The organism is Micromonospora siamensis (assembly GCF_900090305.1).
Lineage (GTDB): Bacteria > Actinomycetota > Actinomycetes > Mycobacteriales > Micromonosporaceae > Micromonospora > Micromonospora siamensis.
Genome location: NZ_LT607751.1, coordinates 1,186,532 through 1,640,075 on the forward strand (window position 1 = coordinate 1,186,532; position 453,544 = coordinate 1,640,075).

Genomic DNA, 453,544 nt, shown 5'->3' on the forward strand with positions numbered 1-453,544 from the left:
CCAGCGGGCCGGCGTGGCCGGCTCGGGCGTCTGGCAGCCGGCGGCGAGGGCGAGGGCGAGCAGGGCGGCGGTCAGGCGGTGGCGTCGCGGCACGGGGGTGCCCCTTCGGGGGAGGAGACGGCTGCGATCGTACGGCCCCGGCGGGTGTTTGCGGTCCGGACCCGAGGGAAGGCAGAAAGTACACCGAGCTGGAGGAGACGCGACATGAGTAATTTCATGGACAAGGCGCAGGACTTCGCCGACAAGCACGACAAGCAGGTCGACCAGGGTCTCGAGAAGGCCGGCGACCAGGTCGACCAGCGCACCGGCGGCAAGTACGACCAGCAGATCGACAAGGGCGTGGACATGGCCCAGCAGCGCACCGGCGAGGGCGACACCTCCCCGCGCTGAGCAGCACCGGACTCCCGGGTCACCGCGCGGCGGTGGCCCGGGAGTTTCACGTCCGGGTCACCAGCCGGGGTAGCGGACCCCGTTGACGTTGACCCGCAGCGAGTAGAGCGAGCTGGAGGCGCAGATGTAGAGGTGGTTGCGCTTCGGGCCACCGAAGGTGAAGTTGGCGACCACCTCCGGCAGGAGCAGCTTGCCTAGCAGCGTCCCGTCGGGGTCGAAGCAGTGCAGGCCGTCGTGCGCGGCCACCCAGACCCGCCCGGCCTGGTCCAGGCGTACGCCGTCGAAGGAGCCGGCGTCGCAGGTGGCGAAGACGTCGCCGCCGCGCAGGGCGCCGTCCCCGGTCACCGTGAAGCGGCGCAGGTGCCGGGCGCGGGTGTCCACCACGTACAGCTGGGACTCGTCGGGGCTGAAGGCGAGCCCGTTGGGTTGGCCGAAATCGTCGGCGACCCGCCGCACCTCGCCGTCGGAGGTGACCCGGTAGACGTGGTTGCCGCCGATCTCGCTGTCGCCGAGGTGACCCTCGTAGTCGCTGTCGATGCCGTAGCTGGGGTCGGTGAACCAGATCGACCCGTCGGAGTGCTCGACCACGTCGTTCGGGCTGTTGAACCGCTTGCCCTGCCAGCGGTCGGCCAGCACCGTGTCGCTGCCGTCCGGCTCGGTGCGGGTCACCCGCCGGTTGCCCTGCTCGCAGCTGACCAGCCGGCCGCGCCGGTCCACCGTGTGGCCGTTGGCGTGGCCGGCGGGCTGCCGGAAGACGCCGACCGCGCCGGTGGTCTCGTCCCAGCGCAGCAGCCGGTCGTTGGGGATGTCGCTGAAGATCAGGTGACGGGCGGCCGGGAACCACGCCGGCCCCTCCAGCCACCGGCCGCCGGTCCAGAGGCACTCGACCCACTCGTCGCCGTTCACCCGACGGAACCGTTCGTCCGCCACCTCGAACCGGGTTCTGAACCGATCCACCATGACCGCCTCCGCAAGTGACTGTGATTCGGCGTCAAGCTAGCATGGCCGGACAGCAGTCGGCTTTGGCTGATCAGACCGAACGGAAGGGGTGCCGGGTGGACGACCTGGACCGGGGGCTGCTGGCCGCCCTCCAGCGCGACGCGACCCAGTCGTACGCGGCCCTCGCGGCGGCGGTGGGGCTCTCCACCGGCGCCGCCCACGAACGCGTCCGCAAGCTACGCGAACAGGGCGTGATCCGACGGACCACGGTGGACGTGGACCCGGCCGCCGTCGGCCGCGGGGTGCTCGCCTTCGTGCTGGTGGAGGCGAACGCCTGGATGGGCGACCGGCCCACCCGGGACGCCCTCGCCGCGCTGCCCGAGGTCGAGGAGGCGCACGTGATCGCCGGCCCGGCCTCGCTGCTGGTCAAGATCCGGGTCGGCAGCCCGGAACAGCTTCAAGCCGCTCTGCGCCGGCTCTTCCAGGTCGAGGGCGTCACCGGTACGCAGACCGTCGTGGTGCTGGAGTCCTTCTTCGAGCGGTCGCCGGATCCCTACCCGGCGACCGACTGAACTCGTCCTGCACGTGGTGTGAGGGCCCCGCTACCCGTCAATACTCGGCCGAACCTTTCGCCTTTGTGTCACAGGTGCCGCCGGCAGGCGGAAGCAGAGCAGCGCGATGTCGTCACCCGCCGGGCGGCCGCGCCGGGCCGCGGTGATGAGCTGACCGGTCCAGCCGTCCCCGCCGGCCCCGTCGGCGGCGACCGCGGCGGCGAGCCGGTCGATCCCCGCGTCGATCACCTCGCCCGGCGCCTCGACCAGGCCGTCGGTGTAGAGCACCAGCAGATCCCCGGGCGCGGTGGCCAGTTGCTGCTCCGTGCGGGGGCGACCGGTCACCCCCAGTGGCCGGCCGGTCACCGCCAGCCGGTCCACCGTCCCATCGGTGCGGCGCAGCAACGGCGGCGGATGCCCGGCCAGGGCGTACCGGAGGGTGCCGGCGGACGGGTCGACGACCACGCAGGCGGCCGTGCAGAAGACCACGTCGGGCAGGGCGGCGACGTAACTGTCCAACTCGGTCAGCAGCGCCGCCGGCCCGGCGACCCGGGCGGCCAGGGCACGTGCCGCCGTCCGCAGCTGCCCCATCGCCAGGGCCGCCTTCACCCCGTGCCCCACCACGTCACCGACCAGCAGGGCGTGCCGACCGTCGCCGAGGGCGATCACGTCGTACCAGTCGCCGCCGGCGTTGAGCACCGACGGGGCCGGGAGGTAGCGGCCCACCGTGCCGGCCGGCAGGTCCTCGGTGAGCAGCCAGCGTTGCAGGTCCACCACCGCGTCGTGCTCGGCCTGGTGCAGCCGGTCCCGTTCCGCGGTGAGCCGGTCGATCCGCCGGGCGGCCAGGCCGCCGCTGACCAGGGCGAGGCTGACCAGCAGCACGATCCCCCCGAGCCACCCGGCCAGTCGGTGCCTGGCCGGGTGGAACGCCTCCGGCGCGGACCGCTCCAGCAGCACGTACTCCCCGAACCGCCCGATCCGGCTCCAACCGGTGATCCGGTCCGGTCGGCCCGTCAACCCGCGCGACACCCGGCCGGCCCCCGAGGCGAACTCCGGCCCACCGCCGGTCAGCCGCCGGTACGCGTCCGTGGCGCGCACGTCCCGGGTGGCGGTCACGTCAGGGCCGACGATCAGCTGCCCGGCCCGGTCGACCACCAGCAGGTCGGTGCCCGGGCCGTAGAACTCCGGGCCGATCTGCGCGGCCTGGATCGCCGCCCGTTCCCGCACCCACGACACGCTCCACCCGCCGGCCAGCACGCCGTTCACCCGGCCGTCCGGCCCGTGGGTGGGCACCGCGAAGACCATCACCTCGCCGGTGAAGGCGGGGGCGGTGAGCGCCGCGCTGGTCGTCCACTCCGCCCCGTCGACCACCTCCCGCCACCAGGTCCCCCCGGCCGGCACGTCGACCGCCCCCCGGGTGGCGACCCGGGTGACGCCGGCCGGGTCGAGCCAGGCGACCCCGCCGGTCAGCCCGAGGTCGTCGACCTTGAGCAGGGCCAGCCGGCGTTGCACGGCGGCCCGGTCGGCGTCGACGAAGACCTGCCCGGTGGCCACCGCGGCGAGCAGCCGGACCAGGGCGATCCGGCTGCCGTACACGTTGGCGGCGACGGTCTGGCAGCGCAGCCGGACCTGCTCGACGGCGGCGGCCCGGTCCGCCCGCCAGGTGCTGACCGCGAGCAGGCCGCCCGCGCTGCCGAGCACCAGGCAGACCACCGCGACGGCGGCCAGCAGGCGACGCCCCGCGCCGAGGCTGGCGGTCGGCGGGTCGGCCGCCGCTGGTCCGTGCACCGTCCCACCATTCCAGCCACCCGACCCCGGCGGTATGGGCCGTCAGGGGGACGCCGCAGGTCGCGGACCGTTGTCCGGCGGCCCGCCGGTGTCGTACTCTTCCGGTGGCCCGCCCTCACGGTCCCGTGAGGAGCAGTCATGCCCTTGAACCGCCTGCTGACCCTGGGGGTCGGCGCCTGCACGGCGGTCGCGCTCAGCGTGCCGATCGCCGCCGCGCCGGCCTCGGCCGCACCCAACCACCACCACCGGTCCGGCGGCAGCCTGGTGCTGGTCGGTGGCGCCCTCGCCGACGGCAACGCCGAGATCTACGGCGACATCGTCCGGCTGGCCGGTGGCGCCGGCAAGGCCCGGATCGGCATCTTCACCGCCGCCGCCCCGGTGCCGTCCGAGGACCCGGACGCCGGCACCCCGGACTGCAACAACAGCGTCTGCAACGGCGACTACTACGCCGACCTGTTCAAGACGTACGGCGTCGCCGACGCGCAGTGGATCCCGATCGACCTGGACCACCCCAAGGCGGCCGAGGACCCGAAGGTCGTCGCGCAGATCTCCTCGATGACCGGGTTCTTCTTCGGCGGCGGCGACCAGTACCGCTACGTCACGACGATGACCCGCGGCGACGCGCAGCGGGACACCCCCGCCCTGGCGGCGGTCCGGCGCAAGCTCCGTGAGGGCGCCGTGGTCGCCGGCACCAGCGCCGGCGCGCAGATCATGGCCGGCCGCGACATGATCACCGGTGGCTCGGTCGACCCCGGCCTGCGGGACGGCGCGAAGCCGGGCTACTTCGACGACTCGTCCGTGCTGGGCTACCTGCCCAAGGGTGGCTTCGGCTTCTTCACCGCCGGCCTGGTCGACACCCACTTCTCCCGGCGCGGCCGGGAGGCCCGCTCGATCCGGCTCGCCGTCGACACCCACCACCAGCGGGTCTTCGGCCTCGACGAGAACACCGCGCTGGAGGTGACCGGCGTCGGCGGGCGGGCCCAGTCGCTGCGGGTCCTCGGCCAGCGCGGGGTCAGCGTGCTCGACCTGCGCCGGGCCCGGGTCACCGACAACGCCGGGGTGTGGGGCGTCGAGGGCGTCCGGTGGAGCCGGCTCACCGCCGGTGACGCGTACCGGGCCAACGGGTGGCGGCCGGTCCTCGCCGCCGGCAAGACCCGGGTGACCGGGACCGACGGACCGTGCACGGTGCCGCCGTCGGACGACGTGTTCTACGACTACGGGCTGGTCGGGCTCGCCGAGGGGCTGGCCGAGCAGGCCGGCTGCGACGCGGTGCACGGCACCTCGTACGAGAAGGACCCGCAGTGGGCCGCCGAGCTGACCCGCGGGAAGGGCTTCGCCGCGTACCGGGGCAGCGGCGTGCCGCTGTCGTTCACCGGCGTGGTGATCGGCATCAGCCCCGCCTGACCGGACCGACCGGGGCTCCCCGCCACCCCGGCGGGGAGCCCCGGCGCGTTCAGGCGCCGCCGAAGGCCTGCTGGGCCGCCTCCATCGCCTTGAGCCGGGTGCCGGCCACCGGCCCGAGCCGGTCGATCACCGCCGCCACCACCGTCTCGACCAGCGCCAACGACGGCACGAAGCTGTCGTACGCCGACGGCGACTCGACCCGGCTGGGCAGCACCACCTCGGCCAGTCCGGCCACCGGGGAGAGCCACCGGTCGGTGAAGAGCACCACCTTGGCGCCCCGCCCGGTCACCTCCCGCGCCAGCTCCAGCGTCGGCTCCTCGTAGCGGCGGAAGTCGAAGAGCGCGAACAGGTCGCGGCGGCCCACGTCGACCAGCATGTCGGTGCGCTCCACCGGGGTACGCGGCAGCAGCCGGCTCCCGCCGCGTACCTGCATCAGGTGCAGCACCAGATAGTGGGCGAGCAGTCCGGAGAACCGGCCCCCGGCGGCGGTGACCCGCAGCTGCTGGTCGGCGAGGAGGCGTACCGCCGCGTCCAGCTCGCCCTGGGGCAGCTCGGCGAGGGTCCCGGCGACCGCCTCGGGCAGGGTGGCGGCGGCCCGCGGCAGCGCGCCCTCCGGCGGCACCCCGGTCCGCTCGGCGGCCCGGTACGCGGTCAGCGGCGACGCCTCCCGCTCGGCCAGCTCGTCGCGGAGCGCCCGCTGGAACTCGGGATAGCCGCCGAAGCCGAGCCGGGACAGGAAGCGCAGCACGGTCGGGGCGCTGACCTCGGCCCGCTCGGCCAGTGCGGCGACGGTGCCCAGGCCGGCCGCCGGATAGGAGGCGAGCAGGGCCCGGGCCACCCGGCGCTCGGCCGGACTGCACTCACCCAGCCGCTGCCGGATCAGCGCGGCCACGCCCACGGCGTGCGGCTCGTGCGGTTGATCAGTCGACACCGGGTGAGCGTAACCGGGCGCGCACCGGGGGCCGGCCCGCCGTGGACGCGCCCCGCCCCCGGCGCGCGGTATCGCGGCACCGGGGGCGGGCCCAGGGGGCTGGGTCTTCAGGACTTCGTCACGGTGCAGGCGTAGTCGGCGGTGCCGGAGCCGGTGTACGCCTCGACGTCGACGTAGTAGGTGGCGCTGCCCGAGGCGGTCCGGGTGAGGGCGGCCGACTCGTCGGTGCCCGCCCCGTCGTTGACCGAGCGGGTGACCGTGCTGCCCTTCGCGTCGAGCAGGTACAGGTCGGCGTCGTACGCGGTGGGCACCGCGCAGCTCACCGAGAGGGTCTGCCCGCTGTTCACGGTCAGCGCGTAGTAGTCCCGGTCGGTGCTGGCCTTCATGTCCCCGGTGAGGGTGGCCGGGAAGGTCAGGCCGGCGACGTTGTTGGCCGCGCTGCGGGAGTCGTTCGGCTCGACCTCGGTGTAGCTGCTCCCACCGGTCGGCGGCGGGGGCGGCGGGGTGGTCGAGCAGTCGGTGACCGGGGTGCCACTGTAGAGGCTCGCGCTGGGCACGCCGGCGTTGACGCTCTTCAGGTAGTAGCCGCAGGTGGGCCGGTTGGCGAAGTCGTACGTCTGGCCGCTGGTCAGCTTCCAGATCTTGAAGTTGGAGTAGGTCAGCGGTTGCCCGGAGACGGCCACCTCGGGCTGGTGGTCGCCGAGCACCACGTACGCGCTGGGCCCGCTGAGGGTGGCCAGCCCGGCCTTGTCGATGTAGAGCGATGCGCCCTCCTCGACGCCGACGCCCCACGCCTTGCCGCCGGTGGCCAGCCCGTCCTTGAGCGCCCGGGCCACGAAGGCCATGGTCCGGCCCATCCGGTCCCGGGTGACGAAGTGCGAGTCGTTGATGGTGTTGGCGTAGTTGGGCCAGCGGAACATGCCGGTGGTGAAGGTCAGCGACCGGTCGTACGGGTTGGCCAGGGCGGTGGCCGAGGTGGCGCTGGCGGTGCAGGCGTCGTACACGATGTCGCTGTTGATGTGGTGCCCGGCGCTGCCGCCGCCGACCCCGCCGCCCTTGGCCACGACGGACTCGACGGACGCCTCCAGCGCGGTGCCCTTCCAGGCCACGTAGTTGCACTGGTTGCCGCCGGCGAAGTAGACGAACTCCGCGTTGCGGATGTCGGCGTTGACCTGGCTGTCGTTGCCGTCGCGGGCGGCGGTCAGGGTGAGCGTGGTGCAGGAGTTCACCCCGGCCAGGCCGGTGATCACGTCGCACTCCGGGGTGCCGGTGCCGGAGCCGGCGATGATCACCACGTCGATCGAGCCGGTGCCGCCCCGGATCGCGTCGATCGCCCGGGTCATGGTCGCGGTGACGATGCCGCCGGAGCCGTTCATCGTGTACGCCGGGCCGGACCAGGCGGTCCGCGAGACGTCGGCGGTGTTGCCCTGGCGGACCCGGGTGACCTGGGCCTGGGCGGCGGTGACCCCGATCGGGGCGAGGGTGAGCAGGGCGCTCGCGGCGGCCGTGACGGCGAGCCGGCGGCGGTTGCGGGAAGGGGACATGGGCACCTCCGAGGGGCCACGGATCGATGAAACAGAAGTTACATCCATTAAGTTCACTGGTCTAGAAGTAACTTCTGTTACATCGGCGTGACGACCTGGTTCCGCGGCGGGCGGCGGGCCGGTGCGTTACAGAAAACTGTAACCCCATCGAAATCGTAACGTGGGTTACAGTCCGGGGGCTGGATCGTTCTGGCCCCCGGAAGGACACCCCATGCGCATCCGACACTTCGCCCTGCTCGGCGCGGCCACCGCGCTGCTCGCCACCACCGCCGCCTGCGGCGACTCCTCCTCCACCGCCGGCTCCGGCGACGAGATCAAGCCGGTCTCGGTCACCGTCGAGGGGGTCGGCGAGGTCACCACCGACACCGCCCTCGCCGGCAAGGTGCCCGCCGACGTCCGCGGCCGGGGCACCCTCACCGTCGCCACCAACGCGCCCTACCAGCCGTTCATCGACTTCAAGGTCGAGGGCAAGAACGACGCCTTCAAGGGCCTCGACTACGACCTGTTCCAGGCCGCCTCCGCCCGGCTCGGCCTCAAGGCCACCTTCACCCAGCAGCCCTTCGACGGCCTGGTCCCCGGCCTCCAGGCCGCCAAGTACGACGCCATCGCCGGCGGCATCACCGACAAGAAGGAACGCCAGCAGGTCGCCACCTTCGTCGACTACTCCGCCTCCGGCACCGGCTTCCTCGTCAAGACCGGCAACCCGCTCGCCGTCAAGACCGTCGCCGACCTCTGCGGGCGCAAGGTCGCCGTGCAGAAGGCCAGCAACCAGGCGAAGAACCTCGCCACGTACGCCAAGGACAGCTGCGCCGGCAAGGCCATCGACATCAAGGAGTACCCGGAGAACCCGCAGGCGGTGCAGGCGCTGATCGCCGGCAACGTCGACGTGGTCGCCGCCACCAAGGTCAACCTGGTCGACACCGCCGCCTCGCTGACCGGCAGGGCCGAGCTGGTCGAGGACGCCTCCGCCCCCAACGGCTGGCTGGCCAGCCCCAACGGCTTCGGCTTCCTCAAGGCCAACAAGGAGCTCGCCGAGGCGTACCGGGCCGCCGTGCAGTCCCTGATCGACGACGGCACGTACACCAAGATCCTGGCCCAGTGGAAGCAGGAGCCGATCGCGATCAAGCAGGCCACCATCGACCAGGCCATCGACTGACCCGAGCGGACCACCACCCCTGATCAGCGGTCGCCGGGCGCCCTCCGCATCCGTGAGGGCGGGCCCGGAGAGGCGCCCGGCGACCGCCGCACCGTTTCCGTTCGCGACCGCGGGCTCCGCAACGCCGCGGACCCCGCCGCTGGAGGCACCGCAATGACGAGCGACACCGACACCGTACGGGTGGTCCCCGTCCGGCACTACGGGCGCTGGGCGACCGCGCTGCTCGTGGTCGGACTGGCCGCCCTCTTCCTCCGGGCGCTGTTCGACAGCCCCAACCTGGAACCCGGCACCGTCCGGGAGTACCTGTTCAAGGACTACGTCCTCGACGGCGTGGTCACCACGCTCTGGCTCACCCTGCTCGCCATGGTGCTCGGCACCGTCGGCGGCGTGCTGCTCGCCGTGATGCGGCTGTCGGCCAACCCCGTGCTGCGCGGCGTCTCCTGGGCGTTCATCTGGGTCTTCCGGGGCACCCCGCTGCTGGTCCAGATCATCTTCTTCGGCTTCCTCGGCGCGCTCTTCCCCAGGCTCACCCTGACCGTGCCGTTCACCGGGACCGTCCTGTTCGACAAGCCGACCAGCGTCGTGGTCACCGGCACCGTCGCCGCCGTGCTGGCCCTGTCCCTCAACGAGATGGCGTACGCCGCCGAGGTGATCCGCGGCGGCATCCTCGCCGTCGACGGCGGACAGACCGAGGCCGCCGCCGCCCTCGGCATGAGCCCCGCGCTCACCCTGCGCCGGGTGGTGCTGCCCCAGGCCATGCGGGTGATCATCCCGCCGATGGGCAACGAGACCATCACCATGCTCAAGTCCACGGCGCTGGTCTCGATCATCGCCGGCCGGGACCTGATGACCGCCGTGCAGACCGTCTACCAGAACAACTACAAGGTGATCCCGCTGCTGGTCGTCGCCGCGATCTGGTACCTGGCCCTGGTGAGCCTGCTCTCCGCCGGCCAGTGGCTGATCGAGCGGCGGTTCGGCCGCGGCTTCGCCCGGGGAGGCGTCCGATGACCGTCACCGAGCAGACCCCCGTGACCGCCACCCGGCCGATGGTCCGGGCCGAGGGCGTGGTCAAGCGGTACGGCCCGATCGAGGTGCTCAAGGGCATCGACCTCGACGTCGCCCCCGGCGAGGTGAGCTGCCTGCTCGGCCCCTCCGGGTCCGGCAAGTCGACGTTCCTGCGCTGCATCAACCACCTGGAGCGGATCGACGGCGGCCAGCTCTCCGTCGACGGGGAACTGGTCGGCTACCGCCGCCACGGCGGGAAGCTCCACGAACTCAAGGCCCGCGAGGTGGCCCGCCGCCGCCGCGACATCGGCATGGTCTTCCAGCGGTTCAACCTCTTCCCGCACCTCACCGCGCTCGGCAACGTCGTCGAGGCCCCGGTACGGGTGCTCGGCACGCCCCGCGACAAGGCCCGGGACGAGGCGATGCGGCTGCTGGACCGGGTCGGGCTGGCCGACAAGGCCGGCAACTATCCGGGGCAGCTCTCCGGCGGGCAGCAGCAGCGGGTGGCGATCGCCCGGGCGCTGGCCATGCACCCCAAGCTGATGCTCTTCGACGAGCCCACCTCCGCGCTCGACCCGGAGCTGGTCGGTGAGGTGCTGGACGTGATGAAGGGGCTCGCCGCCGAAGGCATGACGATGATCGTGGTGACCCACGAGATGGGCTTCGCCCGCGAGGTCGCCGACTCCGTCGCCTTCCTCGACGGCGGGGTGGTGGTCGAGGCCGGCCCGCCGGCCGAGGTGCTGGGCAACCCGCGGCACGACCGCACCCGCGCGTTCCTGGACAAGGTGCTCTGATGGGCCCGCTGCTGGCGGCGGCCGGGGACCGGCTGGCTGCGTACCACGACCGGCTGGCCCGACTGGTCGCCGTGGACTCCGGCTCCGGCCACGTCGAGGGGCTGCGCGCCGCCGCCGACCTGGTGCAGACCTGGTGCCTGGCCGCCGGCATGGCGGTCGAACGGGAGGCGGTCGCCGACCCCGACGGCCGGCCGCTCGGTGACGTGCTGGTCGCCCGGCACCGGGGTCGCGGCACCCGCCGGATCCTGCTCGCCGGTCACCTGGACACGGTCTTCCCACCCGGCACGGCCGCCGCCCGGCCGTTCCGGGTGCAGGACGGCCGGGCGTACGGGCCGGGGGTCAGCGACGACAAGGGCGGCCTGCTGGCCGGGCTCGCCGCCGTCGAGGTGCTCACCGCGCTGGGCCTCGACGGGTACGCCGAACTGGTGCTGGTCTGCACCCCGGACGAGGAGATCGGGTCGACCGGCAGCCGCCCGCTGCTGCGTACCCTCGGGGCCGAGGCCGACGTGGCGCTCTGCCTGGAATGCGCCCGCGACAACGGTGACCTGGTCTCCGCCCGCAAGGGCGTCGCGGACCTGGAGGTGACCCTGCGGGGCCGGGCCGCGCACGCCGGCATCGAACCGGAGCGGGGCGCCAACGCGCTGCTCGCCGCGGCCCGGCTGACCGTCGCGCTGGACGCCCTCAACGGGCGCTGGCCCGGCGTCACCGTCAACGTCGGCCTGCTGGAGGCCGGTGGCCGGCCCAACGTGGTCGCCGACCGGGCCCGGCTCCTGATCGACCTGCGCGCCTGGCGCACCGGCGAGTACGAGGCGGCGCTGGCCGAGATCCGCCGGCTGGTCGCCGCCCCGATGGTCTCCGGGGTCCGGGGCGAGCTGGCCGTGCACGCGCCCACCCCGCCCTGGGAGCCCGGCGCCCGCGGTCGGCGGTTGACCGAGCTGGCCGGCAAGGTAGGCGCCGGCATCGGCCTGCCGGTGTCGCACACCGCGACCGGTGGCTGTGCCGACGCCAACCTGCTCGCCGAGGCGGGCGCTGCCGTGCTCGACGGGCTCGGCCCGGTCGGCGGGGACGACCACAGCCCCGCCGAGTGGCTGGACCTGGACTCGGTGGTGCCGCGCGTCGCCCTGCTCGCCGGCCTGGTCGACGAGGTGTGCCGGCCGGGTCAGGAGCTGTAACCGCGGCCGGCGATCCAGTTGGCCAGCTCGGTCACGTCCATCCAGTACTCCGGCTCGTTCGGGCTGGCCGGGTCGGCGATCAGCACCGTGTCGCCGTCGTCCTTGTACTCCACCACGGTCAGGTAGTGGCCCGGGTAGCTGTGCTCGACGCCGTCGACGTCGAGTGCGCCGCCCAGGATGTTGGCGACCACCGGCCGGCCCTGGTCGACCGCCGACCGCACGTCGGCCCGCAGCCGCTCGACCTGCTCGCGGGTCGCCACGTCGTCCCGGATCTCGGTGGTCCGGTACTTGCCGCCGGTGTACTCGTTGAGCACCCGGGTGATGTCCAGCGCCGAGTCGGTGCCGTTCTCGGTGGTGCCGAGCTTGCGGGCCAGCTCGTCCTGGCTGACCTCCCTGCCCTCGGCGGACAGGGCGATCCGGGTCGAGGCGGGGCCGCAATAGAAGAAGTTCGGCTGTGCCTGGTACTCGTAGCCGGCGCGGCGCTCGCCCTTGCCGCTTTTGGCGTCCTTGCTGCTCTTGGCGTCCTTGCTGCTCTTGGCGTCCTTGGTCGCGGTGACCGGCTTGGCCGTGGCGGGCGCGGCCTGCGCGGCCACCGCCGGTCCGGCGAGCACGCCGCCGGACACCAGCAGGCCGGCGACGGAGAGCATGCCGTTACGGAAGATCGGGTTCATTCGCGAAGCTCCATTCGGGGGTTTGCCGCCCGGCCGGGTTCGTGGGCGCGGGCACAAGCACCGGGAAGGGCGCTCGACGTGCAGGGTCGTGACGAGCCGGGTCCGGCCGCCATTGGTGAGGCACAACGGCCAGCACCGGAGGATGATTCCGCCGGTGCCCGGTGCCCGGTGCCCGGTGCCCGGTGCCCGGTGCCCGGTGCCCGGTGCCCGGTGCCCGGTGCCCGGTGCCCGGTGCCCGGTGGGTTGCGCTGGCGGCGTCCTGACCCGAGAGGGTCGCTCCGCGCCTACAGACTTGAGAGCGCCGACGACTCACCGGTGCGGGTGTCGGCGGCGGGGAGTGCGGGTGCTTTACCGGCTCGGCCGGCGCCTCCTGGCCGCTTCGAACCGGACACGAACGCCCCGACCGCCCAACCGGTGATCTCCGTGATCCAGCTGCGCTCTCAAGTCGGTAGGCGGCCGGGAGGCATCCATCCCTCGGTCAACGCGCGCAAAGGGCCTCGCCCTAGCCGCGTTGATCAAGAAGTTTTGGACCCGTCGAGGCCCGGTTCCTGACCAAAACTTCTTGATCAACGGGCCGTAGCCGACCAGCCGGGCCGTTGGCCGACCAGCCGGGCCGTTGGCCGGCCAGCTGGGTCGTGGCCGGCCAGCCGGGCGGCGGGGAGGGCTGCGGGCGGTCAGTCGGGCAGCGGGGCGAGGCTGCCGAGCAGCCGGGTGACGGCGATCTCGATGACCACCCGCTGCGGGTTCGGGCGGGGCTGCCGGTAGCGCTCGGCGTACCGGCGTTCGGCCTCGGCCACCGCCTCCGGATCGGTCCGGAGCACCGCCCGCCCCTCCACCGTCAGCCACCACCGGCCGTCGACCTGGCAGACCGCCACCGGCGTGCCGTCCGGGCCGGCCGCCGCTACGTGGCGGGCCTTGGCCGAGGAGCCCGAGGTGATCACCCGGGCCAGCCCGGCCTCCGCGTCGAAGGTCACCCCCACCGGTACGACGTGCGGGGTGCCGTCGGCGCGCAGGGTGGTCAGCGTGGCGAGGTGTCGTGCCCGGAAGAACGCGGTGACCCGTTCGTCCCGTGGGTCCAACCGGTGGTCGCCCGCCATGTTCCGTCCCCTGTCCTCAGGTCAGCGGCCGGATGTCCGGCCCGACCCGATCATGGCACGGGGCGGCGGAGCCGGTCCGGCTGCGGCGGCAGGTCCTGACCGCCGGGCAGCCGCCCCTCGGCGCGGCGCCGGTGGACCAGCCGGGTGAGGAAGATCAGCGCCCCGGCGAGCACGCCCAGGTCGTCCAGGTAGATCGGATCGGGGAGCAGGTCCACCGGGGAGATCGTGTAGATCAGCGCGCCGTAGAAGGCCACCTTGCCGCCCACCCCGAGCGCGCCGAGCATCCGCCGGGTGCGGACCACCCGGACCGCGAGCAGCACCGCGCCGACCAGGGCGGCGGCCAGCACCACCCCGGCGATCACCAGCAGCCACGTGCGGTCCATACCGTCACGCTAGCCGAGCCCGGCCGCCACCGCCGGTCGCCCGCCGAGTCCCCGGGGTGACGGACCAGTCCCGCCGGCTGCCGGGTCCCAGGAAGGTCAGCCCACCCGCGCCTGTGCTCCGGGAGGTCGGACCGACCGTCACCAGGCGGCGACCGCGGCCCGGCCCGAGGCCACCGGGGTCAGGTCCCGGGTGTTCCCCTCCACCGTCCGCCGGACCGCCGGGCCCAGGTCAGCGGTGGCGTCGGCCGCCCGCCGCAGGTCGGCGAGGAGCGACACCGGCTCGGCTTCCGGCGTACGCCCGGCTGCCCGCTGGACCTCCTGGCGGAGGCTGCGCGCGGCGGCGGCGGCCAGTTCGGCGGCCCGCCAGGCGGCCTGCTCGCGCTCGTGCGCCCTGCGGTGTCGGGCGAGCTGGTTGTCCAGCACGGCCCGCCGCAGCATGAACTCCTGCTCGACCGGGTGCAGCCGAGGGTCCCAGCCGTTGCGGTGGGCGAGCGCGTCGGCCAGCTGCTCCGCCGAGAGCTCCCGCCGCTCGTGGGCCTCCCGGGCGACCCGGTGCAGGAAACGCTCCCGCTCGACGTACTCGGCTGGGGTCCTGGTGGTCTGCGGCAGCGGCATGGCGGCGGCGGCGCCGAGCCGGCGGACGCCCGCCTCCGCCGCCTGGGCGGCCTGCCAGGCCGCCTCGACCTCGTCCTGAGCGGCCAGCCACTCGGCGCGGCGGCGCTCCGCGGTGGTGGCGGCCCGGTCGGCGGCCACCGCGATCTCCTCGGCGTACCGGTCGCGTTCCCGCTTCTCGGCCGCGAACTCCAGCGTGCTGGGCATGGCCGCGCGGCGAATCCGGCCACCCACCACCGAACGGAAGCGGGACGGTCGGACGACCAGCCCGGCCACGGCGATCGCCGGGACCACGAGCAGGGCCAGCCAGATGACGGCGGCCTGGGGGACGTCGAGCATGACGGAGGAGAGCACGGTCTGCATCACCAGCACCTCACGGTGGGAACGATGTGGAGGACGGTCGGGTACCCGCTCGGCGGGCGCGGCACACAGGCCACGGCGTGGCGGCGTACCGGTTCCGGTGCGGCGGTCCCGCGCGGCCGAGCCGGCGCGGAAGTTGCCGCTGCTCAGCGGAGCGGCGGGCCCCGCCGGCCGACGGAATCCCGGCCGGGATCGGTCGACGGCACGCCGACCGGCGGAAGGTGTGGCACCCGGGCCCCGGCGGACCGGCCGACGGCCGGGACGACCGGTGGCGCGGAGTGCGCGACGGCTGACCCGAAGGAGCCGGACCGGTCGACGGTGGTGGCCGGGTCGACGGTGGTGGCCGGGCCGGGCCGGGCGGCTGCCGGCGCCGGGGCCGCGGACAGAGCCGCGCCCGCGTCCGCGGACAGAGCCGCGGCGGCGGCCGTCTGGAAGCTCGGGGAGACCGTCGTGGTCATCGGGATGCCGGCACCGATCGGGCCGCCGAGGCCGGCGGCGAGGACCAGGGCGGTGATCGCCAACCGGGTGATGCTGCGCAGAGAGCGGAGCGTCGCCGGCCAGCGGGGGCGGGCGATCGCTACGGGCAGCACGGCTCCAACCTATCGTCCGGTCCGGCCGACCGCAGCTCGACGAGGTCGACGGGACCGTGACCGGCCTCACTCGGAGCACTGTGGACCGGTCGGGATCGTCGCGCCCCGCGGGGACGGGGCGCGGCGCGGGGACGGCAACGGTTCAGCGGGAGAGCGGGCGATGGCCCGCCCGGGGTGCGGGGCGGGCCATCGAGGCAGTTCGGGTCGTCGGTCAGCGTTCGGTGCCGAGCACCGGCGGGGCGGCGGCCTCGCCGTCCTGCCAGACCATCTCGTCCTCGGTCAGCCAGGTGAGCCGCCCGTCGGTCTCGTCCTCGTCGTGCGCGCCCCGCCCACCGAGCACACCCGGTCGCCCGGCCCCGGCGCGGCCGCCGTTGCCGACGCCCATCCCGGACCGGTTGGCCTCGCCACCGAACGCGCCCGAGCGACCCGTACCGCCGCCCGCCGCCCGGCCGGAAGCGAGCCGGCCGTTGCCGGCCGCGGACCGGCCCTCGGCGCCGAGACCCGCGCCGGCCCGGCCGGACGCCAGCCGACCGCTGCCAGCCGCCGAACGACCCTCCGCGCCGATGCCGCCGGCACCCGCCCGGGTGGGCATGGTCGCCGCGGGCCGCGCCGACCCCGCCAGCGCGCCGGTGCCGAGCACCCCGCCGACCGCGGTGGCCGCCGCGCCGCCCCCGAGGAGCAGGCCGTTGCCAGCGCCGGACGGGGCGCTGACCGTGCCGGCCGGCTGGCCGGAGCCGCCGGTGAGCAGGCCGGAACCCGTACCCGGCTGGACACCGGCGAGCGAGGTGCCGCCGGGCTCGGCGCCGGTCACGCCGCCGACACCGCCGATCGGGTCGACGGCCGAGCCCGCCGTGCCGGACGGGACCGCGCCGACGGAGTGGCTGCCCTGGTGGGAGCCGCCACCGGTGCCGCCGGTGGCGGAGAACCCGGAGACCGAGCCGGTCGGGGTGGCGCTGCGGCTGCCGCCGCCACCCGAACCGCTGCCCAGGGAGGAGACCGAGCCGACCCCGCCGACCCCGCCGATCCCGGCCGCGCCCACGGTCGACCCGCCGAGGTTGCCGGGCATCTCCGGGTGCGGCGGCGGGGGCGGGAGCATCCGACCGTACGCGGAGGTGTCGTAGCCGGCGGCCAGCTCGGCCACCACCTGCACCATCCGCTGCCGGGCCCGCTCCTGCTCGGCCTTGTCCTGCTCGTGGCCCATCAGGCCGCCCACCACCGCGCCGGCCACCCCGAAGACCACGCCACCCTTGACCGCGCCCGAGACCGCCTGGTCGTTGTCGTCGGTGGCCTCCGGGCTCTCGGCTTCCCGCTGGGCGGTGGCCAGGTGGCCGGACATCAGCGACAGCGCCCGATGCACGTCGGCCATGCCGTCGGAGAGGGCCCGCGAGTAGTCGACCACCAGCCCCAGCCGGGCCTGGAACTCCAGCGCGGCGGTGCCCGTCCAGCTGTTGCCGAGCTTGTTCAGGTCGGCGCCCAGCTCCCGGGCGAGGCCGTCGACGATGTCCTTGGCGGCGGTCCACTGGGCGGCCAGGGTCTCCACCTGCCCCGGGTCGCCGGCCTTGACGGCGTCGTACAGCTCGCGGTGGCTGGCGTGCTGGTAGCGGCTGGCGTAGTCAGACACGCTGATCCTCCCCGGCCCGGCCCAGCGCCTCGTCCACCCCGCTGAGCGCGTCGATGATCTCGGCGGCGTTGGCCGCGTTGCGCTCCTCGGTCGTCCGGTAGTTGGCGATGATCGTGTCGGTCGCCGCGTCGGCCGCCGCCACGGCGAGCCGGAGCCGGTCGACCTGCGCCACGTAGTTCGCCAGCACGTCGCCGTAGCGGTCCGCGTTGTCGCCCGCGTCGGCGAACCGGCCGAGGGCCGGCGGGCGCCCCGCGCCACCGCTGAGCTTCCTGAGCGTGGTCTCGGCCTCGGCCAGCCGGCCCGCCAACCGTTGCTTGAAGTCCTCAAGGGACAGTACGTCGACTGTCGTACGCCCGGTCATGGCTGCATCCCCGTAGTCATCGTCGATAACCGTTGCCCGCGCTCAGGTTAGTCGACCCGGACCAACCGGTGCGACCCGTCGACCGTCGCATGCCGACGGTCCGGCCGCCCGGTCCGGCGGCTGCTCCGGTCAGCCACCCGAGCCGTCGGGAGTGACCGAGGACGAGGGACTCTCCGGCCCCGGCGAGCGACGCCCCGAGGGCTCGAAGAAGGTCTGGGCGGCCACCCGGTCCAGGGTCGGGCCGGTCGGTACGAGGGCGAGCAGCGACGCCGGCACGGTCAGCGGGGTCACCCCGGCGTAGCCCAGCGCGGCCACCGCGTCCCCACCGCGGGTGCCCAGCGGATGACGTACCCCCTGCGAGCTGATCAGGTAGACGGTCGAGCCGGCGGCCGGCTCGCCGCCCTCCCCGGAGCCCGCCGCGGCCCGGACCAGGACGCCCTTGCCCCCGGGGAGCACCACCCGGTCGGCGGTCCGCACCTGGTCACGGGTGCCCTGCCGGACCGCCCGGTCCTCGTCGCTCGGCGGCGTCAGCTCGGCCGGCGGACGGTCGAACGCCTCCACGGCCGTGCGGGGCGGGCCGCCGTCCGGACCCTGCCGGTAGGTGGCGCAGAGCACCGTCTCGCCCGACCGCGCCGGCTGCATCACCGGCATCCGGGCGGGCATCCCCGGTGCCTCCAGCGGCTTGCGGACCAGCAACTTGCCGGCGAGGTCCGGGGTGATGTCGGTGATCCGACCGCCGTCCCCGAGGAGCAGCAGCGCGGTCACCTCGCCGATCGAGACCAGGCCCTCCCGGGTCAGTAGGTAGTGGCTGCCGGCCGCCCGGAACACCTGGCCGATCCTGGCCGGGGCGTCTCCGACCGCCAGCCCGCTGCGCTCGCCGTCCCCGTCGACCTGCGGCGCCTTCAGCACCGGCCCGGCCGGCACCGCGTTGAGCAGCTGGTCGCCGACGTCCAGCGTGGTCGTGCCGGTGATGCCCAGCGCCGCCACCGACGCCTCACCGCCGGCCAACTGGAGGCGGGAGTTGTTGGTGAGCAGGTAACGCTTCCCGCCGGCGGTCGCCAGCACCGCCCGGTCGGTGAGCGGGGTGCCGCCCGGCAACGGCCGGTCGATCAGCAACTGGGTGGCCGGGTGACGGGGATCGGTCGGGTCGGGCACCGCGCAGATCGACCAGGGGAGACTCACCAGCGACCTCGGGTCCGGCAGGTCGTCCGGGGCGCCGACGATGCCGACCGTACGGCCACGTGGCTGGTCCTCGATGGACGCCCGGGACATCGTCCGCGCCTCGACGTCCGGCTTGTCGAGGATCAGCCGGGCCGAGGCGTAGTTCAACGTCGGGTGCAGCCGCCCCTCGACGAAGACGTACGTCGCGCCGGTCTCCCGCTCGATCACCAGCGTGTCCGGGTCGAGCGGGGCCGCGTTGCCGGTCAGCTGCCCGTACGCCCCGGCGCCGCCGAGCACGACGGCGGCGGCCAGCACGCTGCCCAGGACCGCCAGGCCGAGCCGGCGCATCGGCAGGTTGTTGGTCTCCGGGTCGCCGGAGAGCACCGCCGAGACGATGCGGCGGGTGACGAACCGGTACGCCTGCACCTGATCGCGGCGGGTCCGCATGAGTAACCTCCGGCCGGGGGGTGGATCCGCGGCACCGAAGGTCTCGTCGGCGTCGCGGGCTTCCCTACGATAAGGGGCCGCAGGCGGGTCATCGGGACCCCTGCCCGTCCCCGGCGGCGACAGCACCGGCGGACCACCCGCCCCGTCCAGAGAGGACGCCCAGCGATGATGCAGGTCCAGGTGCCGCCCGGCGGTACGACCACCGCCACCGCCGACCTTCCGGCGCCGGCCGCCGCCCGGCGGGCCCGGGGGCGGATCGGCCCGGTCGTGGTGGGGCAGCTGGTGGCGGTCGAGCTCTGCGCGCTCGCCGCCGGGCTGGCCCTCGGCGGTCCGGGCTGGCTGCTCGGCCTGGTCGGGGTGCTGGCCGCGTCGGGGGTGCTGGCCACCTTCGCCCGTCGGGGTGGCCGCTGGTGGTACGAGGACCTGCTGCTGCGCCGGAGCCTGCGGCGACGCCGGCAGGGTGCCCGGGCCGCGCTGGCCGGCGGCACGGAGGACGTCCGGCTGGCCGCGCTGGCGCCGGAGCTGACCGTGGTCGAGCTGACCGAGCGGGGCACCCGGCTCGGCGTCGGGCAGGACGCCCGGGGCTTCTTCGCCGCGCTGGCCCTGGTGGGCCGGGCGGACGCCGGGGGCGGTTCGGTGGAGGCGTCGGCGGTGGACCGGGCGCTGCGGGTGCTCGCCGAGTTCAGCGGACCGGTCACCGCCACCCAGGTGGTGTCGCACACCCTGGTCTGGTATCCGGTGCCCGGCGGCCCACCGGCGGCGCACCGTACGGTCTGGGTGGCGTTGCGGCTCTCGGTGGCCGACGCCCGGGCGGAGTCGGTCAGCCGGGGTGGCGGGCTGCGCGGCGTGCACCGCACCGTGGCGGCCGGGGTCGGTCGGCTGGGCAAGGCGCTCACCGCGGCGGGCCTGCCGCACCGGGTGCTCGGCCGGGACGAGCTGCGCGCGGCGGTGGTCTCCGCGGCCGGCCTGGACCTGGCGCCGGAGCCCCCGGCGGAGACCTGGACGGGGCTACGCGGCGGCGGCTGGACCCAGCGTTGCCTGGCCCTGCGGACCCGGCCGGGCACACCCCTGGCTGGCCTGGTGGACGCCGTGACGGCGACCTCCGCGCCGTCGCACACGGTCGCCGCGACGGTGCCGCCGGGCGGGCAGCGGATCCAGCCCCTGCTGCGGGTGGCCGCCACCGACAACCACGTGGACGCCCTGGTCAAGGCGGTACGCGAGGTGGCCCGTCGGGCCGGTGCGCCGACCCGGCCGCTGGACGGGCAGCACGCCCCCGGGGTCTACGCCACCGCTCCGGTGGCCGCCCCGTCGCCGGCGACGGTCAGGGCCGCAGGTTGACGATCCAGCCGTACAGGCCGCAGACCCAGACGGCCAGCGGCACCAGCGCGACGATCACCAGGATCTCGACGATGTCCAGCATCCGGCCCCAGAGCGGGGAGATCGGCTTGCCGGCCACGGTCAGCCCGTAGATCAGGCTGACCACCCCGGCGAGCAGCAGCCCGCCCAGCACCACGCCGAGCCGGGTGCCCAGGCCGCCGGCGGTGAACGTGGCCCACCCGGCCAGCACCAGGCCGGCGGTGCCGGCGAGCAGGACCGGGGTGCGCTGGGCGCGGCCGACGAACGGCCGGGCCCGCAGCAGCGACAGCACGGCAAGCACCAGGCAGAGCAGCACGGCCGGCAGCCGCCCGTCCACGGCCAACACCAGCTCACCGCCGAGCACCAGCAGTGACACCGTCCACAGCAGACCGGTCAGGAACTGGTCGGCGCGTTCGCTGAGCCGCAGCACCTGCCGGCCGTCCACCGTCTCCGCGTCGGTCTTCAGGTCGTCCGGGCCGGTCGGGATGGACGGCACCGGCAGCCGGGCCAGCCGGTACGCGGCCATCGGCAGCATCGGCAGGGTGCCGAACGCCACCGTCGCCACGATCGCCGCCGCGGCTGCGGGGCTCGCCCCGAACACCAGGCAGGCCACCGCGCCCAGGGCCACCGCCGCGCCCACCGAGGTGGCCCCGACGAAGAGCGGCAGCCGGTCACCGACCGCCAGCGCGGCCAGCGCGCCGAAGACCGCCACCGCCGTCGCGGCGAGCAGGACGTGCGGGCTGGCCAGCTCGGCCAGGGTGCGGTCGCCGGCCAGCACCAGCAGGCCGCCGACGGCCGCGAAACCGGTGCCGGCAAGGCCGAGCAGGGCGCCGGTCCGGCTGTCCCCGGCGGCCCGGGACAGCACCGCGGCGCCCACCAGCAGGGCGACCGCGACCAGCAGCGCGGCCAGTGCCCCGGGCAGCTGCGGCGGGCCGGCGAAGAGCGTCGCCGTCGCGCCGGCGGCCAGGGTCACACCGGCGAAGAGCACCGAGAAGGAGCGGGTGGTGGCGACCTGCCAGGCGCCGGGCCGCTGGTTGGTGGCGGTGGCCACCGCGTCCACCACGTCGTCGAAGACGATCTCGGGGGCGGCGGCCGCGCGGGGGTTGAAGTAGAGCACCTCGCCGTCGCGGACGCCGAGCTGGGTGGGCGTACGCCCGCCGTCGAGCGGTGGGCCCCCGAGCCGGGCCAGGCTCCACCCGCCGTGCCGGACCCCCTCGTCGGCCAGGTCCTCGCCGGCGTAGCGGAGCAGCGTGGGCAGCAGGTCGGCCAGCGGCACGTCCGACGGCAGGGCGAGGTCCATCCTGGTCCGCGGCGCCACGACGGTGATCCGGCTCAGCCCGCCGGTCGCGGTCTTCGTCGCCACTGTGGCCTCCTCGTGCTCGCCTACGATCCACCCGACCGGCGGCGTCCGACCCCACGGGTCCACGACGCCCCCGGGAGATTACCTACGATGGCGGGCGCACAGGTTGCCCACCCGACGACTCGGGGTCGTTGGCAGACCACGATCAGGGCCGCTTCTGGGGAGGAGACAGCCGTGAGCACGGTGGTGTTCCGTCGGCTTCCACGTCAACCGGGGCCCGCGCTGCCGCGCGGCGAGGTGCTGCTGGAGTCCCCACCGGAGTTGCCCGAGCAGACGCCGCGCAGCATGGGGCAGATCCTGATGATCCTGCCGATGATGTGCGGGGTCGGCGCGATGGCGTTCCTCTACGCCGGCAGGGGCGGCGGGATGATCACGTACGTCGCCGGCGGCCTGTTCGGGGTCTCCATGCTCGGCATGGCGCTGGGCACCCTCGCCGGTGGCAACAACGACAAGGCCGAGCTGAACGCCGAGCGGCGCGACTACATGCGCTACCTGGCGCAGATGCGCAAGCGCACCCGGCGCGCGGCCGAGCAGCAGCGGGCCGCGATGGCCTGGCGGCATCCGGAGCCGGACGCGCTCTGGTCGATCGCGGCGTCCCGCCGGCTGTGGGAGCGGCGGATCACCGAGGACGACTTCGGCGAGGCGCGGATCGCGCTCGGCCCGCAGCGGCTGGCCGTGGAGATCGTGCCACCGGAGACCAAGCCGGTGGAGGACCTGGAGCCGATGAGCGCGATCGCGCTGCGGCGCTTCGTCCGGGCCCACTCGACCGTGCCCGACCTGCCCACCGCGTTGTCGCTGCGGGCGTTCAGCCGGATCGTGCTGCGTGGTGACCGGGAGCCGGTGCTGGACCTGACCCGCGCCGCCCTCGGCCAGCTGGTCACCTTCCACGCCCCCGACGACCTGGTCGTGGTGGTGGTCGCGGCACCGGACCGGCAGGCCGCCTGGGACTGGGTGAAGTGGCTGCCGCACGCGCACCACAGTGGTCGTACCGACGCGGCGGGAGCGCGCCGGCTGGTCTTCGCGAGCCTCGCCGAGGCCGAGGAGTCCCTCGCCGGTGAGCTCTCCGGCCGGCCCCGGTTCGCCCCGGAGGCGAAGCCGCTGACCACCGCCGCGCACCTGGTCGTGGTGGTCGACGGCGGGGAGCTCTCGCCGACCTGCCAGCTGATGGGGCCGGGGCTGCTCGGCGCCACGGTGGTGGACCTCTCCGGCACCGTGCCCCGCGACGCCGGCCGCTGGCTGCTCTGCCTCGACGTCGGCGACGGCAGCTCGCTGGAGCTGGTCCGGGGCACCAGCTCCAGCCGGCTGGGCCGGCCGGACCGGCTCGACGCGTCCGCCGCCGAGGGGCTGGCCCGGCAGATCGCCCCGTACCGGCTCTCCCAGCAGCAGACCACCAGCGAGGAGCCGCTGGCGCGCAGCATGGAGCTGCCCGACCTGCTCGGCGTCTCCGACGCCGCCGCGGTCGACGTCCGGCAGACCTGGCAGCCGCGCGGGCACCGGGACCGGCTGCGCATCCCGCTCGGCGTCGGCCCGGACGGCAACGTCGTGGAGCTGGACTTCAAGGAGTCCGCGCACGAGGGCATGGGACCGCACGGCCTGGTGATCGGCGCGACCGGCTCCGGCAAGAGCGAGCTGCTGCGTACGGTGGTGGCCGCGCTGGCGGTCACCCACTCCTCGGAGGAACTGAACTTCGTCCTGGTCGACTTCAAGGGTGGCGCGACGTTCGCGTCGCTGGACGCCCTGCCGCACACCAGCGCGGTGATCACCAACCTGTCGGACGAGCTGCCGCTGGTGGACCGGATGCGGGATGCCCTGGCCGGCGAGATGAACCGCCGGCAGGAGGTGCTGCGGGCCGCCGGCAACTACGTCTCCCGCTACGAGTACGAGAAGGCCAGGGCCGCTGGTGAGCCGCTGGACCCGATGCCCAGCCTGCTGATCATCTGTGACGAGTTCAGCGAGCTGCTCGCCGCGAAGCCGGACTTCATCGACCTGTTCGTGATGATCGGCCGGCTGGGCCGGTCGCTCGGCGTGCACCTGCTGCTCGCCTCGCAGCGGCTGGAGGAGGGCAAGCTGCGCGGCCTGGACACCCACCTGTCGTACCGGATCGGCCTGCGGACGTTCTCGGCGGTGGAGAGCCGGATCGTGCTCGGGGTGCCCGACGCGTACGAGCTGCCCAGCGCGCCGGGCCACGGCTACCTGAAGACGGACACCAGCACCATGCTGCGGTTCCGGGCGGCGTACGTCTCCGGGCCGTACCGGGCGCCGGGGCAGACCGCCGCGGTGACCCGGGCCGCCGTGCAGCGCCGGATCGTGCCGTACGGGGTGGACTTCGTCCCGGTGCGCTCGGCCGAGCTGCCGGTGGAGACCGCGCCGGAGCCGGAGCAGCCGACCGACGGCAAGGCGGTCGCCATGCTCGACGTGCTGATCGAGCGGCTCACCGGGCAGGGCCGCCCGGCGCACCAGGTCTGGCTGCCGCCGCTGGCCGAGCCGCCCGGCCTGGCCGAGCTGCTGGGCCCGCTGGCCGTGCACCCGAGCTTCGGGCTGTGCACCGCCAACTGGCCGGGTCGGGGCCGGCTCACCGTGCCGGTCGGGGTGGTGGACCGCCCGTACGAGCAGCGCCGCGACCCGATGCTGGTGGAGCTGGCCGGCGCGGGCGGCAACGTGGTGGTGGTCGGCGCCGCGCTCAGCGGCAAGAGCACCATGCTGCGGTCGCTGATCGCCTCGCTGTCGCTCACCCACACCCCGCGCGAGGTGCAGTTCTTCTGCCTGGACTTCGGCGGCGGGGCGTTGCGCAGCCTGGACGGGCTGCCGCACGTGTCCGGGGTGGCCGGCCGGCGGGACACCGAGGCGGTCCGCCGGACCGTGGCCGAGGTGGTGGCGCTCCTGGACGACCGAGAGGCCCGCTTCGCCCAGCACGGGATCGACTCGATGGCCGGCTACCGTCGCCGCCGGGCCGCCGGGGAGTTCGCCGACGACCCGTTCGGGGACGTCTTCCTGGTGGTGGACGGCTGGGGCACGCTGCGCCAGGAGTACGAGGAGCTGGAGCAGACCATCACCACGCTGGCCAACCGGGGCCTGGGGTTCGGCGTGCACGTGGTGATCACGGCGACCCGCTGGGCGGAGATCCGGATCAACATGCGGGATCTGCTCGGCACCAAGCTGGAGCTGCGCCTCGGTGACCCGGCCGAGTCGGAGCTCGACCGGCGGGCCGCGGCGAACGTTCCGGAGAAGTCCCCGGGCCGGGGCCTGACCCGCGACAAGCTGCACTTCCTCACCGCGGTCTCGCGGATCGACGGACGGCGCGACATCGAGGACCTGACCGAGGCGTCGGCGGCGCTGGCGCGGCACGTGGCGGAGAACTGGCCGGGCCGGCCGGCGCCGAAGGTGCGCCTGCTGCCGCGCCGGCTCTCCCTGGCGGAGCTGGCCCGGGTGGTCGACCGGTCCGTGCCGGGGCTGCCCATCGGGGTGAACGAGTCGGCCCTGGCGCCGGTGTACCTGGACCTGGCCGGCGAGCCGCACCTGACCGTCTTCGGCGACGCCGAGTGCGGCAAGACGAACCTGCTGCGGCTGATCGCCCGGCAGATCGTGGACCGGTACACCCCGGCACAGGCCAGGCTGGTCATCGCCGACTACCGGCGCGGCCTGCTCGGTGCGGTGGAGGGCGACCACCTGCTCGACTACGCGCCGTCGAACCAGGTGTTCGCGAAGGGGCTGGCGTCGATCCGCAGCGCACTGCAGAACCGGTTGCCGGGCCCGGAGGTGACCGCCGCGCAGTTGCGTGACCGCAGCTGGTGGAAGGGGCCGGAGCTGTACATCCTGGTGGACGACTACGACCTGGTGGCCTCGGGCGGCAACAATCCGCTCAGCGCCCTGCACGAGCTGCTGCCGCAGGCCCGGGACATCGGCCTGCACCTGATCGTCACCCGCCGGGTGGGCGGGGTGGCCCGGGCGCTCTACGAGCCGGTGCTGCAACGGCTGCGCGAGCTGGACTCGCCGGGGTTGCTGATGTCCGGCAACCGGGAGGAGGGCGCCGTGTTCGGCACCCTGCGGCCGACCCCGCAGCCGCCGGGTCGAGGCGTGCTGGTCCGTCGCCGGGACGGCCAGCAGCTGATCCAGACCGCCTGGGTGGACCCGGGCTGAGGCGTCCGCGCCGGCCGCACCGGGTGACGGCGGCGGCCGGCGTACGCCTTGTTCGGCAACGGCTTGCGGCAGGTCCACTGTGCTCTTCGCGGGTGGACGACCGGCTGTCCGGAGCGGACCGGACAGGGCTGCGCGGCGTGGACACGGTGGGCTACCGTCTGCCTGAGAAATGTCCGTCGGTGGGGTGGCTTGCCTTGCCGCGGGGGAGGGGCGCGGCAGTTTTCCGCCGCCACAACGATGACGGAAGGGTGTGAAGCATGGCGTTCGAGGTCGAAGCATCGACTCTGCATCAAGCCGCGAGTGACGTGCGGTCCACGCGCAGCGAGGTCGACGGCGAGCTGAAGAAGCTGTGGAACGTGGTCGACGACCTGGCCATCGCCTGGAAGGGCCAGGCGTCCACTGGCTTCCAGTCGCTGATGACGCGCTGGAGCGAGGACACGACCAAGCTGCTGACGGCGATGGACAGCATCGCGGACCTGCTCGACAAGTCGGGTACGACGCACCAGGTCAACGACGAAGAGCAGCAGCAGATGCTGGACAAGTTCCACTCTGCTCTCAACCCGTGATCCGCAGCCAGGAGCAGAGGGAGGTAAAGCCATGATCAAGGTTGACTACGCGGTCCTCGAGAGCAGCAACCAGCAGATGCTGGCCATCTCGCGGACCATCGACGAGAAGCTGGACACGCTCCGGTCGATGCTCAGCAAGCTGCAGTGGGACGGCCAGGACCGGGCCGCCTACGAGCAGCACCAGGCGCAGTGGGACGCCGCCGTCCGGGACATCAACAAGATCCTGAACGAGATCGGTGGCGCCGTCGGTGTGGCGCGCGAGAACTACGTCAGCACCGAGATGAGCAACGCCAGGGTCTGGGGCAACTGAGATAATCGCCCGCGCGGCTCCGGTCCGGTCTGACCGGGCCGGAGCCGCGCTGCGTTGTCAGCCAGCCAGGTGGGAGAGCCATGGTCACGGGGAAGCGTCCACGAGGGGTGCTGCGGTCGGTCGCGGCCCTGGTCACGGCGGTGCTGGCCGGTGGGTCCGCGCTGCTGGTGGCGCCCGCCCCCGCGCAGGCCTATCCGGTCCGCGACCAACAGTGGTATCTGGACGCACTGCGGGTCCCCGCCGCCCACGAGCTGACCCGCGGCAAGGGGGTCACCGTGGCCGTGGTGGACAGCGGCGTCCACGCCGCCCACCCCGACCTGAAGGGCCAACTGCTGCCAGGGCGCAGCTTCTATCCCGGTGGCCCGGCGAACGGCTGGTCCGACCCGGACCGGGAGAAGGGCCACGGCACCGCCATGGCCGGCATCATCGCCGGTCGGGGTGGTGGTGGCGGGACCCGGGAGCTGGGCATCGCACCGGACGCGCGGATCCTGCCGGTGGCGCTCGGCCCGAACAGTGCCCAGTGGGACGTGCTGGCGGGCGTCCGCTGGGCGGTGGACCAGGGGGCCGAGGTGGTCAACCTGTCGCTCGGCGGATACGGCGCCAACATCGACGCCACCCGGGCCGTGGAGTACGCGCTGAGCAGGAACGTCGTCGTGGTGGCCGCGACCGGCAACCGGAGCCAGGGTTTCGACGAGGTGGCGACCCCGGCGAACGTGCCGGGGGTGCTCTCGGTGAGCGGCACCGACCGCTCCGGCGGGTTCTGGCCCGGGTCGGCGACCGGTCCGGAGACCGCCCTGGCGGCCCCCGCCGTGGGGATCATCGCCCCCGCCCCGCCGGGCGTGAACGGCAGCGCCTACGGCATGGGCCAGGGCACCAGTGACGCCGCGGCGATCGTCTCCGGTGCCGCCGCCCTGGTGCGGGCCCGCTATCCGAAGCTGGACGCGGCCAACGTGGTCAACCGGCTGATCAGCACCGCCCGGGACCAGGGCGCCCCGGGCCGCGACCCGGAGTACGGCTTCGGCTCCCTCGACCTGATGCGCGCGTTGACCGCGTCGGTGCCCACCGTCGAGGCCAACCCGCTGCTCGGCGCGCCCGGGGACGGGCAGTCGTCCGCCGGGTCACCGAGCCGCGGCGCCCAGGCGCGGGACGACGGGCCGGCCCTGTCGTTCGGGGTGGCCGACGGCTGGGGTGCCGCCGTGCAGGTGGGGCTCTGCCTGCTCGGCGTGCTGGTGGCGGTCGCCGTGGTGGTGGCCCTGGTGGTGGTGAACCGTCGCGCGCGGCGCCGGAAGGCGGCCGGCGCGCCGCCGGGCCCGTATCCGCCCGGTCCGTACCCGCCGACCGGGACGCTGCCGGGCGTCGGCGCGGCACCGGGCCAGGACCGGCCCGCCGGGCCGCCGGGTGGCTGGCATCCGTACCAGCACCGGCCGGTCGGCCAGCCGGCGCCACCGCAGCCGTACCCGCCGGGTGGTCCGGTGCCGCCCGCGCCACCGGCGGACCAGCAGCGTTGACAGGCACGTCGAGCACCAGGTTCGGGGGAGGAATCGGATGAGCGATCAGAACAGCGGCGGTCCGGATCGGGTGGACGTGGAGCTGCCCGTCCCGCTGCCGGTCAACCCGGTGCTGCCGGGGGCGGAGATCCGCGGCATCAGCTTCGACCGGATCACCGCCGACCAGGCGCAGGTCTCGGGCGAGCTGTCCGGTGGTCCGGGCGTCCGGACGGAGTGGGACGCGGCCAGCTTCGACTCGGCGGCCACCTGGTTGCAGTCGCACGGCGAGTACGTGCGGGGCCTCTCCACCAAGATGCACGTGATCGCCGAGCGGCTCGGCGGCGACGGGAAGGGCCAGGGGCCGCTCGGCGGCTATCCGGCGGCGACCGAGCTCCTCGGTCAGCACCGGATGGTCCACGAGAGCACCAGACAGGGCCTGGCCAAGCTCGCCGACGACCTGTACGCGGCCGCCGAGGCGCTGCGTGCGGTCAAGCGCAACTACGAGACCGCTGAAGAGGCCAACGCCATGTCGGCCCAGCGGATGAACGAGCTCCTGCGCGGCGCGGGGGGCCAGGGCGGGGGAGCCGACCGATGAGCGGGAAGAGCTGGGAGGAGATGGCCCGGGAGGTCCTCGTCGAGGGCAACCCGGCCGAGGTCCGTGGGGCCGCACTGGACTGGGAAGAGGTCCTGCGCAACGTCGGGCAGGTGCGGGAGAGCCTCCAGCAGAACGTGGGCGACCTGGGCCGGACGTGGAAGGGCCCCGCGTACGACGCCTTCAAGGGGCACATCGACGGCCTGGCCAAGCGGATCGACGGCATCGTCGAGGCGGTGAGTGACCCGGGCGCGGGCCGGGTCGGGATCGTGCCCACGCTGGAGACGGCCGCCGCGCAGATCGAGAAGGCACAGGCCGACATGCCGATCCCGGCGGCCTGCGTGGGTGACGTGCTGGCCGCCCGCAACGGCGAGCTCACCCTCGGGGTGGGATTCTTCGAGACCAAGGTCCGGGCCGACGTGCTGGGCAGCGCGCCGGTGGAGATGCTGGGCCAGCTGGGTGACTGGGTGACCGGCTGGTTCTCGGATCAGGAGGCGGACGCCCGCCGGGTCTACGAGACGTTGGACGGTGGGGTCCGGGAGACCGCGGCGAGTGGCCCTCGGGGTGGCTTCTCCGGCCTCACCGAACCCCCGCCCCCGCCCCCGCCGGCACCGCCGATCCGGCCCGGTGGCGGCGGCTCCGGGATGGGCAGGATGCCGTCGGGCGGGCTCGGCACGCCGGGCACCGGCGGGATCTCCGGCGGCGGCGTGCCGGGCGGCGTGGGCTCGGTACCGGGCCTCGGGTCGGTCGACGGCTACGGCGGCGGGTCCGGGCCGGCCGGCGTCGGCGCGGGTACGCACCCCGACCTCGGCGTCGGCGGTGGCGGGTACCCGTCGGGTGACCTCGGCGGGTACGACCCGGGCACGGTCGGCGGCCACGTCCCGGGGGGCGGTGTCGGTTCGGGCGGCGGCTACAGCACCGGGCTGGCCGGCGCCGGTCCGCTGCCCACCGGCTCGGCCGGTGGGCTGGGCGGTGGCCTCGGCGGCGGTGGCCTCGGCGGCGGTGGCCTCGGTTCCGCCGGCATGGGCGGCGGGGCCGGGCTGGGCGGTGGCGCCGGTGCCGGCGCGGGTCTGCTCGCCGGAGGAATCGGCAGGCCGGTCAATCCGGGCCTGCCGCCGATGATGGGCGGCGGCGCGGCGGGCGCCGGCCGTGGCGGCGGTGGCCGCGGTGCGGGCGGACGGCTGGGCGCCGGTCGGGTCGGCGCGGGTGGCATGGGCGGCGGGATGGCGCCGGGCATGGGTGGCACGGCCGCCGCCGGTGGCCGGGGCGCGGGGCGTGGCGCCGGTGCCGGGCGGGGTGTGATCGGCGGCGCTGGTGCGGGTACCGGCCGCGGTGCCACCGGCGCGGCCGGTGTCGGGTCGGGCGCGGCCGGCGCTGGCTCCGGGCGTGGCACCGGTGCCACCGGGCGGGGCGCGGCCGGCGCGGGTGCCCGTGGTGCCGGCGGCCGGGGCGGCATGGCCGGCCTGGGTGCCGGTGGTGGCGCCGGCTACGGCGAGGAGGAGCTGCCGCGCAACTCCTGGCTGGAGGAGGACGAGGACGTGTGGGGCGCGGACGGCGGCGGCGCGCCCGGGGTGCTGCGCTGAGCCCCGCCTGATGCCCGCTTCGGGCCACCGGTCACGCCGACCGGTGGCCCGGACTCGTCGCGGCCGGCGGGGTCAGCCGGTCGGGTCGGTCACCGGGGCGGCGGGCCGGCGTCCGGGCCGCCAGCCGCGCCGCCGGCCGTGCGCCAGGATCGGGCGGGAGACGAGCAGGAGCGCCGCGAGGAGCAGGCCGGCCAGTGCCACCCAGAGGGCGACCGTGCGTTGCCAGGCCGACGGGTCCTCCCGGGCGGGCAGCGCCGGCATGGCCCCGGGCGGCGGGTCGGCGCGTACGCCGAGCAGGGTGGTGACCGCCCGGTACGGGTCGACCACGCCGTACCCGATCTCGGTGTTCTTCCCCTCGGGCGGGCTGTCGGCGGTGCCGGTCAGCCGGGCGGTGACCTGGTCGGGGGTGAGGTCGGGTTGAGCGGCGCGGAGCAGCGCGACGACACCCGAGACGTACGCGGCGGCAAAGCTGGTGCCGCCGTCCGGCTCGGGGAGGTAGCCGTCGCCCCGGGGGGCGGGGCCGATCAGGTTCAGCCCGGGCGCGGCGACGTCGACGTACTCGCCGCTGATCGAGGTCCCGACGTGCGCGCCCTGCTCGTCGACCCCGGCGACGGCGATCACCCCGGGATAGCTCGCCGGGTACGCCGGCAGGTCCTGCCGCTGCTGCTCCTTGCTGTTGCCGGCGGCCGCCACCACGACGATCTTCCGGCTCAGCGCGTAGCCGATCGCCTGCTCCAGTTCGGGCGCGGGCTCGGTCACCAGGGACAGGTTGATCACGTCGGCGTCGTGGTCGGCGGCCCAGCGGACCGCCTGGGCGATCTGGCCGGGCAGCGCGGGGTCACGGGTCTCCCCGGTGTCGGGGAGCACCCGCAGCGGCAGGATCGCCGCCTCCGGCGCGATGCCGCTGAACGGTGCGTCGGTGTCGTCCCGACCGGCGATGATCCCGGCCACGACGGTACCGTGGCCGGCCTGGTCGCAGCGGCCCTGCCGTTGCGGGAGGCCGCTGAAGTCGCGTCCCTCGCGGACCCGGCCCCGCAACGCCGGGTGGCCCGCCGACACCCCGGAGTCGATCACCGCCACGGTGACCCCGGCGCCGCGGCTGATCGGCCAGACGGACTCCGGCTTCAGCCGGTCCAACGCCCACGGCCGTTCGGTGGGGGCGGGACCACCGGCCGGCCCACAGGCCGCCGACGCCGGTGCGGCGAGGGCCCGCGGGGCGAGAGCCTGCGGGGCTGGGGCCGGCCCGGCGAGAGCCTGCGGGGTGAGGGCGGGTGCGGCGAGGGCCGGCGCGGCGCGGGCCTGCGGGGTGAGGGCGGGTGCGGCGCCGGCCGGCGTCGGGGCGGCCCAGAGCGGGCCGAGCAGGACCGCCGTGGCTCCACAGAGGACGGCCCGGGTTCGGGCGTCCCGGTTCGACGGAAGCCGGGCCGGTGGGAAGCTCTCGCGCACGAGGTGAGGTTACCGCCGGCGGGCGGGCGCCGGGGTCACGGGCGGGCGGCGCCGGCCACCGTGGAGGGTGGGCCGGTCAGCCGGCCTCGGGCCGCTCGACGGCCGGCACCGGGGTGAAGAGGGCGAGCAGGTCGCCCACCTGGCGGTCGGCCTCGGCGGGGTGGCGGAAGTGGCCGCTCGGGTTGACGGTGTACTCGTTGCGCCGGCCCACCCGGGTGCGCTGGAGGTAGCCCTCGGCCTCCAGGTCGGCGACGATCGCCTGGGCGGCCCGCTCGGTGACCCCGACCTCGTCGGCCACGTCGCGCAGCCGGGCGGTGGGGTTGCGGGCGATGGCCAGCAGCACGTGCCCGTGGTTGGTGAGGAACGTCCAGTTCCGGGCGTTTCCGTTCTCGCCAGCTGTCGTCGCCATCCCGCCATGGTAGGGCCTCCCGGCGGACGGGGGTGGGTCGCTGCCGGTGGGCCGGGCGAGGGCGACACCTGAAATCCGTATCACGAAATCTTGACGGGCTTTGCGCTGCGTGTGACGGTGGATGCTGGCCGCCTCCGTCGCCGGCCGAGCTACCCGCGTACGTGAGGGACGAGGTGAGGCGAATGCCGTGGAGCAGCCCGGAGCGAGCGCTCGACGAACTGCGGGCCGGTAACCGCCGGTTCGTCGCCGGTGCGCCGTACCACCCGAACCAGGACGCCGACCGGCGGGCCGCCGTGGCGGAGGGGCAGGACCCGTTCGCGGTGATCCTCGGCTGCTCCGACTCCCGGCTGGCCGCCGAGATCATCTTCGACCGCGGCCTCGGCGACCTCTTCGTGGTCCGTACCGCCGGGCACACCGCCGGGCCCGAGGTGCTGGGCAGCGTCGAGTACGCGGTATCGGTCCTCCACACGCCGCTGGTCGTGGTCCTCGGCCACGACTCCTGCGGGGCCGTGCAGGCCGCCCGGCAGGCCGTCGCCACCGGCACCCCGCCGCCCGGGCACCTGGGCGCGGTGGTGGACGCCGTGCTGCCCAGCCTGCGGCGGGCCGAGGCCGAGGGCGTCGAGGAGATCGACGAGATCGTCGACATCCACATCGCGCAGACCGTGCAGGCCCTGCTGACGAACTCCGCCACCCTGGCCGAGGCGGTGGCAGCCGGCCGGTGCGCGGTGGTCGGCATGTCGTACCGGCTGAGCGCCGGTGAGGCGCGCACGGTGGCCGAGGTGGGGACCGGCGGGACGGCCGCGGTGCCCGCCCAGGCCGGCCCGGTCGGCCAGCCGACGGGCTGACACCGGCCCGGGAACGACGCGGGCCGCCCCGCGAAGGCGGGACGGCCCGGTGGTACGCGGCACGCGCGCTACAACAGCGAGACGTGCACGTGGTCGGTGTGGTTGGACGGGCCGCTGTACGACTTCCAGCCGGTGGCCGGGAACCAGATCTGCCGGTTCCAGATCACGTAGTAGATGCCGAGCCGGTCCGCGTTGCGCAGCAGGAACGCGGCGAGGTTGTTGCCGTACGTGCGGGTGTCGTCGTTGTGCCACGGACTGAACCCGCTGTTCTGCAACGACCAGTCGCAGGCCCGGCCCTTCGGATGCTCCCACGGCCCACCGGGGCGGTAGCAGCCGACGAAGCGGTCGAAGCCGGCCCGCTTGACCTCCTTGTACATGTGCAGCGTCCGCGGCGTGATGCAGCCCGAGGTGGTCGGGTCGTTCTCGCTGCACGACTCGCGGCGCCACTCCCCGTCGGAGCTGCGGCCGGGGGCGATCCGGGCGACCGGTGAGGTCTCGGAGACCAGGCCACCGGTGAAGCCCTCGCCGCCGACCAGCTCCAGCGACTTCTCCGCCTCGCTGCGGCGCTTGGCGATGATGTTCGTCTGCCGTTGCTGCTCGCGGACCTCGGCGTCGAGGCTGAGCTTGGCCTCCTCGGCCTTGCGCTTGGCCTCGGTCACCTCGGCGAGCTTCTGCTCGTTGACCATGTTGATCTCGTCGAGGACGGCGGCCCGCTTGACGAACGAGTCGGGGGTGTTGCTCTCCAGCAGGACGGCGACCGCGCCGATCCGGCCGGTCCGGTAGGAGGCCGCGGCGATCTGGCCGACCTGCGGGGTGAGCCGGTCCAGCTCGTTCTGTGCCCGACGGACCTCGAGGGCGAGCGCGAGCTGCCGCTTCTTGGACTTGGCCAGCTTGGCCTTGGCCTGGAAGTAGCCCCGGTTGGTCTGCTCCAGCACGTCGTTGAGCAGCGGTGGGTCGTCGTCCTCCTCGTGCCCGGAGGGCTTCGGGTTGGACGGTGCGGCCGTCGCCGGCAGCGGACCGGTGACGATGCTGAGTGCGGTGAGCACGGCCACCACCGGTGTCAGCCAGCGGCGCAGGGGTGCCGTCACAGTGTTCCCTTCCCTCGACCGCCGACCGGGTTAGCTGACGGATTCGGGACGGAAGTTGCCCCGGCCGCTCGCGCGGCTTCACCCCAGAAACCTGGTTCCCCGGCTCGCCGTACGGCGATTGGGCGGTGGCACCGCAGGCGCCGCAGCGCGCCTTCGGCGGTGACCGGCAGCGAGGTTACCCGAGAGCCGGGCATGCGAGCTACGTCCGGAACCCGACCAAAACCGTTATTTCGCAGTAGCCATCGGTAACCAGTGACACGTTTATCAACGGTGGTGGCGTGATCGGTCACGCTGTGCAGTGTCACCATGCGTCGTCCGTACTCCTCTCCGGATCGGGCCACCGGGCGGGGGCCGGGGCGGTGGGGGTGCGCGGCGCGCTCAGCGCCTCCAGCGCGACCGCCCGGTCGGCGGCCGGCCGGCGGGACCCGGCAGCGGCGGCCGGTGCGGGGTCCACCGGGTCGTCGGTGTCCCGGCCGGCGGTGGTCACCAGGGCGGCCAGGCCGGTGGTGAGCGGCACCGCCGCGATCAGCCCCAGCGTCGCCACCGCGCTGCGGACGATCTCCTGGGCCATGAACTCGCTGGTCAGGATCTGGCCGACCGGGCGGGAGTCGGCGACCAGCAGGAGCAGCAACGGCAGCGAGGCGCCCGCGTACGCCAGCACGATGGTGTTGACGGTGGAGGCGATGTGCGCCCGGCCGACCCGGGTGGCCGCCCGGTAGAGCTGGCGGCGGGACAGCCCGGGGTTGGCGTGCGCCAGCTCGGTGACGGTCGCCGCCTGGGTGACGGTCACGTCGTCGAGCACGCCGAGCGAGCCGATCACGATGCCGGCCAGCAGCAGGCCGTGCAGGTCGACGTCCTGCTGGAACATCGACAGCGTGGTGGCGTCCTCGCTGCCGTACCCGGTCAGGTGGGTGGCGGCGGTGGCCAGCGTCCCGAGTACGCCGGTGAGCACCAGGCTGCCCAGGGTGCCCAGCACCGCCACCGAGGTCTGCGCGGTGACCCCGTGGGTGAGGTACAGCACCACGAACATGATCAGGGCGGAGCCGGTGACGGCGACCAGCAGCGGCGAGCGGCCAGCGCTGATCCCGGGCAGCACGAAGCCGAGCAGGACGGCGAAGCTCGCGGCCAGGCCGCCGAGCGCGGCCAGCCCGCGCCACCGGCCGAACGCGACGATGGCGGCGGCGAAGACCACCACCAGCCAGACCAGCGGCGCTCCGCGCTGGTGCTCGGCGATCTGGTAGCTGCTCTCCGACGGGTCCGCCGGATCGGCGAGCTTCACCAGGACGATCTCGTCGCCCGCGGCCACCTCCGGGGCGCCCGGCCCGGCCGGCAGCGGGGTCTCGACCTCACGGCCGGCGTCCGGGCCCTGCTCCACGCGTACGGTGACCGTGCCGCACGGTCCGTCCCGCCCGGTCGGGCCGCCCTCCGGGGTCTCCGGTGCCGGAGGGCACTCCTGCGAGACCACCCGGACCGCCGTGCCGTGGTGGCGGGGCACGTCGGAGCCGGGGTCGCGGTCCGGGGTGCTCCGGGGCCAGAGCGCCACCGCGGCGACCACGGTGAGGACGAAGAGCGGCACCACGGTCGCGACGAGGATCCGCCGCACCCGGGGTGGCGCGGGCGGAGCGGGGTGACCGTGGTCGGCGCCCATGGCGGATTCTCCTGACGTTCTCCGAACGGGATACGGCTGAGCGCGTCGGCCGGTTCACCGCGCCTCGGCGCAGCGGCGGGGAGTCGGGCGCGCAACGGCGCGGCATCGCCCGGAATGGTAGCCAGGCCGGCCGGGCACCGTCCGGGTCAGCTCTCGACGACCCGGACGGTGCCCATCATGCCGCCGTCCTCGTGGTCGAGGGTGTGGCAGTGGTAGACGCTGCGCCCGGGCAGGTCGGTGAAGGCGATCCGCAGCCGTACCCAGCCGCCCGCCGGCACGGTCACCACGTCCTGCCGGACCGCGACCGGCGGTGCGCCGGTGCTGTCGGCCATGACCTGGAACGGGCGGGTGTGCAGGTGGAACGGGTGGTCCTGGCCGGTCCCGTTCAGCACCGTCCACTCCTCGACGCTGCCCAGCGGCACGACCTGGTCGTCGCGGTCCGGGTCGAACCCGCGGCCGTCCACGGTCCAACGCATCCCGCCCGGACCCATCGCGCTGCCGAGGGTGAGCCGCCGTCGTCGGGTCACCGGGCCGGGCAGCGGGGGTGCCGGGTCGGGTCGGACCGGCGCCGCCGGCGGCTCGGTGGGCGGGCCGGTCACCGCCACGGTGGCCAGGGTGACCGGGCCGTCGCCGGCCGCGCCCATGCCCATGCCCATGCCCATCCCCATGCCGCCGTTCGCGCGGAGGCCGGCCGCCGAAAGCAGCGGGTACCGGCCGGCCGTGCCGGTGCGTAGCCACAGGTCGGCGCGGTTGCCCGGGGCCAGCACCAGGGGCTGGTCGGCGGCGGTGGCGGGCAGGTACCAGCCGTCGAACGCCAGCCGGTCGACCGCCGGGCCGGCCAGGTCCAGCCGGAGCACCCGACCCGCGCAGGCGTTCACGATCCGCCAGCGTTCCACCGCGCCGGTCCGGACGTCGATCACCGGCTGGTGCTCGCCGTTGACCAGCACCAGTTCGCCCAGGCGCCCGGTGGACGCGGCCATCGGGTCGGGGGCGCGGACCCGGCCGGACCCGTCGAGGCTGGTGTCGGTGACCACCAGCAGCCGTTCGGCCACCGCCGCGGCCGGTTCGTCCTCGACGACGAGCGCGCCGACCAGGCCGGCGAAGACCTGGTCTGCCACGGAGCCGTGGTGGTGCGGGTGGTACCAGAACGTGCCGGCCGGGTGGTCCGCCGGGATCCGGAACGCGTAGTCGGCGGTGTCGCCGGGCGGTACCGACCGGAACGGGTCGTCGCCGTCGCCGAGCGGGGAGACGTGCAGGCCGTGGGTGTGCAGGCTGGTCGCCATCGGCAGCCGGTTCTCCAGGCGTACCCGGAGCAGGTCGCCGGGGCGGACCCGCAGCGTCGGGCCGGGCGACCGGCCGTTCCAGCCCCAGGCCCGGGTGTCCCGCCCGGCCAGGCGTACCCCGGCGGCGGCCACCAGGCGTACGTCGAGGCGGCCGTCCCGGCTGCGCAGCGCGGTCGGCTCGGGCAGGGGGCGGTCGCCGGAGGCGGGACGGAGCCGGGAGTCGTCGTCGGCGAGCAGCCAGCCGGTCGCGCCGACGGTCAGGCCGGCCGCGCCCAGACCGAGCAGGGTGAGCGCCCGGCGCCTGCCGATCGGGGCGGTCACGACAGTGCGGTCCGGCGTCGGCGGTACTCCTCCTCGTCGATCTCGCCCCGGGCGTACCGCTCGTCGAGGATCCGCCGGGCAGAGGAGGAACCGGCCGGACCACGCTCGCGTTCGGTGAGCCGGAACATCGCCCAGATCAACCCGACCAGCACCGCCAGCCCCAGCAGGGACCAGATCCACATCCAGCCCATCATCGGGCCGTTCCACATCATCTGGCCGCCCTCCCGTCCGTACCCTGGGATCGGTCGGTCCGGCGCCGGGTGGCGCGGGACCCCGTCGCCACCTCGACCGTACGGCGGAGCGGGCCCGTCCGGGCCGGGTCGGGCGACCCGGTCGACGGGGTCGGAGGTCCCGGGTCAGCCGCGCTTCATCAGCCGGCCGACGGCGGCCATCATCTCGGTGGCCATCTCGTCGGCGCGCCCCTCGGCGGCGCCCTCGTGCATGCAGTGCCGGGCGTGCCCGTCGAGCAGGCCCAGGCCGACCTTGTCCAGGGCGGCCTGGATGGCGGAGATCTGGGTGAGCACGTCGATGCAGTAGCGGTCGTCCTCGACCATCTTCTCGATGCCGCGGACCTGGCCCTCGATGCGGCGGAGCCGCGCGAGCAGCTGGTCCTTGCTGGCGGTGTAGCCCCGGGTCGGGGTGGTCGGTGCGGTCATGACGACGAGGATAGCGTACCCCTGAGGGGTATGTTACGGTCCTTCTCGCCGGCCGATACCCCCACCGGGTAACGGTACGGAACACGTGACGGCGATCTCCCGTCCTACTACCCCTGGGGGGTATAGGGTGGGAGCGACGGAAGGGGAGCGACGATGGTCACCACCACGTACCAGGTGCAGGGCATGACCTGCGGGCACTGCGTCAACTCGGTCAGCACCGAGGTCCGCGCGATTCCGGGCGTCGACGACGTCCAGGTGGACCTGGCCTCCGGCCAGGTCACCGTAACCAGCGAGCAGCCGTTGGACCCGGCGGCCGTCCGCGCCGCCGTCGACGAGGCCGGGTACGACCTGGTCGGGGCGTGACGGGAGACACCACGATGAACACGGCGACGAAGTTGAGCGGCTTCGCCCTCGGCCTCGCGGCGATGTTCGGCGCGGCGTACGGGGTCGGTCACCTGACCGGCCCCGTCACCGCCGCCGCCGAGACCCGCCAGGATCCCGCCACCGGCCACGACACCGGTGGCCACGACACCGGTGCCGGTACGGAGTCGACCGACGACCGGCTCCCCGGCGGGCTGCTCGTCTCCGAGCGGGGCTACACCCTGCAACCGGTCACCGCGCCGGCCGGCGACTTCGCCTTCCGGATCACCGGCCCCGACGGCCGCCCGGTCACAAGCTACGACGTGGCCCACGACAAGCGCATGCACCTGATCGTCGCCCGGCGCGACCTCTCCGGCTTCCGGCACGTCCACCCCGAGATGTCGAGCGACGGCACCTGGCGGGTCGCCTCGCCACTGGCCGGCCCCGGCGTCTGGCGGGCCTTCGCCGACTTCACCCCGACCGGCGCGCAGCCGCTGACCCTCGGCGTCGACGTGACCGTCCCCGGCGCGGTCGAGGCGCGGCCCCTGCCCGCCCCGGCCACCAGCACCACCGTCGACGGCTACACCGTCACACTGGCCGGCACGCCGGAGCCCGGGCACACCGCGAAGCTCACGTTCACCGTGCGGCGGGGCGGCCGGCCCGTCACCGACCTCCAGCCCTACCTCGGCGCGTACGGCCACCTGGTCGCGCTGCGCCAGGGCGACCTGGCGTACCTGCACGTGCACCCGGAGGGCACACCCGACGACGGGCGCACTCCCGCCGGACCCGCGGTGACCTTCTCCGCCGAGGTGCCCTCGGCCGGCAGCTACCGCATCTACCTGGACTTCCGGCACGGCGACGCCGTACACACGGCGGAGTTCACCGTCGTCGCCGGCGAGCCGGCCGCCCCGGCCACCGACGCCCCGGCGAGCAGTGCGCCGGCCGCCCCCACCACCACGCCCACCCCGGACGCCGGACCCGGCGAACCCGGACACGGGCACAGCTGAGCAGGAGGTGCCGCGATGGACACCACAGCCAAGTCCCTACCGGTCGCCGCGAACCGGATCGAACTCGCCATCGGCGGGATGACCTGCGCCTCCTGCGCCGCCCGGATCGAGAAGAAGCTCAACCGGATGGAGGGCGTGCAGGCGACCGTCAACTACGCCACCGAGAAGGCCACCGTCTCGTACGCCGACCAGGTCACCGCGGACGACCTGATCGCCACCGTGGAGAAGACCGGCTACACGGCGGTGCTGCCGCCCCCGCCCACCCCTGCCGGGGCCGAACCGGCCGGTGAGCCGGTGGACGAGCTGCGCGGCCTGCGTACCCGGCTCTGGACGTCGGTGGCGCTGAGCGTGCCGGTGGTCCTGCTGGCCATGGTGCCGGCCTGGCAGTTCGACTACTGGCAGTGGCTGTCGCTGACCCTGGCCGCCCCGGTGGTGGTGTACGGCGGGCTGCCGTTCCACCGGGCCGCGTGGATCAACCTGCGGCACGGTGCGGCGACCATGGACACCCTGGTCTCGCTCGGCACCCTGGCCGCCTTCGGCTGGTCGCTCTGGGCCCTCTTCCTCGGCGACGCCGGGATGCCCGGGATGACCCACCCGTTCAGCCTCGACATCGTCCGGGGCGGCGGCGCCGGCAACATCTATCTGGAGGCCGCCGCCGGGGTGACCACGTTCATCCTGGCCGGACGCTACTTCGAGGCCCGCTCCAAGCGCACCGCCGGGGCGGCCCTGCGGGCCCTGCTGGAGCTCGGCGCCAAGGACGTCGCGGTGCTGCGCGGCGGCGTGGAGACCCGGATCCCGGTCGACCAGCTCGCCGTCGGCGACCGCTTCGTGGTCCGCCCCGGCGAGAAGGTCGCCACCGACGGCGTGGTCGACGAGGGCACCTCCGCCGTCGACGCCAGCATGCTCACCGGCGAGTCGGTGCCGGTCGAGGTCGGCCCGGGCGACCCGGTGGTCGGCGCGACCGTCAACGCGGGCGGCCGGCTGGTGGTCACCGCCACCCGGATCGGCGGCGACACCCAGCTCGCCCAGATGGCGCGGCTGGTGGAGGAGGCACAGACCGGCAAGGCCGCCGTGCAGCGGCTGGCCGACCGGATCTCCGGCGTCTTCGTGCCGATCGTCATCGCGCTCGCCGTCGGCACCCTCGGCTGGTGGCTCGGCGCCGGCGCCGGACCGACCGCCGCGTTCACCGCCGCGGTCGCCGTGCTGATCATCGCCTGCCCGTGCGCGCTGGGCCTGGCCACGCCGACCGCGCTGCTGGTCGGCACCGGCCGGGGCGCCCAGCTCGGCATCCTGATCAAGGGGCCCGAGGTGCTGGAGTCGACCCGCCAGGTCGACACCGTCGTGCTGGACAAGACCGGAACCGTCACCACCGGGCGGATGACCCTGGTCGACGCGCTCCCCGCGCCCGGCGAGGACCGGGCCGACCTGCTCCGGCTGGCCGGGGCGCTTGAAGCCGGCTCCGAGCACCCGATCGCCCGGGCGATCGCCGTGGGCGCCGCCGAGGCGGGCGCACTGCCACCGGTCACCGGCTTCGCCAACGTCGAAGGGCTCGGCGTCACCGGCGCCGTCGACGGGCACGAGGTGGTCGTCGGCCGGCTCCGGCTGCTGCGGGAGCGCGGACTCGACGTACCCGAGGCGGTCGAACGGGCGGTGACCGACGCGGAGGCCGCCGGCCGCACGGCCGTGCCGGCCGGGTGGGACGGGCGGGCCCGTGGCGTCCTCGCGGTCGCCGACGTGGTCAAGCCGACCAGCCGGGCGGCCGTCGACGGGCTGCGCGCCCTGGGCCTCACCCCGGTGCTGCTCACCGGCGACAACGCCACCGTCGCGCACGCGGTCGCCGCCCAGGTGGGCATCGACCGGGTGATCGCCGGGGTGCTGCCCGCCGACAAGGTGGCCGAGGTCGAACGGCTCCAGGCGCAGGGGCGGACGGTCGCCATGGTGGGCGACGGGATCAACGACGCCGCCGCGCTGGCCCGGGCCGACCTCGGGCTGGCCATGGGCACCGGCACCGACGTGGCGATCGAGGCGTCCGACCTGACCCTCGTCCGGGGCGACCTCACCGCGGCGGTGGACGCCATCCGGCTCTCCCGGCGCACCCTCGCGGTGATCAAGGGCAACCTCTTCTGGGCGTTCGCCTACAACGTGGCCGCCCTGCCGCTGGCCGCCGCCGGGCTGCTCAATCCGATGGTCGCCGGCGCGGCGATGGCCTTCTCGTCGGTCTTCGTGGTGGCCAACAGCCTCCGGCTGCGCCGGTTCCGGAGCGCAGTCGATCACGCTGGGTGATTCGATCCGGTCCGGTTGGTTTCCCGAATCGGACGTCGGGGTACCTCAGGCGCGTTGGACGAATTGCTGACGAGGAGGCTCGACATGGGTTACGACGACAAGATCGACAACGCCACCGAGAACACCGCCGGCAAGGTCAAGGAGGGCGTGGGGCGCGCCACCGACAACGAGCGCCTCGAGGCCGAGGGCCGCAACGACCAGGCCAGCGCCAACCTCAAGCAGGCCGGCGAAAAGATCAAGGACGCCTTCAAGAGCTGACTGTACGACCTCAGGACGCCGGACCGACCAGTGGTCGGTCCGGCGTCGTGTGCGCGGCCCGACGGCCTGCCCGACGTCCCGCTGCCGCCCGCCCCGGCGACCCGCCGGCCCGGCTGCGGAGCGTGACCGGGTTACCGTCGTCCGGGTGGCGTTTCCCGCCCGGCGGCCGGCTCGTTGCCTCCGACGACGCCCCGCCGAGACCCTGCGCCAGCGCGGCGACGGGTGGGGCGAGCGGGCCCCAGCCCACGCCGACCGTGCCGTCCCGACCGGGGTGGCCGACGACCGAACGGGGAAGCCGATGACCCGCACCACCACCGCCGCCCTCGCCCTGGCGGCGGTCGCCGCCCTCACCGCCGGCTGCCAGGACGGCGACGACACCGCCGGTACGCCGCAGGCCGCCCCCACCAGCACCGCCGCGTCCGCCACGACGCCCGCCGCGACCGCCGAGCCGACCCCCAGCGCCTCCCCGTCCCGGGTGACCGCGGCCAACACCGCCTCCGTCTGCAAGGCCGTCGACGACCTGATCCTCAAGGGCAGCCGGGAGATCGCCGCCGACTCCGCCGCCGCCACCCGGCAGGACCTCACCCCCGAACAGGTCGAGGCACAGCTCAAGGAGAACCTCGCCGACCTGGCCGACGACGTACGGGAGCAGGCCGCCCGGGCCCAGGACCCGCAGATCCGGGCGCTGGTCACCGACGCGGCGAAGAAGATCGACGCCGGGGCCGAGTCGAGCGCCCCGGTGAAGTGGCTCAACTCCACCTTCGTCGCCATCCCGCCGCGCCTCGCCAAGGACTGCCGCGCCTGACCTCAGCGGCGTACCCGGTAGGTGACGTGGGTGACCGTCGGCCCGGCCACCACCGACTCCTGCACCAGCCGTACGTCGCCGAGCCCGGCGAAGAGCGGCTCACCGGCGCCCAGCACGATCGGCACCACGTGCAGTTGGAGCGTGTCCAGCAGCCCGGCCGCCAGGAACTGCCGCACGGTCTCCGCCCCGCCGGCCACCGAGACGTTCCGCTCACCGGCCACCTCCCGGGCCCGGGCCAGCGCCGCCCGCGGCCCGTCGGTGACGAAGTGGAACTCCGTGCCGCCCTTCATCACCAACGGCTCGCGCACCTGCCGGGTCAGCACGTAGACCGGCACCCCCCAGGGCGGCTCGTCACCCCACCAGCCCTGCCACTGCGGGTCCCACCGCCCACCGCCGTCACCGAACATCCGGCGGCCCATCACGTACGCCCCGACGTCCCGGGTCATCTCCTCGACCACCGCGACGTCGACCCCCCGGGGGTCCCCCTCGGGCAGGTCGGAGAGGCCGAAGAACCACTCGTGCAGGCGCAGCCCGTCCCGGCCCAGCGGGTCCTGCCGGCTCTGCTCCGGCCCCGCCACGTACCCGTCCAGCGACATGGAGATCTGACAGCTCACGTTTCCCATTCCGGGTGGACTCCGGTGGGCCGGCGTACTCATCGGTCCCCGCCCGCCCGGGCCGCCCGCAGCTCCAGATAGCGGCGCTCCGCGACGCTGGTGGTGCCCCGCGCCGCGGCCAGGTACGCCGCCCGCGCCGCCGCCCGGTCCCCGGCCAGCTCCAACAGGTGCCCGCGGACCGCGGCCAGCCGGTGGTGCCCGGCGGTCCGCTCGTCGCCGGCCAGCGGCGCCAGCAGGGCCAGCCCGGCCTCCGGGCCGTCCATCATCGCCACCGCCACCGCCCGGTTCAGGTCGACGATCGGGCTCGGCGCCACGGCGGCGAGCACCCGGTACAACGCCACGATCTGCGGCCAGTCGGTCTCCGCCGCCGACGGCGCCTCGGCGTGCACCGCCGCGATCGCCGCCTGCACCTGGTACGGCCCCGGCGCCGACCAGGTCAGCGCGTCGGTCACCAGCGCCACCCCCTCGGCGATCGCCCCCCGGTCCCAGCGGTCGCGGTCCTGCTCGGCCAGCGGCACCAGCTCACCGGCCGGCCCGGTCCGGGCCGGCCGGTGCGCGTCGGTGAGCAGCATCAACGCCAGCAGCCCGGTCACCTCGCCGTCGTCGGGCAGCAGCCGGTGCAGCTCCCGGGTCAGCCGGATCGCCTCGGCGGTCAACTCGGCCCGGTGCAGGTCCGGGCCGGTGGACGCGGTGTACCCCTCGTTGAAGATCAGATAGAGCACCTGGCGGACCGCCCGCAGCCGCTCGTCCCGCTCGGCCGGGGCGGGCAGCGTGAACCGGGCCCCGGTCGCCTCGATCCGCTGCTTCGCCCGGCGGATCCGCTGGCTCATCGTCGGCTCCGGCAACAGGTGGGCGCGGGCGATCTCCGCCGTGCTCAGCCCGCCCACGGCGCGCAGCGTCAACGCCACCTGCGCGGGCCGGTTCAGGGCCGGATGGCAGCAGAGGAAGAGCAGCCGCAGGGTGTCGTCGTCGGCCGGCGCCACCTCGTCCGGCGGCGGGGCGACCGCCGCGTACGCCGGTTCCCGGACCGCCACCGCGACCTCGCGCTCCCGGCGGGCCCGCTCGCTGCGCCACTCGTCGGTCAGCCGCCGCCCCGCCACGGTCAGCAGCCAGCCGCGGGGATGCTCCGGCACCCCCTCGGCCGGCCACCGGGTGGCGGCGGCCAGCAGCGCCTCCTGCACCGCGTCCTCGCAGGCGTGGAACTGGCCGTGCCGGCGGACGAGGATGCCGAGGACCTGCGGCGCGAGGCCGCGCAGCAGCTCCTCGACCGCCCCGGGCGCGCTCACATCTCGGTCCCGCCGTCACCCATCACCGGGCGCACCTCCAGCACGCCCAGACCCCGCCGCACGTCTGGCCAGCCCGCCGCGATCTCGGCGGCCCGCTCCGGGCTGTCGCAGTCGACCGTCAGATAGCCGGCGAACTGCTCCTTGCTCTCCAGGAACGGGCCGTCGGTGACCTCCGCCCGCCCACCGGCCAGCCGCACCGTCCGGGTCTGCGACGGGTCGGCCAGCGCCTCCCCGCCGACCAGCTCACCGGAGGCGGTCAGCTCCTTCATGATCTCGTCGACCTCACCGAAGATCTCGTTGCGTTCCTGCTCGGTGAGCCCCTCGACGAAGCCGGGACGGTTCCAGATCAGCAGCATGTACTTCACGGCGGCACTCCTCACGGACCGGTGCCACGCCGCTCGTGGCACCTCTCGGTACGGGGTCGGAGCCGACCCGACGGATCCGACGACCTCCCGGGAAGAAAATCACGGTCCGACCGCCGGCCGGGTGCGCCGGGCCGGTCAGCGGCCGCGTACCTGCCGGGCGGGCCGGCCGGGGCGCAGCGAGGCCCGGTCGGCGGCGGAGGTGCCGGAGGACCAGCCCTCGGCGTCCCGGACGGTCAACCGGGCCCGGGTGACCCCCGGGAAGAGGGAGTCCATCCGTTCCTTCACGGCGTCCGAGCGGGCCGCCAGCACCGGCAGCAGCCGGTCGTCGCCCTCCTCTGCCACCGCCCGGTCGACCGCGTCGGCGGACTCCCGCAGCCGCTCGCCGATCCGCAGGGCGAAGGCGTTCAGGAACGACTCGTCGTACGCCTTGGTGCGCCGGCTGCCGGTCGGCCGCCGCTCGGCCCGACCGCGCAGCATCGCCGCGGTGGCCTGCACCAGCAGCGAGGTGTAGAGCAGCTCCACCGCGGCCAGGTCGGTGGGGAACCCGAGCACGGTGGCGAAGCCCAGGTCGTCGGACCAGACCGACTCGCACCGGTTCGCCGCCGCCACCTCCTGCACCAGCAGCGCCTTCGCCCCCGGGTACGGCGCCTCGGTGCCGAGCCGGACCCCGCCCGGCCGGTCGGGGCGTTCCGCGGTGGCGTCCAGCAGCGCCGCGTCGATGCTGTGCCGGGCCATCAGCTCCTGCGCCTTGCCGGTCAGCGCCTCCGCCTCGGCGGGGAACGTGGTCGACTCGGCCTTGGCCAGCAGCGCGCGTACCCGGTCCAGCATCGGTGACCCGGAGGAGCGGGAGGCGTCCCGGCCGGCGGCGGCCGGGCCGCCGGGCGGCGGCCGGAGCACCGCGATCGGCGGCAGCGACTCCACCAGCACCAGGACGTCGACGGCGTCCCGCAGCGCGCTGATCCGGTCCACGCCCTGCCGGCCGGCCCACCGTTCCAGCCAGCCGGCGTCGCCGTCCCACCGGCCGTCGAGGGCGGCCACCTGCTCGTCGAACCAGGCCGGCACCGCCCCGGCCAGCTCGGCCCGCTGGGCGACGGCCAGGTCGGCGACCAGCCGGGCCGCGCGCGGGTCCAACCGTCGGGCGGCGATCCGGGCCAGGTCCAGCGGCTGCCAGCCCCGCGACCAGAGCCCGCCGACCCGGCGGACCAGCCGGGCGCGCAGCGCCGCCGCCACCACATCGGGGGCGCCCACCACCAGCCGGTCCAGGGACCGCTCCGCCAGACGTACGTCGGTGCCGCGGGCAGCCGCGACGGCCTCGCTGATCAGGTCGTCGGCGTCGGTCACGGACTGCTCCCCGGTGCTCCTCGGCCGGCCCGGCGGCCGGTCGTCCGGGCGGAACGGTACCGCCGCCGGGCACCCGCGCAGCGGCGTCCGGGGCGCGTACCGCCCGGGAGGTGGCGCAACTCTCCCCACGGTCCGTGACCCGGGGCCGGTCGGGGCGGGGTGAATACTGGGCCGATGGAGTGCACCCGGCCCCGCCTGCTGCTGGTCGAGGACGACCGCGCGCTGACCGGGCTGCTCGCCGACCTGCTCACCGAGGAGGGGTACGACGTCGACGTGGCCGCCGACGGGCACCGCGGCCTGCACCACGCGCTGACCCGGGACTACCAGGTGATGGTGGTGGACCGGGGGCTGCCCGCCCTGGACGGGCTGGAGCTGGTGGCCCGGCTGCGCGGACGCGGGGTGGCCTGCCCGGTGCTGCTGCTCACCGCCCGCGGCTCGGTCGCCGACCGGGTCGACGGGCTGGACGCCGGCGCGGAGGACTACCTGGTCAAGCCGTTCGAGGTGGCCGAGCTGCTGGCCCGGCTGCGGGCGCTGCGCCGCCGGCACCCGGAGACCGCCGGTTGGCTGCCCGTCGGGCGGCGCCGGCTGGACGTGGCGAACCGGCGGGTGGTCGAGGGGACGACCGAGTTCCCGCTCTCGGCCCGCGAGTTCGCCGTGCTGCACGCCCTGGCCGGCCGCCCCAGCAAGGTCTTCACCCGGGCCGAGCTGCTCAGCGCCGCCTTCGACCGGGCCGACGCCCCGGGCACCGTCGACGCCTGCGTCCACCACCTGCGCCGCAAGCTCGGCCGGGACGTGGTGCGTACGGTGCACGGGCTCGGCTACCGGCTCGGCGGGCAGTGAGGGCGGGCGGGACGTGGACGAGGCCCGGCTGATCCGCGCCCGGCGGCGCAGCGTCTGGCAGACCGCCGCCGCGATCGGGGCGGTGCTGCTGCTGGCCGGTGGGCTGATGTTCGCCCTCACCGTGCGGGAGCAGTCCCGGACGCTCGACGCGGAGCTGCGGCAGGTCCTGGTGCAGGCCGAGGACGTGGACGACCCGCCGCCCGGGCAGTACCTCGCCCGCTGGCCGGCCGGTGGGGCCGGCCCCGCCGACGTCACCCCGGCCGCCTCGCCGGAGCTGGTCCGGGTGCTCGACCGGGCGGCCGGCCGGCGGGACGGCCGGTTCGAGGCCGACGCGGGCGACGACCGTCCGGTCCGGGTGCTGGTCGACCGCCGCGCCGACGGCAGCCGCTGGGCCGTGGCGGCCGACCTGCGTCCGCTCGACGACGAGCGCCGCCGGTTGGCCGGCGCGCTGCTGCTGGCGGAGCTGGCCGGGCTGGCCGGCGCGCTGGTGGCGGCCACCCTGCTGGCCCGACGGGCGGTGGCGCCGCTGGCCACCGCGCTCACCCTGCAACGCCGCTTCGTCGCGGACGCCTCGCACGAGCTGCGCACCCCGCTGACCGTGCTGCACACCCGGGCCCAGCTGCTCGCCCGGCGGGCCCGTCAGCGGCCGGTGGCCGGCCTCGCCGACGAGCTGGACCGGTTGGTCGCGGACACCCGGGTGCTGGGTGAGGTGGTGGAGGACCTGCTGGTCTCCGCCGCCGCCGAGCAGCAGCCGCTGCCGGATACCGTGGTGGACCTGGCCGAACTGGCCCGCGCCGTGGTGGCCAGCATGGCGCCGTACGCCGCGCAACGGCAGGTCGGGCTGAGCGTCGAGGCCGACCCCGCGGCCCCCGTACGCGGGGCGGCCACCGCGCTGCGGCGGGCACTGACCGCACTGGTGGACAACGCCATCGGCCACGTGCCGCCCGGCGGCTCGGTACGGGTCTCGGTGACCCGGGACGACGGCCGGGTGCACGCCCGGGTGGCCGACGACGGGGTGGGCCTCGATCCGGCCGACGCGGACCGGCTCTTCGCCCGGTTCGCGCACGGCGAGGGCGGCGCGGGCCGACGGTTCGGACTCGGCCTGGCGCTGGTGCAGCACGTGGCGAGCGCACACCGGGGCACGGTCGAGGTGGCCGGGGCGCCCGGCCAGGGGGCAACGTTCACCCTGCTGCTGCCCGCCGCCTGAGCGGGCCGGCCGGGGGCGGGCCGCGAACGCCCAGCCCGGGGTGGGCAAGGAATTCGCAAGAAACGGCGGCCAGGGTGGGGGCGACAACCACCGACCGAGGAGTGACCGTGCCCGACACCGTCAACGGACTGCCCGTGCACCCGCTCGTGGTGCACGCCGTCGTCGTCCTGCTGCCGCTCGCCGCGCTGGGCGTACTGGCCCTCGCCGTCCGGCCGGCCTGGCGGGGCCGCTTCGGCGTGCTGGTGGTGGCGATCGCCGCGCTGGCCACGGCCGCTGTCCCGCTGGCCACCGAGAGCGGGGAGAGCCTGGAGCACCGGGTCGGCGACCCGGGCCGGCACGCCGAACTCGGCGACACCCTGCTCTGGTTCGCCCTGCCGCTACTGGTCGTCGCGGTCGGCCTGGTGCTGCTGCACCGGCGGGCCACCCGCACCGGCACCGACCGGCCGGCGTCCGGCTCGACGGCGCTGAACGTGGTGGCCGCCGTGCTGGCCGTGGTGGTCGCGGCGGCGAACCTGGTGCAGGTCTACCGGGTGGGCGAGTCGGGCGCCAAGGCGGTCTGGGGGGACACCCCGGTGGCCCAGCAGGCCGGCGGCGACGACTGACCGTCGCTCAGCCCGGGGACCCCAGCCAGCGGACCAGCAGCACCGTCGCGTCGTCGCCGAGCCGATCGTCCTGGTACGCGAGGATCGCGTGCACCAGCCGCCGGGCGGCCTCCGGCAGCGGCAGCTCGTCGGCGAGTGCCTTGACGGTGAAGTCGACCAGCCGGTCCACCCCGAACAGCTCCCCCTCGGCGGATCGGGCCTCGATGATCCCGTCGGTGTAGAAGAGCACGTCGTCGCCCGGTTCCAAGACCTCCTCGATCACCACGGCCGGCCGCAGGTCACCGAGGGTCACCGGCAGCGCGGTCGGGGTGGGCAGCACGGTGGCCACCTTCCCGCGCCGGATCACCAGCCCGCTCGGGTGCCCGGCCGAGATCACCCGCAGCCGCCCGGTGCGCTGGTCCAGCTCGGCCAGCACCCCGGTGATCAGGCCCCGGCGGTCGTGCCGGCGTACCGCCTCGTCGATGTGGTGGTAGGTGGCGGCCAGGTCGAGGCCGCTGCGCCGGGCGTTGCGGTACGCGGCCAGCGCCAGGCTGGCCAGCATCACCGCCCGCATCCCGCCGCTGGAGCCGTGGCCGACGGCGTCGAAGAGCGCCAGGTGCGCGACGTCGCCGTTGACCGCGTAGTCGAAGGCGTCCCCGCCCACGTCGTAGCTGGGTTCCAGGACGCCGCTGATCACCATGCTGCCGGTGGCGAAGGTGAGCGGCGGCAGCTGGGCGCGGAGCATCTCGGCGGCCAGCCGCATCGGCTCGCGGCGGCGGACCCGCTCCACGGTGTCGCTGTAGGCGCCCCGGGTGACCAGCAGCTCGGCCAGGAGGGAGGCGGCGGCGGAGAAGTCCGGCACCCGGTCGTCGGGAACCGGCGCCCCGCTGACCACCTCCACCACGCCGAGGCGTTCCAGCCCGTCCAGCAACGGCACCCAGAGCCGGTGGTCCGCCCCGGCGATCGGCCGCATCAGGCCGTACGCCCGGCCGGCCAGGGTGCCGTCCACGGTGATCGGCTCCCGGTGCGGGGTGCCCGGGTCCGTCATCGGCAGCAGCTCCCGCTGCTCGTGGTCGACCAGCCAGAGCAGCATGTCCTTGGCGCCCAGCTGGGCGGCGGCCTGCCGGGCCAGCCGGGGCAGGTCCTCCGGCCGCGCGTGGTGGGACTCCCTGAGCAGGTCGTGCAGGGCCTCGCGCTCACCCATTCGCGGTCGCGCCTCTCAGCCGCGGGGGAACGACGCCCAGATGTGCTTCGTTCCCTCGGTGGCGTACCAGCCCACGTCGAGGGAGAAGGCCCGGGCGAGTTGCAGACCCCGCCCGCCGGAGCCCAGCGGGCGGGTGTCGGCGAGCTCGGGGATGGTGGTCAGGTCGTGGTCGGCGACGTCGAGGATGAAGCAGTCGTCCGCGCGCAGCAGCCGGACCGTGGTCGGCGGTAGGCCGTGTACCAGGGCGTTGGTGGCCAGTTCGGTGGCGACCAGGACGACCGCCTCCGGGATGTCCTCCAGGGACGCGCCGTCGGCGAGCACCTCCCCGGTCAGCGCCTTGTGCAGGGAGGCGCGCAGCGTGCGCAGCTCCGCACCGCTGGTCAGCTCCCAGCGTTCGATCTCGGTGGCCTGCGGCGTCGGCGGCGAGGTGCGGAGCTGTCCCATGATCTGCCTTTTACCCTCGGTAGTTGCCCGTCACACTGCCCGGAGGGTGTCCGTACGGTCACTCCGGGCGTAGTGGTCCGGCCGGGTATGCCCGGGTCTCCGCCGCCTTCACCGCCGCCCAGACCGGCTGGCCGGGGACCAACCGCAGCTGGGCGGCCGCGGCCGGGGTGACGTCGGCCGCCACCCCGACCGGCCCGTCGAGCTGGATCCGCAGGTTGTCGCCGTGCCGCTGGACGCCCACGACGGTGGCCGGCCAGGTGTTGCGGGGGCTGCCGTCGGGCCGCTGCCGGTGCAGGGCGACCGCCGACGGCGGGAAGGCCACGAAGGCGTCCCCGTCGACCCGGTCGGCGGCGGTCAGGGTCAGCTCCGGGGCGATCCGGACGGCGTGCCCGTCGCCCCGGCCCCGGTGCAGGTTCAGGCCGACCAGGTGGGCGACGTAGTCGGTGCGCGGCCGGGCGGTGACGGTGGCGGCGTCGCCCTCCTGCACCACCCGGCCGTCCTCGACGATCACCAGCCGGTCGGCGAGCACCAGCGCGTCGAGCGGGTCATGGGTGACCAGCAGCGCGGCGTGCCGGTGGGCGGCGAGGTGCCGGTGCAGCTCGGTACGGGTCTCCAGCCGGGTCCGGGCGTCCAGCGCGGCCAGCGGCTCGTCGAGCAGCAGCAGGGCCGGGTCGACGGCGAGCGCCCGGGCCAACGCCACCCGCTGGGCCTGGCCGCCGGAGAGCTGCCGGGGCCGGTGTCGGGCATACCCGGCGAGCCCCACCCGGCCGAGCCACTCCTGCGCCCGGGCCCGGGCGGCCCGCCGGTCCAGTCCCCGCCGGCGCGGCCCGAACGCCACGTTGTCCCGGGCGGTGAGGTGCGGGAAGAGCAGGTGGTCCTGGAAGACCACGCCGATCCGGCGGCGCTCCGGCGGGGTGAAGGCACGGCGGGCGGGCCGGTCCAGGTCGACGCCGTCGAGGGTGACGTGGCCGGCGGTGAGCGGGTGCAGCCCGGCGAGGACCCGCAGCGCGGTGCTCTTGCCCGCGCCGTTGGGCCCGAGCAGCGCCACCACCTCGCCGGCGGCGATCCGCAGCCGGACGTCCAGCCGGAAACCGTGGTGGTCGGCGACCAGGTGGGCGTCGAGCAGCGGCCGACCGCCGGGGGCGTCCGGGGCCGGTCCGGCCCGCCGGTCGGTCGCGCCCTCGGCCTGGTCGGTGGCCCTCACCGGTCGGCCGGGGGCGCCCCCGGGCTGGTCGGTGACGCTCACGGGCCGGTCACCCAGCGGTCGCGGAGCGCGGCCAGGATACCGACCGAGACGGTGAGCAGGATCAGGCTGAGCACCACGGCGGACTCCAGGTCGGTCTCCAGGGCCAGGTAGACGGCGAGCGGCATGGTCTGGGTCCGGCCCGGATAGTTGCCGGCGAAGGTGATGGTCGCGCCGAACTCACCGAGCGCCCGGGCCCAGCAGAGCACCGCGCCGGCCGTCACCCCCGGGGCGACCAGGGGGAGCGTGACGTGGGTGAAGGCGGTCCAGCGGCCGGCGCCCAGGGTGGCGGCGGCCTCCTCGTACCGTCGGTCGGCGCCGCGCAGCGCACCCTCCACCGCGATGATCAGGAACGGCATCGCCACGAACGCCTCGGCTAGCACCACCCCGGCGGTGCTGAACGGCAGGGTGACGCCGAACGTGTCGTCCAGCCAGCCGCCGAGCAGCCCCCGGCGACCGAAGACCAGCAGCAGCGCCACCCCGCCGACCACCGGTGGCAGCACCAGCGGGACGGTGACCAGCGCGCGGACCAGCCGGCGGCCGGGAAACTCGACCCGGGCCAGCAGCCAGGCCAGGGGCACGCCGAGCAGCAGGCAGAACAGGGTGGCCAGGGTGGCGGTCTGCACCGACAGCCGCAGCGCGGTGAGCACCCCGGGCGCGGTGAGCCGCTGCGGCAGCGTCGTCCAGGGGGCCCGGGCCAGCAGCCCGACCAGCGGCAGGAGCAGGAAGAGCAGGCCCAAACCGGCCGGCACCAGCAGGGCCGCCGGCACCCGACCGGCCGCGGCGCGCCGCCGCGCCGCCCCGCTCCGGGCCGCGCCGGTCGTCGCGGGCCCGGCCGGGGCGGCGCCGTCGGTGCCGGTCACGCCGGTGCCGGTCACGCCGGTGGCGGCTGGAAGCCGGCCGCGGTGAGGACGGCCCGGCCGGCGGGCGAACGGACGTACGCGACGAAGGCCGCCGCCCCGGCCGGGTTGCCGGCCCCCTTCAGCGCCACGATCGGGTAGTCGTTGACCGCCCGCGCCGACTCGGGGAACTCCACCCCGGTCAGCCCCGGGGCGGCCCGGACGTCGGTGCGGTAGACCAGGGCGGCGTCCACCTCGCCCAGCCTCACCTTGGCCAGCGCGCCCTTGACGTCCCGCTCCAGGGTGACCGGGGTGAGGCGTACGCCGGCGGTGTCGAGGGCCTTGCGGGCCGCGTCGCCGCAGGGCACCTGCGGGGCGCAGAGGGCGACCTTGGTGCCCGGCCGGGTGAGGTCCGCCAGGCCGCGTACGCCCTTCGGGTCGCCGGCCGGCACGGCGATCACCAGCTGGTTGCGGACGAAGACGGCCGGCTCACCGGCGGCGTCCCCGGCGTCGGTGACCGTACGCATCGGGCCGGGCGCGGCGGAGGCGAACACGTCGGCGGGCGCCCCCTGGGTGATCTGGGTGGCCAGCGCGGAGCTGCCGGCGAAGTTGAAGGTGACCCGGGTGCCCGGGTGGGCGGCCTCGAAGCGCTTGCCGAGCGCGGTGAACGACTCGGTTAGCGAGGCGGCGGCGAAGACCGTGACGGTGCCTCCGCCGGTGTCGCCCGCGCCGGGCGGGTCGTCGGTGCCGCCGCAGCCGGTCAGGGTGAGCGCGGCCAGGGCGACCGCCCCGGCCAGCAGCGGGCGTAGCCGTCTCATCAGCCGCTCCTCGGGTTGCCGGCCACGGGTGCCCGCTCCACCACCACGGTCGTCGACTTGATCACTGCGACGGCCACCGAGCCGACCCGCAGGTCCAGCTCTTCGACCGCTTCCCGGCTCATCAACGACACCACCCGGAACGGCCCGGCCTGGATGTCCACCTGTGCCATCACGGTGTCCTTGACCACCGCGGTGACGATGCCGCGCAGCCGGTTGCGGGCCGAGGAACGCCCGGTGCCCTCCTGGTCGGCGGCGCCGGCCCGGACGAAGGCGGCCAGGTCGGCGCCGCCGATCGTCCGGTGCCCGTGGTCGTCGCGGCTGGCGGGGAGGCGGCCGGCGTCGACCCAGCGCCGCACCGTGTCGGCGCTGACGCCGAGCAGTTCGGCGGCCTCGCCGATCCGGAACTCAGACACGCCACCACCCTAGCCATCGTGGCTGCGGCGCGAAACTCCCCGGAATCCTCGCATTGGCAAGCCGTAGCCATCCTCAGCCCTGGCAACTGCGTGGTGGCTCGGAACCCGGCCGCAGGCGTCGGCGGCGGGCTCCTCCTTACCTGCTGGCGTCGGCGGTGCCGGCCCCCTACGGTGAGTGCCGTGGCGAGGACCGGTCCGGCGACCCGACCGTGGCTGGTCGACGCCGCCGTCACGCTGGCCGTGCTCGTGGTGGCCGAGTTCGCCGTGGTGACCGGCCAGGAGGCCGGCGCCCGGCCGCGCGACTGGTTCGCGTACGCCCTCGGGGCGGCGATGGCCGCGCCGGTGCTGCTGCGCCGCCGGTCCCCGCTGGTCGCCCTCTACCTGGCCGCCGGGGCGCTGCTGGTCTTCTACGCGGTGGGCTACCCGGGCTTCCCGCCGGCACTGGTGCTCGCTGTGCCGCTCTACGACGCCGCCCTCGCCGGCCACCTGTGGCGGGTGCTGCCGGTGCCGTCGTTCTTCCTGCTCACCGGCGGTGAGGTGAGCGTCCGGCGGGGGCTGCCACCGCTGGACACGGTGGCCGTGTTCCTGCCCCAGGTCGCCGTCGTGGCGGTGGCGATGCTGCTCGGCGCCCTGGTCCGCAGCCGCCGGGCGTACGCCGCCGGTGTGCGCGAGCGGTTGGCGCAGGCCGAGCGGGAGCGGGAGCGGGAGGCGGAGCGGCGGGTGACCGAGGAACGACTGCGGATCGCCCGGGACGTGCACGACACGGTCGGGCACGCGATCGCCACCATCACCGTGCAGTCGGCGGCGGCGTTGCAGCTGCTCGACCGGGAGCCGGAGCGGGCCCGCGAGGCGCTGACCGCCATCCGGGGCACCGGCAAGGAGGCCCTGGCCGAGCTGCGCGCCACCCTCGGGGTGCTGCGCGGTGACGACGGCGGGCCGGCCACCGAGCGGGACGCCGGGCTGCACCGGCTGCCCGACCTGCTGGACGCGGTCCGGGCCGCGGGGCTGCGGGTCGAGCTGGACGGCGACCCGGGCGGGGTGGACCTGGCCGGTCCGGTCGACCACGCGGCGTACCGGATCCTTCAGGAGTCGCTGACCAACGTGCTGCGGCACGGCGGCCCGCTGGCCCGGGCGCAGGTGCGGCTGCGGACCGCGCCGGGGACGCTGGCCATCGAGGTCGGCGACGACGGGCCGGGCGCCGGCCCGACCGCCGGGGACGGGGGCGGGCGTGGCCTGGCCGGGATGCGGGAGCGGGTCGAGGCGCTCGGTGGGACCTTCGACGCCGGGCTTCGACCGGCCGGCGGTTTCCGGGTACGCGCCACACTGCCGAGGGGGACGACGACGTGATCCGGGTACTGCTCGCCGACGACCAGTCCCTGGTCCGCGCCGGGCTGCGCGCGCTGCTGGAGGGCGCCGGCGACCTGACCGTGGTGGGCGAGGCCGGCAACGGCGGGGCGGCGGTGGCGCTGGCCCGGGAGTTGCGCCCCGACGTGGTGCTGATGGACATCCGGATGCCGGACGTGGACGGGGTGACCGCCACCCGGCGGATCACCGAGGACCCGCAGCTGTCCGGGGTGCGGGTGGTGATGCTGACGACCTTCGTCGAGGAGGAGGACGTCTTCGCCGCGCTGCGGTCCGGGGCGAGCGGCTTCCTGGTCAAGGACGCTGAGCCGGAGGAGCTGGTGCAGGCGGTGCGGATCGTCGCCCGGGGCGACGCCCTGCTCTCGCCGAGCGTCACCCGGGCGGTGATCCGGCGTTCGGTCGCCGCCGCGACGCCGGCCGTGGCCCGCCGCGAGCCGCCGGAGGTCGCCGCGCTCACCGCCCGGGAACGTGAGGTGGTCGCGTTGGTGGCGGCCGGCCTGAGCAACGAGGAGATCGCCGCCCACCTGGTGGTGAGCCCGCTGACCGCCAAGACCCACGTGTCCCGGGCGATGGCCAAGGTGGGTGCCCGGGACCGCGCGCAACTGGTGGTGGTCGCCTACCAGAGCGGGCTGGCCACGCCCGACGCGTACTCCCCGGGGAGTACGCCGGGGCAGTAGCCGGGGCGGCCGGGTGTCTTCCCCGGGGGGACGTCCCGGGGCGTCGCCGCGACCAGCATCGGTGCCATGGACACCTCATGGCTCGCCCGGCTCGCCGCCTTCTGCCACCGTCGCCGGCTCACCGTCGTCGTCGGGTGGCTGCTGATCGCGGTGGTGTCGGTCCTCCTGGCCGCCCGCTGGTCCGGCCCCACCTCCGACGACTTCACCACCGGCCCCACCTCGTCGGGCACCGCGCAACGGCTGGTGCGGGAGCACCTGCCGGAGTTCACCGCCGACTCGATCACGCTGGCCGTACGCTCCACCGTCCCGGTCGACGACCCGGCGGTCCGGGACCGGGTGACCCGGCTGGTCGACGAGCTGGGCCGCTCCCCGCACGTCGCCCGGGTCAGCTCCCCGTACTCCGGCCAGGGGCAGGTGTCCGCCGACCGGCACACGGCGTACGCGGTGGCCGCGCTGGCCGTGCCCAGCGGCGACCTGCCGGTGCCGGAGACCGCGAAGCTGCTGGACCGGGTGCACGCGGCCACCGGGGACGGGGTGACGTTCGCGCTCTCCGGGCGGGCGGTCGACGCGGTGGAGACGCCGGGCGGCGGCGCGGCCGACGCGGTGGGGCTGGCGGTGGCGATGGTGGTGCTGCTGATCGCCTTCGGTTCGGTGCTCGCCATGGTGGTGCCGATCGTGACCGCGGTGGTCGGCATCGTGGTCGGACTCTCCGCGCTGGAGCTGCTGCGCAACGTGCTCCCCACGCCGGGCTTCGCCGCCGTGCTCGCCACGATGATCGGGCTGGGCGTCGGGATCGACTACGCGCTGTTCATCGTGACCCGCTACCGGGAGGCGCTGGCGGCGGGGCGTACGCCGGCCGAGGCCGTGGTGGACGCGACCGGGACGGCCGGCCGGGCGGTGCTCTTCGCCGGCGGCACCGTGGTGGTGGGGCTCTGCGGCCTGCTCCTGACCAACCTGGGCTTCCTGCGCGGCCTGGCGGTGGGCTCGGCGGCGACGGTGGCGGTCACCATGGCCGCAGCGGTGACCCTGCTGCCGGCGCTGCTGGGGCTGCTCGGGCACCGGATCGACCGGCTGTCGGTGCACCGGCGCCGGGAGTCGGCGCAGCCGTTGTCGGCGCGTTGGGCTTGTGCGGTGGCCCGCCGGCCGGTGGTCGCCACGCTGCTGGCCACGCTGGTGCTGGCCGGGCTGGCCGCGCCGGTGCTCGGGATGCGGCTGGGTACGCCGGACGCCAGTACCCAGCCCCGGGACACCAGCGCCTACCAGGCGCACCGGATCCTCGCCGACGGCTTCGGGGATGGGTTCGACGCGACCCTCTCGGTGGTGGTCCGGCTGCCCGAGGGTGACCCGGAGCTGATCGCCGGGCGGATCGCCGGGCTGCCCGGGGTGGCGTCGGTGAGCCCACCGCGGCGCAGCCGGGACGGTGCGGTGGCGGTCCTCGCCGTCCGCCCGACCACCGGCACCCAGGACCCGGCCACCGTCGAGCTGGTCCACCGGCTGCACCGGGCGACCGAGGGCCAGCCCGCGTACGTGGGCGGGGCGGCGGCGGCCACCATCGACTTCGCCGAGCTGACCCGGGACCGGCTGCCGGTGGTGATCGTGGTGGTGGTGGGCGTGTCGCTGCTGCTGCTGATGGTGGTCTTCCGGTCGGTGGTGCTCGCCCTGAAGGCCGGCCTGCTCAACCTGATCTCGATCGGGGCGTCGTTCGGGGTGCTGGTGGCGGTGGTGCAGTGGGGCTGGCTGGGCGGGCTGCTGAACTTCCCGACCGCGATGCCGGTCACCGCGTGGGTGCCGCTGATCATGTTCCCGATCCTGTTCGGGCTCTCCATGGACTACGAGGTCTTCCTGGTCTCCCGGATCCGCGAGGCGTACGACGCGACCGGGGACAACCGGCGGGCGGTCCGGGAGGGGCTGGCCCGCAGCGCCCGGGTGATCAGCGCGGCGGCGGCCATCATGATCGCGGTGTTCCTGTCGGTGATGCTCGGCGCCGACCTGGGGGTCAAGCAGCTCGGCCTGGGCCTGGCGGTGGCGGTGGCGGTGGACGCGACGGTGGTCCGGCTGGTGCTGCTGCCGGCGTCGATGGAGCTGCTGGGGCGGCTCAACTGGTGGCTCCCGCGCTGGCTGGACCGGGTGCTGCCGCAGGTCCGGCTGGAGGACGGCCCAGGTGCGCGGTCCGTGGCGGCGGGCGACCACCACCTGCACGCCGCGGGTCGCTCCGCCTGAGCGGGCGGTCGTCGGGTCGCCCGGTCCCTCCGTGCCGCTCCCTTCCCGGGCGGGTCGCGGCCCCGACAGCCGCCCGAAGTGAGCGTGATACCTCAGGGGCATTTTGATGACTCTGAGGTATCACGCTCGTCGGCTTGCGTGCTGCCGCGCGGCCGCTCCGGCCGCCCAGGCCTCACGGTGATCGGCCAGGTCGGGCGGCGTCCCAACTGGTGGTCGGTCTTTGACCCTTGGGCTGGGACTGGGCCAATATTGGCCCAGAATGTAGACACCTACTCCACATTGTGAGACGAGGACCGTGGCCGAGAGAACGCTTGTCGAACGCATCTGGGCGGAGCACGTCATCGACGGCACCGATGAGGAGCTCATCTTCATCGACATGCACCTCGTTCACGAGATCACCTCTCCTCAGGCGTTCGAGGGGCTTCGAGACACGGGCCGCCGGGTCCGCCGGCCGGACCTGACGATCGCCACCGCCGACCACGACGTGCCGACCAGCAGCCGGCAGGTCCCGCTGGCCGACGAGATCGGCCGGCGGCAGCTGATGCTCCAGATCCGCAACTGCCGCGAGTTCGGCGTCGAGCTGCACCCGATGAACAGCCTCGGGCAGGGCATCGTGCACGTGATCGGCCCGCAGATGGGCCTCACCCTGCCCGGCATGACGATCGTCTGCGGCGACAGCCACACCGCCACCCACGGCGCGTTCGGCGCGGTGGCCTTCGGCATCGGCACCAGCCAGGTCGAGCACGTGCTCGCCACCCAGACCCTGCGGATGAGCAAGCCGAAGAGCATGCTGGTCCGGCTGGCGGGCACGATCTCTCCGCAGGCCACCGCCAAGGACGTCGCCCTGGCCGTGATCCGGGCGATCGGCACCGACGGCGGCTCCGGCCACCTGATCGAGTTCCAGGGGCCGGTCATCGACCGAATGAGCATGGAGGGCCGGATGACCCTCTGCAACATGGCCATCGAGGCCGGCGCCCGCAGCGGCCTGATCGCCCCCGACGAGACCACCTTCGCCTACCTGGAGGGGCGCGAGCGGGCGCCGCAGGGCGCCGACTGGGAACGGGCGAAGGCGGAGTGGTCGACCTACCGCAGCGCGCCCGACGCGGTCTTCGACACCGTGGTGGAGCTGGACCTGGACGGGCTGGGGCCGCAGGTGACCTGGGGCACCAACCCCGGTCAGACCACCGACATCGACGGCGCGGTGCCCGACCCGGCCGCGCTGGCCGACCCGGTGGCCCGGGACGCCGCCGTCCGGGCGCTGGACTACATGGGCCTGCGTCCCGGGCAGCGGATCGCCGAGATCCCGATCCGGACAGTCTTCATCGGCTCCTGCACCAACGGCCGGCTGGAGGACCTGCGGGCCGCCGCCGAGGTGGTCAAGGGGCACACGGTGGCCGACGGGATCACCGCCCTGGTGGTGCCCGGCTCCGAGAAGATCAAGCGGCAGGCCGAGGCGGAAGGGCTGCACGAGGTGTTCACCGCCGCCGGCTTCCAGTGGCGCAACCCGGGCTGCTCGATGTGCATCGCGATGAACGGCGACGTGGTCGAGCCCGGCACCCACGCCGCCTCCACCTCCAACCGCAACTTCGAGGGGCGGCAGGGCCCCGGCGCCCGTACCCACCTCGTCTCGCCGCGCAGCGCCGCCGCGACCGCCATCTCCGGCCGCCTCGCCGCCAGCCTGGCCGACTGACAAGGACGTCACCATGGACAAGATCGACAGCATCACCGGCACCGCCGTGCCGATCGACGCCTCCGACGTCGACACCGACCAGATCATCCCCGCCGTGTGGATGAAGCGGGTCGAGCGCACCGGTTTCCAGGACGGCCTGTTCGCCAAGTGGCGCCGCGACCCGGGGTTCGTGCTCAACCAGCCGGAACGCCGGGGCGCGACGGTCCTGGTGGCCGGGCCGAACTTCGGCTGCGGCTCGTCCCGCGAGCACGCCCCCTGGGCGCTGCGCGACTACGGCTTCAAGGCGATCATCGCGCCGAGCTTCGCCGACATCTTCCGCAACAACCTGCCGAACATCGGCCTGGTCCCGGTCACCCTCGACGAGGCGTCCTGCCGGAAGGTGATGGCCGCGGTGACCGCCGACGCCGCCGCGCCCGTCACGGTCGACCTGGTCGCCCGTACCGTCACGTGTACGGCCGCCGGGGTGGTCGACGTCCCGTTCGTGATCGAGGAGAACGCCCGCTACCGGTTGATCAACGGCAAGGACCTGATCGACCTGGCGCTCGACTACGACGAGCAGATCCGCCGGCACGAGGAGCGTCGCCCGTTCTGGATGCCCCGCACCAACGGGCAGGTCGAGCCGGCGTTCGAGCTCTCCGGCGTCGAGCAGTAGGCATTCCGTCCCCGGCCTCGACCGCCCCGGCGGGCGGCCGGACGAGCAGAACCAGAAGCGAGGTTGATCCTTCATGACCACCACCGTGACGCGCGTGCAGTGGCCGGGCTCCGCCCCGGACGAGGCCGTGCACGCGCTGGCCGCCGAAGGCGGGCTGGTCGTGGCCGCCACCAAGGTCGGCTACATCCTGATGACCACCGACGGCGCTGGCCTGGAGCGCAAGTTCGACGCCAAGCGGCGGCGGCGCGACAAGCCCGGCGTGGTGCTCTGCGCCGACCTGGCGCAGCTTCAGGAGCTGGCTGTGCTCAACGACGAGATCCTCCGCTTCTACCAGGCCCACTGGGAGCAGGACGTCCTGCTCGGCTGCATTCTGCCCTGGCGGGAGGAGGCCAAGGCGCTGATCCCGGACCCGACGGCGCACGAGCTGGCGATGGACTCGCGGGGCACCAGCTGCTTCGTGATCCGGTTCGGCCGGCCGGCGGAGCAGCTGGTGGAGAGGATGTGGCAGTCGCGGACGCTGACCTTCGCCAGCTCCGCCAACCCGTCCGGGGTGGGCAACAAGGGCCGGGTCGACGGGATCGGCGAGCGGATCGAGCGAGAGGCAGACTTCATCCTCGCCGCCGACGACTACGTCGCCTCGATCCAGCCCGGTAAGGACGAGGGCAGCCGCCACGAGCAGGGCGTGATGGTGTCGATGGTGGACGAGGCCGGTCGGCTCGTGCCGGAGCAGCACGGTCAGCGGTCGGTCACCCCGTGTCCCACCCTGATCCGCCGCGGCCTCGACTGCGACCGGATCATGGAGAACCTGGCGGTGGCGTTCCCGTCCTGGGACTACCGGCACGGCCAGTACTACTGATCCCGCGCGGTCGGGCCGGGCACGGTGGCCCGGCCCGACCGGTGCGGTCAGCGGGAGATCAGGGCGAAGACCCCCCACCCCAGGTACTCCCGGCGGCGGACGTGCCGCAGTGGATCCCCGGTCAGCTCCCGGCGTAGCTCCCCGGCCAGCTCGTCCTCCGGGTTGGCGTCCAGCCAGCGGCGCAGGTTGAGCCAGTGCGCCGCCGCGTACCGGTCCCAGCTGCCCTGGTCGGCGAGGACCATCTCGACGAGGTCCCAGCCGAGGTCGCCGAAGAGCGTGACCAGGCCGGCCAGGTCGTGGAAGTCGTCCCTGGCGGTCGCGTGGCAGTCGCGGACCGTCTCCTCGTCGGGCGGGTCCAGCCGCCAGTACGGCTCGCCGACCAGCGCCATCCCGCCGGGGCGCAGGGCGCGGGCCAGGATCTCCAGCGTGCCGGGGACACCTCCGCCGATCCAGGTGGCGCCGATGCAGGCGGCCACGTCGACCGGCCCCTCGGGTACGAAGGCGGCGGCGTCGCCGTGCACGAACCGGACCCGGTCGGCCACCCCCAGTTCGGCGGCCCGGTCCCGGGCGGCGGCGGTGAAGGCGGTGCTGATGTCCACCCCGGTGCCGGCGACGCCGTGGTCGCGGGCCCAGGTGCAGAGCAGTTCGCCCTTGCCGCTGCACAGGTCGAGCAGCGAGTCGCCGGGCTGGAGTCGGATCGCCTGACCGAGGGTGGCCAGCTTGCCGGCGTCGAACGGGTTGAGGATGCGCAGGTCACCCTCGCGGATGACGTGGTGGCGGGGCAGATCCATGTCGGTGTCTCCTGACGGTCGTGCGCGAGCGGATGGATGTCGGACGCCGGTCGGCAGGGACCGGCACGCTCGGCAGCGGCACGAAAACACCCTCTTCGAGGCTCGTCGGAGTGACGGCCGTCAGGCTAGGCGGGGACTCCGGGGCGGGCAACGGGTTTCCGGGGGTGCCCGGTCCACACCACGGCCGTCCGGAGGGTGTCGGCCGGACGGATATCTGCTGTGGTCTATGTCACGTTACCGTCGTCGCACGCCGGCCCCCGTCCCGGCCGGCGAGACGGAGGACGTCATGACCACCACGCCGAGAAGGGTCGCCGCCACCCTGGTCGCCGCCCTGCTCCTGCTCCTGTCTACCGGCGTGCCCGCCCGGGCCGCCGCCACCCCGTACACGAAGGCCCCGGTCGCCGGCCCGCTGGGCACGTACCGCGTCTCCGGTGTCTACGTCGCCGGGGTCTCCTCCGGTGGCTACCTGGCGACCCAGCTCCAGGTCGCGTACTCGGCGCGGATCCGGGGCGCGGCGATCTTCGCGGCCGGGCCGTACTACTGCGCGCAGAACAACGTCGCCCAGGCGCTGTACGGCTGCGGCGACAACCTCTATCCCACCCACGTGTCCACCCTGGAGGGCTACACCCGCAGCTGGGCGTCGTACGGCTGGATCGACGGCACGGGCAACCTCGCCGGCCAGCCGGTCTACGTCTACCACGGTGGCAGTGACGGCACGGTGAAGAAGTCGGTCACCGACGACCTGGTCCGCTACTACCAGGATTTCGGCGCCAGCGTCCGGTACGACAGCGGCAGCGCCGCCGGGCACGCCTGGGTAACCCCGTACGGCACGGTGGGCTGCACCTCGACCGCCTCGCCGTACCTGAACGACTGCGGGACCGACCCGCAGGGTGCCTTCCTGGGCAAGCTGTTCGGTGCGGTCGCGCCGCCGAACACCGGCCCGCTGGGCGGCACGCTCGTCCGGTTCGGCCAGGACGCGTTCGCGGTCAACGGCTGGGCCAACGGCCTGAGCATGGACTCGAGCGGTTTCGCGTACGTGCCGGCGAGCTGCGCCGCGGGGGACACCTGCCGGCTGCTGGTGGCCCTGCACGGCTGCGCCCAGGGGTACGCCCGGGTCGGCACCGCCTTCGTCGACCGGGCCAACCTCAACCAGTACGCGGACACCAACCGGACGATCGTCCTCTATCCGCAGGCGATCTCGACCGGGGTGAACCCGAACGGTTGCTGGGACTGGTGGGGGTACCTGGGCGCCACGAACTACCCGATCAAGGGTGGGGCGCAGGTGGAGACCGTGATGAACATGGTGCGGCGGCTGGGTGGCTGAGCGGGTCGGCGCAGGCTGGGTTGCGGCGTACCCCCGTGGGTACGCTGGCTCCAGGAGGTGCGTGGTGAAGCTTCGACCCGAGATGACCGGCGAGGCGCTGACCCGGCTCAAGCGGGCCCGGGGCCAGCTCAACGCGGTGATCGAGATGATGGAGAGCGGCGAGGACTGCCGGGCGACGCTGACCCAGCTCGCCGCGGTCTCGAAGGCCATCGACCGCGCCGGCTTCAAGATCATCGCTTCCGGCATGCAGCACTGCGGCGCCGCCCGGGAGGCCGGCGAGGAGCCGGAGATGACCGAGGCGGAGCTGGAGAAGCTCTTCCTCGCCCTCGCCTGACCCGCGACGAGCGGCCGGGCTCAGTCCGGCCGCTCGTGCCGCAGGCCGTCGAGGTGGTCGGCGAGCACGGCGCGGAGCCGGTCCGGTGGCATCAGGTCGGGGTGCAGCAGGGCGTGCAGGGTGAGCCCGTCGAGCAGGGCGTGCAGCCGGGCGGTCTCCAGGGCCGGGTCCCGGCCCGGGGCGACCAACCCGTCGGCGGCGAGCGCGTGCACGGCCAGTTCGCTGGCCCGGCGGACCCCGTCGTCGGCCCGCCGCATCAGCGGCCCGGTCGCCGGGTCGGTCCGGGTACGCGCGGCGAGCAGCAGCCACACCTCGGCCTCCCGGGCCCGCTGCCGGTCCAGCGGCAGCACCTCCTCCAGCATCTGCCGCACCACCTCGCGGGTGGGACCGTCCCAGGTGCGGGCCGCGAACCGTGCGGTGGCCTGGTCGATGACATGCTCCATGGCGAAGGCGAGCAGCTCGGTCTGGGTGTTGAAGTAGTGCCGCAGCGAGCCGGCTGACCAGCCTGCCTCGGCGGCGACGCTGCGGACGGTGGCCGCCGCGACGCCGTCCCGGTAGACCACCCGCCACAGCGCCTCGGCCAGTTCGGCGCGGCGGGCGTCCCGGTCGACGATCTTGGGCACGAGGTTCTCCGTTCGGCGACGGGACGGCGGCTGCTACGGTTATCGCACAGCGTACTAAAAAAGGGGGACGCATGTTGGTGGGACTGATCGTGGCCTGTGAGGCGGCCTTCTGGGTGCTGCTGCTGGCCGGCCTGGTGGCCCGCTACCCGCTGCGCCGGCCCCGGTTGGGCGGCGCGCTGCTGCTCGCCGTACCCCTGGTCGACCTGGTACTGCTCGCCGCCACGATCGCCGACCTGCGCGGCGGCGCCACCGCCACCTTCGCGCACGGCCTGGCCGCCGCGTACCTCGGCTTCTCGGTGGCCTTCGGCCACTCGATGGTGCGCTGGGCCGACGAACGGTTCGCGCACCGGTTCGCCGGCGGCCCACCGCCGCGCCGGGCCCCGCGGTACGGGATGGCCCGCGCCCGGCACGAGTGGCGTGAGTGGGGCAAGGGGATGGCCGGCGCGGCCGTGGCCTGCGCGCTGCTGCTCGCCGCCGTCCTGCTGGTCGGCGACCCGGAGCGGACCCGGGAGCTGGAGTCCTGGATCGGCCGGCTCGGCGTGGTGATGGCCGGATGGCTGGTCTTCTGGCCGGTCGCCTACACCGTCTTCCCGAAGCGGGCGCCGCGCGGCACGGCCATCGGCTGACCTCACCCGGGCCGGGACTCACCCCGAGCCGAGTGACCGCCCTCACCCGGCGTGAAAGGCGCGTCAAGAAACCGCCGACCGGCGTGATGGACGCGTTATGGCCCCTGTCCGTCGCTGCCACCCGGCGTTTTGATTGCCCGGCGCGACCGGGAGGCGGTCGCGGGGACATCTTCCGCTAGGAGAGATCAGCCGTGTCTGACGTGCTGTTCGTGTTGCTGACGATGGGGCTGTTCGCGGCTCTCACCCTGCTGGTGAGGGGTGTGGAGAAGCTGTGAGCGCCGTCAACGCCGTCGGCCTGGTGCTGGCGATCGGCCTGGGCGTGTTCCTGGTCGTCGCCCTGCTCTTCCCGGAGCGCTTCTGATGAGCGCGACGACAACCGGGGTGCTCTTCGTGCTGTCGCTGGTGGTGGCGCTGGTCGCCGCGTACCGGCCGTTCGGCGACCACATCTACCGGGTGGTCTCCGGCAGCCGGTCGTCCCGCGTCGAGCGGGGCGTCTACCGCCTGGTCGGGGTCGACCCCACCGCCGAGCAGACCTGGGGCGTGTACGCCCGCAGCGTGCTGGCCTTCTCCGCAGTGTCGCTGCTCTTCCTCTACGCGCTCCAGCGCCTGCAGAACCACCTCTGGCTCTCCCTGGGCCTCGACCCGGTGGTGCCGCACGGCGCGTGGAACACCGCCGTGTCGTTCGTGACCAACACGAACTGGCAGTGGTACTCCGGCGAGTCGACCATGGGTCACCTGGTGCAGATGGCCGGCCTGGCCGTGCAGAACTTCGTCTCCGCCGCGGTCGGCATCGCGGTCGCGGTGGCGCTGGTCCGGGGCTTCGCCCGCAGCCGCACCGGCGAGCTGGGCAACTTCTGGGTCGACCTGACCCGGATCACGCTGCGGATCCTGCTCCCGGTCGCGCTGCTCGGCGCGATCGCGTTGATGGCCGGCGGGGTGGTGCAGAACCTCTCCGGCGGCACCGACGTGACCACGCTTACCGGCGGTGCCCAGACCATCCCCGGCGGGCCCGTCGCCGGCCAGGAGGTCATCAAGGAACTCGGCACCAACGGCGGCGGCTTCTACAACGTCAACAGCGCCCACCCGTTCGAGAACCCGACCGCCTGGACGAACTGGCTGGAGATCTTCCTGATCCTGCTGATCCCGTTCTGCCTGCCCCGGGTCTTCGGCCGGATGGTCGGGCAGCACCGGCAGGGCTACGCGATCGCCGCGGTGATGGCGATCCTCGCGCTGGCCAGCGTCACCCTCACCAACGTCTTCGAGCTGGCCGGGCACGGCACGGTGCCGCAGGCGGTCGGCGCGGCCCTCGAAGGCAAGGAGGTGCGGTTCGACGTGTCGAACTCGGCCACCTTCGCCGCGGCCACCACGCTCACCTCGACCGGGGCGGTCAACTCGTTCCACGACTCGTACACGGCGCTGGGCGGGATGATGACGCTGGGCAACATGATGCTCGGCGAGGTCGCCCCGGGCGGCGTCGGCGCCGGCCTGTACGGGCTGCTGATCCTCGCGGTGATCACGGTCTTCGTCGCCGGACTGATGGTCGGCCGCACGCCGGAGTACCTGGGCAAGAAGATCGGGTCGCGCGAGATCAAGTTCGCCTCGCTGTACTTCCTGGTCACGCCCGCGCTGGTGCTCACCGGCACCGCCGCCGCGTTCGCCACCGGCAACGCGTCGACGGCGTTGAACGTCGGCCCGCACGGGCTCTCCGAGGTGCTCTACGCGTTCACCTCGGCCAGCAACAACAACGGCTCGGCCTTCGCCGGCATCACCGTGAACACGCCATGGTGGAACACCGCCCTGGGGCTGTGCATGCTGCTCGGCCGGTTCCTGCCGATCATCTTCGTGCTCGCGCTGGCCGGCTCGCTGGCCCGCCAGCAACCCACGCCCGCTTCCGAGGGCACCCTGCCGACCCACAAGCCGCTCTTCGTCGGCATGGTCGTCGGCGTCACGGTGGTCCTCGTCGCGCTGACCTTCCTTCCCGCCCTCGCGCTCGGCCCGCTGGCCGAAGGGCTGTGACCACCATGAGAGACAAGGACATGACGGCACCTCACGACACCGTCGACGCCCCGGCCGCTGCCGGACCGGCAAGCGCCGACGCGCCGGCCGGGAACACTCCGGCCGCCCCGGGCGGCCGGGTGGGCGGCGGGCTGCTCGACCCGCGCCAACTGGTCGCGTCCCTGCCGGACGCGCTGCGCAAGCTCGACCCGCGCACCCTGTGGCGCAACCCGGTGATGCTGATCGTCGAGATCGGCGCGCTCTTCACCACCGTGCTCGCGGTGGCCGACCCGTCGGTCTTCGCCTGGGCGATCACCGTCTGGTTGTGGCTGACCGTGCTCTTCGCCAACCTGGCCGAGGCGGTCGCCGAGGGGCGGGGCAAGGCCCAGGCGGCCACGCTGCGGCAGGCCCGGCAGGACACCGTCGCCACCCGGCTGGTCGGCTGGCGCCCCGGCGCGCGGGCGGACGCGTACCGGGACGAGGCGGTGCCCGCGCCACGGCTGCGGCAGGGCGACGTCGTCCTGGTCGAGGCCGGTCAGGTCGTCCCCGCCGACGGCGACGTGGTCGAGGGGATCGCCAGCGTCGACGAGTCGGCCATCACCGGCGAGTCCGCCCCGGTCATCCGGGAATCCGGCGGTGACCGGAGCGCGGTCACCGGCGGCACCCGGGTCCTGTCCGACCGGATCGTCGTACGGGTGACCCAGAAGCCGGGCGAGAGCTTCATCGACCGGATGATCGCGCTGGTCGAGGGGGCCAACCGGCAGAGGACGCCGAACGAGATCGCGCTGAACATCCTGCTGGCCGCGCTGACGATCATCTTCCTGCTGGCCGTGGTCACTCTCCAGCCGCTGGCGATCTTCGCCAAGGGCTGGCAGGCCGCCGCGCCGGACACCCGCGCCATCACCGACTCCGGCGTCACCGGCATCGTGCTGGTCTCGCTGCTGGTCTGCCTCATCCCCACCACCATCGGCGCGCTGCTCTCCGCCATCGGCATCGCCGGCATGGACCGCCTCGTGCAGCGCAACGTGCTCGCGATGAGCGGCCGGGCGGTCGAGGCGGCCGGGGACGTCAACACACTGCTGCTGGACAAGACCGGCACGATCACCCTCGGCAACCGGCAGGCCGCCGAGTTCCTGCCGGTGGAGGGCGTGGACGCGACGACGGTGGCGGACGCCGCCCAGCTCTCCAGCCTGGCCGACGAGACACCCGAGGGCCGCTCGGTGGTGGTGCTGGCCAAGAACGAGTTCGGGCTGCGCGAGCGCGAGCCCGGGCTGATCCCGCACGCCACGTTCGTGCCGTTCACCGCGCAGACCCGGATGAGCGGCGTCGACCTCGCCGCCGACGACGGGGTCCGGCGGATCCGCAAGGGCGCCGCCGCCGCGGTGATGAAGTGGGTACGCGACAACGGCGGCCACCCCACCGAACAGGTCGGTGAGCTGGTCGACGCGATCAGCGGCACCGGCGGCACCCCGCTGGTGGTGGCCGAGCACACCCCCGGTGAGCCGGCCCGGGCGCTGGGCGTCATCCACCTCAAGGACGTGGTCAAGGCCGGCATGCGGGAGCGCTTCGACGAGATGCGCCGGATGGGCATCCGGACCGTCATGATCACCGGTGACAATCCGCGCACCGCGAAGGCGATCGCCGACGAGGCCGGGGTGGACGACTTCCTCGCCGAGGCCACGCCCGAGGACAAGCTCGCGCTGATCCGCAAGGAGCAGCAGGGCGGCCGGCTGGTCGCGATGACCGGCGACGGCACCAACGACGCGCCCGCCCTCGCCCAGGCGGACGTCGGCGTGGCCATGAACACCGGCACGTCGGCCGCGAAGGAGGCCGGCAACATGGTCGACCTCGACTCCGACCCGACCAAGCTGATCGAGATCGTGGAGATCGGCAAGCAGTTGCTGATCACCCGGGGTGCGCTGACGACGTTCAGCATCGCCAACGACATCGCGAAGTACTTCGCGATCATCCCGGCCATGTTCGCCGGCATCTACCCGTCGCTGGACCGGCTCAACGTCATGCGGCTGGCCAGCCCGGAGTCGGCGATCCTCGCTGCGGTGATCTTCAACGCCGTCGTGATCGTCGCGCTGATCCCGCTGGCCCTGCGCGGCGTGCGCTACCGACCGGCCAGCGCGTCGAAGCTGCTCGGCCGCAACCTGCTGCTCTACGGCCTCGGCGGCATCGTGGTGCCGTTCGTCGGCATCAAGCTCATCGACCTGCTCATCCAGTTCGTCCCGGGGATCTCCTGATGCGCCTTCCCAGTTGGCTCGCCCAGCACCTGGCCGCCCTGCGTGCCGTGCTCGTCCTCACCGTGCTGCTCGGCCTGGCGTACCCGCTCGCCCTGGTCGCCGTGGGCCGGATCCCCGGCCTCGACGGCCGGGCGGACGGCTCGCTGGTCACCGTCGGCGGCCGGACCGTCGGCAGCTCGCTGATCGGCCAGTCCTTCACCGACACGGACGGCAACGCCGTCCCGCGCTACTTCCAGTCCCGCCCGTCCGCCGCCGGCGACGGCTACGACCCGACCGCCAGCGCCGCCAGCAACCTCGGCCCGGAGAGCGTGGTGGACACCCTCACCGGTGACCAGGAGACCTCGTCGCAGAGCCTGCTCACCCAGGTCTGCGCGCGCAGCCGGGCGGTCGGCGAACTCGACGGCGTCGACGGCCGGCGGCCGTACTGCACGCCGGACGGGGTGGGCGCGGTGCTCGCCGTGTTCCGCCGCGACGGGCTGACCGGCCCGGTCACCCGGGTGGTCAGCGTCAACCAGTCCGCCCCGGCGACCCCCTTCGTCACCACCTGGCAGGGCGTGCCGGTGGAGCCGGCCCGACCCGGCCAGGACTACGTCGCGCTGGGCGGGCTGATCACCCCGGTCCGGGGCGACGCCCCGCAACGACCCGCGGTTCCGGCCGACGCGGTCACCACCAGCGGCAGCGGCCTCGACCCGCACATCTCCCTGGCGTACGCGGAGATCCAGGTGGCCCGGGTGGCGCGGGAGCGCGGCGCGGACCCGGCGGCGGTCCGCCGGCTGGTCGCCGCACACACCACCAGCCGGGCGCTCGGCTTCATGGGCGCGCCCGGGGTGAACGTGCTGGAACTCAACCTCGCCCTCGACGAACGGTTCCCGGTTCGCTGACCGGTCAAGGAGGGCCCCCTGCTATACAAAAAGCGTTGACAGGGGGCCCTTCCTTACCCCCGAAGGGAGGGGTGATGGGGCGCGGTGAGCTGCGCATCTACCTCGGGGCCGCGCCCGGAGTGGGCAAGACGTACGCGATGCTCGAGGAGGCCCAGCGCCGGGCCGAACGCGGCACCGACGTGGTGGTCGGGCTGGTCGAGACGCACGGCCGGCCGCACACCGCCGCCATGCTCGGTGACCTGGAGGTGGTGCCGCGCCGGTCGACGACCCATCGCGGGGTCGAGCTCACCGAGCTGGACCTCGACGCGGTGCTGGCCCGCCGGCCCGAGATCGTCGTGGTCGACGAGCTGGCCCACACCAACGTGCCCGGTTCGCGGAACGACAAGCGCTGGCAGGACGTCCAGGAGCTGCTCGACGCCGGGATCAGCGTGCTCTCCACGGTCAACGTCCAGCACCTGGAGTCGCTCAACGACGTCGTCGCCCGGATCACCGGCACCACCCAGCGGGAGACCCTGCCGGACGCCGTGGTCCGCGCCGCCGAGCAGGTCGAACTGGTCGACATGACGCCGGAGGCGCTGCGCCGGCGGATGGCGCACGGCAACATCTACCGCCCGGACCGGATCGACGCCGCGCTGGGCAACTACTTCCGGATCGGCAACCTGACCGCACTGCGCGAGCTGGCGCTGCTCTGGCTGGCCGACAAGGTCGACGAGCAGCTCGACGCGTACCGGGCCCAGCAGGGCATCTCGGACACCTGGGAGGCCCGCGAGCGGGTGGTCGTCGCGCTGACCGGCGGCCCCGAGGGCGAGACGCTGGTCCGCCGGGCCGCCCGGATCGCCGCCCGCGGCAGGGGCGCCGACCTCCTCGCCGTGCACGTCACCCGCAGCGACGGACTGACCGGCGTCGACCCGGCCCACCTGGCCCGGCAGCGGGTGCTGGTGGAGAGCCTGGGCGGCACGTACCACCAGGTGCTCGGCACCGACATCCCCGCGGCGCTGCTCGACTTCGCCCGCGGCGTCAACGCCACCCAGCTGGTCCTCGGGGCCAGCCGGCGCAACCGGTTCGCCCAACTGCTCTCCCGCGGCGTCGGCGTCACCACCACCGCGCTCTCCGGCCCCATCGACGTGCACCTGGTCACCCACCCGCAGGCGGGCCGGGGCCGCCGCGGCCCGGCGGTGCCCGCGGCGCTGTCCCGCCGACGCCGGCTGCTCGGCTTCGCGCTCGCCGGGCTCGGGATGCCGCTGCTCACCGTGGCCCTGCGGACGCTGCCCGACCTCACCCTGACCAACGACATCCTGCTCTTCCTCGCCGGGGTCGTCGGGGTCGCGCTGGTCGGCGGGCTGTGGCCGGCGCTGGCCGCCGCGCTGGGCGGCTCGCTCCTGCTGAACTGGTTCTTCACCCCGCCGTTCCACACCCTGACCATCGCCGAGGCGGACAACCTGCTCGCCCTCGGCGTCTTCGTCGGGGTGGCGGTGGCGGTCAGCTGGGTGGTGGACGTCGCCGCCCGGCGTACCCGGGAGGCCGCCCGGGCCTCCGCCGACGCGCAGACCCTGGCCACCGTGGCCGGTGGGGTGCTGCGCGGCGAGCGACCGCTGCCCGCACTGCTGGACCGGCTCCGGGAGACCTTCGGGCTGCGCGCGGTGAGCGTGCTGGAGTCCGCCGGTGGGCGGCCCGGGCGGGCCGGCGCGGAGGACGCGTGGCGGGTGGTGGCCGCCGTCGGCGACGAGCCACCGGGCAGCCCGGGCGCGGGGGAGACGACGGTGCCGGTGGACGACCGGCTCACCGTGGTGCTCGCCGGTCGCCGGCTGGAGGCCGCCGACCGGCGCGTCGTCGAGGCGTTCGCCGCCCAGGCCGCCGTCGCGCTGCGCCAGGAGCGGCTCGCCGAGGAGGCGGCCACCGCCCGGCCCCTGGCCGAGGCGGACCGGATGCGGACCGCGCTGCTCGCCGCGGTCAGCCACGACCTGCGTACGCCGCTGGCGTCGGCGAAGGCGGCGGTGAGCAGCCTGCGCAGCCCGGACGTCGAGTTCGACGCCGAGGACCGGGCGGAACTGCTCGCCACCGCAGACGAGTCGCTGGACCGGCTGGGCCGGCTGGTCGCCAACCTGCTCGACATGAGCCGGTTGCAGGCCGGCGCGCTCGGCCTGACCGCCACCGCGATCGGTCTGGAGGACGTCGTACCCCGGGCCCTGGACGAGCTGGGGCCCGCCGCGGCGGACGTGACCACCGACATCCCCGCCGACCTGCCGGCGGCCACCGCCGACCCCGGCCTGCTGGAGCGGGTGCTGGTCAACGTCGTGGCGAACGCGTTGCGGCACAGCCCACCGGGCCGGCCGCCCACCATCAGCGCCAGCGCCCACGCCGGGCGGGTCGAGCTGCGGGTCGTCGACACCGGTCCGGGCATCCCCGAGGATCAGTGGGAGCACGTCTTCCTGCCGTTCCAGCGCCTCGGCGACCGGGACAACCAGACCGGGGTGGGCCTCGGCCTGGCCCTGTCCCGCGGACTCGTCGAGGCGATGGGTGGCAGCATCACCCCGGAGACCACGCCGGGCGGTGGCCTGACCATGGTGGTACGCCTGCCGGCGGCGGCCGACGGAGGTGCGGAGTGACCCGGATCCTGGTCGTCGACGACGAGCCGCAGATCCTGCGGGCGCTCCGGATCAACCTGCGCGCCCGCGGCTACGACGTGGAGGTGGCCGCCACCGGCGCCGCCGCGCTGAAGGCCGCCGCCGGTCACCCGCCGGACCTGGTGGTGCTCGACCTCGGCCTGCCGGACCTGGACGGCGGGGAGGTGATCCGGGGGCTGCGGGGGTGGAGCAGCGTGCCGATCATCGTGCTCTCCGGTCGGGCCGGTAGCGAGGACAAGGTCGCCGCGCTGGACGCCGGGGCGGACGACTACGTCACCAAGCCGTTCGGGGTCGACGAGCTGCTGGCCCGGATCCGGGCGGTGACCCGTCGCCTCGCGCCGACCGCCACCGGCCCGGCGCTACGGGTGGGCCGGCACACCGTCGACCTCGCCGACCGGACCGTGACCCGGGACGACGGGGCCGAGGTGCGGCTCACCCCCACCCAGTGGGCGATGCTGGAGAAGTTGCTGCGTAACCCGGGCAAGCTGGTCAGCCAGCGGCAGTTGTTGCAGGACGTGTGGGGGCCGGAGTACCGCGAGGAGACGAACTACCTGCGGCAGTACATGGCGCAGCTGCGGCGCAAGCTGGAGGACGACCCGGCCCGGCCCCGGCACCTGATCACCGAACCGGGCATGGGCTACCGCTACCGTCCGTGAGCCGGTCTGCGGCTGCCTCCCGGGTCTGCCGCTCGACGTGCGGTCGGCAGGCGTCGCCGTCGGCCGGTGATCCGGATTCAGAGCCGACCGTGGTGGGTACCGTGGCGGTGCGTCCGTCCGGTGCCGCTCTCCAAGGGCGGCCCACCCGGTCGACCGAAGCCGCCACCGACGCACCCGCGGGCCGCGGCCGCTCGCACCGACCGGGGAGGAGCGACCATGACCACACCACCGACCGCCGCCGACGCCCTGGCCGAGCTGGGGCGGATCCGGCTCGACGAGGTCACCCTGACCGACGTGCTGTGTCGGCTCGCCGAGCTGGCGCGGCGTACCGTCGCCGGCGCCCAGGAGGTGTCCGTCACCCTGATCCGGGGCGAGTCGGGCCGGACGATGGCGCACACCGGCGAGCCGGCCCTCGCCCTCGACCTGGTGCAGTACGAGGACGGCAGCGGGCCGTGCCTGTCCGCCGCAGCCAGCGGCTCCTCCATCTCGGTGCCCGACACCGGGGCCGACGAGCGGTGGCCGGACTGGAGTCGCCGGGCCCGGGAGCACGGGGTGGGCAGTTCGCTGTCGATCGGGCTGCCGATCCAGGAGGCGGTGGTGGGCGCGCTGAACGTCTACGGCGGACCCCCGCACTCGTTCGACGCCGAGGCGGTCACCGTGGCGGAGAGCTTCGCCGCGTACGCCGCCGTGGCGCTGGCCAACGCCCACCTGTACGACAGCACCAGCACGCTCGCCGAGCAGATGCGCGAGGCGATGCGGAGCCGGGCGGTGATCGAGCAGGCCAAGGGCATCATCATGGGCTCGCGGCGCTGCTCGCCGGACGAGGCGTTCGCCCTGTTGGCCCGGATCTCCCAGGACAGCAACCGGAAGGTCCGCGAGGTCGCCGAGGCGCTGGTCGCCGGCGCGGTCAAGCAGCCCTCCTGACCCGGCCGGCCGGCACCGCGCGGAGCCGTCCCGGTAACGTCCGGCAGGATGGGCGCCGGTAGGGCGGGCGCCGTGGCGAGCCCGGCGAGGGGTGACGATCTGGTGGAGCCGCACGAACACTGGTCCTCCGGCGACCCGCAGGCGGTCCTTGACGCCTTCGAGCAACTGCCCGGATTCGTGTGGGTCTTCGAGGGCCCCGAGCTGCGGGTGGCGGCCGCGAACCCGGCGGTACGGGCCGCGGTCGGCGACCGCATCCACCTGCTCGGCGAACCGTTCCGGCGGGCGGTGCCGGAACTGGCCGGCCAGCAGATCTTCGAACTCCTCGACCAGGCGCTGGCCGGGATCCGGTCGCACGGCTACGAGCAGCGCGTGCTGACCGACCGGTCCGGCGACGGACGGCTGACCGAGGCGTTCTACACCTTCGACATGGCGCCGTGGCGCAACCCGGACGGCTCGGTACGCGGCGTGATCGTGCAGGCCGTCGACGCCAGCGGTGTGGTGGCCACCCGACGGGCGGTCGAGGCGGCCGCCGCCCGCGCCGAGAGCCGCTACCGGCAGGCCGTCGGTCTGATCCTTGAGCTGCAACGCAGTCTCCTGCCGGACGCGCTGCCGGTCCTGCCCCGGGTCCAGGTGGCCGCCCAGTACCTGGTGGCCGGCAGTGAACTCGTCGCCGGCGGGGACTGGTTCGACGCCGTTCCGCTGCCCGACGGGCGGCTGGCGCTGACCGTCGGCGACGTCGTCGGGCACGGGGCAGCCGCAGCGGCGGCGATGGGTCAGCTGCGGACCGTCGTCCGGCAGGCGCTCCAGTCCGGCGATGGCCTGTCGCAGGCCCTCGACGCGCTGAACCGGTTCGCGGCGCACTCGGCCGCGACCCGGGCGGCGACCAGCTGCCTCGCCGTCCTCGACGCGCGCACCGGAGTGCTCGAGGTGGCCAGTCACGGGCACCCGGCGCCGCTGGTGCTGGGCGCGGACGGCGACTCCCGCTTCCTGCCCCTGGTGCCGGCCCGGCCGCTGGGCACCGGCCCGGACCCCGCTCCGGTGCACACCTGCCGGCTGACCGGCGGGGACGTCCTGCTGATGTTCACCGACGGTCTGATCGAGCGGCCACGGCAGAGCCTGGACGAGAGCGCCGGGGCGTTGGCGACCGCCGCCGGAGCGGCCCGGCGCGGTCTGCTGGCCGAGGGCAGCACGCTGCCCGACCGGCTGCCCGATCTGCTCTGCACCCTGGTCACCGAGCGGCTCGCCATGGCCGAGGGCGGCTTCAACGACGACTGCACACTGCTCGCCGCCCATCTGCTGCCCGAGCCGATCGCATCGCTGCGGCTGACCCTGCCCGCCGACCCGGCCGCGCTGCGCCCGATGCGCCGGCAGGTCACCGGCTGGCTGGAGCACGCCGGCGTCGACCCGGACGACACGGTGGACCTGGTGCACGCGGTGGGCGAGGCCGCCACCAACGCGATCGACCACGCCTATCCGGAGGGCGGGCCGGCGGACTTCACGGTGGAGGCCGACCTGGACGACCAGGGCGTCGTCCGGGTCACCTGCGCCGACCGGGGCCGGTGGCGGCCCCCGGTGCACGACCCGGGTGGCCGCGGGCGGGGCCTGACGATGATCCGCGGGCTGGTCGACCGGGCCGAGGTGCGCCACACCGACGCCGGCACGACCGTCCGGATGCGGCACCGGGTCGGGCGGGCCACCAGCGTCACCGCCGCGGCGGCCGGCCAGGTATCCGGCCCGCACAAGCGGGACGTCGGGGCGGACGAGTTCGGTCTCACCTTCGTGCACACCCCGGCGGGCCGGCTGCTGTACGTGCGGGGGCCGGTGGATCTGGCCACCGGCGCCCAGCTGCGGGCCGCGATCCTGCGCGCCGGCCGGGGCGGGACCCTCCCGCTGACCGTCGACCTCACCGCCGTCACCCATCTGACCAGCACCGGCGTGCAGATCCTGCACGAGCTCTCGGGCAACGTCACCGGCCTGCGCGTCGCCGCCGCCCCGGGTGCCCCCGCCCGGGCGGTTCTGCGCCTGACGGCGCTGGACCACCTGCTGACCGACGCCGACGCCGCGACTGCCGACGTCGACGCCGACACGGGTGCCGACGCCAACGCCGGACCAGACGCCGGCTAGCCGCGCTGCTCGGGGTCGCCGGAGCGCTGCGTCGGCGTGCCGCTGGTGGCCCGTTCGACCAGGGCCTCCGCGACCTCACGCAACTTTCGGTTGGAGTCCTGGGAGACCTTCGCCAGGATGGCGAACGCCTCCTCGGCGGTGCACCGTCGCTGGCCCATGATGATGCCCTTGGCCTGCTCGATCACCGCCCGGCTCTGCATCGCCACCTGCATCTGCTGGGCGAGGGTGGCGGTGCTCTCGTAGAGGTGGGCGTTGGCCAGCGCGATCGCGGCGTAACCGGCGAGCTTCTGGGCCAGCGAGGTCACCTCGTCGAAGGCGTGCGGGGTGGCGCCGTAGATGTTCAGCGCGCCGACGAACGCCTCCTGGATCGGCAGGCCGATCGAGAGCGAGCTGGCCGCGCCCGCCCGGTGCGCCCGGGCGGCCCACTCCGGCCAGCGACTCTCGGTGGCCATGTCGGCCACGATCATCGCCGTGCCGGTGGTCGCGGCGTCCAGGCACGGGCCGCGCCCGTGCTCGTACTGCCACAGGTCCAGCATCAGGGCCAGCTCGCCGGTGAAGGCGGCGGTGTGCGCCTCGGCACCCTGGATCAGGGTGACCGACACCTCGTGGGTGCCGGGGATCGCCTGCTTGGCGACGTCGGCGATCCTGGTCAGGACGTCGTTCAGGTCGGCCTCGCCGTGCCTGATCGTCCCGAGCTGGATGAATGCCTCGGTGAGGTCGAGAGGTGCCTGCGACATGGGCGTCTGACGTCCTTGCGAACCGGCGCGGTCGATGTCGGCTGAGCCGGACAGCGCGTACGGGCGATCCGCGGGTAACGGACCGCTGGCCGGCCCGCAGGTACGGGCCAGTGGCCGGCGCCGCTGCTTGACGCTGATTGCCGACATCCCGGTGGGATGTCGGCTACCGGGTCAGCTTACGGTGCTGCCCCGGGCACTGCTGAGTGGGCTTGCCGCCGGTCAGCGGCCTCCGCGTGACCGCCGGTGGCCGCCGTCGCGTCCGGCGAGCCAGGCGTCGCGGCTGCGCGGCCCTCCGGCCGGGTGCCGTCCGGCGGCACCGGTGGGCGGGGTGGGCTCGCGGGCGGCGTTCCGGATGAACCGGTCGTGGGAGCCGGTCACCGACAGGACGAACCGGACGGCTGTCGACATGGCGCGGACGGAGAGGCGTCCGCCCGCTCCGGTCACCAGCCGGTCGGCCTCCTCCAACGCGCGGATTCCGTCGGCGCCGAAGAAGCTGACGCTGGAGAGGTCCAGCAGCACCTCCGTCGGCTGCTCACGGGCGTCGCGGGCGATGAACTCGACGAGGGCCGCGGTGGTGCTCATGTCGATCTCGCCGCCGACGGTGATCAGGGTCGCCGGCCCGTCGCCCGTTAGCAGGGCGTCCCGGGCCAGCGAGAGGGGTGCCCGGGTGACCGTCGCGGGTCCGGTCGATCGCCGGTGGTGCAGGCGTGGGTGCCGCGTCATCGCTTCTCCCTCCGGCGGTGCGGATCGGTGGCCTCGGGTGACGGGGGCCGCCGTCGGGTCGGTGGCCGGGCGGGTCGTCGGTCGGAGTCGGGCCACCGACCGCGGTCCAGGACGGCCCGACCGCGGTCCAGGACGGCCAGGCCGCGAATCAGGGCGGCCCGAGCGTGGTCCAGGGCGGCCCGACCGGAGGAGGACGGACCGGCGGTGCCGGCGGCCGGCCCGTCGGGCAGGGCGGCCGGCGTGGTGAACGCTCCGCGGGCCGGGGACAGGGCGGATCCGCCGGACGCAGGGTGACTGCGGGCGTGGCGGGATCGGGCGGGTGACACGGCACCTCCGACGATGATGGCTGTCGGCGCTCGACGTCGATCGGTGCTCGATCGACGCGGCAGGCGCATGTCTTGACCCGCGGAAGATCCTACCGCCGGAACCGGCGGCCCGCATCTGGATCTTGGCAGGCGGCATCGGCCGACGGCCCCGGTCGGCGGGTCGGCCAGTGCGCGGTCCGTACCCCGGGCGAGGGCCGGCATGCCGGTCTCTCGCAAATCGCGGCGGACCCGGTGTCACCATCCGGCAGCCGGGTAGGGCCCATCGTGGGACCAGTGGCCGGACGACAGGGAGACCGTGATGTCACAGCCGTCGACGAGCCCGGAGAGCGCCTTCGCGGAGCTGGGGCAGATCCGGCTGGACGAGGTCACCCTCGAGCAGATGCTGGACAAGGTGGCGGAGCTGGCGAACCGCACCATCCCCGGCGCCCGGGAGGTGTCGGTGACGCTGGTCCGCGGCGGGGCGGCCCGCACCGCCGTGACCACCGGTGAGATCGCCCGTGAGCTGGACGAGTGGCAGTACCGCGAGGGCTTCGGCCCGTGCCTGGACGCCGCGCCGAGCGGGGACTCGGTCAGCGTGCCGGACACGGCGACCGAGTCGCGCTGGCCGGGCTGGGCCGAGCACGCCAGCAACGCGGGCATCGGCAGCTCGCTCTCGGTCGGCCTGCCGATCCAGGAGGCCGTCACCGGCGCCCTCAACGTCTACGGCGGGCCGCCGGACAGCTTCGGTCCGGAGGCGATCGCGACGGCCGAGACCTTCGCCGCCTTCGCGGCGGTCGCCCTGGCCAACGCCCACCTGTACGACGCCACGGCCACCCTGGCGGAGCAGATGCGGGAGGCGATGCGGAGCCGGGCGGTGATCGAGCAGGCCAAGGGCATCATCATGGGGGAGCGGCACTGTTCGTCGCAGGAGGCGTTCGCGCTGCTCTCCAAGATCTCCCAGGACACCAACCGCAAGGTCCGCGACGTCGCCGCGGCGCTGGTCGACCGGGCCGTCGGAACCGGCCGGCGCTGAGCCGGGGACAGCGCCCCGACCGGGCATTACGCATCGAGGGCGGCCAACGGGTGTAGCCACTTGGATACCCCCGTGCCGACCACCTGGGCACCCTCGCGCCGATCGGGTATGGCCACAGGAGCCGTGCCGCTTCTCCCAGGTAGCGCCATAGAGTTGCCCTCATGGCGCAGGACGTGACTCATCTCGCAGGACGACCGGCTTTTGCCACGGCCGGTCGACGCGGTATGAGCGTCAATGCGAAAACGTCGGAATGTAGCGCGGGTGAGCTGCCGGCGGCACCGACGTGAACCCGATTCCGTGATGTAGCGACAGCGGCATCGTGGGGGAAAAGGCTGCGGAATTCAGTACGGAAGAAGTCTGTGCACCGCCCGGAATGCGATGAGGGCGGCGGCACTCCTGCGGCTCGAGCGTGATGACTCACTGGTCTGTACCTGTGATTTCAGGTAAAAACTCGGCAGCAAAGGGCATCTGATTCGCAATGGGTGAGGAAATCGTCGAAGCGTGTTACCCGATGACGCCCACGCAGCAGGGCGTCATGTTCGGAAGCGATTTCGGGGGAAAGCCCGGACTGTTCCACGTGCAGGTGGAACTGCGCATCGAGCACGAGTTGCGGATCGATGTGTTCCGGGAGAGCTGGCGGCTCGTCGCCGACCGGCACAGCGCGCTCCGGACCGGTTTCCGTGACCTGCGCGGCCAGCGCCCGTCGCAGGTCGTCCGCCCGAACGTCGACGTCCCCCTCGTCCTCGCCGACTGGCGCGGGCTGACCACCGAGGAGCAGCGGGACCGGCTGGCGGCGCACCGCCGGCAGGATCTCGCCGACGGGTTCGACCTCACCGAGGCCCCACTGTGGCGGCTGCACGTCGCCCGGCTGGACGAGAACCTCTATCAGGTCCTCTGGAGCCTGCACTACATCGTCCTGGACGAGCCGAGCCAGGCGATCGTGCTGCGCGAGGTCGAGGCGTACTACGCGCAGCTGACCGGCGGCGCGGCGGCCCGGCTGCCCGAGCCGACGCCGTTCGAGGAGCACGTACGCCGGCTGGACGGCCTCGACCTCGCCGAGGCCGAGCGGTTCTGGTCCACCGAGCTGGCGGAGGTCGCGTCGGCCGCGCCGCTGCCCGTGGAGCGCAAGGCCGGCGCCGTCACCGACCCGGCCGTGGACGACGGTTACGACCAGCGCGTCCTGGTCCTCGACGAGGAGCGGACCGCCCGCCTGAGGCAGGTCGCCGAGGAGCGTGGCCTGTCGCTGGCCACGGTGGCCCGAGGCTGCTGGGCCCTGCTGCTGAGCCGGTACGCCGGCACCGACGACGTGGTCGTCGGCGTCACCGTGCCCGGACGCTCCGGCGACCTGCCCGGGGTCGAGCGGATGGTGGGCCTGCTCATCAACACGCTGCCGTTGCGGGTACGGGTGCCCGGCGCGACGCCGTGGGCCGAGTGGATGCGCGGGCTCCAGGACCGGTACGCCGAGCTGCACCGCCACGAGCACACCCCGCTGCTGTCGATCCAGCAGTGGAGCCGGGTCGGCTCGGGCAATCCGTTGTTCGAGACGGTCCTCTCCGTCGACGAGGCCGAGCCGGCTCCGGGCGGCGCGCTGGCCATGACCCGGGTACGCGAGGAGACCCGGGCGCCCTATCCGTTGCGGGTGGTGGTCGCCCCGGGCAGGCAGTTGACGGTCACCGTCCACTTCGACACCGCCCGGTTCGACGGCGCGACCGTCGAGGCGATGCTGGCGCACCTGGACCGGCTCCACGCCGACCTGGTACGCCTGCCCGACGCCCCGCTGGGGCAGCTGTCGATGCTCACCGACGTCGAGCACACCCGGCTGGTCCACGAGTGGAACGACACCGACCGGCCGTACTCCCGGGAATCCCTCATCCACCAGCTCTTCGAGCAGCAGGTACGGCGGACCCCGGACGCGACGGCGCTGCTCTTCGGCGACCGGAGCTGGACCTACGCGGAGCTGAACCGGCAGGCCAACTGGATCGCCCACCACCTCGTCGAGCTGGGGGTCGGGCCGGGCAGCCACGTGGCGATCCTGATGGAACGCGCCGCGGAGATGGTGCCGGCCCTGCTGGGCATCCTCAAGGCCGGCGGGATCTACGTCCCGTTGCAGGCCAGCGCCCCGGTCAAGCGCTGGCACTGGATCCTGGACTCGCTGGACATCGGCTGCGTGCTCACCCAGCGGGAGCTGGTGCCCGCGCTGCTGAGCGCCGACCCGCTGCCCCGGCTCGCCCACCTGGTCTGCCTGGACGACGCGGACGGCGACGCCGACGCGGACGGCGAGCCGCTGTCCGCGCACCCGTACCAGCTGCACGGGCCGGCCGACCTGGCCGGACGGTCGCCGGACGACCTGCCGCCGCGGGGGACCGCCCAGGACCTGGCGTACATCATCTTCACCTCGGGCTCGACCGGCACCCCGAAGGGCGTGATGGTCGCCCACCACGCGGCGGTCAACCTGATCGAGTGGGTCAACCAGACCTTCGCGGTCGGCCCCGACGACCGGATGCTCTTCATCACCTCGCTCAGCTTCGACCTCTCGGTCTACGACGTGTTCGGCATCCTCGCCGCCGGTGGTTCGATCCGGCTGGCGTCCGGGCCGGACATCCAGGAGCCGACCCGGCTGCTGAAGATGCTGGCCACCGAACCGATCACCTTCTGGGACTCGGCGCCGGCCGCGCTCATGCAGCTCGTGCCGTTCCTGCCCCCGAGCGGCACCGGGGCGGACGCCGTCGTCTCCACCTCGCTGCGGCTGATCTTCATGAGCGGCGACTGGATCCCGGTGAACTCGCCGGACATCATGACGGCGGCGTTCCCGAACGTCCAGGTCGTCGGCCTGGGCGGCGCGACCGAGGCGACCGTCTGGTCGAACTTCTTCCCGATCCACCAGGTCGACCCCGGCTGGACGAGCATCCCGTACGGCAGGCCGATCCAGAACGCCCGCTACTACATCCTCGACCGCAACCTCCAGCCCTGCCCGGTCGACGTGCCCGGCGACCTCTACATCGCCGGCGACTGCCTGAGCCTCGGCTACGCCGGCGATCCCGGGCTCACCGCCGGCAAGTACCTCGCCTCGCCCTTCGACCACGAGCCCGGCCTGCGGATCTACCGCACCGGCGACATGGCCCGGTGGCGGGCCGACGGGAACATGGAGTTCCTCGGCCGCACCGACTCGCAGGTCAAGATCCGGGGCTACCGGATCGAGCTCGGCGAGATCGACACCGTGCTGAGCCGGCACCCGGTGGTGCAGACCGCGACCACGCTGGTCCGCCAGGACCAGCCCGGTGGCGCCTCGCTCATCTCCTACCTGGTGCTCGACCCGCTGAACGCGCAGGCCGCCGTGCAGGGCGAGGAGACCACCCTGCTCGACGACCGGCTCAGCCACTGGCAGCAGGTCTACGACAGCTTCGACCAGCTGGAGGTGACGCCCACCGAGGACGGCGCCGACTACTCCGGCTGGACCAGCAGCTACACCGGGCAGGCCATCCCGCTGGACGAGATGGAGGCCTGGCGGCAGGACACCCTGGCCCTGGTCCGGTCGTACCGGCCGCAGGAGCTGCTGGAGATCGGCTGCGGCACCGGACTGCTGCTCTTCCCGCTCGCCGAGGGCTGCCGCCGCTACCACGGGACCGACTTCTCCGGCGCGGTGCTCGACTCCGTACGCCGGCGGCTGGACACCATGCCGCGGCTGCGCGACTCGGTCACCCTGTCGCAACGCACCGCCGACCAGCTCGCCGACCTGCCCGCCGCGGCGGTCGACACGGTGCTGGTCAACTCGGTCGTCCAGTACTTCCCCGACGTCAACTACCTGCTGCGGGTGCTGGACGGCGCGCTGGACCGGGTCGCCCCCGGTGGCCGGATCATCGTCGGCGACGTCCGCAGCCTGCCGCTGCTTGAGGCGTTCCACGCCGACATCGAGCTGAGCCGGGCGGCGGACGGCACCACCCGCCAACAGATCTGGCAGCGGGTGCGGCAGCGGGTGCAGCAGGAGAAGGAGTTGACCCTCGACCCGGTCCTGTTCCACCGCTGGGCGGCCCGAACCGGCCGGATCCACCGGGTGGAGATCCGGCCCAAGCGGGGCCACCACCGCAACGAGCTGACCCGGTTCCGCTACCAGGTGGTGCTGCACGTCGGCGAGCCGCTCCCCGCCGACGCCCCGGTCCCACCGGTCACCCGCGTCGAGGACTGGTCGGCCGCCGGCCTGACCCTGCCCGCCCTGCGGGAGACCCTGGACCGGGAGCGGCCCGACCGGCTGCGGCTATGCCGGGTGCCCAACGCCCGGGTCGCCGCCGCCACCGAGGGCCTGCGTTGGCTCAGGGGTGACTCCAGCGTGGACACCGTCGAGGGGTGGCGGGCGCAGGAACCGGCCGACGCCGGGGTGGACCCCGAGGACGTCTGGGAGCTGGCGGAGCAGGCCGGCTACACCGCGACCATCAGCTGGGCCGGCCACGGTTCCGACGGCGGCTACACCGTCCTGCTGGAGCGGGCGGGCGTCGAGCCGGCCGGCATCGACGCGGAGGAGCGCGTCGAGGTGCGGTCCGGCGACGACGGCGACTGGCAGCGCTGGGCCAACCACCCGCTCCGGGCCGAGATCGAGGACCTGCTCGTCCCGCAGGTCAAGGCGTACCTGCGGGATCGGCTGCCGGACTACATGGTGCCGGCCGACTTCGTGGTGCTGGACGCGCTGCCGGTCACCTCCAGCGGCAAGCTCGACCGGCGGGCGCTGCCGCTGCCCGGCGCCGCCCCGACCACCGGCGCCGCCGGCTATCTGCCGGCCCGCAGCACCACCGAGGCGCTGCTGGTCTCGATCTACGAGCAGGTGCTCTCGCGCGGCCCGATCGGCATCCGGGACGACTTCTTCACCCTCGGCGGGCACTCCCTGCTGGCGGTCCAGCTCTCCGCGCGGATCCGCCAGGTCTTCTCGGTCGACCTGCCGGTGCACAGCTTCTTCGACCTGCCGACCATCGCCCAGCTCGCCCCCGAACTCCAACGGCTCCAGGACGAGCAGCAGCCGCTGCGGCTTCCGGCGCTGGTGCCCGTACCCCGGGACGCCCCGCTGCCGGCGAGCTTCGACCAGCAGCGGCTCTGGTTCCTCGACCGACTCAACCCGGGCAGCAACTTCTACACCGTCAACTGGCTCATCCCCTGGTCGGCGGCGATCCCGGGCAGCGTCCTCTCGGCCGGCCTGGACGAGATGCTCCGCCGCCACGAGACCCTGCGGACCACCTTCCGCGAGGAGGACGGCCAGGTCTGGCAGGTCGTGGCGGACCAGTGGCGGGTCGAGGTGCCGGTGGTCGACCTCACCACGCTTCCCGCCGAGGAGCGCGAGGCGCGGGCGCAGGAGGAGATCCGGCGCCGCTGGGCCGAGCCGTTCGACCTGGTCACCGGCCCGCTGCTGCGGACCGTGCTGGTCAGCCTCTCCGACACCGAGCAGGTGCTGGTGCTCAGCGCCCACCACACGGTCTTCGACGGCTACTCCATCGGCCTGTTCGGCCAGGAGTTCCTCCGGATCTGCCAGGCGCTGGCCGAGGACGCTCCCGGGCCGCTGCCGGAGCTGGCCGTCCAGTACGCCGACTACGCCGTCTGGCAGCAGAACTGGCTGCGCGAGGACTGGCTGGATCTCCACCTGGCCTACTGGAAGGAGCAGCTGGCCGAGGCCCCCGAGCTGCTGGCCCTGCCCACCGACTTCCCGCGCCCCGAGGTGCAGCGCTACCAGGGTTCCTTCCTGCGCCGGCAGTTGCCCGCCGAGCTGACCGACGGGATCAAGCGGCTCAGCGGCGAGTCCCAGGTGACGAACTACATCACCATGCTCGCCGGGGCGGCCGTCCTGCTCTCCCGCTACAGCGGGCAGGACGTGGTGGTGATCGGCGTGCCGATCGCCAACCGGCACCGGGCCGAACTGGAGCCGATCATCGGCTTCCTGGTCAACACGGTGGCCCTGCGGGTGGACCTGCGCGGCAACCCGCGCTTCTCCGACGTGCTGCTCCAGGTCCGCCGGCAGCTCTTCCAGGCCCAGGCCCACCAGGAGATCCCCTTCGACCGGGTGGTCGAGGCGCTCTGCCCCGAGCGGAACCTCGGCTACAACCCGATCTTCCAGGTGATGGTCGCCGACGAGAGCCTGCCCCTGCTGGAGCACGTGTCGGACCAGGTGCGGGCCGAGCCGTGGATGCACCGCCTGGTCGAGGAGGGGATGAGCCTGCGGGTCTCCCGCTTCGACCTCGTCCTCATGGTCCAGGAGGACCCCGAGGGGCTCCGGCTCGGCTTCGAGTACAGCACCGACCTGTTCCGGGACCGCACGATCGCCCGGATGGCCGACCAGTTCGAGGTGCTGCTGGAGTCGGCGCTGGCCCGGCCGGACGAGCGGGTCCAGGACCTGGTGATGCTCCCCGAGGCGGAGCGTACGCGGATCCTGGGCGACTGGAACGTCGCCTCCCGCTCCGGCGGCGAGCCGGCGTACCTGCACGAGTTGTTCGCGGCCCAGGCGGCGCGGACGCCGGACGCGGTGGCGCTGGTCCACGGGGACGAGCAGCTCAGCTACCGCGAGCTGGACGCCCGGGCCAACCAGTTGGCGCACGCGCTGCGGGCCCGGGGCGTCGGGCCGGACGTGCTGGTCGGGCTCTGCCTGGACCGGTCGGTGGAGGTGCTGGTCGGCCTGCTCGGCATCCTGAAGGCCGGCGGCGGTTACGTGCCGATGGACCCGCGCAACCCCCGGGACCGGCTGGCGTTCCTGGTCGAGGACGCCGGCCTGCGGCTGGTGCTGACCCGGTCGCACCTGAACGAGAAGGCGGCTGCGGCGGGCGCGCCGACGGTCTGCCTGGACACCGGGTGGCCGACCATCGCCGCCGAACCGACCGAGGCGCCCGCGACGCCCGGCCTCACCCTGGACAACCTGGCCTACATCATCTACACCTCCGGCTCGACCGGCCGGCCGAAGGGCGTGATGGTGGCGCACCGCTGCCTGAACCACGTGGTGCCCTGGGTGCGGGAACACGAGTGCCTCAGCCGGCCGCAGCGGGTGTTGCAGGTCGCGTCGTACTCCTTCGACTTCTCGGTCTGGGAGATCCAGCTCCCGCTGCTCACCGGCGGCACGCTGGTCGTCCCGAAGCCGGGCGTGCACATGATCGGCCAGGACCTGCACGACGTGCTGGTCGAGCAGGCCGTCGAGAGCCTGAACTTCACCCCGGGCGCGCTGGCCACCCTGCCGCCCGGCGGCCTGCCGCACCTGCGCACGCTGATGGTCGGTGGCGAGGCGTACCCGGCGGACCTGATCCGCACCTGGGCGCCGGGCCGGACCTTCTTCAACGTGTACGGCCCGACCGAGACCACCATCTACACCACCGGCACCCTGATCGACGAGCACCTCGACGTGCTGCACATGGGCCGCCCGATCACCAACGTCGAGACGTACGTCCTCGACCGGCACCTCCAGCCCGTCCCGGTCGGCGTGCCCGGCGAGCTCTACATCGGCGGCGCCGGCGTCACCCGTGGTTACCTCAACCGGCCGGAGCTGACCGCCGAGTACTTCGTGGCGAACCCGTACGGCGAGCCGGGCAGTCGGCTCTACAAGAGCGGTGACCTGGTCCGTTGGCTGCCGGACGGGAACATCGAGTTCGTCGGCCGGGTCGACCAGCAGGTCAAGATCCGGGGCTTCCGGATCGAGCTGGGCGAGATCGAGGCCGCCCTGATCCAGCATCCCGGGGTGCAGGGCGCCGCCGTGCTGGTGAAGTCGGAGGCGAACGTCAAGCGGCTGGTCGCCTACGTCGGGTCGGCCGACGGCGTCTCCGTCGACGCGCTCCAGGCGTTCCTGGGCGAGCGGCTGCCCGGCTACATGGTGCCGAGCATCTTCGTCCCGCTGGACGCCGTGCCGCTCAACTCCAACGGCAAGGTGGACCGGCGGGCCCTGGCCGCCCTCCCCTGGCAGGAGCACGCCACCACCGTCAAGGGCGAGTACGCGGCCCCGCGCAACCCGGTCGAGGAGCAGCTGGCGGAGGTCTGGCGGTCGGTGCTGGGCACGCCCGACCCGGTGAGCGTGCACGACAACTTCTTCGCCCTCGGCGGCGACTCGATCCTCAGCCTCCAGGTGATCTTCCGGGCCAAGCAGCTCGGCCTGCACCTCACCGTCCGGCAGCTCTTCCAGCACCAGACCATCGCCGAGCTGAGCCCGGTGGTCACCCGGCAGGACGCGACGGTCGTGCACGCCGAACAGGGCGTGGTGACCGGGCCGGTGGAGCTGACGCCGATCCAGCGCTGGTTCTTCGACCAGCGGTTCGCCCAGGCGCACTGGTTCAACCAGAGTCTGCTGCTGGAGGTGCCGGTGGAGCTGTCGCCGGACCGGTGGCAGCAGGTCCTGGCCCGGTGGCTTGCGCACCACGACGGGCTGCGGGCGCGGTACGCCCCCGACGACGACGGCTGGCACGCCGAGCTGACCGACCCGCCGCGCACCCTGCCCTGGCAGCTGCACGACCTGTCGTCGGTGCCCGCCGGGCAGCAGGCCGACCGGCTCGCCGAGCTGGCGGAGCGGGCCCAGTCCGAACTGGACCTCGCCGAGGCGCCGCTGTTCCGGGCGGTGCTCTTCACCGGGCTGGCCGACGGCCCGGACCGGTTGCTGCTCGCCGTGCACCACCTGGTGGTGGACGTGGTCTCCTGGCGGATCCTGCTGGAGGACGTCACCGCGCTGGCGGAGCAGGCCCGGCAGGGCGCGGAGCTGAGCCTTCCGGCCAAGTCCAGCTCGTGGCGGCAGTGGGCGCGGCGGCTGGAGCAGGAGGCGCGGAGCGGGACCACCGTGGCCGAGCTGCCGTACTGGCGAGAGCAGGTGGCGGCCGTCCAACCGCTGCCGCTGGACGGGCCGGTCGACGCCGACACCACCGGCCGGGCCCGGACGCACGAGGCGGTGCTGAGCCGGGAGCGGACCCGGGCGCTGCTGCGGGACGTGCCGGCCGCCTTCGACACCCGGGTCAACGACGTGCTGCTCACGGCGGTCGCCGCGGCGGTCGGCGGCTGGACCGGCGACGGCCACGTCCGGGTCGACCTGGAGGGGCACGGCCGGGAGGACCTCTTCGACGACGTGGACCTGTCCCGCACCGTCGGCTGGTTCACCACCATCTCCCCGGTGCGGCTGCCGGTGCCCGCCGGCACCGACCTGGCCGCCGGGCTCAAGGAGATCAAGGAGCTGCTGCGCCGCCGGCCGCGCCACGGCATCGGGTACGGGCTGCTGCTCGGCACCGAGGCCGGCGCCGAGCTGCGCGACGCCCCCGCCGCCCAGCTCAGCTTCAACCACCTGGGCACCTTCGACGGAGCCAGCAGCTTCGCCACCGCGTACGAGGCGGTCGGCTCGGACATCGGGCCGGAGAACCACCGCCCGTACCCCGTCGAGGTGGTCAGCCGGGTGCAGGACGGCGAGCTGCGGATGCGGTGGACGTACAGCCCGACGGCCCACCGGCCGGAGACCGTCGAGCGGGTCGCCGGGGAGGTGCTGGCCGCCCTGGACCGGCTCGCCGACGAGGCCCGCCGGCCCGACGTCAGCGGCTACAGCCCGTCCGACCTGCCGGCCGCCGGCCTGGACCAGGCCGCCATCGACGCCCTGGTCGGCCAGCTCCGGGAGCTGCCGCAGTGGCGGGACAGCGACCGGCCCCGCCCGTTGGAGGACGTCTACCCGCAGACGCCGTTGCAGCAGGGCCTGTGGTTCCAGAGCCAGTACGCCCAGGGCCAGGGCCTCTACCACGTCCAGTTGATCCACGACATCGACCAGGAACTCGACGTGGACCTGTTCCGGCGGGCCTGGGCGGAGGTGATGCGCCGGCACCCGATCCTGCGGACCAGCTTCTGGGCGATCGAGGACCACGAGCCGCTGCAACTGGTCTGGCGGCAGCTCCCGGTGCCGCTGGAGGTGCGGGACTGGCGTACCGAGCCGGCCGAGGCGGAGCTGGCGGGGTACCTGGCGCAGGACCGGGTCCGCGGCTTCGAGCCGCAGGAGGTGCCGCAGTGGCGGATGCTGCTCGCCCGGACCGGCGAGCACAGTCACCACTTCGTGCTCAGCATGCACCACGCCATCCTCGACGGCTGGAGCTACGCGCTGCTCCTGGCCGAGGTGGTACGCAGTTACGAGGCGCTGCGCGACGGTCGCCCGGAGGCCCTGGCCCCGGCCCGGCCCTACCGGGACTACGTGGCCTGGTTCCGCGAGCAGGACATGGCGCAGGCCGAGCGGTACTGGCGGGAGACGCTGCGCGGGATCGAGGCGGCCACCCCGTCGAGCATCGAACGCCACGACCCGGTCGGCGCGGAGTCGACCGGAACGGTCAGCCACGCCGAGGCGGAGCTGCTCTTCGACGCCGAGGAGAGTGCCCGGCTCCAGGAGCTCGCCCAGCGGCACCGGCTCACCCTGAACACCGTCCTGCAGGGCTGCTGGGCCCTGCTGCTCGGCCGGTACGAGGACACCGACGACGTGGTCTTCGGGGTGGTGGTCTCCGGCCGGCCCGCCGAGATCCCCGACGTGGAGCGGATGACCGGCCTGTTCATCAACACGCTGCCGCTGCGGATCCGGATGCCCGCCGGCTCGTCCTGGGTGGACTGGATGCGTGGCCTCCAGGAGCAGAACCTCCAGATGCGGCAGTACGAGTACAGCCCGCTGGACCGGGTGCGGCGCTGGAGCGGGCTGCCGTCCGGGGCCGAGCTGTTCAACAGCCTCTTCGTCTTCGAGAACTATCCGGTGGAGGAGGCGTCCGACACCGCGCTGCGGCTGACCAGGCCGCGGTCCGAGGAGCGGATCCACTATCCGCTGGGTGTGGTGGCGACGCTGCGCGACGGGCGCCTGCACGTCACCGTCCAGTACGACCCGAGGCGCTTCGAGCGGGACACCGTCGAGCGGCTGCTGGCGCACCTGCGGCACCTCTGCACGCAGGCCGTCGAGTCGCCCGACGCCCCGCTGGCCCGGTTCTCGATCCTCAGCAGGTCGGAGCACCAGCAGGTGCTCCAGCAGTGGAGCGCCGCACCGGACGACGCCCCCGACGCCGACCTCGACCTGGCCGACCTGGATCTGGCCGATCTGGACCTGGCCGACCTGGTGGCGGAGATCCAGCAGCTCTCGTCAGCCGACCTCCTCGCACAGATCAACAATTCTTCGCCTGCTGCAGAGAAGAGTGAAGCAAATGAATGAGCGTCTCCCTCAGCACATCGCCGAGCTCTCCGCCGAGCAGCAGAAACTGCTGCGCCTGCGGCTGGCGCAGCGGAGGCAGCAGACGGAGCGCCCGGCATGTTTCCACGAGCTGTTCGAGGCGCAGGTCCGCCGGTTCCCGGACCGGGTGGCGCTGGTCGCGGGTGAGGTCCAGCTCAGCTACGCAGCCCTCGACGAGCAGGCGAACCGGCTGGCCCACCTGCTGAGGGCCCACGGCGTGGGACCGGAGACCCTGGTCGGGCTCTGCCTGCCCCGGTCGCCGGAGATGGTGGTCGGCCTGCTGGCGGTGATGAAGGCCGGCGGCGCGTACGTCCCGCTGGACTCCGGCTACCCCCGCGAGCGGCTGGCGTACATGGCCGCCGACGCCGGGCTGGCGGTCCTGCTGACCCGGCGGTCCCTGGCCGACCTGCTGCCCGGCGGCGACGCGACGGTGCTGGACGTCGAGACGGTCTGGCCGCGGCTGGCCGAGCAGCCGGCGACCCCGCCGGCCAGCGGGGTGACCGCGGAGAACCTGGCCTACGTGATCTACACGTCCGGCTCCACCGGGCGGCCCAAGGGGGTCCAGGTCCCGCACCGGGGGATCCGCTCCCTGGTGGCGTGGCAGCGCGAGAACTACGGCCTGGACACCCCGCAGCGGGTCCTCCAGAGCACCTCGCTCAGCTTCGACATCTCGGTCTGGGAGCTGTCCACCGCCCTGCTTTCCGGCAGCAGCCTGGTGCTCGCGCCGCCGGAGCTGAAGATGATCGGCACCGACCTCGCCGACTTCCTCACCGAGCAGGCGATCGAGAACATCGGTCTCACCCCGTCCGCGCTGGCCACCCTGCCGGCGGCCGAGCTGCCGGCACTGCGCCCCATCGGCGTCGGCGGCGAGGCCTGCCCGCTGGACCTGGTCCAGCTCTGGGCCGCCGACCGGGGCTTCTTCAACGGGTACGGTCCGACCGAGACCACGGTCGCGGTCAGCCTCGCCCGGTTCGGCCCGGACCTGGAGCGGGTCCACATCGGACGACCCATCCCCGGGGCGCAGCTCTACATCCTCGACTCACGTCTGCAACCGGTCCCGGTGGGCGTCGCCGGTGAGCTGTACGTCGGCGGCAACGGGGTGGCCCGCGGCTACCTGGGCCGGCCGGAGCTGACCGCCGAGGTCTTCGTCGCCGACCCGTTCGGGCGGCAGCCCGGCGGCCGCCTCTACAAGACCGGTGACCGGGTCCGCCACCTCGCCGACGGCACGATCGAGTTCCTGGGCCGGATCGACGCCCAGGTCAAGATCCGTGGTCACCGGGTCGAGCTGGGCGAGATCGAGAGCGCGCTCACCGGCCACCCCCGGGTACGCGCCGCCGCCGTGCTGGTGCACGGCGAGGCCGACGGCAAGCGGCTGGTCGCGTACGTCGTCGCCGACGACCCGCTGCCCGTGGAGGACCTTCAGGCCCACCTGGCCGACCGGCTCCCCGCGCACATGGTGCCGAGCATCTTCGTCGCGCTGGACGGCCTGCCCCTGGACCCGAACGGCAAGCTGGACCGGCGGGCCCTGGCGGCCGTGGACTGGCAGGCGCACGCCGACACCGCCCAGGGCGAGTACGTCGCGCCGCGTACCCGGGTCGAGGAGCAGTTGGCCGAGATCTGGCGGGCGGTGCTGGGCGTGGCCCACCCGGTCGGCGTGCACGACAACTTCTTCGCCCTCGGCGGCGACTCGATCCTCAGCCTCCAGGTCATCTTCCGGGCCAAGCAGCTCGGCCTCCAGCTGACCGTCAAGCAGCTCTTCGAGCACCAGACCGTGGCCGAGCTGGGCGCGGTGGTGGTGCGGCAGGACGCGCCGGTCGTGCACGCCGAGCAGGGCCCGGTGACCGGGCCGGTGGAGCTGACGCCGGTGCAGCGCTGGTTCTTCACCCAGCGGTTCGCCCAGCCACACTGGTTCAACCAGGCGCTCCTGCTGACCGTGCCGACCGACCCGGCCCCGGAGCAGTGGCCGGGCCTCCTGCGGCGCCTGGTGGAGCACCACGACGGGCTGCGGGCGCGGTACGCCCCCGACGGCGACGGCTGGCGGGCGGAGCTGGCGGCGCCCGGGGCGGAGCCGGTGTGGCAGGTGCACGACCTGTCGTCGGTGCCCGCCGGGCAGCGGGCCGACCGGCTCGCCGAGCTGGCGCAGCAGGCCCAGCGCGGCTTCGACCTCGCCGAGGCGCCGCTGTTCCGCGCTGCGCTCTTCACCGGCCTGGACGACGGGCAGCACCGCCTGCTGCTGGTGGCGCACCACCTGGTGGTGGACGTCGTCTCCTGGCGGATCCTGCTGGACGACCTGGCCACCCTGGCGGCTCAGCTCCGCGACGGCCGGGACCTCGTGCTGCCGCCGAAGTCCACCTCCTGGCAGCAGTGGGCGCGACGGCTCGGGCAGGAGGCGGCCGGCCCGGCCAGCGCCGCGGAGCTGCCGTACTGGCTGGAGCAGACCGAGGTGACCCGGCCGCTGCCGCTGGACGGGCCGGCCGACGACAACACCGCGGCCCGCGCCCGGGTGCACGAGGTGAGCCTGAGCCGGGAGGAGACGCAGGCCCTCCTCCAGGAGGTGCCGGCCGCGTTCAACACCCGCGCCAACGACGTCCTGCTCACGGCGGTCGCCGCCGCGCTCGGCGCGTGGACCGGCGACAGTCACGTCCGGGTCGACGTGGAGGGGCACGGCCGGGAGGACCTCTTCGACGACGTGGACCTGTCCCGCACGGTCGGCTGGTTCACCACCATCTCGCCGGTGCGGCTGCCGGTGCCGGCGCCGGACGCGCTCGCCGCCGGGCTCAAGGAGATCAAGGAGCTGCTGCGCCGCCGGCCCCGGCACGGCATCGGGTACGGGCTGCTGCGCGACGGCGGGACCGAGGCCGGCGCGCGGCTCCGGGACGCCCCGGCCGCCCAGCTCAGCTTCAACCACCTGGGCGAGTTCGACGGCACCTTCGCCGGTGACCTCGCCGCCGCGCCGGAGTCGGCGGGCACCGACGTCGGGCCGGACAACCAGCGGCTCTACCTGATCGACGTGGTGAGCCGGGTGCAGGACGGTCGGCTGCGGATGCAGTGGTCGCACCACGGGACCGTCCACCGGCCGGAGACCGTCGACCGGGTCGCCCGGCACACCCTGGACGTCCTGCGGCAGCTCACCGCCGCGGCCCGGGACGCCGACCAGAGCAGCTACAGCCCGTCCGACCTGCCGGCCAGTGGCCTGGACCAGGCCGAGATCGACGGGCTGGTCGGCCAGCTCCGCGAGCTGCCGGTCTGGCGGGACAGCGGAAAGCTCCGGCCGCTGGAGGACGTCTATCCGCAGACGCCGCTCCAGCAGGGCCTGTGGTTCCAGAGCCAGTACGCCCAGGGCCAGGGCCTCTACCACGTGCAGGTGGTGCTCCGGATCGAGCGGGAACTCCAGGCCGACCTCTTCCGGCAGGCCTGGGCGGAGGTGATGCGCCGGCACCCGATCCTGCGGACCAGCTTCTGGGCGGTGCCCGACCACGAGCCGCTGCAACTGGTCTGGCGACAGATCCCGGTGCCGTTGGAGGAGCGGGACTGGCGCGCCGAGCCGGCCGACCAGCAGCAGGAGCACCTGGACGCGTACCTGCGCCGGGAGCGGGTGCAGGGCTTCGAGCCGCACGAGATCCCGCAGTGGCGGATGCTGCTGGCCCGGACCGGCGACGACGACTACCGGTTCGTGCTGAGCGCGCACCACACCATCCTCGACGGCTGGAGCAACAGCCTGCTCCTGGCCGAGGTGGTGCAGAGCTACGAGGCGCTGGTCCACGGGCGGACCGACGCCGTGGCGCCGACCCGCCCCTACCGGGACTACGTCGCCTGGCTGGGCGAGCAGGACATGCAGCAGGCGGAGGCGTACTGGCGGGAGACGCTGCACGGGATCGACCAGGCCGCCCCGCTGAGCGTGGAGCGCAAGCGGGAGGCGCCGGCGCAGGGCGCACCCGAGCCGGACCGGTCCGCGTCGGTCGGTGTCTTCCTCGACGAGGACGAGACCGTGGAGCTCCAGGAGCTGGCGCAGAGCCACCACCTGACCCTCAACACGGTGTTGCAGGGCTGCTGGGCCCTGCTGATGAGCCGCTACAGCCGCAGCGACGACGTGATCTTCGGTTCGGTGGTCTCCGGGCGTCCGCCGGAGTTCGAGGGCGCCGAGCGGATGATCGGCCTGTTCATCAACACCCTGCCGATCCGGGTCCGGGTCGCCGGCGACAAGCGCTGGCTGGACTGGCTGAAGGAGATCCAGGACCAGAACACCCGGCTGCGGCAGTACGAGTACAGCCCGCTGATCCAGGTCCAGCAGTGGAGCGGGATCCCGGCCGACGGGCAGCTCTTCGAGAGCCTCTTCGTCTTCGAGAACTACCCGCTGGAGTCGGACGACGAGAGCGCGCTGCGGTTCACCGTCGTCGACGCGGAGGAGCGGACCAACTTCCCGCTCAACGTCGTGGTCAACCCCGGCGAGCGGCTCGGCATCAGCATCCTCTACGACACCGGGCGCTTCGACCGCCGGACCATCGACGGGATGCTCGCCCACCTGCTCCAGGCGTGCCGGTCGCTGATCAGCTCGCCGCAGGCGCGGGTGGCCGAGCTCAGCCTCCTCGACGAGGTCGAGCGGGGGCGGATCCTGCACCGCTGGAACGTCGCCTCGCTCAGCCACGACGCCCCCGGTTACCTGCACGAGCTCTTCGCGGCGCAGGCGGCGCGGACGCCGGACGCGGTGGCGCTGGTGCACGCCGAGGAGCAGCTCAGCTACGGCGAGCTGGACGCCCGGGCCAACCAGGTGGCGCAGCACCTGCGCTCGGCCGGGGTGGGGCCGGACGTGCTGGTCGGGCTCTGCCTGGACCGGTCGGTGGAGGTGCTGGTCGGCCTGCTCGGCATCCTCAAGGCCGGTGGCGCGTACGTGCCGCTGGACCCGGGCTATCCGGCGGACCGGCTGGCGTTCCTGGTGGAGGACGCCGGGCTGCGGCTGGTGCTCACCCAGGCGCACCTGGCCGGGAAGTTCGCCGACATCGCGCCGACGTTGCGGCTGGACGCCGACTGGTCGTCGGTCTTCGCCGGCGAGCCGACCGAGGCCCCGGCGACGCCCGACCTGACCCCGGAGAACCTGGCCTACATCATCTACACCTCCGGCTCGACCGGCCGCCCGAAGGGCGTGATGGTGGCGCACCGCTGCGTCAACCACGTGGTGCCGTGGCAGCAGGAGCACGACTGCCTGGCCCGGCCGCAGCGGGTGCTGCAGGTGGCGTCGTACTCCTTCGACTTCTCGGTCTGGGAGATCCTCATGCCGCTGCTGACCGGCGGCACCCTGCACATCCCCCGGCCGGGGGTGCACATGATCGGCCAGGACCTGCACGACGTGCTGGTCGAGCGGGCGATCGAGAACCTCAGCTTCACCCCGGGCGCGCTGGCCACGCTGCCGCCGCAGGGCGTGCCGCACCTGCGCACGCTGGTGGTCGGTGGCGAGGCGTACCCGGCGGACCTGATCCGCACGTGGGCGCCGGGCCGCACGTTCTTCAACGTGTACGGCCCGACGGAGACCACCATCTTCGCCACCGGCACGCCGGTCGACGAGCACCTCGACGTGCTGCACATGGGCCGCCCGATCACCAACGTCGAGACGTACGTGCTGGACGAGCACCTCCAGCCGGTGCCGGTGGGGGTGCCGGGGGAGCTGTACATCGGCGGCGTCGGGGTGACCCGGGGTTACCTCAACCGGCCGGAGCTGACCGCCGAGTCCTTCGTGGCGAACCCGTACGGCGAGCCGGGCAGTCGGCTCTACCGCAGCGGTGACCTGGTCCGCTGGCTGCCGGACGGGAACATCGAGTTCGTCGGCCGGGTCGACCACCAGGTCAAGATCCGGGGCTTCCGGATCGAGCTGGGCGAGATCGAGGCGGCCCTGGTGCGGCACCCCCGGGTGCGCACCTGCGCGGTGCTGGTCCTGCCCGACGGTTCCGGCCAGCGACTGGTCGCGTACGTCGAGCCGGAGCCGGAGCCGGAGTCCCGGCCGGAGGTGGAGGCCACCGAGCTGGTGGCGGAGCTGCGCGGCCACCTGGGCGAGACGCTGCCCCGGCACATGGTGCCGTCCGCCTTCGTCTGCCTGGACCAGCTCCCGCTCAACCGCAACGGCAAGCTGAACCGGCGGGCCCTGCCGCTGCCCGAGGAGGCGGCGGCCGCGCCGCTGGCCGAGGGCGCCCTGCCGCGTACCCGGACCGAGGCCCTGTTGGCCACGATCTTCGAGCAGGTGCTGGGCCGCGCGCCGATCGGCATCTTCGACGACTTCTTCACCCTCGGCGGTCACTCGCTGCTCGCCGTCCAGGTGGTGGCCCGCATCCGGCACACCTTCGGTGTCGAGGTGCCGGTCCGGGTGATCTTCGAGAAGCCGACCATCGCCCAGGTGGCGGTGGAGCTGGAGGGCGTCCAGCAGGGCCAGCACACGCACCCGGTGGCGCCGCTGGTGCCGGTGCCCCGGGACCGGGCGCTGCCGGCCACCTTCGACCAGCAGCGGCTCTGGTTCATGGACCGGCTCAACCCGAACAGCGCCTTCTACACCGTCGGCTGGCTGCTGCACTGGCCGGCCGAGCTGGACCGGTCGGCCCTGGACCGGGCCCTGCACGGGCTGATCACCCGGCACGAGACGCTGCGCACCACGTTCCACCACCGGGACAACCGGGTCTGGCAGGTCGTCGCGGACGAGCCGGAGGTGGCGCTGGCCGAGACCGACCTCTCGACGACCGCGCCGGAGCAGCGGCAGGAGGCGGCGAAGCGGCTGGTCTTCGACTGGTGGGGCCAGCCGCTCGACCTTGGCGCCGGCCCGCTGCTGCGTACGCTGCTGATCCGCTTCTCCGCCACCGAGGCGGTGCTGGCGTTCAGCGCCCACCACACCGTGGTCGACGGGTACTCGATCCGGTTGTTCAACCGGGAGCTGCGCCAGCTCTACCAGGCCGACGTGGCCGGCGAGCCGTCGCCGCTGCCCGAGCTGGCCGTCCAGTACGCCGACTACGCCGTCTGGCAGCAGCAGTGGCTGGAGGAGGAGCGGCTGCGCCCGCACCTGGACTACTGGAAGGAGCAGCTGGCCGACGCGCCGGGGCTGATCACGCTGCCGCTGGACAAGCCGCGGCCGGCGGTGCAGACCTTCCGGGGCAGCACCCACACCGGCACGCTCTCGCCCGAGGTGACCCGCCAGGTACGCCAGGTCAGCGTCGACAACCGGACCACCCAGTTCATCACCGTGCTGAGCGCCTTCGCCGCGCTGCTGGCGCACTACAGCGGGCAGCAGCAGGTGGTCATCGGCGTGCCGATCGCCAACCGGAACCGGATCGAGACCGAACCGCTGATCGGCTTCCTGGTCAACACGGTGGCGCTCTGCGTCGACTTCACCGGCAACCCGGAGTTCGGCGAGGTGCTGCGGCAGGTCCGCTGGAAGCTGCTGGAGGCGCAGAGCCACCAGGAGATCCCCTTCGAGCGGATTGTCGAGGAGCTGAAGCCGGAGCGCAGCTCCAGCCACAGCCCGATCTTCCAGGTGATGTTCACCGGCCTGGACAAGATCTTCGAGAAGCTCCCCGAGGAGCAGGAGCCGGGCTGGATCCAGGACGTCACCAACGACGGCATGGGGGTCGCCAAGTTCGACGTGGGGCTCAGCCTCCAGGAGAAGGACGGCGCGCTCCAGTACACCTTCGAGTACAGCACCGACCTGTTCGAGGCGCCGACGATCGCCCGGATGGCCGGGCACTTCGAGACCCTGATCGCCGGGGCGCTCACCGCCCCGGCCACCCCGGTCGCCGAACTGCCGCTGCTCAGCACGGCCGAGCGCGATCGGCGGATCGAGGAGTGGAACGCCACCGGCGACGAGCGGCTGCTGGAGCCGGGCACCCTGCACGAGCTGTTCGAGAAGCAGGCCCGGCAGCACCCGGACCGGATCGTCCTGTCCTACGAGGACCAGCAGGTCAGCTACGCGGAGCTGGACCGGCGGACCAACCAGCTGGCCCGTGCCCTGCGCGCGGCCGGGGTCGGGCCGGAGTCCCGGGTCGGCATCTGCGCCGAGCGGTCCCTGGAACTGGTCGTCGGCCTGGTCGCCATCCTCAAGGCCGGCGGCGCGTACGTGCCGCTGGACCCGGAGCACCCGGCCGACCGGATGGGCTTCATGGTCGCCGACGCGCAGATCCAGGCGATCCTGGTGCAGCCGACGACCCGGGACCGGGTCGAGGCCACCGGCAGCGGGGTGCCGCTGCTCGACCTCGCCGGCCCCGGCGCCACCTGGTCGGGCGAGAGCACCGAGCCGCTGACCAGCGGGGTACGCGCGGACAACCTGGCGTACGTCATCTACACCTCCGGCTCGACCGGCAAGCCCAAGGGCGCGATGCTGTCGCACCGGGGCATCCGCAACCGGCTGCTCTGGATGCAGGACGAATACGGCCTGCGCGACGGCGACCGGGTGCTCCAGAAGACGCCGTTCAGCTTCGACGTCTCGGTGTGGGAGTTCTTCTGGCCACTGATCGTCGGCGCCCAGCTGCACGTCGCCCGCCCCGAGGGGCACCGCGACCCCGGCTACCTGGCCGAGACGATCGAGCGGCAGGGGATCGGCGTGCTGCACTTCGTGCCGTCGATGCTCCAGGCTTTCCTGGAGCAGCCGGGGGTCACCGACCACTGCCACGGGATCCGGCACGTGATGTGCAGCGGCGAGGCCCTTCCGCTGGACCTCCAGGAGCGGTTCCTGCGCCAGCTCCCCGGCGTACGCCTGCACAACCTGTACGGGCCGACCGAGGCCTCGGTGGACGTCAGCTTCTGGGAGTGCCGGCACGTCGAGGGCGCGACCACCGTGCCGATCGGCCGGCCGGTCGCCAACACCCAGCTCTACGTCCTCAACCCGGCGATGGCGCCGGTGCCCGACGGGGTGGTCGGTGAGCTGTTCATCGGCGGCGTCCAGCTGGCCCGCGGCTACCTGGGCCGACCGGAGCTGACCGCGCAGCACTTCGTGGCGAACCCGTTCGGCCCCGGCCGGCTCTACGCCACCGGTGACCTGGCCCGGCAGCGGCCGGACGGCGTGATCGAGTACGCCGGCCGCAAGGACCACCAGATCAAGATCCGTGGCCACCGGATCGAGGTCGGCGAGATCGAGGCGGTGCTCGCCCAGCACCCGGCGGTCCAGTCCTGCCTGCTGACCGTGCACGAGGTCGCCGCCGCCGACAAGCGGCTGGCCGCCTTCTACACCCTCGACGAGGGCAGGTCGGTCACCGTCGACGAGCTGCGGGACCACCTCGGGCGGCAGCTCCCCGAGTACATGATCCCCACGTACTTCGTGCCGCTGCCGGAGTTCCCGCTCAGCCCCAACGGCAAGGTGGACCGCAAGGCGCTGCCGGCGCTGGACGCGATCGTGCGCCAGGCGCAGGAACGGTTCGTCGCCCCCCGCACCGGGACCGAGCGGCAGCTCGCCGAGATCTGGACGCGGCTGCTGAACGTCGAGCGGATCGGCCTGCACGACGACTTCTTCGCCCTCGGCGGCCACTCGCTGCTGGTGGCGTCGCTGGCCACCGAGGTGCAGAACACCTGGGACGTCTCGCTGATGCTCCCGATGGTCTTCCAGAACCGGACGCTGGCGGCCCTCGCGCAGGTCATCGACGACAGCCTGGCCGACGAGGAGGGGGAGGAGGCGGATGCCGACGAACTGTTCCTGCTCTGACCGGGTCCCGGCCCACCGTCCGATCCCCACCACCCGCCCGACCGGCGTGAGGAGAACCCGATGATCGTTCCCACCAGGTCCCACACCGACCAACGGATCGTGCAGCTCGCCGCGGCGGTCGAGGCGGGCGACGACACCGCGCTGGAGACCTTCTGGAAGACCGTCGCCGCCGACGGCTCCCCGCTGATGGAGCCGATGCCGGACGACGAGTCGAAGACCCTGGTCACCTTCCTGTGGCGCGATCCCGGCGACACCCGCAACGTCCTGGTGCTCTTCTACAGCGCGCCGACGCAGAACGGGTTCGACGAGATCCTGATGGAGCGGCTGCCGGGGACGGACCTCTGGTTCAAGACCTACGTCCTCCCGTCCGACCTGCGGACCACCTACCTGCTCTCGGTCAACGACTCGCTGGAGCCGTACGGGACGTACGCCGAGGTGCTGGCCCGGATCCCCGGCTACCGGCCGGACCCGCTGAACCCGCGCGAGGTCACCATCCTGGACGACCTCGTGGTGTCGGTGCTGGAACTGCCGCAGGCGCCGAAGCAGCCGTGGAACATCGCCCGGCGCGGGGTGCCCAAGGGGAAGAACCACATGCACCTGCTGGACAGCGAGATCCTCGGCACCCAGCACCACATCACCGTGCACACGCCGCCCGGCTACGACCCGGACAACGCGGAGGCGTACCCGCTCTTCGTCCTCTTCGACGGGTGGGCGTACTTCAACTTCGCGGCGACGCCCACCGTGCTGGACAACCTCCTCTACGCCAAGCGGATCCCGCCGTTCGTGCTGGTCATGCACAGCAACACCGACCAGGCGATCCGGGCCCGGGAGTTGACCTGCCACGAGCCGTTCGCGGACTTCCTGGCCCGGGAGCTGATCCCGTTCCTGCGGGAGAACTACCGGGTCACCGACGACCCCGCGCAGACGTACGTGGGCGGCTCCTGCTTCGGCGGGCTGGCGGCGGCGTACGTGGCGTACAAGCTGCCGGAGATCTTCGGCAACGTGATCTCGCAGTCCGGCTCGTTCTGGTGGCCGGAGCGGGAGACGCCGGAGACCGAGATGGAGTGGCTGACCCGGCAGTTCGCCGAGAGCCCGAAGCTGCCCATCCGGTTCTCGATGGAGGTCGGCTCACTGGAGGCGGCGATCGTCGAGTTCGACCAGCTCGCCACCAACCGGAACCTGCGCGACGTGCTGCTGGAGAAGGGCTACGAGGTCGACTACTCGGAGTACTCCGGCGGTCACGACATGATCACCTGGCGCGGAACCCTGGTCAACCGCCTGCTCGCCCTCGCCGCCCGGAAAGGCTGACATCACATGGCACACCGCACGATCACCGTACTGCCCGGCGACGGCGTCGGCCCCGAGGTCACCGAGCAGGCCCTCGAGGTGCTGCTCACGGTCGCGGACCTGTACCGGCACGACTTCACCGTGCACCGCCGGCTGGCCGGGCTGGCCGCCATCGCCGAGGAGGGGGTGGCCATCTCCGACGAGACCTTCGACCTCTGCGCCGGCAGCGACGCCATCCTCTTCGGCGCCATCGGCAGCCTCCCGGCCGAGCAGCGGAAGAACGCCACGGTACGCCCCGAGCAGGCGCTGTTCCGGCTGCGCAAGGACTTCCAGTTCTTCGCCAACCTGCGCCCGATCCGGCCGTCGCGCAGCCTCTACCACGCCTCCCCGCTCAAGCCGGAGTACCTCGACGGCACCGACCTGATCTTCGTCCGGGAGCTGTCGGCCGGCCTCTACTACGGGCACCTGGACGCGGCGATCCCCGGCAAGCCCAGCGAGATCCGCCGCACCGAACGCGGCGAGGAGGCGGTCGACACGCTGCTCTACACCGAGCAGGAGATCGAGCGGGTGGTCCGGGCCGCCTTCGACATCGCCGCCGTCCGCCGCGGAAAGATCACCTCGGTCGACAAGGCGAACGTGCTCAGCTCGTCGATCCTCTGGCGGCGGATCGTCGACCGGATCGCCCCGGACTACCCGGGCGTCGAGTACGAGCACATCCTGGTCGACGCCGCCGCGATGTTCCTGCTGCGCGACCCGGCCCGGTTCGACGTCGTGGTGACCGAGAACCTGTTCGGCGACATCCTCACCGACGAGGCGGCGATGCTGACCGGCTCGATCGGCATGATCCCCTCGGCCAGCCTCGGCGTACGCCGTACCGAGGCCGGCGTCTTCGGCCTCTACGAGCCGATCCACGGCTCGGCGCCGGACATCGAGGGGCAGGACAAGGCCAACCCGATCGGGGCCGTCCTCTCCGCCGCGATGCTGCTGCGCCACTCCCTGGGCCTGCCCGACGAGGCCGCCGCGGTGGAGGCCGCCGTCGAGGAGGTGCTGGCCGACGGCTACCGCACGGTCGACATCTCAGAGGACGGGGCGAAGCTCGTCGGCACCCGCGAGCTGGGCAAGCGGATCGCCACCGCCGTACGCCGGCCATGAGGTCGGCCGTTCCCGGTCGTGCGCTCCCGATCCGCGATGGAGGTTCCTTCCCGATGGTGCTGCAGAGTGAGATGACGAGTCCGACCCGGCTGGCGGACCAGCGGCGGCTCGTCCGCGAGGTCCGCCGGGAGCTGGTGGCCCGGTACCGGGCCCGGCTGCAGACCACCAACGAGCCGCCGATCCGGCTGATGGCCTCCATCGTGCAGGCGCTGGAGCACGAGTGCGCGGAGCGTCGGCTGGACCCGGCCGCCGTCCGGCTGGAGATCGTCAACCGGACCATCGGCGACGTCAACGTCCGGCTGGTCACCGAGTGCGAGGGCGAGCCGGGCGGCCCCGGCGACTACCGGCGGCTCGCCGACGAGTTGGGGGTGGCGCTGCCGGGCGAGGAGCTGTCGGGGCACGTGGCGACGGGAGCGGTGTACCGCTGGCTGCGCGAGGAGATGCTGACGGCCGAGCGGGAGGTGATGCGGGCCGGGTTCGACGCCCGCAGCTACGACCTGGCCAGCATCGGCAACCCGGTGCTGCGGGGCTGGCTCGCCGACGACATGCGGCAGTGGGGCCTGCCGGTCACCGCGGCGAACGTCGCGCTCGGGCTGGGCGCCACCGACTGCATGGACAAGGTCCTGCGCGGCCTGGGCGCGCTCGCCCGGCTCGACGGCCGGCCGGTCGGCGCCGTGCTGATGTCCACGCCCGGCTTCAACGTGCTGGAGGGGCAGGCCGTCGCCAACGGGTACCGGGTGCACCGGGTGCCCACCGGCCCCGAGGACCGGTTCAACCTGACCGCCGCGCAGCTGGCCGCGGCGCTCGACGCCGACCCGGAGATCGGCGTGGTCTACCTGATGGTCACCAACAACCCGGCGACCTTCGCCTACCGGCCGGACGAGCTGCTCGACCTGCTGGACGTGCTGCGCCGGCACCGGCGGCAGGGCCGGGTGGTGCGCCTGATGGCCGACCTGGCGTACGTCGGCACCGGTGACCCCGCCGCCGACGACGCCCGGATGCGGGCGCTGGCCTCCGCCACCGACCTGGGCGACCAGCTCATCCTGATCAGCAGCCTGTCCAAGACGCACACCCTGACCGGTGAGCGCTTCGGCTGGGTGACCTTCGGCAGCGCCGCCTTCGCCGCCGGCATGGTGGGCAGCTGGATCAACAGCATCGCCTCGATGCCGGGCGAGTGGCAGCTGCGCTTCATGGCGTACCACCGGCTCTTCCGGGAGAACCCGCACCTGGTCGACAAGATCCGCCGGCTGTACGCGCTGCGCCGCTCGCAGCTACGGGCCCAGCTGCACCGGCTCGACGAGGAGTTCCGGCTCTTCGAGCACATCTATCTCGACGACGACGCCACGATCTACACCTGGAGCCGGCTGCTGGCGGGGGAGGACTGCTTCTCCGTACTCGAGAAGACCGGCATCGCGGGGATCCCCGGGTCGACGTTCGGCTACTCCGACGACTACGTCCGCTTCTCCGTCGGAATCCTGCCGGTCGCCTCCGACTGATCCCGCCCTTCCTCGAAAAGCCAAGCGAATCGCTTCACATCAGGAGGTTCCAATGACCACTGGAACGACGTCCAACGGTGCCGCGGCGACGCGGACGGGCGACAGCGACGTCCCGGTCGACTTCAACTGGAACAGCGAGCCGGACCCGCTCTCGCCGCTGCCGCGGACGCTGCCCGCCGAGCCGACCCCGGAGCAGGCCGCGAACGCGGAGGTGCTCTCCGAGTGCCTGCGCGACGGCCTCCAGGGCGTCAGCCGGTACCCGGACATCGACGCGATGCTGAAGTACGTCGAGCTGCTGGACGCCTTCGGCGTCAGGTCCGCCACCGTCGGCATCCACACCGGCGCCGGCACCCTCGACGCCACGATGAAGGAGCTGCTCGCCGGCATGGCCGAGCACTTCCCGAACATCGTCCCCTCGGTGCTCTCGGTCTGCACGCCCGCGTCGCTGAAGTGGACGGCCGAGTGCCGGGAGATCCACCCGAAGCTGGAGTCGGTGGTCTTCATGGGCAGCTCCCCGGTCCGCCGGATGGTGCAGGGCTGGGACATGGACTTCATCCTGCGCCGGATGGAGGCCACCATCTCCGAGACCGTCGCGCTGGGCATCCCGGTCATCGGCGGCACCGAGCACACCACCCAGACCGCCCCGGCGGACGTCCGCGCGATCACCCGGGTCCAGGTCGAGAACGGCGCCTACCGGGTGGCGGTCGCCGACACCATCGGGATCGCCCGGCCGGTCGGCGCGTACCGGCTGTGCAGCTTCATCCGGCAGCTCCTCGACGAGCTCGGCACCCCGGACATGAAGCTGGACTGGCACGGGCACCGCGACACCGGCAACGCCCTGGGCAACGCGATGATGGCGATCGCCGCCGGCGCCAACCGGATCCACGTCGTGTCCCGCGGCGTCGGTGAGCGGTCGGGCAACGCCTCCCTGGAGGAGGTGGTGCTCAACCTGGCCGCCATGCAGGCCGAGGGCGGCCACCCGGTGTCCTGGAACATGACCGAGCTGCTCGGCCTGATCTCGTTCTACCAGGAGATGGTCGACGTCCCGACCGCCGACCACGGCGTGCTCGGCAAGCGGTACAGCTACACCAGCTCCGGCATCCACACCGACGCCATCCTCAAGGCCAACGCCCTGGCCGACAACGCGCGCAAGGCCGGGGACTTCCCGCTGGAGCAGAAGCTGCGCGAGATGGCCCGGGTCGTCTACTCGGCCGTCGACCCGGCCGCCGTCGGTGGCACGTACTCGGTCGGGGTCAGCCAGTGGAGCGGCACCAGTTCGGTGAAGCTCGCCTGCCTGCAGAGCGGCCGGGACCCGGAGAAGCTCACCGCCGAGCGGGTCGACCAGATCCTCGCGTACGCCAAGAGCGAGGGCCGCGAGCTCGAGGGCGAGGAGCTGGAGGCCTGGTTTGCCCAGTCCTGAGTCGTACCCCGCGCAGGAATGCCCCTGCCGTCCCCCGATTGGAGAGGCGCCATGAGTCCACGCACCATGTTCGACAAGATCTGGGACGCGCACGTGGTCCGCGACGAGCCGGGCGAGGTTCCGGTGATCTACATCGACCGGCACCTCACCCACGAGGCGACGTCCCCGCAGGCCTTCGCCGGCCTGCGGGCCCGGGAGCTGCCGGTGCACCGCACCGACGCCACGATCGCCGTGCTCGACCACAACGTGCCCACCACGCCCGGCCGGCGGATGCTCGACGTGGTCGACGCCGCCAGCGTCACCTGCATCGAGACGATGGAGGACAACGCCCGCGACTTCGGCGTGACGCTGTTCGACATGAACGACGAGTACCAGGGCATCGTCCACGTCATCGGCCCCGAGCTGGGCATCTCGCTGCCCGGCATGACGGTGGTCTGCGGTGACTCGCACACCTCCACGCACGGCGCGCTGGGCATCTTCGCCATCGGCATCGGCACCAGCGAGGTGGAGCACGTGATGGCCACCCAGTGCCTGCTCCAGCAGAAGCCGAAGACGATGAACGTCCGGATCGAGGGGACCCTCGCGTCGGGCGTCACCGCCAAGGACGTCGCGCTGGCGGTGATCCGCAAGTTCGGCACCAACGTCGGCTCGCACCACGTCATCGAGTTCAGCGGCTCCGCCGTCCGGTCCCTGACCGTCGAGGGCCGGATGACGCTGTGCAACATGGCCATCGAGGCCGGGGCCCGCGCCGGCATGGTCGCCCCCGACGAGGTGACCATCGAGTACGTCAGGGGCCGCAGGTACGCCCCGCAGGGCGAGCTGTTCGAGCTGGCCGCGGCGCAGTGGCGGGAACTGGCCAGCGACCCGGGCGCGCACTTCGACGCGGTCCTGGACATCACCGTCGACGACCTCGTCCCGCAGATCACCTGGGGCACCGACCCGGGCATGGTGGCCGACATCAACGGGGTGGTGCCGGACCCGGCCGCCCAGAGCGACGAGGTCACCCGGGACGCCTACCAGCGGGCGCTGGACTACATGGGTCTCACCCCCGGCCAGAAGATCGAGGACATCGAGGTCCAGACCGTCTTCATCGGCTCCTGCACCAACTCCCGGGTGGAGGACCTGCGGGAGGCCGCCAAGGTCGCCGCGGGCCGGCAGGTCGCGTCGAACGTGCGGGCCATCGTCGTGCCGGGCTCGATGTCGGTGAGCCGGCAGGCGGAGGCGGAGGGGCTGGCCGACGTGTTCCGGACGGCCGGCTTCGAGTGGCGCGAGGCGGGTTGCAGCATGTGCATCGCCATGAACGGCGACCGGCTCGCCCCGGGTGAGCGGTGCGCCTCGACGAGCAACCGCAACTTCGAGGGCCGGCAGGGGCGCGGTGGGCGTACCCACCTGGTCAGCCCGGCGATGGCCGCCGGCGCCGCCATCGCGGGTCACTTCGTCGACGTCCGCAACCTCTAGGAAGGTGACCGCTCCCCATGGAGAAGTTCGTTACGCACACCGGCGTCGCCGCACCGCTGCCCCGGTCCAACGTCAACACCGATGACATCGTCCCGGCGCGGTTCCTGAAGACCATCCGGCGGACCGGTTTCGCCGACGCCCTCTTCGCCAACTGGCGCTACCTGGGCGACGGCAAGGGACCGAACCCGGAGTTCGAGCTGAACCAGCCGGCGTACGCCGACGCGACGATCCTGGTCGCCGGCCCGAACTTCGGCTGCGGCTCGTCCCGCGAGCACGCGCCCTGGTCGCTGCGCGAGTTCGGCTTCCGCTGCATCATCGCGCCCAGCTTCGCCGACATCTTCTACAACAACTGCTTCAACAGCAGCATCCTGCCGGTCGTCCTGGCGCCGCCCGTCGTGGACGACATCCTGGCCACCGTCAGCGCCCAGGCGCAGTGCCGGCTGCACGTCGACCTGCCGGCCCAGACGATCACCCTGCCGGACGGCCGGGCGTTCGGCTTCGAGGTGGACGCCTTCAAGAAGGAGGCCCTGCTCCAGGGCCTGGACAGCATCGACTGGACGCTGTCGCACCGCGCCGAGATCGAGGCGTACGAGCAGCGGCGCCGCCAGGAGGCGCCCTGGCTCTTCGCCGACGAGGGCGCGGACCGGCGCGGCGCCGCCGTACCCACCGCCTGACGCCGTACCGACGGTCAGCAACCCAGACGCACGAGACAGGAGCGATTTCGATGGACGACGCGAGCGTGAAGGTCCTCGTCAACGACGAGGAGCAGTACTCCCTGTGGCCGGACTTCCTGGCCGTCCCGGCGGGATGGAAGGAGACCGGGGTCTCCGGCAGCAAGGAGGAGTGCCTGACCTACGTCAAGGAGGTCTGGACCGACATGCGTCCGTTGAGTCTGCGCCGGCAGATGGAGGAGTCCGCCGCTCCGGGGGCCTAGGGCCGCCGGCGTGGAGGGGAAACCCTGAGGCGCCCGGCGGACGAAGGCCCGCCGGGCGCACGAGACAGGAGAGAGAAGACGTTGTTCCTGAAGGCTAGCCGCGCCATCATCGCCGGTCGCTGGCTGTCGGTCGTGTTCTGGATCATCCTTGCCGCGGTCCTCGTGCAGGTCGCTCCCAACCTGCAGGAGGAAGCGAACACCAGCCAGCAGGAATCCCGGTCCCGGTCGAGTCTCGAGGCGTTCAAGGCCAGTGAGCTGATCGCCGAGAAGTTCCCGGACGTGCAGGAGGTGATGAACAACCAGGTCACCGTGACGCTGTTCCGGGACAGCGGCCTGACCACCGCGGACCAGGAGTACGGAAGGGCGCTGGAGCAGTTCCTCACCACCCGGCGGGACGACATCCGGCTGGAGTCGACGGTCTCCCCGTTCTCGGATCCGCAGAACGGGCGGGGGCTGCTCAGCTCGGACGGGAAGGCGGCCCTGGTCGAGCTGAACCTCGACATGACGTACGCCACCGAGGACAACAACGAGTGGCTGAACCAGACCAAGGAGGTCATCCCGCGGATCCGGAACCACCTCTCCGCGGACGCGGCCGAGCGGGACGGCGCCCCGGCCGCCCCGGCGGGCCTGGACGTGCACCTCACCGGCGGCAACGCCATCTGGGGTGACGTGATCACCCTCCAGGAGGAGAGCCTCAACCGGACGCTGGTGATGACCCTGGTCTTCATCCTGGTCGTCCTGCTGGTCATCTACCGGTCACCGGTAGCCGCGATCTTCCCGCTGATCTCCGTGGTGCTCGCCCTGACCATCTCCCAGGGGGTGCTCGGCATCGCCGCCGACGCGGGGCTGCCGGTCTCGCCCAACGCGCTGGTCTTCCTGATCATCGTGCTCTTCGGGCTCGGCACCGACCACTCGCTGCTGATGTTCTCCCGCTTCCGGGACAACCTGCTCGACGGCCGGGACAAGCTGGACGCGCTGCGCAGCGCGGTCACCAACGGTGGTGAGGCGATCTTCTCCAGCGCCTGCGCGGTGATCGTGGCCTTCGGGGCGATGTTCTTCGCCACCGACGCCAACTTCAAGGGCATCGGCCCGCCGCTGGCCATCGCGGTGGCCATCGAGTTCCTGGTGATCATGACCTTGATCCCGGCCGCGATGGCGATCCTGGGGGAGAAGGTGTTCTGGCCGTTCCAGCCCGCGAAGGTGCGCGCGAAGCGGCTGCGGCGGGGCGCCGACGGCCGGGCCGCGAAGGCGGGGATCTGGGAGCGGATCGCCGCCGTGGTCACCAGCCGACCCAACCGGTTCATCGCGCTCACCCTGATCGCGCTGATCCCGTTCATCGGGCTGCTGGCCGGCTTCCGGTTCGACAACAACGAGCTGCGGGCGCTGCTGCCCACCTCGACCGACTCGTACCAGGGCCTCACCGTGCAACGGGAGCACTACGGCGAGGCGGCCGGTGCGGAGAACGCCGTGTCGATCATCATCGAGTCCGCGCAGCCCGGGTGGGACGACGCCAAGCTGGCCACCCTGCGGAAGGTGGGCGGCGACCTGGACGCGCTGCCCGGGGTGAGCACGGTGACCACGCCCGACCGGTCGACCGGCCCGGGCTTCTCCGCCGACGGGACCAGCGTCAGCCTCAGCGCCATGCTGGCCGACGACCCGTACTCGCAGCGGGCGATGGACACGGTCACCGAGATGCGGGACACCCTGCGGCAGTCACTGCGTGGCACGAACCTCGCGGGCTCGACCGCGTACGTCGGTGGCGTCACCGCGGAGGTGCGCGACAACCTGGCCACCCAGAAGCGGGACTTCCTGCTCATCGCCACCGTCGTGCTGATCGGCATCCTGCTCATCCTGGCGGTGCTGCTGCGCAGCCTGGTGGCCCCGCTCTACATGGCGGCGACGATCGTGGTGGCGTACGCGGCGACGATGGGCCTGACCGTGGCGACCTTCCAGTACGGCTTCGGCTACTCGGGGCTCTGGATCGACGCCCCGGTGGCCGCGTTCGTCATCCTGGTGGCGCTCGGCATCGACTACAGCATCTTCCTGATGACCCGGGTCAAGGAGGAGCACCAGAACGGCCGGCAACCGACCCGGGAGGCGGTCCGCAAGGCCCTCGCCAGCACCGGTTCGGTGATCACCTCGTGCGGGATCATCCTGGCCGGCACGTTCACGCCACTGCTCTTCTCCGGCATCAAGTCGTACGTCGAGATGGGCTTCGCCATCGTCGTCGGCCTGCTGCTGGACACCTTCGTGATCCGGACCCTGCTGGTGCCGGCCATCGCGGTGAAGGTCGGCGAGCGCAACTGGTGGCCGCGCCGGCCGCAGCCGGTCGCCGACGAGGTGACCGCCGAATCGGACGAAGTCGTCCCCGTCCCGTAGCTGATCTGGAGGAACTTCCCATGAACGATCTCGTGCAGCGGCTCTCCGCCGAGGACCGGCCCGTCGTGGTCGGCGGCCCGGACCCGTCCCTGGCGGAGCTGCACCGGCGGCTCACCGACATCGGGTACGTCTTCGTCAGGTTCCCGGACACCAAGGGCGGCACCGACCTGGGTATCCGGGTGGACGAGGCGGCCACCGACCTCGGCCGGGCCGACTTCGCCGCCGGCACCGGCACCGTGCACGTCGAGGGGACGCTGACCCTGGACTTCGTGCCGGTCCGCTGCGTCGCGGACATCGACCTGGCCTCGCTGAGCGGGACCGGCCGGCTGGTCGCGCGCGAGGAGGTGCCGGCGGGGTAGTGCCCCACCGGTCCCGCCCCGGTGCCGCCCGTCGATTCGGGCGGCACCGGGGCGGCTCCATGTCCGGGGCACGCGCCCGGCCCGCCCATGCCGGGTCCGCCCACGCCGGGCCGGGCACGCCGGGCCCGCCCATGCCGGGTCCGCCCACGCCGGGCCGGGCACGCCGGGCCCGCCCCGGGGTCGGACGCGGCGCGGTCAGGGGGTGGCGTCGCCGGCCCGGACGGGCAGCGGCTCGACGACGGCCTCCTCGGCCGGGATGCCGGCCTGTCGGACCTGCGGCTGCCGGGCGCCCCGCGGCCATTCTCGGTAGCTCCGGAACGCCATCGGCAGCCCTTGCGCGACCGAGAGGTCACGGCTGTCCATCACCTGGATGTGCACGTGCGGCTGGGTGGAGTTGCCGGAGTTGCCGCACTCGGCGATCGGCTGGCCGGTGGTCACCCGATCGCCGACCGCCACCCGCATCGAGCCGGCCCGCAGGTGGGCGAGGGCGACGAAGGCGCCGCCGTCGGCCATCTCGATGACGATGTGGTTGCCGGCGACGGCGCCGACGCCCTGCCGGAGCCGGCCGGCCTGGCCGAGCACGTACGGCACCAGGGCCAGCTGGGAGCGGCGTCCCTCGTGGTCGACCTCGCCGTCGTGGACGTCCACCACCACCCCGTCGGCCGGCGCCAGCAGCGGCTGGCCGAAGGCGATGAAGCGCTCGGGGGGTTCGGTGGCGAGGAAGGTCCGCCAGTCCCGGCGGTCGGCGGTCCGCCGCCGCTCGTCCACGCCGATGAAGTCGATGGCGTAGCGCTCGCCGAGCAGGTCGACACCGTGGCTGGGAACCCGTCGGGCCGGACTGTTCCGGGCCAGCCAACGGCCGGTGAAGGGCAGCGAGACGATGGTTTCCGGGGTGGTCGAACTCCGCGAGGGTTTCTCGGCCATCGATGCAGTATATGCGGGAACGAGGGGGTCGGCCCGGTTCGTGCAGGGCTCGTGGGGTTCCCCGCGCCGGGGTCAACCCCGCGGGGCGGTGACGTCCGAATAGATCATGAATACTTCTCCTGACCCTCCTCGGACGGAGTCCGGTGGTCGCCGGTACGCGATTTCCGTCAACACCGGCATGAGGCTTCGAAACGGACGCAATCCGCGAGTCCCGAGATGTTCGTCCATGTGCTGACGTCACTGGCTAAACCGGTCATGATCGATGGAGCGGGAACGCACCCGGCTTGCGCTGGACCTTTCCTGCATGGGAGCGATCCAGAGCGAATTTTTCTTGCATGGGATTTGGTCCCCTGTGGAGTCCTGTCGTACTCTGTCACGGGCAAGACACACTTCGTACTTCACGTGGCTGCGACTGGGGAGAGCTGATCGACGTGGAGCGATGCGACAACTCCTTCGACCAGCACCGACCCGGCTATAGCGTACTCGTATTCGCTGATAACGAGTTATCGCGACGTGGTCTGAGCGACATGTTAACTTCACTTCAGATAGTGAAGGAAGTAAATAGTTTCGAGATTCCGCACTCCGCAAGCGTCTACTGCGGACGGTCTTTCGACCTCTTGGTCATCGCCTCCGACGACCTCGCGTCCAAGGGGCTCAACCAGCTCGCCCAGGCGGCGCTCAGCGAGGACACCAAGGTCCTGCTCCTGATGGGGCGCAGCTCGGAGAACCTGGACGCCGTGACCCGGTTCCCGTGCAACGGTTACCTGATCCAGGACGACGTCACCGAGGAAGCCCTGGCGCAGGCGATCAACCGGATAGTCATCGGCGAGGTGCCGATGCCGGCCGTGCTGGCCAACCGGTTGCTGGAGCGGGCCCGGGGAGTCACGACGCAGGAGCGTCCACACTGCCCGAAGCTGACCCCGCGGGAGCGCGAGACGCTGGTCCTGCTCGCCGAGGGGCTCAGCAACAAGCAGATCGCCCGCCGCATGCTGATCAGCCAGCACGGGGTCAAGCGCCTGGTGGCGAACGTGCTGTCCAAGCTGAACTGCTCGAACCGTACGCTCGCCGCGGCGGTGGCCATCAAGCACGGCCTGCTCGAGGAGATCTGACCCCCGGCCGCCCGCTGCCGACACCGCGACCTGCCTGGCCTTCCGAGCGCCGCCGACCAGGGCGATCGTGTCGCCCCGACCGACGGCGCGCCCGGACCGGTTCGGCCGGATCGTCCGGGCCGGCGGGCCGGTGGGTCCCGCCCCGCCCGGACGGCGTCGCGAGGTTCCATCCGGTGCCGGGGTCGCCGCCGTCCCCGCTCCGAGGCATCGATCGTCGCGCGGTCGACCGGCCGGATCAACCGGACCAATCGGGGCGCTCCGATCGGGTCGCCCCATTCGGGTACGGGTCACCGCACGCCGCCGCCCGGTCGCACAGGCGACCGGGCGGGGTCGGATGGCCGGCCGACTCAGGCGTGCTCGTCGGTCAGGGTGCGGCGCATGCTGGCCAGCGCCCGGGTGAGCAGCCGGGAGACGTGCATCTGGGAGACGCCGATCCGCTCCGCGATCTGGGCCTGGGTCAGGTTGCCGTGGAACCGCAGGCTGACGATCTTCCGCTCGCGTTCCGGCAGGGCGGCGAGCGCCGGGCCGAGGGCGATCCGCGTCTCGGCCCGGGCGAGCTCGTGGTCGTCGGCGCCGATGGTGTCGCCGAGCTCCATGCTGCCGTCTACGCCGGTCGGGGTGGAGAGCGACGTCGCCCGGTACGCGCGGGCCCCCTCCAGTCCTTCCAGGATGGTCTCCTCGGTCAGGTCGAGGTAGGCCGCGATGTCGGCCACCGTCGGCGCCCGCCCCAGGGTGTGGGTCAGGGTGCCGTTCGCCTCGGTGATCGTCAGGCGCAGTTCCTGCAACCGGCGCGGCACCCGCACCGCCCAGGTGCGGTCCCGGAAGTACCGCTTGATCTCACCGATGACGGTGGGGATGGCGTACCCGGTGAAGTCGATGCCCCGGTCGGCGTCGAAGTGGTCGACGGCCTTGATCAGCCCGACCGCCGCGGTCTGGACCAGGTCGTCGTCGGCCGCGCCCCGCCCGGAGTAGCGGCGGGCCAGGTGGCGGGCCAGCGGCAGCCACGCCTCGATGGTGCGGTCCCGCAGGGCCGCGCGGTGCGGGGCGTCGGCCGGGGTGGCGGCCAGTTCGGCCAGCAGTTCGTCGGCGGGGCTGGGGGCGGTCCGTCGTGTGGGGCGGGCGTCGGTCGTCGGTGCATGGGTGGTGACCATGGGGATGGTCCTTCCCGATGGGCCCGTCGCTCAGTTCGACCGGAAGGATCTCCGAAACCGGCTCTCCACCGGAGCGCACGTGCGGGCGGGCGCGCTGTCGCAGGTCCACGACACGGGAGTGGTCACCGTGTCATGTCGTTGTTCTGACGACACCGACGCTACGCCGAAGGTCTACGAAAGCCAACCGAAAGTATGAACCAATGCAGGCCGAGGGGGCTTGATGGGTGATGGGTCACGCTCCGCGCGGCAGCGGACCGCGCTCACCGGCCGGTGCGGCCACCCGGGGTGGTGGAGTGGTCACCCATCGCGGCCGGGGCGGCCGGGTGCACCGCGAACGGGTCGCGAAGCCGCCGCATCCCCTCCGCGCTGCGGTCGAAGGCGATGCCGGGTCCGTCGGGTCCGTCGACGGTCGGCGTGGCGAGGAAGAGTGCCGGTCGGACGATGCCGGGTGCGGTCATGCGGAATCCTGTCTCTGGTTCTGGCGTACGCGGGACCGCGGGGCGGTCCCTGGCGTGCCGGGAGGTCGGCGCTTCGATGTCGGCGCCCGAGCACGGTGCCGACGGCGGGCGAGGAGCCCGGCGGCACCGATGACCGCACCATACCCGCCATCGCGTCCCGTCATGCGTCCGAGCGGCAGCCGATGGTGTTCCCGGCGCCCCCGCCGCTCCTGGCCTACGCTTCGAGCGTGTACCGGGAGGTGGTCGGCAGCCTCGCCACCAGGCACGGCAAGCGGGTGGCGATCGGACCGCCGCTGCGCCGCCGGCTCGGGCTGCGGTTGCGCGTCGCGGACGTGGACACCGACGTGCTGGGCACCTTCACCGGTGAGGTTCCCCGCCCCGGCCCGGCCGACGAGGTGGTGGTGACCAAGGCCCGGCTCGGGATGGCGGCGACCGGCTGCCCGGTCGGGGTGGCCAGCGAGGGCAGCTTCGGCCCGCACCCCGCCCTGCCCTGGTGCACCCTCCAGGTCGAGCACGTCGCGCTGGTCGACGACCGGATCGGCCTGGTCCTGGTCGAACGGGCCACCAGCACCGCCAGCAACCACGGTGAGCTGGTCACCGACGGCGCCGACCGGGGCGCGTTGCTCCGCTTCGCCAGAGAGGTCGGGCTGCCCGGGCACGCGGTCACGGTGCGCCCGGCGGCGCCGCCCGCCGGTGTCGCGTACCCGCTGGTGAAGGGGATCGTCCGGGTGCCGGCGTTGCTGGCGGCCGTGGCCGGGGCGGTCGGGGCGAGCGCGGACGGGCGGGCCCGGGTGGCGGCGGACCTGCGGGCCCACCACAATCCCCGCCGGATGGCGGTGATCGCGCAGGCCGCGGGCCGGCTGGCCGAACGGTTGGCCACCCCGTGCCCGGCCTGCGACGCTCCCGGATTCGGTGTGGTCGGGACCGTGCCGGGCCTTCCGTGCGCCGACTGCCACACCCCGACCGAACTCCCCGGCGGGCGGATCCTCGGCTGTGCCCGGTGCCCGCACCGGGTGACCCGGCCGGCGGAGGCGCCGGCGGACCCGCGGTGGTGCCCCCGCTGCAACCCCTGACGCGAGCCGCCGGTCAGCGGAGGCCCGCGACCCGGCGGCTCGGCGGGCGGGACCGGGCCGGCCGGCGTACGGGTGCCGGCTCGACCCGCCGGACCGATCTGACCAGCTGACGGGTGTCGTCCCAGGTCATGCCGTGGATCGCGCAGTGGCCGGACCGGACGGCCGCGTCGAGCAGCGGCGAGCGGTGACGCAGGGCGGCGGCCACCGCGCGCACCCGTCCGTCGCCGTTGCCGGGGGCCAGTCGACAGCACTGGTGACCGAGGACGACCAGCAGCGGCAGGTGCAGCTGCGCGACCGCGTACTCCAGGCTGCCGAGCACGGCCGGGCCGATGCTCAGGCCGGCCGTCCGGACGGTGAACAGCTCGCTGCCGCCGAACAGGATTCCGGGCTCGGGCTGTGGCTCGGCGCAGGCGAGGACCGCCGCGAGCGGTTCCGCCCCGGCGGCCGGCGCCGGGGGCTCACCGGACCGGAAGCGGGCGTGGCCCGCGCGCAGGGCAGCGAGGGCGGTGCCGGGATCGGGACGGTGCGCGTGGTCGGGGACGTTCATCGCCGCTCCTGGGGGTCTTCGTCCGATCTGTTGTGCGCCTCACGATACAGGAATTCCAAATCGTGTTCTACAGTGCGTGTATCAGAGGGAGGTGGCGATGTCCGTCGCACTGGCCACAGGAGTTCTTCTCGCGACCGCGTCCGCAGCGGTCTGCGCACTGCTCGTACCGGATCGGCGGCGGGCCGCCCGCGCGGCCGGGCTGCTGCTCGCCCTGGCCGCCGTCGGGGCCGCCGGGCTGCTGGTGAGCGTCGGCACCGGCGGCGCCGTGGTCGGGCTGGCCGCCCGCCCGGAGATCGCCGGGGTGCCGTTCGGCCTCGGGGTACGGGTCGACCGCTTCGACGCGCTCTTCATGCTGCTGGTCAGCGGGATCGCCGCAGTGGTCGCCGGCTACGCCCGGCGCTACCTCGACGGCGAGCCGGGAATGGCCGGCTTCCAGGCCCGGGTCGCCGGCGCCGCGGCGGCCACCCTGGTGATGGCCACCGCGCCCAGCCTGGTGCAGTTCGCCGTCGGTTGGATCGCGGCCGGCCGGCTGCTGGTCGGGCTGATCGGCTACCACCGCGACCAGCACCGGGTCCGCTCCGCCGTCCGCCGGATCCGGCGGCTGTTCCTCGTCGGCGACCTCGCCCTGCTGGCCGGCTTCGCCCTGCTGGTGACCGCCGTCGGCAGCGCCGACCTGGCCGACGTCCGCGCCGCCGCGGCCGACGCCCCGGGCTGGCTGCTCGCCACCGCCGGCGGCTCGCTGCTGGTGGCCGGCATGGTGCGCTCCGCCCAGGTGCCGGTGCACGGCTGGCTGCCGAGCACCCTGGACGCCCCCACCCCGGTCTCGGCCTTCCTGCACGCCGGGATGGTCAACGTGGCCGGCTTCCTGATGATCACGTTCGCGCCGGTCGTCGTCGCCGCGCCGGGAGTGTCCACGGCGACCCTCCTGGTGGGACTGGTCACCGCCGCCGCCGGCACCCTGTTCGCCGCGGTACGCACCGACGTCAAGGGCGCCCTGGCCCGCTCCACCGTGGCGCAGATGGGATTCATGCTGGCCCAGTGCGGGCTGGGCGCCTTCGGGCTGGCCGCCGTGCACCTGGTCGGGCACGGCGTCTACAAGGCGTACGCGTTCCTCTCCGCCGGTGGCACCGTGCAGGCCCGTTCGCAGGCGGCCGAGGCGCCGCAGCCGGTGGGACCCGCCCCGCGCCGCCGGCTCGTGGTGGCGACCGCCGTCCTGCTCGGCGTGCTCGGGCTCACCGAGGCCCTGCTCGGCGCCACCGCCACCGGGCTGCTCGCCGCGGCCCTGGCCGGCGCCGCCGGGTTCGCCGCCCTGCGGGCCGCCCTCGCCGACCGCCGGCTGCCGGCCGGGGCGGCGGCGGCCGTCACCGGCGCGGTGGCCGCCCTCGCCGGCGGCTACCTGGTCGCCGGGCACCTCGCCACCGACTGGCTGGCCCTGCCCTCGGGCGGTACGCCGCTCGCCGTGGCCGGCACGGCGGTGGTGCTGGCCGCCCTCATCGTGCTCTGCCTGATCGTGACGCGCCGCCGGGCGGCCGGGCTGTGGTGGTGGGCGTGGCGGGACGGCCGGCTGCCGGCCCGTCGGACCGGCGCCCGCACCCCCGTCCCGGCGGCGGTCGACGGCAACGCGGCCGGCGCGTCGAGCGGACCGGGGCTGGCCGGGGCCGGTCCCGCCGACGCCGCCCGCGCCGCCGCCGCGGTGACCGCCGCCGCCGACCATGTCGCCGCCACCTGGCCGCTGGACAGCTTCGTGGCGGTCAACCCGCTGGCCGGGCTGGAACGTACGCCGTTCCACCAGGCCACCGCCCGGTTGCGCGAGCTGGGCGGAGTACGCACCCACCTGCCGGCCGCGTACTGGCGGCAGCGGCTGCGCGACGGCGGGATCGGCGAGGCCGACCTGACCGCCGCACTGGCCGCCCTGCCGGCGACGACCGGTGCGGTGCCACTCGGCGGCCGGCTGGTCGACGGCATGCGGCTGCGGACGCTGGTGCTGCGCCACCCGGTGCTGGACGGGCCGCCGCCCCCGGCCGACCTGCTCGACGCGGTACGCCACCGCCTCGCCGCCCGGCCCGCCGGCAGCGCCACCACCCCCGACCTGGTCGGCGAGCGCACCCTCGCCGAGCTGCTCGACGACGCCCTGGGCACCCGGATCGGCGCGCACGTCGACGACCTGCTGGCCGGCTGGTGCACGGCGCACTGCGGTCGCCCGGCCGCGTCCTGGCCGGTGCCCGGCACCGGTACGCAGGGTTGCTGGTCGCGGTGGCGGGAGGTGGCGCGGGCCGACCCGGCCGGCGCCCCCGGCCTGGCCGACCTCGTCGACGCCCTCCCCGCCGCCCCGGAACGGGCCCTGGCCGTCCTGCTGCGTACCCTCGGCGTGCCACGGGACCGGTGGGCGGCCTACCTGTCCCGGTCACTGCTGCGGCTGCCCGGCTGGGCCGGTTACGCCCGCTGGTCCCAGGGCCACCCGGGGCAGCGGCCGGCGCTGACCGTCGCCGACCTGCTCGCCGTGCGCCTCGCCTACGAGCTGGCGTTGGGCGCCGACGCCGCCCGCCGGCACCTCGGGGTGGGCCCCGCCGTCGACCTGGTCGCCGCGGCGACGCGTACCCCGGTGGTGGTCGCACCGGCCGGCGCCGACGCCGCCGCGCTGGCCCGGCTGGCGGCCCTGCTCGGCCTGGACGCCCCCACCGTGGCCGCCCTCCCGGAGGAGGCCCTGTCGGCGCTGCACGAGGCGGTGGCCGAGCTGTCGCCGCAGCGCCAGGCGGAGGTGTGGCTGGCCGCCGCCGAACACGCCCACCGGCGGCGGCTGCGGCACCGCCTCGACCAGGCCCGGCCGGCAAGGCGGTCGCCGGGTGCGCCGCTGGCCCAGGCGGTGTTCTGCATCGACGTGCGCAGCGAGGGGTTGCGCCGGCACCTGGAGGCGGCGGGGCCGGTGCGGACCTTCGGCTTCGCCGGCTTCTTCGGCCTGCCGGTCCGCACCCTGGCCGACGGCGCCAGCCGGGGCCGGGACCGCTGCCCGGTGCTGATGGCGCCGGTCGCCACGGTCGGCGAGCCGCCGGCCGCCACCGAACCCCGCCGGGTACGGCAGGCCTGGCGGCGGGCGTTCGCCGGGGCCAAGGCCAGCCCGGCCGGAGCGTTCGCCTTCGTCGAGGTGGCGGGGCTGCTCGCCACGGCCACCCTGCTGCTGCGGACGGCGGCACCCCGCCGGCTCACCCCGGCGGTCGACGGCACCGCGGCCACCGCGGCCGAGCTGGACGCCGCGCTGACCCTGGACGAGCAGGTCTACTACGCCGAGGCGACGCTGCGCACGATCGGGCTGACCACCGACTTCGCCCCGCTGGTGCTGCTCTGCGGGCACGGCGCGACCAGCAGCAACAACCCGTACGCCGCCGCCCTCGACTGCGGGGCCTGCGGTGGCAACCGGGGCGGGGTCAGCGCCCGGCTGGCCGCCGCGATGCTGAACAACCCGCGGGTCCGTACGGCGCTCGCCGCCCGCGGCATCGAGATCCCGGACCACACGCTGGTCCTGGCCGGTGAGCACGACACCGTCACCGACCGGGTACGCCTGCTCGACCCGGACGGCGTACCGGCCACCCACCGGCCGGTGGTCGACGCGCTGTCGGCGTACCTCGACGGTGCGGGCGCCGGGCTGCGGGCCGAACGGGCCACCCGGCTGCCGGACCGGCCCACCCCGGGGCGGCTGCCCGCCCGGGCGGCGGACTGGGCGCAGGTGCGACCGGAATGGGCGCTGGCGGGCAACGCCGCCTTCGTCGCCGGGCCGCGGGACCGGAGCGCCGGACTCGACCTCGGCTGCCGCACGTTCCTGCACTCGTACGACTGGTCCACCGACCCGGACGCCGCCGCGCTGGAGGCGATCATGACCGGGCCGTTGGTGGTGGCCGCCTGGATCAACCTCCAGTACTACTTCTCCAGCGTGGACCCGCACCGGCTCGGCGCCGGCACCAAGACCGTGCACACCGTGCTCGGCGACGGGCTGGGCGTCCTCTCCGGCACCGGCGGTGACCTGCGTACCGGCCTGCCCTGGCAGTCCGTCGGCGTCGGGGCGGACCTGGTCCACGAGCCGCTGCGCCTGCTCGGCGTGGTGTACGCGCCGACCGCCCTGGTGGACACCGTGCTGAGCCGCAACCCCGCGCTGCGTCAGCTGGTCGACGGCGGCTGGCTCGCGCTGACCGTCCGCGACCCGCACGGCGACCGCTGGTGGGAACCCGGCCCGGCGGGTGACTGGCAGGTCGTGCCGGCGGCCACCCCGAACCGTCCCCGGACCGTCGAGTCGGTCCAGGTCCGATCCACGTCCCCGGTAGCAGAGAAGGAGCCGACCGCATGAACGAGCTGGGACTGACCCGCATGGTCAAGGTCGAGGTGGTGACCCGCGCCGAGGACGCCGACGCCGTCCGCACGTTGCTGCACGCCTCCGGGGTGAGCGGCTGGACCAGCCTCAGCGGGGTCTCCGGCTTCGGCCACCACGGCACCCACGAGGGCCGGTTGCTCTTCAACGACCGCGCCGGGCTGGTGATGGTCATCGTCGTGCTGCCGTACGACCGGACCGAGGCCGTGGTCACCGGACTGCGGGACATCCTCGCGCACCGGCCGGGCGTCATGTTCGTCAGCGAGGCGTGGGTCAGCCGGCCGGACTACTTCGGCGCCGAGCAGTCGGCGGGCTGAGGCCGTGGCCGTCCGGCCCGGTGGCGGTGGTCCCGCCGCCGGGCCGGTCAGCGGCGGTCGAGTTCGGACTGGAGCCGCTGGATAAGCGTCTTGCGCCCCTTGCCGTCGCGTTCGGCGCGCAGGGCCGCCTTCAGCTGGGTGGTGTCCAGGTCACGGACGTGCCGGGTGGCCTCGCTGACCGGCAGTTCGGTGAGCGACACGGCCGCGGCGGCGTCCCTGCGGGCCCGGCTGGCCGGCCCGGTGTTGGCGACGTACTGCCGGCCGGACCGCGACTCCCGGCGCTTACGGGCGTCGGTGGCGCGCTGCTGCTCGGGGGTGAGTTCCTTCCATGCCTGCTCGGGGAGGTAACGGTCGGTCTCGCCGTCGTGGCGGGCCCGGGTGGTGCCCTTGCGGGTCTGCCACTTCTGCTCGCCCCAGTGCCGCAGGGACTGCTGGCGCTCGTCGCGCGGGCCCTGGTAGCCGCCGCCGCGCTTCTGGTACTCCTTCGTGAGCAGCTGGGACTTACGGGCCGACCACTGCCCGGGCCGACCACCCCGGTCGGACGCCTTGATCTCTTCCTTCAGCTGGTCCCGCAGCTCGGGCTTCGTGTAGCGCGCCATGTCCGGTGGGATACCCGCCGCCGGCGCGCGTACGCACCGGGCGTGGTGTCCGAGTGGGCAGGGGGACCGGCGCAGCTGTGCCCACTTGCGCACTGCGGGCCGGCGTCGGCGCGGCAGAGACTCGGGGGGATTTCGTTCCCGTCCCGAAAGGGGTGCCATGTCCGTCTCACTCCGCGCACGCCGGGCGTTCACCGCGCTCTTCGCCGCCCTGCTCGCCGCGCTGAGCATCACCACCATCGCCTCGCCCGCCCAGGCGGCCGTCACCATCCAGGGCGACCGGATGATCATGAACTACACGGACTTCTGGGGAACCCACGAGGTCGGCTGGTACGACTACAAGCTGAACCTGGACTTCGTCAACAACCGGCCCAGCGTCTACGGGGCGATCCTGGCGATCCAGCCGTACAACGGGTGGAACGCGGTCGGCTACGGCAGCCAGACCCTGGTGCAGTGCACCAACGGCCTGTGGAGCGGCTCGTACTACTTCTCCCGCTGCTACGTGAAGGCCAAGATGGAGAAGCCGGGCAACGTGGTCGGCAGCATCAGCGGCAGCTACAAGGGCGTCACCTTCAGCGGCGGGTACGACTCGGGCAGCGGCCGGTCGTACATGTTCTTCACCGGTGAGGTCACCGTCCGCCGCGACAGCTGGGGCTCCCCGTACACCGTCTGCTACGTGTACGGCAACGCCAGGTGCCAGAACTACTTCGGCTGAGCGAGCCCGGGGTGCCGGGCCGGACCTGGGGGCCGGCCCGGCACCCGCGCGTCAGCCGATGCCCCGGCACAGCCGCCGGGCGCAGAGCGCCGCGTTGAGCACCAGGGAACCCCGGGCGGTGGTGGGCGAGTGGCCGGTCAGCTCGCTGATCCGGTGCAGGCGCAGTTGCAGGGTCCGCCGGTGCAGGAAGAGCGCCTGTGCCGACCGGGTCCGGTCGAAGTCGTTGGCGAAGAAGGTCTCCAGCGTCTCGATCAGGTCGGGGCGGCCGTCGAGTCCGTCGAGCACGCCGGCCAGCCGTTCGGCGGCGGCGCCGGCACCCACCACCGTGGACTCCAGCAACACGTCGGCCGACGCGTGCACCCGGGCGTACGCGCCGGTGGCCACCGCGAGCCGGGCCACCCGCCCGGCCTCGGACCGGGCCTGCGGCACCTCCGCCCGGGTCGCCGCGAAGGCCCGCCCGGCGGTCAGCTCGGTGGCGTCCCGCGCCAGTGTCTCCACCAGTTCCTGCGCGGCGGCCTCCACGGCGCGTCGCCGCGCTCCGGGGTTCCCGGTGGCCGGGACTCCGAACAGGAACACCTGCTCGTCCCCCGTGCCGACGTGCAGCACCCCGTCGGGCAGCGGGCCGTCGGCCGGGCCGCCCCGCACGGCAAGCACCAGGAACGACGCGGGCAGCGCGAGGCCGGCGGTGGCGGCGAGCGCCTCGACGTCCGCGCCGGTGAGCAGGCCCTCGACCAGCAGGCGCCGGATCCGCACGGAGCCGAACTGTCGCCGCAGCTCGGCGCAGTAGCCCCGGCTGGCCGCCGCCAGGGTGGCGGGCAGGTGCTGGTGCAGCCAGCTGCTGAGGCGGAGCAGCTCCTCGGTGCCGTTCTCGTCGATCACCGACCAGAGGGTCTGGAGGCCGACGTTGACGCAGACCCGTACCCCGAGGTCCAGCGCGCCGGCTCCGGCGCCGTACGCCGCCGCCCGCGCGCCCTGCCGGGCGATCAGGTCGAGGTCGGCGGCTGTCCACGGGGTGCCGGCCGCGGCCCGGCGCAGTGCCCGGCGCAGCAGCGCCCGCAGCAGCCGGCGGGGGGCGTCGCGGGACGGCTGCGGTGGGCCGACGAGTGCCGGGAGGTCGCGGGCCAGGACGTGGTCCACGGCGGACGCGGTCGGCCCGACGTGTCGGAGCAGGGACGAGTGGTGGCGGTGCATGTCCGACAGGACCCCTTTCTTCGCCGAGGGTCGTCACCGCTGGTGACTTGGAGCGTTCAAATCCGCACCGTGCGTGTCGTCTTGCAGTTTCGGAAACGGGCGTCCGCCGAGGCAACGCTTAGCGTCCCGGCGTAAGCGCGGTGAAAGCGGCCGGTTGCGGGTGGCTCACCGAGCGGTCAGCATGATTCACATGCATCGATCAAGTTGGCGGGCCGTGGACGGTCGGCGGGAACGCGGCCACCTGCTCGGTGACCTGGGCTGGGAGGTGGACGGCATCGCCCTGACCGTCACCGGACGGCAGCGCCGGCTGCTGCTCGGCCTGCTCATGCTGCACGCCCCCGCGGCGGTGCCGGTGGCCCGGATCACCACCGCGCTCTGGCCGGGCCGCGACCCCGCAGAGGCTCGACCGGCGGTCCAGGTGCAGATCCACCGGCTCCGCCGGGCACTGCCGGCCCTGGACCTCCCCGGCGGCCGGATCGACGCCGAGCCGACCGGGTACGCGCTGCGCCTGCTCGCACTCGACCTCGACGTGCTGGTCTTCCGGCACCGCCACCACGACGCCCTCCGGGCGGCGGCCGAGGGTCGGGTGGACCGGGCGGCGCGGCTGCTCCACGAGGCCCTCGACCTCTGGGCCGGCCCGGTCTTCGGCGCCCTCCACCCACGGGTGCGCCACTGGCCCGAGGTCACCGCGCTCGACGAGGCCCGCAGACGCGCCGTGGCGACCCTGGTCGACCTGGAACTCGGCCTCGACCGGCCGGCCGCGGTCCTGCCGGTGCTGCGCCGCGTGCTCGCCGACCATCCGGACCACGACGGCCTCCGGGAGCGGCTGGCGATCGTCCTGCGCCGGTGCGACCGGTCCGAGGCGGTGGCCGCGCACCGGCCGTACCCGATCCGGGCGGCCGGGACGGTCACCGCGCCGCCGGGCCCCGCGCCGCGCGACCCGCACCGGACGTCACGGCACCGGGGCCCGGACCCCCGCCGGGCCGGCCGGCCGCAGCCACCGGCGCACGCCGACGGGGACAGCGCCGCCGCCCGGTGGGCACTGCTGCGCGCCGCCGACTTCGCCGAGCGCATGGGCGGGCACGGCCAGGCTCTGGACTGCCTGGCGGCCGTCCTCGCGACGACCGGGCCCGACCACCCCGACCGCGCCCGGCTCCTGGTACGGCTGGCCGACCAGCGCGCCCGGGACAGCGGGGCCGGCACGGCCGAGGCCCGGGAGGCCGCGCGGCTCTTCGCCCAGCGGGGCGACCTGCTCGGCACGGTCGAGGCCGAACTGACCACCGCCCGGATCGCCTGGTGCCGCAGCGACCGGGCGGCGGCCCTCGACGCCCTCGCCGCCGCCCGCCGGCTGTTGTCGTCCCGCCCCCGCACCACCTGGCCGGTGCCACTGGTCGCCTCGCTGGCCGGCCTGCTCGCGGTGACCCGGCAGCCGGAGGCGGCCGTCGACCAGGCCGACGCGGTACTGCGGAACGGGGAGCGGACGCCCGACGACGCGGACCGCAACCGCCTGCTCAGCAACCGGGGCATCGCCCGGCTGGACCTCGGCGACCCCGGCGGGCTGCACGACTGCCTCACCGCCATGACCGAGCACGAACGCCTCGCCGGGTGGGTGCCCGTCGTCTTCGCCGTGAACGCCATGGACGCGGCCGCCGGCCTCGGCGACCTGCCCCGCTACGGCCGGCTGCTCGACCGCGCCCGGGCCACCGCCGGCACCCGCGGCTGCCCGCAGGACCTGCGGTACCTGGCCGCCGCCGGCGCGTGGTGGGCGTTCTGGTCAGGCGACCGGGCCGACGCGCAGCGCCGGGTACGCAGCTGGCTGGCCCACGACGACGGGCACTTCCTGACCGACCAGTGCCTCTATCTCGAGGGTCGGCTGCAACTGCGGCGGGGCGACCGGGGTGGGGCGGCGCAGACCCTGGAACGGTTGACCGAGCAGAGCCGCCGGGGGAGCCGCTGGCACGCCCGGGCGTACGCGCCCATGCTCGCCGCGGCGCTGGCCGCCGGCCGGAGCGGGACCGTCCGACGGGTGCCGGCCCTTGTCGAGGAGGCGATCGACGTCATCGGCGCCAGCTTCCTCCCACCCGAGATCGGCGTGGAACTGCCGATCCTGATGCGGGCCGCCGGCGTACCCGCGACCGCGCTGTCCCGGATCGCGTCGAGCCCCTGGCGGGACGGGGCCGAGGCGTACCTGCGCGGCTACCACCACCAGGCGACGAAGCTCTACCGGACGATCGGCTCCCGCGCCGACCTGTCGCTGTGCCGACGACGGGTGAGCGCCCGCCCGCCGAGCGATCGGGCCTAGTCTCTGGCACGGTGGGTACGGCGTGCACAGCGGGGACCGGCATCGCCGGATGTCCGTCACCCGCGTTGAGGAGGTTTCATGGACTTCGCGTTGAGCACCAGAGAGGGGCGTACCAGCACGGTGGTCGAGGTGGCCGGTGACCTGGACATGAGCACCACTCCGCAGCTGCGCGACCGGCTGGAGGCGGTGGTGGAGGCCGGCGCCCGGACGGTGGTGGTGGACCTGACCGGCGTCGGCTTCCTGGACTCCAGCGGCCTGGGCGCGCTTGTGGTCGCCCACAAGGACCTGCGCGCCCGCGACGGCTGGCTCCGGCTGGCCGGCGTCCGCCGGCCGGTACGCACGGTGTTGTCGATCACCTCGGTGGACCGGGTCATCGGCATCTTCGACACCGTGCGGGAGGCCGAGGAGGCCTCGCCCTCCGGTCCGTGAGCCCGCTCAGCGGGGCAGGTCGCTGGCCCGGGCGGTGTCCGCGCCGGCGCTGCTGCGCCGCGGTCCCTGGTCGCCGTACCAGTCGATCATGAGTAGGGTGGCGTCGTCGGCCAGGACCGGCCCGGCGGTCGCCAGCACGGCGTCCGACAGGGCCCGGACCGCCTCGCGGGGATGCAGGTGCCCGATCCGCAGCAGCTCGGCGGGAAGGTCCAGGTCGGCGGCGTTGCGTTCGCGCATGCCGTCGGTGACGACGAGCAGCCGGTCGCCGGGGAGCAGCGCCAGCTCCGCGCTGCGGTAGCCCTCCTCGGGGAACATCCCCAGCGGGAAGTTGGCTGGCAGTTCCATCGGGGTGACCCGACCGTCGCGGACCAGCATCGGCGGAACGTGCCCGGCGTTGAGCAGTTCGCAGCGTCCGGTGGCCAGGTCGATCCGGCCGAGCACGGCGGTCATGTACGCCCCGCGCACGTTGGCGTGCTCGGCGATGGCCTGGTTGGTCTCCTTGGCCTGCCCGACCAGGCTGTCGCCCCGGCGACGGGAGTTGCGCAGGCTGCCCACGCCCAGCGTGGCGGTCAGCGCGCTGGCCACGCTGTGCCCCATCGCGTCGGTGACGCTGAAGTGCAGCACGTCCCGGGCCACGCTGTAGTCGAAGGTGTCCCCGCCGACGCTGGCCGCCGGCTCCAGCCAGCCGGAGAGGGCGAACGCACCGGCCTCGCAGGTGAACGCCGCGGGCAGCAGCCGACGCTGGATCTCGGCCGAGAGAGTGAGCGGGGTGCTGCGCTGGCCCCACTCGAACAGGTCGGTGTGCCGACGGTTGGCGATCACCACGAACGCCAGCGCGTGCGCGGTACGCGCGATCTGCGCCACCACCCGTGGGTCCGGCTCGGCGGGCAGACCGATCTCCAGCAGGCCGATGGCCTCGCCCCGTTCGGTGACCGGTGCCAGTACCGTCCAGCTCTCGTCACCCGGGAGGATCCGGGTGGTCTGCCGGCGCAGCGCCTGCTCGTACGGGCCGCCGTCGAAGGGAAGGACCTCGGCGGCCTCCTCACCCTGACGCCGGCCCGGGCTTGCGGTGGCCGGCTGGTGGGTCAGCCGGACCAGGGCCCGACCGTTCAGGTCGGCGATCAGCAGCGATACGTGGCGTGCCTGCAACGCCACGGCGATGGTGCCGGTGACCGCCTCGACCGCCTCGACCGGCGCGGCGTCCTCGGCCGACTGGAGCATCCCGGCCAGCACGGCCTGCTCGCCTTCCGCCACCTGGGCCGATTCGTCGAACTGCTGGGCGAGGTCGTCCAGGTACGCCACGCCACCCTGGTCCTCGACGGAGGGCTGCCCCCGTCCACTGCTCTCGTCGGCTGCCATCGGTGGCCTCCGTCCGCTCTGCTCACCGCGCTGCGTGTGTTACCCGACGTGTCGCCGGGCCAATCCCGCACCGGTGGGGACGCGGCGGGGTGTTCGTCCGGGGTGCACCGCGGTCGCGTACGCGCCCGCCGGTCGCAGCGCCGCCCCCGGGCGGCGGGATCGCCCTCGGGGTCCGGGGTGCGGACGTAAGACAGTCACCGGTCGAGGTAGGCGGCCAGGCCGCCGAGTTCCTCGCTGGCGATGAAGACCGACCGCACGTGGAGGATGGCCTCCTCGACGTGGTCGTCGCACCCCCACGCCGAGTCGCCCCACGAGTCGGCCACCTTGATCCTGGCCGGTGCCGGGCATCCCTGGGCGCCACCGAGCTGGCAGTGCTCGGGATGCGGTCGGGCCGCCTGGGTGGCCGCCGCGGCGCGCATCCGGTCGGCGAGCTCCGCCGCGGCGGCGGCGCGCCGCTCGGCCTCGGCACGGAGCTGCCGCTCCGCGCGTACCGCCCTGGCCAGCTCGTCGTGGGCCGCCGCCGCGCGCGCCTCGGCGGCGGTCTTCGCCTCCTCGACGTGGTGGCGTTCGATGGCCAGGGCCGCGGTGCCGGCGAAGACCCGGGAGAGGGCGAGGTCGCTGTCCTGCGGGACGCGCGGGGTGCGGTGGTACATGGCGAAGGTGCCGAGCAGGCTGCCGTCCCGGGCCAGGATCGGGGTCGACCAGCAGGCGGCCAGTCCCGCCCGGCCGGCGAGATCCCGGAAGTCGGCCCAGAACGGGTCGGTGGCGATGTCGGTGACGACGACCGGTTCCCGCCGGTGGGCGGCGGTGCCGCACGAACCGACGCCCTCGCCGGTGGCGATCCCGTCGATGGCCTCGTTGTAGAACCCGGGCAGGCTCGGTGCGGCGCCGTGGCGCAGGTGCCGGCCGTCCGGGTCGGCGAGCAGCACCGAGACCAGCACCTCCTGCGGCGCCAGGTTCTCGATGCAGCGCGCCATCCCGTCGAGCACCTCGGTCAGCGGCGCCTGCCGGGCGATCTGCTCCAGCATGGCCCGGTGCTCGGCCATCAGCAGTTGGGCGTGCTTGACCTGGGTGGTCTCCACCCCGATCACCCGGATCCCGGTGACTGCGCCGGTGGCGTCGCGGCGCGGCTCGTAGGTGAAGTCGAAGAACGCCTCGCGCGCGTGCGGGCCGGTGCCCAGCACCACCCTGGCGTCCTGGCCGGTGTACGGCTCACCCGTGCGGTAGACCTCGTCCAGCAGCGCGATGAAGCCCTGACCGGCCAGCTCGGGCAGCAGCTCGCCGATCGGGACCCCGACCCGCGCCCGGTCCTCCCCGACGGTGGCGAGGAACGCCGGGTTCGCCGCCTCCACCACGTGAGTCGGCCCCGCGAGCGCGGCGAACACGGCGATCGACTGCCCGAACAGCGCCCGCAGGTCCTCCGCCGCCGCCTGCTCGGCAGCCGAGGAATCCACGGCATCCGTCCGCTGGCCCGGTACCGCCGTCATGCTGTGGTCCCTCCCCGGTAGGGCATCGTCGACCGGCCGATGGGTCGCCCGCCGGACCGTCGCCAGCGTACGGGGAGGGCCGGGCGACCGCTGTGCGGGTGAGTGCAGGCTGCGGAAGCCCGGGCCGACCAGGTTCCAGCGGGCGGCCGGCCCGGGTGGGGCCGGCCGCCTGCGGTTCCGTTCCGGCTCAGGCGCCGATGAACTCGAGCAGGTGGCGGTTGACCAGCTCCGGGTGGGTCCAGGCGATGTTGTCCGGGCCGCCCGGGATGACCTCGAAGCGCAGGTCCGCGATGAGCCCCGGCAGCCGGTTGGCGGTGGCGTCGATCGCGGTCCGCGTCGCCGTGCAGCTCCCAGCTGGCCCTGGTGCCGTACGTGCTCTTCCCCCGGCCCGCTGCCCCAGACCGACCAGGTCGTCTTCAAGGCCCTGCAGACCTACTCCAACGGCGACGTCGTGCGGTGGATCGACGAGCCCGCCGCCGGTCAGGAACCGGAGCACCCCGCGCCCGTGCTCAATCTGATTACGAGCAAGGACGACACGGCTCCCGCCCAGCCCGTCGCCGCTGCGGCACAGAACAGCGACGACGCCGACTCCGACGGCGGCAACGGCACCGCGTACGGCATCGCCGGCATCCTCCTCGGCCTGGCGGGCCTGGTCGCCGGGCTCCTCGCCTACCGCCGTACGAACCACGCGAGCTGACGGCGTCGATCCGCTCCGCCCCCCTGCGTACCTGGGATATCGGCACGCGGCCGTGGTGGCAGCGCCGTCGGGTCAGCTGCCGGCTGGCCGGTCGGAGCCGCGCGCGTCGGTGTCGGCGCGCGCGGCGGCGGCCAGGAACCTGTTGTAGCGGGCCAGGTCGTCGTCCTCCCCGGTGGCCTCGGCCCGGTCCGCGGCCCGGTCGACCCTGCGCTGCTCACGCTGGTCGGCCCTGATCCACTGCCGGACCAGCAGGACCATGACGACGGCTGCGGGGATCTCGCCGAACGCCCAGGCGATGCCGGCGCCCAGTCTTTGGTCGGCCAGGAGCGTGGACGCCCAGTCGGGGTGGACGCCGAGGTACCAGTCGGGGGCGATGACGGTGGTGGTCTGCATGAGCGCGAGGCCGAAGAAGCCGTGGGCCATCATCGACGCGAGGTGGATGAGCACCAGGATCGGGTGGGGCAGCCGGGGCCGGCCGGGGTCGATGCCGATGAGCACCCAGAACAGCAGGTAGCCGGAGACCACGAAGTGCCCCAGCATGGCCAGGTGCCCGAGGTGGGAGCGCATCAGCGTGCCGAGTAGGTCACTGAAGTAGAGGCCGAAGAGGCTGACGGTGTAGATGCCGAGCGCCGCCAGCGGATGGGTGAGCACCCGGGTGGGGCGGCTGTGCAGGGCGAGCAGCAGCCATTCCCGGGGCCCGCGTACCTCCGGTTCGGTGGGGCGGTGCAGGGCCCGTAGCGCGAGGGTGACCGGGGCGCCGCCGACCAGCAGGATCGGCACCAGCATGGACAGCACCATGTGCTGGGCCATGTGGGCGCTGAACAGCACGTACGCGTAGCGGGCGAAGCCCAGGCCGGTGGCGGCGGCGAGCACCAGCAGGCCCCCCACCCAGCTCGCGGTGCGGGCCACCGGCCACTGGTGCCCGGCCCGGCGCAACCGACGGACCCCGGTCAGGTAGCCGGCGATGCCGACCGCGGTGACGGTGAGGAAGATCAGGTCGGGCAGCGGCTGGCCGAGCAGGTGCGCCGGGGTGGGGGCGGCGGGCATGCCGAAGCCGAGCACCGCGGTCACCGGATCGGCGTCGACGGGCTCGGTGACCGGCGTCGGGCTGCGGGACAGGGCCACGGCCAGGCCGACCGTGGCGGCGAAGACCACCAGCTCGCCGGCGGCGAGCCGCGCGAAGGCGCCGCGTCTCCCGGCGGCCAGGGCCGGCAGGGCACGCGTCCGGTGTGCCGCGCCGAGCAGGCCGAGCATCGCGAGCGCGGCCAGCTTGCCCAGCACCAGCCACCCGTAGCGGGACTGCCACAACTGGTCGACGGCGCCGAGGCGCACCGCGGCGTTGGCCAGGCCGCTGAACCCGACGGTGACGAAGCAGCCCAGCGCGAGCCGGCTGTAGCGGGCGGCGGCCCCGGGCAGGTGGCGGCTGCGCCGGATGGTCAGCAGCGCGGCCAGCCCGCCGGCCCACAGTGCGGCGGCGAGCACGTGCAGCGCCAGGCTCGATACGGCGATCTGATGGTTGCCAGCCCCGGCGGCGTGCCCGGTCAACGCCGGCGGCAACATCCCGGCCAACGCCGCCGCCGAGGCGAGCGCGGCGGCCCGGCGGGACAGCGCGACCCGGGCCGTCACCGCCACCGCTGCCGCCAGCCCGGCCTGCGCCAACAAGGCACGCCCCTGCGTGATGTCCATACCGAAGCTGACCACGGGTGCCGCACCGAGCCGGCCGAGGGGAACGCCGAGCAGATCGGAGACCGTGAGCACCAGCAGCGTCAGGGACGCCGCCGCCCAGCCGGTCGCCGTGAGGCCGGCGCGGCGCAGCAGGAGCCACCCGTGCGCGGAGACGCCCGGCCCGTCACCGGGCAGCAGGAATGCCGCCGTCACCGCGAAACCGACGGTGAGCGTCGCCCACCCGTCGGCGAGCAGCCGTACCGCCGGCAGCGCCCACGTCGTGACCGGCCCCGGGTCGGGCAGGCCCGGGATCGCGGCGGCGACCGCGCCGCCGAGGCGCAGCGCCAGCAGCAGCACCACCACCGCCGAACCGGTCGCTACCACCCAGGCCAACCAGCCACTCGCCACCGGCCCGCCTGGGCCCGGGCTGCCCTGACCGGCGGTTGTCGGGTGCACACCCACCCGTGCGGTGCTGGCCGGCCCCGCGCCGACGGGCCGGCCGGCAACAGCTTCCCGGCTGCCCGGCCCGTCGGTGGCAGGCTCTGCGCCGACCGAGCTGAGGCTGGCCGGTTCGGCCGTACCCCCGCCGGGGGTGCCGGACGGGCGGGGGGAGCGGGGCGCCGGGGAAGGCGACGGAGACTGACGCACGGGCTGGACCTGGTTTCGGATCGGGGCGCCGGGCGGCCGGCGACGTGGTTCAGGAGGCGCGGCGGCGCCGGAGCAGCAGCAGGGCCGCGCCGGCGACGGCCACGACAGCGACCGCGCCGGCGGCCAGCAGGACGGCGGGTGGGCCGCCGTCACCGCCTTCGCCGGCGGCCACCGGGCTCGCCGGTCCACCGCTGCGGGTCGCCGTCGCGGGCGGTGGGGGCGACGCCGCGGACGCGGCCGGGTCGGCGACGGTGAACCGGTACGAGCCCTGCACCGGGTGGCCGTCGGCGGAGACCACCCGGTAGGCGACGGTGTAGGTGCCGTTGACCAGCGGCTCTTCGACGGTCACGCTGCCCGCCGTGCCGTCCACGGCCGGCGCGCCGGTCGGCACCTTCCGCCGGTCGGCGTCGCTGAGCACGATGGTGGTGAACTGCGGATCGAGCCGCTGCAGGAAGCGCAGCGTCACCGAGGTCGGCGCGGCGGTCAGCCGGGCATCCTGGGCCGGTGCGGCCGACTGCAACGAGTTGTGCGCCGCGGCGGGTGCGGCCGGCACCAGCAGCAGCGTGGTGAGCAGCGCGGTGAGGATTGCGGTGACGCGGGTACGCATCGAGAAAGTAACCTTCCGGGCGGCGGTCATCCGAGCACCTGCTGGCCGATCCAGCCGCCCTCGGGGCAGCCGGGCGGTACGGCGAACACGGCGGAGCCGATCGGGGTGGTCCACTCGTTGAGCAGGTCCCGTTCGGCCAGCCGGCGCTGAATGGGCAGGAACTGCCGGGTGATGTCGGCCTGGTAGGAGGCGAAGATCAGCCCACTGTCCGCGTGGCCCTCGGCGGTCGGCACGCCGTCGTAGTTGTAGGGCCGGCGCAGAATTTTCAGCCGGTCGTCGGTGACGTGCGCCCGGGTCAGGTGCGAGAAGTCCGGGATGACGGTGAGCCCGTCCGGGCCGAGCGCGGCGAAGTCCGGCTCGTCGTGCTCGGCGGCGCCGGTCAGCGGCGCGCCGGTGTCCAGCCGGCGGCCGACCGCGACTTCCCGGTCGGTGCGACCGAGCAGGTCCCAGGTCTCCAGGTTCATGCTGATCCGCCGCACCACGAGGGTGGTGGAGTCGCGCAGCCAGTCCGGCCCGTCGGTCACCCACACGGCGGTGTCGGCGGGGGCGCCGGGCTTCGGGTTGGCGGTGCCGTCGAGCTGGCCGAACAGGTTGCGCTGGGTGCGGCCCGGTTCGGCCCCGGCGGCCCGCCGGAAGCCCTGCTGCACCCAACGGACGGAGGCGAACGGCCGGCTGTCCTTGACCAGGACCCGCTGGGCGTGAGCGACGGTCAACGGGTCGTCGGCGCAGATCTGCAGCAGCAGGTCCCCGCCGGACCAGCGCGGTTGCAGCCGGTCGATGCGGAACGCCGGCAGGTCGGCCACGGACGGCGTCCGGCGGTCGGCGCGGCCGGCGGCGGCGTAGAGGCCGGGGCCGAAACCGAACGTGACGGTCAGCCGGGCGGGCAGCAGGCCGAGTTCCGGCTCGGTGTCGGCCAGCGACGGGCGGCCCTGGGTGAGCCGGGCGGCGTCGTCGGACAGCAACCGCAGCATCCGCCCCAGCGACGCCCGGTCGGTGCCCGGCTTGAGGGTGAACGCGACGAACGCCGCGTGCGCCTGCGGCTCGGTGGTCACCCCGGACTGCCGGCCGCCGTGGAACGGCTCGACCGCGCCGCCCACCTGGGCCACCGGGATCGGGTCGCCGGGGCGCCCGGAATCGTCGGGACGGGCGGCGGCGATCGCGGCGCCGCCGGCCAGCGCGCCCCCGGCGGCGACAGCGCCGCCGGTGAGCAGCCCACGCCGGCTCACCCCGCGGGGCGGCTTGATCGCGTCGGTCATGACGCCGGGCTCATGCTCATTCCCGGGGTCGCGCTCATGCCCGGCATCGGCTCGCCGTGACCCGGGGCGTAGGACTCCTGCGCGCCGGTGAACGGCTTCGCCACCGCCGTGAACGTCTGGGTACGGCCGTCGGCGAAGGTGAGCGTGAAGCTGAGTTCGTCGCCGGCGCGTACCGGCTTGGCGAGGTTCATCAGCATCAGGTGGTCGCCGCCGGGCTCCAGCGTGGCGCGGGAGTGCGCCTTGACGACGATGCCGCCCTTCTTGGGCTGCATGACCATCTTCCCGTCCTTCATGGTCATCTCGTGCAGCTCCATGGGGGACACGTCGGTGGCCGCCCCGGTGATGGTGACGTCGGCGTCGCCGTCGTTGACCAGCGTGCCGAACGCGGCGGTCATGCCCTTGTCGGCGGCCTTGACCCACGGGTCGCGGATTCCCAGCGCTCCGGCGGCGGCGCTCGTCGAGGCCGGGGCGGTGGTGTCTGGTGCCGCGGTCGTGGCCCCGCCCGAGGACCCGCATCCCGCCGCGCCGAGGGTGAGGACCGCGGCGGCGGTGAGCAGGACGGCCGGGCGCAGCCGGCGAACGTCGGTGAAGCTGGGCATGAAAGGTCCCTTCAGTCAGATGGTGTCCGATGGTTGGTCGGCGTACCCGGGCGGCAGGTTCCGCGCGAAGCGGTGACCCCGCGCACCGGCAGGCCGCCGGTCAGGCCGCGGTACGCCCCCGCTGGTGGCCGGTTCCCGGGTGCGGCGGCGGCAGCAGCCGCAGACCCGGGGCGGGCACCTCGCCTTCGCCGGGGATGCGCCAGCGGGGCACGTCCGGCCGCGAACGGGAGGAGGGGCCGCCGGGGCGCAGGCCCGACCGGGACATCGCGACCACGATCGCGTATCCGGCGAGCAGGAAGGCGTGGCTGACCAGACGGGAGGTGTCGACCCGCCCGGTCACCAGGTCGTTGACCGACAGCAGCACCAGCGTGGCGACGAACGCGCTCAACATCGGCACCAGCCCCGTCGGCGGCGTCCGGCGGGCCGCCACGAACAGGAACCCGGCGCCGACGGCCACGTTCCACGCCGCCGCCTCGTGCCACAGATGCCCCGATGCCAACGGACCCGCCGCGTGCACGTGCGGGCCGGACGCGCCCCGGCCGACCTGCACCAGACCCAACACCACCTGTGCCGCGCCGATCAGCCCGAGCGCCACCCGCAGCGACACCGCCACCCGCTCCCGCCAGCGGCGCGCCGGCCGGGCGGGCAACGCGCCGAGGACCAGGTCGGTGAGGTCGGGACCGGCGACGTGCACCGACATCCGCGCCCGCCGGGTGACCGCCGCCGCCTGGTCCAGCCACACCCGGCAGCCATCGCAGCCGGCCAGGTGTTCCTCGGCGCCGGCGCGTTCCTCGGGCGACTCCTGCCCGTCCAACTGCGCTGACAGCACCTCACGCCACTGCTCGCACCCCATACACCGGTAGTCGGCCCGAGGGCGGCGGCAGTTCCCGCCAATTCACGTGTCGGCGCAGGTCACACCACCACGGTCGGCTCAACCGGCGGTCGTGTCGCCCCTGCGTCCGGCCCGGGGGTCACTCATCGCCGCGACGAGATCCGCACGGGCCCGCGCCACCCGGGACCGGATCGTGCCCACCGGGCACCCGCACACCTCGGCGGCCTCGACGTACGACAAACCCAGGACCTGGGTGGCGACGAACGCCTCCCGCCGCTCCGCCGGCAGCGCCGCGATCAGCCGCTCCACCACCACCTGCCGGTCGAAGCCGTCCCGCGCGGTGTCCGCCACGTCATAGCCGTCCGACATCGGCACCGTACGCGGCCGAGACGTCGCGGTACGGATGTGATCGACGGCGACCCGCCGAGCGATCGACAACAGCCACGTCCGCGCCGAGGACCGGCCGGCGAACGACGGCAACGACCGCACCGCCCGCAGGAACGTCTCCTGCGCCAGGTCCTCCGCCTCACCCGCAGAGATCAACGCTGCCAGGAACCGGCGCACCTGATCCTGCGTCGCGGCGACGAAACGGGCAGCCCCGTCCCGATCGCCCCGCCCGGCGGCCAGCGCCCAAGCGGTGATCTCCGCGTCGTCCGCCATCCGTACCTCCGGCCGAGCCGACCCACAACGGCAGCACGACACCCTGTAGTAGTGACTGGACGGAAGCGTACCGTAGGTGACAACGCCCTCCGTCTGCCCATCGGTACGTAGCCAATCCCGCCACGGATCAACCTGACGCTCCCCTCCGCTGACGAAGCTGGTTTCTTCTGTCAGGCCCGACCAGGATCACCACGGCGTGGACGTGGGACGAACCGGGGTTCGTCCCACGCCGGTCACGGTCAGGTGGGTTACCGTTCGAGGCCGAGCGCGCGGCCCATCGTGTGGAACAGGTCGGTCTGATCGGTGACGCCGAGGACGTTCGCGGCCTGCGGGCCGCCGGCCGCGATCCGGACCTCGCTGCCGGTGTGCTGCTGCGACCCCGGCAGGGCGGTGGTGGCGTAGCTGATGGTCATGTCGGCACCGTCCGCGGTCACCAGGGTGGCGGTGACGCCGGGGGTGGTCGAACCGGCCTCGACGATCTGGCTGGTGTGCGAGTGGTCGGCCGTGACGACCACGAGGGTGTCGGGGTGCGAACGCTGGTAGCGCAGGGCCTCGCCGACGGCGGCGTCGAAGCCCGCCGTCTCGCCGATCTGGCCGCACGGGTTGGCGGCGTGGTCCTGCTTGTCGATGGAAGCGCCCTCGATCTGCAGGAAGAAGCCCTTGCGCTCGCCCCGTGACTGCCGGTCCAGCGTCTGGATGGCGGTCCTGGTCATGTCGACCAGGTGCGGCTGCGCGGCCGAGCGCGCCGGGTTGACCTCGCACCGGGCCGGGTCGGTGTTGTCGGCCGTCGGCGTCGGGCCGACGTACTCCAGGTCCATGTTGCCGGCGGCGAAGGCGCCCAGGATCGGCTTGCGGTGATCCGCGCCGGCCAGCCCGGCCGCGTCGGTCACCACCTGGTAGCCGGCCACCTGCGCCTGCTGCAGCACGGTCAGTCCCCTGAACCGGCCCGCACCGACGGTCTGGTCGAAGTACTTCTTGCCGCCGCCCAGCAGAACGTCGGGGCGGGTCTGCACGAGCTGCTCCGCGATGGAGCCGGCGCCGCCGTTCTCCTTGGCGTTGACCGGACACCTCGCCAGCGTCTCGACCGGGCCCTTGCAGTCACGCTCGGTCACGTGCGCTCCGAGCACGGCCGGGGTGGCGTCCTGTACCTCGGCGGTGGACACGTCGCCCGTGCGGTAGCCGGCCTGCTTGGCCAGCTCCAGGATCGTCGGCACCGGCTTGCCGTTCGGCAGGACGGAGATTGCCCCGTCGTAGCTCTTGCGGCCCGTCGCCCAGGCGGTGCCGGTCGCCGCGGAGTCCGGCACGTAGTCCGGCAGCTTCGGGTTGTCCTTCTCCACCGAGTAGGTGGTCATGGCCCCGGTCAGCGGCAGCCGGTCCATGTTGAGGGTGCCCGCCGCGCCCTTGAGGTAGTTGCGGGCGATGGTGATCTCGGAGTCGCCCATCCCGTCGCCGATGAGCAGGATGACGTTGCGGGCCTTGCCGCCCTGGATGGCCTGGCGTGCTTCACGGGTGTGGTCCTGGTACTTGCTCGTCGCAGTGGCGGCGGCCGGGGCGGCGACCGCCACCAGCGCGACCGCGGTCACCGCCGCGGCGCGGCGGGCACGAGGGAACTGCACGTGACACTCCCAACTCGGGGGTGGCATCGATCGGTTCGACCGACGCCGGGTCACCACCAGCCCACCCCTTTGCCTCGCGGGGGACCACCGACGGCGGATGAGCAGGCGGCAACATTCCGGCAAACCACGACCTGGGATCTGCCTTCCCCGTGGCAGGGCCGGACCGTCCGTCACGCCGGGAGAGCCGACCACGAAGGCTCTCTGTCGATCCCTGGTGCGACACCTGTTGATCACCCTGTGTTCGCCGTGCAGTTTGCTCACCGGTGCTACCAACGACCTCGGATCCACGGACCGTGGTGTCGGACCGAACGGAAACGAGGAGTACGTGCGGGCCACGAGGTTCACGGCGCTTGCCGCCATGGTGCTGGTGCTGGTCACCGGCTGCACGAACGACAAGGGCCAGCCGGCGGACCGCGACACGCCGAAGGCCGGCACGCTGCGGATCGTCGCCGGCAGCGAGCAGCAGAGCGTGGTCGACACCATCGTCAAGCCCTGGTGCGAAAGTAAGAGATACACCTGCGAGGTGACCCTCAAGGGGTCGGTCGACCAGGCCCGGATCCTCTCCGGCGGCAGTCGCGACTACGACGCGTACTGGTTCGCCTCCAGCGTCTTCCTGCAGCTGGGCGACAAGTCGAGCGCGTTGCAGGACGTCAAGCCGATGTTCCTCACCCCGGTGGTCTTCGCCGCCTGGCGCTCCGAGATGACCAAGCTCGGTTTCGCCGGCCGTACCGACGTGCCGATCGGGGACATCCTGGCCGCCGTCGAGTCCGGCAGGACCCGGGTGTGGATCACCAACCCGACCCAGTCGAACTCCGGCGCCACCGTGCTGTTCGGCTTCATGAACCACTTCGCCGGCAACGGCCCCGGTAAACCGCTCACCCAGCAGCAGCTCGACTCGCCCGCGGTCGAGCAGGGGGTCACCCGGTTCGTCAAGGCGATGGACCAGACCCCGCCGTCCACCGGCACCCTGATGACCGAGTGCCTCGCGCACGCCGACCAGTGCCGGGCCATGTTCACCTACGAGGACCTGGTCATCGAGAAGAACGCCGAACTGGTCAAGGCCGGCCGGGAACCGCTGCTGGTGGCGTACCCCCGGGGGTCGCTCGCGGTGAGCGACGCGCCGCTGGGCTTCCTGCCGCAGCCCGGCAACGACGACGCCCGGAAGATCTTCACCGAGCTGCAGGACCACCTCCTCAAGGATGCGGACGCGCAGGCCGCCCTGCTCAAGCTGGGCCGCCGGCCGGCCGCCAGCGTCGGGCTCACCCTGGACAAGCCCGACCCGGCGGTCTTCAACCCGGCCTGGGGCATCCAGGGCACCATCAACGAGCAGGGCATCCAGTACCCGTCGGCAGCGGTCATCCAGGCCGCGCTGGACCGCTACCAGACCCGCTACCGCCGCCCGGTCGCCGCCTACTACTGCCTGGACGGCAGCGGCTCGATGGGCGACAACGACGGGTGGACCGGCATCGAGGCCGCCGCCGGCCAGGTCTTCGACCCCGACCAGGCCGCGCAGAACTTCCTGCAGACCCACCCGCAGGACGCCACCACGGTCGCCATCTTCAACGGCGGGATCACCGGCGGCAGCCCCTGGCAGGTCCGCGGCAACGACGGCGACGCCCTGCGCGATTTGGCCCGCAAGGTGGCCGACTACGAACCCGAGGGCGGCACCAACATGTACGCCTGCCTGCTGCGCGCCACCGAGGAGCTGACCGGTGCGCAGAACGGCGACCGCAAGCGGCTGGTGGTGCTGATGACCGACGGCCAGTCCAACACCAAGCAGCGGGGCGACGCGCTCGCCGCGCTGAAGTCCGCAGGCGTGCCGGTGGTCGCGATCGCCTTCGGGCGGGACGCCGACCCGCGCCAGCTGGAGGAGGTCGCCTCGGCCACCAACGGCACGTTCGTCCGGCAGGACGACCTGGTCGCCGCGCTGCGGCAGGCAGCGGGGTACAAGTGAGGCACCGGCTCGCCGCCCCCGTGGCGCTGGTCGCCGCGGTGGCCGTCTTCGCGGTGGTCTTCCTGGTCACCGGCAGCCTGATCTGGTCACCGCTGCTCGCCCTCGGCAGCGCCGTCGGGCTCTACCTGATGCTCGACGACCGCACCTCCGCCCGGGTGGACAGCGACAGCTACGCCGACGACGCGCGTGGCCGGGTGGAGGAGGCGCTTCGGGTGGTGCGCGGCATCGAACGGCTCGCCAGGGATGTCCGTCGCCCCGAGGCCCGCCAGGCGTTGGAGGACGCCTGCCGCTACGTACCGGAGCTGTTCGACCGAGTGAAGGACCGTTCACCGGACAGCCTCTACTCCACCGCCGCCCAGATTGGCGGGCACCTGCGCAGCCTCGACGGGGTGGTCCGGCAGTACCTGGACATCCAGCGCCAGCCGGTGCTCTACCACGACCCGCAGCGGCTGCAACGCGACGGCGAGCAGGCGTTCCGCCGGTTCGCCGACTTCGCCCTGGAGAGCGTCCGGTTGGTCAACCAGGGCGAGATCGCGCAGTACACCGCCAACCTGGACACCGTCGCCCCACCGAGCCTGCCCGACCTGGGCCGATGAAGGAGTCACGTTGAGATTGCCGAGCACCCGGTTCCTGATCGGACTGGTCACGGTGATCGCCGTCTGTGTCGTCGCGGCGGTGCTGTGGAAGCGGTCGGCCGACGCGCCCGCGGCCGCCGCCCCGCCCACCACCGTCAGCTGTGTCGGCGGCTCGGAGAAGTCGGAGTTGATGGCCGACCCGGAGGTGAAGCGGATCCTGCGCGACGACTACCGGCTGGAGGTCACCTTCACGCCGCTCGGCTCGTACGACCAGGTGCAGCTGAGCACCGACGAGATCAAGGCCCGCAAACTGGACTGTCTCTGGCCGTCCAGCGCCAGCGCGCAAGGCGTCTTCGAGGCCCAGCACGCCGGTGCGTTCTCCGGCTACCGGGCGGAGAACGTGCTGCAGTCCCCGGAGGTCATCTACGCTGGCCCGCGCGGCACCGACGCGCTGCTGCGCAAGGGCATCGTGCAGCGCCGCGGCGACCGCTACTTCGTGGTGGACATGAAGGGGCTGCTGCTCAACCAGGTGGTCAAGCGCGGCACCTGGGAGGCGCTCGGCGCGGCCGACCTGCGTGGCCCGATCACCGTCTCCAGCACCGACCCGGCCAAGTCCAACAGCGGCTTCACCATGGCTCAGCTGCAACTGGGCATCATCGCCACCGACGACGGCTTCTCCGCGCCGAGCCTGGCCCAGGCTCGCAAGGCGCTGCCCACCATGCGCGCCCTGCACGACGCGCAGGGCCTCCAGTCGCGCAGCTCCGACTCCGGGTTCCGGGAGTGGCTCACTCAGGGCGGCGAGTTCAAGGCGCCGCTGTACGCCGGCTACGAGAACCAGATCATCCAGCAGGTGGTGCAGAGCGGCGACGCCAGCGCCGCCCTGCTGAAGAACGTCCGGGTGCTCTATCCCGACCCGACCATCTACAGCGACCACCCGGTGCTGGCCCTCGACCCGGACGCCGGCCGGTTCGCCGACGCGATGAAGGACGCCAAGATCCAGCAGATCGCCTGGAAGAAGTACGGCTTCCGCTCGGCGGTCCAGGTCGGCGCCAACGACGTCGGCGACTTCCCCGGCATCGGCCTGGCCGACCAGGTCCGCGCCGCGCCCGCGCCGGCCGCCGACGTGACGCTCGCCCTGCTCAGCTGCCTGAAAGACGCCAACACCTGCCGATGAAGGGGACCGACCATGAGTGAGGGACTGCAGATCGACTTCGGCACGATCGTGGGTGGGCAGGCCGACCCGCCGACCGGCGCCGCCGATTCCGCCATCACCACCGCGCTGGCCACCGGCGCCGAGCCGGCCACCTTCGCCTGCCGGGACCTGCTCACCCCGGCGCAGCTGGAGCAGGCGCGGCAGGCCGCCCGACAGCTCTACCCGACCATGCTGGCGAACACCGAGGCGCTGGCAAGCTTCGGCAACCAGGCGCTAAACCAGGTGAACGCCCAGGTCAGCCGGATCTTCCGGGAGGTCGGCCGGGTGGACATCCCCGAGCTGACCAGCATCATGCACGAGATCAACGACCGGATGCGCGGCTTCCGTCGCAAGTACGACCCGAGCGACCCCAAGGTGCGGGAGACCTTCACCAAGTTCTCCGACGCCATCCGGGGCCTGTTCCGCAAGGGCCGCGACCTGCTGGAGATGCTCTTCGAGGAGGCGCGCACCGTCGAGCAGCAGCTCGACCGGGTCGCCGGACAGCTTGGCGACAAGCAGCGCGAGCTGCGCCGCAACGTGGTGCTCTGCGACGAGCTCTACAAGGCGAACGAGGCCGCCATCGGCCAGCTGGTCGGCGCGATCGCGGTGATGGAGCTGGTCCGCGACGAGGCGCTGGCCGAGGCGAGGTCCATCCAGGTCACCCCGGGCGCGCCCGACGAGCGGGACCGCCGGGAGCGGCTGTCGGTGGTCACCGAGTTCAGCCAGGCCCTCGAGGTACGGATCAACGAGTTCCAGCAGCGGCTCTTCGTCGCCTGGTCCACCTCACCGCAGGTACGCAACATCCGCACCCTCAACTACGGGCTCGGCCAGCGGCTGGCGCTGTTGATCAACCTGACCATCCCGACGATGAAGCTGACCATCGCCCAGTGGGCGCTGCTGCAGCAGGCCAACCAGGCCGCCGACATGCAGAGGGCGGTCGCCGACGGCGCCAACGACGTGCTGTCGGCGTACGCGTCGGCCTCGAAGACGGCGGTGCCGCAGATCGCCCGGGTGATTCAGACCCCGACCGTCCGGCCGGAGACCATCCTGGAGGTCGCCGAGTCGATCGACGTCCAGGCTCGGGGCATCGAGGACGCCGTGCGCCACGGCCAGCAGGCGCGGGCCGAGGTCGTCGGCGCGATCGTCACCGCCAACCGGTCCATGTCGGAGTCGTCGGAGCGGCTCAGCCGTACCGTGGTGGAGCTGGTCAGCCGGGCCAAGGCGCCGATGGCGCTGCCAGCCGTACCGCAGTTGCCGGCGGCGGTACTGGAGCAGGCTCCGGCGGTCGTGCCGCAGCAGCGCTGACCGCGGCGATCACCACCCCCGGCTGGACCCGGCGCCCCGCGTGTTCGGATCGCGGTTCGGGAGCAGCTCGTCGAGGACCTTTGTCCCTGGTCCGCCCTATACCCCCGCCCGCATCGTCAGGGTGTCTATCGAGGAGGTAGACGATGCGCGCGACCGGCAGACATCACGTTCCCCGGCCGAACGCGAAGACGGCGTCGATGAATCCGTCCGGCGCTGCGTCGAGTTCGCCCTGGGAGAACGGCCAGAGCCCGACGGTTTCCATCCGACCGGGCAACGCGTCCGGCGCAGCCACCATGCCGAAAAGCCGAGATGGGCCGGTGAGCAGGTGCCGGCCAGGACGGGGATCCTCGTCGACGGCAGCCTTGATGGCCAACAGGAGATCCGGAGCGCGCAGTGGCAGACCCCGCCGGGCTGCGCCGTGCTGGTGAAGCCCGCATCCTGGCCTATCCGTGTCAGCACGGCGTGCGGGCCGCCAGGGCGCTGACCGTCAAAGTCCTCACCGCCGCGCGGAGGCAGACCGTCGCCCTCGCGGGGGAGGCCACCGTGGCCGGGATCCTGGCGCAGATGGCCACCGATCTGGAAGCGGTCAACGACCGCATCGCCGCCATCGAGGAAACCATCGCCGCGGTGGTCGCTGAGCACGAGCTGGGCGAGATCGTCACCAGCCTGCCCGGCATCGGCACCACCCTGGCTGCCGAGTTTCTTGCCCACGCCGGCACCCTCACCACCTACCCGAGCGCTGCGGCGCTCGCCGCGCACGCCGGGCTCGCCCCGATCTCCCGAGACTCCGGCCGCAGGCAGGGCCACCAGGTTCGGCCGCACCGCTACCACCGTGGTCTGCGTCGGGTGTTCAGCATGTCCAGCTTCGCCGCCCTGATCCACTGCCCACGATCCCGCGCCTACTACGACAAGAAGAGAGCCGAGGGAAAGACCCACCGCCAGGCCACCGCCGCCCTGTCCAGACAACGCCTCAGCGCCCTCTGGGCCTGCATCCGCGACAAGACCCCTACCAGCCCAAACAACCAAGATTGGTAGAGGTGGCGCTGTGTGAACTCGCGTAGAGACTCCGTAGCCCGGCCCGACGTCGGCCGCCTTGCGCCGAGTTCGTCGTCAGGGCGTGGCGACGACCTCGCGGCCGAGTGGCCAGAACGCGGCGGGGACGAGCTTGAAGTTGGCGATCCCGAACGGGATGCCGATGATCGTCACGCACAGCGCGACGCCGGCGAGGATGTGGGACAGAGCCAGCCACCAGCCGGCGAGCACCACCCACAGGATGTTGGCCAGGCCGGACGCGACGCCGGCGCCGGGCTTGGGCACGAGGGTGCGGCCAAAGGGCCACAGGGAGTAGACGGCCAGCCGCAGCGACGCGACGCCGAACGGGATCGTGACGACCAGGGCGAAACAGATCAGCGCGGCGAGACCGTAACCGGCGGCGAGAACGAGGCCACCGCCGAAGACGAGCCACAGTACGTTGAGCACAAACCGGATCATGTCCTCAAGCATGACCGTCCGACGCCACCCTCGGATCGCGTCGCATCGGCGCTGGCGGGCGGTTCGGGTGACGCCGCTCGTGCCGGAATGGTCGGCCCGCGCGAGGCGGCTACGGTTGTTGTTCCGGAGGGTCCGGCCTAGGGAGGCGTGGAACAGGCCGTGGGTGGCTATGGCGTGCAAGTCACGCTGGTGTTCGTGTTGGTGCTGGTGAACGCGGTGTTCGCGGGCAGCGAGATGGCGTTGGTGTCGCTGCGGGAGAGCCAGTTGCAGCGCCTGGAGCGGACCTCGCGGGCTGGGCGGGTGCTGGCGAGGCTCGCCCGGGATCCGAACCGGTTCCTGGCCACGATCCAGATCGGTATCACCCTGGCAGGTTTTCTCGCGTCCGCGGCGGCGGCGGTGTCCCTGGCTCAGCCTCTCGTGGGCCCCTTGGGCTTCCTCGGCGGCGCGGCGGAGCCCGTGTCGATCGTGATCGTCACCATCGTGCTGACCTTCGTCACCCTGGTGCTGGGCGAGCTGGCGCCGAAGCGGATCGCGATGCAGCGCGCCGAAGGCTGGGCGCTGCTGGTCGCCCGCCCCCTCGATGCGTTGTCGGCGTTCTCGCGACCTGCGGTGTGGCTGCTGAGCAAGGCCAGCGACGCGGTCGTGCGCCTGACCGGCGGCGACCCCCGCGCCCGGCGGGAGGAGGTCACCACCGAGGAGTTGCGGGAAATGGTCGCCGCGCAACGCAACCTCACCCCCGAACACCGGATGATCATCTCGGGGGCGTTCGAGGTGGCCGAACGGATCCTGCGGGAGATCCTCGTCCCGCGCCGCGAGGTCGTCACCCTGTCCGCGTCGTTGACCGCGCCGCAGGCGCTGCGCGAGCTCGGGGCGTCGGGGCAGACCCGCGCCCCGGTCGTGGGCCGCGGGGGCCTGGACGACACTGTCGGCGTAGTGCACATGCGGGACCTCCTCGACCAGGACGGCCCGGTCGCCGAGCACGCCGGCGCCGCGTTGTACCTGCCGGAGACGCTGCGGGTGACCGAGGCGATCCGGGAGATGCGCGCCCAGCGGCAGCAGTTCGCCCTCGTGGTGGACGAGCGGGGATCCATCGACGGGATCGTCACGATGGAGGACCTGGTCGAGGAGATCGTCGGAGAGATCTACGACGAGACCGACCGTGACGTGCAGTCCGTCGTGCGCGAGGCCGACGGGGCACTGCTGGTGCCAGGTGGCTTCCCCCTGCACGACCTGACCGACGTGGGCGTCGACCTCGACGAGGGCGCCCTCGATGCCGGCGACTACACCACCGTGGCCGGGCTGGTCCTGGCCCACCTTGGCCACATCCCGAAGACCTCCGGCGAGGTGATCGAACTGCCGGGCCTGACCGCCGAGGTCGCCGAGGTGACCGGCCGGGCCATCACCCGGGTACGCCTGCGTACCACGCCGACGGCCGGCAGCGGGCCCGAGGTCGGCGGGGACGGGACGGCCTCCTGACGGAGCAGGCCGACGACTGCCACACGCTCGATGTGGGGTGGCGGGCCGCATTTGTGCGCGCAAGCCATGCCCGACATCCCCGCTGCACTACCCGAGAGTGGCCGTGCGGATGCAATCAGCTGCTTTTCAGGTGGCGTTGGTAGGTTCTCGGCGCGACGGCTTCCATTATGGACGTCGTTGATCTCGTTGTGAAACAAGGGTTTCGCGTAGAAGTTTCACCAAAGCCGAGTGTCGCGCGTCGGTGTTCGTCGAGGGAGAGGTTCGTGGTGTTCAAGAAGATGCTGGGCGCGTTCGGGGTGGGCGGCCCCAGCGTCGATACCGTCCTGTCCAATCCGAACACCCGCCCAGGGCTGATGCTGAACGGGCAGGTGAACCTGACCGGCGGCAGCCACGACGTGGAGATCGACCACATCACCGTCGGCCTGGTCACCCGGGTGGAGATGGAGGGCGGGGAGCAGGAGTACGACGCGTTCGTCGAGTTCCACCGCGTCGGCGTCGCGGGCGGCCTGCACCTGCGCGAGGGGCAGCACCTGTCGCTGCCGTTCCAGGTCCCCATGCCGTGGGAGACCCCGGTGACCGACCTGTACGGGCAGCGCCTGCACGGCATGACGATGGGTCTGCGTACCGAGGTGTCCATCCGGGGCGCGGTCGACAAGGGCGACCTCGACCCGGTGTACGTGCACCCCCTGCCCGTGCAGGAGCGCATCCTGGAGGCCTTCGGCCGGCTCGGCTTCGGATTCAAGGGCGCCGACCTGGAGCGCGGTTACATCGCGGGGCTGCGCCAGAGCCTGCCGTTCTACCAGGAGATCGAGTACTACGCCGCGCCGCAGTACGCCCACACCGTCAACGAGGTCGAGCTGACGTTCGTCGCCAACGAGCACGGCGTGGACATCGTGCTGGAGTTCGACAAGCGCGGCGGCCTGTTCACCGGTGGCCACGACTCCTACGGCCGCTACCACGTCGCACACACCGACGCCGACCGCGTCGACTGGGCCGCGCAGGTCGACGGTTGGGTCCGCCAGGCCCTCGACGGCTACCAGAGCCTGCACGCCGACCACGGCTACGCCCCGCCCGTCCAGGGCCACGGCGCTGCCGGCTACCCGCCCCCGCCGCCCGGCTACGGGCAGCCCGCCTACGGCGCCCCCGGCTACGGGCACGCGGCGTACGGCCACCCCGGCGGGCACTACAAGGAGGAGCACCACGAGCGGCATGGCGGCTCCGGGATGGGTGCCGTCGCCGCGGGTGTGGTCGGGGGCGCCGCGCTCGGCTTCGCCGGCGGCATGATCGCCGACGAGGTGTTCGACTTCGGCGACGAGGAGAGCGGCGACGACGAGGGCTGACCCCACGCGCGCGCGGGCCGGCGCACCGCGAGCGCGTGCTCGCGCCGGCCCGCGACACCGCCTACCGATGCCTGGCCGTCAGGAGAATGCCGCCTGCCGGCCAGGCGGCCACCTGTTGGCCCGACAACGGGCCTGGGCGGCAGGATGTCGAGTGGGGTTTCGCCGCTCGACAGGTGGGGCAATGACCGGGCCGACGACAACCCCTCTGGAGGGACGGCTCTCGTGCACGTTACCGGCATCCTCACCGCCATCATCATCGGTCTGGTCATCGGCGCCCTGGGCCGGTTGGTCGTACCGGGCAAGCAGAACATCCCGATCTGGCTCACCCTCGTCATCGGCGTGGTCGCCGCGATCCTCGGCACGATCGTCGCTGGCGCGATGGGCGTCGCCGACACCAATGGCATCGACTGGATCGAGCTGCTGATCCAGGTGATCTTCGCCGCGATCGGCGTCGCGATCGCCGCCGGCGCCTACGGTCGCCGCCGCGTCCACTGACCCCCAGTTCCCTGGTGCCGGTCCACCTCTGCGGGGTGGGCCGGCGCCATGCTGTCCGGCAGCACCGGGCCGGACACTCTGGACGAGAAACACCGGTGCGCCCGGCACACTGACCACCCCCGACGACAGCAAGGGAGACCCAGACCGATGGCGGCGGAAGGCAGCACCAAGGCCGTGGTGACGGCGCTGGCGGCGAACCTGGGCATCGCGGTGAGCAAGTTCGTCGCCGCGGCGGTCACCGGGTCGGCGTCGATGCTCGCCGAGGGCGTGCACTCGGTCGCGGACTCGACCAACCAGGCGCTGCTGCTCATCGGCGGCAAACGTGCCCGCCGCGCCCCTTCGGCGCTGCACCCCTTCGGGTACGCCCGTGAGCGCTACATCTACGCGTTCCTCGTGGCGATCATCCTCTTCACCCTCGGCGGCCTCTACGCCCTCTACGAGAGCTACCTCAAGATCACCCACCCGCACGAGCTGACCTCGCCGCTGGTCGCCGTGGTCGTGCTGCTCGTCGCCATGGCCCTGGAGGGCTACGCCCTGCGCACCGCCGTCGGGCAGGCCAACCGCACCCGCGGCAGTCGCAGCTGGATCGCGTTCGTACGCCGCTCCCGCGCCCCCGAACTACCGGTGATCCTCCTCGAGGACGCCGGCGCGCTGATCGGCCTCGTCCTCGCGCTGCTCGGCGTCGGCCTGAGCGTGCTCACCGGCAACGGCATCTACGACGGCATCGCCACCGGCTGCATCGGCCTGCTCCTGGTCAGCGCCGCCATCATCCTGGCCACCGAGATCAAGAGCCTGCTCATCGGCGAGGCCGCTCTGCCGGAACAGGTCACGGCGATGCACACCGCTCTGCTGTCCACCCCCGGCGTCGACCGGGTCATCCACCTGCGCACCATGCACCTGGGCCCCGACGAACTCCTCGTCGCGGCGAAGATCGCCATCGACGCCGACGACGACGGTGCCACCATCGCCGCGACCATCGACGACGCCGAGGCCCGCCTGCGCCGCGCCCTGCCGACCGCCAAGGTCGTCTACCTCGAGCCCGACATCGACCGGCAGCCCGCTTCCGCCCATGCCGAACCCGGCCTGACGACCTGAGCACCTGACGCGTCGACAAATGGTCCGGTACCGGCGCCGGGGGTACTGACGCCGGTGTAGCGCAAGCCATCGACGTGGGAGGCTCCACGGGTATCGACGACACGATCGGCAACGCCTCCGAGGAGGCCGCCGACAAACTGAAGGAAGGCGCCGGCCGGGCCACCGACGACGAACGGCTCGAAGCCAAGGGCCGCAGCGATCAGGCCAGCGCCAACGTCAAGCAGGCCGGCGAGAAGATCAGGGATGCCTTCAACAGCTGACCGCACCCCGCAGGCGCGGCAGGTGAGATGACACAACGGCCACGGCGGCACCCCCGTCGTGGCCAGTGCCAGCCGGGACTGTCGTCGACGGCGACCACCTGACCAGATCCCGGTTCCTGGCGATGTACGTGCGGCCCCTCTTCGGCGTACCGATCGCCCTGCTCGCCTCCTGGCTGGTCTCGCCCTGTACGCCCGGGCCCGCAGCGACGGCCGTCCAGGGCTCGTTGCAGACGCTGGGGCTGGACCACATCGACCTGATGCTTCTCGGTACGCCGGCGGGCCCGGTGCGGCGACATGGCTACCATGGCTTGCATGGCTTCATGGAGCCGGCTGGGTCGCGTCGGCAACCTCGCTGCCACCATCATTGCCGTTGCAGGTTGCGGTGCCGACGATGTCCCCTTGACTCCGGAGCCCGGGGTGGCGGCGAGAAAGGTCACGGTCATCCGAGGGGACCAGACCTACCCCATGACCGCCGAGGTGATCGACTGGGAGACGAGGCCTCACCCGCAGGTGCCCGAGCGGGGCATGGCGGTGCACATCACCTATCGTTTTCGGTCCACCAGCTCCGATTCCTCGGCCATCTCAGAGCATGTCGAACTTCAGGCCTGTGCGGTCGACGGTCGCAGAGTCGTCCTCTTGTGTACGTCGATCTTCAACGGCTCGTCCAAGGACTGCTGGCTCGGGCCCAGTGCAGATCCGGACCTCGCCCGCACAGCTGATGTCCTGATCCTGCCGGATCAGATGTACGCCGGGCCCCACGCGGGTGATCCCAAGGACCACGATGGCTACGTTCCACCGAGAAATCTCGGACCAGGAGACCAGCTCTGACTCGCCAATCCTCAACCGGTACGTCGATGAGTGGGTGGTCGCCGTCACGGAGTTGGGCGAGCGTGGCAGGTCTGAGAGGGCAGTCTGCAGTGAATAGATCTGATCTATGCGTTGCGTCCGGTTGGTGTTTTTCCGGCGTGTTCGTTGTTGATAGTGGCCGGTAGGTCCAAACAGGTCAATGGTCGGTAGTCCACTTGTTCATGCCGGGATGGTGATTCGCCGATACGTTCAAGATCTGTGTTCGGTGGTTTGGGTCAGGAAGTTGGTCAACAGGGCTGCCGTCTCAATCTCGCGCTCGACGTGCGGCAGGTGACCGGTCTGGTCGAGAACCTGTATCTCGGCACCCGGCAGACTCTTCCTGAGAGTGGTGTCTTCAGGCAGAGGTGCGATGCGGTCCTCGCGGCCCCACAGCACCAATGTCGGGATGCCCCGGCCGCTGACGCGGGCATAGAGCGATGTCGCGTCCTGGATGGGCATTCGGCGGATCGACGACAGCACGGCCCGTTGGAATCCCGGTGCTGACGCGTACGGCCGGAATTTGTCCCGCAGCGCGTCGATCACGTCGGTGCGGTGAGAGTAGCGGGGCAGCCGGGACAGCAGGATCTTGGTGCCTGCGGCGTGGAGCAGGAGTTCGCCGACGCCGGGAAGGTTCATGAGGCGATGGAACCGGGTGGTGTGGACGCCGAAACCGTCCGGGGCTATGTAGGTCAGGCTCGCGAGTCGTTCGGGATGCCGGTCGGCGAAGTCCGCTGCGATGATCGTCCCGAACGCCAGCGCCACCAGGTGGACCGGTCTCGCGACGGCCAGCCGCTGAAGGAGTTCGGCAAGTTGGCGGTGGTAGAGGTCCGCACCGTAGGTCACCCGCGGGCTCGCGGAGGCACCCCGACCGAGCAGGTCGTAGCGCACCACGCGGTATCCGGCGTCGATGAGCGGTTCGGCGAGTCCGTCCCAGACGAACATTGGCAGGGTGGCGCCGGGGATCAGGATGACGACGGGTCCGCCGGGAGGGCCGTCGAGGCGGTAGTGGGTGCGTCCGCTGGGCAGGTCGAGGGACTGGTCGGTCAGTCTGGGCATCGCCTGGTCAGCTTTCGATGAGGTGGCGCGTGCTGGGTGGGGAGGCTGCGAGAGTGGATCCGGCGAGGCTGCGCATCACCGCACGCCAGCCGGCGAGAGCGGCAGGGCCGGCGATGGCCGCGACCTGCTCGAGTTGTGTCAGCTGGGGGGCGGTTGCCGCACGTTCGACGGACGCACCCGCCGCAGTGGCCGACAACGCCCGCTCACGGCCGCTTCTCGCAGACGCTGACCGGGTGACGTATCCGCGACGGAGCAGGCCGGACAACGGGCGATGCAGGGCCTGCCGGCTGATGCCGAGCGCGCCAGCGAGTTCGCTGACGGTGATGCCGGGCTGCCGGACAACGACGTACAGAATGCGGTGGTCCACCCGCCCGAGCCCGTGCTCGGCGAGGGCCGTGTCCGCGGTGTCGACGAAGCCGCGCCAGCCCAGGAAGAACAAAGCGATGTCGCGCTCGTCAATCAACATGTAAATAATGTTGACATGTTCTGTCGGCGCAAGCAAGATCCCCTCCAGCCGTCCCGTCGGCGAAGCGGTTCCGGCTCGTGATCCACTCCGACGCCCGGCGGGTTCAGCCACGCGGTGGCCACGGCGGCGGGCCCGGGAGGACGCCGGGAGCGACTCCTGACTCCAGCGTGACCGACTCGCATCGCCAGGCCGGCTCTTCAGAGAAGAGAGCCGGAAAATGGCCGCCGCAGACCCGGAGTCATCGCCAGACACGATTGCCGAGGTCACGAGTCTGCTCGCGCCCGACGGCAGCGACCACTGAGCCGCAATTCCTGCTCCTTCTCGGTGGCAACGGCGGAGGCGGAGAGAAGCGTCGCAGCGGCGAGGCTGCCCCAGAGGACAGCCGGTCCGCGGGAGGCGAGAGCGGTGATGACCGCCGGGGAGACGGCGAGGCCGATGCCCGTGGAGAGTTGGAAGTGGGCGAGGGCGCGCCCCAGGACGTGGGCGGGGGTGAGGGCGGTGACGAGCGCGGTGGCGCTGCCGGCATAGATGATCTCGCCGATGGTGCAGACCACGGACACCGTGGTGACGGCCGGGGCGCTCCAGCCGTGTCCCGGTGAGGTGGCCGCGAGAAAGCCGAGGTAGGACGCGGTGAGCACCACGCCGGCGAGAATGAGCACGCTCCGCCGGGAGAAGCGGGACATCAGGACGGTGACCGGAACCTGCAGGGTGACCACCAGCACGGTGTTCGCCACGAAGATGGCCGCCGCCCACACTGGGGATGCGTGCAACTGAGTTACCAGTACCAGGGGGAGCGCGACTTCGGGGACGTTGAGGCAGAAGACGTAGACGACGTTGGCGATCAGCAGCGCGCGCATCCGGGGTGCGGGCCCGTCGGCCCCGTCCCTGCCCGGAGTAACGGCTGGATGAGCGTGCACGTGGACCGACCGGGCCAAGGCCGCCGCAGCGAGATAGGCGAGTCCGGTAACGGCTGCCAGGGCCTGCAATGCGGTGGTGCCGCCCGCCAGGCATGCGGTAGCGAGGAGGCCGCCCACACCCAGGCCGGCGTTACGCAGGGCGCGGCCTCCCGCGAGAGCGGCGTCGCGTTCGCGGCCTTGAGCGACCGTGGCCACGAGGGCTGCGTGGGCGGCCGGCCATGCCTGGTTGCCGATGCCGAGGAAGAGTGCCGCCGTCGCGAACAGCCACACGTTTCCCGTCGGGGTGGCCAGCAGCAGCGCCACGCCCAACACCCGCACCAGCATTGACGCTGCTACGACCGTGCTGCGTGCGCCCCGATCGAGCCATCGGCCGACTGCCGGCATGCACACCAGAGCCATGATGGCGCCGACGGTCATGGTGATGCCGGTGGTCGACGCGGACAGCCTCAGCACCGTCACCCCGTAGAGCAGCAGGAAGGGCCGCAGCAGCCCGGTGCCGAGCGCATCCACGGCCAGGGCGACGGCATAGCGGGGGCCACCGGAGGCGCGGACGAGGGCGCGGGGATCGATCTTGGTGGTGATTGCCATGTCAGCGGTGCCGGGCGCCGCCGTCGACATGGACCGTCTCGCCCGTCACCCAGCCCGCACCCAGGAGCCACAGGGCGGCGTCGGTGACGTCCTCGAGCGTACCGACCCGGCCGGCGAGGGAGGCTGCGGCGGCACTGTCGTACAAGGCGCGGCGACGCTCGTCCGGAAGTCGATTCCAGGTGCCGGAGTCGGTGAGACCGGGGGCGATGGCGTTGACACGCAACGGTGCGAGTTCGACGGCCAGGTGGGTGACCAGCGCGGCCAGGGCGGCATTCGCGGTGCCTTTGACGACGGTGCCGGGCTTCGGCTGCCAGCCCACGATGCCGGAGAAGAACAGGAACGATCCGTCGGCCGGCATCCGTGGGGCGAAGTGCTTGGCCAGCAGCAGTGGGCCGATGACCTTGGCGGAGAAAGCGGCCTGGACCTTGCCGTGTTCCAGGTCGGGCACCGGTACGTCATGGTGGGCCGACGCGGTGGAGATCACGTGGTCGAAGGCGTCGAGCGACTCTGCAGCCCACGCGATGGTGGTCTCGTCGGCGACGTCGATCTTGACCTCGAGTCCAGACCGTGCGGCGACGACGACATCCGCGCCGGCCTGCCCGGTGCGTCGGACGATCTCAGCGCCGATACCGCGGGCCCCGCCGACGACCAGGATCCGCTTGCCTCTCAGGTTCTCGCTCATGAGCGTGACGGTATAGATTTGCTACCGGTATCTTCAACGCTACCGAGGGGACCCGATGAGCAAGGCGTACAACGTCATGGCGGCGACGTGCCCGAGTCGCACTGTGCTGCACCGGATCGGGGCGCGTTGGACGGTGTTCGCCGTCAACGCACTGGAGGGCGGACCGATGCGCTTCACCGAGCTCAAAGCGCACATTTGCGGAATCACCCCGAAGGCCCTCACCGAGACGCTGCGCGCCATGGAGGCGGACGGTCTGCTCGCCCGTACCGACCTGGGCGGCAACCCACCCCACGTCGAATACGCCCTGACCGAGCTCGGCCGTTCCCTGCTGGTTCCGCTGCGTGCCGTGCGGCAGTGGGCCGAGATGCATGTCCCCGACATCCTCACCGCGCGCGAACGAGCCGGCATCCGGCACCCGGGGTGACGATGCCCACCAGCGTGTCGGCAGCAGTGTCACCGGTAAGCCGGCCTCGCCTTCACCCGGCTACGTGTCGATGTCCTCCGGGCGCTCATCCGCGACCACAGGACCGTCGGTCGACCAGCACCAGCAATCCGCGCCGGAGCTTGGATCAGACCGCTCCGCGCCGAAGCGACCGAGTCCCGTCGGCCGATCCATCCTGCCCACCAAGACCAGCTGGAGTCACATGGAGACTCCTCCAGCGGATGCCAACCCGGGTGAACCGGTGCCAGCGCGGGTCACTGCGGCCGGCCGCCGGTCGCAACCCGGGGTTCGTGTGCTCCGGGTGTGGTCCTGGGCTGGGAGAACGGCGGTCCGGGCGACGTGGGTGAACGTGGGGCACTCCCTGCCACCCCACGTAAACCCCAGGTCGCTAGACTGGGCCCTCGCGCCCCCGTAGCTAAGGGGATAGAGCATCGGTTTCCTAAGACGACGCTCTATCTGTACCCGGAGGCTGACTACCTGCCGGTTCCTATTTTCTTTTCGTGTTAGCGGGTCGCACACGCGTGTTGCTGTGCTCGCTTGCTGAAGATCAGCAGAACGGGCTTAAGTCCTGCTCAGGCCAAGCTTCGGTCGGTCCGACGCGTCCTCACCGGGATCCGGTGAAGGTGCCGCGCCGCGTCAGTTTACGGTGTCGCGAAAGCTTGGGCCAGCAGCGTGGCGAGTTTGGCTGCGCGTGCCGGATGGTGATGGCCGACCCAGAGAACTCGTCCGATGAGGTATTGAGCAAAGTCGGGGTGGCCGGTCCGATTCTGCGCGGCCAGGCCGGTGCGGGCGGCGTTGTGGAGGATGGCGCGGAGCCGGTCGTACTCGTCGCGGGGTGTGGCGGGGTGGTGGTTGACGACGAGTCCGGCGAGGAGTTGTCGGTCGGCTCGGCTACGGACGCGGGTCTTGGCTGGATGGACTCGGAAGCCCTCGTCGCGGGCGATGTCGGTGACATCGGCGATCAGGTCGTGGATGCGGCGGGTGGTGAGGCTGCCGGAGAAGGCGAGGTCGTCGGCGTAGCGGGTGTAGGTGGTCTCGAAGGCGTCGGCGAGGCCGGTGAGGCGTCGGTCGAGTCGGTAGGCGCACAGGTTGGCCAGTGCGGGTGAGGTTGGCGCGCCTTGCGGCAAATGGCCGGTGCGCAGCGCGGCGAGCCGGGTGGCCCGGTGGGGTAGGTCGGTGGGTGCGTGGCGGAGGACGGGGTTCGGGGTGCGGGTGGTGCAGAGTCCGGTGAGGGTGTGGGCGGCTGGTTCGGGGTAGCCGGCGGTGCGGAACAGTCCATGGACGCGGGTGGCGGGGATGTGGGTGAAGAAGGCGAGCAGGTCGATCCGGACGACGACCGGCTGCGCGGTGTGGGCGGCGGCGAAGGTGTGGGCGGAGCGGCCGGGTACGAATCCGTGGGCGGCGGGGTGGACCGGGATGGGGCCGAGGACCTCGGTGAGGAGCCGGCGTTGAAGGGTGCGCAGCCGAGACTTCGGTGCCTCGATGAGCCGGCCACCCTCGGTCCAGCGGTAGTGGTAGTGGTGCAGCCGGTGGGCGGTGGCGCGTCGGTTCATGGCGCGTCGGTCGGCGTACCAGTCGAGGTGCTCGATGCTCAGGTCGAGCATCGCGGCCAGGTCTCCGACCGTGTCGATGACCGGAGTGTGCCAGGGACGGCGGACCGTGCGGGTCGACGTCAGAGGACGCGTGTAGAGGACGATCGACCGCTGATGCTGGCGGGCGGCGGCGACTGCCGCGCGCAGCGGGTCGAGGGTGCTCAGGAACGTGGCGAGCTCGCGTGGCCGGTCGGTGGGTGGGCGTGGGTAGGCGACCAGCACCGTGTCCGCGACGGGCCACAGCCACCGCCGTCGGACCCCGAGGACGAGCCCACCCTGGTCAACGAGATCGGCGCGGCGCCATCCGTCGCCGGCGAGGAACGCGTCGGCGAGCGCGGTGGCCAGGGCGTGGATGGTGGTCACGATCGGGCCGGTGGTGGCAGCGTGTCCCGACGATGCCCGGTCGTGCGGGTGCACAGGCTCGCGGAGCGTGCCGACGCACCTGTGGTGTGGTGCCGAGGTGAGTATCGCGTCCCCGGGGTTGCCCCGGAGAGACCGTGACCGGACCCCACGCGGGGGACCGGCCTGGTCAGCTCGGGACACGCTGCCATGGGAGCAGCGTAGAGAACGGAGACCGCGATCGGTGTCCGCGATGCGTGTGGCGCGGCGCAAAGAACCGTTTCGCCGAGTGATGCGTCCTAACCTTGCGTGATGGACGTGGACGACGAGGAGCTGTTGCGCCTCGTCGGGAAGGGTGACCGCGGGGCGTTCGACGTGCTGTATGCGCGTAACGCGCCGTGGTTGGTGCTGCGTCTGCGCCGCCGGTGCCGGGATCCGGAGTTGGTCCGGGAGGTGGTGCAGGAGACGTTCCTGACGGTGTGGCGGGCCGCGGCCGGCTACCGCGGGGACGGTGCCGCGGTGGGCTGGCTGTGGTCCGTGGCCGCCGGTCGGCTGATCGACGCGCGGCGTCGCGCGTTGGCCCGTCCGCAGAGTGCGGGGGCGCCGGGTGACGACGTGTTGGCGTGGTCTCCGTCGGCGGAGGACGAGGTCTTGGCGGGCGCGTATGACGCCGAGTTGGAGCGTGCGCTGCATCGGCTTGCTCCGGAGTTGCGGGCGGTGTTGCAGGCGACGGTGCTGGACGGCCTGACGGTGCGGGAAGCCGCGGTGTTGCTGGGTGTGCCGGAGGGCACGGTGAAGACCCGGGCGATGCGAGCGCGCCGCGAGTTGAGGGAGGCCCTGTCGTGACCGGGTTCCACATCGACGCCGGGGTGCTGGCGGCGTACGCCGAAGGCGACCTCGCTGACGTTGACGCGTGGTCGGTGGAGGCGCACCTCGACCGTTGTGTGGACTGCCGGACGAGCATCGCACCGGACGCATCCACGGCCCTGGTGGTGGAGGCGGTCGCGGTATCACTGGGCAGCCGATTGCCGACGCAAGGGCGGGTGCGGCAGACGACCGGGTGGCGGCGAATCAGGGTGTTGGTGGGTGCGGGGCCCGCAGCGCGTGCGGCGTGGTTGCTGTCGGTGGCCGTCACCGGGATGATCACCGCGGGGTTGGCGGTCAGCCCGACGGTGGTTCCGCCGTGGTTGCTCCTGCTGATCGCGCCGGCACTGCCCGCTGTCGGTACGGCCCTGTCGTACGGGCGGCGAACTGATCCACTGCACGAGTTGATCGCGGGGACACCGCAGGGCGGCCTGCGCATCGTTCTGTGGCGCACGTTGACGGTCCTTGCGGTCGCGGCGCCCGTAGCGGTCCTGGCTGGCGCGGTGACGGGCATCGGTACGCCTGGGCTGTGGCTGCTTCCCTGTGTCGCGTTGACGGTCCTGACGCTGGCGCTCGGCTCGCTGATCGAGCCCGCGTACGCCGCGCTCGCGGTGGCGAGCGCGTGGGCGGTGGTGGTGCTGGCACCGCCGGTCGGCGGTGTGGCAGTCCTGGTGTCGAGCGGTCCGGGGTGGCTGGGCGTCACCGCGGTGGCCGCGGCGGTGGTGTATGTGCGTCGGGAACGGGTGGGAAGGCAACCGGCATGACGACGGTGAGCGTCGACGGGCTGCGGGTCAGCTACGGCAAGCGAGTCGTCTTCGACGACCTGGACCTCGATCTCGGTGTGGGGGTGCATGGGTTGCTCGGCCCGAACGGCGCCGGTAAGACCACCCTCATGCGGGTCCTGGCCACGGTGCTGCGACCTGACCGAGGTGACGTCCGGCTGCTGGGCCACCGCATCGGCGACCCCGCGGCATTGCGGCAGGCGCGCCGCCAACTGGGTTACCTGCCGCAGGCATTCGGGTTCTACCCGCGCTTCACCGTGCGCGAGTTTGTCGAGTACTTCGCCTGGCTGAAGGAGATGCCTCCGGCGCGGATCCCGCTGGCGGTGGACCGGGCGATCGAGCGGGTCGGCCTGCTGGAGCGCGCCGACGACCGGATGAAGCACCTCTCCGGCGGGATGCTGCGCCGCGCCGGCATCGCCCAGGCCATCGTGAACGACCCTCGGCTGCTGCTGTTGGACGAGCCGACCGCCGGTCTGGACCCGGAGCAGCGGGTGCAGTTTCGGGCGCTGCTGCGGGAACTGGGCCTCGATACGGTCGTTCTGGTCAGCACGCATCTGGTCGAGGACGTCGTCGCGGCGTGCACCCGGGTGAACCTGCTCGACGGCGGGCGGCTGGTCTTCACCGGCCTTCCCGACGAGCTGATCGCCGCCGGTGGGGACGGCGACAGCGGCGACTCCCCGATTGAGCGGGGCTACACGGCGGTGCTGCGGGGCGCGCGGACGGCACCGCGGTGAGGCGCGCGCTGAGGGTGGAGCTACGCCGGGGTACTGCACCACTTGCTGCGGTGGCGATGTTCGGTGCCGGAGTGTGGATGCTGGCCGTGCACCCGGACGACTGGGCCGGCCGGTGGGCGGGCCTCGCCAACTACCTGCGGGTGTCGCTGCTGATCCTGTGCGCTCTCATGATCGCTGCCGGGGCGTGGCATGCCGGCCGGGAACGGCGGCGCGACATCGACGAGCTGATCGCCTTGGTCGGTGGGAGCGGGTGCTGGCCGAGGTGCTGGGTTGTTTCACGGGCCGGTTCGGGCGGGTGGAACCGCGCCGTGCAGCGGGACAGTTCGTGACAGGGCTGCTGGCTGACGTTGAGGTCAAGACGTGTTGGCAGTTGGCCGAGCAGGCCGGGCATGCCCGGCCTGATGCGATGCAGCGGTTGTTGTACTGGGCGGTGTGGGACGCCGACGCCGTCCGCGACGACCTGCGGCAACTGATCGCCGGCCGGTTCGGCGTCCCGGACGCGGTCCTGGCCGTCGACGAGACCGGCGATCTGAAGAAGGGCATGCACACGGTCGGGGTGCAACGCCAGTACACCGGCACAGCAGGGCGGATCGAGAACAGTCAGGTTGGGGTGTTCCTGGGCTACGCCGGCGCCGACGGGCATACGCTGATCGACCGGCGGGTGTATCTGCCAGCGTCGTGGACCGATGACCGCGACCGGTGTGTTGCTGCCGGGGTGCCCGACGACGTCGAGTTCGCCACCAAGCCGGAGCTGGCCGCCGAAATGATCACCGAGGCCTTGAACGCCGGGGTGCCAGCGGCGTGGGTGGCCGCGGACGAGGCTTACGGCAACAGCGCCGCCTTCCGCGCTGGCCTGCGCGAACACGAGATCGGCTACGTCCTTGCGGTGTCCCGCAGCCACCTCATCCCGCTCGACGGCGGCAAGACCCGGGTCCGCGCCGACCAGATCGCCGCTGACCTACCTGCCTCGGCATGGCAGCGCCGCAGCGCCGGCGCCGGGTCGAAAGGGCCGCGTTTCTACGACTGGGCCTGGCTCGACGACGTGTGCACCGACACCGACCCCGACGACGGCGGCCGGCACAGCCTCCTGATCCGCCGCAACATCACCACCGGTGAGCTGGCCTTCTACCGCTGCTGGACCCCGAGACTGGCCACCCTCGCCTAGCTCGTGCGGGTCGCCGGGATCCGCTGGAGCATCGAGGAGAGCTTCCAGGCCGCCAAGAGCCAGGTCGGCCTGGACCAGCACCAGGTCCGCCGCTGGAACTCCTGGCACCGGTTCACCACCCTCGCCCTGGCCGCCCTCGCCGTGCTGACAATCAGCGCCGCTGACGCCACCCACGACGAGCCCACCGAAACGGGACTGATCAAGCTGACCGTCAACGAGGTCCGCCGCCTGATCAACGCCTGCCTCATCCGCCCGATCACCGACCTCGCCCATCGCTTGCACTGGTCAGGCTGGCGGCGACGGCATCAAGCCCGAGCCCGACGAGCCCACTAAACACGCCGGCTCAACCTCGAACTTCAGCCATGATCCCGAACGGCGGCTGCCGTACTAGTGACACGCCCCGCCACCGGACCAACCCACGTTTCCCCAGCTCAATCCGCCTTCTCGCGGACCAGCCAACCACCTGATCTGTGGAACCCGGGATGGTGCAATCCCTGGGACAGCACCCCCAGGAATCTACCGCAAGAAGGTAGCGAACTCCTGGCGCGTCATCCCCAGACGCCCAGACGTAAAGACCCGAGCAGCCAGAGCATGACGCACTATTGCGGTCCCGTGCCCAGGGGAAATTAGATGCCGAGACCAAGCAGCCGGGCCCGGATTACGGTTCCTTATCCGGGCTAAGTCTCCGCGATGTGGTAACCACCGATGGTGTTGCCAGGAACGCCGTAGTCGCAACTGCGGATCTCCACCACGACCGAGTTCGGTGCCAGCGCGATGCGGCAGATCCGACAGCAGCACGCCCGGCCTGGCCCCACATGATCGCCACCTGCGTGCGCACCACCAGCCTGCGGCCCGGCGCGCGCAGAGCCAACCAGGCCCTTTCACTGAGCGGAAACCCCGGTCAGCGGCAATTCTCATCGAACTCACATGTGGGTGTGATCTCCTGGGGTGGCTATGAGCACCGGTGCGCGAATCCTCGTCGTCGACGATCAGCCGAACATCGTAGACATGTTGATCACCGTGTTGACCTTTCACGGGTTCACGGTCACCTCGGCGTCGACTGCCGCGCAGGCGCAGGCGCGTGCTGAGGAGGACAAGCCAGACCTGGTCGTGCTCGATGTGATGCTTCCCGATGGCGACGGTTTCGAGGTCTGCCGGCAACTGCGCGCCCGCGGCCATCGGTTCGGGATCGTTTTCCTCACCGCCAAAGACACCCGCCAGGATCTCGTGTCCGGGCTCACCTACGGCGCCGATGACTATGTGGCCAAGCCGTTCGCCGTGGAGGAATTACTGGCCCGGATCAGGGCAGTGCTCCGCCGCGTCAACAGCGTGCAGGAGACGCCATCGCCGGTCCTGCGCTACGCGGACCTGGAGCTTGACGAGGAAACCCTTCTGGTACGCCGGGCCGGCCAGCCGGTGTCGTTGTCGCCGACCGAGTTCAAGGTGCTGCGCTACCTCATGCTCAACGCCGGGCGTGTGCTGTCGCGCACCCAGATCCTGGAGGCGGTCTGGAGCTATGACTTCGGCGGCGACTCGAATGTTGTCGACACCTACGTCGGGTATCTGCGCCGCAAACTGGATCGGCTGGGCGAACCGCTTTTCGTGACCCATCGCGGCTTCGGCTACGCGCTGCGGTTGGACCGGGGATGAAGCGCTGGTCCCTGCGCGGTTCGCTGACCTTCGCCGTGGCCGGGCTAACCATCGGTGCGTTGCTCGTGGCCAGTGTCGCCAGCATCCTGGCCTTGCGTGCGTACCTGCTGGACCGCATCGACAGCCAGCTGGTCGCGGCGGCGGCGCTGGTGTCCGAGCGCGGACAGGCGCTGGCCGGCTCCGGCGACTGGGACCAAGCCGTGCGCACCGCCGTAGCGCCGACCGAATTCCTGGTGGAGGTGCGCCAGCGCAACGGTGCGCTCTCGCGCGTGGCAGGCACCACGCGGCTGCCGGCGCGGCCACTGCTCGACCTGGCGCCTTCACCGCCGCCTGGCGGTGTGTCCGCCCTCACCACGATCACCTCGACCGGGCTGGACGACCGATACCGGGTGGTGACGGTCGATTCCGGCGGAAACACAATCCTTATCGGACAGTCATTTGGCTCGGTGCAGGCCACCGTGGGCAAGCTCGCCGCCGTCGAGGCAGTGGTGTCGGCGCTCGTGGTGGCGCTGCTGGTGCTGCTGTCGCGACTCCTTGTGGCGCGCAGGCTGCGCCCGCTGGAGGAGATCGCCGCCGCGGCGACCGCCATCGCCGACGGCGACCTGGAGCGCCGGGTCCCGGCCGAACCAGACCATCCGGAAGGGACAGAGCTAGGCCGGTTGACCACTGCCGTCAACGGGATGCTGGAACGCATCCATTCCGCGTTGGCCGCCCGGGCCGAGTCAGAGGATCGCATGCGCAGGTTCGCTGCGGACGCCTCCCATGAGCTGCGCACCCCGCTAACATCGATCCGTGGCTACGCGCAGTTGCTGCGCTCGGGCACGATCGATATGGAGAACCGGCCCGACGTGCTCGCCCGCATCGAGGACGAGTCCACCCGGATGAGCAAGATCGTTAACGACCTCCTCTTTCTGGCGCGCCTGGACGCGTCCCGGCCCGGCGATGCTCGCCTCGATGCGGCGCCGCTGGCGCGGTCCGATCTGGTGGACCTGGCCGTCGTCGTGCGTGACTCGGTGGCCGACGCCCTGGCCGCGCAGCCGGAGCGGGAGATCGCGCTGGACTCGCCGCCGCATGTGCTCGTCCGCGGGGACGAAGCGATGCTGCGGCAGGTGATGGCCAACCTGCTGGCCAACGTCCGCACGCACACCCCGGTCGATGCGGCAGCCTGTGTCGCCGTGGCAAAGCACGCCGCCGACGTGCGAGTCGAGGTCCGCGACGACGGCCCCGGGCTGCCTGAGCCGGCGCGTGGCCGGATCTTCGAGCGTTTCTACCGGGCCGATCCGGCGCGTAGCGGCGCCGGCAGCGGGCTTGGCCTGGCCATCGTCGCCGAGGCGGTCCGCGCGCACGGTGGCAGCGCCGGTGTGGAAAGCGAACCCGACGGCGGCACCACCGTTTGGTTCATGCTGCCCTTACCCACTTCTTAACAAACTCTCATCACGCTCGCGTCTGGCTCCGGCCGGCTGTTGGTTGCATAGGCCGGGTGTGGACGAGAATGCCGCGTGCATGGCGGCGAAGGATTGTGGTGGCAGCGGCGGTACTGGTGAGCGGTGGCATGGCCGTCGCCGTCGATCAGGCCGCCGCGGGATTCGCGGAGGACAAGCTCGCCAGCCGGCTGGCGTGCGTGGCGGGCCTGCCCCAGGTGCCGGAGGTGAACATTCATGGAGCGCCGTTCTTCGCCCAGGCGATGGACGGCCGCTACGGCGCGGTGTCAGTGCTGGCTCGGCGGATCAGCCTTGCCAAGCTGACTGTCCGCGAGGCCAGCGCGACGGCGCACGACGTGTCCGTGCCGGGCGGCGAGGGGCAGGTGCGCATTGGGCGGGTGGAAGCCAGCCTCGTCATGGACTATTCCTCGCTCGTGACGCAGGCGCCGGCCGGGGCGAGACTGTCGGGCTCGGATGGTCTGGTGGCGATCGAGACCACGGCGGAGCTCTTGGGCCGCCGAGTCCCGGTGACCGTCTTCGCCGAGGCGTTGCTGTCCGGCGCTACGTTGCGGGTAGTGCCGTTGGAGGTCGAGGTGCTGGGTCTGCGAACCTCCGTCGATGCCCTGCCCGCCAAGATCCCTGGTGCCAGCGGCATTTCCCGCCAGCTGCCCCCGCTGCCGGGCGGCTTGAGCTACCGGCAGGTCACGGCGGCAGACGATGGCCTGCGGCTGTCGATCGGTGGCGAGGATCTCTCACTGGAAACCGACGGCGGCAATGACGGTGCGAAGTCCTGTGGAAGCGCGGCATGAACGCCGTCGAGACCGGGGCGACGCGCCGCGCCATGACGTGCCTCGGCCGCCTGGCCGTGCGGCGGCCGTGGCAGGTGATCATCGGCTGGCTGTTGCTGACTGCAACCATCGGCGCTATCGTGGCCGGCTTCGGCAGGCCGGTCGAGGAGGACGTCTCTCTGCCCGGCAGCGACGCCCAGCTGGGACGAGATCTGGTCGAAGCGCACGTTCCCGGCGCGAGCAACGCTACCGGGCAGATCATCCTGAAGATTCCGCAAGGACGCCTCGACGACCCGCCGAATCAAGCCGCGATCGCCGCCGCGGCGGCGCAGGTGCGGCAGGTCGAGCACGTCGTCGAAGTCGTGCCGCCCAGCGCGCAGCTAGGCACGATTAGCGCTGATGGCCGCATCGGCTACACGACGGTCAACTTCGACCTCGGCCCGCGAGAGGTGGGCCACGACCTGTCCGATCGGGTCGTCGCCGCCGCGTCGCCGGCCGCCGAGGCCGGCATCCAAACCGTACCCGGCGGCGCCCTTGCCCTGCCGGAGACCGAGACGCGCACCAGCGAGCTGCTGGGACTGGCCGTAGCGCTGGCCGTGCTGCTGTTCGCATTCGGCGGGCTGGTGGCGGCAGGATTGCCCCTGCTCACCGCTGTGGTCACGCTCGTGTGCGGACTTGGCCTAATCGGACTGGCCGGCCACGTCACCGGCATGCCGAGCGTGGCGACCACCCTCGCCACGATGATCGGGCTTGGCGTGGGCATCGACTACGCCTTGTTTCTTCTGACGCGGTACCGGGCGCTGCTCGCCGCCGGCACGCCGGGTAAACAGGCGATCGTGGAAACCGTTGCCTCGTCGGGCAGCGCCGTGGCCTTCGCCGGCGGCACGGTGATCGTCGCCCTGGGCGGGCTGGCGATCGCCGGGGTGCCAATCCTCACCACGCTGGGCTGGACGGCGGGACTCACCGTGGTGCTCGCGGTCGCCTCGGCGACGACATTGCTTCCGGCGCTGCTTGCCGTGCTCGGCCCACGGGTCAACTCGTTGCGGCTGTTCCGCGCACGCGACGGGGAGATCGACGACTCCCGGTGGGGGCGGATCGCCGACCGGGTCACCCGTCATCCCTTGCGGTACGCGATTGCCGCGTCGATCGTGGTGCTGGCCCTGGCGGCGCCGGTGCTCGGGATGAAGCTCGGCCAAACCGACGCGGGCAACCAGCCGAAGGGGACAGCTGCCCGCACCGGCTATGAGATCCTCGCCGAGGGCTTCGGGCCGGGAATCAACGGGCCGATCAGCGTCGTCGCCGAGCCGGACAGCCCGATCACAGGACCCGCCGACCCGCGCCTTGCCTCACTCACCCAGCATTTGAAGGCCACACCCGGTGTCGCCCGCGTGGAGCAGCCGCGCGTCGCTCCGGACGGCGCCCTGGTCACGGTCCGGGTGATCCCGGCGACCGCGCCCAGCGATCCGGCCACCATCGCCGTCAAGGAGTCCGCATTGGATACGCCGGTCGAGGGGATGCGCCTGCACGCGACCGGCCAGACCGCGATCCGCGGCGCCATGGCCGACCGCATCGCCGACCGGATGCCGTGGCTGATCGGCATCGTAGTCCTGGTGTCCGCGCTGTTGCTGCTGATCGCTTTCCGCGCTCCCGTCATCGCGGTCAAGGCCGCGCTGATGAACCTGTTGTCGATCGGGGCCGCCTACGGCGCGCTGACGGCCGTGTTCACCTGGGGCTGGGGCGCGGAGCTGACCGGCCTCGACGGCCCGATCCCGGTGGAGGCCTACCTACCGATGATGTTATTCGCCCTCCTGTTCGGACTCTCCATGGACTATGAGGTGTTCCTGCTGACTGCGGTGCAGGAGTCGTGGCAGGCCACCCGGGACAATCGGGTCAGCGTTCGGCGGGGCCTGGCCGGCACCGGCAAGGTGATAACCTCCGCAGCCCTGATCATGGTGTGTGTCTTCGCAAGCTTCGTGCTGCACACCAATCCGGTGGTGAAGATGTTCGGCCTGGGCATGGCCGTTGCCATCGCCGTCGATGCCACAATCATCCGCGGCCTGCTCGTCCCGGCGACCATGGCGTTGTTGGGCAGGGCGAACTGGTGGTCGCCGGCCTGGCGGCGGGGACGGCAGCCGTGATCGATGAGTACGACTTCGATCGCTGCTACGAGGTCTACTATCCGCGGCTGGTCCAGCTGGCCTACACCTCAACCGGCGACCCCGCGTCGGCCCATGCCATCGCACAGACAGCCTTCCGCGAGGCATGGCGGCACTGGAATCTGCTCTCAGCCGCTGATCCCATCGGCTGGCTGCGTCAGCGCGTGGTGTCGCTGTCAGCCGCACGCCACGGTTCACCTGACGCGACGCGGCCGGCGCCGGGCCTCGATCCGCGCCCCCCGCTGACCGCGGCGCAACTGCGCAATCAAGCGCGTCACGGTTTCGCGGCATGGCTGCCGGCGTGGTGGCGCCGACCCAGAATCGACTAGTACTTCGACGACCGGCCGAGCACCGACGGGACCGTCCACGACACCGACCGGACGGCGTTCCTCGCCGAGCGCATCCGCGCGGTCGCCCGGGCCCGACAGGAAGGGGCCGACGTCCGCGGTTACCTCGCCTGGTCACTGTTCGACAACTTCGATTGGGCCGAGGGGTACGCCAAATGCTTCGGCATCGTCCGGGTCGACTACGACACCCAGACCCGCGTTCCCAAGGACAGCGCGCTCTGGTACCGCGACCTCATCCAGCGCGTACGCCAGGATCACTGAGCCGACGCCCGCCCGGCCATCGACCCGCAGCGCTCTGACGACGACCGGGTGACCGCGGCGCCATCCGCGGTCATCCGGCTCAGGCCCAGGCGCAAGTACTGCGGCGTGCCGTCGATCAGGCCACCTGCACGTGTAGTGGGTGGTCCTCGACCGGAGCCGGGCCGGGCACCGCTCCACCCTGGCCGCAGGGCGATCGTCCCCCGAGAGGCGCCGGCGTCTACGGACCCGCATGTCAACCGGCGGCCCGATCACGCCGTACGCCCGTGTCGGCGGTTCTCTTTTCCGTGCGGCCTCGACAGCTGACGCGCGACTCGCCGCCCGGAGACCGGCGCCGCAATTTGCGGGAAGGACCTGAGGGGCTGCGGCGTACCGGAGCCGCCCAGAAAGCCGATGCCGACCGCAGCAGACTCCAGGGGTTCCGCCGGCACCCGCAACCGGACATCGAGATGTGTCGTTTGGTGGGGTGGACCCGGAGGGTCGGGTGACTGTCTGGGTGTGTGCTGCCGATGTCATGGCCAGCTTGGAGTAGGACGCCCCGGCCCTCGCTGGCGACCGCTGTCTCAGCACTGGATGGAGACTTGCGACCGATCGCCCTTTCCGAAGTTGTGGCTACTGAACCGCGGCGGGTCCACGCCCCTTGACCAGCACGAGCGGAAAGGGTGATGCCCGATGGGCAGCCTGTGGGCCGGCGTCGACGTCGGCAAGACCCACCACCACGTGTGCGTCGTCGTCGACGACGGCACCGTTGTCCTGTCCGAGAAGATCCCCAACGACCAGCAGGCCATCTCCGGCATCGCCGGGCGGCTCGGCAAACGCCGCAAGCCGATCCGCTGGGCCGTCGACCTGCGCGGCGGACCCGCGTCGCTGTTGCTTGCGGTCCTGCTCGACCGGGGCGCGGACGTGCGCTACGTCAGCGGCACGGTCACCTCGCGGATGGCGGAGGCGTTCCACGGCGAACGCAAGACCGATGCCCACGACGCCTACGTCATCGCCCAGACCCTGCGCATGCGCGCCGATCTACCGACCCTCACCCTCGCGGACGGGGTGCAGCAGCAGCTGAAGCTGCACGTCTCCCGCCGCCTCGACCTGGTCGCCGACCGGGTCCGCATCACCGCCCGCATCCAGGACCTCCTGACCATGATCAGCCCCGCCCTGGAGAAGACGCTGAACCTGCGCAGTAAAGGTGCGCTGCGGCTGCTCGCGCAGTGGCAGACCCCTGGCGGGCTGCGCCGCGCCGGCGAAGCCCGCATCCTGGCCTACCTGCGCCAGCACGGCGTGCGGGCAGCCAAGGCACTCACCACCAAAGTCCTCGCCGCCGCGCGCACGCAGACCGTCGCCGTCGCGGGGGAGACCACCGCGGCCGGGATCGTGGCGCAGATGGCCACCGATCTGGAAGCGGTCAACGACCGCATCACCGCCATCGAAGAAACCATCGCCGCGGTTGTCGCCGAGCACGAACTGGGCGAGATCGTCACCAGCCTGCCCGGCATCGGCACCACCCTCGCCGCCGAGTTCCTCGCCCACGCCGGCACCCTCACCACCTACACCAGCCCCGCGGCACTCGCCGCCCATGCCGGCCTCGCCCCGATCTCCCGAGACTCCGGACGCCGGCAAGGTCATCAGATCCGGCCGCACCGTTACCACCGGGGTCTACGCCGGGTGTTCAGCATGTCCAGCTTCACCGCCCTGACCCACTGCCCACGATCCCGCGCCTACTACGACAAGAAGAGAGCCGAAGGAAAGACCCACCGCCAAGCCACTGCCGCCCTGTCCAGACAACGCCTCAACGTCCTCTGGGCCTGCATTCGCGACAAGACCTCCTACCAGCCCAAACAACCAAGATCAGCAGAGCTGGCGCCATGCGAACTCGCGTAGAGACTCCTCCAGCGGATGCCAACCGGGGTGAACCGGTGCCACCGCGTGTCACCACGGCCGACCGCCGGTCGCAAACCGGGGTTCGTGTGCTCGGGGTGTGCTCCTGGGCTGCGACAACGGCGGTCCGGGGAACCTGGGTGAACCCGGGCCACTCCCTGCCACCCCAGCTGAACCCCCAGGTCGCTAGACTAGGCGCTCGCGCCCCCGTAGCTCAGGGGATAGAGCATCGGTTTCCTAAACCGTGTGTCGCAGGTTCGAATCCTGCCGGGGGCACCAGGTCCGACCCTTGATCAGCCGATCGCTCGCCCTTCTCACCGGGCTTGCGCGCCCGATCGCCTCGTTACCGTCGCCCTGTTCGGTCCAGGTGCAGCGCGACCTCAGCGTCCCGGCCATCGACGGCACGGGCTTGGGCGGTCTGAGCGACTGCCCGACGAGGAGATCCTTCCTCCGCCCGGAGCCCTTCCCTGCTTGCGCGACAGGCGGATACTGCGGTGCATGGGCACGATCCAGGACCCGAGCCCCGACCGCGACTGGTTGAAGCGCAGCTGTGTCGATACGAGCACCAACCCGTACTCCATCGATGCGCGCACGGAGATGACGGGTCGACTCGCTGGGGGCACGGGAGGCAGTCCGGCCATGCGCGCCGTCATGCGCGCTGTCGCCGGCATCACGCTGGTCGCGATCGCCGTGTCGGTCGTCCTGGGGGCGTGGGGCCTCCGGTGAGCCGCTCGGCCCGTCTGCGCATTGGCGTTCTCCGCAGCACCTCGTCCTGACAGCCGCGCCACGAGTGCCGAGAGCCGTGCTGCAAGACCCCGTAAGGTGTGGCCGGTGGGGTGGGAGGCGCTGCGGCAGTGGGGTGACGACGTCGCTCGCATCGAACCGCTCACCGGCGGAGTCGCCAACGACGTGTGGAGCGTACGCGTCGACGGGCGCCTCGCGGTCGCTCGTCTCGGTCGCCGGAGCGACGCCGACCTGGCCTGGGAGAGCGCCCTCCTGCGACACCTGGACGGCGCCGGGCTGACCGTGCCGGTGCCGATCCCGACCGTGGACGCCCGCCTCTTCGCCGACGGTCTGGTGGTGATGACCTATCTGGAGGGTGTGCCGCCGGAGACGCCGGCCGACTGGCGTCGGGTGGCCGGCACGCTGCGCGAGCTGCACCGCCTGACACGGGGCTGGCCGCAGCGCCCGGGCTGGCGGTCGTCGACCGACCTGCTGCACGCCGAGACCGGGACGAAGGTCGACCTCGGCGCGATGCCGCTGGAGGGGGTGGCCCGGTGCCGGGCGGCGTGGGCGCGGCTGGCCGGTCGCCCGACCTGCGTCGTCCACGGCGACCCCAACCCCGGCAACGTCCGGATGACCGCCGATCGGGTCGCGCTGATCGACTGGGACGAGGCGCACGTCGACGTCCCGGACCTCGACCTCGTGCTGCCCGACAACGCCGCCGGCCTCGACGACGGCGCGTACGACGTCGCCGCGCAGGCGTCGGCCGCCTGGGAGGCTGCGGTGTGCTGGGACGACGACTATTCGGTGCGGCGGCTCGCCGAGGTCCGGGCGGTCTGAGTACAACAGCCACAGCGCCATGGTCAGCGGCGCAGCGCCCGGGCGGCCTCCTCGGTCAGGGGCACGACCCAGGCGTCCCGCGGCCTGGTCGCCGCCCGCCGATGCTGCTTGGTGTCGTCGGCGGAGATGGACAGGTCGATGGTGTCCACCCCGACCCGGTACGCCCAGGCGATCGGCTGGTGGAAGACGGTCCCGAAGTACACCGGCACGCCGGCGCAGGCCGCCGCGTCGAAGCCGCCCTGCCGGATGTACGCCGTCCGGCCGTGCCGGACGATCGAGGCGAAGCCGACCAGCCGGCCGTCGCGGTGCGCCCGGACCAGCAGGGCGTCCTCGCCGAGGTGGCGAAGGTACGCCTCGTGCAGGGCCCGCGCCTCGGTCCGGTGGTAGTGGTGCCCGTACTTCTCGTACTGGTCGAGTTCCAGCGGCAGGATCTCGTCGAGGTCGTCCGGGACGAGCGGGCGCAGTTCGAAGGTGACGCCCGCGTCGGCGAGCTTGCGCTGCTCGGCGGTGACGTTGGTGCGTCGCCGCCGGGGCAGCGCCGCCAGCCAGTCGTCGAAGCCGGTGCCGGGCAGGTGCAGCACGTTGAGCCCGGGCGACGGGAGGCGTACGCCGTCGTGGGCGCGGAACGCGGCGGCCAGGTCCTCGTCGTCGCTGTCGCAGTAGAGGGCGGCGAGGGTGGCCGCTCCGGCCGCCGCGGCGGCCTCGACGGCGGCGCCCACCACCCGGGTGAGGAGCTGACGGCGGTGCGGCGCGGGGGCGTCGCAAAGGATCTCGCTGTGCCCGGGCCGCCGGCCACCGAGCAGGTAGGCGGGCAGTACGTCGTGGCCCGTCTCCAGGCCGGCGTTGGCGGCGAGGAAGAGGTCGAGCCGGCTGGCGGCCCACGGGTTGTCGCCGGCGTCGAACCGGTAGGCCGGGGCGTACGCGGCGCCCTCGTCGTTCACCGCCCAGGCGTGGACGGAGGCGTTCGGGTGCGCGTCCTGCTCCACCCGCAGCCACCGTTCGTGCAGGTAGAGGTCGGGGCTGGTGCGGGTCAGGGCCCGGGCGGCGGGCGGCACGTCGACAAGGGAGACCGTGGTGCCGGTCGGGGCCAGCTGGTCGGTGGTCATGGGGTGGGCACCTTCTCTCGCGGGGTGGCCAGTGTCATGGCGGCGCCGGCGGCCAAAACGAGCGCTCCGGCGATCGGGAAGACGAGACGGGACGAGGCGAACCCGGCAACCAGGCCGGCCAGCCCCGACCCCAGCGGCAGGCCACCGAAGGCGAACATCCGGTACGCGGCCGTCACCCGGCCGAGCATCTCGTCCGGCACCGCCCGCTGCCGGTACGACACGGTGACCACGCTGATCAGCACCACCGCGCCGGTGGCGACGACGCCGAGGGCGACCAGCGGGACGCGGTCCGTCACGGCGGGCACGGCGAACCCGGCGGCGAGCAGCAGGGCCGCGGCGGCGATGCAGTGGCGTACGGAGAACCGGCGGGCCAGGGTGGGCGACGCCATGCTGGTGAGCAGGCCGCCGATGCCGCCGACGGCCAGCAGCAGGCCGTAGCCCCCGGGGGTGAGGCCCAGCCCGCCCGGCTCCAGGGCCAGGATCGGCAGCGCCACATAGTAGGCGGCGAAGCCGCAGTTCACGGCGCAACCGCCGAGGGCGTACGCCAGCAGCGGCCGGTCCCGCCACAGCGCCGCCAGTCCGGTGCGCAGCGCCCGGCCGACGCTCTCCCGGGCCGCGGGCGGCGGCACGTGCGGGATCCGGAGGCCGAGCAGAGCGGTGAAGGCGGCGAGGTAGAGCGCCCCGACCGCGCCGAAGGCGGCCGCCGTGGCCGCGCCCACCAGCACACCGCCCAGCGCCGGGCCGAGGAACCGGTTGGCGACGGTCTCGGTCGCCTGCAACCGGCTGTTGGCCGTCTCCAGCCGTTCGCCGGGCACCACCCGGGGCGTGCTGCTGTGCAGGGCGGTGTCGAAGACGGTCTCGCAGACGCCCAGGGTGAGTGCCACGGCGGCGAGCGCCGGGATGCTGCCCCAGCCGGCGGTGAGCAGCCCGGCGAGGACGGCCAGGACGGCGAAGCGTACGCCGCTGACCAGGAGCAGCAGCCGCCGCCGGTCGACCCGGTCGACGAGCACCCCGACGTGCAGGGAGGCGACCAGCCACGGCGCCCGGGCGGCCATCAGGACCAGGGCGACGCTGCCCGCGCCGCCGCCCAGGTGGAGGGCGGCGACGGGCAGCGCGACCTGGTAGATGCCGTCGGCGAGGGTGCCCGCGCCGAAGGCTCCCCACAGCCGGGCGAACGCGCAGTGGGTCGGCGTCGTGGGGCGGGGCAGCGCCAGGGTGGTGCTGCTCATCGCGGCACCGGTCCGGCGAGCGCCTTGCTGTCCAGCCGCTCGACGAAGCGGTCGCGGTCCACCACCGCGCGTACGTGCTCCCCGGAGAAGACGACGTCGCGGTCGTCCTCGGCGGTCACCTCGAAGTGCAGCAGCTTCTTGTCGACCCGGGTGAGCCGGGCGTGCAGGCGTACCGTCCAGCCCTGCGGGGTGGCGGCCAGGTGGGTGGCGGTGTGGCCGTAGCCGACGGTCATCTCCCCCTCGTCCAGGTGGTCCTCGATCACCCGCATGGCGGTGATCTCGGCCAGCCAGAGCAGCACCGGCGTGGCCAGGACGGGCAGGTCGTTACCCCAGTTCGTCGCGCAGTCGGCGGCCTCCACCAGGTGGGTGTGGGTGGCGCTCGCCCCGACGTCGATCGGTCGCATCGGTCATCGCTCCTGGTTGCTCAGCATCTGGTTCAGGATGTTCTTGCGCTGCATCTCGGACGTGCCGCCCGCGATGAGGGTGCCCAGGGCGTCCTGGAGGTCACGGGTGGTGTCGCCCCGCATGTAGCCGAGGTGACCGCGCAGCCGCATCAGGTTCTGCGCGGACTCGACGAGTCCCTCCGAGCCGAGCAGCTTCGCCACCGAGCAGCGCAGCGAGGCCTGCGGGTCGCGGCGGACCAGCGCGTCGATGCCGGTGAGCGCCAGGGCGCGGGACACCTCGATCGAGATGCGGATGTCGGTGAGCCGGCCCTGCACGTACTGGTGGTCGATGATCGGGCTGCCGAACGCCTGCCGCTCCTGGGTGTAGCGCACCACCTCGTCCAGGCGGGGCTCCAGGTAGGCGGCGGCGACCAGGCCGTACAGGGCGCGGTCGAAGCTGATGATGTCGTACAGGGTGGAGAGTCCGTCGCCGGGCCGGCCGAGCACCGACTCGGCCGGCAGGCGTACGTCGTCCAGGTACAGCGGGCCGGTGGGGCTGGTCCGCAGCCCCAGCAGCTGCTCCGGGTCGCCCCGGCGCACGCCTGGGCTGTGCAGGTTCACCACGAACAGGGTGATGTCGCGGCGGCCGAGTTCCGGCACCCGGGCCAGGATGAGGGCCCGGTCGGCGACCGGGGCGTTGGTGATGTGGTCCTTCGCCCCGGAGAGCACCCAGCCGTCGTCGTCGGCCCGGGCCCGGGTCTGGATCCGGGCCACGTCCGAGCCGCCCTGGGTCTCGGTGAGCGCGGTGGCGCCGACGGCGCCGTTGAGCAGCGACGGCAGCACCGTGCGGTGGTGCCAGGCGGTGCCGTGCTCGACCAGCGCCCGGACGAAGCCGGCGTGGGCGATCAGCGACAGGGTGAAGCCCAGGTCACCGCCGCCCCGGGCCACGTCGGCCAGCGCCTCGGCCAGGTCGAGCCAGGTGCCGCCGTCGCCGCCGAGCGCGGTGGGCACCCCGAGCCGCCACAGGCCGTGGTCGGCCATGTCGCGCCAGGAGACACGGTCGAGGATCTCGGCGTCGTACGCGAGCCGGGCGCGCGGGGACACGCAGCGGGCGGCGAGCCGGTCGAAGTCGGCGGGCGGTCGGCGGTCGGGCGGCTCCGGGCGTACGTCCGAAGTGGTCGGGGGCATCAGGGTGAGGGTCATCGGGGCTCCGCTCGGTCGTGGAGGGGTCAGTACCAGCGCAGGACGACGGTTCCTGCGGTCATGCCGCCGCCGACGGCGGCGAGGACGACGATGTCGCCGCGGCGCAGCCGGCCGGCCGCCACCGCCTCGTCGAGGGTGATCGGCACCGAGGCGGCCGCGGTGTTGCCGTACCGTTCGACGGTCGTCGGCACCTTCTCCCGCGGCATGCCGAGGCCGTGGGCGACCGCGTCGATCAGCCGAAGGTTCGCCTGGTGGGTGATGAGCAGGTCGACGTCGGCCACGCCGAGCCCGGTCGCCGCCAGCGCCTGCTTGATGGAGACCGGCAGCGCGGTGGTGGCGAAGTCCCAGACCCGTGGCCCGTCCATCCGGAAGTGGTGCCGGCGGCCGGCGAGGGTGTCGGCGCTGGTCGGTTCGGCGGTGCCGCCGGCCGGGATGCCCACCACGTCGCGCTGGGTGCCGTCGGTGGTCAGGTGCGAGCCGAGGATGCCGTACCCGTCGGGCACGTGGCCGAGGACCACGGCGCCGGCGCCGTCGCCGAAGAACACGCAGGAGGTACGGTCCCGGTAGTCGAGGATCTTGCTGTAGACCTCGCACCCGGTGACGAGCATCCGCCGGTACTGCCCGGAGGCGCACATCAGGCCCTGGGCGACCGCCACCCCGTAGACGAACCCGGCGCAGACCGCCGAGACGTCGAACGCCGGTCCGGTCATCAGCCCCAGTTCGGCCTGCACCCGGCAGGCGGTGGCCGGTTGCACCTGGTCGGGGGAGGAGCTGGCGACGACCAGGCCGTCGATCTGTTCGGTGCTCAGGCCGGCCGCCGAGACGGCGCGCCGGGAGGCCAGGATGCCGAGGTCGGAACTGCGGGTGTCCGCGCCGGCCCGGCGGCGCTCCCGGATGCCGGTGTGCGAGACGATCCACTCGTCGCTGGTGTCGACGACGCGCGCCAGGTCGTCGTTGGTGACGACCTGCTCCGGCAGGTACGAGCCGGTGCCGAGGATGCCGATGGCCATCGTCCGCCCCCTACTCCGCCGCGCCGAGCCGGCCGCGGCGGTACCGCTCGTACGCGGTGGCCAGCCGGTCGACCATGCGTTCCAGCTCGTCGTCGGAGCTGACCAGCGGCGGGGCGAGGACCAGCGTGTCGCCCATGGCCCGCAGCAGCAGCCCCTCGGCGCGGGCCGCCTCCAGCAGCGCCGGCCCGACCTGCCCGGTGCCGGCGCCGAACCGGGCCGGATCGACCTCGACGGCGCCGAGCAGCCCGTACGAGCGGACGTCGCGGATGCCGTCGGCGCCCCGGAACTTGTCCAGCGCGTTCGCCAGCACCGTGCCGGCGGCCCGGACCCGGCCGGGGATGTCGCGTTCGCGCAGGATGGCGATGGTCTCCCGGGCCACGGCCGCGGCGACCGGGTGGCCGGAGTAGGTGAAGCCGTGCCCGAAGGTGCTGAGCTCCCGCGACCCTTCGGCGAGCGCGGCGCAGACCCGCTCACCGACCAGCACCGCCGAGATCGGCAGGTACGCCGAGGAGAGTCCCTTGGCCACGGTGACCAGGTCCGGCCGCAGGCCGAACTCCGTGGTGCCGAACATCGAGCCGGTACGACCGAAGCCGGTGATCACCTCGTCGGCGATGAAGAGGATGTCGTGCCGGGCCAGGACCTCCTGGACCCGCTGGTAGTAGCCGTCCGGCGGGATGATCAGGCCGCCCGCGCCGAGGATCGGCTCGCCGATGAACGCGGCGATGGTCTCCGGGCCCTCCTCGGCGATCAGCTCCTCCAGCTCCTGGACCAGCCAGTCGACGAAGCGTTCCGGCCCGAGGTCCCGGGCGACCGGCGAGAGCGGGTCGGGGCAGTGCACCCGGACGAAGCCGGGCATCGGGGTGCCGAAACCGGCGTGGATGTGGCTCAGCCCGGTGGCGGAGGCGGCGGCCGTGGTGGTGCCGTGGTAGCCGCACCGGTGGGACAGGATCTTGCGGCGTTGCCGCCGGCCCAGCGCCTGGTGGTAGTACCAGGCGAACTTCATGGCGCTGTCGTTGGCCTCGGACCCGGAGTTGGCGAAGAAGGTGCGCCCCATCGGGATCGGGGCGATCTCGGCGATGTCCTCGGCGAGGGCGAGCGCGACGTCGTTGGTGCGGTGGTTGAACGAGCCGTAGAACGGCAGCCTTTCCAGCTGTCGGGTGGCGGCCTCGACGAGCCGCGGCTCGCTGTAGCCCAGCGTCACGCACCACAGGCCGGCGACGCCGTCGAGGTACTCCCGCCCGTCGGCGTCCCAGACGGTGACGCCCTGGCCGCGGGTGATGACGTGGGGGGCGGAGGACAGGTGTACGGGGGTGTGCGGTTCCAGCATGGTGGCACCGGAGGATTCGCTCATGACACTCCTGTCGGGGAGGGGGGAGTCGGCGGGCGCGCTCAGCGCCCTCCGCCGACTTCCAGCACGGAGCCGGTGACGTACGAAGAGGCGTCGGAGAGGAGGAACCAGACCGCCTCGGCCACCTCGTCGGGTGTGCCGATCCGGCCCAGCGGGACGGTGGGGCGCAGCAGCTCCGGCCGTTGCGGGACGCCGTTGTCCCGGTGCAGGTCGGTGTCGATCAGGCCGGGGGCGACCGCGTTGATCCGGATCCCCTCTCCGGCGAGTTCGCGGGCGGCGCCCCAGGTGTGCGCGTTGACGGCCGCCTTGAGGGCGGCGTAGTGCACCCATTCCCCGGTCCCGCCGGTGCGGGCGCCGGTGGAGGAGACGTTGACGATGCGGCCGCCGACGCCACCGCGGCTGACCGCCATCCGGCGGGCCGCCTCGCGGGTGCAGAGCAGCACGCTGCGCAGCACGGTGCGGTACGCCAGGTCGGCCTGGTCCATCGTCAGGTCCATCACGGAGGCCAGGCCACCGGTGCTGGAGGCGTTGTTCACGAGCGCCGTCAGTGGCCCGAGCCGCTCGACGGCGGTGTCGAAGAGCCGGCGTACGTCCTCCTCGACGGAAACGTCGCCGCCGACTGCGACGGCGTCGCCTCCCTTGTCGCGGATCTCGGTGACCAGCGCCTCGGCGGCGCTGCGGCTACGGAGATAGTTGACGCAGACGGGCGTTCCCTCGCTCGCGGCCCGTCGGGCCACGGCGGCGCCGATCCCGCGTCCAGCACCGGTGACGATCAGCATGACCGGCCCCACTCACCCGTTCACGACGCCGTACCGGTCCTCCAGGAAGAACTCCTCGAAGGCCTGCAGGCTGTAGACGTTGTGGGTCTTGAGCAGCCACCGGTGCCGCAGCGAGTCGACGTCGCGGATCTCGCGTACCTCGCGGCCGTGGATGACGTGGTGGTTGGAGAAGGTGACCGAGTCGCCCGGCCGGGACACCCGCAGCTTCTTGCGCCGGTGCAGCGCGGCGATGAAGGCGTCCAGCGCCGCCTGGGCCTCCTCGTCCAGCCCCTCGGTACGCCCCTCGAAGACCTTGGCGCCCTGTCCCTCGATCAGCACCGCGTGGTCCTTGGCCCGGCCCAGCCGGACGTTGGCGCTGTGCCGGGTGACGTCGTCGAAGGGGGTGTAGAAGCGCGGCGAGGAGAGGATCTCGACCTGCCGGTCGGTCAGCTCCTCCACGGCGTGCTTGGTGACGGTGAAGGTGGAGTAGACCTCGTTCTCCGGGGTGTCCCGCAGGGTCAGCGTGTTGACGAAGTCGGGGCAGACGAAGTGGTTGGTGAAGTCGCGGTGGAACCGCAGGGTGCCCAGCGTCTTCTGCGACTGGGTGTCGTACATGGACTGCTTGGGGTAGATGTCGTGGAACAGGTCGCCGTCGTTGACGCTGAGGTGCCCGATCATCTCGGTCCGGGTGAGTACGGCGTACAGGCCGAGGAAGCCCTCCGCCACGAAGGTCTTCTTCCGGGCGCGCTTCTCGGCGACCGGGTCGTCGGTGGTGAAGACCGGCAGGTCCCGGTCGATCGGGGCGTTGCCGATCACCACGAACGGCTCGGTGGAGAAGTCGCGCAGCATGGACAGCTCGCAGAACTCGACGAACCGGGCGGGCAGCCGGGTGTCGTCCTTGAGCCGGGCCAGTTCGTCGAGGTAGGTGGTGATGTCGCCGTACGGGCTGGCGGTGACGTCGCGCAGGGCGTCGTGCAGGCCGGCCGACTCGGCCGGGGTGAAGACGAAGTCGTAGTCGATGAACTCGGGCTCGGGCATGGTGGTCTCCCAGGGTGGCGCCGGCCTCGGGCGGCCGGTCTCGGATGGAGGAGTCGGGGCGGTCACGCCGCCGTGGTGCGCAGGGGCTGGTGCTTGTCCAGGCGATACAGGTCCTTTCGCAGTTCCTCGATGTCGTCGTTCCAGAGCAGGACGGAGGCGGCGAAGTCGCGGATGTCGGTGGCGGCGGCGGTGACGTCGCCGACCTCGGCGTTCCAGGTCCAGCGGTGGTCGGAGCGCAGGTCGAGGGCGGTCCGGTCGACCACCCGTCCACCGGGCTTCGGGAAGTACACGTAGGCGGCGTACGGGCCGCGCCGGGTGGGGACGCCGACCTGCTCGCCGCGTTGCAGGCGGAACAGCGCCTCCTCGACGTTGACGCCGTAGCGGATCTGGCTGGTGAAGGGGATGAGGGCCGCGGGGGCGCGGGCGGCGATCTCCAGGAAGACCAGCTCGCCGTCGGGGAGCCGGAACACCTCGTGGTGGAACACGCCCCGGGCGGGCTTGTCGGGCAGCGCGTCGAGGACCCGACGGTTGAACGCGAGCAGCGGCTCGTGCGCCGGGTCCTCCTCGGGGAGGGTGAAGCTGCAGCTCAGCTTGCCGGCGATGTAGTCGTAGCAGGGGTAGAGGTTCTCGTTGACGCCGACGTGCAGGATGCGTCCGTCCTCGACCAGGGTGTCCAGGTGGTAGAGGGTGCCGGTGACGAACTCGTCGATCTCCCAGCCGCCGCGGGCGTCGTCCCGGAGCCGGTCGGCGGCCCATTCGGCGAGGTCGGCCCGGGTGTCGATCCGTCGGGTGCCGACGCTGCCGGACTCGTTGGTGGGCTTGGCGAAGGCGGGCAGCCCCACCCGGTCGACGATCCCGTCGAGGTACGCCTCCGGGTCGGTCCGGCAGGCCTCGGCGTCCCAGGCGACGTGCCGCGGCAGGCGTACGCCGGCGTCGCGGAGCGCGGCCTTCATGGCGAGCTTGTCGACGAAGGGCTGGACGTTGTGCGGCAGGTCGCCGGGTATGCCGAGGTCGGCCCGGACCTGCGCGACGGTGCCGAGCGAGTACTCGTCGTGGCAGAGCAGGCGGACGTCGTCGCGCTCGGCGGGGTCGAGTCCGGCGCGGATGGCGGTGACCGCCTCGGTCAGCCCGGCGACGTCGAACCGCTCGGGCACGACGATGTGGGCGAAGACGTCCTGCCGGTTGCGGCGGCGCAGCCGGTCGAGGTTGGCCGGGCTGGTGACCAGCGCGAGGCGACGGTCCGGGCGGGCCAGCAGCGCCGGATCGATGCGGAAGGACGCCACGTCCTGGACGACGATGTCTGTTCGCACGGGAACCCCTCATCCGTGACGATCGCGTGCCGGAGACACGCGAGTGCCGGTGACCGCATCGATCGGCGGTCGTCTCTTCGGGTAGGACGCTAGGCCCGTCGGCTCGTCTTGTCAACGTTTGGCAAATCGATCGGCAACCCGAGTCAAGATTTATTCCGTTCTGGGTTGCCGACCACGGAGGGCGGCCTTACGGTGGCGCTTGGCAACCTTGGTCGAGCCGGCGTCCCGCGCCGGTCCGCTGTCCCGCCGACCTACATTGCGAGGAATCCCATGGCATCGAAACTGTCGCTCGGCGTCCTGCTCAGCCTGCTTCTGCTGCTGGGTCTCGCCGGCCCCGCCGCGAGCTCGGCGACGGCGCCGCCGCCGGCCCCTTCCGCCGGCGCGGTGCAGCCCGAGGCGGGCGGCGACGCGATCAACAACGACATCGACTGGCCTTGATCGACTCCGGGGTCGGCCGTGCCCGCGCGGTGCGGTATGGTGCGGCCGACCCCGCGAGCGAGCCGTCCTGACTGGTGACCTTTGACAAGGTCTTACCAAGTAGGCAACACTTCTTGCGAGCATGCGGCGGGGGGAGACGCCGGGCAGAAGCAGGTGACAGGGTGAGCGAGCCACTAGAGCAACCGGAGTTCGGCCAACGGCTGCGGGCGTTGCGCCGGGAACGTGGCCTGTCCCAGGCCGACGTGGTCGGTCCGGGAATGTCGGCGGCCTACCTCTCCCGCCTGGAGTCCGGCGCCCGGCCCCCGACCGCCCGGGCCGTCCAGTACCTCGCGGAGAAGCTGGAGCTTCCGCTGTCCGCGTTCAGCGCCGAGCAGCCCGACGACCTGAGCACGGTGCTGGCGACCATCACCTCCAGCGAGGACGGCGACACCGTCGAGCCGATCATGTCGGCCGTACGCGCCGACGGCCAGGCCGCCGCCGCCACCCGCTGGCAGGCCCTCTGGATCCTCGCCCGCCTCCAGATCAAGCAGGGCCGGCACGGCGAGGCACTCAAGACCCTGGACGCCCTGGCCGAGCTCAGCACCGAGGTGGCCTCACCCGAGCTGGAGATCCGGGCACGCAACCAGCTGGCCCGCTGCCAACGCTCCCTCGGCAACGTCGCCGCCGCCCGCGCCAGCGCGCTCCAGGCGCACGCCCTGGTCACCGCGCACGAGGTCCCCGCGTCCGACGTGGCCCGTACGCTGATGACGCTGGTGTCGATCGAGGCCGAGGCCGGCCACTCGGCCGAGGCGCACGTGCACATCGCCATGCTCGACGCGATCATCCCGGACCTGCCCGTCGTCCTGCGGGTGGAGGCGCTGTGGACCACCGCCACGGTGCTCACCCGGGAGGGCGACCACAAGGGTTCCGCCGAGCTGCTGGAACGGGCCCTGGACGAACTCGACAGCCGGGACGACCTCACCCTGTGGCTGCGGTTGCGCCTGGCGGCGGCCTCCCTCTACCTCCAGATGCGCCAGCCCGACACGGGAGAGGCGCAGCGCCGGCTGGTCCAGGCGGAGAGCGCGCTGGACCTCGTCGGCACCCCCCGCCTCGCCGAGGAATTCGCCTTCCTGCACGCCCTGCTCGCCTTCCACCAGGGCCTTCTCGACCTGGCCGGGGAGCGCAGCGAGGAGCTGGCCGGCCGCACCCGCTACCTGTCCTTCCGGGACCGGATCCGACTCGACCTGCTGCGCAACCAGGTGCGGCTGATCCGGGGCGACCGGGCGGCGGCGATCGCCGAGCTGCGCGGTCTGGCCGTCCAGGCCCAGGAGGCCGGCTACAGCGACCTGGCCGCCGACATCTGGCGTACGCTCGCCGACCTGCTCTGATCCCCCAGCCGGCGGCCCGCGGCGGCCCCGACCGGCGCGGCACCCGACCGGACCGGGCACCGGATGTCGGGTCCGGCGGCGGCGCCGCCGCCTAGCGTCGACGGCGACGAAGGAAAGGGGGAGCGGGTGCTGGAGCGGCTCAACGAGGCGATGGCCCACCTCGAACGCCACCTCGACCAGCGGGTCGACGTGGCCGACCTGGCCCGGATCGCCACGACGTCGGAGTACCACTTCCGGCGGATGTTCTCGGCGCTGGCCGGCATCCCGCTGTCGGAGTACGTCCGGCGTCGCCGGCTCACCGTCGCCGCCGCCGAGGTACTGGCCGGGGAGGCCACGCTGCTCGACATCGCGGTGCGGTACGGCTACGGCTCGGCGGAGGCGTTCGGCCGGGCGTTCCGCTCGGTGCACGGCGTCGGCCCCGGCGAGGCCCGGCGCACCGGCGCCACCCTGCGCTCGCAACCCCGGATGTCCTTCCGACTCGTCGTCGAAGGGAGCACCACCATGCGATACCGCGTCACCGACAAGCCCGACTTCCACCTGGTCGGCCGCAAGGCCCGGGTGCCGCTCGTGCACGAGGGGATGAACCCCGCCATCGTGGCGTTCGTCCGGAGCATCGACCGGGAGACGGTACGCCGGATCGAGGCGCTCTCCGACCAGGAACCGGCCGGGATCGTCAACGTCAGCGACGCCCTCGACGAGTCCCGCGCCGAGGGCACCGAGCTGGACTACTGGCACGGCGTGGTCACCTCGGCCGAGCCGCCGGCCGACCTGGACGCGATGCCGGTGGCGGCCGGCGCCTGGGCGGTCTTCGAGAGCTCGGGGGAGTTCCCGCAGGCCCTGCAACACCTCTGGCGGGACGTCTTCACCGAGTGGTTCCCGGCGAACCCTTACCGCAGCCGGCCGGGGCCGGAGCTGCTGCGGGCCCGGGTGTCGCCGGACGGCAGCCGGGCGGACGCGGAGCTGTGGATCCCGGTGGAGCGCGTGGCCGCCTGAGCGACCGTCGGCCGCGCCGGCAGTGGCCGGCACGGCCGCCGGTCGTAGCACGGTGACGGGGCCGAGCCCTGCGGGCAGTCGAAGATCATCTGTAGCATCCCGCCGTGAGTAATGCGATGTCGCCGACGGGGACCGACCAGGCGACGACAAAGGATCCGAGACCGAACTGGCCGTACGTCATTGCGATGGCCCTGCTGATCCTCCCGTGCTGCCTGGTGAACAATGAGACCGTCTATTCGGGCTCCGGGGGAGAGAACATCCTTCGGCTGATCGGCTTCCTCGTGCTGGCGCTGATCGTCGGGCTCACGATCGTCGGCAAGTGGGGCGGCCCGCACGACCACGCCCGCGAGGAAGAGGCGGCAGCGCCCTCACCGGTGGCGACCGCACTCGCCGCCGCACTCAGGGAGCTTGAGACGGAGACGGAGACGCCGGCCGCGCGGCCCGGTTCGGACGAGACCGATCCCGGGGATTCCTCGACCGGTCCGGCCTCGGGCGGGCAGGACGACCGAACCGGCGATCGGCCGACGCCTCCGGCGGTCACCGCGGACTTTCTGCGGACCGATCCCCGTACCGCCTGGGCCTACCGGCGGTACCTCGGGCAGCGGTCCCCGGCTGGCATACCGGAGGCCACCGGGCGGCGGCTGCTGGCCGCGGTGGAGCATGGCGACCACGTCGAGTTGTTCCTCGACGCCACCGCGCGGGAGAGCGCCAACCTGTTGGACGCCGTCGACTGGTCCCGGCGCGGCGCCGATCAGTTCGTGGCCGCCCGCACCCTGCGGGGCTGGATCCTCGTCGAGCGGGACGACGGTGTGCCGATCGTGCTGCCTGGCCCGGCCTGGTCGGGTCTCCGTGCCGGCACCAGCCGGAGCGCCCCGGCTTCGGACGTCGGCTGGGCCACGGTGCTGTCGACCCCCGACGGCCGGTCGTACGCGCTCAAGGTCTTTCTGGACGATCGGGACGGGGGCGATCTCAAAATCATCGAGCACGGCGCCGGCGAGGTGATCCTCCGGTTGCCGGAGGCGCAGGCGGTGCCGCCGATGCCGGATGTGACGGATCTGCCGGCCGACCTGTCCGCACAACCACCGGCCGTCCTGCCCGCCGACTGGCAGACCGCCGAGGAGATCGCCTGCACACACATGCGTGGCCTGGGCTTCCTCGACGCGGAGACCACCCGGGGTGGCCGGGACGGCGGACTGGACGTCCAGTCCGAGCGCGGGGTCGCCCAGGTCAAGATGCTGGCCCAGCCGGTGGGTGCGCCGCCCGTGCAGCAACTCCGGGGCACCCGGCCGAATGCCGCCTACCACCTCTTCTACTCGACCTCGGGATACACGTCGGCGGCGATCGCGGCCGCCGCTGAGATCGGGGTGGCGCTGTTCCGGATCGCGCCCACGGGCCAGGTCGGCGCGGTGAACGCGCCGGCGACCAGGCTGGCCCGCCACGGTGCGGCGGTCGACGGCGACCAGCAGGGCGCGGCCCGCCGTCGGTCGGTGGAGCGGCTGGTGGACGAGTACGCGGCCGAGGTCGTCGCGCGGGTGACCCGGGCGGTGGAGAACACCGATCGGAAGCGAGCCGTCGAGCACGCCCGCTATCCAGGCCAGGAGGACCGGCTGAACCGCTATCTCTTCCGCGCGCTGGACAACCTCACGGCTGAGCGGAGTTTCCCGTCAGCCCGCTCGGCGCTCGCCCACTACCACCACAGCGAACTGCTGGCGCACGTCTGGTTCCAGGAGCTCGGCATCCCGTACCCGGACGGCGGCGGCCGCTCGGAGCCGGAGACGTTGGAGTCGTACTACGGCTGACGGCGCCCGCCGGCCGGGAAGGGCGGCCGGGCCGGAGGCGTGGGTCACCACCAACCTGGGGGTGGTGACGACGGTCAGGGCCAGCTACGACGCCCGCTGAGGCGAAGTTCCGGAACCGGCGGAGTCTGGCGTGACCCGCCGAGATGGGGTAGGAACAGGGACGTCCCGTCAGGAGAGCGCTCTCTCATTTCCCCTGGCGACCCGCACCCCCACCGAACAGGCAGGCCGATGAGACCACTCGACCCCTCCCGTCGCCGTTTTCTCGCCCTCACCGCCTCGGCCGCGTCGCTGACCGCCCTCGGGCTGCCGGCCACGTCGGCCGCCGCGGCTCCCGCGACCACCGCCGCCGAGGGTGACCCGGACTTCGGCCCGAACGTCTTCGTGTACGACCCGACCACCCCGACCGCCGAGATCCAGGCCACCCTGGACCGGCTCTTCACCGCCCAGTACCGCAACGAGATGGGCAGCGAGCGGTACGCCGTGCTGTTCAAGCCCGGCCGGTACGAGGTGGACGCGAACCTCGGCTACTACACCACCGTCGCCGGCCTGGGCCGCCACCCCGACGACGTCGACATCCACGGCGCCGTACGCGTCATCGGCCAGCCCGACCCGAACGGGCACAACGGCATCTCCGCGCTGACCAACTTCTGGCGCTCGGCGGAGAACCTCGCGGTCACCCCGACCGGCTGGTCGAACCAGTGGGCGGTCTCCCAGGCGTCCCCGATGCGCCGGGTGCACATCAAGGGCATCCTTTTCCTTGAGCCGGACGCACAGGGTTACTCCAGCGGCGGCTTCCTCGCCGACTCCAAGGTGGACGGCGTCACCATCAACGGCTCCCAGCAGCAGTGGCTGACCCGGGACAGCGAGCTGGTCGGCGAGTGGACCAACGGGGTGTGGAACCAGGTCTTCTCCGGCGTGCTCGGCGCCCCGGCGCAGTCCTACCCGACCCCGCCGTACACCACCCTGCCGACCAGCCCGGTCACCCGCGAGAAGCCGTACCTCTTCGTCGACGAGGCCGGTCGCTGGCGGGTCGCCGTACCCGGCCTGCGGCACGACACCGCCGGCACCAGCTGGCACCTGACCAGCCCGTCGCTGCCGCTGAGCGACTTCTACATCGCCCGGCCCACCGACAGCGCCAAGCGGATCAACCAGGAGCTCTCCCGGCCCGGCCGGCACCTGCTGCTCACTCCGGGCGTCTACCGGCTGGACCGGGCGCTGCGGGTCAAGCACCCCGACACGATCGTGCTCGGCCTCGGCATGCCCAGCCTCGCCCCCACCACCGGCGACGCCGCGCTGCGGATCGCCGAGGTGGACGGCGTCCGGATCGCCGGGGTGCTGGTCGACGCGGGACCGGTCGAGTCCGAGGTGCTGGTCGAGGTCGGTGCGGCGCACGGCCGCCCGGCGAACCCCGCCAACCCCACCTCGCTGCACGACGTCTTCTTCCGGATCGGCGGCCCGGGGGTCGGCCGGGCCCGGACCAGCCTGGTGATCAACAGTGACCACACCATCGTCGACAACATCTGGGCCTGGCGCGGCGACCACGGCAAGGGCATCGGCTGGAACAGCAACACCGCCGACACCGGCGTGGTCGTCAACGGCGACGACGTGACCGCGTACGGGCTCTTCGTCGAGCACTACCAGCGGTACCAGACGATCTGGAACGGCGAGCGCGGCCGGACGATCTTCTACCAGAGCGAACTGCCCTACGACCCGCCGAGCCAGGCAGCCTGGAACAGCCCGACCGGGCGGGGCTGGGCCTCGTACAAGGTCGCCGACGGTGTCCGCGAGCACGAGGCGTGGGGGCTGGGCGTCTACTCGTACTTCAACCAGGGCGTCGACATCCGCTGCGAGCGGGGCATCGAGGTGCCCCGCCGGGCCGGGGTGCGGCTGCACGACATGGTGACCGTCTTCCTCGACGGCAGCGGCGGCATCGAGCACACCGTCAACGAGGCCGGCACCCCGGTCGTCGGTTCCTACGGCACCAGCCCGGTGGTCAGCTACCCCTGACGGGGGTGGGTAGCAGACCCCGGTGACGACGACGGCCGACGGGACCTCCCGCCGGCCGTCGTCATCGCCCCGGCCGCCCCCGTGCCGGCCGTGGTGGGTTAGCCGGCCAGCTGGTCGACGCGGCTGACCACCTGGTCGATCAGGCCGTACTCGCGGGCCTCCTCGGCGGTGAACCAGCGGTCCCGGTCCCAGTCGCGCTTGATCTCCTCGACCGTGCGGCCGCTGTGCCGGGCGATCAGCTCCTGCATGGTCCGCTTCACGTGCAGCATGTTCTCGGCCTGGATGTTGATGTCGGCCACCGTGCCGCCGAAGCCGCCGGACGGCTGGTGCATCAGGATCCGCGAGTGCGGGAGCGCGTAGCGCTTGCCCGCCGTGCCGGCGCAGAGCAGGAACTGCCCCATCGAGCCGGCGAGCCCGAGGGCCAGGGTGGCCACGTCGTTCTTCACGTACCGCATGGTGTCGTAGACGGCCATCCCCGCCGTGACCGAGCCGCCCGGCGAGTTGATGTAGAGCGTGATGTCCCGGTCGCTGTCCTCCGCCGCCAGCAGCAGGATCTGGGCGCAGATCTGGTTGGCCGAGTCGTCGGTGACCTCGGTGCCGAGGAAGACGATCCGCTCCCGCAGCAGGCGCTGGAAGACCTGGTCACCGAAGGTCGGCTGGCTGTCGTCCAACATCCGTACGCCGTCGAAGATCATCGCGACCACCTCCCGCGCCGGCGGGCGATCGACTCCGCCCGGGGACCGGCGCCTCCAGCCTGCGTCCGCCGGTGGCCGGGAGACCAGGATTTCTGCCCGCGGCAGATCCGCCGTGGGCAGAACCCCGCCGGCCTAGGCGGCGGTCAGCCGCCGCCGACGGGCCCGGGCCCGCCGCCGCGCCAGCATCGCCGAGGTACGCGGACCGGTGCGCCCGCCCGGGGCGGAGGCGGTCAGCCAGACCCGCAGGCCGGCCCCGCCCACCGGCGAGCCGAGCCGCCCGGCCGACCCGTCGCCCAGCGGCGCCCCGAGCCCGGCTGGCGACCCCACGCCGAACGGTGTGCCGAGGCGGGGCAGCGCGGCCACGACGTGCGGCATCGTTCCGGTCGGGTGCGGCGCCGGCGCGGCGAGATGCGACCGCGCCCCGGCGGGGTGGAAGCCGATCCGCACCGGCTGCCCGGCGGCGTCCTGGCCGGCGACGGGTAGCCGCCCGGCGGGCACCGCTCGCGGCCCGACCGACGTGGCCCCGGCCAGCCCGGCGCGGGGCGCGGCGGGAATCCGCGGTTCGACCCGCCGCAGGTCGTTGCGGGCCTCCTCGAGCAGGTCGGAGAGGCTGATCCCGAGCGCCCGGCAGATCGCCGCGAGCACCTCGGAGGAGGCCTCCTTGCGCCCGCGCTCGACCTCGGAGAGGTAGGGCAGGGACACCCCGGCGACCTCGGCCACCTCGCGCAGGGTGCGGCGCTGGCGCAGCCGGATCCGACGCAGCACCCCGCCGATCACCCGTCGCAGCAACGACATGGCCGCCTCACCTCCGCGCCTCGGCGTACCGGACACCCCCATCATGCCCGGAGCGGGCGGGCCGTGTCGGCCCTGCCGGTGCCGCCGGGCCACCCCGACGTGCGAAGCCCCGCGTACCCGCTATGTTGTGGTCGTGCAGGCGACGGCGGGGGAGCAGGTTCGACGGTGATCCATTTTCCCGCGCAGCGGCGAGGGCCGCTGAGCGCGCTCAGCCTGCGCCTGCTGGCCGCCCTGCTCCTGGTCCTGACCGTGGTAGGGGTGGTCTACCTCGACCGGGACGGCTACCGCGACGTCAACGAGGACGGCCTGACCCTCCTCGACTGCTTCTACTACGCGGTGGTCACCCTGTCGACCACCGGATACGGCGACATCACCCCGTTCACGCCGTCGGCCCGGCTGGTCAACGTCCTGTTCATCACCCCGGCCCGGGTGATCTTCCTGATCATCCTGGTCGGCACCACCCTGGAAGTCCTGACCGAGCAGTACCGGACCGGCCGTCGCCTGTCGCGGTGGAGGAGAACCGTGAAGGACCACGTCATCATCTGCGGCTACGGCACCAAGGGCCGCAGCGCGGTCTCCGCCCTGCTGGAGAACGGCCTGGACAAGTCCCGGATCGTGGTGGTGGAGCGCAGCGGCGCCGCCCTGCGCCAGGCCACCTCGGCCGGGCTGGTGGCGATCGAGGGCTCGGCGACCCGCTCGGCGGTGCTGGAGCAGGCGCACGTCCGGACCGCCAAGTCGGTGATCATCGCGACCGACAGCGACGACGCCTCGGTGCTGGTGGCGCTGACGGTCCGGCAGCTCACCGCCGGCCAGGTCCGGATCATCGCGGCGGTCCGCGAGGCGGAGAACGCCCCGCTGCTGCGGCAGAGCGGCGCGCACCACGTGATCGTCTCCTCGGCCACCGCCGGCCGGCTGCTCGGCCTCTCCACCTCGGCGCCGCCCCTGATCGACGTGGTGGAGGACCTGCTCACCCCCGGGCAGGGCATGGCCCTGGCCATGCGCTCCGCCGAGCGGCACGAGGTCGGCAAGTCCCCCCGGGAGCTGGAGTCGCTGGTCATCGCCCTGGTCCGGCGCGGCAAGGTGGTGACCCTGGCGGACAAGGCCGGCGCGACGGTGGAGACCGGCGACATGCTGGTGCACGTCCGCGACGACCGCCCCAGCTCGCCCGCCCCCACCGCCTGACGACGACCGAAGGCGGCCGTCCCGGGAACCGGGGACGGCCGCCTTCGTCGTGTCGCGTCGGGCCTAGAGGATCGTCCAGGTGTCGCCGCTGCCGAGCAGGGCGCCGAGCTGCTGCTCGGGGGTCTCGGTGACGGTGGCCCGGGCGCTGGCGACCTGCTCCTGCACCACCCGGTCGTAGGACGGGCGGCCCACCGACCGGAACACCCCGATCGGGGTGTTGCGCAGGTCCAGCCCGGGCAGCCGGGACAGCGCGAAGGCGTACGCCGGGTCGGTGACCGTCGCGTCGTGCACGACGATCTCCTCCGCCGGGGTGGCCGCCGTCTCGCGGACCTCCAGGCCGAAGCCGCCCGGCGGGTGGACGACGCAGAACTGCCCGTCCTTGCCGCCGACCTGGCTGTTCGGCTTGCCAGCTGCGCCGAAGACGATCGGCTGCCCGTGCTCCAGCCGGATCAGGAAGTCGTCCCGGGTCGCCGGCTCCTTGAGCTGGTCGAAGGCGCCGTCGTTGAAGATGTTGCAGTTCTGGTAGATCTCCACGAACGCCGAGCCCTCGTGCTGGGCGGCGGCCCGCAGCACCGACTGGAGGTGCTTGCGGTCGCTGTCGATGGTGCGGGCGACGAAGGTGGCCTCCGCGCCCAACGCCAGCGAGAGCGGGTTGAACGGAGCGTCCGCCGAGCCCACCGGGGTCGACTTGGTGATCTTGCCGACCTCGGAGGTGGGCGAGTACTGCCCCTTGGTCAGGCCGTAGATCCGGTTGTTGAACAGCAGGATCTTCAGGTTGACGTTGCGGCGCAGCGCGTGGATCAGGTGGTTGCCGCCGATGGAGAGCGCGTCACCGTCGCCGGTCACCACCCAGACCGACAGGTCCGGCCGGGACACCGACAGGCCGGTGGCGATCGCCGGGGCGCGACCGTGGATCGAGTGCATCCCGTACGTGTTCATGTAGTACGGGAAGCGCGACGAGCAGCCGATCCCGGAGATGAAGACCGTGTTCTCCCGGGGGATGTTCAGCTCCGGCATGAACTGCTGGACGGCGGCCAGAATCGCGTAGTCGCCGCAGCCGGGGCACCAGCGCACCTCCTGGTCGGACTTGAAGTCCTTGGCGGTGAGCTTGAGGGCGACGGGCTCAGACATTCTTCAGGACCTCTTCCAGCATCGTCTCCAGCTCGGCGGCCGTGAACGGCAGACCGCGGACCTGGTTGTAGCCGATCGCGTCGACCAGGTACTTCGCCCGGATCACGTGGGCGAGCTGGCCGAGGTTCATCTCGGGGATGACCACCCGGTCGTACGAGCGCAGCACCTCGCCGAGGTTGGCCGGCATCGGCGACAGGTGCCGCAGGTGCGCCTGGGCGACGGAGAGGCCGCGCTGGCGCAGCCCACGGCAGGCCGCCCCGATCGGGCCGTACGTCGAGCCCCAGCCGAGCACCAGCACCCGGGCGTCGCCGTCCGGGTCCTCGACCTCGACCTCCGGCACCGGGATCGTCTCGATCCGCGCCGCCCGGGTACGCACCATGAAGTCGTGGTTCGCCGGGTCGTACGAGATGTCACCGGTCTTGTCGGCCTTCTCCAGGCCGCCGATCCGGTGCTCCAGCCCCGGGGTGCCCGGCACGGCCCACGGCCGGGCCAGCGTCTCCGGGTCGCGCAGGTAGGGCAGGAAGGTGGTGCCGTCCTCGCCGTTGGGTGCGGTGGCGAACTCGACGCGCAGGTCGGGCAGGCTCTCCACGTCGGGCAGCAGCCACGGCTCGGAGCCGTTCGCGACGTAGTTGTCCGACAGCAGGATCACCGGGGTGCGGTAGGTCAGCGCGATCCGGGCCGCCTCCAGGGCCGCGTGGAAGCAGTCCGACGGCGACTTCGGGGCGATCACCGCGACCGGGGCCTCGCCGTGCCGGCCGTTCAGGGCCATGTTCAGGTCGGCCTGCTCGGTCTTGGTCGGCATGCCGGTGGACGGCCCGGCCCGCTGCACGTCGACGATGACCAGCGGCAGCTCCAGCGCCACCGCGAGGGAGATCGTCTCGCTCTTGAGCGCCACGCCGGGGCCGCTGGTGGTGGTGACGCCGAGCGAGCCGCCGTACGACGCGCCCAGGGCGGCGCCGACCGCGGCGATCTCGTCCTCGGCCTGCATGGTGACGACGCCGAACTTCTTGTGCTTGCTCAGCTCGTGCAGGATGTCCGACGCCGGGGTGATCGGGTAGGCGCCCAGGAAGACCGGCAGGCCGGAGCGTACCCCGGCGGCCACCAGGCCGAGCGAGAGCGCCTGGTTGCCGGTGATGTTCCGGTAGGTGCCCGGGTGCATCTTGGCCGGCTTGACCTCGTACCGGACGGCGAAGTCCTCGGTGGTCTCGCCGAAGTTCCAGCCGGCCTTGAAGGCGGCCACGTTCGCGGCGACCAGCTCGGGCCGGGCGGCGAACTTGCGCTCCAGGAAGCGCAGCGTCGAGGCGTACGGCCGGGAGTACATCCAGGAGAGCAGGCCGAGGGCGAACATGTTCTTCGCCCGCTCGGCGTCCTTCTTGGACACGTCCTGGTCGGCGAGGGCGCCGACGGTCATCGAGGTGAGCGCCACCGGGTGGACCACATAGCCGGCGAGCGAGTCGTCGTCCAGCGGGCTGGTCTGGTAGCCGACCTTGGCCAGGTTGCGGCGGGTGAACTCGTCGGTGTTGACGATGATGTCCGCCCCGCGCGGCAGGTCGGCCAGGTTGGCCTTGAGCGCGGCCGGGTTCATCGCCACCAGCACGTTCGGCGCGTCGCCGGGGGTGAGGATGTCGTAGTCGGCGAAGTGCACCTGGAAGCTCGACACGCCCGGCAGGGTGCCGGCGGGGGCGCGGATCTCGGCCGGGAAGTTCGGCAACGTGGAGATGTCGTTGCCGAGCTGCGCGGTCTCCGAGGTGAACCGGTCGCCGGTCAACTGCATGCCGTCGCCGGAGTCACCGGCGAACCGGATGACGACCCGGTCCAGTTGACGGATCTGCTTGGTCACTGTGCCACCTTCGCGTGCCCGGTCACGAGCCCTCCCTGACGCGCCGCTGCGCCCGGTCCACCAGATGACTGGGCCGGCCCGCTTGGATTTCTGCTTCAAAGCCTACGTCGAACGGTCTGGGCGACTCCCCAGGAGGCCCGAGGAGCGAGACACTATTACGCGGCTATTTGTCGGATTATGTGTTGATTAGAACCGGCCGCCGTAATTCAGATCACCGAGGTCCGCCGGTGGCCGGGTCAGCGTGGCGTCAGTCGGTGGCCGCCGGGGCGGACTCGGCCGACGGGTCGGTGAACCGCCGGCGCAGCGAGGTGGTGGCCAACCCGAGGGCCAGCGCCACCAGCAGCGCGGAGACCGCGATCAGCGCCAGCGCGGTGTGCTGGCCGGAGAACCCCTGGCCGTCGCTACCGTCCCGCTGGCCCGCCGCGGCCAGCACGCCCTGCGAGCCGGTCGGGGCCGGGGTGGCCACCGGCGGGGTCGCCAGGGCCGCCGCCGCGGTGATCCGGAAGCTCATCTGCATCTGCCGGGTCCGCCCGTTGCGCGGGTCGAGCTGGCCGGCGACCGCGCCGGCCAGCGGGCTGAGCCGCTGCGCCTGCGGCGTCGCGGCCACGGTGAGCCGCAACTCGGTCCCGCTGCCGGCCGCCACCGTCCCGGTGTCGCACCGGGTACGCCCCGACCCCGCGTCCACACAGCCCGGCGGCAGCGTCGACACGGTCACCCCGGCCGGCAGGGTCACCTCGATCCGGCCCTTCGCGTCGGCCTTGCCGGTGTTGCCCAGTCGCACCGCCAGCACGGCCGGGTCGCCGCTGATGTCGAAGGCCGGCGGGTCGGCGCGCAGCGAGATGCCGGGCACCGGCGGGCCGGGCGGGAACAGCACCGCGAAGCCCTCGTCGTCGACGGCCGTGCCGCTGACCGAGGGCGCCCGCCCGACGACCCGTACCGCGCCGCTGAGCGGCATCGAACGCCAGGCGTCGCCGCTGACCCGCACCCGGACCAGGGCGCTGAACCGGGCCCCGGGGGCGGTCGTCCACTCGCCACAGCGGTAGCCGCCACCGCCGGCCGGGGCGCAACCCGGCGTACCGGCGTCGGTCAGGCCGGCCGGCAGCGTGTAGCCGAGGCGGATCTGCTCGGTCACGGTGCCGGTGTTCGCCACCGTGACGCGGAGGCTGGTCACCGTCCGGTCGGCGTTCCAGTAGGCCGGGGTGAGCACCACGTCGCCGGTGCTCACCGCGACGCCGACCTGCCCCTGCGGTTGCTGGCCAGGAGCGGCCGGCGGGGCGGCCGGCGCCCCCGGGGGCACACCGGGGGCCGCGGGCGACCCGCCGGGAACCGCGGGCGGCGTTCCCGGGACCGCGGGCGGGACGACCGGCGGCGGGGCCGGGGCCTTGGCGGTGGGGGAGGTGGTGGTCGGCGCCGGTACGCCCGGAGCCGGCGCGGTCGTGGTGCTGGTCGGGGCCGGGGCCGGGGCGGTGGTCGTGGTGGTGGGCGCCGGGGCCGGCGCGGTGGTCTCCGGGGGCGGGGCCACCGTGGGCGGGGCCGTGGTCGGCTCCGGGGCGCTCGTGGTGGTGGTCGGGTCGGGATCGCTCGTGGTGGTGGTCGGATCGGGCACCGGATCCGTGGCCGGGTCGGTGACCACCTCACCCGGGTCGGTGGCGGCGGTGACGACGCCGGTCACGGTCGGCGCGGCCGTCGCCCAACCGGGCGCCGCCGCGGTCGCGGCGAGCACACCGGCGGCGAGGGCCGCCGCCAGCAGCGGCGCGGTGCGCCGACCACCGGCCCGGGCGACCGGGCGTACGTCCACGCGGGCCATCTGTCCTCCGTGACTCTGGGTGAGCTTTCCATGTTCGTCAAAACTTGCCCTGCGGCACTAGTCCCTGCGGGGAAACAAATCCGTAACGTGTCCGGATCGCTGCGCTCTCCGGCACGGTAGGCTGACCGATCGTGACCGGTTACCTGGGCTCTTACGCGACGCTCGGGCTGCTGCTGCTCGCCAGCGTCCTCTTCTTCGTTACGGCGTTCTCGGCCAACCGGTTGTTACGCCCTGCCCGTCCGGCCGATCCCGCCGGCAAGCGGGCGACGTACGAATGCGGGCTCGACCCGGTCGGCGGCGACTGGGCGCAGGTCCAGATCCGTTACTACGTGTATGCGTTCTTCTACGTCTTGTTCGCGGTGGAGGCGGTCTTCCTCTTCCCTTGGGCGGTGGTCTTCGACCGGCCCGGGTTCGGGCTGGTGACCGTGGTCGAGATGGGGATCTTCGTCGGCGTGCTGGCGCTCGGCATCCTCTACGCCTGGCGGCGCAACGTCCTGCGCTGGACCTGACCGGGCTCTCCGGTCGACCGCTCAGGCCAGGCCGCGGCGGGTCACCGCCGGCGGCCGGTCGCCCCGGATCGACGCCACCATGTCCAGCACCCGCCGGGTCGGCGCGACCTGGTGGGCGCGGAACACCTGGGCGCCCAGCCAGGCCGAGACCGCGGTGGCGGCGAGGGTGCCCTCCAACCGCTCGGCCACCGGCAGGTCCAGCGTCTCGCCGATGAAGTCCTTGTTGGAGAGCGCCACCAGCAGCGGCCAGCCGGTGCCGGCGAGCTCGCCGAGGCGGCGGGTGATCTTCAGCGAGTGCCGGGTGTTCTTGCCGAAGTCGTGCGCCGGGTCGATCAGGATCCCGTCGGCGCGTACGCCGAGGGAGACCGCGCGCTCGGCGAGCCCGGTCACCGTCGCGACCACGTCGCCCACCACGTCGTCGAAGGCGGCCCGGTGCGGCCGGGTCCGCGGCGCCAGCCCACCCGCGTGCGAACAGACCAGCCCCGCGCCGGTCTCGGCCGCCACCCGGGCGAGCGCCGGGTCGGCCCCGGACCAGGTGTCGTTGAGCAGGTCCGCGCCGGCCGCGACGGCCTCCACCGCCACCTCGGCCCGCCAGGTGTCGATCGAGATCACCACGTCGGGGAAGGCGGCCCGGACGGCGGCGATGGTGTCCACCGTGCGCCGGATCTCCTCGGCCACGTCGACCTCGTCGCCCGGCCCGGCCTTGACCCCGCCGATGTCGATGATCGCCGCGCCCTCGGTGACCGCCCGGTCGACCGCGCGCAGGGCACTGTCCGCGGCGAAGGTCGCCCCCCGGTCGAAGAAGGAGTCCGGGGTGCGGTTGACGATCGCCATCACCACCAGCTCGCCCGGTGGGAACGTCCGCCCACCGAGCCGAAGCGCGCCGGCCATCCCGCCTCCTGCCGTTCCGTCCGCCGTCGACCGGGTCGCCGGCCGCCCCCGACGCTAACCGGTCGGGCACCGGGCGGCACCGCCGGAGCGCCCGTCGCCGCGGCTCGCCGATCGGTACGGGTGGTGGGGTCGCTCCGGGCCGATCCGCATGCCACGATCTCTGTATGGGTCACGTTCTGCTCCTCCTGGTCGTCGCGCTGACCGTCGCGGCGGTGGTGTTCGGGGTGACCGTGCTGGTCTCCGGCCGCGATCCCGGCCTGGCGCCGGCCGAACCGGACGGGCACGCGATCCCGCTGCCGGCCGCCCGCCCGCTGCGCGAGTCCGACGTCGGTGCGGTCCGGTTCGACACCGCGGTGCGCGGCTACCGGATGGCGCAGGTCGACCAGGCGCTGCGCCGGGCGGCGTACGACATCGGCTACAAGTCCGAGCTGATCGACGTGCTGGAGGCCGAGGTCAAGGCCCTGCGGGAGGGGCGGACCGTCGAGGCCGACGCGCTGCGTCAGGCCCGCGAGCAGGCCGCCGCCGCGGTCCCGGCGGAGTCCCCGACCACGGGACCGGACGGACCGGTCGCCGGGGAGCCCGTGTCCACGGCGGGCGGGGACCGCGCGGTGACGGTCACCGCCGCCGACCCGGTCACGGTCCCGCCACCCACCGCGCCCTCCGTCGACCGTTCCGACATCGACCCGACCCGGGACCCGGAGCCGCCCGCGCCGGGGGACGCCGAGTCGCCCGTGCTGCGGGACGCCGAGTCGCCCGTGCTGCGGGACGCGGCAGCGCCGGTGGAGGTGGCCGGGGAACCCACCGGCGAGCCGGACCCGGCGGCTGCCGGGCACCGGGACATCGCGGCGACCGGGCGTCCGGACGGGCCGGTGTCCGAGGCCTCGGAGGCGGACCTGGACGGCGCCGGGCGTACCGACGCGGTGGTCCGCTCGGAGTCCCGATGACCGGGCCCGAAGGCGCGGACGACCTGCGCGAGGCCGCCCAACCCGGCGCCGGGGAGGTGACCGCCACGGTGATCGTGAACGCCCCCGCCGAGCGGGTCTTCGCCGCGCTCACCGCCTGGGAGCGGCAGTCGGACTGGATCCCGTTCACCACGGTCCGGGTGGTGGAGGGCGACGGTGGCGAGGGCAGCCTGGTCGAGGCGGTCACCGCCATCGGCCCGGCGGCGCTGCGCGACGAGATGCGGGTGGTCCGGGTGGACGCCCCGTACGAGGTCGGTGTGGTGCACTGCGGCAAGCTGCTGCGCGGCCCCGGTGTGCTGCGCTGCACCCCGATGGAGCGGGACCGCACCCAGGTGGTCTGGCACGAGTGGTTCCACCTGCCGGGTGGGTCGGCCGGTCGGGTCGCCTGGCCGCTGCTCTGGCCCGGTTCGAAGTTCAGCCTCACCCAGGCGCTGAAGAAGTTCGGCCGGCTGGTGGAGCAGGGCCGGCTGCCCTGACCGTCCCGCCGGCTGCCCCGACCTTGCCGCCGGCTGTCGGTGGGGCCGCCTACCGTGGACGCCGTGACTGACCTGGTGACCGGCGCGGACGGGCTGCCCCGCTGCGCCTGGGGGGCGAGCACCCCCGACTACGCCGCCTACCACGACGACGAGTGGGGTCGGCCGCTGCACGGCGACGACGCCCTCTACGAGCGGCTGACCCTGGAGGCGTTCCAGTCCGGGCTGTCCTGGCTGACCATCCTGCGCAAGCGGCCGGCGTTCCGGCTGGCCTTCGACGAGTTCCGGATCGAGGCGGTCGCTGGCTACGGCGAGGCGGACGTGGCCCGGCTGCTCGCCGACGCCGGCATCGTGCGCAACCGGGCCAAGATCGAGGCGGCGCTGGCGAACGCCCGGGCCGCGCTGGAGCTGCCCGACGGGCTCTCCGCGCTGCTCTGGTCGTACGCGCCACCGGCCCGGGCCACCCGGCCGGCGTCGTTCGCTGACGTGCCGGCGCTCACCCCGGAGTCCACCGCGCTGGCCAAGGCGCTCAAGAAGCGCGGCTTCCGCTTCGTCGGCCCGACCACCGCGTACGCGCTGATGCAGGCCACCGGGATGGTCGACGACCACCTCGCCGGCTGCCACGTGCCGCCGGCCGCGGCACGGACGTGACGCGGGTGGCCCGACGGTGGCGTGCCGGGTCGGCGGGCGGCCCGGCGTGATGGGATGGCAGGCATGACCGACACCGACCAGCGGGTCACCACCGCGACCGACACCGACGGCAGCCCCGCGCCCGGCCCGGGTGCCTGGGCCGTGCTGCTGCCCCCCGGCCGGTACGACGCGGAGCGGCTCGTCCACCACGACGCGCTGGAGCTGACCGGCCTGGGCGAGGCCGCCCTGCCGCGCCCCGGTGACCGGGTGGCGGTGCTCGCCGACGCGCCACTCCGGCTGGTGGCGCTGGGCCGGGTCTCCCCGGCGACCGGTGACCGGCAGGACGCCCCCGAGGATCCGGAGTCCGAGCCGGGTCCGGTCGAGCTGGTGGTGGCGTACACCCGGCGGGCGTTCGACGCGCCCGTGCCGGTCGACGGGCTGGCCCTGACCGGGCCGGTCACCGCGCTGGACGAGGCCGCCTGGCGGGAACTGGTCGACCGGCTGGGTCCGCCGCCGCGGCGCCGGTCCTGGCTGGTCAGCCTGGACCTGCCGATCGAGGCGGCCTCCCCGGCCGAGGCGGTCGGCCTGTTCTGGTCGTACGTCCAGGAGTTGGGCCCCCGCGAGCTGCCGGCCTTCGTCTCCCCGTCCGGCGACGAGCTGGCCATGCAGGCGTTCGTGCTGGGCGAGGCGGCCAACCAGGATCCTGAAGAGGACGACTGAGCCCCGGTTCCCCGGGTTACGGTGCGAAGGACGGCCGGCGTCGGTCGCCGGCCGCGCACGAGGGAGATCCGATGCGGTTCCAGGACAAGGTCGCGTTCGTCACCGGCGGCGCCTCCGGGCTCGGCGCCGCCGCGGCCCGGCGGTTCGCCGCCGAGGGCGCGAAGGTCGTGATCGCCGACATCAACCGCGAGGGTGCGGCGCAGGTCGCGGCGGAGCTGCCGGACGCCCTGGCGGTCACCATGGACACCGGCGAGGCCGCCTCGGTGGAGCAGGGCATCGCCGACGCGATGCAGCGCTACGGCCGACTCGACGTGATCTTCAACAACGCCGGGATCGACGGGCAGCAGCAGCCGCTGCACGAGATGGAGATCGGGAACTGGGAGCGGGTCCGCCGGATCAACGGCGACGGCGTCTTCTACGTGCTCAAGTTCGGCATCGAGGCGATGCTGCGCGGCGGCGGGGGCGGGGGCGCCATCGTGAACACGTCGTCGACCACCGGCCTGGCCGCCCAGGAGAACATCTCCCCGTACACCTTCACCAAGGCCGGGATCGTCGGCCTGACCCGCTCGGCGGCGATCGAGTACGCGGCCCGCGGCATCCGGGTCAACGCGGTCGCGCCCACGGTGGTGATGACCCCGCTGGTGGAGCACTTCATCGACACCGCGCCCGACCCGGGTCAGATGCGTCGCCAGATGGAGTCGTTCAACCCGAAGCCGGGCATCCCCACCCCCGACGACGTGGCCGGCGTGGTCCTCTTCCTCGCCTCCGACGACGCCGCCTGGATCACCGGCCACACCATCCCGATCGACGGCGGCTACGTCGCCCGCTGACCCGTCGAGATCCGCTCAACCACCCGGGAGATGCTGCCTCACCCGCGCGGGAGGCAGCATCTCCCGTGGAGTCGCCGGGCCGGTCCCGACGGGCGTCAGCGGCCCTCGAAGGTGGGCTTCTGCTTGTTGACGAAGGACATCGTGGCCGCCTTGTGGTCGGCGGTGGTGCCGCAGATCGCCTGGGCCTGGGCCTCGGCGGCCAGGGCGTCGGCGAGGGTGCCGGCGTCGGCGATGGAGAGCTGCCGCTTGATCGCCCCGTACGCGACGGTCGGGCCGGCGGCGAGCCGGGCGGCCAGCTCCTGCGCGGTGGGCAGCACCTGCTCGTCGTCGTCGACCAGCGTGTTGAGCAGGCCCAGCCGGCACGCCTCCTCGGCCGGCACCGGCTCGGCGAGCATCAGCAGCTCGACGGCCTTGGCGTGGCCGACCAGCCGGGGCAGCGTCCACGAGGCGCCGGTGTCGGCGGCCAGGCCCACCCCGGCGAACGCCATCAGGAACCGGGTCTTCGGGCCGCCGATCCGGAAGTCGGCGAGGAAGGCCAGCGAGGCGCCCGCGCCGGCGGCCATGCCCCGGACGGCGGCGACGACCGGCTTCGGCAGGCTCGCCAGCCTTGCCGCGATCGGGTTGTAGTGCGCGGCGACGGTGTCCAGCGGGTTGGCGGTGGCCGACTGGAGGGTCTGCACGTGCTCGCGCAGGTCCTGCCCCGCGCTGAACGAGCCGCCGGCGCCGGTGAGCACCACCGCCCGGCAGGAGCGGTCGGTCTCCAGCTCGGCCAGGACGTCCCGGAGGGCCTCCTTGAGCGCCACGTCGAGGGAGTTCATCGCCGTGGGGCGGTTGAGGGTCAGGGTCACCACGGCGTCGGTGCGGTCGACGAGCAGCGGCTCGGTCACTTTCTAACGACCCTTCTGTCGGGCGGTGCGGTTGGCGGCGTCGAGGCACTGCTCGACGTACCGGTCGGCGGCCGGCCGGAGCCGGGCCGCGTGCCGGTCGAAGAAACTGGCCGCGGCGGTGCCGGGCCAGCGCTCCGGGAGCAGCGCCGGGGGCAGCTGCGGGTCCCGGAAGAGGAAGGTACGCCACGCGTGCACCAGCCGGAACCGGGCCGCGTACGCCTCCTCGTCGCCGCTGCGCACCGTCACCGCGGAGAGCAGCGGGCGCTGCTCGGCGACGAAGCGTTCGTACGCCTGGCCGATCTCGGTGAGGTCCCAGGCCCGCCGGACGACGCCCATCGCCCCCGCCGTGCCGGCGTGGTGGGCGGCGGTGAACCGTTCGTACGGCACGCCGGCCTCGGAGAGGAGCAGGTCGACGTCCTCGGCCGGGCGGGTGGCCACCCAGGTCTGCTCGTCGAGGGTGCCGTAGCCGAGGAAGCTCAGGTTGGCGGCGAGCCGCTGCCGCTCGCGTCGGGTGGTGGGGGCCTGGAGGACCAGGAGGTCGAACCGGCCGTCCCAGCTGACCCGGCCGGTGCGGTAGATCCGGGCGGCCGCCTCGTCGAGTCGCCGGGCGGCTTTCGGTGTGATCGAATATCCCGGTCCGGAGGCCAGCCGGAGGGGGTCGAGCCAGCCCTGGCGGACCATCCGGGAGACCGCGGTGCGTACCGCCGGAGGGGCGATCCCGAGCGGCGACAGCAGCTTGACCAGGGCGGCGACCGGTGCCCGGCCACCCCTCGGCCGGAGGTGGTCGCCGTACAGGTCGAAGAGTGCCGACCGTGCCTGCATGACCGCACATTGTGACAGGCCTTCTCAAGATAAGCTAGATGCTGTTACATCAATGCTGCTTCGGTTTGGGTCCGGCGGTGTTCATCAGGGAAAATCGTTGGTCGACACCCCCGCGAAGGCTGCGGCGGTTATGGCGAAGAGGCTGTGGGGCAACCCACCGACCCTGGTGTAGGTCTGAGGGGAGACAACATGGCGGCGATGAAGCCGCGGACGGGCGACGGTCCGCTGGAAGTCACCAAGGAGGGCCGCGGCATCGTCATGCGGGTCCCGCTGGAGGGTGGTGGCCGGCTCGTCGTCGAGATGACTCCCGACGAGGCCAACGCGCTCGGTGACGCGCTGAAGGCAGCTGCCGGCTGACCGACGGCCGGCCCGGGCGGCAGCCGTCGTCCGGAACCGTTTCGTCAATCCCTGAGCCACCGGCGACGCCGGTGGCTCAGGGCCTTCGCACATCCATGGCGGGGCCGTCCGGCGCCCGCTCCACGATCTTTTCGGAGGTACGGTCCAGCGTGCTGGCGATCCGTCTGGTAACCGGGCCCGACCGGCTCGACACCCTCGTCCTGCCCGTCCGACCGGGCGGGCCGGCCGACGGCGACGCCCCGGCCGAGCTGGTGCCGACCCCGTCGGCGCTCCCCGACGACGTGCTGGCCGAGGCCGCCGCGCTGATCCCCGCCGCCCGGCTGACCGGGCGACCCGGTGAGGCCCGGGAGCACCTGCGGCCGACCCGTACCCCGCAGCGGCTGCTGCTGCTCGGTGTCGGCGACGGCGACGAGGCCGGCTGGCGGACCGCGGGGGCGGCGCTGGCCCGCGCCGCCCGGGCCGAGGCCCGGCTCGTCGTGGCGCTGCCCGAGGACGCCCCGGCCGCGGTCCGCGGGCTGGCCGAGGGGCTGCTGCTCGGCTCGTACCGGTTCCGGCTCACCGAGGCCGGCGAGGCGCCCGCGCTGCGCGACGTGGACCTGCTGGTGGCCGACGTCGAGGCGTACCGGCCGGTGCTCGAGGTGGCCCGGACGACCGCCGAGATGACCCGGCTGGCCCGGGACCTGACCAACATGCCCTCCTCGGTCAAGGACCCGGAGTGGTTCGCCGCCCAGGTCGAGGCCGCCGTGTCCGGCACGCCGGACCTGCACCTGCGGGTCCGGGAGCCGGACGAGCTGGCCACCGAGGGCTTCGGCGGCATCCTGGCGGTCGGCAACGGCTCGGCCAGCGGGCCCCGCCTGGTCGAGCTGGACTGGCGACCGGCCGACGCCCGTACCCACGTGGTCCTGGTCGGCAAGGGCATCACCTTCGACACCGGCGGCATCTCGATCAAGCCGCGGGACGCCATGAAGCTGATGCGCAAGGACATGGCCGGCGCCGCCGCCGTGGTGGCCGCCACCCTCGGCGCAGCGGCCCTGAAGCTGCCGGTACGCGTCACCACGCTCACCCCGCTGGCCGAGAACATGGTCAGCGGCTCGGCCTTCCGTCCCGGCGACATCATCCGGCACTACGGCGGGCTGACCAGCGAGAGCACCAACTCCGACGCCGAGGGCCGACTGGTTCTCGCCGACGCCCTGGCGTACGCCGTCGCCGAGCTGCGCCCGGACCTGCTGGTGGACCTGGCCACCCTGACCGGGGCGAACGCGGTGGCGCTCGGCAAGCGCACCGGCGCGCTCTACAGCGACAACGACGAGCTGGCCGAGCAGCTGCTGACCGCGATCGCGGCGGCCGGCGAGTCGGCCTGGCGGATGCCGTTGCCGGCGGACTACGTCGAGCACCTCGGCAGCGAACTGGCCGACCTGCACAGCTCCCCGAGCGCCGGGGCGGGCTCGGTGACGGCCGCGCTCTTCCTCCGCGAGTTCACCGGCGACCTGCGGGACCGCTGGGTGCACGTGGACATGTCCGCCCCGTCCTGGGCCGACGGCGACGCCGCCGAGCTGACCAAGGGGGCCACCGGGTGGGGCGTCCGCGGCCTGCTCCGCTGGCTCGCGACCCTGACCTGACCCACCCGCCCCCACCCCGCAGCGACCCCACCCGCGGCGCCTTCGCCACGATCGCGCTCGATCCTGGATCCAGTGGTTTCGGACATCCGCCGATGCGACTCTTTCCTTGATTGAGCGCGATCTTGCGGGCCGGGGGCCGGGGGCCGGGGCGGGGGCGGGGGTCAGGGGCGGGTCAGCACTTGACGGCGACGAGCAGGCCGTGGCCCACCGGGAGCAGGGCCGGCACCCAGTGCTCGGACTCCCGGATCGCCTTGATCGTCTCGCGCAGGGTCACCGTCTCGACGTCGCGGGCGGCCGGGTCGCCGATCCGGCCACCGGCCAGCGCGCCGTTGAGGGCGAGCACGCCCCCGGGCCGCAGCAGACGCAACGCGGCGTCGACGCAGGCGGTGAACCCGGTCACCTCCGCGTCGACGAAGACCAGGTCGTACGCCCCGTCGGCGAGCCGGGGCAGGACGTCCAGCGCCCGCCCGGTGATGATCCGGGTACGGCCGGACGGGAATCCGGCCTCCACGAAGATGCGGCGCGCGATCCGCTGGTGCTCCACCTCGACGTCGATGGTGGTGAGCACCCCGTCGGCGCGCATGCCGCGCAGCAGCCAGACGCCGCTGACGCCGGTGCCGGTGCCGATCTCCACCACCGCCCGGGCGTTGCCGGCGGCGGCGAGCAGCCGCAACGCGGCCCCGGCACCCGGGGTCACCGCGTCGACGCCGACCTCCCGGGCCAGGCTGCGGGCGGTGCGCAGCACCAGGTCCTCGGTGACGTACGACTCGGCGAACTGCAGCGCCTGGGCCATCGAGCTGCCGGAATTGGCGACCGTGGCGATGGGACACCTCCGGACGGCGGGAGAGTGGTGCGAGGGGCGGGTTGGCGCTATGAGCGTAGAGCGGGCGTCGCAGGCGTGCAGCCGCGCGTCCGCCGTCGGCGATCACGGCGGGCAACCGGTGACTCCACTCGGGGCATTCGTGCAATCCTGGATGCGGTATCCCGACGGTCGCGGCCGCGCCGGCTCCGTCCGGCGTCGTGGCGTACGGGATCCGGGGATGGACTGGGAGGGCACCGACGTGACCGACGGCTGGGACTGGCGCCGGCCCGGGGGAAGTCCGGCACCGGCGGGACAGCCGGTGCCCGGGACGCCACCGGCCGGTACGCCGACGGCGATGGGCGCCGGGGGCGACGCGACGTCACCGTGGTGGTCGGACGCGTTGGCCGACCCGTGGCGGGACCCGTACGCCCCGACGGCGGTGCTGCTGCCCCCACCGCCCCCGAGCGGGTCGGCGGAGCCCGAGCCGGTGACCGACCCCGACGCCCCGCGCCGGTCCAACCTGCGCCAGGCGCTGGTCATCCCCTTGATCGCCGCGCTGCTGGCCGGTGCCCTCGGTGGGGCGCTGGGGTACGCCTTTGCGGTCCGGGCCGGTGCCGGAGCGGCGGTGACCCTGGGCACCCCGGCCTCGGCGCCCGCCCTGGCCCAGCGCAAGCCGGAGTCGCTGGCCGGGGTGGCCGAACGGGTGCTGCCCAGCGTGGTGACGGTCCGGGTGACCAGCCTCGGCGGCACGAGTGAGGGTTCCGGCTTCGTCGCCAGCGCCGACGGGCACGTCATCACCAACGACCACGTGGTCTCCGGCGGGGTCGGCAAGGCGTCGGTGATCTTCAACGACGGCAGCTCGGCGCCGGCCACCGTGGTGGGGCAGGATCCCGAGTCGGACATCGCTGTGATCAAGGTCTCCCGCAGCGGTCTCAAGCCGGTCGAGTTCGGCGACTCCGACGCGCTGGCCGTCGGCGACCCGGTGCTGGCGATCGGCTCGCCGCTCTCGCTGGCCAACACGGTCACCGCCGGCATCGTCAGCGCCCTGGACCGCACCATGCAGGCCGGTGAGCCGGGCGGGCCGACCCGCTACTACGCGGCGATCCAGACCGACGCGGCGGTCAACCACGGCAACTCGGGCGGCCCGCTGGTGGACGGGGCCGGGCGGGTGGTCGGCGTGAACTCGACGATCAAGTCGCTGGTCGCCGACGGGCAGGAGGCCGGCAACATCGGCCTCGCCTTCGCCATCCCGATCAACCAGGCGAAGCGGATCACCCAGGACATCATCGGCACCGGCAAGGCCCGGCGTACGGTGATCGGCGCCCAGGTCGGCGGGCCCGGCGTGACCAGCGGCGACGGCGTACGCCTGGCGGCGGTGGAGCCGTCCGGGCCGGCGGCCGGGGCGGGCCTGCGGGCTGGTGACGTCATCCTGCGGCTCAACGGTCGACCGATGAGCGAGCCGACCGACCTGATCGCCCTGGTCCGCAAGTTCGCCCCGGGATCCGTGGTGACCGTCGAGTACCGGCGCGGTTCGTCGAAGCAGAACGCCTCGGTGACCCTCGCCGCAGATGCCAAGTGAGCACCCCTCACCCCTTGCCCTGGGGCCGTCCCACGTGCGTAGTCTTTCCCTGACGCCGACGAGGAGGCCCAGCCGTGCTCGAAAACCTGAACTGGTGGGAGATCGGTGCGCTGCTGCTCCTGGCGCTGCTGATCTTCGGTGACCGGCTGCCCCAGGTGATCAGCGACGGGCTGCGGATGGTGCGCAACCTGCGCAACATGGCCCAGAACGCCACCGGCGACCTGAGCCGCGAGTTGGGCACCGACATCCAGTTGCAGGACCTCCACCCGAAGGCGTTCATCCGCAAGCACCTGCTCAGCGAGGAGGACGAGCAGGCGCTCCGCAAGCCGTTGCAGGGCGTCTACGACAACCTCCGCGCCGACGTGACCGGCGTGCACAACGACCTGAAGGACGTCGCCTCCGCCGCCGACATCCGGTCCACCAACGGTCGCGGCCCCTCCGCCCCGGCCGCCGGCGGCGTCCCGGCCGCCCCGGCTCCGGCGCCCCGCTCGCACGCGTACGACGACGACGCCACCTGATCCCCGGAGCGGGTCTCGTCGCAGCGGAGGGTTCGGGCTCAGCGGGATGCCCGCTGTGGCTGACTGGTCGGGCGGGCATACGAGGTGCGAGCGGGATACCTCAGAGTCATTTTGATACCCGCGAGGTATCACGCTCGCAGATTCTTCCGGGCCCGGCGTGGGGCCGGCCGTCATCCGCTGAACAGGCTGCCGGGCGTGAGACAAGGTGCCGCCGACGCGACGTAGGGGCCTGGCGCGACGAAGGCCGCGACATGGCGAAGGCCGCGACATGGCGAAGGCCCCCGCGTCGGCGGGGGCCTTCGTGGCGTTCGTCAGCGACCGGCGGGCTTCAGGCCCAACGGCTTGCCCAGCAGCGACTCGCGGCGCACGGCGAGCCGGTCGGCGACCGCGCCCAGCGCCTTCGACGCCGGGGCGTCCGGCTGGGCCAGCACGATCGGGGTGCCGGCGTCGCCGCCCTCCCGGACCCGGGTGTCCATCGGGATCTGGCCGAGCAGCGGCACCTGCGCGCCGATGGTGCGGCTCAGCGACTCGGCGACGGCCTCGCCACCACCGGCGCCGAAGACCTCCATCCGGGACCCGTCCGGCAGCTCCAGCCAGGACATGTTCTCGATGACGCCGACCACCCGCTGGTGGGTCTGCAGGGCGATGGCGCCGGCCCGCTCGGCCACCTCGGCGGCGGCGGTCTGCGGGGTGGTGACCACCAGGATCTCGGCGTTGGGCAGCAGCTGCGCGACCGAGATGGCGATGTCACCGGTGCCCGGCGGCAGGTCGAGCAGGAGGACGTCGAGGTCACCCCAGTAGACGTCGGCGAGGAACTGCTGCAACGCCCGGTGCAGCATCGGGCCGCGCCACACCACGGCCGCGTTGCCCGGGGTGAACATGCCGATCGAGATGACCTTCACGCCGTGCGCCTGCGGCGGCATGATCATGTCCTCGACCCGGGTGGGTGCGCCGTCGGCGCCGAGCATCCGGGGCACCGAGTGGCCGTAGATGTCCGCGTCGACCACACCGACGGAGAGGCCGCGGGCGGCCAGCGCGGCGGCCAGGTTGACCGTGACGCTGGACTTGCCGACGCCACCCTTGCCGGAGGCGACCGCGTACACCCGGGTCCGCGAGCCGGGCTGGGCGAACGGGATCACCGGTTCGGCGGCGGCGCCGGCCCCACCGCGCAGCTTCGCCTGGAGCTCCTGGCGCTGCTCGGGGCTCATCACGCCGAAGTCGATCTGGACACCCGTCACGCCGGGGACGGCGGCCACCGCGGCGGTGATGTCGGTGCGCAGCTTGTCCTTCAGCGGGCAGCCGGCCACGGTGAGCAGCAGCTCGACGCGGACCACGCCGTCGTCGTCGATCGCCGCGGAGCGGACCATGCCCAGCTCGGTGATCGGCCGGCGGATCTCCGGGTCGTTGACGGTGGCCAGGGCGGCCTGGATCGCGTCGGAGACGGTGCTGACGGGTGCTGACATGCCGGCAATGTTACGTCGGCGGTGGTCCCGGTCCGCCGCTGGCGGGCCGGGGTGTGAGGGAATCGATGACCGGAGGTCAACCGGACGCGGGGGGACGATCCGCTCGGTGCTCGGGCCGGCCGTCCCGGGCGAAGTCGGTGTCCAGCTCGTCGCGGGGCTCGTCGAGCGGTTCGGCGCCCCGCTGCGCCCGCTCCTGCTGGCGGCGTTCCAGCTTCTGTCGGCGCTGGTTCGCCTCGTCCAGCTCCTCGGCCAGCCGGGCCAGTTCGGAGCGGAGGAAGTCCCGGGTGGCCACCTCGCCCAGTGCGATCCGCAGCGCGGCGACCTCCCGGGCCAGGTACTCGGTGTCCGCCTTCTGCATGGTGGCCCGCCGCCGGTCCTCCTCCAGCGCCACCCGGTCCCGGTCCGTCTGCCGGTTCTGGGCGAGCAGGATCAGCGGCGCCGCGTACGACGCCTGGAGGGAGAGGACCAGGGTCAGGAACGTGAAGGTGTACGGGTCGAACTGCAGGTCCCGCGGGGCGAGGGTGTTCCACAGGAACCAGGCGGCGATCACCACGGTCATGTAGACGATGAAGTTCGCCGTACCCATGCCCCGGGCGATGCCCTCGGACCACCGGCCGAACGCCTCCGGGTCGAACCTGGGCAGCTTGACGCCCCGGGGCTCGCGCGGCTGGTCCAGCCGCTCGGCCCGTCGCTGGTCAGCCATCGGCGCCGTCCGTCGTCTCGTCGGCGGGGGCCGGGGTCGCCACGGCGTCCCGGTCGCGCCAGTCGCGGGGCAGCGAGTGGTCCAGCACGTCGTCGACGGTGACCGCCCCCACCAGCCGGTTGTTCCGGTCGATCACCGGCATGGCGACCAGGTCGTAGGTGGCCATCCGGCGGGTGATCTCGGGCAGCGGGGTGCCCGGGCGCAGCGGGTCGATGTCGTTGACCACGATCCCGCCCAGCAGGTCGGCCGGCGGCTCGCGGAGCAACCGCTGGAAGTGGACCATGCCCAGGTAGCGGCCGGTGGGCGTGGTCATCGGCGCCCGGGCCACGAAGACCTGCGCGGCGACGGCCGGGGAGAGCTGGGGTTCCCGGATCCGGGCCAGGGCCTCGGCGACGGTGGCGTCCGGCGGCAGGATCACCGGCTCGGAGGTCATCACGCTGCCCGCCGTGCCGGAGGTGTACTTCAGCAGCTGGCGTACCGGGTCGGCCTCGTCCGGCTCCATCAGGTCCAGCAGCACGTCCTGCTCGGGCGGGGGCAGCTCGTTGAGCAGGTCGGCGGCGTCGTCCGGGTCCATCTCCTCCAGCACGTCGGCGGCCCGCTCCCGGTCCAGCGCGGCCAGGATCTCCACCTGGTCGTGCTCGGGCAGCTCGCTCAGCACGTCGGCCAGGCGTTCGTCGTTCAACGCGGCGGCGACCTCGTTGCGCCGGGCGTCGGGCAGGTCCTGGAGGGCGTTGGCCAGGTCGGCCGGGCGCATGTCCTCCAGCACGGCGAGCAGGTTGGCGGTGCCCCGGTTCTCGCCGATGCCGCTGAGCCCGCGTACCCGGTCCCACTCGACCTGGTGCAGGTGCCCGCGTCGGCCCAGCCGGCCGGCCTGCTCGCGGACCGCCACCCGGCTCAGCGACCACTCGCCGCCGCGGCTGCACTCCATCGCCACGTCGACCACCGCGCCGGACTGGCCGCCGGGGTCGAGCTGCACCCGCCGGTCCAGCAGCTCCTGGAGTACGAGCAGCTCGTTCGGCCGCTTCTCGAAGCGGCGCAGGTTGAGGGTGCCGCTGCCGAGCACCACGGCGTCGGGATCGATGGAGGTGATCCGGTTGAGGGAGAGGAAGATCCGCCGGCGCATCGGCATTTCGGCGACCAGGCCGACGACCTCCGGCGGTCGCTGGGTCGGCCGGATCCGCGCCACCGCGTCACGGACCCGACCCACCTGGTCACCGTTCGGATCGAAGACGGCGACTCCGGCGAGTCGGGCGATGTAGACCCGGGTCGGCGTGCTCACGGGCACCAGCCTAAGCGCCTACTGTTTATCAACATGTCGACCTTGTCCTACGAGATCGTGGACGTCTTCACCGACCGTCCGTACGCGGGGAACCCGCTGGCCGTGGTGTTCGGTGCCGAAGCGCTCGCCACCGAGCAGATGCAGGCGCTCGCGGTGGAGTTCAACCTCTCCGAGACGGTGTTCGTGCTGCGCCCCACCCAGGTCGGCGCCACCTACCGGGCGCGGATCTTCACCCCGGCCGCGGAGCTGCCCTTCGCCGGGCACCCGAGCGTGGGCGCAGCGGTGACGGCCAGCCGGCGGGGCATGTTCGGTGTGGGCAAGGTCACCCAGGAGTGCGGCGCGGGGGTGCTGCCGATCGAGGTCACCGCGACTGGGGCGACCCTCACCGGGGGTACGCCCACCCTCGGCCCGGAGCTGGACCCGGAGCCGCTGCTGGAGATGGTCGGCCTGGCCGCCGCCGACCACGCCGGTCCGCCGCCCCGGGTGGCCGGCTGCGGGCTGGAGTTCCCGTACCTGCCGGTGCGCCCGGACGCGGTGGCCCGCGCCCGGGTGAACGCGGCTGCTGCTGAGCGGTACGGCGTGGAGCACGTCAGCGTCTTCTCCTGGGACGCCGACGCGCAAACCGCACACGCCCGGGTCTTCGTGCCGGGACTGGGTGTCCCCGAGGACCCGGCGACCGGTTCGGCGGCCCTCGGGTTGGGCGTCTGGCTGGTGGCGAGCGGGCTGCTGCCGGGCGAGGGCCGGTCGGCGTACACCGTCCACCAGGGCATCGAGATCCACCGGCCGTCGGTGCTCTCCTGCACGGTGACGGCGATGGGCGGGGCGGCGGCCGGCGCGACGGTCTCCGGCCAGGTCATGCCGGTGGCCCGCGGCGAGATCATGGTCCCGCCCTTCGTCGGCTGACCGTTGCCGTCACCGTCGCCGGTGGCGTCGCCCGGGTCCGGTGTGCCCGCCTCCCGGGGGCCGCGGTGCGGGAGCGGATGGTGGGCTGGGAAGGGTGCCGGTCCTGGTGCGGACGACGTTTCGGGTGCCTACGGACTTGAGAGCGTGGACGACTCACGGGCCGGGCCGGGCCCGCTTCGGTATGGCGAGGAGTGAGACCGGGAGCGGTCGCCTGAGTCGTCGGTGCTCTCAAGCCTGTAGGGGCCGACGGGTGGTTGGCGGCGGAACTCGTCGCGCGGGCGCCCCGGGCGCCCCGCCGATGACCGGTGCGCCCCGGTCCGGGTGCCCGGACGGCTCGTCGTGCGGGAGGATGCGGGGGTGACCGACGAGGTGGAGACCCGCGAGACCACGCCGCTGGTGGACGAGGCGATGAAGAAGGCGGCCGTGGCCTGGGTGAGCGTCGCCGACGGTCCGGCGCTGGCGCTCTGGTGCATGCCGCTCGAGAGTGCGCTCTTCGTGGTCAGCGGTCCGGGCGAGCAGTCCGCCCCGGGGCTGGCCGACGCCACCGAGGCCCGGGTGACCCTGCGCGGGGACCACGGCGGCCGGATCGTGACCTGGCCGGCCCGGGTGACCCGGCTGGCCCCCGGCACGGAGGCCTGGGAGACGGCGGCGCCGCTGGTGGCAGCCAAGCGGCTGAACGCGCCGGGCCCCACGGCCGAGCTGGTGGCCCGATGGGCGGCCGACGGCTGCGCGTTGACCCGGCTCGACCCGGCCGGCACCCCGGACGCCGGCACCGACCTGCCGGACGCGTCGCTCGCCGAGGTGCCGCGCGGTGCCCCGGTGGTCCGTCAGACCCGCAAGCCGTTCCGGCTCCACCGGGTCCGCCGCCGCTGAGTCAGCTCGCCACGCAGACGGGTGTCGCGGCCCGGTCGACCAGGTCCAGGACCTCGGTGAGCGAGTGCAGCACCGGGCCCGTCCAGTCGGGCTCGGCGTCGAAGACCAGGTGCCCGGCCAGGTCCGGGGTGATCAGCCGGACGGCCGTCAGGCCGGCGTGCTGCGCACCCGTCAGCTCCCGGCTGCCGCCGTCGCCGACGTACAGGCACTGGCCGGGTTCCAGCCCGAGCCGCCGGCACGCCGCCAGATAGAGCGCCGGGTCCGGCTTGCAGCGGCCCACCTGCACCGAGAAGACCCGCACGTCGAGCAGGGGCGCGACGGCCAGCTGCGGCAGGAACGCCGGCAGCTCGTGGGTGCAGTCGCTGACCAGCCCGGTGCGTACGCCCCGGCGGCGCAGCGCCGCGAGCACCGGCACGGCGTCGGCGCGCAGCCGGGTGTCGGCGCGTACCGCCAGGTGGCGGGAGGCCACCGCCGCGCGGACCGCGCTCGCCGACGGGCGTACGCCGACCTGCGCGCACACCCAGCGCAGGCACGCCTCGGCGTCGCCCAGCGAGCCGCTGGCCCGCCGGTAGTAGGTGCGGTCGAGCACCTCGGCCAGCCGCTCCGGGGAGCAGCCCAGCAGCTCGGCGGTGGCCCGGTGCGCCCCGCCCCGCCGCACGGCACTGGTCAGCGTGCCGAAGAAGTCGAAGAGCACCGCCTGGTAGCTGGGCATGGGGGAGCGCCTCCGGGCGGTCGAGGGGGTGTCGCCGGCGCGGACGCGCATGATCGTAACGGAGTGCTGACGATCCGTGTTGTCCCCTGGTCGTGTGAGGATTGCTCCCCGTGCAGCCAATCCAGCCCCGCCCGCCGGTCGACCCGCTGACCGGTGCCGCCCTCCTGCTCGCCGTGGTCGCCGTCTCGTCCTCGGGGCCGCTGATCGCGTTCGCCGCCGCGCCCGCCCTGGCCATCGCCTTCTGGCGCAACACCCTCGCGGTCGGTGTGCTCGGCCCGTTCTCACTGGTCCGGCGGCGCGCCGAGTTCCGCTCGCTGACCGTGGGCGACGGCCGGCGGGAGGGCTGGTACTGCGTGCTCTCCGGGGTGGCGCTCGCCGCGCACTTCGCCACCTGGATGTCCGCGGTGCAGCTCACCTCGGTCGCCGCCGCGACTGCGCTGGGCGCCACGCAGCCGGTCTGGCAGGGGCTGATCGCGCGCTGGCAGGGGCGCCGGCTGCCGGGTGTGGTCTGGGTCGGCATCGGGGTGGCCGTGCTCGGCGCGGCCCTGGCCACCGGCGCCGACCTCACCGTGTCCGGCCGCGCGGTCGCCGGTGACCTGCTCGCGGTGGCCGGTGGGATGTTCGCCGCCGTCTACACCGCGTTCGGCGAACGGGCCCGGGTGGCGATCAGCACCACCACGTACACCACCATCTGCTACGGCGTCTGCGGGCTGATCCTGCTGGTCGTGTGCCTGGCCACCGGCGTGCCGCTGGTCGGCTTCGACACCGGCACCTGGCTGGCGATCCTCGGCCTGGTGGCCGGCGCGCAGCTGCTCGGGCACTCGATGTTCAACTACGCGCTGCGCCGGATCTCCGCCACCACGGTCAGCGTGCTGATCCTGCTGGAGGTGCCGGGCGCGGCCCTGCTGGCCTGGGTCTGGCTGGGGCAGGCGCCCCGCCCGCTGGCGCTGCCCGGCCTGGCGATGCTGGTGGTCGGGGTGGTCGTGGTGGTGCTCGGCGGCGCCCGCGCGGTGCGCCGCGGCGCACCGGTGCCGCTCCCCGCCGACCCCGCCCCGCTCGCCGACTGAGCTTGCCGAAACGGCCGCCAGGCGGGCGTGGGGTCCGCGACAGTAGCGGTCATGGGACGCGACGCCGGTGACGAGGGCGGGAGCGCCGTCACCCCGTCGGCCGAGTTCCCGCCGTTGCGGCCGGAGGAGGTCGACCGGCTGGGCCGGATCGGGCAACGCTGGCGCGGGCCCCGGCCTTCGGACGGACTGCCGGTCGACCCGACCCTGGACCGGTACCGGGGCCGACCGGCCGCGGGCCGGTCCGGCCGGCTCACGCCGATCGAGATGTTCGCCGTCGCGCCGCCTGAGCCGGCCGTCGCGCCGCCGGAGCAAGGCGGGGCGCCGGCCGGCGAGCTGATCGCCGGCGAACCGGCCAACCTGCCGCGCTCCCGGCCGGTCCGGGCGCTCACCCGGCTGCGCCGCGCGGTCGTCGGCCCGCCACTGCGCAGCTCGGCGGTGCTCTACGAGCGGATGCGCAAGCTGGTCGCCCTGCCGGTCCTCTCCTCCGACCTGCTCAGCTCGGTGGCGTACGGACCGGAGGCGATGCTGAGCGTGCTGGTGCTGGCCGGCGGTGGGGCGCTCGGCCTGTCGCTGCCGCTGGCCGCCGCGCTGGTGGTGCTGATGATCGCGGTCGGGATCTCCTACCGGCAGACCATCCCGGCGTACCCGCACGGTGCCGGGTCGTACCTCGTGGCCTCGGACAACCTCGGCGCCGGGGCGGGACTGACCGCCGCCGCCGGGCTGATGCTCGACTACGTGCTGACCGTGGCGGTGTCGGTGGCGGCCGGGGTGCACGCGGTCACCTCGGCGCTGCCGGGGCTGGCGCCGTTCACCGTGCCGCTCGGGGTGCTGGTGATCGTGGTGCTGCTCGCCGGCAACCTGCGCGGCGTGCGTACCGCCGGCAACATCTTCGTGCTGCCCACGTACGCCTTCGTGGTCGCGGTCCTGGCGCTGCTCGTGGCCGGCTGGCTGCGCGCGGCCGGGCGCGGGTTCGCGCCGGTGGCGCCGCCCCCGGTGCCGGCGGCCGAGGGGCTGGGCCTGCTGCTGGTGCTGCGGGCGTTCGCCTCCGGCGCGGTCTCGATGACCGGCATCGAGGCGGTCTCCAACGCGGTGCCGGCATTCCGGCCGGTCGAGTGGCGCAACGCCCGGACCACGCTGGGCTGGATGGTCACGATGCTGGTGGTGCTCTTCGCCGGGCTGACCGGGCTGATCCACCTCGACGGCCTGGTGCCCCGGCCGGAGGAGACCATGCTGTCCCAACTGGGCCGGCTCACCTTCCCCACCGGCCCCTGGTACGCCCTGATCCAGGCGGCGACCGCGCTGATCCTGCTGCTGGCCGCGAACACCGCCTTCAACGACTTTCCCCGGCTGCTGTACTTCATGGCCCGCGACGGCCACGCGCCGCGCCGGTTCCTGCACATGGGGGACCGGCTGGCGTTCAGCAACGGGCTGCTGGCCCTCTCGGTCGCGGCGACGACGGTGTTCGTGGTGTTCGGCGGGCACACCGCGTCGTTGATCCCGCTCTACGCGGTCGGGGTGTTCCTCGCGTTCACCCTCTCCCAGGCCGGGATGGTGGTGCACTGGCGCCGCCGGCCCGGGCCGGGGTCACGACGTCGGCTCGGGCTCAACGCGCTCGGCGCGACCCTGTCCGGGCTGGTGCTGCTGACCGCCGCGACCGCGAAGTTCGCCGAGGGCGCCTGGCTCATCGTGGTCGCCGTACCGCTGCTGGTGCTGCTGTTCCACCGGATCCACCGGCACTACGCCACCCTGCACCGGGCCCTGGAGTTGCGTCCGCCGCCGGTCGGTCCCGCGCCCGCCGGTCCCGCGGAGGGCGAGGAACTGCCCCAGCAGGTACGCCACCTCGTGGTGGTGCCGGTGGCCCGGCTGAACCGGGCGTCGCTGCGTGCCCTGGCGTACGCGGCGTCGCTCGGTCAGCCGACGCTGGCGGTGCACATCGCCCCGGAGGAGGCCGAGGCGGACCGGTTCCGGGAACAGTGGCGGGCCTGGGGTTCACACGTCCGGCTGGAGACGATCGTGTCGCCGTACCGGGCGGTGATCGGGCCGCTGGCGCACTACCTGGAGGCGTTGCACGCGGTTGGTCCGGAGCTGACGCTCACCGTGATCGTGCCGGAGGTGGTGCTGCGTCGGCGCTGGCACCGGCCGCTGCACAGCCGGGCCGAGCAGCGGCTGCGGGCCGCCCTGCGACCGCTGCCGCAGGTGGTGGTGACCAGCGTCCCGGTGCACCTCGTCGGCTAGGGCAAGGGCTGTCAGGCGTCGTGGACCTCGAGCACCCGGGTGGTGGGCGCGTCGTCGCCGAGCGCGGCGCGCAGCGCCACCCGCTCCGGGTCCACCAGGAACGCCTCGTAGCCGGCCCGCTCGGCGAACCGGATCAGGTGCACCTCGCTGCGCCCGTCCGCGGTCCGCAGCCGCCGTTCCAGCCGCCCCCGGTGCCGGCCGAGCAGGGCCAGCACCGCGTCCTCGTAGCGCCGGCCCGCCTGCACCCCGGCCATCTCCACCAGCGCGACCAGCAGCAGTTCCCCGCCGTCGTCGCCCGTTTCGTTCCCCGTCGTCATGCCGGGAAGTATGGCAGCGCCGACCGGTTCCGGCGCTCCCGGAAACCGTCAGCCGTCGATGCCGACGGCCTTGGCGCTGGCCGTCCAGAGCCGCGCCGAAAGCGTCGGGTCGGCCGCCTTGCGCAACGGCCGGCGCAGCCGCCGGTCGGCGTAGTAGCCCCCGTCGACCAGCCGGGACGGGTCCTGCCCGGCCAGCCAGACCAGCGTCTCGGCGCCCTTCTCCGGGCTGCGGAACGGCAGCAGCCGCATCCCGAGGGCGACGAGCCGGCTGTCGGCGCCGAACCGGGTCCGCACCACCCCCGGGTGGAAGCAGTACGCCGGGATCTCCGGCCAGCGCCGGGCCGCCTCGGCGGTGAACAGGATGTTCGCCTGCTTGCTGGTGCCGTACGCGCGCATCGGCCGGTAGCCGCGCAGCTGGCCGTTGAGGTCCTCCGGGTCCAGTCGGCCGCTGCGGTGCGCGCCGGAGGCGGTGACCACGATCCGGCCCACCCGGTCGGCGAGCAGGTTGCTCAGCAGGAACGGGGCCAGGTGGTTGGCCTGGATGGAGAGCTCGAAACCGTCGACCGTGGTGACCGGCTCCAGCACGATCGCCCCGGCGTTGTTGGCGAGCACGTCGATCCGGTCGTACGCGGCCCGCAGGTTCTCCGCCAGCCGGCGTACGTCGTCGAGCACCGCGAAGTCCGACCGGAACAGCTCGGGGCGCTCGCCGGAGGCCTCGCGTACCCGGTCGCCGGCGGCCTGTAGTCGGGCCGGGTCCCGGCCGACCAGCACCACCCGGTCGCCACGGCGGGCCAGTTCCTCCGCGGCGGCCAGGCCGATGCCGGAGCTGGCCCCGGTCACCACCACGGTCCGCCGCCCAGTGAGATCTTCCACAGGTCCATTCACCCCGGTCACGGCACGAGGTTACCGTGGCGTCACAACGCCCTTTGGGATCGTTAAGTTCTCACATTCCGCCAGGTGGCGTCGGCGTGCCCGCCGGACGCTGGAAGGAGCGCATCCATGGCCGCTGTCGGTCGCCCCCGTCGGTCCTGCCTCGCCGTACCGGGTTCCAGCGTCAAGATGCTCGGCAAGGCCCAGGGCCTCCCGGCCGACCAGGTCTTCCTCGACCTGGAGGACGCAGTCGCCCCGCTGGCCAAGCCGGACGCCCGCAAGAACATCGTCGCCGCGCTCAACGAGGGCGACTGGGCGGGCAAGACCCGGGTGGTCCGGGTCAACGACCTGACCACCTCCTGGACCTATCGGGACGTCATCGAGGTGGTCGAGGGGGCGGGCGCCAACCTGGACTGCATCATGCTGCCCAAGGTGCAGAACGCTGGCCAGGTGCAGTGGCTGGACCTCACCCTTACCCAGATCGAGAAGACCCTGGGCCTTCCGGTCGGCAGGATCGGCATCGAGGCGCAGATCGAGAACGCCGCCGGCCTGGTGAACGTGGACGCGATCGCCGCCGCCTCGCCCCGGGTGGAGACCATCATCTTCGGCCCGGCCGACTTCATGGCCTCGATCAACATGAAGTCGCTGGTGGTGGGCGCGCTGATCCCGGACTACCCAGGCGACCCGTACCACTACATCCTGATGCGGATCCTGATGGCCGCCCGGATGCACGACAAGCAGGCCATCGACGGCCCGTTCCTGCAGATCCGCGACGTCGACGCGTTCCGCGAGGTGGCGAAGCGTTCGGCGGCGCTCGGCTTCGACGGCAAGTGGGTGCTGCACCCGGGCCAGATCGACGCGGCGAACGAGGTGTACGCGCCGGCGCAGGCCGACTACGACCACGCCGAGCTCATCCTCGACGCGTACGAGCACTACACCTCGGAGGCGGGCGGCCGGCTCGGCGCGGTGATGCTCGGCGACGAGATGATCGACGAGGCGTCCCGCAAGATGGCCCTGGTCATCTCCGCGAAGGGCCGGGCGGCCGGGATGACCCGTACCTCCACCTTCACCCCGCCGGAGCGGTGACCCGGAACGCGTGACGCGGGCCGTCCCGGGCGACCGGGACGGCCCGTCGCACGTCAGGAGCCGGCGGTGCCGGTGTCCGACTGGCTGGCCGCCCAGATGAACAGGCCCGACAGGACGAGGGTGGCCACCACCGCGAGCGCGGTGGTGATCCAGCCGATGATGATGCCGGCCGTCGCGAAGCCCTCGCCGCCCTCGCCCCGCTCGCGGAGCTGCCGGCGCGACGTGTAGCCCAGGATCAGGCCGACGATGCCGAGGAAGCCGCCGAGGCCGTACGCGCAGAGCCCGAGCGCGGCGACGATCGACACCACCATCGAGGCGATGGCCAGCCCGTTCTGCGGCGGGTTCGGCCGGTAACCGGCCGGCGGATATCCCGGCGGCGGCTGACCGTACGGGTCGTAGGTGGATTTCGTGCCGGCGTACGGGTCGCCCGGCGCGGGCGGCTGCGGAACGGCGACGCCACCCATGGGCAGGGTCGGGTCGGCGGGCGGGGTGGAGTGCGGGCCGGGTGCGGCCGGCTCCGGCCAGCCGGCGTTGGGCGGGGGATAGCTCATCTGTTCTTCGTCCGTTCCGGGTAGGGGTGCGCGCGGTCAGGGTAGCCATCGCCGGCACACCCGGGGCGTCCCCTTCCGAGTGCCGCGTTGCCCGGGGCACTTCCAGCGGGCAGGATCTCGGCATGGCACATGACGCGCGCGGCGCGGACCGGTCCGGTGGCCGCCCGAGGCGGGACGTCAGCCGCCCTGGCCTGGCCCGGCGCAGCCGTACGCCGGCCGGGGTGGGGCGCGACGAGCCCGCGCCGACGTCCGACCTGGTGACGATGCGGCTCGACGGCCGGGTGGCCCTGGTGACCGGCGCGGGTAGCCCCGACGGCATCGGGTACGCGACCGCCCGGCGGTTGGCCGACCTGGGCGCCAAGGTCGCGATCGTCTCCACCACCCGGCGCATCCACGAGCGCGCCGAGGAGCTGGGGGTGACCGGCTTCGTCGCCGACCTGACCGACGAGTCGGAGGTGGGCGCGCTCGCCGACGCGGTGACCGACCAACTCGGCGACGTCGAGGTGCTGGTCAACAACGCCGGGCTGGCCAGCCGGGCCAGCCCCGAGGTGCTCCGCCCGGTGACGCAGCTCAGCTACGACGAGTGGCGGGGGGAGATCGACCGGAACCTGACCACCGCGTTCCTGTGCAGCCGCGCCTTCACCGGCGGGATGGTCGAGCGGGGCTGGGGGCGGATCGTCAACCTGGCCGCCACCGCCGGCGCGGTGAACGCGCTGCCCACCGAGGCCGCGTACGCGGCGGCGAAGGCGGGCGTGGTGGGGTTGACCCGGGCGTTGGCGATGGAGACGGTCACCGACGGGGTGACCGTGAACGCGGTCGCGCCGGGCATCATCCACACGGCGGCCTCGACGCTGGTGGAGCTGAAGCAGGGCCACGGCACACCGGTCGGCCGGCCGGGTATGCCGGACGAGGTCGCCGCCGCCGTCGCCTTCCTCTGCTCGCCGGCCGCCTCGTACATCACCGGGCAGATGCTGGTGGTCGACGGCGGGAAGAGCGTCGGCGAGTCGCACTTCCGCTGACCGCCCGGCGTCCGCTGCCCGGCGCCGGGGTCAGCGGTACGTGCCGTGGTCGCCGGAGCCGGCCCAGAAGGCGAAGGCGATCCAGCCGCAGCAGGCGAGCAGCCCGAGCGCGGTGAAGACGTAACTGAGGATCAGGCCCCAGAAGGCGAGCTGTTCGCCCTCCTCCCCGGTCTGCCGGATCTGCCTCCGGGCCAGGTGGCCGAGGACGATCCCGGCGGGGGAGAAGAGGAAGGCGAAGACCAGGGACAGGACGGCCAGCACGTTCATGCCCGGCCTCGGTCCCCACTGTCCGGGGTGCTGCCCGTAGGGCGGGGGTGGTCCGTACGGCTGCCAGCCCGACGGTGGCTCGTACGGTGACGGCGGCTCGTCGCCGGCCCGCCCGTACGGAGGTGGCTGGTCCGGTCCGCCCGGTGCCGGTGGCTGGCCCATGCTGCGTCCACCCCTTCCGCACGCTGCCGCCCACGGCGACGCCGCAGGTCAGGACCCCTTTCTCTTGCGGACGCTACCCGCAGCGGTGAACCTTTTCACAGCGGTTGTGTGTACCGGTCACCTTGGCCTCGCCGGGCGCGGGGTCGATACTGACCGAGCGTTCAGTTACCCATGAGTAATGCGCCGAATCCCCCGGAGGCTGAGATGGCCCGACTCGCCCAGACGCCCGGCCTGACCGATGTGCAGCGGTCGATCCTGGAAACCGTCCGGGAGTTCGCCGACAAGGAGATCATTCCGCACGCCCAGCGGCTGGAGCACGCCGACGAGTACCCCACCGACATCCTCGACGGGATGCGCGAGATGGGGCTGTTCGGCCTCACCATCGACGAGGAGCACGGCGGCCTGGGCGAGTCCCTGCTGACCTACGCCCTGGTGGTCGAGGAGCTCTCCCGGGGCTGGATGTCGATCTCCGGCATCGTCAACACCCACTTCATCGTGGCGTACCTGATCTCCCAGCACGGCTCCGCCGAGCAGAAGGCCCGGCTGCTGCCGAGGATGGCCACCGGCGAGGTGCGCGGCGCCTTCTCGATGTCGGAGCCTGAGTGCGGCTCGGACGTCTCGGCGATCAAGTCGAAGGCCGTCCGCCAGGGCGACGACTACGTGCTCAACGGCCAGAAGATGTGGCTGACCAACGGCGCCTACTCGTCGGTGGTCGCGACCCTGGTCAAGACCGACACCGGCGCCGACTCGGTCTACGGCAACATGAGCACCTTCCTGCTGGAGAAGGAGCCCGGCTTCGGCGAGACCGCCCCCGGCCTGACCATCCCCGGCAAGATCGACAAGATGGGCTACAAGGGCGTCGAGACCACCGAGATGGTCCTCGACGGGGTCACCGTCCCGGCCTCCGCCGTGCTCGGCGGGGAGGAGAAGGTCGGCCGCGGCTTCTACCAGATGATGGACGGCATCGAGGTCGGCCGGGTCAACGTGGCCGCCCGCGCCTGCGGCATCTCCATCCGGGCCTTCGAGCTGGCCGTCGCGTACGCCCAGCAGCGCAAGACCTTCGGCCAGCCGCTCGCCCGGCACCAGGCCATCGCCTTCAAGCTCGCCGAGATGGGCACCAAGATTGAGGCCGCGCACTCGCTCATGGTCAACGCCGCCCGGCTCAAGGACGCCGGCCAGCGCAACGACGTCGAGGCCGGCATGGCCAAGCTGCTCGCCTCCGAGTACTGCGCCGAGGTCGTCCAGGAGGCGTTCCGCATCCACGGCGGCTACGGCTACTCGAAGGAATACGAGATCGAGCGGCTGATGCGGGAGGCGCCGTTCCTGCTGATCGGCGAGGGCACCTCGGAGATCCAGAAGACCATCATCTCCCGCGGCCTGCTCAAGGAGTACAAGCTCTGAGCGGCGAGAAGGGGCTCCCGCCGACCCGGGGGCCCCTTCTCAACCCGCCGGCACGGCCGGTTCCGGCGCGCTGACCGGCAGGCCGGTCGACAGGGCCTGCGGCCGGTGCCGGAAGTACTCGATCGCGGCGAGCAGCCGGTCCTCGCCGACGGCCGTGTCCCGGCCCCCCACCACCGGCGCCGGCTGGAGCGAGACCCACCGCACCGGCCGCAGCCGCACGCCGTCCAGCCGCCCGTCGTTCTTGTGCGGGCTGACCCGGTCGATGTTCGTCCAGTCGTACACTCGGCGGCCGTGCCGGACGCCCCCGGCGGTCAGCGCGAGCCGGCCGGTGAACCGCGCCTCCTCGTAGCCGATCCGGCCCACCACCACCGCGATGCCGGCCCACACGACGACCCAGGCGATCCTGCCCCACGGTCGCTCGTCGGGCAGCAGGGAGGCCACGGCCAGGGTCAGCGTCACGCCGAACAGGGCGTCGACGACGAGGTCGGCACAGCCGGCGAGCGACCGGCGCGCCACCAGTCCCGGCTCGACCGCGTCCCGACCGGCCACCCGGGCCCGCCAGGCCAGCCGGCCGCGCGCCCGCGGACGCCACCGCCGCTCCAACCACTGCACGGCGGGGAGCGCCCAGGCCACCCCCGCGAAGCTTTCCGTGTCCCATCCCCGCGTCCGCCAGAGCGCGCCGCCGACCAGCGCGGCCACCGCCGCGCCGACCGCGAGGGCGAGCAGCCGCCGCGACCAGAGACCGTCACCGAGCGGGGGTACGCGGACCGCACGCGGCAGGGGCATGCGCGCAGGGTACGACGGGCCAACCAGCTCATCCGCCGAGCACGGCCACCAGCCGGTCCCGCTCCCCGGGGCTGCCGATCGCCGCCCGGTGCTCCGGATGCGCCCGGTAGTGCCGGATCGCGGCGGCCAGGAAGCTCGGCGACACGTCCAGGTCCCCGATCCACAGCCGCAGATCACCGCGCTCCCGACGCCGCCCGTCAACCAGTTCCGGGCGGCCGAGGAAGAGCCGGAGCCGGCCGTCGCCGTCGACGGCGTGAATCGGCATCGTCGGGTCCAGCGCCACCCACGGCACGAACAGCGGGCGCCGCTGCCAGCCCTGCCAGCCGATGCCAGCGGGGGTCAACGCGAGTCGTGCCGCCCGCCGCCAGGTGCCCGCGCCCACGTACCCCATGGCGGCGAGCGCCGCCGCGGTCAGCAGCCACGCCGGCACGTCCCGCTCCCACCGCCCCTCGTACTGGGCGAGCTGGGCCGGAAGCCAGCCGACGATGACCAGGGCAGCGAGCGGCACACCCCGGCCCGGCGCGTATGCCTCTGCCGCGTCGTCCCCGACCCGTAGCCCGCGCTGCCCGGGCCAGCGGAACAGTCCGTATGCCAGCACACCGACCGGCAGGAGCATCGCCACGAACACCAGCGTCGCGCCGAGCGGGCCGGCCGGCTGCCACCGCACCACCAGCCCGGCGAGGACGCCGACCACCACCGCCAGCACCACCGCGACCCGCTGCCGGCGCAGCGCCCGGTCCGCCGTCCTCCGCACCCCCGGCACGGTACGCACACCGCGCCAGCCGGGCCGGCCTCAGCCGAGCCGGGTCAGTCCGCCGGCCGCCCGCTCGACGATCAGGCAGCGGTCTTCGACGTAGTCGATGCCGGCCTCCTCGGCGATCCGCCGCGCCCCGGCCGAGACGATGCCCAGTTGCAGCCAGACCGCGGGCGCGCCGATGGCCACCGCCTGCCGGACCACGTCGACGGCGTCGGCCGCAGGCCGGAACACGTCCACCAGGTCCACCGGGTGCGGGATGTCCGCCAGCGTCGGGTACGCCTGCTCGCCGAAGAGTTCGTCGACCGTCGGGTTCACCGGGATGATCCGCCAGCCGTAGCGCTGCATCTCCAACGGCACCCGGTGCGCGGCCTTGCCCGGGTCGCGGGACGCGCCCACGACGGCGATCACGGCGGAGTCGGCGAGGATCTGACGAGCGGTACGCATCCGCCGAGCGTAACCGCGCCACCCGGCCCGCGCGCCCCGGCGGGAGGTCCGTGCCGCCGCCCCGTTCCCCGCCCCGCGAGGGCCGGCCGGCCTCGGGCAGTGGCGGTCAGGCCGGCCCGTCGAGCCGTTGCCGCAGCCGGGCCAGCTCCCCCGTGGTGCCGATGGCCGACCGGTCCTCGGGATGGGTCACGTAGTGGCGCAGCACCGCCGCGAGCCGCGCCGGAGCCAGGTCCAGCTCGGCGGTGCCGACCTGATCTCGGGTCCGCCCCCAGCCCCGGCCGCGGAGCAGTTCCGGCCGCACGATCGGCAGCGAGATCGCGCCGACGCGTCGAGGTGAGGGCGTGCCCACTCGGCCGGCCGGGTCCACCGCTGCCCACGGCACGAAGACCTCCCGTTCCAGGTGCCGGTGGGTGATCCCGTCCGGGGTCAGTTCGACGCCGGGCGCCCGTCGCCAGCAGCCCACCGCGATCCCCAGGGCGAAGATCCCGAACAGCACCGCGAAGGCCAGCGACGTCCGGTCACGCGGGGCGTCGAACGCGCTGCCGACCGCCTGGTACGCGGCGTAGCCGGCCCAGACCGGCGCGAGCCCGACACCGGGGCGCGGCGGGACGTAGAAGGCCCGCTCCTGCTCGTCGACCCGAAGCTCGCCCCGACCGGGTCGCCGCCAGACGACCCACAGAATCGCACCGGCGAACAGGAGCACCGGCAGTGGACCCAGCAGGCCGGCCGAGCCGCCTAGGGCCTCTTCCCGATGGGCCAGCAGGGCGGCGGCCCCGCCCAGCAGGAGAGCTACCACGATCCGGATCCGTTGCCGCCGCCGCGCCGCCGCGATGCTCTCCGCCATGCCGGCACAGTAGACGGACCGTGCGCTCACAGCAGGGTGAGCTGCTCACTCGGCGCGGGCGCCGGGGTCGGCTCGGGGAGACGGCGGTTGTCGCCGACCTCGCCCCGGTGCAGGCCGTGCCGGCGGGCCGCGATCCGCACCCGCGCGGTCAGCTCCCGCTGGTACGCCTGCGGCGCGTACGCCCCGGCCCGGTAGAGCTCGCGGTAGCGGGGGACCAGGTGCGGGAACTCCCGGGCCAGCCAGTGCGCGTACCACTCGCGGGCGCCGGGGCGCAGGTGCAGCGCCATGGGCGTCACGCTGGCCGCGCCGGCCGCCGCGATCGCCGAGACGGTGGCGTCGATCGACTCGTCGTGGTCGCTGAGCCCGGGCAGGATCGGGGCCATCAGCACGCCCACCTCGAAGCCGGCGTCGACCAGCGTGCGGACGGCGTCCAGCCGGCGTCGGGGGCTCGGGGTGCCGGGCTCGACCGAGCGCCAGAGCGCCTCGTCGACGAAGCCCACCGAGAAGGAGAGCCCGACCCGGGTCACCTCGGCGGCCTGGCGCAGCAGCGGCAGGTCCCGCAGGATCAGCGTGCCCTTGGTGAGGATCGAGAACGGGTTGGCGAAGTCGCGCAGCGCCTCGATGATCGGCGGCATCAGCCGGTAGCGCCCCTCGGCGCGCTGGTAGCAGTCCACGTTGGTGCCCATGGCGACGTGCGCGCCCCGCCAGCGCGGCGCGGCCAGCTCGCGGCGGACCAGCTCACCGGCGTTGACCTTGACGATCACCTTCCGGTCGAAGTCGTCCCCGGCGTTCAGGTCGAGATAGGTGTGAGTATTTCTCGCGAAACAATATTTACAAGCATGGATGCATCCCCGGTACGGGTTGATCGTCCACTGGAACGGGACCTGCGACTCGCCCGGCACCCGGTTGATGATCGACTTGGCGCGTACCTCGTAGAAGGTCATCCCGGCGAAGCCGGGGGTGTCGAAGGTGCGCGTGACGGCGCCGGGCAGCGCCAGCGGCAGGGGTGGCGTCGCTGGCGCTGACCCGTCGGGATGCCCCTCGTCCGGGGGAGCGGAGAGGTTCTCCCAGCGCATGGCCATCATTCGAACACGTGTACGAGCGGCGCGCAAGTGACGCGCCGGACACCGGCCCCCGGAGCGCGGGCGGCGGGTGGAGGATTGGGGGCATGGAGACGTCCACCTTCGTCTACGACGGCGACTGCGCCTTCTGCAGCCGCTGCGCCGAGTTCATCGAGCGCCGCATCCCCACCGGCGCCCGGGTGCTGCCCTGGCAGTTCGCCGACCTGGCCGCGCTCGGCCTGACCGAGGCGGAGTGCGAGGAGGCGGTGCAGTGGGTCGGCGCGGACGGCTCCCGCGCCGCCGGCCCGGACGCCATCGCCAAGCTGCTGGGCGACAGCGCCCCGGTGTGGCGGGCCGCCGGCCTCGGGTTGCGGTTCCCGCCGGTCCGGGCGGCGGCGTGGCCCGCGTACCGCTGGGTGGCCCGCAACCGGCACCGCCTGCCCGGCGGCACCGCCGCCTGCTCGCTGCCCCAGGAGGCTCGGGAGCGGTTGTACGGCCCGACCGGCCGGCCCGCCGACTCCTGACCGCTCAGGGGGCCGCGGGATCCGCCGTCGGCACCAGCCGCTCCGGTGCGTCGTCGACGGGCGGCCCGGGATCGTCGTGGACCGGTCGCCGGCCGCGCAGCCAGGTCACCGGGCGGACCCGCTCCAGCGGCAGGAAGCTGGTCATCGCGGCCAGGTGCGGGGCGAACGAGATGGTGATGGTGGCCATGGTGACGGCGTGGAACGAGTAGAAGAAGCCGACCATGGCCAGCCGCCAGCGTTCGGGCAGCAGGAAGACCACCGGGCTGAGCAGCTCGAACGCCACGATGCCGAACTGGGCGACGATCAGCAGGTAGGGCACCTGGGCAATCAGGTCGGCGAGGTCGGTGCCGCGCCGGATGATCGCCCGGGCGAGCACCGAGCCGGTGACCCAGTCGATCCCGCCGAAACGCAGCTTCGCCCAGGCCGCGAGGAAGTACGTGCAGATGACGGCGATCTGGGTGACCCGCAGGGCCCAGCCGCCGGCCTCGCTGCGGGTCGGGTCGCCGTGCCGGGCCCGGCCGACGGTGGCCAGCGCGGCGAGCGCCACCAGCAGGCCGACCCGGTCGTGGTCGACCTTGCCGTAGCTCATCGCGATGAGCATCCACTCGAAGTAGAGCGCGAAGACGGTCCAGCCGAGCAGTCGGGGGGCGCGGCCGGTGGCGGCGAGCAGGCTGAGCGCCAGCAGCGCCCAGAAGACCGCCGTGACCCCGGCGGTGGTCGGGGTGGGCAGGTGCAGCAGACGACCGACGAGCAGCGGCCGGTAGAGATCGCCGGGCACGTCGGCGCGGGTGCGTACCCAGGGGGTGAAGACCACCAGGTCGGCCGCGACGAAGAGGTGGATCAGGGTACGGAAGGCGGCGACCCGGCCGAGCGGGACCGGCTCGGTCAGCCAGCGGGCGATCCGGCTCACCGGACCTCCCAGCTGACCACCGTCTGGTCGGTGCGCCGGCCGGTTGGGCGGCCGTCGTGGATGCCGTGCCAGCGGATCACGATGCGTACCTCGGCCAGCGGCGGGGCGTCCGGGTGCCGCTCGGCGTACGCGTCGGCGACCTGGCGCAGCAGGGTCGGGTCGGTGGTGTAGCGGCTCTGCTGCCCCTCGATCTCGGCCCGGCGGATGCCGGTGGCGGACTGGTCCAGCTCGATCACCCGCCCGGTCCGGTCGACGCCCTCCACCCGGGTGTCCGGGGCGGGCTCGTTCGGCGGGTTGCTGGTCGCGTACATCCGGAACGGGCCGAACGGGAAATCGTCGTCGGCCCCCCAGAGGGTGCCGGCCAGCAGCAGGGCCAGGCAGAGAGCGGTGGCGCCCAGCCGCATCCGACGACCGCCGCTGGTCAAGGTCTCCATCGGCTCGTGACGATACGGGAAGACGGGCCGCAAAGGGGTCCTATCGTCGTCCACTCGTCGCTGTCCGTGTCGGCAGTCCCTGAGGCCGCACGAAGACGGCGCCGGCCGGACCCCGCGCAGGGGTCCGGCCGGCGCCGGATGTTCCGGGCCGATCAGTGGCTGTGGTCGGCCAGCTTCTTGCGTACGTCGTCCATGTCGAGCGCCTCGACCTGCTCGATCAGGTTCTCCAGGGCCGACTCGGGCAGGGCGCCCGGCTGCGCGAAGACGATCACGCCGTCCCGGATCGCCATGATCGTGGGGATCGAGCGGATGTCGAACTTCGCGCCCAACGCCTGCTGGGCCTCGGTGTCGACCTTGCCGAAGACGATCTCCGGGTGCTTCTCCGAGGAGCGCTCGTAGACCGGGGCGAACCGCTTGCACGGGCCGCACCAGTCGGCCCAGAAGTCGACCAGGACGATGCCCTCGCCCTCGGTCACCTCGTCGAAGTTGGCCGTGGTCAGCTCAACGGTAGCCATTGCAATCTCCGATCACCGCGTATCACCTACGTCCCGTGGAACCAGGTCCGGTCTCCGGGAATTCCCGGTGCGGGAGAGGCGAAACGCCGGCCGGCGGGTGCGGCCCCCGGATCGCCGGACATTCAGGATCTTCGGTGCCTTGGCTCCCTGCCGTTCGCAAGTGCACGACGCACTTGCGTGACCAGCCGTGATGGGAGCGTTTCCAAGGAGATCCACCCGGAATCCGGCTACGAATCGGTAACTTCGGGGTTGACGAGGGCCGATCCCACCTGCGGAGATCGCTCAGCCGGAAAGATCAAACAACGCAGAGTAGTGTTACAAAAAGATAAATGTGATGTCTGTCTCTGTCGTCGTCGTCCACCCGTACGGCAGAATCTTCGACATCAGAGCGTGGGCGGCGGGTGCCGGGGAGGGCCCCGCCGCTCATTGCGTCTCCCCCCGGTTTTCCCCGGTGTGACTTTTCCGCACGGCCACCGACCCCGGCGTCGACCCGCCGACCGGTAGTGCATGCTGTGCCGAACTCCATTGCCGCCCGTCGAAGGGGACAAGGATGCAGTTCGGCCGCTACTACGAGGAGTTCGAGGTCGGCGCGGTCTACCGGCACTGGCCCGGCAAGACCGTCACCGAGTACGACGACCACCTCTTCTGCCTGCTCACCATGAACCACCACCCGCTGCACATGGACGCGCACTACGCCGAGTCGGCGAGCCAGTTCAAGCGCAACGTCGTGGTGGGCAACTACATCTACTCCCTGCTCCTCGGCATGTCCGTGCCGGACGTCAGCGGCAAGGCGATCGCGAACCTGGAGATCGAGTCCCTCCGGCACGTCGCGCCGACCTTCCACGGCGACACGATCTACGGCGAGACCACCGTGCTGGACAAGCGCGAGTCCGCCTCCAAGCCGGACCGCGGCGTGGTGGCGGTCGAGACCCGCGGCTACAACCAGGACGGCACGCTGGTCTGCGTCTTCCGCCGCAAGGTGATGGTCCCCAAGCGGGAGTACGCCGCCGCGGCCGTCGCCGAGGGCGTCGACCCCGAGCGGCCCAGCTTCCCCGAGCCGCGCTGACGCCGTACCCCGTGCCGAAAGGGCCCCGGTTCCGCCACGTTCCGGCGGGGACGGGGCCCTTTTCGGCATCTGCGGGCATATGCTGACGCCGGAGGTTGCCATGAGCCACTCCCTCGCCGGAGAGCCGCCCTCTGCCGGTCGCCGTGCCGCACCGCTGACCACCGCCGTCTACTCCGCCGCCGAGTGGGAGCTGCTGACCAGCCTGCCCGGACGGGTGCTGGTGGCCGCCGCCGCGCCCGGCCCCGGCCGGCCCCACCGGGGAGTCGCCGCCGGCCTCGCCGGCCTGGACGCCGTGGCCGCCGGCCGGGCCTTCGACAGCGACCTCGTCCGGGCCGTGGTCGCCGCCATCTACGCCCGCCACGACGGGGCCCAGCCGTCGACCGCCCGCCTCGCCGACCTGGTGGACCTGCTGGCCGCCTGCCGGGCGACCGTACGCGTGCTCAGCCGCCGGGCCGACCCGGCCGACTCGGCCGCGTACCGGCAGTGGGTGGAGTCGGTGGCCGCCCGCGTCTGCCGCGCCGCCGACGGGACGCCGAGCCCCGCCGACCGACGCTTCCTCGACCGGCTCGGGGTGGCGCTGGGTCTGCGCTGAGCCCCGGCGCCGGCGCCGGCCGTCCGGCCCGTACGCTCTGGAAACCGTGACCGACGACCAGCTCGACGTGGGGGTGGGGCCGTGGCCCGGCGACCCGCCGGACGACCCGCGGTACGACCCGGAGCTGCTCGCCGACGGTGACCGGCGCAACGTGGTCGACCGGTACCGCTACTGGCGGCGCGAGGCCGTGGTGGCCGACCTGGACCTCCGCCGGCACGACTTCCACGTGGCGATCGAGAACTGGCAGCACGACTTCAACATCGGCACGGTGGTCCGCAACGCCAACGCCTTCCTCGCCGCCGAGGTCCACGTGGTCGGCCGGCGGCGGTGGAACCGGCGCGGGGCGATGGTGACCGACCGCTACCAGCACGTGCGGCACCACCCGACGATCGAGGAGTTCGTCGACTGGGCGGCCGGCGAGCGGCTGCCGGTGGTCGGCATCGACAACCTGCCCGGCTCCAGACCGCTGGAGAGCAGCACCCTGCCCCGGCGTTGCGTGCTGCTCTTCGGCCAGGAGGGGCCGGGACTGTCCGAACCGGCCCGGGCGGCCTGCACCGAGCTCTTCTCGATCGCCCAGTACGGCTCCACCCGGTCGATCAACGCCGGGGTGGCCAGCGGCATCGCCATGCACGCCTGGATCCGCGCGTACGCCGGTCCGCCGCCCGCCTGACCCGCCCGGCCGGGTGTCCCGGGCGCGCTCGGCTTGACGTGCCGGCGGCCCGGGGTGACGGTGGAGTGGTGAGTGTCACGACGAGTTGTCCCAGGTGCGGTGGCGCGGTCCGGCCACCCGACCTGATGAACAGTGGCTCGCGCTGCCCGCGGTGCGGACCGGTGGCCCCGTTGCACGTCCCCGAGCACATCAACGCGGAGATCGTGACCAGCGTGGTGGATCGGCTCACCGGCGTGGCGGAGGGCCCCCGGCCACCGCTGTGGTGCCCCTGGCCGCTGCCGCCGGGCTGGACCATGACCGGGGTGGCCTGGGCCGGCGACGAGAATTCCGAGGTGCGCGCCACGGCCGTGGCCTGTGCCGGCCCGGCCCCGCTCGGCGGCGGCCCGGCCGATCTGGTCTTCGTCGCCGAGGAGCCGGGCGTGGGTCTCGGCAACCGCTTCGCCGGGGTGCCCGGCCCGGATCCGGGACCGGAGTTGGCCGAGGCGTTGGCCGAGCCCGGCCGGGGCCATCCGGAGCGGGTGGCGCACGCCAAGATCCGGGTCGCCGGCCATCCGACTCCACTGTGGTTGGTTAATTCTTCGACAGATCGAAGTGCGTACGCCGGCGAGGCTCGGGGAATGTGGCTCCATGCGATAGCCTGGCCGGCGAGTGCGGGTCACCTCCTCGCGGAAGAAGTCGTGCTGCACGACCTCGCCGAGTGGACTCCGCCCGAACTCGTGTACGGCGCGCCATCTCCGTACCTGCACGGTCAGGCCTGACGGCCCGGCCGGGCGAGTTGGAGACCGGTGCGCGGATATTCACTCTACGACACGATCCTGATACTCTGGGTGCCGCTGCGGTAAACGGACCCGGCGCCGCGCGAGAGGATGGCCCGCCATGGTCAAGAAGGTCCTCACCTGGGCCGGAATCGCTTTCTTGATCTTCTTCGTCGCCTATCGGCCCAACTCGGCGGCGGACGTGTTCAAGTCCCTCGGGGGCGGCATCATGGACATCGCTCAGGGCTTCGGCGACTTCTTCACCAGTCTCGTCGCCTAGCCGCCGATGGGAAGCCCCTCCGGTCCGCCCTTCGATCCCGACGACCCCGACTGGGCGCGCCGGGACACCGAACCCATCCCGCGGCACCGGCCCGACGACGGGCCGGGCTACGGATCCGGTGCGGGGCTGTCCGATGGTCCCTCCCTTTCGGACGACATCGGCTACGGTCCAGGTCCGGGCTACGCCGGCGAGGGGCGGGCCTGGGCGCGTGACCCGGACGAGCCGCCGGTCATCTCCGAGGAGGAGCTGTCCGGCCTGCGGGTGGACGCCTCCGGCATGCCGCTCGGCCCCCGCCGGGTGCTGCCCCTGGAGGACGAGCCCAGCTCGCTGGTGGCCCGCTACCTCTTCCCCACCGAGCGCTACCGGGGCGAGTGGAAGCGCCACTGGATCCATCTCTCCACACCGCTGCTGATCGGCGTCGCCGCGACGTTCGTCCTCGGCTACCTCTCCGGCTTCCTCGCCGGCCGGGACGTCGGGGCGCTCACCACCATCGCGGTGCTGCTCTGGTTCGCGGTGATGGGCTGGGTCGCCTGGCGGGTCGCCGACTGGTGGTACGACCGCTTCATCCTGACCAACAAACGGGTGATGGTCGTCAACGGCATCGTCACCCGCCGGGTCGCCATGATGCCGCTGGTCCGGGTCACCGACATGAAGTACGAGCAGACCCCGACCGGTCGTGCGCTCAACTACGGCACCTTCGTGCTGGAGTCCGCCGGCCAGGAGCAGGCCCTGCGCGAGATCAAGAATCTGCCCAACCCCAACGAGCTCTACCTGCGCGTCGTCGAGGAGATGTACGAGCCGCAGGCGGTCGAGGCGCGGTTGGGCAAGGAGGCGGACGAGGCCAAGGCAGACGACGGGGCGTGAAACTTTCCGACCGAACATCGTCGGAAGCTCGCACCATTTGCCCTCGACCCGACCCGCCCGGCCATGGCAACCTGCCAGGCAGGACGGGGCGAGGAGGTACCGGTGGCTGCCAGGGATCCCCTGGAGGAGGAGTTCCGTGAGTTCGTCGCGGCGCGCTCCGCCGCCCTGCTGCGCACCGCGTACCTGCTCGCCGGGGACTGGGCCACCGCCGAGGACCTGCTCCAGACGGCGCTCACCAAGACCTACCTGGCGTGGAAGCGGCTCGGTGGGATCGAGGCGATCGAGCCGTACGCCCGGCGGGTCCTGGTCAACACGTCGACGAGCTGGTGGCGCCGGCGCTGGCACGGTGAGCGTCCGACCGAGGTGCTGCCCGAGCGGGCCGGGACCGACGAGATCGAGCAGCAGCTCGACCGGGACGTCCTGTGGCGGCACCTGAGCGCCCTGCCCGCCCGCCAGCGGGCGGTGCTGGTGCTGCGCTTCTACGAGGACCTGTCCGAGGCGCAGACCGCGGCCCTGCTGGAGATCTCCCCGGGCACGGTGAAGAGTCAGACCTCCCGCGCCCTCGGCACGTTGCGCCGCCGGCTCGGCGAGGCCGCCGCCGCGGAGCTGACCGAGCGGGAACCGGCCGCCCCGGCCCGGCCGGCCCCGCGTACCCCCGGGCGGCCCGCGCACCGACCCGCCCGGCCGGCCGCCGCCACGCCCACGGCGCCGGTCTCGCCCCCGACCGCGCCGGCCGGGCCCGCGACCCGGCCGGCCGCCCCGGGCGAGCCGGCCAGCGAGGCGGCCACGGCCGGCGGGCCGGCCCGTGTCACCGCCCTGGCCGGTGGCACGTCGACCGCCGCGTCCGGCCGGGAGGCCCGGTGAGCGCCGTCCGCCCGCCGGCCGACAACCGGACGGGCCGGCCGGAGCGTCCTACCGCCGTGGGGCAGGACGAGCTGGAGCGCGCGCTGCGGGAGATGCTCTCCCGGCAGGCGGACGGGCGGCCGGCTCCGGTGCTCGCCGACCCGGCCGACCGGGTCATCCGCCGGGTCGGCCGGAGCCGCCGCCGGCGGGCAGCCGCCGGCACCGCTGCCGCCGCCGTGGTCACCGCGCTCGCCACCGCCGCCCTCGGCCACTTCGGCGGCCCGACCGGCGGGACGGCCGGGCCGGTCGTGGTGGTGGTCGACCCGGACGCCACCGGAGCACCCGCCGGCCCCGTCGACCCGCCCACCGGTGGGCCGGTCCGCGCCGAGGTCGACCTGATCGTCGGCGCCACGCTGACCTCCAGCAACGGCCAGCGGGTGGATTTGACCGGCGTCGGGCCGGTGGACCGGGCCCAGCGGGTGGCCGGCGCCGACGGCTGGCTGGTGGTCGGCCCCGAGACGGTGGCCGGCCGGACGCTCTGGTCGGTGCGGCCGGGAACGGCCCCCCGGGTGCTGCTGGCCGGCGCGCGGGCGATCGCCCTCTCGCCCGACGGGGGGCAGGTTGCCTGGCGTGACGGCCGCGAACTGGTGGCCGCCGGGATCGTCGGCGGTCAACTGGTGGCGACGATCCGCGTCCCGGCGCCGGCCCGCGCCGTCCCCACCGGTTTCCTGGGGGCCACGGTCGTGGTCCGCCCCGACACGCTCCGCCCCGGGTACGCGCTGTGGCGGCCCGGAACCGGCCCGCTGCCGTCCGGCACCGACCGCGGCACCACCGCCGTCTACGGGGTGGGACCCGGTGGCCAACTGGTCGCGCAGGTCCTCGCCGGCCAGCCCCGGCGCGCCTGCCTGGCGCTGCTGGACACGGCCCACCACCTCACCCCGACCCGCACCGACTGCGCCGTCACGGTCAGCGACGACGGCCGGGGTGCGGTGTCCCCCGACGGTCGTTGGCTGCTGCTCAACGGCCGGACGGCCGGTGACGTCGGCGACCAGGCGCTGCTGGTGGACCTGACCGGTCTGGGCTCGGCGCCCGTCCGCCCCGCCGGCCCACCGCTGACCGCCGACGCCTCCTGGGTGTCGCCCACCTCCACCGTGTACGTCGACGGCGCCGGTGGACTGGTCCGGGTCCGGGTCGACCGGGTGCTCGCCGGGGAGCGGGCCACCGGCGACGCGGTCACCGGGGTGACGCCGGGCAGCCGACCCGTGGTGGTGACCGGCGCCGCCCGCTGAACCTGCCGCCGGTCGTCCCGGTAGCGTCGGGCGATGACCCCGCCAACCGTGCCGGCCGGCGCCCGGATCGACCTGCACGCGCACTCGACCGCCAGCGACGGCACCCTCACCCCCGCCGAGCTGGTACGCGCCGCCGCCGAGGCGGGGCTGGACGTCGTCGCGATCACCGACCACGACACCACGTCCGGGTGGGACGCGGCGGTCCGGGCGTTGCCCCCCGGCCTGTCCCTGGTCCGCGGCGCGGAACTCTCCTGCCGGTGGCACGGGGTGGAGCCGGCCCTGCCGCTGCACCTGCTGGCGTACCTGTTCGATCCGGCGGAGCCGGAGCTGGTCGCCGAGCTGGCCCGGGTCCGGCAGGCCCGACGGGAGCGGGGCGAGCGGATCGTCCGGCTGCTCCAGGCCGACGGGATCGACGTGAGCTGGACGGAGATCCTCACCGGCGCGGCCGGCGGGACGGTGGGCCGCCCGCACATCGCCGCGGCGCTGATCCGCGCTGGCCTGGTCGCCACCACCACCGAGGCGTTCGGCCCGGACTGGCTGGGGGAGCGGTACCGGCTGCCCAAGGAGGACATCGACGTGTTCCGGGCGGTCGCCCTGGTCCGGGCGGCCGGCGGGGTGCCCGTCTTCGCCCACCCGCGGGCCTCCCGGCGCGGCCGGATCGTCCCCGACGAGCTGATCGCCGAGCTGGCGGCGGCCGGCCTGGCCGGGTTGGAGGCCGACCACGAGGACCACACTCCGGCCGAGCGGGCGCATGTCCGCGGGCTCGCCGCCGAGCTGGGCCTGCTGGTGACCGGCTCGTCGGACTTCCACGGCAGCCACAAGACCGTCCGGCTGGGCGCGCACACCACCGGGCCGCAGGCGTACGAGCGGATCGTCGCGGAGGCCGGCGGGGTGACCCCGGTCATTTCGACCTGATCCTGTCGCACCCGCGCGGCTACCGTGTCCGGGTGGATCTCAAGCTCTTCGGCGAGGTCTTCGTGACCCTGCTGGTCATCACCGACCCGCCGGGCATGATGCCCATCTTCCTCGCGCTCACCGGGCCGCTGCCCGCGCGCGACCGGAACCGGGCCGCCTGGCAGGCGGTGGCGCTGGCGCTCGGCGTGATCGTGATCTTCGCGGTGGCCGGGCAGACGCTCCTGGCGTACCTGCACGTGGACCTGCCCGCGTTGCAGGCCGCCGGTGGCCTGCTGCTGGTGCTGGTCGCCCTGGAGCTGCTCACCGGCAAGGCGGACGACCCGAGTCAGCAGGTCACCTCGAACATCGCGCTGGTGCCGCTCGGCACCCCGCTGCTCGCGGGCCCCGGCGCGATCGTCGCGACCATGCTCTTCGTCCAGCAGGCCCAGGGATTCCGCGACTTCTCGGCCATCGCCGCCGCCATCGTGGCCGTGATGGTGGCGGTCTGGATCGTGCTTCGCTTCTCCGGCGGCATCGTGAAGATCCTCCGGCCCGGCGGCATCGAGGTGCTCACCCGGATCGCCGGCCTGCTGCTCGCCGCGATCGCCGTCCAGCTCATCGCGGACGCCGTCGCCGCCTTCGTCACCCAGTACATCCGGATGGCCTGACCGCCGGCGGGCCCGGCCGGCGACTGTCGTACCGGGGTGGCAGGATCGCGGGGTGCGACGATCCTCCCCGGCCGACCGATCCTCCCCAACCGGTCGTCCCGGCACCGGTGGCCGGGCTCCCCGTCCCCGCGCCACCGACCAGCCCGAGCAGCTCGGCTTCGCGGGCATGCCGGAACGGCTCTTCGTGTGCACGCCGAGCAAGCTCGGCGCGTACGAGGACTGCCCGCGCCGCTACCGTTACTCCTACGTCGACCGGCCGGCCCCGCCCAAGGGGCCACCGTGGGCGCACAACTCCCTCGGCGCCAGCGTGCACACCGCCCTGAAGAACTGGTACGCGCTGCCCGCCGAGCGGCGCCGGCCGGAGGCGCTGCCCGCCCTGCTGCGCGGCACCTGGGTGCGCGAGGGCTACCGCGACGACGAGCAGGAACGGGCCGCCTACCGGCGGGCGCTGGGCTGGCTGGAGTCGTACGTGGCCGGCCTCGACCCGGCCGACGAACCGCTCGGCGTCGAACGGGTGGTGGCGGTCCGCACCGCGGTGCTCGCCTTCAACGGCCGGACCGACCGGATCGACTCCCGCCCCGGCCCGGACGGGCCCGAGCTGGTGATCGTCGACTACAAGACCGGCCGCACCGGGCTCGACGCCGACGACGCGCGCGGCTCCCAGGCGCTGGCGCTCTACGCGTACGCCGCCGAGCGGACGTTCCGCCGGCCGTGCCGCCGGGTCGAGCTGCACCACCTGCCCACCGGCACGGTCGCCGCCCACGACCACACCGCCGACTCGCTGGCGCGGCAGCTCGACCGGGCCGAGGCGACCGCTCGGGACATCATGGCCGCCGAACGGTCGGTCACCGACGGCGCCGACCCCGACGACGCCTTCCCCACCAGTCCGGGCCCCCGCTGCGGCTGGTGCGACTACCGGCGGGTCTGCCCCACCGGTGCCCAGACCCCGGCCAGGGAGCCCTGGGCCGCCGTCGACCGCCCGGATCCCGCCGGCTGATCCGTCAGGAGGGTGCCGTGGCGAGCCGGGCCGCGCGGGCCTTGGCGGTCTGCTGGAGGGGGCCCTCGCGGTAGCGGCGCGGGACCGCGGCCAGGGCGAGGCGGAGGGCCCGGACGCTCAGGTCGGCCGAGAGCGCGGTGGTCGGCAGGCCCAGACCGCCGTACATCCGGCGGGCCCAGGCCGGCAGCAGGCCCAGCGCGGTGCCGGCGATCCCCAGGTACGCCCACCGCGGCGGCCCCAGGTGCAGGCCGAGCTTGACCGGCCGGCTCAGCTTCCACGGGATCGGCGGGGCGGTGAGGAAGAGCGCCGTCTCGGCCGCCTCCTTCGTCATCCGCAGCTCCGGCCGGACCCGGCGGTAGTAGTCGTCCACCTCGGCGGCGGTGCCGGGCACGTCCTGCGGGTCCAGCCCGACCAGGGCGGCCGAGCGGCGCTGCTCGGTGTAGTAGCGGTCCACCTCGGCGTCGGTGAGGGCCAGCCCGGCCCGCCGGGCGGTGCTCAGGAACGACTCGACCTCGGTGACGTGCACCCAGCGCAGCAGGTCGGGCTGGTCGATCCGGAACTGCTCACCGGTGAACGGGTCGGTGGCGCGCAGCCGCGAGTGCAGCGCACGCAGCCGCCGGCCGGCCTCCTCCGCCTCGGCGGTGGTGCCGTACACGGTGGTGCCCACGTAGTTGGCGGTGCGGACCAGGCGGCCCCAGGCGTCCCGGCGGTAGTTGCTGTTCTGCGCCACCCCGGCCATCGCCCGCGGGTGCAACGCCTGGAGATAGAGCGAGCGGAGGCCGGCGACGATCAGGATCGGTTCCTCGTGCAGCTTCCACGTGACCGAACCGGGACCGAACAGGCCGAGGTCATCGGAGTCCACCGACCAAGAGTGCCACGCCGTCGGCCGGGCCGCCCCGCGTCAGTCGTCGACCGAACGCCGGGCCTGGCAGCCGGGGCAGAGCCCCCAGAAGGTCACTTCCGCCTCGTCGACCTCGAAGCCGTCCGCGCTGGACGGGTCGAGGCAGGGGGCGGCGCCCACGGCGCAGTCCACGTCGGCGATCTCGCCGCAGCTCCGGCAGACCACGTGGTGGTGGTTGTCCCCGGCCCGTGCCTCGTACCGGGCGGGGCTGCCGGCCGGTTCGATGCGCCGGGACAGGCCGGCCCGGGAGAGGGCGCCGAGCACGTCGTAGACCGCCTGGGTGGAGACGGAGTCGAGGCGTTCGCGGACCTGCCGGGTGATCTCCTCGACCTCCAGGTGCCCCCCGCCGGCCAGCACGTCGAGGACGGCGAGGCGCGGACGGGTGACCCGAAGGCCCCTCGACCGGAGCAGTTCCTCGCCGCTGGACATGGGTCAATGACAGCACGCGTCCGCCGGGGCGACAACCGAGCCAACTGGTGCGTGGCCCCCACCACACGGCCTCGCCGCGGAGTGAACCGGTCGGTCCGTTCCGGCGTGTAACGGATCGACGGAGAGCGACGGGCTGTCCCCCGTCGTACGCTGATCATCGCGCGAGCCGCGACGACTGCCGGAGGTGTCGGTGTTCAGGGAGATCAACGGGCTGCCAGGTCACATCCTGGTCGTCCATGCCGTTGTCGTGCTTGTCCCGCTGCTGGCGCTGCTCGCCGTCGCCTACGGCGTGCTGCCCCGCTGGCGGTCCCGCCTCGGGTGGGCGGTGGCCGTCCTCGCCGTGCTCGCCCCGATCTTCGCGTTCGTGGCCACCGAGTCCGGCGAGGCATTCGAGGAGGTGCTCGAGGAGCGCGGGTACCCGGCCCAGGCGCTGGAGAAGATCCACGAGCATTCCGAGTACGGCGAGAACCTGCTCTGGTTCACCGTCGGGCTGGCCGTCGCCGCGCTGGTGCTGCTGGTGCTGACCAGCAACCACCCTCGCGTGCCGCAGTTGCCCCGCTGGGCGGTGCCGGCGCTGATCGTGGTGGTGGCCGTGCTGGCGGCCTTCGCGCTGGTCTACGCGTACCTGACCGGTGACTCCGGAGCCCAGGCGGTCTGGGGCAACACGCTCTAGCTAGCCCTGCCAGCGGGCGCGGTGGCTCGGGCGCGCTGGCTCCGGTGGGGGTCAGCCGCGCAGGAACGCCCGGGAGCAGAGCAGGCAGAGCAGCAGAAGCAGCACCACCCCGGCCACCGCGCCCATTCCCCAGGTGAACCGCTGGGCCCGCTGTTCGTCGGCGTCGAGCGCGGCCATGTCCTGCGGCGGCAGCCGGCGCGGCGGTGTCCCCTGGACATGTACCGGTGGGCGCCAGCCGGGTGGCGGTGGGCTGGTCGGCGGCGGGCCGGTGTACCCGCCGGTGGCTGCTCCGCCGGTGGCTGCTCCGCCGGTGGCTGCTCCGCCGGTGGCTGCTCCGCCGGTGGCTGGTCCGCCCGGCGGGCTGGTCGGCGCCGACGTCGGGGAGTCGGGCGGGCCGGCGCCCGGTTCCGGTCGCCGCCAGTAGTCGTCGTCGGGGCTGGCGCCGCTGGGGGTCGTCACGCCGTCCGACGCTACCAACGCCGTCGTGGCGCCGCCCGCATCCACCTGTCGTGGCGGCCCCCGCTGGACTAGTCTTGCCGCTCGTGAGCAGCGAGGACCCCGGCATGCAGGCGCGCGGCGACGACGACCGCGCCGTCGACCTCAGCGACGACTTCGTGGTGCTGCCCGAGCAGACGGCCGACGACACCGACCGGGGCTGGGGCGAACGCGCCGGAGGCAACGACGACTGGCTGCTGGCCGAGCGGCCGCCGCACTGGGACTGACGGCGCGGCTGTTCCCTCATCCGCGTACCACCACGGCGAAGCGACTGCCCTCCGGCTGGCCGACGGCCCGCTGCGCCTGCCCCGGAGTGAGGGCCAGGTAGAGGGCCGACGAGCCGTCCAGCGCCGCCGCGCCCACCACGTCGAGGACCTGTGCGCCCGAGGCCAGCAGCACGGCCTCGCCGGCCCGGCCGCCGGCCGGCACGACCAGCAGGTCGACCCGGGCCCCCGGCCGGAGCACTGCGAGGGCGGCCGGCTCGGCCAGCCGCACCGGTACGCCGACCGCGCCGGACGGCAGGGGCAGCGCGCCGCCGGTGCCCGACCGGCCGGCCCCGGTGTCCGCGCCCGGCTGGCTCGCTTCGTCATCCGCGCCCGGCTGGCTCGCTCCGCCGTTCCCGCCCGGTCGGCTCGCTCCGCCCGTGCCGGGCTGGCCGGGTGCGCCGGCCGGGGTCGGCTGGCCCGGTGTGCCCGCCGAGCCGGCGGGGGCCGGTCGATCCGGGTCGGCGCCGCCGGGCGGCTGGTGCCGCGCCGCGCCGGGAGCTGTCGTCTGCGAGGGGGCCGGCGGGCAGCCGGCCGGGGTCTGCAGGACCGCCGCCGCCAGGCCGAGCAGTGCCGCCACCAGTCCGGCACGCAGCAGGGTGCTGCCCCGGGGCAGCCGGGGCCGGCGCACCGGCCGCAGTGAGCCCGCATCGTCGGCCATGGCACCCTCCCGCCCGTCGCCCGTCGATCTCCTGTGGCGGAGAGGCTAGGTCGGGGCGGACCCTCGGCGGGCGGGTCGGCGGCGACCTGTGGACAACGGGGGTGCCTGTGGACAGCCCCCCGCAGCGGCTCTCGATCTGCTACGCGGCCGAGGGCTCCACGGCGTCGCCGGGGCGGGTCCGCCGTACCTTGCGCTGGTGCCGCGAGAGGAGGGGCCGAGTTGCCGTAGACGGCGCCGAGCCCGGCCAGGGCCGGGCTCGGCGTCAGCCGGGGGTCGGCCCCGGCGGGGGCGTCAGGAGGTGGTGCTGGCGGCCGGCGCCTTGCTCGCCGAACCGCCGCCGGACGAGCCGGAGCCGCCGGACGAGCCGGTGCCGGTGCTCGACGACGAACCGGACGACGAGGACGACGAAGACGAGGAGGACGAGTCGGACTTGGTGCTGCTGCCCGAGCTGCTGCTCTTGCTCTCCGAGCCCGACGAGCGGGAGTCGGTCCGGTAGAAGCCGGAGCCCTTGAAGACGACGCCGACGGAGTTGAAGACCTTGCGCAGCCGCCCCTCGCACGCGGGGCACTCGGTCAGCGGCTCGTCGGAGAAGGACTGCACCGCCTCGAGCTGGTGGCCGCACGCGGTGCAGGCGTACTGGTACGTGGGCACGTCTTCCTCCGGATCTGGATCGGCCGGTTGGCACTCGCAGTATTCGAGTGCCAATGGTGCGTCATGGGACCCGGGTTCGTCCAGCGGAAGTGCCGGGATCGACACCGGGAGCCGCGCCAAGGGTACGGAGCCCACCCGAGGGCGTGATCACCGCGCGGACCGGACGGTCGTGCGGCTCGCCGGGCAGCCCCTCGACCAGCTCGCCGTCGTGCAGCAGGGCCACGGTCAGCGTCGCCGCCGGCACCCGGGCCAGCGCCCGGTCGTACGAGCCACCGCCGCGGCCCAGCCGGACGCCGCGGGCGTCCACCGCCAGCGCCGGCACCACCACCAGCGCGGCGGTGGCGACCGCCCCGGTGCCGAGCCGTGGCCCGGCCGGCTCCCGCAGGCCGCGTCCCGCCGCCACCAGCGAGCCGGGGTCGGTGCACCGCGCCCAGTCCAGGTCGAGGTCGTCGCGGAGCACCGGGAGCAGCAGTTCGCCACCGGCCGGCAGCGCCGCCAGCAGCGCCGCCGGCAGGTCCGGGCCGCCCGGCTCGGTGCCCACCGGCACGTACGCCGTGATCCGGGTCGGGCGTAGCCGGCGTACCAGGTCGGCGAGCTCGGCCTGGACGCGCCCGGCGGCGGCGCTCCGGTCGGTCGGCGTCAGGCGCCGACGGCGGGCGAGCAGCTCCACCCGGGTCCGGCGCTTCGCCTCGTGGGTCGGTTCCGCTCCATCAGAAAAATCCGGCACGCAACACTCCTGACGCAACGCTCGTCCAGCGGTCGCTCTGTGTCAGCATCGCAGGGTCGGGCGGAACTTCCGGGGGGAAGCGTGACGCTACGCGGGCGACTGACCGCCGCCTTCCTCGCGGTGGTGCTCGGCCCGGTGCTGCTCGGCGCCTTCTTCGTCGGCTCGACGATCACCGCCCTGGACCGCAGTCGCGCCACCGAACGGCTCGGCCTGGCCGCGGCCGCCGCCCGTACCTCCGTCGACGCCCTCTGCCAGCAGCTGCGCGCCGCCGCCGACGCGGTCGCCCTGCACCCCGACGCGGCGAGTCGGGCCGCCGCCGCCGGGCAGGCGGTCGGCCGGGGGCTCGCCGCCGCCGTGATGATCACCGACGTGACCGGCGCGACGACGTACGCCACCCCGGGCGCCCCGCCCACCCCGTGGCGGGACTGCACGGCGGGCCGGTCGGCGGTCGGGCCGGTCCGGGCGCTCACCGCCCGGGTCGACCTGCGCGACCCCGCCGGTACGGCGCTCGGCACGGTCGCCGCCGCGCAGGCGGTCGACCCGGCGTTCGTGGCCCGGCTCGCCGGTGTCACGGGCGCCGCGGTCACCCTGCTCGACGGCGACCCGGCCCGGATGGCACAGACCACCGAGGCGACGGCGGTACGCGAGGCGGTGCTCGCCGCCGCCCGCCGCGCCGACGGGGAGACGGTGACGCAGACCGGGGACGGCCGGTACGTCCGCCGGATCGGACCGGCCGACGGCCAGCCGCTGCCGCTGGTGCTCTCCGTCCCCGGCGAGCGTCCCCCCGGCCTGTACGCCGCGCTGGCCGGCGCGGTGCTGATCGCCGCGCTGCTGGCCGTGCTGGCGGCCGGGCGGCTGGCCCGGGTGACCACCCGGCCGCTGGTGGAGCTGGCCGGGGCGGTGGACCGGGTCGCCCGGGGCGACCTGACCGCGCGGGTGCCGGTGCGCAGCCGGGACGAGATCGGCCGGCTGGCCGGGGCGTTCAACCGGATGGCCCGGGAGACCGGCACCTACGTGACGGCGCTGACCAGCAGCCGGGACCAGCTGCGCGGCCACCTGGCGGTGCTCGGCGACACCCTGGCCAGCACGCACGACCTCCAGCGGATCCTGCGGGTGATCCTGCACAGCGCCATCGCGGCCACCGGGGCCCGGGCCGGGGCGGTGCTGCTGCTCGACGGTGAGGGAGTGCTGGTCGGGCAGTGCGCCGAAGGGCTGGCCGGGCGGTGCCGGGACGTCGAGCCGGCTTCGTTGCGGGTGCCGGTGGGCGCCGGGGTGGTGGGTGCGGTCGCCGCGACCGGGGTGGCGCAGCGGGGCCGGGTGGAGCCGTCGGCGGGGTCGACGGGGGAGCCGCGCTGCGAGACGTACATCGCGGTGCCGTTCGCCACCCCCGGCGTGGCCGACCCGACCGGCCGCGGTGGCGCGGACCCGGTGGGCCGGCACGGCGCGGACGCCACCGGGGCCGGCGGCGCCCTCGGGGTGCTCGCCCTCTACGACCGGGTCGGCGCGGACGAGTTCGACGACGACGACCTGGTCACCCTGCGGACCTTCGCCGGGCACGCCGCGGTGGCGGTGGAGAACGTCCGGGTGCACGAGGAGGCGCAGCGGTTGTCGCTGACCGACCCGCTGACCGGGTTGTGGAACTACCGCTACCTGCGGGAGTCGATCCGGCGGGAGGTGGAGCGGGCCAGCCGGTTCGGCCGGATGCTCAGCGTCCTGGCGCTGGACCTGGACCGGTTCAAGGACGTCAACGACACCTGGGGGCACGCGGCCGGGGACACCGTGCTGGCCGAGTTCGCCCGCCGGGTCCGCGGCGAGATCCGCGAGGTCGACCTGGCCTTCCGGCAGGGCGGCGAGGAGTTCGTGCTGCTGCTGCCGGAGACCGACGCGCGGGGGGCCACGATCGTCGCGGAACGCCTCGGCGCGGTGGTCCGGGACAGCCCGATCCCGGTCGACGGGCACGGTGGCGCGCCCGTCCCGGTGCCGGTCACCGTCTCCATCGGGATCGCCGTCTACCCGGACCACGCCACCAACGGGCAGCGGGTCCTCGACGCCGCCGACGACGCGCTCTACGCGGCGAAGGCGGCCGGCCGGGACACCTGGCGGCTGGCCGAGCCGGGGGCCCGGCCGGCCACCGACGAGATCACCGTGCCGGCGGCGGCGAGCAGCCCAGCCGACGGCCTGCCCCGCGCCGGTACGCCCGATCCGGCGGCGGCCCGCCCCGACGCCGCGCGGGCCGGTCCGGGCGGCGCCGCCCCGGCTCCGGGCGGCGCGTCTTCCGGTCCTCACCCGCCGCGGCAGAGCCGTGGCCGATAGTCTCGCGACATGTCGGAGCACTCAGTGAACCCCTCAGCGACCGCCGCAGCCGGTCGTCCACGCGCGGTCAAGGCCGTGATCCCGGCCGCCGGCCTGGCCACCCGCTTCCTGCCGGCCACCAAGGCGGTGCCCAAGGAGTTGCTCCCGGTGGTCGACCGCCCGGTGCTCCAGTACATCGTCGAGGAGGCCACCCAGGCCGGGATCAGCGACGTGCTGCTGATCACCGGGCGGGGCAAGACGTCGATGGTGGACCACTTCGACCGCCGCCCCGACCTGGAGGAGCGGCTGGCGAAGAAGCCCGAGCTGCTGGCCGCGGTGAAGCGGACCGAGGAGCTGGCCGCGATCTACACCTGCCGGCAGCCCGAGCAGCTCGGCCTGGGCCACGCCGTCGGGTACGCCGAGTCGCACGTCGGCGACGCGCCCTTCGCGGTGCTGCTCGGCGACGAGTTCGTCAAGCCCTCCGAGCCGCTGCTGCCGGCCATGCTGGAGCTGCAGGCCCGCACCGGCGGCGTCGTGCTCGCCTTCTTCGAGGTCGACCCGGCGGAGACGTCCCGCTACGGCATCGCCTCGGTCGAGTCGACCGGCACCGAGTTCGAGGGCCTGGCCGAGGTGGTCAAGGTGACCGGCCTGGTGGAGAAGCCGTCCCCGGAGGAGGCCCCCAGCAACCTGGCCGTCCTCGGCCGGTACGTCCTCCCGGGCCGGATCTTCGACGCGATCCGGCGTACCGAGCCGGGCAGCGGCGGGGAGATCCAGCTGACCGACGCGATGGAGATCCTGCGCAACGAGGGCGTGCCGGTGCACGCGATCGTCTACCGGGGCACCCGCTACGACACCGGCATGCCGCTGGGCTACCTCCAGACGGTGGTGCAGATCGCCGCCGAGCGGGACGACCTCGGGCCTGAGTTCCGCAAGTGGCTGGCCGAGTTCGTCAACTCCGACGCGTCGGGCGGGCCTAGTACATGACCGCGACGGCCGACGCCGAGGCGGCCGCGAACGAGTTGACGCCGCTCGCCGACTACCTGGGCAGCGTGCTGCGCAGGTTACGCGCGCTGCCTCCGCTCGACCTCGACCTCACCCAGGCGTACGGCAACGTCCTCGCCGAGGACGTCGTCGCGCCGCACCCGTTCCCCGCGTTCGACCAGGCGGCGGTGGACGGGTACGCGGCCCGCTGGGAGGACATCTCCGGAGGGAGCCGGGGCTCGGGTTACGTCCCGGCCCCCTCCGGCGCGCCCGGTGGGCGCAGCATCCGGCTGAACGTGGTCGGCGACCTGGGCGCGGCGAGCTGGCGGCCGGTCCGGCTCACCCCGGGCTCGTGCTTCTCGGTGGCCGCCGGGGCGCCGCTGCCGATCGCCGCGGACGTGGTGGTCCCGGTGGAGTGGACCGACCAGGGCATGGCCGCGGTGGAGATCTTCCGCGCCCCCAAACGGGGGTACGGGGTGCGCCGGGCCGGTGAGGAGTTGCCCGCCGGCACCCTGCTCGCCCGCGCCGGCACGTACGTGTCGCCGGCGCTGGTCGCCGTGCTCGCCGCCACCGGCATCGGGCACGTGGTGGTCCGGCCCAGTCCCCGGGTGGTGATCGTGGCCACCGGCGACGAACTGGTCGAGGTGGGCCGGGGCAGCCAGCCGGGCCAGGTGGTGGACGCCAACTCGCACGCGCTGACCGCCGCCGCCGCCGAGGTCGGCGCGCTCGCGTACCGGGTGGGGATCTGCGACGACGACCCGGAAGGGCTGCGTGGCCTGCTGGAGGACCAGACCCTGCGGGCCGACCTGATCATCACCACCGGCGGCACCGGCACCGGGCCGGGCGACATGGTCCGCCGGATCCTGTCCCGCCGCGAGGGCACCCGGGCCGGGCCGGTGACCTTCACCGAGGTCGCCCTCTATCCCGGTACGGCCCTGGGCTTCGGCACGGTCGGCGCCGAGGAGGTGCCGGTGGTCTGCCTGCCCGGTGAGCCGGGCGCCGCGCTGATCGGCTTCGAGGTGCTGGCCCGGCCGGCGATCAACCTGCTGGCCGGCGCCGAGCCGGTGTTCCGTCCGAGCGTGCGGGCGCACCTGCTGGAGACGATCACCTCGCCGGTGGGGCTGCGCGAGTTCCGGCCCGCGCACGTGGCGGAGCGGCGCGGCGGCGGCTACACCGTGCAGCCGCTGCCCGGCGGCCCGTTCACCCTCTCCGGGCTGGCCGAGGCGAACGGTCTCATGGTGCTCGGCGAGCGGGTCACCACGGCGGCGGCGGGCTCCACGGTGGACGTCCTCCTGCTGGACCGGCGCCGGTGAGCTGGTTGCGGCGGCCGGCGGGGTGGCCGGTGGAGCTGGCCGACGGGCCGGTGCTGCTGCGGCCGTACCGGCGGTCGGACGCGGTGGCCTGGTCGGAGGTACGCCGGGCGAACCAGGCCTGGTTGTCCCCCTGGGAGTCGCATCTGCCGGGTGGTTGGGACGAGATGAACTCCCCGGCCGCGTTCCGTTGGGTCCACAAGGACCAGCGGCGGTCGGCGCGTACCGGTGAGGGGATGCCGTTCGCGGTCTGCCTGCGCGAGGGCGGCCGGGAGCGGCTGGTCGGGCACCTGAACGTGGGCAGCATCGTGCGCCGCGCGTTCTGCTCCGGCTACGTGGGCTACTGGGTGGACTCCCGGGTGGCCGGTCAGGGCGTGATCCCCACCGCGATGGCGCTCGCCGTCGACCACGCCTTCGGGCCGGGCGGCCTGCACCGGATCGAGGTGAACATCCGGCCGGAGAACCGACCGTCCCGGCGGGTGGTGGAGAAGCTGGGCTTCCGCGAGGAGTCGTACCACGTGCGGTACATGCACATCGACGGCGCCTGGCGTGACCACATCGGATACGCGATGACCAGCGAAGAAGTCGCCGCGGAGGGTGGCCTGCTGGCCCGTTGGCACCGGGTGCGCAACCTCGCGGGGTGAAGCGGCCCACCCTGGCGTTCCCGGCGCGGCGCGCTGTCATCCGCGTCGGCGGCCCGTAACCTCAAGTGACTGCAAGCTGTGGCAAGCGCTGCCGCGCCGCACGATCTGCGCCGTAAACGACGGTCAGCGGAAGAAGTTGCGGCCGAGCGGCGCTCGCCCCGAATTCGGTGACGGGAGGGGTGAGGGTGCCGACCTCGGTGCTCCTCGCCGTCCTCGCCGCCGCCGGCCTGCTCGCCCTCGCTCCGGCGCTGGTCCGTCGGTACGACGCCACCGAGCGGCTGGTGGCGGAGCGGGCGCAGTCGACGGCGCGGGTGCTCCAGCGTCGCCGGCGGCGTCGCACTGTCCCCGGCCGGCGACCGGTCAACCCCTCACGCGCCCTGGTTGTCACCCTCAGTGAGGATGTGACTACCGGTGGTCTTTCCGCGCCGGTCTCCGCGCCTCCCGCGCCCCGCCGGCCGAGCCGGCTGCGCGCCGTCCCGCCGGCCGACCGTCGGTCCCGTCGACGGAACCAGCCGCCGCGCCGGCCGCACACGCCCGCCGTCTACCGCCGGCGCCGGGTGCTGGCCGCCCTGCTGCTGCTCAACTTCGTCGAGCTGATCGGCGTGGTCGCGGTCAGTCCCGGATTCTGGATCGGCTTCTCGGTCACCGTGGCCCTGCTCGGCGTCTACGTCGTCCACCTGCGCGGCCGGGCCCTCGCCGAGCGCCGTCGTCGCCGGGCCCAGGCCCGGGAGGCCGCCTGGCTGGCCGCCCGGCAGGCCGAGGTCCGCCGCGAGCAGGCCCGCCGTGCCGCCGCCCGCCGGGAGGCGCAGCGCCGGCTGGCCGCCCAGCGGGAGGCGGTCCGGCGTACGGCGATGGGGCTGGACCGGCCCACGGACCTGCCGGCGGCGGCGAACGGCGGCTCGGTGTCCTACCGGCGGGCCGGCGGGCTGCGCGGGCGGCCCTACTCGTCCGGCCGTGGCACCCACTCCGCCTGACGCCTCATCCGCCGTCCGCGACGCCCGACCCTGCCGCACGTGGCGTGGCCGAGACCCCGGGACTGCCCGACTTGCCGCGGGTGGGGCGGGGTGATTCGCACCGGGGGCGCGCGGTCTGTTAGCCTTGTCGCCGGCCCGCCTGGTGCAGCCAGGTGGGACCAAAACCGGGGGTTGTGGCGCAGTCCGGTAGCGCACCTCGTTCGCATCGAGGGGGTCAGGGGTTCGAATCCCCTCAACTCCACCCGAGGTCAAAGGCCGTCTCCGCTCAGCGGAGACGGCCTTTCCCATGTCCCACCGGCAGCAGAACCGCCGGCCCTGGTCACCCCAGTTCGGCGAGGCGTTTGATCCCGTCCAGGGTGTCCTGGATGCCGGAGCGCAGTTCGGCGAGCCGGTGCCGGACGATCGCCTCCTCGCGCTCCGGCGAGCGGTCGATCGCCAGGCTGAGGCCCGACCGGCCCGGACCGATCCGTACGCCGTGGCGGAGCCGGGTGCCGCCGGCGTCCGGGGTCAGGTCGAACCGCCAGGTGGCCGCCGGGTTCGCCGGGTCGGGCGGGCCACCACCGAACCGGCCGTCCGCGTCCACCACCGCCCAGGCCAGGGCGCTCGGGACAGTCAGCTCGACGACGTACGAGATGGTTCGCCACTCGCCCAGGAAGGGGTGGTGGTTGTGTCCCTCGAAGCGGGTGCCCTGAGTCAGCGGGACGGTGTCGTCCAGCGGTCGTACGCGTCGCAGTTCCGGACTGAACCGGGCGGGCAGTTGGATGTCACACACCAGGTCCCACACCCGGTCCCGGTCCGCCTCGATGTGGACCTCGCACTCGGCGGTGGGGTGGTCCGCGTAGCGCACGTCGTTCTCCTTTTCGGTAGGGGCGGCAGGAGCCGCCGTCAGCCCCGCCCCGGCCCGAGGAGCCGCCGGGCGGAGAGTTGCTCGTAGAACATGTCGTGCGCGGGCGTGGGGACCCCGGTGGCGGCGCCCGACCGGACGACCGCCCCGGTCCACGCCTCCAACTCGGACGGTCGGCCCGCCAGGATGTCCCGTTGCAACGAGGAACGGCCCTGCTCCGGCTGCTGGTCGACGAAGTCCAGCGTGGTCCCCACGATGTCGTCCGGGAGCGCGACGCCGCGGGCCCGGGCCACGGCGTGGATCTCCCGCATCAGCGTGGTGAGCAGCTCGCGGGTGTCGGGCCGGGAGCGCAGCTCGCCGATGGTGGCGTCGGTCGCCGCGCCCAGCGTGCCGAACGGCACCACGAACAGGAACTTCGACCACAGCTCGACCCAGATGTCGGGCGGCACGTCCACCGGCACCCCCGCCCGGTCGAGGGCGCGGCGGATGCGCTCCACCCGTGGGCTGCGCCGGTTGTCCCACTCGCCGTACGTCAGCAGGCCCGGCCCGCCGACGTGCCGCACGTGGCCGGGAGCCTCGACGTTCGCGAAGACCTTCGCGGTGCCGGGCAGCACCGCCTCCCGGCCGAACCGCTCCGCCACCCGCTCCGGCGTGTCGATGCCGTTCTGCGTGGTCAGGATCGCCGTCCCGGAGCCGACCAGGGGGTCGAGCCGGTCGACGAGCGCGTCCAGCTGCCAGGTCTTCACCGCGAGGAGCACGAGATCCGCCACCCCGAGGTCGCCCGGGTCGTCGGAGGCCGGCACCGGCGGGAGTACGACGTCGCCGGCCGGGCCGTGCACCGTGAGGCCCTGCCCGCGCAGCGCCTCCAGGTGCGCGCCGCGGGCCAGGAAGCCGACCTCGTGGCCGGCCGCGGCCAACCTGCCACCGAAGTATCCGCCGATGCCTCCGGCGCCCACCACCGTCACCCGCAGAGCCATGCCCTGACCCTAGGCAGCGGGCCCCGACCCTGCGGTCCGGCGGACCTGGGTGGTTCGTCACAGTCACGGACCGGTCGATCAGGCCTCCTCACGGCGCTGCTGCGGCACCACCTTCGGCTCGTCCGAGGTTGCGGGCCGGCCCGCCGGAGTGTCACCGGGAGCACGCAAAGCCGCCGCGAGGCCGCCTCCCGGACCTGGACACGACCCTGTTCCGATCAAGGCGGAACTGCGCCACACTGGGTCTGGAACCGCCCTGACCAGCAGATACGTCGGCCGGTGACCCCGCGCAGCGTCGCGCCTTCACGCACCAGTCCAGTGATCCAGGTGGTGGCAGATGCCAACTCTCCGCGCGGTCCTCCCGACATCCGGCCGGCACGACCTCAACCGGAAACTGATGCTGCTGGTCGCCGGGATCTTCGGCGGTGGTGTCCTGCTGCTCGCCGGGTACGCCTGGCAGCAGCGCTCCGCCACGGTCTTCGCGGTCGGCGCGCTGGTGGCGCTCGCGGCCAGCGCGGTGGGCGTACTGGCGGGGTTCCTGTTCGGACTGCCCCGCTACGTCCCGGCCGCCGGGGCGGCCACGGTCGTCGAGCTGCGCGCCGGGACGTACACCCCGGGCAACAACCTGGAGCAGGTGGCCGACTGGCTCACCAAGCTGCTGCTCGGCGCGGGCCTGACCCAGCTCGGCCGGTTCGGCGGGTGGTTCGGCGCGTTCACCACGGCGCTGGGGGCCGCGCTGGTCGGGCCGGACGGGTCGGATCCGGCCCGGGCCCGGGTGCTCGCCGGCAGCGTGATCGTGCTCTATCCGGCGCTGGGGTTCCTCTTCGGCTACGTGCTGACCACGCTGTGGTACCTGCGCAACCTTGCCGAGGGCGAGGAGGAGACCCCGGAACAGGCCGTCCGGTAGGGCCGGCGGACGAAACCGTTTGCGGGAAGCCGGACCGCCACGCAGGGTGGCCGGATGGCGATGCACGCGGACCAGCTCGACCTGACCGCCGAGACGGTCCGGCGGCTCGTCGACGACCAGTTCCCGCAGTGGCGGCACCTGCCGCTGCACCAGGTCGACTCCGACGGAACGGTCAACGCGATCTTCCGGATCGGCGACGAACTGGCCGCGCGCTTTCCGCTGCGGGCCGAGGACCCGACCGAGGTACGCGCCTGGCTGGTGGCGGAGGCCGACGCTGCCGCCGAACTGGCCGCGTGCAGCCCGGTGCCGGCACCGTCGCCGGTCGCGCTCGGCGAACCGGGGTACGGCTATCCACTGTCGTGGGCCGTGCAGACCTGGGTGCCCGGGCGGGTGGCCAGCGTCGAGGATCCGGGTGGGTCGCTCGCCTTCGCCCGCGACCTCGCCGCCCTCATCCGTACGCTGCGGACGGTCGACACCCGCGGACGCCGGTTCTCCGGCGGCGGCCGGGGTGGCGAGCTGCCCGCCCACGACGACTGGCTGGCGCTCTGCTTCGACCGCAGCGAGGGGCTGGTCGACGTCCCCCGGCTGCGCCGGCTCTGGGCGGAACTGCGGACGCTGCCGTCGGCCGGCCCGGACGTGATGTCGCACAAGGACCTGATCCCCGGCAACGTGCTGGTCGGCGACGGCCGGCTGGTCGGCGTCCTCGACGGCGGCGGGTTCGGCCCGGCGGACCCGGGTCTGGACCTCGTGGGCGCCTGGCACCTGCTCGACCGGCCCGCCCGCGACGAGTTCGCCCGGACCCTCGGCTGCGGTGACGTCGAGTGGGGCCGGGGGATGGCCTGGGCGTTGCAGCAGGCGATGGGGCTGGTCTGGTACTACGCCGAGACCAACGTCGCGATGAGCCGGCTCGGGCGGCGGACCGTCGACCGGCTGCTCGCCGCGAACTGACCGGCGGCGAGGAGGGTCGACCGGCGGGACGCGGCGGTGAGACAGTGGTGCCGTGACGCGGGCGTTGAACGCACTGGCGGTCGGGGCGTTCCTGACCCTCGTGGTCGACGTGCTGACCTCCGGTCGCCCCGCCACCTCCCTGCTGGTCGCGCTCGCCTTCCTGCTGCTGGCCACGTTCGGTTTCGAGCCGGTGTCGCGCCGGCCGCGCACCGGCTGGGCGTACGGATACGTGCTGACGGGGCTGCTGCTCGGCTACGCGACCTTCGCCGCGACCGGGGCCTCCGTCGGCGGGACGCTCTTCTTCGCCGTGCTGGTCGCGCAGGGCGTGCTGGTGCTGCCGGTGCCGGCGGTCGTGGTGCTGGTGGCGGTCGTGCCGCTGGCGCACGCCGGGATGTCCGTGCCGGCCGGGCTGCGGGAGGGCTTCGGCCTGCTGGTGGCCGTGCTGTTCACGGCCGTCATCACCAAGCTGCTCGTCCGCGAGCAGGAGGCGCGCCGCGAGCTGGCCGCGGCACACCGGCGGCTGCGCGAGTACGCGGTGCAGGTGGAGCGGCTGGCCACCGTGGAGGAACGCAACCGGGTGGCACGCGACATCCACGACGGTCTCGGCCATGCCCTGACCGTCGTGCAGATGCAGGTCAAGGCGGCCCGCGCGGTGCTGGCCGCCGATCCGGGCCGCGCCGACGCGGTGCTCATCAAGGCACAGGACCAGGCGGAGGAGGCCCTGCGCGAGGTACGCCGGTCGGTCGGCACGCTGCGGGAGCCGGTCACCCCGGTGCCGCTGCCCGAGGCGTTGCGCGCTCTCGCCGACGAGACCTCCGCCGCGGGCGTACCCACCGCGTTGGAGGTGGTCGGTGCGGTACGCCCGCTGCCCGAGCAGGCCCGGGAGTCGCTCTTCCGCGCCGCCCAGGAAGGGCTGACCAACGTACGTCGGCACGCCCGGGCGACGCGGGTGGAGCTCACGGTGGACTACTCGCGGCCCACCGGCGTCCGCCTGGAGGTGCGGGACGACGGCCCCGGTGCCGGCCCCGGGCCGACGTCCTCCGGTTTCGGGCTGCTCGGCATCGAGGAACGGGCCGCGCACCTGGGCGGCCGGATGACCTTCGACTCGGAGCCCGGCCGAGGGTCGAGGTTGCGGGTGGAGGTCCCCGGATGAGTCGTCCACCGGTGCGGGTGCTGCTGGTCGACGACCAGGCGCTCTTTCGCGAGGCGCTGGCCACCCTGCTGAGCGTGCGCGACGACGTCGAGGTGGTGGGGGAGGCGGCGAACGGCGCCGAGGCGCTGGACCGCGCCGCCGGCCTCACGCCCGACGTGGTGCTCATGGACCTGCGGATGCCGGTGCTGGACGGCGTCGCGGCCACCCGCCGGCTCCGGGCCGAGCAGCCTGAGATCCGGGTGATCGCGCTCACCACGTTCGACGACGACGAGGACGTCTTCGCGGCGCTGCGGGCCGGCGCGCTCGGCTACCTGCTCAAGGACGTCTCGTCGGCGCGGCTGGTGGAGGCGATCCTGGCCGCGGCCCGGAACGAGTCGGTCCTGCAACCGTCGGTGGCGGCCAAGGTGGTGGCGCGGTTCGCCCGGCTTCCGGTGGACGATCCGGGCAGTCGACCCCAGCCGCTGGTGGTGCCGCTCTCGGATCGGGAACTGGACGTCGTGCGGCTGCTCGCCGAGGGCCACAGCAACCGGGAGATCGCCGACGCGCTGTTCCTGGCCGAGGGCACCGTCAAGAACCACGTCACCAGCGTCCTGGGCAAGCTGGGCGCCCGCGACCGCACCCAGGCGGCGCTGCGGGCCCGCGCACTCGGCCTGCTCTGAGCGCCGGGTCATGCCCGGTCGTGACCGGTGACCATGACCTCCGGCACCTGGCCCGGCCGGCGATCGGCGGCACGATCGGACACACAGCCGCCGACGTCCTCCGGGAGCCAGCCATGACGACCACCATCCACGACGCCCCGACCGACCGGCCCCGCACCTCCCGCCGTCGCGGGCACCTCCGCTTCGCCGGCCACTACCTCGAGATGCTGGTCGCCATGCTGGTCGGGATGGTCGCCCTGGGCCCGCTCTGGTCCTGGGCGACGCCCGGCCTGGCCGACCGGGCCGACGCCCATGCAATGATCATGGCTGCCGACATGACGATCGGAATGGGCCTCTGGATGAGGATCCGACGGCACTCGTGGCGGCACATCGTGGAGATGTCGGCCGCGATGGTCCTGCCCTTCGTGGCGCTGCTCCTGCCGTACTGGCTCGGCGCCATCTCCGGCGGGACGCTGATGACCGGGGGTCACCTGCTGATGCTGCCGGCCATGCTCGTCGCGATGCTGCTCCGGCGGGGCGACTACTACCACCACCACTGAGGCTCGGACTGCTCCCGACGGCGTGGTGAGTTCCGCTCAGGACACGGTTCTGGCCGCCGAGAGCCACCAGGAGCCGTCGATGACGATCCGTCCGGTGTCGAAGAGGTCGCGCTCGAAGGCGACCGGATCGACGGGGGCGGGCGGGTCGGCCATCGTCGCCACCACCTCGTCGGGCAGCCGGACGTCGTGCTCCTCGACGTAGTGCGCCAGCCCCTCCGGCCAGACGAAGTGCCGGCCGTCGGTCAGCTCACCGGAGCCGTTCGGCCCGCCGCAGATCCGACACCGGGCGACCCCGGCGGTGGCCAGGCAGGTCGTCCCCGCCCGCAGGTACGCCACCACCCGCCGCCGGCTCTCCGGGTCGCCCGCCGGCTCCACGAACGCCGTCGGGTGCGGCCACTCCTCCTGCCCGGCGGCGGCCCAGTAGCCGATCAGCCGCAGCACCGTCTTGTCCGCGTCGTCGTGCCTGTCCGTGTCGTCGTGCACGCCGGCCATCGTCGCAGGAACCTCACCTTCGGTGACAGAGGCCGCCCGGCGCGTTGCGGGTCAGCCGTACGGCCCCGGTGGCGGCACACTGGACCGGGAGCCCACGCAGGGAGGTCGCCGGTGGCCGGGTCACAGGTGTTCTGGCTGGACGACGAGTACGACCGCGAGCACGCCCCGGACGGCCACAGCCGGTACGCCGCCGAGGTGCGCCGCCGGCGTGCCGACTTCGCCGACGCGTGGGGCGACTTCTCGCCGGTCGGCTTCGCGGTGACCGCCTGGCGGGTCGCCGCCGAGCTCGCCCCGCCGTACCTGCGCTGGCACCGCCGGATCACCTCCGCCGACCTGCTGCGCAGCCCGTGGGACGGCACCCTGACCTGCCGGGTGTCGGTGGCGTCGCCCTGGCCGGCGGAGCTGACCCACAGCCGGCAGTGGTACCGCGACCGGGGCTGGCGGGACTGGCCCCAGCTCTTCGGCCAGTACGCCCACCCGTCCGCGCAGGATCTGACCCGGGTGCCGCACCTGCGGGCGTCGCTGCTGGTGGAGGGGCCGGTGCCGTTCGCCGGGCTGCCGCCGGCGCCGCAGGGGCCCGACGACGCGCCGGAGGTGGCCGCGCGCGGGGCGCTGGCCGTGCTGGTCCGCGAGCTGAACGACCTGCTCGGCCCGGTGATCGGGCAGCTCGACGCCGGAGTGCCGGCCGGCTCCTGAGCCGGCGTCAGTGGTCGAGCAGGACGGCGGCGGTACGGACCAGGTCCCCCTCGACCACGAAGCGCCCGGTGACCACCGAGGGCGCGCGTACGGCCGCGGCGGCGGCCACCCGGGCCGGGGCGATCCGGGCGGTGAAGGTGCCCTCCGCCGGATCCAGCTCCACCGTGGCGTCGAGGAAGTCCAGCCAGCCCCGCACGATCGGGTGCCAGACCTTGTAGACGGTCTCCTTGGCGCTGAACACCACCACGGGCCAGGAGGAGCCGGCGGGGAGCCGGGTGAAGTGCTCCTCCTCCTCGGGCCGGCAGATCACCCGGCGTACCTCCGGGGTGAGTTCCTTGTGCCGCTCGGCGTCCATGCCGACCGATCGCACCTCGGCGGAGCGGGCGGCCGCCGCCGCGCAGTAGCCGCGGGTGTGGGTGATCGTGCCGACCACCCCGGGCGGCCAGACCGGGGACCGGTCGGCCGCCGACGGCACCGGGGCCGGCGGCACACCGAGGGCCGCCATCGCCCGGCGGGCGCACACCCGACCGGCGGTGAAGTCCCGTCGCCGACTGTGCACCGCCCGTTCACCGAGGCAGGCCCGCTCGGCGGGCAGCAGCTCACCGGCCCAGTCGGCCGGCCCGGCCACGGCCACGGCGACCGACGCCGGCAGCAGATCACGCATCGCGCTCTCCCTCAGCTGGGGCCCCCGCCCGGCACGGGCAGCAGAAGTGTGGTGAACGTACCGCAACGGGGTAACGCCGGAGCGTCCCCGGACGCTGTTGGGGCAGCACCGGGGATGATGCTCCACTGTCGAGGGCGGCCGACGGGGTGTCACCCCACCACGCGAAGGGAAGACGCGATGATCGCAGGCGCGGAACCACCCGGGTCGGCATCCGACGAGCACCTGCCCGTCCCACCCGGCTGGACCTGCGGCTCCTGCGGCGCCGACTGGCCCTGCCCGCCCAAGCGCGACCGGCTGCTGCACGAGTACCAGGTCGACCGCGCCTCGCTCAGCGTCTATCTCGGATCCTGCCTGGCGGCGGCGACCGAGGACCTGCGGGGCGCCCCGTCGCCCGGCCTCCAGGACCGGTTCATCGGCTGGCTTCCCCGCGGCCCGCGCGGCGGCTGAGCGGCGGCCCGCCCGCCCCGGCGTCGAGATCGGCTGCCGGGGCGGGCGGGCCGGCGGGTCAGGGCCGGCGGGGGCGGCGGGTCAGCCCGAAGCCGACCACGCCGGCCACGGCGGCGAGGATCCCACCGGCGGTGGTCCAGGCCCACCGCGAACCCAGGGCGGGCAGCCAGCCGACGCCGTCCCTCTCCTGCACCGGGGCCGGCGTGGGCTCGCCGGTCAGCACCGCACCGGCCCGGTTCTCGGCGGTCAGCGGCGCCTTCAGCTCGCCGTCGTCGGCCGTGGCCCCACCGTCGGAGTCGGCGGAGACCAGCAGGTCCACGTCGACCGGCAGGCCGAGGTCCGCCTCGGGCAGTTCCGCCACCGACAGCCGGACGTAGTAGGTGCCGGGGAGCGGGTCTGCCGACCAGGGATCGGCCCAGGAACGCACCTCGCGCAGCGTGCAGCCCAGCTCGACGCTGGTCGCCGTGGCGTCCACCAGCGGGGTCTGCGCGCCGGTCGTGCACGCCTGCCGGCGGCGCAGACCGTCGAAGACGTCCACCGACCAGACCGAGGGGCCGCCGCGTGCCTTCGGGAACGACACGGTCGCGGAGATCCGGTGCACCTGCCCCGCCGAGGCGGTGAACGACCAGTACAGGTAGTCGCCGGTCGAGGCGCCGACCTGGACCGGCTGGCCGGCGGTGATCGCGGTGGCGGTCAGGAACGACGTGCCGGCCTTGGTGACGGTGGCGGCGCCGGGCGAGGGGGTGGGCGCGGCGGCGGCCGGCAGCGCCGGGCCGGCGAGGGCGGCCAGCGCCGCCGCCGACACGATCAGAGGCGTACGCATGTCAGTTCTCCCTCCAGGTGGCGACCCACCAGCGGGTGAGCAGGCCGGCGACCAGCCCGGTGAGCAGTCCCGCCACGGTCAGCACGGCCAGCAGCAGCCAGCCCCGGCCGAGACCGGGGCCGGCCGGCGCGGGGGAGGCGTCGACCACCCCGACGGTCAGCTCGACCGGCATGCCCGGCTTGGCCTCGGTGCCGGACCGGGGTGCGAAGGAGTTGCTGACCACCAGGCAGACGACGTCCGGCTCGACCAGGGTGCCCTCGCTGGGCTCCGGCGACGGCCGACCGTCCGTGTCTGACCAGCGCAGCCCGGCGGAGATCACGTCGGTACGCCCGCTGCCGGCGTCGACGCCGCGGACCAGTTCCCGCCCGTCGCCGGTGGTGGCCCGGAGCAGGACCCCGTGGTCGGGGCGGACCGGGCGGTCCAGGGCGATGCTGACCGAGGCGCGCAGCTCCTGCCCGGGCCGGACCGGCACCCGGTACCAGCGGTGCGTGGAGAACTCCTCGCGGTCCGTGTAGACGCCGGGGGAGAGCAGCGGCGCGTCGACACAGCCGGCGGCGCCGTCGACCACGGTCGGGGTCGCCGTGTACGTGTCCTTGGCCCGGTCGACGAGCTGCTTGATCCGGCCGGTGAGCTCCTCCGCGCTCTCCGCCGCGGTGTAGGTGCCGCCGGTCGCCCCGGCGATGCAGAGCAGCTGGCGGCGTACCTTGGCGTCGGGCGCCAGGCCGAGGGTGTCGACCACCAGCCGGGTGCCCTGGGCGGCCAGTTCCCGGGCCACGTCGCAGGGGTCGGGCGGGGCACAGGTGTCCTCGCCGTCGGTGATCAGCACGATCCGGCGGGCGGTGGTGCCGGTGCCGAGGTCCTGCGCCGCGGAGCGCAGCGCCAGCCCGACCGGGGTGAAGCCGGTCGGGCGCAGGGTGGCCACGGCGGCCTTGGCCTGCGTCCGGTCCACCGGGCCGACCGGCACGATCTGCTGGGTGTCCAGGCAGCCCTGCTTCTTGTCCTTGCCCCGGTAGGTGGCGCCGAGCACCCGGATGCCGAGCTGCGTCTCCTCCGGCAGCGCGTCGACGACCTCGTTGAAGGCCTGCTGCGCCACCGAGATCCGGCTCCGGCCGTCGATGTCCCGGGCGCGCATCGAGCCGCTCACGTCGAGCACCAGCTCGACCTTCGGCGGCTCGGCGGCCGGCTCGGTGGTCTCGTCGGCCGACGCGGGCGGCGGACCGGCCAGCGCGGTCGCCACCAGCAGCCCCAACAGGACGGCTGTCGATCTTCTCTTGTTGATCACCGGGCGAGTGTAGTGAGATCCACTTCGGACGATCATCGGGGTCGCGGGGCGCCGGATTCCGTCATCCGAAATTTGACCCGAGCGCACCCGTTGTGCCAAGGGTTCGCGGTGGTTAAGCTTTCCTCGCGCGCCCCAATCGCCCGCTTCCCCCGTGGCAGGCGATCGGGGCGCGCTTCTCTGTCTGCGGCCCCCGCGTCCCGGAGGCCCGGCCGCCCGACGGGCTCAGATCCAGCGCCCGTCCAGCCACATCCGCGCCGACCACCCGTCGTACGGCAGCAGCTGCCCCACGAAGATCGGGTAGAAGTACGCGAAGCAGAGCGCCACCAGCAGCACGTACGCCCCGGCGATCACCCCACCGAACAGTCGGCGGTCGTACCCCTGCTCGGCGGAGGCGGCCGACTCGCCGGCCGGCGAGATGATCGCCCCCAGCACGTAGACCACCGACAGCACCAGGAACGGCAGGGCCGGCGCGGCGTAGAACGAGAACATCGTCCGCCCGTCCAGGGCGAACCAGAACCAGGGCAGCAGCCCGGCGGCCACGGTGAGCAGGATCGCCCCGGCCCGCCAGTCCCGCCGGGCGACGCCCAGCCAGGCCAGCCCGGCCAGGGCCGGCAGGAACGACCACCAGAGCAGCGGCGTGCCGAGCAGCAGGATCTCCGAGGCGCAGGTCGGCGCCCCGCACGAGCCCGCCCCCGACCAGTAGAACGCCACCGGGCGGCCCAGCAGCAGCCACTGCCACGGCCAGGACTGGTACTTGTGCGGGTCGTCGAGCTGCTTGTGGAAGTCGAACGCGGCCTGGTGGTACTTGAACAGGTTCCACAGGGGGTTGTCGCTCAGCCCGCTGTTCGGGTAGCGCGCCGCGTCCCGGTAGTAGCCGACGTCGGTGAGCAGCCACCCGGACCAGGTCGCCACGTAGGTGACCACCATCAGCACCCCGGCCAGCAGCAGCCAGGGCAGCTCGTCGAGCAGCGCGTCCCGCCACGGCCGGCGTACCCCGGCGGACCGGCGGACGCCGACCTCCCAGAAGATCACCAGCAGGGCGAAGGCCGGCACGAAGTAGAGCGCGCTCCACTTCACCGCGCAGGCGCAGCCCAGCAGCACCCCGGCGACCAGCCGCCACCACGGCCAGTTCCGCCAGCCGCCGGCCGGCCGGCCCGCCGGCCCGGGCGCACCCGGATCCAGCCCGGCCTCCAGCGCCCCGGCCCAGCGGCGCCGGCGGGCGTCCCGGTCGAGCACCAGGGCGCCGAACGCGGCCAGCACGAACAGCAGCAGGAAGATGTCGAGCAGCGCGGTGCGGGAGAGCACCAGGTGGAAGCCGTCCAGGGCGAGCAGCAGCCCGGCGGCGCAGCCCAGCGCGGTGGAGCGGAACATCCGCCGGCCGATCCGGACCAGCAGCAGCACCGAGAGCGTGCCCGCGACCGCGGCGGAGAACCGCCAGCCGAACTCGGGCGCGGTGGTCATCAGGTGCCCCGGCACGGAGATCTTCGTCTCCGCGTCCTGGTAGCCGAAGGCCCACTCGCCGAGCCCGATCAACCACTTGCCCAGCGGCGGATGGACCACGTACGACGGGCCGTTGTCCTTGTAGTTCCACTCGACGCCCTTGTCGATCAGGCCGTAGGCGTCCTTGGCGTAGTACGTCTCGTCGAAGATCTTGCCCTTGGGGCCGCTGAGCCCGAGCAGGCGCAGGATCGCCGCGATCGCGACGACCACCCCGGTGGCCAGCCACGAGTGCAGGTTCAGCCCCGCCTCGACGGTGGCCAGCCGGCGGCGTACCACCGTGGGGACGCCGCCACCGCCCACCGGCGGGGGTGTCGTCCCGGCCTCGGCCGTCACCCGCTGCGGACCGGTCGGCTCCGCGCTCGCGCTCTGCGCTGTCGACGCACTCGTCACCCGGCGATCGTAGGCTGCGGAGGTGCCCGGTGGCGTCCGTCGTCCCCGAACCTGGCACCGATATCGATGAAGGAGTGCCGCCAGTGGGTGCAATGTCCGAAACCGGCCGCCTGATCCTGCTCGGCGCGCCGCTCGGCAACCCCGCCGACGCCTCCGCCCGGTTCCGCGAGGTGCTCGCCACCGCCGACGTCGTGGCCGCCGAGGACACCCGCCGGCTCACCCGGCTGGCCCGGGACCTCGACGTCCAGATCCCCGGCCGGATCGTCTCCTACTTCGAGGGCAACGAGGAGCGGCGTACCCCGGAACTGGTCGACGTGTTGACCGCCGGCTACGTCGTCGCGGTGGTCACCGACGGCGGCATGCCGAGCGTCTCCGACCCCGGCTACCGGCTGGTCCGGGCCGCGCTGGACGCCGGGCTCCCGGTCACGGCGGCCCCCGGGCCGAGCGCGGTCACCACCGCCCTGGCGCTGTCCGGGCTGCCCTGCGACCGGTTCTGCTTCGAGGGGTTCCTGCCCCGCACCCCCGCCGGCCGGCGGTCCCGGCTGCGTTCGCTGGCCGCCGAGGAACGCACCCTGGTCTTCTTCGAGGCCCCGCACCGGATCACCGGCTCGCTGGCCGACCTGGCCGCCGTCTTCGGCGCCGACCGGCCCGCCGCGCTCTGCCGCGAGCTGACCAAGACCTACGAGGAGATCGTCCGCCGGCCGCTGGGCGAACTGGCCGAGTGGGCCGAGCGGGGCGAGCCGCGCGGCGAGATCACCCTGGTCGTCGCCGGGGCGCCGGCCACGCCCGCCGAGCGGCCGGACGACGACACGCTGCGCGCCGCGGTCGCCGCGCGGGAGGCCGCCGGCCTGTCCCGCCGGGACGCGATCACCGAGGTCGCCACCGGGTACGGGCTGCGCCGCCGCGACGTCTACACCGTCGTGCACGCCTGAGCCGCGACCCTCACCAGGCGGCGACCAGGAAGCCGAGGGCGATCAGCAGCGGCCCGCCGAACGCCCCGGTCACCGCCCAGCGTCGGGTACGCGGGTCGGGCAGCCGGGTGGCCCCGCTCCACCGGGCGATCCCCGCGCCGCAGGCCACCACCAGCAGCAGCCCGAGCAGCCAGCGCAGGTGCCGCCCGATGCCGGTGTCGGCGTACGCGGTGCCGCCGCCCGCCCCGGTCATCCGGGCCGGCAGCGCGGTGCCGGCGGTGGCGTGCTCCCGGGGCACGCCGCTGACCCGCACCCCGTACGCCCGGAACTGCTCGCCCTCGGCGGTGAAGATCCCCCGGCAGCGCTGGCCCAGCCCGGCGCCCGTGCAGTCGCCGATCACCACGGTGCCCCGGGTCGAGTGCCCGACCGCGAGCCAGAACGGTCCGGCGCTGACCCAGCCGAAGAACGCCGCCACCAGGCTCAACGTGACGACCACGGCCAGCCCGCGGTGCGGCTCCGGCGGCCGGGGTGGCCGCGCCGCCACCCGTCGGGAGCGGCCCTCGCGGGGGGTCCGGTCCCGGCGGGTCGCCGGCTCCTCCCGCAGCGGGGTGCCGTCCCAGTGCACCTCCTCGATCGGCGCCCAGAGGACCGGGCCGGCGTCGGGGTCCGGCCCGCGCCGGTGCCAGCGGTGCGGTTGCCGGACCGGCACCCGGCGCGGCACGGCGTCCACCGGCGCGCCGGTGGTCGGCTCGACCTCCCCCTCGGCGCGCTCGTCGCAGGCGTGCGCCGCGCCCCCGGCGCCGGGCCGGGGGTGCGGGGCGACCGCGCCGCCGTGCGGGGGCCGGGCCCGGGTACGCCGGGAGTCGCTCTCGTCCACCGCCCCGATGGGGGGCTCGTCGCGGCCCGGTACGGCTGGTCTGCCCGTCACGGCGTTCATTGGACACCGCCCGGGCGGGGCGGGCGGGCAGCTCAGCCCGCGTGTCGGCGACAAATCGGGCAGCTTTGGGGAGCGTCCCGCCACCCCGCACCCCTATTGATTCGCCGGTGCCCCTGGCGGGTCACTAGGCTTGCTGGTCATGAGTCACGTTCTCGCCGCGGTCGCCTGGCCATACGCCAACGGCCCGCGCCACATCGGCCACGTATCCGGATTCGGCGTTCCCTCCGACGTCTTCGCCCGGTACATGCGGATGGCCGGCCACGACGTGCTCATGGTCTCCGGCACCGACGAGCACGGCACCCCGATCCAGGTGCAGGCCGACGCCGAGGGGGTCACCCCCCGGGAGCTGGCCGACCGCTACAACCGGGTGATCGCCGAGGACCTGCGGGCGCTGGGCCTGTCGTACGACCTGTTCACCCGGACCACCACCCGCAACCACTACGCCGTGGTGCAGGAGCTGTTCACCGGGCTGCACCGCAACGGCTACATCGTCCCCAAGGTCACCACCGGGGCGATCTCCCCGTCCACCGGTCGGACCCTGCCCGACCGCTACATCGAGGGCACCTGCCCGATCTGCGGCTACGACAGCGCCCGCGGCGACCAGTGCGACAACTGCGGCAACCAGCTCGACCCGATCGACCTGATCAACCCCAAGTCGAAGATCAACGGCGAGACGCCGGAGTTCGTCGAGACCGAGCACTTCTTCCTGGACCTGCCCGCCCTGGCCGAGGCGCTGCGCGGCTGGCTGGACACCCGGGAGGGCTGGCGTCCCAACGTGCTGCGGTTCTCCCGCAACCTCCTCGACGACCTCCAGCCCCGGGCCATCACCCGCGACCTGGAGTGGGGGGTGCCGATCCCGCTCGACGGCTGGCGGGACCGGGGCGACAAGCGGATCTACGTCTGGTTCGACGCGGTGATCGGCTACCTGTCGGCCTCCATCGAGTGGGCCCGCCGCACCGGCGACCCGCAGGCGTGGCGCAGGTGGTGGTCCGCCGACGGCGAGGGGAAGGACTCCCCGAGCTACTACTTCATGGGCAAGGACAACATCGTCTTCCACTCGGTGATCTGGCCGGCGCTGCTCGGCGGCTACTCGGGCGAGGGGTCGCGGGACGGCGAGCCGGGCGAGCTGGGCCGGCTGAACCTGCCCACCGAGGTGGTGTCCAGCGAATACCTGACCATGGAGGGTCGCAAGTTCTCCTCGTCCCGCAAGGTCGTCATCTACGTCCGCGACTTCCTGGCCCGCTACGACGCCGACGCGCTGCGCTACTTCATCGCCGTCGCCGGGCCGGAGAGCAACGACACCGACTTCACCTGGGCGGAGTTCCTCCGCCGCAACAACGACGAGCTGGTCGCCGGCTGGGGCAACCTGGTCAACCGGTCCATCTCGATGGCGGCGAAGAACTTCGGGGCGATCCCGCCGGTCGACCCGGCCGGGCTCACCGAGGCCGACCGGGCCCTGCTGGACGTCGCGAAGGCCGGCTTCGCCACCGTCGGCGACCTGATCGCCCGGCACCGGCAGAAGCAGGCCATCGGCGAGGCGATGCGGGTGGTCGCCGAGGCCAACAGGTACCTGTCCGACCAGGCGCCCTGGAAGCTCAAGGGCGAGGACGACAAGCCGCGGATGGGCACCATCCTGCACGTCGCCCTCCAGGTGGTCAGCGACGCCAACACGCTGCTCACCCCGTTCCTGCCGCACTCCGCGCAGCAGATCCACGAGCTGCTCGGCGGCACCGGCGTGCACGCGCCGATGCCGCGTGTCGAGGAGGTCGAGGACCTCGACGGCGGGCCGGCGTACCCGGTGCTGACCGGTGACTACACGGTCGGGGCGCGCTGGGAGTCGGTGCCGATCGAGGCGGGCCGCCCGCTCGCCGCGCCGAAGCCGGTGTTCCGCAAGCTCGACCCGTCCATCGTCGACGAGGAGCTGGCCCGGCTGGCCGGCTGAGCCGTACCCACGACGACGCGGCCCCGGGGGTGTCCCCCCGGGGCCGCGGTCGTCGGCGGGGTCAGGCGCGGGCCATCTTCGGCGCGCCGATGAACTCCATGATCGCCTGGTTCACCTCGGTCGGGTGGGTCCACGGCGTGCCGTGCGGCGCACCCTTCAGGGTGACCAACCGGACGTCCGAGAGCATGTGCTGCAACCGCGCGCCGGTCTTCTCGTACGGCAGCACGTTGTCCTTGTCGCCCTGGATGATCAGCACCGGTACGTCGATGTTCGGCAGGTCCGGCCGGAAGTCCTCCTGCCAGGCGTCCACCGCGTCGTGGGTGCCCTTCGCCGACGCCATCGCGCCGATCTGCCAGTGCGCCCGGTACGCCTCCTCGCTGACCCACTTGCCCTTGGTCTCGCTGTAGTTGAAGAAGGCGTCGCAGAACTGGGTCAGGTACGCGAACCGGTCCGCGACGATCGCCTGCTGGAAGCCGTCGAAGAGGTTCTTCGGAACGCCCTCCGGATTGTCGGGGGACTGCACCAGCATCGGGGCCAGCGGGGCCATCAGCACCGCCCGGTCCACCCGGTCCGACCCGTACCGGCCGAGGTAGCGGGTCACCTCGCCGGTGCCCATCGAGTGACCGATCAGGATCGCGTTGCGCAGGTCCAGCTCGCTCATCAGCACGTCGAGGTCGCTGGCGAAGGTGTCGTAGTCGTACCCCATGGCCGGCTGCGCGGAGGCGCCGAAACCACGCCGGTCGTAGGTGATCACCCGGTAGCCCGCCGACATCAGTGGCTGGGACACCTTCTCCCAGGTCGCCCCGTTGAACGGGAAACCGTGGATCAGCACGACCGGCTGGCCGGAACCGTGGTCCTCGTAGTACAGGTCGATGGGCGCGGAGTTCTCCGTGCCGACGGTGACGAAGGGCATGTCGGGTTCTCCAAGTCGCTGCGGCAGTCTGACGTCGCGCGCTTTCCCGACCAGGCCCCCGTTATGCCGGCGGATACGCCAGGTCCACCACCCGGTCGTCGACCAGCTCCGTCGCCGGGGCCCACGCCTCGTAGACGCCCCGTTCGTGGCACTGCGCACCGGTAACGGCCACCGCGTCCGGATCCGGTCGGCGCAACCGCAGCCGCAGCCACTCCGCCTCCTCACGCAGCACCAGGCAGGGCACGCCCCGCCACGTCGCGTACCGGAGCCGGCGGGCCACCGAGTCCACCGGATAGCGGGCCGCCCGGGTCATCGCCAGCACCCGGAACCCGCCCGGCTGGTCGGCGACCGCCTCGTACTCGCTGCCGGCGTAACCCCCGACGAGCTGGGTGGAGCGGGGCACCTCGCCGGTCGGCACGTACTCCTGGTCGGGGTGCAGGCCCGGCACCGCGGCCAGCAGGTGGCGCCACTGCGGCCCGGCCATCCGCAGCCACCCTCGCTGCTCGGCCTGGTAGCTGTAGAGCACCACCTCCGTCCCGTCGGCCGGGTAGGCCAGCAGCGTGGCGTTCGCCGGCATCGGCAGGTCGGCGAAGTCCCGGGTGACGAACTCGGGGATCAGCTGCCCGTTGCTGGGGACGAAACCGGTGCCGAGCACCGCCGGGCCCAGCCGGTCCCGGGCCGGCAGCGCGGTCAGCCCCCGGTGCTCCGGGCCGGCCGGCACGTCGTAGTCGGCCGGGTCCGCGGCCCGCCAGCGCAGCGCGTACGCCACGTCCAGGCCGTCCCGGCCGACCGGCCCGTCGCCGCGCAGCACCGCCAGGGCGGCGGGGGTACGCAGGTGCGCCACGTCGTGCTCGCGGTAGCAGAAGCCGTGCGGCAGCCACCCGCGTACGTGCCCGGCGAGCTGCCGGGCGGAGAGCACCTTCACCATCCGGGTGCCGGGCCGGATCGTCGCCGAGGCGCGGACCGTCGCGAGGATCGGGTCACCGGCCGCGTCCGGCCGCTGGCTGAGCTGGTGCACCCGGGCCCAGCCGTGCTCCCGGTGCAGCGGCAGCAGCAGCGGCGTCTCGGGCTCCTCGCCCGGCGGCGGCGCCCCGTGCACCTCGGTCACCTCGGTGGCGTGCACGAACCGGTGCCAGGGCAGCGGCGCGCTGGGGCGGGGCGCCCACTCGAAGCCGGCCGCCTCGTCTGCGGCGAACAGTTCGTACGCCGCACCCCGGGCGATCTCCTCCGCGGGGTACACCGCACCGTCGTACGTCACGTGCAGCCCGGTCCGCCCGATCGCGGCGCCGCTGGCCTGAGGAGTGACCGTCACGTCGCGGACGCTAGGCGCGGCAGGTTCCGGGCAGGTGAACGGCCGGTCACGGGTGGGAGACCCGGGGCGTACGCGGGTGTGTGATGCTGGCGACGATGAGCGAGCAGACCGAGACCCGCAAGCAGCGTGCCGCCCGCCGGGCCGGCGAGTTCCCGCCCGCGCCGGAGGCGTTGCCCCGTCCGGTGCCGGACAGCCACACCCACCTGGACATCACCGTCGGCGAGTACGGCGGGCCCCTCCCCGGCGGTGGGACCGTCGAGGACCCGGTGGCGGCGGCGATCGAGGTGGCCGCCGCCGTGGGCGTCGACCGGCTGGTGCAGGTCGGCGTGGACGTGCCCTCGTCCCGCTGGGGCGTCGAGGTGGCCCGGAGGTACCCGACGGTGCTGGCCACCGTCGCGCTGCACCCGAACGAGGCGCCCCGGCTGGCCGACCTGGACTCCGCGTTGCGCGAGATCGAGGCGCTCGCCGCCGACGACCGGGTCCGGGGCGTCGGCGAGACCGGGATGGACTTCTTCCGCACCGGTGACGAGGGGCGGGCCGCGCAGGAGGAGAGCTTCCGGGCGCACATCGCCATCGCCAAGCGGCACGGCCGCGCGCTGGTCATCCACGACCGGGACGCGCACGCCGACGTGCTGCGGATCGTCGACGACGAGGGCGCCCCGGACACCGTGGTGATGCACTGCTTCTCCGGGGACGCCGACTTCGCCCGGGAGTGCGTACGCCGGGGCTTCCTGCTCAGCTTCGCCGGCACGGTCACCTTCGGCAGCGCCGCCGCGCTGCGCGAGGCCGCCGCGGTCACCCCGCTGGAGCAGATCCTGGTGGAGACCGACGCGCCGTACCTCACCCCGATGCCGCACCGGGGACGGCCGAACGCGTCGTACCTGATCCCGCTGACGGTCCGGTCGCTCGCCGCGACCACCGGCGCCGACCTGGACGAGCTCTGCGCGGCCATCTCGGCCAACGGCGAGCGTGCCTTCGGCCCGTGGTGAGCGGCGCCGACCCCACGGCTACGCTACGGGGCGTGACCGGTCTCCTCGGCCCGGCGGAGATCCGGGAACTCGCCGCGCGCCTCGGCGTCGCGCCGACCAAGAAGCTCGGCCAGAACTTCGTGCACGACCCGAACACCGTGCGCCGGATCGTCGCCGCCGCCGGGCTGGCCCCGGACGACGTGGCGCTGGAGGTCGGCCCCGGGCTCGGCTCGCTGACCCTGGCCCTGCTGCCGGCCGCCGCCCACGTGCACGCCGTGGAGATCGACCCGACGCTGGCCGCCGCGCTGCCGGAGACCGCCGACCGGTTCGCCGGGGAGGCCGCCGCCCGGCTCACCGTGCACCGGGCGGACGCGCTGCGGGTCACCGCCGCCGATCTGGCCGACCCGCCGCCCACCGCGCTGGTGGCGAACCTGCCCTACAACGTCGCGGTGCCGGTGGTGCTGCACCTGCTGGCCGAGCTGCCCAGCCTGCGACAGGGCCTGGTGATGGTGCAGAAGGAGGTCGCCGACCGGCTGGTCGCCGGCCCCGGCTCCAAGGTGTACGGCATCCCGTCGGTGAAGCTCGCCTGGTACGCCCACGCCCGGGCCGCCGGCAAGGTGCCGCCGAACGTCTTCTGGCCGGTGCCGAACGTCGACTCCGGGCTGGTCGCGTTCACCCGCCGCGAACCGCCCCGCCCCGACGTGGCCCGGCAGGCCGTCTTCGCCGTGGTCGACGCGGCGTTCGCCCAGCGCCGCAAGACGTTGCGGGCCGCCCTGGCCGGCTGGGCCGGTGGGCCGGACCGGGCCGCCGCCGCGCTCACCGCCGCCGGCGTGGACCCGGGCGCCCGGGGCGAGTCGTTGACCGTCGAGCAGTTCGCCGCGATCGCCGCGTCGGCCCCGGTCGGTACGCGGGCCGCGAAGTAGGCTGACGCCGTGCCCGCCGAGGAGGTGTACGAGTGACCGCGCAGCCGATCGACCCCGCCCCCGCCGGCATGTGGCATCCCGACCCGGTCCGTCAGCGCCTGGCCGACTACACCATCGAGGATGTGCTGACCCTGCCGGACGACGCGCCCCGCGTCGAGTTGCGTGACGGAGTTCTCGTCGTGGTCCCCTCGCCGACTTTCGGCCATCAGAACATCGGTAACCGGCTCTGGGCGTGGTTCAGCCAGCACGGCCCCGAGCATCTCGTGGTGGGAACCGCCCTCGGCGTGGCCGTGAGCCACCGGAACACGTTCGAGCCCGACGTCGTGCTGCTCAAGGCGCCCGTGTCCGGGGAGCACCACTACTTTGACGCGGAGCAGGTGGTGCTCGCCGTCGAGGTGGTGTCGCCTGGCACCCGACGACGGGACCGGATCGAGAAGCCGGCCGGGTACGCCGACGCCGGCATCCCGCACTACTGGCGCATCGAGCAGGATCCGGTGCACGTGTACGCGTACGACCTGGTCGACGGCCGCTACGAGCTGGCCGCCGACTCCGCCGAGGAGTTGATCGTGAGCAAGCCGTTCGACATCCGGTTGCGGGTCCGGGACATCGCCCCGTGACCGAGGCCTGGGGACCGGACGACGAGGACGAGCCGCGGCTGCGCGGAGCCAGTGGGCCGGTGCGGGTCCGGGTCCCGGCGAAGATCAACCTGCATCTCGGGGTGGGTCCGCTGCGCCCCGACGGCTACCACGAGCTGAACACCGTCTACCACGCGATCTCGCTGCACGACGAGCTGACCGCCCGGCGGGGCGACACGCTCACCCTGACCATGGAGGGGGAGGGCACCGGCGAGCTGGCCCTGGACGACTCCAACCTGGTGATCCGGGCGGCCCGCGCCCTCGCCGCGTACGCCGGGGTGCCGGCCTACGCCCGGTTGCACCTGCGCAAGCAGATCCCGCTGGCGGGCGGGCTGGCCGGCGGCAGCGCCGACGCCGCGGCCGCCCTGGTCGCCTGCGACGCGCTCTGGGGGACCGGCCTGTCCCGGGACGAGCTGGCGGCCATCGCCGCCGGCCTCGGCTCCGACGTGCCCTTCCTCATCCACGGCGGCACCGCGCTCGGCACCGGGCGGGGCGAGGCGGTCAGCCCGGTGCTCGCCCGCCCGACCAGCTGGCACTGGGTGGTGGCCGTCGCCGACGGCGGCCTGTCCACCCCGGAGGTCTACCGCGAGCTGGACCGGCTGCGCGCCTCCGGCGCCGCGGGCACGCCGCTGGGCAGCGCCGACGCTCTGCTCGCCGCCCTGCGGCAGCGGGACCCGGCGGTGCTGGCCGCCGCGCTGGGCAACGACATGCAGGCCGCCGCGCTCTCGCTGCGCCCGGCCCTCGCGGCGACGCTGAAGGCCGGCGAGGCGGCCGGCGCGCTCGCCGGCATCGTCTCCGGCTCCGGCCCGACCTGCGTGTTCCTGGCCGCCGGCGAGTCGGACGCGGAGCGGATCGCCGCCGGGATCGAGGCGGCCGGGGTGTGCCGGGCCGCCCGGGCCGCCCACGGCCCGATGCCGGGGGCGCGGGTCGTCTGACCGGAGTACAGGTCGCCCCGAGGGTGGACGCCCGGCGTGTACGCCGGGCGCGCCGTCCCGGGAAACCGGACAGGTCAGTCACCGAAGCCCGCGACGGTGAACCCGGCGAAGCCGATCGCCGCGAGCACGATCGCCGCGGTGAGCGCCTGCAGGCGTACCCGGTTCGTCCGGGCGACGAGCAGGATCAGGGCGACACCGAGGATCGCTTCGATCGCTGCGGTCTGCAGGCTGTCGGTCCGGTAGTTCGGTCCGCCGCCGGGGTTGTCGCTGCGATCGACGAGCATCGCCGCCTCAGCGAGCAGGACCGCACCGGGCATGGCCACGGCGATCGGCCGCAACCATGGTCGGCGGTCGTGGGTCAGGCCGCCCGCCGCTCCGAAGAGGGCGCCGGCGAGGACTCCGAAGGCGGACCACATGATCCCCGTCGAGGACCACAGCATCTGCACGTCGTCGTTCAGCACCACGGCCGCCGTGAGGTGGTAGACCTGCACGGCGACGACGAGCAGCACGATCCCGGCGAGGGCGGATCGCCACCAGCCGGCGCGCAGCCACCAGCCGATGTCGAACGCGCCCAGCGCCCAGACGGCGCTGGAGTTGGCGAGGTTCGCCCAGGGGTACGGCAGGCCGCGTTGCAGCAGCAGGTCGACCGCGCCCAGGAGAAGTCCGCAGGCCACCACGGTCAGTACCCGGTGCCGTCGCCGGACGTCACGGTTGCAGGTCATCATGCCGATCTTGGGGTCCGTCACGGCGCGACTGTAGTTTCGACCGCTCGCCGGGCTCCATCGGTGAGATCCCCGGAACAACCCCGAGATGCTCCGGCTGTCCTTCGTCGCGGCGGCACCGCGTACCCTGGGATACCTCAGGCGTCCCGTGCCCGCCGGCACCGGGACGCCTTGATCATGGAGGTGGGTGAGGTCGTGGCCAACATCGTCAACCTGGACCGGGTGTCCAAGGGGTACGGCGCGGCCGGTCCGCTGCTCACCGACGTCTCGCTCGGCCTGGACGACGCCGACCGGATCGGCGTGGTCGGCCTCAACGGGGCCGGCAAGTCGACCCTGCTGCGGATGCTCACCAAGCAGGAGGACCCGGACGACGGCCGGGTCACCCACCGGCGCGACCTGCGGGTGCTCTGGCTGCCGCAGAGCCTCACCCTGGCCGCCGAGGCGACCGTCCGCGACGTCGTCCTGGGCACCGCCTGGCTGGCGCAGAGCATGGGCGCCGAGCACGAGTGGGCCGGTGACGCCGGGGTCCGCGCCATCCTCGACGGCCTCGGCATGCCCCACCTCGGCCTGGACCAGCCCGTCGGCCCGATGTCCGGTGGCGAGCGCCGCCGGGTGGCGCTGGCCGCGCTGCTGGTCCGCGAGGCCGACCTGCTGATCCTCGACGAGCCCACCAACCACCTCGACGTGGGCGGCGTCGACTGGCTGGCCCGGCACCTGGTCACCCGCAAGGGCGCCCTCGCCGTGGTCACCCACGACCGCTGGTTCCTCGACGCGGTCTGCACCACCACCTGGGAGGTCGCCGACCAGACCGTCCGGGCGTACGAGGGCGGCTTCGCCGCCTGGATCCTGGCCCGCGCCGAGCGGCAGCGGGTCGCCGCCGCCACCGAGGCCCGCCGGCAGAACCTGCTCCGCAAGGAGATCGCCTGGCTGCGCCGCGGCCCGCCCGCGCGTACCTCCAAGCCGAAGTTCCGGATCGACGCCGCCAACGCGCTGATCGACGACGTGCCGCCGCCGCGCGACACCATGTCGTTGCAGCGGATGGCGACCGCGCGGCTGGGCAAGCAGGTCTACGAACTGGAGAACGTGCGGCTGCACGCCGGGCCCAAGGAGATCCTGCACGACACCACCTGGCAGGTCGGCCCCGGCGACCGGATCGCCATCCTGGGCCGCAACGGCGCCGGCAAGACCACCCTGCTGCGGATGCTGGCCGGGGTGACGCGCCCCGACGGCGGCCGGTTCCACACCGGTTCCACGGTCAAGCCGGCGTTCCTCTCCCAGGAGCTGGCCGAGCTGCCCGGGCACCTGCGCGTCCTGGAGGCCGTCGAGGAGGTCGCCCGCCGGGTGCAGCTCGGCGACCGGGAGATCTCCGCCGCCCAGCTCGCCGAGGTCTTCGGCTTCGACGACCGGCGGCTCTGGACCCCGGTCAGCGACCTCTCCGGCGGGGAGCGCCGCCGACTCCAGATGCTCCGGCTGCTCGCCGGGGAGCCGAACGTGCTCCTCTTCGACGAGCCCACCAACGACCTGGACACCGACACCCTGGCCGCGCTGGAGGACCTGCTCGACTCGTGGCCGGGCACGGTCATCGTGGCCAGCCACGACCGGTACCTCATCGAGCGGGTCACCGAGTCGGCGTACGGGATGTTCGGCGACGGCCGGCTGGTGCACCTGCCCGGCGGTGTCGACGAATACCTGGCCCGCGCCGCCGCGGGCGGTGGCCCGGCGCCCGCCGACCTCACCCCCGCCGCGGCCGGTCCCGGTCGGGAGGGCATGTCCGCCGCCGAGGTACGCACCGCGCGCAAGGAGCTCGGCAAGCTGGAGCGGCAGGTCGCCAAGCTGGAGCAGAAGGAGGCGGGCCTGCTCGAACAGCTCGCCACGCACGCCACCGACTACGCCCGGGTGGCCGAGCTGGAGGCCCAGCGCAAGGAGCTGCGGGCCGAGCGGGAGCGGACCGAGGAGGCCTGGCTCAGCCTGGCGGAGCAGCTGCCGGAGGGCTGACCGGCGACCGGGTGGGGGGTGTGCGGCGTCACAGGCCGGCATGCGGGAGAATTGTTCGCGACCCCTCACCCGAACGGTCTTGGAGACACAGACATGGCCCACACCCCCGTCAACCACCCCGCGCGGCCGATCTACCGGGCGATCGGCGGGCTCGTTGGTCTGTACTACGTGGTCTTCGGAGTGCTCGGCGTCATCGCCAGCCTCGGCGACGACTTCTTCGCCCAGAATGACACCCGGTCCCTCGGCCAGGGCACGAACCTGGCGTTCTCCCTGCTCGCCATCGGAATCGGGGCGGGCGTGCTGGCCGGCACCGCGCTCGGCCGCAACCGCGACGTCGTGATCAACGGCTACCTGGCGTACGCCCTGATGGCGATCGGCCTGGCCGCGCTCGCCTTCATCCAGACCGACGCCAACATCCTCAACTTCAGCATCGCCACCGTCGTGGTGACCCTGACCCTGGCCCTGGTGCTGCTGATGGTCAGCATGTACGGCAAGGTCGGCACCGAGGAGGAGAAGGAGGCCTGGGAGAAGGCCCGCCTGGTGCTCTGACCCACGCGTTCTCCGGTCCCGGTCCCGCCGTCGCGGGGCCGGGACCTTTGCGTTCTCCGGCGTTTCCACGCGCGCCCCCGGTGTTTCGGCGGACAGTTCCGCCCACGTACGCGACAATTCCGAGGAATCGGTCATCGCTGGACGGAGGCGGTCGTGGCGCATTTCCCGGTGAACCATCCCGCACGCCCGCTCTACCGGGTCATCGCCGGTCTGGTCGGGCTCTACATCCTGGTCTTCGGGGTGTACGGCACCGTCGAGACCTGGGGTGGGGCGCTCTTCGACCGGGGCAGCCACTGGGCCCTGGGGCTGCGCACCAACCTGGCGTTCTCACTGGTGTCGGTGATCTTCGGGATCGTCCTGATCATCGGGGCGTCCCGGCGCAGCAACCTCGGCCACTACATGAACCTGACCGCCGGGGTGGTCTTCATGGTCACCGGGGTGCTGATGATGAGCGTGCTCCAGACCAGCGCGAACTTCCTCAACTTCTCGATGTCCACGGTGATCGTGTCGCTGCTGTTCGGGCTGCTGCTGCTCGCCACCGGCCTCTACGACAAGGTCGGCCCGGACGAGCACGCCGCGGCCGAGGCCCGGCACCGCCGGCCCACCGTCTCCGGTAACCGCTGACCCGACCTCACTCGTCGCGCACGGCGATCAGGCCGGGCGTCGCCTCCAGGTGCGACAGCCCGTTCCAGGCCAGGTTCACCAGGTGCGCGGCGACCGTCTCCTTGCTCGGCTCGCGCACCTCCAGCCACCACCGGCCGGTCAACGCCACCATGCCCACCAGCGCCTGCGAATAGAGCTCGGCCAGCTTCGAGTCGTAACCCCGGGCCGAGAACTCGGCGCCCAGGATGTGCTCGACCCGGTGCGCCACGTCGTTCATCACGCTGCTGAAGCTGCCCGCCGCCGACATCATCGGCGACTCCCGGACCAGCACCCGGAAGCCGCTGGTCTCCTCCTCGATGTAGCCGAGCAGGGCGGTGGCCGCCTGCTCCAGCAGCTCGCGGGGATGCCCGGCGGTCAGCGCGGTGGCGATCCGGTCTAGCAGGGCGCGCACCTCCCGGTCCACCACCACCGCGTACAGGCCCTCCTTGCCGCCGAAGTGCTCGTAGACCACCGGCTTGGAGACCCGCGCCCGGGCGGCGACCTCCTCGATGGAGGTGGCGTCGAAACCGCGCTCGGCGAAGAGCTGCCGGGCGATCGAGATGAGCTGCTCGCGGCGCTGGCCGGCGGACATGCGTACCCGGGGGGTGGATTTGCCGGCCGGGGTACGCCGGCGGGCGTCCTCGGCCTTGCCGTGCCGCCCGGCGTTCGCCCCGCTGCGCTCCGTCACCCGACCATCCTGCCAGGTTCCCCGGATCGCCGATGCCCAGCCGTGTCGTACGCCTGTCCTAATCTCCCGGTCATGGCTGACGTCACGGGGGACGAGGTCCGGCGGCTACGGGTCGAGGAAGGGCTTTCGGTGGCGCAGATCCGGGCCCGGACCGGGCTGGGGCGCAACCGGGTCCAGGAGCTGCTGCGGGGTGTTCCGCCGCCGGAGTGGACCCGTCGGCCGACGGCCAAGGACGAGCTGCGCGCCGAGGCGCTGAAGCTGCGCGCGCAGGGTGGCACCGTGCCCGACATCGCGAAGCGTCTCGGGGTGGCCCGGTCCACGGCCTATCTGTGGGTGCGGCACATGCCGCTGGAGGTCGACCCGGCGGTTGCCCGAGCGCGGCGGCAGGCTCATTCGAAGGCGATGACGGATGCCCAGTGGTCGGCGCATCGGCGGGCACGGGACGCCGCCCGGACCGAGGTCGTCGAGGCCGCGGCCGCCTGGGCGGTTGGACTCTCCGAACGAGAGCTGGTCCTGGTCGGCAGCGCGCTCTACTGGGCCGAGGGCACCAAGGCGAAGCCGTGGCGACCGCACGACACCAGGGTCAGATTCGTCAACAGCGACCCGGAGCTGGTGGAGATCTTCCTGCGGTTCGTCGAGTCGACCGGGGTGCCCCGACGGGCCCTGCGATTCCGGGTGAGCATCCACGAGACGGCCGACCGGCAGGCGGCGGTGCGGTGGTGGGCGGCGCGGGTCGGTGTGCCGGCGGAGGCGTTCATGGCCACCTCGGTGAAGCGCCACCGGCCCGGCACGGTCCGGCGCAACACCGGCGACGGCTACCACGGGTGCCTCTCGGTGGAGGTGCCCCGATCGAGGCCCCTGTACTGGCGGATGGAGGGGACGGTGCGGGGAATGGCCGGTGGAGATCCCGAACGGGAACGGTAAGGTGTAGTCAGCCATCGGCGGGCGCTTTTTGCCCGTTTTGGACCGTCCCGGGTCGTCTAATGGCAGGACGTCAGGTTTTGGTCCTGATTATAGGGGTTCGAATCCTCTCCCGGGAGCTTCTGCCGTCTGTCCCTCGCCGCCTGGTTAGCATGGCCGCGAGACTGTCCGCCGTCCGACGGGAGCATGCGTCGTGTCCCAGCCCCACCTCCGCACCGTCGTCGTGCTCGCCGCCGGTGAGGGCAAGCGGATGAAGTCCGACCTGCCCAAGGTGCTGCACCCGCTGCTCGGCCGCACCCTGATCGGCCACGTGCTGACCGCCGCCGCCCCGCTGGGCGCCGAGCGCACCGTCGTGGTGGTGGGCCACCGCGCCGAGCAGGTCCGTGAGCACCTGTCCGAGGTCGCCCCGCAGGCCACCCCGGTGCTCCAGGAGCGGCAGCTCGGCACCGGCCACGCGGTCCGGATCGCGCTGGAGGCCGTACCCGACGGGACCGGCACGGTGGTGGTGCTCAACGGCGACGTGCCGCTGCTGCGCGCCGAGACGGTCGCCGCGCTGGTCGAGGCACACGAGGGCGCGGGCGCGGCGGCGACCGTGCTGGCCGCCGCCGTGCCGGACCCGACCGGCCTGGGGCGGATCGTCCGGGACGACAGCGGTCGGCTGGAGCGGATCGTCGAGGAGCGGGACGCGACCCCGGCCCAGCGCGAGCTGCGCGAGATCAACGCCGGCATCTACGCCTTCGACGCGGTCCGGCTGCGCGAGGCGCTGGGCAAGCTCTCCACCGACAACGACCAGGGCGAGGAATACCTCACCGACGTCTTCGAGCTGTTCGCCTCGGCCGGTGAGCCGGTGGCGGTGCACGTGGCGGGCGACCACACCGAGACGCTGGGCTGCAACGACCGGGTGGAGCTGGCCGGCCTGCGCCGGCTGCTGCGCGACCGGGTGAACGAGGCGTGGATGCGGACCGGGGTGACCGTCCTGGACCCGGCGACCACCTGGATCGACGTGACCGCCACGGTCGAGCGGGACGCGGTGATCGACCAGAACACCCAGCTCCAGGGCGCCACCGTGGTCGGCGCCGGCGCGCTCGTCGGCCCGGACACCACGCTGGTCGACACCACGGTCGCCGAGGGCGCCAGCGTGGTCCGCAGCCACGCGGTCGGCGCCGAGGTCGGCCCGCAGGCCAGCGTCGGCCCGTACGCGTACCTGCGGCCGGAGTCGCGGCTGGGGCGCAAGGCCAAGGTCGGCACGTTCGTGGAGACCAAGAAGGCCACCATCGGCGAGGGCTCCAAGGTGCCGCACCTGTCGTACGTCGGGGACGCCACGATCGGCGAGCACAGCAACATCGGCGCCGCCACGGTCTTCGTCAACTACGACGGGGTGAAGAAGCACCACACCACCATCGGCAGTCACGCCCGTACCGGGGCGGACAACATGTTCGTGGCGCCGGTGGAGGTGGGCGACGGGGCGTACACCGCGGCCGGTTCGGTGATCATCGCCGACGTGCCGCCGGGCGCGATGGCGGTGGCCCGGGGCCAGCAGCGCAACGTCGACGGTTGGGTGCTGCGCAAGCGGGCCGGTACGGCCGCCGCGGAGGCGGCCCGGCGAGCGTGTGAGGGTGCGTCGGATTCCGCTGACACCGCAAGCGAAGGTGACTGAATCCACGAGGGCGTGGAGGCGCTGGGTGGACCGGTGAACCCGGGGCATACTGCAACCGAACAGTCCCCGGCTCCACTGCGGCCGGGTACCACCGACATACGGGAGCAGACGGGCCCATGGGCAGCATCGTCGCCGAAAATCGCAAGAGCCTGATGCTCTTCTCCGGACGAGGGTTTCCGGAGCTGGCGAAGGAGATCGGTGAGGTGCTCGGCGTCGCGCCGACGCCGGCCGACGCCTACGAGTTCGCCAACGGTGAGATCTTCGTGCGGTTCAAGGACTCGGTACGCGGTTCGGACGCGTTCGTGGTCCAGTCGGTCACGCACGGCGTCAACACCTGGGTCATGGAGACCCTGATCATGATCGACGCGCTGAAGCGGGGCTCCGCCAAGCGGATCACCGTGGTGCTGCCGTTCTACCCGTACGCCCGGCAGGACAAGAAGCACCGCGGCCGGGAGCCGATCTCCGCCCGCCTGGTGGCCGACCTGCTGAAGACGGCCGGGGCGAACCGGATCCTCACGGTCGACCTGCACACCGCGCAGATCCAGGGCTTCTTCGACGGCCCGGTGGACCACCTCTTCGCGATGGACGTCCTCGCCGAGTACGTCGAGCGCAAGTACGCGGGCCGGCCGATGACGGTGGTGGCGCCGGACTCGGGCCGGGTGCGGGTGGCCGAGCGGTGGACCGACCGGATGGGTGGCTGCCCGCTGGCGTTCATCCACAAGACCCGCGACCCGATGAAGCCCAACCAGGTGGTGGCGAACCGGGTGGTCGGCGAGGTCGAGGGTCGGGTCTGCCTGATCGTCGACGACATGATCGACACCGGCGGCACGATCACCAAGGCCGCCGACATCCTCAAGGAGTCCGGCGCGGCGGAGATCGTGGTGGCGTCCACCCACGCGCTGCTGTCGGACCCGGCGACCGAGCGGCTGAAGAACAGCCCGATCAGCGAGGTCGTGGTGACGAACACGCTGCCGCTGCCGCCGGAGAAGCAGCTCGACAAGCTGACGGTGCTGTCGATCGCTCCGCTGCTGGCGCGGGCGATCCGGGAGGTCTTCGACGACGGTTCGGTGACCACCCTGTTCGGCGGCCTGAGCTGAGCCTTCCCGCCCCCGGTCCGGTCTTCCGGACCGGGGGGCGGATCTTTTCCGGCCGGCAGGTTTGGCCACCCACCGGCCCGGGTAATGGGCCGGCCTATCGGGGATACGGGTACTGCTGCGAGGGGCGGATTCGGCTCGGGTAGACTGGTCCGGTTGCCACGGCGAGGGTGCCCGGCGGGCTGCTGAGAAGCACCGCACGGAGGCGCCGTCATCGACGCGGTGCTCCGGGCAGTCGTTCAGACGTAGAGCCCCTGCGAGCCCCTCGCCCAGCACCGCCAGACGACAAAGCCGCCGCAGCGAAAGCATCAGGAGTTTCCCCGTGTCCGAGGTAAAGATCAGCGCCGAGCCCCGTACCGAGTTCGGCAAGGGTGGTGCCCGTCGTACCCGCCGGGCCGGCATGGTGCCCGCCGTGCTGTACGGCCACGGCGAGAAGCCCAAGCACATCGCGCTCCCGGCCCGCGAGTTCGCCGCCGCCATCCGTAACGGTGGTGCCAACCAGCTCCTCGCCATCGAGGTGAGCGACGGCACCCAGGTGCTGGCGCTGCCGAAGGCGATCCAGCGTGACCCGATCAAGGACACCTTCGAGCACGTGGACCTGATCCTGGTCCGTCGGGGCGAGAAGGTCACCGTGGAGGTCCCGGTCCAGCTGACCGGTGAGGCCGCGAGGGACACCCTGATCGTGCACGACCACGACACCCTGTCGGTGATCGCGGACGCGACCAAGGTTCCGGACCACCTGGAGGCCTCGGTCGAGGGCCTGGAGGCGGGCAACCAGGTCACCGCCGCCGACGTGGAGCTGCCGGCCGGCGTCGAGCTGGCCACCGACCCGGAGACCCCGGTCGCCGCGGTGACCGCCGCCCCGACCGCCGAGCAGCTCGAGGCGACGCTGCCCGAGGTCGAGACCGCCGACGAGGAGGCCGAGGCCGGCGTCGGCGAGGAGACCGCCGAGTCGTCCGAGGGCGCCGAGGCCGGCGAGCCGGCCGCCGCCGGTGGCGAGGAGAGCGCCGAGGCCAAGACCGAGGCCTGATCGGTTCGAGATCGTGTGACAGGCGTCCCCGTCCTCGGGGGCGCCTGTCGTCGTATCGGCGTCGCCCGCCGAGGGTGGGTCGGGCGCCGGGCTGACGCGGGAGGGAACGGGCGTGACGGACGAGTCGGGGCCGTGGCTGGTGGTCGGTCTGGGCAACCCGGGCCGGGAGTACGCCGGCAACCGGCACAACGTCGGCTTCATGGTGGCCGACCTGCTGGCCGGTCGGGTGGGCGCGAAGTTCGGGCGGCACAAGCGGGCGGTCGCCGAGGTCGCCGAGGGGCGGCTCGGCTTCGGTGGCCCGCGGCTGGTGCTGGTCAAGCCGTTGACGTACATGAACCTCTCCGGTGGGCCGGTGGCCGCGCTGGCGCAGTTCTACAAGGTGCCGCTCGGCCAGGTGGTCGCGGTCCACGACGAGCTGGACATCCCGTACGGGCAGCTGCGGGTGAAGTGCGGCGGCGGTGAGGGCGGGCACAACGGCCTGCGGTCGATGTCGCGTTCCCTGGGGAGCAAGGACTACGTGCGGGTGCGGTTCGGCGTCGGCCGGCCCCCGGGCCGGCAGGACCCGGCGGACTTCGTCCTGTCGGACTTCGCCGCGGTCGAGCGCAAGGAGTTGGAGTTCCTGGTCGACCGGGCGGCGGACGTGGTGGAGTCGGTGATCACCCGCGGGGTGGAGCCGACCCAGAACGCGTTCCACGGGGTGTGAGCCGGGCGGGGCGCGGCCGACCGCGCCGGTGCCGACGGCGTAGATTGGCCTCTTCTGGCCTGGCGTGGGCGGTGACGCCCGTGGCGACGTGACGGGAGCGGACCGATGGGCAGTCCACCGATGATCGACGGTGCGTTCGCGCGGTGGCTCGCCGCCCGGGCCGGGCAGGCGCTGATGACTCTCCGGGAGGAGATGGGCTTCGCCGACGGCGGCGCGCTCAAGGCCGCGGGCGACAAGATCTCCCACGACCTGATCCGTACGGAGCTGGCCCGGTGGCGGCCGGGGGACGCGGTGCTCTCCGAGGAGGACGAGGGTTCCCGGCTGGCCTGGACGGCGGAGGTGAGCCCGGACGCGGTGTCCCGGATGGGCGCCGACCGGGTCTGGATCATCGATCCGTTGGACGGCACCCGGGAGTTCTCCGAGGAGGGCCGCTCGGACTGGGCGGTGCACGTGGCGCTCTGGGCGCGCAACGCGCCGACCCCGCACGGCCTGGTGGCCGGCGCGGTGGGGTTGCCGGCGCAGCACCGGGTGCTGGGCACCGACTACCCGCCGGCGTACCCGCCGATGACGCTGGAGGCGGCGACCTCGGGGGGTGGCCGGGTGATCCGGCTGGCGGCGAGCCGGTCGCGGCCGCCGGTGTTCCTGACGGACCTGGCCGAGGAGGTCGGCGCCCATCTGGTGCCGATGGGTTCGGCGGGGGCGAAGATCGCCGCGGTGGTCACCGGCGAGGTCGACGGGTACATCCACGCGGGCGGGCAGTACGAGTGGGACTCGGCCGCCCCGGTCGCTGTGGCGACGGCCACCGGGCTGCACGCTTCCCGGATCGACGGTTCTGCGCTGAAATACAACGAGGCCGACCCGCGCCTGCCCGACCTGCTGGTCTGCCGCAAGGATCTCGCCAGTCGGTTGCTTGCGGCGTTGCAGCGGCACGCCGGGTAGCCTGAGTCGCACTTCTTGACGAGTCCGACCGGAAAGGTCTGGAATCCCATGGGTGGTTCCCCGCGAATCGAGCTCCTGTCATGACGGCCCCCGCCGCGTACCGGGTCTCGCACCTCGACGCGCTCGAGGCGGAGAGCATCTTCGTGATGCGCGAGGTGGTCGCCGAGATGGAGCGGCCGGTGCTGCTCTTCTCCGGCGGCAAGGACTCGATCGTGATGCTCCGGCTGGCGCAGAAGGCGTTCGCCCCGGCGAGCATCCCCTTCCCGGTGATGCACGTCGACACCGGCCACAACTTCCCCGAGGTGCTGGAATACCGCGACCAGCGGGTCGCCGAGCTGGGCCTCCAGCTGATCGTGGCGAGTGTGCCCGAGGCGCTGTCGAACGGCCTGGTCCGCGAGTCCGCCGACGGGATGCGCAACCGGATCCAGACACCGGTGCTGCTCGACGCGGTGGAGAAGCACCGCTTCGACGCGCTCTTCGGCGGCGCCCGGCGCGACGAGGAGAAGGCCCGGGCCAAGGAGCGGGTGTTCAGCTTCCGCGACGAGTTCGGCCAGTGGGACCCGAAGAACCAGCGGCCGGAGCTGTGGTCGCTCTACAACGGCCGGCACCACCCGGGCGAGTCGATCCGGGTCTTCCCGCTCTCCAACTGGACCGAGCTGGACGTCTGGCACTACATCGCCCGCGAGCGGATCCCGCTGCCGTCGATCTACTACGCGCACGAGCGTGAGGTGATCGAGCGGGAGGGGATGCTCTACGCGGTCAACGAGTTCATCCGCCCCAGGGCGGGCGAGGAGCGGTTCAAGGCCCAGGTGCGGTACCGCACGGTGGGCGACGCCTCCTGCACCGCGGCCGTCCGCTCCGACGCGGACACGGTGGAGAAGGTGATCGAGGAGGTCGCGGCGACCCGGATCACCGAGCGGGGCGCGACCCGCGGCGACGACCGGGTCAGCGAGGCCGCCATGGAGGACCGCAAGCGGGAGGGCTACTTCTGATGAGCGTCGACACCGCGGCTGCGGCCGACTCCGTGCTGCCCGAGGGGCGCCCGATGGACCTGCTCCGGTTCGCCACGGCGGGCAGCGTCGACGACGGCAAGTCGACCCTGATCGGCCGGCTGCTCTACGACACCAAGTCGCTCTTCACCGACCAGCTCGCCGCGGTCGAGGCGGTCAGCGCGGCCCGGGGCGACGAGTACACCAACCTGGCGCTGCTCACCGACGGCCTGCGCGCCGAGCGGGAGCAGGGCATCACCATCGACGTGGCGTACCGCTACTTCGCCACGCCGCGGCGGAAGTTCATCATCGCCGACACCCCCGGGCACATCCAGTACACCCGGAACATGGTCACCGGCGCCTCCACGGCCGACCTGGCGCTGATCCTGGTGGACGCCCGCAAGGGCCTGGTGGAGCAGTCCCGCCGGCACGCCTTCCTCTGCTCGCTGCTGCGGGTGCCGCACCTGGTCCTTTGCGTCAACAAGATGGACCTGGTCGACTGGTCGCAGGAGGTCTTCGAGCGGATCAGCGACGAGTTCACCGCGTTCGCCACGAAACTGGACGTGCCGGACCTGAGCGTGGTGCCGATCTCGGCGCTGCGGGGCGACAACATCGTCTCCCGGTCGGAGAACATGCCCTGGTACGAGGGGCCGTCGCTGCTGCACCACCTGGAGCGGGTGCACATCGCCTCCGACCGCAACCTGGTCGACGTCCGGTTCCCGGTGCAGTACGTCATCCGCCCGCAGTCCACCACCGTCACCGACTACCGCGGCTACGCCGGTCAGGTGGCCTCGGGCGTGCTGAAGCCCGGCGACGAGGTGATGGCGCTGCCGTCCGGCTTCACCAGCCGGATCGCCTCGGTGGAGACCGCCGACGGGCCGGTGGACGAGGCGTTCCCGCCGATGTCGGTCACCGTACGGCTCGCCGACGAGATCGACATCTCCCGGGGCGACATGATCTGTCGGCCGAACAACGCCCCGGCGGTCACCCAGGACGTCGAGGCGATGGTCTGCTGGATGGACGAGTCCCGCCCGCTCCAGGTCGGCGGTAAGTACGCCATCAAGCACACCACCCGGTCGGCGCGGGCGATCGTGCGCGGCCTGCACTACCGGCTGGACATCAACACCCTGCACCGGGACGAGTCGGCCACCGAGCTGAAGCTCAACGAGATCGGCCGGGTCCGGCTGCGGACCACCGTGCCGCTGCTCGCCGACGAGTACCGCCGTAACCGGACGACCGGTGGCTTCGTGATCATCGACGAGACCACCAACCGGACGGTCGCCGCCGGCATGATCGTCGACACCGCCTGACCGCGCCCGCCGACCGTCGGCGCGGGTCGCGCCGGCACGATCACGCCCGAACATGGAAGTAGTGGCCTCCCCGACCGGGTGAGGCCACTACTTCATTGATCGAGCACGGTCATGTGCCGAGGCGCGGGCGCGGCGGCGATCAGTCCAGGCGGGTGGCGCCACCGGCGGGCAGGACGGTGAAGTGGCCGGGGGCGGCGAAGCCGCGCTCGGCGTACGCGCTGGTCACGGCGGTCGCGACGCGCTCGGCGGAGGCCGCCTCGACCAGTGCGAGGACGCAGCCGCCGAAACCACCGCCGGTCATCCGGGCACCCAGCGCGCCCGCGTCCAGCGCCGCCTCGACGGCGGTGTCGATCTCCGGGACGGTGATCTCGAAGTCGTCCCGCATCGAGACGTGCGAGGCGGTCAGCAGCGGGCCGATCTCGCGTACCCGGCCGGCGCGGAGCAGTCCGACGGTGTCCAGGACCCGCTGGTCCTCGGTGACCACGTGCCGCACCCGGCGCCGGGTCTCCGGGTCGTCGAGGCGGCCCAGGGCGGCGTCGAGCCCGGCCGCGTCGACGTCGCGCAGCGCGGGCACCCCGAGCAGTTCGGCGGCCCGCTCGCAGGACTTCCGGCGGGCCGCGTACTCGCCGTCGACGTGCCGGTGCGGGGCCCTGCTGTCCACCACCAGCACGGCCAGCCCGGCCGCGTCCAGGTCGAACGGGATCTGCTCGACCGCCTCGGAACGGCAGTCCAGGAAGAGCGCGTGCCCCTCCCGGCAGCGGATGACGGCGGACTGGTCCATGATCCCGGTGGGCGCGCCGACGTAGGCGTTCTCGGCCCGCTGCGCCAGCCGGGGCTGCCGGTCGGCGGGCAGGTCCAGCCCGCCCAGGTCGACCAGGGCGGCGAGCACGGCCGCCTCCAGCGCCGCCGAGGAGGACAGGCCGGAGCCGAGCGGAACGTCCGAGGCGAGCGCGATCCGGGCGCCCGGCACGGCGTACCCGGCGTCGCGGAGCGCCCAGACCACCCCGGCCACGTACGCGCCCCAGCCGGTGACCCGGCCGGGTTCGTCGACGTCCGAGCCGCCGAAGGTGATCCGCTCACCGGAGAGCTCCGACCACACCGTCCACCGGTCGGCGTCGTGGCGGTCGGCGGCGGCGACCGTACGCAGCGGCAGGGCGAAGGGCAGCACGAAGCCGCCGTTGTAGTCGGTGTGCTCGCCGATCAGGTTCGCCCGGCCGGGAGCCGCCCAGCGGCCGGCGGGCTGCTCGGCGTACTCCTGACGGAAGCCGGCGGTGGCGCGGGCCGCGACGTCCTTACTCACCGGTCGCCCAGGACGTGGGCGCGATAGAAGGCCCACGCGTCGCCGACCATGTCGTGCAGGGTCGGCTTCTCCGGCTCCCAGCCCAGCTCCTCGCGGGCCAGGGCGGAGGAGGCGACCAGTTCGGCGGGGTCGCCCTCGCGGCGCGGCGCCGTCTCGACCGGCACCGGCTCGCCGGTGACCTCGCGGACCACCTCGACCACCTGCCGGTTGGTGAAGCCGTTGCCGTTGCCGAGGTTGTAGATGCGGTGCCGGCCGGGCGCGGCGGCGGTGAGCGCGAGCAGGTGCGCCCGGGCCAGGTCCACCACGTGGATGTAGTCGCGGACGCAGGTGCCGTCCACGGTGGGGTAGTCGTCGCCGAAGATCTGGAGCTTGTCCCGCCGGCCGGCGGCGACCTCCAGGGCGATCGGGATCAGGTGGGTCTCCGGGTCGTGCCGCTCGCCGATGGCCAGGTCGCCACGGAGGTACGCGCCGGCCACGTTGAAGTAGCGCAGCGACACGGCGGCCAGGTCGTGCCCGATCGCCTCGGAGGTGAGCGCCATGTCGACGGCCAGCTTGGTGGCCCCGTACGTGTTGGTGGGGGCCTTGACGGCGGTCTCCGGGATGGGCAGCTCCAGCGGGTTGCCGTAGACGGCGGCGGTGGAGGAGAAGACCAGCCTCGGCACCCCGGCGGCCCGGACGGCGTCGATCAGCGCGAGCGAGCCGACGGTGTTGTTCCGCCAGTACAGCTCCGGCTTGACCATCGACTCGCCGGCGGCGATGAGGGCGGCGAAGTGCAGCACGCCGTCGAAGCCGGCGTCCGGGGTGAGGACCTGGGCCGCCTCGTGGACCGGCAGGTCGACGTGGGTCGCCTCCGGGGCGAGGGCCGCCCGGTGCCCGGTCCGCAGGTCGTCCAGGACGGTCACCTCGTGGCCGTTGTCGAGCAGCATCCGGGTCACCACGCTGCCGATGTATCCGGCGCCGCCGGTGACGAGCAGTTTCACGTCGCGTTCCTCCAGCCTGGGGCGTCACTTCCGGTGATCATCGTAAGGCCGGCCGGGGGTCCCGGTCCATCGTCGACGCCTCCCCATTCCATCACGAAGCAACGCGATCAAACAGACCCGAACATGGGCGGCCCTGATGCCCGTTTCCGCCGGTGCGGAGGGTCGCCGGTGTCTACCATCGCTGTCATGCGGGAAGCGGGCCATCCCGGCCCCCGGCGGCGACCGCCGGGGCGACCACGCCGCGAGCCGGGCCGGGTCGCCCGGACCATCGCCCGGATCGTCGTACGCGCCGCCGACGGCGCCATCCGGCTGGTCACCGACCTGCTCGGCGCCAGCCCGGCCGCCGGCCGGGAACGGATCAGCGAGGCCGAGCTGCGCGACCTGGTCGCCGCGAACACCCTGCTCGACCCGGTCGAACGCCGGATCATCGACGAGGTGCTGGAGGCCGGCGCGAGCCTGGTCCGCGAGGTGATGATGCCCCGCACCGAGGTGGTCTTCCTGGCCGCCGACCTCACCGTCGCCGAGGCCGCCCGGCTGGTCCGCGCCGAGACCCACACCCGCTACCCGGTGGTCGACGGCACCCACGACGACGTGCTGGGCTTCGTCCACCTGCGCGACGTGCTGCTGCGCCCCGACGGCGACCCCCGGGCCACCGTGCGGGAGCTGACCCGGGAGGTGAAACGCCTGCCCGGCAGCAAGCGGGTGCTCGCCGCGCTGCACGAGATGCGCCGCGAGGGACACCACCTCGCCGTGGTGGTCGACGAGTACGGCGGCACGGCCGGCATCGTCACCTGCGAGGACCTGGTCGAGGAACTCGTCGGTGAGATCCGCGACGAGTACGACAGCCCGCCCGAGCCGGTGCTCGCCGGGCTGCCCGCCGTGGTGGACGGCCGGCTCAACCTCGCCGACTTCGCCGAGCGCACCGGCGTCCCGCTGCCCGCCGGCCCGTACGAGACGGTGGGTGGTTACGTGATGGCGGCGCTGGGCCGGCTGCCGGTCGCCGGCGACGAGGTGCCGGTGCCGGGCGTCCCCACCGTCCCCGCGACGGGCGACGAGGAGGCCGGCTGGCTGCTGCGGGTGCTCGCCCTGGACGGGCGCCGGGTGTCCCGGCTCGCGGTCTCCGTCGCCCGCCTGCCCGGGCAGCGGCGCGAGGCGACCGGGCCGGTCGGGGCGACCGGGATCCGCGAGGCCACCGGCCCGACGCGGCCGGTCGGGAGCCGACCCGCCGGCCCGTCATGACGTACGCCGGGTCCTCCTGACAGAATTGCCGCCATGTCCGACGTACCCGCCCGCCCCCGCGTCTTCTCCGGCATCCAGCCGACGGCCGACTCGTTCCACCTCGGCAACTACCTGGGCGCGGTACGACACTGGGTGGCCCTGCAGGACAGCCACGACGCGTTCTACTGCGTGGTGGACCTGCACGCCATCACCGCCGGGCACGACCCCAAGGTGCTGCGGCAGCGGTCCCGGGTGGCCGCCGCCCAGCTCTTCGCGGTCGGCCTCGACCCCGAGCGCAGCACCCTCTTCGTGCAGTCGCAGGTGCCCGAGCACTCGCAGCTGGCCTGGGTGCTCGGCTGCATCACCGGCTTCGGCGAGGCCAGCCGGATGACCCAGTTCAAGGACAAGTCGCAGAAGCAGGGCAGCGAGCGGGCCAGCGTCGGCCTGTTCACCTACCCGATCCTGCAGGCCGCCGACATCCTGCTCTACCAGGCCAACGCCGTGCCGGTGGGCGAGGACCAGCGCCAGCACCTGGAGCTCTCCCGCGACCTGGCGCAGCGGTTCAACTCGCTGTTCGGCAGGACCTTCACGGTGCCGGCCCCGCACATCGTCAAGGACACCGCGAAGATCACCGACCTGCAGGACCCGACGGCGAAGATGTCGAAGTCGTCCTCCTCGCCGGCCGGGATCATCGACCTGCTCGAGGAGCCGGCCCGCTCCGCCAAGAAGATCCGGTCCGCGGTGACCGACACCGGCCGGGAGATCGTCTTCGACGCCGAGACCAAGCCCGGCGTGTCCAACCTGCTGACCATCTACTCGGCTCTCTCCGGCCGGAGCATCGACGACCTGGTCGCCGCGTACGACGGCAAGGGCTACGGCGACCTCAAGAAGGACCTCGGCGAGGTGGTCCGGGAGTTCGTCACCCCGATCCAGGAGCGCACCCGCGGCTACCTGGACGACCCCGCCCAGCTGGACAAGCTGCTCGCCGCCGGTGCCGAGAAGGCCCGGGCGGTCGCCGCGCCCACCCTGCACCAGGTCTACGAGCGGGTGGGCTTCCTCCCCCCGGTGCGCTTCGAGTAGCGGCCCGGGCGACGGAGACGGGTGGAGCAGTCGGTGGCCGGAGGGATGGCGCGGAGCGTGGATCGCAGGGACGGGGCGCCGCCGCACGGCGACACCATCCAGATCGGGATCGCGGTGGACATCCCCGAACCGTGGGGTGCGCTGCTCACCCAGCGGCGGATCGAGGCCGGTGACCCGCAGGCCGTCCCGGCACACGTGACGCTGCTGGGGCCGACCGAGATCCCGGTCGCCGCGCTGCCGGCCGTCGAGGCGCACCTGGACCGGGTGGCCACCGCGCACCTGCCGTTCGCGCTGCACCTGCGCGGGACGGGCACCTTCCGGCCGGTGACCCAGGTGGTCTTCGTGACGGTGGCGGCGGGGATCAGCGAGTGCGAGCTGCTGGCCGCGGCGATCAACGCGGCGCCGCAGCTGCACCGCGAGGCCCGCTTCCCGTACCACCCGCACGTCACGGTCGCGCAGGACGTCGCGCCCGAGGCGCTGGACAAGGTGTACGAGGACCTGGCCGACTTCTCCGCCATCTTCGAGGTGGAGGCGTTCACCCTCTTCTCGCACAGCGGCCAGACCCGGTGGCAGCCCCGCCGGGACTTCCGGCTCGGTGGCTGAGCCGAGCGTGCCCGGCCACCGGCGAGCCGAGCGATCGGCGAGGATGAGGTCGTGAACATGATCGGCCGCATCGAGGCGGGCCTCGGCCGCCAGATCGACGTGGCCCGCGACCGGCTGCCCGCGTTCGACCATTTGTGGCGGGCGGGCACCCTGTACGGGGACGTGCTGGGCGGGCGGCTCGCGGCGGCGATCGCGTACTACGGGTTCTTCGCGGTGTTCGCGCTGGCTCTGGTCGCGTACTGGGTGTTCGGGGCGATCCTCCAGGACAACGACGACGTCAGCGCCGCGGCGGCCGACTTCCTGAAGGCGAACCTGCCGTTCCTCGACCCGCAGCAGATCGCCCAGAGCAGCAGCACCGTCGGGGTGGTCGGTCTGATCATCCTGGTCTTCACCGGTGTCGGCTGGGTGGAGGCGATCCGCTCCTCCCAGCGGCTGGTGTACGGCTTCAACCAGCAGCCCGGCAACCTGGTGGTCCGCCGCCTGGTGGACCTCGGAGTGCTGCTGCTGGTCTTCGTGATGCTCGGCGTCTCGGTGGCCGCCGTCGACGCGCTGGAGTCGCTGCTGCGGTTCCTGCTGCGCAGCACCGGCTCGGTGGGGCTGACCACGATCAGCGCGGTGCTCAGCGTGCTGGTCAACGCGGTGCTCGCCACGGCGTTGCTGGTGGCGGTGCCGCGGCTGCGGATGAGCCGGCGCCGGCTGCGGCCGGTGGTCCTGGTGGTGGCCGTCGGGATCACCCTGCTGAACACGGTGGGGCGCTACTACGTGGTACGCACCGAGCGGAACCCGGCGTACACGGTGGTGGCGACCGCGGTCGGGCTGCTGCTCTACCTGTACCTGCTCAACCAGTTGGTGCTCTTCGGGGCCGCGCTCGCCGCCACCAGCCCGTACGGCCGGGTGGTGGACCTGGCGGAGGGCGGCGCCGCCCGGGAGGTGGACGTGGAGGTCGACGACGAGAGCGACCCGGGTACGCCGGGCGGGGCGGGCTGACGTGCGGATCGTGATCGAGGCGGACTCGGTGGTGCCCCCGTACGAGCAGGTGCGCTCGCAGCTCGCCGAGCAGGTGGGTGACGGCCGGCTGCCGGTGGGCACCCGGTTGCCCCCGGTCCGGCAGCTCGCCGCCGAGCTGGGGCTGGCGGTGAACACGGTGGCCCGGGCGTACCGGGAACTGGAGGCGGCCGGGCTGGTCGAGACCCGGGGCCGGCACGGCACGGTGGTCGCGCCGGGGCGGGACGACGCCGCCGACCGGCTGCACGTCGCCGCTGCCGGCTACGCGGCCGAGGCGGTCCGGTTGGGGGTGCCGACGGATCGGGCGCTGGCGTTGGTCCGGGCCGCGCTGGCCGCCGCCCGGCCGGAGTGATTCGGCGGGCCGCTCGGCCGCAGTGACCCGATCCCGACAGTCGAGGGAAAGATGAATAGGGCAAATGCTGCCCAGTGCGCTGGACCGACCGACCATGATGATCCCGTGGGCGCTCTCGTGACTCTGGACCTGCCGGACGACTCCCCGATGCTCGGCCTGCCGTGGATCATCACCTTCGGGCCGTTGGGTGACGCCGACGAGTGGGAGCCGGTGGTCTGCGGGCCGTACGAGCGGCCGCACGCACTGGCGCTGGCCGAGGCGGTGGTGGCGGAGGAACAGCTGATGGCGGTGGTCGAGCCGCTGCTACCGGCGCTCTCGGCGGAGGAGATCCGGGGCGAGATCGCGGCGGCGCAGATCGCCGCCGAGGACGAGGCCGCCCGGATCGAGGAGTCGGATCTCTACGGCGACTTCGAGGACGTCATCGACGAGGAGCTGGAGCGGGCCGCCGAGCAGGAGCCGGTGCCGCAGCCGCTGCCCGCGCCGAGCCGGGACGAGCTGCGCGCCGGCTTCGCGCGGATCGCCGAGCTGCTCACCACCCGGAAGGGCTGAGGCCGGCCCCCTGCGGCCCGCCGCTCGTCTGCCTGGCCGCCGCCCTGTCGCCGGTTCCGCTCGTGTCGCCGATCTCCGTCACCGACGGTAACGAGGGCCTTCGTTCACCCAACGTGGCCAGCAAGGCCGGGACGAGATGGCTCTTCCCCTGCCTTTGCTCTGCTGCCGCATACGCACCACGTCCCTGACCAGCGGCTCTGCTGCGCTCCGTGATGAACCGGTGCCTACTGCGGGTTACTGATGCGTGGGGGCGAGCAGAGCAAAGGGTGCCCCGGGGGTGGGGGAGGAGGGGCGACCGGACACGCAGGGTGGTGGGTGCGGGGGTCACGTCGGTCGCCGGTGCGGCGCGCTCCACCCGCCGGTACGGCGCACCTGGGCCGCAACCCCGACCTGCGGCGGGCGGGTGGCGGAGAGTCCGGGATGGACACCGGCGCCCCGGGACGGATCCCGAGGCGCCGGCGCCACCTCACCCCCCACCACAAGGGGTCGGTTGCCCAGCCGCCCGTCGGCGCGGAGCACAACGGACGACCAGGTCGTGAGCGGGTTACCCGGCTCAGCGCCGTTCGAACCACGCAGCTGCGTCCACCGGCAGGACGTGGCCTTCGCCCCGCTCGGTGAGATCGGCGCTGGCCACGACCGGCTGGCCGTAGCCGTCGATCGTCACCTCCGCGCCGCTGAGGTTGACCACGCAGGTCAGCACGGCAGGCCCGTCGGCGCGGCTGAAGGCCAGCACGCCGGGCTCGGTCTCCAGCCAGACCACGCCACCGGCGGTGCCGGCGAGCGCCGGGTGCTCGTGCCGGGCCCGCAGCGCGGCGCGGTAGAGCTCCAGGGTGGAGCCGGGCACGCCGGTCTGGGCGGCGACCGAGAGGCCACGCCAGGTCGCCGGGGCCGGCAGCCAGCTCAGCTCGCTGCCCTCCGGGCCGAAGCCGTACGGGGCCAGCTCGCCGCTCCACGGGATCGGCACCCGGCAGCCGTCCCGGCTCTCCCCGGTGCGCAGGAACGAGGGGTCCTGGCGCAGCTCGTCGGGGAGGTCCAGCACCTCCGGCAGGCCCAGCTCCTCACCCTGGTAGACGTACGCGGCGCCGGGCAGGGCCAGCATGAGCAGGGCGGCGGCCCGGGCGCGGCGCAGGCCGACCTCCCCGTCGCCGTACCGGGTGACGTGTCGCTGCCGGTCGTGGTTGGAGAGCACCCAGGTGGTGGGCGCGCCGACGATGGTCGACTCGGCGAGCGCGGTGTCGATCACCTTGCGGAACGAGTCGGCCGACCAGGTGGCGTCGAGGAAGTCGAAGCTGAACGCCTGGTGCAGCTCGTCCGGGCCGATGTAGCGGGCCAGCCGCTGCGGGGTCTCCGCCCACGCCTCGGCCACGGCCATCCGGCCGCCGGGGTAGCTGTCCAGGATCGGCCGCCAGGCGCGGTAGATCTCGTGCACCTCGTCCTGGTCGAAGTACGGCAGCCGGCCCTTGCCGAGCAGCTCCGACTGGCGCTGCCCGGTGGTCATCGAGTTGAAGCCGACGTCCGGCAGCCCCTCGGCCTTGATCATGCCGTGCGCCACGTCGATCCGGAATCCGTCCACGCCCCGGTCGAGCCAGAAGCGCAGCACGTCCTCGAACTCGGCGCGTACCTCGGGGTGGCGCCAGTTCAGGTCCGGCTGGGCCGGGTCGAACAGGTGCATGTACCACTGGCCGTCGGGGAGCCGGGTCCAGGCCGGGCCGCCGAAGATGCTCTCCCAGTCGTTCGGCGGGAGCTCGCCCGCCTCGCCCTTGCCGTCGGCGAAGAGGTAGCGCGCCCGCTCCGGCGAGCCGGGGGCGGCGGCCAGCGCCGCGGTGAACCACGGGTGGGCGCTGGAGGTGTGGTTCGGCACCAGGTCGACGATGATCCGCAGACCGAGCGCGTGCGCGTCGGTGATCATCGCGTCGAAGTCGGTGAGCGAACCGAACAGCGGGTCGACGTCGCGGTAGTCGGCGACGTCGTAGCCGGCGTCGATCTGCGGCGAGGTGTAGAACGGGGTCAGCCAGAGCGCGTCCACCCCGAGGTCGCGCAGGTAGGGCAGGCGCTCCCGGATGCCGGGGATGTCGCCCACGCCGTCGCCGTTGGCGTCGGCGAAGCTGCGGACGTAGACCTGGTAGACGACCGCGGAACGCCACCAGTCGTCGTCGGAGGTCAGCGGCTCAGGGTTGGTGGCGGCGGTCATCGGTGACGATCCCCGTTCTGTGGCGCGGGACGGCGGCGCCCAGCGGGCGCTGTGGGAAGCAGAATGCCGCTCCGGCGCTGCAAGAGTCAAGCAGCTCTTGCGCAAGAAATGACGTCGGTTGCCCTCGGTGAGGTCGAACTCACGCCGGCACCGCGACCGCGGGCGGGGCCGGCCGCTGCCGACCGGCAGCCTTGCCGGCCACCGGAGGCGTCGCCCGGACCACCGCCGTCGAGCCGCGGACCACCAGCTCCGGACGGAACAGGTACTCCGAGTGCGGCGCCGGGTGGCCGTTGATCTCGTCGACCAGGGCGCGTACCGCCGCCACCGCCATCGCCGCCACCGGCTGGCGCACCGTCGTCAACGGCGGGTCGGTGAAGGCCATCAGCGGGGAGTCGTCGTACCCGACCACCGAGAGCTCGCCCGGGACCGACAGGCCGCGCTGCCGGGCGGCCCGGATCGCCCCCAGGGCCATCAGGTCCGACCCGCAGACGATGCCGGTCACCCCGCGGTCCAGCAGGCGTCCGGCGGCGGCCTCGCCGCCCTCCACGCCGAAGAGCGAGAGTTCGGCCAGCGGGTCGAGGTCGGCCTCGGCGACCCCGGCCAGCCGGGTCATCGCCGAGCGCCAGCCGGCCACCTTGCGCTGCACCGGCACGAACCGGTCCGGGCCGGTGATCAGGCCGATCCGCCGGTGTCCGAGCGCCACCAGGTGGGCGACGGCGAGCTCCGCCGACTCCCGGTCGTCGCAGGAGACGAAGGGGGCGGCGATGCCGGGGACGTATCCGTTGATCATGACGACCGGCAGCGGCCGGCCGATCAGCGCGCGGTAGCGGTCGTGGCTGGCCGCGGTGTCGGCGTGCAGCCCGGAGACGAAGACGATCCCGGAGACCTGCCGGTCCAGCAGCATCTCGACGTACTCGTCCTCGGTGACCCCGCCGGGGGTCTGGGTGCAGAGCACCGGGGTGAAGCCGCTCTGCGCCAGGGTCGACTCGATGACCTGGGCGAACGCCGGGAAGATGGGGTTCTCCAGCTCCGGGACGACCAGCCCGACCAGCCCGGCGCTGCGCTTGCGCAGCCGGGCGGGGCGCTCGTAGCCGAGCACGTCGAGGGCGGTCAGTACGGCCTGTCGGGTCTCCGGGGCCACTCCGGGGCGGTCGTTGAGCACCCGCGACACCGTGGCCTCGCTGACTTCAGCCTGTTGGGCGATGTCGGATAGTCGAGCGCGCATGGCGGCACTTTAGCCCACCGTCAAGTTCTTGCGTACACTTCTGCAAGCCCTTCCATTCTCTGCAACCTCTTGCTAACGTCCCCGCAACACGCGAGAGCAGCGGCGCGGCACTCTAGCGCCGGTTGGCAAGAACTTACAGAGGTTTTCCACTGGCGGTCCGCCCTTCCCCCGGCGGGTCGCCATGACGACAGGAGTACCGATGCGCATCCGTACCACGGGTGTGGTCGCCGTCCTCGGCCTGGCGCTCGCCGCCTCCGGCTGCGGCAACGGCAGCAGCAGCAGCGACAAGCCGGCCACCCAGAACTCCGCCACGCCCGCCGCCGCCGGCGGCAAGCTGGTCATCTGGGCCGACGACAAGCGCACGGCCGCCCTCAAGCCGTTCGCTGAGGAGTTCGGCAAGGAGAACGGCGTCAAGGTCGAGGTCCAGGCCGTCTCCAAGGACCTGCAGACCAACTTCGTGACCGCCTCCCAGCAGGGCAGCGGCCCGGACGTCGTGGTCGGCGCGCACGACTGGATCGGCAACCTGGTGCAGAACGGCGCCATCGACCCGGTGCAGCTCGCCGCGGAGCAGAAGAGCGGCTTCAACGAGACCGCGATCAAGGCCGTGACCTTCAACGGTCAGCTCTACGGTGTCCCCTACGCCACCGAGAACGTCGCGCTCATCCGCAACACCGAGCTGGCCCCGCAGGCGCCGAAGACGATCGAGGAGCTGGTCGCCACCGGCAAGCAGCTCAAGGCCCAGAAGAAGGCCAGCGAGATCCTCTGCCTCCAGTCCGGCCAGAACGGTGACGCCTACCACATCTACCCGCTGTACACCTCGGGTGGTGGCTACCTGTTCGGCACCGCGGCCAACGGCGACTACGACCCCAAGGACCTGGGCGTCGGCAAGCCGGAGTCGATCGCTGCCTTCCAGAAGATCGCGAAGCTGGGTGAGAAGGGCGACGGTGCGCTGAAGCGCTCCATCACCCCGGAGAACGCCATCTCCACCTTCACCGGCAAGAAGTGCGCCTTCCTGGTCTCCGGCCCGTGGGCCATCGCGGACGCCAAGAAGGCCAACATCAAGTACGACATCTCCCCGGTCCCCGGCTTCGCCGGTGGCAAGGAGGCCCAGCCGTTCGTGGGCGTCCAGGCGTTCTACGTCGCCGCCAAGGGCAAGAACAAGGCCCTGGCCCAGGAGTTCGTCTCCAACTACGTGACCAAGCCCGAGCTGGCCGTCGCGCTCTACAAGGCCGAGCCGCGCCCGCCGGCGCTGACCGCCGCCTTCGACCAGGTCAAGGGCGAGGACGCCGACCTGGCCAAGTTCGCCGAGGCCGGCAAGAACGGCCAGGTGCTCCCGGCGATCCCGGCCATGGCCGCGATCTGGGACCCGTTCGGCAAGGCCGAGGCCGCCATCATCGGTGGCGCCGACCCGGCCAAGACGGTCACCTCGGCCGGCAAGGCCATCCAGGGTCAGATCAAGTAATGAGCACGTCGCTGTCCGGCCCGGGGTCTGCCCAGCAGACCCCGGGCCGGGAGCCCGTTCGCAGCGGGCTCCCGCGCAAGTCCCGTACCGCGCGGAACCACGCGCCGATCACCGCGACCGGCCTCGTCGTCAAGGTGATCCTGCTCGGCCTGGTGGTCGGCATCGCGACCTGGGCGGCCTTCCCGCTCATCGAGGCAAAGGAGTGGCTGGGGCTCGGCATCCTGGCGGTCACCACCGCCGCCCTGCTCTACCTCTACCTCACCCGCCGGCACATCCCGGCCAAGTACCTGGTCCCCGGGACGCTGTTCCTGGTCGCGTTCCAGGTCATCCCGGTGCTCTACACGGCGAGCACCGCCTTCACGAACTTCGGCGACGGCCACCGCGGCACCAAGGACGACGCGGTCGTCGCCATCCAGACCTCCTCGGTGAAGCAGGTCCCCGGCTCCACCGAGTACGCCCTGTCGATCGCCACCAAGGGCGACCCGGCCACCGGCCCGCTGGTCTTCCTGCTCACCGACCCGAAGACCAAGCAGGTCTACGCGGGCGACGCGAACGGGCTGCGCCAGCTCGACGCCGGTCAGGTCACCGCCAGCAGCCTCACCGGCAAGGTCACCGCCGCCGAGGGCTACACGGTGCTGAACATCGGCCAGGCCAGCGTCCGGAGCAAGGACGTCACCTCGCTGATCGTCCCCACCGACGGCGGCGCCATCCGGTCCACCGGCCTCACCCGCGCCTACGAGGGCAAGGCGGCCCGGGCGTACGCGGCGGACTGTGACTGCATCCGCGACAGCGAGAGCGGCAAGACGTGGACCGCCGACGAGAAGACCGGCTCCTTCGTCGCCGCCGACGGTGAGCGGCTGACCCAGGGCTGGAAGGTCAACGTCGGGCTGCAGAACTTCACCCGGGTGCTGACCGACCCGAACATCTCCGGCCCGTTCTTCGGCACGCTGGCCTGGAACTTCGCCTTCGCGATCGGCTCCACCGGGCTGACCTTCCTGCTCGGCATGGCGATCGCGCTGGCCCTGCACTCGCCCCGGATGCGGGGCACGAACTTCTACCGGGTGCTGCTGATCCTGCCGTACGCCATGCCGTCGTTCGCGATGCTGCTGGTCTGGCGGGACATGTTCAACACCGACTTCGGTCTGATCAACAACCTGTTCGGGTTGAGCGTCGACTGGTTCGGTGAGGCATGGTCGGCCCGGATCGCGGTGCTGCTGGTGCAGCTCTGGCTCGGCTACCCGTACATGTTCCTGGTGGCCACCGGCGCGTTGCAGGCCATCCCCCGGGAGCTGACCGAGGCGACCTCGGTCGACGGCGCCACCCCGTGGCAGTCGTTCAGGGCGGTCACCCTGCCGCTGCTGCTGGTGGCGATCTCGCCGCTGCTGATCGCGTCGTTCGCGTACAACTTCAACAACGTCAACGCGATCCTGTTCACCACCGACGGTGGGCCGTTCCCGGCGGACAACCCACGCAACGGCGCCACCGACCTGCTGATCACGTACACCTACCGGTTGGCCTTCGGCGCCCAGGGTGCCGAGTTCGGCCTGGCGGCGACCGTCTCGATCTTCATCTTCGCGATCGTGGCCATCGTCTCCGCGATCAGCTTCTCCCGGACCCGCAAGCAGGAGGAGGTGTACGCGTGACGAGTTACGCCGAGGCACCCGTGGCCAACCGCAACGCGGCCGGGAAGTCGAAGAACCGCTGGTTCGCCCAGGTGGGCTGGCGGCACGTGGTCGGGGTGCTGGCCGTGCTGTTCAGCCTCTTCCCGATCGTGTTCGTGATCTCCGCGGCGTTCAACCCGCTGGGCACGCTCTCCTCCACCGAGCTGCTGCCCACCGGGGCGTCGGTCGAGAACTTCCAGAACCTGTTCGACAAGACGGCGTTCGGCCACTGGTTCCTCAACTCGCTGCTGCTGGCGGGGGTGGCCTCCTTCGCGTCGATCTTCCTGTCCTCGCTGGCCGCGTACGCGTTCTCCCGGATGCGGTTCGCGGGGCGGCGGGTCGGCCTGCTCGCGCTCCTGCTGATCCAGATGTTCCCGCAGTTCCTGGCCATCGTGGCGATCTTCCTGATCTTCACGACGGTGACCGACCTGTGGCCGAGCATCGGCTTCAACACCCCGTGGGGCCTGTTCCTGCTCTACATGGGCACGGCGCTGGGCGCGAACACCTGGCTGATGAAGGGTTTCTTCGACACCCTGCCGAAGGAGCTGGACGAGTCGGCCACGATGGACGGCGCCTCGCACGCCCAGGTCTTCTTCCGGATCATGCTGCCGCTGGTGCCGCCGATCCTGGCGGTGACCGGCCTGCTGGCGTTCATCGGCTCGATCAACGAGTTCATCATCGCCAACGTGTTCCTCACCGAGCCGGACACCAAGACCCTCGCGGTCGGCATGTACGGCCTGGTGGCCGGCGAGCGCAACAACAACTTCGGGATGTTCGCGGCGGGCACCCTGCTCACCGCCATCCCGACGGTGCTGGTGTTCCAGTTCCTCCAGCGCTACATCGTCTCCGGTCTCACCGCCGGAGCAGTAAAGGGATGAATCGGAGGGGTGGCCACCGCCCGCGCAGCGCGAGGTGAGTGGTGCCACTCCGCCGGAAGAGCGCGCTGCGGCAAGGGCGTCGGGATGACGTACACCGGAGCAGTTTCGGGTCGTGCCACCGCGGTCGGGAGACCGGCCGCGGTGGGCGACCCCTTTCCACTCCCGTCCGACCGACGCGAAAGGCACCGCCATGGCTCTCCAGCCGCACCACGACGGATCCGCCACCTACGTCCCCGAGCAGGAACCGGCGCTCGGCCAGCGCGCCCCGGTCTTCGTCCGGGTGCCCGAGGGCGCCGACGTGCACCAGGTGCACGTACGCACCACGGGCGACGGTGAACCGCACTTCGTCGAGGCCACCGTCGACCACACCAAGGACGGCGACGTCTGGTGGCGGGCCGACGTGCAGGTCCGCAATCCGGTCAGCAACTACCGGTTCATGCTCACCGGGACCACGGGCTACCGCTGGCTCAACGCGGCCGGCCTGGCCGGTCACGACGTGCCGGACAACGGCGACTTCAAGCTGGTCAGCCATGCCCCGCCGCCGGCCTGGACCCGGGACGCGGTGATCTACCAGATCTTTCCGGACCGGTTCGCCCGGTCGGCCGCCGCCGACGGCCGCACCCCGCCGGACTGGGCCATCCCGTGCGACTGGGACACTCCGGTGATCGGCCGTGGCCCGGAGACGCCGTACCAGTTCTACGGCGGCGACCTGGACGGCATTGCCGAACGGCTGGACCACCTGGACCGGCTCGGGGTCAACACCGTCTACCTCACCCCGATCTTCCCGGCCCGCTCCAACCACCGGTACGACGCGGCCAGCTTCGACACCGTCGACCCGCTGCTCGGCGGGGACGCCGCCCTGGCCCGGCTGGCCGACGCGGTACGCGCCCGCGGCTGGCGGCTGCTCGGCGACATCACCAGCAACCACACCGGCGACGCCCACGAGTGGTTCACCCGGGCGCTCGCCGACCCGCGGGCCCCGGAGCGGGAGCTGTACTACTTCGACGAGTCGGGCGACTTCGAGTCCTGGAACGGGGTCCGGTCGCTGCCGAAGCTGAACTGGGGCAGCGCGGAGCTGCGCCGGCGTTTCGCCACCGCCGAGGACTCGCTGCTGCGCCGCTGGCTGCGCCCGCCGTACGGGCTGGACGGCTGGCGGGTCGACGTGGCCAACATGACCGGCCGGCGCGGCGCGGACGCGTACACCCACGAGGTGGCGCGGCTGCTGCGCGAGGTGGTCGCCGACACCCGCCCCGACGGGCTGCTGCTCGCCGAGCACGGCCACGACCACACCGGCGACCTGGACGCCGACGGCTGGCACGGGACGATGAACTACGTCGGCTTCACCGACCCGATCTGGTCCTGGCTGCGGCACGGCGACCAGCCGGTGCCGAACTTCCTCGGCACCCCGGGCGGGGTACGCCGGCGGGACGCCGAGGCGATCCTGGCCACCATGGACACCTACCGGTCGCTGGTCTCCTGGCGGTCGTACACCCAGTCGTGGCAGCTGCTCGGCTCGCACGACTCGGCCCGGATCCGGACCGTCGTGGGCGACGCCGCCCGGCAGGAGGTGGCGGCCGGGTTGCTGGCCACCATGCCGGGCACCCCGGTGGTCTTCGCCGGGGACGAGCTGGGGCTCACCGGCGACAACGGGGAGGGCTCGCGTACCCCGATGCCGTGGCACCGGCCGGAGAGCTGGGACCAGGGCACGTTCGCCGCGTACCGGTCGCTGCTGACGCTGCGCCGCGCCGAGCCGGCGCTGCGCCACGGCGGCCTGCGGTGGGCGCACGTCGACGCCGACACGCTGGTCTTCCTGCGTGAGGCCCCCACGGGCACGGTGCTGGTGCTGGCCCGGCGCGCCGCGGGCAGCCCGGTCCGGCTGGCCGGTCTGCCGGCGGGGGAGAACCTCTACGGCGGCGCCCCGGCGCTGCGTCCCGACGCCGACGGCACGGTCACCCTGCCGGCGGACGGTCCGACCTTCCAGGTCTGGCGCCTGGCCTGAGGTGAGCGCGGGGGGCCCGCCCGACGGATACCCGTCGGGCGGGGCCCTTCTCAGTGCGCTGCCCCGGCGACGGGCTGGCCGAGCAGGGTGCGGACGCCGGCCAGGTAGCTGGCCCGGTCGGGGCGGCCGGTGAGGATCCGCTGCATGAAGTAGCCGGGGACCAGGGCGAAGAGGGCGGCGCCGACGGCCTCCGGGTCGGCGGTCGGCGGCAGCTCGCCGGTCTGCTTCGCCCGGGTGGCCAGGTCGGTCCAGTGGTCGCGCAGCCGGGTGTACGTGTCGTCGACGAACGCCGCGAGCGTGCGGTCCCGTTGCGCCTCGCTCCAGACCTGCACGGCCAGCGGGAGCACGCCGTCCTCGCCCGTCTGGGTGTCGACGAAGGCCAGCGCCCGGTCGAGTGCCTCGACCAGCGGCAGCGGCGGGTCGTGGCGGGACAGTTCGGCGAAGACCTCGTCGGCGCCGCCGATCGCCGACCGGGCGATCTCGGTGATCAGGTCGTTCTTGCTGGGGAAGTAGCGGTAGACGGCGCCGACGGAGAGACCCGCCTCGGCGATCACGTCCTGCATCGAGGTGTGGTGGAAGCCGTCGCGCAGGAAGCAGCGCCGGGCGGCGTCGAGGATCTGCCGGCGGCGGGCCGCGAGGTGTTCGTCCGATACGCGTGGCACGACTCTCAGTGTAAAGCGAACGCTCGTTCGTTGACGGGAGCCGGTCGGGGATGCATGCTCAACTTAAAAGAACGAGCGTTCGTTTTAAGGAGGACGAGATGCCCGCATTCACCCGGACCCGACCCCCGCTCCTGCTGGCCACCCTGATCGCCGTCCTGGTGGTGGGCGTGCAGGCGCTGCTCGTACCCCTGTTCGCCGCACCCGCCGCCCACCTGGCGCCACGTGACCTGCCGGTCGCCGTGGCCGGGCCGCCGCCGGTCGTCGCGGAGCTGGCCGGCCGGCTGGCCGCCGCCCGGCCCGGCGCCTTCGCGGTGACCACGCTGCCCGACGCCGCGGCGGCCGACCGGGCGCTGCGGGACCGGGAGGTGTACGCCGCCTTCGTCGCCGGCCCGGACGGTGTCGCCCTGCACACCGCGCCGGCCGCCAGTCCCACCGTCGCCGCGCTGCTCACCGAGGCGGCCGGGCAGCTCGCCGGCGGCCGTCCGGTCCCGGTCACGGCGGTGGTCCCCGCCGACCCGGACGACCCGCGCGGCACCGGGTTCGCCGCCGGCTTCCTGCCCCTGGCGCTGACCGGCATGCTCGCCGGGGTGCTGCTCACCGTGCTGGTCACCGGCCGCGTGGCCCGGCTCGTCGGCCTGCTCGGGTACGCGGTCCTCGCCGCCGGGGTCGGCGCGGTCGTGCTGCACGACTGGCTCGGCGTCATCCCCGGGGACCGGCTGCGCGAGGCCGGTGTGATCGGGCTCTTCGCACTGGCCGCCGCCGGCACGGTGGCCGGTCTCGGCGCGCTGCTGCGTGGACCGGGCCTCGGCCTGGGCGCGCTGGTCGTCTTCCTGGTCGGCAACCCGCTCTCCGCGATCGCGGCCGCGCCCGAGCTGCTGCCCCAGCCGTGGGGCGCGGTGGGGCAGTGGCTGCCGGTCGGGGCCGGCGGCACGCTGCTGCGCTCGGCGGCCTTCTTCGACGGGGCCGGCGGCGGCCGTGCGCTGGCCGTGCTGGCCGGCTACGCGACGGTCGGGCTGCTGCTGGTCCTGCTGGCCGGCCACCGGGCGGTCCGGCCGGCCCCCGAGCCGGCGGTCGGGGACCGGCCGGCGGAGATCACGGTATGAACTCGGCCGGCCGGCCGCCTACTACAAAGCGTCGTTGATGGGGCAGGATGGCCTCCGTGGAAGCTCTTCGCCTGGTACTCCTCTACGTCCATCTGATCGGGTTCGCGCTCCTGCTCGGCGGCTCGATCGCCCAGTACGTCAGCGGCCGGCTGCGGATCAACGCGGCCATGCTCTGGGGCTCGGTGATCGGCCTGCTGACCGGTCTCGGCCTCGCCGCCCCGTTGCGGGACGGTGACGAGCCGGCCCCGGCCAAACTTGTTACCAAGTTGGTGTTCGCGCTGCTGATCTTCGTCATGGTCTTCTTCTCCCGGAAGCGGGAGTCGGTGGCCCGGGGCCACTTCCTCGCGATCATCGGGTTGACGCTGGTCAACGCGGCGGTGGCGGTGTTCTGGCGGTAACCCGCCGAACTGCGGAAACGGCCCGGTGAACCGGACGATCGCGACACTCCGCCTACCGGCCGGCACGCCGAAAAGTGATCTGCCCCACCCAAGGGTTACGTAGGGGTAACAGCCACTCAACAGTCGTGCACGATTGTCGGCCGGTGGGTGGGCGCGGGCGTACGCTCCCGTCCGTAACGTGGGACGCCGGCGGCGCAGCGCAGGCCGGCTCAAGGGCTGCCACCGCAACAGCGCGGTGTGCAATGGGAAGGAGACGTCTTGCGCACTGTGCGTGGGATGCGGATCGCCTCCGCTTTCGTAGCGGGTGGGCTCGTGCTGGGTGCCGCCGCCTGTGGTGAGGCCCCCGAGGACGACAACAACGCCGGTGGCAACGGCGGCAAGAAGTACAGCGCCTGCATGGTGACCGACGTCGGTGGCATCGACGACAAGTCCTTCAACACCTCCGCCTGGAAGGGCCTTCAGGAGGCGAAGAAGGAGAACGACAGCATCGACATCAAGAACGTCCAGTCGAAGGCCGAGGCGGACTACGAGGTCAACCTGAAGGGCTTCGTAGACCAGAAGTGCGACTTCATCCTGGCCGTCGGTGGCCTGATGCAGGACGCCACCAAGAAGGCCGCCGAGGCGAACAAGAACCAGCAGTTCGCCATCGTCGACGCGAACCCGGGTGTGGACAACGTCTACCCGATGCAGTTCGACACCGCGCAGGCCGCCTTCCAGGCCGGCTACCTGGCCGCCGGGATGAGCAAGACCGGCAAGGTCGGCACCTACGGTGGCCTGCCGATCCCGCCGGTGACCATCTTCATGGACGGTTTCGCCGACGGCGTGGCGTACTACAACAAGGCCAAGAGCAAGAACGTCCAGGTGCTCGGCTGGAACAAGGACACCCAGAAGGGTTCCTTCACCAACGACTTCGTCAAGCAGGACGAGGGCAAGAAGGTCTCCGACACCCTGGTCGCCCAGGGCGCGGACATCATCATGCCGGTCGCCGGCGGCGCGGGCCTCGGCACCACCTCCGCGGCGAAGGCCTCGGGTGGCAAGTACTCGGTCGTCTGGGTGGACGTCGACGGCTGCGAGAGCACCCCGGACTGCGCCGCCATCCTCACCACCGTGGTGAAGAACATCCCGGACGCCGTCAAGGAGGCCGTGCTGAAGGCCGCCAACGGTGAGAAGCTCCAGGCCAAGCCGGGCTTCGTCGGCGACCTGGCCAACAACGGCGTCTCGATCGCCCCGTACCACGACTTCGACAGCAAGGTCCCGGCGGACCTGAAGGCCGAGGTCGACAAGATCAAGGCGGACATCGCCGCCGGCACCATCACGGTCACCTCGAAGGCCCAGCCGACCAAGTGACCAACCCGCCCCCCTCCGGCAATGGGATCATCTCCGGAGGGCGGCGGAACCAGGTGTGACGATCCGGCCGCCTCGGCCATCGCGGGGAACACCCCGCGACGCCGGGGCGGCCGGTCCACCTTCATCCCCCTGACCCCCACCCGGCGCGGTGGTCGGCGTGGCAGCCGCTACGCTGCACCATCCGCTCGCACTCCAGGAGGTTGCGCTGAGACTCGAACTGCGCGGCATCACCAAGCGGTTCGGTGATCTGGTCGCCAACGACCACATCGACCTGACGGTGGAGCCTGGAGAGATCCACGCCCTGCTCGGCGAGAACGGCGCCGGCAAGTCGACCCTGATGAACGTGCTCTACGGGCTCTACCAGCCCGACGAGGGCGAGATCCTGGTCGACGGCACGCCGCTGAAGCTGAAGGGCCCGTCGGACGCGATCGCCGCCGGGATCGGCATGGTGCACCAGCACTTCATGCTGGTGCCGGTCTTCACCGTGGCCGAGAACGTGATGCTGGGTGCGGAACAGGTCAGGGGCGGCATCGCCGGCTTCCTCGACCGCCGGCGCGCCCGCCGCGAGGTCGCCGAGGTCTCCGAGCGGTACAACCTCCGGGTCGACCCGGACGCGGTGATCGAGGACCTGCCGGTCGGCATCCAGCAACGGGTGGAGATCGTCAAGGCCCTGACCCGCGACGTCGACCTGCTGATCCTCGACGAGCCCACGGCCGTGCTGACGCCGCAGGAGACCGAGGAACTGCTCACGGTCATGCGGTCGCTCAAGGCGGCCGGCAAGTCGATCGTCTTCATCACCCACAAGCTGGGCGAGGTCAAGGCGATCGCCGACCGGATCACGGTCATCCGGCGCGGAAAGACGGTCGGCACCGCCGAGCCGAGCGCCAGCCGCGACGAGCTGGCCGCGCTCATGGTGGGCCGCAGCGTCCGGCTGACCGTGGACAAGAAGCCCGCCCAGCCGGGCAAGCCGATCCTGGAGGTCGCCGGCCTGGTCGTCGACGACGACCGGGCGGTACGCGCGGTCGACGGCGTGGACCTGACCGTGCACGCCGGTGAGGTGCTCGGCGTCGCGGGCGTCCAGGGCAACGGGCAGACCGAACTGATCGAGGCGATCATGGGGCTGCGTCCGGTGCTCGCCGGCACCGTCAGCCTCGACGGCGAGACCGTGCACGGCTGGTCGACCAAGAAGGTGCTCCGGGCCGGCGTGGGCTACGTGCCCGAGGACCGCAGCGTCGACGGCGTGGTCAAGGAGTTCTCCGTCGCCGAGAACCTGGTGCTGGACATCTACGACCGGCCGCCGTTCGGCAAGGGCCTCTCGCTCAAGCCGGACGCCATCGCGAAGTCGGCGAAGGAGCGGGTCGAGCAGTTCGACATCCGTACCTCCTCGCCGGACGCGGCGGTCGGCACCCTCTCCGGCGGCAACCAGCAGAAGGTCATCGTGGCCCGGGAGCTGTCCCGCCCGCTGAAGCTGCTCATCGCCGCCCAGCCCACCCGTGGTGTCGACGTGGGCTCGATCGAGTTCATCCACAGCCGGGTCATCCGCGAGCGGGACACCGGCACCGCCGTCATGGTGGTCTCCAGCGAGTTGGACGAGGTCATCGGCCTGGCCGACCGGATCGCGGTGATGTACCGCGGTCGGGTCATCGGCATGGTCGGCCCGGACACCCCGCGCGAGGAGATCGGCCTGCTGATGGCCGGCATCACCCCGGACACCGCGACCACGACCGCCGACGCCGCCGGCACCCCCGGCGACGCGCCGGTCACCCAGGCCCCTGTCGAAGAGGACGAGGCATGAGCAAGCCGAACCCGGTGTCGGGCTCCCCGGACAAGGAGCCGGCGACCGAGGCGCAGGAGGCGCGCAGCGAGGCCCGGGCGACGCCGTCCGTGCCCGCCGGCGACACCGAGCGGGCGGTGCCCGCCACCGCGACGAAGCAGCCCGCCGGAGAGCCCCGCCCCACCCTGGGCCGGCTCTTCCTGGACAACCTCTGGGCGGCGAACACGGTCACCGTCACCGTGCTCGCCGTACTGCTGGCCATGCTGGTCGGCGCGGTGCTGATCATCGTCTCCGACCCGGAGGTGCTGGCCACCTACAGCTACATCACCGCCCGGCCGGCCGACGCGCTCAACGCGAGCTGGACCGTGGTCAGCGAGGCGTACGCCAACCTGTTCAAGGGCGCCATCTTCGACCCCGACGCGGTCGGCTTCACCGCCGCGATGGGTCCGATCTCGGAGACGCTCACCTACACCGCGCCGCTGGTCTTCACCGGTCTGGCGGTCGCGCTCGCCTTCCGCGGCGGCCTGTTCAACATCGGCGCCCAGGGCCAGGCCACCATCGGCGTCATCCTGGCCGCCGTGGCCGGCTTCGCGCTGCCGCTGCCGCCCGGTCTGCACCTGCTCGTCGCGCTGATCGCCGGCGCGCTCGGCGGCGCGCTCTGGGGCTTCGTGCCGGGCATCCTCAAGGCGCGTACCGGCGCCCACGAGGTGATCAACACGATCATGCTGAACTACGTGGCGGTCTACTTCCTGTCCTGGATCATCATCCAGAGCGGGGTGCAGAACCCGAACCGGTCGGACGCGATCAGCAAGCCGGTCGACTCCTCCGCCCAGCTGCCCCGACTGCTCGGCGACAACCTGCGGGTGCACGCCGGCATCCTGGTCGCGGTGCTGGCCACCTGGTTCATCGCCTGGCTGCTCAACCGCTCGACGCTCGGCTTCGAGCTGCGCGCGGTCGGCGAGAACCCGGACGCCGCCCGGACCGCCGGCATCAGCGTCACCAAGACGTACGTGCTGGTCATGGTGATCTCCGGTCTGCTGGCCGGACTGGGCGGCTCGAACATGGTGCTCGGCTCCACCGCGAACGCGCTGACCCCGCTGGTGATCGCGCAGATCGGCTTCGACGGCATCCTGGTCGCCCTGCTCGGCCGGGTGAAGCCCTGGGGCGTGCTGCTGGCCGCGCTGCTCTTCGGCGCGCTCCAGGCCGGCGGCAACCGGATGCAGTCGTACTCCGGGATCTCGCTGGAGCTGGTCACCGTGCTCCAGGCGCTCATCGTCATCTTCATCGCCGCGCCGGCCCTGGTGAAGGCGATCTTCCAGCTCCGGGCCGCCCGTGCGGCCCGGCTGCAGACGAGCCTCGCGAAGGGCTGGTGAGCATGTCCACCACCGCTGTCCCCGAGGTCGCCGTGACCACGGTCGACGAGGGTTTCTGGACGCGGGCCCGCAAGACCGGCGCCGTGCTGCTGGCGCTGGGCCTGCTCGCGACGGGGTTGTTCGGCGCGCTCGCCACCGGTGAGCAGGCCCGGTTCACGCTCAGCGAGACCGAGGGCGGGGCCGCCCTGGAGATCAACGGCACGGTCGGCGCGATCCTGTTCGGGATCATCGCCGCCGCGGCCGGCGCCGCCCTGCTGGCCGGGCTGCCGAAGCGCTGGTTCACGCTGGTGCTCGGCGTCGGGCTGGTCGCCTTCGTGCTGAGCTTCCTGTGCTGGCAGGTCTCCGCCGCCCCCGAGGGCCGCAACTTCATGCCGCTGGTCAACATCGTCCGGGGCACGTTCGTGCTGGCCCTGCCGCTGATCTTCGGCTCGCTGGCCGGGGTGCTCTGCGAGCGGTCCGGCGTGGTGAACGTGGCGATCGAGGGCCAGCTGCTGATGGGCGCCTTCTCCGGCGCGCTCTTCGGCAGCATCACCGGCAGCGTCTGGGTCGGCCTGGTGGCCGCCGCGATCGGCGGCGCGGTCATCTCCCTGCTGCTCGCCGTCTTCGCCATCCGGTACCTGGTCGACCAGGTGGTCATGGGCATCGTGCTCAACCTGCTGGCGGTCGGCGTCACCGGCTTCCTCTACGAGCGGCTGATGCAGACCGACGCGCAGAAGTACAACAGCGCGCCGCGCTTCTCCAACTGGGAGATCCCGCTGCTCTCCGACATCCCGCTGATCGGTCCGGCGCTGTTCCGGGGCAACATCTTCCTCTACCTCGGGCTGCTGCTGGTGCTGGTCATCCACATCGGGCTGTTCCGTACCCGGTGGGGCCTGCGGACCCGGTCGGTCGGCGAGCACCCCACCGCCGCCGACACGCTCGGCGTGAAGGTGCTCCGGCTGCGCTACCGCAACGTGATCATGGCCGGGCTGGTCGCCGGCGTCGGCGGCGCCTCGTACACGCTGGCGCTCTACTCGTTCACCAAGAACATGATCGGCGGTAAGGGCTTCATCGCCCTGGCCGCGCTGATCTTCGGCCGGTGGAGCCCGACCGGGGCGCTGCTCGCGGCGCTCTTCTTCGGCTTCGCCGACCAGCTCGCCACGTACCTCGGCGCGATCGGCAGCAGCATCCCGAGCCAGTTCCTGGCCATGCTGCCGTACCTCGCCACGATCCTCGCGGTGGCCGGACTGGTCGGCCGGGTCCGGGCGCCGGCCGCGGACGGCAAGCCGTACATCAAGGGCTGAATCCGGTGGCGCGCACCGTGCCCGGCGGGAACCTTCCCGCCGGGCATCGTGTTTCTCCGGAACGTCGGCGCAGGTGAGGGGCCTGAGTCGGGGACACCGGCCGGGACCCGGCCGAGGCGGACCGGGGTGAGTTGAGGAGAATGACGGAATGACCGAGATCGACTGGGAGCGCCTGCGGACCGCCGCCATCGACGCCATGCGGCACGCGTACGCGCCCTACTCCAAGTTCCCGGTCGGCGCGGCCGCCCTGGTCGACGACGGCCGGGTGGTGGTCGGCTGCAACGTGGAGAACGCCGGCTACGGGGTGACCCTCTGCGCCGAGTGCGGGGTGGTCTCCTCGCTGCACGCCACCGGCGGCGGCCGGCTCGTCGCGCTCTCCTGCGTCGACGCCACCGGCGAGCCGCTGATGCCCTGCGGCCGGTGCCGGCAACTGCTCTGGGAGAACGGCGGTCCGGAGTGCCTGGTCGAGGCCAAGGGCGGGCCGCTGCGGATGGCGGAGCTGCTGCCGCACGCCTTCGGGGTGGAGGACCTCGACGCCGTCGTCGGCGAGCACCCGGTGCCGGTGGTGCCGGACCGGCTGGCCGCCTGGCGGGGGCGCGGCACCGTCTTCGTGCACCCCGACCTCTCCGCCGGGCAGCAGGTCTGGACGGCCTACTGGGAGCGGTCCGCCGGCGACGACGCCGAGGCCGAGACCGGGGTGCTGGAGGAGGGGCCGAGCTGGGGTGACCCGGCGGAGGCGATCACCTGGGGGTTGGCGCGGACGCCGCGGGTCGTGGTGGTGGACGCGTCGGGCACGATCTTCTGGGCTGGTGAGGGTGAGCCTCCGTTGGAGATTCCGGTTCGTTGGTCTTGAGGTTGGGGGCTCGGGCCGACCGTCCCCGGCTCCGGGCGGTCAGGCTTGATCCCTCCGCCGGGGACGCTCGGCCCGAGCCCGTCGTGGTCAGCGCCCGTGGGTCGGTGCGGCCCGCGTCGATACTTGTATATAGCTATGGATGGGAAGCTCAGCGGTGAGTGCTTTTGCGGCGGTTGATGTCATTCGGGCGAAGCGGGACGGGGGGGTGCTGAGCGACGCGCAGATCGACTGGGTGGTCGACGCGTACACCCGGGGGCTGGTGGCCGACGAGCAGATGTCGGCGCTGGCCATGGCGATCCTGCTGCGCGGCATGACGGCGCCGGAGATCGCCCGGTGGACCGCCGCGATGATCGCCAGCGGGGAGCGGCTCGACCTGTCCCCGGTGACCCGGCCGACCGTCGACAAGCACTCCACCGGTGGCGTCGGTGACAAGATCACCCTGCCGTTGACCCCGCTGGTCGCCGCCTGCGGCGGCGCGGTGCCGCAGCTGTCCGGCCGGGGCCTCGGGCACACCGGCGGCACCCTGGACAAGCTGGAGTCCATCCCCGGCTGGCGGGCCGCGCTGAGCAACGACGAGTTCATCACCCAGCTCCGCGACGTCGGCGCCGTGATCTGCGCGGCCGGCGAGGGGCTCGCCCCCGCCGACCGCAAGCTGTACGCGCTGCGCGATGTCACCGGCACCGTCGAGGCCATCCCGCTGATCGCCAGCTCGATCATGAGTAAGAAGATCGCCGAGGGCACCGGCGCGCTGGTGCTGGACGTGAAGGTCGGCTCCGGCGCCTTCATGAAGAACGTCGACGACGCCCGCGAGCTGGCCCGCACCATGGTGGAGCTCGGCGGCGCGCACGGGGTGCGGACGGTCGCCCTGCTCACCGACATGTCCACGCCGCTCGGCCTGACCATCGGCAACGCCGTCGAGGTGACCGAGTCGGTGGAGGTGCTGGCCGGCGGCGGCCCCGCCGACGTGGTGGAGCTGACCCTCGCCCTGGCCCGGGAGATGCTGGACGCGGCGGGCCTGCCGGACGCCGACCCGGAGGCGGCGCTGCGCGACGGGCGGGCGATGGACGCCTGGCGGCGGATGATCCGCGCCCAGGGCGGCGACCCGGACGCCCCGATGCCCACCGCGCCCGAGGTCGAGGTGGTCCGCGCCGAGACCGACGGCTTCGTCGACTCGATCGACGCGTACGCCATGGGGGTGGCCGCGTGGCGGCTCGGCGCCGGGCGGGCCCGCAAGGAGGACCCGGTGAGCATCCCCGCCGGTGTGGTGCTGCACAAGCGCCCCGGCGACCCGGTACGCGCCGGCGACCCGCTGTACGAGCTGCGCGCCGAGCACGCCGGCCGGCTGCCGGCCGCGCTGGCCGAGGCGGCCCGGGCGGTCACCGTCGCGCCCGCCGCGGGGGAGCGTCGTCCGCTGGTCATCGAGCGGATCGGCTGAGCCGCCGCCGACGGCGGGGTGGGTGCCCACCGGACCCCGGTGGGCGCTATCCTCCCTGGCCAGGGGGGGACGACCGGCGATGAGCGACGTGAGCAGACAGGGGCCTTCAGCCGTGCTTGTACCCGCCCCCGACCCCCGGGCCGTCCGTGAGGCGAGCCTGGAGGAGCTGACCCAACTGGGGTTGCCGCTGCCGCCCAGCCAGTTCCCGCTGGTCTGGGAGCCCGGCGACGAGATCGAGTTGCGCCCGCTCCGGGAGATCGAGGCCCGGATCGCGGTGCTGCACCTGATCCTGGCCCGCTGTTTCGGGATGCCGCCGCAGGCGGCGATGAGCTGGCTGCTCAACTCGCACCTGGTGGAGATGGTCACCCCGCCGGAGTGGGAGTTCGTGATGGGCGGCAAGGGCGACCACCGCTCGTTCGTGCTGCACCACGACGCGCTCTTCTCGCTCTGCTGGGTGCTCGGGCTGACCAAGCAGCTCGACCCGACGGTGCCGGTGGACGAGCACCTGGTGGAGCGGATGCCGAACATCGCGGCGGGGGAGTCGTTCGCGCACTGGCGGTCCCGGATCCTGGCCGCGCCGCAGCACCCCGCCGACGTGGCGGCCCTGCTCGACCTGCACTACTGCCTGGACTGGGCCTACCTCGAGCTGGAGGAGGCCGGCCGGCCGGTGCCGGGGCTGGTCGACGCGAACGCCATCGGGCAGCGCCGGTGGGCCCTGGAGTGGGCGGTGATGCTGCGCGGGCCGTACCACGACGAGCCGCCGGGCTGGGAAGAGGTCGACCTTTCCACCTGAGCCCGGTCCGCCGGGGCTGGCCCCCGGGCGTGTCGCGCGCCCGGGCGTAACACGCTGACGACCGTGATACCTCACCGGTATTTTGATTCCTCTGAGGTATCACGGCGGGCGCCGGTCAGCTCCGGGGACGGGGCCGGTGCACGCCGAGGCGGACAGCCAGGGTGACGGTGACCGGCTCGGGGAGCGTGGCGATCCGCCCGGCGATCCGCTCCGGGTCGGCGTGCCACGCGCTAGGGCCCATCCCGACCAGGGTCGCCACCTCGGTGCGGGTCAGCGCCAGGCGGGTCCGGTGCGGCGTCGACGACTCCTCGACGAAGTGCGCGCCGAGGCTCTCCGCCACCCGGTCCGCCTTGTCCGGGTCGACCCGCAGCAGGTCCAGCGCGTCGACCAGTTCCCCGAGGTGCGCGATGTCCGGGGTGACCACCAGCAGGGCGCCGGCCGGGTCGAGCACCCGGCGGAACTCGGCGCCGTTGCGCGGGGCGAAGACGTTGAGCAGCACCGTGGCCGAGGCGTCGGCCAGCGGCAGGCGCTGCCAGGTGTCGGCGAGGGCCGCCGCGGCGCGGGGGTGGGCCCGGGCCGCCCGGCGTAGCGCGGGTTTGGACACGTCCAGTGCCAGGCCCACGGCGTCGGGCAGCGCCGCCAGCACCGCGGAGAGATACCAGCCGGTCCCGGCGCCGGCGTCGACCACCAGGGGGTACGCCGCGTCGGCCGCTCGCGCGTTCCGGTTCGCGGTGGCGGCCAGGGCGGTGGCCACCGGCTCGTAGTGCCCGGCGGCGAGGAAGTCGGCCCGGGCGGCCACCATCTCGGCGCTGTCCCCGATGTGCGGGGCCCGCCCGGCGAGCAGGTTGACGTACCCCTGGCGGGCGACGTCGAAGCTGTGCCGGCGCGGGCAGCGCAGCGCCCGGGCGGTGCCGGCGGTCGCCTCGGCCAGCGGTTCGCCGCAGACCGGGCAGCGCAGCCGGTCCAGGATGCGCGGGTCCACGGGTCAGCCCTCCTGGGTGGGATCGGTCGGTGCGGCGTCCGGCGGTCGGCGGGAGCCGGCCAGATGGTCGACGACCCGGTGGGTGAGGGTGCCGAGCGCCGTCACCTCCTCGGGGCTGAGCAGGTCGATCAGGTGCCGGCGGACGGCGGCGACGTGTCCGGGCGCGGCAGCCTCGATGGCCTGCCGGCCGGCGGGGGTGAGCACGACCACCGACCCACGGCCGTCGTCGGTGCACTCCTCGCGGGTGACCAGGCCGCGCTGCTGCATCCGGCCGAGGTGGTGGGAGAGCCGGCTGCGGGACCAGAGCATCCGGTCGGCCAGCTCGCTGAGCCGCAGCCGCTGGCCCGGGGTCTCGGAGAGGTCGGAGAGGACGTCGTAGTCGGGCTCGGAGAGCCCGGCGTCCTGCGCCAGCTCGCGCGCCAGTTCCAGGTCGAGCAGGCGGCGCATCCGGCGGTAGCCGCGCCAGGCCCGCTCCTCCCGCTCGTCCAGCCAGCGCGGTTCGGTCACGCCGCCGATGCTAGTCGATTGTTGACATGTCACTCACACGCGCCCTACGGTCGGTGACATGTCAACCAGATTGTGGGAGCTGTTCGGGGACCGCGGGCGCGGGGTGCTGGTCACCCTGCGCCGGGACGGCGGGCCGCAGCTGTCGAACCTCGACTACCTGGCCGAGCCCGGCCTGATCCGCTGCTCCACCACCGGCGACCGGGCCAAGGTGCGCAACCTGCGCCGCGACCCCCGCGCCAGCTTCCACGTGACCACCCCCGACGGTGGGGCGTACGCGGTGGCGGAGGGGACCGCGACCGTCGGCCCGGCCGCGACGTCCCCGGACGACCCGGCCGTCGAGGAGCTGGTCGAGGTCTACCGCCGGATCCGCGGCGAGCACCCCGACTGGGTCGACTACCGGGCGGCCATGGTCGCCGACGGACGGCTGGTCCTGCGGCTCACCGTCGACCGGGTCTACGGCTGGCGCCCCTGACCACGTCACCCCGGCGGGCCCGTCACCGGGCGACCGACCGGCTGACTAGTGTCTGAGCATGGTCGCAATCCGATACGAGGACATCGTCAAGGTCCCGAAGGCGCTGCTGCACGATCACCTCGACGGCGGACTGCGCCCGGCGACGATCGTCGAGCTGGCCGCGGAGGTCGGCCACGAGTTGCCCACCACCGACCCGGAGGCGCTGGGCCGCTGGTTCGTCGAGGCCGCCGACTCCGGTTCGCTGGAGCGCTACCTGGAGACCTTCGCGCACACCGTCGCGGTGATGCAGACCGCCGACGCGCTGCGCCGGGTCGCCCGCGAGTGCGCGCTGGACCTGGCCGCCGACGGGGTGGTCTACGCCGAGGTGCGGTTCGCCCCCGAACAGCACCTGGAGCGGGACCTCACCCTCGACCAGGTGGTCGAGGCGGTGCTGGCCGGCTTCGTCGAGGGCAGCGAGCAGGCCGCCGCGCAGGGGCACCGGATCCGGGTCGGGACCCTGCTCACCGCGATGCGGCACGCCGCCCGGTCGCAGGAGATCGCCGAGCTGGCCGTGCGGCACCGCGACGAGGGCGTCGTCGGATTCGACATCGCCGGCGCCGAGGCCGGCTTCCCGCCCACCCGGCACCTGGACGCCTTCGAATACCTGCAACGCGAGAACTTCCACTTCACCATCCACGCCGGCGAGGCGTTCGGGCTGCCGTCGATCTGGCAGGCCATCCAGTGGTGCGGCGCCGACCGGCTCGGCCACGGCGTACGCATCGTCGACGACATCACCCCCGGCGAGCCGCCGGTGCTCGGCCGGCTGGCCGCGTACGTGCGGGACAAGCGGATCCCGCTGGAGCTCTGCCCGTCGTCGAACGTGCAGACCGGGGCCGCCCCCTCCATCGCCGAGCACCCGATCGGGCTGCTGCGTGACCTTCGTTTCAGGGTGACGGTGAACACCGACAACCGGCTGATGAGCGGCACCTCGATGTCGCGGGAGATGGCGCTGCTGGTGGAGGCCTTCGGCTACGGCTGGAAGGAGCTCCAGTGGTTCACCATCAACGCCATGAAGAGCGCCTTCATCCCGTTCGACGAGCGGCTGCGGATCATCGACGAGGTGATCAAGCCGGCGTACGCGAAGCTGCTGGACTGATCAGTGCTGGTGCGGGTGGCCGGACAGCAGGTCGGCCACCCGCCGGAGCACCTCCCGGGCCCGGGCCGCCTCGGCGCCCAGCCCGGTCTGCCGGCGCAGCACCGCCGGCTCCTCCCGCAGCAGCGCCACGCCGCGGCGCAACAGCACCCGGGGCGCCTTGCGCTGCTCGGCCAGATCCCGCGCCAGCCGACGCAGGAAGGTCGCCCCACGCGGGCGGCGCAGCGCGTACGCCCCGGCGAGCAGGCCCTGGCGGCGGCACTCCTCGACGATCTCCGCGGCGAAAATCCCTTCGGCCACGAAAATCGGCGATCCGGCTACGTCGAATGGCCGACTGGCCACCCGACGGTCCGCGCCGATCGCATAAACCGGCACATCGGCCTTGCCGTGCCGGGCCAGCCGGGCGATCGTTTCCACCGCCGCGTCGGCGTCCCAGGACAGCGGTGATTCCCAGTCCACGAGGCCATCGCGGCGCGGCAACGTAGGGTCGTCACCGTTCTTGTAGAAGTCGTCCAGGCAGAGCACCGGAAGTCCGGTTCGCTGCGCGATGTACGACTTTCCGGAGCCGGAAGGACCGGCCAGGAGGACGACGCGGTGCGGGTGTTCCATGACTTTCGGTGACTCCGGCCAGACGGATTGCGAGCAAATTGCAGCAACATCTCATCACACCCGGAGCGAGGGCCAACCTGGGCTTTCTTCTTGCGGGGCGGCGTGATGGAATGCCGGGGGTCCGACCCGCCGGGTCGGTCGCTGGGCGTTGCCCGGGGCAACGCACGGAAGTTGTGATCGCGAGGGCGGTGACGTGAGCAAACGGCCGAAGACGGCGGGCTCCTTCCTGTCGCGTCTGCGCCGGCCGGCCGGTCGGCTTCGCGACATGCCGATCTGGTCCAAGCTCGGTCTCATCATGATCGTGCCGACCATCGCCACGGTCGTCGTGGGTACCAGTGGTCTGGTCGACCACCTGGACACCCTCAACAACGCCAACCGTGCCGGTGACCTGGCCAACCTCGTGGGTTACTCCGGGGATCTGGTCAACAGCCTCCAGGACGAGCGCACCGCCGCCGTCCTGCTGCTCGGCGCCGAGAAGAGCACCCAGGCCGAGGAGCAGTACCGCGGGGCGTACAACCGGGTGAACCAGCGGGTCGACCAGGCCAAGACGCCGTACTCCCAGCAGCGCCTGGAGATCGAGGACCTGCCGGCGAGCTTCGAGGCGCTCCTCGGCGACATCGACGAGAGCCTCAAGGACCTCCCCGGCATCCGCAGCCAGGTCTACAACGGCCGGATTCCGCTGACCGGGACGGTGCAGAAGTACGAGGGTCTGATCAACGACCTGCTCGACCTCCGCGACTCGGCCACCCAGCTCGCCGGTGACAACGACCTGAGCGAGCGGATGCGCGCCGCCGCGGCGACCGCCCGGGCGAAGGAATACCTCTCCCTGCGCCGGGTCGTGGTGCACCGGGCGCTGATCCAGAAGGCGTTCACCGACACGCTGCGCAAGGACTACATCGCCACCGACACCGGTCAGCAGCAGGCCCTGCAGAGCTTCCGCGCGGTCGCCAACGACTCGGAAATGGACTTCTTCCAGCAGAACGTCGCCGGCTCCGACCAGCGCGAGGCCGACAACTACAGCGGCTGGGTCGATGCCAACACCACCGAGAGCATGGTGGGCGCACCCTTCGGGCCGGACCAGTGGGACGCCGCCATGGTGGCCAACTCCCGGCTGTACCGCACCGTCGAGGCGAAGCTCGACAGTGACGTGGTCCGGGACGCCGACGCCCTCCGCTCGGACGTGCAGCGCCAGGTCTTCCTGGAGACCGGCCTGCTGCTCAGCATGCTGCTGCTGGCGATCCTCTTCGCCTACCTGGTCGCCCGCTCGATGGCCAGGTCGCTGCGCGACCTGCGCCAGGGCGCGCTCTCCATCGCCCAGTTCGGGCTGCCACAGGCGGTGGCCCGGCTGCGCGACCCGCAGCTGGCCAGCCAGCACTCGCCGGCCCAGCTGGCGAACCAGATCGCCGAGCCGCTGCCGGTCCGCAGCAAGGACGAGTTCGGCCAGGTGACCGAGGCGTTCAACGCCGTCCACCTGGAGGCCGTCCGGACCGCTGCCGAGCAGGCCGCCCTGCGGTCGTCGGTCGCCACGATGTTCGTCAACCTGGCGCGCCGGTCGCAGATCCTCGTCGACCGGTTGATCGGCCACCTCGACCGGCTGGAGCGCGGCGAGGAGGACCCGGACCGGCTGGCCGAGCTCTTCCAGCTCGACCACCTGGCCACCCGGATGCGCCGCAACGACGAGAACCTGCTCGTGCTCGCCGGCGCCGACTCCACCCGCGTGCAGCGCGAACCGGCCGCCCTGATCGACGTGCTGCGGGCCGCGCAGTCCGAGGTCGAGCACTACACCCGGATCGAGTTCGGCTCGATCGACCGGGACATCGAGGTGGCCGCCCACGCGGTCAACGACCTCGTGCACCTGGTCGCCGAGCTGTTCGACAACGCCACCGCCTTCTCCCCGCCGGACTCGCAGGTCATGGTGGAGGCCCGGCGGATCGGTGACCGCGCCACCCTCTACGTCGAGGACCGGGGCATCGGCATCAGCGCCGAGCAGCTCCACGACCTCAACGATCGGCTGGCCACTCCGCCCCAGGTGGACGTGGCGGTCTCCCGGATGATGGGTCTGGTCGTGGTCGCCCGGCTGGCCTCCCGGCACGGCGTCAAGGTGGAGCTGCGGCCGGGCGTGGACCGCGGCACGGTGGCCGAGGTCGGCCTCCCCGGCTCGGTGCTGGTGCCCCGCGCCCTCGCCGGCCGGGGCCAGCCCGGTGCGCTCCCGGCGGGCAACCCCGCCGCCCCGCAGCAGTCCGGTCCGGCCCCGACCTTCGGCGCGCTGCCGGCCCTGGGCAACCTGCCGGCCAACCCCGGCACCTCGCCCTCGGGCAACCAGCTCACGCTCGGCGGCCGGCCGTTCGAGCCCGCCCCGCGCAACGGCACGCCGGCCGCGGCCGGGCCGCTGCCAGCCTGGTCGGACCTGACCGGGGCCAGCAGCACCAACGGCAGCGACGCGTTCCGGCCGCGCTCGACCAACGGCCAGCCGATCGACCCGCTGCCGCATCGCCGCTCCGACGGCGATCCGGCCGTCACGGGGCAGCAGCCGACCATCCCGCGGCAGCTGCCGAGCAGCCCGGAGGCGCGCCCGTACACTCCGCCGCCGGTCTCCGCGCCGCCGCTGCCCCCGGTGTCGTCCCCGCCGGTCTCCGGCGTGCCGACCTCGGGTCAGCCGTTGCCGAGCCGTCCGGTGTCCGGCGTGCCGACCTCCGGCCTGCCGTCGCCGAGTCGCCCGGTCTCCGCGGCGCCGGAGCAGAGCCAGCCGCTGCCCACCCGGCCGGTGTCGGCCGCGCCGGCCGCCGATGCGCCGCAGGTCGGTGCGATGCCGTCCCGTCCGGTCACCGGCACCCCGGCCACGCCCGCCCCGCCGGTCTGGCCGCCGGTCGCCACCCCGGAGCGCGAGACCGCCGCGCCGCCGGTGCCCGAACGGCTCTCGGCGTCGCTCGACATGACCTCGGAGCTGCCACGGGTCTCCCGCCCGGAGACCCCGGCCCCGTCGCCGGCCGCCGGCCGCCCGCCGGTGGCCGCGTCGCCCGCCCCGGCCGCCGCCCGACCGGCCCCGCCGCAGCAGGGCCCCAACCGCCAGCGGTACGCGGACGAGACGATGGAGCTGCCGATATTCCGGGAGCTCGAGTCGGCCTGGTTCCGGACCCGTCGACCGGGCCCGGATGAGGCGGCTCAGGCCGCACCGGCCGCCGGTGGCAACGGCGCCCCGACCCAGCAGTTCGCCGCGGTCGACGCCACCGGCCGCGTCGCCCAGAACACCGCCCCCGGTACGACGACAGGTAACCCACCGATGGCAAACACGCCGATCGCCGGCGGAACCCCGCGGGCGAGCGGCCCGGTCAACGGCGGCGCCCGACCCGGCCTCGCCGAGAGCCTGCCGAACCGCCGTACGGCGACGCCGCCGCCCGGTGGCTGGCAGACCGCCGCCGACGACGGGTGGAAGGCGGCCTCGGCGGCCAGTGAGGTTCCGGTCGCCGAGACCACGCAGAAGGGTCTGCCGAAGCGGAAGCCGATGGCGCAGCTGGTGCCCGGCGCCGTGGAGAAGCCGACCACCTCGGTGCAGCGGCGGACGCCCGAGGCCGTTCGCGGCCTGCTGTCGGCCTACCATCGAGGCGTGCAGCGTGGCCGTACCCACCCGTCGGACGGCAATTCGACCACCCCGGAGGGGACTCCGGGTGGGCAGCAGTCCTCGCAGTCTGGCTCAGGCCCGGTGGCCGGGAGCGGGCAGAAGGAGCAACAACGATGACAACCACTCAGGATCTCGGTTGGCTGCTCGCCAACTTCGCTGACCGGGTACCCGGTGTCGCCCACGCGGTCGCCGTCTCCGCGGACGGCCTGCTCCTGGCGTCGTCGCGGGACCTGCCGCGGGACCGGGCCGACCAGCTGGCGGCCATCGCGTCCGGCTTGGTCAGCCTGACCCAGGGGGCCGCCCGTTGCTTCGAGGGTGGCGCGGTGCTGCAGACCGTGGTCGAGATGGACAACGGCTTCCTGTTCCTGATGTCCATCTCGGACGGCTCCTCGTTCGCCGTACTGGCCGCGCGCAGCTGTGACGTCGGCCAGGTCGGGTACGAGATGGCCCTGCTGGTCGACCGGGTGGGTGAGGCCCTCACGCCGCAGCCCCGCACGGCCGTCGGGATGATGGGCTGAACATCGCGCTGACCCTCCGGTCAGGCGGAGCAACAACGACACAACGACGGGTTTCACCGGTGCGAACCGGCACGGGGTACGAAGGAGGTGAGCGGCGACATGGCCGATCGTGACGAACCGACCGGAGCGTTGGTCCGTCCATACGCCGTGACCCGCGGTCGTACCCGTCCCCGGCTCGACATCGCGCTGGAGGCGCTCGTCGAGACGACGGTGCGCGGTCGGGCCGCAGCCAGTGGCAATGGCGGGCAGGGCCGTGAGCACCAGTACATCGCCGCGCTGTGTGACGGACGTGTGCAGTCGCTAGCCGAGATCGCGGCGCGGATGCAGCTTCCGCTCGGCGTGGCCCGGGTGCTCATCGCCGACATGGCGACGGATGGCCTGGTCGCGGTCCACGAGCCGACCATTCTGGACGACTCGGATGACGCGGTGGGCACTGAACTGCTGGAGAGGGTGCTGAGTGGACTTCGCAGGCTCTGACATGTCGCACCGCCCGCCGACCCCGAGCGGGCGAGTGACGTCGGCGAAGATCGTTATCGCCGGTGGTTTCGGCGTCGGTAAGACGACGCTGGTCGGCTCGGTCTCGGAGATCACACCGCTGACCACCGAGGCCATCATGACCTCCGCCGGCGTGGGCGTCGACGACACCCGGCAGGTGCCGGGCAAGACGACGACCACGGTGGCGATGGACTTCGGCCGTATCTCGATCGACCGGGACCTGATCCTGTACCTGTTCGGTACGCCCGGTCAGACGCGGTTCTGGTTCATGTGGGACGAGCTGGTCCGTGGCGCCATCGGCGCCGTGGTGCTGGTCGACACCCGCCGGTTGGCCGACTGCTTCGCGGCGATCGACTTCTTCGAGCACCGGCGGCTGCCGTACCTGGTGGCCATCAACTGCTTCGACGGGATGCAGTACCACGACCCGCAGGACGTCCGGGAGGCGCTCGCCATCTCCAGTGACGTCCCGGTGGTGGCCTGCGACGCGCGTAACCGGGAGTCGACCAAGCACGTGCTGATCTCGCTTGTCGAGTACGTGCTGACCATGCGGCGTTCCCGCGCCGTCGCGCCCGCCTGAGCTGACGACGTACGCGCCCGGCACCGGTTCCGACCGGTGCCGGGCGCGTGGTGCATCCGGCGTCCGGTGTGGCGGGAGCGGCCGTCCACACCGGAGGGGGACTCAGGAGACCCGGGTCCACTCCCCATGGCTGACCTGGTAGACACCCAGCGAACCCCGCTCCAGGCCGCTGTGACGGCTGGGGGAGAAGGTGTACGCGCCGGCCATGCCCTCGGACACCTGGGTACGCAGGAACGCCCGGATCCGTCCGTGGTCCACCGTGCCCGACGCCCGGGCCGCGTCGGTGACCAGGGTGAGGGCGTCGGAGGCGTACGGGGCGAAGCCGCTGAAGCCTCCGTACAGCTGGATGTAGCGGAACACGAAGTCCCGCCGGGCCAGCGCGGCGTTGGTGGTGTTGGTGAGGGTGGACCCGCCGAGCGAGATCGGGTGGATGGCGTAGGCCCCCTCGACGGAGCTGAGGTTGCGCTCCTGGAGGGTGTCCTCGTTGACCGCTGCCGGGTCGAAGTAGAGCGGTCCACGGTAGCCCACGATCCGCAGCGCCCGGGCCGCCTCTCCGGTGTCCGGCGGGTGCGTCCACACCACGACGGCCTTCGGCCCCCGGTCGGCGAGCTCGCGCAGCACGGGCCGGAAGTTATCCCCGGTCCGCGGCAGCCGGACGACCCGGGCCAGGTCCACGCCCGCCGCCTCGGTCGCCCGTTTCATCGCCGCCACCCCCGCGTCGCCGTGCAGCCCGTGCCCGGCGACCAGCACCACCCGGCGGTGCTCCCTGGTCACGAGCAGCTGGACGAGACGCGCGGCGACGTCCTGGGAGTCCGGGGTGACCTTGTAGACGTACGTCCGCTCGGCCAGCGGCAGCACGATCCCGTCGCCGTACGCCAGGGAGATGAACGGGATCCGGATCTCCTGGGCCTGGGCGATGATGCCCAACGACGTCTCGGCGAGGGTGCCGCCGATCAGGGCGTGCACGTTGTCCTTCAGCGCCAGCTCGCGCGCCTGTCGGGCGGCCGTACGCGGGTCGCTGGCGTTGTCGCGCAGCACCACCCGGATCTTGCGGCGCATGTTGCCGACCTGCACGCCCTCGACGTTGAGCTCGTCGGCGGTGATCCGCAGGGCCCGCTCCTGGAGCACGCCGAGCGCCGCGCCGGGGCCGCTCAGTTCCAGGCTGGCGCCGACCACGATTTCCCGGCTGTCCTGGGCCCGGCTGCCGCTCGTACCCGGCGCACCCTGGTCGTTCCGCCCGCAGCCGCTCAGCAGCAGGCCGCCGGCCGTGGCGGTGAGCAGACCCCGGCGGGTCAGCGTGGACGGATGAATTGCCGGTGTCGCCATCGCAGTCGCCTTCCCACCCCGGCGTCCTGCCGCCGGCTGTTCCGCCGGGTATGCTCCCGGCCGTCCTCACCCGGCGTCAACTTCTCCGGGTGTGGGTAGGAACACGCAGGTGGGAGGCGGTTACTCGGCGGTCAGGAGCGGTAACCGGCGGAGCGGTACTCGTACTCCCGATCGTCGTCGCGGTCGCCGGTGTCGCGGCTGAAGTCCCATCCGCCGGCGGCCTCGCGGCCCGGGCGGCCGCCGACGGCGAACCCCCCGATCTCCTGTCCCCGCCGCCAGCCGCGGAAGTAGCCGGTGGTGTTCTCGGCGAGGCTCGCCGCGTCCCGGACGATCCGCAGCGGACGCTCGTCGCGCAGCGGGGAACCCGGCACCAGGTTGGCCTGCGGCACCCGCTTGGGCAGCCCGGCGTCGGTGGAGGCGCTGATCTCGGGTTGGGCGGCCTTCTCGGCGGCCTGCCATCCGGTGTCGGCGGTGGTCGACCAGTCCAGGTCGGTCTCGTCGGTGTGCCCGACGAACCAGGCGGACTTGGCCGCGGCGAAGATCAGCAGGTCGCCGTCGCCGTCGTCGGCGACCGGCGGGGGCCGGAACTCGGTCGGCGCCGGTCGGTGCTCCAGCGGCCCGCGGGTGGTGACCGGCGGTGTCCCCAGTCCGGCGTCGCCGCGGCCCAGGTCACCGCGGCCGGCGTCACCGCGGCCGAGGTCGCCACGGGCGGTCTCACGGCGGCCCAGGTCACCGCGGCCGGCGTCACCGCGGCCGAGGTCGCCACGGGCGGTCTCACGGCGGCCGAGGTCGCCACGGCCGGCGTCACCGCGGCCCAGGTCACCGCGGCCGAGGTCGCCACGGGCGGTGTCGGCCCGGCTGGGGAGGCCACGACCGAGGTCGTCCCGGCCGGTGTCGGCGCGGCCGGGCTGCGTACGGTCCACGAGCCGCAGCGGCGGGGTCTCCAGGCGCGGGTCGGTGGCCGGGCCCGAGCCTTCGCGCAGGGCGCGGTCGGCCAGCGGCGGCGGCTCCACCAGCCGCAGCATCGGCGGCTCCTGCGGCAGGTCGTCGGCGAGCCACGGCGGGGTCACCCGGTTGCGGCTGGCACCCGGGTCGGTGGGCGCGTCGACCTTGCGCTCGCCGCGGTCCCGGTAGGAGTATCCGGCCTGGTCCTCGGCAGCCGTGTCGGCCAGCTCGTCACCGGTGTTGACCAGCGGCCAGTTGGCCCGCGAGCCCGGCGCGGCCGCGGGCTCCTGGCCGGGACGCGGGGTGGGCACCGGAACGCTCAGGTCCGTGACGCTGAACCCGCCGGTCGGCGGCTCGTCCGGAGTGGTCTTGGGACGCGGCGGGATGACCGTCCGCTGCCGCTCGGCGCGAGCGCTGTTGATCGCGGCGGTGGTCAGCGTCGGGCGGAACGGCTCACCGGCCTCGGCCGGCGGCACCTTGCCACGCTGGGCGGGCGCCATCGGGGTGATGCCCGGCGGCGGGGGCGGCGGCGCGGAGACCGGCCGGTTGGCCGGAACCTCCAACCGGCGCGCGGCCGGGGCGACGGGCTCGCCGCGCGACGGCGGGGCGGAGATGGGGGCACCCGGGCCGGCGGCCGGCGACACCGGGGTGACCGGCGCGGGGGCCACCGGAGGCGGGGACACCGGCGCCGGCGCGACCGGGGGCGGGCCGAGCGGACGGGGAGCGGTCGGCATCCCGGCGCCGGAGACCGGCTCCGGACGGCTGCGTCGACCACCCGACGGCGCCGGCTGCGGCTCGCCGCCGCCGCGCAGGGCGCGCAGCCCGCTGCCGGTGGCGCCCAGCGCGGCCAGGTCGCCGACCGGGTCGCCGCGCCGGGCGGCGGCCCGTCGGCCCGGGGCCGGGGCGACCCGCTCGTCGAGCGCACCGACCAGGGCCTCGCAGCCCGCGTCGCAGGCCCGGACGGAGGCGACCGCCTGCCGGACGGTCTCGGCGACGGCGGATGTGAGGGAACGGTTCACGGTGGCCCGGCGAGGGGTCTCGGAGACGGCCACCCGCAGGGCGGTCACCGCGTCGCCGATCTCGCCCACGTCGGCGACCCCGTCGGCGGCCAGGTGGGCCACCACGGCGTCGGCGGCGGACTCCCGCCCGGGGCCGAGCATGCCGGGCTCGGGCAGCGCGTCGAGCACGGCCAGCGTCACCGGGTCGGCCGGGTCCGGGTAGGCCCGCAGCGCGGCCGGGTAGAGCTCGCGGAGCACCTCGCGCAGGGCGACGGCGGCGGAGTGCCGGCCGCTGGAGAGTGCGGCGTGCGCCGAGAGCACCTGCTTGTAGCCGGCCAGGTCGCGCGGCGCCGGGAGGGTCACCGCGGAGAGGGCACCGGCCTGGAGGGCGCGGGCCAGGCCCACGGCCCGGCGCTCGGCCGGCGGGGACTGCATCTCCTCCAGGGAGTCGTCGTCGGCGAAGCGCTCGGCGAAGTCGTCCACCAGGTCGTCGTCGGCGATGGCCAGCGGCCGGCCGGCCGCGCTGAGCAGCGCGGTGACCGTGTGGTCGTCGCTGTCCGCGGCGATCGCCGCACCGCTCGGCCCGCCCGACCGTTCCACGAGCAGGGCGACCAGCCGGGCGTAACCCGCCGCGTCGTCGCCGATCTCGCAGACATGAAGCAGACGGCCTGCGTCGTCGACCACAGCTGACGTCAGCGCCGATCCGGCCGAGGCCGGTCGGTCGGCCGGATCCGCCGAGGCCAGACCGCAGTACACGCGCACGAGCGCCACGGCGTCGTCCTCCTCCCGGGACACAAGGCTTTCTCTGCCAGGAACTGATGCTCCCCGGTGCGGGTCAGTCGCGCCAGTCCACGACGGCAGAGATCTTGCCGACAATGGTGCGCCAACCCAGACTCGCGGTTTGTGCCCCGATTTTCTTCAACCGTCGGCGGCCCATGAAACCACCGATTCCGCCGTTGACAGAGGCCCGCAGTGCCTCGTCCAGGTCGTCCAGGCTGGAGCCGGCGGAGAGCATGTCGAGCACGGCCGGTAGCCGCATCGCGTACGCCAGGTCACGGGCGACCTCGCCGGCCTCGATCAGGAGCGTGGGATCCCACGTGTCGTGGCCGCCGCGCAGGTTCTCCACCACGAGGTCCAGCTCGTAGGTGTCCTCGTCGAGCGGGGCGATGTCGGCGGGTTCCACCCGTTCGGACAATTCATTCCAGCTGTCCAGCTGGGACAGATCGTTGGGCGCACCGGAACGGATGAAACTGACCAGGGACTCGGGGGTCTTGAACAACAGCAGGCGGCCCCGGTGGCTCAGGAAGGCCGGGACCTCCTCGTCGCCCGCCTCGTCCTCGTCGGACTCGTCGTCCTCGTTCTCGTCCTCGTCGTCGGTGCGGCCGGACTCGCGCTTCTCGTCCTCGACCTCCGCGAACTCGGCGGCGAACTCCTCGTCGAGGATCACCACCTCGTCCTCGTCCTCGGCCTCCGCCGCCTGGCGGCGGGCGAGGAACGGGTCGTCCTCGTCGCGCTCGGCCACGTCCGTCGGGGTCAGCTCCCGCGCCGGCCGGTACGCCCGCAGCGTGAAGCCGGTGCCGGCGGGCAGGGCGATCTCGACCGGGTCGATCCGCAGCTCGTCCCAGAGTGGGGAGCGGTCCCGGTGCGCGGCCTCGGACGTCGCGTCGGCGACGTCGGGCTCGACCGTCCCCTCGGTCTCGTCGAGCTCGGGCTCGTCGGCGTCGGGCCGTTGGGGCGACTGGCGGGCCACGCTGACCTCCGTGTGCGTCGGGTTGCCCACTCGCCGACACCTCCGGCCGCCGAGTGACTCTGCGCACATACCCTAGTGGTCGGCTCCGGATGGGCCGGACCCGCACCCCGGTGGCGCTCCCACCGACCGACAAGTAGCGTGTCTACTCATGAAGGCCCAGGCGCTGCACGGACACCTCGACGCGCTGCTGCTCGCGGTGCTCGAGCAGGGCGCGCTGCACGGCTACGCCATCATCGAGGCGCTGCGGGCCCGCAGCGCCGGCGCCCTGGATCTGCCCACCGGCACCATCTACCCGGCGCTGCGCCGGCTGGAGCGCGCCGGGTACGTCGCGAGTTCGTGGAGCACGGTCAACGGCAGGGAACGGCGGACCTACCAACTCACCGACGCGGGCGGTCGGGCACTGGCCGGCGAGCGGGCCGGCTGGCAGGAGTTCAGCGCCACGGTCGGCCGGTTCCTCGGCGCCGGCGAGCCACCCACCGCCCCGGCCTGACGCGGATCGGGCCGCCCTGGCCCGGGGCACGGACCCAGCGGGCTCAGCGGGCGGTACGCAGCCAGCCGTGCGCCGCCCGACCCAGGTTGCCCAGGGCAGCTCCGACGACCAGCGGCCCGATGATCATCGGCGGCCAGGTGAGCGCGGCGTCCCAGAGACCGACCGACCAGAGATAGAGCGCGCTGCCGGCCAGGGCGCCCACCACGAGCGCGCCGGTCAGCCCGAGGCCGGTCAGCCGGGCGGCGGGCGGCAGCCCCGGCTCGCCCCGGCGGGCCGCCCGGGTGAGCACCAGCAGACTCGCGGCGGCCAGCAGCGCGGCCACCACCCAGGCCACGTTCAGCGTGGTGGAGAGCAACAGGAAACCGGCGGGCGGGTGTGAGCCGTCCCGGTCCCAGCTCGAACCCTGCCAGGTCAGGTCGCCGCCGACGATCAGCACCGAGGCGACCGCCAGTCCGCGTACGGCGAAGCGCCGCAGCGCCCCGGCGGCCAGCTCCGCCTGGTACGCCGGCACCAGCCGGTCCGCGCTGCCGAACTCGGCGACCGCCCGGCGCTCGGCGTCCGGCCCGGACAACCCGTCGGCCCGGTACGCCTCGGCGGCGTCGTGCAGCGCGTCCCGCGCCTCGGTGAGCAGCTCGGTCCTCAACCGGGCCGGCCCGTGCAGCCGTACGGCCAGTTCCCGCAGGTGGGCCTCGACCGGTGTCCCGTCCCCGTGCATGCGCCCACCCTGCCACGGCGGCGCCCTCGCTGGGGTCCGGGAGATCCCCGGTCCCGTCCCCGAGTCGCCGTCAGGGGGCGAGTGCCAGGTAGCCGCGTTCGGCCGCCTCCTGGCGCAACCACTGCTCCCGGTACCAGCCCGGCGCGGCGGCCAGCTCGGCGTGCCGGCCCCGCTGGACCGCCCGTCCGGCGTCCAGCACGACGATCTCGTCGAAGTCGGCCAGGCCGCTGAGCCGATGGCTGATCAGCAGCACCGAGTGCCCGGCCGGGGTGGCGGCGAGCACCGAGGCGAGCACCGCGTCGGCCGCCGCCGGGTCGAGCCCTTCGGTCGGTTCGTCCAGCACCAGCACCCCGGGGGCGGCCAGCACCGCGCGGGCCAGGGCGAGCCGCTGTCGTTGCCCGCCGGAGAGCTGCCCGCCTTCCTCACCGACCACGGTGTCCCAGCCGTGCGGCTGGTCGCGTACCCAGTCCAGCAGGCCGGCGGCCCGGGTGGCGGCGGCCAGCTCGTCGTCGGTCGCGCCGGGGCGCCCGAGCAGCAGGTTCTCCCGGACGGTGGCGTGGAAGACGTACGCCTCGGCGAGCAGGCCACCGACCGCCCGGGGCAGCTGCTCGGGCGGGTAGCCGGCCAGGTCGACGCCGTCCACGGTGATCCGCCCCCGCTCGGGGACGACCGTGCCGGTGACCACGGCCGTCAGGGTGCTCTTGCCGGCACCGCTCGGGCCCACCACCGCCACCCGCCGGCCGGCCGGCAGGTCCAGGTCGAGCCGGTCCAGCGCCGGTGCGGCGTCGGCCCGGTACCGGACCGTCACCCCGGTCAGCCGGACGTGGTGCGGTCCTTCGGCCAGGGCCGGAGCCGCATCGCCCGGGCCCGGTCCGGGGCCCGGCGGGAGGAGGCCGGTGGCACCGCCGGTGTCCGCCGCCCCGGTGCGTTCCGCGCCGAGGTCCGGCCCGCCGGCACCGGGTGCGGTGGCCGTGGGTGCGGTTGCCTCGGGCGTGGTGAGCAGGTCGGCGACCCGGGCCAGGCCGGCGCCGAGCAGGGTGCGCTGCCGGGCGGCGGCGACCAGCGCCAGGGCGATCTCCACGGCGGCCAGCGTCCCGACGGCGAGCACCCCGACCAGCACCCCGCCGACCCCGGAGCGGAGCGCCACCAGCACCACGGCGCCGGCGGTGAGGCCGGCCAGCAGCACTCCGGCGGCGTCCACCGCGAAGCCGGCGGCGGCCAGCCGTCGTTCCAGCCGGGCCAGCCGCTCGGCCCGGCCCCGGGCGGCGGCGAGCGCCGTCCCGGTGGCCCCGAAGGCGGCCAGGTCAGCGGCGCCGTGGGTGAGGTCGATCGCGTCCACGGCGAGCGCCCCGCGCAGCGGCGCCACCTGGTCCGCGCTGCGCCGGGTCAGCCGGGTGGCGAGCAGCGGCAGGGCGACCCCGGCCAGCAGCAGCCCGACCGCCAGCACCCCCGCCGCCGGCAGGGAGATCAGTGCCGCCCCGCCGACCGCGAGCACCCCGACCAGCGCGGCGGCGGCGCCCGGCACGAGCACCCGCAGCAGCAGGTCCTGGACGGCCTCCACGTCGGAGACCAGCCGGCTCAGCGCGTCCCCGGAGCGTTGGGTGGTGGCGGAGCGCCCGGTGGACAGGGTGGCGAAGACCCGGGCCCGGACGTCGGTGATCATGCGGAGCACCGCGTCGTGACCGGCCAGCCGTTCGGTGTAGCGGAACACGCCCCGGCCGATCGCCAGCGCCCGGACCGCGACGATGGCGACGGTCAGCCGGTCCAGCGGAGGCTGGCCGGCGGCGCTCATCAGCAGCCAGGTGGCCGTGGCCATCAGGGCGAGCCCGGCGAACTCGGTGGCGGCGGCGAGCAGCCCCGCGCCGACCAGCCGGCCCAGGTAGGGCCGGGCCAGCCGGAGCACCGCCCGCTCGGCGGACGCCCGCCCGCTCCCGCCCGCACCGCCGCTCACGCCTGGACCCCCGCTCACGCCTGGACCCCCGACGGTGCGGGGGACAGTTCGGTGACCCGGCCGTCGGCGACCCGGATGATCCGGTCGGCGTCGGCGAGCAGGGCCGGCCGGTGCGCCACCAGCAGGGCCGTACGCCCCGCGACGAGCCGCCGGGTGGCGTCCAGCACGACCGCCTCGCTGGCGGTGTCCAGCCGCGCGGTGGGCTCGTCGAGCAGCACCAGCGGGGCGTCCCGCAGGAAGGCGCGGGCCAGCGCCACCCGCTGCCGTTGGCCGCTGGACAGGCCGTGCCCCCGCTCGCCCAGCACCGTGGCCAGCCCGTCGGGCAGGGCGGCGACCACCTCGTCCAGGGCCGCGTCGCGTACCGCGCCGGCCAGCGCGGAGGCCGGGGTGTCCGGCGCGCCGAGGGTGATGTTGTCGGCCAGCGGGGCGGCGAAGAGGTGCGCCCGCTGCGGCACCCAGGCCACCTGCCGGCGCCAGTCGTCCGGGTCGACCGTCGCCAGGTCCACCCCGTCGACGGTGACCCGGCCGCTGGTCGGGGTGACGAAGCCGAGCAGCAGGTTGAGCAGGGTGCTCTTGCCGGCGCCGCTGGGCCCGATGACGGCGATCCGCTCGCCGGGGCGGATGGTCAGCGTGACGTCCCGCAGCGCGGTGGTCCGGTCGTACTCGACGGTCACCGCCTCGAAGCGGATCTCGCCGCGGCCGTCCGGTGCCGGGACCGGCCGACCGGTCGGGGCGGCCACCGGGCCGGCGGTGACGGTGAGCGCCTCGTCCAGCGCGGTCAGCCCCTCCATGCTGGCGTGGAAGCGGCTGCCGGCGGCCCGCAGCGGCAGGTAGGCCTCGGGGGTGAGCAGCAGCACCAGCAGCGCGGTGGAGAGGGTGATGCCGCCGCCGAGCAGCCGGATGCCGACCGGTACCGCGACCAGCGCCACCGACAGGGTGGCGATCAGCTCCAGCACCAGCGCCGAGAGGAAGGCGATCCGCAGGGTCTTCATGGTGGCCTGCCGGTGTCCGTCGGCCATTCGGCGGACCACCTCCACCTGACCCCGGGCCCGGCCGAAGGCGCGCAGGGTGGGCAGCCCGGCCACCATGTCGAGGAAGTGCCCGCCGAGCAGCGAGAGCCGGCGCCACTGCCGTTCGGTGGCGGCCTGGGCCTGCCAGCCCAGCAGGGCGCCGAAGACCGGGATGAGCGGGAGGGTCAGCGCGATGATCAGCGCCGAGCTCCAGTCGGCGAAGACGATCCGGGCCAGCACCGCCAGCGGCACGGTGACGCTCAGCACGAGCTGCGGCAGGTAGCCGGTGAAGTAGGCGTCCAGCGCGTCCAACCCGCGCCCGGTCAGCGTGGCGAGCTGCCCGGCGCGCTGCCCGGCAACCCAGGTCGGCCCGTGCGCCCCGACCGCGGCGAGCAGCTCGACCCGCAGCGCCGCCTTGACCGTCGCCGCGGCCCGGGCCGCGACCGTGCCCTGCGCCCAGGTGACCGCCGACCGGGCGGCCACCGCGACGAGGAAGCCGGCCAGCGCCGGCCGGTCCAGTCGCCCGTCGACCGCCGTCGCCAGCAGGGCCGCCAGCGCGGTCGCCTGCGCCACGACCAGCAGCGCCGTCACCCCGCCGAGCAGGGCGAGCACGGCGAGGTCGCGCCCGGCCGCGGGGACCCGGCGCAGCAGACGCGGGTCGAACGGGCGGCGGTTCACCAGTACACCGGTGCCCTACCGTCGATCCGTCCCCGGAAAATCCACCAGCACATCGCCTGAAAGCCTAGTAGGGCCGGAACGAGGGGCAGCGTCAGCCAGCCCAGCAGGGACAGGGTGGGCCCGCTGGCCGCCGCGTCGGCCACGGTCAGCCCGGTCACCGGGTCGGTCCCGGAGACCAGCGCCCACGGCCACCGGGCCGCCCCGACCAGCGCCACCGGCAGCGCCAGCGCCGCCGAGGTGGCGGCGAAGGCCAGGCCGGGCCGCCGCCGGCCGAGCGCTGCCCGGGCCACCAGCAGGGCCGTGACCAGCAACGACAGCAGGAGTACGGCCACCAGGGGCTGCTGCGTGCCGGCGCGTACCCGGTCGGAGAGCAGGCCCACGACGGTGGCCGCGCCGACCGCGGCGAGCGCCACCGGCGCCAGCCGCCGGGCCAGCCGGGTCGTCGCCGCGGCGTCCGCCCGGGGCAGCCGCAGCGTGAGGAAGGTCGCACCGTGCACCGCCACCAGCGCCACCACGGCCAGCCCGGCGGCGGCGACGAACGGGGTGAAAAGGTGGGTGACCCCGGTGGCGTGCCCGTCCGCCGACATCGGCAGCCCCTGGAGCAGCCCGGCGAGCAGGGCGCCCCAGCCGAGCGCGGCGAGCGCGCTGCCGGCGACCACCACCCGGTCCCACCGCCTCCGGGCGCGGCCCCCGTCGGGGCGGCTGCGCAGCTGCACCCCGGCGGTCACCAGCACCACCCCGGCCAGGGCGCCCAGCACGGCCGGGTAGTACCCGGAGAGCAGCTCGCCCTCCAGCACCGGGAACGCGCCGAAGAGGATCCCGACGGCGGTCACCAGCCAGACCTCGTTGCCGAGGAAGAACGGGCCGAGCGCGGTGAGGGTGGCCCGCCGGGCGGCGGGCGAGCCACCCCGGGCGAGCAGCAGGCCGACGCCGTAGTCGTAGCCGCCGAGCACCAGGTAGGTGGCGAAGAAGAGGCCGAGCAGGGCGTACCAGGCGAGCTCCACGGGGGTCTCCCTCAGGCGAGTACGGGTTGGCGGGGGTGGTCGTCGCTCTCCGGCGCCGGCGGGCGGCCCAGCGCCGGGTCGTGCGCGCCGCGGGCGGCGTGCCGGGCGAGCAGCACCCAGTTGGTGACGGCGAGCGTGCCGAGCAGCAGCCCGAACCCGACCAGTGAGGCGAGCATCAGCCCGGCGTCCACGTCGGAGACGGCCCGCGAGGTGGGGAGCAGCCCGTACGCCGCCCAGGGCTGGCGGCCGACCTCCCGGGCGATCCAGCCGAGGATCACCGCGACGAACGGCAGCGGCAGGGCGAACAGGATCAGCCAGAGCGGGAAGCGCAGCCGGATCACCGCGTCCCGCCAGAGCAGGGGGAGCAGCAGCCAGACGGCGCCCAGGGTGAAACCGATCAGGATCATGAAGCCCAGGCCGACGTTGGAGAGCACCGGCGGGGTCCAGTCGCCGGGCCCGAACCGCGTGGTCCACTCGGCGACCAGCGCGTCCCGCCCCGGCCCGCCGCCGAACTTGGTGGGCTGCACCTGCCCGACCGGCCCGAACTGGGCGAAGCCGAAACCCTGGACGGCGGAGACGGCCAGCGCCGCGACGACCAGGCCGATCCGCAGCGAGCTGCGGAACAGCGCGAAGTCGGGGGTACGCCGGATCAGGTGCCAGGCGCTCACCGCGGCCATCAGCATTCCACCGGTGAGCAGCGACGCGGCGAGCACGTGCCCGAACGCCATGCCGAGGGTGGGGTTGGTCAGCAGCGCGCCGAAGTCGGTGAGGTGGGCGACGCCGTCGCGCAGCTCGTAGCCGACCGGGTTCTGGAGCCAGGAGTTCGCCACCATGATCCAGAACGCCGAGGCGTACGCGGTGATCGCGACGCCCCAGAGCAGCGCGAGGTGCACGCCGCGACGCAGCCGGTGCCAGCCGAAGATCCACATTCCGAGGAACGTGGACTCCAGGAAGAACGCCAGCAGGGTCTCGATGGCGAGCGGGGCCCCGAAGACGTTGCCCACGTAGCGCGACAGTCCGCTCCAGTTCAGGCCGAACTGGAACTCCATCACGATGCCGCTGGCGATGCCGAGCACGTAGTTGATCACGTAGAGCTGGCCCCAGAACCGGGTGAGCCGTTCCCACTTCGGGTCGCCGGTGAGGAACCCGGCGGTCTGCATCCCCACCAGGAGGGTGACCAGGCCCAGGGTGACCACCACGAAGAGGAAGTGGATCGAGGTGGTGGTGGCGAACTGCAGGCGCGCGAGGAGCAGGGTGTCCATGGCCGCTCTCCAGGGGTTGGCTCGCTTGTGATAGCGATCCTACACGTAGCGTCCCTACCTATCAGGCCCGGCCGCGGCGCCGTCCCGCTCAGCGGCGGAATCAGCTCAGGAACAGTGAGATCGGCAGGGCGGCCAGGGTTGCCGACACGGCCAGCGCGACCGCCCCGAGCAGCCGGGGCGGGCGGTCGGCCACCATCAGCCGCTGCACCCGTACGTCCAGGTCCCGGTCACCGACCCCGAGCGCGCCGGCGGGCGTGATCCGGTCCCCGCAGGCGGCGAAGCGGCGCAGGGCGCCGGCCAGCGGCGCCTCGGCGTGCAGCTCCCGGGCCTTGTCGTCGGCGCGCATCTCGACCAGCAGGGCGACCCGCTCGTACGCCCTGCCGACCCAGCGGAACCAGGGCAGCGCCCGGCGCAGCGCGGTGAACGGCAGCAGCACCAGGTCGTGCCGCTCCTGGGCGTGCGCCCGCTCGTGGGTCAGCACCGCGGCCAGCTCCTCGCCGTCCAGCAGGCTGAGCGTCCCGGCGCTCACCACCACGCGGGGGCGCACCCCCGGCAGGCAGTACGCCGCCGCGCTCGGGTGGTCGAGCACCAGCGCGCCGGGCACCGTCGGGTCCCGGCGGGCCACCAGGGTCAACAGGTCCCGGTGCCGACGCTGGGCCCGGACGCTCGCGTGGATGCTGCGCACGGTCGTGGTGATCAGCACCGCCCCGATGCCGAAGCCGACCCCGACGCCGGCCAGGTGCGCCGTGCCCAGCCCCGCCGGCAGTTGGCCGTGGGTCAGGTCGGTGGCCAGGGCGAGCAGGGCGCCACCGGTCGGCCGGTCGTACGCGGCCAGCCCGAGCGCCATCGGCACGCCCATCGCGGACAGGCCGAGTGCCAGCCCGACCGCCTGCCAGCAGACGATCGCGACCCGCGGAGCACGCCAGGTCCAGGTGGACCGGGCCAGGACCTGCGCGGTGAGATAGCAGGCCAGCATCGACGCGGCGAAGTGCACGGCGTACGCCACGGCTGCCGCCCTACCGGTCCGTCGCCTCGTCGGTGCGGCGCGGCCGGCCGGCCCGTGGGTCGTCGACCCGGTCGGTCAGCTGCTGGCCGGTCAACCCGGCCTCCGCGCCGAGCGCCGTCCGCAGCACCTCCGCCTCGGTGCCGGTCACCGACCGGGCGAAGCGGACCAGCGCCGCGTCCCGGCTGCCACCGAGGTCGAGGGCGTCGAGCATGAGCTGGGCGATGTGCGCCTCCCGGCTGGCGGCGGCCCGGTAACGCCAGGCCCGCCCCTCCCGCTGGCGCTGCACCATGCCCTTGCCGGCGAGCCGGTCCAGCACGGTCATCACCGTGGTGTACGCCAGCTCGCGCCCGTCCAGGGCGTCGGCGACCTCCCGCACGGTCACCCCGTCCGACGTGGCGGGGACCGAGTCCCACAACACGTCCATCACCGCACGCTCAAGATCGCCCAGCCGAGTCACGCCCCAATCCTACCCCCCGTAGTAGACCCACCCCGAGTGCCAGGGGCAGGGGCCAACTACCCGGAAAGAGTGGCCTCCCTGACGACGGAGACCACTCTTTCCACGAAGTTGCGCAGCTCTTGGCGCGAAAGGGGCTAGACGCCCTTGGGGTGCCAGACGGTCTTGGTCTCCAGCAGGACCGTCATCCGGGTGATGCCGGGATCCGCGGTCCAGTCGTGGTCGGCGGGGGCCGGCCGGAGCACCCGCTTGAGGTTCTCCGCAGCCTTGACCTCCAGGTCGGCGGCCAGCTCGGCGTCCGCCACCCCGGTCAGGTCGAGCGCGTTGACGTCCATGTGGCTGGCCAGCGTCGGCACCGTCTCGGTCAGCCTGCCGGTGAGGATGTTGACCACCCCGCCGGGCAGGTCGGAGGTGGCCAGTACCTCGGCCAGGGTCACCGCCGCCAGCGGAGCCGCCGGGGAGGCGGCCACCACCACGGTGTTGCCGGTGACGATCGCCGGGGCGATCACGCTGACCAGGCCGAGCAGGGCCGGCTGCTCGGGCGCCACCACGGCCACCACGCCGGTCGGCTCGGGCGCCGAGAGGTTGAAGTACGGGCCGGCGACCGGGTTCGCGCCGCCGTACACCTGGGTGAGCTTGTCGGCCCAGCCGGCGTACCAGACCCAGCGGTCGATCGCCGCGTCCACCTCGTCGGCCGGTACGCCGAGGGCGACGAACTGCTCCCGCCGGCCCTCCAGCATCTCGGCGACCCGGTAGAGGATCTGACCCCGGTTGTACGCGGTCGCCCCGGCCCACCCCTTGACGGCGGCCCGGGCGGCCACGACGGCGTCCCGCGCGTCCTTGCGCGATGCCAGCGACACGTTGGAGTCCTGCACGAGATACGACCGTCCCGACTCGCTGCGGGGGAACTTGCCCCCGATGAAGAGCTTGTACGTCTTGCGTACCGCGACCCGCTCAGACATTGAGGTAGCCCTCCAGCCCGTGCCGGCCGCCCTCGCGACCGTAGCCCGACTCCTTGTAGCCGCCGAACGGCGAGGTGGGGTCGAACTTGTTGAACGTGTTGGCCCAGACCACGCCGGCGCGCAGCCGGTCGGCCATCCACAGGATCCGGGAACCCTTGTCGGTCCAGATCCCGGCCGACAGCCCGTACGGCGTGTTGTTGGCCTTTTCGACGGCCTCGGCGGGCGTGCGGAACGTGAGCACCGACAGCACCGGCCCGAAGATCTCCTCGCGGGCGATCCGGTGCGCCTGGGTGACCCCGGTGAAGATGGTCGGCGCGAACCAGAAGCCCCGCTCGGGCAGCTCGCACGCGGGCGACCAGCGCTCGGCGCCCTCGGCGGAGCCGGCGTCGGAGAGCTCCCTGATCCGGGCCAGCTGGGCGGCCGAGTTGATCGCGCCGATGTCGGTGTTCTTGTCCAGCGGGTCGCCGACCCGCAGCTGCGCCATCCGGCGCTTCAGCGACTCCAGCACCTGCTCGGCGACGTTCTCCTGGATCAGCAGCCGGGAGCCGGCGCAGCAGACGTGGCCCTGGTTGAAGAAGATGCCGTTGACGATGCCCTCGACGGCCTGGTCGACCGGGGCGTCGTCGAAGACGATGTTGGCGGCCTTGCCGCCCAGCTCCAGGGTGAGCTTCTTGCGGGTGCCGGCGACCGAGCGGGCGATGGCCCGGCCGACCTCGGTGGAGCCGGTGAAGGCGACCTTGTCCACGCCCGCGTGCTCGACCAGCGCCCGGCCGGTGTCACCGGCGCCGGTGACGATGTTGACCACGCCGGCCGGCAGGTCGGCCTGCTGGCAGATCTCGGCGAAGAGCAGCGCGGTCAGCGGGGTGGTCTCGGCCGGCTTCAGCACCACCGTGTTGCCGGCGGCGAGCGCCGGGGCGATCTTCCAGGCCAGCATCAGCAGCGGGAAGTTCCACGGGATGACCTGCGCGGCCACGCCGAGCGCCTTCGGGTCGGGCCCGAAACCGGCGTGCTCCAGCTTGTCGGCCCAGCCGGCGTAGTAGAAGAAGTGCGCGGCGACCAGGGGCAGGTCGACGTCGCGGGACTCCTTGATCGGCTTGCCGTTGTCCAGGGACTCCAGCACGGCCAGCTCGCGGGAGCGCTCCTGGATGATCCGGGCGATCCGGAACAGGTACTTGGCCCGGTCCCGGCCCGGCATCGGACCCCAGACCTGCTCGTACGCCCGACGGGCGGCGCGCACCGCGCGGTCGACGTCCCCGGCGCCGGCCTCGGCGACCTCGGCGAGCACCTCCTCGGAGGCGGGGTTGATCGACTTGAAGCTGCCGCCGTCGGCCGGGTCGACGAACTCACCGTCGACGAAGAGCCCGTACGAGGGCTTGAGGTCCACCACCGAGCGGGACTCGGGGGCGGGGGCGTATTCGAAGATCACGCTCAGTCCAGGGTGAAGTAGTCGGGACCGGCGTAGACGCCGGTCGTCAGCTTGGTGCGCTGCATGAGCAGGTCGTTCAGCAGGCTGGACGCGCCGAACCGGAACCAGTCCGGGTCCAGCCAGTCCGCGCCGACGGTCTCGTTGACCATGACCAGGTACTTGATGGCGTCCTTGGTGGTCTTGATCCCGCCGGCCGGCTTCACGCCGACCTGCCGTCCGGTGGCGGCGCGGAAGTCGCGGACCGCCTCCAGCATCACCAGGGTCACCGGCAGGGTGGCCGCGACCGGCACCTTGCCGGTGGAGGTCTTGATGAAGTCGCCGCCGGCCAGCATGGCCAGCCAGGAGGCCCGGCGCACGTTGTCGTAGGTGGCCAGCTCGCCGGTCTCCAGGATCACCTTGAGGTGCGCGTCCCCGCACGCCTCCTTGGTGGCGACGATCTCGTCGTAGACCTCGGAGTAGCGCCCGGCCAGGAACGCGCCCCGGTTGATCACCATGTCGATCTCGTCGGCGCCGGCCTCGACGGCCGCCCGGACGTCCGTCAGCTTGATCTCCAGCGGCGCCTGCCCCGAGGGGAAGGCGGTCGCCACGCTGGCCAGGTGCACTCCCGACCCCCGGAGCACCTCGGCCACGTACGGGACCATCGCCGGGTAGACGCAGACCGCGCCGACGTGCGGGCAGGACGGGTCGGCCGGGTCGGGGCGCAGCGCCTTGGCGGCCAGCGCCCGCACCTTGCCGGGGGTGTCCGCCCCTTCCAGGGTGGTCAGGTCGACCATCCGGATGGCGAGGTCGATCGCCTGCGCCTTCGCCGTGGTCTTGATGGAGCGGGTGCCGAGCTGTGCCGCCCGCTGCTCCGCGCCGACCTGGTCCACGCCCGGCAGGCCGTGCAGGAAGGTCCGCAGAGCGGTCTCGGATCGTCCCAGCTCGGAGAGGTCCGACCGGGCCGACGTCGCTGTCGCCGTCATGCCCCGAATACTACGCACCCGCGAGTCGAGTGATCTTGGTCACGGCCGCCCGGTCGCGAGCGCCACACGTGAGCGGCGTCGCTGGTCAGCCGGCACCCGCCGTGCGGCGCGGCCCGGACCGGTAGGTTGAGCGATCGTGGACGTACACGTCATTGACCACCCGCTCGCCCAGGCGCGGCTGACCGCCATGCGGGACGCCCGGACCGACTCGCCGTCGTTCCGGGCGGCGCTGCGCGAACTCACCACCATGCTGGTGTACGAGGCCGCGCGCTCCTTCCCCGTCGAGAAGTACCCGGTGCAGACCCCGGTCACCGGCACCGAGGGCACCCGGCTGGCGAACCCGCCGCTGCTGGTGCCGGTGCTGCGGGCCGGGCTCGGCATGGCCGACGCCGCGCTCGGGCTGCTGCCCGAGTCGTCGATGGGCTTCGTCGGACTGGCCCGCGACGAGGAGACGTACGAGCCGCGCGCGTACATGGAGTCGCTGCCCCGGGACCTGGCCGGACTGCCGGTGCTGGTGCTCGACCCGATGCTGGCCACCGGCGGCTCGCTGGAGCACTGCTGCCGGCTGCTCGCCGACCGCGGCTGCACCGACATCACCGTGCTCTGCGTGCTCGCCGCCCCGATCGGCATCGAGCGGCTGGAGCGTTCCGGCCTGCCGTTGCGCCTGGTCACCGCGTCGATCGACGAGGGCCTGAACGACAAGATGTTCATCGTCCCCGGCCTGGGCGACGCCGGTGACCGTCAGTTCGGCGGCATGCCCCGCTTCTGACCCCACCCGGGGGCGGCGCGTTGTGGCCCGGGGCGTGCGCGTAGGCGCTACCGTCTCGGGCCATGACTGGTGTCGCGCTCGCCGAAGAGCTGCTCCTCCTCGCCTATGACGACGAATCCGGCAAGGCGACCATGCCCCGGATCAGCCTCGACCTGGGCATGGCCGCGGCCGTGCTGGTCGAGCTGGCCCTGGCCAACCGGATCGCCTACGCCGACAGCAACCTGGCGGTGACCGACCCGACACCGATCGGTGAGCCGGTCACCGACGAGGTGCTCGCCAAGATCGCCGCAGACACCCCGCACACCCCCTCCTCCTGGGTGCAGCGGCTCCGGCACGGCCTGCGCGACCGGATCCTGGGCGACCTGGTGGACCGGGGCGTCGTCCGGGACGTCGACGAGACCGAGTTGGGCTTCATCCACGTGCACCGCTATCCCTCGACCGACCCGTCGGTGGAGGCGGACATCCGCCGCCGGCTGGCCGAGGCGCTGACCGGCGGGCAGCTCCCCGACGAGCGGACCGCCGCGCTGGCCACCCTGGTCGCCGTGCTGCGGATGGAGCCGGCGCTGCACCTGGCCGGCGACGAGGCGGCCGGCGTCCGCCGCCGCCTGGAGGAGATCGCCGGCGGGGCCGGCTTCTCCGGTGACGTCAGCCTCGACGACAGCGTCGTGCGCCCCTCGGTGGCCCTGGTCGTCGCCACCCTCGCCCAGGCCGTCGACCACGCCCTCGGCAAGCGCGTCTGACCCGTGCCCGCCCGGCCCGCGCCGTCCACCCGGCGCGCCGTCCGCCCGGCCCGCGCCGTCCGCCCGGCGGGCCGGGTGGACGGCTCGACCGGACTGGCCCGGGACGCGGCGGCCGGAGCGCGACCGTCGCCGTCGCCCAACCGGCCGCCGGTGGGTGCGCTACGCACGGTATTGCCGGCACCCTGCTCACCGAGCGTGCCGGCCGACCGACCCTCGGAGACACCCCGGCCCTCCTTTGCTCTGCTGCCCCGTCCGCAACACCGGGTGTGAGCTGGGCAGACGCACGCACCTACCTCGACCGCCCAGGTCACTGTCCGTGCCTGTCGCGTGGGGTGCAGCAGAGCAAAGGCAGGGGGCGCGGTTGTCGGTGGTCGTGAGACCGCTACGGTCCGTGGCTGCCTGGTGGCCGTCGCCGACAGGGCGGCGGCGCGGCGTGGGAGTCAGAGGCCGAGGAGGGCGGCGATCTCGGCGCGGAGGGCGGAGGCCGCGGCCTGGGCGCGGGTGCGGGCCGCGGGGACGTCGCCGTCCGCTGCCGGCTCCACCACCTCCAGGTACGCCTTCAGCTTCGGCTCGGTGCCGGAGGGGCGGATCACCGCTCGGGCCCCCGCCGTCCGCAGGATCACCACGTCGGAGTCCGGCAGCAGGTCCCGCGCCTCGGCGAGCGGCTGCCCCAGCAGCGTGGCCGGGGTGGCCGCCCGGACCCGGGCCATCATCTCCGTGATCAGCCGCAGGTCGTCGACCCGTACGGAGAGCTGGTCGGTGTGGTGCACCCCGAACTCGGCGGCCAGCTCGTCCAGCCGGTCGGTCAGGGTGCGCCCCTGCGCCTTCAGGCCGGCGGCCAGCTCGGCGACGGTCAACGCGGCGGTGATGCCGTCCTTGTCGCGTACGTGCTCCGGGGCCACGCAGTAGCCCAGGGCCTCCTCGTAGCCGAAGACCAGCGGCTGCGCCCCGCCACCGGCCCGGACGATCCACTTGAACCCGGTCAGCGTCTCGTCGTACGGCAGGTCGCGGGCGGCGCACATGGCGCGCAGCAGGGACGACGACACGATGGTGGTGGCGTACAGGCCGCGGACCCCGCGCCGCATCAGGTGGTCGGCGAGGAGCGCGCCCACCTCGTCGCCGCGCAGCATCCGCCACGAGTCGCCGTCCCGGACGGCCACCGCGCAGCGGTCCGCGTCGGGGTCGTTGGCGATCGCCAAATCGGCGCCGATCCGGTCGGCGAGCGCGACCAGCCGGTCCACCGCCCCCGGCTCCTCCGGGTTGGGGAAGGAGACGGTGGGGAACTCCGGGTCGGGTTCGGCCTGGTCGGGCACCACGCCGGGCACCGGGAAACCGGCCCGGGCGAAGGCGGCGGTCAGCACGGCCGCGCCCACCCCGTGCAGCGGGGTGTACGCCACGGCCAGGTCCCGGGGCCCGTCCGGCGCGACCACCGCGGCGGCCCGCTCGACGTACGAGACGACCAGGTCGTCGCCGAGCACCTGGCCGGGCGGGCCGAGCGGCACCTGGGTCAGCGGGCCGACCGCGCGGATGGCCGCCTCGATGCCGGCGTCGGCCGGCGGGACGATCTGCGCGCCCGTGCCCAGCTCGCCGCCGAGCCGGGCACCCAGGTAGACCTTGTAGCCGTTGTCCTGCGGCGGGTTGTGGCTGGCCGTCACCATCACGCCGGCTGCCGCGTCGAGGTGCCGCACCGCGTACGCCAGCACCGGGGTGGGCAGCGGGCGGGGCAGCAGCAGCGCGGGCCGGCCGGCGCCGGTGGCGACCTGGGCGGTGCGCTCGGCGAACTCCCGGGAACCGTGGCGGGCGTCGTACCCGATCACCAGCGGTCCGGTGGCGCCCTGGGCGGCGAGCCAGCCGACCAGCCCGGCCGCGGCCTGGGTGACCACGGCGAGGTTCATGCCGTTCGGCCCGGCGCGCAGCGGGCCGCGCAGCCCGGCGGTGCCGAAGGTCAGCGGGCCGGCGAACCGGTCGGCCAGTTCCGGGCCGCTGCCCGGCAGTTGGTCGAGCACCGCCCGCAGCTCGTCCCGGCTGGCCGGGTCGGGGTCGTCGTCGAGCCAACGCCGGGCCTGCTCGCGAAGGTCGTCGATGTCAGTGGTGTCCGCCGTCATGCCTCTTGATAGCACGACGGCGGATCACCGCTGGGCGTCGCCCCGGGTCAGTTCGCCCCGGTGAGCTGGAAGGACTTCACCATCGCGTCGAAGATCGGCTTGCTCTGGGCGAACCTGGGGTCGTTGGCGGAAAGGTAGAACGAGTGGACCTTGCCGTCCCGGACCAGCCCGCGCCACACGCCGTGCCGCATGGTGTCGCCCTCGCCGCAGGTGTATTCCAGCTGGGCGGCCGGCTGGCCGACCAGCTTCTCCTCGGTCACCGACAGCTCCTTGTACGGCTCCGGGCAGGACTTCTTGTTCTTGCGCAGATTGCGGGAGGCGAACTCGGCCCAGCTGATCGAAGTGCCCTTCCAGTCCTCCAGGAGGATCCGGACCTTGCGCTTGCTGTCCCCGGGGTCGACGTAGTCGACGTACACGCCGCCGGTGCGCCGTTCCCAGCCCTGCGGAACCTGGACGGTGACGCCCTTGACGGTGACCTCGTGCATTTCGACGCCCGGGTTGGCCGGGTCCTGCTCGATCGGGATCGCCGCGGGCGGGGTCGGCGGCTTGTCGTCGCCGCTACCGAACAGCGCGATCGCCCCGATCAGCAGCAGCACCAGCCCAGCGGCCGCGCCGAGCTGGACCTTGCGCGGCCAGCCCTTGACCGTGGTGACCAGCCGCCCACCGGCGGCCTTCGCCCTGTCGGCGGCGCTGCCGCCGCCGGCCGCCGGTGCGGTGGCCGGCGAGGTCCACGGCTGGCCGGTGCCCGGCACCGACCACTGGTTGCCGGCGTACCCGCCGGGCACCCGCTGGGTTGGGTCGGCCTGGCCGGTGGCGAAGTGCGGGGCGCCGCCCCGCTGGTGGGTGGCCATCGCCTGGGTGGCGTCGGCGTGCCCGGCCCCGAAGCGCTGGGTCGCGTCGGCCTGGCCCGCGCCGAAGCGCTGGGTGGCCTCCGCCGGCCTCGCCCCGAAACGCTGGGTGGCGTCGCCGTGGCCGGTGCCGAAGCGCTGGGTCGCCTCGGCCTGGTCGCTCGGCGGGGGCATCGCGCCGGTCGGCGTGTGCAGCGGGCCGGCGAGCGCGTCGGCGCTGGTGTCGTCCAGCGCGGCGCCGCCGATGGCCGCCGGGGTGGGTCGTTCGCCGCGGCGCAGCGACGCCAGCCGGTCGGTCAGCGACTCGCCGGGGCCGATCATCGCCCGGCCGCCGATCTGGCCGCTGGGCTTCGGCTCCGGGGCGGCGGGCGATGGCGGCGGCGCGGTGGGTCGCTGCGCCGGCACCACCGAATAGGGGTCGGTGACCGAGTTGACCGCGGTCGCGGTGCTGGTCAGCGGGCCGGCCAGCAGCTCGCGGAGCATCGACCGGGCGGTGTGCACGTCGAGCCGGCGGGCCGGGTCCTTCTCCAGCAGTCCCATCAGGACGGGAGTGAGTGGACCGCTGCGCTGCGGGGTGGCCGGCGGGTCCTCGACCACCGCGTGCATGGTCTCGATCGGGTCGCCCTTGTCGAACGGGGGACGGCCCTCGACGGCGGTGAAAAGCGTCACACCGAGTGAGAAGAGGTCGCTCGGCGGGCCGAACTCCTGGCCCATCGCCCGCTCGGGAGAGATGAAGTGCGGCGAGCCGAGCACCATGCCCGGGGTGGTCAGCTGCACGTCGGTGGGCATCCGGGCCACGCCGAAGTCGGTCAGCACGCAGCGGCCGTCGGAGCAGATCAGCACGTTGGCCGGCTTGACGTCGCGGTGCAGCACGCCGATCGCGTGCGCCACCTCCAGCGCGCCCAGCAGGGCGATGCCGATCTTGGCCACCGGTCGGGGGGCCACCGGACCGTCCTCGATGACCATGTCGGCGAGGCTGCGCGCGTCCAGCAGCTCCATCACGATCCACGGCCGGCCGCCCTCGGTGACCACGTCGTACACCTGGACCACCGCCGGGTGCTGGATCGCCGCGGCCGCGCGGGCCTCGCGCAGGGTGCGTTCGTACATCGCGTCGCGGTCGCTCGGGGCCAGCCCGGGGGGAAGGACGACCTCCTTGACCGCCACGTCCCGGCGAAGCAGGGTGTCTGTCGCACGCCACACCGTGCCCATGCCGCCGTTGCCCACCGCGGACCGCAGCGCGTAGCGCCCGCCGATGGTGGTGCCGGGTGCCGCACGTCCGTTGGAGGGACTGACCTGTCCGCCGCTCCACGTCGGGATCTGAGTCACTGAAAAGCCACCGGGGGATATCGAGGGGGCTGGGACACAACCCCCCTATCTTGCTGGTTCCGACGCCCGATGCGAAACCCGACGCGGCGTGCCGTTGTCGACGGCGACCATCCGTGCCCGGCAGTTCACCAGGTGTCGAGGACGATGTGGTGTGCGGTATCCCTCACCCGTCGATGCCCGGTGGCGTCCTACCATCCGGGGATGAGCGAACGGTCGAGCGAGTCCGGTTTCCCGATCAAGGGCGTCTACACGTCGGCCGACCTGCCCGGGGAGCTGGATTCCCACCTGGGCGCGCCGGGCGAGTTCCCGTACACCCGGGGCGTCTACCCCACCATGTACACCTCCCGGCCGTGGACCATGCGGCAGTACGCGGGCTTCGGCACCGCCACCGAGTCCAACGCGCGGTACCACCAGTTGTTGCGGGCCGGGACCATGGGTCTGTCCGTCGCCTTCGACCTGCCCACCCAGATGGGGTACGACTCCGACGACCCGATCGCGCACGGCGAGGTCGGCAAGGTGGGCGTCGCCATCGACTCCATCGAGGACATGCGGCTGCTCTTCGCCGGCATCCCGCTGGACAAGGTCTCCACCTCGATGACGATCAACGCCCCCGGGTCGGTGCTGCTGCTGCTCTACCAACTGGTGGCCGAGGAGAACGGCGTGCCGGGCGCGGCGCTCAACGGCACCATCCAGAACGACATCCTCAAGGAGTACATCGCCCGCGGGACGTACATCTTCCCGCCGAAGCCGTCGCTGCGGCTGGTGGCCGACACCTTCGCGTACTGCCGCAAGGAGGTGCCGAAGTGGAACACCATCTCCATCTCCGGCTACCACATGGCGGAGGCCGGCGCGACGCCCGCGCAGGAGATCGCGTTCACCCTGGCCAACGGGGTGGAGTACGTCCGGGCGGCGCTGGAGGCGGGGCTGGCGGTGGACGACTTCGCGCCCCGGCTGTCGTTCTTCTTCGTCGCCCGCACCACCCTGCTGGAGGAGGTCGCGAAGTTCCGCGCCGCGCGGCGGATCTGGGCCCGGGTGATGCGGGACGACTTCGGCGCCAAGGATCCGAAGTCGATGATGCTGCGGTTCCACACCCAGACCGCCGGCGTGCAGCTCACCGCCCAGCAGCCCGAGGTGAACCTGGTGCGGGTGGCGATCCAGGGGCTCGGCGCGGTGCTCGGCGGCACCCAGTCGCTGCACACCAACAGCTTCGACGAGGCGATCGCGCTGCCCACCGAGAAGGCGGCCCGGCTGGCGCTGCGTACCCAGCAGGTGCTGGCGTACGAGACGGACCTGACCGCCACGGTGGACCCGTTCGCCGGGTCGTACGTGGTGGAGGCGATGACCGCCGAGCTGGAGTCGGCGGCGGTGGAGCTGATGGACCGGGTCGGTGACCACGGTTCGGCGGTGGACGCCATCGAGGCGGGCTTCCAGAAGCGGGAGATCGAGCAGTCGGCGTACCGGATCGCCCAGGAGATCGACTCGGGCGAGCGGGTGGTGGTCGGGTTGAACCGGTTCGCCGTCGACGAGGAGGAGCCGTACGAGCCGCTGCGGGTCGACCCGTCGATCGAGGCGGCGCAGGGGCAGCGGCTGGCGAAGCTGCGCGCCGAGCGGGACGACGCCGCGGTGCGGCACGCCCTGGCCGAGCTGCGGGCCGCCGCCGAGGGTGACGCCAACGTGCTCTATCCGATGAAGGAGGCGCTGCGGGCCCGGGCCACCGTCGGCGAGGTCTGCGGCACCCTGCGCGACACCTGGGGCGTCTACCGCCCGTCCGACCGGTTCTGACCGGTCCCGTCACGCCCCGTTCCCGGTTCCCGACCGGGGGCGGGGCGTTCGCGTGGGAAATGGGGATACCGCGACGGCTTTCCGGGTACCCCGATCGGGTGAACGGGGACGGACAGCGTGTCCGGTCGGGCGATGCGCGCCCATGTCACCGTCGGGAGTCGCGCGACAGCTCGGTGTTGTCGGTGAATTGTCCGAGCGGCAGTTAATTGTTGCGACTAATGCGACAATTCGCCTCAGCGGCATTGGTGCCGTCGGGGAATTCGTGACCGGCCCGGCCGGTCACCCGCTGTAGGAGGTGTGGGGCAGATGACGGCGTTCGACCGCGATCCACCTGCTGTCCCGCAGATTTTCGAGCACGCCCAGCCGGCGTCGGGTGACGCTTCGCGCTCCGACCGCTACCGAAGTGATGTTGCGCAGCGTCACCGTCGGAGGTCTAGGCTGTCTGCTGTCCTGCCGGAAGATCCATCCACCACTAGTGATCGAGAATTCGACGTGACGAGTGCGTTGACGCTGCCCACGGGCGGCCAGCTGGCGTCGTCCTGGCCGGATGCGCCAGCCGGTTCCCAGCCCCTGCCCTTCGAGCTGGACCACCTGCTCGCCCTCCGGGTACCGGGGTTGATCGCCACCCGGCGTCACATCCACTCGCATCCCGAACTCTCCGGCGAGGAGTACGAGACCGCCTCGCTGATCGCCCGGGAACTCTCCCTGGCCGGGCTCACCCCCCGGATGCTGCCCAAGGGCAACGGGGTCATCTGCGACATCGACGGCCGCCCGGACGGGCCGGTCATCGCGCTCCGCGCCGACATCGACGCTCTGCCGCTGACCGACTCCAAGGACGTCCCGTACCGCTCCACCGTGGACGGCGTCTGCCACGCCTGCGGCCACGACGTGCACACCGCGGTGATGCTGGGCGTCGGCATGCTGCTGGCCCAGCTCGCCGACGCCGGGCAGCTCGACGGCCGGGTCCGGCTGATCTTCCAGCCCGCCGAGGAGATCCTGCCCTGCGGCTCGCTGGAGGTGATCGAGGCCGGCGGGCTCGACGACGTGGTGCAGATCTTCGCCCTGCACTGCGACCCCAACCAGCCGGTCGGCAAGGTCGGCCTGCGGGTCGGGCCGATCACCGCCGCCGCCGACAACGTGACCGTACGGCTGACTGGCCCCGGAGGCCACACCGCCCGTCCGCACCTGACCGTCGACCTGGTCGACGCGCTCGGCCGGCTGATCACCGAGGTGCCGGCGCTGGTGAGCCGTCGGGTGCCGGCCAACAGCGGCCTGCTGCTGGTGTTCGGCCACGCCTCGGCCGGCACCCGCTACAACGTCATCCCCTCCGAGGCCTGCGCCTCCGGCACCCTGCGGGTGATGGACCGGGACACCTGGGAGCAGGCGCCGAAGATCGTGGCGCAGGTGGTCCGGGACGTGATCGCCCCGACCGGCGCGACCGTCGACCTGGAATACCTGCGCGGCCGGCCGCCGGTCTGCAACGACGCCCGCGCCATCCAGGTGCTCACCGCGGCGACCGCCGCCGCGCTCGGCCCGGAGGGCATCGCCGAGACCCCGCAGAGCATGGGCGGCGAGGACTTCTCCTGGTATCTGGAGCACGTCCCGGGGGCCCTGGCCCGGCTCGGCGTCGGCCGCTCCGGGCCCAACGTCGACCTGCACCGCGCCTCGTTCGACGTGGACGAGCGGGCGATCCCGGCCGGCGTACGCGTCATGGTGCAGACCGCGCTGCGGGCGCTGGCCGCGGCACGCTGACCGGCGCCCGGGCCCGGACGCGGCGCGGCGGCGGGCCGATTGGGGCAGACTGCGTCGAGGACGACACGATTCTCCTGATCGAGGAGTCATCATGCAGCTGACCAAGTACGCCCACTCCTGCCTGCGGGTCGAGCACGACGGGGGAGTGCTGGTCATCGACCCGGGCACGTTCAGCGACCCGGTGTCGCTCGACGGGGCGGACGCCGTGCTGATCACCCACAAGCACCCGGACCACCTCGACGTCGAGGCGGTACGCCGCCAGCTCGACCGCCGGCCGTTCGTCATCCACGGCCCGGCGTCGCTGGCCGAGGTGCTGGGCGACGCCGCGTCCGCGCTCACCCCGGTCGAGCCGGGCGAGTCGTTCACCGCGGCGGGCGTGCCGGTCCGGGCGTACGGCGGCCGGCACGCGGTCATCCACCCGGACATCCCGGTGATCGACAACCTGGGCTACCTGCTCGACGACGTGGTCTACCACCCGGGCGACTCCCTGGTGGCCCCCGAGGACGTACGGGTGGACACGCTCTTCGCGCCGATCCACGCCCCCTGGTCGAAGTTCTCCGAGGTGGTCGACTTCATCCGGGCGGTCGCCCCACGCCGGGTCTACGCGCTGCACGACGGGCTGCTCAACGACCGCGGTTACGCCGTACTGGACCAGCAGTACGCCGCGTTGGCCCACAGCGACTACCAGCGGCTCGCCCCGGGCACCTCGCTGGACGCCTGAGGAGATGCCCGGCCCCCCCCCGCGAGCTGGTCGAACGCCTCTACGGCCAGCCGCCCGACCGGTTCGTCGCCGCCCGGGACGAGGCGGTGGCGCAGGCGCGCCGGGCCGGTGACCGGGCCGCCGCCCGGCAGATCGCCGGGCTGCGCCGGCCGACCGTGGCGGCCTGGCTGGTCAACCTGCTGGCGCTGCGCCGGCCGGAGCTGGTGGCCGAGCTGGTGGAACTCTCCGGCGCACTACGTTCGGCGCAACGGGAGCTGCGCGGGCCACGGCTGCGGGAGCTCTCCGGCCAGCGTCGGGCGGTGGTCGCCGCCCTCGTCGCCGAGGTGCGCAAGCTGGCCGCCGCCGAGGGCGCCCCGGCCGGGAAGCTGCCGCTGGCGGAGGTGGAGGCGACGCTGAACGCGGCGCTGTCGGACGCCGACGTCGCCGAGCAGGTCCGCTCCGGGCAGCTGCTCCGGGCGGCCAGCTACGCCGGCTTCGGCGAGGTGCCCCGCCCGCAGCTGCGGCTGGTCACCGGCGGCGAGCAGGAGGAGCCGGCCGTCGACGAGGGCGCCCGGGCCGGGCAGGGCGCTGCGGACCGGGGCACCGGCGCCGGCCCGGGTGGCGGCCCGCGGGCGGACCGGGAGGCGGCCGGTCGTGGCACCCGGGCCGAGCGGGAGGCGGCGGCGCGGGCCGAGCGGGAGGCGGCGCGGGCCGAACGGGCCGCTCAGGCGGAACGCGCCGAACGGGCCCGGCAGCGCCGGGCGCTGGAACGCGAGTTGGCGAAGGCGCGTACCGCCCTGGAGCGGGCGGGCGACGACCTGACCGACGCGACCACCGCCGAACGGGAGAGCGCCGAGGCGCTGGCCGACATCGAGGCGGAGCTGGTCGAGCTGGAGCGCCGGCGGGCCGCCGCCGAGCAGGAGCTGAGCCGGGCGAAGCTGGCCCGCCGGGGCGCCGAACGCGGGGTAGCCGCAGCCCGCCGGCGCGCCGGTGAGGTGGAGGGCGCCCTGGAGGAGCTGGCGGCCGAAGAGGGGGCTGACGGCGACCGCGCCGACCGGGCAGACTGATCGCGATGGATGCATTCCGTGGGCGGGTGGCCGGATGACGCCGGAGCAGATCGCCGCCGCCAGCAAGCCGACCGTGCTGGAGCTCGGCGACGTGTTCAGCCGCTGCCCCGGCACGCTGCGCCGGGCCCGGCTGCTCGGCATCTCCGGGTGGGCCTTCTACGTCACCGGCCGGGCGGGAGCGCTCGGCGACGTCCGGGCCGAGACGGTGGCCGCCGCGCTCGGCTTCATCGCGCCGGACGCGGTGGCCGACGGCTGGGACGCCGCGGCGCGTACGGTGCGGCCGGTCGAGGTGGCGGCGGCGAACCTGGCGGAGTGCTGCCGCTGGGGTGGGCAGCAGCTCGGTCCGCTGCCCGGTACGGCCCGGCTGGCCGAGCTGCTGCACCGGATCGTCGGAGCCGCCGACGCGACCGGGATGCCGCTGTTCGCCGCGTGGCGGGCCATGCCGCTGCCCGAGGACGGGCCGGGGGCCAGGGCGGCCGTGGGGCTGCTGCTGCTGCGCGAGCACTTCGCCGGGGCGTACCTGCTGGCGGTGCGGGCCGGCGGAATGAGCCCGGTGGAGGCGGTGCTGGCCGGACCGGAGGGTGCGGCCGGGGCCGCGGCCTGCGGCTGGCCGCCGCCGTACCCGCCGGTGGGGCCGCTGGTCCGGCGCCGGCTCTGGGCGGAGGCGGTGACCGACCGGCTGGCCTCGGCCGCGTTCCGGTCGCTGGGCCCGGGCGAGGGCGTCGAGCTGCTGGAGCTGCTGACCACCGTCCGGGGACAGCTGCGCCGGCCGGGTTCGGCCGGCTGACCGGGCCGGGGCCGGAAAATCGGCGGCGCGGGACGCGTGCGGCTGCCAGGATCACGGCCGTGACGCTCCCCGCCGGCTGGACCGCCCGCCGCCCCACCCTCGACGACGTACCGGCGATCCTGGCGGTGGTGCACGCCGCCGACACGTACGCCATCGGGTTTCCCGACTTCTCCGCCGAGGACGTGGTGGAGTGCCTGACCGCGCCGCACACCGACCCGGCGGCGGACTGCTGGCTCGGCCTGGACGCCGACGGCGCGGTGGTCGCCTGGGCGACCATGGACAACCCGACCGGGGTGGGGCGGGAGTTCGTCGAGGTCTACGTGGACCCGGAACGCGGCCACCAGCTGCGTGGGCCGCTGCTGCACCGGCAGCTGGCCCGGGTCGCCGAGCGGGCCACCGGACGCGGCCTGCCGGCGCTCACCGTCCGGTGCGCCGCCTACCCGCCGGAGCAGCGGTGGCGGGAGATCCTGCGGGACGCGGGCTTCGGCTTCGCCAAGCGGTACGTGCGGATGAGCCGGCCGCTGCCCGCCGACCCGCCGGTCACCCCGTCCGGCGTCCTGGTCCGGTCGGTCCGCCCGGACGACCAGGACGACCTGCGCGCCTTCCACCGGATCTACGAGACGGCCTTCGCCGACACCCTCGACCACGACCCCCGGGACTTCGCCACCTGGCGGGAGCGGATCGGCCCGGACCCTGCCTGGGACGAGTGGTTCGTGGCCGAGGTGGACGGGGCGCCGGCGGGCGTCCTGCGCTCCTCCGGCCAGGGCGCCGACCGCGACGAGGGATGGGTCAAGAACCTGGCCGTGCTGCCCGGGCAGCGCCGCCGGGGCGTGGGCGCCGCGCTGCTCGGGCACGCCTTCGCCGCGTACGCGGCCAAGGGGCGGGCCACCGCCGGCCTCGGGGTGGACCTGGCCAACCCGACCGCCCCGCTGTCGCTCTACCGCTCGGTGGGGCTGCGGGAGACCCTGACCGTCGACATGTACGAGCTGGTCGTGCCGGCCGGTGTGTGATGCGCGACGCCACCGGGGGTCGGCGGCCGGCCGGTCGGGGCGGCGGAGCAGACTGGACGGGTGGGATACGCGCTACGCCGTCGCGGTGCCGGTGGGGCGGGACCGCAGCTCGGTGACGTAGTCGTCCGGGGCGCCCGCCTTCTGCGCGGCGTTCGCGATCTCCGACAGGTACCACGCGGTGGGCAGCCCACCCTCGTACCCCTCGAAGACGTACACCCAGGCCGTCACGTCCCCGTCGAGCGTCGAGACGCGTACGGTGATCTTGCGGTACGTCCCGGCGGTCACGCCCTCGATCTCGTCGAGCTGCGCGGCGTCGTACGGGTGGATGTCGTAGAGCGCCACGAAGACCCGGTCGCCCGGGGACTCGACGACGGTGCTGACCGAGCCCTCCCAGCCGATGACGTCCTCGCCCGCGAAGGTGAGCCGCCAGCCCTCCAGCCAGCCGGTGCCCACCATCGGCGAGTGCGGGCAGTAGGCGCGCATCCGAGCGGGATCGAGGTTTGAGCCGTAGGCGGCGTAATGACGCACGGCGATGACGATAGCCCGGCGGACGGGTGGGGGAGAATACGACGGTGCGTGTCGGACACGTTCGGGAGAAGAAAGTCACTGTGAGCACTGACGAGGGGCGATCGTTGTGAGCCAGATCGTGATCATCGGCGGAGGGCCGGCCGGGTACGAGGCGGCCCTGGTCGCCGCCCAGCTGGACGCTGATGTCACCGTCGTGGAGGCCGAGGGGGCCGGTGGGGCCTGCGTGCTCTCCGACTGTGTGCCGTCCAAGACCTTCATCGCCAGCTCGCAGGTGGTCACCGGCTACCGGGACACCGAGGAGTTCGGCGTGCACTCCGACGGGCTGGAGGCGGTCACCGTCGACGCCCGGGCCGTGCACGAGCGGGTCAAACGGCTGGCGCTGGCCCAGTCCGCCGACATCCACGACAAGCTGGTCAAGGCCGGGGTCAGCTTCGTGGCCGGCAACGCCCGGCTCGGCGAGGACACCCTCGGTCACACCCACCGGGTGCTGGTCACCCCGGCCGGCGGCGGCGAGGAATACTCCATCGCCGCGTCGACCGTGCTGATCGCCACCGGGGCCACCCCGCGCCAGCTCCCGACCGCCGTGCCGGACGGCGAGCGCATCCTCACCTGGCGCCAGGTGTACGACCTGCCCGAGCTCCCCGAGCACCTGATCGTGGTCGGCTCCGGGGTGACCGGCGCCGAGTTCGCCAGCGCCTACCTGGCGATGGGGGTCCAGGTCACCCTGGTCTCCAGCCGCGACCGGGTGATGCCGCACGAGGACGCCGACGCCGCCATGGCGATCGAGCGGGTCTTCCGCAACCGGGGCATGAGCATCCTCAACAACTCGCGCGCCGACGCGGTCCGCCGGGTCGGCGACGGTGTCGAGGTCGAGCTCTCCGACGGCCGGGTCGTCGCCGGCTCGCACGCGCTGATCGCGGTCGGCTCCATCCCGAACACCGCCGGCCTGGGCCTCGCCGAATACGGCGTCGAGCTGGCCCGGGGCGGCTACGTCCAGGTCGACCGGGTGTCGCGTACCAACGTTCCGGGCGTCTACGCGGCCGGCGACTGCACCGGCGTGCTGCCGCTGGCCAGCGTCGCCGCCATGCAGGGCCGGATCGCCATGTGGCACGCGCTGGGCGAGGCGGTCCGGCCGCTGCGGCTGCGTACCGTCGCGGCGAACGTCTTCACCGACCCGGAGCTGGCCACCGTGGGCGTCTCGCACGACGAGGTGGCCGCCGGCAAGGTGCCCGCCCGGCAGGTGATGCTGCCGCTGTCCGGCAACGCCCGGGCGAAGATGGACGACCTGGCCGACGGCTTCGTCAAGCTCTTCTGCCGGCCGGCCAGCGGCCAGGTCATCGGCGGCGTGGTGGTGGCCCCCAAGGCCAGCGAGCTGATCCTGCCGATCACCATGGCGGTGGAGAACAACCTCACCGTCAACGAGCTGGCCCAGACGATCACCATCTACCCGTCGCTGTCCGGGTCGATCACCGAGGCCGCCCGCCAGCTCATGCTGCACGAGCTGGAGTAGCGCGCGCCGCTGACCGTCGGGCCCGCCCGGCGGTCAGCGGAAGGCGTCGGCGTGGTCGGCGACCCATTCGGCGTACGGGCGGGCGGGGTGCCCCGTGACCCGCTCGACGGTGTCGGTGACCGCCTCCGGCCGGTCGACGAAGGCGGCCCATCCGGCCAGCGCGGCGTCGGCGAAGGCGGGATCGCCGAACGCCGCCGTCAACCCCCGTCGCGCCTCGTCGAGCGGCTGCTCCGCCCAACGCAGCTCCCGGCCGATCACCCGGCCGATGGTGTGCACCTGTTCCTCCTGGGTGAGGGTGCCCGGCCCGCTGATCAGCAGCCGGTCGCCGAGGTGGCGGTCCGTGGTCAACGCCGCGACGGCCACCTCGGCGAGGTCCCGCTCGTGCACCAGCGACCGGGCCGCGGCAGGGTACGGCCAGCGCACCTCGTCGCCGGCCCGGACCTGTCGGGCCCACATCAGGGTGTTCGCGGCGAAGCCCACCGGCCGCAGGAACGTCCAGGGCGCCCCGGACGCCTCGACGGCCCGCTCCACGATCCCCCAGAAGGTGTCCGGCTGGTCGGCGCCCGGCGCGGACAGGTAGACGGCCCGGGCGCCCCGCTCGGCGATCAGCCGGGCGACCTCCGGCGCGTGCGTGCGGGCCACGGCCGGATCGGTGAACGGCCAGATCAGGAAGACCGCGTCCACCCCGGCCAGGTGCGGTGCCAGCGAGGCCGGGTCGGCCAGGTCGGCGGCGACCACCTCCACCCCGGCCGGCAGCTCGGCGGCCTCCGGTTTGCGGGTCACCGCGCGTACCCGCTCGCCCCGCGTCGCCAGCAGCGACACCACCTCGCGGCCCACCGTGCCGGTCGCCCCCGTCACCAGGATCATCTGCGCCTCCAGCGTCGCACGGGGCGCGTCCGGCCCCGTCCCGACACCGACGCTAGGAGCTGAAGCGCGGTTGAGGTCAACCGTCGCGGTCAGGCGACATTGAGCTGGATGTTGCCGATCCGGGCAACCACCTCGACGTGCCCGCCGAGACCGGTCACGTACGCGCGGAGAGTCTCCAGGGTGGTGGTCTCCCCGTTCTCGATCTGGCTGATCCGCGCTTGCGAGAGGCCGGCCGCCTCCGCGAGCTGGGTCTGGGTCATGCCGAGCTGCTTACGGATCTCCGCCAACTGAGCGCCGCTGACAGCAGCGAGCATCTGTTCGCGCATCCGCCCGCGCCGGGCCACCCGGCCGGGTTCCTCCCAGGTCGGGTCCAACTCCCGGGCCTTCGCCTTGACGTCCCGCCAGTCCGATCCACCGGTCATCATTGAGCTTCCTTCAGGCTGGCCAGGTGCTCCTGGAACCGTTCATCCGCCAAGGGTATGGCCGTCCGGTACCAACTCTGCCACTGGCCGGACTTGTCTCCGGCGATGAGGAAGACCGCCTCCCGGAGCGGATCGAATGCGAAGATCATGCGTACCTCCGTCCAGCCGGTCGACCCGGGGCGCAGCTCCTTCATGTGGTGGAACAGGCTCCCCTTGAGGCGGTCGACCAAGGGCCGGCCCAGGGCCGGGCCGTGCTCGGAGAGCAGATCGATCGCTTCGCTGACCAGATCCGCAGTGACCGGGTCGGTCCTGCACAGACCAAGGAACCATGATTCGACCTCGGGATGAAGCCTGATGTCCCACACCCAGCAAATATAAAAAGGCCTTATAGGCGCGGGCGGTCCGACACGCTCGGACGTACGGCCAAGTTAGTCGGCGGTGACCTCGGTGGGGGCGTTGCGGGCGGCGATCACCGTCATCGCCCACCCCGCCGCCGCGAACCCGGCCGCCGCCGCCGTCGCGATCAGCGCCAGCCGCCACGCCGACTCGGTCAGCGCCGTGCCGCCCAGGTGCCCGACCAGGGCGCCGTAGGTGGCCCAGCCGATCGCCGCGGTCAGCTCGTAGAGCACGAACAGGCGGTACGGGTAGCGGCTGCGGCCGGCCGAGAAGCAGGCCGCCATCCGGCCGCCCGGGACGAAGCGGCAGAGCAGGATCACCATCGGTCCGGGGCGGCGCAGGCCGCGGGTGACCCGCTTGGCGACCCGGCGGGCCCGGTTCGGCTCGGCGTGCCGGGGCAGCCGGCGGTCCGGGGCCACCCGGCCGAGCAGGTAGCAGGCCAGGTCGCCGACGAAGACGCCGAGCGCGCCGACCGCGATGGTGGTGGGCAGGCTGAGCCCGCCGTACACGGTGAGCGCGCCGCCGGTGATCATCACGACCTGGGTGGGCACGATCGGCACGAAGGCGTCCACCACGAGCAGGCCGAGGAGCAGCAGGTAGGCCCACGCCGGTGACGCGACGTCAGTGAGTAATTCGGGCACGACTGCCACCTCGCCGGATCCGGCCGATCGAATGTGCCGAGCCTGCTCCCGTGTCCGCCGTCACGCTCGGCGGGGCCGGCCGGCGGTGACCACGGACACCACCCCGGGCCCCGATGACAACGACGCCGGTCGGTGCGGGGTGACGGGTGGTGACATGCCGACGCGTACCCGGAGCGGGCGGCGGATCGGCGTCCGTGCGCGTACCGTGGTGAGTCGCGCGGCCCACGCACGTCGGGTCCCCCGTTCCTGACGACGTGGCCGCCGCGGGTCGCCGGCAGGTCCCGTGCCGGCGACCCGCACCCAGCTCTCCGAAATTCGTTGCGCGGCTGGCGCCGCCGCGCCTACCGTCGCGGCATGTGCAGCGCGATGGTGACCACGACGCCGGGTATCCCCGGCGCGCCGCACTGACGTAACCGTCGACGAGGCCCCGGGGCGAACCGCCCCGGGGCCTCGTGGCGTTCCGGGCCAGCTCGCCTCCGGGTCGTACCCGATCAAGGAGAGCGACATGATCGACCACCGCAGGCTCGGCCGGGAGCTGGAGCTGTTCGTCTCCGACCCGCTGGTGGGCGCCGGGCTGCCCATCTGGCTGCCGGCCGGCGCCGCCGCCCGGCACGCCGTCGAGGAGTACGTCCGCGACCTGGAGCGCCGGGCCGGCTACCGGCACGTGTACTCGCCGCCGCTGGGCAAACGGGAGCTGTTCGAGCTCTCCGGGCACCTCGGCTACTTCGCCGCCGACATGTTCCCGCCGATGCGGCTCAGCGCCGACGACGAGTTCGTGCTCCGGCCGGCGCTCTGCCCGCACCACGCGCTGGTCTTCCGGGCCCGCGGCCGCTCCTACCGGGAGCTGCCGCTGCGGATCGCCGAGATCGGCGGCATGTACCGGGCGGAGCGCTCCGGGGTGCTGGGCGGGCTGTCCCGGGTACGGGCCATCTCGCTCAACGACGCGCACAACTTCTGCGCCCTGGACCAGGTGGGTGAGGAGGTACGCGAGATCCTCCGGCTGATCGGCGAGGCGCACGCCGCGCTGGGCGTACGACCGGCCGGGTTCCGGCTGTCGCTGCGCGGGCCGGGGGAGAAGTACGTCGGCGACGACGCCCAGTGGGCGCGGGCCGAGGAGCTGCTCCGCGCGGCGCTCGACGGGGTGGCGTACACCGAGGCGCCCGGCGAGGCGGCGTTCTACGGCCCGAAGATCGACATCCAGGTCGTCGACGCGGCCGGCCGGGAGTCGACCATCTCCACCGTCCAGCTCGACTTCGACAAGCCGGAACGGTTCGACCTGTCGTACACCGCCGCCGACGGGAGCCGGCAACGGCCGGTGATGGTGCACCGGAGCCTGGTCGGCAGCATGGAGCGGCTCTTCGCGTACCTGATCGAGGTGCACCAGGGCGCGTTTCCGGTCTGGTACGCCCCGGTGCAGCTGGTGCTGCTCCCGGTCGACGACGGCCAGGCGGCGGCGGCCGAGGCGCTGGCCCGCCGGGCCGGGGCGGCCGGCCTGCGGGTCGAGGTCGACCACGGCGGCTCGTTGGGTGCCCGGGTCCGGGACGCGGCCCGCCGCCGCATCCCGTACGCCGGGGTGATCGGCGCCCGGGAGGCCGCCGCCGGCGCGGTCGCGCTGCGCCTGCGCGACGGGCGGTCCCTGCCCCCGATGCCCGCCGACGAGGCCCTCGCCCTGCTCGACCGGATGGTCACCACCCATTCCGCTGCCCTCCTGCCCTAGCGCACCGCCGGTTCCGGCTCCGCGTCGACGGAGGCGGCGGCGGTGAACTGGGAGTGGTAGAGGTCGTGGTAGGCGCCCCCGGCGGCCAGCAGCTCCTCGTGGGTGCCCTGCTCGACGATCCGGCCGTTCTCCATCATCAGGATCAGGTCGGCGTCGCGGATGGTGGAGAGCCGGTGGGCGATGACGAAGCTGGTCCGGTCCGAGCGCAGGGCGGCCATCGCCCGTTGGAGCAGCACCTCCGTGCGGGTGTCCACCGAGCTGGTCGCCTCGTCCAGGATCAGCAGCGACGGCTCGGCCAGGAACGCCCGCGCGATGGTGATCAGCTGCTTCTCGCCGGCGCTGACGTTGCTGCCCTCCTCGTTGATCACGGTGTCGTAGCCGTCGGGCAGGCTGCGCACGAAGCGGTCCACGAAGGTGGCCCGGGCGGCGGCCAGGATCTCCTCCTCGCTGGCGCCCGGGCGGCCGTACGCGATGTTGTCGCGGATGGTGCCGCCGAACAGCCAGGTGTCCTGGAGCACCATGCCGATCCGCCCGCGCAGCTCGTCGCGGGTCATCGTGGTGATGTCCTGCCGGTCCAGGGTGATCCGGCCGGCGTCCAGCTCGTAGAAGCGCATGATCAGGTTGACCAGCGTGGTCTTGCCGGCGCCCGTCGGGCCGACGATCGCCACGGTGTGACCCGGCTCGGCGACCAGCGACAGGTCGTCGATCAGCGGCTTGTCCGGCTCGTAGCGGAAGGAGACGTGCTCGAACTCGACCCGGCCGGCGACCCGGCCCGAGGCCACCCGGTCCGGGGCCTGCTCCTCGGCGTCGAGCACCGCGAAGACCCGCTCGGCGGAGGCCACCCCGGACTGGAGCAGGTTCGCCATCGAGGCGACCTGGGTGAGCGGCTGGGTGAACTGCCGCGAGTACTGGATGAACGCCTGCACGTCGCCGAGGCTCATCGTCCCGGACGCCACCCGCAGCCCGCCGACCACGGCGATCGCCACGTAGCTGAGGTTCCCGACGAACATCATCGCCGGCATGATGATCCCGGAGATGAACTGGGCGCCGAAGCTGGCCTGGAACAGCTCCTCGTTCTTGGCGGCGAACGCCGCCTCGACCTCCCGCTGCCGGCCGAAGACCTTGACCAGCTCGTGCCCGGTGTACGCCTCCTCGATCTGCCCGTTCAGCTCGCCGGTGTGCCGCCACTGGGCGATGAACCGGCGCTGCGACCGCTTGGCGATCAGCCGGGTGACGATCACCGACAGCGGCACCGCGACCAGCGCCACCAGGGCGAGCACCGGGGAGATCCAGAACATCATCCCCAGCACGCCGACCACGGTCAGCACCGAGGTGAGCAGCTGGCTGAGCGTCTGCGACAGGGTCTGGGAGACGTTGTCGATGTCGTTGGTGACCCGGCTGAGCAGCTCACCGCGGGGCTGCCGGTCGAAGTACGGCAGCGGCAGGCGGTTGAGCTTGTCCTCCACGTCGGCGCGCAGCCGCAGCACGGTCCGCTGCACCACCCCGTTGAGCAGCCAACCCTGCCACCAGGAGAGCAGGCTCGCCGCCAGGTAGAGGCCGAGCGCCAGCAGCAGCACCCGGCCCAGCGCGTCGAAGTCGATGCCGACGCCGGGCACCACGTCCATCCGGGCCAGCATGTCGGCGAGGTTGTCGTTGCCGGCGGCGCGGGCGCCCGCGACGGCTTGGTCGAGGGTGCTGCCGGCGGGCAGCTGCCGGCCGACAACGCCGGTGAAGATGATGTCGGTGGCGTGGCCGAGGATCTTCGGGCCCACCACGGCCGCCGCGACGCTCGACACCCCGAGCGCGATGATCGTGGCCAGCTGCAACCGGTGCGGCCGCAGCCGGCCCAGCAGCCGCCGCGCGGACGGCCCGAAGTTCATCGACTTCTCCGCCGGCATGGCGGCGCCCATCCACGGCGGGCCGCCACGCTGCCCGCCCGGGGGGAGCCGCTTCGGCGTCCGCGGGTCGCCGGCCGGCTTCTGCTCGGGTACGCCCTTGCCGCCCTTGCGCGCGGGCGGGGTCTCCCACCAACCCGGGTCCTTCCGCCCGTCCGGCCCCGTGCCTGCCCGGGACTGCGGGGCCCGCGCCCCCGGCTCGTTCGGCGCGCTCATGCGGCGCCTCCCTTCGTTCGCGACTGCGGGGCCCGCAGGACCGGCTCACTCCTCGCGCTCACGCGGCAACCTCCGCGGTCTGCTGGGACGCCACGATCTCGGCGTACGTCGGGCAGGTCGCCAGCAGTTCGTCGTGCCGGCCGACGCCGACCACGCCGCCGTCCTCCAGCACGATGATCTGGTCGGCGTCGACGATCGTGGACACCCGCTGGGCCACGATCACCACCGTCGCGTCGGCGGTGACCGGCCGCAGCGCCGCCCGCAGCCGGGCGTCGGTGGCGAGGTCCAGCGCCGAGAACGAGTCGTCGAAGAGGTAGATCTCCGGCTTGCGGACCAGCGCCCGGGCGATGGCGATCCGTTGTCGCTGGCCGCCGGAGACGTTCGTGCCGCCCTGCGCGATCGGGGCGTCCAGCCCGCCGGGCATCTCGGCCACGAAGTCCCGGGCCTGGGCGATCTCCAGCGCCGCCCAGAGCTCCTCGTCGGTGGCGTCCGGGTTGCCGTACCGCAGGTTGCTGGCGACCGTGCCGCTGAACAGGTACGGCCGCTGCGGCACCAGCCCGATCCGGCGCCACACCTCGTCCGGTTCCAGCAGCCGGACGTCGACCCCGTCCACCAGGACCGCGCCGGCGGTCGGGTCGACCAGCCGGGGGATCAGGGTGAGCAGGGTGGTCTTGCCGGCGCCGGTCGAGCCGATGACGGCGGTGGTCCGGCCGGGACCGGCCCGGAAGGAGATGTCGTGCAGCACCGGCGCGCTGGCCCCCGGGTACTGGAAGGAGACCCGGCGCAGCTCCAGTTCGGCGCGGCCGGTCACCGAGATCACCGGGTCGGTCGCCGGCACCACCGACGACTCGGTCTCCAGCACCTCGACGATCCGCTCCGAGCAGACCGCCGCCCGGGGCACCATCATCAGCATGAAGGTGGCCATCATGACGGCCATCAGGATCTGGATCAGGTACTGCACGAAGGCGGTGAGCGCGCCGATCTGGATCTGGCCGGCGTCGACCCGCTGGGCGCCGAACCAGAGCACCGCCACGCTGGTGACGTTGAGGACCAGCATGATGATGGGGAAGATCAGCGCCTGGAGCCGGCCGACCCGCAGCGCGGTCGCCGTCAGGTCGGCGTTCGCCCGGCCGAACCGCTCGGTCTCGTACGGCTCCCGGACGAACGCGCGGATCACCCGGATGCCGCTGATCTGCTCGCGCAGCACCCGGTTGACGGTGTCGATGCGGGTCTGCATGAGCCGGAAGCCCGGCACCATCCGCCGGGTGACCAGGCCCAGCGCGATCGCCAGCACCGGCACGCTGACCAGCATCAGCCAGGACAGGCCGATGTCCTCGCGCAGCGCCATCACCACCCCGCCGACGCTCATGATCGGCGCGGCGACCAGCATGGTGCAGCTCATCAGCACCAGCATCTGGACCTGCTGCACGTCGTTGGTGTTGCGGGTGATCAGCGAGGGGGCGCCGAACCGGTTGACCTCGCGCGCCGAGAAGCGGTTGACCTGGGTGAAGATCGCGGCCCGGGTGTCCCGGCCGAAGGCCATCGCGGTCCGCGCCCCGAGATAGACCGCCACCACCGAGCAGGCGATCTGCACCAGGCTGACCAGCAGCATCCACCCGCCGGTACGCAGGATGTAGTCGGTGTCGCCACGGGCGATGCCCTTGTCGATGATGTCGGCGTTCAGGCTCGGCAGGTAGAGCGAGGCCATGGTGCCGGCGAACTGGAACAGCACCACGGCGGCCAGCGGCCCCCGGTACGGCCGCAGGCCACTGCGGAGCAGGCGGATCAGCACGGCCGGCCTCCCGGTGTCGGCTCGTCGGATTCCTCGATCGATGGGTTCAACCGGCTGCCCTCCCCGTCGGACATGGTCACGATCAATTCGGTCAGGAACTCGCGGATGACCGCCTTCTTCGCCGGGTCGGCGTCGACGGAGGTCAGCGGGGGGTCGCGGTGGATCAGGTCGAGCAGGGCGTCGGCCTGCTCCCGGCCCTTCGCGGTCAGGGTGAGCTGCACGCTGCGCCGGTCGGCGGTGTCCCGGCGGCGCTCGACGAACCCGTCCCGCTCCAACGTGTCGACGATCCCGGTGAGGGTGGCGGGCCGGACGAAGCAGTGTTCGGCGACGTCGCGGTGGCTGCTGTCGCCGGCCCGGGCCAGGGTCAGCAGCACCCGCATCCCGGCCGGGGTCAGCCCGTGGTGCTCGGCCAGATAGCGACCCCAGTGCTGGTCGACCAGGTGGCTGGCGACGCCGAGCAGCCGGCCCAGCGGCGCGTGGTGGAGCACGTCGGGGAAGCGGACCAGGGGTTCCATCTGCACGCCCTCACGTTAGCCACCAAACGGTGAGGGCCCAAACTATTTTCCGCGATTCATCCTGACGGGTCGTCAGGGGGTTGGTCGGCCACCGGTCCGGGGCTCGTCGGGCGCGGTGGCGACGTACTCACGCATCACCTCGGCGACCTCCTGGAGGAACCGGGTGGTCGCCGCCGCCTGCTCCGGGGTGAGCCGGGCGACGGCCGCCTCCACCCCGGTCAGCATCGGGCGCAGCGCGGCCAGCACCTCGTCGAAGGCGTGCCCGGTGACCTGGAGGGAGAGCCGTCGCCGGTCGCTGGGGTGCGGCCGGCGTTCCACGTGCCCGGCCTGGACCAGCCGGTCGACCAGGGTGGTCGCCGAGGCGGAGCGGATGCCGAGCCGGTTGCCCAGTTCCACCGGGCCCAGCGGCACCGGCGAGGAGATCAGGTGGTCGATGGCCGCCGCGTCGGTGGCGCCAATGCCCAGCCGGCGGGCCAGCGCCCCCCGGGTGTCGCCGGCCGCCCGCAGCACCTCGCGCAGCGCCCGGGCCGCCTCGCTGCTGGTGTGCCCGGTGCTCGCCGCCGCCCCGCCGGGCGCCGGTGCGACGTCTTCCGGCCCTCCGGTTGACGAGACCCCGTCCATGGGTAAAAGCTAGCATCCCAGGTAGCTAGAAAATCTAGCTAAAGCGAGGAGGTAGTGATGCGCAGCGAGGGGCGCGGACGCTGGTGGGGGCTGTTCGCCATCAGCCTCGGCGTGGCGATGATCATCGTGGATGCCACGATCGTCAACGTCGCCGTACCGCAGATCATCCGCGACCTGGAGATCACCTCCACCGACGCGCAGTGGGTGCAGGAGGCGTACACGCTGGTCTTCGCGGCGCTGCTGCTGGTGGCCGGCCGGTTCGCCGACCGGTCCGGGCGGCGGCGGATGTTCGTCACCGGCGTCGCCGTCTTCGTCGCGGCCAGCGTGCTCGCCGCGGTCGCCGGCTCCGGCGAGGCGCTGATCGCCGCCCGGGTGGTGCAGGGCATCGGTGGAGCGATGATGCTGCCCACCTCGCTCTCCCTGCTCAACGCCAACTTCACCGGCCGGGAGAAGGGCATCGCCTTCGCCGTCTGGGGCTCCACCATCGGCGGTGCCGCCGCCCTCGGCCCACTGCTCGGCGGCTGGCTCACCACCACGTACTCGTGGCGCTGGGCCTTCGGCATCAACATCCCGGTCGGCCTCGCCGTCGTGGTCGCCACCCTGGCCCTGGTCGCCGAGTCCCGCGACGACCGGGCCGAACGCCGGGTCGACCTGCTCGGCGCGCTGCTGTCGGTGATCGGCATGACCGGGGTGGTCTTCGCGCTGATCGAGGGCCGCACCTACGGCTGGTGGCAGCGGGAACGCCCGTTCAGCCTCTTCGGGCTCGACTGGACCGCCGCGATCTCGCCGGTCCCGGTCGCCGGCATCGTCGGCCTGGCGGTGCTCGGCGTATTCCTGGTTCAGCAGGTGCGACGCAACCGCGCCGGCCGGCCCGCCCTGCTGGACCTGTCGTTGTTCGGCATCGCCTCGTTCCGCAACGGCATCCTGGCCGCCGCGATCGTCAGCCTCGGCGAGTTCGGCCTGCTCTTCGCCCTGCCGCTGTGGTACCAGAACGTCCTGGGCTACAGCGCCTTCGACACCGGCCTGGCCCTGTTGCCGCTGGCCGTGGGCAGCTTCGTCGCCAGCGGGCTCGGCGCCGCGCTCACCCGCAAGCGCGGAGCCGCCCGGGCGGTCCAGCTCGGCGTCGCCGCCGAACTGGTCGGCGTCGCCGGCCTCGGCCTGGTCGTCTCGCCGGACACCAGCTGGTGGGCACCGCTGGGCTTCCTCTTCGTGTACGGCATGGGCGTCGGCCTGGCCACCGCGCAGCTCACCGGCGTCTCCCTCGCCGAGGTCCCGGTACGCCAGAGCGGCCAGGGCTCCGGCCTGCAGAGCACCGCCCGGCAGGTCGGCTCCGCCCTCGGCATCGCGGTGCTCGGCACCGTCCTCTTCGCCGGCCTCGGCGGCATCCTCACCGACCGCCTCGCCGACCAGCCCGGCCTCGCGCCCGCCCAGCGGGAGCAGGTGGTGGCCGCAGTCAAGGAGAGCGCCGGGGCGGCGATCGGCGGGCTGGCCGCGGATCCGCGTACCGCCCCGATCGCCCAGGAGGCGAAGGTGGCCTTCTCCGACGCCACCCGGTACGCCGCCTTCGCCGCGGCCGGCTTCCTGCTGGTCGGCCTGCTCGCCTGCCTGCGCCTGCCCCGGGTCGACGCCGACCAGGCCGAAACCCCGCCCGCCGCCCCCGCCGAGCCCGCGAAGGCGTGAGGGAAGGGCCCCTGCGAGCCAGGGGCCCTTCCCCCGTCACCTTCGGCGACGACCGGTCAACCGCCGAACGCGACCGCCAGTGCGGCGGCGACGAACACCAGCTGGAGGGCGGTGCGTACGCCCAGCGGGGTGACCGGCCGGCCGGCGAGGGTGAGCCGGCGGCGGGCGGCCGTGACGTTGGCCGGGAACATGGCCAGCGTCAGCAGCGCCAGGCCGGCGGCGGCCCAACGGGCGGTGGCCGGCACGAGCAGTGCGACCGCTCCGGCGAGTTCCAGCACGCCGGTCAGGGTGACCAGCAGGTCGGGCCGGGGCAGCGCGGGCGGGACCATGGCGATCAGGTCGGCGCGGCGGGACGCGAAGTGGGCCACGCCGGTCAGCAGGAACATCAGCGCCAGGCCGACCCGCAGCGCGGGGTGCCAGCCGTCCAGGGCGGACGCGCCCAGCAGGCCGGCGAGCCGGGCCGCCGTGGTGCCGGCGAGGAGAGCGATCAGGGGTGCCACGGGTGTCCCTCCGGAGACCAATCTTGTCGATGACAAGATTGAGCCCTGAAGGGGTAACTTGTCAATGACAAGTTAGGCTGTCGGCATGGCCGGATCGCGTTCGTACCATCACGGGGACCTGCGCCGCGCGCTGCTCGACGCGGCGGCCCAGGCGATGGCCGGGTCCGACCCGGCCGCCCTGAGCCTGCGCGACCTGGCCCGCCGGGCCGGCGTCTCGCACGCCGCCCCCGCCCACCACTTCGGCGACAAGGCCGGGCTGCTCACCGCGCTGGCCACCCAGGGGTTCGACCTGCTCGGCGAGGCGCTGCGGGGCGGCGGGGACGACCTGCTGGCCACCGGCGTGGCCTACGTCGGCTTCGCGGTGCGGCACAAGGCCCACTTCGAGGTGATGTTCCGCCCGGAGCTCTACCGCGCCGACGACCCGGAGCTGGTGGCGGCCCGCGACCGCACCGGGGAGCTGCTGCGCGCCGGGGTCGCCCGGCACACCGGAGGCGACCCGGACGTCGACGCGCTCGCGGCCTGGTCCATCGTGCACGGCTTCGCGACGCTCTGGCTCTCCGGCGCCCTGCCGACCCGGGTCGGCGCCGACCCGGAGGCCGCCGCCCGCGAGGTGATCGGCCGGCTGTTCCGCTGACCGCCGGGCCCCTCGCCGACTGGGGCGAGGGGCGACCGGCGGCTCACCAACTGGTGGGGATCGGCATGCCCTCCGTGTAACCGGTGGTGGACTGCACGCCGACCAGGGCGCGCTCGTGGAACTCGTCCAGGTTGCGGGCGCCGGCGTAGGTGAAGGCGCTGCGCACCCCGGAGATGATCTCGTCGATCAGGTCCTCCACGCCGGGCCGGCTCGGGTCCAGGTACATCCGGGCCGAGGAGATGCCCTCCTCGAACATCGCCTTGCGGGCCCGCTCGAAGGCGCTGTCCTCGGCGGTACGCGCGCTGACCGCGCGGGCCGACGCCATGCCGAAGCTCTCCTTGTACCGCCGGCCGTCCGCGTCGGTGTAGAGGTCACCGGGGGACTCGTAGGTGCCGGCGAACCACGAACCGATCATCACGTTCGACGCGCCGGCGGCCAACGCCAACGCCACGTCCCGCGGGTGCCGGACGCCGCCGTCGGCCCAGACGTGCCGGCCGAGCGCGCGGGCCGCCGCCGAGCAGTCGAGCACCGCGGAGAACTGCGGGCGGCCGACGCCGGTCATCATCCGGGTGGTGCACATGGCGCCCGGCCCGACGCCGACCTTGACGATGTCGGCGCCCGCCTCCACCAGGTCGCGTACGCCGTCGGCGGTCACCACGTTGCCGGCCGCCACCGGCACGCCCGGGTCGAGCTTGCGGACCGCCCGCAACGCCGAGATCATCCGCTCCTGGTGGCCGTGCGCGGTGTCCACGACAAGCGTGTCCACGCCCGCCTCGAGCAGGGCGGCGGCCTTGCCGGTCACGTCGCCGTTGATGCCCACCGCGGCGGCGATCCGCAGCCGCCCCCGGTCGTCGACCGCCGGCCTGTAGAGGGTGGCGCGCAGCGCGCCCTGCCGGGTCAGCACCCCGACCAGCCGGCCGTCGGCGTCGACAACCGGGGCGAGCCGGCGCCGGCCGGCGGAGAGCCGGTCGAAGCCGGTACGCGGGTCGGCGTCCGCCGGCACGGTGTGCAGCTCGGTCGACATCACGTGCCGGAGCTGGGCGAAGCGGTCCACGCCCACGGTGTCCGCCTCGGTGACCACGCCCATCGGCCGGCCGTCGGCGTCGACCACGACCACCGCGCCGTGCGAGCGCTTCGGCAGCAGGTGGATGGCGTCGCCCACGGTGTCGGTGGGGCCGAGGGTGATCGCCGTGTCGTGCACCAGGTGCCGCTGCTTGACCCAGGCGACGACGTTCGCCACCACCTCGATCGGAATGTCCTGGGGGATGACCGCGATGGCGCCCCGCCGGGCGACCGTCTCCGCCATCCGCCGGCCGGCGACCGCCGTCATGTTCGACACCACCAGCGGGATGGTGGTGCCGGTGCCGTCGCCGCTGGACAGGTCGACGTCCAGCCGCGAGCCCACGTCGGAGCGGGCCGGCGCCATGAAGACGTCGTTGTAGGTCAGGTCGTGCGCGGGGACCGCGCCATGAAGGAACCGCACCCGGCCATCATTCCCGCTCGGGGTCGTTCCCGCCGCCGCTGGTGGCCCAAACCACCCGACCGCCCGTCGCCGCCGGGCGGCTCGCCCCCCACGCCACGCGCGGCCTCGGAGCTGCTCCTGCGCGGTTCGCGGGGCCTGGGAGCTGCTCCTGCGCGGTTCGCGGGGCCTGGGAGCCGCTCCTGCGCGGTTCGCGGCTGCCGGGCGGATGCTCGGTGAGCGATATACCTCTCAGGCATCAATATGCCTCAGAGGTATATCGGTCCGAGTGCTCTCGTCCTCGCCAGCCCGCGCACCCTCAGGGCGTCGGGTCAGGCGATGGTGCAGATGGCGGCGCCGGCGCCGATGGTCGCGCCGACCGCGGCGGAGAGGCCGCTGACGGTGCCGGCCTTGTGGGCGTGCAGCGGCTGCTCCATCTTCATCGCCTCCAGGACGACCACCAGGTCACCCTCGGCGACGGTGTCCCCGTCCGCTACGGCGATCTTGACGATGGTGCCCTGCATGGGCGAGGTGAGCGAGTCCCCGCCGACGGTGGCGCCGGCCTTGGCGCCGCCACCCCGCCGGGCCGGCTTCTTCGCGGCGGGCGCGGCGGTGGTCGTACCAGCGGCGAGGCCGGCGGGGAGGGTCACCTCCAGCCGCTTGCCACCCACCTCGACCACGACGGTCTCGCGCTCGGCCGGGCCCTCGGCGGCGCCAGGGGTCGCGGTGAAGGCCGGCACGGTGTTGTCGAACTCGGTCTCGATCCACCGGGTGTGCACGGTGAACGGCTCGGCGGTGAACGCCTCGTCCCGGACCACCAGGCGGTGGAAGGGCAGCGCGGTGGCCATGCCGTCGACGACCATCTCGTCCAGGGCGCGGCGGGCCCGCTCCAGGGCCTCGGTACGCGTCTCGCCGACGATGATCACCTTGGCCAGCAGCGAGTCGAAGTTGCCGCCGATCACGTCACCGGCCGAGATGCCGGTGTCGACCCGGACGCCGGGGCCGCTGGGCAGCCGCAGCGCGGTGACCGTGCCCGGGGCGGGCAGGAAGTTGCGGCCCGGGTCCTCGCCGTTGATCCGGAACTCGATGGCGTGCCCGCGCGGCGTCGGGTCCTCGGTGATCCGCAGCTTGTCGCCGTCGGCGATCCGGAACTGCTCGCGGACCAGGTCGATGCCGGCGGTCTCCTCGGTGACCGGGTGCTCGACCTGGAGCCGGGTGTTGACCTCCAGGAAGGAGATGGTGCCGTCCGCGCCGACCAGGTACTCGACCGTGCCGGCGCCGTGGTAGCCGGCCTCCCGGCAGATCGCCTTGGCGCTGTCGTGGATCTGGGCGCGCTGGGCGTCGGTGAGGAACGGCGCGGGGGCCTCCTCGACCAGCTTCTGGTGCCGGCGCTGCAACGAGCAGTCCCGGGTGCCGACCACGATCACGTTGCCGTGCTGGTCGGCGAGGACCTGCGCCTCGACGTGGCGCGGCTTGTCCAGGTAGCGCTCGACGAAGCACTCACCCCGGCCGAACGCGGCGACCGCCTCGCGGGTGGCCGACTCGAACAGGTGCGGGATCTCCTCCATCGTGCGGGCCACCTTGAGGCCGCGCCCGCCGCCGCCGAAGGCCGCCTTGATCGCGACCGGCAGGCCGTGGTCCACGGCGAACGCGATCACCTCGTCGGCACCGCCGACCGGGTCCGGCGTGCCGGGGACCAGCGGGGCGCCGGCGCGCTGGGCGATGTGCCGGGCGGTCACCTTGTCGCCGAGGTCGCGGATCGCCTGCGGCGTGGGGCCGATCCAGGTCAGCCCGGCGTCGATGACGGCCTGGGCGAAGTCGGCGTTCTCGGAGAGGAAGCCGTAGCCGGGGTGCACCGCGTCGGCGCCGGCCTTCGCGGCGACGTCGATCAGCTTGTCGATCCGCAGGTAGCTGTCCGCCGCGGTGTCGCCGCCGAGGGCGTACGCCTCGTCGGCGAGGGTGGCGTGCAGGGCGTCCCGGTCGGAGTCGGCGTAGACGGCGACGCTGGCCAGGCCGGCGTCGCGGCAGGCGCGGATGACGCGGACGGCGATCTCGCCGCGGTTGGCGATGAGTACCTTGCGCACCTTGGTGCTCCTCCCCGGGGGTCGATGACCGGGAGTGTATCGGCCGGCCCGCCGACCCTAACGATCGCTCAGTGTGGGATGCGGCACTGCCGTTCCGACGGCTAGTCAAACTTGTTTATTACGCTTGTGGGGTGTCGGCAACGCGGATGATGATTCTGGGCCTGGTCAGGTGGATGCAGCCGGTGCACGGCTATGACGTGCGACGTGAGCTGCTGAGCTGGAGCGCGGACAAGTGGGCCAACGTGCAGCCCGGCTCGATCTACCACGCGCTGCGCAAGCTCGCCGACGAGGGCCTGCTGCGCGCGGTCTCCACCGAGCAGGTCGGCGCCCGCCCCGCCCGCACCTCGTACGAGGTGACGCCGAAGGGGGAGGAGGAGTTCGAGACGCTGCTGCGGGCCCAGTGGTGGCAGGTCCACGACCGGCCGGACCCGTTCACGGCGGCCTTCTCGTTCCTGCCCGCGCTGCCCCGCGGCGAGGCGGCGGCGGCACTGCGCAACCGGGCGAACCTGATCCGGGCCGGGCTCGGCGCGGCCCGCGCCTCGATGGAGTCGGACTGGGCGCGCAACAACAAGCCCGTGCACGTGACGTGGATGTTGGAACTCTGGCTCGCCCGGGCCGAGGTGGAGATCTCCTGGTGCGAGCGGGTCGCGGAGCGGATCGAGTCGGGAGTGTCGTACCTGCCCGCTGGGATGGAGCGCGCACCGGGCTGGCGGAACGGCGAGAAGCCCGGCGACCTGAACGCGGATTAATCAACGTTGACCATAAGAGTTATATCGCGATAGCCTCACGCTGCCGCGCGGGACAGGTGCGTTCCGACGCGGGCGATCGGCGGCCGGTCACCTCCGGCCCGGACGACCAGGAGCAGAGATGATCGAGACCAGGGGGCTGCGGAAGTCGTTCCGCTCCCGCGCGGGTAGGGAGACGAAGACCGTCGACGCTGTACGCGGGGTGGACCTGGCGGTCGCCGAGGGCGAGATCTTCGGCTTCCTCGGCCCCAACGGGGCCGGCAAGACCACCACGCTGCGGATGCTCGCCACGCTGATCGAGCCGGACGGCGGGGAGGCCACCATCGCCGGCGCCGACCTGCGCAAGGACCCGGCCGGGGTGCGCCGCCGGATCGGCTACGTGCCGCAGGGCGGCAGCACCTGGGACGACTCCACCGCCCGCGAGGAACTGGTGCTCCAGGCGCGGCTCTACGGCATCGGCAAGGCCGACGCCCAGCGGCGGGCCGTCCGCGCCCTGGACGCCTTCCAGCTCACCGAGTACGCCGACCGCAAGTGCAAGACGTACTCCGGTGGCCAGCGCCGCCGGGTCGAGATCGCGCTCGGCATCATCCACGAGCCGAAGATCGTCTTCCTGGACGAGCCGACCACCGGCCTCGACCCGCAGAGCCGTGCCCACATGTGGGACGAGATCCGCCGGCTGCGCGCCGAGGGGATGACCGTCTTCATCACCACCCACTACCTCGACGAGGCAGACGCGCTCTGCGACCGGATCGCGATCATGGACAACGGCGAGGTGGTCGCCGAGGGCACCCCGGCCGAACTCAAGCGGGAGATCTCCGGCGACGTCGTCCTGGTCGGGCTCGACCTGCCCGCCACCCCGCAGGCCGCCGAACTGCTCGACACCGAGGAGTACGTCAACAAGCTCGAGACCGCCGACGGTGGTGGCCTGCGGCTCTTCGTCGACGACGGGGCCACCGCCATCCCGCAGATCCTGCGCCGGCTCGACCACGCCGGGCTCGACCTGCGCTCGATCGAGCTGCACCGCCCCAGCCTCGACGACGTCTTCCTCACCAAGACCGGCCGCTCGCTGCGCGAGTCCTGAGAACCGGAGAAGCTGCCATGAAATTCGCCCACGACACCTGGCTCATCTTCCGGCGCCAGACCCAACTGCTCCTGCGCAACCCGGTCTGGATCTTCGTCGGCGTCTTCCAGCCGGTGATGTACCTGCTGCTCTTCGCCCCGCTGCTCAAGCCCGCGCTGAACGCGCCCACCCAGGCCGCCGCGTACAAGATCTTCGTGCCCGGCCTGCTGGTGCTGCTGGCCATCTTCGGCGGCCTGTTCCAGGGCTTCGGCCTGATCGCCGAGCTGCGCGCCGGCATCATCGAACGGTCCCGGGTCACCCCGGTCAGCCGGCTCGCCCTGCTGCTCGGCCGTTCCCTGCGCGACGTCGTCTCGCTGCTCGTCCAGGCCGTCATCATCACCCTGCTGGCGCTCCTGTTCGACCTGCGCGTCTTCATCGGCAACCTGCTCCTGGCGTACCTGATGCTGGCCCTGATCGCGCTGATGACCTCCGCCGTCTCCTACGGCGTGGCGCTCAAGGTCAAGAGCGAGGACGCGCTCGCGCCACTGATGAACACCGTGGCCCAGCCGGTCCTGCTGCTCTCCGGCATCCTGCTGCCACTCACCTTCGCCCCCGGCTGGTTGCAGGGCGTCGCCAAGTGGAACCCGTTCTCCTGGGCGGTCGACGGGGTGCGCGCCCTGTTCGCCGGCGACCTCGGCAACGACAAGGTGTGGCAGGGCATGAGCATCATCGCGGTGCTCGCCGTCGCCGGCGTGGTCTGGGCCGCCCGGCAGTTCGCCCGTAGCGTCCGCTGAACGGAAGAGACCTCCCTCTCACCAGGGGCGGGGCGGCGGCCGAGCGCTTGTAGCGTAAGGCCAGTGCCCCGCCTCACCCATGACAAGACCACCTGGCTGACCTACGCCCAGATGGGCTTGTGGGGCTTCTTCCTCTACGGCTTCGGCCCGGTCGTGCCGCTGCTCCGCGACGAGCAGGGCACCAGCGCGGCCGTCGCCGGCCTGCACAGCACCGCCGTTGCGGTCGGGGCGTTGCTCGGCGGCGCGCTCTTCGCCCCGCTCGCCCGCCGGGTCGGCCGCGGCGGCGCCATCTGGACCGGGCTGGCCGGCGTGGCCCTCGGCGTCACCGCGTTCGGGCTGCTCCGGCCGCTGCCGGCCACCCTCGCCGCGGTCGCCGTCATCGCCACCGCCGGCATGATGGTGATCAGCGGCGTCGCCGTCGTGCTCACCGCCCGGCACGGCGAGGCCGCGCCCGCCGCCCTGACCGAGGCCAACGCCGCCTGCGCCGGCATGGGCATCCTCGCCCCGCTGGTCATCGGCGCCAGCGTCGACGCCGGCTGGGGCTGGCGACCGGTGATGGCCGTCGAGGTCGGGCTGATCGCGCTGGTCGCCCTGGCCGCGACCGCCTTCCGGGTACGCCTGCCGCACGGCGCCCCTCCGGCTGCCGCCGCCCCGGTCGGCGCGGCCCCCTCGCCCGCCGCCGCCCCGGTCGGCGCGGTGTCCGCCTCGGCGGGCGCGGAGCCGAACCCGATCTTGGACACTTTCCGTTCGCCTGGAACAGGAACTGTCCAAGATTCCGGACCTGGCACGGTGTCGGGGCGGCTGCCGCGGGCGTACTGGATCGCCTGGGTGCTGATGGCGGTCACCGGCTCGATCGAAGTCTGCCTCTCCCTCTGGACCGCGGACGTGCTCCGCTCGCACGCCGGGATGTCCGCCGGCGCCGCCTCCGCCGCCGTCGCCGCGATCGTCTGCGGCATGTTCCTCGGCCGCCTCGCCGGTGGCCGGGTCGCCCTGCGCTGGGCGCCGGCTCAGCTGCTGCTCGCCGCGCTCACCGTCTCGCTGCTCGGCTTCACCCTGTTCTGGATCGCGCCGGTCGGCTGGCTCGCCGTCACTGGGCTGGTCGTCCTGGGCCTCGGCAACGCACTGCACTACCCGCTGGCCATCTCCATCGCGCTCGCCGTAGCCGGCCCCGCCGCGGACAAGGCGGCCGGCTGGTCGTCGTACTCGATGGGGGTGGGCTTCGGGATCGCGCCGGTGGCGTTGGGCTGGGTGGCCGACGGGGTCGGACCGCACCTGGCGTTCCTGCTGCTGCCCGGCTTCATCGCCGCGGCGGTGCTGCTCACGGTGCGGCTCGGCCGGGCGCTGCGGACGCCGGCCACGCCCGACCGCGAGCCCGTCCCCGCCTGACATCCCCCTCGGGCGGGGTGCGGTAGGCCGCGCCTGGTCCGGTCGGGCCCGTGAGCGGTGAGGGACCGGATTGCGGGAAGTCGGGTCAGTGGACCCGGGCCAGGGTGAGGCCGTCGGCGATCGGCAGCATCACCGGCTCCACCCGGACATCGGCCAGCACGGCGTCGTTGAAGGCGGCAATCGCCCGGTCGTCGGCATTCTCCGGGGCGATCACCCGCCCGCCGCGCAACGTGTTGTCCACCGCGATGACCCCACCGGGGCGCATCCTGGGCACCAGCTCGTCCCAGTAGACCGGGTAGCCCGTCTTGTCGGCGTCGATGAACGCCAGGTCGAGGTGACGTTCCCGGGGCAGCTCGCGCAGCGTGTCGCCGGCCGGCCCGATGCGCAGCTCGATCCGGTCCGCCACCCCGGCCCGGTCCCAGTACCGCCGGGCGATGCCGGTGTACTCCTCGGAGACGTCGAAGCAGGTCAGCCGGCCGTCGGCGGGCATCCCACGGGCGATGGCGAGCGCGGAGAGCCCGGTGAACGTGCCCACCTCGACCGCCCGGCGGGCGCCGAGCAGCCGGGTCAGGAAGGTCAGGAAGCCGGCCTGCTCGGGCGCGACCTGCATGCCGGCCTGGGCGGGCAGCGCGGCCACCGTCTCGGCCATCAGGTCACGGACGACCTCGTCCGGTGCGGAGCCGTGGGCGACGAGGTACGCGTGCAGCTCGTCGGTGAGCGGGAGCGACTTCCTGGTCATGACTGGACGCTAGCCCAGCGGCTCGACCGACTGGCCGCCCGGCGCGACCTTCGTCCACAGGTCGGTGATCCGGAGACCCAGTTCGCCGAGGAGGTCGCGCAGCAGCGGCAGGCTGAGCCCGACCACCGTGCCCGGGTCACCTTCGATCCCGGTGAGGAAGGCCCCGCCCAGTCCGTCGATGGTGAACGCGCCCGCCACGGCCAGCGGCTCACCCGTGGCCACGTACGCGGCGATCTCCTCGTCACTGATGTCGGCGAAGTGCACCGTGGTGGAGGCGACCCGCTCCGCCCGCGACCCGTCCGTGACGCCGATCAGGCAGTGCCCGGTGTGCAGCACCCCGCTGCGTCCCCGCATCCGCTCCCACCGCCGCGTCGCGTCCGCCGGGTCGTGCGGCTTGCCGAGGATCTCGCCGTCGAAGGCGAGCACCGAGTCGCAGCCCAGCACCAGCGTGCGCTCATCGGGACTCTGCCGCAGGCGACCGAGCACGGCCTGCGCCTTGAGCCGGGCCAGCTCCAGGCAGAGGTCCTCGGCCCGGTCGCTGACCACCTGAGACTCGTCCACCCCACTGACCAGCACGTCAGGTTCGATCCCGGCCGCCTGGAGGAGCTTGCGACGGGCGGGACTCTGCGAGGCGAGGACAAGGCGCAACGGCGTGGAGTTCACCCCGCCGACGCTACCGGCTGATCCGCGGCGGCGGGTCGTCGGCACGTCGGCGCCGCCGGACCAGCGCCCATCCACCACCGGCCGCCACCAGCACCCCGAGGGTGGCCAGCCCGCGTACCGTCGCGCCGCCGTCGCCGCCCTTCCCGCCGGGCGGGTCGGCCACCGCGGTGGTGGCCGGGCCGCCGGCCGCGCTGGTGATCGGGGCCGCCGGCGGGTCCGACGCCGTGCCGGCACCCCACGGGGGTACGTCTGCTGTCAGCGCCGCCACCAGGTCGATCACCCCGTAGCCGTACTGGTCGTCCCGACCCGGTGGTCCCTTGTCGACGGCGGTGGCGGTGAGCCGGTGGGCGACCTCCTCGGCGGAGAGCTTCGGGTAACGGGACCTGATCAGGGCCGCGGCGCCTGCCACGATCGCCGTGGCGCTCGACGTCCCGGTTCCTTTTGAGTATTTGCCGTCGATGCTGGTGCTGACGATGTCAACGGCCGGAGCCGCAATGTCGATCTCTGAGCCGGTGACCGAGACAGCGGCATGGTTTCCCGAACGGTCAACGCCACCGACGGCGATAACTCCCGGTTCTGAAGCCGGATAACTGACCATGAGATCTTCGGGTCGATTGCCAGCAGCTGCCACAACAACGATATCCGCTTTAATCGCTGAGGTGATGGCTTGCTTCAGCCGCGGGCTCGAACCACCGCCGCTGGAAATGCTGACCACCCCGACCTGCTGGCCAACGGCATATTCGATGCCCCTCGCCAACGCATCAGGATCTCCCCGGCCGTGCGGGGGCGAGCAAAGTATGGGCAGGAGCTTCGCCTTTGGGGCAACTCCCATCGCGCCGAGATCTAAGCCTCTGCCATGGGCGGCAATTAGGCCTGCCATTGACGTGCCATGGCTATCCGCATCATGCCTTCCGTCATCTGCTCCTGAAAGGAAGTCCCTGCCAGGAAGAAGGTTAAGGGCCAAGTCGGGATGGGGGGCGACGCCGGTGTCCGGTACTGCCACTGTGACGCCTGCCCCTTGGCTGATCCGTTGCGCCTCCGCCACCCGCAAGTAACGCAGATGCCACTGGTCCCCTCGAACTCGTGCTGCACCGTCGTCGGCAGATGCGGCTGTAGGTAGGCCCACTGGCAACGTAACCGTCGCGCAGAGGAGCATTAGGGCAAGTACCGCCCGGGAGACTTGGCCCGTCAACGGCCGAAGCCGATGGCGGGGCCGGGGTCGATTGGCCCTTCGTCCTCGGGAGGGCGAACGACTGGTGCGACGCCCTCGTCGGTCTCCCACGGGTGGTCGGGGTCCCATCGGCGGCGCTCTTCGGTTTCACCGTCGCGCCTGCCGGGCGGACTGGGCGCTCCCTGCACCCCATGGGTTGCCGTGTTTCCACCTGATCCGAATGGGCCCCCACTGATGTGAGGTCTGGCTCCGCCCGTGCCGCGTCCACCTCCGGCTATAGGGGCGCCGCCGAGCGGAGACATTCCATGGGCCGCACCGAGTTGGCCGCCTCGTCCTGCACCAGGCCGGGAGCCAGCAGAGCCGGAGGGGCCGGTTCCAGCGCTGCCACCACCAATCACGCCGCCCACCGGGTTCACCCGACGCGGCGGGTTGCTGGCACCCGGCTGCCCCAGCCCCATGGCCGGGGTGCCGCCGATCAGGCCACCGGGGGGCATCGCGCGTGGTTGGGCGGTCGGTGGCACGTGCGGGGTGCCGTTTCCGCTGCCCACGGTGCGGCTCATGGGACCCGGTTGACCGCGCAACGGCCCTGGGGTGCCGGTGCGGCCGGTCGAGCCGGTGATCGGCGGCAAGGCGGGCGGCAGTCCGGGACCGGTGGTGATGGTGGGTGGAGCCGGCGGCGTGGTGGACGGCAGGGGCGGCGTGGCTGGGGAGGCTAGTGCCGGACCGGCACCTCCGAGCACCGGGCCAGGCCCGGTTACGGGGATTGGGGCAATAGGGGTCGGCTGAGTCGGTGACACGGTGTGGGCAACAGACCCGCCACCTAGCACTGGCCCGACATTTGGTGCCTTCGGTGTCGTAGCCGAACGAGCCGAAGTCGTTGTCCGGCTGATCGGAGACGGCTGGATTGCTGGCAGCGGCATGGCCACGATGGGGGGGATGACTGGGGCTTGTGGCCCGCCATAAAGGTCGGGGTCATCTACTTGCTTGGGAGACCTTGCCAACGGTGGGGGCTGGCGGAGGGTTACCTGGGCCTGCTGGAGTTCGCCGCTGAGCGAATACATCACGCTGCGCGCCTGTACATCCAACCGCTGAAGATCTGCCTCCGTCACCGGCGGCGTCGTCGGCAGCCGCGAACCTAGCACCGCCTTCGGGTCGTTGGCGGTCTCCTCGTACGCCTGCTTCTGGCCGAGCTTGGCCACGTACTCGTCGAAGAGCGGGCGGAGCCGCGACCTCGCGTCGTCGATGGCGCGGGTGGCCCCGGACAGGGCCTTGAGGTTGGCTGACGCGGCGTCGTGCGTACGGCGGACGCGGTCGATCAGGCCGTCGAGTTCGGTGAGGTACGACCGGGAGGCGGCGCTGGTCTCCGGCGGCCACGCCTGGGCCAGCCCCTCGCGGTACGTCTGCAGCCGGCCCAGGTGCAGTTGCGCGAGGTCGCAGACCTTGACCCAGCCGGACACCTGCCGCCAGTGGTTGGCGGTGTCGTGGTCCTGGATGCAGGCCCACATGCTGAGCACGTCCATCGACTGCCAGTCGGTGAGACCGGCGCGCCCGCTGCCGCCGCGCTCGATCACTAGTGAACCTCCCCGCGGTTGTCCAGCCTGTCCGGATCGGTGAGCACGAGCGCCGGGCCGGGCCGGCTGGTGGACGGGTCGGCGAGCGCGCGTTCGACGTCGGTGACCCGGGCGGCGGAGAAGGCGTCGGAGCCGGCGTACCGGGCGGCGACCTCGCCGGCCGCGGCGGCCAAATGCCCGGTGGTGTCCCGGACGTCGAAGATGGTGTCGGCGGTGGCCTGCTGGGTCTCGTGGTGGGCGTGCAGGAACTGCACCAGCTCATGGAACGAGTCGCAGGGATTGGGGATCGCGGCGGTCATGTCGTCCGCGATGTACGACAGGTGCGGAGCGTAGTTCTGCCGCACCTCGGCCTCGAGTCGTTCGGCGAACTCGCGGAGCTGGCGGATGTCGGCCTCGATGCCGCCGTAGTCGCTCAACCAGGACGTCGGGCGGTCCTCCTGGGGGATCATCGACACTCCCTAACCGTCACGGCACCGTTTCCCAGAGTGAGGTTAATGGGTCCGGGCCACCGACGGGAGCCCGCCCACCGGAGTCGGGGCGTACCAGGGGAAGGTCAGCGGGGAAGGCCGGATGCGCGCCACGCGCCCCGGCCGGCGGCGGGCGCCGCGGCGGTGGGGCGGGCGCTGCGGCTCCACAGCGAGATCGGGGCCGGCGCGGGGGCCGCCACCGGGCGGGACCGGGTCGCGATCACACCCACCAGCGCGGCCAGTTCCTCGGCGGTGGGCACGCCACGGACGATGCGGAACAGCGGCTCTTCGGCAGACATGGGGTCAGGGTACGCGTCGAGAACTTGACCTTCGCCGCATAGTGGCGTGCCGGCGGTGTGCGGGAGGTCGTGGCCGGGTACCGTCTCCCCGATGTCGAACGCGCTTCCCCAACTCGTCGCCGACCGGTACCGGCTCCTCTCGCCGCTCGGCCAGGGCGGCATGGGCAGGGTGTGGAAGGCGCGCGACGAGGTACTGCACCGCGACGTGGCGATCAAGGAACTCGTCCCGCCGCCCAGTCTCACCGACGACGAGCGGCGCGAGATGCGCGAGCGGTCGCTGCGGGAGGCCCGGGCCATCGCCCGGCTCAACAACATCAACGTGGTCCGCATCTTCGATGTGCTGCGTACCGACGGCGACCCGTGGATCGTCATGGAGTATGTCCCGTCGAAGTCGTTGCAGGACACCCTCGCCGAGGACGGCCCGGTCTCGCCGGCCCGCGCGGTCGAGATCGGTCTCGGCGTGCTGGGCGCGTTGAAGGCGGCGCACAAGGCCGGCGTGATGCACCGCGACATCAAACCGGGCAACGTGCTGCTCGGCAACGACGGCCGGGTGGTGCTGACCGACTTCGGCCTGGCCACCATCCCCGGCGACCCGAACGTGACCCGTACCGGCATGGTCCTCGGCTCGCCCGCGTACATCGCGCCGGAGCGGGCCAAGGACGGCACCGCCGGGCCGGAGGCCGACCTGTGGTCGCTGGGCGCGACCCTCTACGCGGCGGTGGAGGGCAAGTCGCCGTACGCCCGGCCGTCGGCGATCGCCACCCTGGCCGCGCTGGCCACCGAGCCGTTGCCGCCGCCGAAGAACGCCGGCCCGCTCAAGCCGGTGCTGAACGGGCTGCTGCGCAAGGACCCTGCCGAGCGGATCACCGCCGAGGTGGCGGAGCGGCTGCTGCGCCGGGCCGGCGGCAAGCGGGCCAAGAGCATCGCGATCCTGGACGGCGTACGCCGGCCGGGGCCGAACGGTCCGCGCGCGCCGCACCCTCCGGTGGTGCCGGGGCCGCGGCCCGCCGAGACCTCGTCCGCGGCCGTGCCGAAGCCGCCGTCCTCCGCGACGGTCGAGCCGACCGACGCCGTGGTGGGCGCCGCCGCGGCCGGCGCGGTGGCCGAGGACGCGACGGCGAAGGTGCCGGCGTCGGTGGACGCCGGTCCGACGGCGAAGGTGGAGTCCCCGCCGTCCCGCTCGGACGCCGAGCCGACCGCCAAGGTCGACGCCGCTCCGCAGGTGCGCGAGACGGTGAATCCGACGTCGGTGATGCCGGCGCAGGCCGATCCGGTGGAGGGTCGGGCGACCGTGGTGCCCGGCGTCAAGCCGGACCACAAGCGGCGCAACCTGCTGATCGGGGCCCTGGTGGCGGTGCTGCTGCTGGGCGGGGTGCTGCTGGTGCCGCTGCTCAACGACGACCCGGGGGACAAGGGCTCGACGCCGCCGCAGACCGGCCCGACCACCGGCGCGTCCGGTGGCCCGGGTGGTGGGCAGGGCGGTCCGGCGGGTTCCCCGGCCGCGCCGTCGACGCAGGCGTCGACCTCCGCCGCCGCGCCGCCGCCCGCGCCGTCCACGGCCGCGTCCAGCGCCGCGCCGCCGAGCGCGACCCCGTCCCCGGCCCAACCCTCCTCGGGTACGCCGGCCCTGCCGGCCGGTTGGACGCTGCAGAAGGGTGGCCCAGGCTTCAGCGTGCCGCTGCCGGCGGGCTGGAGTGGCCGTCAGACCAGCGGGGACACGGCCATCTACAACGGGCCGGACGGCGGCCGGCTGCTCATCCAGTGGACCAACAAACCGAAGGACGACGCGTACGCCGACTGGCAGAGCATCGAGCGGTACCGCAAGAACGAGGTCGACGAGTACGAGAAGATCGGCATCAAGCGGTGCACCTACTACCGCACCTGTGCCGACTGGGACTGGCTGGAGACTCAGAGCGGCACCCGGTACCACGTGCGCAACCGGGGCTTCGCCACGGCCGACGACCGGGGTTACGCGCTGCGCTGGGAGATCCCCACCTCGCAGTGGGACGCCAAGCTGGGCGACTGGGCGACGATCATCCGCGGTTTCCAGCCCGACCGGAAGAACTGACCGGCAGCGCGAATTCCATTCGCATGACTTCCCGCCCCACGGGGTACTTCCTCCGTCACGACGGAAGGAGGTACGACATGGGTTACCGACGCAAGGACGCCCGGCCCCGGCTGGCGCTCTGGATGCTCGTCGCGCTTGGCGACGCGGTCCTGCTGCTGGCCACGATGGGCCTGTCCGCCCTGGTCGCGCTGCTCACGGTCGTGGCCCTCGCCGTCGCCGGGGTGGTGGCCGTACGGCGGATGACCCGCCGGGGCGCCCTGGTCGACGAGGAGCGGATGCCTACGGTGGTCGCCCGACGCAGGGCCTGAGGTCACGACAGACGGTGGCGGCAGCCGGACCAGTTGCCCACCCGCAGGGGTGGTAACCGATCCCGCTGCCGCCGACCTGTCTTTGGCGGATCAGGTGTTGTTCGCCAGGGCGATCAGCCGGCTCCGGTCACCGTTCCAGTAGTTGCGGTCGACGTTGCCGCTGATCCCGGAGACGCTGCCGCTGCTGGTGTACTGCCAGAAGCTCCACACCGAGGCGCCGGCCGGCAGGGTGCCGGGCGTGCTCGACCAGCGGGCCAGCCAGAGCGGGTGGTTGGCCCACGGCGCGGTCCAGCTGCCGGTGCACTGGTTCCACCAGCTGGTGGTGGTGTAGATGACCGCGTACCGGCCGGTGCGGGACTTGTAGCGGTTGAGGAAGTCGCTGATCCAGGTCCGCATCCCCGAGGTGGTCTTGCCGTAGCAGTAGCCACCGCTGTAGGGGTTCGCCTCGATGTCGAGGGCGGCGGGCAGCGTACGGCTGTCGGCGGACCAGGCGCCGCCGTTGCTGGCCAGGTAGTCGGCCTGCGTCGCGCCGCCGGAGATGTTCGGCCGGGCGAAGTGGTACGCCCCGCGGATCACCCCGGCGTAGTAGGAGTTCGTGTAGTTCGAGTTGAAGTTGGCGTCCTTGTAGCTGGTGCCCTCGGTGGCCTTGATGAAGGCGAACTCGATGCCGGCGTTACGGACGCTGGTCCAGTTGATCGTGCCCTGGTAGCGCGACACGTCGATGCCGGCCACGGTGGCCGCGGCGGCCGGGCCGGTGGTGGCGACGAGGGTCGCGGCGGCGGTGGCCAGGACGGTGAGGCCGGTGGCGAGCAGCCGGCGCAGGGAGAGTCTGGTGCGGGTCACGGGGGCCTCCCAGAGACGTCAATCAATTGACAGACATCTTTGAAGGTAAATGCCCTAGATCACAAGAGGGGCTGAACAAATTTTCAGCCAACCCGCCGGGAATCCCAGGTATCGATGGCTGGCGATCAGCGTAGCGACGCGGGATCGAGCTGCCAACGGAACGGCTCGGTCAGCGTCAGCGTCTCGCCGGCCTTCGCCACCCGGTCCTCGACGTAGTGCCCGCCGTCCAGCCGGTACAGCCGCAGCGCGTGCGTCTCGCCGTCCTGCTCGACCAGCAGGTACCAGGGGATCCGGGCGATCGCGTAGAGCTGCATCTTCAGCAGCCGGTCGGCGGCGGCGTTGCCCGGGGAGACGATCTCCCCGACCAGGAACACGCGATCGGCGTCGAGAAACGTCCCCTCGTCGTCGGCGTCCGTGACAACCAGGTCGGGAATGACGATCCTGTCCACCCCGAGCCGGACGTTGATGGCGTCGTAGACCGAAAGGCCTTCCGGCTCCGCCGCCGCCTCGATGCTGTTCGCCAGTCGCCGCGCCACCCGCTGGTGCCGCCGGCTCGGGGCGGGGCTCACGATCAGGCTCCCGTCGAGCAGTTCGATCCGGTCCGGCGTCTCGCCCAGGGCGAGGTAGTCGACCTCGGTCCAGAGGCCGACATGCTTCCCGAAGGGCTCAAGCGGAGCGGCACTCACCGGCGTTCACCACCCGATCCGATCGCCACCCGATCAGTCTCACAGCCTACGAGGCCACGTCCCGCGAACAACACGCTTCACCCCGGTAGGCTCCCGGCCCATGTTCTCGTTCGACGGACTGGGCACCCTCTGGGACAAGCTGTTCAGCGCCCAGCCCGACCCGCCCGCCCTGCTGGTCCTGCTCACCGCCGTCGTCGCCCTGGCGGTGGTCGCCGCCCGGGGACCCTGGCGGGTCGCCCGTAACGCCGTCACCATCGCGCACGAGGGCGGGCACGCCCTGGTGGCGGTGCTGACCGGCCGCCGGCTGCACGGCATCCGGCTGCACTCGGACACCTCCGGGCTGACCCTCTCCGCCGGCCGGCCCAGCGGGCCCGGGATGATCCTCACCCTGCTCGCCGGCTACGTCGCCCCGTCGCTGGTCGGCCTGGCCGGCGCCTGGCTGCTCGGCGGCAACCGGATCACCCTGCTGCTCTGGGTGGCCGTGGTGCTGCTCCTGGTCATGCTGGTGATGATCCGCAACGTGTACGGGGTGCTCTCCCTGCTGGTCACCGGCGGCGTCGTGCTCGCCGTCTCCTGGTACGCCACCCCGCAGGTGCAGGCCGCCTTCGCCTGGACCGGCGTGTGGTTCCTGCTGTTCGGCGGGATCCGGCCGGTGTTCGAGCTGCGCCGCCAGCGCAGCCGGGGTCGGATGCCGGCCTCCGACGCCGACCAGCTCGCCGGGCTCACCCCGTTCCCGGCCCTGTTCTGGGTCGGCGTGTTCCTGGTGGTCAACCTGACCGCCCTGGTGGTCGGCGCGCTGCTGCTCGCCGGTGACCTGCTCACCGAGGCCGGCCTGCGGTTCTGACCACGCCCGCCACCGGCCCGCCGGGCCACGACCGGACCTGACCAGGACCGGGCCTGACCTGACCACCCGAGGCTGACCACGCCGAGCCGCGACCGGCTCGAGAAAAGCCGGGTCGTCGGGCAACCTGCGGCCCGGCCGCAGACGTGTCCCCTGCGACAACGCAGGAGGTGTCAGGATGCCGGACGTCGACGGGTACGACGAGTTCTACCGGGGCAGCCGGCAACGGCTGCTCGGGTTCGTCTACGTCCTCACCGGCAACCTGGCCGAAGCCCAGGACGCCGTGCAGGAGGCGTACATCCGGGCCTGGCAGCGCTGGTCGACGGTGCGGGAGTACGACGACCCGGAGGCGTGGCTGCGGATGGTGGCCAGCCGGATCGCGGTGAGCCGGTGGCGCAGCATGCGCAGCCGGGCCCGGGCCTACCTGCGGCACGGTGCGCCGGGGGACATTCCCGAGCCGAGCACCGAGACGCTGGAGGTGGTGGCGGCGCTGCGCCGGCTGCCCGAGGCGCAGCGCACCGCCATCGCCCTGCACTACCTGCTCGGCATGCCGGTCGCCGAGGTGGCCCGGGAGACGGAGGCCCCGGTGGGCACCGTCAAGGCGCGGCTGTCCCGGGGGCGGACGGCGCTCGCCGGGCTGCTCGCGGTCGTGGATCTTGAGGAGGAGGCGGCAGATGCGTGACGATGTGACCTTTGTGGAGCGACTGCACCGGGACCTGCGCGACGTGTCCTGGCCCGAGCCGGCCGAGCTGCGGGCCGCGGCGCGGCGCCGCAGCCGGCGTACGGCTGTCACGGCCGCCGCCGCGGTGCTGGCGGTCGCCGCGGGCGCCGCCGTCCTGGCACCGGGGGCCGGCGGGCCGAAGGCGTCGCCCGATGCCGGAACAACCGGTGGGCCGGCGGTCCTCGGGCGGGCCGAGATCCCGGCGGAGGCGCTGTTGACGCCGCAGGACGTGCCGGTCAGGACGGACGAGCAGCTCGGCGTCGCGGGGTTGGACGAGCCGGTACGCGCCGACCAGATCCTCCAGTCGTGCGCACAGGAGCGGGGACTGCCGGCGGATCCGGCCGTCTCCCGCTACTCCCGGTCGCAGACCCTGATCGACACCGAGGAGAACGAGAAGTGGTTCTACCGACGCGCGGTGCTCAGTCAGGCCGTGTACCGGCTCGACGGCGACCCGTCGCGGGTCTTCACCGAGCTGGAACGGCTGGTGACCGCCTGTGGTTCGTGGACGGAGACGACCCAGGTGCAGTCGGAGCGGGAGCCGCTCACCGCTCGGCTCACCCACCACTGGACGGTGGCCCGACGGGACTTCGCCGGTGACCAGGCGGTCCTCATCCACCACGCCTTCTCCCAGCCGGTGGATCCGGTGACCGGCCGGCCGGTGGGCTTCGCGCCGGTGGCCGAGGACACGCTGGTGGTCAGGTCCGGTGATCTGGTCAGCGTGCTGGTGCCGGCGCCGGCCATGCTCCCGGGGGCACCGGGGACCGGCGTTACCGAGGCCCAGTTCGTCGACCTGGCCCGGGCCGCGGCTCGCCGGATGTGCACCGCGGCGAACCCGGGCTGCTGACCCGACGAGGCCCCCGCCGAATCCGGCGGGGGCCTCGTCGGGTACGTCCGCTACAGCGGGATGTTGCCGTGCTTCTTCGGCGGGAGCGTCTCGCGCTTGGTCCGCAGCACCCGCAGCGCCCGGACGATCTGGGTACGCGTCTCGTGCGGCGGGATCACCGAGTCGACGTACCCGCGCTCGGCGGCGATGTACGGGTTGGCCAGGGTGTCCTCGTACTCGGCGATCTTCTCGGCGCGGACGGCGGCCGGGTCCTCGGCGTTCGCCAGCTCGGAGCGGTAGAGGATGTTCACCGCGCCCTGGGCGCCCATCACGGCGATCTGCGCGGTCGGCCAGGCGAAGTTCAGGTCGGCGCCCAGGTGCTTGGAACCCATCACGTCGTACGCCCCGCCGTACGCCTTGCGGGTGATCACGGTGACCTTGGGGACGGTCGCCTCGGCGTACGCGTAGATGAGCTTGGCGCCCCGGCGGATGATGCCGTCCCACTCCTGCCCGGTGCCGGGCAGGAAGCCGGGGACGTCGACGAAGGTCAGCACCGGGATGTTGAAGGCGTCGCAGGTCCGCACGAAGCGGGCGGCCTTCTCCGAGGCGGCGATGTCCAGGGTGCCGGCGAAGTGCATCGGCTGGTTCGCCACCACGCCCACCGGACGCCCCTCGACCCGGCCGTAGCCGACCACGAGGTTCTGCGCGTAGAGCGGCTGGACCTCGAGGAACTCGCCGTCGTCGAGGACGTGCTCGATCACCCGGTGCATGTCGTACGGCTGGTTGGCCGAGTCGGGGATCAGGGTGTCCAGCTCCCGATCCTCGTCGGTCACGTCGAGGTCGGCCGGGGCCTCGTAGACGACCGGCTCGTCGAGGTTGTTCGACGGCAGGTACGACAACAGCGCCTTGACGTACTCGACCGCGTCCTCCTCGTCGGAGGCGAGGTAGTGCGCGTTGCCGCTGCGCGAGTTGTGGGTGCGGGCGCCGCCCAGCTCCTCCATCGCCACGTCCTCGCCGGTTACCGTCTTGATCACGTCGGGGCCGGTGATGAACATGTGCGAGGTCTGGTCGACCATCACGGTGAAGTCGGTGACCGCCGGGGAGTAGACCGCGCCACCCGCGCACGGGCCCATGATCAGCGAGATCTGTGGGATGACGCCGCTGGCCCGCACGTTGCGGAAGAAGATCTCGCCGTACAGGCCGAGGGAGGCGACGCCCTCCTGGATCCGCGCCCCGCCGGAGTCGTTGATGCCGACCACCGGGCAACCGATCTTCATGGCCAGGTCCATCACCTTGACGATCTTCTCGCCGAAGACCTCGCCGAGCGAGCCGCCGAAGACCGTGAAGTCCTGGGCGAAGACGCAGACCTGCCGGCCGTCGATCGTCCCGTAGCCGGTGATGACGCCGTCGCCGTACGGGCGGTTCTTCTCCAGCCCGAAGGCCGTCGACCGGTGTCGGGCCAGTTCGTCCAGCTCGACGAAGGAGCCCTCGTCGAGCAGCAGCTCGATCCGTTCCCGTGCGGTCTTCTTGCCCCGCGCGTGCTGCTTCTCGACCGCGCGCGCCGACCCGGCGTGCACCGCCTCGTCGACCCGTCGCTCCAGGTCCGCCAGCTTGCCCGCGGTGCTGTGGATGTTGATCCCGGTCTCGGTAGTCACCCAGGGAATATAACGATGGTTCAGGACGGTGCCGCTGTGCACTTCGCCTCACCGCCCCGGCACGCCCCCGGACTAGGGTGAGGGGATGCCCGGCTCGCCGTACACCGACCTGGACCGCCCGCCGCTGTCGGCGGCCCGGCTGGCCCGCGCGCTGACCGGCCCGCACGGCCCCTGGCGCCGGTTGGAGCTGCGCGCCGAGACCGGCTCCACCAACGCGGACGTGGCCGAGGCGGCCCGGGCGGGCGAGCCGGAGGGACTGGTGGTGGTCGCCGAGCGGCAGACCGCCGGCCGGGGCCGGCGCGGCCGGGTCTGGCAGTCGCCGCCGCGGGCCGGCATCGCGACCAGCGTCCTGCTCCGGCCCGGCGAGGCCGACCCGGAGCGCGGCTGGTCGCCCGTCGCACCCGCCGCGTACGGCTGGCTGCCGCTACTGGCCGGGGTGGCCGTGGCCGAGGCGGTGGCCCTGCTGGCCGAGCTGGAGGCCGGCCTGAAGTGGCCCAACGACCTGCTGATCGGCGGGGCGAAGTGCGCCGGTGTGCTGGCCGAGGCGGTGCCCGGCAGCGGGCCCACCCAGCCGCCGGCGATCGTGGTCGGAATCGGCCTGAACGTGACGCTGCGCGCCGACGAACTGCCGGAGAACCCGACGGGTCTGCCGGCCACCTCGCTGCTGCTGGCCGGGGCGACCGCCACCGACCGGGATCCGTTGCTGCGGGCCCTGCTGCGGGCGCTGGCCGACTGGTACGCCCGCTGGCGCTCGGCCGGCGGCGACGCGGTCGCCTGCGGGCTGCGCGACGCCTACCTGGCGGTCTGCGCCACGGTCGGGCGGGAGGTACGCGTGCTGCTGCCCGACGGCGCCGAGTTCCGCGGCGCGGCCACCGGGGTGGACGCCGACGGTCAGCTGGTCGTCCGGGGCGCGGACGGCGAACGCCGGCTCGCCGCCGGCGACGTCCTGCACCTGCGCTTTAGGCGGCCGCGCGGCGGATGCCTCCGCGTGCGGTGAACCGTTACGGTCAGCCCGTCCTGTTTCGCGAGGAGGTTGCCGTGGCGTTCCCCGAAGACGTGCTCACCGAGGACGAGCACGTCGTGCTGCACCTGCACCCGCACTGGAAGGCGCTGGTGCGCCCGGTCCTGGTGCTGGTGCTCGCCGTCGCCGCCGTGGTGGCGGGCTGGGTCCTGCTGCCCGAGGGCGACGGTGGCACCATCGCGCTCTACGTGCTGGCGGCGGTCGCCCTGGTGCTGGTGCTCTGGCTGGGGCTGTGGCCGTTCCTGGTCTGGCGCTCCACCCACTACCTGTTCACGAACGAGCGGGTGCTGCTCCAGCAGGGCGTGCTCTCCCGGGACCGGCGGGACCTGCCGCTGACCCGGATCAACGACCACTCGATGAACCAGCGGTTCCTGGAGCGGGTGCTGGGCTGCGGCACGCTCACCATCGAGTCCGCCGGTGAGCGGGGGCAGTCGGTGCTGCGGGACGTGCCCGGGGTGGACCGGGTGCAGACGAAGCTCTACGAGCTGGTCGAGGCCCACCACGACAAGCACTCGCTCGGCGACGGCGAGATGCGGGACATCCTGGCCGACATGCGGGAGGACCGGCCGCTGCGCGACCCCAGCGCCTGACCGGGCCGCCCGGCAGTCGGCAGGGTCAGCGGCGGGGTGCGTGCCGGGTGCCGGCGTGGAGCTCGGCACCGAGGTCCGCGGCCGGGCCGAGGCCGCCGTCGAGCGCGGCGGCCCGGCCCCGGGGCTGCTTGAACACGGCCTCCGTGGTGGAGTGGTCCGGCTGCTGCTGGGCCTCCTCCAGCTCGCTGACCGACTCGGCCAGCTCGGCCACCGGATCCATCTCCGCCATGGTGTCCCACTCGTCCCGGGGCACGTCGTGCCAGGTCTCGGCGGCGTGCGCCGGCACAGGCTGGAAGACGAACGTCCGGTAGGACCAGAACCGGAACATCGTGGCCAGCAGCACGCCGGCAGTCTTGGCGACGTTCAGCGCGAGCAGGCTGTTGATGCCGAGGCCGTACTTCGCCGCGGCCAGCACGCCGAGTTCGATGACGAGGCCGGTCGCATTGAAGAGGAAGAAAAGGGCGTATTCCCGCTTCAGCGCCGATTTCGGGCGATCCCGGTACGTCCAGTGCCGATTCATCAGGTACGACGTGATCGTCGCCACGATGGTGGCGACGACCGTCGCCTTCAGTTGGCCGTCACGGAAAACGGTCAGTGCCAGCGCATTGAACACCGCGTAATTGATGACGGTGTTGATGCCGCCGACGATGCCGAATTTCAGCGCCTCGTGGATGAACTTCTGCCATCGCTCGGGCAGCAGACGGACCAGACGCATGCGGAACACCTTAGGGCAGTGGGCAGGGCCGGAACGGCCCAGCGGGACGAGATGGGCGGCAGGTCACGCGCCCGGGTCACGGTCGTGGCTGGGTGCCGGAACGGGGGGAGTTCCCGCTTCCACGAAGACGAACCGTCGGTACGACCAGAATCGGAACAGCGTCGCGACCCCGGTGCCGACGATGTAGCTGGCGATGTTGTCGGCCAGGGTGGTGCGGAAGACCTCCGGCCAGACGGCGCCGAGACCGTACCGGCTGATCGCCAGGCAACCCACAGTGATGCCGAGGCCGACGCCGTTGAAGAAGAAGAACAGCGCGTACTCGCGGGCGGGGTGGGAGCGTTGCCGGTGGCGCCAGGTCCAGAACCGGTTGCCGAGGAAGGCGACGGTGGCCGCGATGACCGTCGAGACGGTCTTGGCCGTCACCTGCTCCATGCCGCGCGCCACGGTCAGGTAGTTGAAGAGCGCGAAGTCGATGAGGAAGGCGATCCCACCCACGGTGGCGAACTTGCTCAGCTCACGGAGCAGGTGCCCGAACCGGTCGATCAGCCTGCCGAGCGGACCCGGGCGGGTCTCCGGGGTGGCTGGCTGGTCCCCGGTCATCGTGGCGGCCACGCGCAGAGCCTACCGGTAACCGGCTCGCCGGGCGGGTAGCAACGGCGGACGGACCCAGGCGGATCGCGCCGTCGTCTCCCGGTGATCGGAGCGTAACCCGTTGTCGAGCACCCGCGGATCCGTTCGGCGAATCGTCGTCCGGCGTCCCGTCGCGCGGTTGCCCGCGTACACCGTCCCGTTCCCCGCATCGCGTACGTCGACGGCGGCGGCGGCCGGAAGCTTCCCGGGAAGATTTGCGTGAAACTGCGCGCGAAAGCGGGTATCAGATCGCGATGCCGCAGCGTGGCCGTACCTTGTGCAGTTCTTCACAACCAGTCCCACTGACTGGCGAGGCAGCCCGGTTTACGCTGAGCCCAATCCCAGGTTTCCACGATGGCGACGCCTCGCTCGCCAGAACTCGTGCATCCCATAGATCGGTCAGCGTCGACCACAAGGAGATGTGACATGGTTGCTCCGGCTACTGTTCGGGGTATCGATCAGGCCCCGACGTCCCACCCCAAACTGCTCGCCTGGGTTCGTGAGGTCGCCGAACTGACCACCCCCGACCGGGTGGTCTGGGTGGACGGGTCCGATGAGGAGTGGCGCCGGCTCACCGACGAACTGGTCGAGAGCGGCACCCTGATCCGCCTCAATCCGGAGAAGAAGCCCAACTCGTTCTACGCCCGGACGGACCCGACGGACGTCGCCCGCGTGGAGGAGCGCACCTTCATCTGCTCCGTCGACGAGGCGGACGCCGGCCCCACCAACAACTGGATGGCGCCGGCCGAGATGAAGCGGACGATGACGGAGCTGTACCGCGGCTGCATGCGCGGGCGCACCATGTACGTCATCCCGTTCTGCATGGGCCCGGTCGAGGCCGAGAGCCCCATGTTCGGCGTCGAGATCACCGACAGCCCGTACGTGGTCGCCTCCATGCGGATCATGACCCGGATGGGTGCGAAGGTCCTCGAGGCGATGGGCGACGACGTCGACTTCGTGCACGCGCTGCACTCCATCGGCGCCCCGCTCGCCCCGGGCCAGCAGGACGTGGCGTGGCCGTGCAACGAGACCAAGTACATCTCGCACTTCCCGGAGAGCCGGGAGATCTGGTCGTTCGGCTCCGGCTACGGCGGCAACTCGCTGCTGGGCAAGAAGTGCTACTCGCTGCGGATCGCCAGCGTGATGGGGCGCGACGAGGGCTGGCTCGCCGAGCACATGCTGATCCTGAAGATCACCTCGCCGGAGGGGAAGGTCTACCACGTCGCCGGCGCGTTCCCGTCCGCCTGCGGCAAGACCAACCTGGCCATGCTGGAGCCGACCATCCCGGGCTGGAAGGTCGAGACCATCGGTGACGACATCGCCTGGATGCGGTTCGGCGCCGACGGCCGCCTCTACGCGGTCAACCCGGAGTACGGCCTCTTCGGCGTCGCGCCGGGCACCGACTGGAAGACCAACGCCAACGCGATGCGGACGCTGGACCGCGGCAACTCCATCTTCACCAACGTGGCGCTGACCGACGACGGCGACATCTGGTGGGAGGGCATGGGTGAGCCGCCGGCGCACCTGATCGACTGGAAGGGCAACGACTGGACGCCGGAGAGCGAGAACCTCTCCTCCCACGCGAACAGCCGGTTCTGCACCCCGATCACCCAGTGCCCGATCCTGGCCGAGGACTACTACGACCCGAACGGCGTACCGATCGACGCCATCCTCTTCGGCGGCCGGCGCCGGGACACCATCCCGCTGGTCACCGAGGCCCGCGACTGGGTGCACGGCGTCTACATGGGCGCGACCCTCTCCTCGGAGACCACCGCCGCCGCCTCCGGCGCGGTCGGCGTGGTCCGCCGCGACCCGATGGCGATGCTGCCGTTCATCGGCTACAACGCCGGTGACTACTTCCGGCACTGGATCGAGATGGGCAAGGGCACCGACGGCGACGAGGCCAAGCTGCCCAAGGTCTACTACGTGAACTGGTTCCGCAAGGACGCCGAGGGCAACTTCCTCTGGCCGGGCTTCGGCGAGAACTCCCGCGTGCTGAAGTGGGTCATCGAGCGGATCGAGGGTCGGGCCGACGCGGTCGAGACCCCGATCGGCATGGTGCCCGCCCAGGACGCGCTGGACGTCGAGGGCCTGGACATGACCCCGGAGGACGTCCGGATCGCGCTCAAGGTCGACCCGGAGGAGTGGCGCAACGAGCTTCCGCTGGTCACCGAGTGGTTCGAGAAGTTCGGGGACAAGCTCCCCGGCGTCCTCTGGGCCGAGCTGGACGCCCTGCGCGCCCGGCTCGACGCGGAGCAGCCGCAGCGGTAGGTGTGAGCCGCGCCCGTACTGGGCACCATCGCATCCCATGAGGACGGCCGCCGAACCTGTCGAGGTCCGGCGGCCGTCCGCCGTCCGGGCGCTGACCTTCCTGCTCGCGACCACCGCGGCGGCCACCGTCGTGGTCGAGCTGCTCAACTGGTGGTACGCCCCGGAGCAGGAGTTCGGCCTGGCCGTACGCACGGGCTGGGCGATGCTCCGCTCGCTGGCCTTCCTGGTGCTGATCGGGCACGTCAACTCCGGGCGGGTGGCGGCGAAGCCGTTCGGGCTGATCCTCGCGGTGACCACGGTCTTCGCGGTCGGTCGGCTGGTCGTACCCCGGCAGGGGGTGCCGCCGCTGCCCGGGCTGCTCGGCTTCGCGCTGCTGGCCGGGCTCTGCGTCGCCGTGGTGGCGCTGCTCTACCGCAGCTCGGCGGTCGACCGGCACCTGGTCCGGCACCGCAAGGGCCTGGTCGTCGAGGGCGGGACGATCTCCTGGCGCGAGATGACGCCGAAGCGGGCTCCGGTGGCGGGCTGGCTGCTCACCGCGCGGGTCGCGGCGTTCACCTACAGCCCGCTGATGCTGGTGCCCGCCCTGGTGGCCGGCGGCTCCATCCTGGACGGCCGGCTGAGCGCGGTGCCGGCCGTGCTGTTCTGGTTCGCCGCCGGCATCGCGGTCAGCTACGCGGTGCTCCTCTGCACCGCCTTCCTGCTGCGCGACCGGGGCTGGGCGAGACGCGGCCTGGTCTGGATCACCCTGGCCGTGCTGGCCGTCGACCTCCCCCTCTGCTGGTGGCTCCTCGGCGCCGACGGCCTCATCCGCGACGGCGCCCCCCTGCTCTCCGCCGCCCTCCTCACCCTCTACTCCCTCCACCGCGCCCCCACCCCACCCCCCGCCTGACCCACCCCACCCCACGGCCTGACCGCGTTGATCATGAAGTTAGCGGCACTTGAAGAGATCGACATCGCCGCAAACTTCATGATCAACGGGATTGGGTGGGGTGTGGCTGGGCGGTGGGTGGGGGTGGGGCGGGGGAGGATGGTGGGGTGGTGGGTGCTGTGGGGGAGTTGTGGGATCTGGTGGTGGTGGGGGCGGGGCCTGCGGGGGCGGCTGCCGCGTTGGCGGCGCGGCGGGGTGGGGCGCGGGTGCTGCTGCTGGACCGGTACGACTTCCCCCGGGACAAGGCGTGTGGGGACGGGATCGCGGCGCACGCGCTGGACGTGCTGGCCGAGCTCGGGGTGAGCGGGGCGGTCGACGGGTACCCGCCGCTGCCGGCGTTGCGGCTGGTGGGGCCCGGAGGTGGGACGGTGGCCCGGGCGCTGCCCCGGCCGGCGTACACGGTGCCCCGGAGGGTCTTCGACGCCCGGCTGGTGGCTGCGGCGGTGGCGGCCGGGGCGGAACTGCGCCGGCACACGGTCCGCCGGATCGACGTACGCGCCGACCGGGTGGTGCTCGACGGCGAGCTGGCCGGCCGGGTGGTGCTCGGCGCCGACGGGGCCGGCTCGGTGGTCCGCCGGGCGCTCGGCCAGCCGGTGAACCCGGACCGGCACCTGGCCCTGGCCATCCGCGGCTACGCGCCCGCCCTGCCCGGCCCACCGGAGCAGCTCATCGTCACCTCGGGCGCGCGCTGGCCGGCGTACGCCTGGTCCTTCCCGATCGGTGACGGCCGGGCGAACGTCGGGTACGGGGAGGTGCTGCGCGGCGAGCCGCTGACCCGGGCGCACCTGCTGGACCGGCTGGCGGCGCTGCTGCCCTCGACGGACCCGGCGGCGGTGACCGGGCTGCGCGCCCACCACCTGCCGCTCTCCACCCACCGGCCGGCCTCGGGGCGGGGTCGGCTACTGCTCGCCGGTGACGCGATGTCGCTGATCAACCCGTTCACCGGGGAGGGGATCTTCTACGCCCTGCTCTCCGGCGCCCTCGCCGGCGCGGCCGCGGCCGGCTCCCCGGACCGGGCCGCCGAGCGGTACACCGCCGCGCTGCGCCGCCGGCTCGGCCGGCATCTGCGGCACAGCTCGACCGCCGCCTGGCTGGCCCGGCGGCGGTCGGTGGTCGACGCCGCGGTCGGCGCCGCCGGCCGCGACCCCCGGGTGTACGCGACCGTGGTGGAGCTGGGGCTGGGCGACGGCCGGCTGGACGGGCGCACCCTCGCCAAGATCGGCATCGGGCTCGCCCGTGCGACGACTCCGGCTCGGCGCGTCTGACGCCGCGCCGCGACCGGAAGTCGTCCCGGGATCGGCCACCGCGACACTGATCGGTCCCGCGGGTCGCTACCCTGCAAGGTGATGACTCTGCGGAATCTCCTCTATTCGGTGTACGAGCGGCGCCTGACGGCGAAGCTCGCGGGCAGGCCGGTGCCCGGGCACGTCGGCGTGATGTGCGACGGCAACCGCCGGTGGGCGCGGGAGATGGGCTTCGTCGACCCCAACGACGGGCACCGGATGGGCGCCGAGCGGATCAAGGAGCTGCTGCGCTGGTGCGACGCGGCCGGGGTCGGGCACGTCACCCTCTGGCTGCTCTCCACCGACAACCTCTCCCGGCCGGCCGAGGAGCTGGACCCGCTGCTGCAGATCATCGAGGATCTCAGCACCGAGCTGGCCGAGGAGGGCAACCCCTGGCGGCTGCGGATGGTCGGCGCGCTGGACGTGCTGCCCGCGCAGCTCGCCCAGGCCCTCAAGGCGGCCGAGGACCGCACCCGGGACCGCGCCGGGGGCGCCCAGGTCAACATCGCCGTCGGGTACGGCGGCCGGCGCGAGATCGCCGACGCGGTCCGTTCGCTGCTGCTGGAGCACGCGGCCGGCGGCGGCACCATCGAGGAGCTGGCCAACTCGATCGACGTCGACCACATCTCCGAGCACCTCTACACCCGCGGGCTGCCGGACCCGGACCTGATCATCCGGACCAGTGGTGAGCAGCGGCTCTCCGGCTTCATGCTGTGGCAGTCGGCGCACTCGGAGTTCTATTTCTGCGAGCTGAACTGGCCGGACTTCCGGCGCGTCGACTTCCTCCGGGCGCTGCGCTCGTACGCCACCCGCCAGCGCCGCTACGGCGTCTGAGCGGCGCGGCCCGGCTCGGGCCGCGCCACGGCTCAGCGCAGGTGCGACAGCGCCTCGGTGAGGAAGTCGCCGAGCGCGGCGGGGGAGTCGATGGTGAGGTCGGCGGCCTCGGCGACCTCGTGGCCGGTCTCCGGGTTGGCCACCGCCACGCAGACGCCGACGAAGCGGGGGTCACCCGCGGCCCGGGCGCGCAGCGCGGCGAACGCCTTGATGTCGGAGACGTCGTCGCCGAAGTACCAGGCTCCGCCGGCGTCCCGGACCACCTCGTCGATGACCATGCCCTTGTCCCGGTCGACCGGGGGCTTGATCTCCAGCACCATCCGGCCGGCCTGGCACTTCAGGCCCAGCCGCTCGGCCTGCTCCCGCCCCCACCGCTCGACCTGCGCCCCGAGCTGCGGCGCGGTACGCCAGTGCAGCGCGACGGAGAGCCGCTTGAACTCCACCAGCGTGCCGGCGGGCAGCTCGGCGCGGGCCTGGTCGGCCAGCTCGGACATGGTCGGCACCCAGGGCAGCGCGGCCGGCTCGGTGACCGTCTCGCCGCCGGAGTGGCTGTGCTCCAGCCCGTAGAGCCCGTAGAGGTCGATCCCGTCGAGCCCGCCGAGGTGCTCGCGGAGGAACTCCACCGGTCGCGCCGAGACGATCGCCACCCGGCGGACGACCGGGGCGAGCGCCTCGAGCGCGGCGAGCACCTTGGGCGCGGGACTGACCGCGGTGGGATCGTCGTCGACCGGCGCCAGGGTGCCGTCGAAGTCGAAGAAGAGCACGGTCTCGCGGGCTCTGGCTGCGGTCGCCCGCCAGGCCTGCTCGGCGTCCAACGGGGTCTTCGGCTGGTTGCCCAGATTCAACGGCGGCACGCGCGACAGCGTACCCCGGCGGCGGCCGGGCATTCGTGGCCGAGACGTGACGGTCAGCCGTCGGAGGATGCTCAGCGTTCGGCGGCCCCCCGTCCGCGTCGTTCGAACGGCACGACGGCGGCGTCCTGGCCGTGGCTGAGCAGGTAGCCCTCCACGAAGCCGGTGTTCCGGTCGCCGGTGCGGGCCTCGATCTCGTTGAGCCGCGCCACCAGGAACTCGGTCAGCGCGCTGACCCGGTCGTTGAGCCGGTCGTTCAGCTCGGCGAGGACGGCCAGGACGACCGCCGTGCCGGCCGTGGTGAGCGCGAAGAGATTGGCGAGCAGGGGAAGCTGCTCACCGTTGACCACGCCGATCACCACGTTGGCGGTCACGCCGGAGGTCAGGGACCCCACCGCGACCACGACTGCCCACCATTTCAGGGTCATGGACAGACCCCTCCTTCTGTCCCGCAGGGCTGGGTTCGGCCTTGTCCCGTCCCCCCGCCGATGACGAGCCCCAGCAGTACAGCTACGGACGCTAGCGTGCCGGCTCCGTCCCGGAAGCGAAACGATCGGGTCTGACCTGGCGTTCTTTCGCCATCTGAGGAACTAGCCCGCCCGTTTACCTCGGTTTCGGTCATCGACCGGCAGAGTCGGGCGATATGCGAGGTAACGAATGGTTTCCCGGATGTGGAACTTCTCCGCGTCCGAGACCGTCGGGTCGACCAGCCGGCGCAGCAGTGCGGCCACGTCGGGATCCATCTCCGCGCCGGTCACCGGGGCCGGGGCAGGGGTGGTGCGATCCCATCCGAGGGCGCCGAAGGCGGTCGCCGGGTTGAGGCCGAGGCCCTCGCAGAAGGCGACCACCCGCTCGGCCTCGGGATCGCTGGCCCAGTCGCCGCGTACCCAGCGGTTGACGGTCTGTCGGGAGACGCCGGTGCGTCGGGAGACCTCGCTGCCGCTCCAGGCCCGCGCCGCGCGGGCGTCGTCGAGCGCCCGGCGGACGAAGGTGGCGAAGGCGATCTTCCGCGCGTTGTTCGTCTCGGTCACGTCGTGACGGTACGACCAACCGGTGACAGTCGACCGCCCCGGCACGCTGTTGTCACGCCTGCGGGACGGCCTTCCTGGTGCTCCGGTAAACGATTCGGTGCTGCTCCTGAGGGGTGTCACCCGGCCAGATTAGGTGCCCGCAAGGCTCGGGGTAACCGGACGAAAAGCTGATACTGTCACGTTCATGGGACAATCTACGGTGTGTCACGTGCTTGAGACGATCAGTGCTCACATGCGTCACGCCCCCGACGCGAGGGGGGAGTGGTGACCGAACTCGCCACCCGTGCCCAGGCCTTCGGGCTGATCGCCGAGGGAGTGGCCGCGGGACTGAGCGCGCCGTGGCGCCTCTATCTGGCCCGCGGCTGCCGCTACCTGTCGCTGAGCGTGGGCGACCGTACCGAGTGGGACGCCTGGCGTACCCACCTCGGCTGCCCGGAACTCAACGTCCGGGTGTACGACGCCGGTGGCGAGGTCCGGCGCTCCTCCACCGCCGAGGTGGTCCTGGACGGCTGCCGGATCAGCGTCGAGCTGGTCGAGGAGGTGACCACCGACGACCTGGAACGGCTGCTGGTGGTCGACCCCTCCGGGGCAGATCCGGAGGACCGGTGAGGAGCCGCGTCGGGCCGCCGGGCTGCCGCGTCCCGGCGCGTCGCCCGGGAGCCGCCGGATGAGCCCGTTCCTCGCCGTCGTCCTGGTGCTGGTGCTCGCGGCGACCAGCTACGCCGCCGGCCGGCTGCACGGGCAGCTCAGCTACCGGATCGGCTACCGGTTCGGCTACCGCCAGGGCTACTTCGACGGGGACCGCGGGGCGTGGAACCGGCGCCGGCGCGACGCGCAGGCCGCCATCGCCTCGGCGCTGTCCACCTCGGCCGCCTCCGCCGCCTCCCGGTCGGCGGGGACCGTGAGCCGGCCGGGCACCACCTACACCGGCTCCTCGTTCACCGCGCCCGCCGCCGCGGTGACCGGCCGGCACCCGACCGGGACGCTGGTCCGGCGGCAGGGCTGAGCCGGACCCTCGACACGGTGCGCCGTCCGCGGCGGACGCGCACCGTCGGGACACCGTCTCCACCGGTGACGGTGCTCCCACCGGCCGGGGTGCGCGCAGGGGGCATGCATCCCGGCCGGTTCCGCCGCGCGTCGTTCATCTCCCGGTCGGATGAGATCCACGTCCACCACTAGCCGCCGCGCCCTCGCGCCGCTAGCGTCTAGACATGGCGCGGGGTTCTCCCGGGCCAGCCGGTCAGCCCGGACCTGCGATCTCGCGCACGGGGCCAGCATCCGACCCCGCACCGGGCACCGGACGTGGCGGACTCGGGTGGCCGGGTGCCCATCCGCGGAGCAGGCCTGTGACCACTCGCCGTACCACCTCCGGTGCCGACCAGACCCCGGCCGCGACGGGCGCGACCCGCCGCACCACCCGCGCTCGCCGCGCCGCGACCGCGCCGGCCGACTCCAAGGAGCCCCGACCATCCGGCCAGGCATTCGTCCTGGACACCTCGGTCCTGCTCTCCGACCCCGCCGCGTTCCACCGCTTCGCCGAGCACGAGGTGGTGCTGCCGCTGGTGGTGATCTCCGAGCTGGAGGGCAAGCGCCAGCACCCGGAACTCGGCTGGTTCGCCCGGCAGTCCCTGCGCATGCTCGACGAGCTGCGGGTGCGGCACGGCCGGCTGGACCGCCCGGTCCCCGCCAACGACCAGGGCGGGACGCTGCGGGTCGAGCTCAACCACACCGACGACGGGGTGCTGCCGCCCGGGTTCCGCAACGAGTCGAACGACGCCCGGATCCTGTCGGTGGCGCTCAACCTCGCCGCCGAGGGTCGGCAGGTGACCCTGGTCAGCAAGGACATGCCGCTGCGGGTCAAGGCCGCCTCGGTCGGCCTGCCCGCCGACGAGTACCGGCACGGTCAGGCCAGTGATCCGACCTGGACCGGGATGGCGGAGCTGGAGCTGGCCGAGGAGCAGATCGGCCAGCTGTACGCGGGCGAGACGCTCGACCTGGACGGCGCCGCCGGCATGCCCTGCCACACCGGGCTGGTGCTGCACTCGACGCGCGGGTCGGCGCTGGGCCGGGTGCTGCCCGACAAGACCGTCCGGCTGGTCCGCGGCGACCGGGAGGCGTTCGGGGTGCACGGCCGCTCGGCCGAGCAGCGGGTGGCGTTGGACCTGCTCCTCGACGAGTCGATCGGGATCGTGTCGCTGGGCGGCCGGGCCGGTACCGGCAAGTCCGCCCTGGCGCTCTGTGCCGGCCTGGAGGCGGTGATGGAGCGCCGCCGGCACAAGAAGGTGGTGGTCTTCCGCCCGCTGTACGCCGTCGGCGGCCAGGAGTTGGGCTACCTGCCGGGCTCGGAGTCGGAGAAGATGTCGCCCTGGGCGCAGGCGGTCTTCGACACCCTCGGCGCGGTGGTGCACGAGAACGTGCTGGAGGAGGTCACCTCCCGGGGCCTGCTGGAGGTCCTGCCGCTGACCCACATCCGGGGCCGGAGCCTGCACGACGCCTTCGTCATCGTCGACGAGGCCCAGTCGCTGGAACGCGGCGTGCTGCTCACCGTCCTGTCCCGGATCGGCCAGGGCTCCCGGGTGGTGCTCACCCATGACGTGGCGCAGCGGGACAACCTGCGGGTCGGCCGGCACGACGGCGTCACCGCGGTGATCGAGGCGTTGAAGGGGCATCCGCTGTTCGCGCACGTCACCCTCACCCGTTCGGAGCGTTCTCCGATCGCCGCAATGGTCACTGATCTGTTGGAGGACATACCGCAGTGAGGCCATCGGCGCGCCGGTTCTGAAGGATTCCGTCCGCATTCATCTTGTGGCGCAAGTCACAAAATGGCCTGTCGGTTTCCCATCAGTCTCACTGTGCGCAATGGTGTCCTGCGGGCGCCCATGCACCACGGAGATCGTCGATGATCGTTTCGCCAGCCGGCGGCGAGCATCGGTGAACGCCAGTGCATCGGCTGCGACCGGCTTGAGGTCGGGGCGCTCGCGACGTGGACGGGCCCAGAGGCGGCCGGTCTCCGCCGCGTCCTTGCCCCCGACGAAGGGACCACTTCGTGAGTCGGCTGTGGAGCCGGTTCGGCGCCCGTACGGCCGCTGTCGCGCTGCTCGCCGTGGGCGTCGCCGGCGGTTTCTATCTGGGCGAAGACCGGGAAGTCCAGCAGCAGGGCCTGACCGAGCAGGTCGGGTTCCAGGTCGACCGGACCGAGTACGCCTACCAGCAGGACCGGCAGGCCGAGCACCGGGTCGACTTCGCCAAGCAGCGGGCCGCCGAGTACCAGGCCCGGCTGCGCGCCGCCGCCGCGGCGAAGGAGGCCGCCGAGCGGGCCAGCGAGGCCGAGGCCGCCGCGGCGTCCCGGAAGAAGGACCGCGAGGAGGCCGCTGCCGCCGCGGCCAAGAAGAAGGCCGAGGAGGAGGCCGCCGCGAAGGCGGCGGAGTCCAAGCCGTACGACGGCCCGATCCCCGCCTCCTGCAACGAGTACAGCGGCAACCGGGCGATCGGCTGCGCGCTGATGCTCCAGGACGGGTTCGGCATCGACCAGTTCCCCTGTCTGGACAAGCTCTGGACCAAGGAGAGCGGCTGGAACCACAAGGCCTACAACTCCTCGTCCGGGGCGTACGGCATCCCGCAGGCGCTCCCGGGCAGCAAGATGGGCTCGGTGGCCGACGACTGGAAGACCAACCCGGCCACCCAGATCAAGTGGGGCCTCGGCTACATCGAGGGCCGGTACGACAACCCGTGCGGCGCGTGGAGCCACTCGCAGAACAGCGGCTGGTACTGATCCCGGATCGGACCTACGACGGCGGGGGGTGTGGGACTCCACACCCCCCGCCGTCGTCGTACCCGGGGCGCTCCGGTGGCGGTCGTCCCCGTTTGCTGATACCAGTTGGTGGGTGACCCTTCACGGCCCGGCGGGCGACCCGCACCGGTTCGGCACCGAGGCGTTCTACGCCTCCCTCGGCCGGGCCTTCGTCGCCATGTGTGCCGTGGTCCCGTTCCTCTTCCTGATCGAGGTGCTGGACGAGGGGTTGCAGGCCGGCTTCGACGCCGCCGCCGGGATCATCCCGCGCCGCATCCAGGGGTTGGACGGCGTCTTCTTCTCGCCGTTCCTGCACCACGGCTTCGCCCACCTCTACAGCAACAGCGTCCCGCTGATCCTGCTCGGCACCTTCGTGCTCGCCGCGGGTTCCCGGCGGTTCCTCTGGTCCACCCTGGTCATCGTCCTGGTCAGCGGGCTCGGCGTGTGGTTCACCGGTTCGCCGAACTCGGTGGTGGTGGGCGCCAGCGGGGTCATCTTCGGCTACCTCGGCATCCTGCTCACCCGCGGCATCGTCGAGCGGAGCTGGTGGAACTTCGCGGTCGCGCTGCTGGTCGGCCTCCTCTACGGCTGGCAGGTGCTCGGCGGCATCCTCCCCACCGACGAGCGGATCTCCTGGCAGGGGCACCTCTTCGGGCTGCTCGGCGGGGTGGTGGCGGCGATCCTGTTCCGCCGTCGACGGACCGACCTGACCGGGCCGTACCACCCGGAGCCCACGGTCCAGCTGCCCTGACCGGCGCGCGCTGGGACGTCCTTGCCCCGCCGTCGCGGCGGGCCTACCGTCGTCGTCAGCACCCCTGACCGGGAAGCGACGGTACGCACATGCGCCAGGTCGACGTTGCCGTGATCGGGGCCGGCCCGACCGGTCTCTTCGCCGCCTACTACGCCGGGTTCCGAGGGCTGTCCGTCGCGGTCGTCGACGCCCTGCCCGAGCCGGGCGGGCAGATCACCGCGATGTACCCGGAGAAGCTGATCCTCGACGTGGCGGGCTTCCCCGCCGTCAAGGGCCGGGACCTGGTGGCCAACCTGGTGGCCCAGGCCGCCCCCTACTCCCCGACCTACCTGCTCGGCACCAGGGCGGAGAAGCTCACCCACGTCGACGGGCGGCCCGTGCTCGGCCTGGCCGGCGGCGAACAGCTCGACTGCGGCGCGGTCATCGTCACCGGCGGGCTGGGCAGTTTCGTCCCGCGCCCGCTGCCGGTGGCGGAGAGCAACGCCTGCGCGGGCATCGTCCACTTCGTCCCGCACCCGGCCGACCTGGCCGGCCGCGACGTCCTGATCGTCGGGGGCGGCGACTCCGCCTTCGACTGGGCGCTGACGTTGCAGCCGCTGGCCCGCTCGGTCACCCTGGTGCACCGCCGCGACCGGTTCCGGACGCACGCCGGCACGGTCGCCCGGGTGCTCGCCCTGCCGGTGCGGGTACTGGTCAACGCCGAGGTGGTCCGGCTGCACGGCGACGGCGCGGTGACCGCCGCCGACGTCGCCGTCCGCGGCGCACCGGTGGAGACGCTGCCGGTGGACACGGTGGTCGCCGCGCTGGGCTTCACCGCGGATCTCGGCCCGCTGGCCGAGTGGGGACTCGAGCTGGACCGCCGGCACATCCGGGTGGACAGCACGATGGCGACCAACCTGCCCCGGGTCTTCGCCGCCGGCGACATCACCGAATATCCGGGCAAGGTCCGCCTGATCGCCACCGGCTTCGGCGAGGCGGCCACCGCGGTCAACAACGCCGCCGTGGCCATCGACCCGGCCGCCCACCTCTTCCCCGGCCACTCCTCCGACGCCGGCTGAGCCGCGCCACCGGGGTCGGTCAGGGCAGGCCGATGAGGTCGGCCATCAGGCCGGTCTGGTGGTCGAAGTACGCGTCGCGGTGCGGCACGGTCCGGTTGAGCCGGCCGAACAGTTCGAAGCTGATCACGCCGAAGAGTTGCGTCCAGCCGGCCATGCCGCGGGCCAGCAGCGCCTCGGGCAGGCCCGGGAAGACGGCGGCGGCCAGTTCGGCCAGGTCCGCGTGGACCTCGTCGGGCAGTTCGTCGGCGGGCGGGGTCAGGAGCCCGTCGGCCAGCCCGTCACGGAGGATGCCGACCAGGGTGAGCGGGGGACGGAACGCCGGCGCGACCGTGTCGTCCGGAGCCGAGTAGCCGGGGACCGGGCTGCCGTAGAGCAGCGCGTACTCGGCGGGGTTGGCCAGCGCCCAGGCCCGGGCGGCCCGGCAGGCGGCGTGCCAGCGCCCGCGCAGGTCGGACCGGTCGCAGGCGGCGTCGGCCGCCTCCACCGCCTCGCCGAGGGCGTCGTACGCCTCGATGATCAGGGCGGTGAGCAGCTCGTCCCGACTGGGGAAGTAGCGGTAGATCGCCGAGGAGACCATGCCCATGTCCCGGGCGACGGCCCGCAGCGACAGGTTGGCGCCGTCGCTGGCGAGGTGGCGGCGGGCCACCGCCTTGATCTCGTGGATCATCTCGGCGCGTACCCGGGCGCGGATCGAGGGAGCGGGCATGGGTGCCACTCTGCCACGGTCCGGAGCGGCAATCAAAATAGAGAGCACTGCTCTTGACGCGCCGGTGGTCGGAGGTTCATGCTGGTGTCCCTCGACAGAGAGCAGTGCTCTCTATTCGGATCTGCGCTCAGGAAGGCGTACCCATGTCGCTGCACGTCATCGTCGGCGCCGGCCCCGTCGGCACCGCCACCGCCCGGCTCCTCGCCGAGCGCGGGGAGCGGGTCCGGGTCGTCACCCGGCGCGGCACCGGCCCCGAGCACCCGGCCGTGGAGCGGGTCGCCGCCGACGCCGGCGACTCCGGCCGGCTCACCGCCCTCACCGAGGGCGCCACCGCGCTCTACAACTGCGCCAACCCGGCGTACCACCGGTGGCCGACCGACTGGCCGCCGCTGGCCGCCGCGCTGCTCAGCACGGCCGAGCGCACCGGCGCGGTGCTCGCCGTGGTCGGCAACCTCTACGGGTACGGGCCGGTCGACGGCCCGATGACCGAGCAGACCCCGCCCGCCTCCACCGGCGTCAAGGGGCAGGTCCGCAACCGGATGTGGGCCGACGCGCTCGCCGCCCACCAGGCCGGGCGGGCCCGGGTGACCGAGGTCCGCGGCTCGGACTACCTGGGCGTCGGCGGGCTGTCCCTGCCCATGCTCACCCTGCCCAAGGTGTTCGCCGGGCGACGCGTGGTGCTACCGGTGGACTTCGACGCCCCGCACACCTGGACCTACATCCCGGACGTCGCCCGTACCCTGGTCGCCGCCGCGACCGACGAGCGGGCCTGGGGCCGGGCCTGGCACGTGCCCAGCGCGGACGCCGTGCCGCTGCGGGAGCTGGCCGGGCGGGCCGCGGCCCTGGCCGGCGCCCCGGCCCCGAAGCTGACCCGGCTGCCCTGGCCGGCGCTCTGGCTCGCGGGCCTGGTCAACCCCTTCGCCCGGGAGCTGCGGGAGACCGCCTACCAGTTCGACCGCCCGTTCGTGATGGACTCCACCGTCGCCCGGCACACCCTCGGCATCGCCCCGACCCCGCTGGACGAGGCGCTGGCCGCCACCGTCGCCGGACTCCGCGACGGCGCCGACGGTCCCGCGCCCCGCGCCCGGCGGTGAGCCCGCGCCCCTCCTACCGCCGGGGCGGCGGGCCGAGGGCGGCGATCAGCACCGCGACCATGGTGAGGGCCGCGCCGGCCAGCGTCGCCGGGCCCGGGTGCGAGGCGGCGGTGGGCAGCACCAGGTCGAGCAGGACCGCGCCGACGATCTGGCCGGCGATCGTGGCCAGGCCGAGCAGCAGGACGCCGGTGAAGCGGACGATCGCCGCGGCGAGGGCGATGAAGACGATCCCGATCGGGCCGCCCAGATAGAGCCACGGCTCGGTCGGGAAGGCGCCGGTGGGCCAACCCCGGACCGCCAGGTCCACGGCGAACGCCACGAGCAGCGCCACCGTCCCGACGGTGAAGTTGACCAGCGTGGCGGTCAGCGCGCTGCCGCTGGCCGCCCGGACCCGGCCGTTGACCGCCTGCTGCCAGGCGATGCCCACCCCGGCCAGCAGCGGCAACGCGGCCAGCGCCAGGGTGCCCGGGTCACCCAGCCGGTTGCCCACCGCCAGCAGCACCGCCAGCACGGTCAGCACCGCGCCGGCCAGCCGGGCGACGGTGACCGGCTGCGGCCCGGACGGGCCGACGCCCGCCCGGTCCACCGCCAGGCTGCTGCCGGACTGGCCGGCCACCACCGCCACCGTGAAGACCGCGACGCCCAGGGTGCCGATGGTCAGACCCTGGGTGGCCACCAGGAAGGCGCCGCACACGCCGCCCAGGCACTGCCACGGCCGCAGCGACCGGTCGGTCAACGCCGTCCGCAGGCAGGCCAGTCCCCGCCGCCCACCCGGGGTGGCGGGGACCAGCACCAGCAGGATCAGCAGGCCGAGACCGAACGAGACCACCGCGGCGGCGATGCCGTCGGCCAGGCGTACGCCGAGTTCGCCGTTGATCCGGGACTGCACGGCCACCGCGACCCCGGAAACGCTCGCCAGCGTGACGCCGGCGATCCGGCGAGCGGTCGACGGGGTGGCCTCCGCCACCGTCCCGGTCGCGGTCACTCCTGTTCGGCCAGGGGCCGGCCGTCGAAGTCGACCGCCGAGTAGAGGGCCAGCTTCTCCAGCCGGTGGTACGAGTCGATCACCCGGATGGTGCCGCTCTTGGAGCGCATCACGATCGACTGGGTGTACGCCCCGCCGGCCCGGTAGCGGACGCCGCGCAGCAGGTCGCCGGAGGTGACGCCGGTGGCCACGAAGAAGCAGTTGTCGCCGGTCACCAGGTCGTCGGTGCCGAGCACCCGGTCCAGGTCGTGGCCGGCGTCCACCGCCTTGCGGCGCTCCTGCTCGTCCTGCGGCCAGAGCTTGGCCTGCATCGCGCCGCCCATGCACTTCAGGGCGCAGGCGGAGATGATCCCCTCCGGGGTGCCGCCGATGCCCATCAGCACGTCGACGTCGGACTCGCCGCGGGCGGCGGCGATCGAGCCGGCGATGTCGCCGTCGGAGATGAACCGGATCCCCGCCCCGGTCCGCCGGATCTGCTTGACCAGGTCGTCGTGGCGGGACCGGTCCAGTACGCAGACCGTCACCTCGGAGACGTCGCTGCCCTTGACCTTGGCGATCCGGCGGATGTTCTCGGCCGGGCCGGCGTTGATGTCGATCACGTCCGCGTACGCCGGGCCGACCGCGAGCTTCTCCATGTAGAAGACGGCGCTCGGGTCGAACATGGCGCCCCGCTCGGAGACCGCCAGCACCGCCAGGGCGTTCGGCATGCCCTTGCTCATCAGCGTGGTGCCGTCGACCGGGTCGACGGCCACGTCGACCTCCGGTCCGGTGCCGTCGCCGACGACCTCGCCGTTGTAGAGCATCGGGGCGTTGTCCTTCTCGCCCTCGCCGATCACCACGACACCGCGCATCTGGATCGAGTTGATCAGCTTGCGCATGGCGTCGACGGCGGCTCCGTCGCCGCCCTCCTTGTCGCCCCGGCCGACCCACCGGCCGGCGGCCATCGCCGCGGCTTCGGTGACCCGGACCAGGTCGAGAGCGAGGTTACGGTCGAGATCCTGCGGGATCCGCGTCCTGGTGGTTGTCATGGCGGCTCCTCCTCGCGACGTTGCGGGGTGGACCGGCAGGGGTGCGCGTCCCCGCTGCCGGCTTTGTCGCTGATCCTCACACGTGGCTCAACGTAACGCCGGGGCGGGTCGGCGGTGGGCCGGATGCGGGCAACCGGGAGGCTGCGAAGATGGAGGGGTGGAACCCGCCCAGCCAGCCGACCGCGTACCCGCCGACTCGACGCCGCCGGACGGCCAGCCCCCGGTGAGCCCGACCACGCCGACCGCCGCCGAGCCGGCCCTCGTCGAACCGGCCACCGAGCCGGCGCCGACGGCCGACGACCCGGAGGCCACCGCCGCCCGGACGGTCGAGCACGACATTCCCCCGGCCCGCCCCGCGGCTGCCCCGGCGCCGGCGAAGGGCGGCAAGGCCCGTGCGGAGCGGTCGCCGAAGGACATGGCGCTGTCGCTGCTGGTGCTGCTCGTCCCGATCGCGCTGCTGCTCGCCTTCTACCGCGGCTTCCTCGGCGGTGACCAGCCCACCGTGGTCGACGCCGCGCCGGCGTACGAGCAGGCGCGTGCGGCGAACGCCTTCCCGGTCAGTGAGCCGGCCGGGCTGGGCGAGGGCTGGCGAACCGTCAGCGCCGGATACCGGACGGTCGACGGCGGGTCCAGCCTGCGGATCGGCTACCTGACGCCGGAGGGGCAGGCCGCCCAGCTCGTGCAGAGCGACGTGCCGCCGGAGCGGCTGATCCCCGCCGAGCTGACCCGGGAGGGACAGCCGCAGGGCCCCGTCGACCTGGGCGGGCGCAGCTGGCAGCGGTACACCGCCCGGGGCAACGAGCAGGCGTTGGTGCTGCTGGAGCCGGACCGGACGGTGATCGTGGTCGGCGACGCCCGGGAGAACGAGCTGCGTCAGCTCGCCGCCGCCCTGCGCTGAACCGGACGTTCGGCGGGCCCCCGGGAACGGCGCGTTTCGACTAGTCTGCCCGGACCCGAGAGCCGGCACACGGGACGTGCCGGACGGAACGCCGAAAGAGAACCACGTGAACCTTCGCAGTTGGAGCGCCGGCCTGCTCGCCGCCGCCCTGTTCGTGCCGACCCTGACCGCCTGCAAGACCGACACCGACTCGTCGACCGACGCCGGCTCCACCGCCCCGGCCGTGCCCGCCGACCCGAAGGAGGCCCTGCTCGCCTCCACGAAGGAGATCCAGAAGGGCAACTTCACCTTCACCATGGCCGGTGCGGACTTCACCGGCGGTGGCAAGGTGCACCTGCCGACGAAGAGCGCCGAGATCAAGATGGGCAGCCCGGAGTCGGCCGCCGACGAGGCGTCGATGGACATGCACCTGGTCGTCAAGGACACCGACAGCTGGGTCAAGCTGGACCTCGGGCCGATGGGCGACAGCATCCCGGCCTTCAAGGCGATGAAGGGCAAGTACCAGCACCTGGACCGGACCCGGATCAAGGATGCCGACGAGCTGAGCTTCGACCTCGAGGACGTCGACCCGGGCGACAGCGACGAGATGATCAAGACGATCAGTGACGTCCGGAAGACCGGCGAGGGCAGCTACGAGGGCACGCTGGACGTCAGCAAGGCGACCGACCTGGACGCCATCGACGCGCCCACGGTGAAGGCGCTCGGCGCCAAGGCCGCCGCCCTGCCGTTCACCGCGAAGCTCGACCCGCAGGGCCGGCTGACCGAGTTCGCCGTGCAGGTGCCGGCCGCCGGGGACAACCCGGCACAGACCATGAAGACCACGTACGCCGACTACGGCACCGCCACCGAGGTGCAGGCTCCGCCTGCCGCCCAGGTCGTCGAGGCGTCGGAGCAGACGTACCGGATGTTCAACAACTGAGCGCGGACCGGGAGGGGCGGCAGCACGGTGCCCCTCCCGGAGCCCGCGCCAACCGGGTGGACCGGACAGTGATTGCCGAAGGGCACTCCAGGGAACAGAGGGTGTACGAGCACGCCACGCGGTGACGCGAAGGGCCGGGCTCGGGCGCCGGGGTCGTTGGCAGGCCCACGGCGGCAGCCTCCGGCACCCTCCGTGGGCCGGACGACCCACCTGGAGAGCTACGTGAACGTACGACGCTTCAGCGCGACGGCCTTCGCCGCGGCGCTGCTCATCCCTGGTCTGGCCGCCTGCAACAGCAGCACCGGCACCGGCGAGGCGGGGGCCTCGGCCTCCCCGGCGGTCTCCGGCAGCGCCGACACCGCCAGCGCCTCGCCCGGCGCGGCCAGCGCGTCCCCCGGCGCGGTCGACGGCGACGCCAAGCAGGCCCTGCTGGACTCCACCAAGGAGATCAGCAACGGCAACTTCCGGTTCACCCTGTCCGGCGTCGGCTCCAGCGCGGAGGGGCAGGTGCACGAGCCGAGCCAGAGCGCCCAGATGAAGATCACCATCGGGCAGGCCTCGTCGGACCTGATGATGACCCTCGACGTCATCCACGCCAAGCCGGACAGCTGGGTGAAGCTGGACCTCGGCGGCACGTCGGCGAGCAGCGTGCCCGGGCGGCAGAAGCTGAACCTCGGCAAGTACCAGCACCTCGACCAGAGCCGGATCCAGGGCAACCGGAACCTGGGCTTCGACTTCGACAAGGTCGACCCGGCCGGCAGCGAGGCGCTGACCCAGGCCATCACCGAGGTACGCGAGACCGGCGACAAGTCGTACGCCGGCACCCTGGACCTGTCCAAGGCGGCCGAGGCCAGCTCCGTCGACCCGTCCATCGTCACCGCGCTCGGCCAGCAGGCGCAGTCCGTGCCGTTCACCGCGAAGCTGGACGAGCAGGGCCGGCTCAGCGAGCTGGTGGTGCAGGTCCCGGCGGCCGGCAAGAGCGCCGCGCAGGACATCAAGGTCACCTACTCGGACTACGGCAACGCCACCGCCGCGCAGAAGCCGCCGGCGGACCAGGTCGTCGAGGCTCCCGCGGAGTTCTACAACCTGTTCAAGTGACGTCGTACGAGGGCGGGGTGGCCGCGGCCGTCCCGCCCTCGCGGCTGTCCGGGCTCAGGAGTCGGCGTCGGCCTGGCGGGCGGCGGCGATCCGGGCCCGGGCGCCGTCCAACCGGCGCTGGCAGATCGCGGCCAGCTTCTCGCCGCGTTCCCAGAGGGCCAGCGACTCCTCCAGCGACGTGCCGCCGGCCTCCAGCCGCTCGACCACCGTCGCCAGCTCGGCGCGGGCCTGCTCGTAGCTGAGCCGCTCGTCCGGCCCGGCGTCCCTGTCGTCGCTCATCCGCCCCATCCCATCACATCGGCCGGTGGCGCCGTCACAGGCGCCGGTACATCACGTGCAGGCCGACCAGACCCTCCTCGGGGTGGTCGAACGCCGCCGGCACGGTGCCGATCACCTGGAAGCCCAGCGACCGCCACAGGTGCACGGCCGGCCGGTTCACCTCGACCACGGCGTTGAACTGGATGCCGTGGTAGCCCTCGGCGCGGGCCCGGTCGAGCACGTGGGCGCCCAGCGCGCGGCCCACGCCCCGGCCCCGGTGCGCCGGGTCGACCAGGAACGACGCGGTGGCGACGTGCGAGCCGCCGCCGGGCCGGTTGGGGCCCATCTTGGCCGAGCCGACGACCACGCCGTCGTCGTCGACCGCCACGACGGTGCGACCCGGTGGCTGCTCCATCCACCACGGCCGGGCCTCGTCCAGGGTCTGGCCCTCGGGGAAGGCGTACGTCCGGCCCTCGGCCATGATCGCGGCGTAGAAGGGGTAGATGTTCGGCCAGTCGTGGTCCTCGGCAACCCTGATGATCACGCTGGTGAGGCTACCGGCCCTCAACCGTCCACGGTGGCGGCCAGTTCGCCCTCGGCGAGGCGTACCCGCAGCGGGTCGCCCTTGCCCACCTCGCCCGCCGCCCGCACCACGTGCCCGTCCGCCCGCTGCACGATCGCGTACCCCCGGTCGAGGGTGGCGGCGGGGGAGAGGGCGCGCAGCCGGGCCAGGGTGTGCCGCAGGTCCTCGCCGGCCGCGCCGAGCCGGTGGTCGAGGCACCGGTCGGTGCGGTCGCGCAAGGCGCTGACCTCCGCGGCCCGCTGGTCGACCATCACCTGCGGGCTGGCCAGCACCGGCCGGGAGCGGAGCAGGTCGAGGCGGTGGGTCTCCCGGTCGACCAGGTTGCGGACGGCGCGTTCCAGCCGGGAGCGGGCCTGGCCGATGAGGCGTACCTCCTCGGTGAGGTCGGGGACGATCCGCTTGGCCGCGTCGGTGGGGGTGGAGGCGCGCACGTCGGCGACGTAGTCGACCAGCGGCGCGTCGGTCTCGTGGCCGATGGCGCTGACCACCGGCGTACGACAGGCGAAGACCGCCCGGCAGAGCGCCTCGTCGGAGAAGGGGAGCAGGTCCTCGATGCCGCCGCCGCCGCGGGCGATGACGATCACGTCGATGCTGTCGTCGGCGTCGAGCACCTTGAGCGCGTCGACGATCTGCGGGACGGCGCTCGGCCCCTGCACGGCCACGTTGACGGTGCGGAACTCGACGGCTGGCCAGCGGCGCTTGGCGTTGGTGAGCACGTCCCGTTCGGCGGCGGAGGCGCGGCCGGTGATCAGGCCGACCCGGTGCGGCAGGAACGGCAGCCGTCGCTTGCGGGCCCGGTCGAAGAGCCCTTCGGCGGCGAGCAGCTTCTTGAGCTTCTCCAGCCGGGCCAGCAGCTCGCCGAGCCCGACCTGGCGGATCTCGTCGGCGCGGAGGCTGAGCGTGCCCCGGGCGGCGTAGAACTCCGGCTTGGCGTGCAGCACCACCCGGGCGCCCTCGCGCAGCTCCGGCGCGCCGGAGTCGAGCACGTCCCGGTTGGTGGTGACGGTCAGGCTGAGGTCGGCCGACGGGTCACGCAGGGTGAGGAAGACGGTGCTGGCCCCCGGCCGCCGGCTGATCTGCGCCACCTGCCCGTCCACCCAGACCCATCCCAGCCGCGCGATCCAGGCGTTGATCTTCTGACTGACCACCCGGACCGGCCACGGCTCCTCCGCGGAACTCCGCGCCACCTCACTCCCACCCTCACTGACCACCCGCCCACCCTACGGCCCACCCCCACCCCGACCTCGTTGATCATGAAGTTGGCGGCGATGTCGATCTCCAAAACTGCCGCCAACTTCATGATCAACAAGGCGTCGGTGGGGTGGCACGTAGGATGGGTGCGTGACTGAGGCTCAGGTGACTCCGAACGGTAAGCGGGTGCTGCTGGCCAAGCCGCGGGGGTATTGCGCGGGGGTGGACCGGGCGGTGCAGACCGTCGAGGAGGCGCTCAAGCTCTACGGCGCCCCGATCTACGTCCGCAAGCAGATCGTGCACAACAAGCACGTGGTGCGGACCCTGGAGGCCCAGGGCGCGATCTTCGTGGAGGAGAACGAGGAGGTGCCCGAGGGCGCCACCGTCATCTTCTCCGCGCACGGCGTCGCCCCCGAGGTGTACGAGCAGGCGAAGGCCCGGTCGCTGAAGGCCATCGACGCCACCTGCCCGCTGGTGACCAAGGTCCACCAGGAGGCCAAGCGGTTCGCCGCCGAGGACTACGACATCCTGCTCATCGGTCACGAGGGGCACGAGGAGGTCATCGGCACCGCCGGTGAGGCTCCCGCGCACATCCAGCTGGTCGACGGCCCGGACGACGCCGACAAGATCACCGTCCGGGACCCGAACAAGGTCGTCTGGCTCTCCCAGACCACCCTGTCGGTGGACGAGACGCTGGAGACCGTGGCCCGGCTCAAGCAGCGCCTGCCGCTGCTCCAGTCGCCGCCCAGCGACGACATCTGCTACGCCACCTCCAACCGGCAGCACGTGGTCAAGGAGATCGCCCCCGACTGCGATGTGGTGATCGTCGTCGGCTCGCGGAACTCCTCCAACTCGGTCCGGCTGGTCGAGGTCGCCCTGGACGCCGGCGCCCGCGCCGGGCACCTGGTCGACTTCGCCCACGAGATCGACGACGCCTGGCTGACCGGCGCCCGCACGGTCGGCGTCACCTCCGGCGCGAGCGTCCCGGACGAGCTGGTGCAGCAGGTGCTCGCGCACCTGGCCGAGCGGGGCTTCACCGACGTCGAGGAGATCACCACCGCCAACGAGCGGCTGACCTTCTCGCTGCCGCAGGAGCTCAAGCGGGACATGAAGGCCGCCGCGGCGGCCCGGCGCTGACCCCGGGCCGCAGACACAGCGCCGTAGGGCCGGTGGAGTCGTCGGGCCGCCGCGGACGGCGCGACCCGCCCCGGACCGCGGGACCGCCGGGCCTGGTCGGGTAGCGGGGCGCGGGGTGCCGCGCCGGGTGGGTGGAACCGGAGCCGGCCGGCGTACGTCGGATCGGGTATGAAGACGTTTCGGACGGCGGCGCCGGCACTGCTGCTCTGCGCCGCCCTGAGCGCCTGCGGCGGCCAGGGCACCGGCACCCCGCCCCCGGCCAGCTCAGGAGGCACCCCGGTGACCGCATCCCCGACCCCGTCCGAGCCGGTCGGGCCGACCGCGTCGCCGTCACCCACCGTGGTTCCGCCGACCGGCGTGCCTCCGACCGTCCGGCCGCCGAAGAAGCCCGGTGGCCCCACCCTGCCGCCCGGACCGGGCGGGCAGACGCTCACCGGCACCATCGACTCCGGCGTCGAACCCAACTGCCTGCTGCTCGACGGTTACCTGCTGGTCGGCGGGCCGCGCGACGTGCTGAAGCCGGGGGCGAAGGTGACCGTGACCGGTCAGCCGCAGCCGGACATGATGACCACCTGCCAGCAGGGCACCCCGTTCGTGGTCGAGGCCGCCCGCCCCGCCTGAGCCGAGCCGCCCGCCCGGGCAGAAGGCCGGGCCCCGGACGCACGGGAGGCCCGCCCCCGACAGGGGACGGGCCTCCCGGCTGATCGCCGTACGGCTCAGCCGACGTTCTTGACGATCACGTCGCCGCTGCCGATGAGGATGTTGCCGTCGGTACGCGCCTGCACGGTGCCGTAGAGCACCCGACCCTCGCCGGGCGCCGCCTTCACGGTCACCGCACCCGGCACCGTCCACGTCGTACCCGTCGGGCGCGGCGCGTTGGTGTCGGTCACCGCGACCGACCCGAAGGCGGCGTTGGTGAAGACGTCGATGTAGTTGTAGGTGGTCGTGCCGGTGGGCACCGAGTACCCGTCCACCCGGACCTTCCAGGCGCCCGGCTTCGGGCTGCCGATGGTCACCGACTCCTCCGAGTCACCGTCGGCGCTCTGACCGGCCGCGACGCAGGTCCCGGACGTGCAGTCCAGCACGAACAGGTCGAGGTCGGCGCCCGGGTCGGAGGTGCCGCCGATGGTGGCCCGCAGCGAGGTCGAACCGGGGGTGACGGTCACGTCGTACTCCTGCACCGCGTGCGCGGCGATGGAGGGGACGGACTGCCGGGCGCTGCCCAGCGAGCCGCCGCCGACCGCCCGGCCGGTGAACGCGCCGAGGGTGCTGGTCAGCGAGTACTCCCGGGACACCGGGGTGCCGACCGTGGCCGACTCGATCACGTCCGGGTTCGGGCTGACCGTGGCGCCCAGCACCGAGGCGGTGAGGGTGAACGGGGTCCACAGCGCGTCGGAGGTACGTCGACCGTCCACGGTGACCTCCCACACGCCCGGAAGCGGGTTGGAGGTGGTGCGGCTGGTCGGCGAGCCGGTGGCGCAGGCGCCCGCCGCCGGGGAGTAGCAGGAGGTCGACGCGTTGTTGTCGATCGCCACACCGTACGGGTGGAAGCGCAGGAAGCGCGCCTGGCCCGTGCCCGGGGTGCCGTTCGGGCCGGTGAAGTCGACCTTCAGCGCCGGGGTGTTCGCCGGCACCGTGAAGAAGTAGTGCAGGGACTGGTTGCGCCCCACCTTGTCCTGGATCTGGACCTGGTAGTTCGCGTCCGGCACGAAGGTGTACGGCGCGATCACCGTGTTCAGGGTCTGCAGGTCGACGCCGGTGGTGGCCGGGTCGTCCAGGCGCAGGACCGCCGAGTGCGCCCCCGGGCCGGCCGGGTCGATCCGCACGGTCACGGTAACCGGCTTGTTCAGCGGCAGCGCCACCGACGCGTCGGTCGCGAAGGTGCCGTCGTTGCCCACCCAGGACAGGGCGTAGCTGATCGCCTTCGAGCCGCCGCTGGTGCGGGTGAAGGTGTACGTCCGGGTGTACGCCTTGCCGACGGTGACGCCCTCCCGGTCGTAGATGCCGGTGCCGAGGCCCGGCTTGGCCAGGAAGCCGGCGAGCACGGTGTTGACCGGCACGGAGGCGGTGATGTCCACGGTCTTGATGTTCTTGCGCAGCAGCTCGTACGCGGCCGGGACGTTGATCAGGCCGGCGCCCTGCTCGAACGCGCCGGTGTTGTCGATGAACCGGGCCGAGGACATCAGGGCCTGCCGGAGCTGGGCCGGCTTGCGCTGGAAGCCCTGCGCCTTGGCGGCGCCGACCAGCAGCGCGCCCGCGCCCGCCGCCTGCGGGGCGGCCATCGAGGTGCCGTTGAACATCGCGTAACCCGGCGGCAGGTCGTACGTGCCGCCGAGCGGCCCGCCCGGCTGCCAGGTGGGCACCGAGGAGATCGCCGAACCCGGGGCGACGACGCTCGGCTTGAAGCCGCCGTCCTCACGCGGGCCGCGGGAGCTGTAGTAGTGCAGGCTCTCCGCGTACGGCGAGGTGGTGCCGTAGTTCGACCGCAGGGTGGCGTCGGTGACGTACGAGCCGATCGCGAGGGCCCGCTCGGCCACGGCCGGGTCCCCGACGGTGTTCAGGCCCGGGCCGCTGTTGCCGGCCGAGAGGAACATCTGCACGTCGTACTGGTCGATGAGGCGGTTGTAGAGCAACGCCCGGGTGTTGTTGCCGTCGTTGAGCGACGGCAGGCCGCCGATCGACATGTTGATCACGTCGACGTTCGCCTGCTTGGCGGCGTAGATCATGCCCTCGATCAGCGCGCTGGAGGTGCAGCCGCCGACGAAGAGGCAGACCCGGACCGAAACGATCTTGGCGCCGGGGGCGACACCGGTCATCGCGCCGCCGAACAGCCCGTTCGCGGCGGTGATGCCGGCGACGTGCGAGCCGTGGGCGCCGGAGACGATGCCGATGTTGACGAACTTGTTCTTGCCGTCGACCTGGACCACGAAGGGCATCGACTCGTTGATCGCCGTCGCCGGGTCGTCGGTGCCGAAGGTGCCGACGTCGTTGCGGACCTTGTAGTCCGTCATCGCCTTCTCGTCGGCGAAGGAGCCGTCCTGGTCGGCGTCGACCCAGACGTTGCTGCCGCCGTCCCACAGCACGCCGAACAGGCCGCTGCTGCCGGCCGGGTTGCCGTCCCGGTTGACGTCGTTGCCGACCTCGCCGCCGAGGTTGACGTCACGCTCGTTGAAGACGCCGAAGCGGTACGACGTGTTCCCGGGGGCGGTCCAGCTCCGGCCGCCCTGGGTGAACGTCGGTCCCGCGACGGACGTGGTCATGCTGATCCACGTCGGGTCGGCGTCGTCGGTGGGGTGGGTGTAGGTCACCCAGTCGGTGATCTTGCGCTCGCCGGTGGTGGTCTTCTGCAACGCCGGGTGCGACAGGTCGACGCCGGTGTCCAGGATGCCGACGGTGACCCCACGCCCGTCGAGGGTGGGGTGGTCGGCGGTGAAGGTCGCCGCGCCCATGTCCTCGATCGGCATGTACGGGTTGGCCTTCGGGGTCCCGGCGCCCGGGGCGGGCTGCGGGGCGACCGGCTGGGTGCCCTCCGGCTCCGGGTCCGGCACCGGCACCGCCGCGTCGATCTCGACGGTCTGCACGCCGCTGAGGCCGGTGACCCGCTCGACCCGGTCGGTGGGGACCTTCGCGCGCAGGTAGCCGAGGTCGTTGTCCTGGTAGACGACCGTGGCGCCGAGGGCGGTCAGCCCGCTGGCGGCCGTGCCGGCCTGGCCGGAGACGGCACCGACCAGCAGGGTGACCGTCTCGTCGCCGTTGGCCCGGGCCTCGGCGAGCCGCTCGGCGTCGGTGGGGGTCCACCCGACGCTGCTGCTCTTCGGTACGTCGGTGGGGGCGGGCTCGGCGTTCGCGGGGTTACCGGCGAACGCCAGGGTGAGTGCGCCGGCGGTGACCGCCGACGCCACGAGCGCGACCGGTTTCCGGGCGCGCCCGATGCGGGGTTTGCTCACGTCTCTTCCTCCGGAGGGAGAGCAAGGGCCCTGGGGGACAGGGCGGGGGATGTGACGGCGACCTGTCGTGTGCCGTCGGCGACCGTCACTGCGTTGAGCGGCGGAAGTGTGGCCGGCGTTACACGAGTGGCTGCCAGGCAACCGTGCCGTGAAAGGTTGCCCCGGAACAACCGATAACGGTCAGCACCGCACGTCGAACGTCCAATCCCGACGACCCGCCCGGTCGATGCATCGACCCCCGTACGGCGGGAGCCCGCCCCCGGCACGCCGGGAACGGGCTCCTGTGGTGGTGCTGTCGGTCAGTTCACCGCGCCGACGTCCACCGCGCCGCGGCCGACGACCGCGCCCTCGGTGGTGGTCACGGCCAGCTCGCCGTAGAGCTCCCGGCCCGCGGCCGGGGTGGCCAGGGCGGTCACCGTGCCGGTGAGCGTGGCGGTGGCGCCGTTGGCCAGGAAGAGCGGCGTGGCCGGGGCGGACAGCGTGCCCAGCGACGGGGCCGAGAAGGAGTCCCGGTAGTCGTAGGCGGTGCCACCCGTGGCGACCGCGTAACCGTCGACCACGACCCGGTAGGTGCCGGGCTTCGGGTCCTTGACGGTCACCGCCTCCTCCGAGTCACCGTCGGCGGAGCGACCCACCTCGACCTGCTTGCCGTCGACCGTGCTGTAGACGAAGAGGTCCAGATCGGCGCCGAGGTCGCTGGTGTTGCCGATCCGGGCGTTGAACGCGGTGGCGCCGGCCGGGACGTCCACCAGGAACTCCTTGGTGGTGCCCTGGGTGATGGAAGGCCGCTCGGCGTGCACGCTGGACAGCGGGCCACCCTGGCCGGTCACCGAGACCGGACCGAAGGTGTTGGTGACGGTCCAGCTGGCCGCCGTCGGCTCACCGGCCCTGACCGCCGGCAGCTCGATCACGGCCGGTTCCACCTTGACGCCCTGCACCCGCGCCCGCAGCTGGAACGGGTTGTTCAGCGCCGGCGAGGTACGCCGGGACTCGACCTCGATCTCCCAGACCCCGGGGATCGGGTTCTGGTAGTCCCGCTCCTGCGGCTTGCAGGCGGCGGCGTCGGAGAAGTTGGTGTAGCACTGCAGGCTGGAGGTGCTCTCCACCGGCACGCCGTACGGGTTGAACGCGATGAACCGGGTCTGCGAGCCGGTGGCGATCCCGGCGAGGTTCACCTGGAGCGCGCCCGCGCCCGCCGGCACGTTGACGAAGTAGGACGTGAAGCTGTTCCGGTCCACCGAGCCCTCGGCCGACCAGGAGTAGTCCGGCTTGCGCACGTCGGCGGCGGCGACCACCACCGTGGACACCTCGAAGTCGATCCCGACGGTGGCCCGGTCGTCCACGGTCAGGATCGCGCCGTGCGCCCCCGCGGTACGCGGCCTCGCGGTGACCTTCACCGTGACGGTGCGGTTCAGCGGCAGCCGGACGCTCTTCGGCGCGGTGAAGGTGCCGTCGTTGCCGCGCAGCGCCAGCTCGTGCCTGATGCTGCCGGCCGGCCCGCTGGTCCGGGTCAGCTTGACCGCGTACGTGCGGGACTGGCCGACCTGGTGCCCGCCCTGGGCGGCGCCGCAGCGGTTGTAGACGCCGGTGCCGCGACCCGGGTTCGGCTCGTACGCGCCGGAGTCCGGGTTTCGCTTGGTGAGCTGGTCCGACAGCACGGTGCAGACCGGCGCGTCGGCCGTGTACGACCGGGTCGACGGGCCCTTGGCCAGCAGCTTCCAGGCGGCCGGCACGTTGAGCAGGCCGTAGCCCTGGGCGTACGTCGGAACGTCCTTGATCGGCTTGGCCGAGCTGTAGACGGCCCGGCGCAGCGCGGCCGGGGTGACCCCCCGGTCGGTCGCCTTGGCGGCCGAGAGCAGCAGCGCGGCGGCGCCGGCGGCCTGCGGGGCGGCCATCGACGTGCCGTTGAGCATCTGGTAGCCCGGCGGCAGCGGGTAGCCGGCCTCGGCGACCGGGACGCCCGGCTGCCAGGTCGGCGCGGTGGAGATGGCCGAGCCGGGGGCGGCGATGTTCGGCTTGAAGCCGCCGTCCTCGCGCGGGCCCCGGGAGGAGAAGTTGAACAGCGCGTTCTCCTTGCGGACCACCGAACCGTAGTTCGCCAGCCAGGTGGCCTTGCTGATGCTCGCCGCGACGCTGACCACGTCGGTGGCGACCGACGGGTCGCCGACGGTGTTCAGGCCCGGGCCGGAGTTGCCGGCCGAGATGAACATCTGCACGCCGTACGTGTTGATCAGCTCGTTGTAGAGGTCGGCGCGGGCGTTGGCGCCGTCGTTGAGGGCCGGCAGGCCGCCGATCGACATGTTCACCACGTCGACCTTGCGGTTGACCACCAGGTCGACCATGCCGGTGGTGAGCGCCGCGGCGGTGCAGCCGCCACCCCAGGAGCAGGCCCGGGCGGAGACCAGCTTGGCGCCCGGCGCGGCGCCGTCGAACGCGGCGTTGCCGAGCATGTCGTTGGCGGCGGTGATGCCGGCGACGTGCGTGCCGTGGGTCGCCTCGACGATGCCGATGTTGACGTAGTCGTAGTACGGGCCCGGCGCGCCGTCGCCCGGGGTGACGTCGACGTTGCGGCGGTACTCCACCACGAACGGCATCTGGTCCCGCACCGCGGTGGCCGGGTTGTCGGTGCCGAAGTGCCCGACCTGGAACTTCTCCTTGTACGGCCGCATCAGCTCGTCGTCGGTGAAGTCGTTGTTCTGGTTGACGTCCACCCGGATGTCACCGGTCGCCGGGTCGTAGAGGATGCCCCACGCGTCGGTGGTGTCGCCGTCCCGGTTGACGTCGCCCGCCGGGTCGCTGGCCGCGGTGATGCTCTCCCGGAACAGGTTGAACCGGTAGCTGCCGGCCGGTGCCGTCCAGGTGGTGATCCCGGTGGCCGCGGTCCCGGTGGTGAAGGTCGGACCGCTGACCGCGGTGACCATCGGCCGCCAGGTGGCGTCCTCCAGCGGGTCGGTCGCGGTGACCCAGTCGACGATCTTGCGCTCGCCGGTGGTCGTCCGCTGCAGGGCCGGCTGGTCCAGGTCCACCCCGGAGTCCATGATGCCGATGGTGACGCCCCGGCCGTCCCACGCCGGGTGGGCCGCCTTGAACGACTCCGCGCCGGTCTCGTTGGTCGGCATGTACGGGTTGACCGCGCCGGTGTCCGCGCCCGGACCGGCCAGGGTGGCGCCCTGCGCGGCGGCCGTCGTACCGCGCCGCGCGGCCTCCGGCGTCGGGTCGGGCAGCTTGATGGTCTCGTCCAGGTCGACGGCGGACACCCCGGGCAGGGTCGCCGCCCTTAGCGCCTTGGCGGTGGGGACCTTGGCCAGCACGTAGCCGACCTGGTCGTAGCGCTGGCTGACCGAGGCGCCGAGGTCGGTGAGGGCCTTGGCGACCGTGCCGGCCCGGCCCTTCTCGGTGGCGATGATGAGCGTGACGGTCGGGGCGTGCTTCGCCTCGGCCTGGTCGAGGAGCTTGGCGTCGTGCGCGCCGAGCGCCTCCGCCGCGGACTGCGGCGGGGCGTCGGGCGCTCCGGTGGCGGGTGCGGCGGCGGCCGTTGCGGGGCCGCCGGCCACGGTCATGGCACCCGCTGCCACGACCGAGGCGAGAAGCGCGGCGGGAATCCGCCGGCTCCGGTTTCGGGGTTGGCTCACGTTCTCTCTTCCTCCGGAAGACAGGGCCCAGCACAAGGGAGGGCAGACGTGAGCAGAATCCTTCGGGTCGGCCGGCGTCGATGTCACTACCGCTCAGTATGTTGTGACCAGGTCGTGACGTGAAGCGCTGCCGAGCGTCATATCAACGGTGGAGGTCCGACTCGGACGGTCGGCCGTCCACACCGGTCACGGTGGAGGGTTCGAGCAGCTCGGGGGCCTGCGGCTGGCGCGGGGCCAACTCCACCTGGGCGGGGGTCGCCAACTCCTGGTCGGAGACGCCCAGCTCGGCGAGCTTGCGCGCACTGACCAGCACCCGCGCCTCCAACGACCCCACCGCCCGGTTGTACGCCGTGACCGCCCCGCCGAGCGACGAGCCGAGCTTCCCGACGTGCTCGCCGAGGGTGGCCAGCCGGCCGTACAGCTCGCGGGCCAGCGAGTGCACCGCCACCGCGTTGCGGGCCAGCACCTCCTGCCGCCACGAGTAGGCCACCGTGCGCAGCAACGCGACCAGGGTCGCCGGGGTGGCCAGCACCACGTTGCGGGCGAAGGCGTGCTCCAGCAGCGTCGGATCGCGCTGCAACGCCACGTCGAGGAACGGGTCCGCCGGCACGAAGAGCACCACGAACTCGGGGGTGCTGTCGAACGCCGCCCAGTAGGTCTTCGCGGCCAGCGCGTCCACGTGCCCCCGCAGGTGCCGCGCGTGCGCGTCGAGGTGGGTGTCGCGGCCCCGCTCGTCGCCCGCCTCCATCGCGGTGAGGTAGGCGTCGAAGGGCGCCTTGGCGTCCACCACCACCGTCCGGCCGCCGTGCAGCCGGACCACCAGGTCGGGGCGTACCCCCTGGTGGTCGGTGGCGGCGGTGACCTGCTCGTTGAAGTCGCAGTGCTCCAGCATGCCGGCGGCCTCGACGATCCGGCGCAGCTGGTGCTCGCCCCACCGGCCGCGCACCTGCGGGGCGCGCAGCGCGGCCACCAGCTGCTTGGTCTCGGTGCGCAGCTCGCCCGAGACGGTGCTCATCGAGCGGACCTGCTCGCGCAGTTCGGCGTAGGCGTCGACCCGGTCGCGCTCCAGCTCGCCGACGCGCTGCTCGTAGCGGCGCAGGGTGTCGTGCAGCGGGGCCACCGCCCGGGCCACCGCCTCCTGCGACTGGGCGGTCGCCTCGTAGCTCAACGCCCGCATCGACTGCTCCAGCCGGCCCTCGCCCTCCCGGGTGGCGGCGAGCGTGGCCTCCAGCCGGGCGATGTCGGCGGCCGACCGCGACCGCGCGGCCAGCCAGCCGAGCGCGCCACCGGCGGCGAGACAGAGCACCACCACGGCCACCGTCGAGAAGCTCATGGCGAAAGCTTGCCAAACGGGTACGACGTGCGCCCGCTGGGTACGTTCGAGGTCATGGAAGCTGCGCTGTGGCTGGTCCTGGTGCTGATGCTCGGAGGTGCGCTGGTGTTCTGGCGGTGGGGGAGCAGGTCACGCAGGGCCACCGAGCTGGCCGACGCCCGGGCGGAGGCCCAGCGCTGGTACGAGCGCCTCGGCGGCCAGCTGATGAACCTGCACGGCGAGGAGCCGGCGGTACGCCAGGCCCTGGCCGACGCCGGTGAGCGGTACAACGCGGCCGGCTCGCAGCTGGAGCAGGCCCGCACCCCGCACCAGTTCGCGCTGGCCCGGGAGACCGCGCTGGAGGGCCTTGCCTACATCCGGGCGGCCCGCACGGCGATGGGCATCGACCCGGGCCCCGAACTGCCCCCGCTGGCCGCCGCCCGGGGCTCCGGCATGCTCACCCGCGAGCGCGAGGTCAACGTGCAGGGGCAGACCTTCCGGGCCGGCCCGCAGCCGGGCCGGCAGACGCCCTACTACTACCCGGGCGGCCGTTACCAGGGCCGGTCCGTGCCGGCCGGCTGGTATTCGACCCCGTGGTGGAAGACGGCGCTGGGCGCCGGCGCCGGGGTGCTCGGCGGCATGCTGATCGCCGACGCGCTCTTCTCACCCGCCTTCGCCGACCCGGGCTACGGCTACGACGAGGGCTACCAGGCCGGCTTCGACGACGGCCAGGATCAGGGCGACTTCGGCGGCGACCAGGGTGACTACGGCGACCAGGGGGGTGACCAGTTCGCCGGCAACGACTTCGGCGGGGGCAACGACTTCGGTGGTGGCGGCAACGATCTCTCCGGCGGCGGTGACTTCGGCGGCTGGGGTGGCGGTGACTTCGGCGGGGGCGACTTCGGCGGGGACTTCGGCGGCGGAGACTGGTGACCCGCCGCTGACCGCGGGACTGTGTGGCCCACATGAGCGTGATACCTCAGAGGAATAATGATGCCTCTGAGGTATCACGCCTCACCGGGAGATGTCTTCGGCGGACCCTGACCGCTGCTCTCCAGCCGGTGGGCCGGCCTGACGCAGTACCCAGTCCCGGACCAGATCGGTCACCGAGGGGTCGACCGGCCCGCGAACCTCCCTGCGGTACGCCGACAACGCCGGCCGTCCCGGTTGTCGGCGCAGCACGTGTGTCACGTCCGGCAGCCGGTGGGTCTCCACCGGGCCGCCGGCCTCGGCGGCGATCAGGTCGAGGTCGTCCGGGTCCGCCTGGAGATCCTTGGTGCCGGTGACGGCGAGGATCGGGGCGTCGAGGCGGGCGAGGTCGGGCCGGGGGTCGTAGTCGAGGAACTCCCGGAACCAGCGGGCGTTGTACCGCCGGCCGCCCACCCGGGTGACGTCCCCGGTGGTCGCCCGGAGCCGGTCGTGGTTGCGGGCCACCTTCGCCTCCAGGTCGGTGCGGGTCAGCCGGAGCAGGGCGCGGACCGGTGCGGGCAGGGTGGGCGCCAGCCGGCGGGCCTGCCAGCGCAGGGCGGCGTCACCGCGCTTGCCGGTGGCGGCCAGCAGCACCAGGCCGGCCACCGGCGCACCACGCGCGGCGAGCGCCACCGCGGTGAGCGCTCCCTCGCTGTGCCCGACCAGGAAGATCGGACGGCCGGCCAGTTCCGGCAACCCGGTCAGCGCCCGCACCGCCGCCTCGGCGTCGTCGACGTTGTCGTGGAAACCCGTCCGCAGGAACTCCCCGGCGCTGGCCCCGACGCCCCGCCGGTCGTACCGGAAGGAGGCCGCGCCGGCCTCGGCGAGGGCGACCGCGAGGTCCCGGGACACGGCCAGGGGCAGGCGCCGCATGTTGCCGTCCCGGTCCAGCGGCCCGGACCCGGGTAGCAGCAGGGCGACCGCGGCCGGCGATGCGTCGTCGGGCAGCAGCAGGGTGCCGACCAGGCGGAACCCGGCCGACGTGAAGCTCAGCTCCCGTTCCCGGCTCACCGCAGCCGCCGGGCGAGGGCCGTGGCGTCGTCCGATCCGATCAGCAGGCTGTCGTACGGCTGCCCGGACAGGGTGATCCGGACGGCCGGCTGGCCGGCGCGGACGGTGACGAACTCGGTGCCGACGCGGCTCCGCCAGCGGCCCACGTTGCGCAGGCCGGGCAGGCCCAGGCCCGGTGCGCGCAGGCCGCGGATCGCGGTCACCGCGTTCGGGACCACCTCTGCCCTGCGGACGGCGGTGCGCGGGAAGCTGAGGTCGCCCCGGAGCGCGAAGATCTTCTCCGTGGTGCTGAGGCGGACCCGGATCCGGTCCGCGGTGATCTCGACCGTGGCCATGGTGACGCTCCCCTCATCGGCTATTCTCTCTACCGAGAACGTTATCACGAATGAGAATGATAGGAGACGGTCATGCCGCCGGAGGGCACCGCGGATCTGCTGCTCCATCCGGTGCGACTGCGCATCGTGCAGGCGTTCCTCGGGGGCCGGACGCTCACCACCGGCGAGCTACGCGAGGCCCTGCCGGACGTCCCGGCCGCCACGCTCTACCGGCAGGTCGCCACGCTCGCGGCGCACGACGTGCTGCGCACGGTCGGCGAACGCCGGGTCCGGGGCGCCGTCGAACGGACCTACCGGCTGCACGAGGCGGCGGCCTCGGTGGACGCGGATGCCGCCGCCTCGATGTCCCCGGAAGAGCACCGGCGGGCCTTCCGCACCTTCGTCGCGCAGCTGCTCGCCGACTTCGACGGTTACCTCGACGCCGGTGGCGGCGACCTCGGGCGGGACCTCGGTGGCTACCGGCAGAACGCGTTCCACGTCACCGACGACGAGCTGACGGAGTTCCTCACCCGCTTCCGGGCGCTCTTCGCCGAGTACGCCGCCCTGGGGCCCGGCCCGGACCGGGTGCGTCGGCTGCTCACCACCGTGCTGCTGCCGTCCCCCGACCGCTGACCGGCGCGGCGACCCTCCGGAACGGGAAAGGGCCCCCGCCAGCTCGGCAGGGGCCCCTCCTCGCGCCGGTCAGCCGGTGTTGCGCATGCCGGCGGCGATGCCGTTGACAGTGGTGAGCAGCGCCCGCTCCAGCGCGGTGCCGTCGCTCGGGGCACGCCGGCCGCCCGGCGCGGTCGCCACCGCCCGGGTGGCCGCCCCGGAGTCGCGGTACTGCCGCAGCAGCGCCACCTGGAGGTGGTGCAGCGGCTCCAGGTAGGTGTCCCGCACCGCGAGGGTGCGCTGGAGCACCGGGGAGTTCTCCAGCAGCGCCGGGGAGGCGGTGACCGCGAGCACCTCCCGCTTGGTCAGCTCGTACTCCTCCTCGATCTTGTGGAAGATCGGGTGCAGCTTCTTCGGGACCAGGGTCTCGACGTACCGGCGGGCGATGCTCAGGTCGGTCTTGGTCAGCATCATCTCCACGTTGGACAGGAACGTCCGGAAGAAGTGCCAGTTCCGGTTCATCTCGGCCAGCACGTCCTCCAGGCCGGCGGCCCGGGCGGCGGCCAGGCCGGAGCCGACCCCGAACCAGCCCGGCACGATCTGCCGGGTCTGGGTCCAGCCGAACACCCACGGGATGGCCCGCAGGCCGGACAGGCCGGCGCCGGTGTTCGGCCGCTTGGCCGGCCGGGAGCCGATGTTCAGCGCGCCGAGCAGCTCGGTCGGGGTGGACGCCCAGAAGTACGCCGGCAGGTCCGGATCCTCCACCAGCGACCGGTAGCGCGAGAACGCCGCGTCGGAGATCACGTCCATCGACGCGTCCCAGCGCTCCAGCTGCTCGGCGGGCTGCCGGGGGGCCGTGTGCAGCAGCGTCGCCTGGAGCACCGCGGCCACGGTCAGCTCCAGGTTCTCCCGGGCCAGTGCGGGCAGCGTGTACTTGTCGGAGATGACCTCGCCCTGCTCGGTCACCTTGATCGCGCCGTCGAGCGTGCCGTACGGCTGGGCCAGGATCGCGTCGTGGGTGGGGCCACCACCGCGACCGACCGTGCCGCCACGGCCGTGGAAGAGCCGTAGGTGCACCCCGTGCCGGGCGGCCACGTCCCGCAGCGCCCGCTGCGCCCGGTGGATCGACCACTGGCTGGTGGTGATGCCGGCCTCCTTGTTGGAGTCGGAGTAGCCCAGCATCACCTCCTGCACGTCGCCCCGGGCCGCGACCAGCGCCCGGTACGCCGGCAGCGACAGCAGCTCGTCGAGGAGCTCACCGCCGGCGTTCAGCTCGGCCGGGGTCTCCAGCAGCGGCACGATGCCGATCCGGGCCCGGCCGCTGTGCACGTCGACCAGGCCGGCCTCGCGGGCCAGCACCACCGCGGCGAGGACGTCGTCCACGCCGAGGGTCATCGAGATGATGTACGACTCGATCACCTCGGTGCCGAACCGGTCCTGCGCCTCCCGGATCGTGCCGAACACGTCGAAGGTCTTGCGGGCGCTCTCGGTCAACGGGGTGTCGACGTTGGAGAGCGGGCGGCGGCCGGTCAGCTCGTCGGCGAGCAGCTTGGTGCGCTCCAGCCGGGTCAGCGATGGATAGTCGGGGACCTCCCCGACCGCCGCGTAGAGCTGGGTGAGCACCTCGTGGTGCTTCTCGGCGTGCTCCCGGACGTCCATGGTCGCCAGGTGCAGGCCGAACGCGGAGACCGTACGGATGGTGGAGGCGAGCCGGCCCACGGCGGTGAGCTGCCCGGAGTTGCGGGCCAGCGAGGCGCGCAGCAGCTCCAGGTCGGCGATCAGCTCGGCCGAGCCGCGGTAGTCCCGGCCCGGGACGTGCGCGGTGCCGGCACGCAGCCGCTCCCGGGTGTTGGCCAGCTTGGCGCGGACGCACCGGGCCTTGAGCCGGTACGGCTCCTCGGCGTTGACCCGCCGGAACCGGGGCGCCACCTCGGGCAGCGCGTCCAGGTCGGCGGCGAGGCTGGCGGAGAGGTCCAGCGACACCGCGCGCAGCCGGCGGGAGACCGACACCTCGCTGATCAGCTCGTCCATCGCCGCCTCGGTGGCCGCGATGCCGTGCTCGTGCTGGATCGCCAGCACCTCGCGGGTGACCAGCGGGGTGACGAACGGGTTGCCGTCGCGGTCGCCGCCGATCCAGGTGCCGAAGGTCAGCGGGCGGGCCGTCGGGGAGGTCTCCACTCCCAGGGTGCGTAGCGTGTCGGCAAGGTCGTCGAGGACCTGCGGGGCGGCCTCGGCGTAGAGGTCGCGCAGGTAGTAGATCGCGTTGCGGGCCTCGTCGGTCGGGTCCGGCCGGTCCAACCGCAGCTCGTCGGTCTGCCACATCAGGTCCAGCAGCTCGGCCAGGCGCCGGTTGGCCGGCCCCTCGTCGCTGGCCCCGTAGAGGATCGCGTTGGCGGTCTCGGTGTCCAGCTCGTCGGCGATCGCCCGCAGCTTGGACAGGATCGACCGGCGGGCCGCCTCGGTGGGGTGGGCGGTGAAGACCGGGCGTACCGCCAGCCGGCGGGCGGCGGCGGCGATCTCCTCGGCCGGCACCCCGCGCTCGGCGATCATCTTGGCGGCCTGGTCCAGCCAGCCGCCGTCGGTGGCCCGGCGGCGGCGCAGGTCCCGCGCGCGGTGCACCTGCTCGGTGATGTTGGCCAGGTGGAAGTAGGTGGAGAAGGCCCGGGCCAGCTTGGTGCCGGTGGTGACGTCGAGCCCGCCGAGCCGCTGGGCGGCGGCCGGGGCGTCGGAACGGACCTGGGCCCGGATCTCCTCGACGAGGTCGAGCAGCGGGCGCCCCTCCTGGCGGGCCAGGGTCTGGCCGAGCAGGGTGCCGAGGCGGCGGATGTCGGCCCGCAGGGCGGCGTCGGGGCCGTCGTGGTCGTACTGGTCGGTCACGTCGCGCTCCTCACGTGAGTACGAAGGACAGCGCTGTCCGACTCAGCCGATCGTATCCAGGTCGCCCCCGATGCGCGGAAGGGGCCCGCGATGTCGCGCTGCGCACAACACGCGAACCGGCGTTCCGGTCAGTCACCGGAGGGCCGGTCGGCCGGGGCGGTGCGGCGGGCGTCGGACCGGCGGGCCCGGGCGTCCCAGAACAGCGTGGCGCCGAGCAGCGCGAGCACCGCCGCGCCGGTCCAGACCAGCAGGCCGGTGAGTGACCAGCCGGCCGACCGACGGTCGAAGTAGACCGCCGACTTGATCAGGTCGGTGGCCAGCCCGGGCACGTTCCACCGGTGCATGCCGCGCAGCGCGGCGGGCAGGAACTCGGGGGCGTAGATGCCGCCTGACCCAGGGTTGCCGAGGATCACCAGCAGCAGGATGACGATGCCGGTGCCGAGCAGGCCGAGCCAGGCCTGCACGGCGGAGGCGATCATCGCGGCGGCGAAGACGGCCAGCGCGCCGACCGCGGCGACCGCCGGGATGTCGTGGTGCCAGACGTCCAGGACCGGACCGACCAGCGTCGCGCCGACGATGCCCAGGACGATCGAGTACGCCGCCAGCGCGGCCACCCGCAGCCCGGCCCGGCGCAGGCTCCGGGGCGAGGTGCCGGTCTTCAGGCCCAGCGCGGTGGAGGCCAGGTAGCCGCCGAGGACGTACCCGACGGCCAGGTAGAACGGCACCAGGCCGCGTGGGTCGCTGCTCTCCACCGGCACCTCGTCGGTCACCCGCAGCGGCAGTTGGGCCTGCTGGGCGGCCTGGCCGAGGACCTGGGTGACCACCTCGGTGGCGGCCGGCGCCGAGGCGCTGGCGATGGCCAGGCGCAGCCCGCCGCCGGGGGCGGAGGCCAGCACGCCGTACACCTCGCGGGCGGTCAGCCCGTCGTCGGCGGCGTCCGGGTCGTCGTACTCGACGGGCTTGATCTTGTCGGTCTTCCCGCGGACCGCCGCCATGACGGCCTGGGCCTGCTGGTCGCCGAGGACCACCCCGACCGGCACGTCGCGCGGGTTGGGTTGGTGCAGCGCCCCGACGTACGCGGCGATGAACGCGGTGGCCAGCGCCAACGTGCCGAGCAGCAGCGCCGCCGTGCGGGGCAGCCAGTCGCGCAACCGTTCCGACTCCTCGTCCACGCTGCCAGCCTATGGCCGGGTTCGCCGGGCTTGTGGGGTTTCGCCGGCCTGGTACGTCGGGGCGGAAATCCGCTGGCCGGGCGGGATAGCGTCCGGACATGGGACTGCCGAGCTACCCCCCGAAGCCCCGCCCCGGCGACCGCGTCGCCGTCGTCTCCCCCTCCGCCGGCCTGAGCGGGCTCTTCCCGCACGTGCACGAGCTGGGGCTGCGGCGGCTGCGCGAGGAGTTCGGCCTGGAACCGGTCGAGTACCCGACCACCCGGGTGATGGGCGCCGACCCGCGCGACCGCGCCCGCGACCTCACCGCCGCCTTCGCCGACCCGACGGTCACCGCCGTGCTCGCCACCGTCGGCGGCGAAGACCTGATCACCGTCACCCCGCACCTGGACGACGCGGTGCTGCGGGCCAACCCGAAGCCGTACTTCGGCTACTCCGACAACACCAACATGCTCAACCACCTGTACCGGCTGGGGATCGTGGCGTACCACGGCGGGTCGGTGCTGGTGCACCTCGGCCGCCCCGGCAAGCCGCACCCGCTGACCTTCGACTCGCTGCGCGCCGCCCTGTTCACCTCCGACTGGTACGACCTCACCCCCGCCCCCGAGTGGGGTGACAAGCCGAACCCGTGGGAGCAGCCGGAGACGCTGGCGTACGAGCCGGAGATGCTCCCCGGCGAGGGCTGGCACTGGCAGGGGCCGTCGACCGTGGTGCAGGGCCGCAGCTGGGGCGGCTGCCTGGAGGTGCTGCACTTCCTGATGGCCGCCGACCGGGTGCCGTCGAACGAGGAGCTGGCCGGCTCGGTGCTGTTCTTCGAGACCTCCAACGAGCTGCCCCCGGCCAAGCAGGTCTACCGGATCCTGCGCGACATGGGGGAGCGCGGGATGCTCGCCGGCTTCCCGGCGGTGCTGGTCGGCCGGGCCAAGGCGTGGGACTTCGGCCGTCCGCACACCGTGCCGGAGCGGCGGGCGTGGGCCGACGAGCAGCGGGCCGCGGTCACCCGGGCGCTGGCCGAGTACGCCGACGACCCGGTGGTGGTCTTCGACGTCGACCTCGGGCACACCGACCCGCAGCTGATCGTCCCGGCCGGCGGCGAGGTCCGGGTCGACGCGGTCGAGCGGCGGATCTCGGTGCGCTACTGATCCTCCGGCGGCCTGCCGGCTCGAGCTCCGCAGAGCGGCGGCGGCGGCGGACCATGGTTCCAGGCGCTACAGACTTGAGAGCACGGATGACTCAGCCAGCGAGGCGCCCGCCGGCTCCGGCGGCCGTGCCCTGGTGTTCGAGATCCGCCGCCGCCGCTTCCACCGGGAGCCATTCCAGCCCGGATGAGTCGTCCACGCTCTCACGTCTGTAGGCGCCGAGCGGGCGGTTCGGTAGGCGCCGAGCGGGCGGTGACGCAGGCCAGATCCGCGAGCATCAGGGCCGGTGGGTCGGTCGGCCCGGTCGCCGGTCGCTCTGCCGCCGGGACGTTCAGTCGACGACGGCGAAGGCACGGACCGGGAAGGTGCCCATGCCGGCCACCCGGGGCGGGGCGGCGGTGAACCGGAAACCGGTCGGCGGCAGCGCTTCCAGGCCGGTCAGGTGCTCCACGATCGGGATTCCCGCAGCGAGCAGCGCGCTGTGCGCCGGGCGCTCACCCCGCGCCGCCGGCCCCATGTCGTCGATGTTGATCGAGTCGATGCCGACCAGGGCGGCGCCCGCCGCCACCAGGGCCTCGGCGCCCTCCCCGGTCAGGTACGGCGCCTCGGGTGCGGCGTACCGGTCGGTGCCGAAGTGCGCGTCCCAGCCGGTGTGCAGCAGCACCGCCCGCCCGGCCACCTCGTACGGGGCGAGTAGCAGGCGGTCCACGGCCCGGGTGCCGGCCGGTACCCGCACCACCAGCGCCGGCAGGTCGGCGAGGCGGTCCACCGGCACCCCGCTGAGGTCGGCGCCGTCGGCGAAGCGGTGCGCGGGCGTGTCCACGTACGTGCCGGTGTTGGCGATCATGTCGATCCGGGCGACGTGGAACTCGACGCCCGGGGCGTAGGTCGCCCGGGACGCCTCCCGGGTCAGCCAGTCGCTGATCCGCGGCGCCGGCCAGCCGGGCAGCGTGACCATGCCGTCGGTGACCGGGTGGCTCAGCTCGACCAGGCGCCGCCGGCCGGGCGCGTCGGCCGCCACGCCCCGACCGCCCTTGTGCGCCTCCCGGATGATCGTCTTCTCGCTGATCCGGACCTCGGCGACCATCAACAGGCCGAGGTGGCGGACCAGGAGCGCGGCCAGCGCCTCGTCGGTGATCTCCGGGCCGGGGATGTCCAGCCGGAAACCCTCGGTCCGCAGTCCACCGCCGTTGGCGAACGCGATCTCGGCGTCGAACTGTGCGCGGTACTGCTCCGTCATGACTCCACCGCACCACGCCCACCGGCAACGGTCAAGATCATTGTGGGAAGCGGCGCCGTACGCGGGGCAGGGGGGTGCGCGACGTACGGCGCCGCACCGGGGCGGACGACCGGCCGGGGCCGGACGTCGCGCCCCGGACCGGGCCCGCGGGCCCCCCCGAACAGGCCCGCAATCCCGCGCCGGTGGCACCGGCGTCACCCCGAGGGGCGATGGATCCATCCTCGCCGCCCGGCTCGGGACCGGTCTTGAACTTTCTTGCTCGGTTGCCGGCCTTCCCCCTCGGCGGCGTCAGCGCCGGTGCGTCTCCGGCCCGGCCAGCAGCCGGCGCAGCCGGGCCGGCGGGTGACCCACCTGGGCCCGGACCACCCGGGTCAGGTGGGCCTGGTCGGCGAAGCCGTACTCGCTGGCCAGGCTCCCCAGCGGCCGGTCCTCCGGCTCGGCCAGGGTGTCCAGCACCGCGCGCACCCGCAGCCGGTTCCGGTACGCGGTCAGGCTGCTCCCGGTCATCCGCTGGAAGACCCGGCTCAGGTGGTGCGGTGAGGCGCCCACCTCCTTGGCCACCTCGTCCAGGCCCAGGGTGAAGTCGGAGTTCGCCAGCACCTCGCGGGCCCGGTCGGCGAGCCGACGGTGGGCGGCCAGGGTGGCCGGCCGCCGGGAGATGACCCGCTCGACGTCGGCGTCCGCCCCGCCGGTGGCCAGCCCGCTGTGCTGGAAGAGCCGGGCCAGGAAGCGGTGCATCCGCTCGGTCGCCTCGAACCCGTCCAGGCCGCGGCGGAACTCGGCCACCAGCATCCGGTGCGCCAGGTCCAGCGAGGCGTCGGAGGAGCCGTCCCAGCCGTCGCGTTCCAGCCAGCGGGCCGCGTCCGGCCGCTCCGCCAGCACGGAGGGGGCGATCTCCAGGCAGGTGAACGTGTCACCGCAGCCGTACGGGTGGGCCACGGCCATCTCGTCGCCGGGTCGGGTGAGCGTGATCGAGGTGGCGTCGGCCAGCCCGGTGCGCCCGTTGAGCCACTTGCGGTACGCCCCGGAGCGGCCGAGCACGACCTTGTGGCGGTCCTCGACGACCGTGGCCGTCCAGCCGTGGTCCTCGACGATGCACCGGGCCTGGAAGATCAACATCCCGGCCGGGTGCCCCAGCACCCGCCAGCGGGCGGACGTGGTCTGTCGACGTGGATCGCTGCCGGTTCCCTCAGCGGGCATGGGTCCCCCCTGGGTGCTCGTCGCCGCCGCGGCGACCGATCGTTCCCAGGAGAGATAGTGTCGACCGGAGGACCCCCCGTCCAGTCCCGGACGCGGGGTGATCGTCGTGCGTCCCCGCTGGAAGTGATGATCACATGCTCACCGGCCTCTTCTCCGCCGCCCTGGCCGACTCCGCCCTGACCCGGGCGCGCGACCTCGCCCGCTCCGGCGCGGCCCAGGTCGACGGGCTCGACCTGACCGCGCCCGCCGCGCTGCGGCCGTTCGCCGTCGCGGCCGTGGCGGCCGACGAGCCGGCCGGCGGGGCCGGCCGACCGGTGCTGGCGGTCACCGCCACCACCCGCGAGGCCGACGACCTGGCTTCCGCGCTGGGCAGCCTGCTCCCGCCGGAGCAGGTGGCGGTCTTCCCGTCCTGGGAGACGCTGCCGCACGAGCGCCTGTCGCCGCGCTCGGACACCGTCGGCCGGCGACTGGCCGTGCTGCGCCGGCTCGCCCACCCGGACACCGCCGACGCGCACGGTCGCACCGGGCCGCTGCGGGTGGTGGTGGCGCCCATCCGGTCCCTGCTCCAGCCGCAGCTCAAGGGGCTCGGCGACCTGGATCCGGTGCAGCTCGCCGCCGGCGAGGAGGCCGACCTGGAGGAGGTCGCCCGCCGGCTCACCGACCTGGCGTACGCGCGGGTCGACCTGGTCACCAAGCGCGGCGAGTACGCCGTGCGCGGCGGCATCCTGGACGTCTTCCCGCCCACCGACGAGCACCCCTCCCGGGTGGAGTTCTGGGGCGACGAGGTGGAGGAGATCCGCACCTTCGCCGTTGCCGACCAGCGGACCATCGAGGGCGTACCGCAGCTCTGGGCGCCGCCCTGCCGGGAACTGCTGCTCACCCCGTCGGTGCGCGAGCGGGCCGCCGCGCTGGCCCAGGAGCACCCCGAGCTGGCGGAGATCCTGGACAAGCTGGCCGAGGGCATCCCGGTCGAGGGGATGGAGTCGCTGGTCCCGGCGCTGCTCGGCGACGAGAGCCTGGAACTGCTCGTCGACACCATGCCGGCCGGCACCCACGTGCTGCTCTGCGACCCGGAGCGGATCCGCACCCGGGCGCACGACCTGGTGCGTACCTCGGAGGAGTTCCTCCAGGCCAGCTGGGCCGCCGCCGCGACCGGCGGGCAGGCCCCGGTGGACCTGGGCGCCGCCGCCTTCCGGACCCTCGGCGACGTCCGGGCGCGGGCCCGGACGCTGCGCCAGCCCTGGTGGACGCTGTCGCCGTTCGGCCTGGTCGCCGCCGACGGGGACGGGGCGGCGCGGCAGCCCTGGGAGGACGAGCCGGCCGAGGTGGACGTCACCCCCGACGACGCGATCGCGGTGACCCTGGCCGCCCAGCCGGCCCCGCTCTATCACGGCGAGACCGCCCGGGTGGTCGAGGACCTGAAGCGCTGGGCCGGCGAGGGCTGGTCGATCGCGCTGGTCTTCGAGGGGCACGGTCCCGCCCAGCGGGCCGTCGAGGTGCTCCGCGACGCCGGCCTGGGTGCCCGGCTCACCGAGGAGGTGCCGACCGCGCCCGCCCCCGGCGAGCTGCTGGTCTCCTGCGGCTGCCTGACCGCCGGCTTCGTCGACGAGGCGTCGCGGTTCGTGCTGCTCACCGGCAACGACGTCAGCGGCGGCCGGGGCACCTCCATGCGGGACGTGCGCAAGATGCCCAGCCGGCGGCGCAACACCATCGACCCGCTGGAGCTCAAGGCCGGCGACTTCGTGGTGCACGAGCAGCACGGCATCGGCCGGTACGTCGAGCTGGTCCAGCGGACCGTCAACGGCGCGAGCCGCGAATACCTGGTCATCGAGTACGCCGCCAGCAAGCGCGGCCAGCCCGGCGACCGGCTCTTCGTCCCCACCGACCAGCTCGACCAGCTGAGCCGGTACGTCGGCGGCGAGCAGCCGACCCTGCACAAGATGGGCGGCTCGGACTGGCAGAAGTCCAAGGCCCGGGCCCGCAAGGCGGTCAAGGAGATCGCCGCCCAGCTGATCCAGCTGTACGCGGCCCGTAAGGCGTCCAAGGGGCACTCGTTCGGCCCGGACACCCCGTGGCAGCGGGAGCTGGAGGACGCCTTCCCCTGGCAGGAGACGCCGGACCAGCTGGCCGCCATCGAGGAGGTCAAGCGGGACATGGAACAGACCGTCCCGATGGACCGGCTGATCTGCGGCGACGTCGGCTACGGCAAGACCGAGATCGCCGTCCGGGCCGCGTTCAAGGCGGTGCAGGACGGCAAGCAGGTGGCCGTGCTGGTGCCCACCACCCTGCTGGTGCAGCAGCACTACAACACCTTCGCCGAGCGGATGAGCCAGTTCCCGGTGACGATCAAGCAGCTGTCCCGGTTCCAGACGCCGAAGGAGGCCGAGCAGACCCTGGAGATGGCCGCCGAGGGCACCGCCGACATCGTCATCGGCACCCACCGGCTGCTCCAGGCCGCCACCCGGTTCAAGTCGCTGGGCATGGTCATCGTCGACGAGGAGCAGCGCTTCGGCGTCGAGCACAAGGAGCACCTGAAGACCATGCGGGCCTCGGTCGACGTGCTGAGCATGTCGGCCACCCCGATCCCGCGGACGCTGGAGATGGCGATCACCGGCATCCGGGAGATGTCCACCATCGCCACCCCGCCGGAGGAGCGGCACCCGGTGCTCACCTTCGTCGGGGCGTACGACGACCGGCAGGTGGCCGCCTCCATCCACCGGGAACTGCTCCGCGACGGGCAGGTCTTCTACCTGCACAACCGGGTCGAGTCGATCGACCGGGCGGCCCGCCGGATCCGCGAGCTGGTGCCCGAGGCGCGGGTCGCGGTGGCGCACGGCCAGCTGGGCGAGGACGCCCTGGAGAAGGTGATGGTCGGCTTCTGGGAGAAGGAGTTCGACGTCCTGGTCTGCACCACGATCGTCGAGTCCGGCATCGACATCCCGAACGCCAACACGCTGATCGTGGAGCGGGCCGACCTGCTCGGCCTGGCCCAGCTGCACCAGATCCGCGGCCGGGTCGGCCGGGGCCGGGAGCGGGCGTACGCGTACTTCCTCTATCCGCCGGACAAGCCGCTCACCGAGCACGCCCACGAGCGGCTGGCCACCATCGCCCAGCACACCGAGCTGGGCGCCGGCATGTACGTGGCGATGAAGGACCTGGAGATCCGCGGCGCCGGCAACCTGCTCGGTGGCGAGCAGTCCGGGCACATCGAGGGCGTCGGCTTCGACCTGTACGTCCGGATGGTCGGCGAGGCGGTCTCGGCGTTCAAGGGTGAGCGCACCGAGGAGGAGACCGACGTCAAGATCGACCTGCCGATCGACGCGCACCTGCCGCACGACTACGTGGGCGTGGAGCGGCTGCGCCTGGAGATGTACCGCAAGCTCGCGGAGGCGCGCGACGACGAGCGGCTGCGCGAGGTGGTCGCCGAGATGACCGACCGGTACGGCGAGCCGCCCGCGCCGGTGCAGAACCTCGTCGCGGTGGCCCGGTTCCGGCTGCTGGCCCGCCGGTACGGCCTCACCGACGTCTCCATGCAGGGCAGGCACATCCGGTTCGGCCCGCTGCCGCTGCCCGACTCCAAGCAGATGCGGCTCAAGCGCTACCACCCGGACTCGGTCTACAAGTCGGCCACCGACCAGGTCAGCGTGCCCCGGCCGAGCACCCGTCGGGTCGGCGGGGAGCCGCTGCGCGACCAGGCCCTGCTGGAGTGGTGCGCGCAGCTCCTCAAGGATGTGCTTGGTGAACCGGTGGCGGCGCAGCCGGCGGGGGCCGGTGCCCGGTGAGCGGTCGGGGTGGGCGGCGTCACAGCGGCGTGCCGGTCGTGAGAGAGTGACCGTCATGCGTGCTCGCCGTCTTGTCGCCGTCGCCAGCGTGGCGGTCGGTCTCGTCGCCCTCTCCGGTTGCCGTACCGAGCCCGGTGTCGCCGCGTACGTCGGCGACCACCGGATCACCGAGGATGCGGTCACCGGCATCCTCGACGAGCTGAAGGGCAAGCTGCCGACGCAAGAGCCCGCCCAGGCCCCCGCCGGGCAGGAGTCCGCCGCCCCGGCCGCCTCGCGGCTGCCGGCCCGTTCCCAGGTGGTCAGCACCCTGGTGCTGCTGGACGTCTGCAGGAAGGCCAGCGAGGAGAAGGGCTACCGCGCGCAGGGGCAGGTGCAGGCGCAGCAGGTCGCCCAGCAGTTCGGCCTGCCGGCCGACGCGGCGTACCCGCAGCGGGTCGCCGAGCTCTACACCTGCCTGTCCGGCGTGCCGGCCGGCGAGCCGGTGGCGCCCACCAAGGAGGAGCTGACCGACCTGGTGGCGGCCGGCAAGAAGGCCGGCGCGATCCCACCGGAGGTGACCGTGGAGCAGGCCGCCGGCCAGCTCGACGGCGACCAGCTGCGCAGCGCGCTGGCCACCCGCAAGACGCTCGCCGAGGCGGTCAGCGGGTACGACGTCACGGTCAACCCCCGCTACCGCCCGCTGGCGTTCCCGGTGCTCAGCTTCTCCGGCGACGTGCCCGCGATCAGCGTGCCGCTGGGTGAGGCCGGCAACGACGCGGTGGTCGACGCGGGTTGAGCGGCACCGCCCGGATCGTCCTGCTGGTCACCTCGCCCCGGCTCCCCGCCGGGCTGATGACGGCGGCCGCCTGGGACGTCGTACGCGCGTCGCCGGTGCTGGCGGGCGCGGAGAGCGAGCTGACCGCGGCCGTGCGCACGGCGGGCGTCGAGGTCACAGTGGTCGAAACCGGCGCGACGCAGGCGGTGCTGGACGCGGTGGCCGGGCACGGCACGGCGGTCTGGCTGGCCGGCCCGGGTGGCGACGAGTCGCTCGCCCGGGAGTTGGGGCTGCGGCTGGCCCGCGAGCCGGGTCTGGCCGAGCTGGAGCTGATGTACGGCTCGTGGGACCCGCCGGGGGCCCGGCTGCTCGACGCCGTCGAGGTGATGGACCGGCTGGCCTCCCCGGGCGGTGACCCGTGGAAGCTGGCGCAGACCCACCGCAGCCTGGCCGGCTTCCTGATCGAGGAGTGCTACGAGGCGTACGACGCGATCAGCGCCGACGACACCGACGCGCTCCGCGAAGAACTGGGTGACGTGCTGCTCCAGGTGCTGCTGCACGCCCGGCTGGCGGAGAACCTGCCCGAGGGCGAACGCTGGACGGTGGACGACGTGGCGGGCAGCCTGGTGGACAAGATGGTCCGCCGCAACCCGCACGTCTTCTCCGGGGCGCAGGCCGGCACGCTGGAGGAGATCGAGGCGAACTGGGAGCGGATCAAGCAGGCCGAGAAGGTCCGCAGGTCGGTGCTGGACGGCGTCGCGTTGAGCCAGCCGGCGCTGGCCCTGGCCGCGAAGGTGCTGGACCGGGCCGCCCGGGTCGGGCTGGCCGTCCCGCCGCCCCTGGCCGAGTCCCAGGTGGATCCCGAGGCGAGACTGGGCGCCGGCCTGCTGGCCACGGTGGCCGCCGCCCGACAGGCCGGGATCGACCCCGAGGCGGCGCTGCGCCGGGCCACCCTCGGCTACGCCGAAGCCGTCCGCGCCGCCGAGCAGGAGCGGCCCGAAGATCGGTAGGGTCGGGGAATGGAAGAGTTCGTGCCGCTCGCGGAGCGGATCGTCGAGGCCGTGCTGGAGAGCCGGCCGGGGCTGGCCACCTCCGTCGGCGACCACCGCTACGACGACCGACTGCCGGACCTGTCCCCGGACGGCCTGGTCGCCGAGCGGGCCATGCTCCGCGACGCCGCCGACGCCCTCGCCGAGCTCGACCCCGACTCCCTCGACGTCGACCAGCGGGTGGACCACGCCCTGCTCAGCAGCCTGGTCGACCGCGGCCTGTTCGAGTCGACCGAGGTCCGCGCGCACGAGTGGGACCCGCTGCGACACAACCCCGGCCCGCTGCTGCACGCCCTGCTGGCCCGCCCGTTCGCCCCGGCCGAGGTCCGGCTGGAGAGCCTGGCCGGTCGACTGCGGGCCGTCCCGGACGCGCTGGCGATCGCCCGGTCGACGCTGCGCGACATGCCCCGGGTGCACGTCGAGACGGCCGTCGGCCAGTTCACCGGCACCGCCGCGCTGATCCGGGACGAGGTGCCCGGGCTGCTGGCCGAGGCGCCCGCGCTGCACGGCACGGTCGAACCGGCCGCCACCGCCGCGATCGCCGCCCTGGACGAGTTCGTGGCCTGGCTGCGCGGCAGCCTGGCCGCCGACGCCGGCCCCGGGCGGGACCCCCGGCTGGGCCGCCGGCTCTGGGAGGCGCGGCTCTGGCACACCCTGGACACCGAGCTGGGCGCCGCCGAGGTGCAGCGCCGCGCGTGGGCGAACCTGGAGCGGGTCACCGAGGAGATCCGCGCCGCCGCCGTCGAGCTGGTCGGTGGGCCGGCCGACGACGAGACCGTTCGCCGGGCGCTGGACCTGCTCGCCGCCGAGCACCCCGACGACCACACCATCGTGGACCTGGCGTCGGTGACGCTGGACGAGGCGGCCGACTTCGTCCGGGCGCACGACCTGGTCAGCCTGGTCGACGACCCGTGCGTGATCCAGGAGATGCCGGAGTTCGCCCGGGGCGTCGCGGTGGCGTACTGCGACTCGCCGGGGCCGCTGGAGTCGGCGCCGCTGCCGACGTTCTACTGCATCGCGCCGACCCCGGCGGACTGGCCGGCGCACCGGGTGGAGTCGTTCTACCGGGAATACAACGACCACATGATCCGCAACCTGACCGTGCACGAGGCGATGCCCGGTCACTTCCTCCAGCTGGCCCACGCCCGCCGCCACGCCGGCGACACCCGGGTCCGGGCGCTGACCGAGTCCGGCGTCTTCATCGAGGGCTGGGCGGTCTACGCCGAGGAGCTGATGGTGGGCCTCGGCTTCGGCGGGCTGCCGGTGCGGTTGCAACAGCTCAAGATGCAACTGCGGATGACCATCAACGCGCTGCTCGACCAGCTCGTGCACTGCGACCAGATGGCCGAGGCGGACGCGATGGCGTTGATGACCGAGCGGGGCTTCCAGGAGGAGGGCGAGGCGGCCGGCAAGTGGCGTCGGGCGTTGCTCACCTCGACGCAGCTCTCCACCTACTTCGTCGGGTACAGCGAGATGGCCGAGATCGGCGCCGCCCGCCCGGACGGGGTGTCGGCCCGGCAGTGGCACGACGCCATGCTGGCGCACGACTGCCCGCCGCCGCGCCACCTGCGCACCCTGCTCGGGATGTAGCGAGGGGCGTCACGACCCGGCGGCGACCGCGTCGACCAGCCAGCGGGAGATCGAGTACGCGGGCGGCAACTCCACCGGCAGCGCGTCCAGCGGGAACCAGCGCGCCTCGGTCAGCTCCCGACGGTCGACGACCGGCTCGGCGGCGGGGTCGGCCACGATGGCGGTGAACCCGGCGAGCAGGGTGCCCGGGCCGGACAGCGCCCACGGCTGGCTGCCGAAGTAGGCCACCCGGTCGAGGGTGAGCCCGACCTCCTCGCCGACCTCCCGGCGGGCGGCGCCCTCCAGCGTCTCGCCGGCCTCGACGAACCCGGCGACCAGCGCCCACAGCTCCGTCGGCCCGTACGCGTGCCGGACCAGCAGCAGCTCGTCGGGGCGGCCGGCCGGTCCGGGGCGGGTGATCGCCACCAGCACCGCGACCGACAGCGGCAGGAACACGGTCAGGCCGCATTCGGGGCACCGGCGGGCGCTCTCGCCGGGCACGTCGGTCAGTTCCGCCCGGCAGGCCCCGCACCACCGGTGCGTACGCCGAAAGCCGACCACGGCCAGCGCCCGGCCGGCGAGGACGGCCAGCGGCTCGGGCGTGGTCGCGGCGAGCCGCCGCCAGCTCCGCCAACTGCCCGGTAGCGCCTCTGGGTCGGTGACCGCGGCGGTCCACGCCGGCACCCCGTCGAGGGTGCCGACCGGCAGCCAGTCGGTGCGGGCCGGCAGCTCACCGATCCGGTGGAAGGCGCCGTCGGGACCGGTGAGCACCTTGTGGCCGGCGACGGGCACGGCCAGGTCGGTCGCCGCCGGCGGGGCGCCGGTTCCCGGCCCGGGCAGGAAGCCGGCGCCGGCGGGCGGCGTGTTCGCGGCGGCGGGTGTGGTCGCGGAGGCCGGCGTGGCTCCGGAGCCCGGCGCGGTCCCGGCCGGGTCGGTCACGGGGCGGTGGTCCGCCGGTCGACCAGGCCGGCGCCGGCCGGCGGCGCGAAGGCGGCGGGGTCGACGGTGTCGGCGTACCTGCTCAGGGTCAACTCGGTCGCCCGGCCGCCGATGCTGCCGGCGAAGCTGCCGAGCACACCGTCACCGGTCACGCAGGTGGTGAAGTCGCCGGTGGAGCGCTTCACGTCGACGCAGGTGGCGTGGTGGCCGGCGACGGTGGTGTCGGTGGCGGTCACCGTGGCGGCCGGGTCGAGCGCGGCGTCGGTGAGCAGCCGGATCACGCCCGGTGGGGTGACCAGCCCGCGCCGGGCGGCCTCGTCGTAGACCGGCACCGAGGGCTTTCCGGCGGTGGCCACCGGCGGCAGCACGGTGCAGGCCGTCCGGCCGGTGCTGTTGTCGCAGCGGGTGAGCGCGTCCTGGGTGACCGTGATCTTGCCGTCCGGCCAGGTGTACGCGGACGCGAGCGGCTTCTGGGTCTGGGCGATGGAGGCGGTCCGCCCGTCGGGGAGCCGGTACTCAGCGGTCCAGGTGCCGGCGAGCGCCTCGTCCATCTGGGCCGCGAGGTCGTTGACGAGGTCCGCCCGGTCCAGCCCGGCGCCGGCCTCGTCGAGGGCCTGGCAACCGGTGACCGAGAGCGACGCGATGACCGACACGGCGAGCAGACGGAGGGGTCTCAACACGGCGGGCATGCCGACCAGCGTGGTCGATCGGGTCCGCCGGACGCAAACCGGTTGCCGGTTGAGGCCCGAGAATACGGGAATGTCCGTGTCACCCGTCGTCGTGGACGGCTCCGGCCCCGAAGGCCATGCGGCGGGGCGGGGACCGATACGCTGCGTTCAACACCTGCCTCAGCCGCACCGTGGCGGCCCATACCGGACCGGAACACACAAACGAGGAGCGACTCAGTGGCAACCATCGAGGGAATCGTCGCCCGGGAGATCCTTGACTCGCGGGGCAACCCGACGGTCGAGGTCGAGGTCGGGCTCGACGACGGCACGATCGCCCGCGCCGCGGTGCCGTCCGGCGCCTCCACCGGCGCCTTCGAGGCGGTCGAGCTGCGCGACGGTGACAAGGACCGCTACCTGGGCAAGGGTGTCGAGAAGGCCGTCTCGAACATCGAGGACAAGATCGTCGACGAGCTGATCGGCTACGAGGCCAGCGAGCAGCGGCTGATCGACCAGAAGATGCTCGACATCGACGGCTCGGACAACAAGGGCGCGCTGGGCGCGAACGCCATCCTGGGTGTCTCGCTGGCCGTGGCGAAGGCCGCCGCCGGCAGCGCCGAGCTGAGCCTCTTCCGCTACCTGGGCGGCCCGAACGCGCATCTGCTGCCGGTGCCGATGATGAACATCCTCAACGGTGGCGCGCACGCCGACTCGAACGTCGACATCCAGGAGTTCATGATCGCGCCGATCGGCGCACCCACCTTCCGGGACGCGCTGCGCTCCGGCGCCGAGGTCTACCACGCGCTGAAGTCGGTGCTGAAGAAGAAGGACCTGTCGACCGGCCTGGGCGACGAGGGCGGCTTCGCGCCGAATCTGCCGACCAACGCCGCCGCCCTGGACCTGATCGCCGAGGCGGTGGAGAAGGCCGGCTACCGGCTCGGCACCGACATCGTCTTCGCGCTCGACGTGGCCGCCACCGAGTTCTTCGACAACGGCAGCTACACCTTCGAGGGCAGCGCGAAGAGCGCCGAGGAGATGAGCAACTACTACACCAAGCTGGCCGGTGACTACCCGATCGTCTCGATCGAGGACCCGCTGGCCGAGGACGACTGGAGCGGCTGGGCCACCCTCACCGCCGCGCTCGGCGACCGGATCCAGATCGTCGGCGACGACCTGTTCGTCACCAACCCGCAGCGCATCGCCCGGGGCATCACCGAGAAGGCCGCCAACGCCGTGCTGGTGAAGGTCAACCAGATCGGCTCGCTGACCGAGACCCTGGACGCGGTGGACCTGGCCCACCGGGCCGGCTTCAAGTGCATGATGAGCCACCGGTCCGGCGAGACCGAGGACACCACCATCGCCGACCTGGCCGTCGCCACCGGCTGCGGCCAGATCAAGACCGGCGCCCCGGCCCGCTCGGACCGGGTGGCGAAGTACAACCAGCTCCTGCGCATCGAGGAGGAGCTGGCCGACGCGGCGCGGTACGCCGGTGCCGGCGCGTTCCCGCGCTACCGTTCGGCCTGAGGCCGGGCACGCTTCGGGGGAGGGGTGTGAGGATGCCGCAGCGTCGCACACCGGGGGGCCAGCGTCCCGCCCGCCGGCCGGGTCAGCCCGGTCGGCCGGGCGCGGCCCGGATCCGGGTGCCGGCCCGCGAGGGCGGGGTCCGCGCCGAGCCGCGCGCCGCCGCCGGCCGCGCGCCCGGCGCGACCCGGGGCGCCGACGGCGTACGCCGTCCCGCCGCCGGCCGCCGTACCGCCGCGGGCGGCACGGTCCGGCGGCTCGCCGCACCCCACCCCCGACGCTTCACCGGGCGCGCCACCGTGCTCTTCGCGGTGCTGATCGCGCTCGCCCTGGCGTACACCTATCCGGTCCGGGTCTATCTCGACCAGCAGACCGACATCGAGCGGATGGAGGCGGCGCAGGCCGCCCAGCGCGAGGAGATCGCCGAGCTGTCCGAGCGGGCGGCGAAGTGGCGGGACGACGAGTACATCAAGATCCAGGCCCGGGAGCGGTTCTTCATGGGCAAGCCCGGCGAGAAGATCGTGATCGTGCTGGACGACCCGGCCGGCGCGGCCCGGGACGCGGGCGCGGGCAAGCCGGCGGCCCGGCCGGCCGCCCCGGACACCTGGTACGACACCCTGTGGTCCAGCATCCGCGCGGCGAACGACGACCGCGCCGGCAAGTGACCGCGCACCACCCGCGCACCGACGAAAGATGGACATCGTGACTGTCGTACCCCCGCCGGAGCCGGCTGCGGACTCCGTGACCCCGCCGCGCCGGGAGCCGGCGACCGAGGCCGACCTGGCCGCGGTGGCCGCGCAGCTGGGCCGTACGCCCCGGGGCACCCGGGCCGTCGCCCACCGCTGCCCGTGCGGCCTGCCGGACGTGGTGGAGACGACGCCCCGGCTGGCCGACGGCACCCCGTTTCCGACGCTGTTCTACCTGACCTGCCCCCGGGCCACGGCGGCGTGCAGCCGGCTGGAGTCGGCGGGGTTGATGAAGGAGATGGCGGAGCGGCTGGCCGAGGACCCGGAGCTGGCCGCCCGCTACCGGGCCGCGCACGAGGACTACCTGGCCCGGCGGGACGCGATCGGCGAGGTGCCGGAGATCGCCGGGATCTCCGCCGGTGGGATGCCCGGCCGGGTGAAGTGCCTGCACGTGCACCTGGGGCACGCGCTGGGCGCCGGGCCGGGGGTGAACCCGTTCGGCGACGAGACGCTGGCGCTGGTGGAGAAGTGGTGGGCCGCGGGCCCGTGCGTGGACGTCCCGGCGGCGGAGTGAGCGCGGATCCGGTGCTGGTCCGCCGGGCCCGTACCGGTGACGTGCGGGGCATCCGGCGGCTGGTCGACACGTACACCGACGACCGGCGGCTGCTCAGCAAGGCCACCGTCACCCTCTATGAGGACGTGCAGGAGTTCCGGGTGGCGGTGGACGCAGACGGGACGGTCGTCGGCTGCGGCGCGCTGCACGTGATGTGGGAGGACCTGGCCGAGATCCGGACGGTGGCGGTGGACCCGGCGTGCCGGGGTCGCCGGATCGGGCACCGGATCGTCGCCGAGCTGATCGACGCGGCCCGTGAGCTGGGCGTGGCCCGGATCTTCGTGCTCACCTTCGAGACCGACTTCTTCGCCTCGTTCGGCTTCCGGGCGATCGACGGGGCGCCGGTGCCGCAGCCGGTCTACGAGCAGCTGCTGCGCTCGTACGACGAGGGTGTGGCCGAGTTCCTGGACCTGGAACGGGTCAAGCCGAACACCCTGGGCAACACCCGGATGCTGCTGCGCCTGTGACCCGTCAGGTGAGCAGCAGTTGGACCAGGACCAGCACGGCCACCAGGTCGGGGCCGCGGACGACCCGGCGGACCAGGTCGACCGGGATCATCGCGAACGGGGTGTCCACGATCGGGCCGTCGTAGCGCATGGGCGGCCGGGTCGCGCTGCGGTAGGCGGCCGCCACGATCCCGGCCAGCAGCAGCCCGTCGACCGGACCCACCGTCGGTCGTACGACCGGGAGGGTCGCCGCGTACCAGACCAGCGCGCCGACGGCCGGCAGGACGACGTGCGCCAGCCGCAGCTCGGTGTCACTGCCACCCAGTGTGCGGCGCAGTCCGGCGGACCGGCTGATGGTGCGCAGGCCGCCGGTCAACCGGTCGACGGCGAGGTAGCCGAGCACCACCTGCCAGGAGCCGGCCGAGGCCGGTAGCGCCACCGCCGCGGCGTACATGGCCAGCAGCAGCGCCGCCCAGACCGGCAGCGCGCTGGGATGCCGACGCAGCCGGCGTGCCTCGGCCCGGACCAGCACGGCGAACCGCCCACCCCGGCGCAGCGGCCGGCCGGGTACCCGGCCGATCGCCCGCCACCGCCGGCTCTGCACCAGGTCCTCGATCATCGACGGGTCGAGCAGGACGGCCGCGCTCGTGGCGGCCCCGGCGAACTGCCCGCCGCTGATCAGGGAGGCCCGGTCGACGCCGCCGAGCGCCCGGTACGCCCACCGGACGGCCCACCCGGCGACCGGTACGCCGACCACGGCGACGGCGGCGGTGAGCGCCAGCGACAGCGGTGGGACCGGCCGGTCGAGGAGGTGGCCGGCGACCACGAGCAGCGCGACCGCTCCGGCCGAGCCGAGCAGCACCCGGTCGACGAGCCGGGCCCAGCGTGGATCCCGGGGCGCCGCCTGGGCGACCACCGCTCCGGCGACGGCGAGGGTTCCGCAGGCCGCCCCGGCCAGCGCCGACCAGAGCAGGTCGATGGGCCGGTCCGGGCCTCCGGCGACGGCGGCGCCGAGCCCGAGCAGTCCCGCGCCGAGGGCCGTCGTGCCGGCCAGCGCGGCGGCCCGGGGCAGCAGCAGGGCCGCCCGGTCCACCGGCGCGCTGAACAGCCAGGACTGGGCGGCCGGCGTCACCAGCAGGGGGCCGGCTGCCCGGAGGAGCCGCCAGGCCAGCCCGGTCGCGGCGAGCGCCGCGGCGACGGCGATCCAGTACCGCTCGCCCGGGTCGCCCGGTGCGCCGGCCGGCGAGTCGAGGTAGCGACGGATCCCGGTCAGCGCGAACCACCCGTACATCGCCACGAAGAGGACGACGACGTAGACGTCGGTGAGCACGTCGCCGAGCGACGTGTCGTGGTGCCGGCGGCGGGCCCGGCGCAGCCGGGCCCGGACCTGCCCGGCGCGGGGGGCGGGGCTCGGGGGAGCGCTGGTGGTCGCGGCCATCTCAGCCGCCGACCTCGATCCGGTCGTCGGCGACCTTGGCGATGAGGTCCGCGTCGTGCGAGGCCATCAGCACGGCCGTGCCGGCGGCCTTCTCCCGCAGCAGCCGGTCGGCCAGCCAGGCCCGGCCCCGGCCGTCGAGCCGCTGCTCGGGTTCGTCGAGCACCAGCAGGCGACGGGGGCGCACGAAGCACGACGCCAGGGTGAGCCGCTGGCGTTGCCCGCTGGAGAGGGTCACCGGGAGCTGGTCGGCGACCCGTTCCAGGTCCAGCTCGGCCAGGATCTCGGCGACCGGTTGCGCCGTGCCGCCGTGGGCGTACGCGACGAGCTCCAGGTGCTCGGTGACCGAGAGGTCCGGGAAGAAGTCGATGTCGTCGAGAGCGGCCGCCAGCACGGCACGTACCTCGGGGTCGGTCTCGTGGCAGGGTTTCCCGTCGATCAGCACCTCGCCCTCGTCGGGCCGGTCGGACCCGACGACGCAGCGCAGGAGGGTCGTCTTCCCGGAGCCGTTGGGGCCGGCCACGACGGCGAGCCGCCCGGCGGCCAGGCCGAAGTGCACGTCGTCCAGGACGACCAGCTCGCCGAAGCGGCGGGTGAGGCCCCGCACGGTGAGGATGTCCACGGCGCCCACTCTCGCACGACGTCGCCAGGCTGACGCTGCTGCGCCGGTGAACCTCGCTGACCACGTTGTGCACACGTCTCACCGACCCCGACCCGTCCCCCACGCGCCTTTGCTCTGCTGCCATCCGCGCGACAGTCACCGACGGTGAGTGGGGCTCGTGCCAGGCAGGCAGGTGACGGTCCAGCTCACCGCCGGTGTTGCATCCGCGGCAGCAGAGCAAAGGCGGGTGGTGAACGGTCGGCCACCCAGCCGGTCGTCGCGTTGGGTGACATTCGCGGCCGTTGCGGTGGGTGATCGGCAACGGGTCGAGGGTCGACCGGGTGGGCGGCCCGGGCACCGTCCGCGAGGGGTGTCTCCGGCCCGCCAGGTCGTTCGGGAAGGCGTCGACGGCCGCCTGCCGTAGGGTTGCTGCCGTGACGACGCGCGTGGCCGCCATCGACTGCGGGACCAACTCGATCCGACTGCTGGTCGCCGACCTGCCCGACCCGACCGCCGGACCGGAGGCGCCGCTGCGCGACCTGAGCCGCCGGATGGAGATCGTCCGGCTCGGCCAGGGCGTCGACCGGACCGGCCGGCTGGCCCCGGAGGCGATCGAGCGGACCCGGGTCGCGCTGGCCGACTACGCCACCGAGATCGAGAAGCTCGGCGCGGAACGGGTGCGGATGTGCGCCACCTCCGCCTCCCGGGACGCCTCCAACGCGGCGGACTTCCAGGCCATGGTGGAGCAGACCCTCGGCGTGCCGCCCGAGGTGGTCACCGGCGACGAGGAGGCGCGGCTCTCCTTCACCGGGGCGGTGCGCGGCCTGCCTGCCGACGCCCGGCCGCCGTACCTGGTGGTGGACATCGGGGGCGGCTCCACCGAGTTCGTGGTGGGCACCCGCGAGTCCGGGGTGGAGGCGGCGATCTCGATGGACATCGGCTGCGTCCGGATGACCGAACGGCACCTGCACGGCGACCCGCCGAACCTGGACGAGGTCGCCGCGGCGCAGGCCGACATCGCGGTCGCGGTGGACCGCGCCCTGGCCGCCGTGCCGGGCCGGGAGGCCGCCACGCTGGTCGGGCTCGCCGGTTCGGTCACCACCGTCGTCGCGATCGCCCAGGGCCTGACCGGGTACGACCCGGAGCGCATCCACCACGCCCGGGTGTCATACGACCAGGTGGCCGAGGTGACCGCCGACCTGCTGGGCAGGACCCGCGAGCAGCGGCTGGCCATCCCGGTGATGCACCCGGGACGGGCGGACGTGATCGGGGCGGGTGCGCTGGTGCTGCGGGTGATCATGGAGCGGGCCGGGATGTCGTCGGTGGTCGCCTCCGAGCACGACATCCTCGACGGCATCGCCTGGAGCCTCCAGGGCTGATGGCGGTCAGGCGGATCAAGCCGAACATCCTCGCCGGTGACCTCGCGGTCAGCCGGCGCTTCTACACCGACCTGATCGGGCTGGACGACCTCGGCGGGATGGACTGGATCCGGTTCCTGGGCGGTGGCAGCCGCGAGGTCCAGCTCTCGGTGATGGCGCTCGACGTCCATGCCGGTGTCCACGCCGACGTATCGATCGAGGTGGACGACGTCGACGAGGTGCACGCCCGGTGCGTGGCGGCCGGCGCCGAGATCGTCTATCCGCTGACCGACGAGCCGTGGGGGCTGCGCCGGTTCTTCGTCCGGGACCCGGACGGCACGGTCGTCAACGTGACCCGGCACGGGGAGTAGCGGTCTCGCTGAGAGAAAGCTGTAAAAGCTGAGAAATAGCTGAACGGATGAGCCCGAAGGGGCGGTGCCGGCGAACTTGATCACCTACGGTGTCGTCTGCTCGTCCCCTTCGGAAGGAAATTCTGTGTCAGAGCAGGTCGCACCGCCCTCCTCGCCGTACCCCGGCCAGCCCGACCCGGCCGTGCCGGCGCCGCCGGCCGAGCCGGCCAAGAAGTCCGGCGGGCGCAAGGTGCTCAGCATCCTCGGCGTCATCCTCGCCGTCCTCGCCTTCGGCGCGTTCAAGTTCGGCGTGAAGTCCTACCTGAACCGCGACGAGACCGCGGACGCCAAGGCCGGCGACTGCCTCGCCGAGCTGCCCAAGATGGTCGGCGACAAGCAGGAGTCCGCCGACGACGCCAAGGTCGTCGAGTGCACCTCCACGGACGCCGCCTACGACGTGGTCGGCCGCGTCGAGAACCAGACCGAGGCGCAGGCCGCGTCCGGCGAGGGCTGCGACAAGTTCATCAAGGAGGGGCAGGACGGCTACGTCTTCTCCAACATCGAGCGGGGCGGCAAGGGCTACGTGCTCTGCCTGACCAAGCACGCCTGATCCAGGCTCGATCCGTCGACGGCGGCACGGTGCGTCCGTGCCGCCGTCGACGTGCCTAGAGCCGTTCGGTGGCCAGCCGGGCGCTGAAGCCGAGCAGCGCCGTGCCGGTGAACGCGTCCATCCCGCGCCGCACCCGGCGGCGGGACAGCACGGCGCGTACCCGGTCCAGGGCCCCGACCAGCACCGTCAGGTAGGTCAGCGAGAGCGCGGCGTGGCTGAGCGCGAAGGCCAGCAGCACGCCCAGCGGCGCGGAGCCGCCGACGAACTGCGGCAGCACGGCCAGATAGAACGCCAGCACCTTGGGGTTGGTGATGTTGGACAGGAAGCCCTGCCGGAAGCCGGTCACCGCCTCCCCGGGCGGGACCGTCCCGCCGGCGTCCGGCAGCGGGTACCGGCCGCGCCAGGCCGACCGCCAGGCCTGCACCCCGAGGTACGCCAAATAGGCCACGCCCGCCCAGCGGATGGTCTCGAACAACGGCTGGGAGCGGACGATCAGCGTCCCCAACCCGGCCGCCGCCGCGGTGCCCTGGAGCGCGTTGGAGCTGGCCACCCCGGCGGCGCTCCACCTGCCCCGGCGTCGTCCGGCGGCGAGCGTGTTCCGGGTGACCACCGCGAAGTCCGGCCCCGGGATCAGCACCAGTACGGCGGCGAAGGCCAGGAACGTTCCGTAGCTGCTCCACGACATGCCCCGACCCTATGCCCGCACCGTCGGGCGGTAGCGCGCTCTTGACGGTACTGCGCAATCCACACTACTGTTCGATGCGTGGACACCACACAGCTGCTCAAGGGCGTGCTCGACCTGGCGGTGCTCGCCGTCCTGCGGGAAGAGGACGGCTACGGCTACGACATCCTGCGCCGGCTGCGCGAGGCCGGCCTGGAGGAGGTGGGCGACGCGTCGGTCTACGGCACGCTGCGCCGCCTCTTCGCCGCCGGCCTGCTGACCACGTACGTCGTGCCCAGCGAGTCCGGCCCGCACCGCAAGTACTACGCGCTCAACGCCGCCGGCCGCGACCAGCTCGCCCGCTCCGGCAAGACCTGGCGCTCCTTCGCCACCACCATGGACGCACTGCTCGACGATCGGGGGATGGCGGCATGACCGTCACTGAGCAGGACATCACGGACTACGTCGACCGAGTCCGGGCCGCGCTGGCCGACCTGCCGCCCGCCGTGCGGGACGAGTTGACCGAGGACCTGCCCGAACATCTGACCGAGGTCGCCGCCGAGGCGGACGGCACCCTGGTCGACCGGCTCGGCGAGCCCGAGGCGTACGCCGCCGAACTGCGGGTCGCGGCCGGCGCCACCGGGCCGCGCGCCGGGGTCCGGCGGGGTGACCGGATGGCCGCCGCCGCGGGCCGGCTGCGCGCCCGGCTGGCCCGGCTCGACGTCCGGATCGGCCCGCTCCTCGGGTACGCCACGGCCGGCGAGTTCCTCCGGCTGCTCCGACCGGCTTGGTGGGTGCTGCGCGGCTACCTCGCCGCGGCCCTGATCGGCGTGCTGCTCAGCGGCCAGCTTGCCCTGCTGCCCCGCCCGTTCGGCAGCGCCCTCGGCGGGCTGCTGCTGATCGTGATCGCCGTCCCGCTGTCGGTCTCCCTCGGCCGCCGGGCCGGCGAGCTGCGCCGCTGGCCGCGCCGCCTGATGCAGGTCGGCGCGGTCGTGCTGGCCTGCTTCGGTCTGCTGATGGTCGCCGTGACCGACCAGCAGCAGGGCCCCGACGGGCCGGTCAGCTACTACCCGGTGGAGAACCCGTACGACACCGTGCAGGACGTCTACGTCTACGACGGCGAGGGGAAACTGGTCCCCAACGCGCGACTGTTCGACCAGGACGGTTCGCCGATCCGACTCGGCTACCCCGACTGTGCCGAACCCGGCCAGGAGGACGAGGCGGTGCGCGGCGGCTACCCGTACTGCCCGGAGCGGGCACCGTTCGGCCCGCGGCCGGTCCCGTCGCTGACGCCGCCCGACGCGGGACCGGCGCCGGCGCCCACGACGGCACCGGGCGGGGCGCCGCCCGCGAGCCCGGCACCGGCCACCAGCAGCGCGCCCGCCCCGACGGCGGTGCCGCCCGCCACCACCGGTCCGGCCGTGGGGCCGACCCGCTGAGTCCCGCCCGAGGGGCGCCCGCCGACCGGCGGGCGCCCCTCGCGTCCGCGTCCATCCGGCGAACGGGAGGTGAATGCCACTCTTCGTGCGTCTTCCGTGGCGTGCCGGCGGCGTGGCAGGCTACCGGCACGTAGGACCACTGGGCGACCAGCCAACGATGACTGACCGCTAGGAGGACGGGCTCATGGGCGAGATGGTGAGCTTCACCAGCAACGGAGGGACGAGCGAGGGGTATCTCGCGATACCCTCCGCCGGTGGGGCCAGCCCGGCGGTCATCGTCATCCAGGACTGGTGGGGCCTCGTGCCCCACATCCGGGCGGTGGTGGACCGCTTCGCGGACGCCGGCTTCGTCGCCCTCGCACCCGACTTCCGGCACGGACAGCCGGCCGCCAAGCCGGACGAGCCGCACCGCATGTTGAACGCCACGCAGATGGACGAGGCCGGCCGGGACATCGCCGCCGCGGCGGAATACCTCGCCGGCCGGTCCGAGGTCACCGGCAAGGTCGGCTGCGCCGGCTTCTGCGCCGGGGCGAGCCTGGCGCTCTGGTCCGGGGCGCTGTCGGAGCGGATCGTCGCCACCGCCGGCTTCTATCCCCGGCTGCCCTGGGAGGGCATGCGCGCCGACTGGCCGGACTACGCCGGCAAGGCGGCCCTCATCCACTGCGCCGAGGCCGACGGCACCTCCGCCGACCCGGGCGTACAGGCCGCCCGGTCGGCGATCGAGGCGGCCGGCGGCACCTGCGCCCTGCACGACTACCCGGGCACCGCGCACGCGTTCTTCAACGAGGACCGGCCGGAGAAGTTCGACCAGCGGGCCGCCGCCACCGCCTGGGCCCGCACCCTGGAACACTTCCGGGCCAAGCTTGGCTGAGTCGCGTACCCCCGCACAGGTGGTCGCCCGCGCCGCGCGGGCGACCGACCTGGCCGACCTCGACGGCGCGGTCAGCGACTGTTTCGCCTGCCCCCGGCTGGTCGCCTGGCGGGAGGAGGTGGCCCGCACCAGGCGGGCCGCCTTCCGGGATCAGCACTACTGGGGCCGCCCGGTGCCCGGCCTCGGCGCCGCCGACGCCCGGATCGCCATCCTCGGCCTGGCGCCGGCCGCGCACGGCGGTAACCGCACCGGACGCATCTTCACCGGCGACCGCTCGGGGGACGTGCTCTTCGCCGCGCTGCACCGGGCCGGCCTGGCCAACCAGCCGACCAGCGTCGCCGCCGACGACGGGCTGACCCTGCGGGACACCAGGATCTTCGCCGCGGTGCGCTGCGCCCCGCCGGACAACAAGCCCACCCCGCCGGAGCGGGACACCTGTGCGCCCTGGCTGCACCGCGAGCTGACGCTGATCCGCCCCACGCTGCGCGTCGTCGTCGCGCTCGGCGCGTTCGCCTGGGCCGCCTGGTGGCCGGCGCTGCGCGCGGTGTACGGGGTGCGCCCGACCAGCCCGCGACCGGCATTCGGCCATGGGGCACACTGGTCCGGCACGGCCGCACCCGATCTGCTCGGTTGCTACCACGTCAGCCAGCAGAACACCTTCACCGGGCGGCTGACGCCAGAGATGCTGGACGATGTGTTCACCCGGGCGAAACTGCTGGCCGGGGCGGACTGACCTACGGGGGCGGTGGCGATGACCGACGGCACGCGTGCGCCCGACGTCGCCCCGTCCCGGCGGCGTCCGTCGGCCCGCGGTCTGATCCGTCGCTGGTGGCCGGTCGGGGTGGTCGCGGCGCTGCTGGTGCTGGCCGCCGCGGCGGCCGGGCACTCCTCGCTGGGCGCGACCCGGGTGCCGCCGGTGTCCGACACCATCCCCTACGTGCCGGATTACCCGAGCACCGAGCCGAGTCCGTTCGAGCCGCGCGAGGCGGGCGAGGCGACCCAGGTGCACATTCCCCAGTGGATCGCCACCGTCGCCATCGCACTGCTCGCGCTGGGCATCCTGCTGGCGGTCGGCTACGTCGGCTGGCTGCTGATGCGCGGGGCGATCAACCGGACCACCCGGGCCGTCCCGGTGCAGCGGGCCCGGCGTACCGCCCGGGGCACCGCCGCCGAGGTGGTCGCCGCGTTGGACGCCGGCCTGGTCGAGCTGGACGACCGGGACACCGACCCGCGTACGGCGGTGATCGCCTGCTGGGTACGCCTGGAGGAGGCGGCCACCGAGGCGGGCGTGCCGAAGCTGGCCGGGGACACCCCGACCGACCTGGTCACCCGGCTGCTGCGCGGTGACCCGGCCGCCGGCGTGCCGGCGATCGCCAGCGGTGACGTGCTGGCCGAGTTCGCCCACGTCTACCGGGAGGCCCGGTACGCCACCCACGCCGTGGACGGGCGCACCCGGGACCAGGCCCGCGCGGCGCTGCGTCGACTGCGCGGCGAGCTGACCGCCGTGGCCGAGGAGCCCGCGCCGTGATCCGACGACCGGCTGGACGGCCCGGGAGGCGCCGGTGAGCACCAGCATCGAGGAGCTGCTCCGGTTCGAGGAGGAGCGTCCGCCGGACGGGGAAGCGGAACGCCAGGGCTGGCTGCGGCCGGTGCTGCGGATCCTCGCCGGCGCCGTGGCGATCGTCGCGGTGGCGTTGGTCGCGTTGCGTACGGTCGGCCTCCAGGTGTCGATCCCGGTGCTGGCGGCCGGCGCGCTCGCCGTCCTCGGGGTCCGCCGGGTGACCGCCGCCCTGTCGCCGCCACCACCGCCGGCCGGGGGTGGCCGGATCGGCGGCGGCGAGGAGGAAGGCCTCTACAACTGGGGTGCCCGGGACGCGCTGAACGCCGCCGTCAAGCGGTGGGAGACGCCGCTGGACTGGTCGGCCAGCCGCCCGGAGCGATTCGCCTCCACCGTCCTGCCCCGGTTGGCCGAGCTGGCCGACGAACGGCTGCGCCAGCGCCACGGGACCACCCGCGAGTCGGACCCGGCTCGCGCCCGTGAGCTGCTGGGTGAGCGGCTCACGGCGTTCCTGGACAACCCTCCCCGCCGCCCCCCGTCGCCGCGCGACCTCGCGGTGATCGTCGCCGAACTGGAGAAGATCTGATGAACGACGCGCAGCGCACGATCTCCGCCGCGGAGGTGGGTCACCTGGCCCGAAGGGTGCTCGACGCGGTCGGCTCGGTCGTGGTCGGCAAGCGGGAGACCCTGGAGCTGGTCCTCTCCGGCATCCTGGCCGGCGGCCACGTGCTGCTGGAGGACCTGCCGGGCCTGGGCAAGACGCTCACCGCCCGCTGCTTCGCCCAGGCGCTGGGGCTGGACTTCCGCCGCCTCCAGTTCACCCCCGACCTGCTCCCCGCCGACGTCACCGGCTCCTTCCTGTACGACCAGAGCAGCGGCGACTTCTCCTTCCGGGCCGGTCCGATCTTCACCAACCTACTGCTGGCCGACGAGATCAACCGCACCCCGCCGAAGACCCAGTCGGCGCTGCTGGAGGCGATGCAGGAGAAGCAGGTCTCGGTGGAGGGCGTCACCTACCGGCTGGACGAGCCGTTCCACGTGCTGGCCACCGCCAACCCGATCGAGTACGAGGGCACCTACCCGCTGCCCGAGGCGCAGCTGGACCGGTTCCTGCTCCGGGTCTCCTTCGGTTACCCGGAGCGCGACGACGAGTACGACGTGCTGCGCCGCCGGATGTCGCGCCGCCGGGAGGAGGCCGAGATCAAGCCGGTGGTGGACGCGGCGACGCTGCGGGCCATGCAGGCCGCCCTGGAGGACGTGGTGGTGGAGGACTCCGTCGGCCGGTACATCGTCGAGCTGACCGCCGCCACCCGCGAGCACCCGTCGGTGCTGGTCGGGGCGTCGCCGCGTGGTTCGCTGGCGCTGCTGCTGCTGGCCCGCGCCCGGGCGGTGCTGGCCGGCCGGGACTACGTGGTGCCGGAGGACGTGAAGGAGGTGGCGGTGCCGGCGCTGGCGCACCGGATCACCCTGCGTCCGGAGATGTGGCTGCGCCGGGTCGACCCGTCCTTCGTGGTCGGTGAGGTGCTGGAGCAGACCCCGGCCCCGGCCAGCGGCGCGCTGCCCAGCTACGCGGCCGGTCGGCCCGGGCACTGATGACGGCGCCGACCGTGTCGGAGGAGGAGTTGCCGGTCGAGCCGGAGCCCGCCGCGGGTTGGGCGCCCACCCGGGCGCTGGGCCGGGCCGTGCTCGTCACCGGCCTGCTGCTGATCGCCGGAGTGCTGCTCGGCCGGGTGGACCTGGTGGTGCTGGCCGCGCCGTTCGCGCTGGGCACCGCGTACGCGTTGCGCCGCCGGCCGACCGCGGCGCCGCAGCTCTGGCTCACCGGGGACGAGGCGCAGCTGGTCGAGGGGGGCGAGCTGGCCGGCACGGTGACGGTGGGCAACCCGGACACCATCGGGTACGACGTGGCCGTGGTGCGGGCCCGGGTCTCGCCGTGGCTGCACGTCACCCGGGCGAGTTTCGCCGGCGCGGTGACGGACCTGTCCCGGGCGGGCGGCGCGGACCGTCCCTTCGTGACGACGGTGCCCACCAGGGCGGCGGTCGACCTGGAGCTGGGCGGGGTGGCCCGGCGCTGGGGTCGGCACCCGGTCGGTCCGGCCGGCACCCGGGTTGCCGCCGCGGACGGCCTGCTGCTCTCCCCGGTGGTGGCCACCGAGCCGGTGCGGGTGCGGGTGTACCCGAGGACCGAGCCGTTCAAGGCGGTGGAGGCGATGCCGCGGGCCGCCGGCCTGGTCGGCGCGCACCACTCGCGGCGGCCGGGGGAGGGCGGCGAGCTGGCCGGGGTACGGGTCTTCGGCCCGGGCGACCGGCTGCGCCGGATCGACTGGCGGGTCTCGCTGCGGGCCCGGCAGCTGCACGTGGCGTCCACCCTCTCCGACCGGGACGCCGAGGTGGTGGTCCTGCTCGACGTGCTCGCCGAGACGGGCCGTTCGGGCGGGGTGGACGGCGCGGCGTCGGTGCTGGACACCACGGTCCGGGCGGCCGCCGCGATCGGCGAGCACTACCTGCACCGCGGTGACCGGGTGGCGATGCTGGAGTACGGGCCGGCGGCCCGGCGGCTGCGCCCGGCCACCGGCCGGCGGCAGTACCTCACCCTGCTGGAGTGGCTGCTCGACGTGCGCGCCGAGTCCTCTCCGCACGAGCCGTACGACCAGGTCTTCGGTCCGCAGCTGCTGTCGGCCGACGCCCTGGTGGTGGTGCTCACCCCGCTGCTGGACGAGCGGTCGGCGCAGATGCTGGCCCGGCTGGCCCGTGGTGGGCGGTTCGTGGTGGCGGTGGACACGTTGCCGGCCGACCTGCCGCCGCCCGGCCGGCAGGGCTGGGCCGAGGTGGCGTTCCGGCTGTGGCGGTTGGACCGGGACACGATGATCGGCCAGTTGCGGGAGCACGGCGTCCCGGTGGTGCGTTGGGCGGGCGCGGGCAGCCTGGACCAGGTGCTGCGGGACGTGGCCCGGCTGGCCACCGCACCGAGGATCGGTGGCCGATGAGCATGGACGATCCCGGCGTCGTCGGCGCGGTGACGCAGCGGGTTCGGGCGGTACGCTCCGGAATCAACCGGATCAGCCTGTTGCCACTGCTCGTCCGGTTCCTGGTGTTCCTCACCGCGTTCGCCTCCTTCCTGCTGGCCTTCCCCGGTGAGCTGCTGATGGGGCGCGGGTTGCTGGCGCTGCTGGTGGCCGCGGTCCTGCCGGCGCTCGGCCCGCGCCGGGTGTGGCCCACCGCCGCCGTGCTGGTCGCGGTGGGCGGCTGGCTGCTCAGCACCGCCGGCTACGGCCAGCGGCCCGAGCTGTGGCGGCTGCTCGGCCTGGCCACCACGCTCTACCTGACGCACAGCTTCTGCGCGTTGGCCGCGCTGCTGCCCTACGACGCGGTGGTCGACCCGACGGTGCTGGTGCGCTGGGTCACCCGGGCCGGCGCGGTGGTGCTGGCCGGCGCGGTGCTCGGGGTGTTGCTGATGGAGGCGGGCGGTCTCGGCCCGGGTGGGGGGTTCCGCGCCGTCACGGTCGCGGGTCTGCTGGTGGCGGTGGGTCTGGCGGCGCTGCTGGGCTGGCTGTTGCGTCGCAGATAGCGGGACGGCTCCGAGCGTTGCGCAGGTCACAGGGGTTGTGCTCCGTCACAGATGGGGGTCCGGAGCGGGATTACCCGAGCCGCCCGGGGAAAGATAGATGACGTGAACCCGAAGCGGATCCTTGTCGTTGGTGCCGGGCACGTTGGCCTGTACGCCGCTCTGCGCCTGTCCAAGAAGCTGAGCTCTCGTGAGGCCGAGGTCATCGTCGTCGACCCGCAGCCGCACATGACCTACCAGCCGTTTCTCCCCGAGGCGGCGGCGGGCAACATCTCGCCCCGGCACTCCGTTGTGCCGCTGCGGCGGGAGTTGCGCAAGTGTCGGGTCGTTGCGGGCGCGGTGACGCGGATCGACCACGACCGGAAGGTCGCGGTGGTCCAGCCGATCGTCGGCCCGACCCGGGAGATCGCGTACGACCACGTGGTGGTGGCGCCGGGTTCGGTCTCCCGCACCCTGCCGATCCCGGGCCTGCACGAGCAGGGCATCGGGTTCAAGACCATCGGTGAGGCGATCTTCCTCCGTAACCACGTGCTGGACCGGCTCGACGTGGCGGCCGCCACGACCGACCCGGAGGTGCGGCGTCGGTCGCTGACGTTCACCTTCGTCGGCGGTGGCTACGCCGGCATCGAGGCGCTGGCCGAGATGGAGGACATGGCGCGGGACGCCCTGCGCTACTACCCCGAGCTCGAGCCGGAGGACATGCGCTGGGTGCTGGTCGAGGCGACCAACCGGGTGCTGCCCGAGGTCGACCGGGACATGGGCGCCTACACCGTGCAGCAGCTGCTCAAGCGGAACATGGACATCCGGCTGGACACCCGCCTGGAGTCCTGCGTCGACGGGGTGGTCAAGCTCTCCGACGGTGACAGCTTCCGCTCGGACACCATCGTCTGGACGGCGGGCGTGAAGCCGTCGCCGATGCTGGACGCCACCGACTTCCCGCGCGACGAGCGCCGTCGGGTCACCTGCCTGCCCACCCTCCAGGTGGTGGACGGCGACCGGGTGATCGAGGGCGCGTGGAGCGCCGGCGACTGCGCCGCCGTGCCGGACCTGACCAAGGAGCCGGGCAACTTCTGCTCGCCGAGCGCGCAGCACGCGGTCCGGCAGGCCGCCCGGATGGCCGACAACATCGCCCTGGTGATCCGCGGGCGGGAGCCGGTCGACTACAAGCACAAGCACGCGGGCAGCGTCGCCAGCCTCGGCCTGCACAAGGGCGTCGCCCAGGTGTACGGCGTCAAGATGACCGGCTGGCCGGCGTGGTTCATGCACCGGACGTACCACATGAGCCGGATCCCGTCGTTCAACCGCAAGGTGCGCGTGGTGGTCGACTGGTCGCTGGCGTTCTTCCTCAAGCGTGAGGTGGTCGCGCTCGGCCAGCTGCACGACCCGCGTGAGGAGTTCGTCGAGGCGTCGCAGCCGGTCGGCGCCCCGCGGGTCTGACCGAGGCGTCACGAAAGGGCCCTTCCCCGACGGGGGGAGGGCCCTTCGTCGTGTCCGGGCTCAGAGCCGCCAGGTCCAGGCGTCGGAGACCCGGGTGGCCGGGCCGTAGAGCTGCTCCAGGGTGGCGAGCAGGCGCGGCGCGTTCGGGGTGCCGTCGGCGAGCGCGATGCAGGACGCCTGCCAGTAGTCGGCGTCCTCGGCGGCCTGCCGGCGCTGCTGCTCACCGATGACCGGCTGCCGGCCGCGCTGGGCGACGTCGGCCAGCAGCGCGGAGGTGGGCCGCTTGTAGATGCCCATCGCCGCGGTGCCGTCCCGCCCGTACGGGCCGATGAAGAAGCCCTCGGGCAGCGCGAAGCCGGCGTCGGCGGCGGCTGCCCAGCGCATCGGCCACGGGTCCTTCGGGGTGGGCGGCGGCACCGGCACCAGCACCCCGCCGGGGCGTACGCACTGGCGCCAGTGCCCGGCGGTGACGAACTCGGGCAGCGGCGGGCGGTCGGCGGTGGGCAGCGGCATCGGCACCACCGGTAGCAGCGCCACCGCGACCACCGCCGGGACCACCCAGCGGGCCGGGCCGGTCTCGCCGAGCGCCCGGTGCACGGCCAGCGCCAGCAGGGTGCCGAGCAGCGGCAGCACCGCCAGCGCGAACCGCATCGGCAGCGCGCCGTCGACCACCGGCAGGCCGAGCAGCAGGGTGTACGGGCCGGGCAGGCGGCTGCGCTCGCCGGCCAGGACCAGCTCGGGGCCGAGGGAGAACGCCGCCATCACCACGGCGGCCAGGAAGCACGCCACGACCAGCGGTCGACGGCCCAGCCACAGGGCGCAGCCGGCGGACACGACCAGCAGTGCCGGGCCGAGGAAGGCGTTGTACTCGGCCGGGCCGCTGGTCAGCCCCGCGGACGAGTCGCTGCCGCCGACCGAGAGCGGGGAGAGCGTCCACCAGCTGGTCAGGTCGGCGGAGAAGTAGTGCGGGCTGAACATCCCGTCGGCGACCCCCTGCGGTCCGGCGAACTGGAACCACAGCGGGTACGCCAGCACCAGCCCGGACAGGCCGGCGGCGAGCAGCAGGCCACCGGCGAGGCCGGGCAGCACCCGGCGGGCGAGGTGGCGGTCGGCCACGGCGTACCCGATGGTCATGATCAGCAGGGTGAGCGCGGCGAGGAAGAGGACCTCCTCGCCGATGAAGACCTGGACGGTGACCACGACGGCCAGGCCGAGCGCGGAGGTGACCACCCGGCGCCGGTCCGGTCCGGCGCCGTCCGGGCGGCGCAGCGGGTCGGCTGCCCGGACCAGCCGGACCACCAGCCAGACGATCACCGGGACCAGCCACTGCGCGGTCATGTGCAGGTGGCTGTTGGTCTGCGAGACCATGCCGGGGCCGAAGCCGCAGAGGGTGGCGCCGACCACGGCGGCGGCCCGGCGCACCCGGACGGTGCGGTGCAGGAGGAGGTACCAGGCCAGCGCGGTGCCGGCGAGGTTGAGGCCGGCCAGCAGGGCGAAGGTGACCGGGGCGCCGAGCAGCAGGGTGACCGGGGCGAACAGCATCCCGAGCGCGATGACCGAGGTGTTGGCCATCATGTTCACCCCGTCGGGGGCGTTGAGCAGCTCGGTGAGCAGGTGCAGGTCGCCGCGGAGCGCGCGGGCGTCGACGGCCAGGAACCACTCGTAGAGGGTCTGGTCGGCGGGGTTGAGGGCCAGCATCCGACCGTTGGGGTTCGGCCACAGGCCGTGGGTGAGCCAGGCCGCGGCCAGCAGGAAGGCCAGCCCCACCAGCAGGTCGCGCCGGTGCCGTCGGGCCGCGGCGGCCAGCCGGCC

The 453,544-nt window shown here is 73.3% G+C and carries 412 protein-coding genes, 3 tRNA genes, 11 pseudogenes and 1 riboswitch (2 of these 427 cut by a window edge); of the genes and pseudogenes, 246 read left to right on the forward strand and 180 right to left on the reverse strand.

The features are described from left to right. Positions 1-93, reverse strand: the beginning of a protein-coding gene (locus GA0074704_RS05575) for a hypothetical protein (protein ID WP_088969503.1). It extends 1,377 nt beyond the left edge of the window; the window shows 93 of its 1,470 coding nt (coding positions 1-93); it begins with the start codon at positions 91-93; its stop codon lies beyond the left edge, outside the window. A gap of 111 nt (positions 94-204) precedes the next feature. On the opposite strand from GA0074704_RS05575, the gene GA0074704_RS05580 reads away from it, so the two are divergent. Next, positions 205-390, forward strand: a complete 186-nt coding sequence (locus GA0074704_RS05580) for an antitoxin (protein ID WP_088969504.1) — start codon at positions 205-207, stop codon at positions 388-390. Between the two features lie 57 nt (positions 391-447). Here the strand turns inward: GA0074704_RS05580 and GA0074704_RS05585 are convergent, their stop codons facing one another. After that, positions 448-1,350 carry an SMP-30/gluconolactonase/LRE family protein gene (locus tag GA0074704_RS05585; protein WP_197697598.1) on the reverse strand — a complete coding sequence of 301 codons (903 nt, stop codon included), beginning with the start codon at positions 1,348-1,350 and terminating at the stop codon, positions 448-450. 41 nt (positions 1,351-1,391) lie between these two features. Between GA0074704_RS05585 and GA0074704_RS05590 the strand changes: the two genes are divergently transcribed. Next, on the forward strand, positions 1,392-1,901 hold the full coding sequence (locus tag GA0074704_RS05590) for an Lrp/AsnC family transcriptional regulator (protein ID WP_088969505.1): 510 nt from the start codon (positions 1,392-1,394) through the stop codon (positions 1,899-1,901). 30 nt (positions 1,902-1,931) lie between these two features. On the opposite strand, the gene GA0074704_RS05595 is transcribed toward GA0074704_RS05590, so the two are convergent. Continuing rightward, a complete protein-coding gene (locus tag GA0074704_RS05595) occupies positions 1,932-3,668 on the reverse strand; it encodes a SpoIIE family protein phosphatase (RefSeq protein ID WP_088969506.1) in 1,737 nt (578 codons plus the stop codon). Positions 3,669-3,806: 138 nt separating this feature from the next. Between GA0074704_RS05595 and GA0074704_RS05600 the strand changes: the two genes are divergently transcribed. Further along, the gene (locus GA0074704_RS05600) at positions 3,807-5,072 is read left to right on the forward strand and encodes a cyanophycinase (protein WP_088969507.1); all 1,266 of its coding nucleotides are present in this window, start codon (positions 3,807-3,809) and stop codon (positions 5,070-5,072) included. Between the two features lie 49 nt (positions 5,073-5,121). Here GA0074704_RS05600 and GA0074704_RS05605 read toward each other — a convergent pair whose 3' ends face one another. Continuing rightward, positions 5,122-6,003, reverse strand: a complete 882-nt coding sequence (locus GA0074704_RS05605; RefSeq protein WP_197697599.1) for a MurR/RpiR family transcriptional regulator — start codon at positions 6,001-6,003, stop codon at positions 5,122-5,124. Positions 6,004-6,110: 107 nt separating this feature from the next. Then, the gene (locus GA0074704_RS05610) at positions 6,111-7,547 is read right to left on the reverse strand and encodes a pre-peptidase C-terminal domain-containing protein (RefSeq protein ID WP_088969509.1); all 1,437 of its coding nucleotides are present in this window, start codon (positions 7,545-7,547) and stop codon (positions 6,111-6,113) included. A 211-nt stretch (positions 7,548-7,758) separates the two neighbouring features. Between GA0074704_RS05610 and GA0074704_RS05615 the strand changes: the two genes are divergently transcribed. The 4 genes from GA0074704_RS05615 to GA0074704_RS05630 all read left to right on the forward strand — a co-directional run bounded on the left by GA0074704_RS05615 (position 7,759) and on the right by GA0074704_RS05630 (position 11,674). Beyond that, positions 7,759-8,703: a transporter substrate-binding domain-containing protein gene (locus tag GA0074704_RS05615; RefSeq protein WP_088969510.1), complete on the forward strand. Its 945-nt coding sequence runs from the start codon at positions 7,759-7,761 to the stop codon at positions 8,701-8,703. 153 nt (positions 8,704-8,856) lie between these two features. Beyond that, on the forward strand, positions 8,857-9,711 hold the full coding sequence (locus GA0074704_RS05620; protein ID WP_088969511.1) for an amino acid ABC transporter permease: 855 nt from the start codon (positions 8,857-8,859) through the stop codon (positions 9,709-9,711). Then, a complete protein-coding gene (locus GA0074704_RS05625) occupies positions 9,708-10,502 on the forward strand; it encodes an amino acid ABC transporter ATP-binding protein (RefSeq protein WP_088969512.1) in 795 nt (264 codons plus the stop codon). The genes GA0074704_RS05620 and GA0074704_RS05625 overlap by 4 nt, the downstream gene beginning before the upstream one ends. Further along, positions 10,502-11,674: a M20 family metallopeptidase gene (locus GA0074704_RS05630; RefSeq protein WP_088969513.1), complete on the forward strand. Its 1,173-nt coding sequence runs from the start codon at positions 10,502-10,504 to the stop codon at positions 11,672-11,674. The genes GA0074704_RS05625 and GA0074704_RS05630 overlap by 1 nt, the downstream gene beginning before the upstream one ends. Here GA0074704_RS05630 and GA0074704_RS05635 read toward each other — a convergent pair. The 8 genes from GA0074704_RS05635 to eccB form a co-directional block, all read right to left on the reverse strand. Then, positions 11,662-12,345: a C39 family peptidase gene (locus GA0074704_RS05635; protein ID WP_088969514.1), complete on the reverse strand. Its 684-nt coding sequence runs from the start codon at positions 12,343-12,345 to the stop codon at positions 11,662-11,664. The two genes, GA0074704_RS05630 and GA0074704_RS05635, sit on opposite strands and share 13 nt — an antisense overlap. Positions 12,346-13,019: 674 nt before the next feature. Then, the gene (locus tag GA0074704_RS05645; protein WP_088969516.1) at positions 13,020-13,442 is read right to left on the reverse strand and encodes a pyridoxamine 5'-phosphate oxidase family protein; all 423 of its coding nucleotides are present in this window, start codon (positions 13,440-13,442) and stop codon (positions 13,020-13,022) included. Between the two features lie 50 nt (positions 13,443-13,492). After that, positions 13,493-13,825 (reverse strand): DUF1232 domain-containing protein, encoded by a 333-nt coding sequence (locus tag GA0074704_RS05650; RefSeq protein ID WP_088969517.1) that lies wholly within the window; start codon positions 13,823-13,825, stop codon positions 13,493-13,495. A gap of 138 nt (positions 13,826-13,963) precedes the next feature. Continuing rightward, complete coding sequence (locus GA0074704_RS05655; RefSeq protein ID WP_088973473.1) at positions 13,964-14,800, reverse strand: hypothetical protein; 837 nt, start codon at positions 14,798-14,800, stop codon at positions 13,964-13,966. Positions 14,801-14,943: 143 nt separating this feature from the next. Beyond that, a complete protein-coding gene (locus GA0074704_RS05660) occupies positions 14,944-15,387 on the reverse strand; it encodes a hypothetical protein (protein WP_088969518.1) in 444 nt (147 codons plus the stop codon). Between the two features lie 211 nt (positions 15,388-15,598). After that, complete coding sequence (locus GA0074704_RS05665; RefSeq protein WP_088969519.1) at positions 15,599-17,008, reverse strand: WXG100 family type VII secretion target; 1,410 nt, start codon at positions 17,006-17,008, stop codon at positions 15,599-15,601. Then, a complete protein-coding gene (locus GA0074704_RS05670) occupies positions 17,001-17,369 on the reverse strand; it encodes a hypothetical protein (protein WP_088969520.1) in 369 nt (122 codons plus the stop codon). Before GA0074704_RS05670 ends, GA0074704_RS05665 begins: the two co-directional genes overlap by 8 nt. 129 nt (positions 17,370-17,498) lie before the next feature. Further along, positions 17,499-18,977 carry a type VII secretion protein EccB gene (eccB, locus tag GA0074704_RS05675; RefSeq protein ID WP_088969521.1) on the reverse strand — a complete coding sequence of 493 codons (1,479 nt, stop codon included), beginning with the start codon at positions 18,975-18,977 and terminating at the stop codon, positions 17,499-17,501. 165 nt (positions 18,978-19,142) lie between these two features. Between eccB and GA0074704_RS05680 the strand changes: the two genes are divergently transcribed. Beyond that, on the forward strand, positions 19,143-20,315 hold the full coding sequence (locus tag GA0074704_RS05680) for a type VII secretion protein EccE (protein ID WP_088969522.1): 1,173 nt from the start codon (positions 19,143-19,145) through the stop codon (positions 20,313-20,315). On the opposite strand, the gene eccD is transcribed toward GA0074704_RS05680, so the two are convergent. Further along, a complete protein-coding gene (gene eccD, locus GA0074704_RS05685) occupies positions 20,299-21,696 on the reverse strand; it encodes a type VII secretion integral membrane protein EccD (RefSeq protein WP_088969523.1) in 1,398 nt (465 codons plus the stop codon). The two genes, GA0074704_RS05680 and eccD, sit on opposite strands and share 17 nt — an antisense overlap. Positions 21,697-21,867: 171 nt before the next feature. Here eccD and eccCa point away from each other — a divergent pair, with 171 nt between their 5' ends. The 6 genes from eccCa (at position 21,868) to GA0074704_RS05715 (ending at position 30,368) form a co-directional block, all read left to right on the forward strand. Then, positions 21,868-25,830: a type VII secretion protein EccCa gene (eccCa, locus tag GA0074704_RS05690; RefSeq protein WP_088969524.1), complete on the forward strand. Its 3,963-nt coding sequence runs from the start codon at positions 21,868-21,870 to the stop codon at positions 25,828-25,830. A 257-nt stretch (positions 25,831-26,087) separates the two neighbouring features. Further along, positions 26,088-26,396, forward strand: coding sequence for a WXG100 family type VII secretion target (locus tag GA0074704_RS05695; protein ID WP_088969525.1), 309 nt, complete (start codon positions 26,088-26,090; stop codon positions 26,394-26,396). 31 nt (positions 26,397-26,427) lie between these two features. Beyond that, complete coding sequence (locus tag GA0074704_RS05700) at positions 26,428-26,706, forward strand: WXG100 family type VII secretion target (RefSeq protein ID WP_088969526.1); 279 nt, start codon at positions 26,428-26,430, stop codon at positions 26,704-26,706. 80 nt (positions 26,707-26,786) lie between these two features. Further along, complete coding sequence (locus GA0074704_RS05705) at positions 26,787-28,214, forward strand: S8 family serine peptidase (RefSeq protein ID WP_088969527.1); 1,428 nt, start codon at positions 26,787-26,789, stop codon at positions 28,212-28,214. Between the two features lie 37 nt (positions 28,215-28,251). Then, positions 28,252-28,788, forward strand: a complete 537-nt coding sequence (locus GA0074704_RS05710) for a hypothetical protein (RefSeq protein ID WP_088969528.1) — start codon at positions 28,252-28,254, stop codon at positions 28,786-28,788. After that, entirely contained in the window at positions 28,785-30,368 is a 1,584-nt protein-coding gene (locus GA0074704_RS05715) for a WXG100 family type VII secretion target (RefSeq protein ID WP_088969529.1), read from the forward strand. The genes GA0074704_RS05710 and GA0074704_RS05715 overlap by 4 nt, the downstream gene beginning before the upstream one ends. Positions 30,369-30,440: 72 nt before the next feature. Here the strand turns inward: GA0074704_RS05715 and mycP are convergent, their stop codons facing one another. Both mycP and GA0074704_RS05725 read right to left on the reverse strand, forming a co-directional pair. Further along, positions 30,441-31,814: a type VII secretion-associated serine protease mycosin gene (gene mycP / locus GA0074704_RS05720; RefSeq protein ID WP_231926767.1), complete on the reverse strand. Its 1,374-nt coding sequence runs from the start codon at positions 31,812-31,814 to the stop codon at positions 30,441-30,443. A gap of 76 nt (positions 31,815-31,890) precedes the next feature. Further along, positions 31,891-32,223: a helix-turn-helix transcriptional regulator gene (locus tag GA0074704_RS05725; protein ID WP_088969530.1), complete on the reverse strand. Its 333-nt coding sequence runs from the start codon at positions 32,221-32,223 to the stop codon at positions 31,891-31,893. A 182-nt stretch (positions 32,224-32,405) separates the two neighbouring features. Here GA0074704_RS05725 and GA0074704_RS05730 point away from each other — a divergent pair, with 182 nt between their 5' ends. After that, positions 32,406-33,068 carry a carbonic anhydrase gene (locus GA0074704_RS05730; protein WP_088969531.1) on the forward strand — a complete coding sequence of 221 codons (663 nt, stop codon included), beginning with the start codon at positions 32,406-32,408 and terminating at the stop codon, positions 33,066-33,068. A gap of 68 nt (positions 33,069-33,136) precedes the next feature. Here the strand turns inward: GA0074704_RS05730 and GA0074704_RS05735 are convergent, their stop codons facing one another. The 5 genes from GA0074704_RS05735 to GA0074704_RS05755 all read right to left on the reverse strand — a co-directional run bounded on the left by GA0074704_RS05735 (position 33,137) and on the right by GA0074704_RS05755 (position 38,064). Beyond that, a complete protein-coding gene (locus GA0074704_RS05735) occupies positions 33,137-34,156 on the reverse strand; it encodes a coiled-coil domain-containing protein (protein WP_088969532.1) in 1,020 nt (339 codons plus the stop codon). A gap of 4 nt (positions 34,157-34,160) precedes the next feature. Continuing rightward, positions 34,161-34,291: riboswitch (cyclic di-AMP (ydaO/yuaA leader) on the reverse strand. Positions 34,292-34,457: 166 nt separating this feature from the next. Next, complete coding sequence (locus tag GA0074704_RS05740) at positions 34,458-35,804, reverse strand: YibE/F family protein (RefSeq protein ID WP_088969533.1); 1,347 nt, start codon at positions 35,802-35,804, stop codon at positions 34,458-34,460. A gap of 146 nt (positions 35,805-35,950) precedes the next feature. Next, complete coding sequence (locus GA0074704_RS05745) at positions 35,951-37,408, reverse strand: multicopper oxidase family protein (RefSeq protein ID WP_197697600.1); 1,458 nt, start codon at positions 37,406-37,408, stop codon at positions 35,951-35,953. Further along, positions 37,405-37,620 carry an SHOCT domain-containing protein gene (locus GA0074704_RS05750; RefSeq protein ID WP_088969534.1) on the reverse strand — a complete coding sequence of 72 codons (216 nt, stop codon included), beginning with the start codon at positions 37,618-37,620 and terminating at the stop codon, positions 37,405-37,407. The genes GA0074704_RS05745 and GA0074704_RS05750 overlap by 4 nt, the downstream gene beginning before the upstream one ends. Positions 37,621-37,764: 144 nt before the next feature. Then, a complete protein-coding gene (locus tag GA0074704_RS05755) occupies positions 37,765-38,064 on the reverse strand; it encodes a metal-sensitive transcriptional regulator (RefSeq protein WP_046568942.1) in 300 nt (99 codons plus the stop codon). A gap of 153 nt (positions 38,065-38,217) precedes the next feature. On the opposite strand from GA0074704_RS05755, the gene GA0074704_RS05760 reads away from it, so the two are divergent. The 5 genes from GA0074704_RS05760 (at position 38,218) to GA0074704_RS05780 (ending at position 42,777) form a co-directional block, all read left to right on the forward strand. Beyond that, on the forward strand, positions 38,218-38,427 hold the full coding sequence (locus GA0074704_RS05760) for a heavy-metal-associated domain-containing protein (protein WP_088969535.1): 210 nt from the start codon (positions 38,218-38,220) through the stop codon (positions 38,425-38,427). Between the two features lie 14 nt (positions 38,428-38,441). Next, a complete protein-coding gene (locus GA0074704_RS05765) occupies positions 38,442-39,431 on the forward strand; it encodes a hypothetical protein (RefSeq protein WP_088973476.1) in 990 nt (329 codons plus the stop codon). Positions 39,432-39,446: 15 nt separating this feature from the next. Further along, positions 39,447-41,714 (forward strand): heavy metal translocating P-type ATPase, encoded by a 2,268-nt coding sequence (locus GA0074704_RS05770; protein ID WP_088969536.1) that lies wholly within the window; start codon positions 39,447-39,449, stop codon positions 41,712-41,714. A gap of 84 nt (positions 41,715-41,798) precedes the next feature. After that, positions 41,799-41,972, forward strand: a complete 174-nt coding sequence (locus tag GA0074704_RS05775) for a CsbD family protein (RefSeq protein ID WP_088969537.1) — start codon at positions 41,799-41,801, stop codon at positions 41,970-41,972. A 298-nt stretch (positions 41,973-42,270) separates the two neighbouring features. Continuing rightward, positions 42,271-42,777 carry a hypothetical protein gene (locus tag GA0074704_RS05780; protein WP_157743605.1) on the forward strand — a complete coding sequence of 169 codons (507 nt, stop codon included), beginning with the start codon at positions 42,271-42,273 and terminating at the stop codon, positions 42,775-42,777. A gap of 2 nt (positions 42,778-42,779) precedes the next feature. Here GA0074704_RS05780 and GA0074704_RS05785 read toward each other — a convergent pair whose 3' ends face one another. From GA0074704_RS05785 to GA0074704_RS05800, 4 genes are all read right to left on the reverse strand, one after another. After that, complete coding sequence (locus GA0074704_RS05785; protein ID WP_088969539.1) at positions 42,780-43,400, reverse strand: dihydrofolate reductase family protein; 621 nt, start codon at positions 43,398-43,400, stop codon at positions 42,780-42,782. A gap of 29 nt (positions 43,401-43,429) precedes the next feature. Next, positions 43,430-44,677 carry an RNA polymerase sigma factor gene (locus tag GA0074704_RS05790; RefSeq protein ID WP_088969540.1) on the reverse strand — a complete coding sequence of 416 codons (1,248 nt, stop codon included), beginning with the start codon at positions 44,675-44,677 and terminating at the stop codon, positions 43,430-43,432. Continuing rightward, positions 44,674-45,033 (reverse strand): YciI family protein, encoded by a 360-nt coding sequence (locus GA0074704_RS05795; protein ID WP_231926883.1) that lies wholly within the window; start codon positions 45,031-45,033, stop codon positions 44,674-44,676. Before GA0074704_RS05795 ends, GA0074704_RS05790 begins: the two co-directional genes overlap by 4 nt. Before the next feature lie 144 nt (positions 45,034-45,177). Next, positions 45,178-46,383, reverse strand: a complete 1,206-nt coding sequence (locus GA0074704_RS05800) for a DUF2786 domain-containing protein (protein ID WP_088969542.1) — start codon at positions 46,381-46,383, stop codon at positions 45,178-45,180. 174 nt (positions 46,384-46,557) lie between these two features. Between GA0074704_RS05800 and GA0074704_RS05805 the strand changes: the two genes are divergently transcribed. The 3 genes from GA0074704_RS05805 (at position 46,558) to GA0074704_RS05815 (ending at position 49,032) form a co-directional block, all read left to right on the forward strand. Beyond that, complete coding sequence (locus tag GA0074704_RS05805; RefSeq protein ID WP_088969543.1) at positions 46,558-47,223, forward strand: response regulator transcription factor; 666 nt, start codon at positions 46,558-46,560, stop codon at positions 47,221-47,223. A gap of 13 nt (positions 47,224-47,236) precedes the next feature. Next, positions 47,237-48,430, forward strand: coding sequence for a sensor histidine kinase (locus GA0074704_RS05810; protein WP_197697601.1), 1,194 nt, complete (start codon positions 47,237-47,239; stop codon positions 48,428-48,430). Between the two features lie 107 nt (positions 48,431-48,537). Then, positions 48,538-49,032, forward strand: coding sequence for a DUF2231 domain-containing protein (locus tag GA0074704_RS05815; RefSeq protein ID WP_088973478.1), 495 nt, complete (start codon positions 48,538-48,540; stop codon positions 49,030-49,032). 7 nt (positions 49,033-49,039) lie between these two features. Here the strand turns inward: GA0074704_RS05815 and GA0074704_RS05820 are convergent, their stop codons facing one another. The 6 genes from GA0074704_RS05820 to GA0074704_RS05845 all read right to left on the reverse strand — a co-directional run bounded on the left by GA0074704_RS05820 (position 49,040) and on the right by GA0074704_RS05845 (position 53,972). Continuing rightward, positions 49,040-50,215, reverse strand: coding sequence for a PP2C family protein-serine/threonine phosphatase (locus tag GA0074704_RS05820; protein ID WP_088969544.1), 1,176 nt, complete (start codon positions 50,213-50,215; stop codon positions 49,040-49,042). 15 nt (positions 50,216-50,230) lie between these two features. Further along, entirely contained in the window at positions 50,231-50,659 is a 429-nt protein-coding gene (locus tag GA0074704_RS05825) for an ATP-binding protein (RefSeq protein ID WP_088969545.1), read from the reverse strand. A gap of 58 nt (positions 50,660-50,717) precedes the next feature. Continuing rightward, positions 50,718-51,785 (reverse strand): ABC transporter ATP-binding protein, encoded by a 1,068-nt coding sequence (locus tag GA0074704_RS05830; protein WP_088973479.1) that lies wholly within the window; start codon positions 51,783-51,785, stop codon positions 50,718-50,720. A gap of 116 nt (positions 51,786-51,901) precedes the next feature. After that, complete coding sequence (locus GA0074704_RS05835) at positions 51,902-52,672, reverse strand: ABC transporter permease (RefSeq protein WP_231926884.1); 771 nt, start codon at positions 52,670-52,672, stop codon at positions 51,902-51,904. 104 nt (positions 52,673-52,776) lie between these two features. Next, positions 52,777-53,559, reverse strand: coding sequence for a molybdate ABC transporter substrate-binding protein (modA, locus tag GA0074704_RS05840; protein ID WP_088969546.1), 783 nt, complete (start codon positions 53,557-53,559; stop codon positions 52,777-52,779). Then, the gene (locus tag GA0074704_RS05845; RefSeq protein ID WP_088969547.1) at positions 53,559-53,972 is read right to left on the reverse strand and encodes a TOBE domain-containing protein; all 414 of its coding nucleotides are present in this window, start codon (positions 53,970-53,972) and stop codon (positions 53,559-53,561) included. The genes modA and GA0074704_RS05845 overlap by 1 nt, the downstream gene beginning before the upstream one ends. Positions 53,973-54,152: 180 nt before the next feature. Here GA0074704_RS05845 and GA0074704_RS05850 point away from each other — a divergent pair, with 180 nt between their 5' ends. The 6 genes from GA0074704_RS05850 (at position 54,153) to GA0074704_RS05875 (ending at position 61,429) form a co-directional block, all read left to right on the forward strand. After that, the gene (locus GA0074704_RS05850; protein WP_088969548.1) at positions 54,153-55,319 is read left to right on the forward strand and encodes a sensor histidine kinase; all 1,167 of its coding nucleotides are present in this window, start codon (positions 54,153-54,155) and stop codon (positions 55,317-55,319) included. After that, positions 55,316-56,011: a response regulator gene (locus GA0074704_RS05855; protein WP_088969549.1), complete on the forward strand. Its 696-nt coding sequence runs from the start codon at positions 55,316-55,318 to the stop codon at positions 56,009-56,011. The genes GA0074704_RS05850 and GA0074704_RS05855 overlap by 4 nt, the downstream gene beginning before the upstream one ends. Before the next feature lie 66 nt (positions 56,012-56,077). Further along, positions 56,078-58,231: an MMPL family transporter gene (locus tag GA0074704_RS05860; RefSeq protein ID WP_088969550.1), complete on the forward strand. Its 2,154-nt coding sequence runs from the start codon at positions 56,078-56,080 to the stop codon at positions 58,229-58,231. Positions 58,232-58,526: 295 nt separating this feature from the next. Continuing rightward, on the forward strand, positions 58,527-59,921 hold the full coding sequence (gene leuC, locus GA0074704_RS05865) for a 3-isopropylmalate dehydratase large subunit (RefSeq protein ID WP_088969551.1): 1,395 nt from the start codon (positions 58,527-58,529) through the stop codon (positions 59,919-59,921). Positions 59,922-59,934: 13 nt separating this feature from the next. Next, complete coding sequence (gene leuD / locus GA0074704_RS05870; protein WP_088969552.1) at positions 59,935-60,573, forward strand: 3-isopropylmalate dehydratase small subunit; 639 nt, start codon at positions 59,935-59,937, stop codon at positions 60,571-60,573. Between the two features lie 73 nt (positions 60,574-60,646). Beyond that, positions 60,647-61,429 (forward strand): L-threonylcarbamoyladenylate synthase, encoded by a 783-nt coding sequence (locus GA0074704_RS05875; protein WP_088969553.1) that lies wholly within the window; start codon positions 60,647-60,649, stop codon positions 61,427-61,429. 47 nt (positions 61,430-61,476) lie between these two features. On the opposite strand, the gene GA0074704_RS05880 is transcribed toward GA0074704_RS05875, so the two are convergent. Further along, positions 61,477-62,220 carry an SAM-dependent methyltransferase gene (locus GA0074704_RS05880; protein ID WP_088969554.1) on the reverse strand — a complete coding sequence of 248 codons (744 nt, stop codon included), beginning with the start codon at positions 62,218-62,220 and terminating at the stop codon, positions 61,477-61,479. A gap of 286 nt (positions 62,221-62,506) precedes the next feature. Between GA0074704_RS05880 and GA0074704_RS05885 the strand changes: the two genes are divergently transcribed. Both GA0074704_RS05885 and GA0074704_RS05890 read left to right on the forward strand, forming a co-directional pair. Then, positions 62,507-63,544 (forward strand): extracellular catalytic domain type 2 short-chain-length polyhydroxyalkanoate depolymerase, encoded by a 1,038-nt coding sequence (locus tag GA0074704_RS05885; protein WP_088969555.1) that lies wholly within the window; start codon positions 62,507-62,509, stop codon positions 63,542-63,544. 64 nt (positions 63,545-63,608) lie between these two features. Next, entirely contained in the window at positions 63,609-63,878 is a 270-nt protein-coding gene (locus GA0074704_RS05890) for a metal-sensitive transcriptional regulator (RefSeq protein ID WP_088969556.1), read from the forward strand. 20 nt (positions 63,879-63,898) lie between these two features. On the opposite strand, the gene GA0074704_RS05895 is transcribed toward GA0074704_RS05890, so the two are convergent. Next, complete coding sequence (locus GA0074704_RS05895) at positions 63,899-64,501, reverse strand: TetR/AcrR family transcriptional regulator (protein ID WP_088969557.1); 603 nt, start codon at positions 64,499-64,501, stop codon at positions 63,899-63,901. A 71-nt stretch (positions 64,502-64,572) separates the two neighbouring features. Here GA0074704_RS05895 and GA0074704_RS05900 point away from each other — a divergent pair, with 71 nt between their 5' ends. The 9 genes from GA0074704_RS05900 (at position 64,573) to GA0074704_RS05940 (ending at position 76,580) form a co-directional block, all read left to right on the forward strand. Then, positions 64,573-65,127, forward strand: coding sequence for a hypothetical protein (locus GA0074704_RS05900; RefSeq protein WP_088969558.1), 555 nt, complete (start codon positions 64,573-64,575; stop codon positions 65,125-65,127). A 271-nt stretch (positions 65,128-65,398) separates the two neighbouring features. Beyond that, on the forward strand, positions 65,399-65,488 hold the full coding sequence (gene kdpF / locus GA0074704_RS05905; protein WP_036343797.1) for a K(+)-transporting ATPase subunit F: 90 nt from the start codon (positions 65,399-65,401) through the stop codon (positions 65,486-65,488). Further along, the gene (gene kdpA, locus GA0074704_RS05910) at positions 65,488-67,143 is read left to right on the forward strand and encodes a potassium-transporting ATPase subunit KdpA (RefSeq protein WP_088969559.1); all 1,656 of its coding nucleotides are present in this window, start codon (positions 65,488-65,490) and stop codon (positions 67,141-67,143) included. Before kdpF ends, kdpA begins: the two co-directional genes overlap by 1 nt. A 20-nt stretch (positions 67,144-67,163) precedes the next feature. Continuing rightward, on the forward strand, positions 67,164-69,371 hold the full coding sequence (kdpB, locus tag GA0074704_RS05915; protein ID WP_088969560.1) for a potassium-transporting ATPase subunit KdpB: 2,208 nt from the start codon (positions 67,164-67,166) through the stop codon (positions 69,369-69,371). Further along, the gene (locus tag GA0074704_RS05920; RefSeq protein ID WP_088969561.1) at positions 69,371-70,252 is read left to right on the forward strand and encodes a potassium-transporting ATPase subunit C; all 882 of its coding nucleotides are present in this window, start codon (positions 69,371-69,373) and stop codon (positions 70,250-70,252) included. Before kdpB ends, GA0074704_RS05920 begins: the two co-directional genes overlap by 1 nt. Before the next feature lie 74 nt (positions 70,253-70,326). Then, positions 70,327-72,858, forward strand: a complete 2,532-nt coding sequence (locus GA0074704_RS05925) for a DUF4118 domain-containing protein (RefSeq protein ID WP_088969562.1) — start codon at positions 70,327-70,329, stop codon at positions 72,856-72,858. Continuing rightward, positions 72,855-73,532 (forward strand): response regulator, encoded by a 678-nt coding sequence (locus GA0074704_RS05930; protein WP_088969563.1) that lies wholly within the window; start codon positions 72,855-72,857, stop codon positions 73,530-73,532. Before GA0074704_RS05925 ends, GA0074704_RS05930 begins: the two co-directional genes overlap by 4 nt. A 216-nt stretch (positions 73,533-73,748) precedes the next feature. Continuing rightward, complete coding sequence (locus tag GA0074704_RS05935) at positions 73,749-74,456, forward strand: GAF and ANTAR domain-containing protein (protein WP_088969564.1); 708 nt, start codon at positions 73,749-73,751, stop codon at positions 74,454-74,456. A 48-nt stretch (positions 74,457-74,504) separates the two neighbouring features. Then, positions 74,505-76,580, forward strand: a complete 2,076-nt coding sequence (locus tag GA0074704_RS05940) for a SpoIIE family protein phosphatase (protein WP_088969565.1) — start codon at positions 74,505-74,507, stop codon at positions 76,578-76,580. On the opposite strand, the gene GA0074704_RS05945 is transcribed toward GA0074704_RS05940, so the two are convergent. Together GA0074704_RS05945 and GA0074704_RS05950 are read right to left on the reverse strand one after the other, a co-directional pair. Next, positions 76,577-77,317, reverse strand: coding sequence for a GAF and ANTAR domain-containing protein (locus GA0074704_RS05945; RefSeq protein WP_088969566.1), 741 nt, complete (start codon positions 77,315-77,317; stop codon positions 76,577-76,579). The genes GA0074704_RS05940 and GA0074704_RS05945 overlap by 4 nt on opposite strands. 219 nt (positions 77,318-77,536) lie before the next feature. Next, positions 77,537-78,040 carry an STAS domain-containing protein gene (locus tag GA0074704_RS05950; protein ID WP_088969567.1) on the reverse strand — a complete coding sequence of 168 codons (504 nt, stop codon included), beginning with the start codon at positions 78,038-78,040 and terminating at the stop codon, positions 77,537-77,539. Between the two features lie 624 nt (positions 78,041-78,664). Between GA0074704_RS05950 and GA0074704_RS05960 the strand changes: the two genes are divergently transcribed. The 14 genes and pseudogenes from GA0074704_RS05960 to GA0074704_RS06015 all read left to right on the forward strand — a co-directional run bounded on the left by GA0074704_RS05960 (position 78,665) and on the right by GA0074704_RS06015 (position 110,691). Further along, positions 78,665-79,378, forward strand: a complete 714-nt coding sequence (locus tag GA0074704_RS05960; RefSeq protein WP_088969569.1) for a GAF and ANTAR domain-containing protein — start codon at positions 78,665-78,667, stop codon at positions 79,376-79,378. A gap of 478 nt (positions 79,379-79,856) precedes the next feature. Continuing rightward, entirely contained in the window at positions 79,857-90,524 is a 10,668-nt protein-coding gene (locus GA0074704_RS05965) for a non-ribosomal peptide synthetase (protein WP_088969570.1), read from the forward strand. Further along, positions 90,517-95,142, forward strand: a pseudogene (locus GA0074704_RS29925) (amino acid adenylation domain-containing protein); the annotation flags it as partial. The gene GA0074704_RS05965 and the pseudogene GA0074704_RS29925, both read left to right, overlap by 8 nt. 132 nt (positions 95,143-95,274) lie before the next feature. Further along, positions 95,275-96,648 (forward strand): annotated as a pseudogene (locus GA0074704_RS29930) (non-ribosomal peptide synthetase); the annotation flags it as partial. Between the two features lie 114 nt (positions 96,649-96,762). Next, positions 96,763-100,206: pseudogene (locus GA0074704_RS29935) on the forward strand (amino acid adenylation domain-containing protein); the annotation flags it as partial. A gap of 60 nt (positions 100,207-100,266) precedes the next feature. Further along, positions 100,267-101,514 carry an enterochelin esterase gene (fes, locus tag GA0074704_RS05975; RefSeq protein ID WP_088969572.1) on the forward strand — a complete coding sequence of 416 codons (1,248 nt, stop codon included), beginning with the start codon at positions 100,267-100,269 and terminating at the stop codon, positions 101,512-101,514. A gap of 6 nt (positions 101,515-101,520) precedes the next feature. Then, positions 101,521-102,645 (forward strand): 3-isopropylmalate dehydrogenase, encoded by a 1,125-nt coding sequence (gene leuB / locus GA0074704_RS05980; protein ID WP_088969573.1) that lies wholly within the window; start codon positions 101,521-101,523, stop codon positions 102,643-102,645. A 53-nt stretch (positions 102,646-102,698) separates the two neighbouring features. Continuing rightward, positions 102,699-104,141 (forward strand): pyridoxal phosphate-dependent aminotransferase, encoded by a 1,443-nt coding sequence (locus GA0074704_RS05985; protein WP_157743606.1) that lies wholly within the window; start codon positions 102,699-102,701, stop codon positions 104,139-104,141. Between the two features lie 52 nt (positions 104,142-104,193). Continuing rightward, a complete protein-coding gene (locus GA0074704_RS05990; protein ID WP_088969575.1) occupies positions 104,194-105,561 on the forward strand; it encodes a hypothetical protein in 1,368 nt (455 codons plus the stop codon). A gap of 51 nt (positions 105,562-105,612) precedes the next feature. Continuing rightward, a complete protein-coding gene (gene leuC, locus GA0074704_RS05995) occupies positions 105,613-107,019 on the forward strand; it encodes a 3-isopropylmalate dehydratase large subunit (protein ID WP_088969576.1) in 1,407 nt (468 codons plus the stop codon). A gap of 17 nt (positions 107,020-107,036) precedes the next feature. After that, a complete protein-coding gene (leuD, locus tag GA0074704_RS06000) occupies positions 107,037-107,693 on the forward strand; it encodes a 3-isopropylmalate dehydratase small subunit (protein ID WP_088969577.1) in 657 nt (218 codons plus the stop codon). Positions 107,694-107,743: 50 nt separating this feature from the next. Further along, positions 107,744-107,953, forward strand: coding sequence for an MbtH family protein (locus GA0074704_RS06005; protein ID WP_088969578.1), 210 nt, complete (start codon positions 107,744-107,746; stop codon positions 107,951-107,953). Positions 107,954-108,034: 81 nt separating this feature from the next. Next, positions 108,035-110,332: an MMPL family transporter gene (locus tag GA0074704_RS06010; protein WP_088969579.1), complete on the forward strand. Its 2,298-nt coding sequence runs from the start codon at positions 108,035-108,037 to the stop codon at positions 110,330-110,332. Positions 110,333-110,352: 20 nt separating this feature from the next. Beyond that, positions 110,353-110,691, forward strand: coding sequence for an MbtH domain protein (locus GA0074704_RS06015; protein WP_088969580.1), 339 nt, complete (start codon positions 110,353-110,355; stop codon positions 110,689-110,691). A 195-nt stretch (positions 110,692-110,886) separates the two neighbouring features. Here the strand turns inward: GA0074704_RS06015 and GA0074704_RS06020 are convergent, their stop codons facing one another. After that, on the reverse strand, positions 110,887-111,615 hold the full coding sequence (locus tag GA0074704_RS06020) for a M23 family metallopeptidase (protein WP_088969581.1): 729 nt from the start codon (positions 111,613-111,615) through the stop codon (positions 110,887-110,889). A 617-nt stretch (positions 111,616-112,232) separates the two neighbouring features. On the opposite strand from GA0074704_RS06020, the gene GA0074704_RS28690 reads away from it, so the two are divergent. Further along, positions 112,233-112,724 (forward strand): response regulator transcription factor, encoded by a 492-nt coding sequence (locus tag GA0074704_RS28690; protein WP_157743607.1) that lies wholly within the window; start codon positions 112,233-112,235, stop codon positions 112,722-112,724. Positions 112,725-113,071: 347 nt separating this feature from the next. On the opposite strand, the gene GA0074704_RS06030 is transcribed toward GA0074704_RS28690, so the two are convergent. Together GA0074704_RS06030 and GA0074704_RS06035 are read right to left on the reverse strand one after the other, a co-directional pair. Further along, entirely contained in the window at positions 113,072-113,875 is an 804-nt protein-coding gene (locus tag GA0074704_RS06030) for a SigB/SigF/SigG family RNA polymerase sigma factor (protein WP_088969583.1), read from the reverse strand. A gap of 260 nt (positions 113,876-114,135) precedes the next feature. Beyond that, complete coding sequence (locus GA0074704_RS06035; protein ID WP_088969584.1) at positions 114,136-114,333, reverse strand: hypothetical protein; 198 nt, start codon at positions 114,331-114,333, stop codon at positions 114,136-114,138. A gap of 227 nt (positions 114,334-114,560) precedes the next feature. On the opposite strand from GA0074704_RS06035, the gene GA0074704_RS06040 reads away from it, so the two are divergent. After that, positions 114,561-115,406 (forward strand): DUF6671 family protein, encoded by an 846-nt coding sequence (locus GA0074704_RS06040; RefSeq protein ID WP_231926768.1) that lies wholly within the window; start codon positions 114,561-114,563, stop codon positions 115,404-115,406. 13 nt (positions 115,407-115,419) lie between these two features. Here the strand turns inward: GA0074704_RS06040 and GA0074704_RS06045 are convergent, their stop codons facing one another. Then, complete coding sequence (locus GA0074704_RS06045) at positions 115,420-115,953, reverse strand: carbonic anhydrase (protein ID WP_088969585.1); 534 nt, start codon at positions 115,951-115,953, stop codon at positions 115,420-115,422. A gap of 97 nt (positions 115,954-116,050) precedes the next feature. Between GA0074704_RS06045 and GA0074704_RS06050 the strand changes: the two genes are divergently transcribed. Both GA0074704_RS06050 and GA0074704_RS06055 read left to right on the forward strand, forming a co-directional pair. Further along, on the forward strand, positions 116,051-120,289 hold the full coding sequence (locus GA0074704_RS06050; RefSeq protein WP_088969586.1) for a putative inorganic carbon transporter subunit DabA: 4,239 nt from the start codon (positions 116,051-116,053) through the stop codon (positions 120,287-120,289). Continuing rightward, on the forward strand, positions 120,286-120,627 hold the full coding sequence (locus GA0074704_RS06055) for a DUF190 domain-containing protein (protein WP_088969587.1): 342 nt from the start codon (positions 120,286-120,288) through the stop codon (positions 120,625-120,627). Before GA0074704_RS06050 ends, GA0074704_RS06055 begins: the two co-directional genes overlap by 4 nt. A 47-nt stretch (positions 120,628-120,674) precedes the next feature. Here GA0074704_RS06055 and GA0074704_RS06060 read toward each other — a convergent pair whose 3' ends face one another. Beyond that, positions 120,675-121,226 carry a hypothetical protein gene (locus GA0074704_RS06060; protein ID WP_088969588.1) on the reverse strand — a complete coding sequence of 184 codons (552 nt, stop codon included), beginning with the start codon at positions 121,224-121,226 and terminating at the stop codon, positions 120,675-120,677. Positions 121,227-121,383: 157 nt separating this feature from the next. On the opposite strand from GA0074704_RS06060, the gene GA0074704_RS06065 reads away from it, so the two are divergent. Continuing rightward, entirely contained in the window at positions 121,384-121,938 is a 555-nt protein-coding gene (locus tag GA0074704_RS06065) for a hypothetical protein (protein ID WP_088969589.1), read from the forward strand. Between the two features lie 51 nt (positions 121,939-121,989). Here the strand turns inward: GA0074704_RS06065 and GA0074704_RS06070 are convergent, their stop codons facing one another. After that, on the reverse strand, positions 121,990-123,129 hold the full coding sequence (locus GA0074704_RS06070; protein ID WP_088969590.1) for a PucR family transcriptional regulator: 1,140 nt from the start codon (positions 123,127-123,129) through the stop codon (positions 121,990-121,992). 190 nt (positions 123,130-123,319) lie between these two features. On the opposite strand from GA0074704_RS06070, the gene GA0074704_RS06075 reads away from it, so the two are divergent. Both GA0074704_RS06075 and GA0074704_RS06080 read left to right on the forward strand, forming a co-directional pair. Beyond that, positions 123,320-125,431, forward strand: a complete 2,112-nt coding sequence (locus GA0074704_RS06075; RefSeq protein WP_172880436.1) for a BTAD domain-containing putative transcriptional regulator — start codon at positions 123,320-123,322, stop codon at positions 125,429-125,431. Between the two features lie 78 nt (positions 125,432-125,509). After that, entirely contained in the window at positions 125,510-125,860 is a 351-nt protein-coding gene (locus tag GA0074704_RS06080; protein WP_088969592.1) for an STAS domain-containing protein, read from the forward strand. A gap of 6 nt (positions 125,861-125,866) precedes the next feature. Here the strand turns inward: GA0074704_RS06080 and GA0074704_RS06085 are convergent, their stop codons facing one another. The 3 genes from GA0074704_RS06085 to GA0074704_RS29330 form a co-directional block, all read right to left on the reverse strand. After that, complete coding sequence (locus tag GA0074704_RS06085) at positions 125,867-127,219, reverse strand: PP2C family protein-serine/threonine phosphatase (protein ID WP_231926769.1); 1,353 nt, start codon at positions 127,217-127,219, stop codon at positions 125,867-125,869. A 194-nt stretch (positions 127,220-127,413) separates the two neighbouring features. Next, on the reverse strand, positions 127,414-128,706 hold the full coding sequence (locus GA0074704_RS06090; protein ID WP_088969593.1) for a GAF domain-containing protein: 1,293 nt from the start codon (positions 128,704-128,706) through the stop codon (positions 127,414-127,416). A 187-nt stretch (positions 128,707-128,893) separates the two neighbouring features. Beyond that, the gene (locus tag GA0074704_RS29330; protein ID WP_231926972.1) at positions 128,894-129,202 is read right to left on the reverse strand and encodes a hypothetical protein; all 309 of its coding nucleotides are present in this window, start codon (positions 129,200-129,202) and stop codon (positions 128,894-128,896) included. Between GA0074704_RS29330 and GA0074704_RS29335 the strand changes: the two genes are divergently transcribed. Then, positions 129,131-129,403, forward strand: a complete 273-nt coding sequence (locus GA0074704_RS29335) for a DUF1775 domain-containing protein (protein WP_231926885.1) — start codon at positions 129,131-129,133, stop codon at positions 129,401-129,403. The genes GA0074704_RS29330 and GA0074704_RS29335 overlap by 72 nt on opposite strands. Positions 129,404-129,475: 72 nt before the next feature. Here GA0074704_RS29335 and GA0074704_RS06100 read toward each other — a convergent pair whose 3' ends face one another. The 7 genes from GA0074704_RS06100 to phoA form a co-directional block, all read right to left on the reverse strand. After that, on the reverse strand, positions 129,476-131,476 hold the full coding sequence (locus GA0074704_RS06100) for a bifunctional copper resistance protein CopD/cytochrome c oxidase assembly protein (protein ID WP_172880439.1): 2,001 nt from the start codon (positions 131,474-131,476) through the stop codon (positions 129,476-129,478). A 289-nt stretch (positions 131,477-131,765) separates the two neighbouring features. Continuing rightward, positions 131,766-132,353 (reverse strand): copper resistance CopC family protein, encoded by a 588-nt coding sequence (locus GA0074704_RS06105; RefSeq protein ID WP_377471226.1) that lies wholly within the window; start codon positions 132,351-132,353, stop codon positions 131,766-131,768. Next, positions 132,350-133,579: a Dyp-type peroxidase gene (locus GA0074704_RS06110; RefSeq protein ID WP_088969596.1), complete on the reverse strand. Its 1,230-nt coding sequence runs from the start codon at positions 133,577-133,579 to the stop codon at positions 132,350-132,352. The genes GA0074704_RS06105 and GA0074704_RS06110 overlap by 4 nt, the downstream gene beginning before the upstream one ends. Beyond that, on the reverse strand, positions 133,576-134,178 hold the full coding sequence (locus GA0074704_RS06115; protein ID WP_088969597.1) for a copper chaperone PCu(A)C: 603 nt from the start codon (positions 134,176-134,178) through the stop codon (positions 133,576-133,578). The genes GA0074704_RS06110 and GA0074704_RS06115 overlap by 4 nt, the downstream gene beginning before the upstream one ends. A gap of 100 nt (positions 134,179-134,278) precedes the next feature. Beyond that, entirely contained in the window at positions 134,279-135,031 is a 753-nt protein-coding gene (locus GA0074704_RS06120) for a zf-HC2 domain-containing protein (RefSeq protein ID WP_088969598.1), read from the reverse strand. A gap of 78 nt (positions 135,032-135,109) precedes the next feature. Then, complete coding sequence (locus tag GA0074704_RS06125) at positions 135,110-135,670, reverse strand: sigma-70 family RNA polymerase sigma factor (RefSeq protein ID WP_088969599.1); 561 nt, start codon at positions 135,668-135,670, stop codon at positions 135,110-135,112. A 248-nt stretch (positions 135,671-135,918) separates the two neighbouring features. After that, complete coding sequence (gene phoA / locus GA0074704_RS06130) at positions 135,919-137,286, reverse strand: alkaline phosphatase (protein ID WP_231926770.1); 1,368 nt, start codon at positions 137,284-137,286, stop codon at positions 135,919-135,921. A gap of 325 nt (positions 137,287-137,611) precedes the next feature. On the opposite strand from phoA, the gene GA0074704_RS06135 reads away from it, so the two are divergent. From GA0074704_RS06135 to GA0074704_RS06150, 4 genes are read left to right on the forward strand one after another with little or no spacing between them, the layout of a single operon-like run. After that, a complete protein-coding gene (locus GA0074704_RS06135) occupies positions 137,612-139,240 on the forward strand; it encodes a vWA domain-containing protein (protein ID WP_231926771.1) in 1,629 nt (542 codons plus the stop codon). Then, positions 139,237-139,836 (forward strand): 5-bromo-4-chloroindolyl phosphate hydrolysis family protein, encoded by a 600-nt coding sequence (locus tag GA0074704_RS06140; protein ID WP_157743608.1) that lies wholly within the window; start codon positions 139,237-139,239, stop codon positions 139,834-139,836. Before GA0074704_RS06135 ends, GA0074704_RS06140 begins: the two co-directional genes overlap by 4 nt. A 10-nt stretch (positions 139,837-139,846) precedes the next feature. Continuing rightward, entirely contained in the window at positions 139,847-140,989 is a 1,143-nt protein-coding gene (locus GA0074704_RS06145; protein ID WP_197697603.1) for a hypothetical protein, read from the forward strand. 12 nt (positions 140,990-141,001) lie between these two features. Then, positions 141,002-142,312 (forward strand): toxic anion resistance protein, encoded by a 1,311-nt coding sequence (locus GA0074704_RS06150; RefSeq protein ID WP_088969604.1) that lies wholly within the window; start codon positions 141,002-141,004, stop codon positions 142,310-142,312. A gap of 175 nt (positions 142,313-142,487) precedes the next feature. Here GA0074704_RS06150 and GA0074704_RS06155 read toward each other — a convergent pair. Further along, positions 142,488-142,703, reverse strand: a pseudogene (locus tag GA0074704_RS06155) (hypothetical protein); the annotation flags it as partial. 11 nt (positions 142,704-142,714) lie between these two features. On the opposite strand from GA0074704_RS06155, the pseudogene GA0074704_RS06160 reads away from it, so the two are divergent. Continuing rightward, positions 142,715-143,373 (forward strand): annotated as a pseudogene (locus GA0074704_RS06160) (transposase); the annotation flags it as partial. 49 nt (positions 143,374-143,422) lie between these two features. On the opposite strand, the gene GA0074704_RS06165 reads toward GA0074704_RS06160, so the two are convergent. Further along, positions 143,423-143,803 (reverse strand): YccF domain-containing protein, encoded by a 381-nt coding sequence (locus tag GA0074704_RS06165; RefSeq protein WP_088973484.1) that lies wholly within the window; start codon positions 143,801-143,803, stop codon positions 143,423-143,425. Positions 143,804-143,962: 159 nt separating this feature from the next. Here GA0074704_RS06165 and GA0074704_RS06170 point away from each other — a divergent pair, with 159 nt between their 5' ends. From GA0074704_RS06170 to GA0074704_RS06195, 6 genes are all read left to right on the forward strand, one after another. Continuing rightward, positions 143,963-145,279, forward strand: a complete 1,317-nt coding sequence (locus tag GA0074704_RS06170) for a hemolysin family protein (protein ID WP_088973485.1) — start codon at positions 143,963-143,965, stop codon at positions 145,277-145,279. Positions 145,280-145,542: 263 nt separating this feature from the next. Continuing rightward, positions 145,543-146,619 (forward strand): sporulation protein, encoded by a 1,077-nt coding sequence (locus GA0074704_RS06175; RefSeq protein WP_088969605.1) that lies wholly within the window; start codon positions 145,543-145,545, stop codon positions 146,617-146,619. 222 nt (positions 146,620-146,841) lie between these two features. Next, positions 146,842-147,114, forward strand: coding sequence for a GlsB/YeaQ/YmgE family stress response membrane protein (locus GA0074704_RS06180; RefSeq protein WP_088969606.1), 273 nt, complete (start codon positions 146,842-146,844; stop codon positions 147,112-147,114). A gap of 147 nt (positions 147,115-147,261) precedes the next feature. Beyond that, complete coding sequence (locus GA0074704_RS06185) at positions 147,262-148,209, forward strand: cation diffusion facilitator family transporter (protein WP_088969607.1); 948 nt, start codon at positions 147,262-147,264, stop codon at positions 148,207-148,209. A 74-nt stretch (positions 148,210-148,283) separates the two neighbouring features. Next, positions 148,284-148,469: a CsbD family protein gene (locus tag GA0074704_RS06190; protein ID WP_088969608.1), complete on the forward strand. Its 186-nt coding sequence runs from the start codon at positions 148,284-148,286 to the stop codon at positions 148,467-148,469. Between the two features lie 312 nt (positions 148,470-148,781). Continuing rightward, the gene (locus GA0074704_RS06195) at positions 148,782-149,297 is read left to right on the forward strand and encodes a hypothetical protein (protein WP_157743609.1); all 516 of its coding nucleotides are present in this window, start codon (positions 148,782-148,784) and stop codon (positions 149,295-149,297) included. A 228-nt stretch (positions 149,298-149,525) separates the two neighbouring features. On the opposite strand, the gene GA0074704_RS06200 is transcribed toward GA0074704_RS06195, so the two are convergent. The 4 genes from GA0074704_RS06200 to GA0074704_RS06215 all read right to left on the reverse strand — a co-directional run bounded on the left by GA0074704_RS06200 (position 149,526) and on the right by GA0074704_RS06215 (position 153,024). Beyond that, entirely contained in the window at positions 149,526-150,371 is an 846-nt protein-coding gene (locus GA0074704_RS06200; RefSeq protein ID WP_088969610.1) for an alpha/beta fold hydrolase, read from the reverse strand. A 7-nt stretch (positions 150,372-150,378) separates the two neighbouring features. Continuing rightward, a complete protein-coding gene (locus tag GA0074704_RS06205) occupies positions 150,379-150,837 on the reverse strand; it encodes a MarR family winged helix-turn-helix transcriptional regulator (RefSeq protein WP_088969611.1) in 459 nt (152 codons plus the stop codon). 263 nt (positions 150,838-151,100) lie between these two features. Further along, on the reverse strand, positions 151,101-152,372 hold the full coding sequence (locus GA0074704_RS06210) for an MFS transporter (protein ID WP_197697604.1): 1,272 nt from the start codon (positions 152,370-152,372) through the stop codon (positions 151,101-151,103). Then, a complete protein-coding gene (locus tag GA0074704_RS06215) occupies positions 152,344-153,024 on the reverse strand; it encodes an SDR family oxidoreductase (RefSeq protein ID WP_088969612.1) in 681 nt (226 codons plus the stop codon). Before GA0074704_RS06215 ends, GA0074704_RS06210 begins: the two co-directional genes overlap by 29 nt. Before the next feature lie 55 nt (positions 153,025-153,079). On the opposite strand from GA0074704_RS06215, the gene GA0074704_RS06220 reads away from it, so the two are divergent. Further along, positions 153,080-153,448, forward strand: a complete 369-nt coding sequence (locus GA0074704_RS06220; protein WP_088969613.1) for a winged helix-turn-helix transcriptional regulator — start codon at positions 153,080-153,082, stop codon at positions 153,446-153,448. Positions 153,449-154,107: 659 nt separating this feature from the next. On the opposite strand, the gene GA0074704_RS06225 is transcribed toward GA0074704_RS06220, so the two are convergent. Next, positions 154,108-155,421: a reverse transcriptase family protein gene (locus GA0074704_RS06225; RefSeq protein WP_157743610.1), complete on the reverse strand. Its 1,314-nt coding sequence runs from the start codon at positions 155,419-155,421 to the stop codon at positions 154,108-154,110. A 285-nt stretch (positions 155,422-155,706) separates the two neighbouring features. Between GA0074704_RS06225 and GA0074704_RS06230 the strand changes: the two genes are divergently transcribed. From GA0074704_RS06230 to GA0074704_RS06300, 15 genes and pseudogenes are all read left to right on the forward strand, one after another. Next, complete coding sequence (locus GA0074704_RS06230; RefSeq protein ID WP_088969614.1) at positions 155,707-156,243, forward strand: RNA polymerase sigma factor; 537 nt, start codon at positions 155,707-155,709, stop codon at positions 156,241-156,243. Next, positions 156,240-157,025, forward strand: a complete 786-nt coding sequence (locus tag GA0074704_RS06235; RefSeq protein ID WP_088969615.1) for a zf-HC2 domain-containing protein — start codon at positions 156,240-156,242, stop codon at positions 157,023-157,025. The genes GA0074704_RS06230 and GA0074704_RS06235 overlap by 4 nt, the downstream gene beginning before the upstream one ends. Further along, positions 157,022-157,777 (forward strand): ABC transporter ATP-binding protein, encoded by a 756-nt coding sequence (locus tag GA0074704_RS06240; RefSeq protein ID WP_088969616.1) that lies wholly within the window; start codon positions 157,022-157,024, stop codon positions 157,775-157,777. Before GA0074704_RS06235 ends, GA0074704_RS06240 begins: the two co-directional genes overlap by 4 nt. Continuing rightward, positions 157,774-158,010: pseudogene (locus GA0074704_RS29750) on the forward strand (hypothetical protein); the annotation flags it as partial. The gene GA0074704_RS06240 and the pseudogene GA0074704_RS29750, both read left to right, overlap by 4 nt. A 17-nt stretch (positions 158,011-158,027) precedes the next feature. Beyond that, positions 158,028-159,089: pseudogene (locus tag GA0074704_RS06250) on the forward strand (IS701 family transposase); the annotation flags it as partial. Positions 159,090-159,896: 807 nt separating this feature from the next. Continuing rightward, positions 159,897-160,592, forward strand: a complete 696-nt coding sequence (locus tag GA0074704_RS06255; RefSeq protein ID WP_088969617.1) for a response regulator transcription factor — start codon at positions 159,897-159,899, stop codon at positions 160,590-160,592. After that, a complete protein-coding gene (locus tag GA0074704_RS06260; RefSeq protein ID WP_088969618.1) occupies positions 160,589-162,016 on the forward strand; it encodes a sensor histidine kinase in 1,428 nt (475 codons plus the stop codon). Before GA0074704_RS06255 ends, GA0074704_RS06260 begins: the two co-directional genes overlap by 4 nt. Before the next feature lie 98 nt (positions 162,017-162,114). Beyond that, positions 162,115-162,822, forward strand: coding sequence for an LmeA family phospholipid-binding protein (locus tag GA0074704_RS06265; RefSeq protein WP_157743611.1), 708 nt, complete (start codon positions 162,115-162,117; stop codon positions 162,820-162,822). After that, positions 162,819-164,939: an MMPL family transporter gene (locus tag GA0074704_RS06270; protein ID WP_088969620.1), complete on the forward strand. Its 2,121-nt coding sequence runs from the start codon at positions 162,819-162,821 to the stop codon at positions 164,937-164,939. The genes GA0074704_RS06265 and GA0074704_RS06270 overlap by 4 nt, the downstream gene beginning before the upstream one ends. Next, positions 164,936-165,286 (forward strand): sigma factor, encoded by a 351-nt coding sequence (locus GA0074704_RS06275; RefSeq protein ID WP_157743612.1) that lies wholly within the window; start codon positions 164,936-164,938, stop codon positions 165,284-165,286. The genes GA0074704_RS06270 and GA0074704_RS06275 overlap by 4 nt, the downstream gene beginning before the upstream one ends. A gap of 3 nt (positions 165,287-165,289) precedes the next feature. Next, positions 165,290-165,565, forward strand: a pseudogene (locus GA0074704_RS06280) (family 1 glycosylhydrolase); the annotation flags it as partial. Positions 165,566-166,234: 669 nt separating this feature from the next. Further along, the gene (locus tag GA0074704_RS06285) at positions 166,235-167,440 is read left to right on the forward strand and encodes an IS110 family RNA-guided transposase (RefSeq protein ID WP_088969622.1); all 1,206 of its coding nucleotides are present in this window, start codon (positions 166,235-166,237) and stop codon (positions 167,438-167,440) included. A gap of 200 nt (positions 167,441-167,640) precedes the next feature. After that, positions 167,641-167,716 (forward strand) — tRNA-Arg (locus GA0074704_RS06290). Between the two features lie 219 nt (positions 167,717-167,935). Continuing rightward, positions 167,936-168,163: a hypothetical protein gene (locus GA0074704_RS06295; protein ID WP_088969623.1), complete on the forward strand. Its 228-nt coding sequence runs from the start codon at positions 167,936-167,938 to the stop codon at positions 168,161-168,163. A gap of 105 nt (positions 168,164-168,268) precedes the next feature. After that, positions 168,269-169,000: a phosphotransferase enzyme family protein gene (locus GA0074704_RS06300; RefSeq protein ID WP_088973488.1), complete on the forward strand. Its 732-nt coding sequence runs from the start codon at positions 168,269-168,271 to the stop codon at positions 168,998-169,000. Between the two features lie 23 nt (positions 169,001-169,023). On the opposite strand, the gene GA0074704_RS06305 is transcribed toward GA0074704_RS06300, so the two are convergent. From GA0074704_RS06305 to GA0074704_RS06345, 9 genes are all read right to left on the reverse strand, one after another. Continuing rightward, positions 169,024-170,106 carry a GNAT family N-acetyltransferase gene (locus GA0074704_RS06305; protein WP_088969624.1) on the reverse strand — a complete coding sequence of 361 codons (1,083 nt, stop codon included), beginning with the start codon at positions 170,104-170,106 and terminating at the stop codon, positions 169,024-169,026. Continuing rightward, the gene (locus tag GA0074704_RS06310; protein ID WP_088969625.1) at positions 170,103-171,335 is read right to left on the reverse strand and encodes an MFS transporter; all 1,233 of its coding nucleotides are present in this window, start codon (positions 171,333-171,335) and stop codon (positions 170,103-170,105) included. Before GA0074704_RS06310 ends, GA0074704_RS06305 begins: the two co-directional genes overlap by 4 nt. Further along, the gene (locus tag GA0074704_RS06315; RefSeq protein ID WP_088969626.1) at positions 171,332-171,739 is read right to left on the reverse strand and encodes a thioesterase family protein; all 408 of its coding nucleotides are present in this window, start codon (positions 171,737-171,739) and stop codon (positions 171,332-171,334) included. The genes GA0074704_RS06310 and GA0074704_RS06315 overlap by 4 nt, the downstream gene beginning before the upstream one ends. 3 nt (positions 171,740-171,742) lie before the next feature. Continuing rightward, positions 171,743-172,921 (reverse strand): acyl-CoA dehydrogenase family protein, encoded by a 1,179-nt coding sequence (locus GA0074704_RS06320; protein WP_088969627.1) that lies wholly within the window; start codon positions 172,919-172,921, stop codon positions 171,743-171,745. 26 nt (positions 172,922-172,947) lie between these two features. Beyond that, entirely contained in the window at positions 172,948-173,931 is a 984-nt protein-coding gene (locus GA0074704_RS06325) for a 3-oxoacyl-ACP synthase III family protein (RefSeq protein WP_088969628.1), read from the reverse strand. A gap of 10 nt (positions 173,932-173,941) precedes the next feature. Continuing rightward, a complete protein-coding gene (locus GA0074704_RS06330; RefSeq protein WP_197697605.1) occupies positions 173,942-175,282 on the reverse strand; it encodes an aminotransferase in 1,341 nt (446 codons plus the stop codon). A gap of 38 nt (positions 175,283-175,320) precedes the next feature. Beyond that, complete coding sequence (locus GA0074704_RS06335) at positions 175,321-176,058, reverse strand: SDR family NAD(P)-dependent oxidoreductase (RefSeq protein ID WP_088973490.1); 738 nt, start codon at positions 176,056-176,058, stop codon at positions 175,321-175,323. A gap of 12 nt (positions 176,059-176,070) precedes the next feature. Continuing rightward, on the reverse strand, positions 176,071-177,075 hold the full coding sequence (locus tag GA0074704_RS06340; RefSeq protein WP_088969629.1) for a Fe(II)-2OG oxygenase family protein: 1,005 nt from the start codon (positions 177,073-177,075) through the stop codon (positions 176,071-176,073). Positions 177,076-177,137: 62 nt separating this feature from the next. Further along, positions 177,138-178,385, reverse strand: a complete 1,248-nt coding sequence (locus tag GA0074704_RS06345; RefSeq protein WP_088969630.1) for an ATP-grasp domain-containing protein — start codon at positions 178,383-178,385, stop codon at positions 177,138-177,140. Between the two features lie 270 nt (positions 178,386-178,655). Between GA0074704_RS06345 and GA0074704_RS28695 the strand changes: the two genes are divergently transcribed. The 5 genes from GA0074704_RS28695 (at position 178,656) to GA0074704_RS06365 (ending at position 184,989) form a co-directional block, all read left to right on the forward strand. Further along, the gene (locus GA0074704_RS28695) at positions 178,656-178,823 is read left to right on the forward strand and encodes a hypothetical protein (protein WP_157743613.1); all 168 of its coding nucleotides are present in this window, start codon (positions 178,656-178,658) and stop codon (positions 178,821-178,823) included. 161 nt (positions 178,824-178,984) lie between these two features. Continuing rightward, on the forward strand, positions 178,985-180,190 hold the full coding sequence (locus GA0074704_RS29650; RefSeq protein ID WP_172880442.1) for a helix-turn-helix domain-containing protein: 1,206 nt from the start codon (positions 178,985-178,987) through the stop codon (positions 180,188-180,190). A 126-nt stretch (positions 180,191-180,316) separates the two neighbouring features. Next, on the forward strand, positions 180,317-181,183 hold the full coding sequence (locus tag GA0074704_RS06355; RefSeq protein ID WP_088969632.1) for an AraC family transcriptional regulator: 867 nt from the start codon (positions 180,317-180,319) through the stop codon (positions 181,181-181,183). Between the two features lie 215 nt (positions 181,184-181,398). Then, a complete protein-coding gene (locus GA0074704_RS06360; protein WP_172880448.1) occupies positions 181,399-182,982 on the forward strand; it encodes a restriction endonuclease in 1,584 nt (527 codons plus the stop codon). 228 nt (positions 182,983-183,210) lie between these two features. Beyond that, positions 183,211-184,989 carry an adenylyl cyclase gene (locus tag GA0074704_RS06365; RefSeq protein WP_088969634.1) on the forward strand — a complete coding sequence of 593 codons (1,779 nt, stop codon included), beginning with the start codon at positions 183,211-183,213 and terminating at the stop codon, positions 184,987-184,989. A 98-nt stretch (positions 184,990-185,087) separates the two neighbouring features. Here the strand turns inward: GA0074704_RS06365 and GA0074704_RS06370 are convergent, their stop codons facing one another. Then, complete coding sequence (locus GA0074704_RS06370; protein ID WP_088973491.1) at positions 185,088-185,684, reverse strand: ClpP family protease; 597 nt, start codon at positions 185,682-185,684, stop codon at positions 185,088-185,090. A gap of 132 nt (positions 185,685-185,816) precedes the next feature. Beyond that, on the reverse strand, positions 185,817-186,479 hold the full coding sequence (locus GA0074704_RS06375) for a helix-turn-helix domain-containing protein (protein WP_088969635.1): 663 nt from the start codon (positions 186,477-186,479) through the stop codon (positions 185,817-185,819). A gap of 165 nt (positions 186,480-186,644) precedes the next feature. On the opposite strand from GA0074704_RS06375, the gene GA0074704_RS06380 reads away from it, so the two are divergent. Further along, the gene (locus GA0074704_RS06380) at positions 186,645-187,661 is read left to right on the forward strand and encodes a potassium channel family protein (protein WP_088969636.1); all 1,017 of its coding nucleotides are present in this window, start codon (positions 186,645-186,647) and stop codon (positions 187,659-187,661) included. 63 nt (positions 187,662-187,724) lie between these two features. On the opposite strand, the gene GA0074704_RS06385 is transcribed toward GA0074704_RS06380, so the two are convergent. The 3 genes from GA0074704_RS06385 to GA0074704_RS06395 all read right to left on the reverse strand — a co-directional run bounded on the left by GA0074704_RS06385 (position 187,725) and on the right by GA0074704_RS06395 (position 192,439). After that, complete coding sequence (locus GA0074704_RS06385) at positions 187,725-188,792, reverse strand: 2-oxoacid:ferredoxin oxidoreductase subunit beta (RefSeq protein ID WP_088969637.1); 1,068 nt, start codon at positions 188,790-188,792, stop codon at positions 187,725-187,727. Beyond that, positions 188,785-190,632 (reverse strand): 2-oxoacid:acceptor oxidoreductase subunit alpha, encoded by a 1,848-nt coding sequence (locus GA0074704_RS06390; RefSeq protein ID WP_088969638.1) that lies wholly within the window; start codon positions 190,630-190,632, stop codon positions 188,785-188,787. Before GA0074704_RS06390 ends, GA0074704_RS06385 begins: the two co-directional genes overlap by 8 nt. Positions 190,633-190,879: 247 nt before the next feature. Then, complete coding sequence (locus GA0074704_RS06395; protein WP_088969639.1) at positions 190,880-192,439, reverse strand: hypothetical protein; 1,560 nt, start codon at positions 192,437-192,439, stop codon at positions 190,880-190,882. Between the two features lie 131 nt (positions 192,440-192,570). On the opposite strand from GA0074704_RS06395, the gene GA0074704_RS06400 reads away from it, so the two are divergent. Then, the gene (locus GA0074704_RS06400; protein WP_088969640.1) at positions 192,571-192,948 is read left to right on the forward strand and encodes an NADH-quinone oxidoreductase subunit A; all 378 of its coding nucleotides are present in this window, start codon (positions 192,571-192,573) and stop codon (positions 192,946-192,948) included. Positions 192,949-192,969: 21 nt separating this feature from the next. On the opposite strand, the gene folP is transcribed toward GA0074704_RS06400, so the two are convergent. After that, positions 192,970-193,839 (reverse strand): dihydropteroate synthase, encoded by an 870-nt coding sequence (gene folP, locus GA0074704_RS06405; RefSeq protein ID WP_088969641.1) that lies wholly within the window; start codon positions 193,837-193,839, stop codon positions 192,970-192,972. A 164-nt stretch (positions 193,840-194,003) separates the two neighbouring features. Between folP and GA0074704_RS29850 the strand changes: the two genes are divergently transcribed. From GA0074704_RS29850 to GA0074704_RS06430, 5 genes are all read left to right on the forward strand, one after another. After that, complete coding sequence (locus GA0074704_RS29850; protein WP_377471207.1) at positions 194,004-194,783, forward strand: DivIVA domain-containing protein; 780 nt, start codon at positions 194,004-194,006, stop codon at positions 194,781-194,783. Further along, a complete protein-coding gene (locus GA0074704_RS06415; protein WP_088969642.1) occupies positions 194,780-195,277 on the forward strand; it encodes an SRPBCC family protein in 498 nt (165 codons plus the stop codon). The genes GA0074704_RS29850 and GA0074704_RS06415 overlap by 4 nt, the downstream gene beginning before the upstream one ends. A 63-nt stretch (positions 195,278-195,340) precedes the next feature. After that, complete coding sequence (locus tag GA0074704_RS06420) at positions 195,341-195,925, forward strand: DNA-3-methyladenine glycosylase I (RefSeq protein ID WP_088973492.1); 585 nt, start codon at positions 195,341-195,343, stop codon at positions 195,923-195,925. A 63-nt stretch (positions 195,926-195,988) separates the two neighbouring features. After that, entirely contained in the window at positions 195,989-196,624 is a 636-nt protein-coding gene (locus GA0074704_RS06425; RefSeq protein WP_088969643.1) for a ribonuclease H family protein, read from the forward strand. A 71-nt stretch (positions 196,625-196,695) separates the two neighbouring features. After that, the gene (locus GA0074704_RS06430; protein ID WP_088969644.1) at positions 196,696-197,454 is read left to right on the forward strand and encodes an SDR family NAD(P)-dependent oxidoreductase; all 759 of its coding nucleotides are present in this window, start codon (positions 196,696-196,698) and stop codon (positions 197,452-197,454) included. 95 nt (positions 197,455-197,549) lie between these two features. Here the strand turns inward: GA0074704_RS06430 and GA0074704_RS06435 are convergent, their stop codons facing one another. After that, positions 197,550-198,341, reverse strand: coding sequence for an enoyl-CoA hydratase/isomerase family protein (locus GA0074704_RS06435; protein WP_088969645.1), 792 nt, complete (start codon positions 198,339-198,341; stop codon positions 197,550-197,552). Positions 198,342-198,344: 3 nt separating this feature from the next. Beyond that, on the reverse strand, positions 198,345-199,163 hold the full coding sequence (locus GA0074704_RS06440) for a PaaX family transcriptional regulator (RefSeq protein WP_088969646.1): 819 nt from the start codon (positions 199,161-199,163) through the stop codon (positions 198,345-198,347). A 189-nt stretch (positions 199,164-199,352) separates the two neighbouring features. Here GA0074704_RS06440 and GA0074704_RS06445 point away from each other — a divergent pair, with 189 nt between their 5' ends. Together GA0074704_RS06445 and GA0074704_RS06450 are read left to right on the forward strand one after the other, a co-directional pair. Continuing rightward, positions 199,353-199,520 (forward strand): DUF3117 domain-containing protein, encoded by a 168-nt coding sequence (locus tag GA0074704_RS06445; protein ID WP_007455245.1) that lies wholly within the window; start codon positions 199,353-199,355, stop codon positions 199,518-199,520. 149 nt (positions 199,521-199,669) lie between these two features. Next, the gene (locus tag GA0074704_RS06450; RefSeq protein WP_088973493.1) at positions 199,670-201,139 is read left to right on the forward strand and encodes a leucyl aminopeptidase family protein; all 1,470 of its coding nucleotides are present in this window, start codon (positions 199,670-199,672) and stop codon (positions 201,137-201,139) included. Between the two features lie 172 nt (positions 201,140-201,311). Here GA0074704_RS06450 and GA0074704_RS06455 read toward each other — a convergent pair whose 3' ends face one another. Then, positions 201,312-201,932, reverse strand: coding sequence for an O-methyltransferase (locus tag GA0074704_RS06455; protein WP_088969647.1), 621 nt, complete (start codon positions 201,930-201,932; stop codon positions 201,312-201,314). Between the two features lie 268 nt (positions 201,933-202,200). Between GA0074704_RS06455 and GA0074704_RS06460 the strand changes: the two genes are divergently transcribed. Then, the gene (locus GA0074704_RS06460) at positions 202,201-203,520 is read left to right on the forward strand and encodes a S1C family serine protease (RefSeq protein ID WP_088973494.1); all 1,320 of its coding nucleotides are present in this window, start codon (positions 202,201-202,203) and stop codon (positions 203,518-203,520) included. A gap of 74 nt (positions 203,521-203,594) precedes the next feature. Then, positions 203,595-204,038 (forward strand): Sec-independent protein translocase family protein, encoded by a 444-nt coding sequence (locus tag GA0074704_RS06465; protein ID WP_088969648.1) that lies wholly within the window; start codon positions 203,595-203,597, stop codon positions 204,036-204,038. A gap of 311 nt (positions 204,039-204,349) precedes the next feature. On the opposite strand, the gene GA0074704_RS06470 is transcribed toward GA0074704_RS06465, so the two are convergent. The 3 genes from GA0074704_RS06470 to GA0074704_RS06480 form a co-directional block, all read right to left on the reverse strand. Continuing rightward, complete coding sequence (locus tag GA0074704_RS06470) at positions 204,350-205,501, reverse strand: Mrp/NBP35 family ATP-binding protein (RefSeq protein ID WP_088969649.1); 1,152 nt, start codon at positions 205,499-205,501, stop codon at positions 204,350-204,352. A 76-nt stretch (positions 205,502-205,577) separates the two neighbouring features. Then, on the reverse strand, positions 205,578-206,204 hold the full coding sequence (locus GA0074704_RS06475; protein ID WP_088969650.1) for a DUF1003 domain-containing protein: 627 nt from the start codon (positions 206,202-206,204) through the stop codon (positions 205,578-205,580). Next, positions 206,197-207,483 carry a magnesium transporter MgtE N-terminal domain-containing protein gene (locus GA0074704_RS06480; protein ID WP_088973495.1) on the reverse strand — a complete coding sequence of 429 codons (1,287 nt, stop codon included), beginning with the start codon at positions 207,481-207,483 and terminating at the stop codon, positions 206,197-206,199. The genes GA0074704_RS06475 and GA0074704_RS06480 overlap by 8 nt, the downstream gene beginning before the upstream one ends. 33 nt (positions 207,484-207,516) lie before the next feature. On the opposite strand from GA0074704_RS06480, the gene GA0074704_RS06485 reads away from it, so the two are divergent. After that, a complete protein-coding gene (locus GA0074704_RS06485; protein WP_088969651.1) occupies positions 207,517-208,386 on the forward strand; it encodes a PhzF family phenazine biosynthesis protein in 870 nt (289 codons plus the stop codon). A gap of 408 nt (positions 208,387-208,794) precedes the next feature. Beyond that, on the forward strand, positions 208,795-209,259 hold the full coding sequence (locus tag GA0074704_RS06490; protein ID WP_172880866.1) for a hypothetical protein: 465 nt from the start codon (positions 208,795-208,797) through the stop codon (positions 209,257-209,259). 1 nt (position 209,260) lies between these two features. Here GA0074704_RS06490 and GA0074704_RS06495 read toward each other — a convergent pair whose 3' ends face one another. Further along, on the reverse strand, positions 209,261-209,971 hold the full coding sequence (locus tag GA0074704_RS06495) for an HAD family hydrolase (protein ID WP_088969652.1): 711 nt from the start codon (positions 209,969-209,971) through the stop codon (positions 209,261-209,263). A gap of 101 nt (positions 209,972-210,072) precedes the next feature. Here GA0074704_RS06495 and GA0074704_RS06500 point away from each other — a divergent pair, with 101 nt between their 5' ends. Together GA0074704_RS06500 and GA0074704_RS06505 are read left to right on the forward strand one after the other, a co-directional pair. Then, positions 210,073-211,038, forward strand: a complete 966-nt coding sequence (locus GA0074704_RS06500) for a DMT family transporter (protein ID WP_377471201.1) — start codon at positions 210,073-210,075, stop codon at positions 211,036-211,038. A 51-nt stretch (positions 211,039-211,089) separates the two neighbouring features. Beyond that, positions 211,090-213,273, forward strand: a complete 2,184-nt coding sequence (locus GA0074704_RS06505; RefSeq protein ID WP_088969653.1) for an APC family permease — start codon at positions 211,090-211,092, stop codon at positions 213,271-213,273. An 11-nt stretch (positions 213,274-213,284) separates the two neighbouring features. On the opposite strand, the gene GA0074704_RS06510 is transcribed toward GA0074704_RS06505, so the two are convergent. Both GA0074704_RS06510 and GA0074704_RS06515 read right to left on the reverse strand, forming a co-directional pair. Beyond that, positions 213,285-213,590: a hypothetical protein gene (locus GA0074704_RS06510; RefSeq protein WP_088969654.1), complete on the reverse strand. Its 306-nt coding sequence runs from the start codon at positions 213,588-213,590 to the stop codon at positions 213,285-213,287. 48 nt (positions 213,591-213,638) lie between these two features. Further along, positions 213,639-214,463 (reverse strand): SDR family NAD(P)-dependent oxidoreductase, encoded by an 825-nt coding sequence (locus tag GA0074704_RS06515; RefSeq protein ID WP_088969655.1) that lies wholly within the window; start codon positions 214,461-214,463, stop codon positions 213,639-213,641. Positions 214,464-214,589: 126 nt separating this feature from the next. Between GA0074704_RS06515 and GA0074704_RS06520 the strand changes: the two genes are divergently transcribed. After that, entirely contained in the window at positions 214,590-215,546 is a 957-nt protein-coding gene (locus tag GA0074704_RS06520) for an HpcH/HpaI aldolase/citrate lyase family protein (RefSeq protein WP_088969656.1), read from the forward strand. 53 nt (positions 215,547-215,599) lie between these two features. On the opposite strand, the gene GA0074704_RS06525 is transcribed toward GA0074704_RS06520, so the two are convergent. Next, positions 215,600-216,097, reverse strand: coding sequence for a DUF4190 domain-containing protein (locus GA0074704_RS06525; protein ID WP_088969657.1), 498 nt, complete (start codon positions 216,095-216,097; stop codon positions 215,600-215,602). Positions 216,098-216,288: 191 nt separating this feature from the next. On the opposite strand from GA0074704_RS06525, the gene GA0074704_RS06530 reads away from it, so the two are divergent. Further along, positions 216,289-217,116 (forward strand): SDR family NAD(P)-dependent oxidoreductase, encoded by an 828-nt coding sequence (locus tag GA0074704_RS06530; protein ID WP_172880868.1) that lies wholly within the window; start codon positions 216,289-216,291, stop codon positions 217,114-217,116. 30 nt (positions 217,117-217,146) lie between these two features. Here the strand turns inward: GA0074704_RS06530 and GA0074704_RS29855 are convergent, their stop codons facing one another. Further along, a complete protein-coding gene (locus GA0074704_RS29855; protein ID WP_377471197.1) occupies positions 217,147-217,383 on the reverse strand; it encodes a DUF4190 domain-containing protein in 237 nt (78 codons plus the stop codon). A 366-nt stretch (positions 217,384-217,749) separates the two neighbouring features. Here GA0074704_RS29855 and GA0074704_RS06540 point away from each other — a divergent pair, with 366 nt between their 5' ends. Further along, on the forward strand, positions 217,750-218,946 hold the full coding sequence (locus tag GA0074704_RS06540) for an acyl-CoA dehydrogenase family protein (RefSeq protein WP_088969660.1): 1,197 nt from the start codon (positions 217,750-217,752) through the stop codon (positions 218,944-218,946). Between the two features lie 39 nt (positions 218,947-218,985). Here GA0074704_RS06540 and GA0074704_RS06545 read toward each other — a convergent pair whose 3' ends face one another. The 5 genes from GA0074704_RS06545 to GA0074704_RS06565 all read right to left on the reverse strand — a co-directional run bounded on the left by GA0074704_RS06545 (position 218,986) and on the right by GA0074704_RS06565 (position 222,853). Continuing rightward, positions 218,986-219,732, reverse strand: a complete 747-nt coding sequence (locus GA0074704_RS06545) for a hypothetical protein (RefSeq protein WP_088969661.1) — start codon at positions 219,730-219,732, stop codon at positions 218,986-218,988. Between the two features lie 28 nt (positions 219,733-219,760). Further along, on the reverse strand, positions 219,761-220,486 hold the full coding sequence (locus tag GA0074704_RS06550; protein ID WP_157743615.1) for a hypothetical protein: 726 nt from the start codon (positions 220,484-220,486) through the stop codon (positions 219,761-219,763). Positions 220,487-220,525: 39 nt separating this feature from the next. Continuing rightward, positions 220,526-220,933 (reverse strand): CoA-binding protein, encoded by a 408-nt coding sequence (locus GA0074704_RS06555; RefSeq protein WP_088969663.1) that lies wholly within the window; start codon positions 220,931-220,933, stop codon positions 220,526-220,528. A gap of 106 nt (positions 220,934-221,039) precedes the next feature. After that, positions 221,040-221,777, reverse strand: coding sequence for a hypothetical protein (locus GA0074704_RS06560; RefSeq protein WP_088969664.1), 738 nt, complete (start codon positions 221,775-221,777; stop codon positions 221,040-221,042). Positions 221,778-221,803: 26 nt separating this feature from the next. Beyond that, positions 221,804-222,853, reverse strand: coding sequence for an Rv2578c family radical SAM protein (locus GA0074704_RS06565; RefSeq protein ID WP_088973498.1), 1,050 nt, complete (start codon positions 222,851-222,853; stop codon positions 221,804-221,806). A 92-nt stretch (positions 222,854-222,945) separates the two neighbouring features. Here GA0074704_RS06565 and GA0074704_RS06570 point away from each other — a divergent pair, with 92 nt between their 5' ends. Further along, entirely contained in the window at positions 222,946-223,362 is a 417-nt protein-coding gene (locus tag GA0074704_RS06570; RefSeq protein ID WP_088969665.1) for a thiol-disulfide oxidoreductase DCC family protein, read from the forward strand. 4 nt (positions 223,363-223,366) lie between these two features. On the opposite strand, the gene GA0074704_RS06575 is transcribed toward GA0074704_RS06570, so the two are convergent. The 3 genes from GA0074704_RS06575 to trxA all read right to left on the reverse strand — a co-directional run bounded on the left by GA0074704_RS06575 (position 223,367) and on the right by trxA (position 225,221). Then, positions 223,367-224,263 (reverse strand): HTTM domain-containing protein, encoded by an 897-nt coding sequence (locus tag GA0074704_RS06575; protein ID WP_157743815.1) that lies wholly within the window; start codon positions 224,261-224,263, stop codon positions 223,367-223,369. Between the two features lie 5 nt (positions 224,264-224,268). Then, positions 224,269-224,706 (reverse strand): hypothetical protein, encoded by a 438-nt coding sequence (locus tag GA0074704_RS06580; protein ID WP_088969666.1) that lies wholly within the window; start codon positions 224,704-224,706, stop codon positions 224,269-224,271. Positions 224,707-224,858: 152 nt separating this feature from the next. Beyond that, positions 224,859-225,221: a thioredoxin gene (trxA, locus tag GA0074704_RS06585; protein WP_088969667.1), complete on the reverse strand. Its 363-nt coding sequence runs from the start codon at positions 225,219-225,221 to the stop codon at positions 224,859-224,861. Positions 225,222-225,771: 550 nt separating this feature from the next. On the opposite strand from trxA, the gene GA0074704_RS06590 reads away from it, so the two are divergent. From GA0074704_RS06590 to GA0074704_RS06635, 11 genes are all read left to right on the forward strand, one after another. Then, the gene (locus GA0074704_RS06590; RefSeq protein ID WP_088969668.1) at positions 225,772-226,287 is read left to right on the forward strand and encodes a MaoC family dehydratase; all 516 of its coding nucleotides are present in this window, start codon (positions 225,772-225,774) and stop codon (positions 226,285-226,287) included. Positions 226,288-226,366: 79 nt separating this feature from the next. Next, positions 226,367-226,879: a hypothetical protein gene (locus tag GA0074704_RS06595; protein ID WP_172880454.1), complete on the forward strand. Its 513-nt coding sequence runs from the start codon at positions 226,367-226,369 to the stop codon at positions 226,877-226,879. Positions 226,880-226,925: 46 nt separating this feature from the next. Beyond that, positions 226,926-227,549, forward strand: a complete 624-nt coding sequence (locus GA0074704_RS06600) for a TrmH family RNA methyltransferase (protein ID WP_088969670.1) — start codon at positions 226,926-226,928, stop codon at positions 227,547-227,549. A gap of 68 nt (positions 227,550-227,617) precedes the next feature. Continuing rightward, positions 227,618-228,307, forward strand: a complete 690-nt coding sequence (locus tag GA0074704_RS06605; protein ID WP_331716646.1) for a DUF6758 family protein — start codon at positions 227,618-227,620, stop codon at positions 228,305-228,307. Positions 228,308-228,425: 118 nt separating this feature from the next. Beyond that, the gene (locus tag GA0074704_RS29020) at positions 228,426-228,584 is read left to right on the forward strand and encodes a hypothetical protein (RefSeq protein ID WP_007455302.1); all 159 of its coding nucleotides are present in this window, start codon (positions 228,426-228,428) and stop codon (positions 228,582-228,584) included. A 6-nt stretch (positions 228,585-228,590) separates the two neighbouring features. After that, the gene (locus GA0074704_RS06610; RefSeq protein ID WP_088969672.1) at positions 228,591-229,448 is read left to right on the forward strand and encodes a PH domain-containing protein; all 858 of its coding nucleotides are present in this window, start codon (positions 228,591-228,593) and stop codon (positions 229,446-229,448) included. A gap of 102 nt (positions 229,449-229,550) precedes the next feature. Then, positions 229,551-230,312, forward strand: a complete 762-nt coding sequence (locus GA0074704_RS06615) for a SigE family RNA polymerase sigma factor (RefSeq protein WP_172880457.1) — start codon at positions 229,551-229,553, stop codon at positions 230,310-230,312. Continuing rightward, a complete protein-coding gene (locus GA0074704_RS06620) occupies positions 230,309-231,580 on the forward strand; it encodes a hypothetical protein (protein WP_088969674.1) in 1,272 nt (423 codons plus the stop codon). The genes GA0074704_RS06615 and GA0074704_RS06620 overlap by 4 nt, the downstream gene beginning before the upstream one ends. A 33-nt stretch (positions 231,581-231,613) precedes the next feature. Then, positions 231,614-232,495: a PHP domain-containing protein gene (locus GA0074704_RS06625; protein WP_088969675.1), complete on the forward strand. Its 882-nt coding sequence runs from the start codon at positions 231,614-231,616 to the stop codon at positions 232,493-232,495. A 32-nt stretch (positions 232,496-232,527) separates the two neighbouring features. Continuing rightward, on the forward strand, positions 232,528-233,142 hold the full coding sequence (locus tag GA0074704_RS06630; protein ID WP_088969676.1) for a MarC family protein: 615 nt from the start codon (positions 232,528-232,530) through the stop codon (positions 233,140-233,142). A gap of 166 nt (positions 233,143-233,308) precedes the next feature. After that, entirely contained in the window at positions 233,309-234,139 is an 831-nt protein-coding gene (locus GA0074704_RS06635) for a RecB family exonuclease (protein WP_088969677.1), read from the forward strand. A gap of 4 nt (positions 234,140-234,143) precedes the next feature. On the opposite strand, the gene GA0074704_RS06640 is transcribed toward GA0074704_RS06635, so the two are convergent. Together GA0074704_RS06640 and GA0074704_RS06645 are read right to left on the reverse strand one after the other, a co-directional pair. Beyond that, a complete protein-coding gene (locus GA0074704_RS06640; protein ID WP_088969678.1) occupies positions 234,144-235,001 on the reverse strand; it encodes an oxygenase MpaB family protein in 858 nt (285 codons plus the stop codon). A gap of 39 nt (positions 235,002-235,040) precedes the next feature. Beyond that, complete coding sequence (locus GA0074704_RS06645; protein WP_088969679.1) at positions 235,041-235,469, reverse strand: Fur family transcriptional regulator; 429 nt, start codon at positions 235,467-235,469, stop codon at positions 235,041-235,043. 190 nt (positions 235,470-235,659) lie between these two features. On the opposite strand from GA0074704_RS06645, the gene GA0074704_RS06650 reads away from it, so the two are divergent. Beyond that, positions 235,660-236,142, forward strand: coding sequence for a DUF2231 domain-containing protein (locus GA0074704_RS06650; protein ID WP_088973499.1), 483 nt, complete (start codon positions 235,660-235,662; stop codon positions 236,140-236,142). A 51-nt stretch (positions 236,143-236,193) separates the two neighbouring features. On the opposite strand, the gene GA0074704_RS06655 is transcribed toward GA0074704_RS06650, so the two are convergent. Next, positions 236,194-236,601 (reverse strand): hypothetical protein, encoded by a 408-nt coding sequence (locus GA0074704_RS06655; protein ID WP_088969680.1) that lies wholly within the window; start codon positions 236,599-236,601, stop codon positions 236,194-236,196. An 83-nt stretch (positions 236,602-236,684) separates the two neighbouring features. Here GA0074704_RS06655 and GA0074704_RS06660 point away from each other — a divergent pair, with 83 nt between their 5' ends. After that, positions 236,685-236,864 carry a hypothetical protein gene (locus tag GA0074704_RS06660; RefSeq protein ID WP_088969681.1) on the forward strand — a complete coding sequence of 60 codons (180 nt, stop codon included), beginning with the start codon at positions 236,685-236,687 and terminating at the stop codon, positions 236,862-236,864. 16 nt (positions 236,865-236,880) lie between these two features. Here the strand turns inward: GA0074704_RS06660 and GA0074704_RS29345 are convergent, their stop codons facing one another. From GA0074704_RS29345 to GA0074704_RS06680, 3 genes are all read right to left on the reverse strand, one after another. Next, positions 236,881-237,561, reverse strand: a complete 681-nt coding sequence (locus GA0074704_RS29345; RefSeq protein ID WP_231926774.1) for a flagellar biosynthesis protein FlgA — start codon at positions 237,559-237,561, stop codon at positions 236,881-236,883. 291 nt (positions 237,562-237,852) lie between these two features. Then, positions 237,853-238,212 carry an FmdB family zinc ribbon protein gene (locus GA0074704_RS06675; protein ID WP_088969682.1) on the reverse strand — a complete coding sequence of 120 codons (360 nt, stop codon included), beginning with the start codon at positions 238,210-238,212 and terminating at the stop codon, positions 237,853-237,855. A gap of 61 nt (positions 238,213-238,273) precedes the next feature. After that, positions 238,274-238,939, reverse strand: a complete 666-nt coding sequence (locus tag GA0074704_RS06680; RefSeq protein WP_088969683.1) for a 5-formyltetrahydrofolate cyclo-ligase — start codon at positions 238,937-238,939, stop codon at positions 238,274-238,276. A gap of 81 nt (positions 238,940-239,020) precedes the next feature. Between GA0074704_RS06680 and GA0074704_RS06685 the strand changes: the two genes are divergently transcribed. The 6 genes from GA0074704_RS06685 to GA0074704_RS06710 all read left to right on the forward strand — a co-directional run bounded on the left by GA0074704_RS06685 (position 239,021) and on the right by GA0074704_RS06710 (position 245,381). Next, entirely contained in the window at positions 239,021-241,252 is a 2,232-nt protein-coding gene (locus GA0074704_RS06685; protein ID WP_172880460.1) for a GGDEF domain-containing protein, read from the forward strand. 9 nt (positions 241,253-241,261) lie between these two features. After that, a complete protein-coding gene (locus tag GA0074704_RS06690) occupies positions 241,262-242,215 on the forward strand; it encodes a UTP--glucose-1-phosphate uridylyltransferase (protein WP_088969685.1) in 954 nt (317 codons plus the stop codon). Next, entirely contained in the window at positions 242,212-243,525 is a 1,314-nt protein-coding gene (locus GA0074704_RS06695) for a molybdopterin molybdotransferase MoeA (RefSeq protein ID WP_088969686.1), read from the forward strand. Before GA0074704_RS06690 ends, GA0074704_RS06695 begins: the two co-directional genes overlap by 4 nt. Then, positions 243,522-244,166: a GNAT family N-acetyltransferase gene (locus GA0074704_RS06700; protein WP_088969687.1), complete on the forward strand. Its 645-nt coding sequence runs from the start codon at positions 243,522-243,524 to the stop codon at positions 244,164-244,166. The genes GA0074704_RS06695 and GA0074704_RS06700 overlap by 4 nt, the downstream gene beginning before the upstream one ends. Before the next feature lie 179 nt (positions 244,167-244,345). After that, a complete protein-coding gene (gene sepX / locus GA0074704_RS06705) occupies positions 244,346-245,140 on the forward strand; it encodes a divisome protein SepX/GlpR (RefSeq protein ID WP_172880463.1) in 795 nt (264 codons plus the stop codon). 167 nt (positions 245,141-245,307) lie between these two features. Then, a tRNA-Ala gene (locus GA0074704_RS06710) sits at positions 245,308-245,381 on the forward strand. A 78-nt stretch (positions 245,382-245,459) separates the two neighbouring features. Here GA0074704_RS06710 and GA0074704_RS06715 read toward each other — a convergent pair. After that, positions 245,460-245,987, reverse strand: a complete 528-nt coding sequence (locus tag GA0074704_RS06715; protein ID WP_088969689.1) for an SRPBCC family protein — start codon at positions 245,985-245,987, stop codon at positions 245,460-245,462. Positions 245,988-246,025: 38 nt separating this feature from the next. After that, on the reverse strand, positions 246,026-246,961 hold the full coding sequence (locus GA0074704_RS06720) for a 2-dehydropantoate 2-reductase (protein WP_231926775.1): 936 nt from the start codon (positions 246,959-246,961) through the stop codon (positions 246,026-246,028). Between the two features lie 334 nt (positions 246,962-247,295). Here GA0074704_RS06720 and GA0074704_RS06725 point away from each other — a divergent pair, with 334 nt between their 5' ends. The 5 genes from GA0074704_RS06725 (at position 247,296) to GA0074704_RS06745 (ending at position 251,164) form a co-directional block, all read left to right on the forward strand. Next, entirely contained in the window at positions 247,296-247,865 is a 570-nt protein-coding gene (locus GA0074704_RS06725; protein ID WP_157743616.1) for a hypothetical protein, read from the forward strand. Positions 247,866-247,919: 54 nt separating this feature from the next. Next, a complete protein-coding gene (locus GA0074704_RS06730) occupies positions 247,920-248,813 on the forward strand; it encodes a phosphotransferase (protein ID WP_088969691.1) in 894 nt (297 codons plus the stop codon). A gap of 52 nt (positions 248,814-248,865) precedes the next feature. Beyond that, positions 248,866-249,966 carry a sensor histidine kinase gene (locus GA0074704_RS06735; protein WP_088969692.1) on the forward strand — a complete coding sequence of 367 codons (1,101 nt, stop codon included), beginning with the start codon at positions 248,866-248,868 and terminating at the stop codon, positions 249,964-249,966. Next, positions 249,963-250,625, forward strand: coding sequence for a response regulator (locus GA0074704_RS06740; protein ID WP_088969693.1), 663 nt, complete (start codon positions 249,963-249,965; stop codon positions 250,623-250,625). Before GA0074704_RS06735 ends, GA0074704_RS06740 begins: the two co-directional genes overlap by 4 nt. A 113-nt stretch (positions 250,626-250,738) precedes the next feature. After that, positions 250,739-251,164 (forward strand): hypothetical protein, encoded by a 426-nt coding sequence (locus tag GA0074704_RS06745; RefSeq protein ID WP_088973501.1) that lies wholly within the window; start codon positions 250,739-250,741, stop codon positions 251,162-251,164. Between the two features lie 36 nt (positions 251,165-251,200). Here GA0074704_RS06745 and GA0074704_RS06750 read toward each other — a convergent pair whose 3' ends face one another. Then, positions 251,201-251,647: a hypothetical protein gene (locus GA0074704_RS06750; protein WP_157743617.1), complete on the reverse strand. Its 447-nt coding sequence runs from the start codon at positions 251,645-251,647 to the stop codon at positions 251,201-251,203. Positions 251,648-251,767: 120 nt separating this feature from the next. Here GA0074704_RS06750 and GA0074704_RS06755 point away from each other — a divergent pair, with 120 nt between their 5' ends. Further along, positions 251,768-252,352 carry a hypothetical protein gene (locus GA0074704_RS06755; RefSeq protein WP_088969695.1) on the forward strand — a complete coding sequence of 195 codons (585 nt, stop codon included), beginning with the start codon at positions 251,768-251,770 and terminating at the stop codon, positions 252,350-252,352. A gap of 7 nt (positions 252,353-252,359) precedes the next feature. On the opposite strand, the gene GA0074704_RS06760 is transcribed toward GA0074704_RS06755, so the two are convergent. Beyond that, on the reverse strand, positions 252,360-253,016 hold the full coding sequence (locus GA0074704_RS06760) for a 4'-phosphopantetheinyl transferase family protein (RefSeq protein WP_088969696.1): 657 nt from the start codon (positions 253,014-253,016) through the stop codon (positions 252,360-252,362). Between the two features lie 177 nt (positions 253,017-253,193). Here GA0074704_RS06760 and GA0074704_RS06765 point away from each other — a divergent pair, with 177 nt between their 5' ends. Further along, the gene (locus tag GA0074704_RS06765; RefSeq protein ID WP_088969697.1) at positions 253,194-253,463 is read left to right on the forward strand and encodes a hypothetical protein; all 270 of its coding nucleotides are present in this window, start codon (positions 253,194-253,196) and stop codon (positions 253,461-253,463) included. 58 nt (positions 253,464-253,521) lie between these two features. Here the strand turns inward: GA0074704_RS06765 and GA0074704_RS06770 are convergent, their stop codons facing one another. From GA0074704_RS06770 to GA0074704_RS06780, 3 genes are all read right to left on the reverse strand, one after another. After that, positions 253,522-254,286 (reverse strand): peptidase, encoded by a 765-nt coding sequence (locus GA0074704_RS06770; RefSeq protein WP_088969698.1) that lies wholly within the window; start codon positions 254,284-254,286, stop codon positions 253,522-253,524. A 1-nt stretch (position 254,287) separates the two neighbouring features. Then, on the reverse strand, positions 254,288-255,568 hold the full coding sequence (locus GA0074704_RS06775) for a VWA domain-containing protein (protein WP_088969699.1): 1,281 nt from the start codon (positions 255,566-255,568) through the stop codon (positions 254,288-254,290). A 222-nt stretch (positions 255,569-255,790) separates the two neighbouring features. Next, positions 255,791-257,401 (reverse strand): dolichyl-phosphate-mannose--protein mannosyltransferase, encoded by a 1,611-nt coding sequence (locus GA0074704_RS06780; RefSeq protein ID WP_231926886.1) that lies wholly within the window; start codon positions 257,399-257,401, stop codon positions 255,791-255,793. Positions 257,402-257,550: 149 nt separating this feature from the next. On the opposite strand from GA0074704_RS06780, the gene rsmI reads away from it, so the two are divergent. Continuing rightward, positions 257,551-258,390: a 16S rRNA (cytidine(1402)-2'-O)-methyltransferase gene (gene rsmI / locus GA0074704_RS06785; protein ID WP_377471293.1), complete on the forward strand. Its 840-nt coding sequence runs from the start codon at positions 257,551-257,553 to the stop codon at positions 258,388-258,390. Positions 258,391-258,400: 10 nt separating this feature from the next. Here the strand turns inward: rsmI and GA0074704_RS06790 are convergent, their stop codons facing one another. Beyond that, positions 258,401-259,306, reverse strand: a complete 906-nt coding sequence (locus GA0074704_RS06790) for a hypothetical protein (RefSeq protein ID WP_377471183.1) — start codon at positions 259,304-259,306, stop codon at positions 258,401-258,403. Between the two features lie 139 nt (positions 259,307-259,445). Between GA0074704_RS06790 and metG the strand changes: the two genes are divergently transcribed. Next, a complete protein-coding gene (gene metG / locus GA0074704_RS06795; RefSeq protein ID WP_088969702.1) occupies positions 259,446-261,248 on the forward strand; it encodes a methionine--tRNA ligase in 1,803 nt (600 codons plus the stop codon). Positions 261,249-261,309: 61 nt separating this feature from the next. Here the strand turns inward: metG and GA0074704_RS06800 are convergent, their stop codons facing one another. Together GA0074704_RS06800 and GA0074704_RS06805 are read right to left on the reverse strand one after the other, a co-directional pair. After that, positions 261,310-262,161 carry an alpha/beta fold hydrolase gene (locus tag GA0074704_RS06800; protein WP_088969703.1) on the reverse strand — a complete coding sequence of 284 codons (852 nt, stop codon included), beginning with the start codon at positions 262,159-262,161 and terminating at the stop codon, positions 261,310-261,312. Positions 262,162-262,222: 61 nt separating this feature from the next. Next, positions 262,223-263,473 carry a hypothetical protein gene (locus tag GA0074704_RS06805; protein WP_088969704.1) on the reverse strand — a complete coding sequence of 417 codons (1,251 nt, stop codon included), beginning with the start codon at positions 263,471-263,473 and terminating at the stop codon, positions 262,223-262,225. Positions 263,474-263,556: 83 nt separating this feature from the next. Between GA0074704_RS06805 and GA0074704_RS06810 the strand changes: the two genes are divergently transcribed. From GA0074704_RS06810 to GA0074704_RS06825, 4 genes are read left to right on the forward strand one after another with little or no spacing between them, the layout of a single operon-like run. Beyond that, a complete protein-coding gene (locus GA0074704_RS06810; RefSeq protein WP_088973503.1) occupies positions 263,557-264,462 on the forward strand; it encodes a TatD family hydrolase in 906 nt (301 codons plus the stop codon). A 32-nt stretch (positions 264,463-264,494) separates the two neighbouring features. Further along, positions 264,495-265,364 carry a 16S rRNA (adenine(1518)-N(6)/adenine(1519)-N(6))-dimethyltransferase RsmA gene (rsmA, locus tag GA0074704_RS06815; protein WP_088969705.1) on the forward strand — a complete coding sequence of 290 codons (870 nt, stop codon included), beginning with the start codon at positions 264,495-264,497 and terminating at the stop codon, positions 265,362-265,364. A 32-nt stretch (positions 265,365-265,396) separates the two neighbouring features. Further along, entirely contained in the window at positions 265,397-265,981 is a 585-nt protein-coding gene (locus GA0074704_RS06820) for a Uma2 family endonuclease (protein WP_231926777.1), read from the forward strand. Beyond that, the gene (locus GA0074704_RS06825; RefSeq protein ID WP_088969706.1) at positions 265,978-266,934 is read left to right on the forward strand and encodes a 4-(cytidine 5'-diphospho)-2-C-methyl-D-erythritol kinase; all 957 of its coding nucleotides are present in this window, start codon (positions 265,978-265,980) and stop codon (positions 266,932-266,934) included. Before GA0074704_RS06820 ends, GA0074704_RS06825 begins: the two co-directional genes overlap by 4 nt. A 74-nt stretch (positions 266,935-267,008) precedes the next feature. Here GA0074704_RS06825 and GA0074704_RS06830 read toward each other — a convergent pair whose 3' ends face one another. Then, a complete protein-coding gene (locus tag GA0074704_RS06830; protein ID WP_088969707.1) occupies positions 267,009-267,680 on the reverse strand; it encodes a DUF6518 family protein in 672 nt (223 codons plus the stop codon). Between the two features lie 171 nt (positions 267,681-267,851). Between GA0074704_RS06830 and GA0074704_RS06835 the strand changes: the two genes are divergently transcribed. From GA0074704_RS06835 to GA0074704_RS06845, 3 genes are all read left to right on the forward strand, one after another. Then, the gene (locus tag GA0074704_RS06835) at positions 267,852-269,651 is read left to right on the forward strand and encodes an ABC-F family ATP-binding cassette domain-containing protein (protein WP_088973505.1); all 1,800 of its coding nucleotides are present in this window, start codon (positions 267,852-267,854) and stop codon (positions 269,649-269,651) included. Between the two features lie 93 nt (positions 269,652-269,744). Continuing rightward, positions 269,745-270,200, forward strand: coding sequence for a DUF4383 domain-containing protein (locus GA0074704_RS06840; RefSeq protein WP_088969708.1), 456 nt, complete (start codon positions 269,745-269,747; stop codon positions 270,198-270,200). A 153-nt stretch (positions 270,201-270,353) separates the two neighbouring features. Next, positions 270,354-270,824: a DUF4383 domain-containing protein gene (locus GA0074704_RS06845; RefSeq protein ID WP_088969709.1), complete on the forward strand. Its 471-nt coding sequence runs from the start codon at positions 270,354-270,356 to the stop codon at positions 270,822-270,824. A 7-nt stretch (positions 270,825-270,831) separates the two neighbouring features. Here GA0074704_RS06845 and GA0074704_RS06850 read toward each other — a convergent pair whose 3' ends face one another. Next, a complete protein-coding gene (locus GA0074704_RS06850; RefSeq protein WP_231926778.1) occupies positions 270,832-271,530 on the reverse strand; it encodes a TetR/AcrR family transcriptional regulator in 699 nt (232 codons plus the stop codon). Positions 271,531-271,602: 72 nt separating this feature from the next. Between GA0074704_RS06850 and GA0074704_RS06855 the strand changes: the two genes are divergently transcribed. From GA0074704_RS06855 to cysN, 9 genes and pseudogenes are all read left to right on the forward strand, one after another. Next, complete coding sequence (locus GA0074704_RS06855; RefSeq protein WP_088969710.1) at positions 271,603-272,454, forward strand: helix-turn-helix domain-containing protein; 852 nt, start codon at positions 271,603-271,605, stop codon at positions 272,452-272,454. A gap of 45 nt (positions 272,455-272,499) precedes the next feature. After that, positions 272,500-272,570 (forward strand) — tRNA-Gln (locus GA0074704_RS06860). 74 nt (positions 272,571-272,644) lie between these two features. Then, positions 272,645-274,168 (forward strand): annotated as a pseudogene (glmU, locus tag GA0074704_RS06865) (bifunctional UDP-N-acetylglucosamine diphosphorylase/glucosamine-1-phosphate N-acetyltransferase GlmU); the annotation flags it as partial. A 56-nt stretch (positions 274,169-274,224) separates the two neighbouring features. Continuing rightward, entirely contained in the window at positions 274,225-275,205 is a 981-nt protein-coding gene (locus tag GA0074704_RS06870; protein ID WP_088969711.1) for a ribose-phosphate diphosphokinase, read from the forward strand. 319 nt (positions 275,206-275,524) lie between these two features. Beyond that, entirely contained in the window at positions 275,525-276,232 is a 708-nt protein-coding gene (locus GA0074704_RS06875; protein WP_088969712.1) for a 50S ribosomal protein L25/general stress protein Ctc, read from the forward strand. A gap of 112 nt (positions 276,233-276,344) precedes the next feature. Next, positions 276,345-276,935, forward strand: a complete 591-nt coding sequence (gene pth, locus GA0074704_RS06880) for an aminoacyl-tRNA hydrolase (protein ID WP_088969713.1) — start codon at positions 276,345-276,347, stop codon at positions 276,933-276,935. 105 nt (positions 276,936-277,040) lie between these two features. Next, on the forward strand, positions 277,041-277,874 hold the full coding sequence (locus tag GA0074704_RS06885; protein WP_088969714.1) for an inositol monophosphatase family protein: 834 nt from the start codon (positions 277,041-277,043) through the stop codon (positions 277,872-277,874). 80 nt (positions 277,875-277,954) lie between these two features. Next, on the forward strand, positions 277,955-278,866 hold the full coding sequence (gene cysD, locus GA0074704_RS06890) for a sulfate adenylyltransferase subunit CysD (protein WP_088969715.1): 912 nt from the start codon (positions 277,955-277,957) through the stop codon (positions 278,864-278,866). Next, entirely contained in the window at positions 278,866-280,173 is a 1,308-nt protein-coding gene (cysN, locus tag GA0074704_RS06895) for a sulfate adenylyltransferase subunit CysN (protein ID WP_088969716.1), read from the forward strand. Before cysD ends, cysN begins: the two co-directional genes overlap by 1 nt. 139 nt (positions 280,174-280,312) lie before the next feature. Here cysN and galK read toward each other — a convergent pair whose 3' ends face one another. Then, on the reverse strand, positions 280,313-281,473 hold the full coding sequence (gene galK / locus GA0074704_RS06900) for a galactokinase (RefSeq protein ID WP_088969717.1): 1,161 nt from the start codon (positions 281,471-281,473) through the stop codon (positions 280,313-280,315). Beyond that, a complete protein-coding gene (gene galE, locus GA0074704_RS06905) occupies positions 281,470-282,453 on the reverse strand; it encodes a UDP-glucose 4-epimerase GalE (RefSeq protein ID WP_088969718.1) in 984 nt (327 codons plus the stop codon). The genes galK and galE overlap by 4 nt, the downstream gene beginning before the upstream one ends. A gap of 186 nt (positions 282,454-282,639) precedes the next feature. On the opposite strand from galE, the gene GA0074704_RS06910 reads away from it, so the two are divergent. The 6 genes from GA0074704_RS06910 (at position 282,640) to GA0074704_RS06935 (ending at position 287,260) form a co-directional block, all read left to right on the forward strand. After that, positions 282,640-283,692, forward strand: coding sequence for a hemolysin family protein (locus GA0074704_RS06910; protein ID WP_088969719.1), 1,053 nt, complete (start codon positions 282,640-282,642; stop codon positions 283,690-283,692). Positions 283,693-283,725: 33 nt separating this feature from the next. Continuing rightward, a complete protein-coding gene (trpS, locus tag GA0074704_RS06915) occupies positions 283,726-284,751 on the forward strand; it encodes a tryptophan--tRNA ligase (protein WP_088969720.1) in 1,026 nt (341 codons plus the stop codon). 45 nt (positions 284,752-284,796) lie between these two features. After that, on the forward strand, positions 284,797-285,354 hold the full coding sequence (locus GA0074704_RS06920) for a 2'-5' RNA ligase family protein (protein ID WP_088973507.1): 558 nt from the start codon (positions 284,797-284,799) through the stop codon (positions 285,352-285,354). Positions 285,355-285,405: 51 nt separating this feature from the next. Continuing rightward, positions 285,406-286,341, forward strand: coding sequence for a YhjD/YihY/BrkB family envelope integrity protein (locus GA0074704_RS06925; protein WP_088969721.1), 936 nt, complete (start codon positions 285,406-285,408; stop codon positions 286,339-286,341). Between the two features lies 1 nt (position 286,342). Beyond that, positions 286,343-286,711 carry a GntR family transcriptional regulator gene (locus GA0074704_RS06930; protein WP_088969722.1) on the forward strand — a complete coding sequence of 123 codons (369 nt, stop codon included), beginning with the start codon at positions 286,343-286,345 and terminating at the stop codon, positions 286,709-286,711. A 105-nt stretch (positions 286,712-286,816) separates the two neighbouring features. After that, positions 286,817-287,260: a hypothetical protein gene (locus GA0074704_RS06935; RefSeq protein WP_088969723.1), complete on the forward strand. Its 444-nt coding sequence runs from the start codon at positions 286,817-286,819 to the stop codon at positions 287,258-287,260. Between the two features lie 553 nt (positions 287,261-287,813). On the opposite strand, the gene GA0074704_RS06940 is transcribed toward GA0074704_RS06935, so the two are convergent. Further along, positions 287,814-289,451, reverse strand: coding sequence for a glycoside hydrolase family 13 protein (locus tag GA0074704_RS06940; RefSeq protein ID WP_088969724.1), 1,638 nt, complete (start codon positions 289,449-289,451; stop codon positions 287,814-287,816). 139 nt (positions 289,452-289,590) lie between these two features. Continuing rightward, complete coding sequence (locus GA0074704_RS06945) at positions 289,591-290,676, reverse strand: LacI family DNA-binding transcriptional regulator (protein WP_088969725.1); 1,086 nt, start codon at positions 290,674-290,676, stop codon at positions 289,591-289,593. A 199-nt stretch (positions 290,677-290,875) separates the two neighbouring features. On the opposite strand from GA0074704_RS06945, the gene GA0074704_RS06950 reads away from it, so the two are divergent. From GA0074704_RS06950 to GA0074704_RS06965, 4 genes are all read left to right on the forward strand, one after another. Beyond that, positions 290,876-292,138, forward strand: a complete 1,263-nt coding sequence (locus GA0074704_RS06950) for a sugar ABC transporter substrate-binding protein (RefSeq protein WP_088969726.1) — start codon at positions 290,876-290,878, stop codon at positions 292,136-292,138. Then, entirely contained in the window at positions 292,138-293,781 is a 1,644-nt protein-coding gene (locus tag GA0074704_RS06955) for an ABC transporter permease subunit (protein ID WP_088969727.1), read from the forward strand. Before GA0074704_RS06950 ends, GA0074704_RS06955 begins: the two co-directional genes overlap by 1 nt. Then, on the forward strand, positions 293,778-294,677 hold the full coding sequence (locus tag GA0074704_RS06960; protein WP_197697606.1) for a sugar ABC transporter permease: 900 nt from the start codon (positions 293,778-293,780) through the stop codon (positions 294,675-294,677). Before GA0074704_RS06955 ends, GA0074704_RS06960 begins: the two co-directional genes overlap by 4 nt. Positions 294,678-294,867: 190 nt before the next feature. After that, the gene (locus tag GA0074704_RS06965; RefSeq protein ID WP_088969729.1) at positions 294,868-296,676 is read left to right on the forward strand and encodes a glycoside hydrolase family 13 protein; all 1,809 of its coding nucleotides are present in this window, start codon (positions 294,868-294,870) and stop codon (positions 296,674-296,676) included. Positions 296,677-296,726: 50 nt separating this feature from the next. Here GA0074704_RS06965 and GA0074704_RS06970 read toward each other — a convergent pair whose 3' ends face one another. Continuing rightward, on the reverse strand, positions 296,727-297,338 hold the full coding sequence (locus tag GA0074704_RS06970) for a TetR/AcrR family transcriptional regulator (protein WP_197697607.1): 612 nt from the start codon (positions 297,336-297,338) through the stop codon (positions 296,727-296,729). 98 nt (positions 297,339-297,436) lie between these two features. On the opposite strand from GA0074704_RS06970, the gene GA0074704_RS06975 reads away from it, so the two are divergent. From GA0074704_RS06975 to GA0074704_RS07015, 9 genes are all read left to right on the forward strand, one after another. Continuing rightward, complete coding sequence (locus GA0074704_RS06975) at positions 297,437-298,441, forward strand: hypothetical protein (RefSeq protein WP_088969731.1); 1,005 nt, start codon at positions 297,437-297,439, stop codon at positions 298,439-298,441. Between the two features lie 56 nt (positions 298,442-298,497). Continuing rightward, on the forward strand, positions 298,498-298,839 hold the full coding sequence (locus GA0074704_RS06980; protein WP_088973508.1) for a hypothetical protein: 342 nt from the start codon (positions 298,498-298,500) through the stop codon (positions 298,837-298,839). A gap of 276 nt (positions 298,840-299,115) precedes the next feature. Beyond that, a complete protein-coding gene (locus GA0074704_RS06985; RefSeq protein WP_088969732.1) occupies positions 299,116-300,186 on the forward strand; it encodes a BMP family lipoprotein in 1,071 nt (356 codons plus the stop codon). A gap of 157 nt (positions 300,187-300,343) precedes the next feature. Continuing rightward, a complete protein-coding gene (locus tag GA0074704_RS06990) occupies positions 300,344-301,981 on the forward strand; it encodes an ABC transporter ATP-binding protein (protein WP_331716647.1) in 1,638 nt (545 codons plus the stop codon). After that, complete coding sequence (locus GA0074704_RS06995; protein ID WP_088969733.1) at positions 301,978-303,333, forward strand: ABC transporter permease; 1,356 nt, start codon at positions 301,978-301,980, stop codon at positions 303,331-303,333. The genes GA0074704_RS06990 and GA0074704_RS06995 overlap by 4 nt, the downstream gene beginning before the upstream one ends. Positions 303,334-303,335: 2 nt before the next feature. Then, positions 303,336-304,616 carry an ABC transporter permease gene (locus tag GA0074704_RS07000; protein WP_088969734.1) on the forward strand — a complete coding sequence of 427 codons (1,281 nt, stop codon included), beginning with the start codon at positions 303,336-303,338 and terminating at the stop codon, positions 304,614-304,616. Positions 304,617-304,764: 148 nt separating this feature from the next. Then, positions 304,765-305,469, forward strand: a complete 705-nt coding sequence (locus GA0074704_RS07005) for a cytidine deaminase (RefSeq protein WP_088969735.1) — start codon at positions 304,765-304,767, stop codon at positions 305,467-305,469. 154 nt (positions 305,470-305,623) lie between these two features. Beyond that, entirely contained in the window at positions 305,624-306,904 is a 1,281-nt protein-coding gene (locus tag GA0074704_RS07010) for a thymidine phosphorylase (RefSeq protein WP_088969736.1), read from the forward strand. A 112-nt stretch (positions 306,905-307,016) separates the two neighbouring features. Continuing rightward, complete coding sequence (locus GA0074704_RS07015) at positions 307,017-307,697, forward strand: DUF4272 domain-containing protein (protein WP_088969737.1); 681 nt, start codon at positions 307,017-307,019, stop codon at positions 307,695-307,697. Between the two features lie 115 nt (positions 307,698-307,812). On the opposite strand, the gene GA0074704_RS07020 is transcribed toward GA0074704_RS07015, so the two are convergent. After that, entirely contained in the window at positions 307,813-308,679 is an 867-nt protein-coding gene (locus GA0074704_RS07020) for a putative RNA methyltransferase (RefSeq protein ID WP_088969738.1), read from the reverse strand. A 3-nt stretch (positions 308,680-308,682) separates the two neighbouring features. After that, complete coding sequence (locus GA0074704_RS07025; protein WP_088969739.1) at positions 308,683-309,186, reverse strand: MarR family winged helix-turn-helix transcriptional regulator; 504 nt, start codon at positions 309,184-309,186, stop codon at positions 308,683-308,685. A 58-nt stretch (positions 309,187-309,244) separates the two neighbouring features. Here GA0074704_RS07025 and GA0074704_RS07030 point away from each other — a divergent pair, with 58 nt between their 5' ends. Then, complete coding sequence (locus GA0074704_RS07030) at positions 309,245-309,658, forward strand: PPOX class F420-dependent oxidoreductase (RefSeq protein WP_088969740.1); 414 nt, start codon at positions 309,245-309,247, stop codon at positions 309,656-309,658. A 58-nt stretch (positions 309,659-309,716) separates the two neighbouring features. Then, positions 309,717-310,793, forward strand: coding sequence for an adenosine deaminase (locus tag GA0074704_RS07035; RefSeq protein ID WP_088969741.1), 1,077 nt, complete (start codon positions 309,717-309,719; stop codon positions 310,791-310,793). Here GA0074704_RS07035 and GA0074704_RS07040 read toward each other — a convergent pair whose 3' ends face one another. Beyond that, positions 310,794-311,399 (reverse strand): uridine kinase family protein, encoded by a 606-nt coding sequence (locus GA0074704_RS07040; protein ID WP_088969742.1) that lies wholly within the window; start codon positions 311,397-311,399, stop codon positions 310,794-310,796. It abuts the gene before it with no gap. A 193-nt stretch (positions 311,400-311,592) separates the two neighbouring features. Between GA0074704_RS07040 and GA0074704_RS07045 the strand changes: the two genes are divergently transcribed. From GA0074704_RS07045 to GA0074704_RS07060, 4 genes are all read left to right on the forward strand, one after another. Beyond that, positions 311,593-315,135: a sensor histidine kinase gene (locus GA0074704_RS07045; RefSeq protein WP_088969743.1), complete on the forward strand. Its 3,543-nt coding sequence runs from the start codon at positions 311,593-311,595 to the stop codon at positions 315,133-315,135. Continuing rightward, on the forward strand, positions 315,132-315,536 hold the full coding sequence (locus tag GA0074704_RS07050; protein ID WP_088969744.1) for a roadblock/LC7 domain-containing protein: 405 nt from the start codon (positions 315,132-315,134) through the stop codon (positions 315,534-315,536). The genes GA0074704_RS07045 and GA0074704_RS07050 overlap by 4 nt, the downstream gene beginning before the upstream one ends. Before the next feature lie 99 nt (positions 315,537-315,635). Further along, entirely contained in the window at positions 315,636-316,013 is a 378-nt protein-coding gene (locus tag GA0074704_RS07055) for a DUF742 domain-containing protein (protein WP_088973509.1), read from the forward strand. Position 316,014: 1 nt separating this feature from the next. Beyond that, a complete protein-coding gene (locus tag GA0074704_RS07060) occupies positions 316,015-316,608 on the forward strand; it encodes a GTP-binding protein (RefSeq protein ID WP_088969745.1) in 594 nt (197 codons plus the stop codon). Between the two features lie 102 nt (positions 316,609-316,710). On the opposite strand, the gene GA0074704_RS07065 is transcribed toward GA0074704_RS07060, so the two are convergent. The 3 genes and pseudogenes from GA0074704_RS07065 to GA0074704_RS07075 all read right to left on the reverse strand — a co-directional run bounded on the left by GA0074704_RS07065 (position 316,711) and on the right by GA0074704_RS07075 (position 321,657). Beyond that, a complete protein-coding gene (locus GA0074704_RS07065; RefSeq protein WP_088969746.1) occupies positions 316,711-317,934 on the reverse strand; it encodes an ABC transporter substrate-binding protein in 1,224 nt (407 codons plus the stop codon). 131 nt (positions 317,935-318,065) lie between these two features. Beyond that, a pseudogene (locus GA0074704_RS29860) lies at positions 318,066-319,046 on the reverse strand (hypothetical protein); the annotation flags it as partial. A 1,666-nt stretch (positions 319,047-320,712) separates the two neighbouring features. Next, complete coding sequence (locus tag GA0074704_RS07075) at positions 320,713-321,657, reverse strand: DNA primase (RefSeq protein ID WP_088969748.1); 945 nt, start codon at positions 321,655-321,657, stop codon at positions 320,713-320,715. A gap of 118 nt (positions 321,658-321,775) precedes the next feature. On the opposite strand from GA0074704_RS07075, the gene GA0074704_RS07080 reads away from it, so the two are divergent. Continuing rightward, positions 321,776-322,117, forward strand: a complete 342-nt coding sequence (locus GA0074704_RS07080; RefSeq protein ID WP_088969749.1) for a PadR family transcriptional regulator — start codon at positions 321,776-321,778, stop codon at positions 322,115-322,117. A gap of 43 nt (positions 322,118-322,160) precedes the next feature. Here GA0074704_RS07080 and GA0074704_RS07085 read toward each other — a convergent pair whose 3' ends face one another. The 10 genes from GA0074704_RS07085 to deoC all read right to left on the reverse strand — a co-directional run bounded on the left by GA0074704_RS07085 (position 322,161) and on the right by deoC (position 333,547). Next, complete coding sequence (locus tag GA0074704_RS07085) at positions 322,161-322,832, reverse strand: permease prefix domain 1-containing protein (protein ID WP_088969750.1); 672 nt, start codon at positions 322,830-322,832, stop codon at positions 322,161-322,163. Positions 322,833-322,902: 70 nt separating this feature from the next. Beyond that, on the reverse strand, positions 322,903-324,783 hold the full coding sequence (gene cydC, locus GA0074704_RS07090) for a thiol reductant ABC exporter subunit CydC (protein WP_331716648.1): 1,881 nt from the start codon (positions 324,781-324,783) through the stop codon (positions 322,903-322,905). Positions 324,784-324,797: 14 nt separating this feature from the next. Then, complete coding sequence (gene cydD / locus GA0074704_RS07095) at positions 324,798-326,471, reverse strand: thiol reductant ABC exporter subunit CydD (protein WP_088969752.1); 1,674 nt, start codon at positions 326,469-326,471, stop codon at positions 324,798-324,800. Then, positions 326,468-327,475: a cytochrome d ubiquinol oxidase subunit II gene (locus GA0074704_RS07100; RefSeq protein WP_088969753.1), complete on the reverse strand. Its 1,008-nt coding sequence runs from the start codon at positions 327,473-327,475 to the stop codon at positions 326,468-326,470. Before GA0074704_RS07100 ends, cydD begins: the two co-directional genes overlap by 4 nt. Before the next feature lie 11 nt (positions 327,476-327,486). After that, on the reverse strand, positions 327,487-328,737 hold the full coding sequence (locus tag GA0074704_RS07105) for a cytochrome ubiquinol oxidase subunit I (RefSeq protein WP_088969754.1): 1,251 nt from the start codon (positions 328,735-328,737) through the stop codon (positions 327,487-327,489). Between the two features lie 100 nt (positions 328,738-328,837). After that, positions 328,838-329,743, reverse strand: coding sequence for a M56 family metallopeptidase (locus GA0074704_RS07110; RefSeq protein ID WP_088969755.1), 906 nt, complete (start codon positions 329,741-329,743; stop codon positions 328,838-328,840). A gap of 10 nt (positions 329,744-329,753) precedes the next feature. Further along, complete coding sequence (locus tag GA0074704_RS07115) at positions 329,754-330,200, reverse strand: BlaI/MecI/CopY family transcriptional regulator (RefSeq protein ID WP_088969756.1); 447 nt, start codon at positions 330,198-330,200, stop codon at positions 329,754-329,756. A gap of 134 nt (positions 330,201-330,334) precedes the next feature. Continuing rightward, positions 330,335-331,159, reverse strand: coding sequence for an aldehyde dehydrogenase family protein (locus GA0074704_RS07120; RefSeq protein WP_088969757.1), 825 nt, complete (start codon positions 331,157-331,159; stop codon positions 330,335-330,337). Continuing rightward, the gene (locus tag GA0074704_RS07125; protein ID WP_088973510.1) at positions 331,152-332,582 is read right to left on the reverse strand and encodes an aldehyde dehydrogenase family protein; all 1,431 of its coding nucleotides are present in this window, start codon (positions 332,580-332,582) and stop codon (positions 331,152-331,154) included. Before GA0074704_RS07125 ends, GA0074704_RS07120 begins: the two co-directional genes overlap by 8 nt. Before the next feature lie 5 nt (positions 332,583-332,587). Continuing rightward, positions 332,588-333,547 (reverse strand): deoxyribose-phosphate aldolase, encoded by a 960-nt coding sequence (gene deoC / locus GA0074704_RS07130; protein ID WP_088969758.1) that lies wholly within the window; start codon positions 333,545-333,547, stop codon positions 332,588-332,590. A gap of 136 nt (positions 333,548-333,683) precedes the next feature. On the opposite strand from deoC, the gene upp reads away from it, so the two are divergent. Next, positions 333,684-334,316 (forward strand): uracil phosphoribosyltransferase, encoded by a 633-nt coding sequence (upp, locus tag GA0074704_RS07135; protein WP_088969759.1) that lies wholly within the window; start codon positions 333,684-333,686, stop codon positions 334,314-334,316. 62 nt (positions 334,317-334,378) lie between these two features. Further along, positions 334,379-335,056 (forward strand): GOLPH3/VPS74 family protein, encoded by a 678-nt coding sequence (locus GA0074704_RS07140; RefSeq protein WP_088969760.1) that lies wholly within the window; start codon positions 334,379-334,381, stop codon positions 335,054-335,056. Positions 335,057-335,496: 440 nt separating this feature from the next. Here GA0074704_RS07140 and GA0074704_RS07145 read toward each other — a convergent pair whose 3' ends face one another. Together GA0074704_RS07145 and GA0074704_RS07150 are read right to left on the reverse strand one after the other, a co-directional pair. After that, on the reverse strand, positions 335,497-337,161 hold the full coding sequence (locus tag GA0074704_RS07145) for a phospho-sugar mutase (protein ID WP_088969761.1): 1,665 nt from the start codon (positions 337,159-337,161) through the stop codon (positions 335,497-335,499). A 47-nt stretch (positions 337,162-337,208) separates the two neighbouring features. Next, positions 337,209-339,335, reverse strand: coding sequence for a serine/threonine-protein kinase (locus GA0074704_RS07150; protein ID WP_088969762.1), 2,127 nt, complete (start codon positions 339,333-339,335; stop codon positions 337,209-337,211). Positions 339,336-339,536: 201 nt separating this feature from the next. On the opposite strand from GA0074704_RS07150, the gene GA0074704_RS07155 reads away from it, so the two are divergent. The 6 genes from GA0074704_RS07155 to GA0074704_RS07180 all read left to right on the forward strand — a co-directional run bounded on the left by GA0074704_RS07155 (position 339,537) and on the right by GA0074704_RS07180 (position 346,433). Continuing rightward, on the forward strand, positions 339,537-341,117 hold the full coding sequence (locus tag GA0074704_RS07155) for an acyl-CoA mutase large subunit family protein (RefSeq protein WP_088969763.1): 1,581 nt from the start codon (positions 339,537-339,539) through the stop codon (positions 341,115-341,117). Positions 341,118-341,609: 492 nt separating this feature from the next. After that, a complete protein-coding gene (locus tag GA0074704_RS07160) occupies positions 341,610-342,869 on the forward strand; it encodes an amidohydrolase (protein ID WP_088969764.1) in 1,260 nt (419 codons plus the stop codon). 91 nt (positions 342,870-342,960) lie between these two features. After that, complete coding sequence (locus GA0074704_RS07165; protein ID WP_088969765.1) at positions 342,961-343,590, forward strand: MBL fold metallo-hydrolase; 630 nt, start codon at positions 342,961-342,963, stop codon at positions 343,588-343,590. Next, on the forward strand, positions 343,587-344,636 hold the full coding sequence (locus GA0074704_RS07170) for a hypothetical protein (RefSeq protein WP_088969766.1): 1,050 nt from the start codon (positions 343,587-343,589) through the stop codon (positions 344,634-344,636). The genes GA0074704_RS07165 and GA0074704_RS07170 overlap by 4 nt, the downstream gene beginning before the upstream one ends. Positions 344,637-344,670: 34 nt before the next feature. Further along, a complete protein-coding gene (locus tag GA0074704_RS07175) occupies positions 344,671-345,423 on the forward strand; it encodes an SCO6745 family protein (protein WP_088969767.1) in 753 nt (250 codons plus the stop codon). A gap of 59 nt (positions 345,424-345,482) precedes the next feature. Continuing rightward, positions 345,483-346,433, forward strand: coding sequence for a GNAT family N-acetyltransferase (locus GA0074704_RS07180; protein WP_088969768.1), 951 nt, complete (start codon positions 345,483-345,485; stop codon positions 346,431-346,433). A 72-nt stretch (positions 346,434-346,505) separates the two neighbouring features. Here GA0074704_RS07180 and GA0074704_RS07185 read toward each other — a convergent pair whose 3' ends face one another. Further along, positions 346,506-346,961: a gamma-glutamylcyclotransferase gene (locus GA0074704_RS07185; protein ID WP_088969769.1), complete on the reverse strand. Its 456-nt coding sequence runs from the start codon at positions 346,959-346,961 to the stop codon at positions 346,506-346,508. Positions 346,962-347,067: 106 nt separating this feature from the next. Here GA0074704_RS07185 and GA0074704_RS07190 point away from each other — a divergent pair, with 106 nt between their 5' ends. After that, entirely contained in the window at positions 347,068-348,471 is a 1,404-nt protein-coding gene (locus GA0074704_RS07190; RefSeq protein WP_088969770.1) for an NAD(P)H-quinone dehydrogenase, read from the forward strand. A 33-nt stretch (positions 348,472-348,504) separates the two neighbouring features. Here GA0074704_RS07190 and GA0074704_RS07195 read toward each other — a convergent pair whose 3' ends face one another. The 4 genes from GA0074704_RS07195 to GA0074704_RS07210 form a co-directional block, all read right to left on the reverse strand. Next, positions 348,505-349,338: an SDR family oxidoreductase gene (locus tag GA0074704_RS07195; RefSeq protein ID WP_088969771.1), complete on the reverse strand. Its 834-nt coding sequence runs from the start codon at positions 349,336-349,338 to the stop codon at positions 348,505-348,507. A gap of 89 nt (positions 349,339-349,427) precedes the next feature. Further along, the gene (locus tag GA0074704_RS07200) at positions 349,428-349,760 is read right to left on the reverse strand and encodes a helix-turn-helix domain-containing protein (protein WP_088973511.1); all 333 of its coding nucleotides are present in this window, start codon (positions 349,758-349,760) and stop codon (positions 349,428-349,430) included. Next, positions 349,760-350,125 (reverse strand): type II toxin-antitoxin system RelE/ParE family toxin, encoded by a 366-nt coding sequence (locus GA0074704_RS07205; RefSeq protein ID WP_088969772.1) that lies wholly within the window; start codon positions 350,123-350,125, stop codon positions 349,760-349,762. Before GA0074704_RS07205 ends, GA0074704_RS07200 begins: the two co-directional genes overlap by 1 nt. A gap of 63 nt (positions 350,126-350,188) precedes the next feature. After that, complete coding sequence (locus tag GA0074704_RS07210; RefSeq protein WP_088969773.1) at positions 350,189-350,797, reverse strand: DedA family protein; 609 nt, start codon at positions 350,795-350,797, stop codon at positions 350,189-350,191. A 490-nt stretch (positions 350,798-351,287) separates the two neighbouring features. Here GA0074704_RS07210 and thrS point away from each other — a divergent pair, with 490 nt between their 5' ends. Continuing rightward, the gene (thrS, locus tag GA0074704_RS07215) at positions 351,288-352,514 is read left to right on the forward strand and encodes a threonine--tRNA ligase (protein WP_377471290.1); all 1,227 of its coding nucleotides are present in this window, start codon (positions 351,288-351,290) and stop codon (positions 352,512-352,514) included. Here thrS and GA0074704_RS07220 read toward each other — a convergent pair. From GA0074704_RS07220 to GA0074704_RS07235, 4 genes are all read right to left on the reverse strand, one after another. After that, on the reverse strand, positions 352,511-354,412 hold the full coding sequence (locus GA0074704_RS07220) for an ABC transporter ATP-binding protein (protein ID WP_172880870.1): 1,902 nt from the start codon (positions 354,410-354,412) through the stop codon (positions 352,511-352,513). The genes thrS and GA0074704_RS07220 overlap by 4 nt on opposite strands. 271 nt (positions 354,413-354,683) lie before the next feature. Further along, the gene (locus GA0074704_RS07225; protein ID WP_088969776.1) at positions 354,684-356,417 is read right to left on the reverse strand and encodes an ABC transporter ATP-binding protein; all 1,734 of its coding nucleotides are present in this window, start codon (positions 356,415-356,417) and stop codon (positions 354,684-354,686) included. After that, positions 356,411-356,932, reverse strand: coding sequence for a MarR family winged helix-turn-helix transcriptional regulator (locus GA0074704_RS07230; protein WP_088969777.1), 522 nt, complete (start codon positions 356,930-356,932; stop codon positions 356,411-356,413). Before GA0074704_RS07230 ends, GA0074704_RS07225 begins: the two co-directional genes overlap by 7 nt. 72 nt (positions 356,933-357,004) lie before the next feature. Beyond that, a complete protein-coding gene (locus tag GA0074704_RS07235; protein WP_088969778.1) occupies positions 357,005-357,553 on the reverse strand; it encodes a MarR family winged helix-turn-helix transcriptional regulator in 549 nt (182 codons plus the stop codon). A gap of 57 nt (positions 357,554-357,610) precedes the next feature. Here GA0074704_RS07235 and GA0074704_RS07240 point away from each other — a divergent pair, with 57 nt between their 5' ends. Then, a complete protein-coding gene (locus GA0074704_RS07240; protein ID WP_088969779.1) occupies positions 357,611-359,233 on the forward strand; it encodes a DHA2 family efflux MFS transporter permease subunit in 1,623 nt (540 codons plus the stop codon). Positions 359,234-359,289: 56 nt separating this feature from the next. On the opposite strand, the gene GA0074704_RS07245 is transcribed toward GA0074704_RS07240, so the two are convergent. After that, a complete protein-coding gene (locus GA0074704_RS07245; protein ID WP_088969780.1) occupies positions 359,290-359,733 on the reverse strand; it encodes a DoxX family protein in 444 nt (147 codons plus the stop codon). Between the two features lie 85 nt (positions 359,734-359,818). On the opposite strand from GA0074704_RS07245, the gene GA0074704_RS07250 reads away from it, so the two are divergent. Further along, the gene (locus tag GA0074704_RS07250) at positions 359,819-360,367 is read left to right on the forward strand and encodes a TetR/AcrR family transcriptional regulator (RefSeq protein ID WP_088969781.1); all 549 of its coding nucleotides are present in this window, start codon (positions 359,819-359,821) and stop codon (positions 360,365-360,367) included. 43 nt (positions 360,368-360,410) lie between these two features. Here the strand turns inward: GA0074704_RS07250 and GA0074704_RS07255 are convergent, their stop codons facing one another. Beyond that, positions 360,411-361,850 carry a GuaB1 family IMP dehydrogenase-related protein gene (locus GA0074704_RS07255; RefSeq protein WP_088969782.1) on the reverse strand — a complete coding sequence of 480 codons (1,440 nt, stop codon included), beginning with the start codon at positions 361,848-361,850 and terminating at the stop codon, positions 360,411-360,413. A gap of 308 nt (positions 361,851-362,158) precedes the next feature. Beyond that, positions 362,159-363,910, reverse strand: a complete 1,752-nt coding sequence (locus GA0074704_RS07260; RefSeq protein WP_088969783.1) for an acetyl/propionyl/methylcrotonyl-CoA carboxylase subunit alpha — start codon at positions 363,908-363,910, stop codon at positions 362,159-362,161. 146 nt (positions 363,911-364,056) lie between these two features. Here GA0074704_RS07260 and GA0074704_RS07265 point away from each other — a divergent pair, with 146 nt between their 5' ends. The 4 genes from GA0074704_RS07265 (at position 364,057) to GA0074704_RS07280 (ending at position 367,896) form a co-directional block, all read left to right on the forward strand. Further along, entirely contained in the window at positions 364,057-364,659 is a 603-nt protein-coding gene (locus GA0074704_RS07265) for a PadR family transcriptional regulator (RefSeq protein WP_088969784.1), read from the forward strand. Positions 364,660-364,777: 118 nt separating this feature from the next. After that, positions 364,778-365,737 carry an ATP-binding cassette domain-containing protein gene (locus GA0074704_RS07270; RefSeq protein WP_088969785.1) on the forward strand — a complete coding sequence of 320 codons (960 nt, stop codon included), beginning with the start codon at positions 364,778-364,780 and terminating at the stop codon, positions 365,735-365,737. A gap of 17 nt (positions 365,738-365,754) precedes the next feature. Beyond that, on the forward strand, positions 365,755-366,510 hold the full coding sequence (locus GA0074704_RS07275) for an ABC transporter permease (protein WP_088969786.1): 756 nt from the start codon (positions 365,755-365,757) through the stop codon (positions 366,508-366,510). Between the two features lie 63 nt (positions 366,511-366,573). Then, positions 366,574-367,896: an MFS transporter gene (locus tag GA0074704_RS07280; RefSeq protein WP_088969787.1), complete on the forward strand. Its 1,323-nt coding sequence runs from the start codon at positions 366,574-366,576 to the stop codon at positions 367,894-367,896. 85 nt (positions 367,897-367,981) lie between these two features. On the opposite strand, the gene GA0074704_RS07285 is transcribed toward GA0074704_RS07280, so the two are convergent. The 5 genes from GA0074704_RS07285 to GA0074704_RS07310 form a co-directional block, all read right to left on the reverse strand. Beyond that, the gene (locus tag GA0074704_RS07285) at positions 367,982-368,635 is read right to left on the reverse strand and encodes an O-methyltransferase (RefSeq protein ID WP_088969788.1); all 654 of its coding nucleotides are present in this window, start codon (positions 368,633-368,635) and stop codon (positions 367,982-367,984) included. A 9-nt stretch (positions 368,636-368,644) separates the two neighbouring features. After that, on the reverse strand, positions 368,645-369,298 hold the full coding sequence (locus GA0074704_RS07290; protein WP_088973512.1) for a Maf family protein: 654 nt from the start codon (positions 369,296-369,298) through the stop codon (positions 368,645-368,647). 10 nt (positions 369,299-369,308) lie between these two features. Next, the gene (locus tag GA0074704_RS07295; RefSeq protein WP_088969789.1) at positions 369,309-370,454 is read right to left on the reverse strand and encodes a S8 family serine peptidase; all 1,146 of its coding nucleotides are present in this window, start codon (positions 370,452-370,454) and stop codon (positions 369,309-369,311) included. A gap of 1,585 nt (positions 370,455-372,039) precedes the next feature. Next, a complete protein-coding gene (locus tag GA0074704_RS07305) occupies positions 372,040-372,489 on the reverse strand; it encodes a hypothetical protein (RefSeq protein ID WP_088973514.1) in 450 nt (149 codons plus the stop codon). A 104-nt stretch (positions 372,490-372,593) separates the two neighbouring features. After that, a complete protein-coding gene (locus GA0074704_RS07310) occupies positions 372,594-372,806 on the reverse strand; it encodes an acyl-CoA carboxylase subunit epsilon (protein ID WP_088969790.1) in 213 nt (70 codons plus the stop codon). Positions 372,807-372,897: 91 nt separating this feature from the next. On the opposite strand from GA0074704_RS07310, the gene GA0074704_RS07315 reads away from it, so the two are divergent. Beyond that, on the forward strand, positions 372,898-374,874 hold the full coding sequence (locus GA0074704_RS07315; RefSeq protein ID WP_088969791.1) for a serine/threonine-protein kinase: 1,977 nt from the start codon (positions 372,898-372,900) through the stop codon (positions 374,872-374,874). Positions 374,875-374,951: 77 nt separating this feature from the next. Continuing rightward, positions 374,952-375,182 (forward strand): hypothetical protein, encoded by a 231-nt coding sequence (locus GA0074704_RS07320; RefSeq protein ID WP_088969792.1) that lies wholly within the window; start codon positions 374,952-374,954, stop codon positions 375,180-375,182. 90 nt (positions 375,183-375,272) lie between these two features. On the opposite strand, the gene GA0074704_RS07325 is transcribed toward GA0074704_RS07320, so the two are convergent. Continuing rightward, positions 375,273-376,025: a GH25 family lysozyme gene (locus tag GA0074704_RS07325; RefSeq protein WP_088969793.1), complete on the reverse strand. Its 753-nt coding sequence runs from the start codon at positions 376,023-376,025 to the stop codon at positions 375,273-375,275. Positions 376,026-376,150: 125 nt separating this feature from the next. Further along, the gene (locus GA0074704_RS07330; RefSeq protein WP_088969794.1) at positions 376,151-376,711 is read right to left on the reverse strand and encodes a Uma2 family endonuclease; all 561 of its coding nucleotides are present in this window, start codon (positions 376,709-376,711) and stop codon (positions 376,151-376,153) included. A 100-nt stretch (positions 376,712-376,811) separates the two neighbouring features. Between GA0074704_RS07330 and GA0074704_RS07335 the strand changes: the two genes are divergently transcribed. The 3 genes from GA0074704_RS07335 (at position 376,812) to GA0074704_RS07345 (ending at position 379,117) form a co-directional block, all read left to right on the forward strand. Then, positions 376,812-377,555 carry a M50 family metallopeptidase gene (locus GA0074704_RS07335; protein ID WP_088969795.1) on the forward strand — a complete coding sequence of 248 codons (744 nt, stop codon included), beginning with the start codon at positions 376,812-376,814 and terminating at the stop codon, positions 377,553-377,555. Positions 377,556-377,730: 175 nt separating this feature from the next. Next, the gene (locus GA0074704_RS07340; protein ID WP_088969796.1) at positions 377,731-378,234 is read left to right on the forward strand and encodes a SigE family RNA polymerase sigma factor; all 504 of its coding nucleotides are present in this window, start codon (positions 377,731-377,733) and stop codon (positions 378,232-378,234) included. Continuing rightward, on the forward strand, positions 378,227-379,117 hold the full coding sequence (locus tag GA0074704_RS07345; protein WP_088969797.1) for a hypothetical protein: 891 nt from the start codon (positions 378,227-378,229) through the stop codon (positions 379,115-379,117). Before GA0074704_RS07340 ends, GA0074704_RS07345 begins: the two co-directional genes overlap by 8 nt. A 50-nt stretch (positions 379,118-379,167) precedes the next feature. Here GA0074704_RS07345 and GA0074704_RS07350 read toward each other — a convergent pair whose 3' ends face one another. Next, positions 379,168-380,751, reverse strand: coding sequence for an acyl-CoA carboxylase subunit beta (locus GA0074704_RS07350; protein ID WP_088969798.1), 1,584 nt, complete (start codon positions 380,749-380,751; stop codon positions 379,168-379,170). 85 nt (positions 380,752-380,836) lie between these two features. Between GA0074704_RS07350 and GA0074704_RS07355 the strand changes: the two genes are divergently transcribed. Then, a complete protein-coding gene (locus GA0074704_RS07355) occupies positions 380,837-381,748 on the forward strand; it encodes a biotin--[acetyl-CoA-carboxylase] ligase (RefSeq protein WP_088969799.1) in 912 nt (303 codons plus the stop codon). 41 nt (positions 381,749-381,789) lie between these two features. Next, positions 381,790-382,362: a PH domain-containing protein gene (locus GA0074704_RS07360; protein ID WP_088969800.1), complete on the forward strand. Its 573-nt coding sequence runs from the start codon at positions 381,790-381,792 to the stop codon at positions 382,360-382,362. Positions 382,363-382,387: 25 nt separating this feature from the next. On the opposite strand, the gene GA0074704_RS07365 is transcribed toward GA0074704_RS07360, so the two are convergent. From GA0074704_RS07365 to GA0074704_RS29865, 3 genes and pseudogenes are all read right to left on the reverse strand, one after another. Beyond that, positions 382,388-383,077 (reverse strand): GtrA family protein, encoded by a 690-nt coding sequence (locus GA0074704_RS07365; protein WP_088973515.1) that lies wholly within the window; start codon positions 383,075-383,077, stop codon positions 382,388-382,390. A 63-nt stretch (positions 383,078-383,140) separates the two neighbouring features. Then, on the reverse strand, positions 383,141-383,677 hold the full coding sequence (locus GA0074704_RS07370) for a GtrA family protein (RefSeq protein WP_088973516.1): 537 nt from the start codon (positions 383,675-383,677) through the stop codon (positions 383,141-383,143). A 236-nt stretch (positions 383,678-383,913) separates the two neighbouring features. Further along, a pseudogene (locus GA0074704_RS29865) lies at positions 383,914-383,998 on the reverse strand (GtrA family protein); the annotation flags it as partial. Between the two features lie 135 nt (positions 383,999-384,133). Here GA0074704_RS29865 and GA0074704_RS07375 point away from each other — a divergent pair. From GA0074704_RS07375 to GA0074704_RS07390, 4 genes are all read left to right on the forward strand, one after another. Beyond that, positions 384,134-385,978 (forward strand): phosphoenolpyruvate carboxykinase (GTP), encoded by a 1,845-nt coding sequence (locus GA0074704_RS07375; RefSeq protein WP_088969801.1) that lies wholly within the window; start codon positions 384,134-384,136, stop codon positions 385,976-385,978. Between the two features lie 37 nt (positions 385,979-386,015). Continuing rightward, positions 386,016-386,867: a hypothetical protein gene (locus tag GA0074704_RS07380; RefSeq protein WP_088969802.1), complete on the forward strand. Its 852-nt coding sequence runs from the start codon at positions 386,016-386,018 to the stop codon at positions 386,865-386,867. Positions 386,868-387,013: 146 nt separating this feature from the next. After that, a complete protein-coding gene (locus GA0074704_RS07385; protein WP_231926781.1) occupies positions 387,014-388,171 on the forward strand; it encodes a geranylgeranyl reductase family protein in 1,158 nt (385 codons plus the stop codon). Between the two features lie 81 nt (positions 388,172-388,252). Then, on the forward strand, positions 388,253-389,023 hold the full coding sequence (locus GA0074704_RS07390) for an isoprenyl transferase (protein WP_088969803.1): 771 nt from the start codon (positions 388,253-388,255) through the stop codon (positions 389,021-389,023). A 32-nt stretch (positions 389,024-389,055) separates the two neighbouring features. Here the strand turns inward: GA0074704_RS07390 and otsB are convergent, their stop codons facing one another. The 3 genes from otsB to GA0074704_RS07405 form a co-directional block, all read right to left on the reverse strand. Beyond that, the gene (gene otsB, locus GA0074704_RS07395; RefSeq protein ID WP_088973518.1) at positions 389,056-389,877 is read right to left on the reverse strand and encodes a trehalose-phosphatase; all 822 of its coding nucleotides are present in this window, start codon (positions 389,875-389,877) and stop codon (positions 389,056-389,058) included. 71 nt (positions 389,878-389,948) lie between these two features. Next, a complete protein-coding gene (locus GA0074704_RS07400) occupies positions 389,949-390,302 on the reverse strand; it encodes a hypothetical protein (protein WP_088969804.1) in 354 nt (117 codons plus the stop codon). Between the two features lie 162 nt (positions 390,303-390,464). After that, positions 390,465-390,905, reverse strand: coding sequence for a helix-turn-helix domain-containing protein (locus GA0074704_RS07405; protein ID WP_088969805.1), 441 nt, complete (start codon positions 390,903-390,905; stop codon positions 390,465-390,467). Between the two features lie 264 nt (positions 390,906-391,169). On the opposite strand from GA0074704_RS07405, the gene GA0074704_RS07410 reads away from it, so the two are divergent. The 6 genes from GA0074704_RS07410 to GA0074704_RS07435 all read left to right on the forward strand — a co-directional run bounded on the left by GA0074704_RS07410 (position 391,170) and on the right by GA0074704_RS07435 (position 396,504). Continuing rightward, complete coding sequence (locus tag GA0074704_RS07410; protein WP_088973519.1) at positions 391,170-391,514, forward strand: hypothetical protein; 345 nt, start codon at positions 391,170-391,172, stop codon at positions 391,512-391,514. 58 nt (positions 391,515-391,572) lie between these two features. Beyond that, positions 391,573-391,911, forward strand: coding sequence for a hypothetical protein (locus GA0074704_RS07415; RefSeq protein WP_088969806.1), 339 nt, complete (start codon positions 391,573-391,575; stop codon positions 391,909-391,911). Positions 391,912-392,251: 340 nt separating this feature from the next. After that, positions 392,252-393,664, forward strand: a complete 1,413-nt coding sequence (locus tag GA0074704_RS07420; protein ID WP_088969807.1) for a PhoH family protein — start codon at positions 392,252-392,254, stop codon at positions 393,662-393,664. Between the two features lie 287 nt (positions 393,665-393,951). Beyond that, positions 393,952-394,677: an aggregation-promoting factor C-terminal-like domain-containing protein gene (locus GA0074704_RS07425; RefSeq protein WP_088969808.1), complete on the forward strand. Its 726-nt coding sequence runs from the start codon at positions 393,952-393,954 to the stop codon at positions 394,675-394,677. 112 nt (positions 394,678-394,789) lie between these two features. Continuing rightward, the gene (locus GA0074704_RS07430) at positions 394,790-395,446 is read left to right on the forward strand and encodes a rhomboid family intramembrane serine protease (protein ID WP_231926782.1); all 657 of its coding nucleotides are present in this window, start codon (positions 394,790-394,792) and stop codon (positions 395,444-395,446) included. Between the two features lie 89 nt (positions 395,447-395,535). Further along, positions 395,536-396,504 (forward strand): NAD(P)/FAD-dependent oxidoreductase, encoded by a 969-nt coding sequence (locus GA0074704_RS07435; protein WP_088969809.1) that lies wholly within the window; start codon positions 395,536-395,538, stop codon positions 396,502-396,504. Between the two features lie 19 nt (positions 396,505-396,523). On the opposite strand, the gene GA0074704_RS07440 is transcribed toward GA0074704_RS07435, so the two are convergent. Beyond that, positions 396,524-397,210, reverse strand: coding sequence for a TetR/AcrR family transcriptional regulator (locus GA0074704_RS07440; protein WP_088969810.1), 687 nt, complete (start codon positions 397,208-397,210; stop codon positions 396,524-396,526). A 143-nt stretch (positions 397,211-397,353) separates the two neighbouring features. Here GA0074704_RS07440 and GA0074704_RS07445 point away from each other — a divergent pair, with 143 nt between their 5' ends. After that, the gene (locus tag GA0074704_RS07445; protein WP_088969811.1) at positions 397,354-398,304 is read left to right on the forward strand and encodes an NAD-dependent epimerase/dehydratase family protein; all 951 of its coding nucleotides are present in this window, start codon (positions 397,354-397,356) and stop codon (positions 398,302-398,304) included. A 13-nt stretch (positions 398,305-398,317) separates the two neighbouring features. On the opposite strand, the gene GA0074704_RS07450 is transcribed toward GA0074704_RS07445, so the two are convergent. Continuing rightward, the gene (locus tag GA0074704_RS07450; protein ID WP_377471145.1) at positions 398,318-399,289 is read right to left on the reverse strand and encodes a DMT family transporter; all 972 of its coding nucleotides are present in this window, start codon (positions 399,287-399,289) and stop codon (positions 398,318-398,320) included. Then, positions 399,286-400,317 carry a class II fructose-bisphosphatase gene (gene glpX / locus GA0074704_RS07455; protein WP_088969812.1) on the reverse strand — a complete coding sequence of 344 codons (1,032 nt, stop codon included), beginning with the start codon at positions 400,315-400,317 and terminating at the stop codon, positions 399,286-399,288. The genes GA0074704_RS07450 and glpX overlap by 4 nt, the downstream gene beginning before the upstream one ends. A 157-nt stretch (positions 400,318-400,474) precedes the next feature. Between glpX and GA0074704_RS07460 the strand changes: the two genes are divergently transcribed. From GA0074704_RS07460 to GA0074704_RS07470, 3 genes are all read left to right on the forward strand, one after another. Then, on the forward strand, positions 400,475-401,215 hold the full coding sequence (locus GA0074704_RS07460) for a DUF4245 domain-containing protein (RefSeq protein ID WP_088969813.1): 741 nt from the start codon (positions 400,475-400,477) through the stop codon (positions 401,213-401,215). A gap of 106 nt (positions 401,216-401,321) precedes the next feature. Beyond that, on the forward strand, positions 401,322-402,134 hold the full coding sequence (locus tag GA0074704_RS07465; RefSeq protein ID WP_088969814.1) for a hypothetical protein: 813 nt from the start codon (positions 401,322-401,324) through the stop codon (positions 402,132-402,134). A 222-nt stretch (positions 402,135-402,356) separates the two neighbouring features. Beyond that, complete coding sequence (locus GA0074704_RS07470) at positions 402,357-403,232, forward strand: hypothetical protein (RefSeq protein WP_088973522.1); 876 nt, start codon at positions 402,357-402,359, stop codon at positions 403,230-403,232. A 54-nt stretch (positions 403,233-403,286) separates the two neighbouring features. On the opposite strand, the gene GA0074704_RS07475 is transcribed toward GA0074704_RS07470, so the two are convergent. The 3 genes from GA0074704_RS07475 to xseA are packed head-to-tail and all read right to left on the reverse strand — an operon-like array spanning position 403,287 to position 405,284. After that, positions 403,287-403,511, reverse strand: a complete 225-nt coding sequence (locus GA0074704_RS07475) for an exodeoxyribonuclease VII small subunit (protein WP_088969815.1) — start codon at positions 403,509-403,511, stop codon at positions 403,287-403,289. 34 nt (positions 403,512-403,545) lie between these two features. Then, positions 403,546-404,034: a GNAT family N-acetyltransferase gene (locus tag GA0074704_RS07480; RefSeq protein ID WP_088969816.1), complete on the reverse strand. Its 489-nt coding sequence runs from the start codon at positions 404,032-404,034 to the stop codon at positions 403,546-403,548. 20 nt (positions 404,035-404,054) lie between these two features. Continuing rightward, positions 404,055-405,284, reverse strand: a complete 1,230-nt coding sequence (gene xseA / locus GA0074704_RS07485; protein WP_197697608.1) for an exodeoxyribonuclease VII large subunit — start codon at positions 405,282-405,284, stop codon at positions 404,055-404,057. Positions 405,285-405,414: 130 nt separating this feature from the next. On the opposite strand from xseA, the gene GA0074704_RS07490 reads away from it, so the two are divergent. Together GA0074704_RS07490 and GA0074704_RS07495 are read left to right on the forward strand one after the other, a co-directional pair. Continuing rightward, positions 405,415-406,401, forward strand: a complete 987-nt coding sequence (locus tag GA0074704_RS07490; protein WP_088969818.1) for a 4-hydroxy-3-methylbut-2-enyl diphosphate reductase — start codon at positions 405,415-405,417, stop codon at positions 406,399-406,401. 168 nt (positions 406,402-406,569) lie between these two features. After that, a complete protein-coding gene (locus GA0074704_RS07495) occupies positions 406,570-407,022 on the forward strand; it encodes a hypothetical protein (RefSeq protein ID WP_088969819.1) in 453 nt (150 codons plus the stop codon). Between the two features lie 95 nt (positions 407,023-407,117). Here the strand turns inward: GA0074704_RS07495 and GA0074704_RS07500 are convergent, their stop codons facing one another. The 3 genes from GA0074704_RS07500 to rmuC all read right to left on the reverse strand — a co-directional run bounded on the left by GA0074704_RS07500 (position 407,118) and on the right by rmuC (position 415,313). After that, on the reverse strand, positions 407,118-410,348 hold the full coding sequence (locus GA0074704_RS07500) for a S8 family serine peptidase (RefSeq protein WP_197697609.1): 3,231 nt from the start codon (positions 410,346-410,348) through the stop codon (positions 407,118-407,120). Between the two features lie 299 nt (positions 410,349-410,647). Further along, positions 410,648-413,980, reverse strand: coding sequence for a S8 family serine peptidase (locus tag GA0074704_RS07505; RefSeq protein ID WP_088969820.1), 3,333 nt, complete (start codon positions 413,978-413,980; stop codon positions 410,648-410,650). Between the two features lie 142 nt (positions 413,981-414,122). Continuing rightward, on the reverse strand, positions 414,123-415,313 hold the full coding sequence (rmuC, locus tag GA0074704_RS07510; RefSeq protein ID WP_088969821.1) for a DNA recombination protein RmuC: 1,191 nt from the start codon (positions 415,311-415,313) through the stop codon (positions 414,123-414,125). Between the two features lie 54 nt (positions 415,314-415,367). On the opposite strand from rmuC, the gene GA0074704_RS07515 reads away from it, so the two are divergent. Then, positions 415,368-416,225, forward strand: a complete 858-nt coding sequence (locus tag GA0074704_RS07515) for a hypothetical protein (protein WP_088973524.1) — start codon at positions 415,368-415,370, stop codon at positions 416,223-416,225. 81 nt (positions 416,226-416,306) lie between these two features. Here the strand turns inward: GA0074704_RS07515 and GA0074704_RS07520 are convergent, their stop codons facing one another. Together GA0074704_RS07520 and GA0074704_RS07525 are read right to left on the reverse strand one after the other, a co-directional pair. Beyond that, entirely contained in the window at positions 416,307-417,272 is a 966-nt protein-coding gene (locus tag GA0074704_RS07520; RefSeq protein ID WP_088969822.1) for an alpha/beta hydrolase, read from the reverse strand. After that, on the reverse strand, positions 417,269-417,607 hold the full coding sequence (locus GA0074704_RS07525) for a hypothetical protein (protein ID WP_088969823.1): 339 nt from the start codon (positions 417,605-417,607) through the stop codon (positions 417,269-417,271). Before GA0074704_RS07525 ends, GA0074704_RS07520 begins: the two co-directional genes overlap by 4 nt. A gap of 72 nt (positions 417,608-417,679) precedes the next feature. Between GA0074704_RS07525 and GA0074704_RS07530 the strand changes: the two genes are divergently transcribed. Beyond that, on the forward strand, positions 417,680-418,219 hold the full coding sequence (locus GA0074704_RS07530; RefSeq protein ID WP_088969824.1) for a helix-turn-helix domain-containing protein: 540 nt from the start codon (positions 417,680-417,682) through the stop codon (positions 418,217-418,219). 69 nt (positions 418,220-418,288) lie between these two features. Here the strand turns inward: GA0074704_RS07530 and ppc are convergent, their stop codons facing one another. Both ppc and GA0074704_RS07540 read right to left on the reverse strand, forming a co-directional pair. Further along, positions 418,289-421,075 (reverse strand): phosphoenolpyruvate carboxylase, encoded by a 2,787-nt coding sequence (gene ppc, locus GA0074704_RS07535; RefSeq protein ID WP_088969825.1) that lies wholly within the window; start codon positions 421,073-421,075, stop codon positions 418,289-418,291. Between the two features lie 128 nt (positions 421,076-421,203). Then, complete coding sequence (locus GA0074704_RS07540) at positions 421,204-422,247, reverse strand: ABC-2 transporter permease (RefSeq protein ID WP_088969826.1); 1,044 nt, start codon at positions 422,245-422,247, stop codon at positions 421,204-421,206. Positions 422,248-422,345: 98 nt separating this feature from the next. On the opposite strand from GA0074704_RS07540, the gene GA0074704_RS07545 reads away from it, so the two are divergent. Further along, on the forward strand, positions 422,346-423,386 hold the full coding sequence (locus GA0074704_RS07545) for a S66 family peptidase (RefSeq protein ID WP_088969827.1): 1,041 nt from the start codon (positions 422,346-422,348) through the stop codon (positions 423,384-423,386). Positions 423,387-423,714: 328 nt separating this feature from the next. On the opposite strand, the gene GA0074704_RS07550 is transcribed toward GA0074704_RS07545, so the two are convergent. Next, positions 423,715-424,623, reverse strand: a complete 909-nt coding sequence (locus GA0074704_RS07550; RefSeq protein WP_088969828.1) for a cyclase family protein — start codon at positions 424,621-424,623, stop codon at positions 423,715-423,717. Between the two features lie 288 nt (positions 424,624-424,911). Then, the gene (locus GA0074704_RS07555; RefSeq protein ID WP_088969829.1) at positions 424,912-425,823 is read right to left on the reverse strand and encodes a helix-turn-helix domain-containing protein; all 912 of its coding nucleotides are present in this window, start codon (positions 425,821-425,823) and stop codon (positions 424,912-424,914) included. A gap of 134 nt (positions 425,824-425,957) precedes the next feature. Between GA0074704_RS07555 and mfd the strand changes: the two genes are divergently transcribed. The 4 genes from mfd to GA0074704_RS07575 are packed head-to-tail and all read left to right on the forward strand — an operon-like array spanning position 425,958 to position 432,998. Further along, entirely contained in the window at positions 425,958-429,605 is a 3,648-nt protein-coding gene (gene mfd / locus GA0074704_RS07560; RefSeq protein ID WP_088969830.1) for a transcription-repair coupling factor, read from the forward strand. A gap of 55 nt (positions 429,606-429,660) precedes the next feature. Further along, positions 429,661-430,380: a hypothetical protein gene (locus GA0074704_RS07565; protein WP_088969831.1), complete on the forward strand. Its 720-nt coding sequence runs from the start codon at positions 429,661-429,663 to the stop codon at positions 430,378-430,380. Further along, positions 430,377-431,369 carry a nucleoside triphosphate pyrophosphohydrolase gene (locus GA0074704_RS07570; RefSeq protein WP_088969832.1) on the forward strand — a complete coding sequence of 331 codons (993 nt, stop codon included), beginning with the start codon at positions 430,377-430,379 and terminating at the stop codon, positions 431,367-431,369. Before GA0074704_RS07565 ends, GA0074704_RS07570 begins: the two co-directional genes overlap by 4 nt. A gap of 9 nt (positions 431,370-431,378) precedes the next feature. Further along, positions 431,379-432,998: a DUF885 domain-containing protein gene (locus tag GA0074704_RS07575; protein WP_088969833.1), complete on the forward strand. Its 1,620-nt coding sequence runs from the start codon at positions 431,379-431,381 to the stop codon at positions 432,996-432,998. Between the two features lie 9 nt (positions 432,999-433,007). On the opposite strand, the gene GA0074704_RS07580 is transcribed toward GA0074704_RS07575, so the two are convergent. Beyond that, positions 433,008-433,916 carry an NAD(+) diphosphatase gene (locus GA0074704_RS07580; RefSeq protein WP_231926783.1) on the reverse strand — a complete coding sequence of 303 codons (909 nt, stop codon included), beginning with the start codon at positions 433,914-433,916 and terminating at the stop codon, positions 433,008-433,010. Further along, on the reverse strand, positions 433,913-434,605 hold the full coding sequence (locus GA0074704_RS07585; protein ID WP_088969834.1) for a hypothetical protein: 693 nt from the start codon (positions 434,603-434,605) through the stop codon (positions 433,913-433,915). Before GA0074704_RS07585 ends, GA0074704_RS07580 begins: the two co-directional genes overlap by 4 nt. 216 nt (positions 434,606-434,821) lie before the next feature. Between GA0074704_RS07585 and eno the strand changes: the two genes are divergently transcribed. From eno to GA0074704_RS07605, 4 genes are read left to right on the forward strand one after another with little or no spacing between them, the layout of a single operon-like run. Then, positions 434,822-436,105: a phosphopyruvate hydratase gene (gene eno / locus GA0074704_RS07590; RefSeq protein WP_088969835.1), complete on the forward strand. Its 1,284-nt coding sequence runs from the start codon at positions 434,822-434,824 to the stop codon at positions 436,103-436,105. A 32-nt stretch (positions 436,106-436,137) separates the two neighbouring features. After that, positions 436,138-436,767, forward strand: coding sequence for an FtsB family cell division protein (locus tag GA0074704_RS07595; RefSeq protein ID WP_088973526.1), 630 nt, complete (start codon positions 436,138-436,140; stop codon positions 436,765-436,767). A gap of 37 nt (positions 436,768-436,804) precedes the next feature. After that, a complete protein-coding gene (locus GA0074704_RS07600; RefSeq protein WP_088973527.1) occupies positions 436,805-437,362 on the forward strand; it encodes a DUF501 domain-containing protein in 558 nt (185 codons plus the stop codon). Then, a complete protein-coding gene (locus tag GA0074704_RS07605) occupies positions 437,359-437,868 on the forward strand; it encodes an amino-acid N-acetyltransferase (RefSeq protein WP_088969836.1) in 510 nt (169 codons plus the stop codon). Before GA0074704_RS07600 ends, GA0074704_RS07605 begins: the two co-directional genes overlap by 4 nt. 4 nt (positions 437,869-437,872) lie before the next feature. Here the strand turns inward: GA0074704_RS07605 and GA0074704_RS07610 are convergent, their stop codons facing one another. After that, positions 437,873-439,285 carry a DUF6297 family protein gene (locus GA0074704_RS07610; RefSeq protein WP_088969837.1) on the reverse strand — a complete coding sequence of 471 codons (1,413 nt, stop codon included), beginning with the start codon at positions 439,283-439,285 and terminating at the stop codon, positions 437,873-437,875. A 1-nt stretch (position 439,286) separates the two neighbouring features. Beyond that, a complete protein-coding gene (locus GA0074704_RS07615) occupies positions 439,287-439,904 on the reverse strand; it encodes an ABC transporter ATP-binding protein (protein ID WP_197697610.1) in 618 nt (205 codons plus the stop codon). Positions 439,905-440,329: 425 nt separating this feature from the next. On the opposite strand from GA0074704_RS07615, the gene GA0074704_RS07620 reads away from it, so the two are divergent. From GA0074704_RS07620 to GA0074704_RS07630, 3 genes are all read left to right on the forward strand, one after another. Beyond that, positions 440,330-441,262 carry a Ppx/GppA phosphatase family protein gene (locus GA0074704_RS07620; RefSeq protein ID WP_088969838.1) on the forward strand — a complete coding sequence of 311 codons (933 nt, stop codon included), beginning with the start codon at positions 440,330-440,332 and terminating at the stop codon, positions 441,260-441,262. Then, on the forward strand, positions 441,262-441,612 hold the full coding sequence (locus tag GA0074704_RS07625) for a VOC family protein (protein WP_088969839.1): 351 nt from the start codon (positions 441,262-441,264) through the stop codon (positions 441,610-441,612). The genes GA0074704_RS07620 and GA0074704_RS07625 overlap by 1 nt, the downstream gene beginning before the upstream one ends. Before the next feature lie 124 nt (positions 441,613-441,736). Beyond that, positions 441,737-442,201: an LppU/SCO3897 family protein gene (locus GA0074704_RS07630; RefSeq protein ID WP_231926784.1), complete on the forward strand. Its 465-nt coding sequence runs from the start codon at positions 441,737-441,739 to the stop codon at positions 442,199-442,201. A gap of 55 nt (positions 442,202-442,256) precedes the next feature. Here the strand turns inward: GA0074704_RS07630 and GA0074704_RS07635 are convergent, their stop codons facing one another. Next, on the reverse strand, positions 442,257-442,886 hold the full coding sequence (locus GA0074704_RS07635) for a LysE family translocator (RefSeq protein ID WP_088969840.1): 630 nt from the start codon (positions 442,884-442,886) through the stop codon (positions 442,257-442,259). A 78-nt stretch (positions 442,887-442,964) separates the two neighbouring features. Here GA0074704_RS07635 and GA0074704_RS07640 point away from each other — a divergent pair, with 78 nt between their 5' ends. From GA0074704_RS07640 to GA0074704_RS07685, 10 genes are all read left to right on the forward strand, one after another. After that, entirely contained in the window at positions 442,965-443,297 is a 333-nt protein-coding gene (locus GA0074704_RS07640; protein ID WP_088969841.1) for a PadR family transcriptional regulator, read from the forward strand. After that, the gene (locus GA0074704_RS07645; protein WP_088969842.1) at positions 443,294-444,301 is read left to right on the forward strand and encodes an HAAS signaling domain-containing protein; all 1,008 of its coding nucleotides are present in this window, start codon (positions 443,294-443,296) and stop codon (positions 444,299-444,301) included. Before GA0074704_RS07640 ends, GA0074704_RS07645 begins: the two co-directional genes overlap by 4 nt. A gap of 184 nt (positions 444,302-444,485) precedes the next feature. After that, a complete protein-coding gene (locus GA0074704_RS07650; RefSeq protein ID WP_088969843.1) occupies positions 444,486-445,172 on the forward strand; it encodes a dienelactone hydrolase family protein in 687 nt (228 codons plus the stop codon). Then, the gene (locus GA0074704_RS07655) at positions 445,165-445,905 is read left to right on the forward strand and encodes a uracil-DNA glycosylase (RefSeq protein ID WP_331716649.1); all 741 of its coding nucleotides are present in this window, start codon (positions 445,165-445,167) and stop codon (positions 445,903-445,905) included. Before GA0074704_RS07650 ends, GA0074704_RS07655 begins: the two co-directional genes overlap by 8 nt. 18 nt (positions 445,906-445,923) lie before the next feature. Continuing rightward, complete coding sequence (locus GA0074704_RS07660) at positions 445,924-446,700, forward strand: DUF4129 domain-containing protein (protein WP_088969845.1); 777 nt, start codon at positions 445,924-445,926, stop codon at positions 446,698-446,700. Between the two features lie 34 nt (positions 446,701-446,734). Continuing rightward, positions 446,735-447,316 (forward strand): hypothetical protein, encoded by a 582-nt coding sequence (locus GA0074704_RS07665; protein WP_088969846.1) that lies wholly within the window; start codon positions 446,735-446,737, stop codon positions 447,314-447,316. Continuing rightward, on the forward strand, positions 447,316-448,323 hold the full coding sequence (locus GA0074704_RS07670) for an AAA family ATPase (protein WP_088969847.1): 1,008 nt from the start codon (positions 447,316-447,318) through the stop codon (positions 448,321-448,323). Before GA0074704_RS07665 ends, GA0074704_RS07670 begins: the two co-directional genes overlap by 1 nt. Continuing rightward, the gene (locus GA0074704_RS07675) at positions 448,323-449,717 is read left to right on the forward strand and encodes a DUF58 domain-containing protein (protein ID WP_088969848.1); all 1,395 of its coding nucleotides are present in this window, start codon (positions 448,323-448,325) and stop codon (positions 449,715-449,717) included. Before GA0074704_RS07670 ends, GA0074704_RS07675 begins: the two co-directional genes overlap by 1 nt. Continuing rightward, complete coding sequence (locus GA0074704_RS07680) at positions 449,714-450,298, forward strand: hypothetical protein (RefSeq protein WP_377471131.1); 585 nt, start codon at positions 449,714-449,716, stop codon at positions 450,296-450,298. The genes GA0074704_RS07675 and GA0074704_RS07680 overlap by 4 nt, the downstream gene beginning before the upstream one ends. A gap of 102 nt (positions 450,299-450,400) precedes the next feature. Next, positions 450,401-451,732, forward strand: coding sequence for an NAD(P)/FAD-dependent oxidoreductase (locus GA0074704_RS07685; RefSeq protein WP_088969850.1), 1,332 nt, complete (start codon positions 450,401-450,403; stop codon positions 451,730-451,732). Positions 451,733-451,792: 60 nt separating this feature from the next. Here GA0074704_RS07685 and GA0074704_RS07690 read toward each other — a convergent pair whose 3' ends face one another. Continuing rightward, positions 451,793-453,544, reverse strand: the 3' portion of a protein-coding gene (locus GA0074704_RS07690; RefSeq protein ID WP_088969851.1) for a hypothetical protein. It continues 120 nt past the right edge of the window; only the last 1,752 of its 1,872 coding nucleotides appear in the window; the start codon falls outside the window, past its right edge; it ends in the stop codon at positions 451,793-451,795.

Bases quoted from the DNA above. Each gene is read 5' to 3' on its own strand.
- GA0074704_RS06730 (WP_088969691.1), top strand. From the start codon at position 247,920: ATGGCGATGCACGCGGACCAGCTCGACCTGACCGCCGAGACGGTCCGG.
- leuB (WP_088969573.1), top strand. From the start codon at position 101,521: ATGGCACACCGCACGATCACCGTACTGCCCGGCGACGGCGTCGGCCCC.
- GA0074704_RS05670 (WP_088969520.1), bottom strand. From the start codon at position 17,369: ATGACCGGGCGTACGACAGTCGACGTACTGTCCCTTGAGGACTTCAAG.
- GA0074704_RS06740 (WP_088969693.1), top strand. From the start codon at position 249,963: ATGAGTCGTCCACCGGTGCGGGTGCTGCTGGTCGACGACCAGGCGCTC.
- GA0074704_RS06985 (WP_088969732.1), top strand. From the start codon at position 299,116: ATGCGGATCGCCTCCGCTTTCGTAGCGGGTGGGCTCGTGCTGGGTGCC.
- GA0074704_RS06940 (WP_088969724.1), bottom strand. From the start codon at position 289,451: ATGACCGCCGCCACCAACCCTGAGCCGCTGACCTCCGACGACGACTGG.
- GA0074704_RS07495 (WP_088969819.1), top strand. From the start codon at position 406,570: ATGAAGACGTTTCGGACGGCGGCGCCGGCACTGCTGCTCTGCGCCGCC.
- GA0074704_RS06220 (WP_088969613.1), top strand. From the start codon at position 153,080: ATGAGCAAGGCGTACAACGTCATGGCGGCGACGTGCCCGAGTCGCACT.
- GA0074704_RS06965 (WP_088969729.1), top strand. From the start codon at position 294,868: ATGGCTCTCCAGCCGCACCACGACGGATCCGCCACCTACGTCCCCGAG.
- GA0074704_RS06395 (WP_088969639.1), bottom strand. From the start codon at position 192,439: ATGGCCCGCGTGGACGTACGCCCGGTCGCCCGGGCCGGTGGTCGGCGC.
- GA0074704_RS06195 (WP_157743609.1), top strand. From the start codon at position 148,782: ATGGCTTCATGGAGCCGGCTGGGTCGCGTCGGCAACCTCGCTGCCACC.
- GA0074704_RS06725 (WP_157743616.1), top strand. From the start codon at position 247,296: ATGCCAACTCTCCGCGCGGTCCTCCCGACATCCGGCCGGCACGACCTC.
- GA0074704_RS07315 (WP_088969791.1), top strand. From the start codon at position 372,898: ATGTCGAACGCGCTTCCCCAACTCGTCGCCGACCGGTACCGGCTCCTC.
- GA0074704_RS07310 (WP_088969790.1), bottom strand. From the start codon at position 372,806: ATGTCTGCCGAAGAGCCGCTGTTCCGCATCGTCCGTGGCGTGCCCACC.
- GA0074704_RS06370 (WP_088973491.1), bottom strand. From the start codon at position 185,684: ATGATCTTCGACGGCGTACGGATGTTGGACGACAGCCAGCCGACCTTC.
- GA0074704_RS05590 (WP_088969505.1), top strand. From the start codon at position 1,392: ATGGCCGGACAGCAGTCGGCTTTGGCTGATCAGACCGAACGGAAGGGG.
- GA0074704_RS06690 (WP_088969685.1), top strand. From the start codon at position 241,262: ATGTCGGAGCACTCAGTGAACCCCTCAGCGACCGCCGCAGCCGGTCGT.
- GA0074704_RS29850 (WP_377471207.1), top strand. From the start codon at position 194,004: ATGGGTCACGTTCTGCTCCTCCTGGTCGTCGCGCTGACCGTCGCGGCG.
- GA0074704_RS07200 (WP_088973511.1), bottom strand. From the start codon at position 349,760: ATGACCGGTGGATCGGACTGGCGGGACGTCAAGGCGAAGGCCCGGGAG.
- GA0074704_RS06365 (WP_088969634.1), top strand. From the start codon at position 183,211: ATGAGACCACTCGACCCCTCCCGTCGCCGTTTTCTCGCCCTCACCGCC.
- GA0074704_RS06445 (WP_007455245.1), top strand. From the start codon at position 199,353: ATGGCGGCGATGAAGCCGCGGACGGGCGACGGTCCGCTGGAAGTCACC.
- GA0074704_RS05695 (WP_088969525.1), top strand. From the start codon at position 26,088: ATGGCGTTCGAGGTCGAAGCATCGACTCTGCATCAAGCCGCGAGTGAC.
- GA0074704_RS06335 (WP_088973490.1), bottom strand. From the start codon at position 176,058: ATGCTGATCGTCACCGGTGCTGGACGCGGGATCGGCGCCGCCGTGGCC.
- GA0074704_RS05600 (WP_088969507.1), top strand. From the start codon at position 3,807: ATGCCCTTGAACCGCCTGCTGACCCTGGGGGTCGGCGCCTGCACGGCG.
- GA0074704_RS05730 (WP_088969531.1), top strand. From the start codon at position 32,406: ATGCCGTGGAGCAGCCCGGAGCGAGCGCTCGACGAACTGCGGGCCGGT.
- GA0074704_RS06215 (WP_088969612.1), bottom strand. From the start codon at position 153,024: ATGAGCGAGAACCTGAGAGGCAAGCGGATCCTGGTCGTCGGCGGGGCC.
- GA0074704_RS07565 (WP_088969831.1), top strand. From the start codon at position 429,661: ATGCGTGCTCGCCGTCTTGTCGCCGTCGCCAGCGTGGCGGTCGGTCTC.
- GA0074704_RS07400 (WP_088969804.1), bottom strand. From the start codon at position 390,302: ATGACCCTGAAATGGTGGGCAGTCGTGGTCGCGGTGGGGTCCCTGACC.
- GA0074704_RS06470 (WP_088969649.1), bottom strand. From the start codon at position 205,501: ATGTCAGCACCCGTCAGCACCGTCTCCGACGCGATCCAGGCCGCCCTG.
- GA0074704_RS06570 (WP_088969665.1), top strand. From the start codon at position 222,946: ATGGAGACGTCCACCTTCGTCTACGACGGCGACTGCGCCTTCTGCAGC.
- GA0074704_RS06645 (WP_088969679.1), bottom strand. From the start codon at position 235,469: ATGTCCAGCGGCGAGGAACTGCTCCGGTCGAGGGGCCTTCGGGTCACC.
- GA0074704_RS07440 (WP_088969810.1), bottom strand. From the start codon at position 397,210: ATGCCCGCTCCCTCGATCCGCGCCCGGGTACGCGCCGAGATGATCCAC.
- GA0074704_RS07365 (WP_088973515.1), bottom strand. From the start codon at position 383,077: ATGCGTCTGGTCCGTCTGCTGCCCGAGCGATGGCAGAAGTTCATCCAC.
- GA0074704_RS05805 (WP_088969543.1), top strand. From the start codon at position 46,558: ATGGAGTGCACCCGGCCCCGCCTGCTGCTGGTCGAGGACGACCGCGCG.
- GA0074704_RS06035 (WP_088969584.1), bottom strand. From the start codon at position 114,333: ATGACCGCACCCGGCATCGTCCGACCGGCACTCTTCCTCGCCACGCCG.
- GA0074704_RS07320 (WP_088969792.1), top strand. From the start codon at position 374,952: ATGGGTTACCGACGCAAGGACGCCCGGCCCCGGCTGGCGCTCTGGATG.
- rmuC (WP_088969821.1), bottom strand. From the start codon at position 415,313: ATGAGCTTCTCGACGGTGGCCGTGGTGGTGCTCTGTCTCGCCGCCGGT.
- GA0074704_RS05775 (WP_088969537.1), top strand. From the start codon at position 41,799: ATGGGTTACGACGACAAGATCGACAACGCCACCGAGAACACCGCCGGC.
- GA0074704_RS06580 (WP_088969666.1), bottom strand. From the start codon at position 224,706: ATGGAGACCTTGACCAGCGGCGGTCGTCGGATGCGGCTGGGCGCCACC.
- GA0074704_RS05900 (WP_088969558.1), top strand. From the start codon at position 64,573: ATGTTGGTGGGACTGATCGTGGCCTGTGAGGCGGCCTTCTGGGTGCTG.
- GA0074704_RS06005 (WP_088969578.1), top strand. From the start codon at position 107,744: ATGGACGACGCGAGCGTGAAGGTCCTCGTCAACGACGAGGAGCAGTAC.
- GA0074704_RS07275 (WP_088969786.1), top strand. From the start codon at position 365,755: ATGAAATTCGCCCACGACACCTGGCTCATCTTCCGGCGCCAGACCCAA.
- GA0074704_RS05755 (WP_046568942.1), bottom strand. From the start codon at position 38,064: ATGACCGCACCGACCACCCCGACCCGGGGCTACACCGCCAGCAAGGAC.
- GA0074704_RS06510 (WP_088969654.1), bottom strand. From the start codon at position 213,590: ATGACGACGGGGAACGAAACGGGCGACGACGGCGGGGAACTGCTGCTG.
- GA0074704_RS07240 (WP_088969779.1), top strand. From the start codon at position 357,611: ATGCGCAGCGAGGGGCGCGGACGCTGGTGGGGGCTGTTCGCCATCAGC.
- GA0074704_RS06385 (WP_088969637.1), bottom strand. From the start codon at position 188,792: ATGTCTGAGCCCGTCGCCCTCAAGCTCACCGCCAAGGACTTCAAGTCC.
- GA0074704_RS06995 (WP_088969733.1), top strand. From the start codon at position 301,978: ATGAGCAAGCCGAACCCGGTGTCGGGCTCCCCGGACAAGGAGCCGGCG.
- GA0074704_RS06255 (WP_088969617.1), top strand. From the start codon at position 159,897: ATGAGCACCGGTGCGCGAATCCTCGTCGTCGACGATCAGCCGAACATC.
- GA0074704_RS07085 (WP_088969750.1), bottom strand. From the start codon at position 322,832: ATGCACGGGGACGGGACACCGGTCGAGGCCCACCTGCGGGAACTGGCC.
- GA0074704_RS06595 (WP_172880454.1), top strand. From the start codon at position 226,367: ATGCTGACGCCGGAGGTTGCCATGAGCCACTCCCTCGCCGGAGAGCCG.
- GA0074704_RS05965 (WP_088969570.1), top strand. From the start codon at position 79,857: ATGGGTGAGGAAATCGTCGAAGCGTGTTACCCGATGACGCCCACGCAG.
- GA0074704_RS06540 (WP_088969660.1), top strand. From the start codon at position 217,750: ATGGCCCGACTCGCCCAGACGCCCGGCCTGACCGATGTGCAGCGGTCG.
- mfd (WP_088969830.1), top strand. From the start codon at position 425,958: ATGCTCACCGGCCTCTTCTCCGCCGCCCTGGCCGACTCCGCCCTGACC.
- GA0074704_RS05985 (WP_157743606.1), top strand. From the start codon at position 102,699: ATGGTGCTGCAGAGTGAGATGACGAGTCCGACCCGGCTGGCGGACCAG.
- GA0074704_RS05795 (WP_231926883.1), bottom strand. From the start codon at position 45,033: ATGCTGCTGATCTGGAACCGTCCCGGCTTCGTCGAGGGGCTCACCGAG.
- GA0074704_RS06330 (WP_197697605.1), bottom strand. From the start codon at position 175,282: ATGAGCGAATCCTCCGGTGCCACCATGCTGGAACCGCACACCCCCGTA.
- GA0074704_RS07545 (WP_088969827.1), top strand. From the start codon at position 422,346: ATGGGACTGCCGAGCTACCCCCCGAAGCCCCGCCCCGGCGACCGCGTC.
- GA0074704_RS07285 (WP_088969788.1), bottom strand. From the start codon at position 368,635: ATGACCAGGAAGTCGCTCCCGCTCACCGACGAGCTGCACGCGTACCTC.
- GA0074704_RS07080 (WP_088969749.1), top strand. From the start codon at position 321,776: ATGAAGGCCCAGGCGCTGCACGGACACCTCGACGCGCTGCTGCTCGCG.
- GA0074704_RS05785 (WP_088969539.1), bottom strand. From the start codon at position 43,400: ATGGGAAACGTGAGCTGTCAGATCTCCATGTCGCTGGACGGGTACGTG.
- GA0074704_RS06520 (WP_088969656.1), top strand. From the start codon at position 214,590: ATGGCCGCTGTCGGTCGCCCCCGTCGGTCCTGCCTCGCCGTACCGGGT.
- GA0074704_RS05680 (WP_088969522.1), top strand. From the start codon at position 19,143: ATGATGCAGGTCCAGGTGCCGCCCGGCGGTACGACCACCGCCACCGCC.
- GA0074704_RS06065 (WP_088969589.1), top strand. From the start codon at position 121,384: ATGTCCGTCTCACTCCGCGCACGCCGGGCGTTCACCGCGCTCTTCGCC.
- GA0074704_RS05760 (WP_088969535.1), top strand. From the start codon at position 38,218: ATGGTCACCACCACGTACCAGGTGCAGGGCATGACCTGCGGGCACTGC.
- GA0074704_RS05770 (WP_088969536.1), top strand. From the start codon at position 39,447: ATGGACACCACAGCCAAGTCCCTACCGGTCGCCGCGAACCGGATCGAA.
- GA0074704_RS05920 (WP_088969561.1), top strand. From the start codon at position 69,371: ATGCGCCTTCCCAGTTGGCTCGCCCAGCACCTGGCCGCCCTGCGTGCC.
- GA0074704_RS06695 (WP_088969686.1), top strand. From the start codon at position 242,212: ATGACCGCGACGGCCGACGCCGAGGCGGCCGCGAACGAGTTGACGCCG.
- GA0074704_RS06070 (WP_088969590.1), bottom strand. From the start codon at position 123,129: ATGCACCGCCACCACTCGTCCCTGCTCCGACACGTCGGGCCGACCGCG.
- GA0074704_RS07550 (WP_088969828.1), bottom strand. From the start codon at position 424,623: ATGACGGAGCAGTACCGCGCACAGTTCGACGCCGAGATCGCGTTCGCC.
- GA0074704_RS07585 (WP_088969834.1), bottom strand. From the start codon at position 434,605: ATGCCCGCCGTGTTGAGACCCCTCCGTCTGCTCGCCGTGTCGGTCATC.
- GA0074704_RS05580 (WP_088969504.1), top strand. From the start codon at position 205: ATGAGTAATTTCATGGACAAGGCGCAGGACTTCGCCGACAAGCACGAC.
- GA0074704_RS07530 (WP_088969824.1), top strand. From the start codon at position 417,680: ATGCCGCCGGAGGGCACCGCGGATCTGCTGCTCCATCCGGTGCGACTG.
- GA0074704_RS05635 (WP_088969514.1), bottom strand. From the start codon at position 12,345: ATGAACCCGATCTTCCGTAACGGCATGCTCTCCGTCGCCGGCCTGCTG.
- GA0074704_RS07030 (WP_088969740.1), top strand. From the start codon at position 309,245: ATGTCAACCAGATTGTGGGAGCTGTTCGGGGACCGCGGGCGCGGGGTG.
- GA0074704_RS06340 (WP_088969629.1), bottom strand. From the start codon at position 177,075: ATGCCCGAGCCCGAGTTCATCGACTACGACTTCGTCTTCACCCCGGCC.
- GA0074704_RS06565 (WP_088973498.1), bottom strand. From the start codon at position 222,853: ATGCGCTGGGAGAACCTCTCCGCTCCCCCGGACGAGGGGCATCCCGAC.
- GA0074704_RS06315 (WP_088969626.1), bottom strand. From the start codon at position 171,739: ATGCGACCGATCGACGTCGGGGCGAGCGCCACCCACACCCACCTGGTG.
- GA0074704_RS05740 (WP_088969533.1), bottom strand. From the start codon at position 35,804: ATGGGCGCCGACCACGGTCACCCCGCTCCGCCCGCGCCACCCCGGGTG.
- GA0074704_RS06270 (WP_088969620.1), top strand. From the start codon at position 162,819: ATGAACGCCGTCGAGACCGGGGCGACGCGCCGCGCCATGACGTGCCTC.
- GA0074704_RS07175 (WP_088969767.1), top strand. From the start codon at position 344,671: ATGACGCCGGAGCAGATCGCCGCCGCCAGCAAGCCGACCGTGCTGGAG.
- GA0074704_RS05860 (WP_088969550.1), top strand. From the start codon at position 56,078: ATGGACACCTCATGGCTCGCCCGGCTCGCCGCCTTCTGCCACCGTCGC.
- GA0074704_RS06720 (WP_231926775.1), bottom strand. From the start codon at position 246,961: ATGGCTCTGCGGGTGACGGTGGTGGGCGCCGGAGGCATCGGCGGATAC.
- GA0074704_RS07660 (WP_088969845.1), top strand. From the start codon at position 445,924: ATGACCGACGGCACGCGTGCGCCCGACGTCGCCCCGTCCCGGCGGCGT.
- GA0074704_RS07195 (WP_088969771.1), bottom strand. From the start codon at position 349,338: ATGATCCTGGTGACGGGGGCGACCGGCACGGTGGGCCGCGAGGTGGTG.
- GA0074704_RS05710 (WP_088969528.1), top strand. From the start codon at position 28,252: ATGAGCGATCAGAACAGCGGCGGTCCGGATCGGGTGGACGTGGAGCTG.
- GA0074704_RS05820 (WP_088969544.1), bottom strand. From the start codon at position 50,215: ATGGGTGAGCGCGAGGCCCTGCACGACCTGCTCAGGGAGTCCCACCAC.
- GA0074704_RS07390 (WP_088969803.1), top strand. From the start codon at position 388,253: ATGACTCTGCGGAATCTCCTCTATTCGGTGTACGAGCGGCGCCTGACG.
- GA0074704_RS06085 (WP_231926769.1), bottom strand. From the start codon at position 127,219: ATGGCAGCCGACGAGAGCAGTGGACGGGGGCAGCCCTCCGTCGAGGAC.
- GA0074704_RS06260 (WP_088969618.1), top strand. From the start codon at position 160,589: ATGAAGCGCTGGTCCCTGCGCGGTTCGCTGACCTTCGCCGTGGCCGGG.
- GA0074704_RS06770 (WP_088969698.1), bottom strand. From the start codon at position 254,286: ATGCGTACGCCTCTGATCGTGTCGGCGGCGGCGCTGGCCGCCCTCGCC.
- GA0074704_RS07445 (WP_088969811.1), top strand. From the start codon at position 397,354: ATGTCGCTGCACGTCATCGTCGGCGCCGGCCCCGTCGGCACCGCCACC.
- modA (WP_088969546.1), bottom strand. From the start codon at position 53,559: ATGAGACGGCTACGCCCGCTGCTGGCCGGGGCGGTCGCCCTGGCCGCG.
- GA0074704_RS06375 (WP_088969635.1), bottom strand. From the start codon at position 186,479: ATGTCGTTGCTGCGACGGGTGATCGGCGGGGTGCTGCGTCGGATCCGG.
- GA0074704_RS05880 (WP_088969554.1), bottom strand. From the start codon at position 62,220: ATGGATCTGCCCCGCCACCACGTCATCCGCGAGGGTGACCTGCGCATC.
- GA0074704_RS06635 (WP_088969677.1), top strand. From the start codon at position 233,309: ATGCCGGAACGGCTCTTCGTGTGCACGCCGAGCAAGCTCGGCGCGTAC.
- GA0074704_RS06955 (WP_088969727.1), top strand. From the start codon at position 292,138: ATGAGCACGTCGCTGTCCGGCCCGGGGTCTGCCCAGCAGACCCCGGGC.
- GA0074704_RS06210 (WP_197697604.1), bottom strand. From the start codon at position 152,372: ATGTCGACGGCGGCGCCCGGCACCGCTGACATGGCAATCACCACCAAG.
- GA0074704_RS06810 (WP_088973503.1), top strand. From the start codon at position 263,557: ATGCTGGCGACGATGAGCGAGCAGACCGAGACCCGCAAGCAGCGTGCC.
- GA0074704_RS29855 (WP_377471197.1), bottom strand. From the start codon at position 217,383: ATGAACGTGCTGGCCGTCCTGTCCCTGGTCTTCGCCTTCCTCTTCTCC.
- GA0074704_RS06090 (WP_088969593.1), bottom strand. From the start codon at position 128,706: ATGACGGCGGTACCGGGCCAGCGGACGGATGCCGTGGATTCCTCGGCT.
- GA0074704_RS07140 (WP_088969760.1), top strand. From the start codon at position 334,379: ATGACTGGTGTCGCGCTCGCCGAAGAGCTGCTCCTCCTCGCCTATGAC.
- GA0074704_RS07345 (WP_088969797.1), top strand. From the start codon at position 378,227: ATGCGTGACGATGTGACCTTTGTGGAGCGACTGCACCGGGACCTGCGC.
- GA0074704_RS07340 (WP_088969796.1), top strand. From the start codon at position 377,731: ATGCCGGACGTCGACGGGTACGACGAGTTCTACCGGGGCAGCCGGCAA.
- GA0074704_RS06105 (WP_377471226.1), bottom strand. From the start codon at position 132,353: ATGACCGCCGCCCGGAAGGTTACTTTCTCGATGCGTACCCGCGTCACC.
- GA0074704_RS07415 (WP_088969806.1), top strand. From the start codon at position 391,573: ATGAGCCCGTTCCTCGCCGTCGTCCTGGTGCTGGTGCTCGCGGCGACC.
- GA0074704_RS05925 (WP_088969562.1), top strand. From the start codon at position 70,327: ATGGGGCGCGGTGAGCTGCGCATCTACCTCGGGGCCGCGCCCGGAGTG.
- GA0074704_RS06760 (WP_088969696.1), bottom strand. From the start codon at position 253,016: ATGCGTGATCTGCTGCCGGCGTCGGTCGCCGTGGCCGTGGCCGGGCCG.
- GA0074704_RS06855 (WP_088969710.1), top strand. From the start codon at position 271,603: ATGGCTGACGTCACGGGGGACGAGGTCCGGCGGCTACGGGTCGAGGAA.
- GA0074704_RS05655 (WP_088973473.1), bottom strand. From the start codon at position 14,800: ATGCAGACCGTGCTCTCCTCCGTCATGCTCGACGTCCCCCAGGCCGCC.
- GA0074704_RS07005 (WP_088969735.1), top strand. From the start codon at position 304,765: ATGACCGAGATCGACTGGGAGCGCCTGCGGACCGCCGCCATCGACGCC.
- GA0074704_RS06110 (WP_088969596.1), bottom strand. From the start codon at position 133,579: ATGACCGACGCGATCAAGCCGCCCCGCGGGGTGAGCCGGCGTGGGCTG.
- GA0074704_RS07040 (WP_088969742.1), bottom strand. From the start codon at position 311,399: ATGGAACACCCGCACCGCGTCGTCCTCCTGGCCGGTCCTTCCGGCTCC.
- GA0074704_RS06555 (WP_088969663.1), bottom strand. From the start codon at position 220,933: ATGCGTACCGCTCGTCAGATCCTCGCCGACTCCGCCGTGATCGCCGTC.
- leuD (WP_088969552.1), top strand. From the start codon at position 59,935: ATGGACAAGATCGACAGCATCACCGGCACCGCCGTGCCGATCGACGCC.
- GA0074704_RS06590 (WP_088969668.1), top strand. From the start codon at position 225,772: ATGCAGTTCGGCCGCTACTACGAGGAGTTCGAGGTCGGCGCGGTCTAC.
- leuC (WP_088969576.1), top strand. From the start codon at position 105,613: ATGAGTCCACGCACCATGTTCGACAAGATCTGGGACGCGCACGTGGTC.
- GA0074704_RS06320 (WP_088969627.1), bottom strand. From the start codon at position 172,921: ATGACCCTCACCCTGATGCCCCCGACCACTTCGGACGTACGCCCGGAG.
- GA0074704_RS06015 (WP_088969580.1), top strand. From the start codon at position 110,353: ATGAACGATCTCGTGCAGCGGCTCTCCGCCGAGGACCGGCCCGTCGTG.
- GA0074704_RS05990 (WP_088969575.1), top strand. From the start codon at position 104,194: ATGACCACTGGAACGACGTCCAACGGTGCCGCGGCGACGCGGACGGGC.
- GA0074704_RS06185 (WP_088969607.1), top strand. From the start codon at position 147,262: ATGGCGGCGGAAGGCAGCACCAAGGCCGTGGTGACGGCGCTGGCGGCG.
- GA0074704_RS06060 (WP_088969588.1), bottom strand. From the start codon at position 121,226: ATGGCGCGCTACACGAAGCCCGAGCTGCGGGACCAGCTGAAGGAAGAG.
- GA0074704_RS05950 (WP_088969567.1), bottom strand. From the start codon at position 78,040: ATGACGCGGCACCCACGCCTGCACCACCGGCGATCGACCGGACCCGCG.
- GA0074704_RS05825 (WP_088969545.1), bottom strand. From the start codon at position 50,659: ATGGGACAGCTCCGCACCTCGCCGCCGACGCCGCAGGCCACCGAGATC.
- GA0074704_RS07645 (WP_088969842.1), top strand. From the start codon at position 443,294: ATGACCGTCACTGAGCAGGACATCACGGACTACGTCGACCGAGTCCGG.
- GA0074704_RS06885 (WP_088969714.1), top strand. From the start codon at position 277,041: ATGGGCAGTCCACCGATGATCGACGGTGCGTTCGCGCGGTGGCTCGCC.
- GA0074704_RS07305 (WP_088973514.1), bottom strand. From the start codon at position 372,489: ATGATCCCCCAGGAGGACCGCCCGACGTCCTGGTTGAGCGACTACGGC.
- GA0074704_RS07375 (WP_088969801.1), top strand. From the start codon at position 384,134: ATGGTTGCTCCGGCTACTGTTCGGGGTATCGATCAGGCCCCGACGTCC.
- GA0074704_RS05945 (WP_088969566.1), bottom strand. From the start codon at position 77,317: ATGTCGCAGGCACCTCTCGACCTCACCGAGGCATTCATCCAGCTCGGG.
- GA0074704_RS07670 (WP_088969847.1), top strand. From the start codon at position 447,316: ATGAACGACGCGCAGCGCACGATCTCCGCCGCGGAGGTGGGTCACCTG.
- GA0074704_RS07675 (WP_088969848.1), top strand. From the start codon at position 448,323: ATGACGGCGCCGACCGTGTCGGAGGAGGAGTTGCCGGTCGAGCCGGAG.
- GA0074704_RS07105 (WP_088969754.1), bottom strand. From the start codon at position 328,737: ATGGACACCCTGCTCCTCGCGCGCCTGCAGTTCGCCACCACCACCTCG.
- GA0074704_RS07270 (WP_088969785.1), top strand. From the start codon at position 364,778: ATGATCGAGACCAGGGGGCTGCGGAAGTCGTTCCGCTCCCGCGCGGGT.
- GA0074704_RS06910 (WP_088969719.1), top strand. From the start codon at position 282,640: ATGCGGGAAGCGGGCCATCCCGGCCCCCGGCGGCGACCGCCGGGGCGA.
- GA0074704_RS07295 (WP_088969789.1), bottom strand. From the start codon at position 370,454: ATGCTCCTCTGCGCGACGGTTACGTTGCCAGTGGGCCTACCTACAGCC.
- GA0074704_RS06425 (WP_088969643.1), top strand. From the start codon at position 195,989: ATGACCGACACCGACCAGCGGGTCACCACCGCGACCGACACCGACGGC.
- GA0074704_RS07555 (WP_088969829.1), bottom strand. From the start codon at position 425,823: ATGCCCGCTGAGGGAACCGGCAGCGATCCACGTCGACAGACCACGTCC.
- GA0074704_RS06975 (WP_088969731.1), top strand. From the start codon at position 297,437: ATGCCCGCATTCACCCGGACCCGACCCCCGCTCCTGCTGGCCACCCTG.
- GA0074704_RS06800 (WP_088969703.1), bottom strand. From the start codon at position 262,161: ATGCCCTTCGTCACCGTCGGCACGGAGAACTCCGCGCCCATCGACCTG.
- trxA (WP_088969667.1), bottom strand. From the start codon at position 225,221: ATGGCTACCGTTGAGCTGACCACGGCCAACTTCGACGAGGTGACCGAG.
- GA0074704_RS07050 (WP_088969744.1), top strand. From the start codon at position 315,132: ATGACAACCACTCAGGATCTCGGTTGGCTGCTCGCCAACTTCGCTGAC.
- GA0074704_RS06455 (WP_088969647.1), bottom strand. From the start codon at position 201,932: ATGGCCCAGGCGCTGCAGTTCGCCGAGTCGTACGTCACCGAGGACCTG.
- GA0074704_RS07635 (WP_088969840.1), bottom strand. From the start codon at position 442,886: ATGTCGTGGAGCAGCTACGGAACGTTCCTGGCCTTCGCCGCCGTACTG.
- GA0074704_RS06505 (WP_088969653.1), top strand. From the start codon at position 211,090: ATGGGACGCGACGCCGGTGACGAGGGCGGGAGCGCCGTCACCCCGTCG.
- GA0074704_RS07525 (WP_088969823.1), bottom strand. From the start codon at position 417,607: ATGGCCACGGTCGAGATCACCGCGGACCGGATCCGGGTCCGCCTCAGC.
- GA0074704_RS06115 (WP_088969597.1), bottom strand. From the start codon at position 134,178: ATGCCCAGCTTCACCGACGTTCGCCGGCTGCGCCCGGCCGTCCTGCTC.
- trpS (WP_088969720.1), top strand. From the start codon at position 283,726: ATGTCCGACGTACCCGCCCGCCCCCGCGTCTTCTCCGGCATCCAGCCG.
- GA0074704_RS06920 (WP_088973507.1), top strand. From the start codon at position 284,797: ATGGCGCGGAGCGTGGATCGCAGGGACGGGGCGCCGCCGCACGGCGAC.
- GA0074704_RS06325 (WP_088969628.1), bottom strand. From the start codon at position 173,931: ATGGCCATCGGCATCCTCGGCACCGGCTCGTACCTGCCGGAGCAGGTC.
- GA0074704_RS07355 (WP_088969799.1), top strand. From the start codon at position 380,837: ATGCCCGGCTCGCCGTACACCGACCTGGACCGCCCGCCGCTGTCGGCG.
- GA0074704_RS06610 (WP_088969672.1), top strand. From the start codon at position 228,591: ATGGGAAGCCCCTCCGGTCCGCCCTTCGATCCCGACGACCCCGACTGG.
- GA0074704_RS06870 (WP_088969711.1), top strand. From the start codon at position 274,225: ATGGGCAGCATCGTCGCCGAAAATCGCAAGAGCCTGATGCTCTTCTCC.
- GA0074704_RS06310 (WP_088969625.1), bottom strand. From the start codon at position 171,335: ATGAGCAGCACCACCCTGGCGCTGCCCCGCCCCACGACGCCGACCCAC.
- GA0074704_RS05750 (WP_088969534.1), bottom strand. From the start codon at position 37,620: ATGATGTGGAACGGCCCGATGATGGGCTGGATGTGGATCTGGTCCCTG.
- GA0074704_RS05705 (WP_088969527.1), top strand. From the start codon at position 26,787: ATGGTCACGGGGAAGCGTCCACGAGGGGTGCTGCGGTCGGTCGCGGCC.
- GA0074704_RS06560 (WP_088969664.1), bottom strand. From the start codon at position 221,777: ATGGCGGAGAGCATCGCGGCGGCGCGGCGGCGGCAACGGATCCGGATC.
- GA0074704_RS06945 (WP_088969725.1), bottom strand. From the start codon at position 290,676: ATGCGCGCTCGACTATCCGACATCGCCCAACAGGCTGAAGTCAGCGAG.
- GA0074704_RS06075 (WP_172880436.1), top strand. From the start codon at position 123,320: ATGCATCGATCAAGTTGGCGGGCCGTGGACGGTCGGCGGGAACGCGGC.
- GA0074704_RS07055 (WP_088973509.1), top strand. From the start codon at position 315,636: ATGGCCGATCGTGACGAACCGACCGGAGCGTTGGTCCGTCCATACGCC.
- GA0074704_RS28695 (WP_157743613.1), top strand. From the start codon at position 178,656: ATGGCATCGAAACTGTCGCTCGGCGTCCTGCTCAGCCTGCTTCTGCTG.
- GA0074704_RS05715 (WP_088969529.1), top strand. From the start codon at position 28,785: ATGAGCGGGAAGAGCTGGGAGGAGATGGCCCGGGAGGTCCTCGTCGAG.
- GA0074704_RS29345 (WP_231926774.1), bottom strand. From the start codon at position 237,561: ATGGCCGACGATGCGGGCTCACTGCGGCCGGTGCGCCGGCCCCGGCTG.
- GA0074704_RS06430 (WP_088969644.1), top strand. From the start codon at position 196,696: ATGCGGTTCCAGGACAAGGTCGCGTTCGTCACCGGCGGCGCCTCCGGG.
- GA0074704_RS05650 (WP_088969517.1), bottom strand. From the start codon at position 13,825: ATGGACCGCACGTGGCTGCTGGTGATCGCCGGGGTGGTGCTGGCCGCC.
- GA0074704_RS06045 (WP_088969585.1), bottom strand. From the start codon at position 115,953: ATGAACGTCCCCGACCACGCGCACCGTCCCGATCCCGGCACCGCCCTC.
- leuD (WP_088969577.1), top strand. From the start codon at position 107,037: ATGGAGAAGTTCGTTACGCACACCGGCGTCGCCGCACCGCTGCCCCGG.
- GA0074704_RS06080 (WP_088969592.1), top strand. From the start codon at position 125,510: ATGGACTTCGCGTTGAGCACCAGAGAGGGGCGTACCAGCACGGTGGTC.
- GA0074704_RS05645 (WP_088969516.1), bottom strand. From the start codon at position 13,442: ATGGCGGGCGACCACCGGTTGGACCCACGGGACGAACGGGTCACCGCG.
- kdpA (WP_088969559.1), top strand. From the start codon at position 65,488: ATGAGCGCGACGACAACCGGGGTGCTCTTCGTGCTGTCGCTGGTGGTG.
- rsmI (WP_377471293.1), top strand. From the start codon at position 257,551: ATGTCCGAAACCGGCCGCCTGATCCTGCTCGGCGCGCCGCTCGGCAAC.
- GA0074704_RS07235 (WP_088969778.1), bottom strand. From the start codon at position 357,553: ATGGACGGGGTCTCGTCAACCGGAGGGCCGGAAGACGTCGCACCGGCG.
- GA0074704_RS07335 (WP_088969795.1), top strand. From the start codon at position 376,812: ATGTTCTCGTTCGACGGACTGGGCACCCTCTGGGACAAGCTGTTCAGC.
- GA0074704_RS07230 (WP_088969777.1), bottom strand. From the start codon at position 356,932: ATGGAACCCCTGGTCCGCTTCCCCGACGTGCTCCACCACGCGCCGCTG.
- GA0074704_RS07650 (WP_088969843.1), top strand. From the start codon at position 444,486: ATGGGCGAGATGGTGAGCTTCACCAGCAACGGAGGGACGAGCGAGGGG.
- GA0074704_RS06205 (WP_088969611.1), bottom strand. From the start codon at position 150,837: ATGTTGATTGACGAGCGCGACATCGCTTTGTTCTTCCTGGGCTGGCGC.
- GA0074704_RS05725 (WP_088969530.1), bottom strand. From the start codon at position 32,223: ATGGCGACGACAGCTGGCGAGAACGGAAACGCCCGGAACTGGACGTTC.
- GA0074704_RS05960 (WP_088969569.1), top strand. From the start codon at position 78,665: ATGTCACAGCCGTCGACGAGCCCGGAGAGCGCCTTCGCGGAGCTGGGG.
- GA0074704_RS06125 (WP_088969599.1), bottom strand. From the start codon at position 135,670: ATGGCGGACGACGCGGAGATCACCGCTTGGGCGCTGGCCGCCGGGCGG.
- GA0074704_RS06545 (WP_088969661.1), bottom strand. From the start codon at position 219,732: ATGCCCCTGCCGCGTGCGGTCCGCGTACCCCCGCTCGGTGACGGTCTC.
- GA0074704_RS06840 (WP_088969708.1), top strand. From the start codon at position 269,745: ATGGCCCACACCCCCGTCAACCACCCCGCGCGGCCGATCTACCGGGCG.
- GA0074704_RS06485 (WP_088969651.1), top strand. From the start codon at position 207,517: ATGTCGACCTTGTCCTACGAGATCGTGGACGTCTTCACCGACCGTCCG.
- GA0074704_RS06285 (WP_088969622.1), top strand. From the start codon at position 166,235: ATGGGCAGCCTGTGGGCCGGCGTCGACGTCGGCAAGACCCACCACCAC.
- GA0074704_RS07165 (WP_088969765.1), top strand. From the start codon at position 342,961: ATGCAGCTGACCAAGTACGCCCACTCCTGCCTGCGGGTCGAGCACGAC.
- GA0074704_RS05875 (WP_088969553.1), top strand. From the start codon at position 60,647: ATGACCACCACCGTGACGCGCGTGCAGTGGCCGGGCTCCGCCCCGGAC.
- glpX (WP_088969812.1), bottom strand. From the start codon at position 400,317: ATGACAACCACCAGGACGCGGATCCCGCAGGATCTCGACCGTAACCTC.
- GA0074704_RS06745 (WP_088973501.1), top strand. From the start codon at position 250,739: ATGACGACCACCATCCACGACGCCCCGACCGACCGGCCCCGCACCTCC.
- GA0074704_RS07380 (WP_088969802.1), top strand. From the start codon at position 386,016: ATGAGGACGGCCGCCGAACCTGTCGAGGTCCGGCGGCCGTCCGCCGTC.
- cysN (WP_088969716.1), top strand. From the start codon at position 278,866: ATGAGCGTCGACACCGCGGCTGCGGCCGACTCCGTGCTGCCCGAGGGG.
- GA0074704_RS06020 (WP_088969581.1), bottom strand. From the start codon at position 111,615: ATGGCCGAGAAACCCTCGCGGAGTTCGACCACCCCGGAAACCATCGTC.
- GA0074704_RS06950 (WP_088969726.1), top strand. From the start codon at position 290,876: ATGCGCATCCGTACCACGGGTGTGGTCGCCGTCCTCGGCCTGGCGCTC.
- GA0074704_RS07155 (WP_088969763.1), top strand. From the start codon at position 339,537: ATGAGCGAACGGTCGAGCGAGTCCGGTTTCCCGATCAAGGGCGTCTAC.
- GA0074704_RS07610 (WP_088969837.1), bottom strand. From the start codon at position 439,285: ATGGCCGCGACCACCAGCGCTCCCCCGAGCCCCGCCCCCCGCGCCGGG.
- GA0074704_RS07120 (WP_088969757.1), bottom strand. From the start codon at position 331,159: ATGTCTGAGCGGGTCGCGGTACGCAAGACGTACAAGCTCTTCATCGGG.
- GA0074704_RS06120 (WP_088969598.1), bottom strand. From the start codon at position 135,031: ATGGGGTGCGAGCAGTGGCGTGAGGTGCTGTCAGCGCAGTTGGACGGG.
- GA0074704_RS05625 (WP_088969512.1), top strand. From the start codon at position 9,708: ATGACCGTCACCGAGCAGACCCCCGTGACCGCCACCCGGCCGATGGTC.
- fes (WP_088969572.1), top strand. From the start codon at position 100,267: ATGATCGTTCCCACCAGGTCCCACACCGACCAACGGATCGTGCAGCTC.
- GA0074704_RS05765 (WP_088973476.1), top strand. From the start codon at position 38,442: ATGAACACGGCGACGAAGTTGAGCGGCTTCGCCCTCGGCCTCGCGGCG.
- GA0074704_RS06200 (WP_088969610.1), bottom strand. From the start codon at position 150,371: ATGCCCAGACTGACCGACCAGTCCCTCGACCTGCCCAGCGGACGCACC.
- GA0074704_RS06165 (WP_088973484.1), bottom strand. From the start codon at position 143,803: ATGATCCGGTTTGTGCTCAACGTACTGTGGCTCGTCTTCGGCGGTGGC.
- GA0074704_RS07680 (WP_377471131.1), top strand. From the start codon at position 449,714: ATGAGCATGGACGATCCCGGCGTCGTCGGCGCGGTGACGCAGCGGGTT.
- GA0074704_RS07060 (WP_088969745.1), top strand. From the start codon at position 316,015: ATGTCGCACCGCCCGCCGACCCCGAGCGGGCGAGTGACGTCGGCGAAG.
- GA0074704_RS06030 (WP_088969583.1), bottom strand. From the start codon at position 113,875: ATGGTCACCACCCATGCACCGACGACCGACGCCCGCCCCACACGACGG.
- GA0074704_RS05935 (WP_088969564.1), top strand. From the start codon at position 73,749: ATGACCACACCACCGACCGCCGCCGACGCCCTGGCCGAGCTGGGGCGG.
- GA0074704_RS05885 (WP_088969555.1), top strand. From the start codon at position 62,507: ATGACCACCACGCCGAGAAGGGTCGCCGCCACCCTGGTCGCCGCCCTG.
- GA0074704_RS05780 (WP_157743605.1), top strand. From the start codon at position 42,271: ATGACCCGCACCACCACCGCCGCCCTCGCCCTGGCGGCGGTCGCCGCC.
- eccB (WP_088969521.1), bottom strand. From the start codon at position 18,977: ATGCGGACCCGCCGCGATCAGGTGCAGGCGTACCGGTTCGTCACCCGC.
- deoC (WP_088969758.1), bottom strand. From the start codon at position 333,547: ATGACGGCGACAGCGACGTCGGCCCGGTCGGACCTCTCCGAGCTGGGA.
- GA0074704_RS06150 (WP_088969604.1), top strand. From the start codon at position 141,002: ATGAGTGAGGGACTGCAGATCGACTTCGGCACGATCGTGGGTGGGCAG.
- GA0074704_RS06525 (WP_088969657.1), bottom strand. From the start codon at position 216,097: ATGAGCTATCCCCCGCCCAACGCCGGCTGGCCGGAGCCGGCCGCACCC.
- GA0074704_RS05615 (WP_088969510.1), top strand. From the start codon at position 7,759: ATGCGCATCCGACACTTCGCCCTGCTCGGCGCGGCCACCGCGCTGCTC.
- GA0074704_RS05585 (WP_197697598.1), bottom strand. From the start codon at position 1,350: ATGGTGGATCGGTTCAGAACCCGGTTCGAGGTGGCGGACGAACGGTTC.
- GA0074704_RS07145 (WP_088969761.1), bottom strand. From the start codon at position 337,161: ATGACGGCGGACACCACTGACATCGACGACCTTCGCGAGCAGGCCCGG.
- GA0074704_RS07370 (WP_088973516.1), bottom strand. From the start codon at position 383,677: ATGACCGGGGACCAGCCAGCCACCCCGGAGACCCGCCCGGGTCCGCTC.
- GA0074704_RS06305 (WP_088969624.1), bottom strand. From the start codon at position 170,106: ATGACCACCGACCAGCTGGCCCCGACCGGCACCACGGTCTCCCTTGTC.
- GA0074704_RS29020 (WP_007455302.1), top strand. From the start codon at position 228,426: ATGGTCAAGAAGGTCCTCACCTGGGCCGGAATCGCTTTCTTGATCTTC.
- GA0074704_RS07475 (WP_088969815.1), bottom strand. From the start codon at position 403,511: ATGAGCGACGACAGGGACGCCGGGCCGGACGAGCGGCTCAGCTACGAG.
- GA0074704_RS06625 (WP_088969675.1), top strand. From the start codon at position 231,614: ATGACCCCGCCAACCGTGCCGGCCGGCGCCCGGATCGACCTGCACGCG.
- GA0074704_RS07250 (WP_088969781.1), top strand. From the start codon at position 359,819: ATGGCCGGATCGCGTTCGTACCATCACGGGGACCTGCGCCGCGCGCTG.
- GA0074704_RS06495 (WP_088969652.1), bottom strand. From the start codon at position 209,971: ATGCCCAGCTACCAGGCGGTGCTCTTCGACTTCTTCGGCACGCTGACC.
- GA0074704_RS07595 (WP_088973526.1), top strand. From the start codon at position 436,138: ATGCCGCAGCGTCGCACACCGGGGGGCCAGCGTCCCGCCCGCCGGCCG.
- GA0074704_RS06765 (WP_088969697.1), top strand. From the start codon at position 253,194: ATGATCGCAGGCGCGGAACCACCCGGGTCGGCATCCGACGAGCACCTG.
- GA0074704_RS06790 (WP_377471183.1), bottom strand. From the start codon at position 259,306: ATGAACGCCGTGACGGGCAGACCAGCCGTACCGGGCCGCGACGAGCCC.
- GA0074704_RS06295 (WP_088969623.1), top strand. From the start codon at position 167,936: ATGGGCACGATCCAGGACCCGAGCCCCGACCGCGACTGGTTGAAGCGC.
- GA0074704_RS07000 (WP_088969734.1), top strand. From the start codon at position 303,336: ATGTCCACCACCGCTGTCCCCGAGGTCGCCGTGACCACGGTCGACGAG.
- GA0074704_RS07220 (WP_172880870.1), bottom strand. From the start codon at position 354,412: ATGCCGGCGGAGAAGTCGATGAACTTCGGGCCGTCCGCGCGGCGGCTG.
- GA0074704_RS07625 (WP_088969839.1), top strand. From the start codon at position 441,262: ATGGCGGTCAGGCGGATCAAGCCGAACATCCTCGCCGGTGACCTCGCG.
- GA0074704_RS06490 (WP_172880866.1), top strand. From the start codon at position 208,795: ATGAAGAAGGCGGCCGTGGCCTGGGTGAGCGTCGCCGACGGTCCGGCG.
- kdpB (WP_088969560.1), top strand. From the start codon at position 67,164: ATGACGGCACCTCACGACACCGTCGACGCCCCGGCCGCTGCCGGACCG.
- GA0074704_RS07515 (WP_088973524.1), top strand. From the start codon at position 415,368: ATGGAAGCTGCGCTGTGGCTGGTCCTGGTGCTGATGCTCGGAGGTGCG.
- GA0074704_RS06055 (WP_088969587.1), top strand. From the start codon at position 120,286: ATGAACGAGCTGGGACTGACCCGCATGGTCAAGGTCGAGGTGGTGACC.
- folP (WP_088969641.1), bottom strand. From the start codon at position 193,839: ATGGCCGGCGCGCTTCGGCTCGGTGGGCGGACGTTCCCACCGGGCGAG.
- GA0074704_RS06240 (WP_088969616.1), top strand. From the start codon at position 157,022: ATGACGACGGTGAGCGTCGACGGGCTGCGGGTCAGCTACGGCAAGCGA.
- GA0074704_RS05630 (WP_088969513.1), top strand. From the start codon at position 10,502: ATGGGCCCGCTGCTGGCGGCGGCCGGGGACCGGCTGGCTGCGTACCAC.
- GA0074704_RS06440 (WP_088969646.1), bottom strand. From the start codon at position 199,163: ATGCAGGCACGGTCGGCACTCTTCGACCTGTACGGCGACCACCTCCGG.
- GA0074704_RS07265 (WP_088969784.1), top strand. From the start codon at position 364,057: ATGATGATTCTGGGCCTGGTCAGGTGGATGCAGCCGGTGCACGGCTAT.
- GA0074704_RS05610 (WP_088969509.1), bottom strand. From the start codon at position 7,547: ATGTCCCCTTCCCGCAACCGCCGCCGGCTCGCCGTCACGGCCGCCGCG.
- GA0074704_RS05620 (WP_088969511.1), top strand. From the start codon at position 8,857: ATGACGAGCGACACCGACACCGTACGGGTGGTCCCCGTCCGGCACTAC.
- metG (WP_088969702.1), top strand. From the start codon at position 259,446: ATGAGTCACGTTCTCGCCGCGGTCGCCTGGCCATACGCCAACGGCCCG.
- cysD (WP_088969715.1), top strand. From the start codon at position 277,955: ATGACGGCCCCCGCCGCGTACCGGGTCTCGCACCTCGACGCGCTCGAG.
- GA0074704_RS05700 (WP_088969526.1), top strand. From the start codon at position 26,428: ATGATCAAGGTTGACTACGCGGTCCTCGAGAGCAGCAACCAGCAGATG.
- GA0074704_RS07435 (WP_088969809.1), top strand. From the start codon at position 395,536: ATGCGCCAGGTCGACGTTGCCGTGATCGGGGCCGGCCCGACCGGTCTC.
- GA0074704_RS07575 (WP_088969833.1), top strand. From the start codon at position 431,379: ATGGAAGAGTTCGTGCCGCTCGCGGAGCGGATCGTCGAGGCCGTGCTG.
- GA0074704_RS07035 (WP_088969741.1), top strand. From the start codon at position 309,717: ATGGTCGCAATCCGATACGAGGACATCGTCAAGGTCCCGAAGGCGCTG.
- GA0074704_RS06050 (WP_088969586.1), top strand. From the start codon at position 116,051: ATGTCCGTCGCACTGGCCACAGGAGTTCTTCTCGCGACCGCGTCCGCA.
- GA0074704_RS06415 (WP_088969642.1), top strand. From the start codon at position 194,780: ATGACCGGGCCCGAAGGCGCGGACGACCTGCGCGAGGCCGCCCAACCC.
- GA0074704_RS06475 (WP_088969650.1), bottom strand. From the start codon at position 206,204: ATGGCTGACCAGCGACGGGCCGAGCGGCTGGACCAGCCGCGCGAGCCC.
- GA0074704_RS05940 (WP_088969565.1), top strand. From the start codon at position 74,505: ATGGGCGCCGGTAGGGCGGGCGCCGTGGCGAGCCCGGCGAGGGGTGAC.
- GA0074704_RS07065 (WP_088969746.1), bottom strand. From the start codon at position 317,934: ATGGCGACACCGGCAATTCATCCGTCCACGCTGACCCGCCGGGGTCTG.